Origin of the sequence: Actinoallomurus sp. NBC_01490, assembly GCF_036227085.1 — a bacterium.
GTDB lineage: Bacteria > Actinomycetota > Actinomycetes > Streptosporangiales > Streptosporangiaceae > Actinoallomurus > Actinoallomurus oryzae.
Window position 1 is genome coordinate 513,100 of record NZ_CP109433.1, and the last position, 448,388, is coordinate 961,487.

457 protein-coding genes, 5 tRNA genes and 8 pseudogenes (2 of these 470 only partly in view) are annotated in these 448,388 nt (G+C 70.2%); 201 read left to right on the forward strand and 269 right to left on the reverse strand.

Going from position 1 to position 448,388, the window contains the following annotated elements; all coding sequences use genetic code 11:
• Together OG417_RS02645 and OG417_RS02650 are read right to left on the reverse strand one after the other, a co-directional pair.
• A protein-coding gene (locus OG417_RS02645) for a TIGR04282 family arsenosugar biosynthesis glycosyltransferase (RefSeq protein WP_329249161.1) crosses the window boundary here: on the reverse strand, window positions 1–124 show its 5' end (the start). It extends 509 nt beyond the left edge of the window; the window shows 124 of its 633 coding nt (coding positions 1–124); the start codon lies at window positions 122–124; its stop codon lies beyond the left edge, outside the window.
• A gap of 95 nt (window positions 125–219) precedes the next feature.
• Window positions 220–846, reverse strand: coding sequence for a glycosyltransferase family 2 protein (locus OG417_RS02650; protein ID WP_329249164.1), 627 nt, complete (start codon window positions 844–846; stop codon window positions 220–222).
• Window positions 847–1,019: 173 nt separating this feature from the next.
• On the opposite strand from OG417_RS02650, the gene OG417_RS02655 reads away from it, so the two are divergent.
• The 3 genes from OG417_RS02655 to OG417_RS02665 are packed head-to-tail and all read left to right on the forward strand — an operon-like array spanning window position 1,020 to window position 4,497.
• Complete coding sequence (locus OG417_RS02655) at window positions 1,020–2,681, forward strand: hypothetical protein (RefSeq protein WP_329249167.1); 1,662 nt, start codon at window positions 1,020–1,022, stop codon at window positions 2,679–2,681.
• The gene (locus OG417_RS02660) at window positions 2,675–3,373 is read left to right on the forward strand and encodes a response regulator transcription factor (protein ID WP_329249170.1); all 699 of its coding nucleotides are present in this window, start codon (window positions 2,675–2,677) and stop codon (window positions 3,371–3,373) included. Before OG417_RS02655 ends, OG417_RS02660 begins: the two co-directional genes overlap by 7 nt.
• A complete protein-coding gene (locus OG417_RS02665; protein WP_329249174.1) occupies window positions 3,370–4,497 on the forward strand; it encodes a sensor histidine kinase in 1,128 nt (375 codons plus the stop codon). Before OG417_RS02660 ends, OG417_RS02665 begins: the two co-directional genes overlap by 4 nt.
• Here the strand turns inward: OG417_RS02665 and OG417_RS02670 are convergent.
• The 3 genes from OG417_RS02670 to OG417_RS02680 are packed head-to-tail and all read right to left on the reverse strand — an operon-like array spanning window position 4,494 to window position 6,524.
• A complete protein-coding gene (locus tag OG417_RS02670) occupies window positions 4,494–4,970 on the reverse strand; it encodes a GNAT family N-acetyltransferase (RefSeq protein ID WP_329249177.1) in 477 nt (158 codons plus the stop codon). The two genes, OG417_RS02665 and OG417_RS02670, sit on opposite strands and share 4 nt — an antisense overlap.
• Before the next feature lie 52 nt (window positions 4,971–5,022).
• Entirely contained in the window at window positions 5,023–5,787 is a 765-nt protein-coding gene (locus OG417_RS02675; RefSeq protein WP_329249181.1) for an SDR family NAD(P)-dependent oxidoreductase, read from the reverse strand.
• A 35-nt stretch (window positions 5,788–5,822) separates the two neighbouring features.
• Entirely contained in the window at window positions 5,823–6,524 is a 702-nt protein-coding gene (locus tag OG417_RS02680; RefSeq protein WP_329249184.1) for a DUF4386 domain-containing protein, read from the reverse strand.
• 76 nt (window positions 6,525–6,600) lie between these two features.
• Between OG417_RS02680 and OG417_RS02685 the strand changes: the two genes are divergently transcribed.
• Window positions 6,601–7,092, forward strand: a complete 492-nt coding sequence (locus OG417_RS02685; protein WP_329249188.1) for a MarR family winged helix-turn-helix transcriptional regulator — start codon at window positions 6,601–6,603, stop codon at window positions 7,090–7,092.
• A gap of 222 nt (window positions 7,093–7,314) precedes the next feature.
• On the opposite strand, the gene OG417_RS02690 is transcribed toward OG417_RS02685, so the two are convergent.
• The 4 genes from OG417_RS02690 to OG417_RS02705 form a co-directional block, all read right to left on the reverse strand.
• Window positions 7,315–7,665, reverse strand: coding sequence for a hypothetical protein (locus OG417_RS02690; protein ID WP_329249192.1), 351 nt, complete (start codon window positions 7,663–7,665; stop codon window positions 7,315–7,317).
• A 10-nt stretch (window positions 7,666–7,675) separates the two neighbouring features.
• A complete protein-coding gene (locus OG417_RS02695; RefSeq protein WP_329249195.1) occupies window positions 7,676–7,930 on the reverse strand; it encodes a hypothetical protein in 255 nt (84 codons plus the stop codon).
• Between the two features lie 76 nt (window positions 7,931–8,006).
• A complete protein-coding gene (locus tag OG417_RS02700) occupies window positions 8,007–9,134 on the reverse strand; it encodes an epoxide hydrolase family protein (RefSeq protein ID WP_329249198.1) in 1,128 nt (375 codons plus the stop codon).
• 25 nt (window positions 9,135–9,159) lie between these two features.
• On the reverse strand, window positions 9,160–10,149 hold the full coding sequence (locus OG417_RS02705) for an NAD-dependent epimerase/dehydratase family protein (protein WP_329249201.1): 990 nt from the start codon (window positions 10,147–10,149) through the stop codon (window positions 9,160–9,162).
• Between the two features lie 185 nt (window positions 10,150–10,334).
• On the opposite strand from OG417_RS02705, the gene OG417_RS02710 reads away from it, so the two are divergent.
• Window positions 10,335–11,882 carry an FG-GAP and VCBS repeat-containing protein gene (locus OG417_RS02710; protein ID WP_329249204.1) on the forward strand — a complete coding sequence of 516 codons (1,548 nt, stop codon included), beginning with the start codon at window positions 10,335–10,337 and terminating at the stop codon, window positions 11,880–11,882.
• A 45-nt stretch (window positions 11,883–11,927) separates the two neighbouring features.
• Here OG417_RS02710 and OG417_RS02715 read toward each other — a convergent pair.
• Both OG417_RS02715 and OG417_RS02720 read right to left on the reverse strand, forming a co-directional pair.
• Window positions 11,928–12,515, reverse strand: a pseudogene (locus OG417_RS02715) (aldehyde dehydrogenase family protein); the annotation flags it as partial.
• 446 nt (window positions 12,516–12,961) lie between these two features.
• Window positions 12,962–13,345, reverse strand: a complete 384-nt coding sequence (locus OG417_RS02720) for a hypothetical protein (protein WP_329249208.1) — start codon at window positions 13,343–13,345, stop codon at window positions 12,962–12,964.
• Between the two features lie 356 nt (window positions 13,346–13,701).
• Between OG417_RS02720 and OG417_RS02725 the strand changes: the two genes are divergently transcribed.
• From OG417_RS02725 to mptB, 3 genes are read left to right on the forward strand one after another with little or no spacing between them, the layout of a single operon-like run.
• Complete coding sequence (locus OG417_RS02725) at window positions 13,702–14,037, forward strand: STAS domain-containing protein (protein ID WP_329249211.1); 336 nt, start codon at window positions 13,702–13,704, stop codon at window positions 14,035–14,037.
• Between the two features lie 20 nt (window positions 14,038–14,057).
• Window positions 14,058–14,798, forward strand: coding sequence for a glycosyltransferase family 2 protein (locus OG417_RS02730; RefSeq protein ID WP_329249215.1), 741 nt, complete (start codon window positions 14,058–14,060; stop codon window positions 14,796–14,798).
• Window positions 14,785–16,599, forward strand: coding sequence for a polyprenol phosphomannose-dependent alpha 1,6 mannosyltransferase MptB (gene mptB / locus OG417_RS02735; RefSeq protein ID WP_329249218.1), 1,815 nt, complete (start codon window positions 14,785–14,787; stop codon window positions 16,597–16,599). Before OG417_RS02730 ends, mptB begins: the two co-directional genes overlap by 14 nt.
• Here mptB and OG417_RS02740 read toward each other — a convergent pair.
• The gene (locus tag OG417_RS02740; protein WP_329249221.1) at window positions 16,481–18,598 is read right to left on the reverse strand and encodes a hypothetical protein; all 2,118 of its coding nucleotides are present in this window, start codon (window positions 18,596–18,598) and stop codon (window positions 16,481–16,483) included. The two genes, mptB and OG417_RS02740, sit on opposite strands and share 119 nt — an antisense overlap.
• Window positions 18,599–18,712: 114 nt before the next feature.
• On the opposite strand from OG417_RS02740, the gene OG417_RS02745 reads away from it, so the two are divergent.
• The 7 genes from OG417_RS02745 to OG417_RS02775 all read left to right on the forward strand — a co-directional run bounded on the left by OG417_RS02745 (window position 18,713) and on the right by OG417_RS02775 (window position 25,738).
• Window positions 18,713–19,951 carry a glycosyltransferase 87 family protein gene (locus tag OG417_RS02745; RefSeq protein ID WP_329249224.1) on the forward strand — a complete coding sequence of 413 codons (1,239 nt, stop codon included), beginning with the start codon at window positions 18,713–18,715 and terminating at the stop codon, window positions 19,949–19,951.
• A complete protein-coding gene (locus OG417_RS02750; protein ID WP_329249226.1) occupies window positions 19,948–20,403 on the forward strand; it encodes a DUF4446 family protein in 456 nt (151 codons plus the stop codon). The genes OG417_RS02745 and OG417_RS02750 overlap by 4 nt, the downstream gene beginning before the upstream one ends.
• Window positions 20,404–20,525: 122 nt before the next feature.
• Window positions 20,526–21,491, forward strand: coding sequence for a prephenate dehydratase (pheA, locus tag OG417_RS02755; RefSeq protein ID WP_329249229.1), 966 nt, complete (start codon window positions 20,526–20,528; stop codon window positions 21,489–21,491).
• Between the two features lie 74 nt (window positions 21,492–21,565).
• Entirely contained in the window at window positions 21,566–22,105 is a 540-nt protein-coding gene (locus OG417_RS02760; RefSeq protein WP_329249232.1) for a hypothetical protein, read from the forward strand.
• A gap of 130 nt (window positions 22,106–22,235) precedes the next feature.
• Window positions 22,236–23,618: a hypothetical protein gene (locus OG417_RS02765; protein WP_329249235.1), complete on the forward strand. Its 1,383-nt coding sequence runs from the start codon at window positions 22,236–22,238 to the stop codon at window positions 23,616–23,618.
• A 60-nt stretch (window positions 23,619–23,678) separates the two neighbouring features.
• Window positions 23,679–24,938, forward strand: coding sequence for a serine--tRNA ligase (gene serS, locus OG417_RS02770; RefSeq protein ID WP_329249237.1), 1,260 nt, complete (start codon window positions 23,679–23,681; stop codon window positions 24,936–24,938).
• Window positions 24,935–25,738 carry an HAD family hydrolase gene (locus OG417_RS02775; RefSeq protein ID WP_329249240.1) on the forward strand — a complete coding sequence of 268 codons (804 nt, stop codon included), beginning with the start codon at window positions 24,935–24,937 and terminating at the stop codon, window positions 25,736–25,738. Before serS ends, OG417_RS02775 begins: the two co-directional genes overlap by 4 nt.
• Here the strand turns inward: OG417_RS02775 and OG417_RS02780 are convergent.
• Both OG417_RS02780 and OG417_RS02785 read right to left on the reverse strand, forming a co-directional pair.
• Window positions 25,733–26,257: a bacterial proteasome activator family protein gene (locus OG417_RS02780; RefSeq protein WP_329249242.1), complete on the reverse strand. Its 525-nt coding sequence runs from the start codon at window positions 26,255–26,257 to the stop codon at window positions 25,733–25,735. The two genes, OG417_RS02775 and OG417_RS02780, sit on opposite strands and share 6 nt — an antisense overlap.
• Window positions 26,258–26,263: 6 nt before the next feature.
• Window positions 26,264–27,229, reverse strand: a complete 966-nt coding sequence (locus OG417_RS02785) for an NAD(P)H-quinone oxidoreductase (RefSeq protein ID WP_329249244.1) — start codon at window positions 27,227–27,229, stop codon at window positions 26,264–26,266.
• Between the two features lie 188 nt (window positions 27,230–27,417).
• Here OG417_RS02785 and OG417_RS02790 point away from each other — a divergent pair, with 188 nt between their 5' ends.
• Window positions 27,418–29,208 carry a MinD/ParA family ATP-binding protein gene (locus OG417_RS02790; RefSeq protein ID WP_329249247.1) on the forward strand — a complete coding sequence of 597 codons (1,791 nt, stop codon included), beginning with the start codon at window positions 27,418–27,420 and terminating at the stop codon, window positions 29,206–29,208.
• On the opposite strand, the gene OG417_RS02795 is transcribed toward OG417_RS02790, so the two are convergent.
• Complete coding sequence (locus OG417_RS02795) at window positions 29,205–29,825, reverse strand: TetR/AcrR family transcriptional regulator (RefSeq protein WP_329249250.1); 621 nt, start codon at window positions 29,823–29,825, stop codon at window positions 29,205–29,207. The two genes, OG417_RS02790 and OG417_RS02795, sit on opposite strands and share 4 nt — an antisense overlap.
• Window positions 29,826–29,914: 89 nt before the next feature.
• Between OG417_RS02795 and OG417_RS02800 the strand changes: the two genes are divergently transcribed.
• Window positions 29,915–30,373 (forward strand): hypothetical protein, encoded by a 459-nt coding sequence (locus tag OG417_RS02800; RefSeq protein WP_329249253.1) that lies wholly within the window; start codon window positions 29,915–29,917, stop codon window positions 30,371–30,373.
• Here the strand turns inward: OG417_RS02800 and OG417_RS02805 are convergent.
• Window positions 30,370–31,605: a serine hydrolase domain-containing protein gene (locus OG417_RS02805; protein ID WP_329249256.1), complete on the reverse strand. Its 1,236-nt coding sequence runs from the start codon at window positions 31,603–31,605 to the stop codon at window positions 30,370–30,372. The two genes, OG417_RS02800 and OG417_RS02805, sit on opposite strands and share 4 nt — an antisense overlap.
• Before the next feature lie 85 nt (window positions 31,606–31,690).
• On the opposite strand from OG417_RS02805, the gene OG417_RS02810 reads away from it, so the two are divergent.
• Complete coding sequence (locus tag OG417_RS02810) at window positions 31,691–32,215, forward strand: ArsR family transcriptional regulator (RefSeq protein ID WP_329249258.1); 525 nt, start codon at window positions 31,691–31,693, stop codon at window positions 32,213–32,215.
• 185 nt (window positions 32,216–32,400) lie between these two features.
• On the opposite strand, the gene OG417_RS02815 is transcribed toward OG417_RS02810, so the two are convergent.
• On the reverse strand, window positions 32,401–32,934 hold the full coding sequence (locus OG417_RS02815; protein WP_329249261.1) for an AAA family ATPase: 534 nt from the start codon (window positions 32,932–32,934) through the stop codon (window positions 32,401–32,403).
• Between the two features lie 392 nt (window positions 32,935–33,326).
• Here OG417_RS02815 and OG417_RS02820 point away from each other — a divergent pair, with 392 nt between their 5' ends.
• Window positions 33,327–33,737, forward strand: coding sequence for an ester cyclase (locus OG417_RS02820; RefSeq protein ID WP_329249264.1), 411 nt, complete (start codon window positions 33,327–33,329; stop codon window positions 33,735–33,737).
• 85 nt (window positions 33,738–33,822) lie between these two features.
• Here OG417_RS02820 and OG417_RS02825 read toward each other — a convergent pair whose 3' ends face one another.
• Complete coding sequence (locus tag OG417_RS02825) at window positions 33,823–34,113, reverse strand: ATP-binding protein (RefSeq protein WP_329249269.1); 291 nt, start codon at window positions 34,111–34,113, stop codon at window positions 33,823–33,825.
• A 539-nt stretch (window positions 34,114–34,652) separates the two neighbouring features.
• Window positions 34,653–34,741, reverse strand: a tRNA-Ser gene (locus OG417_RS02830).
• Between the two features lie 100 nt (window positions 34,742–34,841).
• Here OG417_RS02830 and OG417_RS02835 point away from each other — a divergent pair.
• Window positions 34,842–35,750 carry a TIGR03620 family F420-dependent LLM class oxidoreductase gene (locus OG417_RS02835; RefSeq protein ID WP_329249272.1) on the forward strand — a complete coding sequence of 303 codons (909 nt, stop codon included), beginning with the start codon at window positions 34,842–34,844 and terminating at the stop codon, window positions 35,748–35,750.
• A 25-nt stretch (window positions 35,751–35,775) separates the two neighbouring features.
• On the opposite strand, the gene OG417_RS02840 is transcribed toward OG417_RS02835, so the two are convergent.
• Entirely contained in the window at window positions 35,776–36,111 is a 336-nt protein-coding gene (locus tag OG417_RS02840) for a hypothetical protein (protein ID WP_329249276.1), read from the reverse strand.
• A 115-nt stretch (window positions 36,112–36,226) separates the two neighbouring features.
• Between OG417_RS02840 and OG417_RS02845 the strand changes: the two genes are divergently transcribed.
• From OG417_RS02845 to OG417_RS02855, 3 genes are all read left to right on the forward strand, one after another.
• Entirely contained in the window at window positions 36,227–37,405 is a 1,179-nt protein-coding gene (locus tag OG417_RS02845; protein WP_329249279.1) for a hypothetical protein, read from the forward strand.
• A gap of 71 nt (window positions 37,406–37,476) precedes the next feature.
• On the forward strand, window positions 37,477–38,256 hold the full coding sequence (locus OG417_RS02850; protein WP_329249282.1) for a hypothetical protein: 780 nt from the start codon (window positions 37,477–37,479) through the stop codon (window positions 38,254–38,256).
• A 73-nt stretch (window positions 38,257–38,329) separates the two neighbouring features.
• On the forward strand, window positions 38,330–38,497 hold the full coding sequence (locus OG417_RS02855) for a hypothetical protein (RefSeq protein ID WP_329249285.1): 168 nt from the start codon (window positions 38,330–38,332) through the stop codon (window positions 38,495–38,497).
• Between the two features lie 13 nt (window positions 38,498–38,510).
• Here the strand turns inward: OG417_RS02855 and OG417_RS02860 are convergent, their stop codons facing one another.
• Window positions 38,511–39,254: a M15 family metallopeptidase gene (locus OG417_RS02860; RefSeq protein ID WP_329249288.1), complete on the reverse strand. Its 744-nt coding sequence runs from the start codon at window positions 39,252–39,254 to the stop codon at window positions 38,511–38,513.
• 89 nt (window positions 39,255–39,343) lie between these two features.
• Here OG417_RS02860 and OG417_RS02865 point away from each other — a divergent pair, with 89 nt between their 5' ends.
• Window positions 39,344–39,664: a hypothetical protein gene (locus OG417_RS02865; protein WP_329249290.1), complete on the forward strand. Its 321-nt coding sequence runs from the start codon at window positions 39,344–39,346 to the stop codon at window positions 39,662–39,664.
• Here the strand turns inward: OG417_RS02865 and OG417_RS02870 are convergent.
• Window positions 39,661–40,122, reverse strand: a complete 462-nt coding sequence (locus OG417_RS02870; RefSeq protein WP_329249292.1) for a MarR family winged helix-turn-helix transcriptional regulator — start codon at window positions 40,120–40,122, stop codon at window positions 39,661–39,663. The genes OG417_RS02865 and OG417_RS02870 overlap by 4 nt on opposite strands.
• Window positions 40,123–40,351: 229 nt before the next feature.
• Here OG417_RS02870 and OG417_RS02875 point away from each other — a divergent pair, with 229 nt between their 5' ends.
• The gene (locus OG417_RS02875) at window positions 40,352–41,347 is read left to right on the forward strand and encodes a pirin family protein (RefSeq protein WP_329249294.1); all 996 of its coding nucleotides are present in this window, start codon (window positions 40,352–40,354) and stop codon (window positions 41,345–41,347) included.
• A gap of 83 nt (window positions 41,348–41,430) precedes the next feature.
• On the opposite strand, the gene OG417_RS02880 is transcribed toward OG417_RS02875, so the two are convergent.
• A complete protein-coding gene (locus OG417_RS02880) occupies window positions 41,431–42,867 on the reverse strand; it encodes an MFS transporter (RefSeq protein ID WP_329249295.1) in 1,437 nt (478 codons plus the stop codon).
• Between the two features lie 46 nt (window positions 42,868–42,913).
• Window positions 42,914–43,564, reverse strand: a complete 651-nt coding sequence (gene wrbA / locus OG417_RS02885; RefSeq protein WP_329249296.1) for an NAD(P)H:quinone oxidoreductase — start codon at window positions 43,562–43,564, stop codon at window positions 42,914–42,916.
• Window positions 43,565–43,655: 91 nt separating this feature from the next.
• On the opposite strand from wrbA, the gene OG417_RS02890 reads away from it, so the two are divergent.
• From OG417_RS02890 to OG417_RS02905, 4 genes are all read left to right on the forward strand, one after another.
• Window positions 43,656–44,129 carry a MarR family winged helix-turn-helix transcriptional regulator gene (locus tag OG417_RS02890; RefSeq protein ID WP_329249299.1) on the forward strand — a complete coding sequence of 158 codons (474 nt, stop codon included), beginning with the start codon at window positions 43,656–43,658 and terminating at the stop codon, window positions 44,127–44,129.
• Between the two features lie 112 nt (window positions 44,130–44,241).
• Window positions 44,242–44,889, forward strand: a complete 648-nt coding sequence (locus OG417_RS02895) for a maleylpyruvate isomerase family mycothiol-dependent enzyme (protein WP_329249303.1) — start codon at window positions 44,242–44,244, stop codon at window positions 44,887–44,889.
• Window positions 44,890–44,893: 4 nt separating this feature from the next.
• Window positions 44,894–45,469, forward strand: coding sequence for a TetR/AcrR family transcriptional regulator (locus OG417_RS02900; protein ID WP_329249307.1), 576 nt, complete (start codon window positions 44,894–44,896; stop codon window positions 45,467–45,469).
• Between the two features lie 206 nt (window positions 45,470–45,675).
• Window positions 45,676–46,857: an ATP-binding protein gene (locus OG417_RS02905; RefSeq protein WP_442875650.1), complete on the forward strand. Its 1,182-nt coding sequence runs from the start codon at window positions 45,676–45,678 to the stop codon at window positions 46,855–46,857.
• Between the two features lie 199 nt (window positions 46,858–47,056).
• On the opposite strand, the gene OG417_RS02910 is transcribed toward OG417_RS02905, so the two are convergent.
• The 3 genes from OG417_RS02910 to OG417_RS02920 form a co-directional block, all read right to left on the reverse strand.
• Window positions 47,057–47,383 (reverse strand): TFIIB-type zinc ribbon-containing protein, encoded by a 327-nt coding sequence (locus tag OG417_RS02910; RefSeq protein WP_329249313.1) that lies wholly within the window; start codon window positions 47,381–47,383, stop codon window positions 47,057–47,059.
• 86 nt (window positions 47,384–47,469) lie between these two features.
• On the reverse strand, window positions 47,470–48,270 hold the full coding sequence (locus OG417_RS02915) for a MauE/DoxX family redox-associated membrane protein (protein WP_329249316.1): 801 nt from the start codon (window positions 48,268–48,270) through the stop codon (window positions 47,470–47,472).
• Complete coding sequence (locus tag OG417_RS02920; protein ID WP_329249319.1) at window positions 48,270–49,220, reverse strand: hypothetical protein; 951 nt, start codon at window positions 49,218–49,220, stop codon at window positions 48,270–48,272. Before OG417_RS02920 ends, OG417_RS02915 begins: the two co-directional genes overlap by 1 nt.
• A gap of 223 nt (window positions 49,221–49,443) precedes the next feature.
• Between OG417_RS02920 and OG417_RS02925 the strand changes: the two genes are divergently transcribed.
• Complete coding sequence (locus OG417_RS02925) at window positions 49,444–49,983, forward strand: SigE family RNA polymerase sigma factor (RefSeq protein ID WP_329249323.1); 540 nt, start codon at window positions 49,444–49,446, stop codon at window positions 49,981–49,983.
• A gap of 113 nt (window positions 49,984–50,096) precedes the next feature.
• Window positions 50,097–51,704: a fatty acid--CoA ligase gene (locus OG417_RS02930; RefSeq protein ID WP_329249326.1), complete on the forward strand. Its 1,608-nt coding sequence runs from the start codon at window positions 50,097–50,099 to the stop codon at window positions 51,702–51,704.
• 9 nt (window positions 51,705–51,713) lie between these two features.
• Here OG417_RS02930 and OG417_RS02935 read toward each other — a convergent pair whose 3' ends face one another.
• Window positions 51,714–52,229 (reverse strand): hypothetical protein, encoded by a 516-nt coding sequence (locus OG417_RS02935; protein WP_329249329.1) that lies wholly within the window; start codon window positions 52,227–52,229, stop codon window positions 51,714–51,716.
• 161 nt (window positions 52,230–52,390) lie between these two features.
• Between OG417_RS02935 and OG417_RS02940 the strand changes: the two genes are divergently transcribed.
• Window positions 52,391–52,480, forward strand: a tRNA-Ser gene (locus OG417_RS02940).
• Between the two features lie 107 nt (window positions 52,481–52,587).
• Here the strand turns inward: OG417_RS02940 and OG417_RS02945 are convergent.
• Window positions 52,588–52,911, reverse strand: coding sequence for a tyrosine-type recombinase/integrase (locus OG417_RS02945; RefSeq protein ID WP_329249332.1), 324 nt, complete (start codon window positions 52,909–52,911; stop codon window positions 52,588–52,590).
• A gap of 168 nt (window positions 52,912–53,079) precedes the next feature.
• Between OG417_RS02945 and OG417_RS02950 the strand changes: the two genes are divergently transcribed.
• Window positions 53,080–53,451 (forward strand): hypothetical protein, encoded by a 372-nt coding sequence (locus tag OG417_RS02950; RefSeq protein WP_329249335.1) that lies wholly within the window; start codon window positions 53,080–53,082, stop codon window positions 53,449–53,451.
• Between the two features lie 177 nt (window positions 53,452–53,628).
• On the opposite strand, the gene OG417_RS02955 is transcribed toward OG417_RS02950, so the two are convergent.
• The 7 genes from OG417_RS02955 to OG417_RS02985 form a co-directional block, all read right to left on the reverse strand.
• Window positions 53,629–54,015 carry a hypothetical protein gene (locus tag OG417_RS02955; RefSeq protein ID WP_329249338.1) on the reverse strand — a complete coding sequence of 129 codons (387 nt, stop codon included), beginning with the start codon at window positions 54,013–54,015 and terminating at the stop codon, window positions 53,629–53,631.
• Window positions 54,016–54,100: 85 nt separating this feature from the next.
• Window positions 54,101–55,180, reverse strand: coding sequence for an IS110 family transposase (locus tag OG417_RS02960; protein ID WP_329262089.1), 1,080 nt, complete (start codon window positions 55,178–55,180; stop codon window positions 54,101–54,103).
• A 283-nt stretch (window positions 55,181–55,463) separates the two neighbouring features.
• Complete coding sequence (locus OG417_RS02965) at window positions 55,464–57,725, reverse strand: tetratricopeptide repeat protein (RefSeq protein ID WP_329249341.1); 2,262 nt, start codon at window positions 57,723–57,725, stop codon at window positions 55,464–55,466.
• A 220-nt stretch (window positions 57,726–57,945) separates the two neighbouring features.
• Window positions 57,946–58,323: a hypothetical protein gene (locus OG417_RS02970; protein WP_329249344.1), complete on the reverse strand. Its 378-nt coding sequence runs from the start codon at window positions 58,321–58,323 to the stop codon at window positions 57,946–57,948.
• 446 nt (window positions 58,324–58,769) lie between these two features.
• The gene (locus tag OG417_RS02975; protein ID WP_329249346.1) at window positions 58,770–59,216 is read right to left on the reverse strand and encodes a hypothetical protein; all 447 of its coding nucleotides are present in this window, start codon (window positions 59,214–59,216) and stop codon (window positions 58,770–58,772) included.
• Between the two features lie 215 nt (window positions 59,217–59,431).
• Window positions 59,432–59,788, reverse strand: a complete 357-nt coding sequence (locus tag OG417_RS02980) for a hypothetical protein (RefSeq protein ID WP_329249350.1) — start codon at window positions 59,786–59,788, stop codon at window positions 59,432–59,434.
• Window positions 59,789–59,828: 40 nt separating this feature from the next.
• Window positions 59,829–62,804, reverse strand: coding sequence for a right-handed parallel beta-helix repeat-containing protein (locus tag OG417_RS02985; RefSeq protein WP_329249353.1), 2,976 nt, complete (start codon window positions 62,802–62,804; stop codon window positions 59,829–59,831).
• A gap of 259 nt (window positions 62,805–63,063) precedes the next feature.
• Between OG417_RS02985 and OG417_RS02990 the strand changes: the two genes are divergently transcribed.
• Entirely contained in the window at window positions 63,064–63,759 is a 696-nt protein-coding gene (locus OG417_RS02990; RefSeq protein WP_329249356.1) for a hypothetical protein, read from the forward strand.
• A gap of 259 nt (window positions 63,760–64,018) precedes the next feature.
• Here the strand turns inward: OG417_RS02990 and OG417_RS02995 are convergent, their stop codons facing one another.
• Both OG417_RS02995 and OG417_RS03000 read right to left on the reverse strand, forming a co-directional pair.
• On the reverse strand, window positions 64,019–64,666 hold the full coding sequence (locus OG417_RS02995) for a hypothetical protein (protein WP_329249359.1): 648 nt from the start codon (window positions 64,664–64,666) through the stop codon (window positions 64,019–64,021).
• Between the two features lie 441 nt (window positions 64,667–65,107).
• Window positions 65,108–65,446 (reverse strand): hypothetical protein, encoded by a 339-nt coding sequence (locus OG417_RS03000; RefSeq protein WP_329249362.1) that lies wholly within the window; start codon window positions 65,444–65,446, stop codon window positions 65,108–65,110.
• A gap of 401 nt (window positions 65,447–65,847) precedes the next feature.
• Here OG417_RS03000 and OG417_RS03005 point away from each other — a divergent pair, with 401 nt between their 5' ends.
• Window positions 65,848–66,390, forward strand: coding sequence for a hypothetical protein (locus OG417_RS03005; protein ID WP_329249364.1), 543 nt, complete (start codon window positions 65,848–65,850; stop codon window positions 66,388–66,390).
• Here OG417_RS03005 and OG417_RS03010 read toward each other — a convergent pair whose 3' ends face one another.
• Window positions 66,391–66,891, reverse strand: coding sequence for a PH domain-containing protein (locus OG417_RS03010; RefSeq protein WP_329249366.1), 501 nt, complete (start codon window positions 66,889–66,891; stop codon window positions 66,391–66,393).
• 569 nt (window positions 66,892–67,460) lie between these two features.
• On the opposite strand from OG417_RS03010, the gene OG417_RS03015 reads away from it, so the two are divergent.
• Complete coding sequence (locus OG417_RS03015; protein WP_329249369.1) at window positions 67,461–70,412, forward strand: glycosyl hydrolase; 2,952 nt, start codon at window positions 67,461–67,463, stop codon at window positions 70,410–70,412.
• A gap of 5 nt (window positions 70,413–70,417) precedes the next feature.
• Here the strand turns inward: OG417_RS03015 and OG417_RS03020 are convergent, their stop codons facing one another.
• Window positions 70,418–71,086, reverse strand: a complete 669-nt coding sequence (locus tag OG417_RS03020; RefSeq protein ID WP_329249373.1) for a response regulator transcription factor — start codon at window positions 71,084–71,086, stop codon at window positions 70,418–70,420.
• Window positions 71,083–71,904: a sensor histidine kinase gene (locus tag OG417_RS03025; protein ID WP_329249376.1), complete on the reverse strand. Its 822-nt coding sequence runs from the start codon at window positions 71,902–71,904 to the stop codon at window positions 71,083–71,085. Before OG417_RS03025 ends, OG417_RS03020 begins: the two co-directional genes overlap by 4 nt.
• A gap of 190 nt (window positions 71,905–72,094) precedes the next feature.
• Here OG417_RS03025 and OG417_RS03030 point away from each other — a divergent pair, with 190 nt between their 5' ends.
• From OG417_RS03030 to OG417_RS03050, 5 genes and pseudogenes are all read left to right on the forward strand, one after another.
• Entirely contained in the window at window positions 72,095–73,477 is a 1,383-nt protein-coding gene (locus OG417_RS03030) for an FAD-binding oxidoreductase (RefSeq protein WP_329249379.1), read from the forward strand.
• 35 nt (window positions 73,478–73,512) lie between these two features.
• On the forward strand, window positions 73,513–75,027 hold the full coding sequence (locus OG417_RS03035) for an MFS transporter (RefSeq protein WP_329249381.1): 1,515 nt from the start codon (window positions 73,513–73,515) through the stop codon (window positions 75,025–75,027).
• 277 nt (window positions 75,028–75,304) lie between these two features.
• Window positions 75,305–77,476, forward strand: a complete 2,172-nt coding sequence (locus tag OG417_RS03040) for a serine/threonine-protein kinase (protein ID WP_329249384.1) — start codon at window positions 75,305–75,307, stop codon at window positions 77,474–77,476.
• A complete protein-coding gene (locus tag OG417_RS03045) occupies window positions 77,463–78,848 on the forward strand; it encodes a serine/threonine-protein kinase (RefSeq protein ID WP_329249387.1) in 1,386 nt (461 codons plus the stop codon). Before OG417_RS03040 ends, OG417_RS03045 begins: the two co-directional genes overlap by 14 nt.
• Before the next feature lie 167 nt (window positions 78,849–79,015).
• A pseudogene (locus OG417_RS03050) lies at window positions 79,016–79,975 on the forward strand (ROK family transcriptional regulator); the annotation flags it as partial.
• Between the two features lie 241 nt (window positions 79,976–80,216).
• On the opposite strand, the gene OG417_RS54190 reads toward OG417_RS03050, so the two are convergent.
• The 8 genes from OG417_RS54190 to OG417_RS03085 form a co-directional block, all read right to left on the reverse strand.
• A complete protein-coding gene (locus OG417_RS54190; RefSeq protein ID WP_442875651.1) occupies window positions 80,217–80,666 on the reverse strand; it encodes a sunset domain-containing protein in 450 nt (149 codons plus the stop codon).
• A 54-nt stretch (window positions 80,667–80,720) separates the two neighbouring features.
• The gene (locus tag OG417_RS03055; RefSeq protein WP_329249392.1) at window positions 80,721–81,548 is read right to left on the reverse strand and encodes a hypothetical protein; all 828 of its coding nucleotides are present in this window, start codon (window positions 81,546–81,548) and stop codon (window positions 80,721–80,723) included.
• A gap of 192 nt (window positions 81,549–81,740) precedes the next feature.
• A complete protein-coding gene (locus OG417_RS03060) occupies window positions 81,741–82,808 on the reverse strand; it encodes an alpha/beta fold hydrolase (RefSeq protein WP_329249395.1) in 1,068 nt (355 codons plus the stop codon).
• A gap of 83 nt (window positions 82,809–82,891) precedes the next feature.
• Window positions 82,892–83,545, reverse strand: a complete 654-nt coding sequence (locus OG417_RS03065; RefSeq protein WP_329249398.1) for a response regulator transcription factor — start codon at window positions 83,543–83,545, stop codon at window positions 82,892–82,894.
• A complete protein-coding gene (locus OG417_RS03070; RefSeq protein WP_329249401.1) occupies window positions 83,542–84,666 on the reverse strand; it encodes a sensor histidine kinase in 1,125 nt (374 codons plus the stop codon). The genes OG417_RS03065 and OG417_RS03070 overlap by 4 nt, the downstream gene beginning before the upstream one ends.
• A gap of 5 nt (window positions 84,667–84,671) precedes the next feature.
• Window positions 84,672–85,436, reverse strand: a complete 765-nt coding sequence (locus OG417_RS03075; protein WP_329249404.1) for a hypothetical protein — start codon at window positions 85,434–85,436, stop codon at window positions 84,672–84,674.
• A 128-nt stretch (window positions 85,437–85,564) separates the two neighbouring features.
• Window positions 85,565–85,864, reverse strand: a complete 300-nt coding sequence (locus OG417_RS03080) for a hypothetical protein (protein WP_329249407.1) — start codon at window positions 85,862–85,864, stop codon at window positions 85,565–85,567.
• A 5-nt stretch (window positions 85,865–85,869) separates the two neighbouring features.
• Window positions 85,870–86,433 (reverse strand): HAD family hydrolase, encoded by a 564-nt coding sequence (locus tag OG417_RS03085; protein ID WP_329249409.1) that lies wholly within the window; start codon window positions 86,431–86,433, stop codon window positions 85,870–85,872.
• Window positions 86,434–86,566: 133 nt separating this feature from the next.
• Here OG417_RS03085 and OG417_RS03090 point away from each other — a divergent pair, with 133 nt between their 5' ends.
• Window positions 86,567–87,379 (forward strand): SAM-dependent methyltransferase, encoded by an 813-nt coding sequence (locus OG417_RS03090; protein ID WP_329249411.1) that lies wholly within the window; start codon window positions 86,567–86,569, stop codon window positions 87,377–87,379.
• Window positions 87,380–87,421: 42 nt separating this feature from the next.
• Here the strand turns inward: OG417_RS03090 and OG417_RS03095 are convergent, their stop codons facing one another.
• Together OG417_RS03095 and OG417_RS03100 are read right to left on the reverse strand one after the other, a co-directional pair.
• Window positions 87,422–88,408, reverse strand: coding sequence for an RNA polymerase subunit sigma-70 (locus OG417_RS03095; protein WP_329249414.1), 987 nt, complete (start codon window positions 88,406–88,408; stop codon window positions 87,422–87,424).
• Complete coding sequence (locus tag OG417_RS03100) at window positions 88,405–89,304, reverse strand: alpha/beta hydrolase (RefSeq protein ID WP_329249417.1); 900 nt, start codon at window positions 89,302–89,304, stop codon at window positions 88,405–88,407. Before OG417_RS03100 ends, OG417_RS03095 begins: the two co-directional genes overlap by 4 nt.
• A gap of 149 nt (window positions 89,305–89,453) precedes the next feature.
• On the opposite strand from OG417_RS03100, the gene OG417_RS03105 reads away from it, so the two are divergent.
• Together OG417_RS03105 and OG417_RS03110 are read left to right on the forward strand one after the other, a co-directional pair.
• Entirely contained in the window at window positions 89,454–90,413 is a 960-nt protein-coding gene (locus OG417_RS03105; protein WP_329249419.1) for an NAD(P)/FAD-dependent oxidoreductase, read from the forward strand.
• Entirely contained in the window at window positions 90,410–91,039 is a 630-nt protein-coding gene (locus OG417_RS03110; protein ID WP_329249423.1) for an SAM-dependent methyltransferase, read from the forward strand. The genes OG417_RS03105 and OG417_RS03110 overlap by 4 nt, the downstream gene beginning before the upstream one ends.
• On the opposite strand, the gene OG417_RS03115 is transcribed toward OG417_RS03110, so the two are convergent.
• From OG417_RS03115 to add, 4 genes are all read right to left on the reverse strand, one after another.
• Window positions 91,029–91,721, reverse strand: coding sequence for a choice-of-anchor P family protein (locus OG417_RS03115; RefSeq protein ID WP_329249426.1), 693 nt, complete (start codon window positions 91,719–91,721; stop codon window positions 91,029–91,031). The genes OG417_RS03110 and OG417_RS03115 overlap by 11 nt on opposite strands.
• Before the next feature lie 175 nt (window positions 91,722–91,896).
• Window positions 91,897–92,826 carry an LLM class F420-dependent oxidoreductase gene (locus tag OG417_RS03120; RefSeq protein WP_329249428.1) on the reverse strand — a complete coding sequence of 310 codons (930 nt, stop codon included), beginning with the start codon at window positions 92,824–92,826 and terminating at the stop codon, window positions 91,897–91,899.
• A gap of 102 nt (window positions 92,827–92,928) precedes the next feature.
• Window positions 92,929–93,789, reverse strand: coding sequence for an aldo/keto reductase (locus OG417_RS03125; protein WP_329249431.1), 861 nt, complete (start codon window positions 93,787–93,789; stop codon window positions 92,929–92,931).
• A gap of 58 nt (window positions 93,790–93,847) precedes the next feature.
• Entirely contained in the window at window positions 93,848–94,858 is a 1,011-nt protein-coding gene (add, locus tag OG417_RS03130) for an adenosine deaminase (RefSeq protein WP_329249434.1), read from the reverse strand.
• Window positions 94,859–95,580: 722 nt separating this feature from the next.
• Between add and OG417_RS03135 the strand changes: the two genes are divergently transcribed.
• Window positions 95,581–96,525, forward strand: a complete 945-nt coding sequence (locus OG417_RS03135; protein WP_329249437.1) for a chaplin — start codon at window positions 95,581–95,583, stop codon at window positions 96,523–96,525.
• Between the two features lie 180 nt (window positions 96,526–96,705).
• On the opposite strand, the gene OG417_RS03140 is transcribed toward OG417_RS03135, so the two are convergent.
• Window positions 96,706–97,098, reverse strand: a complete 393-nt coding sequence (locus OG417_RS03140; RefSeq protein ID WP_329249440.1) for a hypothetical protein — start codon at window positions 97,096–97,098, stop codon at window positions 96,706–96,708.
• A gap of 643 nt (window positions 97,099–97,741) precedes the next feature.
• Between OG417_RS03140 and OG417_RS03145 the strand changes: the two genes are divergently transcribed.
• From OG417_RS03145 to OG417_RS03155, 3 genes are all read left to right on the forward strand, one after another.
• Window positions 97,742–98,878 (forward strand): C40 family peptidase, encoded by a 1,137-nt coding sequence (locus tag OG417_RS03145; RefSeq protein WP_329249443.1) that lies wholly within the window; start codon window positions 97,742–97,744, stop codon window positions 98,876–98,878.
• A gap of 298 nt (window positions 98,879–99,176) precedes the next feature.
• Entirely contained in the window at window positions 99,177–99,974 is a 798-nt protein-coding gene (locus tag OG417_RS03150; RefSeq protein WP_329249446.1) for a hypothetical protein, read from the forward strand.
• A gap of 120 nt (window positions 99,975–100,094) precedes the next feature.
• Window positions 100,095–100,700, forward strand: coding sequence for a response regulator transcription factor (locus OG417_RS03155; RefSeq protein ID WP_329249448.1), 606 nt, complete (start codon window positions 100,095–100,097; stop codon window positions 100,698–100,700).
• Between the two features lie 12 nt (window positions 100,701–100,712).
• On the opposite strand, the gene cphA is transcribed toward OG417_RS03155, so the two are convergent.
• Window positions 100,713–103,370: a cyanophycin synthetase gene (gene cphA, locus OG417_RS03160; protein WP_329249451.1), complete on the reverse strand. Its 2,658-nt coding sequence runs from the start codon at window positions 103,368–103,370 to the stop codon at window positions 100,713–100,715.
• Window positions 103,371–103,373: 3 nt separating this feature from the next.
• On the reverse strand, window positions 103,374–104,204 hold the full coding sequence (locus OG417_RS03165; protein WP_329249454.1) for a cyanophycinase: 831 nt from the start codon (window positions 104,202–104,204) through the stop codon (window positions 103,374–103,376).
• 417 nt (window positions 104,205–104,621) lie between these two features.
• Here OG417_RS03165 and OG417_RS03170 point away from each other — a divergent pair, with 417 nt between their 5' ends.
• The gene (locus OG417_RS03170; protein ID WP_329249457.1) at window positions 104,622–105,263 is read left to right on the forward strand and encodes a hypothetical protein; all 642 of its coding nucleotides are present in this window, start codon (window positions 104,622–104,624) and stop codon (window positions 105,261–105,263) included.
• A gap of 221 nt (window positions 105,264–105,484) precedes the next feature.
• Here the strand turns inward: OG417_RS03170 and OG417_RS03175 are convergent, their stop codons facing one another.
• Entirely contained in the window at window positions 105,485–105,706 is a 222-nt protein-coding gene (locus OG417_RS03175; protein WP_329249461.1) for a hypothetical protein, read from the reverse strand.
• 187 nt (window positions 105,707–105,893) lie between these two features.
• On the opposite strand from OG417_RS03175, the gene OG417_RS03180 reads away from it, so the two are divergent.
• Window positions 105,894–106,502, forward strand: coding sequence for a hypothetical protein (locus OG417_RS03180; protein WP_329249463.1), 609 nt, complete (start codon window positions 105,894–105,896; stop codon window positions 106,500–106,502).
• Between the two features lie 588 nt (window positions 106,503–107,090).
• On the forward strand, window positions 107,091–107,258 hold the full coding sequence (locus OG417_RS03185; RefSeq protein WP_329249466.1) for a hypothetical protein: 168 nt from the start codon (window positions 107,091–107,093) through the stop codon (window positions 107,256–107,258).
• 29 nt (window positions 107,259–107,287) lie between these two features.
• Here OG417_RS03185 and OG417_RS03190 read toward each other — a convergent pair whose 3' ends face one another.
• Window positions 107,288–108,088, reverse strand: a complete 801-nt coding sequence (locus OG417_RS03190) for a GntR family transcriptional regulator (protein ID WP_329249468.1) — start codon at window positions 108,086–108,088, stop codon at window positions 107,288–107,290.
• Window positions 108,089–108,363: 275 nt separating this feature from the next.
• On the opposite strand from OG417_RS03190, the gene OG417_RS03195 reads away from it, so the two are divergent.
• Both OG417_RS03195 and OG417_RS03200 read left to right on the forward strand, forming a co-directional pair.
• Window positions 108,364–108,561 carry a hypothetical protein gene (locus OG417_RS03195; RefSeq protein ID WP_329249471.1) on the forward strand — a complete coding sequence of 66 codons (198 nt, stop codon included), beginning with the start codon at window positions 108,364–108,366 and terminating at the stop codon, window positions 108,559–108,561.
• Window positions 108,562–108,669: 108 nt separating this feature from the next.
• Entirely contained in the window at window positions 108,670–109,437 is a 768-nt protein-coding gene (locus tag OG417_RS03200; protein WP_329249473.1) for a hypothetical protein, read from the forward strand.
• 29 nt (window positions 109,438–109,466) lie between these two features.
• Here the strand turns inward: OG417_RS03200 and OG417_RS03205 are convergent, their stop codons facing one another.
• Window positions 109,467–110,666: a sigma factor gene (locus tag OG417_RS03205; protein WP_329249476.1), complete on the reverse strand. Its 1,200-nt coding sequence runs from the start codon at window positions 110,664–110,666 to the stop codon at window positions 109,467–109,469.
• A 229-nt stretch (window positions 110,667–110,895) separates the two neighbouring features.
• Window positions 110,896–112,029 (reverse strand): glycerophosphodiester phosphodiesterase, encoded by a 1,134-nt coding sequence (locus OG417_RS03210; protein ID WP_329249479.1) that lies wholly within the window; start codon window positions 112,027–112,029, stop codon window positions 110,896–110,898.
• Window positions 112,030–112,302: 273 nt separating this feature from the next.
• Here OG417_RS03210 and OG417_RS03215 point away from each other — a divergent pair.
• Window positions 112,303–112,375: transfer RNA gene (locus OG417_RS03215), tRNA-Arg, on the forward strand.
• A 95-nt stretch (window positions 112,376–112,470) separates the two neighbouring features.
• Here OG417_RS03215 and OG417_RS03220 read toward each other — a convergent pair.
• A complete protein-coding gene (locus tag OG417_RS03220) occupies window positions 112,471–113,628 on the reverse strand; it encodes a tyrosine-type recombinase/integrase (protein WP_329249482.1) in 1,158 nt (385 codons plus the stop codon).
• Window positions 113,629–114,309 (reverse strand): hypothetical protein, encoded by a 681-nt coding sequence (locus OG417_RS03225; protein WP_329249486.1) that lies wholly within the window; start codon window positions 114,307–114,309, stop codon window positions 113,629–113,631.
• 85 nt (window positions 114,310–114,394) lie between these two features.
• Here OG417_RS03225 and OG417_RS03230 point away from each other — a divergent pair, with 85 nt between their 5' ends.
• The 11 genes from OG417_RS03230 to OG417_RS03280 all read left to right on the forward strand — a co-directional run bounded on the left by OG417_RS03230 (window position 114,395) and on the right by OG417_RS03280 (window position 120,279).
• Entirely contained in the window at window positions 114,395–114,661 is a 267-nt protein-coding gene (locus OG417_RS03230) for a helix-turn-helix domain-containing protein (protein ID WP_329249489.1), read from the forward strand.
• A complete protein-coding gene (locus OG417_RS03235) occupies window positions 114,658–114,867 on the forward strand; it encodes a DNA-binding protein (RefSeq protein ID WP_329249493.1) in 210 nt (69 codons plus the stop codon). The genes OG417_RS03230 and OG417_RS03235 overlap by 4 nt, the downstream gene beginning before the upstream one ends.
• 90 nt (window positions 114,868–114,957) lie before the next feature.
• Entirely contained in the window at window positions 114,958–115,179 is a 222-nt protein-coding gene (locus tag OG417_RS03240; RefSeq protein WP_329249495.1) for a hypothetical protein, read from the forward strand.
• The gene (locus OG417_RS03245; RefSeq protein WP_329249498.1) at window positions 115,176–116,624 is read left to right on the forward strand and encodes a DnaB-like helicase N-terminal domain-containing protein; all 1,449 of its coding nucleotides are present in this window, start codon (window positions 115,176–115,178) and stop codon (window positions 116,622–116,624) included. The genes OG417_RS03240 and OG417_RS03245 overlap by 4 nt, the downstream gene beginning before the upstream one ends.
• A 252-nt stretch (window positions 116,625–116,876) precedes the next feature.
• Window positions 116,877–117,071 (forward strand): hypothetical protein, encoded by a 195-nt coding sequence (locus OG417_RS03250; RefSeq protein WP_329249500.1) that lies wholly within the window; start codon window positions 116,877–116,879, stop codon window positions 117,069–117,071.
• Between the two features lie 154 nt (window positions 117,072–117,225).
• On the forward strand, window positions 117,226–117,786 hold the full coding sequence (locus tag OG417_RS03255) for an HGGxSTG domain-containing protein (RefSeq protein ID WP_329249503.1): 561 nt from the start codon (window positions 117,226–117,228) through the stop codon (window positions 117,784–117,786).
• Window positions 117,787–117,869: 83 nt separating this feature from the next.
• On the forward strand, window positions 117,870–118,310 hold the full coding sequence (locus OG417_RS03260; RefSeq protein WP_329249505.1) for a helix-turn-helix domain-containing protein: 441 nt from the start codon (window positions 117,870–117,872) through the stop codon (window positions 118,308–118,310).
• Window positions 118,310–118,522 (forward strand): hypothetical protein, encoded by a 213-nt coding sequence (locus tag OG417_RS03265; RefSeq protein WP_329249507.1) that lies wholly within the window; start codon window positions 118,310–118,312, stop codon window positions 118,520–118,522. Before OG417_RS03260 ends, OG417_RS03265 begins: the two co-directional genes overlap by 1 nt.
• The gene (locus OG417_RS03270) at window positions 118,509–119,321 is read left to right on the forward strand and encodes a hypothetical protein (RefSeq protein ID WP_329249509.1); all 813 of its coding nucleotides are present in this window, start codon (window positions 118,509–118,511) and stop codon (window positions 119,319–119,321) included. The genes OG417_RS03265 and OG417_RS03270 overlap by 14 nt, the downstream gene beginning before the upstream one ends.
• A gap of 11 nt (window positions 119,322–119,332) precedes the next feature.
• Window positions 119,333–119,647 (forward strand): hypothetical protein, encoded by a 315-nt coding sequence (locus OG417_RS03275; protein ID WP_329249512.1) that lies wholly within the window; start codon window positions 119,333–119,335, stop codon window positions 119,645–119,647.
• Window positions 119,644–120,279: a hypothetical protein gene (locus tag OG417_RS03280; protein WP_329249514.1), complete on the forward strand. Its 636-nt coding sequence runs from the start codon at window positions 119,644–119,646 to the stop codon at window positions 120,277–120,279. Before OG417_RS03275 ends, OG417_RS03280 begins: the two co-directional genes overlap by 4 nt.
• A 201-nt stretch (window positions 120,280–120,480) precedes the next feature.
• Here the strand turns inward: OG417_RS03280 and OG417_RS03285 are convergent, their stop codons facing one another.
• The 4 genes from OG417_RS03285 to OG417_RS03300 form a co-directional block, all read right to left on the reverse strand.
• On the reverse strand, window positions 120,481–121,371 hold the full coding sequence (locus OG417_RS03285) for a hypothetical protein (RefSeq protein WP_329249516.1): 891 nt from the start codon (window positions 121,369–121,371) through the stop codon (window positions 120,481–120,483).
• Window positions 121,372–121,444: 73 nt separating this feature from the next.
• Complete coding sequence (locus OG417_RS03290) at window positions 121,445–121,900, reverse strand: glycine-rich domain-containing protein (protein ID WP_329249519.1); 456 nt, start codon at window positions 121,898–121,900, stop codon at window positions 121,445–121,447.
• 327 nt (window positions 121,901–122,227) lie between these two features.
• Window positions 122,228–122,395 carry a hypothetical protein gene (locus tag OG417_RS03295; protein WP_329249522.1) on the reverse strand — a complete coding sequence of 56 codons (168 nt, stop codon included), beginning with the start codon at window positions 122,393–122,395 and terminating at the stop codon, window positions 122,228–122,230.
• Window positions 122,392–122,682, reverse strand: a complete 291-nt coding sequence (locus OG417_RS03300) for a hypothetical protein (RefSeq protein ID WP_329249524.1) — start codon at window positions 122,680–122,682, stop codon at window positions 122,392–122,394. Before OG417_RS03300 ends, OG417_RS03295 begins: the two co-directional genes overlap by 4 nt.
• A 189-nt stretch (window positions 122,683–122,871) precedes the next feature.
• On the opposite strand from OG417_RS03300, the gene OG417_RS03305 reads away from it, so the two are divergent.
• On the forward strand, window positions 122,872–124,176 hold the full coding sequence (locus tag OG417_RS03305) for a helix-turn-helix domain-containing protein (RefSeq protein WP_329249527.1): 1,305 nt from the start codon (window positions 122,872–122,874) through the stop codon (window positions 124,174–124,176).
• Here OG417_RS03305 and cutA read toward each other — a convergent pair.
• From cutA to OG417_RS54195, 6 genes and pseudogenes are all read right to left on the reverse strand, one after another.
• A complete protein-coding gene (gene cutA / locus OG417_RS03310) occupies window positions 124,118–124,432 on the reverse strand; it encodes a divalent-cation tolerance protein CutA (RefSeq protein WP_329249530.1) in 315 nt (104 codons plus the stop codon). The two genes, OG417_RS03305 and cutA, sit on opposite strands and share 59 nt — an antisense overlap.
• A 242-nt stretch (window positions 124,433–124,674) precedes the next feature.
• Window positions 124,675–124,827, reverse strand: a complete 153-nt coding sequence (locus OG417_RS03315) for a hypothetical protein (protein WP_329249532.1) — start codon at window positions 124,825–124,827, stop codon at window positions 124,675–124,677.
• A complete protein-coding gene (locus tag OG417_RS03320) occupies window positions 124,824–125,057 on the reverse strand; it encodes a hypothetical protein (protein ID WP_329249534.1) in 234 nt (77 codons plus the stop codon). Before OG417_RS03320 ends, OG417_RS03315 begins: the two co-directional genes overlap by 4 nt.
• Window positions 125,057–125,344 (reverse strand): hypothetical protein, encoded by a 288-nt coding sequence (locus OG417_RS03325; protein WP_329249537.1) that lies wholly within the window; start codon window positions 125,342–125,344, stop codon window positions 125,057–125,059. The genes OG417_RS03320 and OG417_RS03325 overlap by 1 nt, the downstream gene beginning before the upstream one ends.
• 76 nt (window positions 125,345–125,420) lie before the next feature.
• Entirely contained in the window at window positions 125,421–125,609 is a 189-nt protein-coding gene (locus OG417_RS03330) for a hypothetical protein (RefSeq protein ID WP_329249540.1), read from the reverse strand.
• A 51-nt stretch (window positions 125,610–125,660) separates the two neighbouring features.
• A pseudogene (locus OG417_RS54195) lies at window positions 125,661–125,765 on the reverse strand (DUF6011 domain-containing protein); the annotation flags it as partial.
• A gap of 109 nt (window positions 125,766–125,874) precedes the next feature.
• On the opposite strand from OG417_RS54195, the gene OG417_RS03335 reads away from it, so the two are divergent.
• A complete protein-coding gene (locus tag OG417_RS03335; RefSeq protein ID WP_329249543.1) occupies window positions 125,875–126,039 on the forward strand; it encodes a hypothetical protein in 165 nt (54 codons plus the stop codon).
• A gap of 46 nt (window positions 126,040–126,085) precedes the next feature.
• On the opposite strand, the gene OG417_RS03340 is transcribed toward OG417_RS03335, so the two are convergent.
• The 3 genes from OG417_RS03340 to OG417_RS03350 are packed head-to-tail and all read right to left on the reverse strand — an operon-like array spanning window position 126,086 to window position 127,373.
• Window positions 126,086–126,868 carry a DUF2637 domain-containing protein gene (locus OG417_RS03340; protein WP_329249547.1) on the reverse strand — a complete coding sequence of 261 codons (783 nt, stop codon included), beginning with the start codon at window positions 126,866–126,868 and terminating at the stop codon, window positions 126,086–126,088.
• Window positions 126,865–127,137, reverse strand: a complete 273-nt coding sequence (locus tag OG417_RS03345) for a hypothetical protein (protein ID WP_329249551.1) — start codon at window positions 127,135–127,137, stop codon at window positions 126,865–126,867. Before OG417_RS03345 ends, OG417_RS03340 begins: the two co-directional genes overlap by 4 nt.
• On the reverse strand, window positions 127,134–127,373 hold the full coding sequence (locus OG417_RS03350) for a hypothetical protein (RefSeq protein ID WP_329249555.1): 240 nt from the start codon (window positions 127,371–127,373) through the stop codon (window positions 127,134–127,136). Before OG417_RS03350 ends, OG417_RS03345 begins: the two co-directional genes overlap by 4 nt.
• Before the next feature lie 567 nt (window positions 127,374–127,940).
• Here OG417_RS03350 and OG417_RS03355 point away from each other — a divergent pair.
• Window positions 127,941–128,969, forward strand: coding sequence for an IS110 family transposase (locus OG417_RS03355; RefSeq protein ID WP_329249558.1), 1,029 nt, complete (start codon window positions 127,941–127,943; stop codon window positions 128,967–128,969).
• A gap of 5 nt (window positions 128,970–128,974) precedes the next feature.
• On the opposite strand, the pseudogene OG417_RS03360 reads toward OG417_RS03355, so the two are convergent.
• From OG417_RS03360 to OG417_RS03380, 5 genes and pseudogenes are all read right to left on the reverse strand, one after another.
• A pseudogene (locus OG417_RS03360) lies at window positions 128,975–129,778 on the reverse strand (transposase); the annotation flags it as partial.
• A gap of 29 nt (window positions 129,779–129,807) precedes the next feature.
• Window positions 129,808–132,057, reverse strand: a complete 2,250-nt coding sequence (locus OG417_RS03365; protein WP_329249564.1) for an ABC transporter permease — start codon at window positions 132,055–132,057, stop codon at window positions 129,808–129,810.
• Window positions 132,057–132,836 (reverse strand): ABC transporter ATP-binding protein, encoded by a 780-nt coding sequence (locus tag OG417_RS03370; RefSeq protein WP_329249567.1) that lies wholly within the window; start codon window positions 132,834–132,836, stop codon window positions 132,057–132,059. Before OG417_RS03370 ends, OG417_RS03365 begins: the two co-directional genes overlap by 1 nt.
• A 516-nt stretch (window positions 132,837–133,352) precedes the next feature.
• On the reverse strand, window positions 133,353–133,616 hold the full coding sequence (locus OG417_RS03375) for a hypothetical protein (protein WP_329249569.1): 264 nt from the start codon (window positions 133,614–133,616) through the stop codon (window positions 133,353–133,355).
• Window positions 133,617–133,949: 333 nt separating this feature from the next.
• Complete coding sequence (locus OG417_RS03380) at window positions 133,950–134,864, reverse strand: helix-turn-helix transcriptional regulator (RefSeq protein WP_329249572.1); 915 nt, start codon at window positions 134,862–134,864, stop codon at window positions 133,950–133,952.
• A gap of 61 nt (window positions 134,865–134,925) precedes the next feature.
• Between OG417_RS03380 and OG417_RS03385 the strand changes: the two genes are divergently transcribed.
• Both OG417_RS03385 and OG417_RS03390 read left to right on the forward strand, forming a co-directional pair.
• Window positions 134,926–136,470 (forward strand): MFS transporter, encoded by a 1,545-nt coding sequence (locus OG417_RS03385; RefSeq protein ID WP_329249575.1) that lies wholly within the window; start codon window positions 134,926–134,928, stop codon window positions 136,468–136,470.
• Between the two features lie 86 nt (window positions 136,471–136,556).
• Window positions 136,557–137,663: an FAD-dependent monooxygenase gene (locus OG417_RS03390; protein WP_329249578.1), complete on the forward strand. Its 1,107-nt coding sequence runs from the start codon at window positions 136,557–136,559 to the stop codon at window positions 137,661–137,663.
• A 376-nt stretch (window positions 137,664–138,039) separates the two neighbouring features.
• On the opposite strand, the gene OG417_RS03395 is transcribed toward OG417_RS03390, so the two are convergent.
• The 3 genes from OG417_RS03395 to OG417_RS03405 form a co-directional block, all read right to left on the reverse strand.
• A complete protein-coding gene (locus OG417_RS03395; RefSeq protein ID WP_329249581.1) occupies window positions 138,040–138,504 on the reverse strand; it encodes a DUF4253 domain-containing protein in 465 nt (154 codons plus the stop codon).
• 487 nt (window positions 138,505–138,991) lie between these two features.
• A complete protein-coding gene (locus tag OG417_RS03400; protein WP_329249584.1) occupies window positions 138,992–139,441 on the reverse strand; it encodes a hypothetical protein in 450 nt (149 codons plus the stop codon).
• Window positions 139,442–139,546: 105 nt separating this feature from the next.
• Window positions 139,547–139,705, reverse strand: a complete 159-nt coding sequence (locus OG417_RS03405) for a hypothetical protein (protein ID WP_329249587.1) — start codon at window positions 139,703–139,705, stop codon at window positions 139,547–139,549.
• A 381-nt stretch (window positions 139,706–140,086) separates the two neighbouring features.
• Between OG417_RS03405 and OG417_RS03410 the strand changes: the two genes are divergently transcribed.
• The 3 genes from OG417_RS03410 to OG417_RS54200 all read left to right on the forward strand — a co-directional run bounded on the left by OG417_RS03410 (window position 140,087) and on the right by OG417_RS54200 (window position 143,991).
• Window positions 140,087–140,917, forward strand: a complete 831-nt coding sequence (locus tag OG417_RS03410; RefSeq protein WP_329249590.1) for an LLM class flavin-dependent oxidoreductase — start codon at window positions 140,087–140,089, stop codon at window positions 140,915–140,917.
• A 502-nt stretch (window positions 140,918–141,419) separates the two neighbouring features.
• A complete protein-coding gene (locus tag OG417_RS03415) occupies window positions 141,420–142,115 on the forward strand; it encodes an HAD family hydrolase (protein ID WP_329249592.1) in 696 nt (231 codons plus the stop codon).
• Between the two features lie 502 nt (window positions 142,116–142,617).
• Window positions 142,618–143,991 carry an RNA-guided endonuclease InsQ/TnpB family protein gene (locus OG417_RS54200; protein ID WP_442875737.1) on the forward strand — a complete coding sequence of 458 codons (1,374 nt, stop codon included), beginning with the start codon at window positions 142,618–142,620 and terminating at the stop codon, window positions 143,989–143,991.
• A gap of 650 nt (window positions 143,992–144,641) precedes the next feature.
• On the opposite strand, the gene OG417_RS03425 is transcribed toward OG417_RS54200, so the two are convergent.
• A complete protein-coding gene (locus tag OG417_RS03425; protein WP_329249597.1) occupies window positions 144,642–144,983 on the reverse strand; it encodes a DUF2199 domain-containing protein in 342 nt (113 codons plus the stop codon).
• Window positions 144,984–145,318: 335 nt separating this feature from the next.
• Here OG417_RS03425 and OG417_RS03430 point away from each other — a divergent pair, with 335 nt between their 5' ends.
• Window positions 145,319–146,107, forward strand: a complete 789-nt coding sequence (locus tag OG417_RS03430; RefSeq protein ID WP_329249600.1) for a serine/threonine-protein kinase — start codon at window positions 145,319–145,321, stop codon at window positions 146,105–146,107.
• Window positions 146,108–146,412: 305 nt separating this feature from the next.
• Window positions 146,413–146,664: a hypothetical protein gene (locus OG417_RS03435; RefSeq protein WP_329249603.1), complete on the forward strand. Its 252-nt coding sequence runs from the start codon at window positions 146,413–146,415 to the stop codon at window positions 146,662–146,664.
• 102 nt (window positions 146,665–146,766) lie between these two features.
• Here OG417_RS03435 and OG417_RS03440 read toward each other — a convergent pair whose 3' ends face one another.
• Window positions 146,767–147,543, reverse strand: a complete 777-nt coding sequence (locus tag OG417_RS03440; protein ID WP_329249606.1) for an SEL1-like repeat protein — start codon at window positions 147,541–147,543, stop codon at window positions 146,767–146,769.
• 501 nt (window positions 147,544–148,044) lie between these two features.
• On the opposite strand from OG417_RS03440, the pseudogene OG417_RS03445 reads away from it, so the two are divergent.
• A pseudogene (locus OG417_RS03445) lies at window positions 148,045–148,185 on the forward strand (IS256 family transposase); the annotation flags it as partial.
• Between the two features lie 2 nt (window positions 148,186–148,187).
• Window positions 148,188–148,727, forward strand: coding sequence for an NUDIX hydrolase (locus OG417_RS03450; RefSeq protein ID WP_329249609.1), 540 nt, complete (start codon window positions 148,188–148,190; stop codon window positions 148,725–148,727).
• A 124-nt stretch (window positions 148,728–148,851) separates the two neighbouring features.
• Here the strand turns inward: OG417_RS03450 and OG417_RS03455 are convergent, their stop codons facing one another.
• From OG417_RS03455 to OG417_RS03465, 3 genes are all read right to left on the reverse strand, one after another.
• The gene (locus OG417_RS03455; protein WP_329249612.1) at window positions 148,852–149,955 is read right to left on the reverse strand and encodes a hypothetical protein; all 1,104 of its coding nucleotides are present in this window, start codon (window positions 149,953–149,955) and stop codon (window positions 148,852–148,854) included.
• Between the two features lie 311 nt (window positions 149,956–150,266).
• Window positions 150,267–150,677, reverse strand: a complete 411-nt coding sequence (locus tag OG417_RS03460) for a GNAT family N-acetyltransferase (protein WP_329249614.1) — start codon at window positions 150,675–150,677, stop codon at window positions 150,267–150,269.
• A gap of 157 nt (window positions 150,678–150,834) precedes the next feature.
• A complete protein-coding gene (locus tag OG417_RS03465; RefSeq protein ID WP_329249617.1) occupies window positions 150,835–151,362 on the reverse strand; it encodes a DinB family protein in 528 nt (175 codons plus the stop codon).
• A 231-nt stretch (window positions 151,363–151,593) separates the two neighbouring features.
• Between OG417_RS03465 and OG417_RS03470 the strand changes: the two genes are divergently transcribed.
• Entirely contained in the window at window positions 151,594–152,148 is a 555-nt protein-coding gene (locus OG417_RS03470) for a DUF3885 domain-containing protein (protein ID WP_329249619.1), read from the forward strand.
• Between the two features lie 66 nt (window positions 152,149–152,214).
• On the opposite strand, the gene OG417_RS03475 is transcribed toward OG417_RS03470, so the two are convergent.
• From OG417_RS03475 to OG417_RS03525, 11 genes are all read right to left on the reverse strand, one after another.
• Window positions 152,215–152,658 (reverse strand): GlcG/HbpS family heme-binding protein, encoded by a 444-nt coding sequence (locus OG417_RS03475; protein WP_329249622.1) that lies wholly within the window; start codon window positions 152,656–152,658, stop codon window positions 152,215–152,217.
• Between the two features lie 54 nt (window positions 152,659–152,712).
• Window positions 152,713–153,339: a LysE family transporter gene (locus OG417_RS03480; protein WP_329249625.1), complete on the reverse strand. Its 627-nt coding sequence runs from the start codon at window positions 153,337–153,339 to the stop codon at window positions 152,713–152,715.
• A gap of 281 nt (window positions 153,340–153,620) precedes the next feature.
• On the reverse strand, window positions 153,621–153,992 hold the full coding sequence (locus OG417_RS03485; RefSeq protein ID WP_329249628.1) for a hypothetical protein: 372 nt from the start codon (window positions 153,990–153,992) through the stop codon (window positions 153,621–153,623).
• Between the two features lie 118 nt (window positions 153,993–154,110).
• On the reverse strand, window positions 154,111–155,448 hold the full coding sequence (locus OG417_RS03490) for an FAD-dependent oxidoreductase (protein ID WP_329249631.1): 1,338 nt from the start codon (window positions 155,446–155,448) through the stop codon (window positions 154,111–154,113).
• Window positions 155,441–156,103, reverse strand: coding sequence for a VC0807 family protein (locus tag OG417_RS03495; RefSeq protein ID WP_329249634.1), 663 nt, complete (start codon window positions 156,101–156,103; stop codon window positions 155,441–155,443). The genes OG417_RS03490 and OG417_RS03495 overlap by 8 nt, the downstream gene beginning before the upstream one ends.
• 2 nt (window positions 156,104–156,105) lie before the next feature.
• Window positions 156,106–156,702 (reverse strand): TetR/AcrR family transcriptional regulator, encoded by a 597-nt coding sequence (locus OG417_RS03500; protein WP_329249637.1) that lies wholly within the window; start codon window positions 156,700–156,702, stop codon window positions 156,106–156,108.
• A 98-nt stretch (window positions 156,703–156,800) separates the two neighbouring features.
• The gene (locus OG417_RS03505; RefSeq protein ID WP_329249640.1) at window positions 156,801–157,388 is read right to left on the reverse strand and encodes a sulfotransferase family protein; all 588 of its coding nucleotides are present in this window, start codon (window positions 157,386–157,388) and stop codon (window positions 156,801–156,803) included.
• A complete protein-coding gene (locus tag OG417_RS03510; protein ID WP_329249642.1) occupies window positions 157,388–157,720 on the reverse strand; it encodes a hypothetical protein in 333 nt (110 codons plus the stop codon). The genes OG417_RS03505 and OG417_RS03510 overlap by 1 nt, the downstream gene beginning before the upstream one ends.
• Window positions 157,721–157,798: 78 nt before the next feature.
• The gene (locus OG417_RS03515) at window positions 157,799–158,443 is read right to left on the reverse strand and encodes a response regulator (RefSeq protein WP_442875652.1); all 645 of its coding nucleotides are present in this window, start codon (window positions 158,441–158,443) and stop codon (window positions 157,799–157,801) included.
• A 1-nt stretch (window position 158,444) separates the two neighbouring features.
• Window positions 158,445–159,572 (reverse strand): sensor histidine kinase, encoded by a 1,128-nt coding sequence (locus OG417_RS03520; RefSeq protein ID WP_329249645.1) that lies wholly within the window; start codon window positions 159,570–159,572, stop codon window positions 158,445–158,447.
• Window positions 159,573–159,577: 5 nt separating this feature from the next.
• Window positions 159,578–161,722 carry an MMPL family transporter gene (locus OG417_RS03525; protein ID WP_329249647.1) on the reverse strand — a complete coding sequence of 715 codons (2,145 nt, stop codon included), beginning with the start codon at window positions 161,720–161,722 and terminating at the stop codon, window positions 159,578–159,580.
• A gap of 176 nt (window positions 161,723–161,898) precedes the next feature.
• On the opposite strand from OG417_RS03525, the gene OG417_RS03530 reads away from it, so the two are divergent.
• The 3 genes from OG417_RS03530 (at window position 161,899) to OG417_RS03540 (ending at window position 164,921) form a co-directional block, all read left to right on the forward strand.
• Window positions 161,899–163,032 (forward strand): hypothetical protein, encoded by a 1,134-nt coding sequence (locus tag OG417_RS03530; protein ID WP_329249650.1) that lies wholly within the window; start codon window positions 161,899–161,901, stop codon window positions 163,030–163,032.
• 267 nt (window positions 163,033–163,299) lie between these two features.
• Window positions 163,300–164,157, forward strand: coding sequence for a COG4705 family protein (locus OG417_RS03535; RefSeq protein WP_329249653.1), 858 nt, complete (start codon window positions 163,300–163,302; stop codon window positions 164,155–164,157).
• A gap of 245 nt (window positions 164,158–164,402) precedes the next feature.
• Window positions 164,403–164,921, forward strand: coding sequence for a hypothetical protein (locus OG417_RS03540; RefSeq protein ID WP_329249656.1), 519 nt, complete (start codon window positions 164,403–164,405; stop codon window positions 164,919–164,921).
• On the opposite strand, the gene OG417_RS03545 is transcribed toward OG417_RS03540, so the two are convergent.
• From OG417_RS03545 to OG417_RS03555, 3 genes are all read right to left on the reverse strand, one after another.
• Window positions 164,918–165,541, reverse strand: coding sequence for a hypothetical protein (locus OG417_RS03545; protein ID WP_329249658.1), 624 nt, complete (start codon window positions 165,539–165,541; stop codon window positions 164,918–164,920). The two genes, OG417_RS03540 and OG417_RS03545, sit on opposite strands and share 4 nt — an antisense overlap.
• Before the next feature lie 60 nt (window positions 165,542–165,601).
• On the reverse strand, window positions 165,602–165,949 hold the full coding sequence (locus OG417_RS03550) for a DoxX family protein (protein ID WP_329249660.1): 348 nt from the start codon (window positions 165,947–165,949) through the stop codon (window positions 165,602–165,604).
• Window positions 165,950–166,116: 167 nt separating this feature from the next.
• Window positions 166,117–166,821: a GAF and ANTAR domain-containing protein gene (locus tag OG417_RS03555; protein WP_329249663.1), complete on the reverse strand. Its 705-nt coding sequence runs from the start codon at window positions 166,819–166,821 to the stop codon at window positions 166,117–166,119.
• A gap of 127 nt (window positions 166,822–166,948) precedes the next feature.
• On the opposite strand from OG417_RS03555, the gene OG417_RS03560 reads away from it, so the two are divergent.
• Window positions 166,949–167,578: a LysE family translocator gene (locus OG417_RS03560; protein ID WP_329249666.1), complete on the forward strand. Its 630-nt coding sequence runs from the start codon at window positions 166,949–166,951 to the stop codon at window positions 167,576–167,578.
• On the opposite strand, the gene OG417_RS03565 is transcribed toward OG417_RS03560, so the two are convergent.
• The 8 genes from OG417_RS03565 to OG417_RS03600 form a co-directional block, all read right to left on the reverse strand.
• Window positions 167,550–168,524 (reverse strand): zinc-binding dehydrogenase, encoded by a 975-nt coding sequence (locus OG417_RS03565; protein ID WP_329249667.1) that lies wholly within the window; start codon window positions 168,522–168,524, stop codon window positions 167,550–167,552. The two genes, OG417_RS03560 and OG417_RS03565, sit on opposite strands and share 29 nt — an antisense overlap.
• A gap of 44 nt (window positions 168,525–168,568) precedes the next feature.
• On the reverse strand, window positions 168,569–169,468 hold the full coding sequence (locus tag OG417_RS03570) for a MerR family transcriptional regulator (RefSeq protein WP_329249670.1): 900 nt from the start codon (window positions 169,466–169,468) through the stop codon (window positions 168,569–168,571).
• Window positions 169,469–170,027: 559 nt separating this feature from the next.
• Entirely contained in the window at window positions 170,028–170,372 is a 345-nt protein-coding gene (locus tag OG417_RS03575) for an STAS domain-containing protein (protein WP_329249673.1), read from the reverse strand.
• Window positions 170,373–170,410: 38 nt separating this feature from the next.
• Window positions 170,411–170,785, reverse strand: coding sequence for an ATP-binding protein (locus OG417_RS03580; protein ID WP_329249676.1), 375 nt, complete (start codon window positions 170,783–170,785; stop codon window positions 170,411–170,413).
• A 424-nt stretch (window positions 170,786–171,209) separates the two neighbouring features.
• A complete protein-coding gene (locus tag OG417_RS03585) occupies window positions 171,210–172,277 on the reverse strand; it encodes an FHA domain-containing protein (protein ID WP_329249679.1) in 1,068 nt (355 codons plus the stop codon).
• A 38-nt stretch (window positions 172,278–172,315) separates the two neighbouring features.
• The gene (locus OG417_RS03590; RefSeq protein WP_329249683.1) at window positions 172,316–172,966 is read right to left on the reverse strand and encodes a 4Fe-4S single cluster domain-containing protein; all 651 of its coding nucleotides are present in this window, start codon (window positions 172,964–172,966) and stop codon (window positions 172,316–172,318) included.
• Between the two features lie 35 nt (window positions 172,967–173,001).
• Complete coding sequence (locus OG417_RS03595; protein ID WP_329249686.1) at window positions 173,002–174,813, reverse strand: AAA family ATPase; 1,812 nt, start codon at window positions 174,811–174,813, stop codon at window positions 173,002–173,004.
• A gap of 99 nt (window positions 174,814–174,912) precedes the next feature.
• The gene (locus OG417_RS03600) at window positions 174,913–175,500 is read right to left on the reverse strand and encodes a hypothetical protein (RefSeq protein WP_329249687.1); all 588 of its coding nucleotides are present in this window, start codon (window positions 175,498–175,500) and stop codon (window positions 174,913–174,915) included.
• A 166-nt stretch (window positions 175,501–175,666) separates the two neighbouring features.
• On the opposite strand from OG417_RS03600, the gene OG417_RS03605 reads away from it, so the two are divergent.
• The 5 genes from OG417_RS03605 (at window position 175,667) to hisC (ending at window position 179,934) form a co-directional block, all read left to right on the forward strand.
• Window positions 175,667–176,377: a hypothetical protein gene (locus tag OG417_RS03605; protein WP_329249691.1), complete on the forward strand. Its 711-nt coding sequence runs from the start codon at window positions 175,667–175,669 to the stop codon at window positions 176,375–176,377.
• 38 nt (window positions 176,378–176,415) lie between these two features.
• On the forward strand, window positions 176,416–176,616 hold the full coding sequence (locus OG417_RS03610) for a hypothetical protein (protein WP_329249694.1): 201 nt from the start codon (window positions 176,416–176,418) through the stop codon (window positions 176,614–176,616).
• A 30-nt stretch (window positions 176,617–176,646) separates the two neighbouring features.
• Window positions 176,647–177,951, forward strand: coding sequence for a flotillin family protein (locus tag OG417_RS03615; RefSeq protein WP_329249696.1), 1,305 nt, complete (start codon window positions 176,647–176,649; stop codon window positions 177,949–177,951).
• Between the two features lie 79 nt (window positions 177,952–178,030).
• A complete protein-coding gene (locus tag OG417_RS03620) occupies window positions 178,031–178,705 on the forward strand; it encodes an NUDIX hydrolase (protein ID WP_329249700.1) in 675 nt (224 codons plus the stop codon).
• 143 nt (window positions 178,706–178,848) lie between these two features.
• Window positions 178,849–179,934, forward strand: coding sequence for a histidinol-phosphate transaminase (hisC, locus tag OG417_RS03625; protein ID WP_329249703.1), 1,086 nt, complete (start codon window positions 178,849–178,851; stop codon window positions 179,932–179,934).
• Here the strand turns inward: hisC and OG417_RS03630 are convergent.
• The 9 genes from OG417_RS03630 to purD all read right to left on the reverse strand — a co-directional run bounded on the left by OG417_RS03630 (window position 179,822) and on the right by purD (window position 191,209).
• Complete coding sequence (locus OG417_RS03630; RefSeq protein ID WP_329249705.1) at window positions 179,822–180,844, reverse strand: EamA family transporter; 1,023 nt, start codon at window positions 180,842–180,844, stop codon at window positions 179,822–179,824. The two genes, hisC and OG417_RS03630, sit on opposite strands and share 113 nt — an antisense overlap.
• Window positions 180,845–180,892: 48 nt before the next feature.
• The gene (locus tag OG417_RS03635) at window positions 180,893–181,606 is read right to left on the reverse strand and encodes a hypothetical protein (protein ID WP_329249708.1); all 714 of its coding nucleotides are present in this window, start codon (window positions 181,604–181,606) and stop codon (window positions 180,893–180,895) included.
• 3 nt (window positions 181,607–181,609) lie between these two features.
• Window positions 181,610–183,142, reverse strand: coding sequence for a protein kinase domain-containing protein (locus OG417_RS03640; protein WP_329249711.1), 1,533 nt, complete (start codon window positions 183,140–183,142; stop codon window positions 181,610–181,612).
• 153 nt (window positions 183,143–183,295) lie between these two features.
• Complete coding sequence (locus tag OG417_RS03645; RefSeq protein WP_442875738.1) at window positions 183,296–184,558, reverse strand: transcriptional regulator; 1,263 nt, start codon at window positions 184,556–184,558, stop codon at window positions 183,296–183,298.
• A 401-nt stretch (window positions 184,559–184,959) separates the two neighbouring features.
• Window positions 184,960–186,249: a UDP-N-acetylglucosamine 1-carboxyvinyltransferase gene (murA, locus tag OG417_RS03650; protein ID WP_329249717.1), complete on the reverse strand. Its 1,290-nt coding sequence runs from the start codon at window positions 186,247–186,249 to the stop codon at window positions 184,960–184,962.
• A gap of 561 nt (window positions 186,250–186,810) precedes the next feature.
• Window positions 186,811–187,617, reverse strand: coding sequence for an MOSC domain-containing protein (locus tag OG417_RS03655; RefSeq protein ID WP_329249720.1), 807 nt, complete (start codon window positions 187,615–187,617; stop codon window positions 186,811–186,813).
• Entirely contained in the window at window positions 187,614–188,924 is a 1,311-nt protein-coding gene (gene purB / locus OG417_RS03660; protein WP_329249725.1) for an adenylosuccinate lyase, read from the reverse strand. Before purB ends, OG417_RS03655 begins: the two co-directional genes overlap by 4 nt.
• Before the next feature lie 80 nt (window positions 188,925–189,004).
• The gene (locus OG417_RS03665; protein ID WP_329249727.1) at window positions 189,005–189,898 is read right to left on the reverse strand and encodes a DUF1963 domain-containing protein; all 894 of its coding nucleotides are present in this window, start codon (window positions 189,896–189,898) and stop codon (window positions 189,005–189,007) included.
• 75 nt (window positions 189,899–189,973) lie between these two features.
• Window positions 189,974–191,209 carry a phosphoribosylamine--glycine ligase gene (gene purD / locus OG417_RS03670; protein ID WP_329249729.1) on the reverse strand — a complete coding sequence of 412 codons (1,236 nt, stop codon included), beginning with the start codon at window positions 191,207–191,209 and terminating at the stop codon, window positions 189,974–189,976.
• A gap of 404 nt (window positions 191,210–191,613) precedes the next feature.
• Here purD and corA point away from each other — a divergent pair, with 404 nt between their 5' ends.
• Both corA and OG417_RS03680 read left to right on the forward strand, forming a co-directional pair.
• Window positions 191,614–192,723: a magnesium/cobalt transporter CorA gene (corA, locus tag OG417_RS03675; protein WP_329249730.1), complete on the forward strand. Its 1,110-nt coding sequence runs from the start codon at window positions 191,614–191,616 to the stop codon at window positions 192,721–192,723.
• A 35-nt stretch (window positions 192,724–192,758) separates the two neighbouring features.
• A complete protein-coding gene (locus OG417_RS03680) occupies window positions 192,759–193,466 on the forward strand; it encodes an APH(3') family aminoglycoside O-phosphotransferase (protein WP_329249731.1) in 708 nt (235 codons plus the stop codon).
• 38 nt (window positions 193,467–193,504) lie between these two features.
• On the opposite strand, the gene OG417_RS03685 is transcribed toward OG417_RS03680, so the two are convergent.
• The 5 genes from OG417_RS03685 to fbaA form a co-directional block, all read right to left on the reverse strand.
• Window positions 193,505–194,098, reverse strand: a complete 594-nt coding sequence (locus OG417_RS03685) for a hypothetical protein (protein WP_329249732.1) — start codon at window positions 194,096–194,098, stop codon at window positions 193,505–193,507.
• A 4-nt stretch (window positions 194,099–194,102) separates the two neighbouring features.
• The gene (locus OG417_RS03690) at window positions 194,103–194,933 is read right to left on the reverse strand and encodes a glycerophosphodiester phosphodiesterase family protein (protein WP_329249733.1); all 831 of its coding nucleotides are present in this window, start codon (window positions 194,931–194,933) and stop codon (window positions 194,103–194,105) included.
• A 115-nt stretch (window positions 194,934–195,048) separates the two neighbouring features.
• Window positions 195,049–196,332: an adenylosuccinate synthase gene (locus OG417_RS03695; protein WP_329249734.1), complete on the reverse strand. Its 1,284-nt coding sequence runs from the start codon at window positions 196,330–196,332 to the stop codon at window positions 195,049–195,051.
• A gap of 107 nt (window positions 196,333–196,439) precedes the next feature.
• Window positions 196,440–196,853 carry a DUF3151 domain-containing protein gene (locus OG417_RS03700; protein WP_329249735.1) on the reverse strand — a complete coding sequence of 138 codons (414 nt, stop codon included), beginning with the start codon at window positions 196,851–196,853 and terminating at the stop codon, window positions 196,440–196,442.
• 127 nt (window positions 196,854–196,980) lie between these two features.
• Window positions 196,981–198,003 carry a class II fructose-bisphosphate aldolase gene (fbaA, locus tag OG417_RS03705; RefSeq protein WP_329249736.1) on the reverse strand — a complete coding sequence of 341 codons (1,023 nt, stop codon included), beginning with the start codon at window positions 198,001–198,003 and terminating at the stop codon, window positions 196,981–196,983.
• A gap of 104 nt (window positions 198,004–198,107) precedes the next feature.
• Between fbaA and OG417_RS03710 the strand changes: the two genes are divergently transcribed.
• Entirely contained in the window at window positions 198,108–198,782 is a 675-nt protein-coding gene (locus OG417_RS03710) for a DedA family protein (RefSeq protein WP_329249737.1), read from the forward strand.
• A gap of 53 nt (window positions 198,783–198,835) precedes the next feature.
• On the forward strand, window positions 198,836–199,276 hold the full coding sequence (locus tag OG417_RS03715) for a hypothetical protein (protein ID WP_329249738.1): 441 nt from the start codon (window positions 198,836–198,838) through the stop codon (window positions 199,274–199,276).
• 24 nt (window positions 199,277–199,300) lie between these two features.
• Here OG417_RS03715 and pyrE read toward each other — a convergent pair whose 3' ends face one another.
• Entirely contained in the window at window positions 199,301–199,837 is a 537-nt protein-coding gene (gene pyrE, locus OG417_RS03720) for an orotate phosphoribosyltransferase (protein WP_329249740.1), read from the reverse strand.
• A gap of 10 nt (window positions 199,838–199,847) precedes the next feature.
• Window positions 199,848–200,771 (reverse strand): annotated as a pseudogene (locus tag OG417_RS03725) (RNA-guided endonuclease InsQ/TnpB family protein); the annotation flags it as partial.
• Window positions 200,772–200,905: 134 nt separating this feature from the next.
• On the opposite strand from OG417_RS03725, the gene OG417_RS03730 reads away from it, so the two are divergent.
• From OG417_RS03730 to OG417_RS03740, 3 genes are all read left to right on the forward strand, one after another.
• Window positions 200,906–201,493: a hypothetical protein gene (locus OG417_RS03730; RefSeq protein WP_329249742.1), complete on the forward strand. Its 588-nt coding sequence runs from the start codon at window positions 200,906–200,908 to the stop codon at window positions 201,491–201,493.
• A gap of 326 nt (window positions 201,494–201,819) precedes the next feature.
• Window positions 201,820–203,028 (forward strand): NYN domain-containing protein, encoded by a 1,209-nt coding sequence (locus OG417_RS03735; RefSeq protein ID WP_329249745.1) that lies wholly within the window; start codon window positions 201,820–201,822, stop codon window positions 203,026–203,028.
• A 116-nt stretch (window positions 203,029–203,144) separates the two neighbouring features.
• On the forward strand, window positions 203,145–203,711 hold the full coding sequence (locus tag OG417_RS03740) for a tetratricopeptide repeat protein (protein WP_329249748.1): 567 nt from the start codon (window positions 203,145–203,147) through the stop codon (window positions 203,709–203,711).
• A 61-nt stretch (window positions 203,712–203,772) separates the two neighbouring features.
• Here OG417_RS03740 and OG417_RS03745 read toward each other — a convergent pair whose 3' ends face one another.
• The 3 genes from OG417_RS03745 to OG417_RS03755 all read right to left on the reverse strand — a co-directional run bounded on the left by OG417_RS03745 (window position 203,773) and on the right by OG417_RS03755 (window position 207,329).
• Window positions 203,773–204,432 (reverse strand): hypothetical protein, encoded by a 660-nt coding sequence (locus tag OG417_RS03745; protein ID WP_329249750.1) that lies wholly within the window; start codon window positions 204,430–204,432, stop codon window positions 203,773–203,775.
• A gap of 264 nt (window positions 204,433–204,696) precedes the next feature.
• Complete coding sequence (locus OG417_RS03750; protein WP_329249752.1) at window positions 204,697–206,277, reverse strand: alkaline phosphatase D family protein; 1,581 nt, start codon at window positions 206,275–206,277, stop codon at window positions 204,697–204,699.
• A gap of 77 nt (window positions 206,278–206,354) precedes the next feature.
• Complete coding sequence (locus tag OG417_RS03755; RefSeq protein WP_329249755.1) at window positions 206,355–207,329, reverse strand: zinc-binding dehydrogenase; 975 nt, start codon at window positions 207,327–207,329, stop codon at window positions 206,355–206,357.
• A gap of 117 nt (window positions 207,330–207,446) precedes the next feature.
• Between OG417_RS03755 and OG417_RS03760 the strand changes: the two genes are divergently transcribed.
• The gene (locus OG417_RS03760) at window positions 207,447–207,836 is read left to right on the forward strand and encodes a MerR family transcriptional regulator (protein ID WP_329249758.1); all 390 of its coding nucleotides are present in this window, start codon (window positions 207,447–207,449) and stop codon (window positions 207,834–207,836) included.
• A gap of 121 nt (window positions 207,837–207,957) precedes the next feature.
• Here the strand turns inward: OG417_RS03760 and clpB are convergent, their stop codons facing one another.
• From clpB to OG417_RS03790, 6 genes are all read right to left on the reverse strand, one after another.
• Entirely contained in the window at window positions 207,958–210,555 is a 2,598-nt protein-coding gene (gene clpB / locus OG417_RS03765) for an ATP-dependent chaperone ClpB (RefSeq protein ID WP_329249761.1), read from the reverse strand.
• A complete protein-coding gene (locus OG417_RS03770; protein ID WP_329249764.1) occupies window positions 210,556–210,996 on the reverse strand; it encodes a heat shock protein transcriptional repressor HspR in 441 nt (146 codons plus the stop codon).
• 5 nt (window positions 210,997–211,001) lie between these two features.
• Window positions 211,002–212,159: a molecular chaperone DnaJ gene (gene dnaJ, locus OG417_RS03775; protein ID WP_329249766.1), complete on the reverse strand. Its 1,158-nt coding sequence runs from the start codon at window positions 212,157–212,159 to the stop codon at window positions 211,002–211,004.
• Between the two features lie 36 nt (window positions 212,160–212,195).
• Window positions 212,196–212,900 carry a nucleotide exchange factor GrpE gene (gene grpE, locus OG417_RS03780; RefSeq protein WP_329249768.1) on the reverse strand — a complete coding sequence of 235 codons (705 nt, stop codon included), beginning with the start codon at window positions 212,898–212,900 and terminating at the stop codon, window positions 212,196–212,198.
• A gap of 46 nt (window positions 212,901–212,946) precedes the next feature.
• Window positions 212,947–214,809, reverse strand: coding sequence for a molecular chaperone DnaK (dnaK, locus tag OG417_RS03785; protein WP_329249771.1), 1,863 nt, complete (start codon window positions 214,807–214,809; stop codon window positions 212,947–212,949).
• Window positions 214,810–215,019: 210 nt separating this feature from the next.
• On the reverse strand, window positions 215,020–215,718 hold the full coding sequence (locus OG417_RS03790; protein ID WP_329249775.1) for a C39 family peptidase: 699 nt from the start codon (window positions 215,716–215,718) through the stop codon (window positions 215,020–215,022).
• A 315-nt stretch (window positions 215,719–216,033) separates the two neighbouring features.
• Between OG417_RS03790 and OG417_RS03795 the strand changes: the two genes are divergently transcribed.
• The 3 genes from OG417_RS03795 to OG417_RS03805 all read left to right on the forward strand — a co-directional run bounded on the left by OG417_RS03795 (window position 216,034) and on the right by OG417_RS03805 (window position 220,125).
• Window positions 216,034–216,615: an RNA polymerase sigma factor gene (locus OG417_RS03795; protein ID WP_329249778.1), complete on the forward strand. Its 582-nt coding sequence runs from the start codon at window positions 216,034–216,036 to the stop codon at window positions 216,613–216,615.
• Window positions 216,608–217,753 carry a CU044_5270 family protein gene (locus OG417_RS03800; RefSeq protein WP_329249781.1) on the forward strand — a complete coding sequence of 382 codons (1,146 nt, stop codon included), beginning with the start codon at window positions 216,608–216,610 and terminating at the stop codon, window positions 217,751–217,753. The genes OG417_RS03795 and OG417_RS03800 overlap by 8 nt, the downstream gene beginning before the upstream one ends.
• A 227-nt stretch (window positions 217,754–217,980) precedes the next feature.
• On the forward strand, window positions 217,981–220,125 hold the full coding sequence (locus OG417_RS03805) for a (Fe-S)-binding protein (protein WP_329249784.1): 2,145 nt from the start codon (window positions 217,981–217,983) through the stop codon (window positions 220,123–220,125).
• Window positions 220,126–220,421: 296 nt separating this feature from the next.
• Here the strand turns inward: OG417_RS03805 and OG417_RS03810 are convergent, their stop codons facing one another.
• Window positions 220,422–221,000, reverse strand: coding sequence for an RBBP9/YdeN family alpha/beta hydrolase (locus OG417_RS03810; RefSeq protein WP_329249787.1), 579 nt, complete (start codon window positions 220,998–221,000; stop codon window positions 220,422–220,424).
• A 249-nt stretch (window positions 221,001–221,249) separates the two neighbouring features.
• On the opposite strand from OG417_RS03810, the gene OG417_RS03815 reads away from it, so the two are divergent.
• Complete coding sequence (locus OG417_RS03815) at window positions 221,250–222,593, forward strand: IS4 family transposase (protein ID WP_329234527.1); 1,344 nt, start codon at window positions 221,250–221,252, stop codon at window positions 222,591–222,593.
• A gap of 16 nt (window positions 222,594–222,609) precedes the next feature.
• Here the strand turns inward: OG417_RS03815 and OG417_RS03820 are convergent, their stop codons facing one another.
• The gene (locus OG417_RS03820; RefSeq protein ID WP_329249790.1) at window positions 222,610–223,065 is read right to left on the reverse strand and encodes a DUF6210 family protein; all 456 of its coding nucleotides are present in this window, start codon (window positions 223,063–223,065) and stop codon (window positions 222,610–222,612) included.
• Window positions 223,066–223,148: 83 nt separating this feature from the next.
• On the opposite strand from OG417_RS03820, the gene lepB reads away from it, so the two are divergent.
• Entirely contained in the window at window positions 223,149–223,649 is a 501-nt protein-coding gene (gene lepB, locus OG417_RS03825; RefSeq protein ID WP_329249793.1) for a signal peptidase I, read from the forward strand.
• Window positions 223,650–223,662: 13 nt separating this feature from the next.
• Here the strand turns inward: lepB and OG417_RS03830 are convergent, their stop codons facing one another.
• On the reverse strand, window positions 223,663–224,592 hold the full coding sequence (locus OG417_RS03830) for a phosphotransferase family protein (protein WP_329249796.1): 930 nt from the start codon (window positions 224,590–224,592) through the stop codon (window positions 223,663–223,665).
• A gap of 91 nt (window positions 224,593–224,683) precedes the next feature.
• Between OG417_RS03830 and OG417_RS03835 the strand changes: the two genes are divergently transcribed.
• The 3 genes from OG417_RS03835 to OG417_RS03845 all read left to right on the forward strand — a co-directional run bounded on the left by OG417_RS03835 (window position 224,684) and on the right by OG417_RS03845 (window position 226,675).
• Window positions 224,684–225,103: a hypothetical protein gene (locus OG417_RS03835; protein WP_329249798.1), complete on the forward strand. Its 420-nt coding sequence runs from the start codon at window positions 224,684–224,686 to the stop codon at window positions 225,101–225,103.
• A gap of 46 nt (window positions 225,104–225,149) precedes the next feature.
• A complete protein-coding gene (locus OG417_RS03840) occupies window positions 225,150–225,674 on the forward strand; it encodes a hypothetical protein (RefSeq protein WP_329249801.1) in 525 nt (174 codons plus the stop codon).
• A gap of 215 nt (window positions 225,675–225,889) precedes the next feature.
• Window positions 225,890–226,675: a transglycosylase family protein gene (locus tag OG417_RS03845; protein ID WP_329249804.1), complete on the forward strand. Its 786-nt coding sequence runs from the start codon at window positions 225,890–225,892 to the stop codon at window positions 226,673–226,675.
• 177 nt (window positions 226,676–226,852) lie between these two features.
• Here OG417_RS03845 and OG417_RS03850 read toward each other — a convergent pair whose 3' ends face one another.
• The 4 genes from OG417_RS03850 to OG417_RS03865 form a co-directional block, all read right to left on the reverse strand.
• Window positions 226,853–227,398 (reverse strand): hypothetical protein, encoded by a 546-nt coding sequence (locus OG417_RS03850; protein WP_329249807.1) that lies wholly within the window; start codon window positions 227,396–227,398, stop codon window positions 226,853–226,855.
• Window positions 227,395–227,868: a hypothetical protein gene (locus tag OG417_RS03855; protein WP_329249810.1), complete on the reverse strand. Its 474-nt coding sequence runs from the start codon at window positions 227,866–227,868 to the stop codon at window positions 227,395–227,397. Before OG417_RS03855 ends, OG417_RS03850 begins: the two co-directional genes overlap by 4 nt.
• 187 nt (window positions 227,869–228,055) lie before the next feature.
• Window positions 228,056–229,156, reverse strand: coding sequence for a threonine aldolase family protein (locus OG417_RS03860; RefSeq protein ID WP_329249813.1), 1,101 nt, complete (start codon window positions 229,154–229,156; stop codon window positions 228,056–228,058).
• A 142-nt stretch (window positions 229,157–229,298) separates the two neighbouring features.
• Window positions 229,299–229,991, reverse strand: a complete 693-nt coding sequence (locus tag OG417_RS03865) for a maleylpyruvate isomerase family mycothiol-dependent enzyme (RefSeq protein WP_329249816.1) — start codon at window positions 229,989–229,991, stop codon at window positions 229,299–229,301.
• A 634-nt stretch (window positions 229,992–230,625) separates the two neighbouring features.
• On the opposite strand from OG417_RS03865, the gene OG417_RS03870 reads away from it, so the two are divergent.
• The 5 genes from OG417_RS03870 to OG417_RS03890 all read left to right on the forward strand — a co-directional run bounded on the left by OG417_RS03870 (window position 230,626) and on the right by OG417_RS03890 (window position 234,338).
• The gene (locus OG417_RS03870) at window positions 230,626–231,075 is read left to right on the forward strand and encodes a hypothetical protein (protein WP_329249819.1); all 450 of its coding nucleotides are present in this window, start codon (window positions 230,626–230,628) and stop codon (window positions 231,073–231,075) included.
• An 81-nt stretch (window positions 231,076–231,156) separates the two neighbouring features.
• Complete coding sequence (locus OG417_RS03875) at window positions 231,157–231,615, forward strand: DUF4240 domain-containing protein (RefSeq protein WP_329262094.1); 459 nt, start codon at window positions 231,157–231,159, stop codon at window positions 231,613–231,615.
• Window positions 231,616–232,110: 495 nt separating this feature from the next.
• Window positions 232,111–233,280 carry an MFS transporter gene (locus OG417_RS03880; RefSeq protein WP_329249822.1) on the forward strand — a complete coding sequence of 390 codons (1,170 nt, stop codon included), beginning with the start codon at window positions 232,111–232,113 and terminating at the stop codon, window positions 233,278–233,280.
• Window positions 233,281–233,416: 136 nt separating this feature from the next.
• Entirely contained in the window at window positions 233,417–233,839 is a 423-nt protein-coding gene (locus tag OG417_RS03885) for a helix-turn-helix transcriptional regulator (protein ID WP_329249825.1), read from the forward strand.
• Between the two features lie 85 nt (window positions 233,840–233,924).
• Complete coding sequence (locus tag OG417_RS03890) at window positions 233,925–234,338, forward strand: VOC family protein (RefSeq protein ID WP_329249828.1); 414 nt, start codon at window positions 233,925–233,927, stop codon at window positions 234,336–234,338.
• Window positions 234,339–234,477: 139 nt separating this feature from the next.
• Here the strand turns inward: OG417_RS03890 and OG417_RS03895 are convergent, their stop codons facing one another.
• Both OG417_RS03895 and OG417_RS03900 read right to left on the reverse strand, forming a co-directional pair.
• Complete coding sequence (locus tag OG417_RS03895) at window positions 234,478–234,957, reverse strand: ArsI/CadI family heavy metal resistance metalloenzyme (protein WP_329249830.1); 480 nt, start codon at window positions 234,955–234,957, stop codon at window positions 234,478–234,480.
• A 22-nt stretch (window positions 234,958–234,979) separates the two neighbouring features.
• Window positions 234,980–235,156: a hypothetical protein gene (locus OG417_RS03900; RefSeq protein ID WP_329249833.1), complete on the reverse strand. Its 177-nt coding sequence runs from the start codon at window positions 235,154–235,156 to the stop codon at window positions 234,980–234,982.
• Between the two features lie 85 nt (window positions 235,157–235,241).
• Between OG417_RS03900 and OG417_RS03905 the strand changes: the two genes are divergently transcribed.
• Both OG417_RS03905 and OG417_RS03910 read left to right on the forward strand, forming a co-directional pair.
• On the forward strand, window positions 235,242–235,619 hold the full coding sequence (locus OG417_RS03905; RefSeq protein WP_329249835.1) for an ArsR/SmtB family transcription factor: 378 nt from the start codon (window positions 235,242–235,244) through the stop codon (window positions 235,617–235,619).
• A gap of 95 nt (window positions 235,620–235,714) precedes the next feature.
• Complete coding sequence (locus OG417_RS03910; protein WP_329249838.1) at window positions 235,715–236,173, forward strand: arsenate reductase ArsC; 459 nt, start codon at window positions 235,715–235,717, stop codon at window positions 236,171–236,173.
• A gap of 7 nt (window positions 236,174–236,180) precedes the next feature.
• Here the strand turns inward: OG417_RS03910 and OG417_RS03915 are convergent, their stop codons facing one another.
• Complete coding sequence (locus tag OG417_RS03915; protein WP_329249840.1) at window positions 236,181–236,561, reverse strand: winged helix-turn-helix transcriptional regulator; 381 nt, start codon at window positions 236,559–236,561, stop codon at window positions 236,181–236,183.
• A gap of 75 nt (window positions 236,562–236,636) precedes the next feature.
• On the opposite strand from OG417_RS03915, the gene OG417_RS03920 reads away from it, so the two are divergent.
• The 3 genes from OG417_RS03920 (at window position 236,637) to OG417_RS03930 (ending at window position 238,659) form a co-directional block, all read left to right on the forward strand.
• Entirely contained in the window at window positions 236,637–237,566 is a 930-nt protein-coding gene (locus OG417_RS03920; protein ID WP_329249843.1) for an NADP-dependent oxidoreductase, read from the forward strand.
• Between the two features lie 99 nt (window positions 237,567–237,665).
• Entirely contained in the window at window positions 237,666–238,049 is a 384-nt protein-coding gene (locus OG417_RS03925; protein ID WP_329249845.1) for a hypothetical protein, read from the forward strand.
• A 70-nt stretch (window positions 238,050–238,119) separates the two neighbouring features.
• Complete coding sequence (locus OG417_RS03930; RefSeq protein ID WP_329249848.1) at window positions 238,120–238,659, forward strand: AAA family ATPase; 540 nt, start codon at window positions 238,120–238,122, stop codon at window positions 238,657–238,659.
• Between the two features lie 116 nt (window positions 238,660–238,775).
• Here OG417_RS03930 and OG417_RS03935 read toward each other — a convergent pair whose 3' ends face one another.
• The 3 genes from OG417_RS03935 to OG417_RS03945 all read right to left on the reverse strand — a co-directional run bounded on the left by OG417_RS03935 (window position 238,776) and on the right by OG417_RS03945 (window position 240,680).
• On the reverse strand, window positions 238,776–239,096 hold the full coding sequence (locus OG417_RS03935; protein ID WP_329249851.1) for a hypothetical protein: 321 nt from the start codon (window positions 239,094–239,096) through the stop codon (window positions 238,776–238,778).
• A gap of 10 nt (window positions 239,097–239,106) precedes the next feature.
• Complete coding sequence (locus OG417_RS03940) at window positions 239,107–239,271, reverse strand: hypothetical protein (RefSeq protein WP_329249853.1); 165 nt, start codon at window positions 239,269–239,271, stop codon at window positions 239,107–239,109.
• Between the two features lie 239 nt (window positions 239,272–239,510).
• A complete protein-coding gene (locus tag OG417_RS03945) occupies window positions 239,511–240,680 on the reverse strand; it encodes an FAD-dependent oxidoreductase (RefSeq protein ID WP_329249856.1) in 1,170 nt (389 codons plus the stop codon).
• Window positions 240,681–240,739: 59 nt separating this feature from the next.
• On the opposite strand from OG417_RS03945, the gene OG417_RS03950 reads away from it, so the two are divergent.
• Window positions 240,740–241,360: a TetR/AcrR family transcriptional regulator gene (locus OG417_RS03950; RefSeq protein WP_329249859.1), complete on the forward strand. Its 621-nt coding sequence runs from the start codon at window positions 240,740–240,742 to the stop codon at window positions 241,358–241,360.
• Between the two features lie 670 nt (window positions 241,361–242,030).
• Window positions 242,031–243,569 (forward strand): D-alanyl-D-alanine carboxypeptidase/D-alanyl-D-alanine endopeptidase, encoded by a 1,539-nt coding sequence (gene dacB / locus OG417_RS03955; RefSeq protein ID WP_329249862.1) that lies wholly within the window; start codon window positions 242,031–242,033, stop codon window positions 243,567–243,569.
• 134 nt (window positions 243,570–243,703) lie between these two features.
• On the opposite strand, the gene OG417_RS03960 is transcribed toward dacB (OG417_RS03955), so the two are convergent.
• Window positions 243,704–244,111, reverse strand: a complete 408-nt coding sequence (locus tag OG417_RS03960) for a hypothetical protein (RefSeq protein ID WP_329249865.1) — start codon at window positions 244,109–244,111, stop codon at window positions 243,704–243,706.
• Window positions 244,112–244,820: 709 nt separating this feature from the next.
• Entirely contained in the window at window positions 244,821–247,043 is a 2,223-nt protein-coding gene (locus OG417_RS03965; protein ID WP_329249868.1) for a hypothetical protein, read from the reverse strand.
• An 832-nt stretch (window positions 247,044–247,875) separates the two neighbouring features.
• Here OG417_RS03965 and OG417_RS03970 point away from each other — a divergent pair.
• Entirely contained in the window at window positions 247,876–248,202 is a 327-nt protein-coding gene (locus OG417_RS03970; RefSeq protein ID WP_329249871.1) for a PadR family transcriptional regulator, read from the forward strand.
• Window positions 248,199–248,939: a hypothetical protein gene (locus tag OG417_RS03975; protein ID WP_329249874.1), complete on the forward strand. Its 741-nt coding sequence runs from the start codon at window positions 248,199–248,201 to the stop codon at window positions 248,937–248,939. Before OG417_RS03970 ends, OG417_RS03975 begins: the two co-directional genes overlap by 4 nt.
• A 541-nt stretch (window positions 248,940–249,480) precedes the next feature.
• On the opposite strand, the gene OG417_RS03980 is transcribed toward OG417_RS03975, so the two are convergent.
• The 4 genes from OG417_RS03980 to OG417_RS03995 form a co-directional block, all read right to left on the reverse strand.
• Window positions 249,481–249,945, reverse strand: a complete 465-nt coding sequence (locus OG417_RS03980) for a hypothetical protein (protein ID WP_329249877.1) — start codon at window positions 249,943–249,945, stop codon at window positions 249,481–249,483.
• A 63-nt stretch (window positions 249,946–250,008) separates the two neighbouring features.
• Window positions 250,009–250,509 carry a dCMP deaminase gene (locus OG417_RS03985; protein WP_329249879.1) on the reverse strand — a complete coding sequence of 167 codons (501 nt, stop codon included), beginning with the start codon at window positions 250,507–250,509 and terminating at the stop codon, window positions 250,009–250,011.
• The gene (locus OG417_RS03990; RefSeq protein ID WP_329249882.1) at window positions 250,510–251,301 is read right to left on the reverse strand and encodes a RibD family protein; all 792 of its coding nucleotides are present in this window, start codon (window positions 251,299–251,301) and stop codon (window positions 250,510–250,512) included.
• Window positions 251,302–251,601: 300 nt separating this feature from the next.
• A tRNA-Gly gene (locus tag OG417_RS03995) sits at window positions 251,602–251,672 on the reverse strand.
• Window positions 251,673–251,778: 106 nt separating this feature from the next.
• Here OG417_RS03995 and dcd point away from each other — a divergent pair.
• The 6 genes from dcd (at window position 251,779) to OG417_RS04025 (ending at window position 260,051) form a co-directional block, all read left to right on the forward strand.
• Window positions 251,779–252,354 carry a dCTP deaminase gene (gene dcd, locus OG417_RS04000; RefSeq protein ID WP_329249885.1) on the forward strand — a complete coding sequence of 192 codons (576 nt, stop codon included), beginning with the start codon at window positions 251,779–251,781 and terminating at the stop codon, window positions 252,352–252,354.
• Between the two features lie 286 nt (window positions 252,355–252,640).
• Window positions 252,641–253,867 (forward strand): quaternary amine ABC transporter ATP-binding protein, encoded by a 1,227-nt coding sequence (locus OG417_RS04005; RefSeq protein ID WP_442875653.1) that lies wholly within the window; start codon window positions 252,641–252,643, stop codon window positions 253,865–253,867.
• Window positions 253,860–255,617, forward strand: a complete 1,758-nt coding sequence (locus OG417_RS04010; protein WP_329249888.1) for an ABC transporter permease/substrate binding protein — start codon at window positions 253,860–253,862, stop codon at window positions 255,615–255,617. Before OG417_RS04005 ends, OG417_RS04010 begins: the two co-directional genes overlap by 8 nt.
• Window positions 255,618–256,352: 735 nt before the next feature.
• Complete coding sequence (locus OG417_RS04015; RefSeq protein ID WP_329249891.1) at window positions 256,353–257,453, forward strand: GNAT family N-acetyltransferase; 1,101 nt, start codon at window positions 256,353–256,355, stop codon at window positions 257,451–257,453.
• A 118-nt stretch (window positions 257,454–257,571) separates the two neighbouring features.
• Window positions 257,572–259,329 carry an acyclic terpene utilization AtuA family protein gene (locus tag OG417_RS04020; RefSeq protein WP_329249894.1) on the forward strand — a complete coding sequence of 586 codons (1,758 nt, stop codon included), beginning with the start codon at window positions 257,572–257,574 and terminating at the stop codon, window positions 259,327–259,329.
• Window positions 259,329–260,051 (forward strand): YoaK family protein, encoded by a 723-nt coding sequence (locus OG417_RS04025; protein ID WP_329249897.1) that lies wholly within the window; start codon window positions 259,329–259,331, stop codon window positions 260,049–260,051. The genes OG417_RS04020 and OG417_RS04025 overlap by 1 nt, the downstream gene beginning before the upstream one ends.
• An 18-nt stretch (window positions 260,052–260,069) precedes the next feature.
• Here the strand turns inward: OG417_RS04025 and OG417_RS04030 are convergent, their stop codons facing one another.
• Window positions 260,070–260,648: a TetR/AcrR family transcriptional regulator gene (locus tag OG417_RS04030; RefSeq protein ID WP_329249900.1), complete on the reverse strand. Its 579-nt coding sequence runs from the start codon at window positions 260,646–260,648 to the stop codon at window positions 260,070–260,072.
• Window positions 260,649–260,727: 79 nt separating this feature from the next.
• Between OG417_RS04030 and OG417_RS04035 the strand changes: the two genes are divergently transcribed.
• Window positions 260,728–261,141: an organic hydroperoxide resistance protein gene (locus OG417_RS04035; protein ID WP_329249902.1), complete on the forward strand. Its 414-nt coding sequence runs from the start codon at window positions 260,728–260,730 to the stop codon at window positions 261,139–261,141.
• Between the two features lie 3 nt (window positions 261,142–261,144).
• Here OG417_RS04035 and OG417_RS04040 read toward each other — a convergent pair whose 3' ends face one another.
• Together OG417_RS04040 and OG417_RS04045 are read right to left on the reverse strand one after the other, a co-directional pair.
• Window positions 261,145–263,448: a glycoside hydrolase family 3 N-terminal domain-containing protein gene (locus tag OG417_RS04040; RefSeq protein ID WP_329249905.1), complete on the reverse strand. Its 2,304-nt coding sequence runs from the start codon at window positions 263,446–263,448 to the stop codon at window positions 261,145–261,147.
• A gap of 12 nt (window positions 263,449–263,460) precedes the next feature.
• Window positions 263,461–264,510 (reverse strand): LacI family DNA-binding transcriptional regulator, encoded by a 1,050-nt coding sequence (locus OG417_RS04045; protein WP_329262101.1) that lies wholly within the window; start codon window positions 264,508–264,510, stop codon window positions 263,461–263,463.
• Between the two features lie 208 nt (window positions 264,511–264,718).
• On the opposite strand from OG417_RS04045, the gene OG417_RS04050 reads away from it, so the two are divergent.
• The 3 genes from OG417_RS04050 to OG417_RS04060 all read left to right on the forward strand — a co-directional run bounded on the left by OG417_RS04050 (window position 264,719) and on the right by OG417_RS04060 (window position 267,883).
• A complete protein-coding gene (locus tag OG417_RS04050) occupies window positions 264,719–266,038 on the forward strand; it encodes an ABC transporter substrate-binding protein (protein ID WP_329249908.1) in 1,320 nt (439 codons plus the stop codon).
• A 110-nt stretch (window positions 266,039–266,148) separates the two neighbouring features.
• Complete coding sequence (locus OG417_RS04055; protein ID WP_442875739.1) at window positions 266,149–266,973, forward strand: carbohydrate ABC transporter permease; 825 nt, start codon at window positions 266,149–266,151, stop codon at window positions 266,971–266,973.
• Between the two features lies 1 nt (window position 266,974).
• A complete protein-coding gene (locus OG417_RS04060) occupies window positions 266,975–267,883 on the forward strand; it encodes a carbohydrate ABC transporter permease (protein WP_329249913.1) in 909 nt (302 codons plus the stop codon).
• A 71-nt stretch (window positions 267,884–267,954) separates the two neighbouring features.
• Here OG417_RS04060 and OG417_RS04065 read toward each other — a convergent pair whose 3' ends face one another.
• The 3 genes from OG417_RS04065 to OG417_RS04075 all read right to left on the reverse strand — a co-directional run bounded on the left by OG417_RS04065 (window position 267,955) and on the right by OG417_RS04075 (window position 269,428).
• On the reverse strand, window positions 267,955–268,122 hold the full coding sequence (locus tag OG417_RS04065; RefSeq protein WP_329249915.1) for a hypothetical protein: 168 nt from the start codon (window positions 268,120–268,122) through the stop codon (window positions 267,955–267,957).
• 172 nt (window positions 268,123–268,294) lie between these two features.
• The gene (locus OG417_RS04070; RefSeq protein ID WP_329249916.1) at window positions 268,295–268,882 is read right to left on the reverse strand and encodes a hypothetical protein; all 588 of its coding nucleotides are present in this window, start codon (window positions 268,880–268,882) and stop codon (window positions 268,295–268,297) included.
• A 96-nt stretch (window positions 268,883–268,978) separates the two neighbouring features.
• Window positions 268,979–269,428, reverse strand: coding sequence for a GNAT family N-acetyltransferase (locus tag OG417_RS04075; protein ID WP_329249919.1), 450 nt, complete (start codon window positions 269,426–269,428; stop codon window positions 268,979–268,981).
• An 89-nt stretch (window positions 269,429–269,517) separates the two neighbouring features.
• On the opposite strand from OG417_RS04075, the gene OG417_RS04080 reads away from it, so the two are divergent.
• From OG417_RS04080 to OG417_RS04090, 3 genes are read left to right on the forward strand one after another with little or no spacing between them, the layout of a single operon-like run.
• Window positions 269,518–269,754: a hypothetical protein gene (locus tag OG417_RS04080; protein ID WP_329249921.1), complete on the forward strand. Its 237-nt coding sequence runs from the start codon at window positions 269,518–269,520 to the stop codon at window positions 269,752–269,754.
• The gene (locus OG417_RS04085; RefSeq protein ID WP_329249923.1) at window positions 269,751–270,011 is read left to right on the forward strand and encodes a WhiB family transcriptional regulator; all 261 of its coding nucleotides are present in this window, start codon (window positions 269,751–269,753) and stop codon (window positions 270,009–270,011) included. Before OG417_RS04080 ends, OG417_RS04085 begins: the two co-directional genes overlap by 4 nt.
• A gap of 59 nt (window positions 270,012–270,070) precedes the next feature.
• On the forward strand, window positions 270,071–270,682 hold the full coding sequence (locus OG417_RS04090; protein WP_329249926.1) for a rhomboid family intramembrane serine protease: 612 nt from the start codon (window positions 270,071–270,073) through the stop codon (window positions 270,680–270,682).
• Here OG417_RS04090 and OG417_RS04095 read toward each other — a convergent pair.
• From OG417_RS04095 to OG417_RS04105, 3 genes are all read right to left on the reverse strand, one after another.
• Window positions 270,679–271,371, reverse strand: a complete 693-nt coding sequence (locus OG417_RS04095; RefSeq protein WP_329249929.1) for an SDR family oxidoreductase — start codon at window positions 271,369–271,371, stop codon at window positions 270,679–270,681. The two genes, OG417_RS04090 and OG417_RS04095, sit on opposite strands and share 4 nt — an antisense overlap.
• Before the next feature lie 10 nt (window positions 271,372–271,381).
• Window positions 271,382–272,866 (reverse strand): hypothetical protein, encoded by a 1,485-nt coding sequence (locus OG417_RS04100; RefSeq protein WP_329249932.1) that lies wholly within the window; start codon window positions 272,864–272,866, stop codon window positions 271,382–271,384.
• An 80-nt stretch (window positions 272,867–272,946) separates the two neighbouring features.
• Window positions 272,947–273,786: a class II glutamine amidotransferase gene (locus OG417_RS04105; RefSeq protein ID WP_329249935.1), complete on the reverse strand. Its 840-nt coding sequence runs from the start codon at window positions 273,784–273,786 to the stop codon at window positions 272,947–272,949.
• A 252-nt stretch (window positions 273,787–274,038) separates the two neighbouring features.
• Here OG417_RS04105 and OG417_RS04110 point away from each other — a divergent pair, with 252 nt between their 5' ends.
• The 5 genes from OG417_RS04110 (at window position 274,039) to OG417_RS04130 (ending at window position 279,258) form a co-directional block, all read left to right on the forward strand.
• Window positions 274,039–275,871 (forward strand): acyl-CoA dehydrogenase, encoded by a 1,833-nt coding sequence (locus tag OG417_RS04110; RefSeq protein ID WP_329249938.1) that lies wholly within the window; start codon window positions 274,039–274,041, stop codon window positions 275,869–275,871.
• A gap of 169 nt (window positions 275,872–276,040) precedes the next feature.
• Window positions 276,041–276,265 (forward strand): DUF6458 family protein, encoded by a 225-nt coding sequence (locus OG417_RS04115; protein ID WP_329249941.1) that lies wholly within the window; start codon window positions 276,041–276,043, stop codon window positions 276,263–276,265.
• 3 nt (window positions 276,266–276,268) lie between these two features.
• Window positions 276,269–277,195, forward strand: a complete 927-nt coding sequence (locus OG417_RS04120) for a sigma-70 family RNA polymerase sigma factor (RefSeq protein ID WP_329249944.1) — start codon at window positions 276,269–276,271, stop codon at window positions 277,193–277,195.
• 282 nt (window positions 277,196–277,477) lie between these two features.
• Window positions 277,478–278,635: an RNA-guided endonuclease InsQ/TnpB family protein gene (locus OG417_RS04125; RefSeq protein WP_329249946.1), complete on the forward strand. Its 1,158-nt coding sequence runs from the start codon at window positions 277,478–277,480 to the stop codon at window positions 278,633–278,635.
• 5 nt (window positions 278,636–278,640) lie between these two features.
• Complete coding sequence (locus tag OG417_RS04130) at window positions 278,641–279,258, forward strand: dihydrofolate reductase family protein (protein ID WP_329249949.1); 618 nt, start codon at window positions 278,641–278,643, stop codon at window positions 279,256–279,258.
• 20 nt (window positions 279,259–279,278) lie between these two features.
• Here OG417_RS04130 and OG417_RS04135 read toward each other — a convergent pair whose 3' ends face one another.
• Complete coding sequence (locus OG417_RS04135; protein WP_329249952.1) at window positions 279,279–279,686, reverse strand: MerR family transcriptional regulator; 408 nt, start codon at window positions 279,684–279,686, stop codon at window positions 279,279–279,281.
• 57 nt (window positions 279,687–279,743) lie between these two features.
• Between OG417_RS04135 and OG417_RS04140 the strand changes: the two genes are divergently transcribed.
• The gene (locus OG417_RS04140; protein ID WP_329249955.1) at window positions 279,744–280,946 is read left to right on the forward strand and encodes an MFS transporter; all 1,203 of its coding nucleotides are present in this window, start codon (window positions 279,744–279,746) and stop codon (window positions 280,944–280,946) included.
• A 23-nt stretch (window positions 280,947–280,969) separates the two neighbouring features.
• Window positions 280,970–281,743 (forward strand): alpha/beta fold hydrolase, encoded by a 774-nt coding sequence (locus OG417_RS04145; protein WP_329249958.1) that lies wholly within the window; start codon window positions 280,970–280,972, stop codon window positions 281,741–281,743.
• 45 nt (window positions 281,744–281,788) lie between these two features.
• On the opposite strand, the gene OG417_RS04150 is transcribed toward OG417_RS04145, so the two are convergent.
• Complete coding sequence (locus OG417_RS04150) at window positions 281,789–282,883, reverse strand: ABC transporter ATP-binding protein (protein WP_329249961.1); 1,095 nt, start codon at window positions 282,881–282,883, stop codon at window positions 281,789–281,791.
• 85 nt (window positions 282,884–282,968) lie between these two features.
• On the opposite strand from OG417_RS04150, the gene OG417_RS04155 reads away from it, so the two are divergent.
• A complete protein-coding gene (locus tag OG417_RS04155) occupies window positions 282,969–283,778 on the forward strand; it encodes an RNA-guided endonuclease TnpB family protein (protein ID WP_329249963.1) in 810 nt (269 codons plus the stop codon).
• Between the two features lie 12 nt (window positions 283,779–283,790).
• Here the strand turns inward: OG417_RS04155 and OG417_RS04160 are convergent, their stop codons facing one another.
• The 8 genes from OG417_RS04160 to OG417_RS04195 form a co-directional block, all read right to left on the reverse strand.
• On the reverse strand, window positions 283,791–284,612 hold the full coding sequence (locus OG417_RS04160; protein WP_329249966.1) for a carbohydrate ABC transporter permease: 822 nt from the start codon (window positions 284,610–284,612) through the stop codon (window positions 283,791–283,793).
• On the reverse strand, window positions 284,609–285,511 hold the full coding sequence (locus OG417_RS04165) for a carbohydrate ABC transporter permease (RefSeq protein WP_329249970.1): 903 nt from the start codon (window positions 285,509–285,511) through the stop codon (window positions 284,609–284,611). The genes OG417_RS04160 and OG417_RS04165 overlap by 4 nt, the downstream gene beginning before the upstream one ends.
• On the reverse strand, window positions 285,511–286,887 hold the full coding sequence (locus OG417_RS04170; RefSeq protein WP_329249973.1) for an extracellular solute-binding protein: 1,377 nt from the start codon (window positions 286,885–286,887) through the stop codon (window positions 285,511–285,513). Before OG417_RS04170 ends, OG417_RS04165 begins: the two co-directional genes overlap by 1 nt.
• Before the next feature lie 217 nt (window positions 286,888–287,104).
• The gene (locus OG417_RS04175) at window positions 287,105–287,251 is read right to left on the reverse strand and encodes a hypothetical protein (RefSeq protein WP_329249977.1); all 147 of its coding nucleotides are present in this window, start codon (window positions 287,249–287,251) and stop codon (window positions 287,105–287,107) included.
• Window positions 287,252–287,345: 94 nt separating this feature from the next.
• Window positions 287,346–287,981 carry an NAD(P)H-dependent oxidoreductase gene (locus OG417_RS04180; RefSeq protein WP_329249980.1) on the reverse strand — a complete coding sequence of 212 codons (636 nt, stop codon included), beginning with the start codon at window positions 287,979–287,981 and terminating at the stop codon, window positions 287,346–287,348.
• Window positions 287,978–289,066 (reverse strand): LLM class flavin-dependent oxidoreductase, encoded by a 1,089-nt coding sequence (locus tag OG417_RS04185; RefSeq protein WP_329249983.1) that lies wholly within the window; start codon window positions 289,064–289,066, stop codon window positions 287,978–287,980. The genes OG417_RS04180 and OG417_RS04185 overlap by 4 nt, the downstream gene beginning before the upstream one ends.
• A 241-nt stretch (window positions 289,067–289,307) precedes the next feature.
• Entirely contained in the window at window positions 289,308–289,775 is a 468-nt protein-coding gene (locus OG417_RS04190) for a cupin domain-containing protein (RefSeq protein WP_329249986.1), read from the reverse strand.
• 340 nt (window positions 289,776–290,115) lie between these two features.
• Window positions 290,116–292,860 carry an ATP-binding protein gene (locus OG417_RS04195; protein WP_329249988.1) on the reverse strand — a complete coding sequence of 915 codons (2,745 nt, stop codon included), beginning with the start codon at window positions 292,858–292,860 and terminating at the stop codon, window positions 290,116–290,118.
• A gap of 300 nt (window positions 292,861–293,160) precedes the next feature.
• On the opposite strand from OG417_RS04195, the gene OG417_RS04200 reads away from it, so the two are divergent.
• The gene (locus tag OG417_RS04200) at window positions 293,161–293,577 is read left to right on the forward strand and encodes a Dabb family protein (protein WP_329249992.1); all 417 of its coding nucleotides are present in this window, start codon (window positions 293,161–293,163) and stop codon (window positions 293,575–293,577) included.
• 816 nt (window positions 293,578–294,393) lie between these two features.
• Here OG417_RS04200 and OG417_RS04205 read toward each other — a convergent pair.
• Both OG417_RS04205 and OG417_RS04210 read right to left on the reverse strand, forming a co-directional pair.
• Complete coding sequence (locus OG417_RS04205; protein ID WP_329249996.1) at window positions 294,394–294,609, reverse strand: hypothetical protein; 216 nt, start codon at window positions 294,607–294,609, stop codon at window positions 294,394–294,396.
• Window positions 294,610–294,623: 14 nt separating this feature from the next.
• Window positions 294,624–296,081, reverse strand: coding sequence for an aldehyde dehydrogenase family protein (locus OG417_RS04210; protein ID WP_329249998.1), 1,458 nt, complete (start codon window positions 296,079–296,081; stop codon window positions 294,624–294,626).
• Window positions 296,082–296,430: 349 nt separating this feature from the next.
• Between OG417_RS04210 and OG417_RS04215 the strand changes: the two genes are divergently transcribed.
• Window positions 296,431–297,603 carry a hypothetical protein gene (locus OG417_RS04215; RefSeq protein ID WP_329250001.1) on the forward strand — a complete coding sequence of 391 codons (1,173 nt, stop codon included), beginning with the start codon at window positions 296,431–296,433 and terminating at the stop codon, window positions 297,601–297,603.
• 9 nt (window positions 297,604–297,612) lie between these two features.
• On the opposite strand, the gene OG417_RS04220 is transcribed toward OG417_RS04215, so the two are convergent.
• From OG417_RS04220 to OG417_RS04255, 8 genes are all read right to left on the reverse strand, one after another.
• On the reverse strand, window positions 297,613–298,686 hold the full coding sequence (locus tag OG417_RS04220; RefSeq protein WP_329250003.1) for a PP2C family protein-serine/threonine phosphatase: 1,074 nt from the start codon (window positions 298,684–298,686) through the stop codon (window positions 297,613–297,615).
• 80 nt (window positions 298,687–298,766) lie between these two features.
• Window positions 298,767–300,257, reverse strand: a complete 1,491-nt coding sequence (tcuA, locus tag OG417_RS04225; RefSeq protein WP_329250006.1) for an FAD-dependent tricarballylate dehydrogenase TcuA — start codon at window positions 300,255–300,257, stop codon at window positions 298,767–298,769.
• A gap of 22 nt (window positions 300,258–300,279) precedes the next feature.
• Window positions 300,280–301,215 (reverse strand): hypothetical protein, encoded by a 936-nt coding sequence (locus OG417_RS04230; protein ID WP_329250009.1) that lies wholly within the window; start codon window positions 301,213–301,215, stop codon window positions 300,280–300,282.
• A gap of 77 nt (window positions 301,216–301,292) precedes the next feature.
• Complete coding sequence (locus OG417_RS04235) at window positions 301,293–302,921, reverse strand: AMP-binding protein (RefSeq protein ID WP_329250012.1); 1,629 nt, start codon at window positions 302,919–302,921, stop codon at window positions 301,293–301,295.
• Window positions 302,918–303,946, reverse strand: coding sequence for an LLM class flavin-dependent oxidoreductase (locus OG417_RS04240; protein ID WP_329250015.1), 1,029 nt, complete (start codon window positions 303,944–303,946; stop codon window positions 302,918–302,920). The genes OG417_RS04235 and OG417_RS04240 overlap by 4 nt, the downstream gene beginning before the upstream one ends.
• A 10-nt stretch (window positions 303,947–303,956) precedes the next feature.
• Window positions 303,957–304,457, reverse strand: a complete 501-nt coding sequence (locus OG417_RS04245; RefSeq protein ID WP_329250018.1) for a PaaI family thioesterase — start codon at window positions 304,455–304,457, stop codon at window positions 303,957–303,959.
• On the reverse strand, window positions 304,447–305,463 hold the full coding sequence (locus OG417_RS04250) for an Ldh family oxidoreductase (protein ID WP_329250021.1): 1,017 nt from the start codon (window positions 305,461–305,463) through the stop codon (window positions 304,447–304,449). Before OG417_RS04250 ends, OG417_RS04245 begins: the two co-directional genes overlap by 11 nt.
• A gap of 52 nt (window positions 305,464–305,515) precedes the next feature.
• Window positions 305,516–306,013: a flavin reductase family protein gene (locus OG417_RS04255; RefSeq protein ID WP_329250024.1), complete on the reverse strand. Its 498-nt coding sequence runs from the start codon at window positions 306,011–306,013 to the stop codon at window positions 305,516–305,518.
• Between the two features lie 64 nt (window positions 306,014–306,077).
• Between OG417_RS04255 and OG417_RS04260 the strand changes: the two genes are divergently transcribed.
• Window positions 306,078–306,599 carry a MarR family winged helix-turn-helix transcriptional regulator gene (locus tag OG417_RS04260; protein WP_329250026.1) on the forward strand — a complete coding sequence of 174 codons (522 nt, stop codon included), beginning with the start codon at window positions 306,078–306,080 and terminating at the stop codon, window positions 306,597–306,599.
• Between the two features lie 77 nt (window positions 306,600–306,676).
• On the opposite strand, the gene OG417_RS04265 is transcribed toward OG417_RS04260, so the two are convergent.
• The 7 genes from OG417_RS04265 to purS form a co-directional block, all read right to left on the reverse strand.
• A complete protein-coding gene (locus tag OG417_RS04265; protein WP_329250029.1) occupies window positions 306,677–307,072 on the reverse strand; it encodes a nuclear transport factor 2 family protein in 396 nt (131 codons plus the stop codon).
• 11 nt (window positions 307,073–307,083) lie between these two features.
• A complete protein-coding gene (locus OG417_RS04270; RefSeq protein WP_329250031.1) occupies window positions 307,084–307,932 on the reverse strand; it encodes an alpha/beta fold hydrolase in 849 nt (282 codons plus the stop codon).
• A 65-nt stretch (window positions 307,933–307,997) separates the two neighbouring features.
• Complete coding sequence (locus tag OG417_RS04275; protein ID WP_329250034.1) at window positions 307,998–308,465, reverse strand: winged helix-turn-helix transcriptional regulator; 468 nt, start codon at window positions 308,463–308,465, stop codon at window positions 307,998–308,000.
• Window positions 308,466–308,622: 157 nt separating this feature from the next.
• A complete protein-coding gene (purL, locus tag OG417_RS04280; protein ID WP_329250038.1) occupies window positions 308,623–310,893 on the reverse strand; it encodes a phosphoribosylformylglycinamidine synthase subunit PurL in 2,271 nt (756 codons plus the stop codon).
• Window positions 310,890–311,567 carry a phosphoribosylformylglycinamidine synthase subunit PurQ gene (gene purQ, locus OG417_RS04285; RefSeq protein WP_329250041.1) on the reverse strand — a complete coding sequence of 226 codons (678 nt, stop codon included), beginning with the start codon at window positions 311,565–311,567 and terminating at the stop codon, window positions 310,890–310,892. The genes purL and purQ overlap by 4 nt, the downstream gene beginning before the upstream one ends.
• A 52-nt stretch (window positions 311,568–311,619) precedes the next feature.
• A complete protein-coding gene (locus tag OG417_RS04290; protein WP_329250044.1) occupies window positions 311,620–312,063 on the reverse strand; it encodes an ATP-binding protein in 444 nt (147 codons plus the stop codon).
• A 137-nt stretch (window positions 312,064–312,200) separates the two neighbouring features.
• Window positions 312,201–312,443, reverse strand: a complete 243-nt coding sequence (purS, locus tag OG417_RS04295) for a phosphoribosylformylglycinamidine synthase subunit PurS (protein WP_329250046.1) — start codon at window positions 312,441–312,443, stop codon at window positions 312,201–312,203.
• Between the two features lie 136 nt (window positions 312,444–312,579).
• Between purS and OG417_RS04300 the strand changes: the two genes are divergently transcribed.
• Window positions 312,580–314,190 (forward strand): hypothetical protein, encoded by a 1,611-nt coding sequence (locus OG417_RS04300; protein ID WP_329250049.1) that lies wholly within the window; start codon window positions 312,580–312,582, stop codon window positions 314,188–314,190.
• 37 nt (window positions 314,191–314,227) lie between these two features.
• Here the strand turns inward: OG417_RS04300 and OG417_RS04305 are convergent, their stop codons facing one another.
• The 3 genes from OG417_RS04305 to OG417_RS04315 all read right to left on the reverse strand — a co-directional run bounded on the left by OG417_RS04305 (window position 314,228) and on the right by OG417_RS04315 (window position 316,820).
• A complete protein-coding gene (locus OG417_RS04305) occupies window positions 314,228–315,025 on the reverse strand; it encodes a hypothetical protein (RefSeq protein WP_329250051.1) in 798 nt (265 codons plus the stop codon).
• A gap of 105 nt (window positions 315,026–315,130) precedes the next feature.
• Window positions 315,131–315,304, reverse strand: a complete 174-nt coding sequence (locus OG417_RS04310) for a hypothetical protein (protein ID WP_329250054.1) — start codon at window positions 315,302–315,304, stop codon at window positions 315,131–315,133.
• Between the two features lie 79 nt (window positions 315,305–315,383).
• Window positions 315,384–316,820, reverse strand: coding sequence for an aldehyde dehydrogenase family protein (locus OG417_RS04315; RefSeq protein ID WP_329250057.1), 1,437 nt, complete (start codon window positions 316,818–316,820; stop codon window positions 315,384–315,386).
• Between the two features lie 330 nt (window positions 316,821–317,150).
• Here OG417_RS04315 and pdhA point away from each other — a divergent pair, with 330 nt between their 5' ends.
• Genes pdhA through OG417_RS04330 form a run of 3 tightly spaced genes read left to right on the forward strand, consistent with a single transcriptional unit; the run spans window position 317,151 to window position 320,691 of the window.
• On the forward strand, window positions 317,151–318,278 hold the full coding sequence (gene pdhA, locus OG417_RS04320) for a pyruvate dehydrogenase (acetyl-transferring) E1 component subunit alpha (RefSeq protein WP_442875654.1): 1,128 nt from the start codon (window positions 317,151–317,153) through the stop codon (window positions 318,276–318,278).
• A 46-nt stretch (window positions 318,279–318,324) separates the two neighbouring features.
• Window positions 318,325–319,302, forward strand: coding sequence for an alpha-ketoacid dehydrogenase subunit beta (locus OG417_RS04325; protein WP_329250060.1), 978 nt, complete (start codon window positions 318,325–318,327; stop codon window positions 319,300–319,302).
• A gap of 3 nt (window positions 319,303–319,305) precedes the next feature.
• The gene (locus OG417_RS04330; protein WP_329250062.1) at window positions 319,306–320,691 is read left to right on the forward strand and encodes a dihydrolipoamide acetyltransferase family protein; all 1,386 of its coding nucleotides are present in this window, start codon (window positions 319,306–319,308) and stop codon (window positions 320,689–320,691) included.
• A 55-nt stretch (window positions 320,692–320,746) separates the two neighbouring features.
• Here the strand turns inward: OG417_RS04330 and OG417_RS04335 are convergent, their stop codons facing one another.
• From OG417_RS04335 to OG417_RS04370, 8 genes are all read right to left on the reverse strand, one after another.
• The gene (locus OG417_RS04335; RefSeq protein ID WP_329250065.1) at window positions 320,747–321,322 is read right to left on the reverse strand and encodes a YceI family protein; all 576 of its coding nucleotides are present in this window, start codon (window positions 321,320–321,322) and stop codon (window positions 320,747–320,749) included.
• A gap of 67 nt (window positions 321,323–321,389) precedes the next feature.
• Window positions 321,390–321,863 carry a carboxymuconolactone decarboxylase family protein gene (locus OG417_RS04340; protein ID WP_329250067.1) on the reverse strand — a complete coding sequence of 158 codons (474 nt, stop codon included), beginning with the start codon at window positions 321,861–321,863 and terminating at the stop codon, window positions 321,390–321,392.
• A 68-nt stretch (window positions 321,864–321,931) separates the two neighbouring features.
• Entirely contained in the window at window positions 321,932–322,891 is a 960-nt protein-coding gene (gene sigJ, locus OG417_RS04345) for an RNA polymerase sigma factor SigJ (RefSeq protein WP_329250070.1), read from the reverse strand.
• A gap of 148 nt (window positions 322,892–323,039) precedes the next feature.
• The gene (locus tag OG417_RS04350) at window positions 323,040–324,035 is read right to left on the reverse strand and encodes a polysaccharide deacetylase family protein (RefSeq protein WP_329250073.1); all 996 of its coding nucleotides are present in this window, start codon (window positions 324,033–324,035) and stop codon (window positions 323,040–323,042) included.
• Window positions 324,036–324,070: 35 nt separating this feature from the next.
• Window positions 324,071–325,075 (reverse strand): glycoside hydrolase family 11 protein, encoded by a 1,005-nt coding sequence (locus OG417_RS04355; protein WP_329250076.1) that lies wholly within the window; start codon window positions 325,073–325,075, stop codon window positions 324,071–324,073.
• 340 nt (window positions 325,076–325,415) lie between these two features.
• On the reverse strand, window positions 325,416–325,817 hold the full coding sequence (locus tag OG417_RS04360) for a helix-turn-helix domain-containing protein (RefSeq protein ID WP_329250079.1): 402 nt from the start codon (window positions 325,815–325,817) through the stop codon (window positions 325,416–325,418).
• A complete protein-coding gene (locus OG417_RS04365; RefSeq protein ID WP_329250082.1) occupies window positions 325,736–325,975 on the reverse strand; it encodes a hypothetical protein in 240 nt (79 codons plus the stop codon). The genes OG417_RS04360 and OG417_RS04365 overlap by 82 nt, the downstream gene beginning before the upstream one ends.
• Complete coding sequence (locus tag OG417_RS04370) at window positions 325,975–326,235, reverse strand: hypothetical protein (RefSeq protein WP_329250086.1); 261 nt, start codon at window positions 326,233–326,235, stop codon at window positions 325,975–325,977. The genes OG417_RS04365 and OG417_RS04370 overlap by 1 nt, the downstream gene beginning before the upstream one ends.
• Before the next feature lie 124 nt (window positions 326,236–326,359).
• Here OG417_RS04370 and OG417_RS04375 point away from each other — a divergent pair, with 124 nt between their 5' ends.
• On the forward strand, window positions 326,360–327,127 hold the full coding sequence (locus OG417_RS04375) for a helix-turn-helix domain-containing protein (RefSeq protein ID WP_329250089.1): 768 nt from the start codon (window positions 326,360–326,362) through the stop codon (window positions 327,125–327,127).
• On the forward strand, window positions 327,115–327,213 hold the full coding sequence (locus tag OG417_RS54205; RefSeq protein WP_442875655.1) for a DUF397 domain-containing protein: 99 nt from the start codon (window positions 327,115–327,117) through the stop codon (window positions 327,211–327,213). Before OG417_RS04375 ends, OG417_RS54205 begins: the two co-directional genes overlap by 13 nt.
• A 238-nt stretch (window positions 327,214–327,451) precedes the next feature.
• Here the strand turns inward: OG417_RS54205 and OG417_RS04380 are convergent, their stop codons facing one another.
• From OG417_RS04380 to OG417_RS04395, 4 genes are all read right to left on the reverse strand, one after another.
• Window positions 327,452–328,429, reverse strand: a complete 978-nt coding sequence (locus OG417_RS04380; protein WP_329250091.1) for a hypothetical protein — start codon at window positions 328,427–328,429, stop codon at window positions 327,452–327,454.
• 73 nt (window positions 328,430–328,502) lie between these two features.
• A complete protein-coding gene (locus tag OG417_RS04385) occupies window positions 328,503–329,102 on the reverse strand; it encodes a carboxymuconolactone decarboxylase family protein (RefSeq protein ID WP_329250094.1) in 600 nt (199 codons plus the stop codon).
• A 92-nt stretch (window positions 329,103–329,194) separates the two neighbouring features.
• Window positions 329,195–330,079 carry a LysR family transcriptional regulator gene (locus tag OG417_RS04390; RefSeq protein WP_329250096.1) on the reverse strand — a complete coding sequence of 295 codons (885 nt, stop codon included), beginning with the start codon at window positions 330,077–330,079 and terminating at the stop codon, window positions 329,195–329,197.
• A 208-nt stretch (window positions 330,080–330,287) separates the two neighbouring features.
• The gene (locus OG417_RS04395) at window positions 330,288–330,911 is read right to left on the reverse strand and encodes a TetR/AcrR family transcriptional regulator (RefSeq protein ID WP_329250098.1); all 624 of its coding nucleotides are present in this window, start codon (window positions 330,909–330,911) and stop codon (window positions 330,288–330,290) included.
• Between the two features lie 70 nt (window positions 330,912–330,981).
• Here OG417_RS04395 and OG417_RS04400 point away from each other — a divergent pair, with 70 nt between their 5' ends.
• Window positions 330,982–331,875: an NADP-dependent oxidoreductase gene (locus OG417_RS04400; protein ID WP_329250099.1), complete on the forward strand. Its 894-nt coding sequence runs from the start codon at window positions 330,982–330,984 to the stop codon at window positions 331,873–331,875.
• Window positions 331,876–331,914: 39 nt separating this feature from the next.
• Here the strand turns inward: OG417_RS04400 and OG417_RS04405 are convergent, their stop codons facing one another.
• Window positions 331,915–332,439, reverse strand: a complete 525-nt coding sequence (locus OG417_RS04405) for a tetratricopeptide repeat protein (protein ID WP_329250101.1) — start codon at window positions 332,437–332,439, stop codon at window positions 331,915–331,917.
• Here OG417_RS04405 and OG417_RS04410 point away from each other — a divergent pair.
• Entirely contained in the window at window positions 332,439–332,981 is a 543-nt protein-coding gene (locus OG417_RS04410) for a hypothetical protein (RefSeq protein WP_329250104.1), read from the forward strand. The two genes, OG417_RS04405 and OG417_RS04410, sit on opposite strands and share 1 nt — an antisense overlap.
• A 49-nt stretch (window positions 332,982–333,030) precedes the next feature.
• Window positions 333,031–333,432 carry a hypothetical protein gene (locus OG417_RS04415; protein ID WP_329250107.1) on the forward strand — a complete coding sequence of 134 codons (402 nt, stop codon included), beginning with the start codon at window positions 333,031–333,033 and terminating at the stop codon, window positions 333,430–333,432.
• Between the two features lie 280 nt (window positions 333,433–333,712).
• Here OG417_RS04415 and OG417_RS04420 read toward each other — a convergent pair whose 3' ends face one another.
• The 7 genes and pseudogenes from OG417_RS04420 to bla (OG417_RS04445) form a co-directional block, all read right to left on the reverse strand.
• Window positions 333,713–335,089 carry an outer membrane protein assembly factor BamB family protein gene (locus OG417_RS04420; protein WP_329250110.1) on the reverse strand — a complete coding sequence of 459 codons (1,377 nt, stop codon included), beginning with the start codon at window positions 335,087–335,089 and terminating at the stop codon, window positions 333,713–333,715.
• A 223-nt stretch (window positions 335,090–335,312) separates the two neighbouring features.
• Entirely contained in the window at window positions 335,313–335,720 is a 408-nt protein-coding gene (locus tag OG417_RS04425; protein WP_329250113.1) for a transposase, read from the reverse strand.
• Between the two features lie 156 nt (window positions 335,721–335,876).
• A pseudogene (locus OG417_RS54210) lies at window positions 335,877–336,080 on the reverse strand (helix-turn-helix domain-containing protein); the annotation flags it as partial.
• Window positions 336,081–336,152: 72 nt separating this feature from the next.
• Window positions 336,153–337,058: a serine hydrolase gene (locus tag OG417_RS04430; protein ID WP_329250116.1), complete on the reverse strand. Its 906-nt coding sequence runs from the start codon at window positions 337,056–337,058 to the stop codon at window positions 336,153–336,155.
• Window positions 337,059–337,140: 82 nt separating this feature from the next.
• Window positions 337,141–338,103 carry a LysR family transcriptional regulator gene (locus OG417_RS04435; RefSeq protein WP_329250119.1) on the reverse strand — a complete coding sequence of 321 codons (963 nt, stop codon included), beginning with the start codon at window positions 338,101–338,103 and terminating at the stop codon, window positions 337,141–337,143.
• A 51-nt stretch (window positions 338,104–338,154) separates the two neighbouring features.
• The gene (locus OG417_RS04440) at window positions 338,155–339,390 is read right to left on the reverse strand and encodes an MFS transporter (protein ID WP_329250122.1); all 1,236 of its coding nucleotides are present in this window, start codon (window positions 339,388–339,390) and stop codon (window positions 338,155–338,157) included.
• A gap of 5 nt (window positions 339,391–339,395) precedes the next feature.
• Window positions 339,396–340,373, reverse strand: coding sequence for a class A beta-lactamase (gene bla / locus OG417_RS04445; RefSeq protein WP_329250125.1), 978 nt, complete (start codon window positions 340,371–340,373; stop codon window positions 339,396–339,398).
• Between the two features lie 62 nt (window positions 340,374–340,435).
• Between bla (OG417_RS04445) and bla (OG417_RS04450) the strand changes: the two genes are divergently transcribed.
• Window positions 340,436–341,398: a class A beta-lactamase gene (bla, locus tag OG417_RS04450; RefSeq protein ID WP_329250128.1), complete on the forward strand. Its 963-nt coding sequence runs from the start codon at window positions 340,436–340,438 to the stop codon at window positions 341,396–341,398.
• A gap of 11 nt (window positions 341,399–341,409) precedes the next feature.
• On the opposite strand, the gene OG417_RS04455 is transcribed toward bla (OG417_RS04450), so the two are convergent.
• A complete protein-coding gene (locus tag OG417_RS04455; protein ID WP_329250131.1) occupies window positions 341,410–341,949 on the reverse strand; it encodes a CbrC family protein in 540 nt (179 codons plus the stop codon).
• A 46-nt stretch (window positions 341,950–341,995) separates the two neighbouring features.
• Window positions 341,996–342,667 carry a TetR family transcriptional regulator gene (locus OG417_RS04460; protein WP_329250134.1) on the reverse strand — a complete coding sequence of 224 codons (672 nt, stop codon included), beginning with the start codon at window positions 342,665–342,667 and terminating at the stop codon, window positions 341,996–341,998.
• Window positions 342,668–342,742: 75 nt separating this feature from the next.
• Here OG417_RS04460 and OG417_RS04465 point away from each other — a divergent pair, with 75 nt between their 5' ends.
• Entirely contained in the window at window positions 342,743–344,170 is a 1,428-nt protein-coding gene (locus OG417_RS04465; RefSeq protein WP_329250138.1) for an MFS transporter, read from the forward strand.
• A 53-nt stretch (window positions 344,171–344,223) separates the two neighbouring features.
• Here OG417_RS04465 and OG417_RS04470 read toward each other — a convergent pair whose 3' ends face one another.
• Entirely contained in the window at window positions 344,224–345,333 is a 1,110-nt protein-coding gene (locus OG417_RS04470) for a S8 family peptidase (protein WP_329250141.1), read from the reverse strand.
• Window positions 345,334–345,491: 158 nt separating this feature from the next.
• Here OG417_RS04470 and OG417_RS04475 point away from each other — a divergent pair, with 158 nt between their 5' ends.
• Entirely contained in the window at window positions 345,492–345,941 is a 450-nt protein-coding gene (locus OG417_RS04475; RefSeq protein ID WP_329250144.1) for a sterol carrier family protein, read from the forward strand.
• A gap of 5 nt (window positions 345,942–345,946) precedes the next feature.
• On the opposite strand, the gene OG417_RS04480 is transcribed toward OG417_RS04475, so the two are convergent.
• Window positions 345,947–348,220, reverse strand: a complete 2,274-nt coding sequence (locus OG417_RS04480) for a WD40 repeat domain-containing protein (RefSeq protein ID WP_329250147.1) — start codon at window positions 348,218–348,220, stop codon at window positions 345,947–345,949.
• Between the two features lie 104 nt (window positions 348,221–348,324).
• Entirely contained in the window at window positions 348,325–348,696 is a 372-nt protein-coding gene (locus OG417_RS04485; RefSeq protein WP_329250149.1) for a DUF4190 domain-containing protein, read from the reverse strand.
• Between the two features lie 107 nt (window positions 348,697–348,803).
• On the opposite strand from OG417_RS04485, the gene purF reads away from it, so the two are divergent.
• The 3 genes from purF (at window position 348,804) to OG417_RS04500 (ending at window position 351,980) form a co-directional block, all read left to right on the forward strand.
• The gene (purF, locus tag OG417_RS04490; RefSeq protein WP_329250152.1) at window positions 348,804–350,240 is read left to right on the forward strand and encodes an amidophosphoribosyltransferase; all 1,437 of its coding nucleotides are present in this window, start codon (window positions 348,804–348,806) and stop codon (window positions 350,238–350,240) included.
• Window positions 350,237–351,265 (forward strand): phosphoribosylformylglycinamidine cyclo-ligase, encoded by a 1,029-nt coding sequence (gene purM / locus OG417_RS04495; RefSeq protein WP_329250155.1) that lies wholly within the window; start codon window positions 350,237–350,239, stop codon window positions 351,263–351,265. The genes purF and purM overlap by 4 nt, the downstream gene beginning before the upstream one ends.
• 61 nt (window positions 351,266–351,326) lie before the next feature.
• Window positions 351,327–351,980 (forward strand): SanA/YdcF family protein, encoded by a 654-nt coding sequence (locus tag OG417_RS04500; protein WP_329250160.1) that lies wholly within the window; start codon window positions 351,327–351,329, stop codon window positions 351,978–351,980.
• Between the two features lie 64 nt (window positions 351,981–352,044).
• Here the strand turns inward: OG417_RS04500 and OG417_RS04505 are convergent, their stop codons facing one another.
• The 4 genes from OG417_RS04505 to OG417_RS04520 form a co-directional block, all read right to left on the reverse strand.
• Window positions 352,045–353,271: an IS110 family transposase gene (locus OG417_RS04505; protein WP_329239396.1), complete on the reverse strand. Its 1,227-nt coding sequence runs from the start codon at window positions 353,269–353,271 to the stop codon at window positions 352,045–352,047.
• 335 nt (window positions 353,272–353,606) lie between these two features.
• Window positions 353,607–355,073, reverse strand: coding sequence for a SulP family inorganic anion transporter (locus tag OG417_RS04510; RefSeq protein ID WP_329250162.1), 1,467 nt, complete (start codon window positions 355,071–355,073; stop codon window positions 353,607–353,609).
• A 207-nt stretch (window positions 355,074–355,280) separates the two neighbouring features.
• Window positions 355,281–355,874: a carbonic anhydrase gene (locus OG417_RS04515; RefSeq protein WP_329250165.1), complete on the reverse strand. Its 594-nt coding sequence runs from the start codon at window positions 355,872–355,874 to the stop codon at window positions 355,281–355,283.
• 162 nt (window positions 355,875–356,036) lie between these two features.
• On the reverse strand, window positions 356,037–356,405 hold the full coding sequence (locus tag OG417_RS04520; RefSeq protein WP_329250168.1) for a hypothetical protein: 369 nt from the start codon (window positions 356,403–356,405) through the stop codon (window positions 356,037–356,039).
• Between the two features lie 312 nt (window positions 356,406–356,717).
• Between OG417_RS04520 and OG417_RS04525 the strand changes: the two genes are divergently transcribed.
• Window positions 356,718–357,263 (forward strand): hypothetical protein, encoded by a 546-nt coding sequence (locus OG417_RS04525; RefSeq protein WP_329250171.1) that lies wholly within the window; start codon window positions 356,718–356,720, stop codon window positions 357,261–357,263.
• Window positions 357,264–357,394: 131 nt separating this feature from the next.
• On the opposite strand, the gene OG417_RS04530 is transcribed toward OG417_RS04525, so the two are convergent.
• Window positions 357,395–357,625: a DUF3073 domain-containing protein gene (locus tag OG417_RS04530; protein WP_290116918.1), complete on the reverse strand. Its 231-nt coding sequence runs from the start codon at window positions 357,623–357,625 to the stop codon at window positions 357,395–357,397.
• Window positions 357,626–357,860: 235 nt separating this feature from the next.
• On the reverse strand, window positions 357,861–358,928 hold the full coding sequence (locus OG417_RS04535) for a Glu/Leu/Phe/Val dehydrogenase dimerization domain-containing protein (RefSeq protein ID WP_329250174.1): 1,068 nt from the start codon (window positions 358,926–358,928) through the stop codon (window positions 357,861–357,863).
• Window positions 358,929–359,272: 344 nt separating this feature from the next.
• Between OG417_RS04535 and OG417_RS04540 the strand changes: the two genes are divergently transcribed.
• Both OG417_RS04540 and bldC read left to right on the forward strand, forming a co-directional pair.
• Window positions 359,273–360,139, forward strand: a complete 867-nt coding sequence (locus OG417_RS04540) for a hypothetical protein (protein ID WP_329250177.1) — start codon at window positions 359,273–359,275, stop codon at window positions 360,137–360,139.
• 240 nt (window positions 360,140–360,379) lie between these two features.
• Window positions 360,380–360,583, forward strand: coding sequence for a developmental transcriptional regulator BldC (gene bldC, locus OG417_RS04545; RefSeq protein ID WP_141956617.1), 204 nt, complete (start codon window positions 360,380–360,382; stop codon window positions 360,581–360,583).
• A gap of 759 nt (window positions 360,584–361,342) precedes the next feature.
• On the opposite strand, the gene OG417_RS04550 is transcribed toward bldC, so the two are convergent.
• Complete coding sequence (locus OG417_RS04550) at window positions 361,343–362,008, reverse strand: TetR/AcrR family transcriptional regulator (RefSeq protein ID WP_329250180.1); 666 nt, start codon at window positions 362,006–362,008, stop codon at window positions 361,343–361,345.
• Window positions 362,009–362,246: 238 nt separating this feature from the next.
• On the opposite strand from OG417_RS04550, the gene OG417_RS04555 reads away from it, so the two are divergent.
• The 5 genes from OG417_RS04555 to OG417_RS04575 all read left to right on the forward strand — a co-directional run bounded on the left by OG417_RS04555 (window position 362,247) and on the right by OG417_RS04575 (window position 367,418).
• The gene (locus tag OG417_RS04555) at window positions 362,247–363,278 is read left to right on the forward strand and encodes a LacI family DNA-binding transcriptional regulator (RefSeq protein ID WP_329250183.1); all 1,032 of its coding nucleotides are present in this window, start codon (window positions 362,247–362,249) and stop codon (window positions 363,276–363,278) included.
• Window positions 363,279–363,511: 233 nt separating this feature from the next.
• A complete protein-coding gene (locus OG417_RS04560; protein ID WP_329250187.1) occupies window positions 363,512–363,748 on the forward strand; it encodes a hypothetical protein in 237 nt (78 codons plus the stop codon).
• A 308-nt stretch (window positions 363,749–364,056) separates the two neighbouring features.
• Window positions 364,057–364,878: an N-acetylmuramoyl-L-alanine amidase gene (locus OG417_RS04565; protein ID WP_329250188.1), complete on the forward strand. Its 822-nt coding sequence runs from the start codon at window positions 364,057–364,059 to the stop codon at window positions 364,876–364,878.
• Between the two features lie 24 nt (window positions 364,879–364,902).
• Complete coding sequence (locus tag OG417_RS04570) at window positions 364,903–366,324, forward strand: DUF7059 domain-containing protein (RefSeq protein WP_329250191.1); 1,422 nt, start codon at window positions 364,903–364,905, stop codon at window positions 366,322–366,324.
• Window positions 366,324–367,418, forward strand: coding sequence for a DUF711 family protein (locus OG417_RS04575; protein ID WP_329250194.1), 1,095 nt, complete (start codon window positions 366,324–366,326; stop codon window positions 367,416–367,418). The genes OG417_RS04570 and OG417_RS04575 overlap by 1 nt, the downstream gene beginning before the upstream one ends.
• Here the strand turns inward: OG417_RS04575 and OG417_RS04580 are convergent.
• Window positions 367,408–368,295 carry an alpha/beta fold hydrolase gene (locus OG417_RS04580; protein WP_329250196.1) on the reverse strand — a complete coding sequence of 296 codons (888 nt, stop codon included), beginning with the start codon at window positions 368,293–368,295 and terminating at the stop codon, window positions 367,408–367,410. The two genes, OG417_RS04575 and OG417_RS04580, sit on opposite strands and share 11 nt — an antisense overlap.
• Before the next feature lie 112 nt (window positions 368,296–368,407).
• Here OG417_RS04580 and OG417_RS04585 point away from each other — a divergent pair, with 112 nt between their 5' ends.
• Window positions 368,408–369,226, forward strand: coding sequence for an alpha/beta fold hydrolase (locus OG417_RS04585; protein ID WP_329250199.1), 819 nt, complete (start codon window positions 368,408–368,410; stop codon window positions 369,224–369,226).
• Here OG417_RS04585 and OG417_RS04590 read toward each other — a convergent pair.
• Entirely contained in the window at window positions 369,218–370,078 is an 861-nt protein-coding gene (locus OG417_RS04590) for a helix-turn-helix transcriptional regulator (RefSeq protein WP_329250201.1), read from the reverse strand. The two genes, OG417_RS04585 and OG417_RS04590, sit on opposite strands and share 9 nt — an antisense overlap.
• A 78-nt stretch (window positions 370,079–370,156) precedes the next feature.
• Here OG417_RS04590 and ilvD point away from each other — a divergent pair, with 78 nt between their 5' ends.
• From ilvD to OG417_RS04610, 4 genes are all read left to right on the forward strand, one after another.
• Window positions 370,157–371,995 (forward strand): dihydroxy-acid dehydratase, encoded by a 1,839-nt coding sequence (ilvD, locus tag OG417_RS04595; RefSeq protein ID WP_329250204.1) that lies wholly within the window; start codon window positions 370,157–370,159, stop codon window positions 371,993–371,995.
• A gap of 16 nt (window positions 371,996–372,011) precedes the next feature.
• The gene (locus OG417_RS04600) at window positions 372,012–372,506 is read left to right on the forward strand and encodes a DUF523 domain-containing protein (protein WP_329250207.1); all 495 of its coding nucleotides are present in this window, start codon (window positions 372,012–372,014) and stop codon (window positions 372,504–372,506) included.
• 83 nt (window positions 372,507–372,589) lie between these two features.
• Window positions 372,590–373,570: a zinc-binding dehydrogenase gene (locus tag OG417_RS04605; protein WP_329250210.1), complete on the forward strand. Its 981-nt coding sequence runs from the start codon at window positions 372,590–372,592 to the stop codon at window positions 373,568–373,570.
• A 259-nt stretch (window positions 373,571–373,829) separates the two neighbouring features.
• Window positions 373,830–375,500, forward strand: a complete 1,671-nt coding sequence (locus OG417_RS04610) for an MFS transporter (protein ID WP_329250213.1) — start codon at window positions 373,830–373,832, stop codon at window positions 375,498–375,500.
• A gap of 48 nt (window positions 375,501–375,548) precedes the next feature.
• On the opposite strand, the gene OG417_RS04615 is transcribed toward OG417_RS04610, so the two are convergent.
• A complete protein-coding gene (locus OG417_RS04615; RefSeq protein ID WP_329250216.1) occupies window positions 375,549–376,208 on the reverse strand; it encodes a DUF1707 SHOCT-like domain-containing protein in 660 nt (219 codons plus the stop codon).
• Window positions 376,209–376,278: 70 nt separating this feature from the next.
• On the opposite strand from OG417_RS04615, the gene OG417_RS04620 reads away from it, so the two are divergent.
• Window positions 376,279–376,992 (forward strand): L,D-transpeptidase family protein, encoded by a 714-nt coding sequence (locus OG417_RS04620; protein ID WP_329250219.1) that lies wholly within the window; start codon window positions 376,279–376,281, stop codon window positions 376,990–376,992.
• A 13-nt stretch (window positions 376,993–377,005) separates the two neighbouring features.
• On the opposite strand, the gene OG417_RS04625 is transcribed toward OG417_RS04620, so the two are convergent.
• The gene (locus OG417_RS04625) at window positions 377,006–378,382 is read right to left on the reverse strand and encodes an RNA-guided endonuclease InsQ/TnpB family protein (protein ID WP_329262105.1); all 1,377 of its coding nucleotides are present in this window, start codon (window positions 378,380–378,382) and stop codon (window positions 377,006–377,008) included.
• A 174-nt stretch (window positions 378,383–378,556) separates the two neighbouring features.
• On the opposite strand from OG417_RS04625, the gene OG417_RS04630 reads away from it, so the two are divergent.
• Window positions 378,557–379,312, forward strand: coding sequence for an arylamine N-acetyltransferase family protein (locus tag OG417_RS04630; protein ID WP_329250222.1), 756 nt, complete (start codon window positions 378,557–378,559; stop codon window positions 379,310–379,312).
• Between the two features lie 30 nt (window positions 379,313–379,342).
• On the opposite strand, the gene OG417_RS04635 is transcribed toward OG417_RS04630, so the two are convergent.
• Window positions 379,343–379,600, reverse strand: coding sequence for a hypothetical protein (locus OG417_RS04635; RefSeq protein WP_329250225.1), 258 nt, complete (start codon window positions 379,598–379,600; stop codon window positions 379,343–379,345).
• Window positions 379,601–379,778: 178 nt separating this feature from the next.
• On the opposite strand from OG417_RS04635, the gene OG417_RS04640 reads away from it, so the two are divergent.
• A complete protein-coding gene (locus tag OG417_RS04640; protein ID WP_329250229.1) occupies window positions 379,779–380,999 on the forward strand; it encodes a sensor histidine kinase in 1,221 nt (406 codons plus the stop codon).
• On the forward strand, window positions 380,996–381,643 hold the full coding sequence (locus OG417_RS04645) for a response regulator transcription factor (protein WP_329250231.1): 648 nt from the start codon (window positions 380,996–380,998) through the stop codon (window positions 381,641–381,643). Before OG417_RS04640 ends, OG417_RS04645 begins: the two co-directional genes overlap by 4 nt.
• Before the next feature lie 7 nt (window positions 381,644–381,650).
• Here the strand turns inward: OG417_RS04645 and OG417_RS04650 are convergent, their stop codons facing one another.
• Window positions 381,651–382,094, reverse strand: coding sequence for an RDD family protein (locus OG417_RS04650; RefSeq protein ID WP_329250234.1), 444 nt, complete (start codon window positions 382,092–382,094; stop codon window positions 381,651–381,653).
• 23 nt (window positions 382,095–382,117) lie between these two features.
• Window positions 382,118–383,473: a glutamine synthetase family protein gene (locus OG417_RS04655; protein WP_329250236.1), complete on the reverse strand. Its 1,356-nt coding sequence runs from the start codon at window positions 383,471–383,473 to the stop codon at window positions 382,118–382,120.
• 222 nt (window positions 383,474–383,695) lie between these two features.
• Here OG417_RS04655 and OG417_RS04660 point away from each other — a divergent pair, with 222 nt between their 5' ends.
• Both OG417_RS04660 and OG417_RS04665 read left to right on the forward strand, forming a co-directional pair.
• Window positions 383,696–384,838, forward strand: coding sequence for an amidohydrolase family protein (locus tag OG417_RS04660; RefSeq protein WP_329250238.1), 1,143 nt, complete (start codon window positions 383,696–383,698; stop codon window positions 384,836–384,838).
• Window positions 384,838–386,016, forward strand: coding sequence for a M20 metallopeptidase family protein (locus OG417_RS04665; RefSeq protein WP_329250241.1), 1,179 nt, complete (start codon window positions 384,838–384,840; stop codon window positions 386,014–386,016). The genes OG417_RS04660 and OG417_RS04665 overlap by 1 nt, the downstream gene beginning before the upstream one ends.
• Before the next feature lie 40 nt (window positions 386,017–386,056).
• Here the strand turns inward: OG417_RS04665 and OG417_RS04670 are convergent, their stop codons facing one another.
• The 3 genes from OG417_RS04670 to OG417_RS04680 are packed head-to-tail and all read right to left on the reverse strand — an operon-like array spanning window position 386,057 to window position 389,309.
• Window positions 386,057–386,827, reverse strand: coding sequence for an ABC transporter permease (locus OG417_RS04670; protein WP_329250244.1), 771 nt, complete (start codon window positions 386,825–386,827; stop codon window positions 386,057–386,059).
• A complete protein-coding gene (locus OG417_RS04675) occupies window positions 386,824–388,374 on the reverse strand; it encodes an ABC transporter permease subunit (RefSeq protein ID WP_329250247.1) in 1,551 nt (516 codons plus the stop codon). Before OG417_RS04675 ends, OG417_RS04670 begins: the two co-directional genes overlap by 4 nt.
• A complete protein-coding gene (locus OG417_RS04680) occupies window positions 388,371–389,309 on the reverse strand; it encodes an ABC transporter ATP-binding protein (protein ID WP_442875656.1) in 939 nt (312 codons plus the stop codon). Before OG417_RS04680 ends, OG417_RS04675 begins: the two co-directional genes overlap by 4 nt.
• 188 nt (window positions 389,310–389,497) lie before the next feature.
• Between OG417_RS04680 and OG417_RS04685 the strand changes: the two genes are divergently transcribed.
• From OG417_RS04685 to OG417_RS04700, 4 genes are all read left to right on the forward strand, one after another.
• A complete protein-coding gene (locus OG417_RS04685) occupies window positions 389,498–390,160 on the forward strand; it encodes a response regulator transcription factor (protein ID WP_329250250.1) in 663 nt (220 codons plus the stop codon).
• The gene (locus OG417_RS04690) at window positions 390,160–391,260 is read left to right on the forward strand and encodes a sensor histidine kinase (RefSeq protein ID WP_329250252.1); all 1,101 of its coding nucleotides are present in this window, start codon (window positions 390,160–390,162) and stop codon (window positions 391,258–391,260) included. The genes OG417_RS04685 and OG417_RS04690 overlap by 1 nt, the downstream gene beginning before the upstream one ends.
• Before the next feature lie 70 nt (window positions 391,261–391,330).
• Window positions 391,331–392,131 carry a GNAT family N-acetyltransferase gene (locus OG417_RS04695; protein ID WP_329250255.1) on the forward strand — a complete coding sequence of 267 codons (801 nt, stop codon included), beginning with the start codon at window positions 391,331–391,333 and terminating at the stop codon, window positions 392,129–392,131.
• A gap of 12 nt (window positions 392,132–392,143) precedes the next feature.
• Window positions 392,144–392,542, forward strand: a complete 399-nt coding sequence (locus tag OG417_RS04700) for a hypothetical protein (protein ID WP_329250258.1) — start codon at window positions 392,144–392,146, stop codon at window positions 392,540–392,542.
• A 2-nt stretch (window positions 392,543–392,544) separates the two neighbouring features.
• Here OG417_RS04700 and OG417_RS04705 read toward each other — a convergent pair whose 3' ends face one another.
• From OG417_RS04705 to OG417_RS04725, 5 genes are all read right to left on the reverse strand, one after another.
• Window positions 392,545–393,141 (reverse strand): HD domain-containing protein, encoded by a 597-nt coding sequence (locus OG417_RS04705; protein ID WP_329250261.1) that lies wholly within the window; start codon window positions 393,139–393,141, stop codon window positions 392,545–392,547.
• Window positions 393,142–393,231: 90 nt separating this feature from the next.
• Complete coding sequence (locus tag OG417_RS04710; RefSeq protein WP_329250264.1) at window positions 393,232–395,745, reverse strand: penicillin acylase family protein; 2,514 nt, start codon at window positions 395,743–395,745, stop codon at window positions 393,232–393,234.
• Between the two features lie 51 nt (window positions 395,746–395,796).
• Window positions 395,797–396,855: an ABC transporter permease gene (locus tag OG417_RS04715; protein ID WP_329250266.1), complete on the reverse strand. Its 1,059-nt coding sequence runs from the start codon at window positions 396,853–396,855 to the stop codon at window positions 395,797–395,799.
• Window positions 396,852–397,742, reverse strand: a complete 891-nt coding sequence (locus tag OG417_RS04720; RefSeq protein ID WP_329250269.1) for an ABC transporter ATP-binding protein — start codon at window positions 397,740–397,742, stop codon at window positions 396,852–396,854. The genes OG417_RS04715 and OG417_RS04720 overlap by 4 nt, the downstream gene beginning before the upstream one ends.
• Window positions 397,739–398,131 (reverse strand): GntR family transcriptional regulator, encoded by a 393-nt coding sequence (locus OG417_RS04725; RefSeq protein ID WP_329250272.1) that lies wholly within the window; start codon window positions 398,129–398,131, stop codon window positions 397,739–397,741. The genes OG417_RS04720 and OG417_RS04725 overlap by 4 nt, the downstream gene beginning before the upstream one ends.
• 165 nt (window positions 398,132–398,296) lie before the next feature.
• On the opposite strand from OG417_RS04725, the gene OG417_RS04730 reads away from it, so the two are divergent.
• Together OG417_RS04730 and OG417_RS04735 are read left to right on the forward strand one after the other, a co-directional pair.
• A complete protein-coding gene (locus tag OG417_RS04730; protein WP_329250274.1) occupies window positions 398,297–398,674 on the forward strand; it encodes a VOC family protein in 378 nt (125 codons plus the stop codon).
• 16 nt (window positions 398,675–398,690) lie between these two features.
• Entirely contained in the window at window positions 398,691–399,377 is a 687-nt protein-coding gene (locus OG417_RS04735; RefSeq protein WP_329250277.1) for a class I SAM-dependent methyltransferase, read from the forward strand.
• Here OG417_RS04735 and OG417_RS04740 read toward each other — a convergent pair.
• Window positions 399,289–400,266 (reverse strand): helix-turn-helix domain-containing protein, encoded by a 978-nt coding sequence (locus OG417_RS04740; RefSeq protein WP_329250280.1) that lies wholly within the window; start codon window positions 400,264–400,266, stop codon window positions 399,289–399,291. The genes OG417_RS04735 and OG417_RS04740 overlap by 89 nt on opposite strands.
• A gap of 71 nt (window positions 400,267–400,337) precedes the next feature.
• Between OG417_RS04740 and OG417_RS04745 the strand changes: the two genes are divergently transcribed.
• The gene (locus tag OG417_RS04745) at window positions 400,338–400,661 is read left to right on the forward strand and encodes a cupin domain-containing protein (RefSeq protein WP_329250283.1); all 324 of its coding nucleotides are present in this window, start codon (window positions 400,338–400,340) and stop codon (window positions 400,659–400,661) included.
• Between the two features lie 7 nt (window positions 400,662–400,668).
• Here OG417_RS04745 and OG417_RS04750 read toward each other — a convergent pair whose 3' ends face one another.
• Complete coding sequence (locus OG417_RS04750; RefSeq protein WP_329250286.1) at window positions 400,669–402,249, reverse strand: BTAD domain-containing putative transcriptional regulator; 1,581 nt, start codon at window positions 402,247–402,249, stop codon at window positions 400,669–400,671.
• Window positions 402,250–402,492: 243 nt separating this feature from the next.
• Here OG417_RS04750 and OG417_RS04755 point away from each other — a divergent pair, with 243 nt between their 5' ends.
• On the forward strand, window positions 402,493–403,143 hold the full coding sequence (locus tag OG417_RS04755) for a DUF4190 domain-containing protein (protein ID WP_329250288.1): 651 nt from the start codon (window positions 402,493–402,495) through the stop codon (window positions 403,141–403,143).
• 118 nt (window positions 403,144–403,261) lie between these two features.
• Here OG417_RS04755 and OG417_RS04760 read toward each other — a convergent pair whose 3' ends face one another.
• Genes OG417_RS04760 through OG417_RS04770 form a run of 3 tightly spaced genes read right to left on the reverse strand, consistent with a single transcriptional unit; the run spans window position 403,262 to window position 407,752 of the window.
• A complete protein-coding gene (locus OG417_RS04760; protein ID WP_329250291.1) occupies window positions 403,262–404,194 on the reverse strand; it encodes a ribose-phosphate diphosphokinase in 933 nt (310 codons plus the stop codon).
• A gap of 58 nt (window positions 404,195–404,252) precedes the next feature.
• Entirely contained in the window at window positions 404,253–405,137 is an 885-nt protein-coding gene (locus OG417_RS04765) for an ABC transporter permease (protein WP_329250294.1), read from the reverse strand.
• Entirely contained in the window at window positions 405,134–407,752 is a 2,619-nt protein-coding gene (locus OG417_RS04770) for an alpha/beta fold hydrolase (RefSeq protein WP_329250297.1), read from the reverse strand. Before OG417_RS04770 ends, OG417_RS04765 begins: the two co-directional genes overlap by 4 nt.
• A 227-nt stretch (window positions 407,753–407,979) precedes the next feature.
• On the opposite strand from OG417_RS04770, the gene OG417_RS04775 reads away from it, so the two are divergent.
• Window positions 407,980–408,522 carry a SecDF P1 head subdomain-containing protein gene (locus OG417_RS04775; RefSeq protein WP_329250300.1) on the forward strand — a complete coding sequence of 181 codons (543 nt, stop codon included), beginning with the start codon at window positions 407,980–407,982 and terminating at the stop codon, window positions 408,520–408,522.
• A gap of 8 nt (window positions 408,523–408,530) precedes the next feature.
• Here the strand turns inward: OG417_RS04775 and OG417_RS04780 are convergent, their stop codons facing one another.
• Window positions 408,531–409,391 carry a helix-turn-helix transcriptional regulator gene (locus tag OG417_RS04780; RefSeq protein WP_329250304.1) on the reverse strand — a complete coding sequence of 287 codons (861 nt, stop codon included), beginning with the start codon at window positions 409,389–409,391 and terminating at the stop codon, window positions 408,531–408,533.
• A gap of 133 nt (window positions 409,392–409,524) precedes the next feature.
• Between OG417_RS04780 and OG417_RS04785 the strand changes: the two genes are divergently transcribed.
• On the forward strand, window positions 409,525–410,598 hold the full coding sequence (locus OG417_RS04785) for an aldo/keto reductase (RefSeq protein WP_329250307.1): 1,074 nt from the start codon (window positions 409,525–409,527) through the stop codon (window positions 410,596–410,598).
• A 57-nt stretch (window positions 410,599–410,655) separates the two neighbouring features.
• Here OG417_RS04785 and OG417_RS04790 read toward each other — a convergent pair whose 3' ends face one another.
• The 3 genes from OG417_RS04790 to OG417_RS04800 form a co-directional block, all read right to left on the reverse strand.
• Window positions 410,656–411,687, reverse strand: coding sequence for a 2-oxoacid:ferredoxin oxidoreductase subunit beta (locus OG417_RS04790; protein ID WP_329250309.1), 1,032 nt, complete (start codon window positions 411,685–411,687; stop codon window positions 410,656–410,658).
• Window positions 411,684–413,525, reverse strand: a complete 1,842-nt coding sequence (locus tag OG417_RS04795; protein ID WP_329250312.1) for a 2-oxoacid:acceptor oxidoreductase subunit alpha — start codon at window positions 413,523–413,525, stop codon at window positions 411,684–411,686. Before OG417_RS04795 ends, OG417_RS04790 begins: the two co-directional genes overlap by 4 nt.
• A gap of 362 nt (window positions 413,526–413,887) precedes the next feature.
• The gene (locus tag OG417_RS04800) at window positions 413,888–415,315 is read right to left on the reverse strand and encodes a hypothetical protein (RefSeq protein WP_329250315.1); all 1,428 of its coding nucleotides are present in this window, start codon (window positions 415,313–415,315) and stop codon (window positions 413,888–413,890) included.
• 146 nt (window positions 415,316–415,461) lie between these two features.
• Between OG417_RS04800 and OG417_RS04805 the strand changes: the two genes are divergently transcribed.
• The 4 genes from OG417_RS04805 to nuoH are packed head-to-tail and all read left to right on the forward strand — an operon-like array spanning window position 415,462 to window position 418,824.
• Window positions 415,462–415,833, forward strand: a complete 372-nt coding sequence (locus OG417_RS04805; RefSeq protein ID WP_329250318.1) for an NADH-quinone oxidoreductase subunit A — start codon at window positions 415,462–415,464, stop codon at window positions 415,831–415,833.
• 13 nt (window positions 415,834–415,846) lie between these two features.
• Window positions 415,847–417,145, forward strand: coding sequence for an NADH-quinone oxidoreductase subunit NuoB (nuoB, locus tag OG417_RS04810; RefSeq protein WP_329250321.1), 1,299 nt, complete (start codon window positions 415,847–415,849; stop codon window positions 417,143–417,145).
• Window positions 417,135–417,866, forward strand: a complete 732-nt coding sequence (locus tag OG417_RS04815; RefSeq protein WP_329250324.1) for an NADH-quinone oxidoreductase subunit C — start codon at window positions 417,135–417,137, stop codon at window positions 417,864–417,866. The genes nuoB and OG417_RS04815 overlap by 11 nt, the downstream gene beginning before the upstream one ends.
• Window positions 417,859–418,824 (forward strand): NADH-quinone oxidoreductase subunit NuoH, encoded by a 966-nt coding sequence (gene nuoH / locus OG417_RS04820; RefSeq protein WP_329250327.1) that lies wholly within the window; start codon window positions 417,859–417,861, stop codon window positions 418,822–418,824. The genes OG417_RS04815 and nuoH overlap by 8 nt, the downstream gene beginning before the upstream one ends.
• Here the strand turns inward: nuoH and OG417_RS04825 are convergent.
• From OG417_RS04825 to OG417_RS04840, 4 genes are all read right to left on the reverse strand, one after another.
• Entirely contained in the window at window positions 418,821–419,459 is a 639-nt protein-coding gene (locus OG417_RS04825) for a response regulator transcription factor (RefSeq protein ID WP_329250329.1), read from the reverse strand. The genes nuoH and OG417_RS04825 overlap by 4 nt on opposite strands.
• Window positions 419,460–419,467: 8 nt before the next feature.
• Window positions 419,468–420,703, reverse strand: a complete 1,236-nt coding sequence (locus tag OG417_RS04830; protein WP_329250332.1) for a sensor histidine kinase — start codon at window positions 420,701–420,703, stop codon at window positions 419,468–419,470.
• Complete coding sequence (locus OG417_RS04835) at window positions 420,700–421,152, reverse strand: hypothetical protein (RefSeq protein ID WP_329250334.1); 453 nt, start codon at window positions 421,150–421,152, stop codon at window positions 420,700–420,702. The genes OG417_RS04830 and OG417_RS04835 overlap by 4 nt, the downstream gene beginning before the upstream one ends.
• Window positions 421,153–421,235: 83 nt before the next feature.
• Entirely contained in the window at window positions 421,236–421,838 is a 603-nt protein-coding gene (locus OG417_RS04840) for a ComEA family DNA-binding protein (RefSeq protein WP_329250337.1), read from the reverse strand.
• A 329-nt stretch (window positions 421,839–422,167) separates the two neighbouring features.
• On the opposite strand from OG417_RS04840, the gene OG417_RS04845 reads away from it, so the two are divergent.
• From OG417_RS04845 to htpX, 7 genes are read left to right on the forward strand one after another with little or no spacing between them, the layout of a single operon-like run.
• Entirely contained in the window at window positions 422,168–422,641 is a 474-nt protein-coding gene (locus tag OG417_RS04845) for a 4Fe-4S binding protein (RefSeq protein WP_329250340.1), read from the forward strand.
• The gene (locus tag OG417_RS04850) at window positions 422,638–423,279 is read left to right on the forward strand and encodes an NADH-quinone oxidoreductase subunit J family protein (RefSeq protein WP_329250342.1); all 642 of its coding nucleotides are present in this window, start codon (window positions 422,638–422,640) and stop codon (window positions 423,277–423,279) included. Before OG417_RS04845 ends, OG417_RS04850 begins: the two co-directional genes overlap by 4 nt.
• A 1-nt stretch (window position 423,280) precedes the next feature.
• A complete protein-coding gene (gene nuoK, locus OG417_RS04855) occupies window positions 423,281–423,610 on the forward strand; it encodes an NADH-quinone oxidoreductase subunit NuoK (RefSeq protein ID WP_285582414.1) in 330 nt (109 codons plus the stop codon).
• On the forward strand, window positions 423,607–425,586 hold the full coding sequence (locus OG417_RS04860; protein WP_329250345.1) for an NADH-quinone oxidoreductase subunit 5 family protein: 1,980 nt from the start codon (window positions 423,607–423,609) through the stop codon (window positions 425,584–425,586). The genes nuoK and OG417_RS04860 overlap by 4 nt, the downstream gene beginning before the upstream one ends.
• Window positions 425,583–427,115: a complex I subunit 4 family protein gene (locus OG417_RS04865; protein WP_329250347.1), complete on the forward strand. Its 1,533-nt coding sequence runs from the start codon at window positions 425,583–425,585 to the stop codon at window positions 427,113–427,115. Before OG417_RS04860 ends, OG417_RS04865 begins: the two co-directional genes overlap by 4 nt.
• A complete protein-coding gene (locus OG417_RS04870) occupies window positions 427,115–428,554 on the forward strand; it encodes an NADH-quinone oxidoreductase subunit N (protein WP_329250350.1) in 1,440 nt (479 codons plus the stop codon). Before OG417_RS04865 ends, OG417_RS04870 begins: the two co-directional genes overlap by 1 nt.
• Window positions 428,555–428,614: 60 nt before the next feature.
• Window positions 428,615–429,472, forward strand: coding sequence for a zinc metalloprotease HtpX (gene htpX / locus OG417_RS04875; RefSeq protein ID WP_329250352.1), 858 nt, complete (start codon window positions 428,615–428,617; stop codon window positions 429,470–429,472).
• 15 nt (window positions 429,473–429,487) lie between these two features.
• Here htpX and OG417_RS04880 read toward each other — a convergent pair whose 3' ends face one another.
• A complete protein-coding gene (locus OG417_RS04880; protein WP_329250355.1) occupies window positions 429,488–430,150 on the reverse strand; it encodes an HAD family hydrolase in 663 nt (220 codons plus the stop codon).
• A gap of 182 nt (window positions 430,151–430,332) precedes the next feature.
• Here OG417_RS04880 and OG417_RS04885 point away from each other — a divergent pair, with 182 nt between their 5' ends.
• Complete coding sequence (locus OG417_RS04885; protein WP_329250357.1) at window positions 430,333–431,511, forward strand: epoxide hydrolase family protein; 1,179 nt, start codon at window positions 430,333–430,335, stop codon at window positions 431,509–431,511.
• 124 nt (window positions 431,512–431,635) lie between these two features.
• Here the strand turns inward: OG417_RS04885 and OG417_RS04890 are convergent.
• From OG417_RS04890 to OG417_RS04905, 4 genes and pseudogenes are all read right to left on the reverse strand, one after another.
• Window positions 431,636–432,667: pseudogene (locus tag OG417_RS04890) on the reverse strand (MFS transporter); the annotation flags it as partial.
• A 36-nt stretch (window positions 432,668–432,703) separates the two neighbouring features.
• A complete protein-coding gene (locus OG417_RS04895; RefSeq protein ID WP_329262110.1) occupies window positions 432,704–433,750 on the reverse strand; it encodes a hypothetical protein in 1,047 nt (348 codons plus the stop codon).
• Window positions 433,747–434,595, reverse strand: coding sequence for a MerR family transcriptional regulator (locus tag OG417_RS04900; protein WP_329250360.1), 849 nt, complete (start codon window positions 434,593–434,595; stop codon window positions 433,747–433,749). The genes OG417_RS04895 and OG417_RS04900 overlap by 4 nt, the downstream gene beginning before the upstream one ends.
• 67 nt (window positions 434,596–434,662) lie before the next feature.
• Window positions 434,663–435,169, reverse strand: coding sequence for a VOC family protein (locus OG417_RS04905; RefSeq protein ID WP_329250363.1), 507 nt, complete (start codon window positions 435,167–435,169; stop codon window positions 434,663–434,665).
• A gap of 234 nt (window positions 435,170–435,403) precedes the next feature.
• Between OG417_RS04905 and dacB (OG417_RS04910) the strand changes: the two genes are divergently transcribed.
• Window positions 435,404–436,942 (forward strand): D-alanyl-D-alanine carboxypeptidase/D-alanyl-D-alanine endopeptidase, encoded by a 1,539-nt coding sequence (gene dacB / locus OG417_RS04910; protein ID WP_329250366.1) that lies wholly within the window; start codon window positions 435,404–435,406, stop codon window positions 436,940–436,942.
• A 64-nt stretch (window positions 436,943–437,006) separates the two neighbouring features.
• Here the strand turns inward: dacB (OG417_RS04910) and map are convergent, their stop codons facing one another.
• Window positions 437,007–437,765 carry a type I methionyl aminopeptidase gene (map, locus tag OG417_RS04915; RefSeq protein WP_329250369.1) on the reverse strand — a complete coding sequence of 253 codons (759 nt, stop codon included), beginning with the start codon at window positions 437,763–437,765 and terminating at the stop codon, window positions 437,007–437,009.
• Between the two features lie 38 nt (window positions 437,766–437,803).
• Between map and OG417_RS04920 the strand changes: the two genes are divergently transcribed.
• Both OG417_RS04920 and OG417_RS04925 read left to right on the forward strand, forming a co-directional pair.
• Window positions 437,804–438,070 (forward strand): helix-turn-helix transcriptional regulator, encoded by a 267-nt coding sequence (locus tag OG417_RS04920; protein WP_329250371.1) that lies wholly within the window; start codon window positions 437,804–437,806, stop codon window positions 438,068–438,070.
• Entirely contained in the window at window positions 438,070–438,816 is a 747-nt protein-coding gene (locus OG417_RS04925; protein WP_329250374.1) for an alpha/beta hydrolase family protein, read from the forward strand. The genes OG417_RS04920 and OG417_RS04925 overlap by 1 nt, the downstream gene beginning before the upstream one ends.
• 816 nt (window positions 438,817–439,632) lie before the next feature.
• On the opposite strand, the gene OG417_RS04930 is transcribed toward OG417_RS04925, so the two are convergent.
• Entirely contained in the window at window positions 439,633–440,121 is a 489-nt protein-coding gene (locus tag OG417_RS04930; protein WP_329250377.1) for a YajQ family cyclic di-GMP-binding protein, read from the reverse strand.
• Between the two features lie 156 nt (window positions 440,122–440,277).
• Between OG417_RS04930 and OG417_RS04935 the strand changes: the two genes are divergently transcribed.
• A tRNA-Tyr gene (locus OG417_RS04935) sits at window positions 440,278–440,359 on the forward strand.
• Between the two features lie 1,272 nt (window positions 440,360–441,631).
• Here the strand turns inward: OG417_RS04935 and OG417_RS04940 are convergent.
• The 7 genes from OG417_RS04940 to OG417_RS04970 all read right to left on the reverse strand — a co-directional run.
• Window positions 441,632–443,011: a tyrosine-type recombinase/integrase gene (locus OG417_RS04940; RefSeq protein ID WP_329250380.1), complete on the reverse strand. Its 1,380-nt coding sequence runs from the start codon at window positions 443,009–443,011 to the stop codon at window positions 441,632–441,634.
• Window positions 443,011–443,208: a helix-turn-helix transcriptional regulator gene (locus tag OG417_RS04945; RefSeq protein ID WP_329250382.1), complete on the reverse strand. Its 198-nt coding sequence runs from the start codon at window positions 443,206–443,208 to the stop codon at window positions 443,011–443,013. The genes OG417_RS04940 and OG417_RS04945 overlap by 1 nt, the downstream gene beginning before the upstream one ends.
• 225 nt (window positions 443,209–443,433) lie before the next feature.
• Window positions 443,434–445,416, reverse strand: coding sequence for a YfjI family protein (locus OG417_RS04950; RefSeq protein WP_329250385.1), 1,983 nt, complete (start codon window positions 445,414–445,416; stop codon window positions 443,434–443,436).
• A gap of 71 nt (window positions 445,417–445,487) precedes the next feature.
• Window positions 445,488–445,760, reverse strand: a complete 273-nt coding sequence (locus tag OG417_RS04955) for a hypothetical protein (protein ID WP_329250388.1) — start codon at window positions 445,758–445,760, stop codon at window positions 445,488–445,490.
• 101 nt (window positions 445,761–445,861) lie between these two features.
• Entirely contained in the window at window positions 445,862–446,140 is a 279-nt protein-coding gene (locus tag OG417_RS04960) for a hypothetical protein (RefSeq protein ID WP_329250391.1), read from the reverse strand.
• 129 nt (window positions 446,141–446,269) lie between these two features.
• Window positions 446,270–448,381 carry a hypothetical protein gene (locus tag OG417_RS04965; RefSeq protein WP_329250394.1) on the reverse strand — a complete coding sequence of 704 codons (2,112 nt, stop codon included), beginning with the start codon at window positions 448,379–448,381 and terminating at the stop codon, window positions 446,270–446,272.
• On the reverse strand, window positions 448,378–448,388 hold the final stretch of the coding sequence (locus OG417_RS04970) for a DUF2637 domain-containing protein (protein WP_329250395.1). The gene runs 1,003 nt beyond the window's last position; 11 of the gene's 1,014 nt are visible here — the last part of the coding sequence; the start codon falls outside the window, past its right edge; its stop codon occupies window positions 448,378–448,380. The genes OG417_RS04965 and OG417_RS04970 overlap by 4 nt, the downstream gene beginning before the upstream one ends.

Below are 448,388 nucleotides of genomic sequence, written 5' to 3' on the forward strand. Positions count from 1 at the left end.
GCGTGTCGGCGAGCGCGGCCTCGGCGATGAGCGCGGCCTGCCCGGACGTGTACGGCGGGCTGAGCCGGGTCTTCACGCGGCCCGGCACCGGCTCCTTGGCGATGACGAGGAGCGTGAAGCTCATGTGCCCTCCTTCACCGGCCGGGCGCGCGTGCTCATCGCTTCGCCGCCCTCCTTCGCCGGGACGCGCCCACGCATCGGTTCGCCCGCTTCGCTCACTCATGAGGCCTCCAGGACGCGGCGCATGTCGCGGACGGCCTGGAGCGTGCCGCGTACCGTCCCGGTGACCTTCGACCGGCCCGTACGCGGGTGGTAGGCCACGTCCGTCTCCCTGATGCGCCAGCCGCTCTCGGCCGCCCGCAGGACCATCTCCAGCGGGTAGCCGGAGCGTCGGTCGGTCAGTCCCAGTCCGAGCAGGCGTTCGCGGTCGGCGGCCCGCATCGGGCCGATGTCCCGCAACCCGAACCGCCGGGCGATGAGCGCGTTGCCGAGACGGGCGTGCGGGGGCCAGGCGCCACGCGCAGTGGGCCGCCGGCGGCCGAGCCCGAGCGCGGCACCGGTGAGAAGGCCCGTGACCTTCGGCAGTTCGGCCGGGTCGAGCGAGGCGTCGGCGTCCATGAAGCAGACGATGTCGCTGGTGGCGGCGAGCAGCCCCGCGTGACAGGCGGCGCCGAATCCTCGTTGCGGCTCGTGCACGACGTGGGCACCGTGTGCGGCGGCGACGTCCGCCGAGCCGTCGGTGGACCCGTTGTCGACCACGATGGCCCGATAACCGCCGGGCATGCGGCCGAGAACCCAGGGCAGCGCCGCCGCCTCGTCGAGGCAGGGCAGTACGACGTCGATCATGCGAGGACGCTAAGCCCGCAGAACCGCCGCCGACCCTTACAGGATGATGACGCCGCGTCACAGCCGGTCACCGCACGGGTGCTTACGAAGCGATGACGCCGCCTTCGCCGCAAACCCTTACGGAGTGATGACGTACCAGGGGTGTCCGGGCTGGTCAGCCCTAGTGTCGGAGGGTGTCCCGCTCCCAGACGCCCGGCTCCGAACCCACCGTCGCCGACCCCGCGCCCCTGTCCGGCGACCTCGTTGCGCCGGACCGGCCTGAGGCGCACGGCGAGCCCGGCGGGAGCGGCACGGTCGGCGCGGTCGTGGTCCCGACGGGAGACGACGTCTCCCCACGGCCCCCGGGACACCGCCGGACAGCGATCTGGGCGGGGGGCTGGGCGGCATTCGTCGCCGTCGCCTTCGGGGTGGGAGCCGCGTTGCGAGCGGCCGGAGCGCTCCCTGTGGACGCCCTGCCGCCGCTGCACGCCTCCGCGCGCCTGCTGATCGTCCCTCTCGTCCCGGCGGTCGTCGTCGCGTCGGCCGGCGTCGCCTTCCTGCCCGCGGCAGCCCGGCGTCTGCGCTGGCGGCCGCTTCTCGCGGTCGGCTGGCTCGCCTCCGCCCTGTGGGCCGTGACCCTCCAATGGCCCGACGGCGTGGGCCGCCCGCTGACCGCGCCGACGGAGTATCTCGCCGGCCTGCCCGCGATGGGCGACCACCCACTGGCCTGGCTGCGCGGCTTCACCCGCCACCTCCAGGAGTACCCGACACACATCAAGGGCCATCCACCGCTGCCGGCCCTGATCCTGTGGATACTCCGGTGGACAGGCCTCAACGAACCGGTCTGGGCCGCCGCCCTGGTGATAGCCGTCGGCACGTCGTCGGTCGCCGCGATCGCCATGACGATCCGCACCCTGTGCGACGAGGAGACCGCCCGCCGCGCCCTGCCCTTCGTGGCGCTGGCACCCACGGTCATCTGCCTCGCGACCAGCATGGATGCTCTTTTCCTGGGCGTAGCGGCGTGGGCCGTCGCCCTGACCGCCGAAGCGACCGCCCGCGCCGGGGAGGATGCTCCCCACCCGCCCGGGGGGACCAGCCCACTCCAATCATCAAGCCCTGTGGATGACGGGCACAAGACCTTCCACAGGCTGTGGATAACCGTTCGGCTGTGGGCCGGTTTCCACGCCCCCGCGCGATCCACGGCTCATGACATCTCACCGGACGCGCGGCCACCCAGCCTCGCACGCGAGCGATCGCCGGCCGAGTTTCCTCCGCAGCGGTCCGGACTCGCGCGGCGGTTGCCGGTCGCGGTCGTCGCGGGGGTGGTGACCGGCTCCCTGCCGTACCTCAACTATGGGCTCGTCACGATCCTCGCCCTGCCGCTCGCGGTGTTCCTCCTCACCCGGCCGCGGCGCGCGATCGTCGGCGCGTTCGTTCTCGGCTGTGCCGTGGTGCCGCTCGCCTTCACGCTGGGCGGGTTCCTCTGGTGGGACGGGGTGATGGCCACTCACGCCGCCTGGGCCGCGGGCGCGGGATCGGACCGGCCCTACGCCTACTTCTTCGCCGGAGATCTCGCCGTCCTCGCGCTGATCATCGGTCCCATGGCCGGCGCGGCGCTCCCGTACGTCCTGCGGCGGGGGCGGGCGCTCGGGGTTCTCCTCGCCGCGGCGCTGCTCGGCGTGCTCGCGCTCGACCTCTCCGGAGTCACACGCGGTGAGGTCGAGCGGATCTGGCTGCCGTACGCTGCGTGGTTGACGGCGGCCGCCGCCGTCTACCGGCCTCCCGCCCGGCGAGCGCTGCTCGTCCAGGCCGTCACCGCCCTCCTGATCCAGGCACTGGTGAGATCGCCATGGTGAACACCGAGACCGGCCGCATCCTGGTCGTCGACGACGATCCGACCGTCGCCGAGGTCGTCGCCCGCTACCTCATGCGCGACGGGTACGACGTCGACTGCGTCGCCGACGGGCACGCCGCGCTGCGCGTCGCCGCCCAGAGCGATCCCGACCTGGTCGTCCTCGACCTCATGCTGCCCGGCATCGACGGCCTCGAGGTCTGCCGCAGGCTGCGGGAACGCCGGCCCGTGCCGATCGTCATGCTGAGCGCGCTCGGCGAGGAGACCGACCGCCTCGTCGGGCTGGAGACCGGCGCGGACGACTACGTCACCAAGCCGTTCAGCCCCCGCGAGCTGGCCCTCCGCGTGCGGTCCGTGCTCCGCAGGGCCCGCGGCGCCCTGGCCCCGACCGGCGAGACGATCCACGACGGCGACCTCACCGTCGACTCCGCCGCGCACGAGGTACGGCTCCGCGGCGAGTCCGTTTCACTCACCGTACGGGAGTTCGACCTCCTCGCCTTCCTCATGCGGCATCCGCGGCAGGCGTTCACCCGCGCCGAACTGCTGGAGAAGGTGTGGGGCTGGGAGTTCGGCGACTCCTCGACGGTGACCGTCCACGTTCGCCGGCTGCGCGAGAAGATCGAACCCGACCCCACCGCCCCCCGGCGCATCCTGACCGTCTGGGGCGTCGGCTACCGCTACGAGCCCACGACATGATCCCTTTCCACGCGTTCGCCGAGGTCGTCGCGTACGCCGCCGGAGCCGCGCTGGTCGCCGGCGCGGTCGGCGTCGGACTCCTGTACACCCTGCGCGCCCGCTCGATCACGACCCAGCTGGCCGTCGTCTCGGCGGCGACCGTGCTGGCGACCGTCGCCGGCATCGTCACGATCACGCTGAAGATGCTGATCACCGACCACGACCGGTCGGTGACCCTGACCGTCACGGCCATCGCGGGCCTCGTCGGATTGGGCGTCTCGCTGCTGCTCGGCCACCGGCTGATCGCGGGCAGCCGCGCCCTGCTCGACTCCGTACGCCGCGCCGGTGACGACGGCCGCTTCGTCCCGCCGGACGGTACGCTGCCGGCCGAACTGGACGAACTCGCCGCCGAACTCTCCGCCGCCTACACGCGCCTGGAGACCGCCCGCGCGCGCGAGCGCACGCTGGAGGCCAGCCGCCGGGAACTGGTCGCCTGGGTCAGCCACGACCTGCGTACGCCGCTGGCAGGGCTGCGGGCCATGGCCGAGGCGCTGGAGGACGAGGTCGTCGCCGACGCCGAGACCGTACGCCGCTACCACGCCCAGATCCGCGCCGAGGCCGACCGGCTGGCCGCGATGGTGGACGACCTGTTCGAGCTGTCCCGGATCCACGCGGGCGCGCTCCGCCTGTCGCGGCGGCGTGTCGGCCTCGCCGAGCTGGTCTCCGACACGGTGGCCGGTACGGAGCCGCTCGCCCGCGCCAAGGGCGTACGGCTCAGCGGCCTGGCCGACCAGATCCTCCCGGTCGAGGCCGACGCCGCCGAACTCGGTCGCGCCCTGCGCAACCTCGTCGTGAACGCCATCCGCCACACCCCGGAGGACGGCGGCGTGGAGGTCGTCGCCGGGATCGAGCAGGGCATGGCGTGCGTGACCGTGTCGGACGCGTGCGGCGGCATCCCCGAACAGGACCTGCCCCGGCTGTTCGACGTGGCCTTCCGCGGCGAGGCGGCCCGTACGCCGGGCGGCGGAGCGGGACTGGGGCTCGCCATCGCCCGCGGCATCGTCGAGGCCCACGACGGCGAGATCGGCGTGTCGAACGCCGGCACCGGCTGCCGCTTCGTCATCCGCCTCCCCCTGGGCGTCTAGAGATCGAGCACGAACTGCTCGATCGTCCGGCCCGGTTCGAGCAGCGCGGTCCGGCCGCTCGGCGCGAACCCGGCTCGCCGGTACAGCCGTCGCGCCCGCTCGTTGCCCGAACCGGTCCACACCTGCAAGCGCGTGCCGGCGAGTGCGGCCATGTGCGTGCGCAGCCGCTCCAGGAGCAGCCGGCCGATGCCCTGCCCCTGCCGCCCGGGGTGCACGAACACCATGGAGATGTGGCACAGCCCGTCCACCCGCGCCCCTCGTCCGTCGAGGTCACGGCCGGGCTCGGCCAGCAGCATCCCGCATACCCGCCCGGATGCGACCGCCACGATGACGATGGCGTCCGGCTCACCGAGCTTGGCGCGTACCCGGTCGACCCGCGCGGCCTCCGGCGGCCGTCCGCGCGCGACGTTGGCCGCACGCCACACAGCGACCGCGTCATCGTGGTCCGTACTCTCCGCCAAGCGCGTCGTCATCAACGGGAGCTCCGTTCTGTGGCGGCCCGGGTCGTCCGGACCTTGGGCACGGTCAGTTGGTGACGCGGCCGCCGGCGACGTCGACGGTGATGCCGGTGAGCCAGGAGGCGGCGTCGGAGGCCAGGAAGAGGGCGGTCCGGGCCACGTCCTCGGTGGTGCCCAGGCGCCGGAGCGGGTGCGTCGCGGCGACCTTGGTCCGCACGTCCGGGGGCATGTTGGCCAGGACCTTCTCGGTGGCGATGGCCGAGGGCGCGATGGCGTTGACGCGGATGCCGTGCGGTCCGACCTCGGTGGCCAAGTGGCGGGTCAGCATGACCAGACCGGCGTTGGCCACGCCGTAGGCGAGGTTGGCCTGGCTGGGCTGCCGTCCCGCGGCCGAGGACATGGTGATGATCGACCCTCGGCCGCGTTCGATCATCCCCGGCAGGAACGTACGGATGGTGAGGAACGCCGAGGTCAGGTCGGAGTCGAGGACCTGACGCCAGCGCTCCTCGGTCAGCTCCGCCGTGGGCACGGGGAAGCCCTGGCCACCGGCGAACGCGGCCAGTACGTCCACCGGGCCCAGTTCGTCTTCGGTGCGCCGGCGAGCCGCCTCCAGGGCGGCGGAGTCGGTGACGTCGGCCACGACGGCGATCGCCGTGCCGCCCTTGCCGGCGATGCCGGCGACGACCGAGTCGAGGGCCGCACGGTCGCGGCCGACGACGGCGACCTTGGCACCCTGGGCCGCGAACTCCCGTGCCGTCTGCGCGCCGATGCCGCGCGATCCGCCGGTGATGAAGACGACACGACCGTTCAGGTCGGGATAAGTGCTGGACATCGCGGAACGCTCCTTCGGTCGGGTTGGGGGTCGGGTCACGCGTTCTGGTGTCGCGTGCGGTGCCGGGTCTTGGGCAGCAGGGCCGCGACGAACACCAGCCAGACGAGGCCGCCGAAGCGGACGATCGGCAGGAGGAAGCCGAAGCCGGATGCCACCAGGGTCAGCAGGGACACCATTCCGATGGCGGCCAGTGGCAGCCCGGTCCAGGTCACGCCGCGCGGCAGCAGGCCGGCGAGCAGGCCCGTCACGGAGATTCCGGCGATGAGCAGGGCGAACGTCGCCGCGTAGAGCGGGCCGCCGGACAGGAACGACAGGTCGGCGAGGGCGCGGGCCAGGGCCGGCGGCGCGTCGGCGGCCAGCCGGCCACCGGCCCAGCCGAAGATCGAACTGAGCGCCAGCGCGACGGACCCCAGCACTCCGCCGACCAGGGTGATCGCCGATCCCGGCGCGGTGACGCCCAGCGCCCGCAGCCGCCGGTACAGCACCGCGGCGCCCAGCGCCAACGGCACGGCGGACCCCAGCATCAGCAGCGCGCCGACCTCGGCGGCCGTCTCGTGAGTCTGCGCGTAGTGGAGAACGGCCACGCCCGAGGCGTCGGGGTGTGGAGTCTCCCTGTTCACGATCGTGTAGGCGACGGTCGTCACCGCGAAGGCCGCGACGGGGGCGAGTAGCGGTGGCCCGGCCTGCGGTCGGCGCCCGGAGCCGGTGGAACGCGGCGAGGTGGACGTGTCGGTCATGATCTCTCCTTCGAATCGGTACACACTCGATAATGATTACAGATCTGAACGATTGTCAAGTGTGTATGATGTCCGCATGAGTACGAACCGCGAGAAGGAGAGCCCGGCGTTCCGGGGCGGCGCGGCGTTCCTGCTGTCGCAGCTGGGAGCCCACGTGGCTCAGCAGTTCGCGGACCGGGTCGCCGAGCTGGATCTGACCCCGGCGCAGGCGGGGCTGCTGCGCATGCTGGTTCAGGCGCCCGGCCGCAGCCAGCGTGAGCTCGCCGAGATGTTGGGGATGCCGCCGAGCCGCTTCGTACCGTTCGCCGACGGCATGCAGGAACGCGGCCTGATCGAGCGGCGGAGGAACCCGGACGACCGCCGCGTCTACTCCCTGACCCTGACCGACAAGGGCATGGAGCTACTGGCCCGCCTCGGCACCGTGGCCAAGGCGCATGAAGAACAGGTCTGCCAGGCGCTGACGCCTGACGAACATCAGCAGCTGATCGGCCTGCTCCGTCGCATCGCCGACCAGCAGCAGCTCACCCCGGGCGTCCACGGCGGCTACCGCCGCCTCCGCTCCGGCTGACCACGGCCCGTCGCGACGTGCCGCCCTCCCCGTATACGGACCGACGCGAACCGGCCGGCCCGACACGGGCATCACGAGAGTTCATCCTCGGCACCGAGAGCGTTACCTCGGGCCGACAGCGTCTCCAGGCCAAGCTGAGAAGAATCATCTCGACGCCGCGCGGAGACGCATGTGAGGCAGTGGCGTTATCAGCCGCCAGGAACGCCCGCCCGCGTCCAGGACCTAGTCGAAGAGCTCCGCCGCCGTGGAGACGACTGCCGCGCGCTCCGCCCATGTCTCCAGTTGGGCAAGGTCGCCGCATCCGGTGATGCGAGTACGGACCTCGGGTGAGACGCAGACCCCGCGCGCGGCCAGGACCCTCAGGATGATCTTGGCTGCGCTCTCGACCTCACCTTCGGCTTTGCCTTCCGCGATGCCTTCGGCTTTGCCTTCGCCGAAGTAGTGGCGGGCGAAGTCGCTTTGGTACTCGTAGTTCTTGAGCTTCATCAGCGTCTCCAGGTAGTGCTGGGCGGCCTGCGGGAGCACTGCGGATACGACATCATGGTAGAGCGCCCGGTGATCATCATCGAGCACTCCGTAAGCATTACGGCTTGTCCTCGTCGGGGGCGTTTTGTACCTCGACAATCACCGCGAAGTTCCGGCCGGCTTCTCCGTACTCCACCACCACGTCCGCATGTAACTCCGCGAGCCGATCGTCGGTGACGGTCTCGGACCTGAGCCGGGCCTCGCGGTAGCGAGGGAGCGGAATGCCGAGCGAACGATCGACGATCTCGGCGGCGAACTCAGGACGGCTGCGAAACATCTCGCAGAGCGCCTCATGCTTACTTGAGGGGGGCATGGGAGAAATACTAAACGTAATCAGACGGCCACTGTGTGCGATACGAGGGAAGTCGTCGCAGAGCAGGGGAAGAGGGTCAGCGGAGCGGGCGGAAGAACGCCCGGACGTCCTCGACGAGCAGGTCGGGCGCCTGTAGCGCGGCGAAGTGCCCGCCCCGGTCGAACTCCGACCAGTGCACCACGTTGTGGTCGCGTCCGGCGAGGCGGCGGATGGTCGAGTCGCCGGGGAACACCGCCACGCCCAGCGGCACCTTCGACGGCTCGGGCGGTCCCCACGACGCGGCGCTCTCCCGGTACAGCCGTGCCGCCGAGCCGGCCGTCCTCGTCAACCAGTAGACCGTCACGTTCGTCAGGATCGCGTCCCGGTCGATCGAGCCCACGGCCTCGCCGTAGTCGTCGAACCACTCCGTGTACCAGCCGAGTTGCCCGGCCGGTGAGTCCGCCAGCCCGTACGCGAGGGTCTGCGGCCGGGTGCTCTGGATCGTCGCGTAGCCGGACCGCTCCTGCTTCCAGCGGTCCAGCCCGGCCAGCCGTTCCCGCTCGGCCTCGGTCAGGCCGGTCAGCTCGTCGGGGTCGCCCGAGGGCAGGGCCGTCAGCGCGTTCGCGTGCACGCCGACCACCTGTGACGGGGCGACCCGGGCCAGCTGAGGGGAGATCCGGGCGCCCCAGTCGCCGCCCTGCGCGCCGTACCGCTCATAGCCCAGCCGGCCCATCAGCTCCGCCCACGCCCGCGCCACGCGCGCCACGTCCCAGCCCGCCGACCGCGTCGGGCCGGAGAACCCGTACCCCGGCAGCGAGGGCACCACGACGTCGAACGCGTCCGCCGGGTCTCCGCCGTACGCGTCGGGGTCGGAGAGCGGGCCGAGGAGATCGAGGAAGTCCGCGACCGTGCTCGGCCAGCCGTGGCTGAGGATCAGCGGCATCGACCCCGGCTCCGGCGACCGGACGTGCAGGAAATGGATGCGTTCCCCATCGATGACGGTCGTGAACTGCGGGAACGCGTTGAGCCGAGCTTCGTGCGCGCGCCAGTCGTAGCCGGTGCGCCAGTATTCGGCCAGCTCCCGCACCCGCGCGAGCGGCTCACCGTACGACCAGCCCGCGTCCGGCAACTCGTCGGGCCAGCGCGTACGGGCCAGCCGGTCGGTCAGGTCGTCGAGGTCGGCCTGCGGGATATCGATGTGGTACGGATGGATGTCGTCGCCCATGCCCGCATTCGATCATCCATTCCGGTCAGGTTCTGTCCTCTGCGAACTCCGCCATCCCGTCGGCGAAGGAGATCGAGGCGCGGAAGCCGAGTTCGGCCGCGGCGCGTTCCGGTGAGGCGACGATGTGCCGGACGTCCCCGAGCCGATACTCCCCGGTCACCGTCGGCTGCGGGCCGCCGTACGCCTTGGCCAGGGCGATCGCCATCTCCTCGATCGTGTGCGGTTCGCCGCTCGCCACGTTGTAGGCCCGCAGGGCGCCGGCGGCATGGGGCTCGGACGACAGCGCCAGCACGTTGGCCCGCGCCACGTCGCGTACGTGCACGAAGTCGCGTCGCTGGCCGCCGTCCTCAAAGACCCGCGGTGGCTCGCCATGTTCGAGACGGGACCGGAAGAGCGCGGCGACACCGGCGTACGGGGTGTCGCGCGGCATCCGCGGGCCGTACACGTTGTGGTAGCGCAGCGCGGTCACCGAGCCACCGGTCACCCGCGCCCACGACGCGGCGAGGTGCTCCTGGCCCAGCTTGGTGTCGGCGTAGGCGTTGCGCGGATCGGCCGGGGCGTCCTCGCCGACCGTGCCCGGGGTCAGCGAGGCGCCGCATGTCGGGCACCGGGGTGAGAAGCGCCCCGCGGACAGGTCGGCCTCGTCGCGGGGCCCGGGCCGTACGCGGCCGTGCGACGCGCAGTCGTAGGCGCCCTCCCCGTACACCACCATGGACGAGGCCAGCACGAGCCGCCCGCAGTCCGCCCGCGCCATCGCGGCGAGCAGCACGGCGGTCCCCACGACGTTCGTGGACGCGTAGTCGGGCAGGTCGGAGACGTCGACGCCGAGCCCCACCTTCGCCGCCTGGTGGCAGACCGCGTCGACGCCGTCGAGCCGGCGCGCGACGGTGGCCTCGTCGCGTACGTCCTCGCCCGAGCGAAGGTCGAGAGTGCGCACGTCATGGCCGCCCTCGTGCAGGGCGTCCACGATGTGGGAGCCGATAAAACCGGAGGAGCCGGTCACGAGTACACGCATGGCCGCACGCTAACCACGCGCCCCGTGCGGCGTCCCGCTCCTGACGTGTGCCGTAGCACTTCGGTAAGAACCCAAACCATCCGCGGATGTCCGCTTTCGGCATTTTGTGCCGGTAAACCCCCCAGAGATTCTCCACGTCTCCTGATCGTCACTCGATATCGCGAGTGGCAACCTGAGGAGGTCTGGTGAAAGTACGCGTTTTCTCGCGCGCGCTGGCCGTCACCGCGGTCACCGCACTGGGGGCAGCGGGTCTGGCGGGCGCGGCCGGTACGGCTCACGCGTCCGCCGTTCCGAGCACGGCACAGGCGGCGGTGAAGGCCGCGCCGGCCGGAGCCAAGCCGTACGACTTCAACGGCGACGGATACCCGGACCTGGCGCTGGGCAGCCCGTACGGCACCGTCGGCAGCGCCACCACCGCGGGCTTCGTGACGATCGTGTACGGCTCGGCGTCCGGGCCGAACACGGGCCACAAGCAGATCATCTCGCAGAGCACCGCGGGCGTGCCGGGCGTCGTGGAGAACGCCGACCACTTCGGGTTCTCGGTCACGTCCTTCGACTACGACGAGGACGGGTACGCCGATCTCCTCGTCGGCGCGCCGGACGAGGACACCACCGACGGCACCAACGCCGGTTCGGAGACGATCCTGTGGGGCTCGTCGTCGGGCCTGAGCGGCACCGACTCGCAGGCCATCGCCGAGCCCGACTCCCCGGGCGCGAACCACCGGTTCGGCTATGCCCTGGTCGCGGCCGACTTCGACGGCGACGGCCACACCGACTGGGTGGACGCCACGCCCGGCGAGCAGGCGTTCTACCCGTTCCGCAACCCGGGTCCGGCCGCCGTCGCGGCCAAGAGCACCTCCGCTCACCCCGGGCGGGCCCTGCCGTCCGCTCCGCAACGCCAGACGGTCCGCAGGACCAAGCAGGGCGTGAAGGCGGCCGCCGACACGGCGTACACCGGGATGGTCCTGGCCGCCGGTGACATCGACGGCGACGGGAAGCCCGACCTGGCGGTCGGCTGGCAGGACACCGACGATCCGACCTCCGGGTTCGGCGTGTGGCACAACTTCAGCGACACGGAGATCCCGTTCGCGAACGAGGCGATCACCAACGTCACCAGCCTCGCCGTGGGCGACTTCGACGGTGACGGGTACGGCGACATCGCGGTCGGCAGCGCCGACGAGAGCAACGGAGTCGGCGGCAACGTGACGGTCTACAAGGGCGACGCGACCGTCAGCCTCGGCACGACGAGCACGATCACGCAGGACAGCGACGACGTGCCGGAAACGGCCGCGGCCGGCGACCGGTTCGGCTACTCGCTGGCGGCCGGCGACGTGAACAAGGACGGCAAGGCCGACCTGGCGGTCGGAACGCCCTACAAGACCGTCACCTCGCAGTCGCACGCGGGAGAGTTCTTCCTGCTGTACGGGAGCGCGTCCGGCCTGCCCGGCACCGCCTCGCAGGTGATCAGCCAGGACACGACCGGCGTGCCCGGCGCGTCCGAGGCCGACGACGAACTCGGCTGGACGGTGAACCTGACCGACGTCAACAAGGACGGCTACGCCGACGCGATCGGCGGCGCCCCGAAGGAGAACGGCACCGACGGAGCAGTGGTCTACATGCCCGGCAGCGCCTCGGGCCTCACCGCCACGGGCTCGCAGGGCTGGGGCGCCGGCACGCTCGGCATCACCGGCGTGGACGCCCAGGTCGGCGTCCGCCAGGGCCGCGACGGCTGATCCGCGCCGGACCGGCCGCCCGCTCACGAGCCGGGCGGCCGGTCCTCAGAACGGATAGGCGGGCAGCTCGCTCTGCGCGGTCACCCAGCGGGTCTCGGTGTAGGCATCCAGGTTGTGGGTGATGCCGCCCATTCGGGAGCCGTTGCCCGAGCTGCCCATTCCCCCGAAGGGGATGACCGCCTCGTCCGACACGGTCTGGTCGTTGATGTGCACGGCACCGGACGGAATGCGCCGGGCGAGTTCGAGCGCCCGTAGACCGTCGCCGGACAGGATGCCGAGCGACAGGCCGTATTCGCTGTCGGAGGCCAGGGCGACCGCTTCGTCGTCGGAGTCGAAGGCGACCACGGGTGCGACCGGCCCGAAGACCTCCTGTGCGTACGCCGGGGCGGTCACCGGGACGTCGGCGAGGACGGTGGGCCGGTAGAACAGGCCCTCGTACGTGCCGCCCGCCGCCAGCCGCGCTCCGGCCTCCACACTGCCGGTCACCGGGCCATGTATCCGATCACGCTGGCCGGCGTCGATGATCGGGCCCAGGGCGACCTGCCCGCCGGCCGGATCGCCGACCGGAAGCCGCTCGGCGTGCTCGGCCAGCGCGGCGACATGGTCGTCCGCGATCCGCGGGTCGACCACATGCCGGCCAGTGGCCCGACGGCGCGTCCGCCCGGGTGGATCCGGTGAACGCGATCACCCGCACGGCCGGATCCACCACGAGCGGTCATGAGGCCCTTTACGTGGGGAAACTGTCGGACCGTCCCCAGGTGGGCGTGGTGTCGCAGGTCGGCGGCCGGCGGCCGTTGCACTCGACCGGGCCGGGGAAGGTGCTGGCCCAGCGGAAAACGGCGCTGAGCGACGGCCGGCCGGAGACGGCGGGACGGCGCTGCCTTCCGCCCTGTGACCTGGGCGGCTACGGCTCAGTGAGACTCGGCGGGGCAGACGGCGGCCCGGCGGCTCCGGGCACACCGCCGGGACGCGTACGGCATGCTCCGCGAGCCTTGCCGTCGCGGTACCAGGCAAGGGTATCTACGGATATGTGCAGGTCATCGGCCTGATGCCGGTGCCGGCGGCCAGGTGCGCTCCACTCAGGGACCGAGCGGCCGGTCCACCGACTCCTCGACGGCGCGGATGGTCGGGCACGGCCAGCGCCACATGCACGCCCGGCAGCGGCGGATCGGGCTGGCCGGGTCGCTGGAGATGCCGCCCGCGTCGCGCGGCTGGTGCAGGTCGAGCAGCCGCAGGCCCAGGTCGGCGAAGGCGATCACCTCGTCGCGGGCGGAGGAGAGGAACCGCAGGTCCTCGCGGGAGAGCCGGGCCTTCACCGGCACGACGCCCTCACGGTTGATCAGTCCCGAGAAGTAGTGCGTGACGGACCGCCACGATGTGGACTTCTGGGAACGGGTCCGGATGAGCTCCAGGCGCTCGCGCAGCCGGGCGCGCCGCGGATCGTCGAGCCTGTCGCCGGTCATCGCGCCCGCCTCGGCCGCCGAGTGGCGCGCGAGTAAACGATCGGATACGCCAAGTCGAATCGGCGCTGGATCGAACTCGCGAAATCGCTGGCGCCGGCCCGGCGAACGTTCGTGGACACCGCACTAGCTTCTCTTACGCGCGACGCGCCGGGGGGTGAAATCCCGCACATCTGGTCCCGGGAGCCGAGATGATCTCCATGTGCCCTGACCTGCGTCGGAATAATTTATAAATGTCTGATTAAAAGCGGAAATCTGCACAGCGTTCAGGCAAAGGACACCCCACCACCGGGCAACGGACAGTCCCTAATCTGGCTCGCCTCTGGTTCCTCCGGGCGGGGGGCGCTAGTGTGCGGCACGTGGAGCTAAAGATCTCGACTGCATCTCAGGGAGGTCACGCCGTCGTCTCTGTCTACGGCGAGGTCGATCTCTATACGGCACCTAGACTGCAAACGGAGCTCGCCGCGCTGGTGCGCGACGGAGTCAGCCGGCTCGTCGTGGACCTCAGCGGGGTCGAGTTCTGCGACTCGACCGGCATGAACGTCCTGCTGTCGGCGATGAAACGCATGCGTGAGAACGGCGGTTCGCTCGAGCTCGCGGCGCCGCGTTCGGCGGTCCGCAGGATTCTCCAGGTCACCGGCCTCGACACGGTGTTCTCCGTGCACGATGCCGTACCTGCCTTCGGACGGACGTAGCCGCCACTACCATCGCCATCATGCAGGCGGACATCCAGGCCGACACGGCCGTGATCATCTCGGCCAAGGACGAGCAGGACCGCATCGCCGCGACCGTGGAGGCCGCCGCGTCACTACCGGGCGTCGACCTGGTGGTCGTCGTGGACGACGGCTCCACGGACGCGACGGCGCGGATCGCCGAGGGCAGTGGCGCGAAGGTCGTCCGGCACTCGCGCAACCGCGGCAAGGCCGCGGCCATGGAGACCGGCGCGTCCGCGGTGCGTCTTCTCGACGGCGACGTGCCGCGTCACCTGCTCTTCCTGGACGCCGACCTGGGTGAGACCGCCAAGCAGGCCGGTCCGCTCATCGAGCCGGTACGCGGCGGGTCCGCCGACATGACCATCGCGGTCTTCAGCGAACTGGTCAAGCTCGGCGGGCACGGCTTCGTCGTCCGCCTGTCGCGTGACGGCATCAAGCGGCTCACCGGCTGGTCCGCGACCCAGCCGCTCAACGGCCAGCGGTGCCTGACCCGCGCGGCCTTCGAGGCGGCCCTGCCGCTCGCGGCGGGGTTCGGCGTCGAGACCGGCCTCACCGTCGATCTGCTGCGCAAGGGGTTCAGGATCACCGAGGTCGAGGTGCCGCTCGCGCACCGCGCCACCGGCACCGACTGGCGCGCCCAGCTGCACCGCGCCCGCCAGTTCCGCGACGTCGGCCGCGCTCTGGCGGCCCGCGAGCCGGCCGTGGCCCGGCAACGGGACCGCCTGCGCCGTGCCGGACGCTGACCTGCCCGCACACGCCGGCAACGCTCCACCCGTCGCCTCCGCCGTGCCGGACGCCGACCTGCCCGCACACCTCGGCAACGCTCCACCTGTCGTCTCCGCCGGGCCGGGGCCACGGGCCGAAGAACCCGCGGACCGCGCCGCCGAGTCGGACCACCCGCCCCCCAGACCTGCGGGCGGGGCCGGTGAAGCGCCACCGGGCGGGCCCGGCGTCCCCACCGCACGCCGTGATCACCGCGGTCCGGCCGGGCTGGGGCTCAGCGCCGCCGGCCTGACCTGCTTCCTCCTCGTCGCCCTGCTCGGCCCCTCCGTCATGCAGCCCGCCCTGCCCGGCAGTGCCGGGCAGCCCCCGTACTCCCTCGTCGTCCACCCCTCCGCGTACCTCGTCATCGCCCTCACCGTCGCCGGTGTCGTCCTCACCGTCGCCGGCCTGGCCCTGTGCGCGCTCGCGGCGCGTCGCGGCTGGACCTTCCGGCCACGCCTGCTGCTGGTCGCCGGGGCGATCGCCGCCGGGGCGTTCGCGCTGATGCCCCCGGTCGGCTCGGCCGATCACCTCAACTACGCCGCGTACGGGCGGATGGCCGTCACCGGCAACGACCCCTACGTCACGACCGCGCGGAGCCTGCCCGCCGACCCGGTCGCCCACGCCGTGCAGGACTGGCGCGACACCCCGACCGTGTACGGGCCGATCGCCACCGCGCAGCAGACGCTCGCCTCGCTGGTCGGCGGCACGTCGGTGCGGCTGACGGTGTTCGTCATGTCGCTGACCAACGCGCTCGCCTTCGTGGCCGCCGGGCTGCTGCTCTACCGGACCGCCCGCGGCGACCCCGGCCGCGAACTGCGCGCCGTGCTGCTGTGGACCGCCAACCCGCTCCTGCTGTTCGAGCTCATCGGTGGTGCGCACAACGACGTCCTGGCGATCGCGTTCGCGGTGGCCGGGCTGGTGGCCTTCGGGCTGCCGGACCCGCTGCGGCCCCGCCCGGGCGACGGCCGCAGCCTGAGCCGCTGCGTGTCCGCCGGCGTCCTCATCGGCGCGGGCGCCGCGATCAAGATCAACGTCGCCATCGCCGGCGGCGGTCCGCTCCTGGTGCTCGTGAGCGAGTGGTGGCGGTCGCGCGGCACCGGCGAGAGCGGGCACCGTACCGGCCTCGGGCCGACCGCGGCGCGTGTCGCGGCCCTGTGCGCCTCCGCGGCGGCCGTCACCGGCCTGGCCTACCTCATGGCGGGCCCGCACTCGTTCGACCAGCTCGGCCGGGCCTCCAAGTCGGTGTCCCTGGCAACGCCCTGGCACCTGCTGGCGGGTACGGGCGGCGGCCTGCTGGTGACCGTGTCACGCTCGGGCGTACGACTCGGCTCGGTGCTGTTGACGCTCGTCCTGGTCGCGCTGCTGTTGCGTGCGCTGCCCCGGCCGCACGTCGGCGGCCTGACCGACCCGATCGGCGACGAGACGTTCCGCATCGCCGCCGCACTGGCGCTGGCCTGGCTGTTCGCCGCTCCGTACGCCCTTCCCTGGTACGACGGGCTCGGCTGGGCGACGATCGCACTGCTGGCCTGGTCGCGGTTCGACGGGCTGCTGCTGGTGCGCACCGGCGTGCTGGCCCTGGCCTACCTGCCCGCCCGGGATCCCCGGCACGCCGGGCTGCCGCACGACCTCGACTGGCTCGTCACGGTCGTACGGGCCCAGGTCACCCCTTGGGCGCTGACGCTGACTCTGATCGCTCTGATCGCGGCGGCGACGCGCTGGTCGCCTCGGGCCCAAGCGCCCGGATGCTCGCCGCGAGCGCCAGCGGGATCGCCACGGTGAACGCCAGCGCCGGGATCGCCACGCCGGAGTCGTTGACCAGCATGCCCGCCCCCGCCGTCACCAGCACGCCGACGAGCGTGGGCCGCAGCGCGGGGGCGCGCTCGTAGGCGGTCTGCAGCACGGCGGCGCGCCAGGCGAGCGGCCGCATCAGCGCGAAGACCAGGAAGGCGAGGGCGGCCACCGCGATGAGCGACAGCTCCCAGTTACCGAACGTGCCGACCATGCCGCGGAACTTGCGGAACACGACCGTGCCGCCGTCCCCGTTCAGCAGGCTCTTCCAGAACTCCCCGATGTGGGTCGGCTCGGCGCGCAACGAGTCGAGGAACGCCACGCCCAGCACCACGACCGCCCCCACGGCCAGCACCGCCAGCAGCCGCGACGGCCGGATCCGCCGACCCGCGATCATCAGGGCGAACACGGCGAACCCGGGGAAGATCGCGATGATGCCGCCGAAGTCGGCGCCGGCGAACGGCGCGCCGTCGATCACCAGGCCCAGCACCCCGGCGCCGATCACGGCCGCCGTCGCCGCGGTGCGCCGACCGGCGTTCAGCAGCCATCCGGCCACCGCCCCGGTCGCGATGATCAGGCCGGTCACCCACAGCGCCCAGGGGATGTTGCCGAAGCCGTAGAAGCGGCCCGCGACCACGGGCGTGTACCCGAGCATGCTGCACGTCTGCAGGCGGCTGCCGGTGAGCACGTCGAGCGTCAGGACCAGGGCGGTCACGGCGCCGATGACGGCGCCCGCTCCGGTGATCGAGCGGCGCCACGGCCCCGCCAGGGCGACCGCGGTGATCACGGCGATGCAGACGAGCACGCCGGTGACCATCACGATCGCCGGATGTCCGGCCGACCACCACGGGATCACGTTGGCGAGAAACGTCGCCGCGGGCAGCGCGGCGCCCGCCAGCGAGGCGACCCTGGCCACCGTCAGGAGGCGGCGCTGTTTGCGCCTGAGGGCGAACACGCCGAACGCGTACAGGGCCACCTGCACGATGACGAGGGCCAGGAAGAAGGACGAGAGGACTCCCCGGTAGACCTGCGCCTGGACGTCCCTGTCGTTCAGCCGGTCGGCGAGCGTGGCCACCGAACGCGGCTTGGCGCCGTCGTCACGCCACCGCGTGCCCACCGCGTCGCTCGGCTGCTTCAGCCCGAGGGAGTGCAGGACCGTCGCGGTGACGTCGGTCAGCGTGACCAGCCCGCCGGTCCGGGTGGAGTCGGCGGTCAGGTAGTGGGAGGAGTACCCCGGGCCGCTGGCGATCGCGACCCGCAGGTGAGCGACGACGTTGGCGTCGGACACGCCCGCGACCAGCACCGTGGCGTTCGGCGGCAGGGCGGTCAGCACCTCGCCGACCTGGGCGTCGGCGGACTTCACCGCCGCCGCGCGCTTCTTGGCCGTGACGTTGGCCTGGTGGCCGTTCACGTCCACGCCCGCGTCGATGTAGGCGTGGACGACGTCGTCGACGTCGACCACGGTGAGCGCGCACCGGGAGAGCCCGTCGGCCGGGATCTGCTCGGTCGACGCGACGTATCCGTCGACCCGGCCGGCGCTGTCGGCGGCGCCGAGGACCGCGCCCGGCCCGACCGCCATCGTGCAGCCGCCGGCGCGGTGCACCGCGTCACCGAGCAGGCCGACGCGTGACTTGTACTTGTTGTGCGCGTTGTCGTCGCGCATCGCGGCGAACCCGGGCACGGCGGTGCCCTCCGGGGCCGGCGGCAGGCCGCAGCTGCCGTGGCGGAGCTGCGACCGCTGTCCCGCGGAGATCGTGAGCCAGCCGTCGATCGGGCACGTGTGCGGGCCGACCGTCTTGACCGACAGCGCGGCGGCGGAGCCCTGCGTGGCGAGCCTGGCGAGGTTCGGCGTGGCGGTAGCGTTGATGTCGCCCCACTGGAGCCCGGGGACGCCGATCAGCACGACGTGGCCGCCGGGCGGGGCACTCGCCGACGCCGCCGGTGCCGTGGCGGACAGGAGAGCCAGCGCCACGGCTGTGAGAAGGAGCAACGCAGCCGCTGCACCTTTTGTGTGGCTACGTCCCGCATCGCGCGGCTGTGCCACGATCACCTCCATGTCTGGGACGTCCCCAGGCTAGCCGCGGACGTGGGACAGGATGGACACATGGGTGGACGAAGGACGATACGCGGGGTGGTGATCGTCGCGACGGCGATCGCCATTACCGCCGTCGCGGTCGCGCCCCTCGTTCTGCACTGGCTGACCAATCAGCCTGACCAGCGTCTCGTCGATCTGGACGTCTACCGCTCGGGCGGCCAAGCGGTGCTTCGCGGGGGCCCGGTCTATGACTTCCTGACCCAGCCGCCGCAGCTCCTCCCGTTCACCTACCCGACGTTCGCGGTGCTACTGGCCGTCCCGCTCGCCCTGGTCCCCTGGACCGCCGCGCAGTGGCTGTGGACGGCGTTGATCTTCGTCGCCATGGCCCTGGTGGTGCGCTACTCCTTCGCCCGGCTGCTCGGCCGGATCCGGCCGTGGGCGCCGATCGCGGTCGGGGTGCTCGTCGCGCTCTGCGCGTACGCCATGCCGCTGCGGGACCAGGTCCGGTTCGGGCAGGTCGACATCATGCTCGTGGCCATGTGCGTGGCCGATGTCGCCCCCGGGCGCACCCGCTGGCCGCGCGGCGTCCTGGTCGGGCTGGCCACCGCGATCAAGCTGGTGCCCGGGGTGTTCGTGATCTACTTCCTGGTCACCGGCCGCCGGCGCGAGGCGATCAACGCCGCGGTCGCGGCCGTGGCGGCGACGCTCCTGACCTTCCTGGTGCTGCCCGGCGACTCGGTGGACTACTGGTTCCGCGCGCTGTTCGACAGCGACCGGCTGGGCTCCAACAACGGCACCACCAACCAGTCGATCCGCGGCATGCTGCTGCGCCTGTACTGGCCGGACGCCGTGACCTCGCTGATCTGGCTCGTCTGCGTCGCGATCGTCGCGTACTTCGGCTTCCGCGCCGCCCGCGCCGCCTGGCGGGACGGCGACGAGATCCGCGGCATCGCGATCACCGGGCTGATCGCCGTGCTCGTCTCGCCGGTTTCGTGGATCCACCACCTCGCGTGGCTGGTCGTGGTTCTCGGGGCGATCGTCGGGGACGGGCGCGACCTGCGCCGTGTCGTGCTGGGCGCCGGCGTCTGGCTCTTCTACGTGCTCGAGGTGCCCTGGTGGGGGATCACCATGCTGGCGCACCACATCGGGCCACGTTTCCTCGGCCGGATCGTCCAGGACGCGTACGGGCTGGGAGCGTTGTTGCTATTGGTCGGGTTGTGGCGGGTTCGTCGTCACGCCATCAATTCGCAAAGTGACGGCACGGACACCTCGCGTAATGAGCCCAGGGTGGGTACGCTCAATTCGTGATCCATATCACCCTGGCATTGATCGGTATCATCCTCGGCGGCTTGGGCCTCTACGCGGGCCTCACCGCGCGCAAGCGCGCGGTGCAGGCGTTCGAGGAGTGCGCGGAGATGATGCGCCGTCAGCTCCAGGTGACCTCCGGCGCCGGCGACAACCGTGCCATCCGTGACGTCGCGATCGTCCACTACGACGCGCTGAAGGAGTCCCCCGCCGGGCTGTCCTTCTCCGTGGCCATGCTCAACGCCCTGGGCGACGGCATCGTGCTCACCTCGATCAACGGCCGCACCGAGGCCCGCACGTACGCCAGGGTGATCCAGGGCGGGCGCAGCCAGCAGGTCCTGTCGCCGGAGGAAGACCACGTCGTCCGCGCGGCACGGCTCGGCCGGGGCCCGTCCATCCGCCTCGACGAGCGGCTCGACGTCCGCGTCAACGGCCAGCCCTCCTCGCCCGCGTAGAGCCCGTCGCACGGCGACCGTACCGGGACATACCGCCCACGGTCGGCGAACCGCTCATGCCGGTCCTCGGTAGCCCGTAACCTGGAATGACACCGGACCGGATCACGCCTGAGGGGACCTTGGTGACCGAGCACGACCCACGTCACGACGCTACGGCGGCCGGCCGGTTCGCCTATTTCGGACCCGAGGGCACCTTCACCGAGGCCGCCCTCCTCACGCTGCCCGAGGCGGCCGAGGCGGTCCGCGATCCGTTCGCCACCGTCCCGGCGGCCCTGGACGCCGTACGCCGCGGCGACGCCGACGCCGCGATGGTCCCCCTGGAGAACTCCGTCGAGGGCCCGGTCACCACCACGGTCGACGACCTCGCCGACGGCGACGCGCTGATCATCGCGGGCGAGGTCCTGCTCCCCGTGGAGTTCTCGCTGCTCGTACGCCCCGGCACCGCACTGGGCGACATCAAGCGCGTCTGCACCCACCCGCACGCCTACGCCCAGTGCCGCAAGTGGCTCGCCGCGGCCCTGCCGGACGCCGACGTGTCGACCGGCACCTCCACCGCCGGCGCCGCCATGGAGGTCTCCGACCCGACCTCCGGCTTCGACGCGGCGATCGCCGCCCCCATCGCCGGGCGGCGCTACGGCCTCGTCCCCGCCGCCGAGGGCATCGCCGACCACGCCGGCGCCGTGACGAGGTTCGTCCTCGTACGCCGCCCCGGCCCGCCCGCGGCCCCGACCGGTGCCGACCGCACCTCCCTGATGGCGTACCTCACCCACGACCACCCGGGCGCGCTGCTGGAGTTCCTCACCGAGTTCGCGGTGCGCGGCGTCAACCTGACCCTGATCCAGTCGCGGCCGACCGGAGACGGCTTCGGCCGCTACCGCTTCTGGATCGACTGCGAGGGCCACGTCGCGGACGCCCGCGTCGGCGAGGCGCTCGTCGGCCTGCGCCGTGTCTGCGCCGACATCCGCTTCCTCGGCAGCTACCCGCGCGCCGACGAGGTGCGCCCGGAGATCCGCCGCGGCACCCACGACGACGACTTCGCCGAGGCGTCCGCCTGGCTGTCCGCCATCCGCGCGGGTCGCGACCTGTAGCCAGGCCCTGACAGACTGCTCCTCACCCCGCCGCCGTGCCCCCCCAGGCCGCCTGGAGATTCGAGGACGACCTCATGAGCTATTTCTGGCCGATACTCGTCGGGCTCCTGGCCGTGGCCATGGCGGTCCTGGCCTTCCGCGTCGGCGTGAGGGCTGCGCGGATCCTCTTCATCGTCGCCGCGGTGTGCCTGGCGATCGGCACCGTCCAGTTGATCCGCGCCCAGGGCGCGAACTCCTGGAGCGGTGGCGAGATACACAATGCCGCCGAGCAGGCCGCCCAGGCGTTGGAGAGCGAGGAGGGCGTGCTCGCGGACGCGGGGGACGAAGACCGCGGCTTCTTCTCCTCGTACGTCGAGGACAAGCTGCAGCACACCGACGCGGCGCACGCCAACCGCGGAGAGCTCTCCGTCTCGCGTGATCAGGCTCAGGGAGGCCCGGCGGATCCGCGCCGGCAGAAGGAGATCGTCGAACGCTACGCCGTCAGCGACCGGGGCAGGCACGCCGTGTGCATGACGGTCACCGGCACGAGGGCCGGTCAGGTCATGGCCGCGGGCAAGGTCTCTCCCGACTACTACTGGAAGCTCTCCGTCGAGGTCGCGAGCGGTTCCTGCTGACCCCTACCCACGGTCCGCCGTTACCGAATCGTGCCTCCGGGCGGCCAACCCACGATGATCATGGGGCGTCTCCTTTGCGCCACATCGGCACGCCCTGCCGCCCCCCAGGCCATCGATCCGGAGATCACCTGTGCGTGGAATCGTCGCTGCCGCCGTCGTCGCGGCGGCACTGTTCACCCCGAGCGCGTCGCATGCCTCCGACCTGCTCCCCACACACTTCAGCGAGTTCACCCTGACGCCCTCGACGGTCGACGTGGACCACGACACCGTCACGTACGCGGGCCGCCTCGTCTACACCGACACCGACGGCGCGGAGCAGGGCCTGCCGGACGCGCGTGTCTGCCTGCGCAAGGACGAGTTCTGCCTCGGATACACGAACACCGACGCGGACGGTCGGTTCACGGCCCCGGTGCGCTTGGGGACGACCGGCGAGCATCCGACGATGGTCGAGGGCAACGCGGGAGCGCGCTTCCAGGGGACCGCGGTCTACCAGAGCGCCCTCGTCACTCCTGGTGTCTTTCTGCACGTGCTTCCCGCCAAGACCCGGATCTCGCTGTCATTTGACCCGGCGCCGTCCGTGATCGGCGGGACGGTGAACGTCACCGGGCGCCTCGAACGGGCCATGCCGGACGGAGGGACGACGGGCGTCGCGGGTCAGGTGGTGAAGGTCTTCTTCCAGCCGAACACCGGCGGCGCCGATCCGGCCACCCAGGTCGCGCAGGGGCTTACGGCCGCCGACGGCTCCTACAGCGTGCCCGCGACCGTACCCGGCGAGGGCTACTGGCACGTGGAGACGCCCTACCTGTACGACCGCGGTCCGTCGTCGGGCAGCGGGTACGGCCCGTATCTCGGCACGAGGGCGGACACCGGCATCATGGTCGCGAACCACCGTACGGCGATCACCGGTTTCAACGCCGCGCCGGAGCCGGTGGGCAAGGGCAACACGATCACCGCCACCGGCCGGGTGGTGCGGTACCGGGCGGACGGGTCCATCGAGCCGGGGACGAGCTCGCCGCTGCTGCAGTTCTCCGCCGACGGCAAGTCGTGGACGGACCTGTACGGCGTCGATCCGGACGCCGACGGCTACTTCAAGATCACCACCCCGGCGGTGCGCGACGGCTACTGGCGGGTCGACACCACCGAGATGCCCGGAGCCGGCGAACTGCCCACCACGAGCGGTTCCGACTACGTGGACGTGCGCTACCGGACGGCGATCTCGTCGTTCAACGCCTCGCCCGAGCCGGTGAGCAAGGGCAAGACGATCACCGTGGCCGGGACGCTCAAGCGTGACACGACGGCGTGGAAGGCCTTCTCCGGTCAGAGCGTGAAGATCTACTTCCAGGCCAAGGGCGCCACGACCTGGACGTACGAGGGGACCGCGAAGACGAGCTCCACCGGGCACTTCTCCCACGGGTTCAAGGCGGCCAAGGACGGCACCTGGCGGGCGACGTACGCGGGCGGTTCCTCGTACCTGGCCGTGACCGGTTCCGGGGACTACGTCGACGTACGTTGATCGTCGCGTGAGCGGTTATCGGCGCGCGGAGGCCGAGGTCGTCCGGGTAACCTCGTGCCTGTGATCGACCTGCGAACCCTTCGTGACGACCCGGAGCGGCTGCGTGTCAGCCAGCGCACCCGGGGTGAGGACGACACCGTCGTCGAGCGGCTGCTCGACCTGGACGAGCGGCGGCGGTCCGCGCTGAGCTCGTTCGAGTCGCTGCGGGCCGAGCAGAAGTCGTTCGGGCGGTCGGTCTCCAAGGCGCAGGGCGACGAGCGCCAGAAGCTCCTCGACCGGGCGAAGGAGCTCGCGCAGCAGGTCAAGGAGGCCGACGCCGAGGCGCAGCGGCTCGAGCAGGAGCTGACCGAGCTCCTGCGCACGGTGCCGAACATCGTCGAGGAGGGCGCGCCGGCCGGCGGCGAAGAGGACTACGTCGTCCTGGAGACCGTCGGCACCCCGCCGACCTTCGCCTTCGAGCCCAAAGATCATCTGGAGCTCGGCGAGGCGCTCGGCGCGATCGACACCGAGCGCGGCGCCAAGGTCTCCGGCGCCCGGTTCTTCTACCTGACCGGCGTCGGCGCCCAGCTCCAGCTCGCCCTGCTCAACCTCGCCATGGAGCAGGCCATCGGCTACGGGTTCACCGCGATGGTGCCGCCCGTGCTGGTCAAGCCCGAGGCGATGGAGGGCACCGGCTTCCTCGGCGCGCACGCCGCCGAGGTCTACCAGCTGCCCCAGGACGACCTCTACCTCGTCGGCACCTCCGAGGTGCCCCTGGCCGGCTACCACATGAACGAGATCATCAACGATCTCCCGCGGCGCTACGTCGCCTGGTCCTCCTGCTTCCGCCGCGAGGCCGGGTCGTACGGCAAGGACACCCGCGGCATCATCCGGGTGCACCAGTTCGACAAGGTGGAGATGTTCTCCTACTGCGACCCGGCGGACGCGCACGAGGAGCACCTGCGCCTGCTGGAGTGGGAGAAGGAGATGCTCGCCAAGGTCGAGCTGCCCTACCGCGTGATCGACACCGCGGGCGGCGACCTGGGCACGAGCGCGGCCCGCAAGTACGACTGCGAGGCGTGGGTGCCGACCCAGGAGCGCTACCGCGAGCTGACCTCGACCTCCAACTGCACCGACTTCCAGGCGCGCCGCCTGTCGGTGCGCTACCGCGACGAAGGCGGCCGTACGCGCCCGGTGGCGACACTCAACGGCACGCTGGCCACCACCCGGTGGATCGTCGCGATCCTGGAGAACCACCAGCAGGCCGACGGCTCGGTGCGCGTGCCCAAGGCACTCCAGCGGTTCCTCGGTCGCGAAGTGCTCGAGCCCGTCGCGAAATGACGCCTCCGCGCCTCATCGCGACCGACCTGGACGGCACGACCGTGCGTAGCGACGGCACGGTGTCCGAGCGCACCGTCAAGGCGTTCGCCAGGGTGGAGCGGGCCGGGGCCATGCTGGTCATGGTCACCGGCCGGCCGCCGCGCTGGATCCACCCGGTCGCCGAGGCCGTGGGCCATCGCGGCGTCGCGATCTGCGCCAACGGCGCCCTGGTCTACGACCTGCACGACGAGCGGGTGATCCGTTCACACCTGATGGCCCCCGAGGCGCTGCGGACCGCGATCGAGACGCTGAACGCGGCCCTTCCCGACCTGGGATTCGCGGTGGAGTACGAGGAGGGCATCCAGTACGCGCGCGGCTACGAGCTGTCCGGCTGGGACAACGCCGAACGCGACGACTCGATCGCCCTGGAAGAGCTGATGACGCGGCCGGCCGCCAAGCTGCTGGCCCGTCACCCCGAGCTCGACGCCGACGCGTTGCTCGCCGCCGTCGTCGACCTGGTGGGCGAGGTCGTGCTGCCGACCCACTCCAACGGCCGGCGGCTCGTCGAGATGAGCGCGCCGGGCGTGTCGAAGGCCAGCGCGCTCGCCGAGCTGTGCGAGGAGCACGGCATCGCCGCCGACGACGTCGCGGCGTTCGGTGACATGCCCAACGACCTGCCGATGCTCCTGTGGGCAGGCCGGTCGTACGCCGTGGCCAACGCCCACCCACAGGTGCTGTCGGCGGTGAGCCGAACGGTGGCGGGCAACGACGACGACGGCGTTGCCCGCACCATCGAAAAGCTGTTCCCCGAAGAACTATAGGTACGGGCCGGAGGTGCGGCCGGGGGCGTTGTCCTCCTGCGGGATGGCGCCCGGCGGCAGCGCGCGGCGCATCTGCTCCAGCTGGGCGCGGGCCGCCATCTGCTGGGCGAACAACGTGGTCTGAATGCCGTGGAACAGTCCCTCGAGCCAGCCGACGAGCTGCGCGTGGGCGACCCGCAGCTCGGCCTCGCTGGGGGTGTTCTCGGTCGTGAACGGCAGCGCGATGCGCTCCAGCTCCTCGATCAGCTCCGGGGCGAGCCCGTCCTCCAGCTCCTTGATCGAACGCTGGTGGATCTCGGCCAGCCGCGCGCGGCTGGCCTCGTCGAGGGGCGCCTGCCGGACCTCTTCGAGCAGTTGCCGGATCATGCTGCCGATGCGCATGACCTTGGCCGGCTGCTCGACCATCTCGGCGACCGAGCGCTCCTCGGACTCACCGTCCTCACCGGAGGCCGTGGCCATGCCGTTCTGGCCGACGACGACGATATGCGGGTCCTGGTTGCTGTTCAGTGGATTGTTCATGAAGCCTCAGTTTCCCACTGTGAGGAGGATCTTGCCGATGTGTGTGCTCTCTTCCAGGATGCGGTGCGCGGTGGCCGCATCGTGCATCGGGACCGTCCGATCCGTGATCGAGCGAACGGCTCCCGACTCCAGCAGCGGCCACACGTGCTCGCGCACCGAGGCGACGATCTCCGCCTTCTCTTCGCGCGGGCGGGCCCGCAACCCCGTCGACTGTATCGACGCGCGCCGGCTCATGAGCTTGCCGAGGTTCAGCTCGGCCCGGGCGCCGCTCTGGAAGCCGATGATCATGAGTCGTCCTCCGGTGCCCAGAGTCTCCACGTTGCGCGCCAGATATTCGGCGCCCATGTTGTCCAGGATGACATCGACAGGCCGGGCTTCTTTGACGAAATCCTCGGTGCGGTAGTTGATGGCGATGTCGGCGCCGAGCTCGCGGCAGCGCCGGAGCTTTTCCTCGCTGCCCGCGGTGCACAGCACTCGTGCGCCGTGCGCCTTGGCGAGCTGGATGGCCATCGTGCCGATTCCGCTAGAACCGCCGTGCACCAGGAATGACTCGCCTTCGCGGAGTCCGGCCAGCATGAAGACGTTTGACCATACGGTGCACACGACCTCGGGCAGGCCCGCGGCCTCGACCAGGCTCATGCCTTTGGGAACGGGCAGCAGCTGCCCCGCGGGAACGGCCACCCGCTCGGCGTAACCGCCGCCGGCGAGGAGGGCGCACACCTCGTCGCCGACCTTCCAGCCGGTGACGCCCTCGCCCAGCGCCGCGATCCGCCCGGAGGCCTCCAGTCCGGGATACTCCGGTGCGCCGGGCGGCGGGGGATAGGCACCCTTTCGCTGGGAGACGTCGGCGCGATTGACGCCGGCCGCGACGATGTCGAGCAGCACCTCACCTGGGCCGATGACGGGATCAGGAACCTCGGTCCATCGCAATACGTCTGGCTCGCCCGGATTTTCGATCACGATCGCATGCATGGGCCTCACGTTAGTCGGGCATGGTGACGCGACACGGTATGGGCCGGTACCTACAGTGGCTTAGGCTGCGGATGAGCGTCTTTTTGCGGGTTCATCCACTGCGCGTCCACGAGGGGGACCTAGTGGCACGAAATGATCAGGATAAAACGGGTCGTTCTCTCGAAGAACAACTCGCGTCCCTTGATGCGATGAGCGGCGGCGACGCCGTCAAGCCGAGCGAAGAGGATAGGGCGAAAAAGCCCGGCGAGGACAAAGCGGTCGAAGAGGATGAGGGTGAGTCCACCGGCGCGTGGACGAACACGCCGCCCGCACCGACCTTCCCGCAGTACCCCGCCCCGCAGGACGCCCCCGCTCAGCCGCCCGCGGAGGGGCCGCAACCGTACGGCTTCGGCTTCCCCGGCTATCCCCCGCAGGACTTCGGGGCGGTGCAGCAGCCGCCGCAGTTCCCCGGGATGCCCGCGCCGGGTTCGGAGTACGCCCATCCGCCGTACCAGCCGCCCGAGCAGCCCGCGGCGTACGAGAGCATGCCGCCGGTGAACGGCGCGAACGCCGCCGAGCCCCCGCCGGCGGAACCCGAGCCCCAGCCCGCGCCCGCCGAGCCGGAGGAGCGGTACGAAACGGACGAGGGCGAGCGGACCCACTACATCGATCGCCGCCTGCCGGCCGCCGAGGCCACCCAGGTGGACTCCGGCTATGACAACTACGCCGAGGGCGGTTACCAGGGCTACGTGCAGTACCCGCCGCCGCAGTACGGCCCGCCGCCGGAGCAGGGCTACCCCGGGCAGCAGTACTACGGACCGCCCCCGGGCGTTGAGCAGCCGCCGTACCAGGGACAGCAGCAGTACGGTCCGCCGCCGGAAGCCGAGCAGGGCCCGTACCAGCAGCCGTACGCTCAGCCGCAGCAGTACGGTCCGCCGCCTGAGGCCGAGCAGGGCCCGTACCAGCCGTACGCCATGCCGCCGCAGCCGTACAGTCCAGCGGCCGGCGGGGAGCAGGGCCCGCCGCTGGCCCCGCTGCCGGACGCGTACGCCCCGCAGCCGGAGACCGGCCAGACCGCCGACAGCCTGAGCGCCGACACGCTGCTGCGCGGCCGCCGGCACGCGCCGGCGGGCGGCTGGCGACGCGCGGTCTACAAGGCGTCGGGCGGCGTCATCCACCCGGGCGAGTCACCGCAGGAGCTGCGCAAACGCGAGCTCTTGGCGCGTGCGCGCACGCCCGTCGCCGGCGGTCATCACCGCGTGGCGGTGATGAGCCTCAAGGGCGGCGTCGGCAAGACGACGACCACCGTCGGGCTCGGCTCGACGCTGGCGTCGCTGCGTGGCGATCGGGTCATCGCGGTCGACGCCAACCCCGACCGCGGCACGTTGTCGGACAAGGTTCGCCTGGAGACCGCCACGACCGTACGCGACCTGCTGAACGAGCATCAGCAGATCCAGCGGTACGCGGACGTGCGGGCCTACACGTCGCAGTCGTCCTCACGGCTGGAGGTGCTGGCCTCCGACCGCGACCCGGCGGTGTCCGAGGCGTTCAGCGAGGACGACTACCGCACCGTCGCCCACGTGCTGGAGCACTTCTACTCGATCTGCCTGACCGACTGCGGCACCGGCCTGCTGCACTCGGCGATGGCGGGCGTGCTGGGCCTGGCGAACCAGCTGGTGCTGGTCAGCTCGCCGTCCGTCGACGGCGCACGCTCGGCCTCGGCGACGCTCGACTGGCTGGAGGCCCACCACTACGGCGACCTCGTACGCAACGGCGTCGTGGTGCTGTCGATGGTGCGTTCCCGCAGCCGCAGCACGGTCGACCTGGACCGGCTCCAGGCCCACTTCGAAAGCCGCTGCCGAGCGGTCGTCCGCATCCCGTACGACCCTCACCTGGAGGAAGGCGCCGAAGTAGAACTCGACCAGCTCTCCGCCGCCACCCAGGACGCCTACCTGGTCCTGGCCGCGACGGTGGGCGACGGCTTCGCCTGGCCGCGCTAGGGGGCGGGCGGGGGCGACCAGATCGCGCGTAGCGGCGCCATGCCCTCCTCGACGTAGTCGGCGATCGGGCGTACACCGCCGTCGAGGTACCACTGCTCCAGCGCGGCGAAGTAACCGAACACCAGCGCGTTCGCCGTCACGCGCGCCTGGGTCTCGGTCACGTCGCCGCGGCCGGCCAGCATCGGGGCGATGCGCTGGCTCGCCCGGTCGAGCGCGGCGCACGCGGCCATGCGCACCGACGGCTCCTGGAAGAAGTAGCGCACCCGGCGCCAGGGGCTCCGCTCGGCCTGCGACCGCGGCGTGTCCTGAGCCCCGGACGTCTCCTCCGGCGTCGCCTCGTACGCGCGCACGATCCGCAGCAGGCTGCCGACGGGATCGTTGAGATCCAGGATCTCCTCCAGCGCCTCCTGGCTCATGCTGTCGAACTCGTCGGCGACGAGGAGCCCTTCCTTGGTGCCGAAGTAGCGGTAGACCGACGACGGCGACACCTCCGCCGCGGCGGCGATCTCCTCGATCGTCACCGCGTCGAACCCGCGCTCGTCGAACAGGTCGAGTGCCCGCTCCTGGATGGTGCGCCTGGCCTTGACTCGCCGGCGTTCCCGCAGACCGGATGCCATCCACCGAGGTTATAGACAGTCACACCCTTCAGCAAGTGACTCTCTTTAGCAATTGACTCGCTGCTTCATGCCTTCGTACAGTCACTCGCATGAGACAGTCACTATCTGAAAAATCCGGTATTCCGACGGCGGCGGCCGGCGGCCGGCGCTCCACCGGCTACGCCGTGGCGGCCGCGATGGCCCTGTCGGTCGTCCTCGCGGCGGCGGCGATCGTCGACCAGTCCGGCGGTCGCACCCTTGTCGACCACGCCGCCGCCGTGTACGCGTCATCCGGCAAGCGGCCGTCCGCGGGCCTGCTCTACGGCCTCGTGTACTCCGTCGCCGTCATCGACGCCCTGCTGTGGCTGCTCGTGCTGCGCGCCGCGCGCTCCCACCGCAGGTCGGCGCCGGTCCTGACCGTGACCGGGATCGTGGTCTCCGCCGGCCTCGCCGTACTCCTGCTCGTGTCCTCGGAGTACGGCGAACGGATCTTCCCGCCGCTGTGGGGCGTGCTGGCGATCCTGCCGGCCGTCGCGGGCGTCGTCGCGTTCCTCCTGCGCCGCGCCTAGAGTTTCGGCAGGCGGAGCGGGTGCGCGGATGTGTCCGATGAGCCACCGGGGCACATCGCGCCGAGGATGAACGCCCCGAGCGCGTCGTCGATCGGACTCTCCTCCAGCGTCCCATCGGCCTTGAGGTGCTGGTACGTGCTCTCGTTCAGCCCGTACGCGAGCTGGCGCCGGCCGTCCGCGCTGCTGAGCGCCATCGTCTCCATGCCGAACACCGCGCCGTCGTGCCCCCAGACCCGGCCGCAGGGAAGGTCGAGCCGGAACAGGGCGAGACCATAGTCGCCGACATGAGCGCCGGAGGCATCGAGCATCGGCACCGTGCGCTCCATCTCGGCGAGCTCGGCCGCCGGGACCAGCCGTCCGCCGAGCAACGCGGCGTAGAAGGCGTCGAGATCGGCCATGGTCGAGACGACCTCACCCGCCGTGGAGGCCGAGCTCATGTTGTAGACGCTGTACTCGCCCGGCGGATCCACCAGGCCGTACAGCGGGTAGTACGCCTTGGAGTGCGGACCGGCGATGTAGGGGTTCGTGCCGGGGAAGTAGGTGTGACGCATCCCGGCCGGGCGGATCACGTGCTCGGTGATGTAGGTGGCGGCGGGCCGCCCGGTGACCTTCTCCAGCAGCAACCCGGCCAGGACGTAGTTGGTGTTCGAGTAGGCCCACTTCGCGCCTGGCTCGTTCGTGGCCGGCCGGTTCATCCCGATTCTCACCAGCTCCTCGGGCCGGAAGGTGTGGAACCGGTAGCGATCGAGGTCTGCCGTCGACCCCTGGCCCAGCGAGGCGAACACCGCGTCGTCGTAGTCGTTGATGCCACTCGTGTGGTTCAGCAGCATCCGTACGGTGATCTGCCGGCCGCGCTCGCCCGGTACGAGATCGGGCAGGTACCGCCCGATCGGCGCGTCCAGCGCGATCCTGCCCTGCGCGACCTGCTGGAGAACGGCGGTGGCGGTGAGCGTCTTGGTGATGCTGCCGATGCGGTGCCGTGAGTCCGGCGTGACGGGCCGCCCGGTGCTCGTGTCCGCGACCCCGGACGCACCCTTCCAGGTCCGCCCGCCGTCGCGTACGGCGGCGTAGACACCGGGCATGCCGGCCGCGTGAACGGCGTCGAGCGACCGCTGCAACCCGGCCGTGGCCGCGACCGCTGGGGACGAGGTCAGAGCGGGAAGCGCCAGGCCGCTCATCAGCACGGCCCCAACGAACGTGCGCCAGGTACGGCGCGACTTCTTGGTCAGCATGCACCGAGGATTACGGAACTACGTAATTTCGTCAAACCGTAGGGGTGGCGTGATCGCGACGTCTATGGGCCGAGATAATGACCGCATGGCAGATGACGACGCGGGAGCGGAGCCGGGTCTCGCCGAACGGCTGGCCCGGCTGGAAGAGCGGGTGGCGGCGCTGGAGTCCGCCAACGCCGCTCCCGTGTCCACTCCCGATGCGGGCTCGGACCGGTTCTGGGCCCTCGACGGCCTCAAGGAACGAATCCCCGACCCGGGAGCGGTCCTGTTCGTCGGCTCGGTCACGCTGCCCACCGGCGAGCACTACTCCTGGCAAGAGGGCCTGGCCACCGGCGCGATCTTGGACAGCGACTGGACCGACGCCGGTACGACACTCGCGGCGCTGGCCCACCCCATCCGCCTGCTGCTCCTGCGAGAGATCCTCGGCGGCGCCCGCACCACCGCCGAACTCGGCAACCACGAACAACTGGGCACCACCGGCCAGCTGTACCACCACCTACGCCAACTGGTCTCCGCCGGCTGGCTACGCTCCACAACACGCGGCCAATACACGGTCCCCCCGGAACGCGTCATCCCCCTCCTGGTCATCCTGACCATCTGCCACCGCTAAAGCCGAACGACCGGACGTACGTCGCGAGAGCCAACGCCTACATCGCGGGAGCCGCCGTGGGGGTGCGGGGTCGCCCGGGCGGACATGAGCCGAGCCAGGGTCCGATGGGCCGGCGAGCTGGGCCGGCTTGCGCATTGACCGGCGGTCGGTCGGCTCGATGTTTTCGCCCGCGCGTGGACCGTCTTTCAGGCTTGAAGGATGGTGTGTTCGCCTTCGCCTCGGGGTTCTTCGAAGCTCATGAGGTAGCGGTCGAGGAGCTCGGGGGAAACGGTGACGCTGCTCGGGCCGTCTTGAGTGTTGCGGATGGCGAGGCGCCGTCGGAGGGTGTCGGGGTCGGCCTGGAGATAGACGAGTATCCAGGTGCTGCCGTGTTCTTCGATCAGGGCCTTGTAACTGTCGCGGGTGGCTCGGCTCCAAAAGCTCTTGTCCAGGACGACGGGCTGTCCGGCAGCCATGAGCCGGATGAGTTCTTCCTGGAGCTCTTGGTCGGCGGTGGCCTGGTGATGTTCGTACTCGGTGGGGTCGAGCAGCGCGGCGTCGTGGCCGATACGCCGCCAGATGATCTCATCGACCGACAAACGTCTGTAGCCCCGGGCTTCCAGGCGACGCGCGTAGGTGGTCTTACCCGATCCGGCCAGACCGCACATCATGACGACGACGCCGGGCCTGGGTGCCAGGAGCGGCCCGATGGGATCGTCTGATTTCGCGGGCACGGCCATGCAGAGGAGGCTATCCGCCGGGGTGTTGGTCTGGTCGAGTTGCCAACGGCCAGCTGGTATCCGGCCAAGGACGAGCGCCCACGCTGGTTGGCTCCAGGCGTCGATGACGGCGTTCGTGGCGGTGCGGCGTTGGCTCGGCGGTCTGGTGCTTTCGGGGTGGCGGTCAGGCGTGTTCGGCGGCTTGGCGAGCGCGGGTCTGGGCGAGCCGGTAGGAGTCGGCGCCGGTGTCGTTGATGGTGGCGTTGAAGGTGAGCCGGTCAACGATGGAGGCACAAAGGCGGGGTTCGGTGAAGGTCTTGGTCCAGCCATCTGGGGCTGGCTCATGTTCGTCCTGAGTGATTCGCGCTGTTTGCTGGGAACTTGTTGTCTCGTCATTTTGCGATAATCAAACCATGGAGAAACTACAAGCGACGGCACGTGAGTTCTATACGGCCATCGACTCCCAGGACTGGAACACGGTCGAGCGGCTGGTGACGCCCGACTTCGTGGCACAAGTGAGCGATAGCTCGCCGATGGAACTCCCTGCCTGGCGTCAACAGCTGGAGATGTTCCACCAAGGCTTCCCGGACGGGCACCACATCATCGACGAGTACGTGATCGGCGCCAACGCGGTGGTAACCCGCTGCCGGTTCCAAGGCACGCACACCGGCGTGTTCCACGAGATCGCCCCGACCGGCAGAGACGTCTCAGCCGGCGTCATCCACATCGACCACTTCATCGACGGGAAAATCGCCCGGCACCTCGGGCAGCTGAACATGCTGGGAATGCTGAGCCAGCTTCGAGCAACGCCAGAACGCGATTAGCCAGGCGTCGGCGTGGCAGGAGTTCACGCTGTCACCGACGCGATTCCGAATCTGCTCTCGCCAAAAACCTGTGATATTTCGAGCGTCACCTCGCACATGTTCGCGGGAACATGTGCGCTTTGCCGAAGCTCTCGTTGGAGGCGATGGCGACGCTGGCCCTCTCCTCGCGCTCGGACAACACCTGGGAGAGCAGGTTAGTGCCGCGTTTGTCGAGTTCCATGTATCCCAGTTCGTCAATGCAGAGCAGGTCAACGCGCCTGTAGCGGGTGATGGTCTTGTTGAGCTGTAGTTCGTCGGCGGCCTCGACGAGATCGTTGACTAGCTTGGCAGCCAGAACGCAGGCACAGGAGCGGGGGTGGCGGTGGGAAGCCGTCAATTGTGGGGGTCCGGGGGGTCGGCCCCCGGGCAGACATGAGCGATCCCGAGGCGAAGCCGTTCCGAAGGACCGGTGAGCAGGGTCGGCCGGCGTGCGTCGTGCGAGCCGAGCGGGCACAGAAGCGGGGCTGACGGTGGGAAACCGTCAATCGTGGGGGTCCGGGGGGCTCGGCCCCCCGGGCAGACATGAGCGATCCCGAGGCGAAGCCGACCGAAGGACCGGTGAGCAGGGTCGGCCGGCGTGCGTCGTGCGAGCCGAGCGGGCGCAGAAGCGGGGCTGACGGTGGAAAACCGTCAATCGTGGGGGTCCGGGGGGTCGGCCCCCCGGGCAGACATGAGCGATCCCGAGGCGAAGCCGACCGAAGGACCGGTGAGCAGGGTCGGCCGGCGTGCGTCGTGCGAGCCGAGCGGGCGCAGAAGCGGGGCTGACGGTGGAAAACCGTCAATCGTGGGGGTCCGGGGGGTCGGCCCCCCGGGCAGACATGAGCGAGCCCAAGGCGAAGCCGACCGAAGGACCGGCGAGCAGGGTCGGCCGACTCGCGGAGGGTGTGGGATTCGAACCCACGAGGACTGTCACCAGCCCTGGGCGCTTTCAAGGCGCCTGCACTAGTCCACTATGCGAACCCTCCAAGCGAGGTCCACGATAGCGGTCCGGCCGCATCGACGCGTCCTCCCGGTGTGAGGTGGTCCGGTGAATGGGCATGGTCACCGGTGGAGGGGTGGTGCGTGATGGCCGAGGGCGTGTCCGTGGACGTCGGTGCGGTGAAGCATCGGCTGGGCCGGGTGGGCGTCTGGATGGTCTCGGCCTCCGAGGCGCCGGCCGAGGTGGAGCGCCGGGTGGTGGTGGCGATCGAGCAGCTCGGCTACTGCGCGTTCTGGTTCGGTGAGACGCCGCGGGGCAAGGAGGCGTTCACGCATGCCGCGACGGTGCTGTCGTGGACGGAGCGGATGCTGGTGGCGACGGGCATCGCGAACATCTACGGGCGTGACGCGGTCGCGGCCGCCAACGGGGCGGCGACGCTGGACGACGCGTGGCCGGACCGGTTCGTGCTGGGGCTGGGTGTCAGCCATGCCCCGTCGGTGACCTCGCGTGGGCATGACTACGGGCGGCCGGTGGCGACGATGCGTTCCTACCTCGACGCCATGGACTCCGCGGAGTCGGCCCTGCCGGTGGCCGTGCCGCGCGTGCTCGCGGCGCTGCGTCCCCGGATGCTCGAGCTCGCGCGGACGCACGCGCAGGGCGCGCACACCTACTTCACGACGCCCGCGCACACGGCACGCGCCCGGGAGGTGCTCGGCGAGGACGCGATCCTCGCGGTGGAGCAGGCCGTCGTGGTCGGTACGGACGCGGAGGCGGCCCGCGCCGCCGCGCGCGAGTACGCCGCGCGCTACCTGCGCCTGCCGAACTACCGTAACCACCTGCGGGAGCTGGGCTTCTCCGAGGCCGATCTCGACGGCGGCGGCAGTGACGCGCTGCTCGACGCGATCGTGCCGTCGGGCGACCCGGACGCTCTCGCGGAGCGGGTCCGGGCCCACCACGACGCCGGCGCCGACCACGTCTGCGTCCAGCCGATCGCCGCCACGCTCGATGAGCAGGCCGAGCACCTGCGCCTGCTGGCTCCGGTGCTGACGACCTGAGACGCCGTACAAAAAGCGTACGAGGTCAGGGCATCGGCCACTGCCGCCACTCGCACGCGTCGCGCCACCCGTGTGCGCCTGCGGCCCAGCCGATGAGCACGGCGAGTGCCGTACGCAGGTCGGTAGTGACCGCCTCGAAGTGGCGCTCGGGCGCCCCCTCGCGGTACTCGATGACGTACGTCGCGTCGACCTCGCGGTACACCTGCATGTAGTGCTGTCCGCCGGGGACGTCGACCCGATCCACGACGAGGAACTGGTTGCCCGGTCCCAGCTCGCCGAGCAGCCGGAACAGCAGCGCCTCGCTGGGCGCGTCGTACGACCGGCCGCTCGCGGTCTCCGCGCGCAGCGCCCATTGCCCCATTCCCCGGACGCTACGACATTTCCAGGCTTGATGAAGCATGGCGGCTTTCGGAGAGGCCTCCCCTACGTTTCTCATCATCCAGTCCGAAACAGGGGGAGCACACCCAGTGAAGCGGATGAAGACCATCGCGGTCGCGGCCGGTGTGGCCGCCGCCGTGACCACACTGTCGGTCGGCGCGTGGGCCGCCACCGGCGACTCCAAGCCTGCGCCGAAGAAGGCCGCGGCCACCGCCGCGCAGCCGAGCGCGAACACCGCCGCCGCACCCGCCGGCGCGCCGAAGAGCGATCTGCGGTCCAAGAGCAGCGCCGCCACGGGCCTCGTCAAGCCCGGCCACGTCTTCAAGGTCGGCGCGTGGGTCCGCTCCGCGAACGGCAAGTACGGACTCGTCCTGCAAAAGGACGGCAACCTGGTGCTCTACCAGGGCAAGAAGGCACTGTGGTCCACCGGGACGGGCCGCCACCCGGGCGCGTACGCGGCCATGCAGACCGACGGCAACCTGGTCGTGTACGACAGCGCGAAGAAGGCCCTGTGGTCCAGCAACACCGGCAAGCACCCGGGCGCGTCGCTCCTCGTACAGGACGACGGCAACCTGGTGATCTACAGCACGGCCAAGAAGGCACTCTGGTCGCGGCACGTCTCGCTGGGCAGCCTCCAGCCGGGGTACGTCCTGTCGAAGGGCCAGGCCGTCCGGTCGATGAACGGTGACTACCAGCTGCTCCAGCAGACCGACGGCAACCTCGTCCTCTACCGGGGCAAGACCCCGCTCTGGAGCACCGAGACGAGCCGCCACCCGGGCGCGTACACGGTCATGCAGACCGACGGAAACCTGGTCGTCTACGGCAAGGACAAGTCGCCGCTCTGGCACAGCAACACCTCGAGCCACTCCGGCGCGCACCTTGAGGTGCAGAACGACGGCAACCTGGTCATCTACGGCACCGGCCACAAGGCGCTATGGTCGCGGCACATGGCCATCGGCGGCCTGCAGCCCGGCCAGAAGCTGACCACGGGCAACGAGGTCCGCTCGCCGAACGGCGTGTACTCGCTCCAGGCGCAGACCGACGGCAACGTCGTGCTGTACAAGGACGGCAGGACGCCGATCTGGAGCACCGCCACCAAGGGCTCGGGCGTGTACGCCCTCATGCAGACGGACGGCAACTTCGTCGTCTACGCGGGCACCAAGCCGCTGTGGAGCTCGAACACGGGCGGCCACCCGGGCGCGACCCTGGCGGTGCAGGACGACGGCAACCTGGTGGTCTACCAGGACAAGCATCCTCTGTGGGCCAGCCGCAAGTAGCCCTTCCCCACCTGCCCGCGCGATCCGACCGAACGGGGAACCGAGGCAGCCGTCGCGTCGTCCAAGGCCGTGTGATCCGGACGCGACGGCTGCTCGTGCCCGGCGCCCTCGCCGGTCTCATGGCCGTGAGCGTCCTGCTCATCGGTCATCACTACACGTGGTGGACACCCGACCCGCCAGGTGATCCCCAGGCGCTCACACTGCGGATCGTGTTCGTCAAGGGCATGGGTTCGCCGGTCGACCGGCCGGTGCCCGACATCTCCGTCTACGGCGACGGGCGCGTGATCACCACGCTGCCCGACCGTCAGGTCGTGAAGGACCAGCGGCTCACGCATATGGCCTACCGCCGCGTCTACCGTGACGCCCGCCTCGCGGGGCTGTCCGTCTCGCGTACCCTCCACAGCGGCGAACAGATCCTCGACGCCGGACCCACCGTACTCACGCTCCTCGCCGGAGGGCGTCACAAGGTCACAACCGTGCAGCCGGGTGCCCGGGGCGTGCGCGTCTGGATGATCAACCGGCTCATCGACGGCCTGCGGTCCCTGTCGCGCGGTGACCTCCTACGCCCGCCCGTGACCTACCGGCCGGCCCAGATGGCGGTCATCGCGTGGCGACCTCAGGAGACCGCACTCGCGCCGACGCACCAGACCGTGCCGTGGACGCTGCGGCCGCTCCCGGCGAGCCAACACGCGACCTGCACGCTTTTCAACGGGACCGAGGCCGAAGCCGCCGCGCGGCTGGCCGCATCGGCGCCATCCGGCACCTACTGGCGTAGTGGTTCCCGCATCTATTCGGTGGTCTTCCGACCGTTGCTACCCGACGAGTCCGGCTGCGCCGCGATCTCCCCGTAGGCCCGGCGTACCGGAGAGGACGTTCCGGGAAAGTCCGATCACGCTCTGCTTTCCTCTACTAGTCTGTCGGTGCATGGCGAGAAACGAACAGGATCCCGCAGCGAGCACGCAGCAGTTCCGGGCCTTCGCCAACCGCGGCGGAGGTGAGGCCGCGAAGCAGGGCCCCAACACCGGATTGATCGTCGGCCTGGTCATCGGCGTCGTGGTCATCGTCGCGGTGATCGCCGTGCTCGTCGTCTAGATACGGGCGCCGCTCAGTGCCCGGTGGCGGAGAAGTGCTGGAAGTCCCACGGGCCGCCCCAGCTTCCGCCCCACCCCCAGCCGATCGAGCGGAACGCCTTCACGACCTTGTCACCCGCGTGGATGAGCCCCGGGTCGTGGCGCTTGCGGTTGCCGTACTTCACGCACCGCGGGTGCTCGATGTGACCGTTGGAGTGCACGTAGGGGTTCTCGCAGGTGTTGAGGTCGACCGCGTGCCCGTACGCGTGCTGTGACCACGAGCTCGCGCCCGTGGCGTTGCGGCAGTTGAACGCCGAGGTGTTGTCGGCCTCGATCGACTTGAAGTCGCTGCCGCCGTACTTGTCCACGAGCTCCATGCGCCGGATCGGGTAGCGCTCGTCGTACAGCTTGTGGAAGACCTTCACGATCTTGCCGGCGACGTCTTCGTTGACGACCATCTCGCCCTCGTGGGGCTTTTTGTCCATGCCCCAGTACGTCATCGTGATCAGCCGCAGGTCGCCGAGGCCGACGGGGCAGCCCGAGTGCCAGGAGTGCTTCACCGTCGCGCGGGTTACCTTGCTGATCTTGGCGGAGAACGGCCGGGGACCGGTCGGCGAGGCCTTCGACGGTGAGGGCGAGGCGGACGCGGGCGTCGACGGCGCCGTCGAGGCGGCCGCCGCCGGCGGGGACGCCGCGGCGCCGGACCCGCCGCCCCCGCAGGCCGACGAGAGCGTCACGCAGAGTCCGGTCGCGAGGATTCCGAGAGTCGCGCGTCTCATCTTCGAAGGATTACACGTTTGAAGCCGTGCTTCGGACACCTTCATGCGGGACGATGTGGCTGCCATGTCCGGCGGACAGAGGACCGATCATGGAGGAAACGGACCCCAAGCGCCGCCCGCCGCTCGGTATGCGCGAGATCACCGCGGTGGGCAGCGGACTCGGCACATTCATCCTGGTGGACGCGATCATGATGTACTCCGCGTTCGAACGAAACATCATGCACGACCACGACACCAACCTGGTGGCACAGGCGTTAGCCCTGATGTTGCTGGCGTGGGGGCTCGGTGGCTTCCTCGCGTGGAAGATGACCGGGTTCATGCGCCTGTACGGCGTGGGGCTGATGTGCGGCTGGACCTTCCTGACGCTGTTCTCGCTCGGCTTCTGCACCGGCCTGAACCCCAGGGTCTAGCGTGCCTTGGCGACCTGGGCGGCGATGGCGGTGAACGCGCGGCCGATGGCCTGAAGGTCGGCGGGGTCGACCACGTCGACGAAGAACTCGCGTACCGTCGCGACGTGGTCGACGGCGGCCTTGGACAAGAACGCGAACCCGTCGTCGGTGAGCTCGGCGAAGACACCGCGCTTGTCCGCGCCGCAGTTGTTGCGCGCCACGAGGCCCTTGCACTCCAGGCGCGAGACGGTATGGGAGAGACGGCTGCGCGACTGGCTGGCGACCTCGGCGAGCTCCGCCATGCGCAGCCGCCGCTCGGGCGCCTCCGACAGGCGTACGAGGATCTCGTACTCGGCCATGGTCAGGCCGTGCTTGGACTTGAGGTCACGGTCGAGAAGATCGGCCAGCCGCACACTGCCTTCGACGTAGGCACGCCAGTCGCGCTGCTGAGCGGCGTCGAGCCAGCGCGGTTCGGTCATATCTCGATCCTACCGCTTAATTGAATATTCAACAAAGTTCGGCACCCGGCCGCTCCTCGGATGATCTCATCGGTCGTCCGGCCGGGCGAGTGTTTTCGTGACCTGCGCAGACGTTGAAACTTCAACCGGAACGGCTACTCTGACGGCAGCGTCACCGGAGCGGCAGCTCCAGGAATAGTTGAAAATTCAACTTGGTTGCACGGCGTGTAACCCGACCGAGGAGGGCACGATGCCTGCCGTAACCGCCGATCCGCTGACCCTGACACGACTTCCCCGGCTCCCGGAGCAGGACACCGCCTGGCGTCCCGTCCGCCGCGTCATCACCGCCGCGCGCCACCTCGAGGGCGAGGGCTTCGAGGTCCGCCGGCCCTTCCCGGGCGTCGACCTCTCGCTCGCGGACCCGTTCCTGCTGCTCGACCACATGGGCGCGGTGGAGTACGCCCCCGGCGAGGCGCGAGGCACACCCTGGCATCCGCACCGCGGCTTCGAGACCGTGACCTACATCATCGACGGTGCGTTCCAGCACCAGGACACCACCGGTGGCGGCGGTCTCATCACCGACGGCGCCACCCAGTGGATGACCGCCGGCGCCGGGATCCAGCACATCGAGCAGCCCCCGCCGGAGCTGGTCGCCTCGGGCGGCCTGTTCCACGGCGTGCAGCTGTGGGTGAACCTGCCCCGCGAGCGCAAGTGGGTGCCGCCGCGCTACCAGGACATCGAGTCCCGCGACGTGGCCCTGCTGAGCAGCGACGACGGCTCGTCGATCGTGCGAGTGATCGCCGGTGAGCTGGCCGGGCACCAGGGTCCGGGGGTCACCTACACGCCGATCACGTACCTGCACGCCACCGTCGCCCCCGGCGCGCGGCTCACGCTTCCGTGGCCGCGCGACTTCAACGCCCTGGTGTACGCCCTGAGCGGCCGTGGCACGGCGGGGCCGGACGGGCGCCCGGTGGACGAGGGGCAGCTCGCGGTGTTCGGCCACGGCGACGCGCTGACGGTCACCGCCGCCGACTCGCAACCCCTGGCGTCGCGGAGCGGCTGGGAGATCCTGGTCCTCGGCGGCCTGCCGATCCACGAGCCGGTCGCGCGCTACGGGCCGTTCGTGATGAACACCCGCGAGGAGATCATCGAGGCCTTCCAGGACTTCCAGGCGGGCCGGATGGGCACCGTCCCGGCCGAGCGCGTGCCGCACCGGAGCAGCGCGGACGAGGGGCTCGAGCAGTAACCGGACGGTCGGTGGCGTCAGCGAGCCGTGGCCCGGAAGCCAAGATGCCGACAGTCCGGCGATGGGGGCCGCTCGGGCCGGTGTCAGCTAGGCGCCGTGCGCCGGTGTCGTGGCAGCAGCAGGCTGGCCGCTGCGATGGCCAGTGCGAGTCCGGCCGCGATGAGGAAGACACGGTCGTAGCCGGTGGCGAGGGCGACGGGGGAGCTCCCACCGGCCGCCGTCCGGGTGGCGGCGGTGGCGAGCACCGCCAGGCCCAGTGATCCGCCTGCCTGGCCGGCGGTCTGGGCCAGGCCGCCGATGGTTCCCGCGTCGCGGTCGGGTACGTCGGCGGTGGTGGCGGCCATGAGGGTGGGGAAGGTCAGTCCGATGCCGGTGGCGATGAGCAATGTGGGTCCGAGGATGCCGGTGAGGTAGCCGCTGTCGGCGTGGGCCTGGGAGAGCGAGCCGAATCCGGCCAGGAAGCAGGCGCTGCCGGCGAGGATCAAGGGGCGTACGCCGGTGCGTGGTAGCAGTGCGGCGGCCGATCGCGCGATCATCATGAACGTCACCGCCGCGGGGGTCTGCCCGAGTCCGGCTTGAAGCGCGCCGTAGCCGAGGACGTTCTGCAGGAACAGCGAGGTGAAGTACCACATCGCGATGGCGATCCCACCGAACAGCAGCAGCATGCCGCTGCCGACGATCACACTCCGGATGCGCAGTAGCCGCAGGGGCATCATCGGGTGGGCGGCGAAACGTGCCTCCACCACGGTGAAGACGGCGAGCAGGAGCAGGCCGGCCACGGTCGACCCGAGGACCGCCGGGGACGTCCAGCCGTGGTCGGTGCTGTGCATGATCCCGTAGATCAGCGCGGCCAGTCCTGTCGTGCCGGTGACCGCGCCGGCGATGTCGAGGGTTTCCCGTCGGGCGGTTCGGGTGCCGGGAAGCGCCCTCATGGCCGCTGCGATCAGGACAACGCCGATCGGCACGTTGATCAAGAAGACCCATCGCCAGGACAGGCCGGTGGTGAGGGCACCGCCCGCGACGGCGCCGGCCATTCCGCCGACACCGCCCGCGGCCGACCACGCGCCGAACGCGCGGGCGCGCCGGTGGCCCTCGGGGAAGCTGGTGTTGATCACGGCCAGCGTCGTCGGGGCCAGCAGGGCGGCTCCCACGCCTTGTGTGACGCGGGCCGCCACCAGGATCTGCGGTAGGGGCGCCAGGCCGGCGACCAGGCTCGAGGCGCAGAACAGCACCAGGCCGGCGGTCAGCGTCCGGCGCTGGCCGAACAGGTCGGCGGCCCGGCCGCCGAGCAGCATGAAGCCGGCGAAGGTGAGCAGGTAGCCGTTCACCACCCAGGCCAGGCCGGTGGGTGCGAAGCCGAGGTCTCGATCGATCGAGGGCAGCGCGACGTTCACGATGGAGGAGTCCAGGATCACCATGAACTGGCAGGCGCACACCAGCGCCAGGATCATCCACGCCGGGCCGGTTCGTGCTCTGGGGCGGCTGCCCATCATGGGGATGGCGGATAGCCGGGAGGTCACAAGCGTCTCCTGAAGGTGGGAAGAGGTCGAGGTGACGGCGCGCCGCTCACGCCGTCTGGAGGGTCGTTTCGAGCCCGGTGCCGGTGACGTGGCTGCCCGTCAGCAGCCGGATCGTGATCTGGGCCAGCCGCTGTCCCTGGTAACGGGCAGCGTCCAGGGCCGCGCTCTTGAGGTCGTCCCCGGTCGGTCCGGTCACGGCGGAGACGCCGTAGGGGTTGCCGCCGGCGGCGTACACGGCCGGGTCGGTGAACCCGGGCGGGACGATCAGCGCTCCCCAGTGGTAGAACACATTGCCCAGCGACAACAGCGTGGCCTCGCTACCGCCGTGCCGGTTGTGCGCCGAGGTGAAGGCCGTCACCGGCTTGTCGGCCAGGCCGCCTTCCTGCCACAGGCCGCCGGCCTGGTCGATAAACTGCTTGAGCTGCGCGGCCGGCGTGCCGAACCGCGTCGGCGTCCCGAACGCGAACGCATCGGCCCACGCCAGGTCCTCGATCGTGGCCTGGGCGATTGCAGCGGCGGCGTCGGCGTGCTCCCGCCACTGCGGGTTCTCGGCGGTCGCGCTGTCGGGCGCCGGCTCGGCGACCCGCCGCAGTCGCACCTGGGCCCCGGTCGAGGCGGCGCCCTCGGCAACGGCCTCGGCCAGGGCGTGTACGGTGCCCGTCGCGCTGTAGTAGATGACGGCGACCTTCGCGGTCATGTCGGCTCCCTCATGGTCGCGTAGATTTGTTACGCGGATAACGTTATGCGCATAATAGTTATGCGCATAACGAAGTTGTCAAGGAGCGTTCGTGGACTTCGATCAAGCCGACACCATCAACCAGGCCATCCGCCTGCTGAGCCTGCGCCACCGGGCCAGGGCCGCCGAACTGCTGGCACCGCTCGGGTTGCACCCCGGCCAGGAGGCGCTCCTGCTCGAACTCGCCCGGACCGGCCCGATGATCCAGGCCCAGCTCAGCGAGGCGCTCGGCATCGAGCGGCCCAGCGTCACACTCATGGCCCGCAAGCTGGAAGCCGCCGGTCACATCCGCCGCAGCCCCGCCCCCGACGATCAGCGCGCCACCGTCGTCGAACTCACCGACGGCGGCAGAGCCCTGACCGACCGGATCAAGCAGCTGTGGTGCGCCCTGGCACAGGAGACCGTCACCGGCCTGACCGCCCTGACGGTGGCAGAGCTACCCGACCTCCTCAACACTCTGGCCGGCAACGTCGACACCAAACGCCCCCACCATCGCGGCGACGCCGAAAGAGACGCGGCTCGCTGACGCCACCGGCCGTTCGGTCGCCGCTCAAGCTCCGACGAGTCGGTCGAAGGTCTATACATACAGGCTGCATGTATGTAAAAGTGGCGGCATCTCGACCGGACGGAGAGGCGCCATGCGACGTACCGAGGTCATCACCGGGCTCTTCGAGGAGTACGACGCGTTCGCCGCGCTGCTCGCGTCGCTGACCGGCGAGGAGTGGCGGACGCCGACGCGGTGTGCGGGCTGGCAGGTGCGCCACGTCGCGGGCCACGTCGTCGGCACCGCGGTCGACACGATGACCGGGCGGATCGGCACGCGCACGCCCGACGAGCAGGCGCGGGCGTTCCACGACGAGACGCCCGCCGCGCTCGCCGGACGCCTCCGTGAGGCCGCGGCGCGCCTACGGCCGTTCTTCGAAGGCCTGGGCGAGGACGACTGGGCGGCCCCGAGCCCGGTCGCCGGGCGCACGATCGGCAACGGCATCCTGACGCTCTGGTACGACACCTTCGTCCACGCCGACGACGTCCGTACGGCCCTGGGCCGCGACAGTGCGCGCGGGCCCGGACTGCGCGGGAGCCTCCACTGGGTCGGCGACGAGCTCGAACGCCTCGGCTGGGGTCCGGCGCGCCTGGCCCTCGACGGGCTCGACGAGCGCTCCATCGGCACGGGAGGGCCGGTGCTGCGGGGCGACCCGATGCGCTTCCTGCTCGTCGCCACCGGCCGTGCGGACCCGGGGGAGTTCGGACTGGACGCGAGCGTCAACGTCCACTCCCTACGATGACCCCATGAGCCGCAAGGCCGAACAGGGCGAGGCGACGCGCGGAGCGCTGGTCGACGCGGCCGTCGCGCTGTTCACCGCCGAGGGCTTCGCCGGCACCTCCACGACGGAGATCGTGCGGCGTGCCGCCGTCACCCGCGGCGCGCTGTACCACCACTTCGCCGACAAGGAGCAGCTGTTCCGCGCCGCGTACGAGGCGATCGAGCGCGACATCTTCGAGCGCTGCCGGACCGCCGCGCGGGGCCGGGAGGGCATCGCCGCGCTCAAGGCGGGCGTGGCCGCCTACCTCGACGCCTGCCTCGAGCCGCCGGTCCAGCGCATTCTGCTCACCGAGGGTCCGCTCGTGCTCGGCTGGGATCGCTCGCTGCGGTTCGACGACCCTCACTGCGCCCGGCGGCTGCTGCGGGCCTCGGTGAGCGAGCTCGTGGCCGGGCCGCCCGAGCCGCCGGCCCATCTGCTGTTCGGGGCGCTGCTCCAGGCCGGGCTGGTCATCGCGGACACGCCGGACCGGCGTACGGAAATGGGCGCGGCCATGAATGCCCTGGTCGATTCTTTGTTCGAAAAAGAGCGCCGCTTCTCCTGACGGCGCCTCGCCTCGTGCGCTACGGTGATGAACCTCTTCGAACAGAGTTTCGACCAGCAATGAGGGAGGCGGGGCCGGTGGCGACCCTTACCGCTCCGGTCGCGACGCGCTGCCGTCCACGGCATCGCGCGACACGCCGTAGCACTTTCTACGGAAATCTACGGCCCCAGCTATATCCCCTCATAAAGTCCGAGAGCGTGGACCCCGTGCGCAATCCCTACGCCCCCGGTGCCGGACAGCGACCGCCCGAGCTGACGGGCCGCGATCGCGAGCTCCAGCAGTTCGACGTCGTGCTGGAGCGTGTCGCCCGCGGGCGCCCCGAGCGCAGCATGATCCTCACCGGGCTGCGGGGTGTCGGCAAGACCGTGCTGCTCAACACCTTCCGGTCGATGGCGATCCAGAAGCTCTGGGGCACCGGCAAGATCGAGGCGCGGCCCGACCAGTCGATCCGCCGCCCGGTCGCCTCCGCTCTCCACATGGCCATCCGCGAGCTGGCCCCCCGGCACCGCGCGCCCGACCGCATCGAGGAGTTCCTCGGTGTGCTCAAGGCGTTCGCGCAGGCCGACGCCGAGCCGCCCAAGGGCAAGGCCGCCCCCCGCCGCTGGAACCCCGGCATCGACGTGCCCGCCGCGCGCGGCCGGGCCGACTCCGGCGACCTGGAGATCGACCTCACCGAGCTGTTCGTCGACGCGGCCTCGGTCGCCACCGACCTCGGCGTCGGCATCGCCCTCTACGTCGACGAGATGCAGGACATCCCGGCCGACGACGTCTCGGCGCTCTGCGCCGCCTGCCACGAGCTGTCGCAGAGCGGCGGCCCGCTCATCGTCGTCGGCGCCGGCCTGCCCCACCTGCCGGCCGTGCTGTCGGCGAGCAAGTCCTACTCCGAGCGGCTGTTCCGCTACGCCCGCATCGACCGGCTCGACCGGGACGCCGCCGACCTCGCCCTGCTCGCCCCGGCCGAGCGCGAGGGCGTCACCTTCACCCAGGACGCGCTCGACGCGCTGTACGACGCGGCCGACGGATACCCCTACTTCGTCCAGGCGTACGGCAAGGTCGCCTGGGACATCGCGCCCGAGACGCCGATCAACGACGGTGACGTCCGCGTCGCCGCGCCGGAGGCCGAGGGTGAGCTGGCGGTCGGCTTCTTCGGCAGCCGGTACGAACGCGCCACGCCCGCCGAGCGCGACTACATGCGGGCGATGGCCTCGCTCGGCGACGAGCCGGTGCCCACCGCCAACGTCGCCGACGAGCTGGGCCGCAAGCCCTCCAGCCTCTCGCCCGCCCGTGACGGCCTGATCAAGAAGGGCCTCATCTACAGCGCCGAGCGCGGCCTGGTCGCCTTCACCGTCCCGCACTTCGGTCATTTCCTCAGATCGCAGCCGGTCTGAGCGCCGCTACCGCTCTCTAGGTCACTCTTGCGCTGCGGCTAGAAAGCCGTAGACAACGCCATCGGCGCGCTGCCTGTTGGCGAATATTCGCCTGTCTTGCTCATTCGCTAGAGAGGAGTAGAAAACCCGATGGCCCCGAACACGCCTGTGGCCGCCCGCGTACTCGCCAGGCGGCCACAGGGGAATGCTCCGGGGTCACTCAGTCGTCGAAGAGGTCCTCGAAGAAGCTCCGCCGCTTCTTCTTGTGCCGATACTTGTCGCCGTAGGGGCGCTGTTCGTACCGGCGATCGTCGTCGTAGTGCTGTTCGTATCGGTGGTCCTCATACCGCGGCGGTGGCGCGGCCGGAGAGGCGTAGCCGGGACCGGCCGGGTTGCCGGACCACTGTGACTCGGCGGTGATGAGGTGGTCGAGCTCGCCACGGTCGAGGAAGATGCCGCGGCACTCGCCGCACTGATCCACCACGATGCCGCTCCGCTCGTACTGGCGCATCTGACCCTGACACTTCGGACACGTTACGGCGCTCACGCCCGGTTCAACGCGGCATAGGCGCAGTCGAGTTCCTTATAAGGCCTTCTAGCCGACGTGCAAGAGAGCGCTATACGTCGGCAGACTCAGGCGGGCGTGTGGATGCGGCGGGGGCCGGAGTCGTCGTCCTGCTCCTCGTGCCCGCCCGCCCAGACGATCCCGGCGCGCACGTGCTGCCGCCGTCCGTCGACCGGCACGGCGAACACCACCTCCGCCGCCCGCCCGTCGATCCGCGCCGGGTACACCACGTAGCGAACGCACAGCTCACGCCATGTCTCGGTGGGCCGCGCCGAGGTGAGGTCGTCCTCGTACTCGCGCCACGCGTCGCTCGCCCGCAGCCGCGCGTGCGTCTGCTCCAGCGGCACGTCGAGCACCTCGCACGGCGTCGCCTTGCGGGAGCGTTCGACGGCGAGGGCGAGCTCCGGCGAGAGCGTCAGCAGCAGCGCGGTCTCCGCCGCCAGGATCAGCACCGCCCCGGCGCCGGCCCGGCTCAGCACCGCGGCGCCGGTCTCCGGAACGCCGGCCGAGGCGACCGCCGCGACCGTCAGCAGCGCCGCGCGGACGAGCCCGCGCCGTCCGGCCGGGGCCGAGCTGAGGCCGCCGAAGCACCCGCATCCCTCGTCGGTGCCGCGCCGCGCCAGGTCACCGATGATCCACGTGGCCGTGCCGAAGAACACCACACAGGCCAGACGTACCAGGCCCATCGGAGTCACCAGCAGGGCGACGCCGATCGTGCCCTCGGCGACGGCCACGCCGTAGACGAACGGGCGTCGGCGGTGCGGCACGGCCCCGGGGTCGGGGTCGCGTACGGTCAGCTTCGCGGTGCAGGCCAGCAGCAGCACACTGGCCAGAAACGGGATCTGCAACTCCCGTACAGCCTCGGTCATCACAAGTCCACTCGTGCGGTCACGTTGAAGCACCCGGCGTCGAGGTCGCCGCCGAGGTCGACGAAGGCGGCCCTGGTCAGCTCGATGACCCGGCCGCGCGGCGAGATGCCGCAGCAGACACAGCGGTCGCAGAAGCGCGCCGCCACGCAACCGCACTCGATGACCGGAACCCGCGTCGCCAGGCCGGTGCAGTCGTTGCGGACGTGTACCTCGCTGGCGATCGACAGCAGCGGCAACGGCAGGGGCGCGGCCGGACCCGTGCCGCAGCCACCCGCGTCGCCGTACGGGTCGAGCGCCGGATAGGCCGCGCCGCGCCGCCCGGCGGGACCGTCGAACCAGGTCGCGGTGCCGCGCAGGATCCGCGGCACCGATCCGGAACGGTGGGCCGGCGGATGCTCGGCGTGCGAGGCCGGCTGCGGCGACTTCGACGCCGGCAGCAGGCCGTGGATCTCACCGCCCCGGCGTACGCCGATCACGTCGATCAGCGCGCCGGGCTCCAGCCGCGGGTGACGCACCCGGATGCGCGTCATGGCCTCGGCCGGGATGACCAGCGCCGTACGGCCGCGGTGGGGGCCGCAGTCCACCTCGATCGCGCGCCCGGACCGGCCGGCGATGACCCCGGTCACGCGGGTGATGTCGACCCAGACGCGCTCGGCCACCGCGCCGCCGGTGCGGGACGGGCGCACGACGACGTCACGGCCGGACCGGAGGGCGCTCACGCCCGCCTTGCCCGCGTGCCAGACGAACACGTCGGCCGCGATCGGCATGCGCACCTCCTCGCCGTCCGGTGCGGCCAGGACGAGCAGGTGTGGGCTGGCGTCGACGACCGTACCCTCGACGCCGTGCAGGGGGCGGGCACCGGCGTCGTACGGCTCGGACGCCCGGTCGCCGGACACGGCTTCGCGGAGCCGGCGTCGGCGCAGGACGAGATCGCGGGTGGGCGACGGCATGGGGGTCTCCGGAGCTTGATGATCGTAAGTCGTCAGGCGTTGAGTAAGACTGCATGTCAAGACTTACCCCGAGCCCTCCTTCTGTCGACTCCTTTGTCCAAATAAACCAATGAACCTCGAGGGAAATACGTGACAATTATTCGCGATGTGGCCTGGTGTGTTGACCGGAATATGAGATTCGACTTGGTCCATAATTACGATCTTCATGCGATCGTCGGGCCTGGTGGCAACAGCACTCCCCAGGCTTCCGGACGGTCACGTGGGCGCACTACCGCAGGACGAGTTCCATGACTTCGTGGCCGCGCGACGGCCGACGTTGCTGCGTGCGGCCATGTTGCTGACCGCGGACCGGGCCGACGCCGAAGATCTTCTCCAGTCCGCGCTGACCAAGACCTACCTCGCCTGGGAGCGGATCAACGACCGCGGCGCGCTGGACGGTTATGTGCGCCGCACGATGGTGAACATCAACATCTCGTGGTGGCGCCGCAGGAAGCTCGAGGAGTACCCCACCGACGAGCTGCCCGACACCCCGATCGCCGACCACACGCGCCGCAGCGAGCTCCGCGACGGCCTGGACCGGATCCTCGACCGGCTGCCCGCCCGCCAGCGCGCCGCCGTCGTCCTGCGCTACTACGAGGACCTGACCGAGACCGAGATCGCCGAGGCCCTCGGCGTCAGCGTCGGCACGGTCAAGAGCACCGTCTCCCGCGCCATGGCCAAGCTCCGCGACGAGGCCGCCGGCGAACTCGCCTCGCTCGAGTGACCGTCCGCCGAACTCACGCCACTTCGTTGATCGCAGGGTGCTGACAAGCGCGCACGGTCGGGACAGAATCCGACTCACCACCCTCGAACGTGGAGGCCGCCGTGTGGAGCACGATGCAGGACTATCCACTGACCATCTCCTCGATCATGCGATACGGCACCGGGATCTTCGGCGACAGCGAGGTCGCCACCTTCACGGGCGACGGGGTGCGCCGCACCTCGTACGCCGAACTGGGCCGGCGCGCGGCGCGCCTGGCGAACGTGCTGCGTGACCTGGGCATCGACGCCGACCAGCGGGTCGCGACCTTCCAGTGGAACACCACCGAGCACCTCGAGGCGTACCTGGCGATCCCGTCGATGGGCGCCGTCATGCACACCCTCAACGTCCGCCTGTCCGCCGACCAGCTCGTCTACATCGCCGACCACGCCGAGGACGAGATCGTCATCGCCGATGGTTCGCTGGTGCCGCTGCTCGCCCCCGTGCTGCCGAAGATGAAGACCGTACGGCACGTCATCGTCATCGGCGACGCCGACATGTCCGCGCTGTCGTCGTCGGGAAAGACGCTGCACTCGTACGAGGAACTGCTGGCCGGGGCGCCCGAGACGTACGACTGGCCCGAGCTCGACGAACGCCAGGCGGCGGCGATGTGCTACACGAGCGGCACGACGGGCAACCCCAAGGGCGTCGTCTACTCGCACCGCTCGGCGTACCTGCACTCGATGGCGGCCTGTACGGGAAACGCCTTCGCGCTGTCCGCCGCGGACCGGGTGCTGCCCGTGGTCCCGATGTTCCACGCCAACGCGTGGGGTCTGCCGTACGCCGCGCTCATGGCCGGCGCGTCACTGGTGATGCCCGGCCGGTTCCTGCAGGCGGAGCCGCTCGCACGCCTCATCGAGGATGAGCGCCCGACCGTGTCCGGCGCCGTACCGACGATCTGGAACGATCTGCTGCGGTACGCCCGCGAGCACGGCTCGGACCTGAGCTCGCTGCGCCTGGTGCCCTGCGGCGGATCGGCCGTCCCGGAGTCGCTGATGCGCGGGTTCGAGGAGCTCGGCGTGCACATCGTGCAGGCGTGGGGGATGACCGAGACGTCACCGCTCGCCTCGGTCGCCCACCCGCCGCCCGGCGTCGGCGACCCGTGGCCGTACCGCGCGACCCAGGGGCGCTTCATGAGCGGTCTGGAGGCCCGGGTGGTCGGCGACGGGGACCGCGTCCTGCCGTCCGACGGCACCGCCGTCGGCGAGATCGAGGTGCGCGGCGCGTGGGTGACCGCGGCGTACTACAAGGACGAGGATCCCTCGAAGTTCAACGAGGGCTGGCTGCGCACCGGCGATGTCGGCATGGTCTCCCCCGACGGCTACCTGACCCTGACCGACCGGGCCAAGGACGTCATCAAGTCCGGCGGCGAGTGGATCTCCTCGGTCGACCTGGAGAACCACCTCATGGCCCACCCGGACGTGATCGAGGCCGCGGTCGTCGGCGTACCGGACCCCCGCTGGGAGGAACGCCCGCTGGCCTCGGTCGTCCTCCGCGCGGGCGCGGAGGTGTCGGCACGGGACCTGCGCGCGTTCCTGGCCGAGCGCGTGCCGAAGTGGCAACTGCCGGAGCGGTGGACCTTCATCGCCGAGGTGCCCAAGACGTCGGTGGGCAAGTTCTCCAAGAAGACCTTGCGCCAGATGTACGCCGATGGCGGACTGGAGGTCGTACGGGCCGATTCCTGACTGGCGTTGTCAAGAGATTTTCGGCCAGTATGCCAAGTGCGCCCAGGCGTGGGTCTGCTCCTGGACGTTGGCGAACAGCCAGTCGGTGAACCTCGCGTGGCTGCGCGTGGGAGCGGTGTCATCCTCGCAGTAGGACCAGACCTCGGGATCCTCGCCCGCGCCGCGGAGGAAGTCGAACTGCGTGCCCTGGTGCATGAGGATGACGCGATCCTCACCGGTGAGCGCGAGGCCTGTTCCGGCCAGCAGCTCCTCGGCGGCCCGCCGCAGCCCGAGCACGTGGGGGTGGAAGACGTCACACCCTTGGAGGAACCGCCCCGCGCCGGCCCCCGCGAGCTCGAGAAAACACCGGTAGGCGAACGCCAGCGGCGCCGGCTGGTCGTCGTCGACCTGCTGAATGAGATCGCCGCCGAGCCCCTGGATGTCGTCGTCCGACGCCGTGGTGCCGTCGGAGACCATCCCGAGACAGGCCCTGACCCGCTCCTCGGGCGACAGCCCCACCAAGACGTCGTCCCTCGCCCGCTCCATGCCACCCCCGGTACGTTCGTCTGTAAAGCCTGGTACATGGTGGGACGCACGAAATGGGGCCAATGTTCCGACGTATGGCCAACGATGCGGCGGGGACGAGGCATCCACTTTGCCGGGAGGCCTGGTTGCCCGGTACCCTGTGTGCGGCCTGAGGGCTACCAGGAGGCTTCGCCTAGTCCGGTCTATGGCGCCGCACTGCTAATGCGGTTTGGGCTTATCGTCCATCCGGGGTTCAAATCCCCGAGCCTCCGCTCACTGATCAGGGCCTTCCCCGCGTACGTGCCGAGGAGGGCCCTTGATCGTTTCGGGGCCTGTCCGGCCTCAGTTGCAGTTCGCGTTGCAGTTGTCATCCCTCGCCTCACAGGGCGGCACCCATCCAGTTGCCCGCGTCCTGGACCTGGGCGGCGGCTACGTGCGTGTAGCGCTCGGTGGTGGTCACGCGGGTGTGCCCGAGGACTTCCTGGACAACTCGGATGTTCACCTCCTGCTCGATCAGCATCGTTCCCGTGGTGTGCCTGGTGTCGTGGACCCGGACCTCTCGCACGCCGGCGCTGCGCGCCGCCGCAGGCCGCCCGCTCCGGCACGCCCTACGGGCGTGCGGCGTGGACGCCGGTCCCTCCAGCCGTGCCGATCGGGCGGCCCCGCCGGACGAAGACCCAACCGTGGATTCTCTCCAGCCCATCGGCCCCGGACCTTCGTCACGGGACGGCCGCAGGGCCGCCGGCCAACTCACTTCGTTCGCCCGCCGGGTCGCCTTCGGCGATTGGACGGGAGCCCCGCTCCCCGGATCACGGGATGCTGTCTAATGACCCAGCGCGGATCGTTGATCGGGTACGGGAAGGGTTGGCGCATGGCGGAACAGGACGTGCCATCCGATGGGCAGGCGTTGGGATCGCCACCACGGAACTCGGTGTCGCTGGGCGTGTTCCTTGGCGTGGCATCCCATCCCAGAGTGCCGTTCAGGGTGGTCGAACTGGCGGGTCGTGGCATCACGGCCGACGCGGCTGCAACTCGATGGATGCTGGAGGTTGGGAAGCCGTCCCTCGACGGTCTCACGCTGGCTGACAAGGTCATCGAGTTCGGCGAGTGGGAAGAGCGACTCGTTGACCTCTGGAGAGGGTTCAGAAGCGGCGATGTCGAAGCCGCGGTCTTCGAGACCTGCCTGGCTGAGATCGTCACAGCCATGGAGGACTGGCCGTCCAATCGCGATGGTCGAGGCTAGACCACATGCCTCCCGGCGGGGGGCCTCAGGCTCGGGGATGGAGTTGGGCCGCACGCGGCGCACGGTAGTCGGTGGCTGGGGTGGAAGCCGGGTCATCCCCTCTGCCTCCGTCCCAGGACAAGCCCAGCGGGCCTGGCCTGCTTCCCCTCTGGGGTGGGACGATTTGCAATCGGGTTGTCAACCAGAGATGTAGAGGTGGCCGCCGCTTAGTTCGGCGATCCGGATGGCTGCTCGGAGGAGGGCGAGCCTGTGCAGTAGGTGCACCAGCAGTGGGGTTGTGAGATCACGGCCTGCGATGGTGCCGGGCACGGATGCATCGTCGGGGACTGACGTGACCCAATGGCGAGGTAGGAGTTTGAGTTCCTGCGCGAAGGCCGTCAGCTGGTGGTGTTCCACTGTGAGCATCCCGCTGGACAGGCGTGGGAGGAACGTCAATCCCAGATGTTCCGCGGGCTGTAGCCAGTAGCGAGTCACCGTGCCATGGCCGCCAAGCGGCTGCTGGTAAAGCTCCTCCTGTTCCTTCGAATCGGTTGTCGGCCCGTAGACGGTCACATCAAACGACATACCCGAGAATGTTAAGGGTCCCTTGGCGCATGTGCGGTTGGGGCCAGTGATGGGGCGACCGTCCTGGATCTCGAAAACGGAGTCTTCACGCCGCCTGGCGCGCGGGTGGAGTGAGCTCGTAGCAGCGCCGGTCTCGGATGAGGGCCCATAGGACGTTGACGCGTCGTCGGGCGAGGGCGAGGACGGCTTGGGTGTGGAGTTTTCCTTCGGCGCGTTTGCGGTCGTAGTAGGTGCGGGATTCGGGGTTGTAGCGGACGCTGATCAGTGCGGATGTGTAGAAGACTCGGTTGAGGTCGCGGTTGTGGCGGCGTGGGCGGTGCCGGTTGCCGCTGATCCGGCCGGAGTCGCGGGGGCGTGGGGCCAGGCCGGCGTAGCCGGCGAGGTGGTCGGCGGAGGCGAACACGGTCATGTTTCCGCCGGTGGCGGCGAGAAATTCGGCGCCGAGCAGTGTCCCGATGCCGGGCATGCTGGTGATCACCTCGGCCAGTTCGTGGCGGGCGAACCGGTCTTCGATGAGCGTTTCGGTGTGTTCGATCTGCTCGGTGAGTGTCAATGTGTGCTTGGCGAGTTCGGCTGCCAGCCGTGCGGCCATGCGTTCACCGGGCAGGACAACGGTTTGGGACTGGGCCGCGCGGATGACACGATCGGCCAGGGCGGCGGCGCCATTGCGTACTCCGTTGTGCCGCGGCCACGACGTCAGCTCCTCCGGGGCCAGCCCGCGGACGGCGGCGGGGGTGTTCGCGCCGGTGAGCAGGATCAGGGGACCTTTGTGGGCGAGGGCGATCAGTTCGTCCTCGCCGAGCACTGGCCGTAGATCACGGCGCATCCGGGCCTGGTCGGTGATGATGATGGCGGCGTCGCGCGCGTCGGTCTTGCCCTCACCGCGGTAGCCGTCGGCGGCCCGGTTGACCATGTGACCGGAAAGGTAGAAGACCTTCTGGCCGTCGGTGAGCAGCAGCGTCACCAGCAACGCGGCGCCTCCGCTGCGCACATCGATCGCCCAGGTCACCTCATCCGCCGATACCGGGACCTCGGCTATCAGCTCCCGCAGCACGGGCTCATCGTTGGCCACCCGCCGCGACAGCAGCCGGCGGCCCTCAGCATCGATCACAACCGCGTGATGATGGGCTTTGCCGATATCCACACCGGCCCACACCTGCTGCAACGCCGTCTCCCTGGATCGAGTGGCACCTGTTCCCGAAGACGACCTCGCCGGCGCATCCCTACACAGCGACGTGTTCGCAATTCTCAATCAGCGGCCAGGGTCGTCGCCGGGGCGCCGGGCGGCCAATCGTCCCAATCCACACACGGCAGACGGCAGACAGCCACACCCGGCACCCCCGGGCGCCAGAACCCTACGACGGCCCGAGCAACCCACGATCAAGGTAGGGACGGCAGACCCGGCAGGGCCTTCCGTGCGGATCGCGCGATGACCGCACCTCGGCCGGCTACTCGTCTGCGGCTTCATCGGTCGGTTCGGTCAGGGCACGCAGTGAGCGTGCAGTGATCCGAGTACTGGGGTGGTCGGTGCCCAGGACCCGCTCCCGAGCCTGGAGGACGTCGCGGTACAGGCGTTCGGCCTCGGCGGCATCACCCTGCTCGGCCACGATCCGGGCGATCTCATGCCGGGTGGTCAAGGTGTTGGGGTGGTCGGTGCCCAGCACCCGCTCCCGAGCCTGGAGGACGTCGCGGTACAAGCGTTCGGCCTCGGCGGCATCACCCTGCTCGGCCACGATCCGGGCGATCTCATGCCGGGTGGTCAAGGTGTTGGGGTGGTCGGTGCCCAGCACCCGCTCCCGAGCCTGGAGGACGTCGCGGTACAAGCGTTCGGCCTCGGCGGCATCACCCTGCTCGGTCACCATCCGGGCGATCTCATGCCGGGTGGCCAGGGTGCTGGGGTGGTCGGTGCCCAGCACCCGCTCCTCAACGTGCAGGACGTCGCGGAACAGGCGTTCGCCCTCGGCGGCATCACCCTGCTCGGCCACCATCCGGGCGATCTCATACCGGGTGGCCAGGGTCTGCGGGTGGTCCGTGCCCAGCACCTGCTCCTCAACGTGCAGGACGTCGCGGTACAGGCGTTCGGCCTCGGCGGCATCACCCTGCTTGGCCACCGTCCGGGCGATCTCATGCCGGGTGCCCAGGGTGTCGGGGTGGTCGGTGCCCAGCACCCGCTCCCGAGCCTGGAGGACGTCGCGGTACAGGCGTTCGGCCTCGGCGGCATCACCCTGCTTGGCCACCATCCGGGCGATCTCATGCCGGGTGGCCAGGGTGTTGGGGTGGTCGGTGCCCAGCACCCGCTCCCGAGCCTGGAGGACGTCGCGGTACAGGCGTTCGGCCTCGGCGGCATGACCCAGGAAATTGTGGGCGTCTGCTTCTCTATTGCGTAGCTCGATCGTGGCCCGATGCTCTGCGCCGAGTCGCCGAGTGCTGTGCAGACCGGCCTCAGCGACCGCCAACGCCGCAGCGTATGAACCGGCCCACACCAACGTCAGGGCGGCATCCGCCGCGGCGTTGGCCAGAGTCACCAGCGATGCTTCCTCCACGAGCGTCGACGCGGTGCTCAGGAGTTCCTCCAGGTGCGGCAGCCACGCGGACCAGGTCGGCCAGTCACCAGGATCCTGCGCATCCAGTTCACCGGTTGCGGCTGCCAGCAGGTCCACCGCCACCGACGCGGTCAACCGCCCCGCATCCCCGGCCCCGAACTGATGCCGGATCGTCTCGGCGACCAGGGGATGCATCATCACCCGGCCCCGGCCAGACTGCTGCCCAGACGCCGCGTCACCGGCGGATGTGCTGGTCTCGATCAGCCCGACCGACACCAGCGCTTCCAGCCCGACCCCCACCCCGGCAGGACCCGCATACCGACAAACCCGGCCCAGCACCTCACGATCCAACCCCTCCACCGGGATCGGCACCGCACCGGCAAACCACGCCAACACTCCCAACAACTCCCGCGCCTGAGGCACACCCCCTCCCGCCAACTGCTCCAGCGACACCTCCCACGTGCGCGTCACCACCTCCCGATCATCAACCGCCCCCGGCGGCCCCAACAACGCCGCGAACCCCGCCTCCAACGCCGCGCGGTACCGGGCGAAACTCTGCTCGGCCGAGAACGGGGAACTCAACTGCGAGCCCGCATGGTGCAACGCCAACGCCAGACCGCCCAGCCGCGCCGACAACGCCTCCGCTTCAGCACGGTCACCGGCCCGGGGAGCCAGGTCCAGCAGCACACGGCCACCGTCCTCATCCGACAGCCATCCCACCGGATGCAACTCCACACCCCGGCCCCAATGTCGCATGTCACCATCACGGCTGGTCACCACCACCAGCCCCGCCCGCGACCCCCGCACCCACCCATTCCCATCACCCACCGGCCGGCCCGCCACCTCCAACAACTCAAGGTCATCGGCATTGTCGATCACCAACACCCACCCCCGATGCGCCTCCAACCGCCCCCACACCACATCACTGGGATCCGTCCGGCCAGCCCGCGCCGCCTCCACCGCCCCCGCATCCGCACCTAACACCTGCGCCAACCCCAACAACGCCGACGCCAACGACGACCCATCCAACCCCCGCACCCACCACACCCGCCGACCCTGCGCCAACGCGACCTCAGCCACCCGCAACGCCACTGTCGACTTCCCCATCCCACCCAGCCCCGCCAGCACATGCGCCCGCCCATCCGGCGTCTCCACCAGATCGGTCAACCGACCCACCAGCATGTCCCGGCCCCGCACTTGCGCCGGCAGGCGTCCCAGCGGAGGCCACAGCACCCCCCGTCCATCACCTCGGCCATCCCCAGACTCCGGCGAATGAACATTGATGGTCATGGGACCACCAGAGGTGTAGGCGTCCCGGCGCGCGTGCGCGTCCTGGCGCACCGGCAAATCGCCCGTCGTGCCGGCATCAGGTGAGGCCGCCATCGCACTACTCCGCGGTGTCGGGCCGCTGGTTCACCGTCATGTCCCGGCCCGCGGTGTAGGCGTCCCGGCCCGCCCGCACGTTCTGCACCACCGACCCCGCCGGCGCATACTCCCGCGCCCAACCGGCCAGCTCATCAGCGAACTCCTCATCACGGCGCGCGTACCACGCCAACGCCGCCGCCAGCTCCTGAACCCGCCCATCGGAGGGATCGGCCACCGCCCGCTCCAACGCATCCACCGAACGCGCATCGGAAGTGAACACCCCGCGCATCCGCTCCCGGATCCTCCCCACCACACCCAGCGCCGCACTCTCACCCAGCCCCGAGATCGCACCAGTGGCCGCCATCAACGCCACCGCCTCCGACACCGCAACAACATCCACAAAAACCTCCCCGCCCCGTCGAACCCGGCACCTACTCGACCAAACTAGAACGAGCATCACCGATCAACACGGCATATGCACGATCAGCAACCATTCGACGCCCACACCCACAACCCGGTTCACCCGCTCCAACCCGACGTTGCAGTTGTCATTCCTCGCCCCACAGGGCGGCGCCGATCCGGTTGCCCGCGTCGTGGACCGGGGCTCTGGCCACGTAGGTGGAGCGCTCGGTGATGGTCACGCGTTCGTGGGGCCTTCGACTCCGGGATGATCGCCCAGGTCCTGCTGACCGTTGTGGGTGGTGAAGGTGGAAGCCTGATCATCCCGTCCGTCGACGTCCCAGGCGAAGCCAAGCAGGCCAGGGACCTGCGGCCGAGGTCGTTGGTCCGGCGGGCGCTCCACCCCGATCGCGGGCCCCTGACCCGCTTCCCTGGCGGATGAGATGATCAGGCAGGTGGTTTCTGTGCGGATTCGCCGCGGTGCATTGCCCAGACTCCGTGGTGCTTGAGCAGGCGTTTGATCGCGTGTCGGGTGGCCTGAGAGCAGGATCCGCCAAGCGCGATCTCTCGAAGCTCAACGGCGAAGGTCAGTATTTCCTCGGTCCTCAGCCAGCCGATAAGGCGGGACACGTAATACTCGCCGCACCGCAACGCAGTCCCGATCATGGCATTGAACGGCTCCGACAGGTCAGGGTCATTCGCGGTCAGGTGCGGCCGTGCCTCCGCCTCAACCTCATCGCGAGGTCTGTCCAGGAGCGGAAGCAGCCAGAGCCGCGATCTCTCCAGAGGAACCGCTCCCTCTTGCAACATCTCCACCGACCAGCGATCGCCGACGACTACAAGCCATGTCCGGGCGGGCATGACCGTCAGCACGCGACGCGCGGAGGGAGTCACGCTGACAGGATGCCAGGCAAGAGCCCCAGACGCGGTCCCCAGTCCTGCCGCTTCGCCGCGCGTGTGGGAGCGGATGCTCCGGGCCGTTAACGGGCCATTAGCCACGGTGGTCAGAGGTCAACAGCGGTCACTCATGAGCACACCGACAAGCAGGTCAGCGCCCGTCACGGCCAGGAACCCGACGATTCCCAAGCTGTTGCGCGAGGATGCGCTCGTCACCAGACTCCCAGCGGATTGACGTCCCATGAGAGGCGAATGACCGGCCGAGTCTGCAAGCGCAACGGATCAAGGCCGCTCACGAAGCGAAGGACGAGGCCCTCACGCTCTCCTTCTTTTTCAACGGTCAGACGCTCCAGTCTTCGGAGTCTTCCCAGCGAGACGGTCTCTTCACCGCCCTCGAAGAGGCTCACGTACGCCTCACCGGACGTGGGATCCAGCGAGAAGAGAACTTCGCGGTCCCCTCGCCGCAGGCGGAACGAGTGAAGACCCACAGGCCAGCTCAAGTCTTCTTCTGACGGCGTTGGTTCGTCCTCGAAAAGCCAAATCAGGTCCGCTAGCTCGGGCATTTCCACGCGCAGAATCCATCTCATCGGCCGGTTTCGGGATCTGAGCTCAGCGGGTTTCTTCGACGTCCGTGGGAAGAAGGGTGCGCAACTGGTCGCGGGTCGCCTGGGATCCGCCGCGTTCGAGCTGGGCGATGCGGCGGGCGTGCGCGGTCTGGGCGGCCTCGAAGAGCTTGCGGATCTCGCGGCCGTTCCCCTGATCGAACCTTTCGGCCCGGCCGGCCACGTGATCGCGGATGGCGGCGCGCGTACTGTCCGGAACGTCGAAGCCGGAGGACTTCGCGATGCCGACGAAGATGTCGACCAGCTCGTCCGGGCCGTACGGGGTGAAGGCGATGGTCCGGGAGAACCGCGACGCGAGTCCAGGGTTCGCCGCGAGGAAGCCATCCATCTCGTCGGTGTATCCGGCGACGATGACGACGACCTCGTCGCGGTGGTCCTCCATGAGCTTGACGAGCGTGTCGATGGCCTCCTGCCCGAAGTCGGCGTTCGCCCCGAACTGGCGCGAGAGGGTGTAGACCTCGTCGATGAACAGAACCCCGCCACGCGCCTCATCGAACTTGGCCGTGGTCTTCTGCGTGGTCTGGCCGAGGTACTGGCCGACCAGATCGGCTCGGGAGGCCTCGATGAAGTGGCCGCGGGCCAGTACGCCGAGAGCGGCCAGGAGCTCTCCGTAGAGCCGCGCGACCGTGGTCTTCCCGGTTCCGGGCGGGCCCGCGAAGATCAGATGGCTGGAGATCGGTGCGGCGTCCAAACCCTCCTGCCGTCTGCGCCGAGTGGCGGCGATCAGATCGATGGTGTCACGGACCTGGCTCTTGACCGCCTCCAGGCCGATCATCTCGTTGAGCCGGTCGAGGATCGCCTGAAGCTGTCCCGCGTCGCGTACCTCGCCCAGCCTGGTGCTCAGGCCGGTGTCGACGACGCCGTCGAGATCTTCGGGCAGCAGAAGGGTCAGTTCCTCGGTCGTCGCAGGGCCGTCTTGACCGGACAGACGCAGCGCCTGCTGTTCGACGACGGCTTCGAAGATGCGCCGGGCCTCCCGGCCGTTGCCGAAGGTCTCGTCTCTCCGGGCCTGCTGAAAGTGGGCGAGAAGTGACGCTTGGGCCTGCTCGCTGAACCGGAAACCGTACTGAGCGGCGAGGGTCTCGGTGATGCTCGTCAACTCGGCCGGGCTGTAGTTCTCGAACTCGATGGTGCGAGAAATGCGCGACTTCAGCCCGGGATTCGCCGTCAAGAACGTGCGCATCTCGGCCGAATAACCGGCGACGATGACAACGATCTCGTCGCGGTGGTCCTCCATGAGCTTGACGAGTGTGTCGATGGCCTCCTGCCCGAAGTCGGTGCCCGTGCCGAAACGGCGGGACAGGGTGTACGCCTCGTCGATGAACAGCACTCCGCCCAACGCTTTGGTGAAGACGGCCGCGGTCTTCTGCGTGGTCTCACCCAGTACCTGCCCGACCAACTCCTTGCGCGACACTTCGGTGAACTGCCCGGTGGGGACCACGCCGAGAGCGGCGAGCAGTCGTCCGTACAGCCGGGCGACCGTCGTCTTGCCGGTGCCAGGGGCGCCGGCGAAGACCATGTGACGGCCGACGGACGGTCCGTGCGGCAGCCCTGCCTGCCTGCGCTGTTCGGCGATGCGCAGAAGGCCGACCAGCTTGCCGATCTCGCGCTTCACTCCCGCCAGACCCACCATCGCGCTCAACTCGGCGAGCAGCTCGTCAACGTTCGGTTCCGGCGCCGCGCCCGGGGTGTCCGGGTTGGCGGCGCCGGACTTGGCGACGGGCTCCGTCGGAGCCACCGGAGTCACCGGCGTGGCCTCGGTCGAATCGACGGTGGCGCCGATCTCGACTCCGATGATGTCGTCGGCGCCGTTCGCCTCGGAGCTCACCCGTTCCATGCGTACCTGCGAGCCGGCCGTCGTGACGATGCCCTGGCCGGCGTTGCCCGTGATGGTGCAGTCGCGCAGAACCGCTCTGGCGCCCGGATCCACCGCGACACCGATGTTCTTGTGGTGCGACACCTTGGCTCCGTCGAGCGTGAGCACTCCTTCGTTCGCAGCCGACGCGCCGATCTGGGATCTGGTGATGGTGCCCCCGGTGAACCGTGCCGTGCCCGCGCCGCTCACCGCCAGCCCGCAGATCGCCGCCTGCGTGATGTCGCAGTCCTCGAAGGCGGCGGTGGAAAGCTCGTCCACCACCACACCGTTGCGCCTGCCGTCCTCGACGTGTACCGACCGTGCGGTCAGCGTCGCGTTGGCCGTGACCCACACGCCGTCGGCTCCTGATCCGGTGACGAGGCAGTCCTCGGCGGTGGCGGAGGCGTTGTCACGCACCACAAGGCTGCTCTGGCCCGACGCGCGCAGCCGTGAGTCGCGGATGGTGGCCTTGGCGCGCCCCTGCGCCAGAATGCTCGCGGCCTTGGAGTCCTCGATCTCGCAACGCTCGATCAGCGGTGTCGAGCCCTCGGCCACCCAGATGCCGTGCTCGCCCGCCCGTTGGACGCAGCAGTCTCGGACGGTGACCCTGCTTCCGTTGCGGATGGCCATCCCGCACAGGTCGGCGTTGAACACCTCGGTGTGCTCGACCAGACCGGCGGAGTCGGAGTAGACGATGCCACCGCCGTGGACACGGCTGTCCCGGACGAAGAGTTCGGCTCTGTCCCACACGCTGATCGCGCGGCTCGACTTGCTGACGACCTCGCACTGTTCCACGATCAGAGTGCCGCCCACCGCCTCCAGGGGGACGCCCTCGGCGTTGCCGTTGCGCAACGTCAGGCCCCGCAGGGTGACATGGCCCTCGACCCGCAGTGTGTAGCTCCCAGCGCAGTCCAGCGTGACCGTTCCAGGACCCCCGACCGCGGTGATCACCGCGGTCCCCCAGTATCTGAGGGCGTCCGAACGGTAGACGCCCGGCTCCACGGCGATGTGGCGCAGTCGCTCCCCGGGCGGCCCCGAAGCATTCGCCGCGTCGGCGATCGTCGGGAACGCCTGTGGATTCGTCTGGGATACGACAAAGCCCGGCAACGGACCCTCCCCCTAAGCGGTCGCAATGAATCCATCTCAGATAATCCACCACAGACACCGCTCGCAGGGCCATGTTCGCTACTCGGTGCGGTGTGGAGGCCGGTTCTTCTTCCGGGCAGTGATCGCAGTGAGTCCGGCTACGTCCGATCCGTCAGGTACCGGCGGGAGCCTTTGTCGTTGGCGGCTGTCGTTGGGCGGGCCCGGTGACCAGGGCGGACTCCTCCCGTGGCGGCACGACGACACCGACGAGGAGGTCCTCATGGGGGAGTACAGCCGCAGTCTGCCCTACGATCTGATGACCTTCGACGAGCGCGACCAGGTCGACGCCGAGCGCACCGACGTCCGAAAGGACCGTGTCCAGCCTGCCCGCGCGGCCCGGTACCCGACGCTAAGGAGCCCCCCACCCGTGAAGATCATCGACCGCGTCAAGACGTACATCCGTCAGAAGAAGGAACGCGACCCCAGCCCGACCGACAACCCGCTCGACGCAGCGGCCGAGCCCACCCCGGCGCAGACCGACCGCGCAGAGGACAAGCCGAACCGCGATGACGAGGCGCCCGCGGCGTCCACGGCCCCCGAAACGGCGGAGCCCGAGCCTGCTACGGAACCGGCCACCGAGTCGGCCGAGGAGACGGCTACCGAGTCGGCCGAGGAGACGGCTACCGAGTCGGCCGAGGAGTCGGCTACGGAGTCGGCCGAGGAGTCGGCTACGGACTCGGCCGAGGAGTCGGCCACCGAGCCGGCCGTAGAGTCAGCCGCGGAACCGGCTACGGAGTCGGCTACCGAGCCGGCCGCAGAATCGGCCGCGGAACCGGCTACCGAGCCGGCCACGGAACCAGGCGCGGAACCGGCCACGGCGCCCGCCGCGTGCCCGCGCTGCGGCGCGACCGGCGATGCGCCCTGCACGACCCCGTCCGGCAAACCCACGAAGACCCACAAGGGGCGCGAGCAGTGAGCAGCGGTGCTGCGAACCTCCGGCCGGATCCGTGCAGACGCAGACGTCGACGGATCTTGGCGACGAACGGCGGAAGGTCGTTGGACTAACTGTCATTGCGGACCGTCCATCCGGCGTTCGAATCCCCGAGCCTCCGCTCACTGATCAGGGCCTTCCCCGCGTACGTGCCGGGGAGGGCCCTTGATCGTTCTGGCGTGGACCCGTACGGACGGACACCTGGCGAAGCGGGGTGGTGAGAGCCGAACGATTCTCACCACCTTCAGCAGAAGGCGATCGCCGCCCCGGTTTTCATCGAATGCTTCGCTGCGTGGATGAGTCGCAGGCACACGTATGACTCGACGCCGTAGCGTTGCCAGCCCTCGCTGGCCGGCGTAGCGGCTTCCGAAGCCTCGAAGACCTCGTCCGAGTCGGGGTCGAGGTCTTCGGGCAGGCCGAGGGCGGCCGCGATGCCGCGGGCCTCCGTCAACAGGCGCACCGACGAGCCGAGGAAGCCCCCGGCGAGGCGTTCATCGACGATGACCTGCTCGAAATCCACTGGTACGTAGTAGCCCTCGCAGTCGGAGTGACGGATCAGATGTGCGAACGGGCCGGCCGGAGCCCCAGGTAGATCGGCATACGCCTTTTCGAGCAGTGGATCGTCGGTCGGGTCCCGGCCTTCCAGCGGCTCCGGCAGGCTTGCGTTCTCCGCCAAGTGAACAGCGAGGCGTCGCACGGTGTGCAGCCCGGAATACCCCCACATCTCGAAAGATTCGGCTTCCCGCGTCTCTAGCTCGGGCTCATCCCACGGCCCTGCTCCAGCCAGATCGAGCAGGTCCCGGATCACCGTGAAGTCGGCGCGGACCATGTCGCCGTAATCGTCCTCGCCCTCAGCGTCGGCCAGGACGCCGACGACCATGTTCAGTCCCATAGCCGGGAATCTGCCAGCACGGTCCGACAGGGCCGCCATAACAGCTCTTGCGAACATGTGGCCGTGCCGATCGGGCGGCCACCGTACACGGACATGCGTGACCGCACCGCGCGGCGGCTTGGTCTGGTCATTCCTGCCGCATGGAGGTCGAACGGAATCCGGCGGCCGGGCGATCCCCTCCGCCGACGCCCCAGGCGAGGCCCAAGCGAACCAGGCCACGGGTCGGGGTCGTTCGTCCGTGGGCGCTCCGTCTCGGCCCGTGGGGCCTGGCCCGCTTACCCTTCCAGGTGGGACGGCGGCAGAGGGGATGATCCGGCAGGGTGGATCCGTGCGCGCGGCGTCCGTGATTTTTACGGAGCCATATTTATGGCCGTATTCGCTACTTGCCACTATGGCGTTCGGACCGAGCCGCGGAGTCGCCGTGGAATTCGTGTGAAGGCGCTACTCGTTGCAGGGCTTGTTGCTTCCGTCGCCGGAAAGGTGTCCGTCCCAGACCCATCCGTAGATGTAGCCGCCGCCGCTGCTGACGCGGCCGTACGTCCAGGTGTTGCCGTACTTGTTGACGACGTAGCAGTAGTAGACCATGTACGGGTGGTTCTGCTCGTTGGACACGTAGCTGCACGCGCCCTCGGGGCCGCCACGTACGACCGCGGTGGCCGTCAGGTAGCCGGTCCGCCCGTCCAGATTCTGGTGTGAGCAGCTACAGCTGTTGCATTCACCTACGGTGAGCGGCTTGACGGACGCATGGCCGGGCGCTGCGGTCAGGAGTGAGCCGGCCAACGAGAGACCGGTAACACCGACGCCCGCGATCACCCGTCGCCGCACTCGACCGGTCAAACTCGAATTCGCCATGACGGTCCTTTCTTGATGGGCCCGTACGAAACTGATGCCCGGCACGCTCGCACGGAATGGTATATATCCGGTTAACCAACTTCCGTGAGGTGCCCTGAATCTTTCGGACGGCGCCGCCACTAAGATTATGGTCGCCTAAAAAGGGGAAATGTGCCCGGGAGGACCCGCATGCGGTCCTCGCCCGCCGTCGCGTCTGACGTGGTGTGTGCCGGGTTCGGAGCGGAACATGGTTCTTCCTTCCCCGGCCATTCTGCGTGGTTTCCACGCTCTTTAGAGTTTCGTGCCATCGCGGCCGGGCGCGAGGCCTGGCTGGTGGGGGCGGGGGTCCGATGCCGATCGTCGACTACAAAAAGATCGTTTTAGCGCGGGCTTCGCAGTTGCTCGCTCCGGCGGAGTCGGTGCGGTGCGCCTTCTTGTGCAAGCCGCACCACGTGATGCGCAAGGCCGCGTTGGAGAGCGCCTTCGACACCGTCTTCGGTGCGGTGCTTCCGATCGGGGGTGCCATCGGGGGCGCGATCACCGGGGTGACCGGTTCAGCCGTGGAGAGCGCGGTCGAGAGCATGCGTCCCGAGCCGCCGGTTCGGGCGGCATCGAGTTTTCCGACGGGTGAGGATGTCATCTTCACCATCACGACGACGCGCTACATGGTCTTTCGGCAGAGCTTCGGGCTGAAAATGCCGAGACTCTCGCTCGCGGTGGTCTACGAGCCCTCCGACATCGTCCAGTTGGCCGTCCGTCGCGGGGCCGCCATGCGAAAGCTGCTGCTGGTCTTCGGGGACCGGTCGTTGGTCCAGCTCAGCCTCCCGCGAGGCCAGGGCGACGTGGACGAGATCGTCGCCGGCTTCCTGTCGTTCCAGGCCGCCGCCGGGTGATCAGAGATTGGCCCCTACGACCACGACGGCGCAGATGATGACCGTTATGAGCAGACCCAGGATGAACCCGGCCGTTCTGGGCGTCAGCCGGTTCCACAACCGCTTCGGCGGCTCGAACCGTGCGGCCGGGTCCGTGTTCGACTTCCACCAGTCGACGACCCGCCGGAAGTCCGCCTGAAAATCGGGGTCGGGGTACTGGGTGCTGTGCTGGAGCGCAGGCAGTGAGCGACGCTTGCCGTTCGCGAGAGTGATGCGAGCCGAGAGCGACGTCCCGTACTGGCTCTTGGTCTCACGCACGTCGATCCACCGGATCTCCTGCCAGGAGTAGGTACGACCACGGCCGATGCCCCAGCAGATGGTTATCCCGGCCGGCCCGACCGTGGTCGAGCTCCGGCGCCCCAGGGAGATGCCGAGACCGACGAGCACGGCCGTCCCGAGCAGCAGCCAGCAGAAGCCCACCACGCCGAGCCGGAGGTAGGCGAAGACTCCTTCAATGATCACTACGACACCCAGCCCCGCAAACTGCGAAAAGGACGGGCGGTATCGATCTTTCCCCCGGAAGCTCAGCTCGTTCACGGAGGTCAAGGTACATGTCCGACTTTCGAACGGACGAGCCGGGCTTGGGGAGCCGCCCACCGGTCGCTCCAGTCGGAGGGCGCTGCCGCGAGGATGGACCGGCGGTACTCCACTGTGGAGCGATCGTCTGGACGCGGTGCTTCCTCCCGCCATATCCCGATCGCACTGCCAAGCTGTTAAAACGTGTCAATCCCCAGGGGCTCGACCGGCTGCCGCACGCCAAAGATGATGTTCGCGTTGCAGCTGACGTCCGTCCAGGTCAGGGGAGCTGAGGCCGACTTCCGGCGCTGCGGCCGGCGGGCTCGGCTATTGACGTGCTACCGCGCATCGACCTAATGTCCCGGGGACATCGGTTAAAACGTTTTACTTGCTCACCTTCCGGAGAGAGCATGGGCGAGCCGCCTGCGAACGGCAGCACGGCGTTCGGCGGGATCAGGAACGGTTTCACACGGCGATCCGCCTCAGCCGGCTCCCGGCGCGTCTGCGCGGTGGTGATGTCCGCCGTGTTGGCGCTGCCCGCGGCCGTCACGTCACCCGGCTCGGCGCAGGCATCGCCGAAGCACGGGGGGACTCCGGACTACGGGTCGGCGGCCGGCCTGGCGCGTCGCTTCGCGAACCCGCCGGTCGAAGATCGGCCCTTCTACCGCTACTGGCATCCCGGCGGCCGGATGGACCCCGGCACGCTGAAGTCCGACTTCGCCGCGATGCGGGAGGGCGGTGCCGGGGGTGTCGAGCTGTCCAACTTCGTCCGGGACAACTCGGTCGCGCCGATCGAGGACTACGACCCCGCCACGCAGGGCTTCGGCACTCCCGCGTGGCAAGAGCGGTTCGGCGACGCGTACCGGATCGGCAAGAGCGCCGGGCTGCAGGTCGACACGACGTACACCTCGAAGTGGTCGGCCAACCTCGCCTCCGTGTCGCCGGACGGGCCGGGGTCGGCGAAGGAGCTCACCCTGGCGACCTCCTGGCTCGACCCGGGTCAGGAGTACGCCGGCCGGGTGCCTCGGCCGACGCTCCCCGACGGTGTCCACAAGGCCGACCTGGTCGCGCTCCGCGCCTACCCCTGCGCGTCGAAGTGCGACGACGACGTGCCGGTGCTCGACCCGGCGCGCTCGGTGAACCTCAAGGACCGGGTGAGCGGCGACGAGCAGCTCCGCTGGACCGCCCCCAGCGGCCGATGGGTGCTGGTCGCCTCCTGGATGCACGGCACCGGCCAGCTCGTCGAGGGCGCCGAGACCCCCGGCACGTCCTACCTCGTCGACCACTTCAGCCGCGACGGCATCGACGCGATCGAGAGCTTCTGGAACGAGCACGTGCTCGACAAGGAGGTGCGCAAGCAGCTGAAGGCGAGCGGCGGATCGCTCTTCTTCGACTCCCTGGAGCTGAACCCGGGCGGCGAGCCGCTGCGGAGCTGGACCGCGGACTTCCTGAAGGAGTTCAAGAAGCGCCGTGGCTACGACGCGGAGCCGTACATCCCCACGCTGGCCGTCAGCGACCCGCAGTTCGAGCTGCCGGGTTCGGTCGCCGACCGCGTACGGGAGGACTACCGCAAGACGCTCAACGACCTGTTCATCGACGACCACCTCGTGCCGTTGCGCACGTGGGCGCACAGCCTCGGCCTGACGCTGCGCGGCCAGCCCTACAGCTCGTGGGGGCCGACGTTCGTCGATCCGATGGAGGCCTGGTCGCTGCTGGACATCCCGGAGGGCGAGGACCGCTCGTTCAACGCCGGGGCGAGCCAGGGCCTCATCGAGACGCAGGGGGCGGACGCCTGGCGGAGCATGGCGACCGTCGCCGGGCTCAGTGGCCGGCGGCTGGTCTCCGACGAATGCTGTGCGTCCTTCGGCCGCGCCTACCGGGTCACCCGGCAGAAGCTGCTCTCCCACGTCAACGAGAACTTCTCGGCCGGCGTCAACAACGTGGTCTGGCACGGCTGGTCGCACGACGCCCCCGGCACCGCGGCGACGTGGCCGGGCTGGGCGGGGTTCGGCAACACCGGCGTCGATGACTCGTACGGCCCGCAGAACCCGACCTGGGCGGACGACCGGCGCATCAACGACTATGTCGCGCGCCTTCAGACGACACTGCGTACGGGCCGGCAGCTGACGGACGTCGCCATCTACCACCAGAAGCCGGGGCACAGCTCCGAAGGCACGGTCGGCGAGCGTTACTTCACCAGCTCCGCCCTCGAGCAGCGCGGCTTCACGTACGGGTTCGTGAACACCACGCTCCTGACCGGGCGCGCGATGCCCGTGGACGGACGGACGCTCGCACCGGACGGGCCGGGCTTCCACGCCTTCGTCGTCGACCGGGAGAGCGCCATGGACCTCGCCGCCGCCCGGCGCATCGTGGCCATGGCACGACAGGGGCTCCCCGTCGTCGTGGTGGGCGACGCACCGCAGCGGTCGCTCGGCAACGACCCCGGCGACGACGCCGCGGTCCGTGCCGCCTTCGAGCAACTGCGCCGGTACGGCAACGTCCGCCGGGTCGCGGCCGAGGACGACGTTCCCGAGGCCCTGGCCGCCCTCGGCGTGCGGCCGCGTGCCGCGTTGGTGGAACCGTCGTCGCTGGTGGGCGTGCAGCGCCGCGGTCAGGACGTGAACGTGTACTACTGGTACAACGCCTCGGACGAGCAGGCGAAGGCGACCGTGTCGGTGGCCGCCCGGGGCATCCCGTACCGGCTGGACCCGTGGACCGGTCGCGTCGAGCCGATCGCGTCGTACGGCGTGCAGGGCGACCACACCGTCCTGAACCTCGACGTCGCCGCCGGTGACATCGCCCTGGTGGCGGTGAGCGACGCGCCGCCGGCCGGGACCCGGCCGCCGTCGACGCACGTGGTGAGCACGACGGCCGACCAGGTCGTCCTCGACGCCGGGAAGCCGGTGCTGCGGACCACCCGGAACGGCCGGCAGACGACCGTGCTGTCGGACGGACGCCAGGTCGTCACCGACGTCCGGACGGTGCCCGCGGCACAGTCCCTGTCCCAGTGGCGGTTGAGCCTGGCGTCGTGGCACCAGGGGTCCGGTCCCCAGCAGACCGCGATCACACGGTTGCCCGAGCAGCAGGTGACCGCGGCCCCGGACACCCACCTGCTACCGGCGTGGAGCACGTTGCCCGGCATGCAGAGCGTCTCCGGCGTGGGCACCTACCGGACCACGTTCGACCTGAACGCGGACTCTCACCGGAATGCCGGGGCCTATCTGGACCTCGGCCAGGTCACCACGACGTACCGGGTGGCGGTCAACGGACGGTCGCTGCCCCCGGGCGACCAGCTCGACAGCGCCCGGATCGACCTCGGCCCGTACCTGCGCTCCGGACACAACGAGGTGGTCGTCACCGTCGCCTCGATGCTGGGCAACGCCATCGCCGGGAAGGCGGCCGACCAGTACGGCCTGGTCGGGCCCGTCAGGCTCATCCCGTACGTGGACGTGCCGCTGAGCCGCTGACGGGGTCAGCGGCCCGGGTCGCGGGCGCTGACGAGGCCGGACTGGTAGGCGAAGACGACCAGCTGGGCGCGGTCGCGGGCGCCGAGCTTGGTCATCGCCCGGCTGATGTGGGTCTTGGCGGTGGTGGGGCTGAGCACCAGCGACGCGGCGATCTCGTCGTTGCTCAGGCCGTGTGCGGCCAGCGCCACCACCTCGCGTTCCCGGTTGGTGAGGGCCTCCAGGTCCGCCGTGCCGAGGGCGTCCGGCGGGCGGGCGACGAACTCGGTGATCAGCTGACGGGTGACCGCCGGGGACAGCAGCGCGTCGCCCCTCATCACCACCCGGAGCGCCTGTAGCAGGTCGGCCGGCTCGGTGTCCTTCAGCAGGAACCCGCTGGCCCCGGCCCGCAGCGCGCGGAAGACGTATTCGTCCAGCCCGTAGTTGGTGAGGATGACGACGCGGACGGCGGCCAGCTGCTCGTCGTCCGCGATCTGCCGGGTCGCCTCGATCCCGTCGAGTACGGGCATCTGGATGTCCATCAGGGCGATGTCCGGCCGGTGCTCCTTCGCCAGCGCCACCGCCTGCCGGCCGTCGGCGGCCTCGCCGACCACCTCGATGCCGTCCTCGGAGTCCAACAGCGCCCGGATGCCGTTGCGGATGAGCGCCTGGTCGTCGGCGAGCAGGACTCGGATCACGCGGGCGCCTTCGCCGGGAGCTCGGCCCGTACGCGGAAACCGCCCTGCTCACGGGGACCGGCGTGGAGCCGGCCGCCGAGGGCGGCGACCCGCTCGCGCATGCCGATCAGCCCCAGCCCCCGGGCGGGCGACGGCTCCGGGCCGCCTTCCGCGTCATCGGCCGGGTCCGCACTGCCGGCGGCGGCGTCCGGGGCGTCGTTCTCGATCTGGACGGTCAGCGTCTCCTGCCCGTACCCGAGCCGCACCGACGTGCATGCCGCGCCGGCGTGGCGCGAGACGTTGGTGAGCGCCTCCTGCACGATCCGGTACGCGGCCTGGTCCACGTCGGGCGGCAGACACCGCTCGGTCCCGGTCACCGTCACGGTCACCGTCAGCCCGGCCGCCTGCGCCCGGGTGACCAGGTCGGCCAGCTGGCCGAGGCCGGAGCCGGCGGTTCCGCCGTCGGCGTCGCCGTTGCGAAGCACGCTGAGAGTGGCGCGCAGCTCCCGGGCGGCGTCGGCGCTCGCCTCCTTGATCGCCAGCAGCGCGGAGGGAACCTCCTCGCCCCGCTTGCGGGCCAGGTGGGCGGCCACGCCCGCCTGCACCCGGATCACGGAGATGCTGTGCGTCAGGGAGTCGTGCAGCTCGCGGGCGATGCGCAGCCGCTCCTCCATCGCCTTCCGCCGGGCGACCTCGTCGCGGGTCCGCTCCGCCTCTTCCGCGCGCTGCTCGACCTCGCGCAGGTGCAGGTGCCACATGCGGAACGCCACCAGGGTGACGCCCGCGGAGATAAGCCAGCCGGTGCCGTAGAGCCAGCGCCGGCCATGTTCCGTGCGCATCCTCAGAGCCTACGTGCCCGGTCCGGCGCCGCCATCCTTCCGGCGGAGGGGTTCCCGCCTGCTTCCGTCGCAGTACCGCCGCTCCTCCCACGGCAGTACGGGAACCGCCCGTCCGCTCCCCGCCGACCAGGCAGGAAAGACGCCCTGCGCACGACGACCGGCACCCCCGCGCCGGAGCACCATCACCGGCATGACACAGACATCAGATTCCGAATCCGTCCACGGGGGCCTGTGCGGTGTCGCCGGCCGGCTCCCCGGCGAGGTACTGGCGCCCGGCCTCGACGGCTATGCCGAAGCCGCGGCCACCGTGTTCGCGACGGGCACACCCGACCTGGTGGTCCGCCCGCCCGACGCGGCCGGAGTGGCCGCCGCCGTGCGGTACGCCACCGCCGCCGGCCTGGCCGTCACCGTACGGTCCGGCGGGCACAGCATGGCCGGGCTCAGCACGCACACCGACGGCATGGTCATCGACCTGCGGAACCTGTGCGGCGTCGAGGTCCTGGACCGGGCCGACCGCCGGGTCCGCGTCGGAGGCGGCGCGACCTGGGGCGCGGTGTCCGCCGCGCTGACACCGTACGGGCTGGGCCTGACCGCGGGCGACACCCGGGAGGTCGGCGTGGGCGGGCTCACCCTCGGCGGCGGGATCGGCTGGATGGTACGCCGCTACGGGCTGGCCATCGACAACCTGGCCGCGGCGGAACTGGTCACCGCGGACGGCGAGCTGATCCGCGCCGACGCCGGCCGGAACGAGGACCTGTTCTGGGCGCTGCGCGGAGGCGGCGGCAACTTCGGCGTGGTCACCGCTTTCGAGTTCACCGCCCAGCCGGTCACCACCGTGCACTTCGGGATGATCGGCTTCCAGCTCGGCGACCAGCCCGGCGAACTGACGGAGCTCGTCGCCGGCTGGCGGGACCTCACCCGGGCCGCCGACGAAAACCTGACCACCAGCCTCGCCCTGCTGCCGCCGATGCCCGGCCGGCCCGCCGGGCAGCCCACCGCCGTGCTGCAGTGCTGCTACGCGGGTTCCGACGGGGACGCCGCGGAGGCCGCGCTGCGCCCGTTCCGCGCGCTCGCCCCGGTGACCGCCGACACCGTCCGCGCGATGCCGTACGCCGACGTTCTGGTCGCCTCCCCCGACCTGCCGCCCGGGGCGCGGATGGAGGTCCGTAACGCGCTCGTCCCGGCCCTGGACGACGCGACGGTCGGCGCCATCGCCGACCTGTACGCCGACGGTTCGATGGTCGAGCTGCGCGGGCTGAGCGGTGCGGCCTCCCGGGTCGCGCCGGACGCCACCGCCTTCGCCCACCGGGACGCCGAGGCGCTGGTCGTGGCGGGCGTGATGCTGCCGCCGGGGGCGCCGCCGCAACTCGCCGACGCGTCGCTCTCGCGGTGGTCCCGGGTCGCGGCCCTGAGCCGCGGCGCGTACGTCAACTTCCTCGGGACCGCGACCTCCGCCGACGTCGAGCGCGTCTACCCGCCGGCCACCTACCGGCGACTGGCCGACGTCAAGCGGCGCTACGACCCCGGCAACGTGTTCCGCCGCACCCACAACGTCCGCCCCGCGAGCGGCTGATCCCGCCCGGATCCCGGTCAGGAAGAGGAACTCTCGTGTCCGAAACCCACCCGGCGGCCCTCCCGGTCCCGCCGGTCACACGCGGCGCGACGCCGGCCGCGCACGGCGCCGCGCCGGCCGCCCACCGTTCGCGGCAGGGCCTGTCGTTGCTGGTCATCGCCACCGCCCAGCTGATGGTGGTGCTCGACTCGACCATCACGAACGTCGCCCTGCCGCGTATCCAAGAGGCCCTGCACTTCTCCGGAGCGAACCTGTCGTGGGTGGTCAACGCCTACGCGCTGGCGTTCGGCGGCCTGCTGCTGCTCGGGGGCCGGGCCGGCGACCTGCTGGGCCGCCGCCGGATGTTCGTCGTCGGTCTGCTGGTGTTCTCCGCCGCGTCGCTGGCCGGAGGATTCGCCACCTCCCAGGCCTGGTTGCTGGTGGCCCGCGCCGTCCAGGGCGTCGGCGGCGCGATCGTCGCGCCGGCCGCGCTGTCGCTGATCGTCACCACCTTCCCGGAGGGCCGGCCTCGCGCCCGGGCCATGGGCGTGTACTCCGCGATGAGCGTGGCGGGCGGCGCGATCGGCCTGGTCGCCGGCGGGCTGCTGGCCAACTACGCGTCCTGGAGGTGGGTGCTGTTCGTCAACGTCCCCTTCGGGGTCGCCGCGGCCCTGGCCGCTCCCCTGGCACTCGCCGGGGCGCCGCGCCGGCCCGGTCGTCTGGACATCCCGGGGGCACTGACCGGGACGGCCGGGCTCTCCGCGCTCGTGTACGGCCTGTCCAGCGCGGCGACCGGCCCGGACGGCGTGTCCCACTGGGGCGACGCCAAGGTGGTCGCCTCGCTGGCGGCCGGAGTGGTGCTGCTGGCCGCGTTCGGCCTCGTCGAGGCCCGGAGCCGGCACGCGCTGGTGCCCGGCAGGCTGCTGCGCGACGGCCGCCGGCTCGGGGCGAACCTGGTCATGTTCGGCGTGGGCACCGTGCTGTTCGGGGTGTTCTTCTTCCTCACCCTGTTCGCGCAGCAGGTCTGGGGCTACTCGGCCATCCGGACCGGCGTGGCGTTCCTGCCGCTGACCGCCGCGACGCTGGCCGGCTCCGCGGTCGCCTCCGCGCTGCTGCCGCGGATCGGCGCCCGCCCGCTGCTCCTGACCGGCACCGTCGGCTGCGCCGGTGGTCTGTACTGGCTGTCGCTGATGACGGAGAACTCCGGTTACGTGGGAGGGCTGCTCGGTCCGATCCTGGTCACCAGCGCGGGGCTGGGCCTGGTGTTCGTGCCGCTGCCGCTGGTCGCGCTCGACGGCGTCGCCGACGCGGATTCCGGGGTGGCCTCCAGCGTGCTCAACGCCGGCCGCCAGATCGGCGGTGCCGTCGGGCTCGCGGTGCTGAGCACCGTCGCCTGGACGGCCGTCGCCGACTCCGCGCGCACCCACGGCGCGTACCGTCACGCGCTGGTCGTCGGCTTCGACCGGGCCTTCGCCGTCGGTGCCGGGATCGCGGCTCTCACCCTGCTCATCACGATCATCATGATCCGGACCCGCCGCACCGGCCCGTCCGGCGCACAGCCTGGCCGGTGACGCACACGGACGGCGCGGGAGACCGTGCCGGGCGGAAGCGCCGTAGCGCGGGCCGGTGGAACTCACCGGCCCGCGCGGAGGACGTCAGGAAGTACCGTTCGGTTCGCCCGGAACCGTGTGCGAGCGCGCCCTGCTCGTATCGACCGCCTCTCCCCTGACCGGGCAACGTCCTGTGGCATCCGGGACCGGTCCCGGATGAGCCGCCCACAATGGTCTGCCGCGCGGCGGAATACGGCGCGGATCGGTCGCGTGACCCAGGCCGTGGGAGGGGAGGACGGTGGAGCCACGGCAGCCGGGCGACCCGGCTCGGGTGGGCCCGTATCGGGTACTGGCCCGGCTGGGCGAGGGTGGGATGGGCGTCGTCTATCTGGCGCGGTCGCGGAGCGGTCAGAAGGTCGCGGTCAAGGTGATCCGAGCGGACTTCACCGACGATTCCGAATACCGCGCACGATTCCGGCGCGAGGTTCACGCCGCCCGTAAGGTGACGGGAGCCTTCATCGCCCGGGTGCTCGAAGACGAGTCGAACCCGAAGAACGAGCCGCCGTGGCTGGCCACCGAGTACCTTCCGGGACTGTCGCTGCGAGAGGCGGTCCACTGGTTCGGCGGGCTCCCGCCGGACGCGGTGCGCGCTCTGGCCGCCGGGCTGGCCGAGGCCCTCACCGCCATCCACCGCGCCGGCGTCGTGCACCGCGATCTGAAGCCGGAGAACATCCTCCTCACCGCGGGCGGACCTCGCGTGATCGACTTCGGGATCGCCCGGCCGGACGACGCCGGCACCATGACCCGCGCCGGCGTCCCGGTCGGCACTCCCGGGTACATGTCGCCGGAACAGGCCTCCGGCGGCAGGGTCGGGCCGGCCGGCGATCTGTTCGCCCTCGGCACCGTGCTGGCGTACGCCGCGACCGGCCGGGAGCCGTTCGGATCCGGTTCGGTGCACTCCAAGTTGTACCGGGTGCGGAACATCCGGGCGGATCTCGGCGGCATCTCCGAGCCCTGGCTGCTCGATCTGATAGCGGGCTGTCACCAGAAGAAGCCGGGCCGGCGGCCCTCGGCCGCCCAGGTGGTGAAGCGGCTCGACGCCCTGGACGACGGCGTACCGTCGCTGCAGGGCACCCGATGGCTGCCGGCACCGGTCGCGGAGGCCATCGACCGCCGTACGGCCGAAGCCCGCGGGCTACCGGAGTTCCCCGTCGCCCCGTCACGGCACGCGGCGAATGACGCCGCGACCGTGCAGACGCCGGGGGCGGCGCCCGCCGACGGCGGCCGAGACGCGGCACGGCCCCGGAGGCCGAGCCGCCGGATGCTGCTCGGCGGCATGGGCGCCCTCGGTGTGGTCGCGCTGACCGCGGACGGTGTTCTGCCGCCGCCCCGTGACGAGGGCTCCGGCCGGCGACCGGAGCGAAGACCGCCCGTACCGGCTCGCCCGTCGCCGCCGGTCGCGCTGCGCTGGCGGCGCAAGGTGAGCGACTACTACCCGAACTTGATCGTCAGCGACGGGGCCGTCCTGGCGATGGAAGAGGCGTCACAAGCCGTTCTCCGCGCGCTGGATCCGCACACCGGCAGGACGCTGTGGAAACGCGCCACCTTTCTTAACCCCACGGCTTTCGGCGATGTCGTCTACCTGCTCCCGGCCAACGAGGGCGGGCTGCTCGCGCTGCGTGGCTCGTCCGGTGCGACCCTGTGGTCGCATCCGCTCAGCAGCTCCGTCGCTGAGGCTCCGCAGAGGATGGCCGTTGACGAATCGGTGGTCTGCTACGGCGCGACGCGGCCGACCGCGATCGACGCACGCGACGGGCGGTGGCTCTGGACCGCGGAGGTGAATTCCGAGTACGGCTTGTGCGTCGGAGCGGGCACGGTCGCGGTAGCGAGTAAGAAAACCGTGGTCGGTCTGTCCGCCCGCTCCGGGCGAGTGCGCTGGAAACACGACGTGGACCACGGTTTCAGCTCCATGATCGGCTATGGCATGGTCTTCGTCTGGGACCGCTTCATGACACTCCACGCGTTGCGTGCGGGCGACGGGACGCTCGCCTGGAAACGGGCGGACTCCGGGTACGAGCTCCCCGCGCAGCATGGGCGTCTGCCCTTGTGGCGCGGAAACCTGTACGTAAGCCGGCCGGACGGCATCGTGCTCGCGCTCCGGGCCGCGACCGGCGAACTGGTCTGGTGGCGGCGGTTCGGCCACGGCGAGGGGGCGTCGTACGACCGGGTGAACACGCTCGGCCTCTACGGCGGCACGCTGTACGTCGGATGCACCGACCGGCACGCGTACGCGGTGAACCCCGCCGACGGTCGCGTGCTGTGGAGCCACGGCGCGGATCTGACGCTGACCTCCGCGCCGGTCGGCGTCGCCGGGCTGGCGTTCATCGGCACCAAGGACGGCTACGTCGAGGCCCTGGGCCCGCCGTCGAACACGCCGAGCCACAGTGGAGGCACCCGTGCGCATCCTTGATCCGGCGGACCCGCGGTGGATCGGAACCGGGGGGCGCCGGTACCGGGTGCTGGCGCGCATCGGCTCCGGCGGCATGGGCGTCGTCTACTTCGGCCGGTCCACCGGCGGGCGGAGCGTGACGATCAAGAGGGTTCACCCCGAGTTCGCCAAGGACCGGGAGTTCCGCCGGCGGTTCGGACGCGAGGTGGCGGCCGCACGGAAGGTCGGCGGCGGGTTCACCGCGCAGGTGATCGACGCTGACGCCGATGCCCGCGTCCCGTACCTGGTGACCGAGTTCCTTCCGGCCCTGCCGGTGAGCGAGGCGGTACACGAGTTCGGCCCGCTTCCGATCGCCTCGGTGTGGACGCTGGCAGTGGGCGTGGCGGAGGCGCTGGTCTCGATCCACCGCGCCGGCGTCGTCCACCGGGATCTGAAGCCCTCGAACGTGCTGCTGACCGCCGACGGTCCACGAGTGATCGATTTCGGCATCGCTCACCTGGCGGACGCCGTACCGCTCACGCGCCCCGGGATCCGCGTCGGTTCGCCCGGCTTCATGTCGCCCGAACAGGTGGCCGGCGGCCCGGTCGGGCCGGCCGGCGACATCTTCTCGTTCGGGGCCATGCTGGTGTACGCCTGCACCGGCGCCGAGGCATTCGGCGAGGGCTCACCGGACGAGAAGATGGCGCGCATCGAGCACGGATCGCCGCGGCTCGACGGGATCGCCGACGAAGCCCTGCGCGAGTTGCTCGAATCCTGCATGGACCGATCCCCGTCCCGCCGCCCCACGGCCGAGCGGCTGGCCGAGATCACCGCCTCGGCGACCGAGGACGGCCGGTCGGCCGGCGCCTGGCTCCCGTCCGCGGTCGCGTCCGCCATCGTCGCGCGCGAGCGCGAAGCGGAGAACCCACCGATCACACCGGACCGGCCGGCCGACGACCCGCGACGGTGGTGGCGCGGTCGTCGCGTCGTGCTGTCGGCCGCGTTCGGCGGCGCTCTCGCCATCGGCGTGGGCACGTCCGCCACGGCCTGGTACGGAACAGGGTCCAAGCCGGCCGTCGCACTCACACCGACCGCCACGGCATCCCCGACCGTGGCGACCCCGACGGTGGCCCGCCCTCGTACCTTGGAGTTCAACCTCACCGGGAACGTCACGATCACCTCGCTGAGGTACGAGGTGAACGGCCGGACGGCGACGCTCAGACACGTGAAGCTGCCGTGGCGGAAGAACGTGTCCATTCCACCTTTGCCGAAGAAGAGCACCTGGCGTCTCTCCTACCGCTTCCCTCCGGGCAAGGTCTGGTACCGGGTGCTGGTGGACGGCTTCGAGGTCTGGAGCGGTGGAGGCCTTTCGACCGGCACGCCCTACAACGGCAACGGACACGGAACCGTCTGACCACACCCGGCGAGCTCAGCCGCGCGGCCACGACACCGGGTCCGCCCCCGAAACTCCGGCCGGGGACGACGCGCGCGCTCGCGGGGGCATCGGCCGGCCCCGTGCCACGGCCGCGTCGGTCGCGTTCGGCCTCGCCCGGGGGCGCCTTGTGGGTCATGATTGATCGCATGACCGCGAATCCCGGGCGCCCGCGTCTGCTGCGCACGCTGAACGATCGCGCCGCGCTGGAGCTGCTGGCTTCGTCGGGAGCGTCGACTCGTGCGCAGGTGAGCGAGACGACCGGGCTGTCGAAGGTGACGGCCGGCCATGTCCTGTCCCGGCTGGAGGAGCGTGGCCTGGTCGTCAAGGTCGGCGTACGAGAGAGCGGGCGCGGGCCCGGCGCCGCCCTTTACGGCCTCAACCCCTCGTGCGGCCATGTGATCGCGATTGAGGTCTACCCCGACACGACGACCGCCGTTCTCGCCGACATCACCGGGCGAGTGCTGGCGGAGACGACGGCCCTGACCGATGCCGCCGCGGACCCGGCCGAAGCGGTACACGCGATCGTGGAACACCTCACCGAGGCCGCACAGATCGACAGGGCGCAGGTGCAGGTGTGCGTGATCGCCCTTCCCGCCGTCATTGAGCCTGATACAAGCCGTGTTCAGTTCTGCTACGAGATGCCCGCCTGGGACGGAGACGTCATCGAAGCCATCCGCCGAAGGCTGGGGCTGGCCGTCCGGATCGACAACGACGTCAACCTCGCCGCGATGGCCGAGCGTGCGCTGGGAGCCGCGAGTGACGTTCGCGATTTCGTACTGGTCTGGATCGGACGCGGGCCTGGATCGGCCGTCATGGTGGGCGACCAGTTGTTGCGCGGGACCGCGGGCGCGGCCGGTGAACTCGGGGCGATGCCCGTTCCGGGCTCGGCCGTGGGCAACGGCGGCTTTGACCGCAGCCGCTATGAGGCGGCCGCCGCCTTCCAGGCCCTGGTGGGCTCGCAGGCCGTGCAGGAACTCGCCGCGCGGCACCGGATCGCGACCGAGAACGCCGCGCAGTGCGTGGCGACCGCCGTCAGGAGTACGACGGGGGCGGCCTTTCTCGACGAGTTGGCCCGGCGGATCGCCTTGGGGGTCGCCTCCATCTGTACCGTTCTCGACCTGAACTCGTCGTACTGGGCAGCCACGCCCCCGCCGGAGGCGACGAGCCGGCGGGACGTGTTCAGCGCGCCGTCGCCGACATGTGCCTGGCCCGGCCCCGGGTGGAGGCGAGCACCGTTCCGGACCGGCCGGTGGTACGCGGCGCCTTGCTGGTCGCCGTCGAACACGCACGTGAACGTGTGCTGTTCGGCGATCTATGAGCGACCTTGGCGGTACGCGTTGGCGGGCGTCAGGTTCGTGATTCGCGGAAGCCCGCGGACGAGGCCTCCTCGCGGGAGCAGAAGAAACGGTCGTCGAGGGGTGTCACCGCGTACGCCGGGCTGGCGGGGGTCGTGTAGGTGTAGCCGGCGGCGAAGGTCGTACCCACCAGTGGCAGGTGGCCGCAGCGGATGATGTGCAGGGGGTACCGCGCCATCCCGGACGCCAACGGCACCACCAGCAGGAGCAGATAGACGACCGCGGCGGCGACGGCGGCGCGCGGCAGCGGCGGTATCACCCACAGCAGCGCCACGACCGGGAGCGCGACCAGGAACCACGCCAGGACGAAGACCCCGTACCAGGAGCCGAAGGCCACCGGGGGCCGCGGGCGGGAGACGAGCAGCACCAGCACGTACCCGAGCGCCGGAAGCAGGAAGACGAGCAGCGCCAGCCACCCCACGGCCTGCAAGTAGCGCGTCACAGGCCGAACGTACCTCCGTACGAGGGGCGTGACACGTTCGTGCGCCGGTCCGGTTCAGACCGGAATTCCCTTGGGGTGGTTGAGGTTCTTCACGTCCTTCGGAGCCGGTGGCGTGATCGTGACCGGGGTGTCGAAGGTGGAGTAGTTGATGGTGGTGTTCAGCCGCCGCTTCGTGCCGCGCCGGTTGACCAGGTTGATCTTGCGGATCAGCCGCTGGTCGTCGATCCAGACCTCGAAGTACGGGGTGGTGCCGAACGGCCCGTAGACCAGCTGCGCCTCGGTGCGTTCGGCCGGGCTCAGCTTGGTCAGCGCCTCGCTGAGGGCGAACGTGCCCTGGTAGCGGGTGGTGGGCGTCCCGGCCGTCGTCTCCCGGCCGACCGTGTGCACGTCCTTTGAGGCGGTGAACATCCTGGCGTGCAGCAGCGGGTCCGGCTGGCGGACCTGGGCGACGAGAGCCATGACGTCGGTGTCGGTCGGCTTCAGCGCGCTGAGCGAGAGGCCGATCCACGGCTTGTGGATGAACTCGAGCAGCTTCAGGTTCTTGATGTACAGCTTGTCACCGAGGAGGATCTCGCTGGAGCCCGGGTCGCCCTCCCACCCGGTGTTGGTGAAGGGGACGTCGTACTGCAGGGCCTGGTCCTTCGACCGGCTCGCCACCTCGCCGGCCAGGCGTTTCCTGTTTTTGCCCACGAAGGTGGAGAGGGAGACCGACGCCTGGTAGGACGTCACCGAGCCGAGCCGCTTCACCGCCTGGTCCAACGCCTCCGCCGCCGTACGGGGCGTGCCGCTCGCGGCCGAGGGCTTGTTCGCGTTCGCCCGGCACCCCGCCGGCGACACCACCAGCGCCAGAGCGGCGGCGCCGGCCGCGCATCGACCGGCCATCGTCATCACGGTGACTTCCTCCGATTCCCGGCAACGATGCCGTTGCCCATATCAGGACGCGCCGGGGTGCTTGTCCGGATTACCTGACGGAAGCGCCGATCGACGGTGAGCCGCTCGTGCGCGACGCGGTCATGGCAAGGTGACAGGCGGTGGCCATCGTCGACCTGGACCGTGACCGCCGTCGGTTGCGGCTCACCCGCCACCTCCGGTGATCGCCGAGGCGACCTGGCCGGGGTTGGAGATGAAGGACAGGTGGCGGGCGCCCGGGACGAGCACCGGTGCAGGGGCGCCGATCCGCTTCGCCGTCTCGTACGGCGAGGACCTGGCGAACACGTCGTCGGCGGAGCCGAAGACCACCGCCTTGGAGATCGGGACTCCGGCGAGCGCCGCCACGCGCGTGGCGGGCAGGCCGACGATGCTCGTCATGTGCCAGATTCCGTCCTCCGCGCCCGCGACCTTCAAGGGGCGGCGCCACTGGTCCACACCCGCGCGGTCGAGGTGGGGGCAGCCCGGACCGCAGTTGGACTCATAGATCCGGCGGATCAGCCAGTCCGAGCGGACGGCGAGCCGGAGCAACGTCGTGCGGTACGGGGGCGGAAGCGCGGTCTGGAGTCCGGTGGCGCCCGCGCCGGCGCCGGTGTTCAGCCCGTCCCCGTCGAGGAACACCAGCCGCGAGACGCGGTCCGGTGACCGCAGCGTCGCGGCGGCGACCACGGCCGCGCCGGTGGAGTGCCCGACGAGCGTGACGTGGTCCAGGTGCAGCGCGTCGAGGAAGCCCAGCACCTGCGCGGCCTGGTGGTCGGCGTCGTACGGGCCCTCGCGCCGGCTGTAGCCCCAGCCGGTCAGGTCGAGTGCGTACACCCGGCGTCGTCCGGCGAGCGCCCGGCCGAGTGGATCGAAGGTGTCCGCCGACTCGGCGAAGCCGTGGACCAGGACGACGGGCGGCCCGTCACCGCCGCCCCACTGCCGGTATCGGGTGCGGATGCCGTCGGCGGTGACGAACCGCAGGCCCGCCGGTTCGCGGGCCCGGCCGGCGGTCGCGGCGTTGTAGATGAACGAGGACAGCGTCGCGGCGACGGCGGACGCCGCAGCGGCGACGAGCAGGCGGCGCGCCCACCGCCACCGGGCCTTGCCCGGACGGCCGGCGGAAGGGCGACCCGCGGGAGTGTCGCGACGCGGCGCTGACGTCCCCACGTTCCTACGCTCCCGGCGGCGCCCGAAGACCACGTCGGCCACCTGCGCTATGGAGGTCCGAGTCATTCCGCGATCGTCGCCGCGGACGACCGAGCGCACGTCCGCCGTGGAGCGGCAACGGCTCTACGCGGATCGGCGTACGGAAGCGGTCAGTCGCCCAGCCCGGACTGGTAGGCGAAGACGACCAGCTGCGCCCGGTCGCGGGCGCCGAGCTTCACCATCGCGCGGCTGACGTGCGTACGCGCCGTGGCCGGGCTGATCACCAGCCGGGCGGCGATCTCCTCGTTGCTCAGGCCCTCGGCGACCAGGGCGAGGATCTCCCGCTCCCGGTCGGTCAGCGTGTCCAGGGCGGGATGCGGCCGGGCCGGGCGGGGCGCGTTCGCCACGAAGGCGCGAATGACCTTGCGCGTCACCGAGGGCGACATGAGCGCGCCGCCGTCGACGACCGCGCGGATGGCGGCCAGGAGGTCGGCCGGCCTGGTGTCCTTGAGCAGGAAGCCGCTGGCGCCGTGCCGCAGGGCGTCGAAGACGTACTGGTCGTGTTCGAACGTGGTGAGGACGATGACCTTGGTGCCCGCGAGAGAGGGATCGGCGCTGATCCGCCGGGTGGCGGTGAGCCCGTCGACGCCGGGCATGCGGATGTCCATCAGGACGACGTCGGGCCGCTCCCGCCGGGCGGCGGCGACGGCGGCCAGCCCGTCGGCGGCCTCCCCGGCGCAGGACATCCCGTCCTCGTTCTCGATCAGGGTGCGCAGCCCGAGGCGGACGAGCTCCTGGTCGTCGACGACGAGTACTTCGATCATGTTCGGCCTCCGTACGGAAGACGGGCGCGGACCTCGAAACGGCCGTGCGAGACCGGCCCGGCGGTGAACTCCCCGTCGAGGGCGAGGACGCGTTCGCGCATGCCGGAGATCCCGAACCCGCCCACACCGGCGGCACCGGCCGGCGTCCCGGACACGGGATTGGCGACCACGATGACGACGCTCTCGGGCCGGTACCGGATGCTCACGCTCGCCGTCGTGGCTCCGCTGTGCCGCAGCACGTTGGTCAACGACTCCTGGACGATCCGGTAACCGGTCACGTCGATCGCGACCGGGAGGGCGGCCGGAGGTTCCCCCGTGGTGTCGAGACCCACGTCGACACCGGCCTCCGCCATCCGCTGCCGGAGCCCGTCGAGACCGCCCAGCCCCGGTACGGGCGACCTTTCCGCGGCGGTCCGCGTCCGGCGGACCACCGCGAGCGTCGCGCGGAGTTCATCAAGAGCGTCACTGCTGGTACGGCTGATGGCCGACAGCGCCAGTTCCGCCTGGTCGGGCTTCTTGGCGAGCAGGTGCAGCGCGATGTCGGCCTGCATCTTGATCGCGGCGAGCCCGTGCCCGACGATGTCGTGCACCTCCTGGGCGACCCGGAACCGCTCCTCGTCGACGTGCTGCCGGATCGTCTCGGCGCGCGCCCGTACGGCCGCCTCCCACCGCGTCCGCAGCGTGAACCCCAGGGCGAACGGGACGACGACCCAGGCGGAGACGGGGATCAGCCCGTACAGGCCGAGCGTGGTGTCGCCGACGAACAGGTGGATGACCAGGAGGGCGAGCGCGGCCAGCGAGTACGGCGCGGACCTGGCCGGCGCCGCGTGCCTGGCCGCGCTGTACACCGAGAGCATGAAGCACACCAGGATCGGCCCGTAGGAGTACCCGAACGCCAGGTACGCCGAGGTGCCTGCCGCAACGGCGGCCAGCACCGGCAGCGGCCACCTGCGGCGTACGGCGAGCACCAGGGCCACCGCCACCACCAGCGCGTACCCCAGCGCGTCGATCGGCACCGCGGCCCGGTCCGGCGCCCCGGCGAACGCGCTGCCGACGACCCCCGTGAAGGCCAGCACGGCCGCCAGGGCGACGTCGCCGGCCAGAGACCTGGTGATCCTCATGGCTCTCAGCGGAGCAGGGAGTAGGCCAGGGCGGCGGCGATGGCCAGGCCGTACCCGGCGACGGCGATGGCGACGACCCGGGTACGGCGGCTTTCGTCCCAGGTGGTACGGGACGACAGCCAGGCCAGCGCGGGCAGGACCAGGACCCCGTGCAGGCTCACGCCGTGGACGGGCTTGAGGAAACCGAGGTCGTGATAGGCCTGTTGCTGGTGGCCGGCGCCGACCTCGGCCGCCCCGCGAGCGATCATCGCGGCGCCGGTGGCCAGCCCGATCATCAGGCTCACGAACCCGGCCCGCAGGCCGAGCCGCATGCCGGCCGGGACCCCGGGATTCGCCCGGAAGGCGGTCACGGCCAGGACGCCCAGGACCACGACGAGCACCGCGCCCCCGGCCGCGAGCACCGTGGAGACCGCGGAGTTGACGGCGGTCTCCCGGTTCAGGTGGGAGGGCACGTGCCGCCACGCCTGCAGCGTGATGCCGCCGACCTCCACGACGCAGTCGGCCGCGAAGACGCCCAGCAGCAGCGCGCGCCCACGTTCGCCGATCGGCAGGTACGAGGCCACCCACGCGACCGCGACCAGCGTCAGGCCGAACGACAGCCCGAAGGTGGCCGGCTTCCGCCAGGACACCGGGCCGTACCAGGGGCCGCCGTCGACCGCGAAGACGACCAGGTGGAACAGTCCCGCGCAGACGAGCACCGCACCGAGGCCGTAACAGAAACGCTCGATACGACGGCCACGGCTCCGAACACCGGCGAGCACGTCCCGCACGGCACCTCCTCGGGCATCGGTATGTCGCTGTGCCCGGCCATCATTCGGCACGGCGGGCCGCCTGGCGTCGGCCGAGGAGCGGCATCCGGACTACGCCGATACGCGTAGTGGACGCCACGGCGGGCGACTCATCGAGTCTGTTCGGGGCGAGTGTGCAGCGCGACGGTCGCATCGATGATCTGGGTGCCGCCGGGAGGAGGACGGTGCAGCGGGGTCTTCCCGCGTTCGATCCCGCCGCCCGGGAGTTCCCACTGGTGACGGAAGCGGTCGAAGACCAGCGGCGGCCGCGGGCCGTGCCAGACCGCGACCAGCGAGGCGGGCATCGGCGCGTCGCCGGGCACGCCGGAGACCTGCGCGGCGGGAAGGAACGCGGTCAGGGCGTTCCCCGTCTTCTCGTCCAGGGCCAGGGCCCGATCCCCGTCGTCCATGGCGTTCACCCGTCGAACTCGGTCAGGAGGGCGGGCAGGTCGCGGAGGGTCCGGATGACCGGCGGACGCGTCGGCCCGGTTTCGTCGCCGCGGTTCAGCCAGATGCCCTGCAGCCCGGCGTCGGTGGCGGCGATGGCGTCGGTACCGAGCCGGTCCCCGACGTAGGCGACCTCTTCCGGCGCGAGGCGGAGCCGGGTGCAGGCCGTGTGGAAGATTTTCGCGCTGGGTTTCGCGGCACCGGCCTCGCTGGAGGCGATGACGTCCGGGAGTTCGTCCGCGAGCCCGACGTGGAGGAGTTTCCCGCGCTGCTGGCCGGCGTCGCCGTTGGTCAGGACCCCCAGGCGCAGACGGCGACGGCGTGTGGCGAGCGCTTCGAGCGCCGGGCGGACGTCGGGATAGACCCGCCAGGCCGCCTCGTAGCGGCGCAGGTAGCCGGCGAACCAGGCGTCGGCCTGCCGGGCGTCCCAGGAGCCCAGGCCGAGTTCGGCGGCGAGGGAGGTGACCCGCAGGCGCCGCTGTTCGGTGAAGGTGAGCTCTCTCCTCGCGTCGCCCCCGTCCGAGGTTGCCATTTCGCCGCCGGCGGCGGTGGTTCGGTGTCATGTGTGCGAAGAAGCGGCAACACATCCCGAACGTGTCGATCTGGCGGGATTATGCGGGTTACGCTCGGGAACACGATCGGCTGCGCGGAGCGGAGGGGTCACCGTGAAAGACAAGCCGGCTGTTCCCGAACCGCAGCCACACTGGGCGCTCGACACCGGTGTGCCGCACACCGCCCGCGTCTGGAACTACTTCCTCGGCGGCAAGGACAATTTCGCCTCCGACCGCCAGGTCGGCGAGCGCATCGCCAAGGTCAATCCGCCCGTGCTCGAACTCGCTCGCGCCTCGCGCGCGTTCCTCGTGCGGGCCGTCCGTCACCTGACCGCCGAGGCCGGGATCAGGCAGTTCATCGACATCGGCACCGGGTTGCCCACCTTCAACAACACGCACGAGGTCGCCCAGGGGATCGCCCCGGAGTCGCGCATCGTCTACGTCGACAACGACCCGCTGGTGCTGGTGCACGCCGAGGCCCTGCTCACCAGCACGGAGGCCGGTGTCACCCACTACGTCGAGGCCGACCTGCACGACCCCGACACGATCCTGCGCGAGGCGGAGAAAGTCCTTGACTTCGACCGGCCGATCGCGATCATGCTGATCGCGATCCTGCACCACATCGACGACACGGACGAGGCGCGGAAGATCGTACGCCGGCTGGTGGACGCGGTGCCCTCGGGCAGTCACCTGGCGCTCGCCCACGCCGTGCACAGCGAGACGATGGACGAGGGCGCGCGGCAGTGGAACAAGGTCGGCAGGCCTCCGCTCACCCCGCGCAGCCCCGAGGAGATCGAGAGCTTCCTCGACGGCCTCGACGTGCTGGAGCCGGGAGTCGTCACGACGACGCGCTGGCGCCCGGGCGAGGTCAACCTCGGGGTCACGCACGACGTGGACCAGTTCGCCGCCGTCGGCCGAAAGCCCTGACCGGGCCACCGGCGCGGAGGCCCCACCCGCCCGGATGACCGGTCACCCACTCATCTCGGGCGGGAGGCCGAACCCGGCGACCAGGCCGGCGCCGCCGCCGAAGACGAGGATGCGGGCGATGCCCGTCCTGGTCACGGTGAGGACGCCCAGCCCGTACGCGGCGCCGTCGCGGTAGGCGGCCGCGGCCGGCTGCCCGTTGGCGAAAGTGGGGATCATCCGCCAGTCTCCCGGCGACCCGATCACGTCGTGCAGGAACCGCAGGCAGGCCGAGCGCCCAGAGAACCAGGTGCGGGTGCCGACCAGCTCTATCGCGGCGTCGGCGCGGAGAGCGCGTTCGAGTGCCGCGATGTCGGCCTTCTCAAAGCCGGCGACGTACTGGTCGAGCAGTGCCCGCGCGTACGGCTCGGTGGGCTCGATGACCTTCTCCCGGCTGGGGGACACATCGTCGAGCCGGGCACGGGCCCGCTGCAATGAACTCTTGACCGCCGCGGTGGTCGTGTCGAGCATGGTCGCGACCTCGCCGGCCGGGAAGGCGAGCACCTCCCGCAGGATGAACACCGCACGTTGCCGTGCGGGCAGATACTGCAGGCTGGCGATGAGCGCGAGCCGCAGGCTCTCGCGCGTGGCGACGATCGTCGCGGGATCTTCCGGCTGCGGGATCACGAGTGTGTCCGCGATCGGCTGTAGCCACGCGACCTCGGGATCGGCGGGGTCCGGCGGAGCGTCCGGATCGTCGGCGGGGCCGGCGAGGCCGGACGGCAACGCCCGCCGACCGCGCTGCCGCAGCGCGGTCAGGCAGGCGTTGGTGGCGATGCGGTACAGCCAGACCCGCAGCGACGACCGGCCCTCGAACGTCCCGTTCGACCGCCATGCCCGGAGGTAGGTCTCTTGCACCAGGTCCTCGGCCTCATCCGCCGAACCGAGCATCCGGTAGCAGTGCGCCAGCAACTCGCGTCGGAACGGCTCAGTGAGGCGGGCGAACTCACCGGCGTCGAGCGCCCTCGTCACCGCCGCTCCCTGGTCGATCATGCGGCATCCCGAAGGCCGAGTCTGGGCCGTACCCAGGCGGCCATTCTCCGGATCGCCTCGTCGGCCTCCGGGGCCCGGCCGGCGGCCATCTGGAAGGTGTGCTGCATGCCGGGGAACACGTCGAGCCGGACGTCGACTCCGGCCTTGCGGGCGTGCTCTTCCAGCCGGCGCGCGTCGTCCAGCAGCGCTTCGTCCCCTCCCACCTGGATGTAGGTCGGCGCGAGGCCGGACAGGTCGGCGTACAGCGGGTTGGCCAGCGGGTCGCGGGGGTCACCGTCCGCGCCCAGAAAGTCATCCGCCAGCGCGCGTACGAGGTCCCGGCTGAAGAAGGCGTCGCGCTCCCGGTTGGTCTCGTAGGACTCTCCGACGGCCTCCATGTCCACCCAGGGTGAGAACGGCAGCGCCGCGGCCGGGAGAGGCAGCCCCTGCTCGCGGGCCCGCAGCTGCGTGGTGATCACCAGCCCACCGCCGGCCGAGTCGCCGGCGAAGGCGACGTGGCCGGCGCGGAATCCCTCGTCGAGCAGCCAGCGGTACGTCATCGTCGCCTCGTCGACCTGCGCCGGATGGGTGTGCCCGGGGACGAGGTGGTAGTTGAAGATCAGTGCCCGTGCGCCCGTCGCCCTGGCCAGATGCCCGAACATCTTGCGGTGCGAGGTGATCGAGCCGCTGACGAAACCTCCGCCGTGAATGCACAGCAGCACCCGGTCCTCGGCTTTCCGCTTCGGTACCGCCCACATCGCGGGCAGGCCGCCCGCGACGACCTCGGTGTAGTCGACCTCAGGTGGTTCCGCCGTCAGATCTCCCCACTGCTCGTCGCTCGGCGCTTCGGCCGGCGTACGTGCCTGGGCCGCCGCCGTCCAGTGCCTCGCGACCGCCCTGGACTGCTTACTTGGCATCAGCGTGTCCTCTCGCTCAGGAAGCCTTTCGACAGTGCAGACCACCGGCGGCCCCGAAAGGAATCGCACCCGGACACCGCGGGCACGCACTTTGCCGAATCGGCAAAGATGTTTGTCGTGTGGGGTGGCGGGGGCTCACCATCATCGGCATGACGCAACAGACATACGAAGTGGTCGTGATCGGCGGTGGGGCGGCCGGTCTGGGCGGGGCGCTGACCCTGGCCCGGGCGCGGCGCAGGGTCCTGGTCATCGACGCGGGCCGTCCGCGGAACGCGCCGGCGGCCCAGGTGCACACCTACCTGGGGCGGGAGGGAACGCCGCCGGAGGTCCTCCTGGCCGACGGCCGGCGCGAGGTCGAGGGGTACGGCGGTGAGATCCGATCGGGTGAGGTCGTGTCGGCCGAGCGCCGCGACACCGGCGGCTTCCGCGTCACCCTCGCGGACGGCTCGGTCGTCACGGCGGACCGCCTGCTCGTCACGACGGGCCTGGTCGACGACCTGCCCGACGTTCCCGGACTGGCCGCACGCTGGGGCCGCGACGTGCTCCACTGCCCGTACTGCCACGGCTGGGAGGTGCGCGACCGGGCGATCGGCGTCCTGGCCACCTCACCGGTCGCGGTTCATCAGGCGTTGCTGTGGCGGCAGTGGAGCAAGAACGTGACCCTCTTGGCGAACGGCGTCGACGGGCTCGCGGACAACGAGGAACTGGCCGCCCGCGACGTCACCGTGGTCGACGGCCGGGTGACGGCGATGGAGGTGGAGGACGACCGGCTCACCGGCGTCCGGCTGGAGGACGGGCGGGTGGTCGCCTGCGACGCGCTCACCGTCCCGCCCTTCATGACCGCCCGGGCCGGGGTGCTCACCGGTCTCGGGCTGGAGCCGGCCGAGCAGGAGATGGGCGGCCACGTCATCGGCACCTCCATCCCGGCGGATCCGACCGGAGCGACGGCGGTCCCGGGAGTATGGGTGGCCGGCAACGTGACCGGCCTGGCCGACCAGGTCATCGGCGCGGCCGCCGCGGGCGTACGCGCCGGTGCGATGATCAACGCGGACCTGGTGGCGGAGGAGACGCGCCGGGCCGTCGAGGCCCGCAGGGAGGTAAGGCGATGAGCGCGGAAGAGTGGGACGCCCGGTACCGGGAGAGCGAGCGGCTCTGGAGCGGGAAACCGAACGACGTGCTGGTCCGTGAGGTCTCCGACCTGCCGCCGGGGCGGGTGCTGGACCTGGGATGCGGCGAGGGCGGCGACGCCGTCTGGCTCGCCCGGCGCGGATGGCACGTGACGGCCGTCGACATCTCCCGCGTCGCCCTCGAACGCGCGGCCCGGCACGCGGCCGAGGCGGGCGTCGCCGAGCGGATCGACTTCCAGTGGCACGACCTAGCGAGGTCGTTCCCGGCCGGGGAGTTCGACCTCGTGTCCGCGCACTTCCTGCACTCCCCCGGCGACATGCCGCGGGAGGAGATCCTGCGGACCGCGGCCTCGGCCGTCGTACGCGGTGGGGTGCTGCTCATCGTCGGCCACGGGGGCCTCCCGCCGTGGGAACACGATCACGCCCACGTCCGGCTGCCGACCCCGCAGGACGTCCTCGCGGACCTGCACCTCCCGGAAGGGCAGTGGGAGGTGCAGGTCTGCGCGGAACACGAGCGGATCCAGACCGCACCCGACGGAAAGCCGGCGACCCGTACCGACAACACGCTCAGGGTCCGGCGTCTGGCCGCGGAGGAGGTCAGCCGGTGACGGGAAGGTCGCTCGGCACCGGCGTGGGCACCGGCGCCTGACCGGGCGGGGTGCTCTGCGTCGGTGTCGGCGTCGGCTGCTGCGGCGGCGTGGTCTGACCGGCGGAGCAGGTGGCGGAGGAGATGTCGATCGTCTGGGCCTTGCCGGTCGCGAGCGCCAGCTTCACCTCCACCGCGGTGACGGTCAGGCTGCCGTCCCCATTGTGGACCTGTTTGTTGAGCACCACCGAGACCGATCCGACGCCCTGGACCGGCACCGTGACCGTGCTGTTCGGCGCCGCGTCCGCGGCGAGACGGTGGCCGGCGACCGAGGCCTTGACCAGGTGCGACGAGCCCTTGCCGCCGACGCACTTGGCCGTGATCAGGTGGGCCGACAGCGCGGCCTTGACCACCCTGAGGTCGACCACGCTCGCGCGTGAGGCCGCACCGGCGGCGGAGGTGTGCAGCACCTTGAGCTTCACCAGCGGGTTCGGCGGCAGCTGAGCGAGGCTCTTGTGGTGCGCCCCTGCCGACGAGGTGACCGCCGGGGTCTGCGGGATGTTGACCAGGCCGGTGGCGGACACGCCGAAGGCGGACGCGGTGCCGGTGGCCGGGCTGGCCGAGGCCGTCGCCGCGAGTGCGGCCGGGACGGCGATCGCTGCGGCGACCGCTCCGGCGATCGCGACGCTTGCGGGGAGGGGCATCAAGCGCACAGTTGTCTCCTCGGGATGGAGGTACGGGTCAAGCTCTGCGCCTGTCCTCTACGCATCAGCGGGTGCTTCGGTTGCACGATCCGCCGAAGTTCCTCACACGCCTTGTCGCGTACCGGTCACAGAGCGCGTCCGGCGACAATTCGGGCGGCCGGCCCCGGCCACCCGCTCACACGCCGGCCGCGCGCGCCTTCTCGTACACCTCGGCGGCGACGTCCTTGAGCTCCTCGGCGTCGCGCACGCTCTGCTGGAAGTCGACGATGATGTCCTCGAAGCCGATCGCGGCGAACGCGACCAGATCCTCGACGATCTGCTCGACGTTCCCCTGGAAGGGGGCGCGGTCGCCGCCCTCGTACGGCTTGGGCGTGTACTGCGGGTTGGTCCGCAGCACCGTCTGGATCGGCTTGGTGCGCCCGCGTTCGGCCGCCAGTTCTCGTAGTTCGCGCCACTGGGTGGTGGCCTGCTCGACGCTGGTGGCGACGGGCAGCCAGCCGTCGGCGTGGTCGATGAGCCGGCGCTGTGCTCGCTTACCGCCGGCGGCCAGGAGGATCGGGATCGGCCGGGCGGGTTTGGGTCCGACCACGGCGGGGGCGATCCGGGTCGTCCCGCCGTCGTAGGTCACCGGGTCCGGGCCCCACACCGCCCGGCAGACCTCGATGACCTCGTCCATCACCTGGCCGCGCTCCTCGAAGGGCCGGACGCCCGCGGCCGCGTACTCATCGAGGGACCAGCCCGTGCCGAAGCCGGCGATCACCCGGCCGCCGCTCGCCGCGTCCAGCGTGGCCAGCGTCTTCGCCAGCTGGAACGGTCCGTGCAGTGGTGCCACCAGCACGCTGGTGCCCAGCCGGGCGCGTTCGGTGACCGCCGCGGCGAGGGCCAGTGTCACGAGCGGCTCGGCCACCCCGCGGTAGGAATCGGGCCAGGGCATGCCGGGAACGCCGTACAGGCCCTGGGTCGCGGGCTCCGGGAACAGGGCCCGCTCGTAGGCCCAAAGACTCTCGTATCCGATCCGCTCGGCGGCGCGTGCCACGTCGGTCACGTCGCTGCCGAGGTCGTACTGATGGTTCTGCGGGAGGCCGAGTCCGAGTGCGGTCGCCATGATCTGTCAGCTCCTTAATGTAGTTGATAGTTCAACTATATGCCGACGAGTGGCCGTCTCACCGGCGGCGAGTCCGCGCGAAGCTTCCGGGGCGGTGCGTGCTCAGACGAACAGCGGCTCGGCGGCGGACCGCTCGGCCAGCGCGCTCATCGCCTCCTCGTCCGGGGCGGCGGTGTAGCGGGACGCGGCGTCGAGCACGCGCGGCAGCAGGCCGACGTCGCCGACGCTGTTCACGAAGATACCCGGACGGCTGAGCGCCCACCAGACGGCCAGGTCGATGTCGTCCTGCCGCTCCAGCGGTTCGTACCAGGTCGACCGGGTGTGCGGGCGTTCACGCCAGTGGCGCAGCGCGATCGACTTGATCGTCTGTACCGCCACCCGCCGCTCCTGGCAGGTCTGGTGCAGCGCGTCGAAGTTTTCGGCGTAGTACGGGTTGCGCATGGTCACGTAGTTGTACGGCAGCAGCACCGAGTCGAAGTCGAACCGTTCGAGACTGCGCCGATGCGTCGCGGCGATCTGGGCGCCGTGACCGGTCACCCCGATGAAGCGGACGAGCCCCTCGTCTCGCGCCTCGATCGCCGCCTCCAGCGCGCCGCCCGGCGAGAGGGCGATGTCCCACTCGATGGGGTCGGCCAGGTTGTGCAGCTGGAGCAGGTCGACGTGGTCGACACCCAGGCGTTCGAGCGAACGGTGGAGCTCCTCGCGGGCCGGGCCCGCCGTGCGCTCACCGGTCTTGGTGGCCAGGAAGAACCGGCCGGGTTCGCGGGCCAGCAGCGGTTTCAGCCGTACCTCGGCCTCGCCGTACGACGCCGCGACGTCGATGTGGTTCACGCCGTGTTCGAGCAGGACGTCGAGCGTCTCGTCGGCGACCCGCTGCGGCTCATTGGCGAGCGCCGCGGCGCCGAAGATCACTCGTGTGCTCAGGTGGCCGGTACGCCCGAACTCTGCCGTCTCGATCGCCATGAAACCTCCCGTACCGATATGGGCGCCGGTGGCGCTGATCGCCGACTATGAGGTCAACCTACGCCTTGTCCCGTGTCGGTCGTCCGGCGTCACGCAGCCACTCGTCGATCGCGCGGTGGATGCGCTCCTTGGTCGCCGCCGGGGCGAAGGACGCGTCGACGCCCGTACGGGACAGCTCGGCGAGTGCCGCGTCGTCGTACCCGAAGGCCGTACGGACACGGGCGTACTCCTCGGCCAGGGAGGTGCCGGCGGTGGACGGGATGTCGGTGTTCAGCGTGACCCGCAGGCCGGCGTCGCGCAGCCGGGGCAGTGGGTGGGCGTCGAGCGACGCCGCGAGGCCGAGCGTCACGTTCGACGACGGGCAGACCTCCAGGGGAATGTCTCGTTCGCGTACCTCGGCGACCAGGTCCGGGTCGTCCAGCACGCGGATTCCGTGGCCCAGCCGTTCGGTGCGGCCGACGGTGATCGCCTCACGGATGCTGTCCGGCCCGCACGTCTCCCCGGCGTGGTGCACCAGGTGCAGTCCGGCGTCGCGCGCCGCGTCGAGCACCTCGGCGAACGGCGCGAGCGGGTGCGCCTCGTCGCCGGCCAGCCCGACCGCGATGACCTCCTCGTGGGACTCGGCGAGCTTCACGGTGCGCCAGGCCCGTTCGACCGAACGACGCCGGGAGTGGTCGAGGATCACCCGGCACTCGATGCCGTACCTCGCCTGGCCCTCGGCCAGCCCGTCCAGCACCGCCTCCAGCGGCATGCCGAGGTCGCCGAGCCGCTCGCCGTGCGAGGCCGCCGTGAACGTCACCTCGGCATAACGCGTGCCCTGCGCCGCCTCGTCCGCGCAGTACTCGACGGCGACTCGCCGGAAGTCCTCCGGCCGGCGCAGGCAGGTGCGGATGAGCGTGTTGTGGTCGGCGAACTGGCGGAACCCGTCGAAGACCGGCGGGCCGTCCTCCGGTAGAGACGGCACCGGAACCCCGGTGGCCTCGCCGATCTCCCGCAACGTCGTCCACCGGATGGTGCTCTCCAGGTGGACGTGCAGGTGGGCTTTGGGCAGGAGCGTCAGGTCACGCATGGGACAAGCATCGCGCACGACGCGGATCCCCCGGGCGGGGGCCGGGGCGGGCCGGCGGCGTACGGCCGGCGGCATTTCGGCCTTGGCGGCATTGGAGAAATACGGCGGCTGCTTCCGGTGAATGGGCTGAATAATCCGATACTGGCCGGTGCTCCGCATCGCTTCATTGGATGGCTGGATGAGTAATGAGAGCGCCAAATTCTGCAACCCCGTACCGGGTCGGATATGACTCGTTGTTTGCTTCGTCCGGCAAATTCATGGACCGCCCGCGACGTGATCTTTTCCAATCTCGCCGCAGGTGTGGGGCTGTTTTACGCATCTCGATCTGGCCTTACGAACGTCACTGGGGCCGGTGTTAATGTTGCGTTCGTTCAGCATCGAGGTACGACGTTTCTGAGATCACCGGCCACTTGGAGGGTGTGTGAAGCGGCAAAGGCTGAAGATGTGGACGACACCTGTCGTCGGCGGTATTAGCCGCCAATGCCTCATGCTGTTCACCGCCGCCGCGTGGCCGCCTTTCCCCGAATGTAACTTTTCCACTGATGCCGCCGCACAACGTGCGCCGGTCGTGTCCGGGTCAAGAAGTCACTCTCCACGAGAACTCCGAGCGGTGATCCACATCGCCGGTTAACGCCAGGGCGGTGCGGAACAAGGGCCGCCGTACCGCCCGGGCGAGAACCTCCCGAACCACCAGTGAAGAAACCAACACCCTTGGGGGAGACATGCACAAATGGACCGCTCGCGCCGCTCGGGTGGCGCTGGTCGCGGCCGCCGTCAGTGCGGCCGGCGTCGGCGTCGCCAACGCGGACGACACGACGGGCCACCAGAGCATCCTCGGCGGTAACCAGCTGCTCAACCACCTTTCGGTCATCGCGCCGATCGGTCTGTTCGGTAACCACGTCAACCTGCTGAGCTCGGTGGGTCCGGGCAACGGCTTCCGCTACGCGGACGTCCGCAAGGACGACGACCCCACTCCGCAGGTCGACATCTGCGGTAACGCCATCGCGAGTGCGAAGGGTGTCGGTACGGCCGCGTGCAAGGGCGAGGCGAGCATCGGTGCCACCGAGGCCGCTCCGGCCTCGGCTGCTGCCCCTGCCGAGGCTGCGGCCCCGGCTGCGGCTCCTGCGGCGGCTCCGGCCGAGGCTGCGGCTGCCGCGTCGGCTCCGGCTCCGGCCATCGCGGGCCCGATGACCGGCGCTCCGGCCGCCGCCATCGGCGCTCCGGGCGGCGCGGCGGCTCCCGCGTCGAGCGAGCCCCAGGCTCCGGCGGCGTCGGCGGCTCCGGCGGCGCCCGCGCAGGCCGCAGCCGCGCCCGTCACGGCTCCTGCCGCGGCTCCGGCTCAGGCGCCGGCCGCCGCTCCGGCTCCGGCCCAGGCATCGGTCGCCGCTCCGGCGGAAGCCGCGGCTGCGGCGCCGGCCGCCGCTCCGGCCGCTCCTGTCGCTCAGGCCGCGCCGGAGGCCCGTCCCGTCGAGATGAGCACCTCCGGCGAGAACGGTGTGCTCAGCGGCAACCAGGTCAAGGCGCCCGTGCACGCCCCGATCCGGGTCTGCGGCAACGCGGGCGCGCTGGGCGGCATGGCCACGGCCGCGTGCGACGGAAGGGCGTCGAGCGGGCGTATCGGCGGTACCGCCGTCCGAGGGTTCGGCGTCGCGGGCCTGCTCGGCTGAACCTGACGCTCGGGCAGTTTCTCTGCATCGGCCGAATCATCTGTCCGTCCGCCCGGACCACCGGGCGGACGGACATTTCTCGCCTCCGCACAGCCTCACACTCCGGCGTCCCGTGATCTCACCTCTCCCCACGCCGGCCCGGCAATTCCATCCGCGCCGGACCTCACTCGCCCCCGTCGCCTACTCCGCACCCGGAAGGACGTCAGCCGGTTCGCCGGGCCTCACGAGCCAGTTGAGGCTGTCCGCGTCGATGGTGTCGGACCACACGACGAGCCTCAGGTCGTCCGCCGCCAGTTCGGCCGGTCGGTCGTCGAGAATCGACCACAGATTGTCGAGGTCCCCCATGTGCCCGTCGTTGTACGTCACCAGTTCGCTGCCGATACGGGTAGGCGGCGGCACCAAGAGTCCGACGTGATCGGAGAACTGACCGCCGCCGTAGACGTCCACAAGGTCCTTGTAGTCCTGGGGCAGCGGCAGTCTCAGGCGCTCCTCCACAGCCGTCCAGTCGCGGTGGTGCCCGTCGCCCGCCGATGGGGGGATCAGTCGCCGGAGCCGGTCCAGCGGGGTGGCCATGGGAGTGCCTTTCTGCCGTTCGGTGTGTCGTCGGCGGGGTCGTACCGCCGACGCGTCTTTTCCGTTTCCGGCCAGGTGGGGGAACGGCTCGCGGAGGGTGGGGGCAGACGCGGTGAAATCCCGATCTCTCCGCTTCCCGTGACATGAATCCGGTCGCGACCGCCTATCTCCGCTGTTCTGCTTATTCTTACGGCGGAGGCGATGAAATTACATCGTTTCCCTTGCACTTCTCGTGCGGTGACCTTGGGCTCGATAAGGCGATCGAAAAACCTTCGGTTTACTTTTCTTGATTGGCGGCGGATCTAAATCCCGATGGTGAACCTTGCGGCGAAAAGAGGTGATGATACGGCGCTGAGGGCAGGGGGTATCTGCTGATGCGAAGAAAGGCTCACACGTACCCTTTGGAGGTCAGCGGATGGATTCGGTGGACCAGGCTAAGTCGCAAGCCTGGAGTCTCTGGGCCAAATTGGCCGCTCCAGCTTTACTGCGATGTCCTGTCCTCGGTATCAGCGCTGTGCTGGTCGTATCGACGCCGCTCGCCGCGGCGGCTCGCGCCCTGCCGCGTTCCCAAGAATTCGCCTCGGCCCAGCCAACGCAGCGACAGATGCATGTCCTGCGTTCTTACGAGCGGTACTTGGCTCGGATGAAGGCACAGACCGTCAAGGCGCACAAGGCGGTGCGGTTCGCCTACCGCCAGGTCGGAAAGCCCTACCAGTGGGGCGGCGCCGGCCCGCGCACGTACGACTGCTCCGGCCTGGTGATGGCCGCCTGGCGCAAGGGCGGCCTGCGGCTGCCGCACCGGGCCGACCTTCAGCACCGGATGATCCGCAGAAAGGTGAGCCTGAAGCACCTGCGTCCTGGTGACCTCGTGTTCTTCTCGGGCGACCACCACGTCGGCATCTACGTCGGACGCCATCACTTCCTGCACGCGCCGCACACCGGTGCCCGGGTCCAGCGCGGAACGCTGTCCGGGTGGCGGCTGCGGACCTTCGCCGGAGCGGCCCGTCCGGGAGCACCGGCCTACCACGCGTGGCCACACTGGGTGCGGACGCTCGCCAAGCATCACGAGGCCAAGAAGCACGCGCACGGCGCACCCCACCGGCGGCACGCCGATGCTCGAACGGACGACCCGAACGGCACGCAGGCACAGACGCCGAGCACCCAGCCGGAGGCACCGGGCACCCAGCCGGAGGCACCGGGCGGCCAGGCGGTGACACCTGGCACGCAGGCGCAGATGCCCGGCGCCCAGGTGCAGACGCCGAGCACGCAGGCGCAGACGCCCGGCAGCGGGCAGTCCGCGCAGGCGCCCGCCGCCGAGCCGGTCCAGCAGGAGGTTCAGGGACCCGAGGACGACCAGGCCGGTCCGTACGAGGCCGCGCAGCCGCCTGCTTCTCCATCGGCTTCTGCGGTGGCACCGCCGCGGGCGAACTGGCGGGCCCAGCGGCCGGCAGCGCATGCGCCGTCCGCCGGCTCGAGCCTGCTGTCCATTCCGCTGCTCAGGTTGTCGGCGCCGAGGGGACATCACCACGACGACCCCGCGCCTCGCCCCGGTACGCAGCCGGGGGCGCACACCGGGACACGGGGCGGCCCGCGTACCGGAGCGCACACCGGCGGGCGGCGACACCGGCCGCGGGTATCGGTGCGGCGTCAGAACGACGAGCAGCGGTTCGATCGCGACTTCAGCGATGGCGGCCACTACGGCAACGAGTACGGAGACGATGACGGCGGCGCCGGCGACGACGGCATCGACCTGCGCTCACTCCTGGGAGACGCTGTCTGACCGAGGCCCGTCGACCGGAAGTACGGCCGAGACCGGACATCCCCGTTGGTGCGGAATGATTCACATTCTTGGGGGAAGAGTCGAGGTCAAGCCGTAGGTCGGCGGGGGGCGGAAAATGGCCGAGAGTGTTCGTTGTCCGGGGTCGCCGCGAAAGGCGCCCCGGACAACGGCCTGCGGAGAGCCTGCCCGACAGGGTGCGGAATCGTCCGGCGGTCTCCTGCCCGATCCGGGGGAGCGCGCCCGCCCCCGCTTATGCGCGTCGTGTCTGCGCCCGGCGCTCGGGTACGCCATCCGCCTCGTGCTCACCGTGTTCGGCCTGGTGCTGGCGTTCTCCGCGTTCGAGGCGCTGTCACAGGCCAGCGCCGAGACACGCGCCGAAGCCCGTCCCCCGCACGCGAGCAGCCGTACGCAGGGCGCGCTCCCCGGCCGATCCGGAGCGAGCCGCCACGCCGCCATCTCCCACCCGGCGCGGTCCACCCGTACGCGACGGCTCCCGCACCACGTGACTCGGCCGCACAAGGCGCCGGAACGGCCGTACACCGCGCGGCGACGGTCGCATACCGCGCCGCGGCGGGCGTCGCGACCGCCCGGCCGTCGGTCGGCCGCGCGCTGGCCGTACGACCCCCGAAGACGCACCGCCCGCCACGGCTCGTGTGGAACGCGAGCTCACCCGGCCGACGAGACGCCGACCCACCTGTCAGGCGCCCCCGTTGAGGGGACCGGCCCGCGCGGCGTGCGGACGGTGTCATCCCGTCCCCTGCCCGCCGAGCAGGCCGTCGCCCCGGCCCGCGACGCCGTCCAGGCCCGCTCCGCCCGCCCGGATCGCTCAGGCACCGGTCCGTACCGGTTGACGTCGGCCGGGCCCGTCACGGACGCGCCGCCACCGCGTACGGCGAGGATCGGTGTGCCGCCGCCGGTTCCCGACCCGGGCTCCGGATGCGGGGGCGGCGGCTGCGCGACGGGCAAGACGCCCAGCGGCGTCGGTGACGTCGTGCGGATCGGCCGGCCCCGCTCCGGCGTTTGGACCGTCATGCCGCGGACCTCGCGAAGGCCCGGCCGCGACGTCCCGGACAAGCCACCCTTCTCCCCTGACTGATCATGATTCGGCCGGCGCGCAGCGGCATGGCCCTGCCACCGGCGACCCCGCTCCAGGGCCGGCGCGCGCCGGGAAGGCGACGCCGGTGACCTCCGATCGTCCGCGAAGGGGGAACGACTCGTGATCCATACGCTCGTCGCCGAGCACGTGCACCTGTTACGTATCGGCCTGGTCGCCTATCTCACCCAGGAACCGGGGATCGAGGTCGTCGCCGAGCTCGAGAAGGCCGACCGGCTCGTCTCCACCGCAGCCGAGCTGAAGCCCAGAGTCGCCGTCATCGACGTCGAGCTGCCGCCGGAGGGCGGGTCCGCCGTGGCCGGGCTGCTGGCGCGGACGCTGCCCGCCTGCGCCACGGTGATGCTGGTCGGCCGTGACGATCCCGGGCACCTCAGCCGTGCCATGCCCGTACGCCCCCTGGGCCTGATCAGCCGGGAGGCGCCGGTCGAACTGCTCACCTGGTGCGTGCGCCGGGTGGCGTCCGGCCGCCGCGTGGTCGACCCGGACCTCGCCCGCACCGCCCGCACCATCGACGAGAACCCGCTCACCCACCGCGAGCGGCAGATCCTGCGGATCGCCTCCGCCGGCGCCTCGACGGCGGAGATCGCCGCCGAACTGTCGGTCAGCGCCAAGACGGTGCGCAACCACCTGTCCCGCGCCTTCGTACGGATCGGCGCGCGCAACCGGATGGACGCCATCCGCATCGCGACCGAGCGCGAGTGGCTCTGAGACGCCGAGAGGTCAGCGGGGGGTCTGCGACGTCGGAGTCGGTGCGGCGCCGAGCGTCTGCAGCAGGTCGGCGACGGGCTGGAGCTTCTCGTACAGCAGCAGGAGGGGTTCGCCGGGGGTGGTGAGGCCGAGCGCGATGCCGACCGCGTCCTTCAGGTCGCCGGCGGTGTGGATCCGCACGTCCGGCCGTTCCTGCGTGAGCCCGTCGATGATGAGCCTGGTCATCTCTCCGGAGCGCCGGCCGCGCAGGTCCTCGTCCTCGTACACGACGACGCGGTCGAAGGACCGCGCGAGTTCGCGCGCCGTCTCCATCACCAGGTCGTCGCACCGGTCGCCCGGCAGCGTCACGGTCGCCACGCCGTCACGCCCCCAGACGCGTCGCAGCAGTCCGCCCACTGCCGCGACCGCCGCCGGGTTGTGCGCGTAGTCGACGATGACCGGGGTCTCCTCGACGCGGAAGGAACAGCCGCGGCCCGGGTTGCACCGGTGCGGATCGAAGGTCAGCAGACCCCGGGCCACCAGGCTCATCGGTACGCCGAGCGCGCGGGTGGCCGCGGCGGCGGCCAACGCGTTGGCGATCATGTAGTCGGCCTTGCCGCGGAAGGACCCGGCGACGTCGCCGACCGGCAGCAGCGCACGGGTCCGGCCGCCTTCGGCCTCGACCAGCCAGCCGTCCTCGGTGTAGTACGCGACGCCGCCGGCGCGGAGGTGCCGGGAGACGATGTCGTTCGTCCCGGACTGAGCGAAGTAACGCACCACCGGCTTGCGCCGCCGTACGGCCGGGCGCTCGGCGAACGCCGCGACCCGCGGGTCGTCGGCGTTGAGCACGATGTGGCCGCCGGGCCGGATCTCTTCGGCGACCAGCGCCTTGATCTCGACGAGGTCCTCGACCGTGTCGATGTCGTCGACGCCGAGATGGTCGTCGCTGATGTTGGTGATGACCGCGACGTCGGCGCGGTTGTAGCCGAGCCCTCGGCGTACGATGCCGCCGCGCGCGGTCTCCAGCACGGCCGCCTCGACCGCGCGGTTGCCCAGCACCATCTGCGCCGACCGGGGGCCCGACGCGTCGGCCTTGTAGATCAGCTCGTTGCCCACGTACACGCCCTCGGTCGTGCTCATGCCGACCTGGCGGCCGTCCTGGCCGAGCAGGTGCGCGACCATCCGTACGGTCGTGGTCTTGCCGTTGGTGCCGGTGACGGCCACCAGGGGGACACGTGCGGTGGCGCCCGGCGGGTACATCTGGTCGATGATGTCGGCCGCGACATCACGTGAGCGGCCCTCATACGGCGCGAGGTGCATGCGGAGCCCCGGCGAGGAGTTCACCTCGATCACGCCGACTCCGGTCGCCTCCGGCGGGATCGGCGCGCCGATGTCGGGCAGCCGCAGGTCGATGCCGCACACGTCCAGCCCGATGGTCGCCGCCACCCGGCGGCACAGCCGGACCACGTCCGGGTGCATGCGATCGGTGACGTCCTTACTGGTGCCGCCGGTGGACAGGTTCGCGTTGCGGCGCAGCGTGACGATCTCACCGTCGGCCGGCACGCAGCCCGGATGCAGGCCCCGGGCGGCGAGGTGGGCCAGCTCGGTGTCGCCGAGGGTCAGGCGGGTCAGCGGACGGTCGTGTCCCTCGCCGCGCAACGGGTCGGTGTTGGCGAGGTCGACCAGCTCGGCGATGGTGGACCGGCCGTCGCCCGTCACACGCGCCGGGCTCAGCTCGGCGGCGGCCACGACCCGGTCGCCGACCACGAGCACGCGGTGGTCGCGGCCCGGCACGTAGCTCTCCACGAGGACGTCCTCGCACACGGTCGCGGCCTCACGGAAGGCGGCGCTCACCTCGGCCGGGCCGGACAGCTCGATCGAGACCTTCTCGCCGTGGTGGCCGGACAGCGGCTTGACCACGACCGGGCCGCCGATCTCGGTCATGACCGCCACGGCCTCCTCGGCGGAGGCCACGATGCGTCCGCTGGGCACGGGCAGCCCGGCCTCCTCCAGCAGGCACTTGGTCAGCATCTTGTCCGCCGCGGCCTCCATCCCGACGGCCGAGGTGCGGTCGGTCATGGCCGCCCACACCATCCGGCGGTGCTTGCCGTGGCCGAGCTGCAGGAGGTTCAGGTGGCCCATCCGGCGTACCGGGATGCCACGGCGGCGCGCGGCCTCGGCGAGCGCCGCGGTGCTGACGCCCAGCCGGGACTGCCCGTACGCGGAGGAGATGGCCGTCAGCTCCGGGTCGAGTACCGGTGCGCCGCCCTCCAGCAGCCCGGTGACGGTGCGCATGGCGAGCCGCAGCAGCCGCTCCACGATCGGGTGCTCGGGCGGTTCGTCGCGCGGGCATTCGAGGATGACGTCGTAGCGTCCCGGCGCGCCCGCCCAAACCGTACGGCCGAAGAAGACCTCCCGGCCGACCATCGAGGACAGCTCCAGCGTCACGTGCTCGGTGACGTGCCCGAAGTAGGTGCCGCGGGCCATCGCCTCCAGCAGGCCGCCCGGCCGTCCGGCCGAACAGTGGTGCTCGGTGAGGCCCGGCAGCAACGGCACCAGCCGGTCGGCGAAGCCGGGGAAGTCCGTGGTCTCCCGGCCGGTGAGCTCTTCCAGCTCCAGGCGGGCGATCGCCACCGGTCGCGAGACGTAGAGATTGGGACCGCCGAGCCAGCGCAGATGGTCCAGGTGCACGGCTTACTCCTCTTCTTCCCGTGTTGGGCCGAACCACGGTTTGCGCTGCTCCAGATCGAAACAGCAGCCGGCCGGAAGGAGATGCAGACGAACGTCGAACAGCGCCATCGGGTCGTTCGCGGCATGGTCCTGCGCGACGGTGGCCCGATCGGCGTCCACGACGGTGACCACGCCACGGCCGATCACCTCGAAACGGTCGCCGTCAACGACGATCGCGGTGTCCTCGTCGATGCCGACGCCGAGGTACCGCACGTCGAGGGCGATGCCGCTGAGCAGCCGTGGCAGCCGGCCGCGTTCGGCGAAATGCATGTCGATCAGGACGTTGCCGAGCAGGTCGAGCCCCGGCCCGATGCGTACCGACGATGTCGTGACCGACCCTCCGTCACCGCCGAGGATCATCCAGCGGCCCAGCGCGGTGGCGCCCGCGCTGGTGCCGGCGATCACGAGGCCGTCCTCGTGGAGCCGGCGGTGGAGGAGGACGTTGGTCTTGGAACCGACGAGCATGCTGAGCCGTGACTGGTCGCCCCCGCTGATCAGCACGCCGGTCGCCTGCTCGAGCATGGTGAGCGAGGCTGGATCGTCGGCGGTCGTGCGCCCGATGAGCCGCAGCTCTGTCACGGACGGGACCCCAAGGCGCCGGAACACCGTGGTGTACTCGGCGGTGACCTGTTCGGGAACGCCGGTGGCGGTGGTCACCACGACGATGCGTGAACGACGTGAGCCGGAGAGGCTGACGAACTCCTCGAGCGGTCCGGTGCCGCAGGTGCGGTTCTCCCTGCCGCCGATGACCAGGAGCCGGCCGCTGCCGGTCCTCCCCTCCGTTATGTCGGTCACGACAGCTAGCTACCCTCTTGTCACAGCAAGTAGTCGCCGACTGTGACACCGGGCATGGTGCGGTTTTCTTGGCCAATTGTCTGCCGAAGCGGGTGATTCGCCGGAAGTATGGTCCGGCTTCGCACGGCGCGAGGAGAGCTTTTTGAGATACCGGATGGTATTTCGCTGAGCGCTATCCAGGAGGCGACGGTCCCCTTACTTCGGAGATCACGGTGAACCAACGCTCCGCCCTGCGCGTCTAAGGGGCGCATGATTCCTGAGATCGTGGGGGTGGCCGTAGGGACGTACGGGAAAAGGCGGCGTGGTAACCCTCCGAGAGGCACACTCACTCCGAAGTGGAGCGAATGGGGGCGGACGGCCCAGTTCGTTTTGGAGGTGCCCATGTCGTGCACGAACGGTTTCGGCAATGTTCGTCTTATGTACCGTCTTGTCCTGGCGGTCGACGTCGAGAAGTACAGCGCGCGTGACGCGCGAGAGCAGCTACGAGCGCAGACGGAGCTGAAACGCATCCTCAACATCGCCGCCCAGAACGCCGGACTCGACCAGCGCCACTGGTACGAGCAGGTGAGCGGAGACGGCGAGCTGGTGGTGCTGCCCGAGGACGTGGACGTCTCCGCCGTCGTCGGGGACTTCACGCACCAGCTCGAGACGGTCCTCGGCGAGGTCAACCGCAAGGTCGTGGGCGGGACGCGGCTGAGGCTGCGGGTCGCGATGCACCACGGCACGCTGACGCCCGGCCCGTTCGGCCCCGCGGGCGACGCGCCGATCGTGGTCAGCCGGCTCCTCGACGCCAAGCCGCTGCGCCGGCTTCTCGCCGATCAGCAGGACCGCGACCTGGCGCTCATCGTCTCGCAGAGTCTCTACCAGGACGTCGTCCGCACCGGGTTCTGCTCGCTCGACCCCGAGGAGTTCCAGCCCGTACGCGTGAACGCCAAGGGCATCCAGTACCACGGCTTCGTCCGGCGTCCCGATCAGGTGCGGATGGCTCCGGCGGCGACGCTGCGACCGGTCAGCGGAGGCGGCGCGGCACTCGTCGCGCTGCCCGGCGGCCGCGCCTGATCCGTCCACGCCATCCCCGCATGGCCTACGCTCACCGATTTCTCCACATTCCCGGTCGGTCAGCCGCCCGCGCGCCGTCGCGGCGCGCGGCGGCCGCCGGCCGTTTCTGCGCTGACAACGGCAAAGGGTCGCAATTCTCCGGACGTTAAATAGGCGATTTTTGGGTAGACGCCTTGTGAATACCTTTTAGGGGTAATTGCGTTACCTGGCGTCGGCGCACGTTATCTCGTGCGGCCCGAGTCGGTGTTACGGGTGGCGTTCTTCGATCGGCCGGTCCAGTCCGAGTTCTTCCAGCACCGCGCGACGGCCGGCTTGTACGTCGGCTCCACCGGCAGCACCCGTCCGGCCGCGTCGCGGAACAGCGAGCCCGCGGCCATGCGCTTACGCGCCAGGGATGCCACGTACTGATCCGGCGGCAACACTCCTGAACTGCCGGAACTCATCCGGCGAGGCTACCGGGCGAGGCCGCCACGCATCCGCCGAACCGGCCGGACCGGCCGCCGCCGGATTGACGATCATCGATCTCACCGGCAAGGTTCCGGAGTGCACGACCGCCGGTTTCAAGAGTCCGAGAAGAAGCCGACCGAAGACGCCCGGTCCTGGCCGAAGGAGTGACCGTGCCCCCCACCTGTGCCTCCCGCGACCGGTAACGGCGGCCAGGGGCCGGGCGAGGCGTGGGTGTTCGCCCGGACCACCGGCGCCGGCGGGCTCGGTCACACCGGATGGGCCGTCAAGCTGCCCGAGGACGACACCTACATGTTCGGCGCCACCGAATCCGTGCCCACGGGCAAGGGCGACAACGGCGGGCGCGGCAAGGCCTGGATCCTCAAGGGCAGAGAGAACGGCACCTGGGTCATGACCGGAACCCGCGACCAGATGCTGCGGACCTTCGGCGACCCGACCGCCGACCCCTACGTCGCCGCGATCACGCCCTGGGCCAAGCCCTACGACAAGTGCCGGTGCCAGGCGACCGCCGTCGCGAACGTGGTCGCGGCCACGATCGCCGTCGCCGCGAGCAAGAACGCGGGCTACCTGCTCGTCTTCAACAACTGCCTCGGCAACACGATCAAGATTCTGCGCGCGTACGGCGCGCTCCGGCTCCCCGCGGCGACGTACCTTCGCGCTCTGCCGAACAACTGGTTCAAGAGCCTCACCGAGCCCTGGGGCCCGATCCGGGATCTCGGCCACGCCGGCGACCGGCCGCCCGTTCTCCCGAATCCCACCGCTCCCACCGCATGACTCGACCCGGCTGACTCAGCATTTCGTTACCCGGGCGCACGCTCACTGTGCGATGTGAATCTGGCCGGTCCGGGCGGCGTCTCCTACCGTCGTAGCGCAGGGCACGACCTTTCGTTGCGAAGCGGTGCAGTGACAGGTCATGGCTGGATCCGAAGTGGCGGCGAGCATCTTCCGCCGGGCGGAGACTCTCTTCAGGGCAGCCGTACGCACAGGCGAGCACGGCGGCCATCCTGACCGGGCGATCCGTCTCACGATGCGGCCCGCACGGCTGGGCGAGGAGAAAGAGGTCGTTCGCCTCCGCACCGAGGCCGCCCGCTGGATCGAGAGAAGGACGGGGATCCGGCAGTGGGCGGACCCCTGGCCGACCGAGGAGGTCATGCGGTCGAACATCCGCTCCTCGATCGAGCGAGGCGAGACCCGGATGGCGGAGGACTCCGAAGGCCGGCTCCTGGGAACGATCGCGCTCGACAAGCACACGGCCGGCGGTCTGTGGACCGAGCGTGAGATGGCCGAGCCCGCCATGTACTTTCATCGCCTGATCGTCGACAGGTCCAACGCCGCTCCCGGAGTCGGGTCCCGGATGATCGAGTGGGCGAAGCAGCGGGCGAGAGACGCCGGTGCCGACTGCTGCGCGCGGACGTCTGGACGGACAATCGCGAGCTGCAGTCCTACTACAAGAATCTGGGCTTCACCCATGTCCGCACGGTCGTACGTGACGACTACCCCTCGGGTGCCCTGTTCCAGATCGCCGTCTGACGAGGTGCCGAGGCGAGTGGTGACCGGACCTACGTGGGGCCGGGGACGTCGAGACGAGGCTCCGGCACGTCGCCGATGTTGTAGTAGAGCTGGTTGCGGTCGGCCGGGTAGACCGTGACGGTGAACCGCATCGGCTCGCCGGTGGTGGCGTACACGGTGCGGGAGAGCTCGATCAGGCTGACGCTCACGTTGTCCGGCAGGCCGAAGAACACCGACTCCTGCCGGCCGGGAGGGCGTGCGGCGATGAGGTCCTGGTAGCCCGCCTGCGTGAGTTGCAGCGCACCCTCGAGGTACTTGGCCACGCCCTCGCCGACGTCGACGGCGTCGACGAGGCGTTCGGCGCCCCGGTTGACGAACTCCATGGGGTAGAAGGACGTCTGCAGCGACCACGGGGCGTCGTCGATGAAGCGCTCCTGGTACCGGCTGACCACCCGCGCGCCCTCGGCGAGCTGGAGCTGGCGGGCGACGAGGGCGGTGGCCTTGCGGATCTCCACGCGCGGGTCCGAGGTGCTCGGCCGGCGGTTCTGGACGCGGGCGCTCGCGACGTACGCGCCGCCCTCGTCGTCGGCGCTCCCGAAGCCGTGCCGCGGGGACAGCTCGACGGCGAATGGAGTGATCTTGCGGGAGACGAAGGTGCCGCGGCCCGGCTGGGCGACGACGAGCTGCCGCTGGGTCAGCCACTTGATCGCGTCGCGCACCGTGTTGCGCGAGGCGTCGTACTCGGCCTGGAGCTCGAGCTCGGTCGGGAGTTGCGAGCCGCGGGGGATCTCGCCGTTCTCGATCTTCTTGACCAGGTCGTCGGCGATCGCACGCCACTTTGACCCTGCCATCATCACTCCTCGAACGCCTGACCACCCAATATTGGCCAGACGGATCAACTCGGTCAAACAGGGTTAATGATTCCGTTTGGGGGTATCGATGGAATGGTTGGGATGATTCCATCCTACCAATGATGATCATGTTGTGAGGGCGATACGGCAGAGTCGCCAGATCGCCACCGGCCCCGGTCATTCCGCGGGCCTGTCCGGGGGCGGATGGCAAAACCGCACGTTCTGTGCGGTGCGAGCGAGAGGGAAAGCTCGTGCACTGGTTCGATTCGGTAAGTATGGTCCTGCTCGTCGTCGCGGTCGCCGTCTTCGGCGCCGCCGTGAACCTCCTCTGGGGCTTCGTCAGATCCAGCGGCCGCGACCCGCTGACCCCCTACGCCCCGGATGAGCGTTCGGCGCGTGCCCGGCGGTGGGCCGGCGTCTATGTCCGGCGACCGCAGCCCCAGGACACCCCACTGGACCGGAACGCCGTCTAGGCCTTTCCGGACCCGGCTTTCCCTGCCCCTCACGCCTCTGTCGTGAGGGGCAGGCCGTTACCCGGTGCGGAGCGTGACGCCCGCTCGCCGAGAGGAGGACCGATCTCGATGGAAACCCCCTGCGCCCGCGCGTCCGGACTCGTCCGGCCCGCCTCGTACGCCCGTGTCGCCGCCGCGGCGGGCGTGGGCAGGGCGATGGGCCGCCTGTCCGCCCGGGTGCTGCGCCCGCGTCCGTACGCCGCGAAGGGAGCTCTGCAGTGCGCGGTCGTGGCGTTCGACATCGCCGGCTTCGGCGACCGGCGCCGTGACGACGACGTGCAGCTCTACGTACGAGCCGGGCTGTACCGCATCCTCGAGGAGTCGTTCGAGGACGCCGGCGTGCCGTGGCGGGAATGTCACCGGGAGGACCGGGGCGACGGCGTCCTCGTCGTCGTGCCCGCGCTGGTCGCCACCGAGTCGCTCATCTCCCCGCTGACCGAGCGTGTACGCGCGGGGCTGCGCCGCCACAACAAGCTCTCCAGCGAACCCGCGCAGATCCGGCTGCGGATGGCACTGCACGCCGGCCACGTCCACTTCGACGCGTACGGTGTGGCGGGGCAGACGCTGGTGCACGCGTTCCGGCTGCTGGAGGCGCCCACGTTCAAGACCGCCTTCGCCGCCACGGGCCGCGAGCTCGGCTGCGTGGTCTCCGACCGGCTGTACGACGACGTGATCCGGCACGGGCCGGGACTGATCGACCCGGACCTCTACGACGCGATCAGCGTGTCGGTGAAGGAGACCGAGGCACGCGCGTGGGTGCACTTCCCGCCCGGAGTAGTCCGCCCGGCGCTGAACGCCTGGCCGCACATCGTGGGCCCCGCCGCGGCGGGCGCCTGATCACAGGACGGAGATGTCCCGGGCGATCGTCACAGGACGGAGATGTCCCAGGCGATCGACACGGGCACCACCTGGCCCGCACCGCCGCTCACCGTGATGGTGGCCGTGCCCGGCAGGGTGATCAGCCCCCGGTTGAGCGTCACCTCGATCTCCACCCGGCCGTGATCCTTGATGGTCCCGCCGGCCTGGGCGAGCGTGACCTGGGGCGAGGAGGCCGCGGCGCTCCAGCTGACCGGGCCACCCCGGGCGCTGAGCACCAGGGAGGCCATCGTGTCGTGGTTGCGGAAGCGGATCGAGGCGGGGTCGACCACCAGGGTGCCGCCCTTGCCCCCCGGCGGCGACGGCGAGGACGTGGGCGTCGGCGTGCGGGAGTTCATCGACTGCGGGGCGGTGGTCGGCCGCTGGTCGTCGCCGGCGCCCGGGGCGCCGGCCTGCGCCGACCGGTGCGGGTGAGGCTCGGGCGACCGGGCCGTGTGCGGCTTGCCGCCGGGCCACTGGATGTCGGGCACCGGCAGGTTGGGGTTCATCACCAGGAGTGCGACGAACGCCGCGGCCAGCGTGGTGAACAGTCCCACGCTGGTGAACGCCCAGCGGCGTGCGAGGTGCGACGGCGCGTCCGGCTGGCGCGGCATGCCCTCCGGCGTCAGCGCCCCGCCACGCGCGGCGATCTCGGCGCGGTATCCGGCCAGCTCAGGGTCGGTCCCGGTGTGCTGGACCCGGTGCCGCAGGGCCGCGGGCACCACGGGCGCGGGCGCGGCGAGCAGGAACTCCTCGGCGTCGGGCACCCGCTGCTGCGCACGGCTCAGCCGTGCGTCCGAGCGGCGGAGCGAGACGCCGACCGTCATGGCGAGGTCGTCGCCGGTCAGGTCGTGCCGCAGCGCGAGGAACAGCGCCTCGCGGTGGAGGAAGTCCAGGCTGCCGAGGGGATCGTCCTCGGCGGGTTCGAGCTGGAGCTTGCGCTGCATGCAGCGCCGCCGCGCCGCTGCGTACAGCCAGGGACGCAGCCGGGCCCGGTCACGCAGCCGAGGCGCGCGGCGCGCGGCGTCGATGAAGGTGTCGTGGACGACGTCGGCGGCGGCACGCCGGTCGTCCAGGAGTGCCATGCAGTAGTCGTACAGGCGCTCGGCGTACACGTCGTAGAGCGTGGCGATCACATCGTCGTCCCCGTCGTGCAGTCCCTTGACGAGACGACGATCGGCGTCGGGGGCGAAGCGGGACCACCTTGCCATGTACGTGCTCCACGATTCAGGTTGCCTAAACCCTAAGGGAAGAAAGCAAGCTCACCGTAAAAAGCGCAAATAGTGCAACTTGCCCTTCGGTGCCGATGTTCGAGGCGCCGACCTTCGGGTGGCCGTAAACGACGATGCCCCGTACGGGAGGCGCACGGGGCATCGTCGGCCTTGGCCGTTATAGAACCTTCGCCGTACGGTGACGGTCGGGCGGCCCGCCCTTCGTTGATCAGCCGAAAACGCGGGCTCTCGTCGAGACGGCCAAGGCGGAGTCGTCGGAGAAGATCCCGTCCACGCCGAGCCGGTAGAAGTCGGCGAGGTATCGCGAGGCGTCGCCCTGGGCACGCGCGTAGTTCGGCGATCCGGAGTCGCCCTGCTGGTACTCCACGGGCAGGAAGGAGTTCTCCGGCCGCACCGTCCACGGGTGCACGGCGAGACCGGCGCGGTGGGCGTCACGGACCAGCGTCGTGGGCGGCAGCGCGTGGTTGCCGGAATCGACCGGAATTATCCGCGAGAGCCCCGGCCCGATGCCGTACGCATAGGTCGCGATGTCCTTCAGCCCGGCCGGCTTGACCAGGTCGTCGTACGTCCGCGGGTCGTGGTTCGCGACGAAGTCGTACGGCGCGCCCTGCGTGTCGATGAGCTGGATCAGCCGGATGCTGGTCTTCTTGCTGAGCGCCCGCAGGTTCGAGGTCTCGAAGGACTGGATGAACACCTTGTCGTTCCGGCCCTTGAAGCCGTACTTGGCGAGCTCCTTGAGCAGCTCGTCCTCCAGCGGCAGCCCGATCCCTCGGAAGTAGGTGGGATGCTTGGTCTCGGGGTAGACGCCGACGTGATGGTCCTTGGCGATCTGCAGGACCTCGTCGAGGCTGGCGATCTTGTCGACCCCGTCGAACGCGCTGCTGCCCGCGCGCAGATCCGGCAGCCGCTCCTTGAGCCGCAGCGTCTCCAGCTGGGCGAAGGTGAAATCCTCGGTGAACCAGTCGGTGTGCTGGACGCCGTCGATCGTCTTGGTCTTCTTGAGACTCGCGAACTCCGGATGCTTGGCCACGTCCGTCGTGTCGTTCAGCCAGTTGTCGTGCCGCGCGACCAGGACGTGATCCTTGGTGGTCACGACGTCCGGCTCGATGTAGTCGGCGCCCATCTCGATGGCGAGCTGGTAGGCACTCCTGGACTCCTCGGGCCGGTACTCACTGGCACCGCGGTGTGCGATCACAATGGGCTTCTGCCTGCTGAGCGTGCTGGGCGTGCTCTTCCGCGCTGACGCCGAGGAAGCCCCGCTGGAACCGGCGAACGCGGCGTACGCGGACCCCGCGGTGACGAGGGCCAGCCCACCGGCCAGCAAGCGTCGAGACAGTGACATGAGCGACCTCCTGAGTCGGAACGTGCGGAGGCTACGACGGCCGCGTGACGAATGGGAGACCTGATCTATAAGGGAAGAGGGTCCGAAACCGGCCAGCCACGAACGCGCTCGCGGCTGCTCAGGGAGCTCGCCGCTGATCACCGGCGCGTACGGAGGGGCCGCGAAGTTGTCCACAGGGGACGGTGTTCCTGTGGATAAAATCGAGGCGGGGACGCGGTCGAGGTATCGATTCGCGTGTCGCCGTGGAGTGCCGGTACACTCGTCGAGCAGCCAGCAGCCGTAGCTCAACGGATAGAGCATCTGACTACGGATCAGAAGGTTGGGGGTTCGAATCCCTCCGGCTGCGCAGAGGTAAGCGCAGGTCAGGGCCCTAAATCACTTCGGTGAGGCGGGGCCCTGAGTGCGTTTCGGGGCCGTTCGTCTCACAATTTCTCACATGTCCTAAGCGATCTTGTAAATCTCGGCGAGCTTCTCGGCGCCCTGCGCGAGGTCGTCGCCGCTGGCGTGGATGTACCGCGACTGCGTGAACGCGCTGTCGTAGTGCCCCGCCCACTTGCTGATGACCGAGATCGGCACGCCAGCCTTCTCCATGAGACTGAGCGTCGTGTGTCGGCCATCGTGAAGCGTGATCCGGCGCAGCTTCGCCGTCCGGAGGATTCGGCCGAACTCGTCGGAGTACCACTCCGGGTGGACCGGCGCGCCCAGCTCGTCCGTGACCACGTAGCCGCTCGCCTCGTACGCCTCGCCGGCCTCCTCGGCCTCGGCCTGCTGGCGCTTCCGTAGCGCCTTCAGCTCCGCGAGCAGCTCGGCGTCGAGCGGCAGCGTGCGGAACCCGTTCTTCGTCTTAGGCTCCTCGACAACCACCTCATAGTCGACCAACACCCGGGTCTGTGTGACCTTCAGCGTGCCCACCTTCAGGTCAACGTCCGACCAGCGCAGGCCGAGCACCTCGCCGCGACGCAGGCCGTACAGCGACAAGCGCCAGGCCGCCGAGAGCCGGTCTCTCGCGATACTGCGCAGGAACGTACGGACCTCCTCATCCGACCACGGCTCGCGTTCGGCCTGCTTGTAGCTGACCGGCTTCACCAGGGCGACCACGTTCCGCACAAGCTTCCCCTCTTGTACGGCCTGCTCGAATGCCGCCTTGAGTCGGCCGAGGGTGAGGTTGACCGATCGCCCCGACAGGCCCGTTCCCGGCTTCCCGCCGCGCTTCCGTCCGCTGGTGAGCATGAAGTCGACGAGGTCCTCGATGTCGTCCTTGCTGACGCGCTGGGCGGGCTTGTCGCCGAGCTGGTCGCGGACGCACCGGAACGCATCGGCGTAGTTCCGCGCGGTGTTGGCGCGTTTCCCGCGGGTTGCGCCCTTCAGGTAGCTGTCGATGATCTCGTTCACCGTGGCCTTCGACGGCTTGACGTACGTGCCCTCGCTCGACTGGTGACGGATCCGGTCGTACTCCTTCCGGGCCTCGCCCTTCTTGTCGAACGTCATCGTCTTCTGCAGTCGTCGGCCGGTTTCCGGGTCGCGACCGATATCGACGACGAACCGATATCGGACCGAACCGTCTTTCAGCTCGATCCGCTTGATGGGATCTTTCGCCACTTACTCATCCCCCTTCTGTGATGTGGGACTTTCTCCTCGCCGAGCGGCAGGCAAGATGTCGCGACGACGTGCCTCTTTGATCCACCGATGAACGGTGGTGACCGGGACGTCGTTCGCGGCAGCCAGTTCCTTCGCCGGCTGCCTGCCTCGCTCGGCAAGCCACTGGAATCGCTCCGCGACCTCTCGGTAGAAGCTGTCCGGCCTCTTGCGTTCGGCCGGGATTCGGAGCTTGAGCGAGGGGCCGTGATCCTGTCGGGCCTTCTCTGGCCGTTTGGCCCATGGCGAGGTGACGCCAGGCGCCCGCGTCTGGGCGTCGAGATTGAGGAACGGCAGCTCGCCCGATGCCGGCCTGTCCGATCGCTGCGCGAGTCGTCGATTCGCCACGGCCTCGATCCGAGCGAACGGCACCTCCCGGACGAGAGCGGCCGTCACCGCGCCACCACCAGCTCCACCGCGGATGACCGCCTCTCGGACGATTAGCGGCGCAGCGTCGCCCGGGTCGACCGAGTCCCAGTCGACGTTTCCCGCCAGGCCGAAGCGGACGAACACCGCCGCGAACGACTTCTCCACAGCGTCAGAGAAGAACGCCGCCCAGCCGCTACGGGCCCACATGCTGTCGGGTGGCGGGAAGCGGAGCGCCTCGTCGTCGCCGAGCCATACCACGTCGCCGGTCTCACTCATGGGTCAGATGCTAGGCGTTTGTATCTTTTCCGTCTACCTGTGCACGTAAATACGTCTACGTATGCATGCGTGTTACTGTCTAGCCATGGCAACGTCTACGCATGCATGCGCCGACCCTCGCGCATCGCTGGCGGACCGGGTCCGCGCGTCGCGGCTCCCTCCGCCCGACGTACGGCAGCGGATCCGCCGAGAGGCGCGCGTCCCGCTCCGGGAGATGGCGACGCATCTCGAGGTGACTCCGATGACGGTCCTGCGCTGGGAACGCGGCGAGGCCGAACCGCGCATCGACCACGCGATCTCGTACCGCCGTCTCCTTGACGAGCTGGTCCAGGTGATGCGGGAGACGGCATGACCGGGCCCACGCTCGATGAGATCCGGGGCTGGCCGGCGACGGTCGACCCCGCGACCGGCGGCACCGCATTCGGGATCTCGCGCTCGCACAGCTACGAGCTGATCAGGCGCGGGGAGTTCCCGGCCAAGGTCCTGAAGGTCGGCGGCAAGAACCGCGTCGTCACCGCCAGCATCCTCGCGGCCCTCGGAGCCGGTGACACGACGTGAGATGACCGCGCATCGCCGCAGGTCAAAAGCGCAAATCCGCCCGGCATCTGACCCAACGTCAGACGGGCGCCCCCCCGAATCGAGAACGTCATGCCCCCTAAGCGAAGCGGCCCCCGGGTCACCACCCCGCGAGGCCGCCGCGACGAACACATCACCAGCAGCCACAGGGTAGCCCTGCTCGACGACGTGCGTACGCCCGCTCTACGCGCGTGGGCCTCGGCGTGCTGGAGCCTGGCCGAGGCAGGCGTACGGCCGCTGCCGCCCCGCCACGTCGAGCGTGCCCTACGGCGCCGCGGATGGTGGCCGCTGTGACGGACGAACCGGACGTGCCGCTGATCGCCGACATCGCCGCCGAACGGGCGGTGCTCGGCGCTGCGATGCTCTCGCCGAAGGTCGTCGAGCAGGTCGTCGAGATCCTCGACGGCTCCCACGACTTCGTGCGGCCCGCTCACCGGATGATCTGGCAGGCGCTCGTTGACCTGGCGCTCACCGGCCGCCCGACCGATCCCGTGGTGCTGCGCGACGAGATGAGGCGACGAGGCGAGCTGGCACAGGTAGGCGATGGAAGCTACCTCGCCGAGCTGTACCGCGCCGCGCCGGTCGGCGCCGAGGCCGGGTACCACGCGGACATCGTGGCCGCCCTCGGCACACGGCGCCGCGCGCTGGAGGTCGTCGAGCGCGCCCGGCAACGCCTGCAGAACCCGGAGGCGGACGCATCCGAGGTCGTCGGCGACGTCATCGCCGCACTCGACCTCACCGCGCAGGAGCGCGCCGGCGCCCTCGGCGAACCGGAGTTCGTCCTCCTCGACGACTTCCTCGCCATCGAGGACGAGCCGACGCTGTACCGCATCGAGGGACTCTGGCCGGTCGGCGGCCGGGTCGTGGCCGCCGCCCAGTTCAAAGCGGGCAAGACGACGATGCGCGACAATCTCGTGCGCGCCCTCGTCGACAAGGAGGAATTCCTCAGCGCCTTCACGGTCACACCGCCGGATGGCCGCGTCGTCATCATCGACAACGAGCTCGACGAGCGCATGCTCCGCCGCTGGCTTCGGGACCAGGACATCGCGAACGCGCGACAGGTGGCCGTGCTGTCCCTGCGCGGCCGCGTCGCTACCTTTGATCCGCGCGACCGCGCCGGCCGGGCCCGCTGGGCGAGGAAGCTCCGCGCCATCGACGCGAGCGTGGTCATCCTCGACTGCCTTCGGCCCGTCCTCGACGCCCTCGGCCTGAGCGAGGACAAGGACGCCGGGCAGTTTCTCGTCGCGTTCGATGCCCTGCTCGACGAGGCCGGCGTGTCCGAGGCGCTCGTGAATCACCACATGGGCCACAACGGCGAACGCTCGCGCGGAGACAGCCGGATCCTCGACTGGCCAGACGTGACCTGGCGCCTCGTGCGCGAGAAGGGCGAGGACGGCGAGACGCTCGCCGATGCCCGCCGCTACTTCGCCGCGTACGGCCGCGACGTCGACGTGCCCGAGGGTCTGCTGACGTTCGACCGGGCCACGCGACGCCTCATCCTGTCGGGCGGGACGCGCCGTGAGACCGCGGCCGACGCCGCGATCCCGGACATCATCGCGTACCTCCGACAGACCCCAGGCGCGTCCGGGCGCGCGATCGAGCAAGCACTTAGCCCACATCCGCACAAGCGGGCCGACATCCGAACGGCACTCCGGCGGGCGATCACGCAGGGCCAGATCGACACGACGGACGGCCCCCAGCGGAAGATCATGCACTTCGTCGCGGAGCCTCCGAAATGAGTGCGCCGACCATGATGACCTGCGAAAACTTCGATCTGGAGCCAGTGCGCCGGGCCGATTGCGGATCTCCGGTCATGCGTGAGCCTCTGACCAGCCAAAACGTGATGCCTGCCACCAGTGCGCCGAGTGCGCCGAGAGTGCGCCAGCGCACTAGTGATGAGTGCGCCAGTGCGCCTATAGGGCGCACGGCGCACACACACCCTGAAGACGGCCAGTGCGCCGCGGCGCACTCAGACCATCAGGGGGCGCTCGATGATCCCCGATGACCTCGCCGCGGACGTCCGGGCCGCGATCGACGAGCGGCTCGCCGCGCTCCTCGCCGATGCCGGCCGCCGCCGTGAGGCCCAGCGCGCCGGCCGTGTCCGCCGGGCCGCGGCTCGTACGGCCGGACTACGCCAGCGGCACGCCGCGAAGCTCGCGCGTCTGCGGAAGGCCGAGACGTCATGAGCCGCGCCGAGAAGCTCGCCGCCGTCGCTCTGCTCGCCTCCACCCTCGCCGTGCCATACCTCGCCGCGCGAGCCGTGGCGGAACCTCCCACGGTGACGGCGGTCGCCGTGCGGCCCACAGACCCCATGGAAACCCCTACGGATGGAGCGACCCCATGAAAGCCTCACGGACTCAGTGCACGGCGACCACGCGGGGCGGGAGCCGGTGCCGGATGTTCGCGATGCCCGGCGCCACGGTGTGCCGACTTCACGGCGGCCTGGCCCCCCAGGTTCAGCGCAAGGCGGCCGAGCGCGTCATCGAGGAGCATGCCCGCCAGGTCGCCAAGGCGTACGCGGTGGAGCACATCGACATCTCCGACCCCATCGGCGCCTTGATGCAACTCGCCGCCGAGGTGGTCGGCTTCAAGAACTTCATCGCCGAGCGCGTCACCGAGCTTCGCACCGAGGAGTGGCGGTACGGCACGCTCGGCGGCGAGCAGCTCCGCGCCGAGGTCGCGGTGTACGAACGGGCGATGGACCGCGCAGGCCGGCTGCTCGTCGACATCAACCGGCTCGGCCTGGAGGAACGCCAGGTGCGCATCGCCGAGCAGCAGGGCGAACTGCTGGCCACCGTAGTCATGGCCGCTCTCGACGAGATCGGCCTGACGGGCGAGCAGCTCACGCGGGCGTACGAGGTCATCCCCCGGCGCCTTCGCGCGATCGATGGGGGCGCGTGAGACGACGTGAGAAGGCCGAACATCTCCGCTGGTCAGCGTGACGTCAGGCGGTCGCATCGGATCGAGTGTCAGATGCGAACGCCATGAGTACGGCGCTCGATGAGGGCGGCGGCGTCGTGCTGTCCGCGCTCGATTGCCTAATGCTCGACCGGCCCCTGCGCGAGCTGCTCGCCGCCGCGACTGTGCGGAACGGAGCACCGCCGCGCGAGCTGGAGGCGATCGTTACGGACGTGCATCGCGTCGCGCGGCGCGTCCGAACGCGGACACCATCGGCCCAGCCTACGGAAGCGCGCGGACATGCGGACGCGGCTGATTCGCCCGGCCTGCCATCTTCGCTGGCGTCGGATGAGTGGCTGACCTCGCAGGAGGCCGCGGAGGTGCTCAAGGTGTCGGACCGTCAGGTGCGAAGGCTGGTAGGCGCAGGGGTGCTGCACGGCACGCGCCGGGCCGGTAGAGGCGCGTGGCTGATCTCGGCGGACAGCACGGCGGCGATGCTGGCGGCCAGGACGGAAGGGGTCGCGTAGTGGCGACCAGAGCAGAACGCCGCGCTGAACTGTTGCAGCAGGCGGCGACGTACCGAACCACGGCCGTGCAGGTGCACGATGCGGCCCTGTCCGCGACGTATCAGCGGATGGCGGCCGACGCCGAGCGGAAGGCCGAACAGCTCGCACCGCGGGCATCCGGCGCGCCGGTCACTCGTCGTACGGTCTGGAAGGGGATCAATGGCAACGGTTGAGGACGTGCCGGCCGAACACCGGCACCTGGCCGAGCGGATGCCCGCCGACCTTCGTAAGCGGATGGATCCCGCCGAGCTTCGGCTACGCCTCGCCGAGGTGGCGCAGCTGCGCGAGCGGGTCGGCGACATGCCGGACCCGGAAACCGCCGGCGGCCTGGCGGCGCACGCCGAAGCGATGCTCAAGGCGCTTCCCTTCACCGAGCTCGAGGAGCGCTGCCGTCAGCTCACGCAGGGTGCGATGACCGCCGCCACGACCGTCGATCGCACGGGACACATGCAGGCCCTGACGAAGCTTCGGGAGGAGAACCCGCAGCCGCGTGTCATGGCGCAGGCGGCGCGCCTGGCCGATGCACAGCACGGCCTCGGGCATCTCGCGGTGAGCGACAACGCCACGCATCAACAGCTCGCCACCGCGGCGCAGATGATCCGTCTGCAGCGAGCCGCGATCTCGCAGGGCAACCCGCCCGGCGCGACGCCGACATCGAGGCCCGCCAAGCGTGCGGACCCGGCGCGCGAGCGGCACGAGTTCGCGAACGTCACAAAGGGCGGCGAGCCCGAGACTGTGCCGATGCTGCTCAAAGCCGCCGACGCCCGGCCGCGAGACGCCAGCGCACAGAAGATGACGCGCGCGGACATCGTGAAGGCGGTCGATCAGGCCGTGGCCGACTACGCCGAGGGGCTCGACATCCAACTCTCCGCGCTGGCCGCCGAGATCGCCAAGACCCGCGCTGAGCAGGCCGGGCGTACCAGCACGATGGGCGCGCCCATCACGAACAAGATGAGGAAGGCACAGACGTGATGCTGACTGCGATGCACACCGCATCCCCGGACGGGGCGGCCATGACCATCTGGCGCGAGCGGCCGAACACACTGCACGACATCGGCGTCCCGACGCGGCTACTCATCCGCCGCGCGGACGGCACCGATGGCGCCTTGTCCGCCGCTGGCCTGGTCGCCATCATCGAGGCGGCCAGCGGTTACCTGTCGAGCCTTACGCCAACGGCCCGCGACGAGATCGCCGTCCCGGCCGTCCCGGCCGCCCCGGGCGACGCCGACGACCTCGCCGTGGCGCTGGCCGACGTCCTGGCCGCGGACGGCAACGTGATCACGGACCCGGCCTCATGAGCGCGGACCTGACCAAGCGGCGTGACAAGCTCGCGCGCCAGCTCGGCAAGCTGGAGGACCGCGGCGCGAAGATCGCCGCCGACCTGCGGGACGTGACCGAGGCGTGGCAGCGGGCCGTGGAAGACGGTTCGGACACCAAGCGACACGCGGACAAGCGCCGGGCCCTGGCGCTCGATCTGGAGGACGTCAACGCCGAGGCCGCCCAGGTGCGCGGCTGGCTCACCGACGTCAACGCGGAGCTGGAGGCGATCGCCGAACGCACCCGGCGTGAGCAGGAGTTCGTCGCCGAGTCCGAGCGGTACGCCGCGGACGTCGCACGTCTGGCCGAGGTGCGGATGTACACGCCGCACTTCCGCAAGGCCGCCGCCGAGGTGCTGCGGATCGCTCAGCGGGTCTCCGCGCAGATGAGGGAGTCCGCGCGGCTCGACCGGGAACTACCGGACCGCCAGGATCGCTTGCGTACGCTCGCCGAGCAGCTCGGCGTCGACTGGAGGCCGCCGCCGCTTCCTCAGCCGCCGGCCGACCTCGAACGCCCGTCGGACTACATCGCCCGAGCGATGTTCGCCGCGGCGAACAGGAGCGCCGCGGATGTCGCCGAGGAGCTCGGCAAGGCTGCCGGCTGGGAGCAGTAACCAGCGGGACTAAGCATCTGACCATTCATCCGATGCCCGCTCATCGTGTCCGGCTGACCTGCTGCGATGGGCGGGCATCCCACGCTCTCTCACGCGTTAAGGCCGCGGCCCCGGATCCTCCCGCACGGAGTCCGGGGCCGCGGCGTCTTTGTGCCCAGCCTCGGACCAGGCTGGGGAGGGTGGCGGCTTTCGTGTCCAGGATCAGGCCGCCGCGAGACGGTATCGCGCCCAGTTCCGGGCGACATCCGTCAGCCGCGCCGAATGCGGGCTCGCCGACGTCGACCGCGTCTTGCGGCCCCACAAGCCGAGCACGGTTGCCGCGAACGCCGTCACCGCGTCCGTCGGCGCTGCCTGCCACGCGGGCACCTGGCACGCCCACGCTTCCGCATCCTTGGGCGAGTGCCCGGCCGCGATGAGCCGGATCACCATGAACGCCGGATCTACCCAACGTGCGCCCCGGGAAGCCCACGCCCAGTCGATGACCGTTACGGCGCCATCCTCGATGAGGAGGTTTCCGGCCTGGAGGTCCGTGTGCAGGAGTGCATCACCGTCAATCTGGGCGTGCGCTGCCGCCTCCAATGCGGCGAGGCGCGACAAATTCTCCCGCTCCCACGAGTCCAGGCCGTCAGGCGGGCTCTGAAGGTAGCGCTGCCAGACCGGCAGCCGGGCCCAGCGCGCCGCGAGGCTGCGGTTGGCCATGCCGGACAGGGGCAACTTCCCCAGCGCGCTCACGGCGTCCGCGACGGGCGTCAGATCAGCGGAACCGGGGGACAGGTCCGGGTGCCGTCCGGGCGCGTGCTCGAAGCCCAGCAGCAGCCAGCCGCCCGCCTCGACCTGCCACAGCAGCGCCGGGGCGATGCCGCGCGGCAGCAGGCGATTTACGGCCGCCTCGTTGCGGTGCATCCACGCCCCCGGCTGGTCGGCGCGGATGCCCTTGCAGAACACGGCGCCGTCGGCCAGGTGCAGCGTCGCGGTGAACTCCGAGCTGACGCCCATCGCCGGCGTCTCGGCCTTGATGACCGGTTCGCCGCACTGCTGCTCGACCGCATCGCGTACGGCTTCCGGTAGGGCGTCCCATTCGTATCGGGTCATGGCGTTCCTCGCTGGGTAGGGGGCGGCCCCAGGTCGCCGAGCATATGACCTGGGGCCGCGTCGAGGGTGGATGTCACTTCGGGCTGTCGGTGCACCCGGCGTGACACTGCGAGCAGTTCACGGCGTGCGCCTTCCACAGCTCCTCGTCGACCGGGATGTTCGCCGCGCGCATCGCGTCGAGCGTCGCGGCGATCGACCCGTACTTGCCGACCGTCTCATCGGCGTCGTCGGTCGGGTTGTGGTGGATGAACCGGCCCGCGACCCGCTCGCAGAACTCGGCGTACTCCTTGGTGTGGAGGATGAAGGTGTGCCAGCCGACGTCGACGGCCGGGGACGGGCCGAGACCGGCGCCCGGGTTGAGCGCGCAGGCCTTCAAGAACGCGAGCGCCTCGGCCATGATGCGCTCGGCCGTCGCCTGGTCGAACGCCTCGTCCTTGACGATGCGCCGCACCAGCCGATCGAACAGGTCCCGGGGGATCAGATCCCGGGGGGTGACGGCCGTTGCCGTCGTGTCGAAGGTTACGGTCATGGCTCCTCCTCAGAGAGCCTCGGGGTACGGCTCGGCTGCCGTACCGCTGACCGCAGGCCCGGAAGTCCCGCAAACTCCCGGGCCTGCGGCGTCTGGACCTCGGCCGGGGAGGTGTCGCCGGCCGGGGCGATCGGGGGTGCCGGGCGCATGTCGGCGTCTACGGAGCGCGTGAATCGCCCCTCTTCCGCCTTGGCGTCCGTTCTCGCGGTCATGAAACAAACTCGGCCGTTCCCGCGCGGTGGCTTTGACGCCCGGCACCGGGTCTGGTGGATATGGCCGCCGGGCGGGCAGGTGCGTCGAGGGACGAGCACCCGCCCGGCGGCCGGGCTACGTGCGCCGGGTGCCGGCGCCGTCGCCCCTTCCCCCCTCATCCCGCCCGGCAGGGGGACCGCCGGGGCGGGGGCCATCGGTGCCCTCGGGCGTCTGGCCGAGGATCGCCATCGCGTCGGCGTACTGCTCGGGAGAGGCCGCACCACAGGTGCCGGAATTGGTCATGGCTGGCCGCCACGGATCAGCGCCTGGGCGATCCGCTCGACCACCCCGCCGATGTCGTCCTCCGCACCGATGAGCTCGGTGTCTGGAACACCGTCGACGGGGCCTGGCAGGACGAGATACCAGCTCAACGCCAGCTCCCCGGACGAGGCGGGGGCGAGCTGCACGCGGCGCGTCTGCGCCGGCGCGACCGTGCTCGCGGCCGCTCGGACGTCGAGACTCCAGAGCATCACGTCGACCGTGACGACCGTGAAGCCATGCGCGATGAGGGCTGTCTCCAGCTCGTGCAAGCGGGCGGCCACCTGTCGGCGAACGTCCGCGATCGGGTCGGTTTTTGCGTGCACCGCCCGCCTCCGATGTCTGTTGCGTTTGGACTACAGCCAGTGAAGTGCTGCGAAACGAGCCGCGACAGGGGACAATCCGGAGCACGACGGAGCACGAGAGAGTGCTCTGAAATGCTCGGCAAGGGTGCACGCAACATGACTGCCGACGTTCGTAAGGTGTGGGTCGACCGCATCCGGGAGGAGCGCAAGGCGCGGGGCTGGGACAAGCCCGAGATGGCGCACCAGCTCGCGCTCGCTGCCGGCGAGGCCCGCAGCAGTCTCCCAAGTCACGAGAGCCTGCTGTCGTACGTCAAGCGCTGGGAGCGCGGCGACGTGGAGCAGATCAGCGAGCGCTATCGGCTCCTGTACGCCCGCGCGTTTGGGATCGCCGAAGAGACGATCTTCGGAGAAGACGAGGACGAGGTGGACCGTCGGGGGTTCGTAGGGTCGTCGCTGGCCGCAACGTTCGCTCTCGCCGTACCGGCCGGCGTTGACACCGCATCCGGCCGCCGCATCGGCGCCGACACCGTGGCACGGCTGCGCCGTCGCACGGCCCGACTACGGCGCCTTGACGACGTCCTGGGCGGCGCCGACACCTATCGGATCTACCTCGCCGAGCTGAAGGCGACGAGCTCACTGGCTGACGAGGCGAGCTATACCGACGCGACCGGCCGTGCGCTGATGGCGGTCATCGCCGAGCAGGCGCAACAGGCCGGGTGGTCGGCCTTCGATGCCGGGTGGCACCCGCTCGCGCACCGGCATTTCATGGACAGCCTGACCGCGGCCTCCGATGCGGGCGACACGTCACTGATCGCGAATGCGCTGGCGTATCTGGCGTACCAGAAGGTCAGCACCGGCCAGCCGGGCACCGGCGAGGCGGACGCCTCATGCCGCGTCGCTGACAGCAGCGACACGCCGCAGACGGTCCGGGCCCTGCTGTACGAGCGGGCAGCCTGGGCGCACGCGGTCGCCGGCGAGGCTGCCGCCGCCGATGCGGCGCTGGAGCGCGCCCAGGGCGCTCTCGCAGACGGCGGGCGCATGGCGAGCGAGCCGGACTGGGCGGGGTGGGTCGACCGGACGGAACTGGAGATCATGTCCGGCCGCTGCTGGAGCACCTTGGGTGACCACGTCCGCGCCGTACCGGCGTTGACGCACGCCCTGGGGAACTACGACGACACGCATGCCCGGGACAAGGCGTTGTACCTGACGTGGCTGGCCGATGCTCACCTCGACGCGGGAGAGGTCGAGCAGGCCGCGGCCGTCACCGGCCGGGCCCTCGCGCTGTGCGCCGACGTCTCATCGGTGCGCCCCCAGCGGCGCATCACGGACACGCTCCAACGACTCCGGCCACACGGCGCGGTGTCGGGCGTCGCCGACGTCATCGAGCAGGCGGAGGAACTCCTCAGGAGGTCGCCCGGGTCACCCAGTCCAGGTATGCCGCCGAGCCGCCGAGAGGCGTGAAAGACACTTCCGGGTTGTCCCACGGGTGCGCCTCGATCAGGTGCGCCTCCAGCTCGGGATAGCGATCCTTGGTCGTCTTCAGGGTGACGGCCCATTCCTCGCCGTTGCCGAACTCGCCGAGATGCCAGAACGCCGTGACCGCGGGGCCTGTCACCTGCCCGCCGGCGGCGAGCCGCGCCTTGACCGCCGAGTTCAGCAGCTCAACCGCCGCCTCGCGCGTCGGCGCCGCGGTTGATACCTGTACGTGATCCGTCATGCGCGGCAGCGTAGCGGGCCGTAGGATCGACCTGCGTGCACCAAAGACGCCCCGCACAGTCTTCTCGATCGGCGGGGCGTCTCTCATCGTGAGGCGCGCTGTCTGACCTCTTGTCAGGTGCCCGCCTCTCACGGCTTTCTGACGTGCATCGATGCGAGGCCGTCTCACGTCATCGCACAGGGCCCAACATGACAGCGCCCCGCGCGGTCGCGGTGACCGGCGGGGCGTCTCGTCGTGCGGGGCTACTGCACGAGGTGCAGGTGTCGCCCTTCACTCGTGCGCGTGACGGCGATCGCAGCCTTGATCCTCGACACGAGTCGAGTGGCCTCGGCGGCGAGCTCCTCGGCGTCCTGCAACATCTCGTTCAGTTCCTGCAGCCGCTCGCCCCGCATCATGACCGTTCTCCGTCCCGTGCGGCCTTCAGCGCCGCGAGCGACGCCTGCCCGCGGACCAGGTCGAGCAGGCCCCGGACGGCCGCCTGCAGGGCGCCGTACCGCTCCCAGATCTCGAAGTCGTCCGGGCGGCTGGCCGCGCACTCCTCCAGCGTCCGGCGCGCGGTCGAAATCGCGGGGTCCTCCCCGTCGAAACGCGGCCGGGCGAAGACGCGTTCGTAGAAGCCGGCCATCAGCGCACTCCCGTCAGGTAGTCGAGCGTGATCTCCAGCTCGAAGTCGGAGACGCGGGCGACGACACAGCGCAGCAGCTCGGCCGCCCAGTTCTCGACGCGCTGCCGGTCGGTCATCCACGGGACGAACGCGGCGAACAGATCCCACGGGTCGGGGTAGTCGTCCAGGCCGGTGAGGTAGTCGGCGAGGGCGACCAGGCCGGCGCGCAGGGCCGGGTTGGTGCCGGGGTGCGGCGCGCTGGGCGCGATGCGCAGCGGCGCCTCGGCGAGGTACGTAAGCTGAGTCATCGAGTCGGACCTCCAGTGTCCGGCGAGGCCCCGGATCACGGTGTTGGCGCACCGCCGGGGCCGTTCTGTTGGTGGGTCAGGCCGCCGCGAGGATTACGGCGACGCGGTGGAAGCAGACGAAGCGGGCCTTCAGGCCGGCCGGGCAGTTGCACGCCTCCGGCGCGGTCAGGTAGGTCCGCTCGCCGTCGCTGCTGACGGTGCGGCAGACGCGGCCCCGGAGCGGGACGACGCCGCCCTGCTCGATCAGCTCGCGGGCCTTGGCCACGGTCGCCGCCTTGAAGCCGGCTGCGGCCTTCTCCTGCCGCTCCCGGCGCTCGCAGGTGCGGCCACGGCTGCGGGCGATGCTGGCAGCGGAGCGGAGGGTGCGACCGCAGCGGAGGCAGCGGACGAACGGCGTAGCATCCCCAGTTTCGATTCGCATTGCACCTGCTCCAATCCCCTTTGTGGATAGCCACAGACTACCGTGTGGCTATCCACATCACAAGAGGTCTGCGATGATTTGTGGATAGCCACTTTCGAGAGGAGGACCTGTGAGCGGCGACGGCGACCGGCACAAGCACAAGGCGCGCGGCATCCGCGTACCGGACGAGCGCTGGGAGCAGGCCAAACAGAAGGCCGAGGAAGAAGGCGTGACCCTCCAGGACGTCGTTAACGAGTGCCTCGAAAAGTTCATCAAGCGGCCGAAGAGGAAGTAGCCGAGCCCCCCGCGCCTGCTCAGGGCCGGGGGGCTCGGGTACACCTCTACCGTCCGGCGGGTACAGGCTCTCGCTCGGCGAGTACGTCGAGGTACGCCCGTACCTGACGCGCTCTGGGCTGGCCGATCTTCATCCGCCGCTTGATCGTCCGAATAGACGGCACCTCGCCGCGGCCGAGCTCCTCGGCGAACTCCTCGGCGGCGCGCGCCTCGTACGGATCCGGGTCGGGTACGCCTCCGGGTACATGCACCTCGGCCTCGGGTACGGGCTCACCCCTGAGCCACGCCAGAAGCGCCGCCGGGGTGTCGTCGATCTCCTCGGCCGGGGCAAGGTCTTCCGGCGCCACAGCGAGCGCGAGCGGCTCGGCCACTTCCCGGACCTGGGAACTGGCCTCGTCCGCCTGGGCGACGTAGCGGTGAAGCGTCCGCAGCAGCACGAGCAGACCGACCATGGCCGCGAGCGGCGGCACGGCCGCGGTCGCCCGGTAGCTGAACGCGTGCACCTTGATGTGCCCCACGTTGAACACCAGCGACGCGCCCCAGCCCGACGCGGCCACGAGCGCGGGCACGAGCAGGTCCGCCCACGCCATGAACGACCGGCGCAACCGGTGGCCGTCGATCGCGAGGAGGAACAGGCCCAGCTCGCCAACGGCGATGAACAGGTCGACCATCAGCGGGAAGCTGTCGGCCTTCCAGCCGTGCAGGCCGTGCTCGACGGCCCAGCCGTACAGGCCGGCGTACGACTGCGCGAAGCCGTCCCCGGTGGCCACCAGGACCGCGACGCCCATCAAGGCGACGACGATGTACCGGGCGGTGGTGCGTGCGGTCATCGGGCCCCCTCGCGGCTCAGGGCGCATGCCTCGTCCCAGGTCCGGTATCCGGCCGCCGGGTGCTCGGTGAGCTTCTCGCGCAGGTACGCCAGCGTCCACGCCGCGTCCCTGCCGGGGTCGTCGCGGAGCGTGCGCAGCGAGACGACCAGCTGCATGAGCCGCTGATCGAGGATCTTCTGTCGGGTCTCGTCGTCGCCGGCGGTCGCGGCGTACGGGATATCGATGGCGTCGAGCACGACGTCGAGCACCTCGCGAGCCAGATCACTCATCGGCGTGCCCCCGTCCCCGGCACGGCCGTGCCGCTCGCGGGCGCCGGGTGGCGCGGGCCGAGCTGGAGGTAGTCGGTGTGCGCGAGCCGGATGGCGAGCAGGCCGGCGGCCGTCACGGCGACGTACACGAGGATCCAGAACACGCACCGGCGCCACAGGCGCGAGCGACGGTGCGGCGGCGGGACAGGCGTAGGGGACGGCGGCCAGTCGTCGCCGTAGTCCATGAAGTAGGTCACGAATGCGCTCCAGCGTCCGAGGCCCGGCCGGCGTCGTGCTCGGGCGGGCCGTCTCACGCCCGTCTCACACATGTCTCACAGACGGTGCGGACGGGCCCGACTGGAGACGTCTCGTGCGGACGTCTCCCGGACACTGACCTGCGCTCACGGACTGAGCGGACTTTGGAGGACTTCCCGTATCCCTCTACGGATCAGAAGGTTGGGGGTTCGAATCCCTCCGGCTGCGCCCAGGTCAAAGGCCCCTCGCAAGATTGCGAGGGGCCTTTTTGCTAACGGGTTTGCTAACAGGGACCGTCCTACATCACCTAGATCGTTGATGGGATTTGTGTGTGTGCTGGTCAGTGGTCCCTACCGTTGAAGCATCCGGCCCGGCATAGGGTTCGGATGCCCCAGGAGGGGCGGGTGTGGCTTTCAGTGGTCTGCCCATCGGTGGCTTCCTGCGACTCGCCGCCCGTTCCTCCGTGACGGACTCGGCCTCTGATTGAGAGTTGCGAGCGCATCGCTGTGTTGGGACCTGACGGCGAGGTCGTCTGTGGGCAGGATCGGAACCACACCACCGTGGGAGGCATGGGTTGGAACGCGCGTGGGCCGGCGTCGACATCGGCCGGGAGCACCATCACGTCGCTGTGGTCGAACGTTGTCTACGTGCCTGGGATGACCGTCAACCGGGCCGCTGAGGGGTATCGGGGGGCGGGTAAGACCGATGCCAAGGACGCGCTGATCATCGCTGACCGGGCCCGGATGCGCCGCGACCTGACGGTGCTGGACGCCGATGACGAACTCATCGTCGAGCTGCGGCTGCTGGTGGCCCGCCGCCGGGACCTGGCCGCCGACCGCACCCGCGCGGTCAACCGGCTGCACGACCAGGTGCCGGCCATCTGCCCGGCATTGCAGCGTGCCGTGGACCTGACCAACCGCGGTCCGCTGGTGCTGCCGACCGGTTTCCAGACACCCGCCTCGCTGCGCGAGATCGGTGTTGCCGGTCTGACCGAATGGCTGCGTGCCCGCAGGATCCGCGGCGTCGCCGCACTGGCCGTCAAAGCGGTCACCGCTGCGGAGTCCCAGATGAGGGCGCTTCCTGGCGAGCAGATGGCCGCACGTCTGGTGGCCCAGCTCGCCGAGGGGGTGATCACCCTCACCGAGCAGATCAAAGACATCGACCAGCTCATCGAGGACCGGTTTCACCGCCGCCCCTCCGCCGAGGTGATCACCAGCCTGCCGGGCATCGGTGTCCTGCTCGGTGCCGAGTTCCTGGCCGCCACCGGCGGTGACATGGACCGGTTCGGCTCGGCCGACAAGCTGGCCGGCTTCGCCGGCGTCACACCCGTGCCCCGCGACTCCGGCCGCGTCCACGGGAACCTGCACCGGCCCCAGCGCTACAACCGCGCGCTGCAACGGGTGTTCTACACCTCCGCGCTGATCAGCGTCCGCTGTTGCCCGGACTCCCGGCGCTTCTACGACCGCGAACGCGCCGAGGGTAAACGCCATACCCAGGCCGTACTCGCCCTGGCCAGACGCCGCGTCAACGTCTTGTGGGCCCTGCTGCGCGATGGACGCGTCTACCAACTCACGCCCCCACTCGCCGCTGCGGCTTGACAACGTCATTGAGAGTCGTAGGCGATCAGGGAGCGTTTGACGGGGGCGTCTATCAGCCAGTTGTGCCAGACCGCGGTGTTGAGGGCGAGGATGTGCTGGCTGAGGCGGGCCCATAGGCCTTCGGTGGTGCGGGCGTTGTGGCGTTCGAAGCCGAGCTGGTTCTTCAGTGTCCCGATGATCGCTTCGATCCGTTGGCGCAGCCAGGCGGGGAACACCTTCACCTTTGAGGTGGGTTCGTCGTCGCGTTGCGGGCGGATCAGCACATGCCCGAGCTTGGCGGCGGCTTTTTCGATGCCGGCTCCGGCGAAGCCTTTGTCGCACACCACCGGGCAGGAGCCATCGGCGATCGGGTGAACGTGCAGCAGGTGCAGGGCCTGTTTGCGTTCGTCGAGTTCTTTGGGGTTGGCCAGGCGGAAGGCCGTCACGACTGCTTCGGCGGTGGTGATGAGCATGAGTTCGGCGCCCCAGTAGAAGGCGTGGTGGGAGGTGCCGCGGCCGTAGGCGGCGATCTCATCCATCTGCGAGCGGTCGACGGTGACACGTGAGGCGCCACACCGCACCGCTGTGCCGTCCATCAGCCGCGACTTCTCATGCCAGGTCGGGATCTGGCGGGCCAGGCCTAGTGCGACCTGGGACATGGTCGGGCCCAGAGCGCGCAGGTGCCGGTTGTATTCGGACTGGCAAGGCAGGCGCGGGAACAGGTGACCAATCCGGGCTGGTGCCAGACGCAGCCGGCGGCGTTCATCATCACAACGCAGCAGCACCTGCGCGATCGCGACACAGACCAGTTCCGCGTCGGTCAGAACGCGGGGGGTGAGAGGGGTGCTCGTGTCCACGGTCACTCGACCGCCAGTGCGGCCTCAGCGGGACGCCCGTGCGTCGCGCGCCAAGCGGGGAGTAGAACAGCGCTGAGGGTCAGCAGCAGCGTGAAGATCGCCAGCGCGGTGAAGATCCACGGTCCGCCCGCAGGCATCACCGAGTCGAGGCGTTTGAGGCTGACCGGCACCAAGATCACGGCTGCCGCCGCGGAGCCGATGACCACACCGCTGAGCGCCACGAGCGCGCCCTCCAACCCGACCATCTGCATGACCTGGGTACGGGTCGAACCGGCCAGTCGTTGCAGACCGAACTCACGCCGTCGTGCGGTCACACTCGAGGCCAGGGTGCTGGTCACGGTGATGGCCGCATACCCGGCGATCATCAACACCATGATGTAGATCGCGAAGTTCGCGGTGCGCTTCTCGTCGTCGTACTCCTTGAGCAGGACGTCGCGACTCCCCACCGTCGCGCCTGCCGCTGCCGCGGCGCCGTCCAGTTGCCCGACCAGCTGCTTGGTCGAGGTGTCGTTGTTCGCCTTCACCAGGATGCGCGTGGCGACTCCCTCCGTGGTGTGGGCGGCCAAGGTGTCGGCCGGCAGCAGGAGCGTGTCGTAGCCGTCCGGGGCGGAGAACAGGGCGGCCACCCGTACGTCGAGTGCCGTGTTGTCACCCATACGTAGCGTGATCGGGTCACCGACGTCGACACCGAGCTGGTGGGCATGGGCTCTCTCGATCGCGATCGTGTCGCCGCGCAGGTCGGCGAAGGCACCCCCGGTGATCTTCACCGGCGTGGTCGCGCCTGCTCCTTCGGCCGTGACGCCCTGGAGGGTCCAGCCCTCGTTCATCGGCGAACGGTCCTGCGGCTTCTCGATGAACCCGAGGCTGTTCACGTACTCCGAGGCGCCGGCGACGCCCGGCAGGCCGTTGATCTGATGGACCAGATCGGGATCGACGCCGCCGGGGATGGTCAGGACGGCATCCGCGACCAGGTTGTCGGCGAATGCCCGCCGGTCGGCCTTGTCGTTCGTCGTCTGGAGGTACACCATCCCGACCGACACCGTGGTCAGCAAGATGACCGGCGCCATCACTGCCGCCATCCGGCTGCTGCGACCCCGCGCGTTGAGGATGGCAAGCTGCCCGATCACGCCGGCGAGCGCATGGACGGGCCACTGGAGGACGAACGTGGTGATCTTGGTCAGCCCGGGCGCCAGAAGCGCGAACCCGAGCCCCAGGAGGATCACGGCCGGTGCGCCTGTCGCCGGCGTCAGGGGGCCACTCATCACGACGATCGTCACCATCGTCAGCGCGAAGGCACCAGCCAGGAGCACCACTCCCAGGATCATCCGTCCAGCACCCGCGTACCGGCCCTCGACGCCAACCTCGGCCAGGGCCTGCGTCGGCTTGATCCGCGCCGCCCGTCTACCGGCGAGCAGCGCACCGGCCAGCGCGGCCACGATCGCGACCGCCGTCGCTGCCACGGTCGGAATCCACCCCTGATGGAACGCGACGCCGTGGGCGGCGATCCCCCGGTCGGCCAACCGGTCGAAGAGGAACCGGCCCAGCAGGTGACCCGGGACGTACGCGACGGCCGTGGCGACCACGGACAGCATCAGCGTCTCGCGGAAAATCAGGCGGCGCACCTGGCGCGGTGTCGCGCCGACGGCTCGCAGGAGCGCCATGTCTCGCTGGCGCTGCGCGATCGAGAGGCCGAGCATAGAGGCCACGCCGAAGATCGACACGAGAAGCGCGAACGCGGTGAAGACTCCGGCGAGTGCCATCACAGTGACACCGCTCGCCTGGGCCTCGCGCAGTTCGGCTCGTCCACGCTCGTCGCCGACGAGCGTGACCGTCCGGTCGCCCACAACGGCGTCGATCCGCTTTCGCAGCTGCGCCACGTCCTGGCCCGGCTTCGCCTCGACCCCGATCGCGTCGACCGTGCCGGGCGGGGCTTTGCCCTCGAAGACGTAGCTCTTCGTCGTGCGGACGCCGTCGAGCCCGGCGATTGTCTGCTCCAGTCGGGCGTCGATGCGTACGCGCTCGGGCAGGATCGGCGGTTCGTCGGGGTCGCCGCCCGAGTCGTGGTACTCCTGATCGCCGGCGACGACGATGTCCGCGGACGTGAGTTGCCGTGGTGGGACGGCGGTGCGGATCCCGGTCTCGATGAGGCCGCCGCAGGCCATCATGATGGCAGCCGCGGAGAGCATCACCAGCAGCGATGCGACGAACACACTCGCACGGAACCAGAGTGTGCGCAGGGCGAGCCGCAGCATCAGATCCGCCCCTTTCCCGGCGCGGAGAGTTCGTCGACGAAGGCACCCAGATGGGTCATCCGCTCGGCGACCGACTCGGCAGTCGGTGCGTGGAGCTCGCCGGCCAGGCGGCCGTCGGCGAGGAACAGGACGCGATCGGCGTACGAGGCCGCGACCGGGTCGTGCGTCACCATCACGATCGTCTGTCCGGATGAGCGCACCGAGTCCCGCAACAGCGCGAGCACATCTCGTGCGGTCCTGGTGTCGAGCGCTCCGGTGGGCTCGTCGGCGAAGATGACGGCGGGATCGCTGATCAACGCCCGCGCGATGGCAACGCGTTGCTGCTGTCCGCCGGAGAGCTCGGCCGGACGGTGATGGTGCCGCTGCCCCAGTCCGACCCGGTCCAGCACCGTGGCGACCTTGCGCCGGTCCGGCCTCAGCCCCGCGAGCCGCAGCGGCAACGTGACGTTCTGGCGCACCGTCAGCACAGGCAGAAGGTTGAACGCCTGGAACACGAAGCCGATCCGGTCACGCCGCAGCCGGGTCAGTTCGGTCTCGTTCATCTCGCCGATCTCGCGATCCTCCAGACGAACAGATCCCGACGTCGGTTGATCGAGCCCGGCCGCGCACTGCAGCAACGTGCTCTTGCCGGAGCCGGACGGCCCCATGATCGCGGTGAAGGTCCCTCGCCCGAACTGCGTCGTGACGCCATCGAGCGCCACCACCTGGTTCTCGCGCCTGCCATAGACCTTGCGGACGTCTGTCAGCCGAACCGCGTCGGCCGCCCCGGTGTTGGTCAACGTGTTGTCCTCGCCTCACGGCCCGACCTGTCGCCGGGCCCTCCAGCCATCGACTCTGGCCTTCACCGCGATGTCAGACATCGTCCGGCGGCACCGTCCTGATCTGGTGCCCTAGCACCTGCACGAGCGACATCTGGTGGAGACGCACTACAGGCGCCGCCGGACATCCGGGGGCCGAGGAGGACGACCGCTGAGCAGGGGTCGCTGCGGCGAGGGGACAACTCCCGTCGGTTGAGGTTCGTCCTACTTCCAGAGAACAAGGAGTGGCGGGGGGCCGCCGTGTCTGACGACAACGATGACAACCCACGGCGCACGACCGCAGCCACCAGGCGTCCGCCCATGGTCGTGGCACATCCATCGTGCGCCACCGTCGGCCACGGATCAGAAGGTTGGGGTTCGAATCCCTCCGACTGCGCAGGTCAAGGGTCTATCCCGTCTACGGGGTAGGCCCTTTTGACGACAACGGACCCGCTGATAGCGACCGTAAGGCCTGCTATGGCTCTCACGCCGGAGGGCTCAGTCTATGGAGCCGATATAGCGGGCGACGCTGACCCGGAAGTGCCCGGTGGACCCCAACCGCCATGGCGCGTCATAGGTGATCAGCCAGGAGTCCTCGCCCAACTGGTACACGTCCCTGCGCCCCACCTTGTGCCCGACGGCCTCGGGCTGGTGCTGGAAGGCGATGTTCTGGCCGGTGGCCCTCGCCTCGGCCAGGTCGCCGCCAACCGGTTGTATCAGCGAGATGTGCCACGCCCCGTTGCGGCGCTTCTTTTCCTCCACGATCACGGCATACGACGGAGCGGAATGGTGCGGGCCAGCGTTCTGGGGGATTCCGGGATGCATCTGACCATGGTGCCCGGCCGGCTGACTCGCATGCTCGCCCTGACGGGTGGCCTACGGCCATCGGACGGCAGCCCCGCTCACCAGATGTACCGACGAAAGTCATTCTCCTACGGTGACGCAAATAGCTCGGCCGCCTGCAGGCGGCCGAGCTATTTGCGTGGGCGGTCCATGCCAGTGGCCTGTGGGGAGCTTGTTCAGGCTGCGGCTCTTGGTTGAGGTAGCCCTTGGGTGTCCAGTGGCGCAGCCCGGACGCATTAGCGTGGTGGGTCGCTATTCGCGCGCTTGGTTCTCCGACTGCGCGGGTTGTCGGGGATGGACGTCGCCGCCGCCGGCCCTACGGTAGGAGGCGGTCATCGAGCCGAGGATCCGTAGGGCGTCCGCGGATTTCGATCCTGGCTCGGCCATGTAGGTGACCAGCATCTGGTCCGGCGCACCCGGCGTGGTCCAGGCGATGTAGGAGAGGTCGATGTCACCGACGTCGGGATGCCGCATGAGGTTGACCCCGGTGGTCTTCTCGAAGACGTGGTGCTCGGCCCAGAGCCGTCGGAACGTCTCGCTTCGGACGGCCAGTTCTCCGACCAGCGCGGCCAGTCGAGGGTTGCCTGGGTCTTCGCCCGCGGTCTTTCTCAGGATGCCGACGGTGCCGCGTGCCGACGCCTCCCAATCGCGGTGCCGGGCCGCGGTCTCTTCGTCGACGAACAGTAGCCACGCAGAGTTCCGTTGGGCTTCGGGCAGGGCTCCGTAGTCGGTGAAGACGGCACACGCGAGTGGGTTCCAGCCGATCACCTGCATCGTGCGGGTCATGACGAGCGCCGGCACGGTGAGGGTCTCCAGGAACTGGCGCGTCGAGTCGGGCATGCGCTCCTTGACCGGGCGCCGGGCAGGGCGGGGCCGGGGACGTGCGAGGTCGTAAAGGTGGGCCCGTTGAGTGTCGTCGAGCAGGAGAACACGGGCGATGGAATCGAGCAGGGATTCGGTGGGGCGGCCACCGCGGCCCTGTTCGAGGCGCACGTAGTAGTCCGTCGACACGCCGACGAGGGCGGCCAGTTCCTCGCGGCGCAGCCCTGGCACGCGGCGGCGGCCGGCGTCCGGTAGTCCCACCGAGGCCGGCGTCACGGCAGCCCTTCGGGCTTGCAGGAACTCCCCGAGTTCGGACTTCCAGTCGCCGGGCTTCGTCGCGGTCATTTCATCAGTCTGCTGCCGAGAGCTCGATATTGGGTAGTCCTGCGAGTGCCCAGGCTCACCAGTGCCCAGGTCGGGCGATCCGTGGCACGTACCGGCCCTGAATAGATGTTCGCGGATCTTCCAACCTGGAAACATGCTTTCCGCTCCACCCGCGCCGACGATCTCGGCGACCGCGACTCGAGCGTCGATCGGCGCGGTCCTTCTCGCTTCCTTTTTCCTGCCGTTCGCCGTGACGGGACCGGCGATCGTCCTGCCTGACATGGCGGCCGGCCTGAACGCTTCATCGGCCGGCACCCAGTGGGTGCAGAACTCCTACAACGCGATCTTCGCCGCGACCGTGCTCGCCACCGGTAGCCTGGCGGACCGCTTCGGGCGGCGGCTCGTGTTCCGTATCGGCATCGCGACGTTCGGTCTGGCGATGGCGCTGATCGCGGTCTCGTCCAATGTCCTGGCCATCGACGTGCTGCGAGGCGTCCAGGGCCTGGCCGCCGGTGCCACAGTCTCCGCCGGCTCGGCTGTGCTGGCGCACGCCACCTCGGGCGCGCGGCGAGTTCGCGTGTTCGGGTTGCTCGGCGCCAGTTTCGGTGGCGGCACCGCCGCCGGTCCTCTTGTCGCCGGCGCGCTCGCTCCACTGGGATGGCGGTCGATCTTCGTGGTGATCGCACTCGGAGCCGCCGTAGCCTTCGTCGCCTCCCGGTACGCCCAGGAGTCGAGCGACCCGTCCACGCCTCGCCCAGACCTGCCCGGCATGGCCTGCTTCGGCGGCGCGCTGCTGCTGCTGTCCCTGGGTTTCGTCAACAGCGGAACCGCCGGCTGGCTGGACCCATGGACCGTCGCGGCATTCGCCGGCACGATCGTGCTACTCGGCGCATTCGTCGCGGTCGAGCTCCGCAGCAGCCATCCGATGTTCGACGTCCGCTTGTTCCGTCGTCGCGCGTTCACCGCGCTGATGTGCATGCCGTTCTCGGTGACGTTCGGCTTGGCCGCGTTGAACGTCTTCCTTCCCGTGTTCCTGCAGAGCGGCGGCGCCAGCCCGTGGCGCGCCGCAGTCGAGCTGACACCACTCGAGATCCCCGTACTGCTGGTGCCGTTGGCGGCCCGATGGCTGACGTCCCGTTGGTCCATGCGGACCTTGCTGGTCGCAGGTCCGGTCCTGATCGCCGCGGGAAGTTCCGGGCTCGTCGTGATGGACCGCGGCACCTCGACGTGGGTGTCCGCACTGCCGCTCCTGCTCTTCGGCGTTGGCGTCGGTATGGCCTTCTCGGTGATGGACAACGCCGCCGTCAGCACGGTCCCTGTCGACAAGGCCGGATCGGCGGCTGGAATGTTCAACACGATGCGGATCACCGGCGAGTCGCTCGCGGTGGCGGCCACCGCCGCGGTGCTCATCTCGGTCACCGCCGCCCGCACCTCGACCACGCAAGCGGTCGCAGCGGTGCAAGGCCAGCAGGTGCCGGTGACCACCGGACAGGCGTTCGCCGACGCACTGCACGTGGTCGTCATCGGCCTGGGCGTGCTCGCACTCCTCGGAGCGATTCTGACCGCGTGGGCCTTGCGCCCATCCCACGACACCGAAGCCGACGAAGTGCGCGCGGGAACACGGTAACCCGCCCATCACCGAGCGCACCCCTCGGCAAGGTGGCCATTGGCCGACGACCCACAGCCCTACCGCCAGCTCCAGGAGACCAACACGTGACAAAAGACCATCAGCCAGGGACACGCGGTTCCGCCATCGTCGTCGGAGCCTCGCTGGCCGGCCTGATGAGCGCACTGACCTTGTCGCGCATCGGGCTGCGGGTGACGATGCTGGAACGCTCGACCCGGAAGGTTCGGACGGGCGCCGCCCTGCCAGTGAGCGATGGGCTGCTGGAGCGCCTGACGGGCCGGCGCCCGCGCCAGGGGAAAGACGTCATCCCGTCGGGCGCCCAGGCTTGGGCCGACGTGCACGCCGGCCTCAGCTCCGCCGCACAGGCCGATCCCGGCATCTCTCTTCGGTCGCCGGTGCGCGTGACCGATGTGGGCCAGGACGAGCGATCGGCGTGGGTCGTCACCGACGACGGCGAGTTCGTGCGCGCGGATCTCGTCGTCGGCGCCGACGGTCACGCGAGCGTCGTACGTCGCCATGCCGTCCCTGAGGCGCCCGACGCGACCTTCTCCGGATACGTGATCTGGCTCGGCCTGGTCGACGAATGCGAGATCCGGGCCCGGCCGTGGCCATCGGACCTCGCGATCCTCTACGAACGGGACTACTGCCTCAACGCCTACTATTTGCCAGGAGCGGACGGGTCAGTCGCGCAAGGTAAGCGGCGAATCGGCTGGGGATGGTATGACTCCGGTCGCAACGACCTCCTGCGCGCCCGCGGAGTCGTGACCGACGATGTTGTCCAGCGCACGCTTCGAGCGGCTGACGTCCCCGACACGACCTTCGACGAACTTGCCGACGAGGCACGGGAAATCTGGCCCAACCCGTGGCGGGAAGCCATCGTCGACTGCATCTCTCGACGCGCGGTGATCGGCACGCCGATCGGCGAGTACCTGCCGCACCGACTCGTCTCCGGGCGTGTGTGTCTTGTCGGCGACGCTGCCCATTTGTCCTCGCCGATGACCGGCAGCGGCTTCGACGCATCCGCGCAAGACGCCCTCGCCCTTGCCGACGCACTCGGCGGCAACGGGGATCCGGGCAGCATTTCCTATGCACTTCGCCGCTACGAGGCGGCGCGGCTAGATGCGGCTCGACAACTCGTCCACTCAGGTCAGAGCTTCAACAACTCGTTCGCGCCCCGTGGCGCCTCACAATGAGCACAACGTGTGCGGACCTCGACGGACAAGCCGTCCCCGTGTCTGACTCTGCCTGACGACAGCGGTGACGACAACGACGACAGCCGACGCCACACGGTCGTAGTCCTTAGGAACCGTCAAGATGTTGGTCGTGGGAGCCGCGTTCGGAGCCACCGGGTCACGACCCGAACAGAGCCCGGCCGGTCGCTAACGGGGAGAACGTTGAGAACCCACAGGCCAGCGGTACCGCAGGTGATCGGCGATCGACGGCGCCGACTTCCCAAGCCGATAGCGCAGATGCGACTTCAGTGACGCACGCCGTGCGCGCCGACGGCAGAAGAGAAAAGGGCGAGGATGCAGTGGCGCCCAGCCGGCCGGTGGTCCCCGATCGTGTCACTTAATCCCACCAGAACTCCCAGGTGGGAGCGCCGACAAGTTCCGCCGCGTAGGCGTCAAGTTGGTCAGCGTCGGTCGCCTCGTTGTAGGCCAGGTGTTCGGCCGCCAGTAGCCGGGCGGTTTCCCAAGACCTGGGCGGCCAGGCCACCGAGACTGTCAGGCTATCGATTCGCAGCGCGCACAGCCGTACGCCGAAGCGCTGCTGCCAGGACCGCAGCAGCGCGGCGTCTTCGTGGATTTCGCCCTGCCGTGAGATCCAGCCGCTGAGCGCCAGTGCCGCCGCGCTGTCCGTGGCGGGGACCAATCCGAGGAAAGCGTCATCGCCCTTCAATAGCGTGGTGGGGTCGATTTGGGCGGCGAACTGAGCGGGATCTGGACCCGCGGGCTCGGCCGGTGCGAGGCCGCGCCAGCCTCGGCGTCCGAACTTTTGCCGCCACCTCTGCTTTAGGAGCGTGGCCGGGTCCACTTGGTCGATCAGGGAGGGGGCGGCCGGCTCCTTTAGCTCACCGGAGTGCCACGGCCGGCCGGCCGAGGTTCCGCTTGAGGAACTCCGGCGGGATGTTGATGTGCTGCCGGACGGTGGCTGGAGGCTGAAACCCTCGAAGCAGCAACGGTTCCAGTGCCGAGTCGCCGAGGAAGGACCTCCATCGGGCATAGACGTCCGGCAGGCAATCCCGTGAGACCCACAGGCTGCCAGCCGATCTTCCCGGGGGAAGTCCTTCGGACAACTCTCACTTATCCATCCGGCTTCCTGGCCTCCCACATCTTTAGCCGAACCTACTGCGGCCAGGGTTCGTTCGTGATCACGGAGCTCAGCGGGTCAGGCCGCGACGGGCAAGATCCGCGTTCCCTTCGGCTCACCGCGCCCACTGTCATTCTGGGCATGGCTCCGGGAGCCACCCAGACGAACGACCTCAGAGCCGACGTTCACATGCTGGAGCCGCAAGGCCGGGTTATCCGGCTTTGCGCTTGTCGAACTCGGCCGCGACCGCGTGGATGGAGCCCCGGCCCTCGAGCTCGACGCTCTTTCCGTCGGCCATGCTGATCGTGACCGGCTGCCAGCTCTTGCCGCCCTCGACCTTGATGGACGTGATGCGCTCCAGCGGAATCTGGCCGAGGTGCTCGCCGACCCGATTGAGCATCGGGTCGGCAGCCCACACGTGCAGGGCACTGTCGCTGACACCGAAGACGACGGCGGCATCGAGCGGAATGTCGGTCTGTTCAGTCATCTTCTTCGCCGCCGCGCGAGCGGCCGGCCTGGCGATCAGGTAGTTACCGAGCGGCGAAAGCATCCGCGCGGGGCTGAGCGCGGTGTCGATTCTGGCGTACGCAGCCGCGACGATCTTTTCGTCGCTGAGCTGCTCGGTCAAAGCTGCGGCCAGTTCAGCGTCTTTTGCGTGCATCAATACTGCCCTTCAGTCCGAGTTCGGGGTACAGGCCATCCCGCCTGCCACCCGCCGGGTGATCGTCGTGCGCCCAGGTGAGCGCGCGAACGCCCCGTACACAGGTCATTGCTGGTGGTCGCCGGGGTGGTGGTACGGCACCGGGCCTCCGCCGTCGCGGTACTGCAGTGCCTTCTTGACGCTGGACAATGTGAGCGTGGCCTCGTCCCGGCAGCGGTCACGCCGTGCAGAGCACGTATCCCAGAACGCCTCGTGATCGCCCATACCGTCAGCTTCGCGGCAGCGGGCACCTCACGCGATCGGTGATCCGGTCATTCCCATGTCCACCGAACGACGGACAAGCCACCAACCGAGCCCGCGCCCGTTCTGCCAAGGAGGCTCCGGTAGCCGGTTACCAGCGATCCGAGATCAAGGCGGCGTAGGAATTCTCGGAAGGCGGTGTCGGATCGGGGCGGCGGCGTTCGTGGCAGGGGTAAGGCCGCTCACACGGGGCGCTCGAGGAGAGAGGATCGCGATCAAGAGATCGACGGCGGGTGCAGGTGCAGGGCAGCGGCGCTCTGATCCTCCGGCTGCCGGAGAACGACCTCGTGGCGCATGACCTGCAGGACCGGCACCCCATTCCCCCTACTGACGAGGACAGGAACGATGACCGATTCGACGACGACCGGCGGACCCAGGCCATTCCGATTCGGGGTCGTTGCCCCGCTCACAACTGACCTGCCGACGTGGCGAGACCGGGTTCGCCGTATCGCTGACAGCGGCTACTCCACGCTGCTGATGCCCGACGTCCCGCAATGGCAGCCGGCGCCCGGCCCCACGCTGGCCGTCGCGGCGACCCTTGCCGACCTGCGGGTCGGCACTTGGGTGTATGCCTCCCCGCTGCGCCCGGCTTGGAGCACCGCGTGGGAGGCGCACTCGCTCTCGGTGCTCACCGACGGTCGCTTCGAGATGGGCATCGGCACCGGCAGGCCCGGCATTGAAGACGAACTTCGCGAACTGGGGATGCCCGTCCTACCACCGAGCGAGCGGCTGGCCCCGGTCCGCGAGACCGTGGCGGCCCTGCGTGATCTCGACGGTCCCGACCTGCACACGCCGGTGGTGATGGCCGTACGCGGGCCGAAGGCCCAGGCACTGGCGGCCGACCTCGCGGACACAGTCACCTTCGCGCTCATGCCGGGAGACGATCGGGCCGAGACCACGCGGCTGGTACGCGACTTCCGCGCCATCCGAGACGTCGAACTCGCGCAGCACGTGGCGGTGATCGGCGACACCGTCGCGCCGTTCATGGCGTCCCCCGACACCGATCCCGCTGCGCTTCGCGCGGCGGACTCGCTGGCGGTACTTCCGGATGACCCCGCCGCGGCCGCCGAGGAGATCCAGCGGCGACGGGAGGAGATCGGCTTCTCCTACTTCGTCTTCGGCGCCGACTTCGCCGACGTGCTCGCTCCGGTCGTAGCTGAGCTGGCCGGACATTAGGCCGGCGGCCAGGGGCGGAATCACGAGATCGCCAGCCGAGTCCTCATGACCGGCTGGCGCTTCCGGACCCGGCGACCACGATGGTCAAAGGCCCGTTCCGATGGTGTGACGGGCCTCTCCGCTAAGGGGCTTGCTATTCGATGTGGGTTCGGTGGTCCTCGGCGAGACCGTGGGAGCGGGCATGGCTGCCTCGGTTCATGTGGACACAGGACCCACTCGGTCCGGTACCCGACCGGCTTCGGAGCTCGGCGTGGGAGCGGTTGGCCACCGACGCCGGCAGGGCCTCCTCCCGCTGTCCGGCTGCCGCCGGCAGCGCCATCGCAGCAAGGCCCCCGCCAATACCCCACGCAGTCCAACAGCGTCTCGGCGGACGGGCGTCCTACCAGTTTGATCACCATGGCCGGTCCCTGCTCACACGGTATGGGATTGTGAGGCGGCAGGTTCGGAGCAGCGTTGCGGCACCCTTCGGCAGAGTTGTCCGCACGACGAGGAGGAGCGGGTTGTGAGGGAAAACCGCGACGGGTGGAGAGTTGTTTCCGACCCGTCGGCATGGGCCGGCATAGTCTTCGTCGACATTGACGGCACCCTCGTACCGGCCCCCGGATCCGCTGTCCACGTAGCCCGATATCTGGGCACGGAGGAGGAGATGGCTAAGGCCGAGGCAGCCTACGCGGCCGGTCAATTGACCAACCCCGAGATCGCGGCGGTGGACGCCCTCGCATGGGCGGACCGCACCGAACGGGAGATCGACGACTGGCTGACTCAGCTGCCGCTCGTCGACGGAATCGCGGAGACGGTCCAGTGGTGCCGTGCTCATCGTCTGCTGCCGGTACTGGCCACCCTGGCCTGGCAGCCGATCGGGAAGCATCTCGGGAAGAGGTTCGGGTTCGCCGCCTACTGCGGACCTGAGCTGGAAATCCTCAACGGGTCCTTCACCGGCCGAGTGCGGGCCACCTTCGATGAGTTCGATAAACGCGACTTCGCGCTGCGCTACGCGGAGAATCTCGGCTTCGGTCCGTCCCAGTGCGCCGCCATCGGTGACAGCCGGTCGGATCTGCCGCTGTTCGACGAAGTCGGTCTCAGCGTCGCCTTCAACGCGGACCAACAGGCGCGTGACAGGGCCTCGACGACGGTGGACAGCGGGGACCTACGGGCCGTGACACCGCTTCTGGCGGATTGGCATCAGCGCATTCGTTGAAGCGCCCAGCCGCGTACGGCGCATGTCGTCATCCGTACCCGGCCTGGGTGTTCGGGAGTAACCGGCAACGCCACTTCGTTGATCCACCGCCGGAGCCGTTCGGCGTGCAGAAGGGACAGGAGCATCGGGTCGCCTCTGCCGGCGCCTGAACATTGCGAGGTGCCCTCCCTCAGAGAGTGATGGATGCGCAGGTTACCCACTCGACACTGAGACCGGCGGAGATGGGCACCTTCGCGTAGGTAGGGGAGCGACGGTCAGCGGAGCGACTCCCAAGCCGGTCCGTACACGTCCTTGGCGTGGGCGCTGGTCCCTCCGGTCCCGCCGATCGGGCGGGCCACGATGGCGAGCTAGTGCCGTAGCAGGCAACGTTTGCCCTGTCGGTGCGCGAGTCGGCAGGTGCGTCTTGAGTCTGTGCGGTGGGCTGGCTGGGAGGCCGGGTTTTGTCGTAGGCACCTGTTGTAATCGCCTGGTGCCTCGACGTGATGAAGGTGGGCGGGTGGTCATGCGGACCGCCCGCGTCGGTCTGCGGGTCTCGGCCGGGCAGCGGCGCCGGTGTTTCGCGTTGCTGGTCTCGGCAGGGGATGTGTGGGCGTGTGTGCTGGACATGAACCGGTGGCGGCGGCAACGTGGGCTGTCGGCGATTGTGGGTTATCAGGCGTTGTGCCGGGAGTTGTCGGCGGCGGGTCCGGGCACGTTCGGGGAGTTGGACTCGGTCGGGGCGCGGTCGGTGCTGCGGCGCTACAGCGACGCCTGGTTCGCCACCGCCAAACGCCGCAAAAACGGCGAGACGGCGGCGCGGTACCCGCGGCGGAAACGCCGGTTGATGCCGGTGCGTTACTACCACGGCACATTCACCCTCGACGGCCAGCGGTTACGGCTTCCGGTCGGTCGTGGGAGTGCGCCGTTGTGGGTGCGGTTGGACCGGCCGGTCCCCTACGAGGCGGGGCAGGTGCGGTCGGTGACGTTGGTGACTGAGGCCGGCCGGTTGTTCGTCGATGTCACCGCCGAAGTCCTCATCACCGCCTATCCGCCGGGCCAGGAACCGGACCCACACCGCGTGGCGGGAGTCGACCCGGGAGTGATCCACCCGTTCGCGGTGGCGGGCCCGGATGGGGAGGGGCTGGTGGTGTCGGGGCGGGCGATCCGCGCCGAAACCCACCTGCACCTGCGTGACACCAAACACCGGCGGCGCGCGATGGCACGGAAGGCACCGAAACCAGGCCAGGCCGGGTCGCGACGGTGGCGGAAGTACCGGGCTCGGCAGCGGAAGGCCGAAGCGCGTCACCGGCGGCGGGTTCGTCAAGCCCAGCACGAGGCCGCCAAAACCGTCGTCGACTGGGCCGTCGCACGCCGGATCGGCACACTCGTGGTCGGAGACCCACGTGGCGTCCTGACCCTCAAAGCGGGACGGCGGCACAACCAACGAGTCCAGGCCTGGCGGATCGGGCACCTGATCCGATGCCTGACCGACAAGGCCGAACAAGCCGGAATCGGCCTGATGCTGGTAGATGAGCGGGGCACCTCCTCGACCTGCCCAGCATGCCACCAGCGGGTTCCCAAACCCAAAAGCCGGAACTTCACCTGCATCCGTTGCGGGTTCAACGGGCACCGCGACCTGGTCGGCGGCGCCAACATCGCCCGGCATGGACCGGGCGGCACCATCACCACCAACATGTTTCCGGTGGTGATCACGCACCGTCGAGCCGGACGGCACCTCCCCGGTGCCGGACCGTCCCGGCGTGACCCCAGACGGTCCCCCCATCACGGCACCGCATATGGGGTCCCATGGCCGGCCGTGGCCCGCCCCACCAGAAGTGGGGAGTCGCTCGCCCCAGCGAGGATCAGCCAACCCTCTCCCCAACGAGGCAAACGTTGACTGATACGGCACTAGCACTTGAGCGCGTGGCGTGTACCGGCGATCAGGGAGCCCGAACTCCATACCGTTCTCGTCCAGGGCGTTGTAGATGGTCACCTGGCTGTCCGGGAAGACGAAACCGACAGCCACCATCCCTCGCGCCATGTCCTCGCTCGTCCATTCGAGCAGCTCCACGGCCTGCAGTCGCTGCCCGCTCAGCCTCGCCAGCTCGCCAGGCACGTCCGGCCGCCACGCCAGCCGGAATCCTTGCCCGCCCCAATCCAGTGGCTGACCGGGATCGACCGTGTTCCAGGTGATCGAGAGTTCGTTGAACTTCTGGTGCACGATCTCGACCTGCTCGCCCTCAAAGGCCAGCAAGACCAGCCCGTCGGAGAACCACGCATCGTCCTCCAGGTCCCACACCACGAAGGTCTCAGTCAGTCTCCGCCCTTTGAGCATGGCCAGTCTCCGCCCATGCGCAGCGGCGACGGCCGAACGGCCCGTCAACCATGCCGGTCGGTAGCCGGCGATCCCGAAGTCGAACACCCGGCGATGCTGCCAGGCGACAGCACCTCGCGGCGTGCGTTCATACTTAGACGGTCGCTGGGTTGAGCCCGGTACTTCACCGGGTCCCGGTGTTGCCGGGGTCAACGGCGGTCGCCCTGCAACGGTTACCGCGGAGATTGCCCAGGGTGGAGAAGGATCTCAGCGATCTCCTGAACTCTCGCGTGGGTGATGCCGTTACGTTGCTCGACGGCCAACGGGTGTGCTGTGGGCTCCAGCTCTACTGCCGGACGTTGACCGACCGGGCGGGTGTGCAGATTGGTCTTCAATTCGATCGTGGTCGGTGAGTAGAGCGGCAACTCGGTCGAAAGCCATCCGAAGTAAGGCGGCTCGCTCTCCCGGCCGGAGACGTTCCACAGCTGTGAGGCGCGGATGAAGTTCTTCTCGCTGAGCGAGACCCAGACTCCCCAGGTGAATACCTCGATGCGTGGCGAGCGCAGGAGCCTCAAGGAGGACACGGGGATCACCCAACAGAGGCGGGATGACCTTTGATAATGTCTTCTCAATTATGCCGGGCCTGGGAGGGTTCTTAGCCATGCAGGCAGGACCGTCTGAGTCCATGGCCTCTATTATCATCCCGATTGCGGCTCTAGTCGTTGTTTTCTTCCTATGGCGGGCCTCGATCCGAAGGGGGCAACAACGCCGACGGGTAGCACAGCATCCCAGGGCTGCGGTTCCTTCGATGAAGGCTCCGATGGCCGCCGCTGCGCAGCCTCGCTCGGCACCGCCTCTGCCCGCGAGCGGGCACGAGCCTGGGGCCATCACTTTGTCGGCGGGCCGGTTCATGCCGTTGGAAGAACTCGGCCGTGGCGGCATGGGTGTGGTCTGGCGCGCGAGGGACACCGTGCTGGGTCGGCATGTGGCGATCAAACAGCTTCTCCCGCCCACTGGGCTCTCTGCCGACGCGAGAGGAGCCATGCGAGCTCGCATGCTCCGCGAGGCGCGGGCCGCCGCGCAGCTCGACCACAAGAATGCGGTGACCGTTCACGATGTCCTCGTGGATCAGGACTCGGTGCTCATCGTGATGGAACTGGTCAAAGCGGTGACGCTGGCCAAGACCGTGGAGCGCGAGGGGCCGCTGCCTCACGCACGGGTTGCCGAAATCGGCCTTGACATGCTCGATGTGCTGACCGAAGCGCATGAACTCGGAATCATTCACCGCGACGTTAAGCCCGCGAATGTCCTTGTACGGGGAGACGGATCGATAAAACTCGCCGACTTCGGCATTGCCAGGTTCGAGGGTGACCCAACGCTTACCGAGGCGGGCGCCATCATCGGTACCCCTGCCTACATGGCCCCAGAGCAGATCCGAGGGCTGGAGAGCTCACCCGCCATCGACCTGTGGGGACTTGGAGCCACGCTCTTCTACGCTGCCGAAGGGCGGCCCGCGTTCGGTGGACCGAGCCCGACAGCGGTAATGGCCGCCGTCCTGACCGACCCACCGCGTACCCCGCAACGCGCAGGATCTCCACTGGGTCGGCTGCTCATCAGCTTGCTCGCGAAAGATCCAAAGGACAGGCCAACAACGGCACAGCTACGTTCCGGCCTTTCACAGCTCACATCGAGGTCCTGATGTATCGCCGGTTGGGAACTCAACCTCGCCGGCTCCCCTAAGGGGGGACGACGACGGACGGGAAGATTCCACATCGAGGGTGGACGTATGTTGAGACGTCGTAAGCGGCGGGATCGCAGCGCATCACCGGTCCCCACGGACGCCGAGACAGCCGCCTTCATGCAGCGACTGGCGGACACTTTCGTCGAGAACACACGAGCGGACGGTTACGTCTTCGACTGGAACCCCCCGAACACGTCGATCAGCTCGACAAGTACTGTGACGAGTTCATCGCCGGCCTTCCCCCGACGGAGGTCAAAGAAAGTGTGGCACTGGCCGTGGGGGCATATCTCGGTGAACTCATGCTCCGCAGCAGCGGAGGACGCTGGACCTACTGCACGGAACAGAACCATGCGCGCCTTGAACTGGCCAACGGGCTCGTGGGATACCCCCACGGCAAAGTCGCCAAGCGCCTGGAGCACGGTAGCGAGCACAGCCTTGAGGCCTTCTATTGGTACGGCGTCACCCGCGAGCCGCCCCCGAACACGATCGTCACGCTGGTGAACCCCACCGATTAAGTCGGTCTCCCAGCTCCTGTTTCCTTCCGGGCGGGTCCACAGACAAATCAACGCCGACCCGATCGCCGGGTGGCGGTAAGCCGGTGCGTTGTCCGGTCACGGTCAGGGCATCGCCTGATCGCTGTTCTCGGCGAAATGGCGGTACCACTCTTGGGCCTCCGTTTGCCGGTCCGACTCGTCGAGGAGGACGGCCAGGTCGAACGCCGCTGCAGCGTGGCCCGCGTCGACGGCGCGGCGAAGCCACGACTCCGCCTCCGGCCCGCGGTCCCACTGCGCCAGCAGTGCGCCGAGGACGGCCATCGCCTCCGCATCGCCGTCCTCGGCCTCACGGCGGAGACGTCCCTCGACCCGCGCGGCATGACCAGACTCATACAACTCGTGAGCGAGGGCGGGAATGAGGTCAGGGTCGTCGGTCCGTGCGGCACGGCGAAACCACTGCTCGGCCTCCTCGTCTCGGTCCAGCGCGAGGAGAACGACGCCGAGGGTGCTGATCGAGAAGGTTTCGCCGGCCTCAGCCGCGCGACGAAGCCAGGGCTCGGCCTCCTCGGCCCGCCCCTCCTTGGCGAGCCGAAACCCGAGCCCGTACATCGCGGTGGTGTTCCCGGCCTGAGCGGACAGTCGGAGCCAGTGTTCCGCCTCCTGGCCCTCTCCTAGCTCATCGAGCAGCCCACCGAGGTAGACCATCGCCGTGATGTCCCCGAGATCGGCGGCGCGGCGAAGCCACGGCTCGGCCTTGTCCAACCGATCCGCAATGATGAGATCGAAGCCCAGGGCACGCATCGCGTCGACGTTCCCGCGAGCCGCAGCCAGACGCCGGCCTGGCCGCTTGAACGAACTACCGGCGACGAACCGGTAGACGGGCCCCACCGGCACGATCACGAAGATCACCGTGAGGATCATCATCGTCGCTATCAAGAAGTCGGCCATCACCAGGGGCCCCCGGCGAGCGCCGCCATGAGCAATGACCAGAGAACGGCCCGTCGCCTCATGAGAACCCCTCCAAACGGGCTCTCGCGCCGCATCGCCGGCGCTCACAGGTGAGGACGCCCCGACGCGGCTTCAGGTTGGCATTTCAAAGGCAACGACCTGGCGGGTGCTCCGCCGGAGTCTCGCTGCGAGGTAGCCCGAAACCTCGTTCAGTGTTCCGAACGCTCAGGTGGACACCTCCGCGGCGTGCAATTAACGTGCAACCAGCCAGGAGAACAAGGGTCGATAGGCGTCACCGGAGGGCAGTCGCATTCGCAGGTCAGTGGCCCTGAGGGCTGGTTTTCACGGTCACGTCCACGCGTGTGTTGTATGAGTCGCCGCCGCGTCATCCGCAGGTCAAGCGGTGATTGCTTGCCGGTCGGTGTTCTGGCTCGGCGGGTCGCCGTTGATGACTTCAAGCTCATCGAATCCGCCCAGGCTCGCCGGCGCGCCGTGAACGCACCCCATCTGGTCGCCCTGGTCCGCGCCGGAGCGCCCTTCACCGGCGGCGGTCTCGCCGAACGGCCACAAGATCCTCAGCCGGAGGCGGCCTGATCATGGACGCGGACGGCGGTCGTCCCGTGCCACTACCCGATGACGGCCTGCCCGTCATCGAACGCAGCGTGGTGCGGCTGGTCGTGCTGGACATCGCCGGCAGGCTGCTGCTGTTCCACACCCGCGACCCCGGCCAGCCCGATTTGGGGACGTGGTGGGAACTGCCGGGCGGCGGCATAGAGCCCGCCGAAACCTACCGTGACGCCGCGGTCAGGGAACTTCGCGAGGAGACCGGAATCGTTGTCGCGCACTCGCAGATCGGGCCGCCGGCATGGCGGCGGCGGGCTTCGTTCCGGCATCGGCGGACGCGGCGCCTGCAAGACGAGGTGATCGCGACGGTGCACCTGTTCACGCCCGCGTCAGACATCGACGAGTCACAGCGCCTGGACTACGAGAAGGAGGACTACTTCGGCTACCGCTGGTGGCCGGTGCCAGAGGTCCTCACCAGCGGCGAACGCTTCTACCCCGGCCAGTTGCCCGCACTGCTCGGCGCCTTCCTCGATGGGCAGGAAATCGACGAACCGTTCGAGCTGTGGTCATGAAAGGCACAGCGGCCACGAACTTCGGTACCCAATTACAGCTGAAGGAAGAGATCAGCGATCCGCAGGTCCGGACCGGCGAGGGGCAGGCCGGCGCCTCATCAAGCCGTGTACGCCGGGGGTCGGGTCACGCCGGAACGATGTAGAGGTGGCTCATCGCCGATCGATGCGTCGAGGCGGAACCGCGCCGGTCGGGTAGGCCGACCGCCGTGCCCTGCACCGCGCCGGTCTGGCCGCGCAGCCAGTCCACCCGCACGTAGGCGTTGAAGACCGGGGCGCAGCCCGGTGCTGTCGACACCGCGAAATGCGGGGTGTACAGCGGCACCACGACGTGGTGCACCCAGTACGGGACCGTCTTGGTGACACTGCTCGTCGACGAGTCCGTGTGGCAGATTTTCGTGCCCGCTGCGTTCCACTGGTTGACGATCAGCGTGAACCGGGCAGTCGAGGAACCGGTCTTGTCGCACGCGACGCCGCGCTCACACACCTGGTAGTCCACGTCGCCGAAGACGTTGAGTTGGTGGAGCCCGGCCGGTGCAGTGGTGATCGGGAGCGCGGGCTGCCGTACGGTCCGGTGGGTCGAGTCCACCGGCAGGTCGCCGTAGGGCATCTCGTTGTCGAGCGGCTTGCCGTTCGCCGCGTTGTCGACCGACGTGTCGGCGAACCGCAATGAACCGGCCGCGATCCGCACCGCAGATGTCTGCTTGTAAAGCGAGGCGACCCTCGCGTACGTCGTGCAGGTGGCCGTCGCGGCCACGCCGGGGTGCAGCAGGAACTTGGTCACGATCCAGGTGTCTTCCCACTGCGGGTTCTGACCCGTGCCCGCATAGATGTTCTGGCCCATCACCAGGTTCTTGCTGCCACCCGGCCACGTGCACCGCACTTCGTTGTCCACCAGCGTTCGTACGGTGGCCGCGTTCGCGCGCAACGACGAGACCACGTACGCGGTCTGCTTCGCGGTCATTGCCAGCCGTACGGTGCCGAGCGCTACGACGTTATGGTCGATCCCCGATTTCGGCGGCGGCGGGCCGGTGACCCGCTGCGCCTTGAACGTGACCGACGTGGCGGCGGCAGCCGGGACCGGAGGGCAGTCGTCTGTGGACCTGGAATCACCCGAATGGTCGTTCTGATCGGTGCACTTCGTGCTGGCCTTCGCCCGCGCACTCGCCGTAGCGCTCGCGCTTTCCTGAGCCGGAGTCGCGGTGCTGGTGGGAGACGAAGCGGCGTCCACCGCATTTCCTCTGCAACCGGTCAGGGAGATTCCCAGTGTCACTAGTGCGACCGCACCGAAGACAGCCCTCTTCGCCGCCAAAAGACTCTCCTCAGATCGCTGTGCGTGCTCCTGCGATCGTGCCACATATTGGTGATGCGATGGGGCCGGAGAAGTTTTCCGCCGAGAAAACGCATCCGAAGGAGCATGAATCCCCGTTCGGCCAGAAGGCCACCGGCTGGACCCGCGGCGGATTCGGCCGCGGGTCCAGCCGCCCACGGCGCCGTCGCGGCCGTACGCCGAGTCGGTCAGTGGTCGATGTGGAGGCCGGGTCATTCCGGGGCAAGCGTCTTGCGCAGAATCACCGCTTGCCTGTCATAGCCCATCCGGTCTTCGTAGAACGGCACGGACAGGGGGCTGCTCAGATTCGTGTCGGTCACTGCGACCTCCGCGCCCTTCTGCCGTCCCCACGTCTCAGCAGCTTCCATGAGCGCCGTACCTACACCCTTGCGGCGATATCCCTCGACGACGGCAAGCGCGGTGATCACAAGTCGTACCCGGGACAGATCACGTTGAAGTTGCCAACGCGCCTCCGGGCTGGGCCGGTTCACCACGGCTTCGATGACCCCGACCACCTGCCCGTCATCCTCGGCGACGAGCCACAGCGTGTCGTCGCTCCGCTCATCGGCTATGCCCCGCTCGAACCACTCCACCAGGCCCTGAGCATCGGGTTCATGGATCACCTCGGGTACGAGGGCGGCGTAATACCTGCCCGCGTCTCGCCACGCCCGCGCGCATCCGTCACCGTCCCCTGGCCGGATTCCGCGCACTATGAGTCCGCTCATCTCATCAATATCCACCCATCGGGCGAACATCGGCTCACCCGGCTGAGGCAGGGCATCAGGCCACCAGATGCGGGTACAGGTCCCGCAAGACCCCCAATTCAGCAGCGTGGTGGGCGAACTCATCCAGCACATGGAGCACGATGTCCGTCGCAGGGCGATCGGCGAAGGCGAAGAAGGGTGTCCCGGCCGGCTCCCACCACCGCTCGTCGGCCATCCTGCCGAGCGGCTCACGCCAGTGGACGCGATAAGCGTTCTCCAGGAACTCCGTCCCGGCCGCCGCTGTGCCGAAGAACTCGACATCGTCGAGCGTGATGTTGCGTCCGTGAAAGAGGCGCGTTCCGAAGTCGATGAACATCAATCCGATATGTCCCATTCGCCACGCGATCGTGCTGATCGGTACGGGGTCGGGTGCCGGGCCGCCACCGCCCTCCCCATCCATGCACCACCGTCCCTGGGCATCCGGACGGAGCGTCCAACCGTCCGGAGCGGGTTCCCAGAGGTACTCGTGATCGGTAAGGCCGGCGAGCCGGTGCTGAGTGCGCTGCCAGACATCGTCGAATACCGAGGTGATCGAGGTGCGCATGGCGGCCATGGAACAAGTTCCCCTCTCTCGGCTGTCGGCGGCCCGTGATCCGAGAAAATGCCGGAGAGCCGGCCGCCGCGGATGAGCCCCTTCCACAATGACGTGCTGGACGTCGATGGACTGTCGGTCGGGCAGGAAAACATCGCCGTTGCCCGTGGCGGTGGGCGGCCGACCACGTACGAAGTGAGTTCCGCGCGGCTTTGACTGGGGGGGTTCGTGACAGAAGACGAGGTGGCATCGCTCACGGCGGCGTGGCGTACGCGGTGGGGCGGGGCTCCGATCGCGTACGAGTTTCGCGGCCGGTATGCCGATCGCTGGGTTCGGTTTCACAGCCTTCCCCGGTCCAAGCGGTACGCGGAGACCGAGGACGAGTACGGCATCATCCTCGCGCGGCATCACGACGTGCTGGCCGAGCTCGGTGCGGGCGACGGTCTCTACGTGATCGCCGGCTACTTCGCGGACGCGCAGGGCCGGATCGTCGTCGCCCGCGCTCATCAGGGGGCGGTCCCCTGGACGACGATCCAGCCTGATGAGCGTTCGGCCTTCGAGATTCCGATGACGCTCTACGCCGGCACGACCTCCCTCAAGGGATCGACTCTGAATCCGTTCTTGCGGGCCGTGGCCGACGACCGGATCGCGTACGCGATCATCGCTCCGCCGGATCTGCGGTGGCTGTATCACCCCTACGACGGCGGAGCCGATGTCATCGCCCCGACCGCGCACGACCGGGGTGTGCTGAAGGAACGCCACGCGGACTGGCTGTCGGCACACCCCGCGGGTCTGTAGCGGCGCAGGCGGCCGGTGACGACGGGTGCGGCAGAGAGGCGGCCCGGCACTCCCCGTGGAGCCGCGTCACTCCGGGCCGTCGGCGGAGCGGCTCTCCTGCCATCGCTGCACCGCCGTCCGTACGGCCTCTTCGTCTTCAACGGCATGGGCACCGGACGCGCCTGCGGCACCGAGGATCAACTCACCGTCGGTGACCAGAACACCGCCCGCCCACGGGACGAAGTCGCCGCGGTAGAGGTGCTGGATGCCGTCGACGATCCCTCCAGGCAGGTCGATCAGGCCGGAGGGCTTCAGCGCGTACAGCGCAGTGCGTGCCTTGGCGACAGCGATCCGGCTGGTCATGGGCATACCGCCATCGGCACGCCGCAGGGCGATCACCTCTCCGGCGACATCGATGACGGCCACCGCCAGCGGAGGGAAACCTCGCTCCGCACCGACCGCCAACGCGGCTCGCACCAACCAGTCCGCCTCGGCCGACTTCAGTCCGGGAAGACGCGGAGTATCAGGCATGAACAGGGAAATTAACGGCGACGGCCTTGATGGTCAAAGCGGCCGGATCACCGCTCACCGGGCGAGCAGGTGCACGGCGAGGGCGCAGATCACGGCGCTGGAGGTCACCGTCGTGATCAGCCGCCCTCGACCGCCGGTCAGCGCACGGCCGAGCAGCGCACCACCGCCGGCCAGGAGCAGTTGCCAGCTGGCGGACGCCGCGAACGCCGCGAGGACGAACACCCCTTGCCGCAGGTGATCCGGTGCGACCGTGCCCTGGTCGCCGAGCACGAGCGCGGCGAAGTAGATCACGGTGATGGGGTTCATCATGGTCAGTCCCAGCAGCGCCAGGTACGCCCGGACGGGGCTGATCGGGGTCTCACCGGCCTGAGCCGTCGCCTGGGCCCCGCGGTGCCGGCGGATCGCCCGCGCCGCCGACCGGACCGCCAGCGCGATCAGCACCAGGGCCGAGGCCCAGCGCAGAGGCTGCATGATCGGCCGGATCACCGGGGTGACCGCTGAACCCGCCACCGCGGCGACCAGGGCGTACAGGCCGTCGGCGGTCGCGACACCGAGTGCGGCGAACGCGCCGATCCGCAGGGTCGTCCGAGCGGTGAGAGCCACCAGGTAGGTCGCGACCGCTCCCACCGGCATGGCGATGCCGTAGCCGGCGAACAGCCCCGCGACCAAGGCGGCGATCACGGCTGTGAGAGCGTCGACCTCCATGGCCGGCCGGACTGCTGTCGGCCGTGCACCGAACGGACGGCGTGGCACGGCAACAGAGAACGGACGAACGTGGTCATGGCCCGATCCTCCGGGCAACGGGCGCACCCGTACAACTCATTTTCAAGGCCGGTCTCAGCACCACCAGCGCGACGGTCCGGACCTGGCGATCGAATCTCTAGAGCAGCCTTGTCATGAAAACGCTGTTCGGGTCGGGGCGGTAGGCCGCGAAGGGCTCGCAGTAGTCGAATCCGAACTTCTCATACAGCTTCCTCGCCGGAAGGAAGAACTCGGCCGAGCCGGTCTCCAGGCTCAGCCGGGTGAACCCCATCCCCTTGGCCTCGGTGGATGTGACTCAGCGGCCGGGACGCGATTCCGCTGCGCTTGCGCGCGGTCGCGGTACGCATCGACTTCAGCTCGGCGTGGACCGCGTCCAGTCTCTTGATCGCGCCACAGCCCACCACCGAGTCGCCGTCCATCACCGACCAGAAGGTGACCTCCGGCCCGCGCAGCGCGTCGAGGTCGAGTGCGTGTTTGCTCTCCAACGGCGTAATGGACCGCATCTGTCGCACGTGCTCGTGGAGGAACTCGGCGATCTGCGGGCCGGACAGGTCGTCCACCACGATGTTCATCTCGCTCCTTCGTCGACGCCTCTCGTGACCGGCAGGTCCCTGCGCGTTTCAGCAGCCGTACGCGAATCTAACCGTGGAAGAGCCACTCCCGTACGGCGAGGTGCCCCGAGAGTGCCGTTCAGTTCGCACTCGAAGGGCCGCACCATCGGCGCAGCGCCGCGTCCAGGCCCGGTCCGCCGGCCCATGCAACGTAGCCGTCGGGCCGGATGAGCCGCGGTTCCGTGCCGTCGCGGGTCTCGACGCGGCCGGCCCAGCCCACGGGCGGTGACGCGCCGACGAGCACGGCGCGGCCGTCGGGCGCGACCGGGACGTCGGCGGCGCGGCCGGCGATGCCGGGGTAGGTGATCCCGATGCCCGACAGCTCGAACGCCACGGCCCGGCGCGCCTGGGGGACGGCGAGCAGCCCGGTGACGATCTCTCGGACGGCAGCGGCGTCGGGGATGGGCACGCCGAGCACTCCCTGCGCCCGGGTGCTGAGCAGCACGCGGGCGGCGATCGGGTGACGCTCGTCGTGGTAGCTGTCGAGCAGCCCGTCGGCGGCGTGCCCGCGGACCTGTGCGGCCAGTTTCCAGCCGAGGTTCACCGCGTCCTGCAGACCCAGGTTGAGCCCCTGGCCGCCGACCGGGAGGTGGATGTGCGCGGCGTCGCCCGCGAACAGCACACGGCCGTGGCGGTAGCGCTCCAGCTGCCGTGCCGCGTCGCCGAACCGCGAGGCCCACAACACCTCGCCCACCTCGATCCCCGGCCCGTGCGCGTCGGTCAGCCCCCGCTGCAACTCGTCGGCCGTGACGGGCGCGTCGCGGCCGAGCCGCTGCTGCTCCTCGCCGCCGACGACCACGCGGTAGCGCCCACCCGAGAGAGGCAGCAGGAACCCCGACCCGCCCGACGGCAACCGCCAGTCGTCGGCGAGCCCGGCGGGCTTGCGTGCGAGCGTGAGGTCGGCGACGACCAGGGAGATCCGCGCCGAGGTGCCGGGGAACGCCGCCCCCACCAGCCTCCGGACCGTGCTGTGCCCGCCGTCCGCCGCGACGAGCCACCCCGCCCGGTGACGGCGCCCGCCCGCGGTGACGGTGACGCCCTCGCCGTCCTGCTCCACGGCGGTGACGGCGGCGTCGCGCAGCACCGGCGTGCGCAGCCGCGCCTCGATCGCCGCCGCGACGTACGCCTGCTCGACACCGAGCTGGTACGGGAAGCGCGTCGGCAGGTCGGCGTAGTCGATCGGGATGCCCGAGAAGTGCCCCGCGGGCACCCGCGCCTCGGCGTGCGCCTCGACCGCCGCCAGCAGGCCGCGTTCGTCCAGCACCTCGATCGACCGGGGCTGGAGGGCGAGTGCCTTCGACTGCGTGGTCGGCCGGGCGTCGCGCTCCAGGACCAGGACGTCGAGCCCGGCGCGCTCCAGCTCGAACGCGGTCAGCAGGCCGGTGGGGCCGCCGCCCGCCACCAGGATGTCAGGCATCGAGGTTCTCCTTGCGGAGGTACCAGACGTGCCAGGCGATCAGGCAGCCCAGCGCACCGAACCACGCCACGTTGGTGACCAGGGCGATGAGGTCGATCGGCAGGGTGTAGACGAGCACGATGTGCACCACCGCGCTGGCCACGAGCACGCCGCCCCAGGCGGCCGTGTTGATGCGCAGCCCGCGCCGGAACCGCGCGTCGGTGTCCCAGCGGGCCGCCCACGCGGCCGCGCCCTCGGCGCCACGCTTGATCTCGGCGATCGTACGGCCCAACGTCAGCTGGGCGGGTTTGCCGACGACGATCGTGACCAGCATCCACGCGCCGAACAGGCCGCCCAGAGCGGCGGTCCACCCTTCCCGGATCGCGAGGGTGCGCGGGTCGTCCGACAACAGGCCGAGCACGACGGACAGCGCCAGGACGCTCAGCGTGACCAGGGCGATGAGGTCGAGGCGGCGGTCGCGCACGATGGTCCACACCGCGTACGGCGCGGCCACCAGGACGCCGGCCATCAGCGCCCACCACTGGCTCACGCCCGCGGCGCGCAGGCCGTAGAAGAGCACCATCGGCACGACCACCTCGAACACGACGGCCATCACGTTGGCGCGGATCACCCGGCGCAGGCCCATGTCGGGCGCGGTCTTCTCCTGGGTCAGCATTCTCAGGCTCCCTCGGGATCGGCTGCGGTCGCCCGCACGTACAGGTCGGCGAGCTCGCGGCCGATGCGGGCCAGCTCGGGGGGTTCGGTCGCGGCGGCGGCCGCGGTGACGACCACGGCGTCGAGGCCGCTGGTGAGGGCGATCGCCACGGTCCGTGGATCGAAGGGGTGGAAGACGCCCGCCGCCTGCCCGGTGCGGAAGTGCTCCTCGAACAGGGCGAGACGTCCGTTGACGGAGGCGCTCTGCGCGCCGCCGTTCTTCACGATGTCGATCAGCGCTCGTACCGCGGTGGGGTGTTCGCCGACGAGTGCGACGTTCGACTCGACGTAGGCGCGCAGCTGCGCGACGTGGCCCTCGGCGGCGTCGACGCGCGGCCCCATGAACGCCTCGGTGACCTGCTCGATCTCGGCGACGCACGCCGTGAGCAGGTCGTCCTTGCCGGCGAAGTGGTAGCTGATCATGCCGGTGCTCGACAGGCCCGCGTGCTTGGCGATCCGGCTGAACGACGCCTTGGCGAAGCCGACCTCGGCGATCACCTCGATCGCCGCCGTCACGATCTGGGCGCGCCGGCCCGACTCGGTGAAGGTTCTTGCTTGCATGAGCAAAACTTAGCTCGCTCAAGCAAATCACGCAAGGCGTACGGTCGTAGAGGACTTCGGGGTTCAGAGTCGTGCGGGTACGGCCACCGCTCGTGCGGTCAGTAGCCGAGTGAGTGCGCGAGGGTCGTCATCCGGTCGCACATCTCGTCGTCCAGGCCCCAGGAGGGGGCGAAGACGACCGGCCCCGGCGCCGGAACCGGGCGGAGCGCCGGAGAGCGAAGGAACTTCGGGTCGCCGCCGAGGAGGTCGTCCGAACGACCCGTTCCGGCGAACCGCCAGTTCTCGGTGAGCAACATCCGTTCGATGAGCCGTGGCTCGCTATCGAGCCTCAGCCAGGACAGGATCCGCGGCAGCCAGACCCTCGGTTCCGTGAGCAGGTCCTCGGCCCGTACCCGCATCCACTGCTCCGGGGGCAACGGCGCCAGTGCCTCGATGATCCGCTGATGTGACCGGTACCAGAAGGCGGCGGCCTCGGCGACGAGTGCCTGCTCGGAGCGGAAACGCCCGGCCGGCCGCCAATGAGCGTGCAGCGACCGCTGGGTCGTCACCGGATGGCGTACGAGGTGCAGGAAGCGCGCACGTGGATAGGCCGTCATGCACCGGGCGAGCATCGCGTCGTCGCTGGAGGTGTCCGGCGACTTCTCCAGGCTGACGCGAGGCCGTACGCGGTCGATGAGGTGGTCCATCAGACGCTTGGTCGACCACTCGGCGCGGTCGGCGAGCCAGGCACGGGCACGGCCACCGCGTCGTCGTCCTGGCCCCCCTCGTGCAGGTCGGCGACGGCCCGCCAGAGGCCGCTCAGCCGCAGCGGAAACCGCGCCCATTCCGCTCGTTCGCCGATCAGCTCACCGACCGTGGCGGCGGTGAAGACCAGCGTCTCCGGAAAGCCGTACACGTCGGGGTGGCCCGACAGCAGGGCCACGGCGACGGTCGAGTAGCTGCGGGCCGGCGCGAGGAGGAAGACCGGCTCGGCTCCCGCGCCGTCGGATTCACTCACCGGATCGCGGCTCAGTGACATGCCCGCAATTTACGCACAAGATCCACTCCGGATACATGTCTTGAAGTCGTCGCGGTCCTGTGCGTCCGCGGTCGCGCCTCAGGACAGAGGGCGCGTCAGCAGGCCCCGCTCCAGGGCGACGACGACGGCGCGAGTGCGATCGGCGACGTCGAGCTTGGCGAAGATGCGCAGCAGGTGCGTCTTCACCGTGGCCTCCGCGATGACCAGTCGCTTACCGATGTCGGCGTTGGACAGGCCGTCGGCCACGGCGTTCAGCACGTCCACCTCACGCGGGGTGAGCGCCGTCGGCGCGGGCCGGCGCATCCGCGCCACGAGGTGCCGGGCGACGCGTGGGGAGAGGACGGTCTCACCGCGGGCGGCGGAGCGGACGGCGTCGATGAGCTGCTCGCGCGTGGTGTCCTTCAGGAGGTAGCCGACGGCCCCCGCCTCGACCGCCCGTTCGATGTCGGCGTCGGTGTCGTAGGTGGTGAGGATGAGAACGTGCGTCGAGGTGGGACCCTCGACGATCCGGGACGTGGCGGCGACGCCGTCGAGGACGGGCATCCGCAGGTCCAGCAGCGCCACGTCGGGGGCATGGCGTTCGACGAGGTCGACCGCCTCGCGGCCGTCGGCCGCCTCACCGACGACGGCGATGGCCGGTTCGGCGGCGAGCAGGGCGGCGACACCCGCCCGCATCGCCGGGTGGTCGTCGGCCAAGACGACCCGGAGCACGTCCTTGGGCATGTCACTCCTCGATGGGGAGCACGGCGAGGACACGCGTGCCGTCGCCGGGTGCGCTGGTGACGGTGAGCTCGCCGCCGAGCTCGGTGAGGCGCCGGCGCATCCCGGTGAGGCCGAACCCGCGGGCGTCCGCGACCGAGAAGCCGCGGCCGTCGTCGGTGACCTCCAGCTCGACGCCGTGCGGCTGCGACGTGAGGACGACGCCGACCGTGGAGGCGGCGGCGTGTTTGCGGACGTTGGCCAGCGACTCCTGGACGCAGCGCAGGAGCGCGATCCGGGTGGTCGGGTCGCACTCGACGTCGGCCAGGTCGGCGTCGACGGCGATGCCGGTGTCCTCGGTGAAGCGATCGAGGGCGCGCCGCAGTGTCCGGGAGACGGAGCCGGCCGCGATCGTCTCCTGCGGGGACGCGCCGACCAGCACCCGCGCCTCGGCGAGGTTCTCGCGTGCGGTGCGCTCGATCGACAGCAGTTGCCGGGCCGCCCCGTCCGGATCGTCGGCCAGCCCCGACCGTACGGCCTCGGCGAGCACGACGATGGAGGCGAACCCCTGGGCGAGAGTGTCGTGGATCTCGCGGGCGAGCCGTTCGCGTTCTTCGGCGGCCCCCTGCCGCCGGTGCGCCTCGGCCAGGTCGGCGCGGGTCGACGTCAGTTCGTCATCGAGCCGGCGGGCGCGGGCCTCGGCCCGGTCCGCGACGCGCCGGGCGGCCAGGCCGAGCGCGGTGCCCGCGGCGTACGCGACCAGGGTCACGACCGTGTTGCCGGTGGCGAGGCCGCCGCCTCCCAGCACTCCGCCGCCGACGGCCGTCGCCGCTCCTGCCCCGCTCAGCAGCACCGGCCACCGCGCGCTCCGGACCGGGAGCCAGAAGTACGGGAGCGAGACGATGTAGAGGGACGCGGCCCCGTCCCGCAGGAACGACACCGCCCCCAGCCCGGCGATCAGCGCGTAGGGAAACCAGGAGCGGCGAGCCGCCACCGCGCCGACGACGGCGAGGACGACCGGCACCGTCAACGACCAGACCCGCGTCCCCGCCGGATCGCCCAGCCCGGCCACGAACTCGGGGGCCGGGCCGAACACCACCCACAGGAGGGTGTACCAGCGGAGAATCGAGGTCTGGTCGTCGGAGGCCGGCACGCCGATCAGCCTACGTTCTCCAGCGCGCCCGGAGCGGGGGCGGGGACGGTCCTTCGCCGGGACGGCCACCAGGCCGTCCGTCCGAGAAGCAGCAGGAGCGCGGGGAGGATCAGCAGCCGGATCACGAAGGCGTCCAGCAGCACCGCCACCGCCAGGCTGAATCCGATCTGCTTCATCTCGATCAGGTGCAGCGGGACGAAGGAGGCGAACACCGTCACCATGACGATCGCGGCGCTGGTCACCACTCCGGCCGAGCCGCGGATCCCGTCCAGCGCGGCGGTCCGGGCGGGCACGCCACGCCGTACCGCCTCCTCGATCCGGCTGAGCGTGAACACCTGGTAGTCCATTGACAGCCCGAACAGGATCACGAACAGGAAGAGCGGCACCCGGGACCCGATGGAGCCCATCGAGGTGAAGTCCAGCAGCCCCTCGGCCCAACGGTGTTGGAAGACCGCCGTCAGCACGCCGAGCGAGGCCGCGGCCGACAGAAGGTTGAGCACGACGCCGGCCAGTCCCAGCACGATCGAACGGAACGCCCGCGCGGTGATGGCGAAGGTGACCAGCAGCAGTGCGCCCAGGATGATCGGCAGGCGTTGCTTCTGGTGTTCGGGATAGTCGGCGTAGCGGGCGACGTCACCGGTCACCGCGACCTCGGCTCCGTGCAGGCGGCCGACGGTGGCCGGAATGTGGTCGGCGCGCAGCCGCTCGAGCGAGGTCTGCGCCCGCTTCTCGCTCGGGTACGCCGCGACCGGCACCTCCAGCAGGGTGATCCGGCCGTCGGCCGAGGCGCGCATCCTGGTCCGGCCGGCGTACAGGGGATCGGCCGTCACCCGGTGAGCCAGCGCGTCCAGCGCCGCGACCACCTGTGCCCGGCGCTCGGGGGCGGCCTTGACGACGACCTGGTTCACCGCCTTCAGCTCGGGGAACGCCGCGTTGACACGGTCGTAGGCCTGCATGGCGGGCAGGTCACGGGAGTAGGTCTCCCGGCCGACGTCGGTCAGCTTCATGGAGGACAGCGGCGCCGCCAGAACGAGCATGGCGGCCACCGCGACGCCCAGCGTGAGCGCCGGGCGTCCGGCGACCGGGCGCAGCACGGCCGAGGTGAGTCCGCAGCCCCGGGGCCTCGCGGCCCGCCGCGGCGTACGACGGCCGAGCAGGGCCAGCAGCGCGGGCAGTACGGTGAGGGAGCTGACCACGGCCGCGAGGGTGACCACGATGGCCCCGGTCGCCAGCGAGGCGAAGATGACGTCGCCGGCCAGGTACAGCGTCGCGCTGGAGGCGGCGACGGCCAGCCCGGAGACCACCACCGCGCGTCCTGAGGTGGCCGCGGCGATCTCCACGGCGGCGGCTCGCGGGAGCCCTCCGCCCGAGCGCGCTCGCTCCTCGCGGTCCCGCTTGAGGTAGAAGAGGGTGTAGTCCACGCCGACGGCCATCCCGATCAGCAGGATGACGTTGGTGCCGACGCCGGCGTCCGGGAAGATGTGCGAGGCCACCATCGACAGTCCGACGCCGGCCATGATCGAGGAGATCGACAGCAGCAGCGGCACCACGGCCATCACCACGGAACGGAACACCAGCAGCAGGACGATCAGCGTCACGGGCAGCGCGATGAGCTCGGTCCGGGAGAGGTCGTCGCCCCGCTGGCCCTGCACGTCTTTGCCGATGGAGGGACTGCCGGACTCTTCCACCCGCAGCCCCGGATGCGCCTTCCGAACCTCGGCGGTCTGCGCGAGCAAGGGCGCGACGTGTTCCTTGCCCTCCAGCTCGGGGCCCTTCATCGTCACATCGACCCGCACGGCCCGCCCGTCCGCCGACCGGATCGGCGCCGCCACCGACGCGACCTCCGCGAGCCCCGCCATCCGGCCGCGTACCTCCTGAGCGACCGCATCGGCCGTCGCCTCGTCCAGCCGCCCGGCACCCTTGGCCGAGATGAGGACGCGCTCCACGGGTTTCTGCTGGAGCCCGCCCTGCGCCGCCAGCGCCTCGGCTCGGCCGGCTTCGCCGACCCGGTAGTCCGCGGAGGTGGCGGCGTGGCCGCCGATCGCCAGGCCGCCACCGAGGCAGATGATGACGAAAACGATCCATCCGGCGACCGCGCGCCAGGGATGATGGGCGCTCCACCGCGCCACGCGCACTGAGGGGTTGTTCATACCGTTAAGGCTGGTCGCAGGCTGGTATCGCCCGACAGCGTCGACCGGTCCAACCTGCCGTCCACCGATCGGTGGACAAGCCGCGTCACCCGGGGCGGCCCGCCCTCCCGGGAAAGGCGAAGCGCCTTTTGCGACAAACGCACCTTATGGTGGTTTTTATCCATTACTCTCCCGCCATGGGGAGCATGATCGCGCTGCTGGTGCGCTCACCGTACGAGGTGGCCCGGCTGCGCAGTTCACAGCACTGGCCAGGGGATTTCACCGAGGAGACCGACTGCGGAGACGGCTGGCGGGCGGCCTTCTCCGACGACGGTCCACAAGACATGAACGGAGCCGTCCAGGCGTACATGCGGGAGACCGGGTGTCCGGCCCTGCTCTTTCTCATCCTCGACGAAGGATGCGCTCTGGTTCACACCGCGGTGCCCGGCGGCCCGACCCGTCACGCGATCCTCGGGCTGCGGACGGCGATCGGCGCCGGCGTCGACACCACGGGCTATCAGGTCGCCGAGACCCGGCAGGAGTTGCTGGCCTGGGCCTATGCGGCCGGCACCGCGCCGCGCCCGGACATGCTCGACACCGTCCTGTTCCACGACGGCGGCGAGGGCCTCGGGATCAAACTGACGGCCGGCCTCTTCGCCGGCCTGGGCATCCCCGACTTCCGTGACACCGACCCGTTCGAGCCGTCGGTCCAGCAGGACGACGAGGTCATCACCGGACGGAAGCAGGAGGTGGAGGCCGAAGCGGTGATGCTCGCCCGCTCGCCGGTGAACATCTCCAAGCTCCGCGCCGCGTACGGCTGGCCCGGTGGCTGGGGCCACGAGCAGAAGTTCAAGAAGGACTGGCGTGCGGCCAGTTCGGGCGAATGGCCCGACGACACCCACGGGGTGCTCAACGCCTTCGCCACCGAGACCGGCGGCCCCGTCCTGCTCTCCTACGTCACGGACGCCGGATTCGTGATCGTCAAGGGCACCTCCCGGCCGGGGCAGTACTGGGAGACCGTCCTCGGACTCGACGCGGCGCACGCCGTCGGGCACGGCGCACAGTACGACGAGTCCGATATCTACCCCTTCCACAAGAATTCCCGCATTTGGTCGGCGGACGCCGGACTGACCAGCGACGACCAGACCCTCCGGATCGCGTATGAGCGTCCCGGCGCCCTGGGCGAGGAGGTGCCCCTGCTGTTCGTGCTCTACGCGGGGTTGGGCATTCCCGGCTGCGAGCACATCCCGCCGTACTGGGACGGGTCTCCCCTGGAACCGGACGCCGGCGGCTGGGTGATCGTGCCGAGTTTTCAGATCAGCTTCGGCTGACCGGCGCCGGAGCGGCCCGGCCCGCGGTACTCGCTTATACGGAACATCGCGACTACCCGGACATATCACCACCCTGTAACAGTGCCGCTACGGGATGTAGTACAACTATTGCTGTAGTAGATCGCGGAGTGGGAGGCCGGCCGTCACCGACGGTGCACGTCGGTGACGGCCTTCGGCTGCCGAGGCCGCCGGAAGCGTCGGCGGAAGCTCGCCGTCGCACCGCACTCCGCGCCGGACCCGCAGCAGCAATAAGCGCCTGGAGCGTCAGTGGCACGACCCGAAGTCCTCACCGAGGCCGACATCGCCGGTGCCGGAAGGTACGTGATGAAGAAACTGCCAGAGGTCACTCTGGCCTTCTGGGTGATGAAAATCGCAGCGACCACGCTCGGTGAGACGGCAGGCGACCTTTTCTCCCAGACCCTTCAGCTCGGTTACTTCCTCACGACCATCGCGCTGTTTCTGATGTTCATCGCCACACTGGTGATCCAGCTGGCCTCGAAGCGGTACAACCCGTTCTTCTACTGGGCCGTCATCCTGTCCACCAGCATGGCCGGTACGACGATGTCGGACTTCATGAACCGCGAAGCGAGCGCCGAATACCTCCCCAAGGGCGAGAAGTCGCTCGGCTGGGGACCGCAAGGGCTGGGCTTGGGCTACCCGGCCGGCGCGACGATTCTGATCTCGATACTGGTCGTCATCTTCGTCATCTGGAAGTTCACCGGCCTGACCTTCGAGATCCGCGACATCGACACGTTCCGCGGTGAAAGCCTGTTCTGGGCGGCGATCCTGGTCTCCAACACGCTGGGCACCTCGATGGGCGACTTTCTGTCCGACAGTTCCGGGCTCGGCTACGGCGGCGGCGCACTGCTCATCACCGGGCTGCTCGCCGCGCTCCTCGCGCTCAAGTACGCGCCCGCCGTGCCGAACGCGCTGCTGTTCTGGCTCGCCTTCGTCCTCACTCGCCCGTTCGGCGCCACCGCCGGTGACCTGCTCACCAAACCGGCCGCGAAAGGCGGGCTGAACCTCGGTACGGCCGGCTCGTCCGCCGTTCTTCTCGCCGTCCTGTTCGCCCTGATGGGCTGGGCGCATCTCAAGGAGCGCGACTCCAGGCCTCAGCCGGCCTGACGGCGAGCCCGGGCGTGAGGAAGCTTACTTAGACATCGATGTTTGCTGGAGGCTAACCTGTGGCTCGCTGATCTTCCCGACGGACCACCTTGTGAGGGCGGCCGCTGACCATGAGCCAGCCACAGGAGCCGAACGCCGGACCCGGCCCATCGCCGGAAGTCCCGCGCCCAGGGCAGGCGCCGGCCTGGGGACCTCCCGCGCAGCAGTTCGGTCCTGCCCAGCGGCCGCCGGGGCCGTACGCTCCGGTGGATCAGCGGCGGGGACCCAACTGGCTGGGGCTGGTCGTCGCGGCAGTGGCGGCACTGCTGCTGGTCTCGGCGTTCTTGCCCTGGACGCGCGTCACGCTGCACATGCCGTCGGACCTGCCGCCCGAGGCCCACATCAGGAATTCGGCCGTCGGACTCTGGGACGGTGCCGGCGAGGCGCGCGTCACGCTCGGGTGCGCACTGGTGGCAGGCGCGCTCGGGCTGATCGGCGCGTTTCCGCGGAACGGCCGGCTGGTCGCGGCGGCGGCGATCCCCGGGCTCGTCTCCCTCGCCTCGGTGGTCGCCGTGGCGATCCGCCTGAATTCGGTCAGGTCCCGGGTGCTCGGTACGACCACGGACCTGCCGCAGGTCCTGCGGGTGGTCATCGGCAGGCAAATCCACGTCTCGCTGGGCGCCGGCTGGTTCTTCGCACTGCCGACGGCGCTGGCGGTCATCGGTGTCGGCAGCGCGGCGCTCGCCACCGCCGACCGGCACTCGTCCCGAGCTCCGGGTTCCTAGTCCGCGTCGGCGGCGATCTCGACGAGCCGGGCGACCACGAGCAGGTCTTGTACGCGGTGGTGGGCCGCCCGGTCGTTGCCCCACGGGCCGGGGTCGCTCCGCCGGCGCAGGAGTTCGGTGAGGCAGCCGGCGAGCGCCCGCCGGTGGCCGGGCGTCAAGGGGCCGCCCGACTCGAGTGAGGCGGCCACGCAGGAGCCCAGCTGTTCGGTGAGCCGGTCGGGTGGAGTCAGCAGAGGCGGCAGACGGTCGCGCCGCCAGGCCTCCAGAGCACGCACCGCCGCCTGCCGCGCCACGCCGTACCAGTGTTCGGGGCCCCGGTTCGGGTTCGGATCTCCCGGGCGCGGACTCCGCCGGCCGTGGCGCTTCTCCTCCCGGCGCACGGCGGCGTACGCGCGGAGGTGTTCCATCCAGCGCCCGCGGCTCGACTCCAGCACCTCCAGCGCCCGCAGGAGGCACGCCTCATCCCGCCGGATGGGACCCGCCAGGCCCTCGAGCACCCTCCAGGTCGCCTCGTAGCCGGCCGGCCGGTACATCTCCACGCACGAGCTGAACGCCGACACCCGCCGGCCGTACGGCAGGGAGCCGTTCCGAACCTTCCGGGCGTACGTGCCGAAGCTCACGCCAGGAGGTTAGCCCTCCCGGCGCCGCCGGGCACGGCCGTTCAGGCGACCGCCACCGTTTCAGGCCGCGAGACCGATGACCAGGGATCCGACCACCGGCGCCACGTACATCAGCGGGAACGGGATGTGGGAGAACCAGCGCGCCCGCAGGACGGTGACGACGGCGCCGGCGAAGTACAGCACGAGGCAGATCCCGGCGGCCGTGCCGATGGCCGGGACGAACAGGCCGGCCAGCAGGCCCACCGCGCCCGCGGCCTTGGCCGTGCCGAGCCAGGGCCGCCACGAGCGAGGGATGCCGTAGTCGGCCAGGGGCTTCACGACCCACGCCGCGCCGGCGAACACCGAGACGGCGGAGAAACCGACCATGGCGGCGGCCAGGATGGTGACGACGATGTGTGCGATGGACATCGCGGATGCTCCTCCCCTACGGATGCCGGAGCGGGTCCGCCCCGGCCGAGCGTGTCGCGCTCGTCACGAACGCAGACGGATCGGGAGGAACGGTTTGTGACATGACGGCCGGCATCCGGACGGCCGCCGCGGCGCCTCCGGACGTGGACCGGCCCTGACCTCGGTGGTCAGGCTTGCTGCGGCGCCTCGCCGGTCTCGACGACTCTGCGGGCGATCTCGCGCAGCTTGACGTTGCGCCGCTGCGACGCCTGCGACAGCATCGCGAACGCCTGGTCGGCGGACAGCTTGTGGCGCTCCATGAGGATGCCGACGGCCATGCCGATGTCCTGGCGGCTGGAAATCGCGACGTGCAGGTCGGCGTCGGCGCGGGCGCTGGCGAACGCCACGGCGGCGTGGGAGGCCAGCAGCCAGCCGATCCGCTCGGAGTGTTCGGTGAGCGCCCCCGGCCTGGAGGAGTACAGGTCGAGCGCGCCGAGGTTCTGCTCCTCGGTGAACAGCTTGAACCCGAGCATGCTGCCGATGCCCAGCTCACGCGCGCGTGGCGCGTAGCGCGGCCAGCGCTCGACCTGGTCGTTCAGGTTCTCGATGCGGTAGGACTCCGCGCCGGTGCGGACCGCGTCGAAGCAGGGGCCCTGTCCGACCTCGCCCTGGATCCGGTCCGAGGTGAGCACGACGTCGTCGGTGGCGGCGAGCGTGCGCACCCGGCCGCCGTGGAGAATCATGATGCCCGCGCTCTCGCAGCCCTGGACCAGGTGGACCGCGTGCCGCACGATCCGGTCGAGGGTCTGCTGCAAGGAGTCCTGGGCCAGCAGGTCGCGTGCCATTTGCGCCAGCGCGGTGGCCAGTTCGGCCGGCACCTCGTCATTCGCCATGGGCACCTCTGTTCGTCACGGCCATTCAACCTCATACCGCGTGCCCCGGCCGATAACCATGAGGAACCCCAGGACGGGTCAATCCGCTCTTTCGGAGCGCGACGTACGGCCGGGTTACGGTGGCGACATGCCGTGGTCGTCATATGGGTCTTTTCTGGTATTCGCCGTCGTCCTCGTCCTGATTCCGGGGCCTGACTTCGCGGTGGTGACCAAGAACACGCTCGCGGCCGGCCGATGGCGCGGCGCCTGGTCCGCGGGCGGTGTGGCCGGGAGCAACGCGGTGCAGGGCGCCGCGGCGGCCACCGGCCTGGGCGCCTTGGTCGTACGGGCGCAGCCGCTCTTCATGGCGATCAAGTGGGCCGGCGTCGCGTACCTGGCGTTCCTCGGCGTGCAGGCGGTCCGGTCGGCGATCCGCGGCGACTACCCCCCGCTCGGCGGCGGCGCCGGCGAACGGCGCGCGGCCGGAGCGGCGTTCGGGGGATGGCGGCAGGGGTTCCTGTCCAACATCACCAACCCGAAGGTGCTGGTCTTCTACCTCGCCGTCCTGCCGCAGTTCATCGGCGGCGAAGGGTTGCCGGTGCTGTTCGTCTTCGCGCTCAGCCACGCCCTGCTCTCGCTGTCGTACCTGCTGGTGCTGACGGCCTTCCTCGACCGGCTGCGCGGGGTGCTCACGCGCCGGCGGGTACGGCGCGGGCTCGACGCGGTCACCGGTACGGCGCTGCTCGGCTTCAGCGCGCGGCTGGCGGCGGAACGCTGACCTCGAGCAGGGTCTTGCCCACGGTGGCCCGCGACTCGATCGCCGCGTGCGCGTCCGCCGCCCGTTCGAGCGGGAACCGCTGCCCGATGACGGGGCGGAGCCGCCCGGCGGCGGCCTCGGCCAGCGCGCTCGCGGTGAACGACCGCGACTGCTCCGGCCTCATCCGGGGCCGTACGAGCGTCACCCCGCGCGACGCCGCCAGCTCGTCCGGAATGTCCGCCCACGTGCCGCTCGCGAGGCCGTACGTCAGCATCCGGCCGCCGCGGTCGAGCAGGTCGAACGCCGACCGGGCCACCGAGCCGCCGACACCGTCGAAGACCACGTCCACTCCGCCGACCGCCTCGCGTACGCGCGCCTCCCAGCCGGGCTCGCGGTAGTCCACGCTCACGTCGGCGCCGAGGTCGCGGGCCAGGGCGGTCTTGCGCGCGCCGCCGGCGACCGCGACCACCACGGCCCCGGCCGCGTGCGCGAGCTGTACCAGCAGGGTCCCCACGCCGCCCGCGGCCGCCTCGACCAGCACCCGGTCACCGGCGGCCGGCCCGGCCGAGTGCAGGAGGAACGTCGCCGTCCGCCCGTCGGCCAGCAGCGCCACCGCGGCGTCGAGGGCGAGGCCGGAGGGCACCTCGACGAGGGCGTCGGCGGCCACGACGGCACGCTCGGCGTACCCGCCCGAACCCCCCAGACCGCCGACGACCCGGCGCCCGGTCAGGTCCGGTGAGACGCCGTCGCCGACGGCGGAGACGACGCCGCCGACGCCGTTCCCCATCACGATCGGCGGCCGTATCGGGAACGGCCCGCCGCCCCTCCGCATCTGCGTCTCCACGAAGGTGATGTTGGCGTACGCCACGTCCACCAGCACCTGCCCGGGCCCGGCCTCCGGCTCGGGCGCGTCTCCGGCGACGAGCACCTCCGGACCACCGAACTCCCGCAACCACACCGCGCGCATGCGACCCCTTTCGACGGGCACCAGACTGGGACCTGAACCTTGGTTCAGGTCAAATCGCCGGCGCGGGAGAGGCGCTCGGCCTCGGTGACCGGGTCGCCGGTCAGCAGCCGGGCGCCGGCCGCCCGGGCCGTCGCGGCGTCCGCCCCGTGGCCGCCCAGTGCGAGCGGTGCGACGCCGGCCAGCCGGAGCAGGTCGTCCTCCAGCCCGGCGAACCGCCCGGGGTCGACCGCCGACAGGACGATCAGCTGGGGCGGCGACGCGGTGGCGGTGCGCAGGAGGTCGGGCATCGGTGTGTCGGCGCCCAGGTAACTGACGCGCCAGCCGTTCCGGTAGAGGACGACGCCGAAGGTGAGCAGTGGCAGGTCGTGCAGCTCTCCGGGCGCGCAGGCGAGCAGCGCGCGCGGACCCCGGCCCTGGCCCCAGCCGCGGCCGAGTGCGGCGATGCGGGCGCGCAGGACGTTGCTGGCGAAGTGCTCCTGCGCGACGGTGACCTCCCCGCGCTCCCAGCACTCGCCCAGCTCGTGGAGGTAGGGCAGCAGGACGTCGCGCAGCACGGTCTCGGGAGTGAAGTCGGCGAGGAGCAGGTCGAGCATCGCCTGTGCCGAGGGTTCGTCGAACCTTTCGAACGCCTCGGCGAGCGCGCGGTCGACGCCGGACAGCGCCCGCGGACCCGCGGCGGGCCGCGGCTCCGGGGCGCGCGGGCCCGCGGCGGTCTGCCGGAGGGTGGCGCGTGCCGCCTCCGCCGCGGACAGGCCGCGGGCGAGATGCGCCTGCATGACGCGTACGCGGTGCTCGTCGGCCTCGGAGTAGAGGCGGTAGCCGCCGGACGATCGCTCGGGCTGGAGCAGGCCGTAGCGCCGCTCCCAGGCACGCAGGACGTGGGCGCTGACCCCGAGCCGCCGGCTGAGCTCGCCGATCCGGAGCATCGCCGACCCGGGTTCCATGCTTCCAATGTACAGACCGTAGACAGACATTTGACAATCCTGAGGCGGGTGCATAGCGTCGCAAATGAGGCCCGAACAGGGGGTTTGTCGGAGTCGGGCGTCGCGGCGAGCATCCGGTCACCGGGGGCACACACCGGAGGCCGCGGTCCATGGGCTCGGCCCGCTTGCTGAGGCCTCGTGGGGGAACCGGGGGAGGCGGGCGGCGTAAGCCGTCCGCCTTCCCTGCGGGAGAGGAGCGCGCCCCGGCCGCTCTCAGAACAGCGCCCCGGAGCGGTCGGGGTGACCACCTCTCATCTCCACAGCGGTGTGCGCGCGGATCGCGCCGGCGATCGCGCGCGCAGCCCGGCACGTCGCCTCCCGCGAGGGGCGGCCTCGGCCGACGGCGATGCCCGCGGGAGCGGGGCGTCGGCGGCGGAGGCGCGTCCGAGTGGCGGGAGGCCGGGCGCGACGAGCCGGGCACGTGGTCAGACGGGGTTCCCCGGCCGTGCGGACGGGCGCGGTTCCCCTCGGCCTCGCCTGGCCACCAACGACTGGACGGCGCCGGATGAGCGGGGGCTTTTCAGGTCGCGGCCAGCGCGGCCTCCACGTCGTCGTACATCGGGAGGCGCTGCGCCAGGCCGGTGATCCACAGGACGCGGGCGCTGCTGTACTGGGCGCCGGCCAGCACGAGCATGCCGTCCTCGGTGGACGAGAGGCGCTTCCAGTACGAGACGACGGTGCTGAGGGCACTGGTGTCGATGAAGCTCAGACCCGAGAGATCAAGGATGATCTTGCGGCCGTGCTCCCGGATGACACGGTCCACATGAGCGGTGAACTGGGTACGGCTGATGATGTCCAGCTCGCCCTTCACCGCGACGACCGTACGGTCGCCATGGCGAGTGGAGCTGAGTTCGAGCGCTGCCACGGTGACCTCCACGGAAACTCAGGACGCCACCGTACAGGTCAGGCGTAACGCGGTGGGAGGGGCATCTCAAGTCGGACGATCGTTCCACGTTCACCTGCGATGATGTGAACGGCCGAGCAGATCTGGCGCGTCACCCACAGGCCCATGCCGCCTTCGGCGTCCGTGGACGGGGGCGTCTCGCCGGCGTCCGAGGGCACCCAGTGACCCTCGTCGCGCACCTCGGCGTACACGCGTCCGTTCGAGGCCCACATACGCAGCTCGGCCTTGGGGGATCCGTGCCGGACGCCGTTCGTGGCGATCTCGTTCACGGCGATCACCAGGTCGCCGACCGAGTCCTCGTCGAGTCCGCACTTACGGGCGTGCGCCGCGACGAACCGGCGCACCCCGGGTAGATGGTCCACGGTGAAATGCATCTCGTCTACCTGATCCCCCGTCTCCTCCGGCATGGGCTGGCGGTGCCGCATGGTGGGGTACGGAGGCGCCATGCGAAGAGTTACCACGTTGTCCCACCTTGCTCATCCGCCGCACGATCAGGCTGCCGTCCTGCTTGTCGTCGTCCGTCGCAGTGCTACGTGTGGTGTCGTACCCATTTGCCGCGCTTTGTTGCATCTTTGTGAGCAAGCCGACGGACTCGATACATGTTCGGTATACGAGGGCAGGGTGGACCGCGGACGCGCGTACGCGTGAGGGGTCCCGTTCACCGTACGGCGGAAGGCCTCGCACCGCAGCGGAAGCGGGGGCCTGGGCGGCGTGTTCGCCGTGGTGATTCGCAGGCAGGGGGAAACGTCCGGTGACCCTGGCGACCCGTTCGGGGTCGCCAGGGGACCTTCGCGACGGTCAGCGACCGACGCGTACCTGTCCACGCGCGTCGGCTGCGAGGCGCAGGGAGTCGCCGTCGCGCAGCGACGTCTGCTCGCCCGGCTGCAGCCGCCGGTCGTTGACGAACGTGCCGTTCGTGGACCGCTCGTCGCGCACCCACGGCTGGCCGCTGTTGTCGATGCCGAGCGTCGCGTGCCGGCGTGAGACGTTGTCGAAGCGGGAGAACGTGCTGGCCACCGGCGAGTGCACCGGGTCACGGCCGAGCACCAGCTCCTGCCCCGGCTGGACCTGCAGGTCGCCCGAGGAGAAGGTCACCGTGACGTTCACCTGCTGGGGACCGCCGGCACCCGGGCCGCCCTGGTCGTGCAGCGGGCGCAGGCACTGGACGCACACCGGGTTGCCCACGTCGGGGATCTCGGCGCCACAGTGCGGGCAGAACGGCGTGAACGCCGCCGTCGACTCGCCTCCGGATCCGGTCATGGTGGGCTCGCGCGGCGGCGGGGGCACGTGCGGAGCGCTCGGCGAGCCGTAGCCGCCGGTGTTGTACCCCTGCTGTTGCGGGGGCTGCGGCTGGTACGGCTGCTGCTGCCCGTAGCCCTGGTCCTGATGCTGCTGCGGCGGGTAACCCTGATCCTGCTGCGGCGGGGGCGGGTAGCCCTGGTCCTGGTGCGGAGGCGGGTAACCCTGCTCCTGCTGCGGCGGGTAGCCGTGCTGCTGCGGAGGCGGATACCCCTGCTGCTGCCGGTCCTGCTGCGGCGGGTAGCCCTGGTCCTGCGGCGGCGGGTAGCCGCCCGGCCGCTGCTGGTCGTGGGGCGGCGGGTAACCGCCCTGATCGTGCTGCGGCGGGTACCCCTGCTGCTGCGGGGGCGGGTAGCCGCCCTGCTGCCGGTCCTGCTGGGGGTAGCCCTGCTGAGGGGGGTACTGCTGGTAGGGCTGTTGTTCTTGACCCTGGTACCCCTGCTGCTGAGCGTAGGGAGACTGGTCCTGTGGCGGATACCCGTGCTGCTGGTCCTGCTGCGGTGGGTACCCCTGCTGCTGAGGTGCCTCGCGCCTGGCGAGGTTGGCTCCGCAGTTGATACAGATCAAGTCTCCCTGTCGTACCGGAGCGGCACAGACCGGGCATGTCAGGGACGCCATGACACCTCCCCGCCGTGGACTCCGGAGAGCGAGAGTCGCTCTGTCAGCCGCTCCATGTCGCCCCTCCGTGGAATCCCGATGTAGTAAACACGATCGGCTTCAACCGATATCTGCATGTGCGGCCGCGTTTCGCCGCCCTCCGCGTCACCATAGCGTTTCTCGCCTAGCTCACTAACAGGGATGATGCGCTGATTGGCCGAGCCGCGCCAGATGTGTCCGGAGTCTGGGGAGTTCAGGCGGTCGATGTACGGCCCCGTGACCACGGCGTCGCACAGCGCGAGAAGTTCGCGTGACCACGCGGAACCGCGCAGCCGTGACAACGCGTATCCGCTGTACACCAGAACGTCCACCTCCGGCGGTGCCCAGGCACGGATTCCGAGGAGCAGCTCGCGCAGCGCCTCCGGCTGCTGGAACGGCTCTCCCCCGGAAATCGTCACGCCGTCCACCCGGTCGAGCGACCTGAGCCAGCCGAGCACGGCCGAAACCGGGATCGCGGTGTCGGGGTCGGCCTCCCAGGTGTCGCGCGACAGGCAGCCCGGGCAGTGCAGGGTGCACCCCTGGGTCCAGATCCCGGCCCGCCGTCCGGGCCCGAGCGTCGTCACCGGGTAGTGCGCCTTGGCCAGCAACAGCTCACTCATGCTCGCCTGACCCCCGTCGCTGTCTCCTCATCTTCTCACCGGAGGTCCACGACGGTGATATTTCCCTCACGACGGATATCGGTGACGGTCACCTCGGCGGCCGGCCCGCGGTCGAACAGGGCGCGGGCGAGCGGGTTGATGAAGAACGACTCGAGCGCCATGCCGATGCCCCGGCCGCCCTTGTCGAGCTCGCTGGTGCACCAGTCGCGGAGCGTGGCCGTCACCTCGTCCGACAGCAGAAGCTTCATGTGGTGTTCGTCGCTCACCCGCCGGCAGATGTTGGCGAGTTGGAGGTCGAAGATGCGGCCCGCCGCCTCCGGCCCGATGAAGTCGAAGATGACGATGTTGTCGCCGAACCGGTTGAGCAGCTCGGGGCGGTTCAGCTCGGTCGTGAAGTGCTCGGTGACGGCGCCGCGGATGGAGCTCTCCAGGTCCTCGTACGGCATGCCGGGCCGTACGCCGCGCGTGCCGAGGTTGGAGGTGAAGACGAGGACCGACTCGGAGAAGAACGCCGTGTTGCCGCGGCCGTCGGTCAGCCGGCCGTCCTCCAGGATCTGCAGGAACTTGTCGAGGATGCGCGGGTGCGCCTTCTCGATCTCGTCGAAGAGGATGACGCGGAACGGGTCCTCGCGCACGGCGTTGGTCAGCTCGCCGCCGGCCTCGAAGCCGACGTACCCGGGCGGTGAGCCGATCAGCCGGTCGCCGGCGTGCTCGGCAGAGAACTCGCTCATGTCGAAGCGGAGGTAGGCGTCCTCGTTGCCGAAGACCAGCGAGGTGATCGCCTTGGCCAGCTCGGTCTTGCCCACGCCGGTCGGCCCGGCGAAGAACAGCACGCCGCGCGGGCGGCTGGAGGCGCGCGCCGCCTGCGCGCCGGACAGGCCGAGGACGGCGCGCTTGAGGATGTCGAGGGTCTTGGTCACGGCCTGCGGCTGGCCGACGACCCGTGACGGCACGCGCTGCTCGCCGTCGACGATGCGCCTGCGCAGGTGCTCGCGCTTCCACGGGTTGTCCAGCACGCCCAGCTTGTAGGTGCGGACGGCGTCGGGCAGGTCCTCCAGCGCGACGTCGCGCTCCTTGGCGAGCCGGGTCACCTCGATCATGGCCTGGAGCGTGAGGCCCTCGGCCTCCTGCGCGAAGTCGTCGGTCACGTCGACCGACGGATCGGTGGCCTCGAACGCGCGCGCCAGCAGCCGCGCGGTCTGCTGGCGGTCGCCGAGGTGCGGGCGCGGCACCGAGATCTCGCGGACGCCGTCGTTGTCGGCGGTCAGCCAGGGCGGCAGGTCACCGGGACGGCGTGCGAGCCAGATCACCGGGTTGTAGAGCGGCTTGGGGCGCTCGCCGTCGGTGCGCACCGGCGTGGCGGTGCGCGAGAGCTTCTCGCAGAAGACGAAGAAGTCCTTCTCGGCGGGTTCGAGCTCGGTGGGGTTGCGGGCGATGCGCGAGGCGTAGTCGATGACGAAGGCGGCGCGGATCGGGCGGGTCGGCCGGGCGAGTGAGCCGAGGTAGGTGCGCAGGCCCTCCAGCGAGGGCACCTTGCGCTCGTCGACCCGGCTGCCGAACAGGCTCGCCGCGGCGTCGGCCGCCGCGCGGTCGTCGGCGGGGTGCACGCGCAGCCCGTCGACCTGGTCGTACACGATCATGAAGGAGTAGCCGCTGCGGCGCAGCGTCTCCCAGAGCAGGTCGCGCAGCGGGAACAGCCGGCCCTCCTGGGGCACCAGGAAGCTGTCGTGCAGGTTGCCCCACAGGACGTACTGCGGGTGCACCGAGAGCGTCGCGTCGAGCTCCCGGACGAAGGCGGGAAAGCCCGCCAGTCGCGTGTCGTCTGGCGGGCCCGGCTGCGTCGTCACCTGACGAGCGTAACCGCAACACGGGTCGGGTTTCGGTAGGACGACGACCGCGTGACCACCCGGCGCGGGCGGTCACGCGGTCGTGGCCACGGGCGGTCGTCAGCCGCCGATCATGTTGCTGGGGACGTTCTTGTCCTTGAATCCGGCGCCGGCGCTGCCGGCCGTGCTCCGGGTCTTCTCCAGCGCGCCGGAGGCGGCGCCGATCGCCGTGGGGTCGGCGTTGCCGCCCTTGAGCCTGTCGACGGCGTTCTTCATGACGGCGCTGAGGTTCTGCAGGGGGGCGGACAGCATCCTGCACAGCGTCGGGTCGGCCTGGGCGTTCGCCTTGGCCCGCCGCAGCTGGTCGAGGGTGAACAGGCCGGCGGCCCCGGCCTTGACGATCGCGCGCTTGTGGCCCTTGGCGTCGCTCTTGAACGCGCCCTTGCGGAACGGGTCGTAGATGTAGCGCTTGAAAGCGCCCGCCGCGAGGCCGGCGTTGGCGACGAAACGGGTCTTGGCGAGCTTACGGGTCTTGCCGGTCGGGCACGCCTGCGGCGATGCCGTGGCGGTCGGCGCGCCGCCCGGGGCCGCCGGGGCTCCGATGCTGGGCGCCGCGCCCGTCTGGGCGGTCTCCTTGGTCTTGGTATTGCTGCACCCGGTGAGTGCGAGCAGGACGATCGGAATGATGACGAATGTTTTCCGGAGCATTGAGCTTCCCCCGATACAATGCCACTGTTTCGGACAATTCCTCTGCGAGTTTACGAGCGTCGGCCGCATCGCTCTTCTTTTTTACCCTGCGGAAGGCGCTTGAGGTTAATTCCGATGAATGATTTGCGCAGCGTACCGGGCCAATAGTGCGCTATCGTCATTCGGTATGACATCGCGGAGACTGATCGTCGTTGCGACCTTCCTGCCTCTGGCCGCGGTCGTGGGCTGCGGTGGAGGCGGCGGCGACCGTGCCGTCAACGGCTCCAGCCCGTCCTATGCCGCGCCCACGCCGGGCTCCTACAACGCCGACCAGCTCACCCAGGCGCTGCTCACCGACATTCCCGGATACGTGCGGTCGGGCGCGCCCCAATGGGGTGAATACGGATCGCTCGCCGCCGTACAGAATCTCAATCAAATGCAGCAGGCGGTCAAACTCGACAAACCACAGTGTGCGTCGTCGACCCACGCCGTGTCGCAGGAAAAGGCGGTTCAGGCCGCGCCTTCCGCGCTGGTGGCGTTCGCCAAGGGCGACAAGCAGAGCGTCACCGAGACGCTGATGGCGGTCGGGCCCGACGTCGCCGCCCGGCAGGTCAAGGTCCGGGCCCCGGCGGGCTGCCGCAGCTTCCGCGTGAAGGTCGGCGGCTCCTGGGTCTCCGACCGGATCTACGAGCCGTCGGGCACGCGCATCGGCGAAGGGTCGCGTACGGCGGGCATCCTGACGTCCTCCGGCGCCACGAGCGTCCGTACGTGGTTCGTCGTGTTGCGCTCGCGCGGTTACCTCGCGACGATCACCTTGTACGGACCGGGTGCCACCCGGGTCGAGGCCGAGCGGTTCGCGCGCCAGGCCTATCAGCAGGCGGAGCGGATTCTGCCCTGAGAGAGTGGGTGGCGCGCGCGTGGGCGAAGGAGGACGCCGTGGTCGGCAGGCAGGGCCGGGTCACCGGCAAGATCGGACCGGGCCTTGTCGGCGAGGTGATGATCCCGATCCGGGGCGGCGTCGAGGCGTTTTACGCCTATTCGGCCGTCCAGGGGGAGGAGATTCCGGTGGGATCTCTCGTCGTGGTGATGGATTACCACCCACCGCGAACCGTTTACGTCTCCTCTGCGTCTATTTGACGTCATCATCCCTGCATCCGAGGAGGAGCGATGCCGATAGTCGCCGTGGCGATCGGCGCCGTCGTCGCGATCATTGTTCTGATCATCATCTTCAAGGCGATCTGGCGCGTCGCCGAGCCGAACGAGGCGCTCATCATCTCCGGCCTCGGGGCCAAGGCGCACAACCGGGACACCGCGGAAAGTCTCGGATTCAAGATCACCACGGGCAAGGGCACGATGGTGCTGCCCGGGTTCCAGACCTGCCGCCGCCTCTCCCTCGACACGCGTGTCTCCGGCCTGGAGGTCACCTGCGTGACGTCGCAGGGCATCAAGGTGCACGTCCGGGGCGTGGTGATCTACAAGGTCGGTGACGACTTCTCCTCGATCGCCAACGCCGCGCGGCGCTTCCTCGACCAGCAGAAGATGATGGACGACAAGACCCATCAGCTCTTCGCCGGCCACCTGCGGTCGATCGTCGGCAACCTGACCGTCGAGGACCTCCTGCGCGACCGCGACCGGCTCACCAACCAGGTGCGCACCTCGTCCGCGGACGAGATGGGCAAGCTCGGCCTGGTGGTCGACTCGCTGCAGATACAGGACATCGAGGACGAGGTCGGCTACATCGACAACCTCGGCAAGCCGAACTCCGCCGCCGTCGCGTCCGCCGCCCGGATCGCCGAGGCCCAGCGCAACCAGGAGGCGACGCAGGCCGAGCAGATGGCCGAGCAGGCCAACGCCGCGCAGATCCGCGACACCGAGATCAAGAAGCGCGAGTACCAGGGCCAGGTCGACCAGGCCGCCGCCGAGGCGCGCCAGCAGGTCATCATGAAGGAGACCAAGAACGCCGAGCTGGAGGCCGACCGCCGCGAGAAGGCCCTGGAGGCCGAGGTCCGCAAGCCGGCCGACGCGAAGGCGTACGAGCGGGTCACCCTCGCCGAGGCCGAACGCAAGGCGGCCGTCGCCCAGGCCCAGGCCGAGGCCGAGGCCACGAAGATCAACGGTCAGGCCGAGGCCGAGGCGACCCGCATGAAGGGCATCGCCGAGGCCGAGGCGATCAAGGCACGGGCCGACGCGCTCGCCGAGAACCAGGAAGCGGTCATCGCCCAGCAGCTCGCCGAGCAGTGGCCGCAGATCGTCGAGGCCGGCGCGGGCGTGTTCGGCAACGTCGACAACATGGTCGTGCTCAACGGCGCCGAGGGCGTCGAGGACATGCTCGCCAAGGCGCTGACGCTCGGCGGCACCGGCCTGGGCGTCGCCCGGCAGCTCCTGTCCACCATGAACGGCCAGCGGTCCGCCGACGCCCCGGCGGGCAACGGCAAGCTCGTCCCGGTCGAGTCGGACCCGGACACGAAGTAACCGCGAACGGAGGAAGGGCCCGGAGCGCTCGCTCCGGGCCCTTCGCGGGTCCGCGGCGGGTGACGCTAACGTGCGGAGCATGACCGTTGCGCGGGTTGCCGTCACTGTCGATCTCGTCGTTCTGACGGTCCGCGAGCAGCAGCTGTCCGCTCTCGTATGGTGGCGTGACCGTCCGCCGTACGCGGAGAGCTGGTCGTTGCCCGGCGGGTTCGTCCAGCTCGACGAGGACCTGCCGGTCGCCGCCCATCGGCTGATGGCCGAGCGGGCCGGCCTGGCCGACGTGCGGGTTCACCTCGAGCAGCTCGCGACGTACGGCTATCCCGACCGGGACCCGCGCCAGCGCGTCGTCAGTGTCGCCTACCTCGGACTCGCCCCCGACCTGCCCGCCTCGACCCGTGCGCAGGTGATGTGGCGGCCGGTCGCCGACCTGACCGAGAAGGGCCGGATCGCCTTCGACCACCGGCGCATCCTGCTCGACGGCGTCGAGCGCGCCCGCGCCAAGCTGGAGTACTCCCCGCTGGCGGCGGCGTTCTGCCCGCCGGAGTTCACCGTGGCGGAGCTGCGCCGGGTCTACGAGATCGTCTGGGGCCACCCGCTCGACCCGCGGAACTTCCACCGCAAGGTCACCGGCGCCGAGGGTTTCCTCGTCCCGACGGGCCGGACGACGACGCGCGACGGCGGCCGGCCGGCCCGGCTCTACCGCCGCGGTGACGCCGAGTCGCTCCACCCCCCGATGATGCGCCCGAGCCTGTAAGACGTCCTCTGCGCGCCTCTTCGTGGCTGATTGCTCCTGTTCGCATGTGAAGCATGCTGACTGCGCCGTCGGGGGCCTCCACGGCTTGCCGAGTCCGGCGCAGTCCTTAGAGTGATCCCGTAGACGTCAGAGGGAGGACAAGGGTGTCCGAGCAGCGCAGTCCCCGCTTCCGTTCCGTGCTCGACGAGTACGTCGCCTACCGGCCCGGCAAGGTCGCGCGCTCGCCCGAGGGCCGGTCGTACAAGCTGTCCTCGAACGAGTCGCCGTACGGCCCGCTGCCGTCGGTGCGTGAGGTGATCGCCGACGCGGGCGGCCTGGTCAACCGCTATCCGGACAACGGCTGCACCGCGCTGATCCAGGCGATCGCCACGCGGTTCGGCGTGCCGGAGGCCCATATCGCCGTCGGCTGCGGCTCGGTCGGCGTCACGCAGATGCTGCTCGAGTCGATCGGCGAGCCCGGCGTCGAGGTCGTCTACGCCTGGCGCTCGTTCGAGGCCTACCCCACCCTGGCCGACCTGTCCGGGGTGACCTCCGTACGGGTGCCGCTGACCGACGAGACCCACGACCTGGCGAAGATGGCCGACGCCGTGAGCGACCGCACCCGGCTGGTGTTCGTCTGCAACCCGAACAACCCGACCGGTACGGTCGTCCACCGCCGCGAGTTGGAGGCGTTCTTCGACCGCGTGCCGGAGGACTGCCTGATCGTGCTGGATGAGGCCTACACCGAGTACGTCCGCGACCCGGAGGTTCCGAACGGGCTCGACCTGTACGCCGACCGGCCCAACCTGGCGATCCTGCGCACGTTCTCCAAGGCGTACGGTCTGGCCGGGCTTCGCGTGGGCTTCATGGTGGCGTCCGAGCCGATCGCCGCCCAGGTGCGCAAGACCTACCTGCCGTTCACGGTGAGCTCCGTCGCGCAGGCCGCCGCGATCGCCTCGCTGCAGGCCGAGAGCGAACTGCTCGACCGCGTCGAGTCCACCGTCAAGGAGCGTGGCCGGGTCTACGACGCGCTCGTCGCCCAGGGCTGGGCGGTGCCGCCCGCCGAGGCGAACTTCGTGTGGCTGCGCCTCGGCGAGGACACCATGGCCTTCTCCGCCGCCTGTGACGCGGCGGGCGTCAGCGTACGCCCGTTCGCCGGGGAGGGCGCCCGGGTGTCGATCGGCTCGCCCGAGGAGAACGACGCCTTTCTCGCCGTCGCCGAGGCGTACCGGGCGGCGCGGGAGCGGTGACCTCCCCGCGCGGGCGGCGCTCGGTCGAGACGACGAGCCCGACGCCGAGGATGATGATCAGGCCGCCGGCGACGATCGTCCACGTGGCGTTCTCGCCGGCGAACGCCACGCCGAGCAGCACGGCCACCGCCGGGTTGACGTAGGCGTACGTGCCGACCAATGAGATCGGCGCGTTGCCGAGCAGCCAGACGTAGGACGTGAAGGCGACGAGCGACCCGAAGGTCACGAGGTAGGCCAGGCCCAGCCAGGACGCCCGCGAGACCTCGTGCAGGTGGAGCCGCTCACCGCGGCCGAGCCCGATCACGAGCAGCGTCACACCGGCGGCGGCCATCTCGTACACGCTCGCCACGAACGGGTTCGCCGGCATCGGCAGCCGGGCGGACAGGAACGACCCGACCGACCAGGACAGCGCCGCGCCGAGGACGATCGCCACGCCGAGCGCGCTGCCCGACCCGCCGCCGCGCGTGAGCGTCAGCAGCGCCAGCCCGCCGAAGCCGACGAGGACGCCGGCGATCGTGCTCACCGCAGGGCGGTCGCCCGTGGCCCACCGGAACACCACCAGCCACAGCGGCACGCTCGCGACCAGGAGCGCGGCCAGGCCGGTGGACATGTGCTGCTCGGCGACACCGATCATGCCGTTGCCGCCGGTGAGCAGGAGTACGCCCGCGAGCGCGGCGGTGCCGAGCCGCCGCCACGGCACGCGCAGGACCCGTACGCCGCCGCTCCGGATCGCGAGCACCGCGGCGAGCAGCACGGACGCCACGATGAACCGGATGCCGGCGCCGACCATCGGCGGGATGGTCTCGATGAGGTAGTGGATGCCGAGGTAGGTCGATCCCCACACCACGTAGACGATGGAGAGGGCGACCCAGACGAGCGAGGGGCGGGGGTCAGCAGTCTGTGAGCTCATGGCTCATTACACGCTAGATGATTGTTGCGGAATCCGCGCGGCGATTTTTCACCGGCACACGTAGTCGAAGGCGGCCGACGCCGTGCCGTCCGGGCCCGCCGGTGAGACGACCTCCAGCGTCGCGACGGCGTGCAGGGCGCCGGGGCCCTGGACCGTCCAGCGCAGCGGAACCCGGATCGAGCGCCGCCCCCGCGACATGCCGTCGGTGAAGACGCCGGAGTTCTGGCCGTCGCTGCGCTTCCAGCGGTACGACACGTCGCCCGGCCCGCCGTTCGTGTGGATCACACCGACGACGGTCGCCGTCGTGCCGCAGCCCTGCACGCCGGTCGGCGCGGTCACGGTGACCCCGGTGACCTGGACGGACGGACCGCCGCGCAGGAGCCACCAGACCACCAGGCCGGTCAGCACCGCCAGCCCGAGCGTCGCCAGCCCACCGGCGATCCGCCACGGCAGCGGGCGCCCGCGCGGACGGCGGGACCGCCAGACCTCCGCCACGCCCGGCGGTACGCCGGGCCCGAACCGCAGCGTCACCCCACCGGCGGAGGACCGGCCTTCCGGCCACGTGTCCGCATCGTCCTGCGTCCCGCGACCGCCCGGCGCGCTGGAACCCCGGGTGCCGAAGCCCTGCGTAGCCGAGGCCTGTGTGTCCGAGGCCTGTGTGTCCGAGGCCTGTGTGTCCGAGGCCTGTGTGTCCGAGCCGCGCGTGTCCGAGCCGCGCGTGTCCGGGCTCCGCGTGCCGATGTCCCGCTTCGTCTCGTCCATGGCCTACTCCGGCTGGCAGGTCGTCTTCGCCTCGGCGGTGCCGCCGAGTGACGTGGTCACGGTGACGCGGGCCGCCGGACACCGCTCGCCGTAGTCGTGCGTGAACGTGAGGTCGTGCGGGCCGCTGCCGCTCACGGTCTGCGCACCGGGGTCGCTCGCCGTGGCCACCTGCGCGGCCGGAGTGTCCTCGCTGAAGTCCGCCGACACGGTCACCTTGCCGGGGCCGCTCAACGTGACCGTCACCTGGGCGGTCGCGACCGTCCCCGCGAGCGTGAACGAACCGATCTGGAGTGCGGTCACCTTCGTGGGCGGCGTTTTCGGTGGGTCCTTGCCGACCAGCGGCCGGGGGAGCGTCGTCGCCGGCGACGGGGCCGCGGACGTGCCGCCTGCCGGGGACGCCGTCGTGGGACCGGTCGTCTCCGGACCGGCGGAGGCGCTCGGTGACGCGCTCGGCGAGTCCGCCGGAGGCGTGCTCGGCTCGGCGACCGGGACGGGGCTGGACGTCGCGCTCGTGTGCGCGCCGATGCCACGGTGGACCCCGGCGAGTACGGCCGCGCCTCCCCCGCCCGCCACGACCGCGGCCACGAGCGCTCCCGCCGCCATCGCCACACGCCGGCGACCGAGCCGGGTGAGGGCCAGCGCGGTGCCGGCCCCCGGCGGTGAGCCGGCCAGTGGGAACAGCGAGGCGAGCAGGGCGGCCAGCGCCGCGAGCCGCACGCGCCCGCGCTCCTCCCAGCCGGGCCCGTACGCGGCGAGGGCGACCTCCTCCAGTTCCTCCAGGAACACGGCGGCCGAGCGCGGCCGGTCGTCGGGGTTCTTGGCCATGCCGTACGCGATCAGCTCGCGCAGTGGCCGTGGCACCCGCTCGACCGGGACCGGGCCGGAGCGGTGTGCGGCGGCCAGCGCCCAGTGTCCCTTCACCGGAAACGGCCGCTCGCCGGTCAGGCACTCGTAGCAGACCGCGGTGGCCGCGTAGACGTCCGTGGCCGCGCTGACCGCGCCGGTGGTCCACTGCTCGGGAGCCATGTACGCCGGAGTGCCGGACGCGCCGACCTCGTCCCCGGCGCGGACGGCGATGCCGAAGTCGGCGAGCTTGCTGTGCCCGTGGTCGTCGACGAGCACGTTGGCCGGTTTGTAGTCGCGGTGCACCACCCCGGCCCCGTGCGCGGCGGCGAGGCCGAGCAGCGACCCCTTGAGCACCAGCAGCGCGGCCTCGGGGCCGGTCGCACCCTCGGCAATGATGACGTCCTTGAGCGTGACGCCGTCGACCAGCTCCATCACGAGCGCCGCGGAGCCCGGCGTCTCGGCGTACTCGTAGAAGCGGACGACGTGGGGATCGTCCAGCCGCGCCATCAGCCGGGCCTCGGCGCGGAAACGCCGCAGGAAGTCCTCGTCGGTGCGGAGCCGCTCGGAGAGGTACTTGATGGCCACCGGAGCGCGCGTCGCCTCGTGGACCGCCAGCATCACCTTTCCGGAGGCACCCTCGCCGAGGGGACGCACGTGCCGATATCCCGGAACCGTCCAGCCACCATCCATGGCGATACTCCTCAAAGCGACGCATGCGTCGTTCGACCTGAGCGACCGCTATGTGTGCGACGCCTGAAGAGGGAACCTGGTTGGTGCCACCCCGCCGCTGTGACCGGATGCGGCCACGTTCGGTGACGATCCGGACACAGCGACGGAGAAATCTCAGTTCGCGTTCTTCGGCCCGAGCTTCTCGACGATCAGCCGGTAGAGCTGCCGCGGACGGCCCGGCTGAGGGGTGCGGTTGGGCGGCAGCGGCCAGGCGAGACCCTCCTCCACGAGGGTCCGAAGCAGCCGCCGCGCGGTGCGCGGGGTCACGCCGAGCATGTTCCCGGCGTTCTCCGCGTCGACGATGAGCGGCTGCTCCTGGTCGCCGAGCCGGTCGGCCAGCCGCGCGAGGATCTCCAGGCCCTTGGGCTTGGCCGGAGACTGCGCGCGCGGCGGGGTGCGGGGCGCGGGCACGAGCGCCCGCCCGTCGCGGTCGAGTGCGAAGCCCTGCGCCCGCTGCGAGGTCTGCGACCGCGCCAGCGCCGCGCGTGCGTGGCTCTCGGCCTCCTGAGCCGTACGGCCCATGCCGATGCCCACCTCGATGGCCAGGCCCAGCTCCTCGCGTACGCGCTCGACGAACGGCGGGGTGCGGAAGCCCTCGGTCGCCGCGGCGATCGAGCCGCGGGTGGCGGTGACCAGGTAGCTGTGGTCGTCGAGCGGCCACACCGCTGCGCTCATCCGGTGCGCCTCCTGGAGCAGGAGCCGCTGGAGCGACAGCTTCAGCTCCTCACGCCAGTAGCGCGGGGTGACCCGCCGGGGCGTCTCGCGCAGCGTCGGCACGTCCACCAGGACGACGACGAGCTGGGACTCCTCCAGGCGATGGTGCGCCCCGAGCAGCGCCGACGTCTGCAGCGCCGACCGGATCGCGGCGCCCGTCGGCCGGATCCGCAGCGTCGGCACGCCGGCCAGCTCCAGCCGCTCGGCGGTCGCGTGCACGCAAGTGAGCGCGACACTTGTGGCGCCGCGCCGCCAAAGACGCTCGTGAAACGCGGCCAAGGTGCCCGGTCCGGCAGCTTCCTCACGCAAGTGCACATGATCGGTGTTGAGGTCGATCTCGCTGAAGGCCTCTTCGACCTCGGCGCGGGTGAGCACGTCGATGCTCACCCGCTCAGGCTCGTGCCGCTCGTCGAGCGACGCCCGCAGGAGCGCGCCCTGCAGGGCCGCCCCGTTGAGCGGCACGTACGTCGCGGGCATGGTGAGCACGCCCGCCTTACGCGCGAATTCGTACGGCACCGGGCTCGCGAAGAGGCAGACGTCCACCCCTGACCCGAGCCGTACGACCTTGTCCGCCGCCTCCTGCTCGTCGCGGTACGCCGCCGCGACGAGCCGGCTGGGCACCGATGTCGGGCCGTGGCCCATGAGCATGACCCGTTCGACCAGGTCATGAGGACCGACGACCCCGATTGTCAGATCCGGAGTTACCGAACCACTCCGCGGACCGCTCATGTAAGCCCCCTCCTGGCTTCGAGCGATCGTGGGTGGTCCCCTGCCGGTGAGGCCTGTCTCTCGCCCCCATTAGCGTCCGTCCTTGGACGGCCTCCACCCAACGCATGACTCATACCTTTGACGCCCCTGTCCGGTCGACAGCCCCTGCCTCCGTGTACTTCGTTCCTCCATTGGGCAGATCGGCCGGAGACCACGAGATGTGACGCCTCTGAGCAAAATCGGTTAAGAGCACGTTGAAAAACTACTAGTAGGGCGGATCCGGTGAGGAACTTATTACTAACCGGACAGGTAACAAACCGTCGGGTATCCGTCTGACAGATACCGGTCAGTACGCGTCAGGCGATACGTTCAATCTCCGCGCCCAGCGCCGTGAGCCGCTCCGCGACGTGCGCGTGGCCCCGGTCGATGTAGTAGCCCGACGTGATCGTGGTCTCGCCCTCGGCGGCCAGGCCGGCGAGCACCAGCGCGCTGCCGGTGCGCAGGTCGTGCGCGACCACCTCGGCGCCGCGCAGCGGGGTCACTCCGTGGACCTTCGCGCGGTTGCCGTTCACCTCGACGTCGGCGCCCATGCGCACGAGCTCCTCGGCCAGCTTGAACCGGCCGTCGAAGATCCGCTCGTAGATGTAGCTCTCCCCCTCGGCCTGCGACGACAGCGCCATGATCGGCGACTGCAGGTCGGTGGCGAAGCCCGGGTACTCGTCGGTGATGACGTTGATCGGCCGCAGCGGCCGGTCGCGGTGGACCTGGAGCACCGCGCCCTGGGAGTGGAACTCCACGCCCATCTGCTCCAGCTTGTCGCCCGCCACCCCGAGGTGCTCCAGCGAGGCGCCGACGAGGCTGATCTCGCCACCGGTGATGGCCGCGGCCATGACCAGCACGCCGGTGTCGATCCGGTCCGGCATGACCGTGTGCTCGACCGCGGTGAGCCGGTCGACGCCCTCGACGGTGATGAACCCGGTGCCGCCACCGGTGATCCGCGCGCCCATGCGCTGCAGGAGCGTGATCACGTCGAGGACCTCGGGCTCCAGCGCGCAGTTCTTGATCAGGGTGGTGCCGTGGGCCAGCGAGGCCGCCATGAGGAGGTTCTCGGTGCCGGTGTGCGAGGGCGTGTCGAGGTAGAGCGTGCCGCCCTGCAGGTGGCCCGCCTTGACGTGGATCGAGCCCCGGCCGTCGTCGGTGACCTGCTCGGTCACCGTGGCGCCCATGCGCTTGAAGCCGTTGTAGTGGAAGTCCAGGTTGCGGCTGCCGAGATTGCAGCCGCCGACACCCTCGATGATCGCCTCGCCGAGCCGGTGCAGCAGCGCCGGTACGAACAGGAACGAGCCGCGGAAGCGTGCGGCGATCTCGGCGGGCAACACCGGGCTGGTCAGTGTCGAGGCGTCGATCACGAGAGTGCGCTCGGCCTCGTGCAGCTCCGCCTTGGCCCCGATGGCCTGGGCCAGCTCGACGGCTCGCCGTACGTCTTCGATGATCGGGACGTTGCGCAGGACCGTACGGCCCTTCGCCGCCATCAGCGACGCCCCGATCATGGGCAGGACGGCGTTCTTCGCGCCCTGCACGAACACGGTGCCGCGCAGCGCGCGGCCGCCTCGTACGCGGTAACGGACCTCGTGGCCCAAGCTCATAGCGCCGATACTCCTTTGATGCGGGGATTGACTTGACCTGCCCGCTCTTGTGTCGTCAGCGGGTCACGAGTGCCCACACACGGTGTGTGCCGCGTGGGGCACAGTATTCCACCGGGTCTGCTGTGGCATGACCGAAACATCCGGTCTTGTGCGCCCACTCGATCTTTTAGAGACGCCCCGCCGGGGATTGGTTCGGACCCGGTGGCGGCCGTCTCAGGCGTCGTCGGCGGTTCAGCATGTTCTCCGAGTGTCTCATGTGGGCGAACGTCGCGTAGAGCCCCATACGGCGTCACCTGGGCAAATGTTGTTAAACGTGCCTGGGATGCCGTTCTGGCGGAAGGAACGCCGCAGGGCTGGGGGCGTCGCTGCGATCGGAGCGGTCCATGACAAACCTGCACAGGCGCCCGTCGCACGCACGCCGTCCGGGGCGAGTGGTAGCGGTCACATCCACGGCCACGAGAGGCACGGCCGGAACGCCTCCCACGGGCGCGTACGGCGCGGGGCTCTGGCGTCGCGGTCACCGAGGCCCGTACGGTCGTCAGGGCCGTACGCCGGGCGGTGTCAGAGTGTGCGCCGGGCCGAGGCCCGTACGGTGTCCCCTACGCGCATGGTGCCGAACGTGCGCGGGATGGCGTTCTGGCCGAAGAACACCGCTTGGCCGCCGCCGTCCTTGGGCATCGTGCGGTACGTCGCGAGCGTGCGCAGCGGCTCCCGGCCGCGCAGGCCCGTCTCCTGGTCCGTGGTGGTGATCACGCAGCGGTCGCAGGGCTTGACGATCTCGATCTCCACCGGGCCGATCCACAGCCGCTCGACCCGATCCTCGCCGAACGCTCCGAGGCCCTCGACGACGAGGCTGGGGCGGAAGCGGTTCATCGGCAGCGGCTCGTCGAGCCGGGCGTTCAGGTCCGCCAGCGACTCGGCCGAGATCACGAGCAGCGGGTACCCGTCGGCGAAGGCGACCGTGCCGCCGCCGCGCGAGGTCTCCCGGCGGCCCGTGAACCGTACGAGGCGGCACTCGACGTCGAGCAACGCTCCGAACCAGTCGGCCGCCTCGTCACCCTGGTCGATGCCCTGGCACGTCGTCGCGGGCAGCCGGACGTCGCGGACCGGCCCGTCGGAGAACGCCTCGTGGACGAGCGGCGTCACCGCGTCCACGGAGTCCACGACGAGCTTCTGGCCGTCGTAGGAGGGCCGCAGCCGCGCCATTCGCGCCACCTCGCGCTGGGAGAGCCGCGCTCCGTCGGGCCGGATGAGGACGAACTCACGGTCGTGCCGGATGCCGGTCGGGGTCACCTCGGCGCTCGTCAGCGCCGTCCCCCCGCCGCTTTTCAGCGGATAGACGTTCAGCTCCCGGACGACGGCTCTCACGTCAGGGCCGCCAGGCGGTCGAACATCCCCGACAGGCGCTCGACGTAGCGCTCCGGCCGGCACACCTCATCGAGCCGTGCCTCGTCCAGGGTCTGCCCGGCGTCCGCGGCGTGCCGGCGCAGGGTCTCCCGGAACGGCACCCCGGTCTCCCAGGTCTCCATCGCCGCGCGCTGGACCAGCGGATACGCCTCGTCGTCGCGTGACATCCCGGCGTTCACCAGTTCGAGCAGCACCGTGCTCGTGTAGATCAGGCCGCCGGTGGAGTCGAGGTTGGCCCGCATCCGCTCGCGGTCCACGACGAGGCCGGTGACCAGCCGCTGCGTCAGGTTGAGCATGTAGTCGAGGGCGATCGAGGCGTCCGGCAGCGCGATCCGCTCGGTGGAGGAGTGGGAGATGTCCCGCTCGTGCCACAGCGGTATGCCCTCCATCACCGGGTTGACCTGGGCACGCACGATGCGCGCCATGCCCGCCAGCCGCTCGGACATGATCGGGTTCTTCTTGTGCGGCATGGCGGAGGAGCCCTTCTGCCCCCGGCCGAACGGCTCCCACAGCTCGCGCACCTCGGTGCGCTGGCCGTGCCGTACCTCCAGCGCGATCGCCTCGCACACGGTCGCCATGATCGCCAGCGCGGACGTCCACTCGCTGATGCCGTCACGCATCACCACCTGCGTGGACACGTCCGCCGGACGCAGCCCGAGCGCCTCCGCGACGTACCGCTCGACCTCCGGATCGATGTTGGAGTACGTGCCGACGGCACCGGAGATCGCGCACAGCCCGACGGCCTCGCGGGCCCGCCGCAGCCGGTCGCGCGAGCGCGCCATCGCGAACGCGAAGTCGGCCACCCGGTGCCCCCACACGTCGGGCTCGCCGTGGATGCCGTGCGTACGGCCGACGCGCAGCGTGTCGCGGTGCTCCAGCGCGTGGTCGCGCAGCGCCGCCACCAGCGCGTCCGCCTTGGCCAGCAGCAGGTCGGTGGCCTCGGTGAGCTGGAGCGCCAGCGCGGTGTCGAGCAGGTCCGAGGAGGTCATGCCGAAGTGGACGTACGCCGCGGCCTCGCGCGGGGTGGTGTTGTCCGCCCAGGCGCTGAGGAACGCGATCACATCGTGCTGGGTGGTCGCCTCGATCTCGGCCACCCGCTCGGGAGCCGGCGGCGGAGCGGACCGAACCGGCTCCACCGCGTCGGCCGGAACGGTGCCGGCCTTGGCGTGCGCCTCCAGCACAAGGGTCTCCACCTTGCACCACAGCTCGTACTTGTGCGCGTCACTCCAGACGCGGCCCATCTCCGGAAGGGTGTAGCGCTCGATCACACCCACAGTCTCCCAGGTCCGGACCCGGATCAGGTCGGCGCGGGTCGGGGACCGCCGGGGGCCCTCCGGGCGGGGCGGCTCTATGAGCAGTCGAAACGGTGGTCATAGGGGAGATCCGGGCACTGTCGGCAGATGAAGAGGTAGACGCCTCCCATGTCGCCGAGCATCAGCCCCGGCGCGCACTGGATTTGTTGGCGTTTCTCGTAGGGGAGGTCCCAGATGGTGCCCGAGGCGGGCGTGTCCTCGACGGGAAGCCAGGTCCGCCACGTTCCTCCGTCGAACTCCGCACTGTTGACGGTGAGCAGGTGATCCATGCGCCGGCCGCAGCTCGTGCAGCCGGGCCAGACCGGGTCCTGTGTCCACGTGGGGTACCCGCCGACCTTGATGCCGTCGGCCGTCGACAGGTGGTAGTGGTAGGACCAGCCGGTCTCCTCCTCCAGACGCTTGAACCGTTCCCTCAGCGCCTGGTGGACGTCATGGGGCAGATCCCAGCTCGGATAGTCGACGACCCGCTCCGGGTGGAGTACGCAGGGGGCGGGGAGGTAGTTGTCGTCGGCGCCGGTCGGCCGGGGCGGTGCCGCGAGCTCACCGCCGCAAGCCGAGCTGTCCCGCCAGTAGAGCTCGGGACGGGGAGCGTAGTCGTTCTCGTGATCGAAGGGGCACCACAGAACCTGGAGGACGTCCTTGCCGGCGGGGAAGGGGAGCTCGGGTACGTCGGCGGCGAACAGCTGAAGCACCGGCACCAGCGGTTGTGCGCCCGATTGCGGCGAGCCGAACCCGGAATCCGGGTGATCATCGTGACAGTGGGGCCAGGCGTCTTCCCGTGGCCACAGCAGAGGACCGCCGAGGGAGCTGTCCCGGACGCCCGGATGCCCGCGCCGCGGATGCAACCGGACGGTGTCCCTGCGGTAGGGGGCGAGCTCGGGGAAGAGCGCCTCCACGTCGACGGGGCGCGGCGGTGTTGTACGAGCCATTGCCGAAACTCCTGGTGGGCCTTCTGCCGAGCCGTGGCCCGTCGACGGAAGTGGGCTCGGCAGGCTGTGGATGACTCAGGCGCGTGCCGCGATGTCCGTGCGGTGGTGGGCGCCGCGGATGCGGATGCGGTCGACCGCCGCGTAGGCGCGCGTGCGGGCGGTGGCCACGTCGGGGCCGGTGCCGACGACGCTCAGCACCCGGCCGCCGCCGGTGACCGGCAGGCCGCGTTCCAGCTTGGTGCCGGCCTGCAGGACGTACGCGCCCTCGACCTCGGCGGCCTCCTCCAGTCCGACGATCGGGTCGCCGGTGGTGGGCTTGTCGGGGTAGTTCTCCGCGGCGATCACGACGGTGACGGCGGCGCCGGGGTGCCACTCGATCGGCGGCACCGAGCCGAGGGTGCCGACCGCGCAGGCCTCCAGCAGGCCGGCCAGGGGCGTGGCCAGCCGGTCGAGCACGACCTGGGTCTCCGGGTCGCCGAACCGGGCGTTGAACTCGATCACGCGCGGTCCGTCGGCGGTCAGCACGAGGCCCGCGTACAGCACGCCGACGTACGGCGTCTCGCGGCGGCGAAGCTCGTCGACGGTCGGCTGGATGATCTTCTCGACCACCTCGGCGGCCAGGTCCGGCGGTGCCCAGGGCAGCGGGGTGTAGGCGCCCATACCGCCGGTGTTGGGACCCTCGTCGCCGTCGCGGGCGCGCTTGAAGTCCTGTGCCGGCAGCAGCGGCACCACCGTGACGCCGTCGGTCAGCGCGAACACCGAGATCTCGGGCCCGTCGAGGTACTCCTCGACGACCACGCGGTCGCACGACTCGGCGTGCCGCTCGGCCAGGGCGCGGTCGTCGGTGACGACGACGCCCTTGCCCGCGGCGAGACCGTCGTCCTTGACCACGTACGGCGCGCCGAACGCGTCGAGGGCCTCGCGTACGTCACCGGAGTCCTCGCAGACGCGCGAGGCCGCGGTCGGGACTCCCGCCTCGGCCATGACCTCCTTGGCGAACGCCTTGGAGCCCTCGATCTTCGCCGCTTCGCGGTCGGGCCCGAAGCACAGCAACCCCGCCTGGCGTACGGCGTCGGCGACCCCGTGGACCAGCGGAAGCTCGGGTCCGATCACGACCAGCCGGGTGTCGAGCCGCTGGGCGAGCTCCACCACGGCGACCGGGTCGGTGGGATCGAGGACGTGGTTGTCCGCGAGAGCGGCCGTACCGGGGTTGCCGGGGGCGCAGTGCAGCGCGGTGACGTTGGGGTCGAGGGCGAGGGAACGGACCAGCGCGTGCTCACGTCCGCCCGAGCCGAGAACGAGGACTCGCACGCCCAGAGCCTATCCAGAACCGCATGCCCCGCAGCGCGCGGTCACCGGAGGGAAGTGATGCGACGATGAGCTTGTTGTACCGGGGGTACGCCGGTCGGCGGGTTCACCGACGGGGACGGGGAGCCGAAAAGTCACCGGTAAAAAAGTTGAGGAACATGTGAACCAGGTGCCCCACATGGGCGTCTTCCTACCCGGTATAGCCTTGAGCTCGGGCTCTGGCGCCAACGGACCTAAGGAGGTGGTTGTGATGAGTCCTGGTGATCCTTGCGGAAACGCCGAGATTCCTCCTAGTACCACCCCCTCTACTCGGCGTCCGGCCGCTCGCGGCGCGCGTTCCCCGTTCTAGCTCGGGCCGACGCGCGAGCACGCGCGTGTGCCGGGCCGGGGAAGGACCCCCGATGGCCATGACAAAGGTTCGTCCGACCCGCGCTACCCGCGTTCTCCTCAAGCCCCTCGCTCGTCCCGGTCGCAGCGCTCCGCGCGTCGCCGCCCGCCGGAGCTCGGCCGTCATCGACTGGGGCGCCTACATCGACGGCAAGCGCGTCGACACCCCCGACGTCGCGGACGCCGTGCAGCTCGTACGCGCGCCGGACTCCTCCGACTACGCCACCAACCTGCACACCGAGGCCGACAGCCGCTTCGTGTGGGTCGGCCTGCACGAGCCCGACGCGTCCGAGCTCGAACGCCTGGCCGAGATCTTCGGCCTGCACCCGCTCGCCGTCGAGGACGCCATCCACGCGCACCAGCGCCCCAAGTTCGAGCGCTACGACGACGTGCAGTTCTTCGTCATGAAGACGGTCGGCTACGTCGAGCGCGGCGACGCCGACGTGGTGCAGACCGGCGAGATCGCGATCTTCTGCGGCCCCGACTTCGTCGTCACCGTGCGCCACGGCGACCACGGCGCGCTCGGCCCCGTGCGCATGCGGCTGGAGGAGAGCCCCGAGCGGCTCGCCCTGGGGCCGGCGGCCGTCCTGCACGCCATCGCCGACCGGGTGGTGGATGAGTACATCTCCGTCGCCGCGGCGGTGCAGGAGGACATCGACGACGTCGAGGAGTGCGTCTTCTCCGCCGACTCCACCAACCAGGCCGAGCGCATCTACCGCCTCAAGCGCGAGGTCATCCACCTCAAGCGCGCCGTCGGGCCGCTGGCCGGCCCGATGCGCAACCTGGCGAGCCGCCGGTTCGTGCCCGCGGAGATCCGGGAGTACTTCCGCGACGTCGACGACCACCTCTCGCGCGTACGCGAGCAGGTCGAGTCGTGCGACGAGCTGCTCACCCCGATCCTGCAGGCGCACCTCACGCAGGTGACCGTGACCGACAACCACGACATGCGCAAGATCTCCGCCTGGGCGGCGATCCTCGCGCTGCCCACCGCGATCACCGGCATCTACGGGATGAACTTCTCCCACATGCCGGAGTTGCACTGGAAGTACGGCTACGCGCTCGTGCTCGGCATCATCGCGGCCTCCTGTTTCACCCTCTACCGCCGCTTCCGGCGCACCGGCTGGCTCTGACCACGACGGCCGGCTCCGAATGACACTCTGGGCCTGTGTGGGAGAGCGTCACGATCGGCCGCGGCGGGGCGCGGGTCAGCCGCCGCGGCGGGGTCTACCGCAAGGAGTCCGACGACCCGCGGATCGATCTCGTCGCGGAGGGCGAGCGCCTGACGTGGCTGCGGCGGCAGGGCATTCCCGCCGCCGAGGTGCTCGACTGCCGGCCCGGGCTGCTGGTCACCGCCGAGGTGCCGGGCCGGTCGGCGGCCGAGCCGTGGCCGGTGGCGGACCGTCCGCGCGTCGTCGACGCGCTCGCCGGCCTGGCGCGTGCCCTGCACGCCCTGCCGGTCGCGGACTGCCCGTTCGACCGGCGCCTCGCCGTGACGGTGCCGCGGGCGTCGGCGGCCGAGGTCGATCTGGACGACCTGGACGACGAACGCCGCGGCTGGACCCGCGAGCGACTGGTCGCCGAGCTCCTGGCCACCCGGCCCCGTGAGGAGGACCTCGCGGTCTGCCACGGCGACCTGTGCGTGCCGAACGTGCTGCTCGATCCCGAAACGTGCCAGGTGAGTGGCGTGATCGACACCGACCGCCTCGGCGTCGCGGACCGCTGGAACGACCTGGCGATCGTCACGCGTTCGCTGACCGCCGACTGTAACCCGCAGTACGGCCCGTGGGCCGCCGAGCGATTCCTCGATCGCTACGGCGTCGCGCCGGACCCGCAGAAGATCGCCTTCTACCGGCTGCTGGACGAGTTCTGCTGACGCTGGTCCGGCCGGCCGAGAATCTGTCGCAAGAGGTCTCAGGAGGCCGTCGCCCACTCGGTGATCGCCGTGACGGCGGCGGCCGGGTCGGCGACGCGCAGGTGGATCCGCCGGTAGCGGTCGCCCGGCTCCGGGAGCCGCGGCGGCCGGTCGTACCTGCGAGGTACGAGCCAGATCCAGGTGCCGCCCCGGCGGCGCCTGGCCGACGCGAAGACGTGCTCCCCGGACAGGAGGATCGCCACGTTCAGCGGTTCGCGGTACGGCGAGAGCTCGGCGATGCCGTACCCGGCAGCGGCACGCCCGTCCAGGCGTTCGGCCCCGGCGATCACGTCGCGGCGGATCCGGGCGGCCCCGTGGAGCAGGGCCGCGTCGTGGACGACCAGTGCCTCCGCGTCGAGGGTGAGACGGGGGCGGCTCAGCAGCGCGCGTACCGTCTGCGCCTGCGCCGGTACGGTGGCGACGGACGCCGTGCCACCGAGCACCGCGACGGTGAGCTCCAGCGGCCCGCCCGCTCCGGCGACGGCGTCCGAAACGAACGCCACGGCCGCCAGGGGCAGCCCGAGGCCCCACGGCAGCAGGGCGACGACGGCGAACACGCCACGCCACCGCGACCGCAGGACACGAACGTCCACTGCCTCAGCCCCGGCGGCCGACCACGTCGCGGAGGCGGTCCGGGTAGTCCGTGACGATGGCGTCGGCGCCGAACGCGACGTACCGCGCCATCTCCACCGGTTCGTTCACCGTCCACACGACCACGGCGAGCCCGCGGTCGTGGGCCGCGGCGACCAGCTCCGGCGTGACCATGACCCGCTTCGGCGAGAGCATCGTGGCGCCGGCGGCCGCCGCCGCGGCGACCAGGCCGCCGGCCGGGTCGTGCCCGGCCATCCACGACGCGTCGAGCGTGTCCGGCTCGACCAGCGCGACCCGCTCACCGCCGGGCAGCAACCCCCGGGCGACACCGAGGACCCGCCAGTCGAACGCCAGCAGCCGCGAGCGTTCGGTCAGCCCGTACGCGTCGAGGACCTTCACGGCGGCCGCGGTGATCGTCTCGACCTCGGGCCAGGACGGGTCGGTCTTGATCTCGACGGCGAGCCGTACGTCGTGCTGGGCGAGGAGCTCGCAGGCCTCGGCCAGCGTGGGCACCTCGGCCCCGGGCAGCGGCGTCTGCGTCTCGGCGAACCGCGGGTGCCGGACCCCCGCGTCGACCGTCTTGACCTGCGCGAGCGTGAGCTCCCGTATCGGCCGGCCGACATAGGGGTACATCGGGTCCTGCGGCCGGCACGGCCCCCGGTCGCGTACGGTGTCGCCGCGCAGCGCCTGGTCGTGGTGCAGCACCGGCACGCCGTCGGCGGTCAGGCCGACGTCCAGCTCCAGCACGTCGACGCCGATCTGCAGGGTCCGGGCGAACCCCTCGACGGTGTTCTCCGGCCACAGCCCCCGCGCACCACGATGTCCCTGGATCTCCACGGTCGGTCACGTTAGCCGCCGGGCCGCCGGACGGGCCAGCCCGGGCCGGGCGGCATCCGGACGGCCCGCATCTGTCGTTCGACTGGCGCGGGCCGCCGGAAGGGGGTCCGGGCTGTCAGAGGAGGGAGCGGAGCTGTACGGTCTGGTCGCGGCCCGGGCCGACGCCGATGGCCGAGATCTGCGCGCCCGCCATCTCCTCCAGCGCGCGGACGTAGTTGCGGGCCTTCTCCGGCAGGTCGTCGAAGACCTTCGCGCTGGAGATGTCCTCCTGCCAGCCGTCCAGGTAGTCATAGATCGGCTTGGCGTGGTGGAAGCCCGTCTGCGTCATCGGCAGCTCGTCGCAGCGCTCGCCGTCGATGTCGTACGCCACGCAGACCGGGACCTTCTCCAGGCCGGACAGCACGTCGAGCTTGGTCAGGAAGTAGTCGGTGACGCCGTTGACCCGGGTCGCGTACCGGGCGATCACCGCGTCGAACCAGCCGCAGCGCCGGTTGCGGCCGGTCGTCACGCCGTACTCCCCGCCGGTCTTGCGCAGCCAGTCGCCGGTCTCGTCCAGCAGCTCGGTCGGGAACGGCCCCGAGCCGACGCGGGTCGTGTAGGCCTTCAGGATGCCGATCACCTTGCTGATGCGCGTCGGGCCGAGGCCCGATCCGGCGCACGCGCCGCCCGAGGTCGGGCTGGAGGAGGTGACGAACGGGTACGTGCCGTGGTCGACGTCGAGCAGCGTGCCCTGCGCGCCCTCGAGGAGTACGACCTTGTCGTCGTCCAGCGCGCGGTTGATCACCAGTGAGGTGTCAGCGATGTGGGGTGCCAGGCGCTCGCCGTAGGCGACGAACTCCTGCACGATCGCGTCGATCTCGATCGCCCGCCGGTTGTAGACCTTGGCGAGGATCTGGTTCTTCTCCCGCAGCGCGAGTTCGAGCTTCTGCCGCAGGATGCCCGGGTCGAGCAGGTCCTGCACCCGGATGCCCATCCGTGCGATCTTGTCGCCGTACGCCGGGCCGATGCCGCGGCCCGTGGTGCCGATCTGAGCCTTGCCCAGGTAGCGCTCGGTGACCTTATCGAGCGCCTTGTGATGCGGCATGATCAGATGTGCGTTGGCGGAGATCAACAGGCGGTCGCACGAGATGCCGCGCCCCTCCAGTACGTCGATCTCCTCCAACAGCACACCCGGGTCGATCACCACGCCGTTGCCGATGACCGGTATGACGTCGGGGGAGAGCACCCCCGACGGCAGCAGGTGCAGCGCGTAGGACTGGTCGCCGATGACGACCGTGTGTCCCGCGTTGTTCCCGCCCTGGTATCGCACGACATAGTCGACGTCGCCGCCGAGGATGTCGGTGGCCTTGCCCTTGCCTTCGTCACCCCACTGGGCACCGACGAGCACGATGGCCGGCATCGGATTTTCTCCCTGACATCGACGAAGCCCCTGCGCAAGCAGCGACAGGGGCTCTTGCGATCAGAGCGTACCCGTCCGATGGCCACGAGGAAAACGGGAGGAGCCGGTCAGGTTGCGAGAACCTCGGCGGCCGCCGAGCTGCTGTCCCGCAGGAACGTCCGGCAGCGTTCGGCCTCTTCCTCCTCGCCGATCGCGGCGGCGGCGCGCGCGAGCGCGTGCAGCGACCGCAGGAACCCGCGGTTGGGCTCGTGCTGCCACGGGATCGGACCGTGGCCCTTCCAACCGGCGCGGCGCAGCTGATCCAGCCCTCGGTGGTAACCGGTACGGGCGTACGCGTAGGACTCGATGACGTCACCGCTTCCGAACGCGCGGTCGGCGAGGTCGGCCCACGCCGCCGGGTGGGCGGGGAATCTGGCGGCCACTTCGAACGGGTCCACGCCGGCCTCGAGAGCCTGGCGGGCCTCCGGGTTGTCCGGCAGCTCGGTCGGGGGCGGCCCTCCGAGGAGGTTCTGTTGCTCCATAGTGCACATCCTGCCCAATCCGCGGCGGATCTCCTATCCCGCTGATCGGCAAACTGATCAAGAATCTTCGCGGGCAGGACTCAGGTGGGCGGCACCGGCGCGGCCGCCCACCGTCGAAACGCCCGCCTCAGCCGAGCTTCTTGCCCGCGGACAGGAGGTTCTCGCAGGCGTGGCTGATGCGCTCGGCCATCCCCTGCTCGGCCGCCTTGCCCCACGACCGCGGGTCGTAGGTCTTCTTGTTGCCCACGTCACCGTCGATCTTGAGCACGCCGTCGTAGTTCTTGAACATGTGGTCCGCCACCGGACGCGTGAAGGCGTACTGGGTGTCGGTGTCGATGTTCATCTTCACGACGCCGTACGAGACGGCCTCGCGGATCTCCTCCAGCGTGGACCCGGAACCGCCGTGGAAGACCAGGTAGAACGGCTTTTCCTGGCCGTGCTTGGCGGCCACCGCGTCCTGGATGTCCTTGAGCACCTCGGGCCGCAGCTTGACGTGCCCCGGCTTGTAGACGCCGTGGACGTTGCCGAAGGTGGCGGCGAGGATGTAGCGCCCGCGCTCGCCGAGGCCGAGCGCCTCGACGGTCGCCATGGCGTCCTCGACCGTGCTGTAGAGCTTCTCGTTGATCTCTCCGACGACGCCGTCCTCCTCGCCGCCGACGACGCCGATCTCCAGCTCGAGGACGATGTTGGCCTTGCGCGCCTCTTCGAGCAGCTCGGTGGCGATGGAGAGGTTCTCCTCCAGCGGCACCGCCGAGCCGTCCCACATGTGCGACTGGAACAGCGGGTTCTGCCCGGCCGCCACCCGCTCCTGTGAGATCTTCAGCAACGGCCGTACGAAGCCGTCGAGCTTGTTCTTCGGGCAGTGGTCGGTGTGCAGCGCGATGTTGACCGGGTACTTGTCGGCCACGACGTGCGCGTACTCGGCCAGTGCGGTGGCACCGGTGACCATGTCCTTGACCGTGCTGCCGGAGAGGTACTCCGCGCCGCCCGTCGACACTTGGACGATGCCGTCACTTTCGGCCTCGGCGAAGCCGCGCAGCGCGGCGTTGAGCGTCTGGCTCGACGTGACGTTGATCGCGGGGTAGGCGAAGCCCTCACGTTTTGCCCGGTCGAGCATCTCCGCGTAGACCTCAGGGGTCGCGATGGGCATGACTGTTCCTTCCTTAGGGCTGTGGCTCCCGGCGGGCTCGCTTCCAGTATCTCGAAATCGTTGCCGTGCCGAGACCAGGGCACACCTACCGGTACGCTCGGCCCGTGGCACTCGCCGTGAACGTCATGGATCCCAAGTCCCTCATCGAGGCCTTCGGGCTCATCGGAGTCCTCGTCATCATCTTCGCCGAGACGGGGCTACTCGTCGGGTTCTTCCTGCCCGGCGACACGCTGCTGGTCACGGCGGGCATCTACACCGCGGCGGGCACCACGCTCGCGCACCCGCTGCCGCTTCCGGTGCTGATGATCGGCGCGCCGGTGGCCGCCGTCGCCGGTGCGCAGGTCGGGCACTTCCTCGGCGCCCGGTACGGGCGGAAGCTGTTCGAACGCCCGCAGTCTCGGATCTTCCGCCAGGAGCACGTCGACAAGGCCGAGCACTACTTCAACAAGTTCGGGCCCGCCAAGGCCGTCGTGCTGGCGCGGTTCGTCCCCGTCGTGCGCACGTTCCTCAACCCGCTCGCCGGGATGCTCGAGATGTCGGCGATCAGATTTTTTGTGTGGAATGTCGTCGGCGCGGTGCTCTGGACCGAAGCGATCATCTCGCTCGGCCGTTTCCTCGGCGACCGGGTCAAGGGGATCGACAAGTATGTGCTGCCAGTGGTGGCTTTGGCGGTGCTGGTGTCGGTGGTGCCGGTGTTGCGTGAGGTGTTCCGCGGCCGCCGCCAGGATTCGTACAAGCCGCCCAAGACGCAACAACCAACTGGCCGTCACCGTCGCTGACAAGGCCCCGTCACCGCTAACCTCCCTCTGTGGGACGTCACCGGTCGGACCCAATGGGTCTCGCGCGCATCGCCATCGCGGTGCTCGCCGTCGTGCTGGCCTGCGGTCTGCTGGTCATCGGTGGCATGGCGCTGTGGGGGGCGCTCACCGGCAAGGACGACAAGAACAAACCGAGCGCCGCGTCATCGCAGGCGAGCAGCACGGCGGGGTCCGGCACGGACACCAAGCCGAGCGCGCCCGCCAGCCAGGTCGGCAACACGATCACCGTCCGCTGCCTGGTCGCGCAGTGCCCGGTGTTCGTCTCGGGTCCCGGCGCCAACGACGTGCAGTTCAACGGCAACCTGCGCCAGAACGAGACCCGCATCTTCAACGAGACCCGGCTGACCGTCGCGGTTCAGGACGCCGGCGGCGTCACCGTGACGATCAACGGGCACGTCCAGCCGCCCGGACGCCACGGTGAGGCCAAGACGTACGAGGCGCCCACCGGGCAGTGAGCCCGGCGTCCCCCCGCGCGCTCTTCACTCCAGTCCCAGGTCGGTGAGGGTGAACACCGACCGGTACTCCAACCCCGTCTCGGCGATGCGCGCCTGCGCCCCCCGTTCCACGATGGTGGCCACACCGGCGATCTCCGCGCCGGCCTCCCGCAGCGCCTCGACCGCGGTCAGCACCGAGTTACCGGTCGTCGAGGTGTCCTCCACGGCGAGCACCCGCCGCCCGGCGACGTCCGGGCCCTCGACGCGCCGCTGCAACCCGTGCGCCTTGCCCTGCTTGCGGACGACGAAGGCGTCCAGCGTCCGCCCGCGTGCGGCCGCCGCGTGCAGCATCGCGGTGGCGACCGGGTCGGCACCGAGCGTCAGCCCGCCGACCGCGTCGTACCCGAGGTCCTCGGTGAGGTCGAGCATCGCCCGGCCGACGAGCGGCGCGGCCCGTCCGTCGAGCGTCACCCGTCGCAGGTCGACGTAGAAATCGGCTTCCCGGCCGGACGACAGGACCACCCTGCCGTGCACGACCGCCTTGCTCTTGATCTCCGCGAGGAGATCGTCCCGGTCCGTCATGCCTGAAACTTTAGTCTTGGCATCTTCCCGTCCCTGAGGGGCGGGATACCTGCAGCTCGCGCTGTAGGGGTTCCTGCTTCGTCGCCGACCGCCCGCCCGGAGTGTTCCGTTGAGGTCTTACACCGGCTCCACAGGCCGTCACCGCCGGCCCGGCGGCCGGAAGATTCTTCGCGGCGTTCACGTCGCGGTCGTGGGATGTGCCGCATACGCACGTCCAGTTGCGGATGTCCAGCGGCATCGTGGTTTGCTTGGTGCCGCAGTGAGAGCACAGCTTGGAAGAGGGGAACCAACGGTCGACCGTGATGACTTCGCGGCCGTACCAGCGGGCTTTGTATTCGAGGACACGGCGGAACTGGTGCCATGCCGCGCCGGAGATCGCGCGGGACAGGCGCCGGTTCTTGAGCATGTTCTGCACAGCGAGGTCCTCGATGACGACCGCTTGATTTTCACGGACGAGACGAGTGGTCAGCTTGTGCAGGTAGTCCTGGCGCCGGTCGGCGATCCGTGCATGAATACGGGCGACCTTGAGCCGGGCTTTGGTTCGGTTGGCCGATCCTTTCTGTTTGCGGGAGTAGGCACGCTGGGCCTTCGCGAGGCGGGTGCGGTCGCGTCGTTCGTGTCGGGGATTGGTGATCTTTTCGCCGGTGGAGAGGGTGAGCAGGTGGTCGAGACCCACGTCGATACCGACGGCCGTGTCTGTTGCGGGAAGCGGCCTGACCGTCGGGTCTTCGCGCAGCAGGGACGCGAACCAACGACCGGCTGCGTCTTGGGACACGGTCACCGTCGTTGGCCGTGCACCGTCGGGAAGTGGCCGAGACCACACGATGTCGAGCGGTTCGGCCATCTTCGCCAGTGTCAGCGTCCCGTCGCGGTAGCGGAACGCGCTCCTGGTGTATTCGGCGGACTTGCGGGACTTCTTCTTGGACTTGAAGCGAGCCCTGTGATCCTGCGGGCGGTTGTGGGAACACGTCGGTCCGCGCTGACGACGGGATCGGTTTTCGCCTGGCTCTGCAGCGAGCGGATTCCTCTCTGTCCCTTTGAACGGCCGGTCTCCTCGGAGGAGGCCAGATGACACCGGGCACGCTCGTCCTCCTGCACAGTCCGTTGACCACCGCATCGGCGTGGGGCTCACTGTCCGCGGCGCTCGGCGCGTACCACGTGGTGGTCCCGGAGATCACCGACGACGACCGGCCGCCGTACGCCGCCCGTTACGTCGCACGCGCCGCGCTGGAGATCACCGCCGCCGGGGCCAGGCCGCCGCTGGTGCTCGTCGCGCACGGCGACGCGGGGCCGCTCGTGCCGCCCATCGCGGCGGCGCAGCGGGCGGCGCACCGGCTCGTCGGCGGCTACGTCTTCCTCGACGCCCGGCTGCCCGGCTCCGGGACCAGCCGCCCGTACGGGGAGGGGGAGGTTCCGGCCGGCGTCACGGTACGTGATCGCGGCGGTGACTTCCTCGCGGAGGAGCCGCCGATGGCCCAGGACTGGCCGGACGCACCGTGCGGATACCTGGCCACCTCGGGGCGTTACCAAGATCAAGTACGGCAGGCGCGGATGCGTGGCTGGGAGGTCCGCGAATGCCCGTTTTCGCACTTCTCGGCGGTGGTCGACCCCGCCGGTACGGCGGAGGCTCTCACCGCCCTCATCTCGGCTCTCTGAGATGTTCCGCCGCCTCAGAATCGGGTGATACCGTCGCCGAACGGACGTACTGACTATCGAGCTTCGGAAGTCACGCTGTGTTGTCAGGCGACTCGTCCTACAGTGTCGAGCGACCGAGTCAACGTGACACGCCGGAGAGGTCTTGCCAACCGAATCGAAGTAAGCCGCATTCGCCCCATAGTCCTCAGGAGACTCCAATTACTGGATCGCCATACGGCAGCGGCGGACTTCACTACGCTTTGGTTGCCCAAGGTCGCTCGCCGGCTCGAAAGTTCACCCGTAAGTCACCGATATAGGGTCTCGTGCCGAGGAAGGGGCGGTGTCGCGTGGATCGCTGCGCGCTGTTCGTTGATGCCAGCTATCTCCTGGCGGACGGCGCGATGGCGGTGCACGGAACCCGCCGTCGCGAGTCCGTCTCGTGGGACTACGCCGGCCTCCTCCAGCTGCTCGGCAACCTGGCGCGTGAGCGGACCGGCCTGCCGCTGCTGCGCTGCTACTGGTACGAGGCGACCGTCGAGGGCCGCCGGTCGCCCGAACACGACGCCCTCGCCGACCTGCCCGGCATCAAGCTCCGTCTCTCGCGCATCCGCCCCGGCCGCCGTGAGGGCGTCGACACCGAGATCCACCGCGACCTGATGACCCTCGCCCGCAACGGCGGGGTCGCCGACGCCGTCGTCGTCAGCGGCGACGAGGACATCGCCCAGGTCATCGCCGATGCCCAGGACCACGGTGTCCGCGTGAGCGTGCTGCACGTCGCGGTGGACGGCAACTGGACCATCTCCCGGGTGCTCCGCCACGAGTGCGACGACCTCATCGAGATCGGCTCCGCCCACCTGCGGCCGTACGTCAACCTGCTGGCGGGCATGGACACCTCCTCCCCGCCGCTGTCCAACGGACACGGGACCAGCACCACCGGCGGCGCGCTGTCCCCGCTGCAGCCGTCGACACAGCATTCGAGCCCGCCGCCGAGCACGCCGATCACCGCGCCGCCGCCGCAGCTCGGCGGCTCGTCCACGTCCTCCTCCTCCACGTCGGGCCTGGGCCAGCCGCCGTCCGCCGGCCCGGTGATCCCGGTGCCGCCGCTGCGCTCGGCGCCGACGCACTCCGCGCCGACGCCGCCGATCATCCCGCCCAAGCCCGCGAGCTCCCCGCCGTCGTCGAGCCCGCCGTCGTCGGGAGGCTCGTCGTCGAACGGCAACAACAGCGGCCCGCAGTACGTCCAGCAGCCCGTCGGTCCCTACACCGGCCCGCAGCAGATCCCCCCGCCGCAGCCGCAGCAGTCCACGCCGACGCTCTCCGACGCGGTCAAGGCCGCCCACCAGGAGGGTCAAGATTTCGGCGAGTCGGTCGCCCGCGACGCGCCGGCCCTGTGGCTCGAGGCCGTGCTCGCGCGCAAGCCGCGAATGCCGTCAGACCTTGAGGCCCGGCTGCTTCAGGGGTCCTCGCTGCCGATCGACTTTCTGCTGCATGACGAGGTGCGACACGCCCTCCGCCGAGGGTTCTGGGATGCGCTCGAACGCTCACGCCGCGTATAGCCTTCTCGCGGCGGGGGCCGTCCCGTCCGGCGAACCCTTGTGACGTGTCGCGGGGATGATGCGAAATGACCAGATTCGCAGGAGGTCCGCCGGGTAGCGTCTAGAAGGTGACGCATGTGACCGAAGACGATCTCGATGACATGGAGTTCGACACGCTCCGCACGGGCGATCACGCATCGGCGGCGAAGCGTTTCGTCGAGCTCGCCGAGACGGTCTCAGGCGGCGTGTCACGCGCCAGCCTGTTGCTGCGTGCGGGTGAGCAGTGGCAGCACGCGGGAGACCATGGCAAGGCGGCGGAGACCTATCGCGATGCGCTCGCCGACGGCGGCGACACCTACGGCGATCCGCGGATCTATCTCGCCGGCGCTCTGTTCGAGCTGGGTGAGCTGGACGAGGCGCGGGGGCTGATCGCACAGGTCCGTGCCGATTCGCCGCAGGACCCCGAGGTCCACCGCGCGGTGGCCGAGCTGCTGTACGAGCAGGGCGAGCTGGTCGCGGCGCACGACTGGGCCACGGAGGGCGCCGATCTGGCGCGGGCGGGCGACCAGGAGAGCCTTGAGGGCCTGCTGCGCATCCGCTACCGCTGCCGGCTCGACCTGCGCCGTCCGGAGGACCGGTACGACGCGCTGCTGGACGAGCTGCTCAAGAAGACCGACGACGCGCCGGGCCGCCAGTTCCGCTGAGCACGGCGCGGACGGCGGGCCGCGCGTCAGGGGCGGGACTCGCCGTGCAGGAGGGTTCCGATCAGCCGCGTAGCCTCTGCAGCTGCCGCGCGGTCAGCGAGGCGGCCCGCTGTGTACGGCTCCACGCCTCCGACGTCTGGGCGCCGGGGTGGTCGTCGAGCTCCACGGCGACCTCGACGACGACATTGCTGTCCCGGAACACGATCGAGTCGAACTCCCCGCCGAACGCCTTGGGCACACGCATCGCCTCGTCGCCGTAGCCGGACACCGGCGTGCCCGCGGACCGTACGGCACTGCTGCCGTCCGTCTCGGAGACGAGCCACTGATGCGCGTTGCTCTCGGCGGAGCGCAGCAGGCCACGCCCGGTCCGCCGTGCGCGGACGGTCAGGTTGGCGCTCGTCTTCTCCAGCCCGGCGTTCACCGCGACCAGGTTGCTCCACGTGCAGGTGGACTCGCCGTCGCCGGGCGGACTCCCCTTGGGCAGGCCGTGCGGCACGAGCGTCGCGGCGTCGGCGGCGGGGAGCAGCGCACAGGCCCAGACGACCTTCGGATAGGCGCCGCCGGAGATCGTCGCCAGGTAGACGCCGCCACCACCCCCGATGAGCACGACGAGCGCGGCGATGACGATCAGAGCGACCGGCGGCTTGCGGGCGGGAGACGCGGACGGAAACGGACGCCCCGGCGGCGTTCCAGGAGGCGCCGGAGGCCCGCCGGGAGGCATGGGGGGCCCGCCGGGAGGCATCGGAGGTCCGCCGGGAGGCGCTTGAGGTCCGCCGGGAGGCATTCCAGGCCCGAAGCGCGGGCCATCTTGCGGTGGCCAACCTGGCGGGGTGCCGGGGATCGACATCGAGACCAGCCTTCCGGCGACGGATAAGTCCCGAAATGTATACCGGCCGAGCGCCTCGGCGGAGAAGCGCTTCGCCGAGATCGCCGAGACGGAAGAGGAAGCGACGGCGCCCCGACCCGCTGAGCGGCGGAGCCGTTCTCAGGGGACCTTCGACAGGGACGCGTGGTCGAGTTCGCGGAGCGCCCCGTCGGGGCCGACGGCCTCCCAGCGTACGGTCGCCGTGGACCCGTCCACCGCGAGCGTGGCGACGGCGTTGTCGAACCAGGGGCCGTGGCTCAGCCGCCATCTCATCGGGGTCCTGGGCACCCGGGCGAGCCGGGCGAGGGCGCGGGCGGGCCCGTCGGTGAGCCGCCCGTACGCCGCGCGCTGGAGCAGCCGGAACTTCAGCGGGAGGTGGTTGCGCATCGGCGAGCAGACCACCTGGGAGATCGGCGTGCCGGTGCCGGCGACCCGCGCGAGGTAGGAGTAATGGACGTCCCCGGAGAGCAGCGTGATGCTGTGCGGGCCGTCCTCTCGCCGCGCGACCTCCAGGAGCGTGTCGGCGAGCGCGCGGAAAGACGCCTCGAACGCGGCCCAGTGCTCCAGGTCGGCGCCCTGGCGGATCCTCTCGCCGAGCCGGGCGAGGCGGCGCCCCCACGCGCCGCCCGCGATCGCCTCGTCGAACGACTCCAGATGGTGGATGGTGGCCGGCAGCAGGAACGGCAGCGAGGTGGCGACGATGAGGTGGTCGACGTCGCCACGGCACTGTTCCTGCACCCACGCCAGCTCGGTGTCGTCCAGCATCGACCGCCGGCCGTCGTGGAGCACCCGCCCGCAGCGGCTGTCGACCACGACGAGTCGCGTACGCCCGTAGTCGTGGGCGTAGCTCCACCGCGTGCCGTCCGGCTGCTCGTCGGCGCGTACGGCGAACTCGTCGACGATCGGGCCGGCATCGCCGTCCGCCGCCAGCACCCGCCGGTAGACCGGGTCCGCGGTCCGCTCGGCCGCCGACATGTTGCCCAGATGCTGGTAGATCCAGTACGCCCCGAGCCCGCCGGTGATCCGGTCGTGCCACCAGGGCCGGGCGCGGATGTCGCGCAGCCAGGTCGCGGAGGTGTTCCAGTCGTCCCGGATGTCGTGGTCGTCGAAGATCATCAGGCTGGGCACGGTGGACAGCAGCCACCGCACCATCGCGTCGTCGGTCCAGGCGAGCCGGTACAGCCGGGCGTACTCCTCGTAGTCGGCGACCTCGAGGCCGGGAGGTTCGCCGGTGTCGCGGCGGCCCTCGATGAACTCCCGCATCTCCGGCCCGGTCTCGTCGGCGTAGACCTGGTCGCCGACCATCAGCAGCAGGTCGGGCCACTCGTGCCCGTCCGCGAGCCGCCGCGCGAACGCGCCGAGCGCGTCCGGCCCGTGGATGCTCTCCACACCGGGGGCGACGCGGCACGACCCGAAGGCGATCCGCTGCCGGGCGCCGGGCTCGGGGATCCGGATCCGGCTGGGCGGTGAGCCGGGCTCGGGCCAGACGGTCTCGCCGTCGAGCGCGACCTCGTACTCGGTGTCCGAGCCGGGGGCCAGGCCCTCGACCTGGACGAGCGCGTAGTGGTGCCCGTGGACGGTGAACGTCGGGGCGGTCGTGTCGAGCACGCGCACGTCACACGGCTGGTCGGCTTCGAGCCAGATCGCGGCGGTGTCCGGCCCGACGTGGCGGAGCAGGGGGCCTACGACGAGTTGGGGCATGTATCTGGATTACGCCACATCGCGCGCGGACGCACTCACTTCATGCGGGTCCATGGCGGATGCCCCTGCTGCTCGGATCACACGCCGGTGGTGATCAGGGTCTTGCCGAACGCGGTGCGGCCCTCGATGGCGGCGTGCGCCGCCCCGGCCTGGTCGAGCGAGAACGTCTGCCCGATGACCGGCGCGATCACACCCGCGGCGGCCTCGCGCAGCGCCTGCTCGACGTAGCGCGTGCGGTCGCGCTCGGACAGTTGCACCGCCTGGATACCGGTCACCGAGACCTCTCGCTCGTCGGCGGCCTGCCGGTCGATGCTCGCGAAACGCCCGCTGGGTGTGCCGTGCGCGGAGAACCGTCCTCCGCGGGCGGTGAGTGTGAAGCCGGCCTCACCGAGCGCGCCGCCGACATTGTCCAGCACGACGTCGGCGCCGTGTTCGCCGAACACCGCCCGTGCCTGCTCCACCCAGTCCGGCCGAGCAGAGTCGATCGACGCGTCGGGACCGAGTCGTGCGACCCGCTCCAGCTTCGCGCCACGGGCGACCGCGACCACCTTCGCCGCGCGGGCGCGGGCGAGTCGCACGCACAGCACTCCCAGGCCACCGCTGGCGCCGATCACGAGCACTCCGTCGCGCGGGCCGACCTTCGTCGTGTCGAACAGGGCGAGGGCGGTCACTCCGTCATGCAACAGCGCCGCGGCCACCGTGAGGTCGACCTCGTCGGGCACCGCCACCGCCGACTCCGCCGCGACCACGGCGCGATCGGCGTAACCGCCCTCCCCACCGGTGTGGGCCACCACTCTGCGACCGCGCAGGCTCTGGTCGACTCCCGCACCGACCTGGACGATGCGGCCGGCGACCCCGTTGCCGGGCACGTACGGCGGGCGCATCGGCCAGAAGTCCTGGCCCGCCCCTGAGCGCACCATCGTCTCCAGCCACAGGGTGTCGATCACTTCAACGCTGATCAGGACCTCGCCGGGGCCCGGCGCCGGGTCGGGCGTCTCGACCAGTTCGAACACCTCCGGCCCACCGAACCTCGACACCGTCGCTGCGCGCATCGCACCCACGCTCCGTTCCGCTGGTCGTCTCAACAGGGGTGATCGCCGGCCTCCGCCGTGCGGTGCCCGTTACGCTAGGAGTTCAACATTGGTTGAAGTCAAGCGTGGAGAGTCACCATGACGGCAGGCGTCACCGAGCAGGCGTACCTGTCAGTCGGGGATCTGGCGCGCGCCAGTGGGGTGGCACCCTCGGCCGTGCGGTTCTACGAGGCCCACGGCCTGCTCGCCGGCGAACGCAACGCCGGCAACCAGCGCCGTTTCCGTGAACCCGATGTCTGCCGGACAAAGATCATCCGCGTGGCCCAACGCGTCGGTCTGTCCATCGCGGAGATCGGGGAACTCTTCGCCGAACTCCCCGCCGAGCCGGAACTCGCCGACTGGCAGCGCCTGACCGTGCGCCTCATGACAGAGGCCGACCAGCGGATACAACAGCTGCAGCGCGTTCTCACCGACATCGCGAGCAGCGAGAAACTCTGTGAACTCCCACCCGCCGACCCGGATTCCTGACCTCCCTGCTTCGGGCACGCCTGCGGGGCGTGCCCGAAGCGAGTGCTGATCCGTCCCGGCGATCGGCCGACCGCATCGGGGTCGAGCGGACGTCATTCCCCGCGCACTGCGCGTGGACGGGTCAGGCGGCCGGGACCGTGGGCTTGACGGTCAGGCGGTCGGCCGTCGGGTCGGCGTCCACGACGACCTCGTCGCCGTCGCGGATCTCGCCCGCCAGCAGCTCGCGGGCGAGCTGGTCGCCGATGGCGCTCTGCACGAGCCGGCGGAGCGGCCTGGCGCCGTACGCCGGGTCGTAGCCGGTCAGCGCCAGCCAGTCGCGGGCCGCGTCGGTCACCGTCAGCGTCAGGCGGCGGTCGGCCAGGCGCGCGGCGAGCCGGTCGACCTGGAGATCGACGATCTTCGTCAGCTCCTCGGTGGACAACGCGTCGAAGATGATCACGTCGTCGAGGCGGTTGAGGAACTCCGGCTTGAAGTTCGCCCGGACCGCGCCCATCACGGCGTCGCGCCGGCCCCCGTTGTCCAACGAGGGGTCGACCAGGAACTGCGAGCCGAGGTTCGACGTCATGATCAGGATCGTGTTGCGGAAGTCGACCGTACGGCCCTGGCCGTCGGTCAGCCGTCCGTCGTCCAGCACCTGCAGCAGCACGTCGAAGACCTCGGGGTGGGCCTTCTCGACCTCGTCCAGCAGCACGACGCAGTACGGCCGGCGGCGGACCGCCTCGGTGAGCTGACCGCCCTCCTCGTACCCGACATAGCCGGGAGGCGCGCCGACGAGCCGGGCGACGGAGTGCTTCTCGCCGTACTCGCTCATGTCGATGCGCACCATGGCCCGCTCGTCGTCGAACAGGAAGTCCGCCAGCGCCTTGGCCAGCTCGGTCTTGCCGACACCGGTCGGGCCGAGGAACAGGAACGAGCCCGTGGGCCGGTCGGGGTCGGCGACGCCCGCGCGCGCCCGGCGTACGGCGTCGGAGACGGCCTGGACGGCGCTCGACTGGCCGATCAGGCGGCGGCCCAGCTCCTCTTCCATGCGCAGCAGCTTGGCCGTCTCGCCCTCGAGCAGACGCCCGGCCGGGATGCCGGTCCAGGCGCCGACCACCTCGGCCACGTCGTCGGCGGTGACCTCCCGCTTGACCATGGCGTTGGGGTTGTTGGCGGCCTCCGCCGCGGTCTCGAGCTCGTCCTGGAGCCGCTCGATCTCGATCGCGATGTCGCTCGGCGGCTTCCAGTCGCCGTCGATCTGCGCCTGGCGGAAGGCCTGCTCGCGCCGGCTCTCGGCCTCGTCGATGCGCTTCTTCAGCTCACCGACCTTGTTGAGACCCTCCTTCTCCGCGTGCCAGCGCGCGTTCAGGTCGCCCAGCTGCTCCTTGCGGTCGGCGAGTTCGGCCTTGATCCGCTCGAGGCGCTGCTGGGAGGGCGCGTCGGACTCCTTGCTGAGCTGGTGCTGCTCCATCTCCAGCCGGTCGACGACACGCTGGAGCTCGTCGACCTCGACCGGCCGCGAGTTGATCTCCATGCGCAGCCGGGACGCGGCCTCGTCGATCAGGTCGATCGCCTTGTCCGGCAGGAACCGGGCGGTGATGTACCGGTCGGAGAGCGCCGCCGCGGCGACGAGCGCCGCGTCGGTGATCACCACCTCGTGGTGCGCCTCGTACCGGCCCTTGAGCCCGCGCAGGATCGCGACGGTGTCCGTGACCGACGGCTCGCCGACGAAGATCTGCTGGAACCGGCGTTCCAGCGCCGGGTCCTTCTCGATCCGCTCGCGGTATTCGTCCAGCGTGGTCGCGCCGATCATGCGCAGCTCGCCGCGGGCCAGCATGGGCTTGAGCATGTTGCCCGCGTCCATCGACCCCTCGGCCGCGCCCGCGCCGACCACGGTGTGCAGCTCGTCGATGAAGGTGATGATCTGCCCGTCGCTCTGCTTGATCTCGCTCAGGACCGCCTTGAGGCGCTCCTCGAACTCGCCGCGGAACTTCGCGCCGGCGACCATCGCACCGAGGTCGAGCGCCACGAGCCGCTTGTTCTTCAGCGTGTCCGGGACGTCGCCGTCGATGATGCGCTGGGCGAGGCCCTCGACCACCGCGGTCTTGCCCACGCCCGGCTCGCCGATCAGCACCGGGTTGTTCTTCGTGCGCCGCGACAGGACCTGCACGACGCGGCGGATCTCGTTGTCACGGCCGATGACCGGGTCGAGTTTGCCCGCCTGCGCCTGCTCGGTCAGGTCGACGCCGTACTTCTCCAGCGCCTGGTAGGTGTCTTCGGGGTTCTCGCTCGTCACGCGGGCGTTTCCGCGGACCCTGGGGAACGCCTCCAGCAGGGCGTCGGGGGTCGCACCGGCCTCGCGCAGCAGCTTCGCGACCGGCCCGCCGTCGGCCGCCAGGGCCACGAGCAGGTGCTCGGTCGAGATGAACTCGTCATCGAGCTGCCGGGCGCGGTTGGCCGCGGTGTTCAGCACCACCAGCAGCGCCCGCGAGGTCTCCGGCGCGCCGACCGTGGCGCCCGCGGCCTTCGGCAGCGCGGCGATCTGCTCCTCGGCCTGGCGGCGCAGTGCCTGCGGATCGGCGCCGACCTCCTTCAGCAGCCGCTGTACGGTGCCCTCACCCTGCGGCAGCAGCCCGACGAGCAGATGAGCGGGCTCGACGTGCGGGTGCCCTTCGGTCGCCGCCCGGCGCAGGGCGGCGGAGAGCGCCTCCTGACTCTTCTCGGTCCGTTTGTAGTCCACTTATTCCTCCCCGCGTGAGCGCCACACGACCACACTCGTCTGACGGATCGGCACCAGCTCGGCGCCGGCCGTCGACTCGGGGGTGTTCTTCAGCCGGGCGAGCCGGGCGGCCACCGCCCGGGTGGACTCCAGCTCGTTGCCCAGCTCCTCGACCAGCCCCCTGAGCCGCGCGACCTCGGCCCGTAGGGCCTCGGACTCACGCTGCAGGTCGAGGATGTGCTTGATGCCGGCCAGGTTGATGCCCTCGTCCTGGGACAGCCGCTGGATCTCCCGCAGCAACACGATGTCGCGCATGGAGTAGCGGCGGCCGCGGCCGGACGTACGACCCGGTGAGACCAGGCCCATCCGGTCGTACGTCCGGAGCGTCTGCGGGTGCATCCCGGACAGCTCCGCGGCGACGGAGATCACGTAGACCGGGCTGTCGTCGCCGAAAGGGTCCATGATGTTCACTCCTCTCGCGCCAGCCGGATCAGGTCGCTCCGTACGCCGTCACCACCGAGGCTGCCGGACATCTTCTCCAGCGCCTCGCGGGTGGTGTCGTCGATCTCGCTGGGAACCTGCACGTCGACGGTGACGAGCAGGTCGCCCCGGGTGCCGTCGCGCCGTGGGGCGCCCTGGCCGCGGACCCGCAGCACCCGCCCGTTGGGCGTGCCCGGCGGGATCCGTACGGTCTTGGGCTGGCCGCGGTGGATCGGCACCTTGATCTCCGCGCCGAGCGTGGCCTCCGGGAAGGTGACCGGCACCTTCAGCGTGAGGTTGTCGCCCGTACGGCCGAAGACCTTGTGCGGCTTGACGTGCACGATGACGTACAGGTCGCCGTTCGGCCCGCCGTTCTCGCCCGGCGCGCCCTTGCCCTTGATCCGGATGCGCTGCCCGTCGTGCACTCCCGCGGGGATGCGCGCCTGGATCGTGTGCGTGCTCTGCGCACGACCGCTGCCGTAGCACGTGCCGCACGGGTCGTCGACGACCAGGCCACGGCCGTGGCACTCGCGGCAGGGCTCGGAGAAGGCGAACCCGCCGGCGTTGCGGCTCTCCTGTCCGGTGCCCTCACAGCGGGGGCACACCCGGGGGACCGTGCCGGCCTTGGCGCCGGTCCCCCGGCAGGTCGGGCAGGCCGCCTCGCTGGTCAGCCGGAGCGGGACCGTACGGCCGTCGAGCGCCTCGCCGAACGTCAGCGTGATCTCCGACTCGACGTCGGTGCCACGACGCGGCCGCTGACCCGCCTGCCGGCGACCGAACAGCCCGCCGAACAGGTCGCCGATGCGTTCGCCCGTGCCACCCGTGGTCGAGCCGGTGCCCGTGTTCCCGAACAGGTCGCCCAGGTCGAAGCCGAACCCGCCCTGGGCCCCTCCCCGGGGGCGCGCACCGCCGAACAGGCTGCGAGCCTCGTCGTACTCCTTGCGCCGTTTCTCGTCCGACAGCACGTCGTAGGCCTCGGAGATGTCCTTGAACTTCTCCTCGGACTCCGCGTCGCCCTTGTTGGCGTCCGGGTGGTACTGGCGAGCGAGCTTGCGGTACGACTTCTTGATCTCGTCCTGGGTGGCGGTCTTCGTAACACCGAGGACCTTGTAGTAGTCCTTCTCCAAATAGTCCTTGGTGCTCACCGGCGCCCCTTACCTCGTTTCGTTGTCGCTCGTCGGTCAGTCCTCGTCGGCCGTCTCGGCCTTGGGCGGCGTCTCCGCCTCGGTGCCCTCGGCCTCGGCCGTCTCCTGCGGCTCCGGCTCCTCGGGCTCCTCCGGCCCGGCCGGCCCGGCCGGCCCGGCGTCATCGCCCGGCTCGGCCACGGCGACGCGCGCCGGCCGGAGGATCCGCTCGCCGATGCCGTAGCCCGGCTGCAGGATCTGCACGGCCGTCGGCTCGGTGACGTCGGCGGAGTAGGAGTGCATGAGCGCTTCGTGGATGTTCGGGTCGAACGGCTCGCCCGGGCTGCCGAACGACTGCAGACCCAGCTTGCCGGCGATGCCCTCCAGGCCCTCGGCGACCTGCTTGAACCCGCCGTTCAGCTCGTCGTGGTCGCGCGCCCGCCCGATGTCGTCGAGCACCGGCAGCAGCTCGGTCAGGACGTTCGCCAGCGCCTGCTCGCGCACCATGACCCGGTCGCGTTCGACCCGCTTGCGGTAGTTGGAGTACTCCGCCTGAAGCCGCTGGAGGTCGAGCGTGCGCTCGGCCAGCTGCTTCTTGAGGTCCGCGACCTCTTCGTCGGCCGCGGTCTCGGGAGCGCCCGGGGCGGACCCGGGAGCCGGCTCCGCCGACTCCCGGGCCTTGCCCGTCTTGGGATCGATGCGCCGCTTGTCGCGGATCACCGGACCCTCGCGCTCCTCGGCGTCGTCACGACGCTCCGTCACGCTTCCTCCTTCGCGAAAAGGGCCAAGGCGGAGAGGGGAGTGCGGCTCACGCCGCACCGCCTTCGCGCTTGTCCTTGTCGTCGTCCACGATCTCGGCGTCGACGACCTCGTCCTCCTGGGCGGTGCCCTGCGCACCCGCGCCGGCGTCGGCGGTGGGCGCGCCCTCACCGGGCTGGTTCTGGGCGTACATCGCGGCGCCCATCTTCTGGCTGACCTGGGCGAGCTTCTCCGACGCCGAGCGGATCGCGTCGATGTCGGTGCCCTCGAGGGTCTTCTTGACCTCGTCCAGCGCCGTACGGACCTCGGTCTTCACCTCGTCCGGGATCTTCTCGTCGTTCTCACCGAGGAACTTCTCGGTGGAGTAGGCGAGCGTGTCGGCGTTGTTGCGGGTCTCGGTCTCCTCGCGGCGCTTGCGGTCCTCCTCGGCGTACTGCTCCGCCTCGCGCATCATCTTGTCGATGTCCTCCTTGGGCAGCGCCGAGCCGCCCGTGATGACCATCGACTGCTCCTTGCCGGTGCCGAGGTCCTTCGCGCCGACGTTCACGATGCCGTTGGCGTCGATGTCGAAGGTGACCTCGATCTGCGGCACGCCGCGGGGCGCCGGGGGCAGGCCCGTCAGCTGGAAGGTGCCGAGCTTCTTGTTGTACGCCGCGATCTCGCGCTCGCCCTGGTAGACCTGGATCTCCACGGACGGCTGGTTGTCGTCGGCGGTGGTGAAGACCTCCGACCGCTTGGTCGGGATCGTGGTGTTCCGCTCGATGATCTTGGTGAAGATGCCGCCCTTGGTCTCGATGCCCAGGCTCAGCGGGGTCACGTCGAGCAGCAGGACGTCCTTGACCTCACCCTTGAGCACGCCGGCCTGCAGGGACGCGCCGACCGCGACGACCTCGTCGGGGTTGACGCCCTTGTTGGCCTCCTTGCCGCCGGTCAGCTCCTTGACCAGGTCGGCGACGGCGGGCATGCGGGTCGAACCGCCGACGAGCACGACATGGTTGATGTCGCTGACCTTGATGCCGGCGTCCTTGATGACCTGCTGGAACGGGACCTTGCAGCGGTCGAGCAGGTCCGAGGTCATCTTCTGGAACTCGGCCCGGGTGAGCTTCTCGTCCAGGTGGAGCGGGCCCTCGGCGGACGCCGTGATGTAGGGCAGGTTGATGCTCGTCTCCGAAGAGCTGGACAGCTCGATCTTGGCCTTCTCCGCGGCCTCACGGAGCCGCTGCAGCGCCATCTTGTCCTTGGACAGGTCGACGCCGTGGGCGTTCTTGAACTTGGTGACCAGCCAGTCGACGACCTTCTGGTCCCAGTCGTCACCACCGAGGTGGTTGTCGCCGTTGGTCGCCTTCACCTCGACGACGCCGTCACCGACCTCGAGGAGGGAGACGTCGAAGGTGCCACCACCGAGGTCGAAGACGAGGATCGTGGCCTCGCCCTCCTTCTCCAGGTGGTACGCCAGCGCCGCGGCGGTCGGCTCGTTGATGATGCGCAGGACGTTGAGGCCCGCGATCTGGCCGGCCTCCTTGGTGGCCTGCCGCTGGTGGTCCGAGAAGTACGCCGGGACGGTGATCACCGCGTCGGTGATCTTCTCTCCCAGGTACGCCTCGGCGTCGCGCTTGAGCTTCTGCAGCACGAAGGCGCTGATCTGCTGAGGAGTGAAGTCCTTGTCGTCGATCTTCTGCTTCCAGTCGGTGCCCATTTCGCGCTTGACCGACCGGATGGTGCGGTCGACGTTGGTCACCGCCTGGCGCTTGGCGACCTCGCCGACGAGAACCTCACCGTTCTTGGCGAAGGCGACGACGGACGGCGTGGTCCTCGACCCCTCCGCGTTGGCGATGACGGTGGGCTCGCCACCCTCCAGGATCGCGACGACCGAGTTGGTCGTCCCAAGGTCGATACCGACCGCTCGTGCCATGAGTTGATTCCTCCGACCGTGCTCTCTTGTCCATGAAGCTGAGTCCAGCAGACGCAAGGTTGCCCGAGCCGTCTCGGCATGTCAAATGACTTGAGTCCGTCACGCTCAACTTTGCTGACTGGTTCAACGTGGGAGCGCGGCGCGGTGTTCCCGCGTACGACAGGAAATCTGTGGGGAAGGGGTCCGTTGACCCGGTGCGGCGGTTCTGGGCTAGCGGCGGGAGATGTAGTGCATGCCGGCGCCGCTCTGCAGTGCCTTGGCCAGCACCTTCGCGGGCAGCGTGTGGGTGCCGCCGGTCGGCCGCCAGGGGTCGAAAACGGTGATCATCCCGGTGTTCTGGTCGTAGCCGTACGCGAGGATGGCGTGCCCGATCCAGTGGCCCCTGAGCCGCCCCTGGTTCCAGGGCAGCCTCTCCATCCACACCTGCATGATCGGCGCCCGGCGCAAAGTGCCGACGTCGTAGGAGACCCGCTGCATGAGGATCTGGGGACGGCCGACGACGTCGCCGACGATCCGGTCGTCGTACCGCCGCGGGTGCAGGTAGCCGTCCATGACCTCGGCGGCGTTGTCGCCCCCGGTGCCGCGGATCGTGGTCTTCATCTTCCTGGCGAGGGCGTCCTGACTGACCTTGATCCCGAACGTCGACAGGCTCATCGCCGTGGAGGCGGGGACGCAGTAGTAGTTCGTGGTCTGGAACTGCGCCTGAAGAACCAGCCGGTACGCGCGGGGCATCGCCCGGAGTCCCGCCGCGGCGGTGGTCGGCGTGGCGTGGGTGGTCCAGGTGGCCGCTGTGGCCGATGTGGCGGCGGTCCGGGCCGCCGTCGTGGCGTTGGCCGGCGGGGAGGTCCCCACCAGCAGGGCGGCGACGGCGAGACCCACCGCCGGCCGCAGGCCGGGCGCGTTCTTCACTTGCGTCCCCCAGACGTCACGGGGCCCGATCGGGGCCGTGTCGGCGGTACCTGCAAGACGGTCCAAGCGAATGTCGCTATATACGCATGTAACGCGTTGTAGAACTCTATTTACTCATATGGGCGACCATGCGTGCTTAGCCGGAGTGCCGGTCGGGTGGCACGCGTGACCTCGACCTTGACGCCGTGGCGGTGCGGGGTACGGCCGATGGCGTCGCCGTCCGGTGCCGTGTGAAAGCTGAGGGGTGCTCCGCCGGAGTACCGGTGTAAGCCATACCGATCACCGGAAGGTGACCTCGATGACGGAGCCCCCCGCGTGAGGGCCGGGCCGCGGACGCCGCCCTCGGCCGTCGGACCGGACCTGCCGCAGGACGCAGGATCACACCTGCCGCAGGCCGTGTTCGCCGACCTGTACGACCAGCACTTCCACGAGATCTACCGCTACATCGCCGGCCGGCTGGGCCGGGACGTGGCCGACGACATCGCCGCCGACACCTTTGTCGTCGCCCTGCGGAAACGGGACACCTTCGACGCCTCCCGCGGCGGCGTACGGCCGTGGCTGTTCGGCATCGCCACGAGGCTCGTCGCCGAGCATCGGCGGAAGGAGATACGCCGCTACCGGGCGCTCGGCCGTCTCCGGCCGGACGAGGTCACCGAGAGCCACGAGGGCCAGGTGGTCGACTGGGTGGCCGCCGAGAGCCTCCGGCCGCGCCTGGCCCGGGCCATCGCCGCGCTCTCGCGCGGGGACCGCGACGTCCTGCTGCTGGGCGCGCTCGGCGACCTGTCGCACGAGGAGATCGCTCAGGCGCTCGGCATCCCGTACGGCACGGTCGGCTCGCGGCTCAGCCGGGCCCGTAAGAAGGTGCGCTCCGCACTGGAGGAGGACAGCCATGGATGAGATCCGCATGATCCAGAGCCTCCTTGGGGAGGCCCCGCCGTCGGACGAGGTCGTCGCGGAGGGCCGCCGGCGCCTGGCCGCCCACGCGCCCGCGCGCTCGGCCCGTACGCGCCGCCGCCTGTGGGGAGGCCTCGCCGTGGTCGGGGCCGCCACCGCGGTCGCGGTGGCGATCGGCCTGACCGGTGGCGGACCACCGGCCACCAGGAGGACGGAGGTCCGGCCGCTGACCGCCCGGCAGATCCTGCTCACCGCCGCGGACAAGGCCGCGTCCACGCCGGTCGGCCGGTACTGGCACACCCACGTGATCTCCAGCGAGGGCTACCACGTCGACCGCGGCGACTACATGATCTTCGGCGCGAGGCAAGAGATCGACCAGTGGATCGCGCGGAGCGACAAGGACCCGGACGTGTTCCGCAGCCGGTTCGCCGGTGCCGTTCCGCAGACGGCCGCCGACCGGGCGGCCTGGAAGAAGGCGGGGTCGCCGTCGACCTGGCGTGTCCTGTCGAACGGCCAGATGATCAGGCAGTCGGCCAGGTCCGATGCCTGGGACCTGGTGCGCATGACTCCCGCGCAGAAGCGGGGGGAGCGGCGGCTCGAGGCGAAGATGGCCGCGCGGTGTGCCAAGAAGCCGCGGGCCTGCCCGCCCGCCCAGCCGACCGACGCGCAGCGGGAGGCCATGGCCCGTGACCCCGAGGCCCTCAAGCGGTACCTGCTCAAGGCCGCCGGGGGCGGTGGGTCCAGCTACCTGCTCAGTGTGGCCGGGCGGTTCCTGCTCGACCCGTCGTCTCCGCAACTGCGGGCGGCGGTCTTCCGCGTGCTCGCGGACGTGCCGGGCGTGCGCAGTCTGGGGGCGTCGCGGGACTCGCTGGGGCGGCCCGCGACCGTGCTGGCCGGCCGGATGACGCAGAACGGCAACGTCTACGACAGCGAACTGCTCCTCGACCCGGTCACGTACGTCCCGCTCGGCACCCAGATGGTGCTCGTCCACGGCAACGGCGGCAGGACCGTGCCGCCCTCGCCGGGCATGCCGCCCGTCCAGAGCGGCGGCCTGGAGACGAAGGGCATGAAGCCGGGCGCCATCGCCCACAGCGAGATCTACCTGACGATGGGCTGGACGAACACCGCGTACGGTGGCTGACGTCCGGCGGCGAAAACGCTCCGGGGCCGGCGTCGATCCGATGCCGGCCCCGGAGCACTCTGCGTCTGATCTGCGCCTTTCGGTGTCGTACGCCCGAATTTGGGGTCGGGGGACTGGCGCATAAGCTACTGATCGGTAGTATGCGAACCGTTGTTCGTGGCTGTCAGTCGCCGGCCATACGCTGACTGCACAGCGCCGCAACCAGGCCGTACCGGAAGGACGGAAACGTGGTCATCAGGTTGATCATCGGGCTCGTGGCCACCGTGGTCGCGCTCGCGCTCGCCGGGCGGCGGGTCCGGTTCCTCTACCGCGTGGCGATGAGCGGTCAGCCCGCTCCCGACCGGCTCGCCTCGGCCAAGGACAACGTCGGCGACGAGGTCAAGGGCCAGGTCGTGGAGGTCCTCGGGCAGCGCAAGCTGCTCAAGTGGACCGTCCCCGGGCTCGCCCACTTCTTCGTGATGTGGGCGTTCATCATCCTCATCACCGTCTACATCGAGGCGTACGGCGCGTTGCTCACCGGCCTCGACTTCCACATCCCCGTCGTCGGCAAGTGGGACGCGCTCGGCTTCCTGCAGGACTTCATCGCCGTCGCCGCCTTCCTCGGCCTGGTGGTCTTCGCCGTCATCCGGCTCAAGAACTCCCCGGCGAAGCTCGACCGCAAGTCCAGGTTCAAGGGCTCCCATCTGGGCGGCGCGTGGCTCGTCCTGTTCATGATCTTCAACGTCGTGTGGACGATGTTCCTGTTCCGCGGCGCGGGCGTCGCCACGGGCAACTTCCCGTACGGCAACGGCGCCTTCATGTCCCACCTGGTGGGCAGCGCGCTCAAGCCGGCCGGTCACGACGTCAACGAGGCGCTGGAGTCGGTCGGCCTGCTGCTGCACATCGGCGTCATGCTGGTCTTCCTGATCATCGTGCTGAACTCCAAGCACCTGCACATCTTCCTGGCGCCGCTCAACGTCATGTTCAAGCGCCGCCCCGACGCGCTCGGCCCGGTGCCGCCGATGATGAGCGACGGCAAGCCGATCGACTTCGAAGAGGCCGACCCCGACGAGGACACCTTCGGCCGCGGCAAGATCGAGGACTTCACCTGGAAGGGCTTCCTCGACTTCGCCTCCTGCACCGAGTGCGGCCGCTGCCAGTCGCAGTGCCCCGCCTGGAACACCGGCAAGCCGCTGTCGCCCAAGACGCTGATCATGGACCTGCGCGACCACGCCCTGGCCAAGGCGCCGTACATCCTCGCCGCCGAGGGCGAGCGCGACAACCTGCCCGAGGACGTGCTCAAGGAGGCCGGCCGCCCGCTCGTCGGCGACGCCGAGTCCATGGGCGTCATCGACCCCGACGTGCTGTGGTCCTGCACCAACTGCGGCGCCTGCGTCGAGCAGTGCCCGGTGGACATCGAGCACATCGACCACATCGTCGACATGCGCCGCTACCAGGTCATGATCGAGTCGAGCTTCCCGTCGGAGGCCGGCGTCATGCTGAAGAACCTGGAGAACAAGGGCAACCCCTGGGGCATGTCCGAGATGAAGCGCGCCGACTGGATCGAGGAGCTCGACTTCGAAGTCCCGATGGTCGAGGACAAGCTCCCCGAGGACACCGAATACCTGTTCTGGGTCGGCTGTGCGGGCGCCCTGGAGGACCGCGCGAAGAAGACCACCAAGGCCGTCGCGGAGCTGCTGCACATCGCAGGCGTGAAGTTCGCCGTCCTCGGCCCGATGGAGGCCTGCTCGGGCGACCCGGCCCGGCGGCTGGGCATGGAGTTCATCTTCCAGATGCTCGCCCAGCAGAACATCGAGACCCTCAACGACGCCGGCGTCAAGAAGATCGTCGCCACCTGCCCGCACTGCTTCAACACGCTGTCCAACGAGTACCCGCAGCTCGGCGGCACGTACGAGGTCGTGCATCACACCCAGTTGCTGTCCCACCTGGTGGAGACCGGCAAGCTCACCCCGGTCACGCCGGTCGAGGAGAAGATCACCTACCACGACCCGTGCTTCCTGGGCCGCCACAACAAGGTCTACTCCCAGCCCCGCGACATCATGGCCAAGGTCCCGGGCGTGCAGACCCAGGAGATGCACCGCTGCAAGGACCGCGGCTTCTGCTGCGGCGCCGGCGGCGCCCGCATGTGGATGGAAGAGCGCATCGGCAAGCGCATCAACACCGAACGCGTCGACGAGGCCCTGGAGACCGACCCGGACACCGTGTCCACGGCCTGCCCGTTCTGCCTGGTCATGCTCGGCGACGCGATCAACGAGAAGAAGTCCTCGGGCGACGCGAAGGACTCCCTCGAGGTGGTCGACGTGTCCCAGCTGCTGATCCGCTCCATCAAGGGCGAGCCCGACCCCGAAGCCGAACCCGCGGCTGCGGAGTAACGACCCGAGCCGCCCGGTCGCCGTCCCACCGACGGCGACCGGGGGCACTAGGGCGTGTTTCCTGGTCACGCGATGGAACGTGGGGAGGGGGCTGGACGCGCTACGGGCTGGATGCGATGAGGCCGAAGGTGAAGACTGGACGGTGTCGACTGACTCCACCATCGCCCGTGCCCACCAGCACGCCGCCGGAGCACCGCACGATCCGGCCAAGGACCATCGACGTCGCGTCCATCAAGATCTGGCTTCGCGACCCCATCAGGTGATCCACGACCACACCGGCTGGACCTGACCCTCGCTCAGTTGACCATCAGGCGTGCGCTGGGGTCCAAGCACCACTCCAGCACCGACGGCCAAGGTCCGTAGCCGTCCGGGACGGCGACATGCCCGGCGGCCCTCAGCAGATCGACATCGCAGCCAAGCGGCCGGCCGAAGACCTCCGCGCCGCCCTCCGGGCAGTAGGGGTCGTTGTCGGAGCACACCAGGCGCGGCGTCGTCACGGCCGGCTTCAACCTGGTCAGATCAAGAGGCTCGGGCGTGAAGCCGGCGATGACGTCCCAGGAGAACGCCGTCGGCCCCGGTGGGCTGACCAGCAGTACCCGGTCGGCGGGAGGCTCATCGCGGCCCGCCGCCAAGTGAAACCAGGCCGTACACGCCAGGCTGTGGCAGACCACGACCCGCTCACCGCGCATCATCCCCAACTCGGCCTCGATCGCCTCGATCCAGGCGGCGAGCGTTGGCCGGTCCGGATCGGGCAACTGCGGGTAGAACACCTGCTCTCCACCCTCCCGGAGCCGCTGCGCAAGCTCGTACTGCCAGTGCTCGGCCGGACGCCGGTTCTCCACGCCATGCAGGATCAGAAAGCTGCGGTTCCACATGGCCCGAACCTTACAAAGCAGTGACGTCCGTGCTGTTAACGATTCAGCGTTGCATCGACCCGCTCAAGATCCAGGAAACACGCCCTAGTCGCAATGCCGTTCGGTTAGGAGTCTGGCCATCGGCGCAAGGGGCGGCGTTTCGGCTGGTGTCATGGGTGCAGCCCTTGTAGAGGTTCCCGGGTCCGCCAAGACTCGTGTTCCTCCACAAGGGCTGCCGTGTCCGATTCTGTCATCTGTCATGCTCCTGGCGTGTTCGCTGTGGGGCACCTGGGCGAGTTGACCCAGGTCGTTCCGTTCGACCTCGTTGACGAGGCCCTTGCCGAGGCCGGTGGTCTGCAGCGCCGGGTGCGGCGGCTACCGTCGCGGGTGGTGGTCTACCTGCTGCTTGCGGGGGCGTTGTTCACCTCGATGGGCTGGGCGCAGGTGTGGGCCAGGCTGACCACCTCGCTGCCGGGATGTCTGCCCGTCCCGGCGCCTTCCTCGATCACCGCGGCGATGAGACGGGTCGGGCCGGCACCGCTCAAAGCGCTGTTCGACTTGCTCAAAGGACCCCCAGCCGTGACCGCAACCCAGGCTGCGCGGTTCGCGGGCAGACTGGTCGTCGCGATCGACGGCACCCAGATCCCACTCCCCGACACCCCTGCGAACCTTGCGGTCTTCCCCAAGGCCAAGGCCGGGCCCAACGGGCCGGCCGGATACCCGACGCTGCGTCTGGTCACCCTGGTCGCCTGCGGGACCCGCACACTCCTGGACGCGGTCTTCGGCAGCGATCGGACCGGCGAGCTGACCTACGCCCAAGACCTGGCCAAGGCCGGTGCGCTGCGGCCAGGGATGCTGTTGCTCGGTGATCGCGGCTTCTCCGCCACCGGGTTCATCACCACGGTCGCGGGCGTCGGCGCGGACTTCTTGATCCGCGCCAGCACCCACTCCACCGCGCTAAAGCTCCCCGCCCTGCGCCGGCTATCTGACCAGACGTTCCTGTCCCGTATAGGCCAGGTCACCGTCCGCGTCATCGAGGCCACCATCACCGTCACCACCGCCGAGGGCACCGTCACACACGCCGACCATCGGCTCATCACCAGCCTGCTCGATCCCGACGAGGCACCAGCGATCACGCTGGTCAGGCTCTACCACGAGCGCTGGGAGATCGAAACGAGCTACTGCGAACTGAAATCAACCCTCCTGGGCGGTCGGGTCCTACGCGGCCGGCACCCCGCCGCCATCGCCCAGGAGACCTGGGCACTTTTGACCACCTACCAGGTACTACGGACCGCGATGACCGACGCGGTCTTGCACCGGCCCGACATCGACCCCGACCGGACCTGCTTCACCATCGCGCTCAACGCCGCCCGCGACCAGATCATCCAGGCAACCAACATCATCAACAACACCCACATCGACCTCATCGGCCGCATCGGAACCGCCATACTCAACACGCTCCTACCAGCCCGCCGCGACCGCACCCGACCACGCGTGAAGAAACGAGCCATCAACTCCAAGTACCGCGCCGTAGGCCGCGACCTCGACCACCGCACCCACAAAACAACCATCCAGATCGCGACCACCGGCTTGCTCAACAACCCAAACCGCTAACCGAACGGCATTGGCCCTAGTCGGAGTTCTGCCAGATCAGGATCCCGGGGCCGTCGGCGGTGAGGACCGGAATCCAGGCCTCGTCCAGGTCGGCGAGTCGGCTCTCGTCCAGGACCAGCGCCTGCGGGCCACGGCCGTTCCCGCCCTCCGGGCCCGGGGACGACTCCCAGAAGAGGATTCTCTCCACCGCGCGGCGGAGCCGTCGCAGGTCGTCCTCCGGCCAGGATCGCCCCTCCGCGCCGGATCCTCGGAGATCACGTTCGAAGAACGTACGGAGGTCGGCCAGCGCCGGCGCGCTCCGTACCGGGACCAGATAGCCCTCGACGTGGCCCGACCGGGTGACCGTCCCGCCGTACTGCTGCTCGTAGCAGATCCCCGTGGGCGCCCGGACGATGACGTACGACCAGTCGCGCCCCTGCGTCCCGTTCGGATCCAGGAAGACGTACCGCCGCGCGCCCACCGGTTCGGTCATGGTCGCACGATCCCCGCCTCGGCGGCTCTTTGTACCGCAGTAACCATGACCGGGGAGTATCTCAGTCGATAGCCTCCGTGCCCATGAGAAGGCGAGTGATCGCCATGGCGGCCCTCCCCTGGCTGGTCACGGGATGCGCGCCGGCGAGTGCGGCGCTGCACGGATATCACCGGTACACCGACCCGAGTGTCGCGATGGAGCCCACACTGCGGGTGAACCAGACCTTCAACGCACGGCCCGTCCGGCACGGCAGGTACGTGCCGAAGCGCGGGGACGTCGTGGTGTTCACCATGCCGAGCTGGTCCGCGGACGGCCGGGGCACGCAGCCGTTCGTCAAACGCGTCGTGGCGATCGCCGGCGACCGGATCGGCTGCTGCTCGGGCGGCCGGGTCATGCTGAACGGCGCGCCGTTGTCCGAGCCGTACCTCGCGCCGGGCACTGCTGAGACGGCCTTCGGCACCGTGACGATCCCGCCCGGGCAGATGTGGCTGATGGGCGACAACCGCGCGAACTCGGCGGACTCCCGTACGGGCCGCGGCCCCGTTCCGGCCTCCGCGGTCATCGGCGTGGCGGTACTCAAGTGACGCCGGCGCCGCGTCAGGGCGTGTCCAGCGCCCACCAGCGGGCGGCGAGCGCGTCGAGCGTGGGTTCCGGCGGCGCGGGCAGCTCCTCGAGGTACCAGGTCAGGTCGCTGTAGCGGTGCAGCAGCGCGTACGCGAGAAGCCGCCGTTGCAACGCGGCGTCGAACCGGTCGCCGGGCCGGCCGTAGGCGGTGAGGAGACGGCGCAGGAACCGCGCGTCGCCCCGGGAGACGAACAGGCCCACCGCGGCGAACTCATACTCCCGGTCGCCCGTCATGGCGGGTTCGAAGTCGTACAGGCCCGAGAGTGACCAGCCGCCGTCCGGCCCCCGGACGGCCAGGAGGTGTTCGCGCATGACCTCGGTGTGCAGGAGGACCGGCGGTGACGGCCGCAGCGGCACCGAGCCGAGGAACTCGGGAATCTGCGCGGCCCACAGCGGCGCCAGTCCGCGGGCGCGCTGGCGCGCGACGCAGCCGGCTCGCTGGTCGGCGATGAAGCGGTGCCAGTCCGCCGGCCCGAGCGCCGGGACGGTGATCTGGTGCAGGGCGGCGAGGAGACGCCCGAGCTGCTCGGCGATCGCGTCCCGGTCGCGTTCGTCCGTGCGTGACCAGACCTCGGTCAGCGGTTCGCCGCGCAACCGCGTCATGAGCACGTAGCGCCAGTCCCCGAACTCGCCGGCCGCCTCGACGTGGGGCGTCGGCACCGGTAGCCGGCCGTCGATCGCGCGCAGCACGCGGTCTTCGACCTGCCCGTTCTTCGCGCAGGCCGGCGGGTAGAGCTTGAGCACGAGCCGGTCCCCGACGGCGTAGACGGGCAGCGAGCCACCCGGAAAACGCGTGACGTCCGCCCCGCCGTGGCCGAGATGACGGCACAGTGCGAGGACGCCCGGCCGGAGCCGAGCCTCGTCCCGGCGCACGGCGGCGAACTCCGCCTCGGTCTTCGCCACCGGAAGAGAATGGTTCGGCACCCGGCCACCGTACGGTTGTGACAGGCGGCCGTTCATTCCCTTTTTCGCGCGCTGCCGGGAGGCGGAGACCATGCGGACGAGGTTGCGGAAGCTGCACACCGGTGGACGAGCGTTCGTGTGGAAGGCCGACATCCGCCACGTCCGCGGCGAGCGCGACTGCCACCGGTGCATCCGCGTACGTGTCTGGGGCGCCGGGAAGAACAGCCGCGCGCTGCAGGCGGACCTGCTGTCGAAGACCTGGGGTTCGCCCTGGGGCGCGTGCGCGGCCGACGACACCTACCCGCAGCCGGGGGACGTACGGACCCTCATCGAGTACGCCCTGGCGCACGGCTGGGAACCCGACGCCGTCGGCGGGACGCACCTGCTGACCGAGCGGGAGCACACGGCGTTCGAGCTGCCCGAGTTCCTCCTCACCGACCGCCTCCGCGTCCCTTCGGCGCCGGACCCCACCGAGCGGGTGATCCGCGCCTTCGAGGCGGCGAACGGGTGATTCACGGCCGCGGAAAACCGGTTGCGGGCGATGCCACGATGGACCGATGCGTGTGACATTTCCCCGCCTGACCGACGGCGCACGTTCCTACAGCATCGTCGAGCGCTCGGACGGTGTCCGCTACCGCGTGCGCGAGGGGGTGGCCGGGCCCTCACTTCCGCATGACGCGGTCCACTTCATCGTGGAGCGCGGTACGGCGGAGGACGGCGGCTTCTGGGGAGCGGTCGCCGCGGGCGCGGTGTTCGACAGCATGGATCACCTCGACGGCCGCCGCCCGCCCCATGCGCAGCGGCGCTCCGAGCAGGCCATCAGGGCCCGCTCCGACCGGCTGCAGCGCGCGGAGCTCATGGCCGGCCTCGTACAACGCGTCGCGGACGAGCGGATCACCAGCGCCGACCAGGTCGCCCGGGTCGCGGAAGAAGCGCTCTCCACCCTCCCCGACACACGGGTCGACGAGGCGAAGGTCATCGCGGCGGCCGAGGAGCTCCGGGAGAAGGCCCGTTTCTGGGCGGCACTCGCACCGGGCGAGAAGCTGGTCTTGGAATGGCCGGAGAAGAAACGCCGCAAGTAGGGCCGCGACAGCGCAGCGCGAAGACCGACGGCGCGTGGCCCCGCTGATGGCAGAAACGGCCGAAACCGCCGTCCATGGCCTCGTTCAAGGCGATCGCGACGCGGCGTCGTCCCGCCGGGACGGTGGGGAAGTTTCGTGTTCGCCGCGAAAGGCGTCATTTGCTCCGCTAGTGTGCTAGCCGGTACGCGGGGGGCTGCCGATACAACGGAGGAGTCGTGCGCCTTTCCGCGGTCATCACCGGTCTCGCGATGCTCGCGGTCGTCGTGTCCGGATGCGGATCGTCGAAGGCGGACGACGCGAGGGCCGCGGACGCGCCCCGGGCCACGCCCACGCCCACGCCGCGGAAGGTCGTCGTGGTCGTCGACCACAAGAAGACCGCCGAGACCATGACCACGGCCGGGACCGTACGCGCGGTGCTCGCCCAGGTCGGCGTACAGCTCGGCCCGCACGACCTGGTGACCCCGCCCGCCGACGCGGCACCGGCCGCGACCGTCAAGGTCCTCCGGCTGCTGTCCGACCCGGTGACCAAGATGGTCAAGATCCCGCCGCCGATCGTGCGGAAGAAGAGCTCGAAGGTCCCCGCCTACAGTCAGAAGGTGCTGCGGAAGGGCCGCTCCGGCCTCAAGCAGGTCCAGGTCGCGTACGTCCGGCGACACGGCAAGAAGGTCAAGGCCGTCATCGCCCAGAAGATCAAGCGTAAGGCGGTGTCGCAGATCGTCGCCGTCGGCCCGCAGCCGACGGGCGCCGGCTCCGCGGCCCGGCTCAACTGGAGCGCTCTGGCGAAGTGCGAGTCGGGCGGCAATCCCCGCGCGGTCAACCCGGCCGGTTACTACGGGCTGTACCAGTTCAACCGGCAGTCGTGGGCGACGGTCGGCGGCTCGGGCCTGCCGAGCCAGGCCTCCGCGGCCGAGCAGACCTACCGCGCCCAGCTCCTGTACAACAGGGTGGGCGGCCGCTGGCAGGGCCAGTGGCCCAACTGCGGCCACTACCTCTTCAGCTGACTCAGGCGCCCTGCGGCGGTTCTGCGCGCGTACGACTTGAAGCGCGTTCGCGGGTCGTCCCTCCAGCAAGACCGGCACCCTTTGCGCGACCGCCTGGCACGACCTCGAGCAGGGCGCCATGTTCTACGCCTATCGCCCCGCAGTCCATCGTCGGCCGAACAACTGATCGTGCGAAGATCAGCAGGCCAGTTCCTCTTGCGTGCCGGTGAAGCTCAGAGACAGGGTTTCGACGGCGTGGGTGGCGATCGTGATGCGGAAGGACCGATCCTTGCCCGCCACCAGCAGGTGTGCGCCGTCGCCCTCGCGGCAGATCGCGTCGCCCAGAAGGTTCGCCGGCTTCGGGGGCTTGCCGGCCACGTACGCCGGCCGGTAGCTCCTCTCGAACAGGACGCGAGCGGCGCCTCCTCCGGAGACCGGCGCCGCCATCACGCGATCGATCGCCCGCGGGTGGTCGTGGGTGATGAAGTACGTCTGCGTTCCGTCGGTGCTCAGCCTCCCCGCCTCACCGTCCACGTCGCCGTACCATCCTGACCCCGGCACCACCAGGCGGCTGTCTTGGGCAAGGTCGTGTGCGGTGCCGGTGTCGACCACGCGGATGCCCGGGTTCGCGCGCTGCGCGATCTGTAGCGTGCGCCCGTCCGCCGCCCAGGAGAGGCCGACCAGGGGACTCCAGCCGCTGCCCGCCCAGAGGGTCGTCCTCGGCCGTCCGGTGGCGCTGGTCATACCACCCCGTAGGCCATACCGCTCTTGACGGGGCGGCTCGTGGGGAAGGCGAACCGGGCGCCGTCCGGAGTGACGGCGATATCGTCGATCGCGTCGTCGGCCGAGGTCATGCCGGGGACCGGCGCCAGTTCAACGATCTTTCCGTGTTCGTCGATGCGCATCCGGTAGAGGCGCATGTGGGCCCGGTCGGTCGTCAGCCCCCTGAGGAAGAAGATTCGGGACGGCCGTCCGGGCGAGACGCCGGCCGTCACCGTGCTCCAGTTGCAGATGCCGGCGGGACGTCCCACCCGTGCGACCTGCTTCCCCGAGGTGGTCAGCAACTGGGTGACGCCGTCGCCGCAGATGGAGCTGCCGGGCGACCGTACGGCCAGCACGTAATGAGCTTTGCCGGCATCCGGGGAGGAAGGGCGTACGGGTGTGCCCTCGCACGCGGCGACCGCCAACAGCGTCACCAGCATCGGGGCTGCCATCGCCGACCGGCGTCGCGGAGCCGTCGTACGGCGGGCCGTCGGGCCGAAGAGGTGGGTCCCGAGCTTACGGACGATCTGGCCGCCCCTCATCGGTGGGTCGGCGGAGGTCGTCGAACCGTGCCGTCTCGAGGAAGGCCAGGACATCGCTCCGCACAGCGGCCCACCTTACGGTGGACCTTGAACCCGGTCAGTGTACGGCGGCTCGGCTGACGAGACGTTCGGCGACTTCGGCGATCTCCTCGGTGGTCCACTCCAGGGCAGGGGCGGCAACGGTGATCTCGGTCATCGCGATGCGCGGTACATCGGTGTCCTGCCATCCGGCGGCGAACCACACCTTCTCCTCTTCGGCGAGCGCGAGCGCCGCGTCGTTGAGCGCCTGTGCCGGGTAGGGCAGCCAGAGACGGAACCGATGCGTGTGCGGTGGTTCCGGGCTGACTCGTGCGCCGGGTAGCGCGGACAGGGCCGCGGCGACGGTGCGCGCGTGCCGTACATAGTCGGGGATGCGTGGCAGTTCGCGGTCGAGCCCGGCGAGTGCGGTCAGGGCCGCGGGCCACTGCTGGAACACGTCGCCGCCGTAACGGTGCCGCCAGACCCGGGCGTACGAGGCGAGTTCCGCGGTGCCCGTGAGCGCCGCACCGCTGATGCCGCCGAGTGTCTTGTAGAAGGAGACGTAGGTGCTGTCGGCGAGGCTCGCGATCTCGCTGAGGGAGTGTCCGAGGTGGGGAGTGGAGTCCCAGATCCGGGCGCCGTCGAAGTGAAGGCGTGCGCCGATGGCGCGTGCCGCGGCGGACACTGCGGTGAGCTCATCCCAGGTGGGCAGGACGAAGCCGGCGTCGCGCAGCGGGAGTTCGATGACGACGGTGCTCACCGGTTCGCCGAGTTCGGTGATCTCGTCGGCCGTGGGGTTACGGGGCGCGGTGGTCGGCCAGACGCTGTGCAGACCGCTCACCTGGGCGTAGGCGTGCCGTTCGTGCATCTCCTGGTGGCCGAGCGGGTGAAGGGCGACCGTCGACCGCCCGGTGCGGTCGGCGCCGTAGCGAAGCGCGACCTGCTGGGCCATCGTGCCGGTGGGGAAGAAGACGGCGGCCTCGGTCCCCAGGAGGTCTGCCACGCGTTCCTCCAGCGTGGTCACTGGGCCGTCGCCGTAGAAGTCGGGTCGGCCGTCCAGGTCACCGCCCGCCTCCATGTCCGCGAGCCTGTCCCGCATCGTCGCAGGCCGGGTGCCGGACAGGATTCGGTCGCAGGCCGACAGCGCGGCCAGGCGACGCTGTCGAGTGTTGTCGGACATCGGCGGATCATCGCACGGCGGCGTGACGCCGGACCAACGGGTTTTCTCCGGTAGCCGGTCTCGGTTCGGGCCGGATCGGGCGCGTTCGGCCTGTGGCCGGGTGGGTTGTCGGGGGCCTGCCGGGCAGGTGCCGTTCCGCGCGTCAGGCGACCAGTGGACCGTCCAGGATCGACAGCGCCGCGGCGCGGTCTCCTCGCCACTCGATCACCGCGTCGTCGGGGGTGAGCCGACCCCACAGGAGGAGCAGCAGGTCGACCGCGGTGCCGCTGATCGTGGCGACCGGCTGCCCCGGGCCGTATGTGAGGTCGGTGGGTGTATCGGTCGCGAGCACGCGGATCGCATGCCGGGGAGGCGTGGCACGGCCGCGCTCGATCTGTCGAGGCGCGATCGTGTCGAAGACCTCTGCCACGCCGTCGGCCGCGAGGCCGGTGTCGAGAGAGGACGCGAGGCCGAGCGCGTGCTCGGCATCCCAGCGGTGGATCAGGGCCTCGTGGCAGCGCCGTCGCTGCCAAAAACCGACCGTGTGCGGGGGCCAGAACGTCCAAGCCGGTGTGGACGGGGCGCGGTCGAGGGCGTCGAGCAGGGTGACGGACGCAGCGTCGAACCAACGCGCCAGCTCAGCGCGGTCCCGCGGCGCGGGAGGGGCCTCGTAGTGGCTGTGCTGCTCGGTCACCGCCGCAGCGGCCCAGAGGTTGCCGCGGCCCAGGTGCTCCGCGAGGTCGTGCAGCGTCCAGTCGCCGCAGTGCTCGACCGGCGCGGACAGGTCGCCGTTCAGGCACGCCGCGAAGACGGTCAGCTCGCGGCGCAGGTGAGTGAGGAAGGCCGGGGCATCCATGAGTGGGAAATGTACGCCTCCTGGATCTCTCAGTGCCGGGAGCCGGGCCGTCCACACGCCTTCGAGCGTTCGGAGTCCCGCGGACACCTGAACGCCTGGCGAGAGGTCGCCGCCCTGATGGGAATGCCGCGTGAGCGGCGATGCCGTACGTCATCGTGTCGGTGAGGATGCCGCCTGCCACCGGACCGGCGGCCATTCCGACGCCGCTCAGGCCCGCCCACAGCCTGATGGGTTTCACTCGTTCCTGCGTGAACACCGCCACGCCCGGGTTCCCGGCTAGGTTGATCGCAACAGTCCAGCTGCTCCCGCAGGGTACGTGCCAGAACGCAACCATAAGTGACCGACTGGACCCAGTTAGCCATTGTCCCTGGCCGGAGCGCTCTGGCGAAGTTCGACGAGCACGTGTTTCACAGATAAGGCGTCCGAAATCGGGCAGTGTGTGGCAAGTGGTGCGCTGCGGGGTATTTGCTAAGGGCATCAAGTCGGACAGGGGAACCGTATGCGTGCCACCGGAAATTCCTTCCTAGCGGCGGATGTCCACACGCCGTTACCGCGTATGGCGCGTTCATGGTGGGCGTCCTGCCAGGCGGGTGTCGTGTCCGTCGGGGGCCTTTTCGCCGTGATCATCGCTGCGATGGTGACGCATCGGAGCCGCCCGTGGGTGATGACGGTCGTGGTCGGCGGATGGGTGGTCGTCTTCGCGGCGATCGCGGCCTATGAGTGGTGGGTGGGGCGCAGACTGGGGATCAGGCTGAGTCGCCTGCATCTGATCGGCGTCGCCGTCGGCTTGGTGGTCTGGCTGATGTACCAGACGTCTCCCGGAAGCCTGCCGTACGACCCGTCCTCGGCGCAGCTGTGCGCCTACGCCGGTCAGCGGCTGGACCACGCCTGCCTGGTCAGGGCCGACGCGGCCCGGCTGCACAGTGACATCGCCTGGTGGTCGACGGGGACACTGATCGTGATCTTCGGCCTGATGGCCCGGCGCTCTCGCACCGCGGCCTGGGCGACCCCGGCCGTCGCGATCGGCGGAAGCGCCGTGGCCCTGTATTTCCTCGAGGTGTTCGTCCGGCACATGTCGGCGTGACTTCTGACAGGCACCCGAGACAGGCCATGATGCGGTGGCCTGCTACCCCTGTGTCAAGCACTGCCGAACGCTGATAGCGAGATCTCTCACTTCCACCACTGCTATTCCGAGACCGCATCGCACGCGCACCAGTGGCGGGTGTGCGCGGCCGCCTTCCTCATCTGTGACTACGTCTCGGACGACAGCCTCAGCGATTTCCAGGCGAGCCTGGTCGGCTTGGGACAGGATGCGTTCGAGCAGGTCGTTGCTGACCCTGACGTGATCGCGGACCATCCGATAGTCCGACTGATCGCGGCCGGGAAGATCGATCGGTTCACTCTGTCGAGCGAGGCGATCCAGTTCGCCGCGTCCCGGGCGTACGAACGCCGCACTGACGATGTGGACGAGTTCTGGGAGGCATTGGACGTTCCTCCGGCCACCAGCGGCGAGGTCGAGCCCTGGTCGGGACGATTCGGCGGCCCCGAAGATACTGCGCTGATCCCGCTGCGGCTTCCCCGGTTGCATGCCCTTTTCGCGCGAGCCGAGAACCGTCGCCCTTGATGTCTCGTCTGCTGGGCCGTGCCTGAGACGTCGGCGGCGCGACTCGCTTTCCCGCCTCAGCCGCTGATCGACCTCCAGGGCATGCGGTGGCGTCTTCGTCGTGTGAAGTCGGACGACTGCTGGAGTTGCCGTGGGTGCTTGGGGATACGGTCCTTTCGATTCGCTTCGCGGGCCTCGAGATGGATCCCGAGCTTACGGATGATCTGGCCGCCCACGCGACCGCTGCAAGCGGGCCGCCTCATCGGCACGGCGGACAGCACCACAGGCACGACTTCTGGTGACCGGCCGGATGCGATCGGTCATCATCCCTGGCCATGCGTCGTGTCCGAGCACCTAAATGAGTTGAGTCCCGTTCCGCGCCTGCGCTATCTCCACTGAGGACAGTCGTACTTCGGGGCGAGGCGGGCGGAGATCATGCGGAGCGGAAGCTCATATCTGAGGGCGCTGGCCGGCCCGGGTGCGCTGCGGTTCTGCGTGGCGGGGCTGGTAGGGCGGATGCAGATCGCCATGACCGGCCTGGGCACCGTGCTGCTGGTCGCGTCGATCACTGACCGGTACGGGCTGGCGGGTGCGGTGGCCGCAGCCGGGTCAGGCGGCTATGCGCTGGTGTCACCGCTGGCTGCTCGGCTGGCCGACCGGTTCGGCCAGGGCCGGGTGCTGCCGCCGTTCGTGCTGGTGTACGCGGCGTCGACGGTCGGCCTCATCGGCTGTGCGGAACTGCGCGCGCCGGGCTGGGCGCTGATCGCCTGTAGTGGGCTCGCCGGGGCCGCCACGCCCCAGATCGGCTCGATGGTACGGGCCCGGTGGAGCGCGCAGCTGGGTGGCTCGCCGTTGCTACAGGCCGCGTTCTCGCTGGAGTCGGTGGCCGACGAGGTGATCTTCGTGGCCGGTCCGGTGCTGGTCACCCTGCTGGCCACCGGGGTCTATCCCGCGGCGGGGCTGGTGGTGGCGGCGGTGACGTGCGTGGCCGGCTCGCTGCTGCTGGCCGCGCAGCGCGCCACCGAGCCTCCTGCGGGCCCGGTGGGTGTGGGCCGCGGTGACCGCGGCCGGCTGCTTCCCGCGCGGGGCCTGGTCACGCTGGCGCCGGTCGGCCTGTTCTTCGGCGCGGTGCTCGCCGCGATCGACCTGGCCACCGTGGACTTCGCGCAACAGAACGGGCACAAGCCGCTGGCCGGCCTCGTCCTCGGCGGCTACGCACTGGGCAGTGCGGTCGGCGGACTGTGGTACGGGGCGCGGACCTGGCGTGCCCCGCTACGGCGCCGCCTCATACTGGCCCTGAGCGCGGCGGCGGCGGGAACGGCCACGTTCTGGGCGATGCCCGGGCTGGGCGTCCTCGCCGTCGCGATGCTCTTCTCCGGGCTGGCTCTGTCACCGATGCTGATCACCTGCTTCAGCCTCATCGAGCGACAGGCGCCGCCGAGTCGGCAGACCGAAGGCATGGCCTGGCTCACCTCGGCGATCTCGGTCGGCACCGCGGCAGGCTCGGCCGCCGCCGGACAGATCATCGACACGGCCGGCGCCCGCTGGGGATACGTCTTCGCCGCCGCCTGCGCCGCCGCGGCCCTGCTCGCCTCCCTGCTCGGGCTCAGCCGGCTGACCGTCCCCAGCCCGGCCTCCTCACAGGAGCGTACGGTTCTGGCCGGACAGACTCCGCCGTCCCGGTGACACCCGTCACCGCGTGCCAGCTGAAACGCCGCCGGTGATCCGTACGCCGTCCTGTCAGTGGCCGGTGACGCGGCGGGAGACGGTCGAGAGGCTTGGCCAGCGCGTGAACCGGCGATACTGGGGTCTCATGGGCTCCGTGCCGCCGACGCGCCACCTGCTGCGCGCCAAGGATCTGGTCGACGCGCGGTACTTCGAGGAGTTGACCGTCGTGGACCTCGCCCGCGCCGCCGGGCTGTCGCGCGCCCACTTCAGCCAGGAGTTCCGCCGGGCGTTCGGTGAGTCCCCGCACGCGTACCTGCTGACCCGCCGCCTCGAACGCGCCGCGGCACTGCTGCGCACCACGGACCGGTCGGTCGCCGACATCTGCGTGTCCGTCGGCCTGCGGAGTATCGGCTCGTTCACCACCAGCTTCACCCGCACGTACGGGATGTCACCGACGGCCTATCGCGCGACGTTCCCGCCCGCCGCCACGTACGCGATGGTCCCGGCGTGCGTCCTGCGGGTGTTCGGGCGCCCTCGTAACGCCCCGACCGACCCGCGCCGACCGACCTCACGGTGAAACCGGACGTTTCGAGAAGACGCCGTGTTGCCGCCTGGCTAGCTTTGAACGCGGCAAAAGCCCCTGCTAGTTGGGAGAACTCCCGATGATCAAGATCAGCACCGTGCAGCTTTGGGTGCACGACCAGGAAGCGGCGCTCGAGTTCTACACCCGCAAACTCGGCATGGAGGTGCGCGCCGACGTGACCATGGCCGAGATGGGCGGCTTCCGCTGGCTCGCCGTCGGCCCGGTCGGCCAGCCCGAGGTCGCCATCTCGCTGATGGCGATTCCCGGCGCGCCGGTCATGGACCCCGAAACCGCCGATCAGGTACGCGACCTCATGGCCAAGGGCTTCGGTGGAACCGTCTTCCTGACCACCGACGACATTCAAACGACGTACAAAGAACTCCTCGGCCGGGGAGTCGAGTTCGTCGAGGAGCCCGTCGAGCAGCCGTACGGCATGGACACCTCCTTCCGCGACCCGTCCGGCAATCAGATCCGCCTGGCTCAACTCGGTTAGCACGCAGCGAGCAGGACAACGGGGAAGATGGCTTCCGGCCCGCCCGAGCCGCGGGCCGGTCGGGGGATCCTGAGCGGCAGGACGGGCATGGAGGGCGTGAGTCACCGCAACTCGCGATGGCCACGCCCCCCGGCTCCCGTCAGCAGCAGCCGCCGGATGAGGCATCGGCGGAGACGGTCACCTTCTCGCCATCGGTGTCATCGGCCGCGCCGCCGGCGCAGCAGGCCGAGCCCTCGGTCTTCTCCAGGGTGTCGGCGTCGCCTTTGACCGTGTAGACCTCCCACGGCTCCTGGCCGGGGCCGTGGACCCACACCTTGTCCTGGAGCGCGTAACAGCAGGAGGTGTCGTTCTCCTCGAACGTGGCCAGGCCGGCGTCCTTCAGGCGCCGGGTGGCGGCGGTCACGAGATCAGTGTCCTCGACCTCGACGCCCAGATGGTCCATCCGCGTCGCCTCGCCGGCCTCGCCTTCGATCAAGACCAGCTTCAGGGGCGGCTCGGCGATGGCGAAGTTGGCGTAGCCGGCTCGGCGCTTGGCGGGTTCGACGCCGAAGAGCTTGGAGTAGAAGTCGACGGAGCCGTCCAGGTCGGCGACCCGCAGAGCGAGTTGGACGCGAGACATGCGGTGTTCCCTTCGGTGCGATTCAGATGCGATAGCCCAGGCCGGCGGCTAGAGCGGTCGTACGGTCCAGGCGAGCGGTACGGCGGCACGACGCGTCGCACACCTCGCCGGTGGAGTCGTTGAACGTGATGTGCTCGCGGCGTGCTGGGGCGGCGCTATGCGCGGCGATCCGGCGGGCCAGGGCGGGCGGAAGAGCCACTGTCCACCTCCTGTTTAGATGAACTTCAAATCAGCGTGGCGGGGTCAGTTTGCGCCCTTGCGTAGACGCATGTCAAATTAGAAGCATGTCTAAGCAAGAGCTGCCGGTCGTGGACGTGTCCGAGGCGGCGTGCTGCGCCCCGCTGGCATGCGAACCGCTGAACGCCATCGAGGCGGACGAACTGGCGCCGCTGTTCAAGGCGATCGGTGACCCGGTACGGCTACGGCTGCTGTCGCTCATCGCCTGCCACGAGGGCGGTGAGGCATGTGTGTGCGACCTGACCAGCGCCTTCGATCTGACCGCTCCGACGATCAGCCATCACCTGAAGGTCCTCAAACAGGCCGGATTGATCGACTCCGAGCGCCGCGGTACGTGGGTCTACTACTGGATCAACCCACAGACGTTGCAGCGGCTGTCGGCGATCCTCGGGCCGCGCCAAGCCGCCGGCCTGGTTCGGGCGTGACCACGAACGACGAACACGCTCCGCTAGCCGTCGGTGCTGGGCCCGTCTGCCCAGGTTCGTCGCCGACCGGCTTCGGCCGCATTCAAGGAGTCCTGGTGCCTGACCTTCCCGAGGTTCTGTTCGTCTGCGTCCACAACGCCGGCCGCTCTCAGATGGCCGCCGCCCTGCTCGACCACCACGCCGCCGGACGCGTCCACGTACGCTCCGCCGGCTCCGCCCCCGCCGAGTCGATCAACCCTGCCGTCGTCACGGTCATGGAGGAACTCGGCCTCGACCTGACCAGAGAGTTCCCCAAGCCCCTGACCACGGAAGCGGTCCAGGCCGCCGACGTCGTCGTCACCATGGGCTGCGGCGATGCCTGCCCCGTCTTCCCCGGCAAGCGCTACCTCGACTGGCAACTCGACGACCCCGCGGGCAAGACCGTCGATGAGGTGCGTCCCATCCGCGACGAGATCGACACTCGCGTCCGCGAACTCCTCGACGAGCTCGTCCCCGCCGGAAACGACATCGGCCAGCAACAGAGCGAGCGCGGCCGAGGGTACTCAGTGCCCTAGTGGAGCCTCAGTCGCCATGGGCGACCGGTTCGGGATCGGCGCCGAGCGCATCGAGCACTGCGTCGCCGTTCGCCCTCGCCCACTCGGTCAGCATGTGGATCGGATCGATCAGTGTCGCCCCGAGCGGGGTGAGCTCGTACTCGACGCGGGGCGGCGCCTCGGCGTAGGCGTGGCGGCGGACGAGCCCGTGCGCCTGGAGCCGTCGGAGCGTCTGGGTGAGCATCTTGCGGGAGATGCCGCCGATCAGCTCGATCAGCTCGCCATGGCGTACCGGGCCCTTGCTGAGGCCGTAGAGCACGACCACCGTCCACTTGTCGGCGATGAGCTCGACCGCCAGACGCGCCGGACAGTCGGCGAGAAAGGGATCACCGGGACCGAAGCCGCTCATGGCGCCAAAGGTACCTGCTGGTTCCTATCGGAAACCTAGCCTGGGTTCTCTCCCCCCTTCAAAGCCAGGAGAGTCATGCGAGTCATCACCCAGCAGACGCTCGGCGGTCCCGAGGTGCTCACCATCGTGGACGCGCCCGAGCCCCAGCCCCTCCCGACCGAGGTTCTCGTCCGCGTCAAGGCGATCGGGCTGAACCCGCTGGAGGCGCGCCTGCGCGCCGGCGAGTTCCCGCTGATCGGCCGGCCACCGTTCATCCTCGGCTGGGACATCAGCGGCGTGGTCGAGGAGGCGCCGCAGACGTGGCGGTTCAGGCCTGGCGACGAGGTGTTCGGGATGCCACTGTTCCCGCGGGCGGCGAGCGCGTACGCCGAGGTCGTGTCGGCACCGGCGTTGCACCTGGCACGCAAGCCGGCGTCGCTCTCGCACGTGGAGGCGTCGGCACTGCCGGTCGTCGGGCTGACGGCGTGGCAGGGCCTCGTCGACCTCGGCGGCGTGACCGAGGGCGACCGCGTCCTGGTCCACGGCGGTGGTGGCGGGGTCGGCCACGTCGCGATCCAGATCGCGAAAGCACTCGGCGCACACGTGATCGCGACCGCCGGCGGGAGCAAGCGGAAGTTCGTCGAGGGGCTCGGCGCCGACGAGGTGATCGACTACACGGCGGTCGACTTCACCGAGGCCGTCCGCGACATCGACGTCGTGCTCGACACGATCGGCGGCGACACCGTCGAGCGGTCGCTCGCGGTGCTCCGCCCAGGTGGCCACCTGGTGACGGCGGTCGCCGAGGAGGATTCGGAGCTTGCCGCCAAGTACGAGGCGGCCGGCATGCGCTTCAGCGGCATCGCGGTCGACCCCGATCCGGTCGCCCTACGAGGCCTCGTCGAACTCGTCGAACAGGGCAGGCTCCGGGCCCACGTGCAGGAGACGTTCCCGTTCGAGCGCGTCGCCGACGCACACCGGCTGCTCGACGGCGGTCACCTCCAGGGCAAGCTCGTCCTCACCGTCTGATCCCGTCGGGACCGCTGGCCTGGCTCCCGCGAGTAGTCCCGGGAGGACAGGAACGAGCGATCACCGGCGACCGCTCTCAGTAACGTTTACGGGTGCTCCATGAATCGCCCGATCTCCACCATTTCACCCTCTTGGCTGATTACAGCCAGTTCTATCTGCATGCGCTCGCACGCTGCAGACGACCTCAACACTCCCGCCGGATGGACCCACGATGCGGTGCAAATCCACCGCATCGGCGTGCAGCCGCGCTCGATCGCAGTCGGAACAGATCGGAGCGACGTCGTGGAGACAATGCTGCTTTTCCATCCCGCCGCACCTGCGAACGACTTCGGGGATGCCGAGCACGTCGTCGAGGCCGACATCGAGGTGCCCAACGGTGATCTGACCATCTACAGCCCAGCCGATGATCCCGGCCAAGAACGGCAGACCATCAAGCCGGAGTGTCACCCACCTCCCGAGCCGGATCTGTCGCCCGGGTCCTGAGAACCTGACACGGCCTTCGACCCCGGGATCATCATTACCGCGCCCCAAGACAACCGGATAGCTTGTGCTGGTGATCATCTGGATCAACGGCGGGTTCGGCGCGGGCAAGACGACGCTCGCGGAGGAGTTGCACCGGCGGCTGCCGGACGCGGTCGTATATGACCCGGAGGACGTCGGCATCATGCTCTGGAAGTGGATGCCGCCCAACGGCGATTTCCAGCACCTGCCGAGCTGGCGGGAACTGGTCGTCGCGACGGCGTTGTCGTTGCGCAGGCACCACGCGGACACGCTCATCGTCCCCATGTCGCTGATCCGCGACCCCTACCGGGCCGAGATCCTCGGTGGCCTGGCCGACGCGGGCGAGGAGGTCCTGCACGTCTTCCTGGAGGTGGACGCCGGGGTGCTCCGGGAGCGGCTCAATGCCCGCGTGACTCACCCTGACAAGGAGTGGGACCAGGCAGCCCGCGAACTCGGCATGACCGGCGTGGATGAGATGGTGGCCGCCGCGGCCCGTCAGCCGGGCGGGACGCTCATGCTGCGCTCGGACCGGCTGACCCCGGCTGAGCTGGCCGACGAGGTGCTGGCCAGGACCGACTTGCGCCAGGCTTAAGAGACGGCAAGCGGATGCGGCAGACAAGATCCGACCGTACGCGACCGTGATCGTCCGCTCTGACGGGCATGCAACGGGCATGGGCGGTTACGCCGCTTGACTCCCCGCTGTGGCGGTCACACCTGAGAGGCTGACCGGCCATCGTGATCGATCAACTCCGCCATCCGGATCAAGCGGCGGACATACATCGCGGCCTCGCCACGCAGGCGGGGAAGCATCCTGCGAAGATCACGAGCGCATTCTTGGAGGAGGCTGCACCGCTCCTCATCCACCGCACCGCGGCTTTTCACATAGTCCGAGACGCATCCAGCCATCGCACCGTCAATCTCGGCCACGTCGCCATCGCGGTCGTCCGCCCAGTAAAGATCGTCAGGCCACGGCGCACCGAGATGTTCGGCCCACAGCACCGCGACCTCGTCAAAGATCGCCTTGTTCACGCAGCCGAGACTACTGACGCGATCGTCCCATCTCAGGGAACATGACCAGCGTCAGCATCCCGACGATCCCCTTGTCGTTGCGGGCCACGAATACGGTGTTCGTCGGGCAATCGACGATGTTCGTCACGGCGGCTTGCTCAAGGGGCGCGGCCGAGCGCGACAGCTGCGGCAGCAATCGCCCGAAGACGTTGACGATGTCGTCCGTGACGTCCTGAAGCTTCTCAAGTGAACGCTTTTCCCGGGGCTCTAACGAACTGGTCCGGTCGGGACACGCCGTAAAGTGCTGGGCCTCTGTACGTCACGGTTCGCCTCGCCTGTTAATCCCGTCTGTTTTCGGCCCACCTTTCGGGGAGCTGGTCGGCTTGCCCTGGGACGAAGCCGGACGGCGGGGAACCGGTGGCTTGAGATGGAGCATCAGGCGTGCCAGAGGGCGGCGAGTTGCCGGGCGGCCAGCCGGGACGGTACGGCGCGGAGCAGCATGTCGCGTAGCCACGCGGTGGCGCCGGTCTGGGAGGTCAGCCGTGATTGCCGGGACGCCGCGCGCAGGATGCGGTTGGCGCTGGGCCTGCGCTCGGCGTCGTAGCGCAGGAACCGCTGGGTGACGTCGGCCGGTTTCGCGCCCATCAGGTGGCGGGTCAGCGCGGCGGCGTCTTCGAAGGCCTGGCTGGCGCCCTGGCCGAGGTCGGGTGGCATGGCGTGCGCGGCGTCGCCGAGGAGCGCGACCCTGCCGGCCGCGAACGAGGGCAGGGGTTCGGCCAGGCGGGTGATCGGGTCGACGTAGATGTCGGCGGGCGGGGTGGCCTCGATCAGCTCGGTGACGACGGGATGCCAGTCGGCCATCAGGGACAGCATCTGCCGGCGTGCCTCGTCCGCGTCGGGCGGCGTGCCGTCCAAGGGAGAGTCGGTGAACCAGTACAGACGGCCCTCGCCGACCGGGAACAGGCCGAACATCGCGCCGCTGCGGCGGTCGACCAACTGACTGACGAGCAGGTCCGGTGCCATGCCGGGAGGGCGGGGCAGCATGCCGCGCAGGTCCATCCGGCCGGTCCGCCGCAGCCCGGGGTGACCGGGGAAGAGCCGCCCGCGCAGCTTGCTGCCGATGCCGTCGGCCGCGATCACGGCGTCCGCTCTCGCGATCGGCTCGCCATCACTGATCACGGTCACCCCGGTGAGGTCGGTTTCCAGGCGCTCGACCGGGGTCGTGGTTCGCACCAGGTCGGCGGGCAACGGGGCGCGTAGCGCCCGGTGCAGTTCCGCCCGGTCGATCATGGCGGGCATCCCGACCACCTGCTGCGCTCGGGCCAGGTCGGTGACCAGCAGCGGCCGTCCGAGCCGGTCCCGCAGTCCCCAGCGGACGGTCTGCGCATCGTGCCCGTGGACGGCCTGCATATCGTGTCCGCGGACGTCCTCAGCCAGTCCCAGCGCGTCGAGCGCGCGAAGCCCGTTGGGCATGACCACGATCCCGGTGCCCGCTTCCCGCAGCTCGGCGGCCCGTTCGAGCAGTGTCACCTCGTGGCCTGTGCGATGTAGTCCCACCGCGGCCGCAACTCCTCCGAGCCCGGCGCCGACCACCACGATCCTCATGGGACCTCCTCGCCCATTCAATACGATCGTACTAGTACGACTATTGGTATCATCGACCCATGCCGCCCATGAATCCGGCCCGTCGCCGAGCACTGGCCGATGCCGCCATCGAGCTGCTGGCGTCCGCGGGCGTGCATGGAGTGACCCATCGCGCCGTGGAGAGGGAAGCGGACCTACCGCCGGGAACGGCCTCGAACTACTTCCGCAGCCGAGAAGCGCTGCTGGTGGCCGCCGCGGAGCGCATCGTCGAGCTCCATCACGCCGACACCGACCGTGCCACCGACCAAGCCGCCGAGCAGTCCGCGCCCCTGGTCGACCTGCTGACGGAATCACTGCTCACCGCGGCGACCACCCTGCGCAACCGCTATCTGGCGATCTTCGAACTGCAACTGGAGGCCACCCGCCGGCCGGCGCTCGCCTCAGCGCTCGCGAGCCTGCAGGACGCCGCGCTGCAGATCACCGCCGGGCACCACGACAAACTCGGCCTCACCACCCCCCGCGCGACGATCTCCACTCTGATCGCGTTGTACGCGAGCGCACTGTTCACCCTGGTCACCTCGCCGCCAGGGAGCGTCAGCAGGGACGTCGTCCAGGAGATGGTCCGGGTCATCATGCAGGGCTGTGGCGTACACGATGAGGATCCCGGCCTTGGGGAGCATCGGTACAGCGGTCACCGGTGAGAACAGTCAAGGTCGGCTAGAGCTCAGCGCGGGACGGCCGCCGCCCCTTTGATGGTGATACAGCGCAATTCAACGATCTCGCGCTGATAAGAAAAAGGCCCTCCTCCGGCAACAACCCGTGGGGGCGGAGCCCCTCACACCGGGGGTTCCAGGGGTCACCCCCCGGGTCGGCACTGTGAGCGGGTGACGGGAATCGAACCCGCACTACCAGCTTGGGAATTAAATGGAAACCGGCCTTCAGCGGCCCTGACCTGCAGACGCGGCTGCCCGCTAGCGACCCTTATTGTCCACTGTTTACCTGGCTAGTTGCACGCTAATTGCACGTACGCGGGCTGGACGAATCGTGCCGAGCTGGGTGGCGTCCCGCGTTGTGGTGTAAGTGGTCGTCACCCTGAGCTGCGAGAAGGACCGTCGCGACGGTGATCTGCGGTCTGCTGCCGCACACGCAGCAGGGGGGAGCAACCTGCGTTCGTGCGCTTACGAAGTGGAGCGCCCGTCGGGCGAACGAACGCGAGTCTGCCGACGGCACAAGTCTGACAGGGAACCGGGGCGGCGTCCGAGCACTGCCCGACCCGTTCGCGTGACCTCCTCTCGGCCATGTGACTAATTCGCTGTTGCGAATGTCGCTGTATGTCGCACGGTAGTTCTTGACCATACATGCTCCCGATGAATGAGCGACATGCATAAACTTCTAGCAGGCGGGCTAGCTCTGGTCCTGAGCGGAGCAGCCCTCGCCGGAACGGCCACCGCCTCCGATGCCCGTACGGTCACCGCACCACGCGCGGCGGGTGACCTGAAGACCGATATCGACGCGATCCTCGCCGACAGCCGGCTGGATGGCGCGAGCATCGGTGTCAGCGTCCGTGACGCCGGCACTGGCAAAGTGCTTTACGACAATGGCGCGAGCGGGCAGGAGACGCCTGGCTCCAACAACAAGCTGGAGACGTCGACGGCCGCGTTCGGCATCCTGGGGGCGAAGTACCGGTTCACCACCAAGGTCTCCAGCAGAAACGGCAACCTCTACATCAAGGGGACCGGCGACCCGACCATGCGCGCGGCCGAGTACGATGCGCTCGCAGCCGCCGTCGCGGCCAAGGGCATCACGAAGGTCACTGGCAACCTGGTCGCCGACGACACCTATTTCGACTCCGAGCGCACCAACCCGGACTGGGACCCTTCCGACCTGCCGTACTCCTACGCGGCGGGGATCTCCGCGCTGACCGTGGCGCCGGACGACGTGTACGACATCGGCTCGATCGGGGTGAACATCACTCCCGGCACCGAGGGCCAGCCGGTCAACGTCGCCGTCTCGCCGCCAACCAGCGTCATCAAGATCGACAATGAGGCTGTCACCGGCCCGGCCGGGTCGGCTTCCACACTCTCGGTCGACCGGACGAACGGCACGAATATCGTCAAGGTGACCGGGTCATACCCGTCCGATGCCGCCGAGTCCGACCATCTGACCACCGCGCCGGATCCGACGATGTACGCGGCGGACGTCTTCCGTAACGCGCTCAAGGCACACGGCGTCCAGGTCGCCGGGGCGACCGTAGAGGGGACGATGCCCTCCACCGCCGCCACCGTCACTGAGACCCAATCGCCTCCGCTGTCGCAGATCGCCACACCATGGCTGAAGCTGAGCAACAACCCGATCACCGAGACCGTGACCAAGGCGATCGGCCACAAGGTCAGCGGGCGGGGCACCTGGGCTGCGGGCCTGGCGGCGATCTCGGCGTACCTGAAGAACAACTTCGGGGTCGACACCTCGCAGATCAAGCAGACCGACGGGTCCGGGCTGGCTGCCACCAACAAGACCACGCCCGAGCAGATCACCAACGTCTTGAAGGCCGCGCAGCAGCAGAGCTGGTTCTCGACCTGGTACAACGCGCTCCCGATCGCCGGTGAGCCCGACCCGCTCGTCGGGGGGACCCTCGCCTCGCGGATGCAGAACACCGCAGCCGCCGGGAACCTGCACGGCAAGACCGGCACCCTGACCGGCGTCACCGCACTGTCCGGGTACGTCACCGACCCGACGGGTGAAAAGCTGATCTTCTCGATCATGTTCAACGGCTACCAGGGTGGCGCGCCGAAGGACATCGAAGACAAGATCGCTGTACGGCTCGCCGCGGGTCACACGGACGCAGTGAACGCGGTACGCCGAGCCCCGTCCGGCCAAAGGCTCGAATGTTCCTGGACGAAATCCTGCTGATCCGGACAACGACCTGAACGACCGCGGACGGCCCTGGCCATCAGGGGCGTCCGCGGTCGCTTTCGATCTCCAAGTGCGGCTGGAGTAGTAGTCGCTCAGCTTGTGCGTGGCAATATTTTCGCAATATCAGCGACTCAGGTCGAAGATACGGTGATCGAACACGCTGAATCACCAGTGTGGACCTTCTTGTTTCCTTTGGTATGCGGGTTCACCACGAGGGTCTTCGTGATGTCGATGCAATACCGACCCCTCGTCCTGATTTGAATGTGCCGGTGTTGCGAGCAATGGTTGTTGAAGTAGAACGTGGTGTACAAGGCAGGCTGATAGGAAATGTTTAGTTTTTGTCCCTTTGGCGACTTGCATGCGAAGCTGACCCGCTTGACCGAGCTGCTCTGAACGGCTGCGGCAGGCGCGTGTTGATTGATGATCGATTGTTTGGCGGCGGCGGGGCGAGTGGAGGTGTGGGTGGCCCCGCAGCCCGAGGCTGCCGCCAAGACGAGGGCCACAGGGGAAATGGCAGCGGCCATACTTGCCTTTTTCATTTCCTATCCTTCCGATTGAAGCAGGGGTGAGTGAAGCCAAGCGGACTTTTCCTGTTGGACAGTCCCGATGACCATGTATGCGGCAACCCGGCCCAAAGAGATCCCGTGACGTGGGCGAGCGGGCCAACCGATCCTCGGCCGTACGAGAGAGTTGGGTCGACTCTCCTGTGGTTGGCTGCGGCGGTGGCGCGGCCCTGGCGGCGGTGCTGTAGAGCGTCTACGGCGATGGCTGTAGTACGGCGGGCTGCCCGATCGGCACGGCCGGAGGGACCGGCGCCCACGCCGCACGCCCGCAGGGCGTGCCGGAGCGGGCGGGTCGGTGGCGGGACGGCCGCCGCCGCTTGATCCAAGAAAGCCCAACTCGGCCGCGTCGAGCTATTCATTACTGTGCGACCGACGAAGATCGTTTACGCCTGGGTCTGAGTCTGCTAATTGCACGCTAGCTGCACGCCGCGAAGGCCCCCACGTGGGCGTCTAGACCATCGTCCGGGCTCAGGTAGCTGCCAGTGAGCCGCTCTCCTGACTGCGACGGTCGACGGGCACACGGTTTAGGAACGCCCGTTCGCTCAGTCCGCCTATCTGGCCATTCTCGTGCTTCGGTGCGCTTGTGCCCGTGCTCTGCCCGCAGGGCTTCTTCGACGGCGCCGGCTGGCAGGGCGACCTCCTCGGAGTGAACACCGTGGCCGCTCCTGTCTTCGCGGAAGCCGGTTCACGGCCGAATGCCGCAGCGGGGACGTGTGCAAGTCGTCAGGTGTAGCGGTCCGATGCCGTCTATCGCATAGGGGGTCTCATCGCTCCACAGCACCACCGGGCGCCTGTCGCGGCCGATGGCAAGGTCTAGGTAACCGGGTCCGTTCTTGAGCTTGGCCAAAGCCACGCTGCGGCGGTGATCGCATCCGAAGTCTCGGCAGGCGATGAGCACGAGCATGCCGTGGTCGTAGGTCGCTGTGAGCGGACGGCCGTCGCGGTCGAGTGTGAGGGCCGGCCAGCTGCGCCACGGACCGGGGCCGGTGAGCGCTGTGTTGTCGGCGTGCGCGCAGTCCGAGGTGCGGCAGTGCAACAGTTGTGCCGCTCCGGTTCGCGCGTTGCGGAAGGTCAGCACCGGCCGGTCGTCCGGCGGCACCACGAGATCGATGCCATCCAGGTCGCGATCATCAGCACTCAACGGTGTGTGCGCCCGCACCGGGGGGGACGGCTGGGTCACCCGAGGGTGATGGCATTCGATGCTGTCACAGCTGATCACGGTTACCGCACCGGAGTCTCGATTCTCGTAGGCCATCACCGGACGGCCGCTTTGTCCCGCAGCGACGGCGATCGGTCGGTTGTGGACACCAAAGATCTCGAATGGCAGGTGGGTCACCGTGACGGCGTCGGGCGCGGCGCACCGGATGTCGGCGCATCGGATGAGCCTCACAAGCTCCGGTTTACCGAATTTTTCCGGTCGGACCGAGGCGATCAGGATGCCGTCACGGGTCACGGTCATCGCCGCTGCGGAGGAGTACTCACCACCGCCGCCGTGGTCCACGATCGGCGCGTTCCCGACCGCCGATTCGCCGCCGCATCCGCCGGTGCTGCACGGGAAGAGCCGCAGGACCCGCTGTCGCTCGCCGCTTTTCGTGCGACCCGGCCCGGGAAACCACGCGGCGGCGGCCACCGTGCCGTCCGGCAGGGTCACCGAAGCCTTCTCCCCCTGGGCTCCTATGTCGTGGTAGTCGTACAGGCGGGTGTCGCCGCAGCCCTGGTCGGCGCACACCCGCGCGGACAGGTTGTCGGCGATTTCCATCGGCCGACCGTCGGGGAGCAGATGCAGAGTCACCGAGTGACGGCTGAACTGGCCCCGCATCACGTGATCGGTGGGCAGATCCAACGGGTTGAGCCACACGTAGCCGCTGTAGAGCAACCCCGGTAGCGGCAGCGCCGCCACGAGCAGCACCGCCGACCGCGGACGAGGACGGGCAACGGGACCGACGGCAGAGAGCCGGCCGGCGATCGGGACGAGGTCGAGGGGCATTTGGTTCTGTGGTTCCCTCGCATAAGCGGGATACCGTTGGTTCAGCGCCACGACCGTGAGTGTCATCGCCTGGAACGGAACCACGGCCAGGCTCGCGACGCCGGTGATGGCGTTAGCGAGCAGGGGGTGAGCGACTCCGCTGAGCGGAGACAGTGCCCAGTGCACCCCGGCGACGAACAGTCCCGGCCCCACCAGCACACCCAGCATCAGTACGAAGGCATTCCGTGTGCCCCGCTGCCTCGACACCGACCATGCACGGCCGACCGACCGCCACGTGCCTCGTCCGTCGAGAAGAGCGATCGGCAGTCCGAGTGTGAGCCACAGTCCCGATCCGAGCACGATGATGAACGTCACGACCGAGATCCACATCGTCTGCGTCCAGACCTCGATACCGTTACTGGCGCCGAAGCTCAGCACGCCGAGCGTGACCGCCAGTGCGCCGAGAACCGCGAGCGCGACCGGCCGCCCGGCCGCCGCGCGCAACGCCGCGCCAGGACGTACCGGCTGCCCCAGCAGCAGGCCGGCCGACATCACCACCATCGCGGCCAGTGCTATGACATAGGTGACGAGCCCAACCAGCAGCGCGGCGATCGTCTCTACGGCGAGACCGGACGACACCGACAGCGGCTCGAGACCGCCGTTCGCAATGAGGCCGTCGCGTCCAATCGTAGTAACGATCAGGCCACCAAGGACGACGCCCTCCGGCAGAAACAAAACCACGGCCGGAACCAGCAGGCGAAGAAGATGCCGAGCCGCCGATCCGTAGCCCAGCCGTATGACCCCCACCACGTTCGACACGTCGACATACGGCGTCGGAGCGATCTCCTCGACCGTGTCCTTCCGCAAAGGATCGGCACGATCAGCATCTCCGGCCATCTCGTCCTCACTATGAAAGTTCGGTAACTTCTCGGCTTGCAGCACTGGAGGTGCTACCTCGCGTCACCTTGGCGAAGGTAGGTGCAGCAGTCGGCGCGGCCGTCCTTGGCGCCGGCGCGGTGGCGGCCTGAGCCGAAGACGAGCTAGCGAGTGTGGCCATGGCAGCACGACACGGCACCGATCGCGCGAGTTTACTGTGGTGTACACCGAGTAACACCTTCTCGCTTTGTCTCGCGACCCGCATTCAACCAATCTCCCTCGTCGGCTCGGCGCGGCCAATCCTTGCCGGACCGGTTGACTTGCACCGTGCACGTTGAGTGGGAATCGACAACCATGATGGTCGAGCGGTTCAAGACAGGTCCGCCGGGAAAGACCGCACGTCCGGCCTGAGGACCAATCCGCCGACGCGACGCAACAGAAGGTCCTCACCTAGTCCGCAACTCTTACGGATCCGCCGAGCCCTCGGTCCACGGTTCAGGAAATCGCTGCACCGGTGATCAACTGTTGGAGGGCTTGGCCGTCTGACGCTTCTGTGTTTGTCGAGCGGTCATGGCCGTGTTGAGTGCTCGGTAGAGCTCGCGGGCGATGTATCGCTTGAGGCAGCGGCGGATCTCGCGTGGGGTGGAAACCGGCCTTCAGCGCCACTGACCTGCGGCAGTTGCTGCCCGTGAGTGACATCTATTGACCCCTGCTCACCCTGGCTAATTGCACGCTAACTGCACGCTGCGAAGGCCCCACGTGGGCGTCTAGACCACCGTCCCTCCGACTGTGGCGGGGCTGCGGCCTCTCCGCCGTCTTCCGGCTGCGCCCGTACTACTGGCCAGAGTTGCGTTATATGTCGCGTAACGTCATATTGGACCTTGTGGAGCCTAAGCCGATGCGGGAGCAGAGTTATCTGATCCTGCTCGCGCTCGCGCCCGAACCCCTCTACGGCTACAGCATCATCATCACCGTCGAGGAGCTGTCGGACGGCCGGGTCAGGCTCGGGCCCGGCACGCTGTACGGCGCCTTGGACCGCCTGGCCGATGAGGGCCTCATCACGCGCGACCGCGAAGAGGTCGTCCGGGGCAGGTTCCGCCGTTACTACTGCCTCACCGGTGCTGGCCGCGAGGCTCTGGCGGCCGAGACCCAGAGGCTGACCGCGTTGGCGGCGCGGGCTCGCCGGCGGCTGGCCGGCCCGAGGATCTCCGGGAGCCCTGCATGACGACACCGTACGAGCGACGCTGCCTCACGCTGCTGCGCGCCTACCCTCCGCGCTACCGCGCCGCCCGCGGGAACGAGCTGCTCGGCACCCTGCTGGACGTCGCGACGCCGGGCCGGGAGACACCTTCGATCCGTGAGTCTTGGGACGTCGTCCGCGGGGGATTGCGGACCCGCTGGCGTGCCCACCCTCCTGTGGGGCGCTGGCTGCTCTACCGCGGGTTCGGCGCCCGACTGCCCTACGCCTACCGCTGGTGGGCCCGTGATGACATCCTCGGCCGCTGGTTCGCCGTGCGCAACGGTCTCGGCTTCCTCCTACTCGGAGGCCCTGTCCTAGTCGCCGGGGAAACCGGTGGTGCGGTGCTGGTGCACATCGTGGACGGCGTCCCCATCCGATCGAATTTGCCGGTTCTCGGCAGCGGTCTGTGGTGGACGGTGGCCACGATCGTACTGATGTCGGTCATCTTGACCATGGACAAGCGCCGCCGGGCGCTGAAGCTGAAGAAGCATGAGTTTCACCCGGACGGCACCCCGTTCGAGGCGGCCCCGACGTGGGGGCGGCCCTGGCCGCCGCACGTCCGGCAGGGGCCCGTCGCCACGTCGGCGTATCCGCCGGTACCCCCGCACGCTCCGGCCTCCTGGCCGCCCCTGGTGCCGCCCGTGGCCGCCCGTGCGCGACGCCCAGAGCAGCCACGGGACGACTCGCTCTGGCCATCAGGCCCCTGGCAGCCACCGAAGTGACGCCCATCGACCAGGCTCAGGTAGCCGGCAGTAAGCCGCTCTCCAGACCGCGGTGGTCGACAGACACGAAGTTTAGGAACGGATTGCAGCTCATCGGCTTGACCAGTCCAGATGCGGTGGACTTCTGACCCTATTACGGCGAAATGGAGATGCGCCGCCACGATCAAGAAAGTACCTCGCGGGCAGAACGCGCCTTGGCGCTTACGGTCGCTAGCGTGGTTGACGCCAGGAAGACGCAGGTCAGTGGTGGCGCAGGTCACGGATGATCTTGCGGGAGGAGTATGGACACACCATTCATGAGGCCATTGATGCCTTCAGCGTTCGATACGAGGAACTGCGGAACTCGCGGCCTGATGACTTCACTGTCCCATGCGACGAGTACGGCAAGGGCTTCTACTCCTAAGCAGCCGCCACCGCCGCGGCTGCGTCACCCGCGAAGCCGGCGAGGCCCGGCGCCCTGCGCAGGGCCCTGGCCTTCCGGACGGATCCTTTGATGTTTCCGGCCCGGCTAATGCTTGACAATGATCTGAAGCTGTCCATGTTATCTATTGAGGTTGAGCTCAACCTTGGGTCGCACGACCAATGCCTCGCCCCAGTCTCCGGTGAACTCCCAGGCGGATGACTCATCGCCCACCGGCGTGAAGGTGTCGATATTGCCGTAATCCTGCTCACCATCAGGGTCGACCGTAGGCGGGTTCCCAGACCGACGGAACAAGATCGGCTGCGGACTCCGTACCACCAACAGGCCGCGTCGGTAGCAGTACATCTCACCGGGCCGGGGCGGTTCGTAGAGAGTATGTCGCTCCATGAGCACCGCTTCCAGGTCGAAGACCAGAGCGTCTCCCCGTTCGTCTACTTTCAGCACCCACGAATCTTCGAGGTAGACCTCGGCGAAAGTCTTGAACGTCTCGTAGTAGGCCCGCACACGCCCGTCATCCGGCACATCATCATCATGGCCGATTGAGAGTTGAACCGCCGCAGGCGTTCGCACCTGCTCGACCGGCAAGCATGAGGTGGGAATGAAGTGACAGGCATCTACCGGGACAGCACAAGGTTCGCCGGTTCTGTCCTAGATTGCTGCCGCTGATGATCCGTCGTCGGTGTCGGCGTTCAGGATGTGGGCGTTCATCGCGGTTGCAGCGTTGGCGAGTTCGGGGATCTCCACGACGGTGATTCCGGCGGCTTCCAAGGCTGTGACGCCGTGGGCGTCGGACACGAAGATCGGTGGTTCGCGCCATGCGATGACCACGCGTCGGATTCCGGACGCGATGATCAGGTCAGAGCAGGTGCGGGGTCGGGACTTGCGCCGTGTGCAGGGCTCAAGGGAGCTGTAGAGCGTGGCTTCGGGGAGGCGCTCGTCGTCTGGTGTGAGCTTGCTCAACGCGGACTCTTCCGCGTGGTAGTGCGGCTGCTCTCGCGAGTAGCCCTGGGAAATCTCCGAGCCGTGTGCGTTGACGATCACGCATCCGACCGAGAACGCGGTGTCGCTGGGCGGACACCGTTTGGCCAGGTCGATGGCGAACGATAGCCATTCGTAGTCGGTGGAACGGCTCGGTGGTACGAGAGGCAACTATTTGACCTTCTCCCTGGGGAGGTAGCGCAGCAACGCGATATCTCCGATCGTGCGGGCCTCCGCGAGCGTCATCCGGTTTGCCGGCCCGTTCGGGAAGTCGCCGGCGTTGACGAACCGCGGGGCGTCGGGGTCGCCGAGGAAGAACGGTGCGATGGCGAGATGAATCTCATCGGCCAGGCCAGCGGTGAGGAACTGTGTGTGGATCGTTCCGCCGCCCTCGACCATGAGGCGCTTGATGCCCCTCGCTCCGAGGTCATCCAACATGGCCTCGAAATCGAGAGTGGCGCCCAGACCAGCGATGTCGGCAAGGTCACCCAGCCGTTCGCGCAGCTTAGAAACGGCTGCGTCCGGGCAGTAGACGAGCTTGTCCCCGCCGTGGTGCCAGAACTTCAGGTCGCGGTCCAGGTCTCCGGTGCGGGTGATGGTGATCTTCAGCGGGTACGGCGGCAGGCCGCGCGCCTCGCGCTCGTCGCGCCGTTTGGCGGAGTTCACCAGTAGCCGGGGGTTGTCACGGCGGAGTGTCGTGGCCCCGATGAGGATCGCGTCAGACTCAGCGCGTACCTGGTCGACACGGTCAAAGTCGGCTTCGTTGGACAGCAACAGCCGTTCGGGGCTGGTGTCGTCGATGTAACCGTCAACCGAGGTGGCCACGCTGAGCAGCACGTAGGGGCGCGTGGTCATGTCCGGGATGTCCTGTCCTTCTCTTGCGGGAGGGAGGGTGGCGGTGAGGTGGTCGCGGAATTCGACCACTTCGGGGACACGCTGCCACTGTGTTAGCTGGGTGTCCATGTGGGCGAGCCCTTCACCGATCCTGCCCGACTCGATCTCGGCTGCGGCGGCAGAGCAGCGGGACCCCTGGCCCGACAAGTCCCGCGCTGGTGCGGGACGATGGCCCCGATGCGCCCAATTGCCCGCTAATAGCCCGGCGGGCGTAGGGGAAGCAGGTTGGACGCTACAAGGTTGAGAGGGTGGGAGTTTAGGGCGTCAAGAACGAAACGAGCCCTCCTCCGGCAACAACCAGTGGGGGGCGTGGGGGGCGGAGCCCCTCACATCGGGGGTTCCAGGGGGTCGCCCCCCTGGGCCAGCACGAGCGGGTGACGGGAATCGAACCCGCACTACCAGCTTGGGAAGCTGGAGTTCTGCCATTGAACTACACCCGCAGTGGTCCGGAGACCGTTCGCACATGCTACCGGAACCTGCGACCCGGTGGTTCCCATCATCCCGGCCTCGTACGCGTCGTAGCGCGGTAACCGGTAGTTTCAGCCTGTGCTGCTCTCCGATCGGGATCTCAAGACCGAGATCGAGTCCGGGCGTATGAAGATCGATCCGTACGACCCCGCGATGGTCCAGCCGTCGAGTGTCGACGTGCGGCTGGATCGGTACTTTCGGGTTTTCGAGAACCACAAGTATCCCCACATCGATCCCGCCGTCGAGCAGCCCGATCTCACCCGGCTCATCGAGGTGGCGTCCGATCAGCCGTTCATCCTGCATCCCGGGGAGTTCGTGCTGGCCTCCACGTACGAGGTGTTCGGGCTGCCCGACGACCTCGCGGCGAGGCTCGAGGGCAAGTCGTCTCTTGGGCGGCTCGGGCTGCTCACGCACTCCACGGCCGGCTGGATCGACCCCGGGTTCTCCGGGCACGTCACGCTCGAACTCTCCAACGTCGCCACGCTGCCGATCAAGCTCTGGCCCGGGATGAAGATCGGGCAGATGTGCCTGTTCCGCACGAGTTCGCCGGTCGAGCATCCGTACGGGTCCGCGGTGCACGGGTCGCGCTACCAGGACCAGCGCGGGCCGACGCCCTCGCGGTCCTACCTCAACTTCCACCGCACTCAGGTCTGACCGAGACCCAACGCGCACCGTGGTCGCATGACCACTCACCGCTCAATAATTGTACATAGCAATTAACCTCTCGGTAACCTCGCCAGACGTCTGGCCCGAGAGTTCGGTTGGCGAAGCCAGGTATGGCGTGCGTCACACCGGACGTCTCGGGTAGTACAGGCGAGCCATCGGTGCGCAGCGGAGCCGGCGGCTCGCGCCACTTGCCGCGCGGCCCCCGGGCGCGGCCCGGCTCGGCTCGACCGCGCCTGTCCTGCCCGGGCCGGTGCGGCCGGACCGGAAGGACGATGTGTCCAGACTGCGCGTACGAGGGGTCTCCAAGGTCTTCGGCCGGAAATCCGCCGAAGCCCTGCGCAAGATCAGTCAAGGTGCCGAGCCGGCGGAGGTACGCCGGCTGGGCGCGACCGTGGCGGTGGCCGACGTCTCCTTCGAGGTGGGGGACGGCGAGATCTTCGTTGTCATGGGCCTGTCGGGCTCGGGCAAGTCGACGCTGATCCGGATGCTCAACGGCATCCTCGAACCGAGTGCCGGCAGCATCGAGGTCGACGGCGCCGACGTCGCCCAGATGAGCGGCAAGGAGCTCCGTGAGCTCCGCCAGCAGAAGATCAGCATGGTCTTCCAGCACTTCGCGCTGTTCCCGCACCGTACGGTGCTGGAGAACGCCGCGTACGGGCTGGAGGTACGGAACGTTCCACGCCAGGAGAGGCTGGCCAAGGCCAAGGAGTTCCTGGACACCGTCGGGCTGGACGGCTGGGAGGACCGCTACCCCGACCAGCTGTCGGGCGGCATGCAGCAGCGGGTGGGGCTCGCCCGCGCGCTGGCCGCCGAGACCGACATCCTTCTGATGGACGAGGCGTTCAGCGCTCTCGACCCGCTGATCCGCCGTGAGATGCAGGACCTGCTGCTCGACCTGCAGGGGCGGCTCAACAAGACGATCGTGTTCATCACGCACGACCTGAACGAGGCCATGCGGCTCGGCGACCGGATCGCGATGCTGCGCGACGGGCGGGTCATGCAGATCGGCACCGCCGAGGAGATCCTCACCGACCCCGCCAACGACTACGTCGCCCAGTTCGTGGCGGACGTCGACCGTACGCGGGTCCTCACCGCCCGCTCGGTCATGGAGAACCCGGTCGCCGTGGTCGACGCGAACGGCGGGCCCCGCGCGGCCGTACGCGTCATGCGTGAGACCCAGTCGTCCGCGGCGTTCGTCCTCAGCCGTGAACGCCGGCTGGTCGGCGCCGTCCACGCCGAGCCCGCCGCCAAGGCCGTACGCGAGGGGCGGACCGACCTGGAGGGCCTGGTCGACGAGGACGTTGAGCCCGTCGATCCGGACACGGCCGTCGCCGACCTGTTCACCCGATGCGCCGAGAGCCCGTTCCCGGTGCCGGTCGCCGATGGGGACGGCAAGCTGCTCGGCGTCATTCCCCGGGTCACCCTGCTCGCCGCGCTCGGCAACCTGAACGGCAACGGCAACGGCAACGGGCAGAGCGAGGAGGTCGCAGCCGGTGTTTAGGCTCCATCTCGGTGACTGGGTCACCGATGTCGTCAACTTTCTCACCAAGCACTGCAAACCGGTCTTCACCGCGATCAGCGACGTCGTCGACGGTGTGGTGCACGGCCTGAACCACCTTCTGGGCGCGCCGCCGTCGCTGGCGCTCGCCGCCCTGGTCGCGATGGCGTGCTGGTGGCTGCGCGGGCTGGCCGCGGGCGTGCTGACCTTCGCCGGGTTCGTGCTGATCGACGCGCTCGGGCAGTGGACCGCCGCGATGGAGACGCTCTCCCTCGTGCTCGTCTCCAGCGTCGCGGCCCTGGTGATCGGGATCCCGCTGGGCATCCTGAGCGCCCGCGCCCCGACGTTCAGTGCCGTGGCCCGGCCCGTGCTGGACTTCATGCAGACGATGCCGGCGTTCGTCTACCTGATCCCGGCGATCTCCTTCTTCGGACTCGGGGAGGTGCCGGGTGTCATCGCCACGATGGTCTTCGCGATCCCGCCCGGCGTACGCCTGACCGAGCTCGGCATCAAGCAGGTCGACCGGGAGACGGTCGAGGCCGCCGAGGCGTTCGGCACGCCGCCGGGACGCGTGCTCACGCGCGTGCAGCTTCCGCTGGCGCTGCCGACGATCATGACCGGTGTCAACCAGGCCATCATGCTGTCGCTGTCGATGGTCGTCGTCGCGGGCATGGTCGGCGCCGAGGGTCTGGGAGCGAACGTCTTCGGCGCGATCACCCAGTACAACCTGGCGGCCGGCGCGGAGTCCGGTCTGGCCGTCGTCGTCCTGGCCATCATCCTCGACCGGATGACGGGTGCGCTCGGCGCGAGGCTGGCCCCGGCCGCGCGGCGCGCGGCCGACCGCGCCGCACGCGGCGGCGCCGTGGCGGTGCTGCGGTACCGCCCGCGCCCGGCGCTGGGCCTGTCGGGCATCGTCGTGTTCGCGCTGCTCGCCACCACGCTGGGCATCGTGGGCTCGGGCGGCGGAAGCAACGGCAAGCCGATCACCATCGGCTACATCCCGTGGGACGAGGACATCGCCGTCACCCAGCTGTGGAAGACCGAGCTGGAGAAGCACGGGTACAAGGTCACCCTGCGGCAGGTCGACGCCGGCCCGCTGTTCGCCGGCCTCGGCCAGGGCGACATCGACCTGTTCTTCGACGCGTGGCTGCCGACCACCCACGCCGACTACTACAACAAGTACAAGGGCAAGATCGAGGACATCGGCATCTGGTACGACAACGCCAGCCTGCAGCTCGCCGTGCCCAAGGACGACCCGGCCAATTCCATCGCCGACCTCAAGGGGCAGAGTTCGCGCTACAAGGGCCGCATCGTCGGCATCGAGCCGGGCGCCGGCGAGATGAAGACCGTCGACAAAAAGGTGATGCCGGCGTACGGCCTGGGCGACTACAAGCTGGTCGCGAGCAGCACGGCGGCGATGCTCGCCGAGCTGAACCGCTCGATCCAGGGCCACCAGCCGATCGTCGTGACGCTGTGGAAGCCGCACTGGGCGTACACCAAGTTCCCGATCAAGCCGCTCGCCGACCCGCAGAAGGCCTTCGGTTCGGCGGAACAGGTTCACACGCTGGGACGCAAGGGGTTCGCGAAGGACTTCCCGGAGGTGAACGGCTGGCTGAAGAAGTTCACGATGGCGGACGCGCAGCTGTTCCCGCTGGAGGACCTCGTGGTGAACAAGTACAAGGGCAACGAGGCGCGGGGCGTCGCCGAGTGGGAGAAGCAGAATCCGGCGGTGGTGAAGAAGCTGACCGGCTGACGGGCACGTCCGACAAGCCGCATTCGGTCGCACTGAGTGGCCGTCAGGTAGCGCAGACGGTAATTCTCGGTACGAGGGGTGGATAACTCCCCGCCGAAGGCGGTAACGTCGGCCTCGACGCGTTACTGGTCGATTCGGTTGACGAGAGTCGTTGTGACCTTCGTCACACGGATTGGCTAGGACGTTGACGGCGCCATCGCACTCCCCGCTCCCCCCGCGATGGCGCCGTCAGTCATTTCCGGGCCGTTTCGCACGAGGACGGATTCCCATGACCTCGCGGAGCGAGGGAATCGAAGACGCGTCCCTGCGGTCACGCCCTCCGACGGAGGAGGACTCATGACCCTGCCGCAGGTCACCGACCCCGACGCGGCACTCGTGCTCGTCGGTGAGTGGGGTACCACCGGCGCCGGACACCAGCGCGCCGCCGCCGACGCCGCCCTCGGCGCGTGGGAGGCCGTACCCGCTCCGGAGGGGCTGTCCGTCGTACGGCTGCCTGCTCGGCGAGGACGACCGGACGCCGCTGCACTACGTCCAGTGGTCCGGCGAGGACGCGGCCCGCGCGTTCGTCTCGACGGACCGCCCGCGGTGGGTCGCGGCGGTCGACGACGCCGTCGGCGGCATCGAGCCCCGGCGGGTCGTGCCCTACCGGCTCTACCGCAGCGTCGTTCCGGACGTTCCCCCGCACGCGACGAGGTTCTCCCGAGCGGGGTTCGGCCGTGACGTACAGTCCCAGGCATGGAGATCACGTGGCTCGGTGCGGGAGACGAGGATCGGTACCGGGAGATACGGCTGCGGGCTCTGGCCGACGCGCCGGAGGCGTTCGCCTCGACGTACGAGGATGAGAAGGCCTTCTCTCCCGAGGTCTGGACCGCCCGCCTGACCGGCGACCGGAGCGTCAACCTCCTCGCCGTCGAGGACGGTGCGACCCTGGGCATGACCTCCGCGCTGGTCGAGGACGGCGGTGTCGCCCATATCGTCGGCATGTGGGTCGCGCCCGAGGCGCGCGGCCGGGGTGTCGGCCGGTACCTCATCGAGACGGTCGCCGACTGGGCACGTGACCAGGGCCTGCGTGAGCTGGCCCTTTGGGTGGCCGAGCCCAACGCGCCGGCTCGTGCCCTGTACGAGCGATGCGGGTTCCACCCGTCCGGCGAGCGGCAGCCGCTGCCCTCCGACACGTCCATCATGGAGCGCAGGCTCGTACGGGAGGTCGGGCGGGGGCTGCTGGCCGACCGGTCCCCGTTGCCGGACGGCCTGGACGCGCGGCTGGCCGAGCAGCTCACCTTCGTCATCGAGATCGACCGGCTCAAGGCGATCGTCCGGCAGTCGCCGCTCGCCGCCGCGCCGCGCCGCGAGAACGACGCCGAACACTCCTGGCACCTGGCCATGATGGTGCTGCTCCTGGCCGAGTACTCCGACGAGCCCATCGACGTCGGCCACACCCTCCGGCTCGTCCTCGTCCACGACCTCGTGGAGATCTACGCCGGCGACACGCCGCTGTACGACACCGCCGCAGGCGTGGACCAGCGCGAACGCGAGGTGGCCGCCGCGGAGAAGCTGTTCGCGCTGCTCCCCGACGACCAGGCCGGCCACCTGCGCGCCCTGTGGGACGAGTTCGAGGACCGCCGCACGCCCGAGGCGCGCTTCGCCAAGGCGATGGACCGTTTCCAGCCGATCCTGCTCAACTGGATGGCGCGCGGCGGCACCTGGCAGACCTTCGACGTCACGGCCGACGACGTACGCGCGCGCAAGGCCGTGATCGGGGACGGCTCCGCGGCACTGTGGAAGGCCGCCCGCCAGCTCATCGACGAGGGGCAGCGCCGCGGCTGGGTCCGGTGACCGCCCGGACGCCCCCGGCCGGGGGCGTCCGGGCGAGAGACGGGGTCAGAGGCACGCGGGAAGGTGCATCGCCTCGACCTAGCCCCAGCGGACGGACGACGGAGAAGGAGCCTCATCCATGGACCGGCCGGTACGCATCGCCAACTGCTCGGGTTTCTACGGCGACCGGATGTCCGCGCTCGCCGAGATGGTGGAGGGCGGTCCGGTGGACGTCATCACCGGCGACTACCTGGCCGAGGTCACCATGCTCGTGCTGGCCAAGAACCGGCAGAAGAGACCGGGCGGCGGTTACGCGAGCACCTTCCTGCGCCAGCTCGCCCCGGTGGTGACCCGGATCGCCGAACGCCGCATCAAGGTCGTCGTGAACGCCGGCGGCCTCGACCCGGCCGGCTGCGCCGACGCCACCCGTACGCTGCTGGCCGAGGCGGGGGTGGACCTCGCGGTCGCGCACGTGGAGGGCGACGACCTCGCCGCGCGGGTCCCCGCCCTGCTGGCCGACGGTCACGACCTGGCGCATCTCGACACCGGCGAGCCGTTCACCCGCGACCCCCTCACCGCCAACGCCTACCTCGGCGGCTTCGGCATCCAGGCCGCGCTCGCCGCCGGCGCCGACATCGTCATCACCGGCCGGGTCGCCGACGCCTCGCTGGTCTCCGGCGCCGCCGCCTGGTGGTGGCGCTGGACCCCGGCCGACCTCGACGCGCTGGCCGGCGCGGTGGTCGCCGGGCACGTGATCGAGTGCGGCGCGCAGGCGACCGGCGGCAACTTCTCCGGCTTCCGGGAGATCGCCGATCTCACCCACCCCGGCTTCCCCCTCGCCGAGGTCCACCGCGACGGCGCGAGCGTGATCACCAAGCACGAGGGCACCGGCGGCGCGGTGACCGTCGACACCGTCACCGCGCAGCTGCTGTACGAGATCGGCGCGCCCGGCTACCTCAACCCGGACGTCGTCGCGCACCTCGACTCGGTCCGCCTCGACCAGGAGGGACCCGACCGCGTGCGCGTCAGCGGCGTACGCGGGTCGGCGCCCCCGCCCACCACCAAGGTCGCGATCACCGGGCTCGGCGGCTGGCGCAACGAGTCCACGTTCGTGCTCACCGGCACCGACGTCGACGCCAAGGCCGCGCTCGTGGAGCAGGCGGTCCGCGCCCGCCTCGACGGCGACCCGGGCATCGCCGACCTGCGCTTCACCCGCATCGGCGCGCCCGTCGAGGACCCGGCCGACCAGATGGCGGGCTCGAGTCTGCTGCACGTGGCGGTCGACGGTGAGCAGGGCAGCGCCGGGCGCGCCTTCTCGTCGCTGTGCGTCGAACTCGCCCTGGCCAACTACCCGGGCATCTACGGCATGGGCGTGCCGGGCCCCGGCGCGGCGTACGGAACCTACTGGCCGGCGCTCGTGCCGCAGGACCTGCTCGACCACACCGTCGTGCACGCCGACGGCCGCCGTGAGGTGGTGCCGCCTCCGCCCGTCACGGCATCGCAGGAGACCGCGGCCCCGCCGGAGCCGGAGCCGTACGACGAGGGCGTGACCGTGGACGGGCCGCTCGGCCGCATCGTACGGGCCCGGTCCGGCGACAAGGGCGGCAACGCCAACGTCGGCCTCTGGGTCACCGACCCGGAGGCCTGGCCCTGGCTGCGCGCCACGATGACCACCGACCGCCTGCGCGCGCTGCTGCCCGAGGCCGCCGGCCTGCCCGTCGACCGGTACGAGCTGCCCAACCTGCGCGCGGTGAACTTCGTCGTCCGCGGACTCCTCGGCGGCGGCGCCACGGAGGCCCGCCGCTTCGACAAGCAGGCCAAGGCGCTCGGGGAGTGGATCCGCGCCCGTCACGTCCCGATCCCGGACCGGCTGCTTTCCGGGTATCACCGGGAGTGATGGATCAGGAGACCTCCCGGGAGACCATGGCGTCGCTGCAGCTCGGCGTGCTGCTCGCGTTCGCCGGCGGGTTCCAGGACGCGTACTCCTTCATCGGCCTCGGCGGGGTGTTCGCCAACGCCCAGACGGGCAACGTGGTGCTGCTCGGCGTGGACGCCGGGCGGCAGCACTGGGCCGAGGCGCTGCGGCACGTGCCGCCGCTGCTGGCGTTCATCCTCGGCGTGGCGGTCGCGGAGACGCTGAGCCGCCCACGCGTCGCCGCGGTGCTCCGCTGGCCGGCCCGGTTCGCGCTCGTCCTGGAGATCATCGTGCTGGGTGTCGTGGGCGCCCTGCCCGGTGGCGTGTCGTACAGCCTGATCGTCGTGATGATCGCCTTCACCGCGTCGGTGCAGGTCACGACCTTCCGTACGCTGATCGTCTGGCCGTACAACACGGCGATGGTGACCGGCAACCTGCGCACGGCGGCGCAGGCCGCGTACCAGGCGGTCGCCGACCGCGACCCGGAGGCCCGGCGGAAGTCGCGCAGCTTCGCGACCGTCATCGTGAGCTTCATGGCCGGCGCGATCGCGGGCGGCCTGCTCACCCTGGAGCTCGGCCGGCACGCGATCTGGATCTCGGCGGGCGTCCTGCTCGGCGCGCTCGGCCTGTTCGTGGTCGACGAGCACCGCGGCGTGATCCGCGACCGGCTCCGCGGAGGCCGCCGCGACCGCGACGCGGAGTGACGCGGCCTTTTTCGCGGGTCAGGCGAGGAGGCGTGTGACGGCCTCGCGGGCGAGAGCGCGCGTCGCGGCCGGGTCGTCGAGGTCGCCGGCGACGACCAGTCCGTCGCGGAGCATGGTGAGCATCGTGGCGGTGCGGTCGGCGTCGGCCTCCGAGCGGCCCGCCTCGGTCAGCAGGTCGCGGAGAATGCCGTGGAACCACGCGCGGTGCTCGGCGACGACGCGGCGTACGGGATGGTCGGGGTCGGGGTACTCCGCCGCGGCGTTGACGAACGCGCAGCCGCGGAAGCCGGGGCCGCAGATGAAGTCGCCGAGGTCGTCGAAGACCGACAGGATCCGTTCCTGCGGCGTGTCGCCCCGCACGACGGTCGTCGCGTGTACGCGGTCGCTCTGTTCTTGCACGTAGGCGCGGACGAGCTCGTCCTTTGACGGGAAGTGGTGGTAGAAGGTCGCCTTCGCCACGCCCGCCTCGGCGATGACCCGGTCGATGCCGACCGTGTGGATGCCCTCGGCGTAGAAGAGGGCGCCCGCGGTGTCGAGAATGCGCCGCCGGGCCGGGCTCTCCGCGCGCCGGCGCTCCGTCGTCTCGGTCGTGGCCATGCGTTGACATTACCAGACAGATCTGTCTACCATCGGCCTCACGACGAGACAGACAGGTCTGTCTGGACAGGAGATCCTCATGAGCGCCCTCTACACCGCGACCGCCACCGCGTCGGGCCGTGACGGCCGCGCCGTCACCTCCGACAAGAAGCTCGACGTCACGCTCGCCATGCCGAAGGAGCTCGGCGGCAGCGGAGAAGGCACGAACCCCGAGCAGCTCTTCGCGGCCGGCTACTCCGCCTGCTTCGCCAGCGCGCTGGGGCTCGTGGCGAGCAAGAAGAACATCGACGTGGCCGACGCCTCCGTGACCGGCGAGGTGGGCCTGCACCCGAACGGCTCGGGCGGCTTCAGCCTCAGCGTCACGCTGCGCGTCGAGCTGCCGGACCACGTGGATGACGAGACCGGCCGCGAGCTGCTCGAGGCCACGCACCAGGTGTGCCCGTACTCCAACGCGACCCGGGGCAACATCCCGGTCGAGCTGGTCAGGGAGTGACGGTCAGCAGGGGGTGACCGTCACCGGCACGGTGAGCACCCGCCCGGCGCCGAGGACACGCTCGGCGCCGGTGAGGACGAACTTCCCGCGCAGCGGCAGGTCCTCCGAGGACGAGCCGACCGCCACCTCGATCGTTCCCGGCTCGACGATCCGGCGCAGGTCCGCGCCGGTGAACCCGGTGCGGTCGGCGTGCACCGAGAAGGTCACCCGGGCCGCGGTCCCCGGCGCTAGCCGCACCCGCGCCCAGCCCACCAGCAGGCGCACCGGCCGTACGACGGAGGCCACGGGGTCGGACAGGTACAGCTGCACGACCTCGGTGCCGGAACGGTCGCCGAGGTTGCGCACGGTCACCGCCACCTCGACCGTGCCGTCCGTCGGCGCGGAGGGGTCCACGCGCAGGTCCTCGTAGCCGAACTTCGTCCACGTCAGGCCGTGCCCGAACGCGAACAGCGGCTCGGGGTCCACCGCGCTCCACCGCGACGACGCGCCCGTACGGGGCCGCAGGTAGGTGCCCGGCTGGCCGCCCGGGTGGCGCGGCACGCTCACCGGCAGCCGGCCCGACGGCTCGACCCGGCCGGACAGCACTCCGGCGATCGCCGTGGCACCCTCCTCACCGGGGAAGAAGGCCTGCACCACGGCGGCGGCCCGCTCGGCGATGCCGCCCAGAGCGTACGGCCGGCCGGTCAGCAGGACCACGACCGTGGGAGTGCCGGTCGCCAGCACCGCCTCGGCGAGCGCACGCTGCCGGCCGGGCAGGGCGAGCGTCTCGGCGTCGCATCCCTCGCCGGAGGTGCCGTGGCCGAAGATCCCGGCCCGGTCGCCGAGGGCGAGCACGCACACGTCGGCGTCCCGCGCCGCCGCGACCGCCGCCTCGATGTCGCCGTCGCCGGCCACCATGACGTCGCCGCCGGCGGCCGTCGTCAGCTCGGCGCCGGGCAGCGCGGCCCGCAGCGCCTCGGCGAGCGTCGGCACCTCCACGCCGATCGGCAGCTCCGGATATCGCGCGGCCATGTGGTTGGGGAAGGTGTAGCAGCCCATCATCGCCCGCGCGTCGTCGGCGAGCGGGCCGGCCACGGCCACCCGCCGCGCCCGCAGCGGGAGCACGCCGTCGTTGGCCAGCAGCACGACCGACTCCTCCGCGACGCGGCGCGCGAGGTCGCGCAGCTCGGGCGGGTCCAGATCGACCGCCTCGGCCTCCTCCGCCGGCTCGTCCAGCAGCCCCAGCTCGCACTTGAGCGCGAGCACCCGGGCGACGGCCCGGTCGAGATGCTCCTCGGGCACCGCCCCTCGCCGGACTCCTTCGACGAGCGGGGCGCCGTAACAGCGCACGGTGGGCAGCTCGACGTCCATGCCGGCGCGCAGCGCGAGCGCCGCCGCCTCCGCGGGCGAGCCCGCGACGCCGTGCATCTCCTCCAGGAACGAGATCGCGAAGTAGTCCGACACCACGACGCCGGTGAAGCCGAGCTCCTCACGGAGCAGCCCGGTGAGCAGGCGCTCGTCGGCGACTACCGGAACGCCGTCGACGTCGGCGTAGGAGTTCATCACCGCACGGGCCCCGCCCTCGCGGAGCGCGAGCACGAAGGGTTCGAGGATGACGTCGGCGAACTCCCGCGGGCCCATCGGCACCGGGGCCATGTTGCGGCCCCCGCGCGAGGCGGAGTATCCGGCGAAGTGCTTGAGCGTCGCGACCAGGCCCGAGCGTTCGAGGCCGCGGACGTAGGCGGTGCCGACGACGCCGACGAGGTAGGGATCCTCGCCGATGGTCTCCTCCGTACGGCCCCAGCGGTAGTCGCGGGTGACGTCGAGGACCGGGGCCAGACCCTGGTGCACGCCCGCGCGCCGCATGGTCGCCCCGATGGCGCCCGCCATCTCCTCGACCAGGTCGGGGTCGAAGCTCGCGCCCCAGGCGAGCGGGCAGGGGAACACCGTCGCGGTCCAGGTCATGAAGCCGGTCAGGCACTCCTCGTGCGCGATCGCGGGGATGCCGAAGCGGTTCGCCGCCACGACCCGCGCCTGGAGCTCGCGCAGCCGCGCCGCGCCGTCGGCCGGGCGTACCGGCGCCGTGCCGAAGACGCGGGTGAGCTGGCCGAGCCCATGCTGGAGGATCTCCTCGAGCGGCGGCGGCTCACCGAAGTCGTCGGGCAGCGGCGCCACCTCCTCGCCCTCGCGCGCGGACTCGGCCCAGTAGCCGACGAGCTGCCCGGCCTTCTCCTCGATGGTCATCCGGTCGAGCAGGTCGGCGACCCGTTCGGCCACGGGAAGCCGGGGGTCGCGCCACGACTCGTGGGTGCGGAGCGTTTCGGCCATGAACGGCCCTCCCTAGGCGGCGGGCGGCGGCGCGGTGGACAGCCGGACCCGCAGATCGGTGGCGAGCTCCATGCGAGGACTCACGAGGGCCTCGCCGTCGAGCTGCTGGAACAGCATGCGGGCCGCGAGCCGGCCCATCTCCTCCAGGGGCTGGCGGACCGTGGTCAGCGGGGGTGACAGCCACTGGCACAGGGGAAGGTCGTCGAAGCCGACGACACTGAGGTCGTCGGGGATCCGCAGCCCGGCCTGCCGGGCCGCCTCGTACGCGCCCATGGCCTGCTGGTCGCTGCCCGCGAAGATCGCCGTCGGCCGGTCGTCCAGGGCGAGCAGCTCGCGCGAGGCACGGAACCCGCCCTCGTGCCGGAAGTCGCCGTACAGGACGAGCCGGCGGTCGAACTCGATGCCGGCGCGTTCCAGCGCGGTCCGGTAGCCGTCGATGCGGGCCTGGGTGCAGAGCATGGTGCGCGGGCCGCCGATGGCCGCGATGCGCCGGTGGCCGAGCGACAGCAGGTGCTCGGTCGCGGCCAGGCCGCCCGCCCAGTTGGTCGCGCCGACGCTGGCCACGTCGGTGTCGGGCAGGTCGACCGGGTCGATGACGACGAGGGCGACGCCCGCGCGTTCGAGCTGCTCACGCTGTTGCGGCGTCATGCGTGAGGTCACGAGGATCACGCCGTCGCTGTCGTGCTTGGTCGTCATGGAGGTCCAGCTCGGCGGGCGCGCGTCGTCGTCGCGTACGAGGGAGACGACGGTGCCCGCGCCGCGCTCGGCGCACTCCGCCTCGACGCCGCGCAGGATCTCCACCGCCCACGGGCTGTCCAGGCCGCCGATGACCAGGTCGACCAGCCCGGAACGGCGCGCGCGGCGACCGCCCGGCGCGAGGTAGTTGTGCGTCCTCAGCAGGTCCGCGACCCGCTCACGCGTGGCCGGCGCCACGTCGGTGCGGCCGTTCAGCACCTTGGAGACGGTGGCCTGGGAGACGCCGGCCTCCGACGCGATCAGGGCAAGCGTGGGTCGTGTGGGCTGCTCGCTGATGGCACTACCTTCCTTCGCTCTGCCGACCAGTGATCACGAATGCTATCGCAAACTTTCGAACCGGCACAGACCATCGTATCCAGCGGGTTAATCGAGGACTGTTCACGAATCGGTGACAAGGGGTTGACCCCCGTACCCGCCTTTTCTAGGGTACGGCAGCAATAGATATCGATAACTTTCGAAAATCTATCGCCCGCGTTCTCGGACCGTTCTCCCACCCCCAGTCAAGGAGGTCCTGATGGGCGAGACGCCCCTCTCCCGGCGCACCTTCCTGTCCGCTGCCGCGATCACCGGCCTGTCCGCGCCCCTCCTCAGCGCCTGCGGCACCTCGGGCCCGGCCGGAGGGAAGGGAGGCGGGAAGACCGTCCAGGCCTGGGTCCTGGTCGACGAGGCGCAGAACAGCGTGCAGAAGGTGGCGATCGACGACTTCAACAAGGGCTCCTCCGGCAAGGTGAAACTGCTGCCGATCTCCAGCGACGGCGAGGTCTACACCGACAAGCTGCGGGTGAGCATGGGGTCGCCCAACCCGCCCGACCTGCTGTTCAACTGGGGCGCCGGCAGCATCCGCAACTACGTGCAGACCGGTGGCCTGGTCGACCTGAGCTCGCAGCTGAACGCCGACCCGACCTGGAAGAACTCCTTCCTGCCCTCGGTGCTGAACGCCGGGCAGATCGACGGGAAGTACTACGGCATTCCGATGCGCGGCATGCAGCCGGTCGTGCTGTTCTACAACAAGACGCTTTTCGCCGAGCAGGGCCAGAAACCGCCGGCGACCTACGACGACCTGCTCAAGCTGGTCGACTTCTTCAAGAGCAAGAAGATCCAGCCGTTCGCGCTCGGCGGCCTCGACAAGTGGCCCGAACTCATGTGGCTGGAGTACCTCGTCGAGCGCGCGGGCGGCCCGACGGTCTTCGCCAACATCGCGGCCGGCCGGCCCGGCGCCTGGCGCGACCCGGCGATCACCACGGCGCTCGGCCAGATCCAGGACCTGGTGCACCGCGGCGCGTTCGGCACCAACTTCAACTCGGTCAACTACGTCAACGACGGTGCCGGGCTGCTGTTCGCCAAGGGCAAGGCGGCCATGCACCTCATGGGCAGCTGGGAGATCTCCAACCAGGTCTCGCGGCATCGCAAGTTCGCCGACAAGGACCTCGGGTTCGCGCCGTTCCCGTCGGTGACCGGCGGCAAGGGCGACCCGAACGCCGTCGTCGGCAACCCGACCAACTACTTCTCGATCAGCACCAAGTCCGTCGACAAGGACGCCGCGATCGCCTTCCTCAAGAAGGAGATGGCCGCGCCCGCGTACGTGGACGCACTCATCAAGTCCGGCGACGTGCCGGCCGTGACCGGCATCGAGGCCAAGCTGTCCGCCTCGCCCCAGCCGGAGTTCGCCCGCTACGTCTACCAACTCGTGCAGAAGGCGCCGAGCTTCACGCTCTCGTGGGACCAGGCACTGTTGCCGCAGTTCAAGACGCCGCTGCTGGCGAACCTGCAGAAGGTCTTCTCCGGCAAGCAGACTCCGCAGCAGTTCGTCACCGCCCTGGAGTCGGTGAAGTGACCGCCGCGCTCCCGGTCGCGCGCCGCGGAGGCGTCCGTACGGCCGAGAAGGGCACCGACCGGGCGGCGCGGCCGGGCGTGCTGTGGGTCGTTCCGGCGACGCTGTTCTTCATGGTGTTCGCCGGGCTGCCGCTGGTGCTCGTGGCGGTGCTGTCGTTCACCTCCTGGAACGGCCTCGGCACGCCGAAGTTCAACGGCCTGGACAACTGGAGCCGCCTGCTGTCCGACTCGTCGGTGTGGCAGTCGCTGCGGATCAGCGCGATCCTCACCGTCCTGTGCTGGGTGGTGCAGACCCCGCTGGCGCTGCTGCTCGGCGTGTGGGCGGCCGGGCGGCAGCGCAACCGGGCGGTGCTGTCGTCGATCTTCTTCCTGCCGCTGCTCATGTCGACGGCGGCGATCGCCATCACCTGGCTGACGCTCCTGGACCCCAACTTCGGGCTCGCCGCCAAGTGGGGGCACTACATCGGCTTCCCCGACGGCAACATCATCGGCAGCCCGCGCGGCGCGCTGGGATGCGTCGTGGTGGTCGTCGCCTGGCAGTTCGTGCCGTTCCACACCCTGCTCTACCAGGCGGCCACGCGGCAGATCCCCCAGTCGCTGTACGACGCGGCCACCGTCGACGGCGCCGGGCGGGTGCTGCAGTTCCGGCACATCACGCTGCCGCAGCTGCGCAACACCATCGTCACCTCGTCGGTGCTGATGCTGGTGGGGTCGCTCACCTACTTCGAGACGGTGCTGATCCTCACCGGAGGCGGTCCGGGGAGCGCGACGAACATCCTGCCGCAGCACATGTACGTGACCGCCTTCCGCGACTACCAGATGGGGTACGCCAGCGTGATCGCGCTCGCCCTGGTCGCGCTCGGCACGGCCCTGTCGCTGCTCATCGTCCGTTTCTCCGGGTTCGCCAAGATGCGCAGCACGCTGGAGGGGATCTGAGGTGGCCGAGGTCAGGCTGAGGGGCGCGCACCGCGCCCGGCAGGGCGCGCGGCCGGGCGGTGCGCCGGGTGTCCGGCGGGGTGGCCGCCGTCCGACGGAGCGGCCGAACTGGGCGGCGGGCGTCGCGGCCGTCGTCTGGCTGGCGTTCGTGATCATTCCGATCTACCTCATGGTCAAGGACGCCCTGCAGACCACCGACTCCTACCTCGACGGCGGTCCGCTGTCGCTGCCGCGGCACGTCACCGGGCACAACTTCGCCGACGTCTTCGACCGTGGCTTCACGCGCTACCTGATCAACACGGCCATCGTCACGGTCGCGAGCGCCGTGCTGACCGTGCTGCTCGCGTTCCCGGCCGCGTACGCGATCGTGCGGTCCCGCAGCCGGGCGGTCTCGGGGATCTTCCGGCTCTTCCTCGCCGGCCTGGCCATCCCGGCCCAGGCCACGATCATCCCGGTGTACCTGCTGATCACGCGGATGCACCTGTACGACTCACTGACCGCGATCGTGCTGCCGACGGTCGCGTTCGGGCTGCCGCTCAGCATCCTGGTGCTGGCCTCCGCGCTGCGGGACGTGCCACGGGAGCTGTACGAGGCGATGACGCTCGAGGGCGGCGGGTCGGTGCGGCTGATGTGGAGCCTCGCGCTGCCGCTCAGCCGCGCGTCGCTGACGACCGTGTCGGTCTACTGCGCGCTGAACGCCTGGAACGGCTTCCTGTTCCCGCTGATCCTCACCCAGTCCGACGAGCAGCGGGTGCAGACGCTCGGCCTCTACAACTTCCAGGGCCAGTTCAGCTCGAACATTCCCGGCCTGATGGCGGCGGTGCTGCTGTCCGCGCTCCCGATCTTCGTGGTCTACCTGTTCGCCCGGCGCTGGCTGGTCGCCGGCATGGCCGGCGTCGGCGGGAAGTGAGCTCGGGCGCCGTTCAGGGCGGATCACCAATGTCTCCGGCGATGGCCGGCGCGGGCATCGACCGGACGCGCTCATCTCCGCTCTGGCGGCATGCCCACCGGGACACCGGGGACGTCGGTCGTGACGGTCAGGCCGGGAAGCGCGTCGCGAAAGCCGATGTTCAGCCCGAGTCCGGTCAGCTCGCCGTACAGCTCGCCCAGGAGCCGCAGCTCTTCCTCGTGACGAATCGTGTGTCGCACCGCCTCGCCCCTCTCTGGTCGCCGGAGGTGCGGCGATCCGGGGACCGCCACATCTCCTCATACGCAGAGCGCGGCAAAAGGTTCATTTCGGTCGGCGCTCGACCGAAACCGGCCGCCGGACGGTGGCGAGCCGTTCGCTTGGGAGGCCTGTTCGCTCAGGAGACCGGGTCGCTCAGGAGACCTGGTCGACGGCGCGGCGCGGCGCGCGGAAGACGCGGACGACCTCGCTGACCCGGTCGGTCAGGATCTCCTCGGTCCGGTCGTCGTACGTTCCGCGGCCGGCGCGGCGCTGCGCCCAGCGGGGCACCGGTGTGGCCGTACGGTTGGCCGCGTGCCAGCGGTCGGTCAGCTCGCCCAGGCTCTGCCGCGCCTGCGCGAACGTCAGGCCGGGCAGGTCCACCTGCCGCGACTGGCGGGCGGCCGTCTCCGCCGACTGGTAGGCCTTCGCGGCCTCCACGGCCTGGCTCTCCTTGCGCGCCGGCCCGACCATGCTGATCACCGTGGTCAGCATCGCGGCCACCAGGGCGAGCCCGCCGGCGATCACGGGGAACCGGTCCCCGGCGAGCACCACGCTGCCGGCCACCCCGGCCGACACGACGGCGGACGCGCCGAGCCCGAGGTTGATGAACCGCCAGATCCGGACGGTCTCCCACTGTGCCCGCGCGGCCCGCGCGCAGACCTCCTCGATCCGGCAGAACTCGGCCGCGACCGCGACGCGCCACGTGGGCTCGATCCCGCCGAACAGCTCCTTTTCGGCCATGGGGCTTCTCCGATCACCTCGCCGACGATGAGCCAGATGATCCAGCGGTCACCGGCCGTCCGTGGCCACGACAACGGAAACCGGGAATGCCCTTGACTAGAGCTGGAGCTTCAGCCCTTCGTGGGTGGGTTGGAAGCCGAGCGACTCATAGAAGCGGATCGCGTCGGAGCGGCGCTTGTCGGAGGTCAGCTGGACCAGGCCGCATCCCCGCTGCTTCGCCTGGTCGATCGCCCAGGCGATCATCTCGCGGCCGAGGCCGCGGCTCCGGTGGGCGGAGGCGACGCGTACCGCCTCGATCTGGGCGCGTTCGGTGCCCATCCGGCTGAGCCCGGGGATGTAGGTGAGTTGCAGTGTGCCGGCGACCTCGCCGCCGATGTCGGCGACCACCAGGTGGTTGCGGGGGTCCGCGTCGATCTCGCGGAACGCGTCCAGATAGCGGTCGGACGCGCCCTCGCGCCCGGCGCCGATCACGTCGTCCGCGAGGAGGGCGACGATGGCGGGCACGTCCTTCTCGGTGGCGGTGCGGAAGATCACTTCGGTCGGCACGTGAATCACCTTAGTGCGGATTGACACGACCTCCCGTAGTACTACAGTTGGTAGTACTACAATATGTCAATACGACGATGGAGGCGGCAGTGACCGCACCGCCCGTGCTGGTGTCTCCGACTCGCCTGCTGGACCACCGTCTCGAGGAACTCATCGCCACGGAACTGGCCCGGCTGGCGCGCCGGGCGCCCGCACTGGCCGACGACCACCTAGGTCTCGTCGAGGCGTCGCTGCAACAGATCATCAACCGGCTGCTGCCGGCCCGGGGACGCGCCAGCGCCTCACCCGAGGCCGTGGCCGCCCTGTTCGACCTGGAGTGGGTGTGAACATCGAGCACTGGACCGATCTCGCGGCCTGCCGCGGCGAGGACCCCGAACTCTTCTACCCGGTCAGCGCGGCCGGCCCGGCCGTGACGCAGGTCGAGGAGGCCAAGCGCGTGTGCGCACGCTGCCCGGTCACCGAAGACTGCCTGAAGTGGGCCCTCCGCGCCGGCGAGCCCGCCGGAATCTGGGGCGGCACGACGCCGGAGGAGCGCCGCTACCTGCGCCTCAAGCCCCTGCCGACCGCGCCGGCCTGGTACTGAGCCTCGGGGACCGGACAGAACTTATATCGCGGACACCCCAGGCGACGTACCGTTGCCGCATGAACGACGGCTCCCTCCCCACACGCTCACCGGGTGACGGGCTCCCCGGGCATGCCTCGCGTGTGGTCGGTGCTCTCTTCATGACGTTCCTGCTGCTCGGCGCGTGCTGGGCGGTGGAAGTGGTGAACTACGCCGACGACGGCGCGCTCAGCGCCCGGTACGGCATCCGGCCGCACGACACGGGCCGGATCTGGCACATCTTCACCGCGCCCTTCCTGCACGCGGGCCTCGACCACATCATGGCCAACTCCGTGCCGCTCGCCATCTTCGGCTTCCTGGCCGCACTGCGCGGGGTGTCCCGCTTCATCTCGGTCAGCCTGATCATCATCGTGGCGAGCGGCCTTGGCGTCTTCTTCCTCTCAGCGCCCGGCAGTGTGACCGTCGGCGCCAGCGGCCTGATCTTCGGGTACTTCGGCTACCTGCTCGCCCGCGGCTTCGTCGAACACCGGGCGTCCGACATCGTGGTGGCCGTCATCATCGCCGTGTTCTACGGCACGATGATCTTCGGTGCGCTGCCGGGACAGCCCGGGATCTCCTGGCAGGCGCACATGTTCGGCCTGATCGGCGGCATCCTCGCCGCCTGGATGACCCGGCAGCGGAGCCACGCCTAACCTCGTACGCTGATGTCGGTGACGGTCGCGTCGCGCGGGGTCCGCAGGGCGTTCACGATCACCGTGGCGACGGTCCGCGGGGACATGAACTCCTCCGGGTCGTACTCCCCGCCCTCCAGAGCGCGCACCTGACGCTGCATCTCGCTCGCCGTACGGCCCGGGAACACCGACGTGACCCGCAGCTCCGGCTCCTCCGCGCGCAGCGAGTCGGCCAGCGCGCGCAGCGCGTGCTTGCTCGCCGCGTACGCGCCCCAGGCCGGTTTGGACCGCAGCCCCGAGCCGGAGTTGACGAACACCACGTGTCCGCGTGCCGCGCGCAGCGACGGCAGCAGCAGGCGGGTCAGCTCGGCGGGCGCGGCGGTGTTCACCAGGAGCTGGTCGAGCCAGTCGTCCGGCCGCAGCTCCTCGACCGTGCCCAGCCGGATGCCGCCGGCGCTGTGCACGAGGCCGTCCAGCGGCGGGAGCTCCGCTTCGCCGAGCGACGGCTCGATCCGCCGAGGGTCGGTGAGGTCCAGGACGAGGGTGCGCACCCGTTCGCCGCCCGTGTCGCCGGCGATCCGGCGGGCGGTGGCGTCGAGGCGTTCGGCCGAACGCCCGCTGAGGATGACGTGGTCTCCGGCCTCGTGCAGGATCTCGGCCACGGCCGCACCGATGGCGCCGGTGGCCCCGGTGATCAGGTAGGTGCCCACGTCACCATCCTTACGCACGGCGGAGCACGCGGGCGACACCGGCGATGAGCGCGGTCGCCAGGATCCAGCCCGCGCCGGTGAGGCCCCACGCCAGCCAGTCCGTCCACCCGGCCGGGTCCCACGCGCTGCGCTGCCCGAACGTCTCCAGCGGCAGCATCAGATCGAGCGTGTAGACGAACGCGTGGAAGCGCGGGCGTTCGCCCGCCTGGCGGATCGTGTGCGGGTGGTAGACGCTGAAGACGATCGTGCCCACGGCGACGAGCAGCACGAGCCACAGCCCGGAGATCCACGGCCGGTAGCCGTACCCGACCGTCCAGTCGAGCAGCACGCCCCACGTACGGCTGACCGGGTTCAGGTGCCGCCGGCGCGCCCGCTGCTTGACCAGCTGGCAGCGGCGTGCGAGGTCCTCACGGCCGATCTGGCGCAGCCAGGTGGCGAGCTGCTCGTACGGCTGCGGGCGGAAGCCGGCCGGGTCGCGGCCCACCCAGCCCAGCCGCTTGGCCTCCGGCTCGCCGCGCAGCGTCTGGTAGACGAGGCCGTTGAGGCTCAGCGTCTCCGGCCAGACGTCCTCGCGGTCGAGGATGACGTCGATCGTGGAGTACCCGAGCGACACCTCACCCTCGATCGCGGCGCGTGGGGTGAGGATCAGCTCCTTGATCTGCGCGTGGGACAGGTGGAGCGCCCGGCGCTCGCGGGCGCCCATCATGGCCTCGTGGAAGGACAGCGTGCCGTTGATCCGGGCGCCGCGCAGCCGCACCGTTCCCTCGGCGGTGAAGCCGCTGCACTCCAGCCGGTCATCGACGACGATGTTCTCACCGTCGAGGGCGAAGCCGTCGGGGTCGCGCAGCGTCGTGCGTTCGAGGAAGAGCCCGCCGGTCATCCGCGCGCCGGTCAGCCGGACGCCGCCGGTGATGTCGGAGTCGCGCAGGAACGCGCCGGCGTCGACCGTGAGCCCGCCCCCGAACAGCGCGTACCCGCCCGGGTTGCGGATCGTCGCCCCGTTGAGCCGGAAGCCGCCGGAGATGTAGCCGCGGATCAGCCGCACCTCGCCGTCGATCTCCGATCCGGACAGGCTGAAGAATCCGTCGACGCGCAGCCCGCCGCCGTCGAAGCCGGGCATCGAGCAGTCACCGAACCGCATCTGCCGGGCCTGGGCGTTGGAGAAGTCGGGCGCCTGTTCGAGGACGCAGTTCCGCAGGCGGAGCTCGCACCCGACTTCACCGCCGGACACGTTGAGCGCCCCGGTGATCCGGGCCCCGCTGAGCCGTACGGCCGGCACCCGCCCGGGTGCGCGGTCGTGGGCGCCGAGCAGCAGGGCCGCGATCACCTCGGCCCGTACGACCCGCCCCGGATCGTTCGTGCCGTCGGGCCGGTCGTCGCCGAGGACGACGGGAGCGCCGGTGGGGTAGGCGTCCCAGAGCCGCCGTTCGACCGGGGTCAAGTCGGGCCGGTCACGCCTGAGCCAGGCCACGACGGAATCCCAAGCATCGGCCACAGCCCGTCATCGTAGGGGTTCCGGCGCCGTACGTGTCGTGGCAACGGGCGATATGAACGACTCGCGAAATCAGCCCTGCGTCACGGGGGCGAGGTGGGGCGGAACGGACACACCTCGTGCATCCCGTGTTCGGTCACGATGTACGTCGACTCGGGTACCTCGTTCCACGCGCCGGGCAGGTTTCGCAGCGGTTCGGAGACGACGATCCGCGCGTCGTCGGACAGCCGCTCCGAGGCGAAGACCTCCGGGTGCAGCTGCCGCAGAGTGCGCACCTCGGTGCTGTAGAACAGGGACCGCGAGCGGTTCTGGCTGGAGTACCGGAAGGACCACACCCGCTCACCGTCGGAGGTCGCGACGGTCATCTGGACCGCGTGTTCGACGCCGTACCGCCGCCCGGTCCACTCGACGAAGCCCACCATCCGCTCCACCGCCGCGGGCGGGTCCTGGCGCAGTCCGAAGGTCAGCGCGAGGAAGAACATGACCTCCGAGTCCGTCGAGCCCTCGATCGCCGGGTAGAGCTCCGGATCGACCGCGAACACGAGATCGCGCTTCAGCCGGGCGAAGTCGGTGATCGCTCCGTTGTGCATCCACAGCCACCGGCCGTACCGGAACGGGTGGCAGTTGGTCTGCTGCACCGCCGATCCGGTGGAGGCACGGATGTGCGCGAAGAACAGGCGCGATCGGAAGTGGCCGGCGAGCTCACGCAGGTTCAGGTCGCTCCACGCCGGGATCGTGCTGCGGACCACCGTCGGCGGGTCGTCACCGTCACCCTCGTACAGGCCCAGACCGTATCCGTCGCCGTTGGTGGTCTCCGCTCCCAGCCGGGCGAAGCGGCTCTGCTCGATCAGCGAGTGCTCCGGCTCGTAGAGGAGTTCGTCGAGAAGGATCGGAGAGCCGGTGTAGGCGAGCCATCGGCACATGTTGTGCTCCTTACCCGTGATGGCCGCCGCCCACGACACCGACCGGATTCACGGGCCACGGACCCGATCCCGCCCCGTCTCGCACGGCCGCCTCGGCCGGGCCACCCCGGCACCTCCGGGGCTGGTTGCCCAAAGCAACGGAAAATTGGCGTCTGATGTTTGTATGTCCGGTTACCCGCGGGTAGCATCAGACGTGTTACTAGCCGGTACGTAAGGGCATGACCCGCCCGCCCGAGAGCTACGGGGTGCTTCATGGGCCATTACAAGAGCAACCTGCGTGACATCGAGTTCAACCTCTTCGAGGTGCTCGGTCGTCAGGACATCCTGGGCACCGGACCCTTCGGTGAGGTCGACGAGGCGACCGCGCGCAGCGCTCTGGAAGAGGTGAACCGCCTCGCGACCGGCGTGCTCGCCGACTCGTACGAGGACGCGGACCGGCACCCCCCGGTCTTCGACCCGGCCACCCACACGGTCACCATGCCGGACGCTTTCAAGAAGTCCTTCAAGGCCTACTTCAACGACGCCGAGTGGTGGCGGCTCGAGCTGCCCACCGAGCTCGGCGGCATGCACGCGCCCCGTAGCCTGCACTGGTCCGTCGCCGAGCTCGTCCTCGGCGCCAACCCGGCCGTCTGGATGTACTCCAGCGGCCCCAGCTTCGCCCAGCTCCTGTGGGAGATCGGCACCCCCGAGCAGAAGAAGCTCGCCGAGCTCGCCATCGAGAAGCACTGGGGTTCGACCATGGTGCTCACCGAGCCCGACGCGGGCTCCGACGTCGGCGCCGGCCGTACGAAGGCGATCGAACAGCCCGACGGCACCTGGCACATCGAGGGCGTCAAGCGCTTCATCACCAGCGCCGAGCACGACATGGCCGACAACATCCTGCACTACGTGCTGGCCCGCCCCGAGGGCGCCGGGCCGGGCACCAAGGGCCTGTCGATGTTCATCGTGCCGAAGTACCTCGTCGACCTCGAGACCGGTGAGCTCGGCGAGCGCAACGGCGCGTACGTCACCAACGTCGAGAAGAAGATGGGCCTGAAGGTCTCCACGACCTGCGAGCTCACGTTCGGAGAGAAGCAGCCGGCGGTCGGCTACCTCGTGGGCGGCGTGCACGAGGGCATCAAGCAGATGTTCATGATCATCGAGCAGGCCCGCATGATGGTCGGCACCAAGGCGATCTCCACGCTGTCCACCGGCTACCTCAACGCGCTGGCGTACGCCAAGGAGCGCGTGCAGGGCTCCGACCTGACCAAGATGGCCGACAAGACCGCGCCGCGCGTCACCATCACCCACCACCCCGACGTACGCCGCCTGCTCATGCTGCAGAAGGCCTACGCGGAAGGCATGCGGGCACTGGTCCTGTACACCGCGACGTACCAGGACAAGATCCAGATCGCCCGCGCCGAGGGCAGGCGCGACGAACTGGCCGAGAAGGTCAACGACCTGCTGCTGCCGATCGTCAAGGGCGTCGGCTCCGAGCGGGCGTACGAGGTGCTGACGCAGTCGCTCCAGACGCTGGGCGGCTCGGGCTTCCTCCAGGACTACCCGATCGAGCAGTACATCCGGGACGCCAAGATCGACTCCCTGTACGAGGGCACGACGGCGATCCAGGGCATGGACTTCTTCTTCCGCAAGATCCTGCGCAACAACGGCGAGGCGCTTCAGCACCTCGCCGCGCAGATCAAGGAGTTCGCCGAGAGCGAGGCGGGCAACGGCCGCCTCAAGCAGGAGCGCGCCCTGCTCGCCAAGGCCGTGGACGACGCGCAGGGCATCGTGACGCCGATGGTCGGCTGGGCGATCGAGTCCATGGAGAAGCCGGAGGAGATCTACAAGGTCGGCCTCAACACCACCCGCCTGCTCATGGTGCTCGGCGACGTGGTCATCGCCTGGCTGCTCTGCCGGCAGGCCGAGGTCGCGCTGAACCGGCTCGGCGGGGAACTGTCACCCGCCGACCAGGCGTTCTACACCGGAAAGGTGGCCGCCGCGCAGTTCTTCTGCGCGACCCAGCTGCCCAAGGTCGCCGCCGAGCGGGCCATCGTGGAGGCGACCACGACCGATCTGATGGAACTCCCCGAAGACGCTTTCTGAGCCGATGGCCTAATACGCCGTCAACGGCACCGTTTCGTATGTCCCGCCGCCCTGGTTCGAGCGGCGGGGCATACGTCATCATCGGTGTCGATAGGGTGGTGTGCCGCAGCAGTCGGGTGTTTACTCGAAGTGAATTCCGGGCCCGGTGTGGGTTCCGGAGGTCGGAGGCATGGTGGGCTTTGGCGTCAGCATCTTCCTGATCACACTTGGGGCCATCTTCAAGTGGGCCATCAAGGCGCACCTCAGCGGCATCGACCTGCCCGCCCTCGGCGTGATCCTGATGGTCGTCGGCGCCGCCTCGTTCCTGCTACAGCTCGTCATGATGAGCCGCACCCGCGCCCCGCGCAACAACGCCCAGGTCACAGGCGACGACCGTAACCAGCCGCCGGCCTGACGCTTGGACCTCGAGTCCCACCGCGGTGAGCTGGTCGCCTACTGCTACCGGATGCTCGGCTCGTTCCACGAGGCCGAGGACCTGGTGCAGGAGACCATGCTGCGCGCGTGGAAGGCCCGCGACCGGTACGACCCCGCCCGCGCGTCCGTACGCACCTGGCTCTACCGCATCGCGACCAACGCCTGCCTGACCGCGCTCGACGGCCGGGCGCTGCGGCCACTGCCGTCCGGGCTGGGTGCGCCGAGCGACGACCCCGGCGCACCGCTCACGCCGGCGCTCGACATCCCCTGGCTCCAGCCGTTCCCCGACGCGCGGTTCGACCCGGGCGTACGCGCCGGCCTGCGGCTCGCGCTGGTGGCGGCGACGCAGGTCCTGCCGCCACGGCAGCGTGCCGTCCTCGTGCTCCGCGAGGTGCTGGAGTTCAGCGCCGCCGAGGTCGCCGCGCAGCTCGGCACCACGGTCCCGGCGGTCAACAGCGCCCTGCAGCGGGCCCGGGCCGCCCTCGCCGGCGTAGGGGACATCGGCGAGATCTCCGAGCCGGACGACCCGAAGGTGCGCGCGGTCGTCCGGCGGTACGCCGAGGCGTTCGAGGCGGCCGACGTCCCCGCGCTCGTCCGGCTGCTCACCGACGAGGCGGTCCTGGAGATGCCGCCGGTGCCGCTGTGGTACCGGGGCAGCGCCGACTACGGCCGGTTCATGCACCGCGTGTTCGCGATGCGCGGTCCGGGCTGGTGCCTGCGGCATCTGACCGCGAACGGCCAGCCCGCGCTCGCCGCGTACGCCCCGGAGCCCGGCGGCGGACATCGGCTGCACACGCTCCAGGTCCTCACGGTCACCGGCGGCCGGGTCGCGCACAACGTGGTGTTCGCCGACCCGTCCGTGTTCCCGGCCTTCGACCTGCCCGAAAGACTTTCTCCTCAGGAGCGATGAGTCCGGCCGGTCGCGCCGGTATGTACGGCGAGCATCGACCGAAAGGACCTCATCGTGAGCGTCATCGCCATTCAGCATGATCTAGCGAGGAACCCCGGTCCCTTCAGTTCAGGGCCGGGAGGAATCGCTTCCCTCGTGTGCGGCGCGCTAGCGCCGCCTGGGCCGGTGTTGGGGCGCGGGAGACCAAGTCGTGCGCAGGGGTGTAGGCGACGCTCTTACCCCCTGTGGTTATCGGGAGATTCCCCTCCTGTGTGACACAGAAGAACGCTACCGTTACTGGCTGTGAAGGTCGTGGTGCAGGTCAAACTCATGCCGGACGCCGGTCAGGCGCTGGCGCTTGAGCGCACCCTGCACGCGGTCAACGAGGCGGCGAACTGGGTATCGACGGTGGCGTTCGAGCAGGGCGTGCCGCACCTGTATGAGCTGCGTAAGCACACCTATGGCGAGCTGAAGTCGCGGGGGCTGGGGGCACAAGCCGCCCAGCATGTGATCAAGAAGGTCCGTGACGCCTACACCACGTTGAAGGCGAACATCCGCGCCGGGAATCTCGGCAAGCCGGGCTCCCCGCGTCGGGTCAAGGCCGAGGGCAAACCGATCGTGTTCCGGCCCGAGGCGGCGCAGCCGTATGACGACCGGTGTTTGTCGTGGCGGTACGACGCCGGGACCGTGTCGGTGTGGACCGTCCAGGGCCGGGTGAAGAACATTCCGTTCGCCTGCTCGGCGGGCGCGCTCAAGACACTGCAGGCCCACCGGCAGGGCGAATCCGATCTGGTCCGGCGTGACGGGGTGTTCTATCTGATCGCCACCTGTGAGGTGCCCGAGGCCGAGCGGTACGAGCCCGGGCGGTTCATCGGTGTGGACCTGGGCATCGCCGCCATCGCCACCACCTCTACCGGTTACCAGGCCGCCGGGCGGGGACTCAACCGGCACCGCAGGCGGCAGCTCGAACTGCGCCGCAAGCTCCAGAACAAGCGCACCAAGTCCGCCAAGCGGCTGCTCAAAAAACGCCGACGCAGCGAGAAGCGTCACGCCGCCAACCAGAACCACATCATCGCCAAGACGATCGTGACCGAGGCTGAACGCACCTCATCCGGAATCGCCCTGGAGAACCTCAAGGGAATCCGGCAGAGGGTACGGCTCCGCAAGCCCCAACGGGTCGCGCTGCACTCCTGGGCCTTCGCCCAGCTCACACACTTCATCACCTACAAGGCCAAACGAGCCGGCGTGCCCGTGGTCTTCGTCGATCCCGCCTACACCTCCCAGCAATGCTGCGAGTGCGGCCACATCAACGACAAGAACCGGGCAAGCCAATCGGTCTTCATCTGCCGGAACTGCGGGGTCGTTGCCCACGCAGACCGCAACGCCTCCCACAACATCGCCCGCAAAGGCGAAGCTGCGTGGACCGCGGGGCGTGAGTCACGCGTCCCTGCCACCACATAAAAGGGGTGGCTGAACGAAGGAGCCCACCCAGCAGCCAGCCGGGCGCTACCTCCAAACCCGGCCCTTCAGGGCCGGGTCAAGTTGACTTCGTCACTCTGGACGGGATCGTCTCCGACCCGGACGGATCCGCGGGTACGCCGTCCGGCGGCTGGGCGTTCCGGCACGGGCCCGAGAGCGTCGCCGGGGACAAGTTCCGGCTCGGCGCCACGCTGGACGAGGGTGTGATGCTGCTGGGACGCAGTACGTGGGAGTTGTTCTCCCGGCTGTGGCCGGGCCGCGACGACCCGTTCTCCACGCGGATGAACGCCGCGTCGAAACTGGTCGCCTCCCGTACCCTGACCGACCCGTCGGCGTGGGCGAACTCCCGGGTCATCGAGGGTGACCTCGTCGAGGTCGTCAAGCGTGAACGGCGCGACGTGGTCATCACCGGCAGCCTCAGCGTCGTGCGCGCGCTGATGGCCGAGGACCTGATCGATGAGTACCGGCTGCTGACCTTCCCGACGATCCTCGGCAGCGGGGAGCGACTGTTCCCCGCCGGCGGCCCGCCCGCCCACCTGGAGTGCCGTTCGGTTGAGAAGAACGGCGCCGCCGTCCTCACCCGGTACGTCAGGGAGCGTCGATGAGTTCGCCGTCGTCGGGCCCTCTACGGCAGGACGGCTGAGAGCTCCGGGTGAGCGTCGAGGGCCCTGGCGGTGACGTCGGAGGGAGCGGCGGCGATGACGCGGTCGAGGGCGGCGCGTGAGCTCTGCAGATCGGTGATGGCCCGGGTGATCCGGTCACGCTCCCGGGCCAGGTCGGCGAGCAGGTCCGGGCAGGTGGGCACGAGGTGCTCTTCCTCGTCGCGCAGGCACGGGAGAACCGTGGCGATGGCGGTGGTGTTCAGCCCGGCGGCCAGCAGGCCGCGGATGCGGCGGACCGTGACCACGTCCGCTTCGTCGTACTCCCGGTAACCGCTGGAGCGGCGCCGGGGCCGGAGGAGGTCCTGCTCCTCGTAGTAACGCAGCAGCCGCTCGTGCACGCCGGTCCGCCTGGACAGTTCGCCGATCCGCACCCGGTCCTCCGATGAAGACTTGACTCTCACATCTATGTGAGAGTTTAGCGTCCAGGCATGTCGAAGAAGACGTCCGCCAGGACGCGATGGCCGGCCCTGACCGCGCTGACCGGATGCGTCTTCACGGTGGGCACGGCGGAGTACGTGATGGTCGGCCTGCTGCCGACACTCTCGGCCGGTCTGCGAGTGCCCGTGCCGTCCGCCGGACTGCTGGTGTCCTGGTACGCCCTGACGGTGGCCGTCGGCGGGCCGCTCGTGACCGCGCTGACCCTCCGGCTGCCGCGCAAGGCGCTGCTCCTGGCCCTGCTGGTGGTGTTCGCGGGCGCCAACGCGGTCGCGGCGACGGCCACCGGCTTCGGCATGCTGGTGGCGGCCCGGATGGTCACGGCTCTGACGCACAGCACGTCGTTCGCGGTCGCCGTCGTGCTCGCCGTCGGAACGGCCCCGCCGGCGCGCCGAGGTCAGGCGATCGCGGTGGTCTCGGCGGGCTGGAACCTCGCCACCGTGCTCGGTGCGCCGCTGGGCACCTGGCTCGGGCAGACGTACGGCTGGCGGACGACGTTCTGGGCCATCGTCGCCCTGAGCGCGCTGATGTTCGCCGCCGTCGCGGCGCTGACGGCCGGGCCCGCCGAGGAGGCCTCCCGTCCGTCGCGCGCCGAACTCTCGACGCTGCGTGAACGGCGGGTCGTGACGCTCCTCGGAATCATCGTCGTGTCCCAGGCCGGCCTGTTCGTCTTCTACACCTACATGTCTCCGTTCCTGGGCCTGCGCGGCTTCTCACCCCGGGCCGTCGCCCTCCTGCTCGCCGTGCTGGGCGCCGGGGCGCTCGTCGGCAACTTCGCCGGCGGGCGGCTGGCCGACCGTGCGCCGTGGGGCTCGCTGTTCGCGACCCTCCTCGCCCTGGCCGGGACCCTCGCCGCTCTCACACTCACCGGACGGCTCCACACGACAACGGTCGCGACCGTCCTCGTGCTCGGCGTGGTGATGGGCACGCCCATCCCGCTGCTGCAGGAACGGGCCCTCGCCGCCGCGCCCTCGGCCCCGACCCTCATAACGGCGACCAGCGCCTCGGCGTTCAACCTCGGTATCGCCGGCGGATCGTGGCTCGGCGGCCGAGCCCTCGACGCGGGCCTCGGCCTGGCGCACCTGCCCTGGGCGGGGGTCCCGGCCATCCTCGCCGCGCTCCCGCTCACCGTCTACGCGGCCCGCGCCCACCGGAGCGATCCACGCCTCGCCGACCACCTTGTCCGAGTGAAGTGACACCACATCAGGGAGATTCATCAATGTCCGAACTCGCCCGCATCGTCCGCGGAAGCGGCCCCGCTCTCCTGCTCGCCCACGGCGGCGGCGGTGGCATCCAGGCCAACTACGGGCCGATCCTGGACGGACTGGCCGAGCGTTACAAGGTGATCGGCCCCGACTACCCCGGCACCGGCGGTACGCCCCGTGCCACGGAGCCGCTCACCCTGGACGGCCTCGCCGACGCACTGGTCGAAGCCGCCGGCGAGGAGGGCGTCGAGACGTTCGCCATCGTCGGCTATTCACTGGGCGGGCCGGTGGCGATCCGTGCGGCCGTCCGCCACCCCGACCGGGTGACGGCCCTGGTCCTGACCGCGAGCTTCGCCCACCCGAGCGCCCGGATGCGACTCGCCACCCGGACCTGGCGGAAACTGCTCGACGCTGGGGATCCGCCCAGGCTCGCCACCTTCCTCGCACTGATCGGTGCGGGAGCGTCCTTCCTGGACCGGCTCTCCGCGGAGGAACTGGAGGCGATGCTGGCCGGGGCCGCCGCGACGGTACCCCCGGGCACCCCGGACCACGTCGACCTCGTCGAGGCCGTAGACGTCCGCGCCGACCTGACCCGGCTGAACATCCCCACGCTGGTGATATCGACGACCGAGGACCAGCTGGCGACGCCCTACCACCACCGTCAGCTGGCCGACGGAATTCCGGGCGCGAAGTTCGCCGAGATCGCCACCGGCCATCTGCCGTTCGCCGAACGCCCGCAGGAATGGCTGGGCCTCATCCGCGCCTTCCTCGACGAGGTGCACCGGTGACAGGGTCCGGTGATTCAGGGTCCGGTGATTCAGGGGGCGGCTGATTCAGGGGGCGGCGATGAGTTCGCCGTCGTCGGCGCGGTAGACGAGCATCCGGCCCGGCCGGGGAGCCACGTGCAGGGTGGCCCCCGGCTCCGGTTCGCGGCCTTCGGGGACGGTCAGCTGGACGTTCGGGCCGGTGGTCACCAGGGTCACCAGCGAGGTCGTGCCCAGGTTCTCCACGATCTCGACCGTGCCCTTGATGCCCTCCTCCGACTCGGTCAGGTACTCCGGCCGGATGCCCACGATCACCTTGTCGCCCGGGGCCAGCTCGGTGACGATGTCCTCCGGCACCGGCAGCCGTACGCCCGCGACCTCGATCCGGTGGCCCCACGACGTCGCGGTCTCGCCGTCGCCGGGCACGCACTCGCCCTCCAGCAGGTTCATCGGCGTCGAGCCGATGAAGCCCGCGACGAAGACGTTCGCCGGTCGCTGGAACACCTCGCGCGGCGTGCCGAGCTGCCGGACGCGGCCCGACTCCATGACCGCGATCCGGTCGGCCAGGGCCAGGGCCTCCGCCTGGTCGTGGGTCACGAACACCGTGGTGACGCCCAGGTCGTGCTGGAGCTTCTTGAGGAACGTCCGGGCCTCCAGCCGGAGGCGCGCGTCGAGGTTCGACAGCGGCTCGTCCAGCAGGAACACCGTCGGCTGCGCCGCCATGGCACGGGCCAGCGCGACGCGCTGCTGCTGACCGCCGGACAGCTGCGCCGGCCGCCGCTCCATCAGCCCGCCGAGCGAGAGTCCCTCGCCCGTGGAGGCCGCCTTGGCCCGGCGCTCCGCCCGGCCCACCTTCTTGATCCGCAGCGGGTAGGCGATGTTGTCGGCCACCGTCATGTGTGGGAACAGCGCGTAGTCCTGGAACACCATCGCCACGTCCCGCGCGCCCGGCGGCACCCGGGTGACGTCGCGGTCGCCGATGCGCAGCGTGCCGGACGACGCCGTCTCCAGGCCCGCGATCGTGCGCAGCAGCGTCGTCTTCCCGCACCCGGACGGGCCGAGCAGGGCGAAGAACTCCCCGTCCTGGATCTCCAGCGACAGGTCGTCGAGCGCCGTCACGCCGCCGTCGAAGACCTTGGTCACCTCTTCCAGCGAGACCTTCACCAGAACCTCACCATGGTGCCGCCGTCAGATCGGAGAGGAACAAGGCATTCACACATTGTCATAGCCCTCTGCAAGAGTTGCGGTTATGCGTACGGCATACAAGTGCCGGGCCTATCCCGACCCCGAGCAAGCCGCGATACTGTCGCGCACGTTCGGCTGTGTGCGGCTCGTATGGAACAAGGCGTTGGCGGCCAGGCAGGCCGCCTATCGCACCGAAGGACGTACAACCTCGTACCGGCAGACCGATGCGGCACTCACCAGGTGGAAAGCCGATCCGGAGCTGTCGTTCCTGAACGAGGTCTCCAGCGTTCTGGAGCGCAAGGCCAGACAACTGGCGCGCTACCAGCGCCGCATGGCTCGCAAGCAACCCGGCTCCAACAACCGCAAGAAGGTTGGAAGGCGGGTTGCATGTGCTCACAGGAAGGTCCGGAACGCTCGAAATGACTTTTTGCACCGGACCTCGACCCGCCTGGTACGCGAATATGACGCGATAGCGATCGAAAATCTCAACGTGTCCGGCATGATCCGTAATCGACGCCTCGCTCGCGTCATCGCTGACTGCGGCTGGAGACGGTTCCGCTCCATGCTGGAGTACAAGGCAGGGAGATACGGACGGCGTCTGATGGTCGTCGACCGGTACTACCCCTCGTCCAAGACGTGTTCGATCTGCGGGTATCTGCTCGCCGAGTTGAAACTTTCGGTACGGGCGTGGACGTGCCCGGCCTGTGGCGCCCGGCACGACCGGGACATCAACGCCGCGAAGAACATTCTGGCGGCTGGTCGAGCCGTGGCGGCCTGTGGAGCTGACGTCAGACGGCAAGGGGATTCCCTTCCGCAGTCGGCTTCGAAGCAGGAAACCCACTCCGCGAGGAGCGGAATTCCTCTCCGGAACTAGGAGAGGGAGCAGTCAAGCCTTGATCCCTCCGTGGAAGCGGAAGCCGTACCGGCGGCTGACGAACAGGAACATGATCACCACCGGGATCGAGTAGAGGAGAGAGAACGTCGAGATCAGCGCGAGGTTCGGCTGACCGCCCTCGGTGTAGAAGTTGTTGAGCGTGACCGCCGCCGGCTGCTTCTCCGGCGTGCGGTACAGCAGGAACGGCATGAGGAAGTTGCCCCACACGTTGACCACCGCCCAGACGGCGATCGTCGCGAGGCCCGGCCGGACGTTCGGCAGCACCACGTGGCCCAGCACCTGGAAGGAGTTCGCCCCGAACACCCGCGCCGATTCCTCGTAGGACTTGGGCATCGTGTCCATGAAGTCCTTGAGGATGAAGATCGCCGCGGGCAGCAGGCCGCCGGTCATGACCAGGATGACGCCGAGGTCCTTGTCCAGCAGGTGCAGCGTGAACATCAGCTGGAAGATCGGCACCATCGCGGACGTCCCCGTGATCACCGAGGACAGCAGCAGGAGCAGGTAGAGGATCCCGTCGCGGCCCGGGACGCGCACCCGGCTCAGCGCGTACGCCGCGAGCGCCGCGGCGCCGACCGTGACCAGCATCGTCCACAGCGACAGCACGGCCGAGTTGTACAGCGAGGGCAGCGCGTTCGGGTCGTCGGTGAGGTGCTTGAAGTTGCCCAGCGTGAAGTCCGGCCACGAGACGGACAACGTCGGGTTCCGCGTGAACGGCGCGGTCACCAGCCACAGCATCGGCAGGGCGAAGAACGCCGTGACGAGCGCCACGAAGACGTAGAAGCCGATGCGCCGCACCACCTGGACGGGACTCACGCGCGCCTCCGCAGGATCCGGATGTAGGCGAGCGCCAGCAGCAGGTTGATCACCAGCATGATCAGGGAGATCGCGCTGGCGAAGCCCAGGCGTTCGCCCGGCAGGGCGGTCAGGTAGATGTAGACGGGCAGTACCGCCGAGGCGCCGTGCGGCTCCCCCTTGGTGATCAGGTACGGCGTGAAGTCGTTGAACGTCCACAGGCTGATCAGCAGCGTGTTGGTCAGGACGTGCCCGCGGATGCCGGGCAGGACGACGTCGCGCAACTGCTGCCGGCCGCTCGCACCGGCCAGCCGCGCGGACTCCAGCTGGCTCGGCGGCACGCTCGACAGCGCCGCGGTGAACAGCATCATCGAGAACGCCGTGCCCCGCCAGACGTTGAAGACGATCAGCGAGCCCATCGGGTGGTCGAACCACCAGTCGCGGCCGGGCGTGTGCAGGATCGCGTTCAGCGTGCCGCCCTGGTCCTTCAGGAACGCGATCCACAGCCAGGCGACGACGACGCCGGGCAGGATCCAGGCGAGCAGCACGAGTGTCTCGACGAGCGCGCGGGCCCAGCGCCGCGCGGAGCGCAGCGTCCAGGCGAGGACGAAGCCGAGGACGTTCTGCCCGATGATCGCCGAGCCGAGGACGAACAGCAGCGTACGGCCGAGGGCGTCGCGGAAGTCCTTGTCCCCGAGCGCGTGCGTGTAGTTCGCGGTGCCGACGACCTTCGGGTGCGCGGCCTGGAGGCCGGTGAGCCGGTAGTCGGTCAGCCCGAGGTACAGCGTCCACAGCGCCGGCAGGATCAGGAAGACCGTGATGAGCAGCAGCGCGGGCACCACGAACGCCAGCCCCTGCCGCCGGTCGCCACCGCCCGGCACGTCGCCGGAGAGCGAGCGCCGGGCCGTCTGCTGTGCCATCAGCCGGTGGTCACGTTCCCGGCGCCGCCGACGGCCTGGGTCAGGTTCTGCTGGTAGGTCTTGGCCGCCTTGTCCACGCTGTCGCCCGCGACGACGTCACCGGTCGCCTTCTGCAGGGCCGTGGACACCTGCGGGTAGGCGGCGAGGCCGGGCCGTACGTCGGTGATCGGCAGCACCTTGGTGGAGATGAAGTTCAGCAGGGGGTCGCCGGAGAGCAACTCGGCGTTGACGTCCTGGCGTGGGCTGATGCCGACCGCGGAGCGCTGGACCTCGTCCTTGACCGCGTCGTGGGAGCCGATGAAGCTCAGCAGGTCCCAGACCAGCGAGGCGTTCTTGGTGTGCGGGTTGATCACCCAGCCGGAGCCACCGGACATGCTGACCGCGTTCTGGGTGCGGATGCCCTTTCCGGGGGACTGCGCGGGGATCAGCGTGTAGCCGACGTCCTTGTCGCGGTCGGGCATGGGGTCGATGCCGCCCTTGGGGTTGACCACCGAGCGCCAGAAGTAGTCGCCCTCCAGCAGGATGCCGAGCTTGTTCTTGGCGAACCGCTGGAACGACTCGTCGCGCCCCTGCGGGTTCTGCTGGAGCCGCGGGTCGCCGAGCCCGCTCGTGTACACCTGCCGATACAGGTCGAGCACGCTCCTGATCGGTGCGCTGTCGCCCAGCCACCGGCCGTTCTCGTAGATCTCGTGGCCGGTGCCCACGAGCAGGGGGAGCACACCCTGCATCGTCGTCGCCTCGGTCATCGCGGTGCCGGCGTTGAGCTGGATCGGGGTGACGCCGCTCAGCGACTTGAGCTTGCGGCCGGCGGCGAGGATGTCGTCCCAGCTCTTCGGCTGCCAGTCGGCCGGCAGGCCGGCCTTGGCGAACAACTGCTTGTTGTAGAAGACGACCCGGCCGTCGGTGCCGATCGGCAGGCCGTACTTCTTGCCGTTGAAGGCCATGATGTTCTGCACCGGGCCGGGGATCTGCTGGAGGCCCTCCCACCGGTCGGCCTGCGGGCCCACCACCTGGTCGAGCGGCTTGATGTACCCCGCCTGCGCGAACTCCCCGACCCAGATGCCGTCGATGGAGATCAGGTCGGCACCGCCGCCGGTCTTCAGGTCGAGCGCGGTCTTCTGCTTGAACGGGGCGTCGTCCACGCCGGTGCCGTCGAAGCGCACCGTGACCTTCTTGCCTTTGGCCTTCTCCATCGCGGTGAACTTGGGGATCACGTAGTCGGTGATCCATGCGGCCTCGTTGGCGTTCTTTCCGCCCTTGACGGCGTTGGCGCTGATCCGGATCGTGGTGCCGCCGCCACCACTCGCCCCACCGGAGCATCCGGACACCGTGAGACCGGTCGCCGCGATCAGGGCCGCCACCCGCGTGATCTTCATGCCGCAGCCTCCCAGGCAGGCATTTGCACTAATACCGGCGTTGCCGAAACATTCCCACGATCATCAAATGTTTACACGGGTGTCGTAGATCACAATTAGGCCTCATCCGTGCGCGTGGATGAGGCCGGGTTCTCGGGGGAGGTGGGTCGGTGATGGATCCTGCGGGCGGTCGCGTTCCATCGCCGCCAAGGAACCACCCGGACGCCGGCCGGCCTCGTCACCGACCAGCTCGATCGGAGGTGTCGGTGCCGGCCTGCCAGCCGTCCAGGGGCCAGGGAACCGGCCACCGGAAGGCGCGCAGCCGCGCACGGAGATCTTCCAGATCGGCATCGCTCACCGTGATCAGGGGCCGGTGGTCGGGCACGGTGCTCCTTGAGACTGTCTGGTCCGATGGGGAGGTTCAGGTTCCGGTGCGGGCCCATCCGAGCCCCGGGCCGGCGTGGCTCGTACGGCTGGTGTCAGCCAACCGGCTTACCGCGAGTTGCCACGAGCGCGAGGATGTCGCTCACGTCGTCGACGGCCATCTCGATGCGGCCGTAGACACGTGGGCTGAGGAGCGTGGTGCCGTCGAAGTCGCCGGCGGATGCGAAGACGGCGACCGGGAGGGTCAACGATTGGAAGAACCCGAACAACGGGCGCAGGGCGTGTTCCAGGACCAGTGCGTGGTGGTCCCCGCCGCCGGTGGCGGTGAGGAAGACCGGCTTGTTCGCGAGTGCGTACTGGTCGACCAGGTCGAAGAAGTGCTTGAACAGGCCGGTGTACGAGCCGCGGAACACGGGGGTGGCGGCTATGAGCAGGTCGGCCTCCTCGGCGCGGCGGAGCGTGTCCTCGATCTCGGGGGCGATGCCTTCCCTCTCGAAGGCTCCCGTGAAGGCGGGGCCGAGCCGGTAGACGTCGATCCGGGTGTGCTCGACCGCGACGTCGTGGGCGGCGAGCACGCTGGTGAGTGTCTGCAGCACGACGTCGACCAGCCCGACGGTCTTGGACTTCTCGCTCGGGCTGCCGTTGACGACCACCACCCGCAGCGTCCGCGCCTCCTTCTGGGAGGCGGCACGGTCGGCGATGGGAACCCGCGGGCCACTGACGGCGGTCACGCCGCCCGCTCCTTCCGGGCGCTGACCTCGCGGCGTACGACGGGGGCGACCTCGTTGCCGAGCAGTTCGATCGCCTCGAGGACGTCCTTCTGCGGCATACCGCCGAAGCCGACCTGGATCAGGGCGCGGTCCAGGCCGTAGACCTCGTGGTAGGCCAGCAGTTTCTCGATGACCTCCTGCGGGCTGCCGACGACGAGACCGGCGTTGGGGGAGGTCTGGGCGTCGAAGGCGGCCCGCGGCATCGCGAAACCGCGGCCGCGCTGGTGGTTGTTGTCCATCATGCCCTTCGCGAAATAGGGGTACATCGTGTCGCGGGCGCCCTGGCTCGTACGCCCGACGTACCCGTGCAGGTTGATGCTGGTGCGCAGCGTGGCGGGGTCGTGCCCGGCCTGCTGTGCGGCTTCTCGGTACAGGTCGATGGTCTGCCGGTGATACGTGATCGGCCCGACCAGCAGCGCCATGGCCATGGGGAGGCCGAGTCGGCCGGTGCTGATGGCGGAGGCGGGCGTTCCTCCGACGCCCACCCAGATCGGCAGCTCCTCCTGCATCGCACGGGGACCGACGTCGGCGGTGTCCAGCGCGGCGCGGAACCGCCCGTTCCAGGTGATCGGATTTTGGGCGCGGATCCGCAGCAGCAGGTCGAGCTTCTCGCGGAACAGGTCGGCGTAGTCGGCCAGGTCGTAGCCGAAGAGGGGGAAGGACTCGGTGTAGGAGCCGCGGCCGGCGATGATCTCGGCCCGGCCCCCGGAGAGCTGGTCGAGGGTGGCGAACTGTTCCCATACCCGTACCGGGTCGTCGGAGCTGAGTACGGTGACCGCGCTGGTCAGCCTGATGTTCGTGGTGGCCTGGGCGGCCGCGGCCAGTACGACGGGCGGGGCCGAGCCGACGAAGTCGGTGCGGTGGTGCTCGCCGACGGCGAACAGGTCGAGCCCGACCTCGTCGGCGAGCCGCGCCTGCTCGATGGTCTCCTGGGCGCGCTGGTGCGCGGAGGGAAGCGCGCCGGTACGTGGGTCGGCAGTGATCTCGGCGAACGTCATGAAGCCGATCTCGAAGGGGGATCGCTCGCCCGTGACGGTGGTACGCAAAGTGCTTCTCCTTGGGGTCTTGTGCAGATGCTGTCCGGCGTTTCGATGACGATAAGTTGCCTGCGCAGGCAGATATTCCCGAGCGGTACTGCCTGCGCAGACATGTACGCCGGCGACGAGGATGGCGATGGTGGGCAGTTGCCCTCAAGGTCAACGCACGTCGGTCACTCAGCCCTGGAAGTGGCGAAGAGCATCGGCGCGGTCGCCACAGCGAAAGCGCATCGGCCGAACGGCGTGCGCTTCAGGCGCTGGGCGGGTTGTCGAGGATTTTCACTCCGTATTCGGCCAGGAGGTCGGCGATGTCATCTGCGGTGCGGGACGTGTCGGTGTGCCCGACCCCCTTGAAGTAGCCTTCGACGGCTCCGGGGCTGTTGATGGTGAGGATCACCGCGGTTGAGGTGATCGGTTGGAGCGTGTGGGGCACCGATCGGGGTCCGTAGATGTAGGCGCCGGGTTCGGCGTCGTGCACTTCGCATGTGTCGAGCGAAGTCGACCCTGCCCAAAACCTGACACGGCCGGACAAGACCACCCAACTCTCGTCCTCACGACTGTGGACATGCAGGGGCGGCGCTTCGTCGCGCTGCATGTGCAGACGCGAGACGGTTACTACTCCGTCCGTCTCGGTGGTCGACACGACATTTTCAAGCTCGGCGCCGAAGTAAGTGTAGGCCTGGCCTTCACCCGGGTTCCGTACGAGGGCGATGCTCATCTGACGTCCCTTTCATGGTGGATTCTGACTGGCAGGAGGCGGCATGGCCGGGCCGAATGCCGCCATGGCCGGATGATCAACGAGGCGGCGTGCGGACAGCCGCCAGATGGGCTGTTGTTCGTCGAGCGGGGTGGTCTTGTGGGAACCACGTTCGCGTGGCGCAGGACGCGTCCGCGTCGGTGACGATCGCCTAGCCGCCGGCGGGTATCGCCTATGCGGACAAAAGCCCCATGGTTGGGCTTTTTTGGCGGCGGCCGCCGGCACCGCCCGGCTGGGCATCACCTGGCACTGATCGGCATCCTGGACAGGGTGCGGATCAGATACAGCCGCAACCCGGGGGTCAGGGAAGTTGCAGGTTCCGGAGCTGTCGGCGGGAGGTGATGTCCAGCTTGCCGAAGATGTTGCGCAGGTGTGCGTCGATTGTGCGCGGGCTCAGGAACAGCTGTGCCGCGATCTCCTTGGAGGTGGCTCCGGTGGCGACCAGCCGGGCGATGTGCAGTTCGCGGGCGGTGAGCGCGTCGGCCGCCTGGGCGGTTCGCTTGCGCGGTTGCTCGCCGGTGGCGCGCAGTTCGCGGGCGGCCCGCTCCGCGAACGCCTCCACGCCCATCTCGGACAGCAGCCGGTGGGCGGTGCGCAGCTGTTCGCGCGCGGCTTGGCGTCGGCCTTCGCGGCGCAGCCATTCGCCGTAGACCAGGTGGGCGCGGGCAAGATCGGTCGCCCTCCGGCACCGGCCCAACCGCTCGATCGCCTCGCGGTAGAGTTCCTCGGCGGCCGGTCCGGTGCTGGTCAGCGCCCGTGAGCGTGCCTCCACTCCGAGGGCCCATTGGGTGCCGCTGGCACGGGTCCGCGGGCTGAGTCGCTCCAACGCGGCGGCCGCGTGGGCCGGTTCGCCTGCGCGGACGGCCGCCTCGATGAGCTCGGGCAGGGCCACGCTGCTGTGCGCCAGCTCGTCGTACTCGCACGGCCCCGCTGCGGCGGCCAGCGCGGCGTCGTAGTTGCCCAGCCCGTTGTGCAACACCGCCATCGCGTACTGGGCCAGGGTGACCACCGTGCCCTCGCCCCGCCCGGTCGCGTCTCGAACCGCGGCCGTGTACAGCTCAGAAGCCTCGGCCTGCCGACCGCGCCAGGCGGCGAGCGTGAGCCTGGCGTGGGGCAGCGACGGGGTCCCGGTCGACTGAGTGATCGCGGTCTCCTCGGCGATCAGCTCGGCGGTCCGGGCGAGCTCGCCGTTGCCCACGATCATGGTGGCGTGAAAGTTGAGCGCGGTGGCGAGGGTCGCCAGCGCGCCGACGTCGCGGGCAAAACGGACGTAACGGCCGGTCAGCACGTCGACCTCGTCGTCGAACAGCATGATCGCGATGCGGCAGGCCAGCCACAGCTCGCGACGCCCGTCGCTGTCAACCCCGAGCCGGTGGCCGCGCATCGCCTCCAGCGCCCGCTGCAGACCGGGCACGCTCGCCTCGTACCCTTGGGTGAACCTGGTCACCAGCCCGTCGAGCAACAGGTCGACCGGCCCCGGCGGCATCGGCGGCGGGGGCGCGGCCCGAGCGGCCTCGGCCACCTCCGGCACCCCGCGGCCCTGACCGAGCGGACCGGCGTGAATGGCCGCCTCGATCGCCTCCAGGTAGGTCTCGCGGGCCAGCGCGGCATCCAGCGGGGCGAGCCTCTTAGCCGCGTCCAGCAACATCCCCGGCACGTCACTGCCCCGCGTCAGAACGAACGCGATCTGAGCGCGCAGCAACTCCACCCGGGCATGCTGCAGCGCGTCCAACGGCCCCGCCGCCGCGACCGTCAGCAGTTCCAGTGCGGCCTCGGGACCCCCGGCCTGGTGCTTGGCGTGCGCGGCCGCCAACGCCCGGCGAGCCCGCTCAGCCGAGTCGGGGGTCAACGCGGTCGCCTGTTCCAGAAACGCGGCCGCCGCGGCCGGCCCGCCACGGGCCCGTGCTCGTCCGGCCGAGTGCTCCAGTTCCGCGGCGACCGTCTCGTCGGCACCTGGGACGGCCTGCGCGCGGTGCCAGGCGCGGCGGTCGGGGTCGGCCTGCGGGTCGGTGGCTTCGGCCAGCGCGTGATGCGTGCGGCGGCGCTCAACCGGTGCGGCGGATCGGTAGATCGCTGAGCGCACCAGTGGATGCGCGAACCGCACCCTGGCACCGATCTCCAGCAACCCCGCCGTCACCGCCGGTGTGGCAGCCTCGGCGCCGATGCCAAGGTGCTCGGCCGCTCGCCACAGCAGCGAGGTGTCGCCGAGCGGTTCGGCCGCCGCGACCAGCAGCAGCGACTGCGTCTCAGCCGGCAGGCTGCCCGACCGGCGTTGGAAGCTGTCCTCGATCCGGCGCGGCACGCTCAATGCGTCAGGCAGCCCGAACCCGCCCGCCAGCTCTGCCAGATGTGCCGGTTCCGCGCCTCGGGGCAGCTCCAGCAGCGCCAGCGGGTTGCCGCGCGCCTCGGCGATGATCCGGTCGCGCACCCCCTCATCCAGCGGTGCATGGACGGCCGCGGCCAGCAACGCTCGCGCGTCCGCCTCACCCAGCCCGCCCAGGCGCAGCTCCGGCAGCCCGGCGAAGGCCTCAGGGCCCTCAGGGACGGGGCCGGGGTCGCGCAGAGCGAACAGCAGCGCCAGCCGTTCGGCCTCCACGCGCCGCGCGACGAACGCCAGGGTCTGTGCGGATGCCTCGTCCAGCCACTGCGCGTCGTCCACCAGGCACAGTAACGGCCGCTCCTCGGCGGCCTCGGCCAGCAGGCTGAGCGTGGTCAGCCCGACCAAGAGCCGCGCCGGCGGGTCACCGGCGCGTTGTCCCAGCGCCACGCCCAAGGCGGCCTGCTGCAGATCGGGTAGCGCACCCAGCCGGTCCAGCATCGGGGCGCACAACTGATGCAAGCCCGCGAAGGCGAACTCCATCTCCGACTCCACACCCACCGCGCGCTCCACCCGAAACCCCGACGCGGCATCGCGGACGTGCTCCAGCAACGCCGTCTTGCCGATCCCGGCCTCTCCCCGCACCACCAGCAAGCCGCTGCGTCCACCCCGCGCCTGGACGAGCAACCGCTCGACAGCCTCACGCTCGGCCCGCCGGCCCCGAAGCATCGTTTGATTCTCCTGCGCGCACCGGCCGACGCTCTGTCGGACTGATCCTGTTGGCTTCCATCCCGAGCCTAGGTGATCGCTACCGACGCGAAGGGCTCGCCGCCGGTGCGAGTTTGAAGACATGCCAAGCCGCGCCGAACACACCGGTGAGCCTCGGTTACAGGGCGACATCCGTTCCTGATGCGCCTGCTTCATCACCGGCGCGGACACCGAGCCGGGCCACTTCACCTACGAAGTCTTCGCCGATGAGGCCGCCCCGGAGCCTGTATGTGCATCCCACCGAGTAAAGGAGGAGATCTGATGATCTACCACACCGTCCGTATGACCATCCTGCCCGGCATGCCCGCCGACAAGGTCGAGGAGGCCGTCGAGAGCATGCGCAACCAGGGCCGGGTCATCCCCTCGGTCGTCTCGTTCGTGGTCGGCCCCGACATCGGGGGCGAGTACGAGTGGGCCTCCGCCTACGTCATCGAGGACCTCGACGGCTACTGGGAGTACCTCAAGCACCCCGCCCACCGCCACACCGACGAGATCGGCCTCCCGCTGGTCGACAAGTTCGTCTCCTTCGACATCACCGACGACCCGGACCCTCAGATCGCCGACAAGATCGCCGCACTGCACCGGCGTCGTTATGAAGAGGACCCGGCCCTGGCCAAACTCGTGTCCGGCCTGAATTCCTACACCGGCAGCAGCGCCCCCGGCCCACACGCCAACTGACGGCCGAGCCCACCGATGTCTCCGCGCCTATGGGATGGTCATGCCACTTCCTGCTGGTGCGAATGGAGACCCGGACGCGGTGGCCGCTCGGCTAGGTGGGCGACTGGGTCCGCAGGCATCGATGTCGAGCAGGCCACCACGCTCGGTTTTTCACGCGTTGCTTTCACGATATGTTCTGCGTCGCGGATCATTGAGGTGATCCCAGCGAAAGTGATTCGTACGGGTCAAGCGGATCACCTGCTGGTCGGTTCCTCCGACTATCCGGACCAAGCGACCACGGCGGTCACGGCGAAACCCAGGAATGCCGATCCAAGCATCAGGAGAATCCAGTTTTCCAGCAGCGACCTCACCATGCTCCATCTTGTGTATAGGAGCATGACCTGCGGCTTGTTTGCCATATACACCACTGGTACTTCTCGGCCCGGCTGCATCTTCGCGTCCATGCGCACGATCGGCTTGCAGGCCACCCGGTTCCCGTGTTGGTCCTCAAAGGCGATGATCGGTGCCCAGCGTGTTCCCGATTCGGCTCTGGTCGCTGCGTTGTCGACCACTACACCGAACGCGTGTCGTAGCCGCGGCGGTGCGGGCGCTGCCGCCGAGACCGCGCAGGTCGGGTGCGATGACCCGGTATCCGTGCTCGGCGAGGACCGGCATGACGTGCCGTCAGGCCCGCCAGGTCTGCGGCCAGCCGTGCAGCAGGAGCACCGGTGCCCCCGAGCCGCCGATCACCGCATGCAGGCTCACGCCGTTCGCGGTGACGATCGTGTGCTCGAGCCCCCGGGGCCCGGCTCGTACGGCGTGCTCATGATGCCGGGATCAGGGCGCCGACGATGGGGATGAGCTGACCGTGCAGACGCCGATGGTCACTCCCGCGATGATCAGGTTGCGGTGGCCGGTCGCCTTCACCGCGGCGGCGAACGCGGGGTCGTCCATGGCGTCGACCGCGCCCACGCGCCGGATACGGCCCTCGTACTCCCTGGGAGCGATCGCGGCGAACTCCGGTAGCAAGGGCCCCTGCGCGTGATCTTCCATGGAGGTGGTCAGGATCAGGCGAGTTGCGGGACAGCAGTCGCGTACGTCTTGAGGTTCTGAAATTCGGTGATGGCCGAGGGGCCGCACAGTAGGCCGTATCCGCTCTGCTTGAAACCGCCTTGCTCGAAGTGTTCGGAGAGCACGCCCCAGACGTTGACCCAGATTCCACCGAAGCGAAGCTCGCGTCCTACCCTGCGGGCTCGGATGTCGCTGCCGGTGAAGACCGACGCGGCCAGGCCGAACTCCGTGGCGTTCGCCCGCTGGACCGCGTCGGCCTCGTCGTCGAAGATCTCGAAGGTCTGGACCGGACCGAACACCTCCTGCTGCACCAAGGGGACGTCGAGCCGTTCCACCTCAAGCAGTGAAGGGTGGTAGAAGGCGCCGCCTGCCGGCTCGGGATCGGTGACGGGCCCGCCTCTGACGATGACCTTGGCGTACGATGCGGCCTCCTCGACGATACGGTCGACCCTTGCCACGGCGGCCTTGTCGATCAGCGGCCCCATCTGACTGGAAGGATCCTCCGCAGGCCCGACCTTGACCGCCTCCAGAGCGGCAGCCAGCCGGGTACGCAGTTCATCGGCGATGCCGCGCTGAGCGAGCACACGCGAGCCTGTGCCGCAGTACTCCCCGTTCATCAGAATGCAGCTCATCACCAGCTGTGGGACCACGATGTCCAGGTCGGCATCGTCGAAGACGATCAGCGGGGTCTTGCCGCCCAATTCGAGGTTGGCGCGCTTGAGCGTCGGCGCGGCCGCGGCGGCGATGGCGCGTCCGACGTGGGTGCTGCCGGTGTAGCTGAGCACGTCGACGTCCGGTGACTCGACCACGAGCGGTGCCACCTCGTTGCCTGCTTCGGTGAGGAGGTTGACCACGCCTGCGGGGAGGGACTTCGTGGCGGCGACGACTTCGGCGAACAGGGCATTCGTCAGCGCGGTCTGCCCTGGCATCTTGACCACGGTCGTGCAGCCGGCGCCGATCGCCGGCCCGAGGGCACGGACCAGCAGGATCACCGGGGAGTTCCACGGTGTGATGATGCCGGCGACTCCTATCGCCTCGGGGGACGAGTGAAAGTAGGCGCCCGGCTGGGGCTCGGCGGCCCGGCCGGCGATCTGGGTGAGCGCGGAGGCGGCGCTGTATCGGAGCCAGTCGACCGACAGCGACACCTCCCAGGTCGTCTGTTGGAGCAGCTTGCCGTTCTCCTGGGCCAGGGTTCGGCCGATGGCGGGGACGTGTTCGGCGAGCCGGTCGGCCAGTTCGTTGAGTGCTCGGGTCCGCAGCGCCGCGTTCCGGGACCAGTCGGTGGTGTCGAAGGCGGTACGTGCGGCGGCGATCGCGGCTTCTGCCTCGGCACGGCCCGCGGAGACGTACGTGCCGACGACGTCGCCGGTGGAGGGGTTGATGGACTCGTGTACAGAGCCGGCGTCACTCCACCTCCCGTTGATCAGATTGCGGGCGGCAGTCGTGGTGGACATCAAAGAACAACCTTTCTTGAGGGGAGTGCACTCCGGCGGCGGACAGCCGTCAGATGGGCTGTTCTTCGTCGAGCGGGGTGGTCTTGCGGGAACCACGTTCGCGTGGTGCAGGACGCGTTCGCGTCGGTGACGATCGCCTAGCCGTCGATCGGTATCGCCTACGCGGTAGGTACCACGCTTTTGGGGCGATGAGAGGTCGATGAGCCGAGCGCGAGGCCGTTCACGGTCGCCGGGCAAGGGCCGGAGCTCTACCCGGCACGCGGTACGCCACGTGGGCGTCTCCATCGTCGACGCCGCAGCGCCGGCGGCGACCACGCCCGCCGCCCGGGCAGTGGACTAGATTGCCGGGATGACGGAGGATGCCCCGCTTGAGGATTTGATCCAGGAAGGCCGGCTCTCGCCGTCCGTGCCCGCGCGGATCGGCCGCCACGACGTGCTGGTCGAGGCCGGCCCGATCGGGACGAGCGTCTACCGGATCCGGGGCGAGCGGGTGCTCACGGTGCGCGGCAACCGGGGGTACCGCGAAGAGATCGTCGCCGCGCTCCTGGACGCCGTGGACGACCTCGCCGACGCCGACGACCTCGGCTCGGTCGTACGGCTGCGCCCGATCGAGGTGCCGGGGTTCGCGCTGGACCGGGCCGCCCTGCTCGGCCCCGGGCACACCGACTTCTTCAAGAACACGCCGCTGGCGGACCGTGGCATGCAGGTGATCCCGGTGCACCGTTCCGAGGCCGTCGACGGCGAGGAGTGCGCAGCCTTCTGGCCGGGCGTCATCGGCAAGAACCTGGCCATCCGGCACCTCGACTGGACCCGCGAGCCGTCCCCGCGGGCCGACGTGCGGCGCCTGGACGACGGCGAGGGCGGCCTGTACCGGCGCCGGGGCAGCCGCAGGAGCCCGAAACCGGGGCTGGTGAAGGCGGAGATCGTCCTGAAGCACGACCTCCCCGGCCTGCTGGACGGCGTCCGCCTGTCCGTGATGGACGTGCGGGGCCACGACCTGCGGGTGCACCGTGAGTGGGACCGGCTGCGCGGCACGCTCCGCGTCCCGGGCGAGGCCGAGGTCGTCGACGTGGACGTCCCCCGCCTTTCGGCCTGGGACGTCTTCGGCCCGCTGTTCGCCGGCGCCGCGTTCGACGCGGCCGCACTGGCGGCGGCATCGGCGTCGCCGCCGGAGGACATGCTGGAGATGCGGGTGAACGACGAAGGGCGTCGACGGTACGACAGCGAGGCCCACCCCGCCTCACTGGAGGAGTGCCTGGAGTGGCTGCGGGCGCTGTGCCCCACCAACGGCAACTTCCTGGTCTTCTGCGGCAAATCGGGCGGTTGTCTCCAGATGATGTGGCAGTCGGAGTCCGAGTCGCAGGAGCCGCGGCTCTGGCTGGAGACCCCCGAGCTTGAGCACCGCCGCTCGCGTGGCCGTCACGTCACCCTCGACGAGGCGGAACGGATGATCACGGTCCTCGCTCGCGAGGACCGGGTGGCCGTGGACGACCTCGGCGATCTCGAACACGTCCCGTTCTAGGCATGCCCCTCACGGGGCCGGTTTGAGGGCGAGAACCGCCATGTCGTCCTGGCGTTGTCCGCCGGTCCAGCGCGTGACGCTGCGCGCCAGGGAGTCCACCAGTTCGCGCGGGTTGGAGGACCGGATGTGGGCCAGCCCGACGACGGGGTCGTAGAAGGTTCCGTCCCGGCCGCGGGCCTCGGTGATCCCGTCGGTCACCAGCAGCAGCGTGGCGCCCGGAGGCCAGTCGACGGTGTCCGGCCGGGCCGCGCCGTCCGCCGCCGGCAGGTCCATGCCGAGGGGAAGGCCGGGGGCGCTCGGCTCCAGCACGGTCACCTCACCGGTCCTCAGGAGGTACGGCGCCGTGTGCCCCCGGCTGAGAAGTGACGCCTTGGTCGCGTCCGGCGCGATCTCGACGAGCAGGGCGGTGACGAAGCTCTCGAAATGATCGACCTTGCTGGGATCCTTCTCCACGGTGAGGGCGTTGTGCAGCCGATCGGCCAGCTCCGAGAGCGTCGCCGCCCTCCCGGCCTCGTGACGGAACGCGCCGATCACCTGGCAGACGGTGGACACCGCCGGCAGTCCCTTACCGCGGACGTCGCCGATGATCGCGCGGACTCCGAACGGCGTGGCCCGCACCGCGTACAGGTCCCCACCGACCTGGGCCTCCGCCTGCGCCGCTTCGTAACGGGCGGCGATCTGCAGCGAACCCAGCCGCGTCGGCGGATCCGGCAGCACGGCGCGCTGGGCCGCCTCCGCGATGTCCTGGGCGACCGCCAGGTGCCGGCTCTGCCGGTCCATCAGCCACTTGACCCACAGCCCGATCACGCTGACCAGCAGCACGACCGCCAGATCGACCAACAGCGGCGTCACCGGGCGGCGCAGTCGAAGGTCGACGCCGGCGACGATCACACCGACCACGGCGACGGTGACGATGCTCGTCCGCCAGCGGAACAGGACACTGGCGACGAGTGGCGCCGACGCCAGGAACGGCAGGCCGAGGTACGGCTCCGGACCGAACAGATCGGCCGCCGCACCGCCCAGAATCATCAACACCGGCACACCGCGTAGGACCACGACCGGGTTGGCGCGGATGTGCTTCATGCATCCCCCAGAGAGCCAACGGCTCACAAAAGCCCTGGTTAGGCACGATACCCGCGCCTGGAGATGCGGTAGTCGCCCGGCTACTCCGACAGTACTTGGGCGGCGGCGGTGCGCCCGGCCGCGCGGCCGAAGACGGCGGCGCGCATGAGGGCGGCACCGCCGGGATAGTCGCCGTGGAACAGTCCGCCGGTGGCTTCGCCGGCCGCGTACAGGCCGGGTACGGGCGTGCCGTCGGCTGCGAGGGCCCGCCCGTCGGGGTCGATGCGCACGCCCCCGAAACTGAAGGTCAGTCCCGCGATCGCGTGGTAGGCGACGAACGGCGGCCGGTCCAACGGAGTGGCCCAGTGAGACTTGGGCGGGTCGACGCCGACCGTACCGCGTTCTTCGGCGATGTCGTCGCCGGGCGGGCAGGCACGGTTGAACGTCTCGAGTGTCCGCGCGAGTCGATCGGCGGGTACTCCGATCCGCTCGGCGAGTCCGGGGACGGTGTGCGCGGTGATCGGCACGGCGGCTCCGGCGAACTCGTCGGCGACACGGGCGGCGGTGCGCCGGTCGAAGATCTCGAAGGCCTCGCAGCCCGGCTGGCCCATGATCGCCTTGCCCATCTTGGAGTAGTTCTTGACCCACGGGCCGGGTCCCTCGTCGACGAACCGCTCGCCGTCGCGGTTGATGAGCACGCCGAGCCAGAATCCGTGCAGCGGGAACGGTGGGGACGCCTCGCTGCGCTGCGGCGAGGGCATGGCGGGGTCGACCGCGGCCGAGTGGCACCGCGACCAGACGCCGGCCTCGGCGGCCCCGGCACGAAGCGCCGCCAGGATCCCGTCGCCGGTGGCCAGCCGGGTGCCGCGCAGGCGGACCGTCTCCCATTCCGGTCCGAGATGGCGGCGGCGCAGTGCGCGACTGGCCTGAAATCCGCCGCTGGCGATCACCACGGCGCCGGCGGGCAGGATCTCGCCGCCGTCGCCGACCGAGACGCCCGTGACACGACCGTCGTGGCGGACCAGGTCCGCCAGAGGCGTGTGCCAGCGGATCTCCACGCCGATCCGCTCGGCGTGCCGCAGGAGGGGCCGAATCACCTCGAATCCACGCGACATGCCCTCACCGGTGCTCGTGAGGATCTGGCCGGCGGGGACGTGCAGGACGCCGTCACTGACCGTCGCGCCCAGTGTGCGGTTGAACGTGAAACGGACGCCTTTCCTCGTCAGCCAGCGCACGGTGTCCAAAGACCGTTCCGCGAGTGCGGTGACCAACCGCGCGTCGGCCCGGCCCTCGCTCATGGCCATCAGCTCGGCCGTGTAGGCGGCGGTGGTGTAGGGCGGAGCGTCGATCCGCTCGGCCCTCATACCGGGCTCGAACTCCTCGGTGATCGACATTAGATCGTCGGGCCCGTCGTAGCAGAACAGGAACAGGCCGCCGGAGAACGCGGCGTTCCCGCCGACGTCCTCGCGGCCGCCCTTCTCCAGGAGCAGGACACGGGCGCCGGCCTCGCGCGCGGAGATCGCCGCCGACAGTCCGGTCAGCCCGGCTCCGGCCACGATCACGGTCGGGATTTCCTGGGGTGCTGGGGTCATCACTGGTCCTCCGTGACCGCTTTCACCAAGTGAAGGCGAATGGTGCCGTGGGACGATCCGCGCCCGGCACCGGACCGGTGCGGCGGACGAAGCCCTTGCCGGGTACGCCGATCTCGTCGGCGAGCCAGTTGGCCGCGTCGATGAGCCGGGGCAGGTCGATCCCGGTGGGCACGCCGGCCAGTTCGAGGAGTTGCACCGCGTCCTCGGTGCACAGGCCGCCGCCGGGCGTACCCGGCATGGCCGGGTGGCCGCCGCTCCCCGCGAGCGAGGTGTCGATGTCGCGGACGCCGAGTTCGAGGAGCGGGAGCAGGGCGGCCAAGCCCATGCCGCGGCCATCGTGGATCTGGATCGTGAGGTGGTCCGCGGGTATGTGTGCGAGTGCGGCAGTGACGAGCTCGCGGATCTGGGGTGGTGCCGCGTAACCGGCGGAGTCGGCGAGGATCCAGTGGTCCACCCCCATGTCGAGGAGTCGCCGGGCCAGCGGCTGGAGGTCCTCGCCGCGGCGCGCGGGACCGGTGGGCCCGCCCCAGGCAAAGATGAGATAGGTGCCGAGCACGATGTCATGGTCCGCGGCGAACGCCGCCATCCGTTCGAGTTCGGCGAGCGACCGTTCTGTCGACCGGCCGATGTTGGCGCGGGAGAACCCTTCGTCGGCCGAGAACAGGAAGGACGCGGTGTCGGCACCCGCGTCGACCGCGCGGGCGAGCCCGCGGGTGTTGCCCACGCAGCATCCCAGGGTCAGCCCGGGAACCCGGGGGACCCGGGCGAAGACCTCCGCGGCGTCGGCGAGGCCCGGCACGAGGTCGGGCCGGACGAAGGAGGAGAGTTCGAACGCCCGGACGCCGGCGCCGATGAGCCGTCGTACGAGCTCGATCTTCACGGCGGCGGGAACGATACGGTCTTGGAAGGCCAGGCGAGGCGCGATCTCGCGGATGCGCACTCCGCCAGGACGGGTCATGAACCCTCCTTCGCCGGAGGGTGTGACCACGGGGGCTGTGTTTTCGATTTCCTCGCTTCGCTCGGTCATGTCGTTCCTCAGGCGTGTCGGGTGGGCTGGAAGCCTGCGGCGTGGGAGTCCCAGGCGCCGGCCGGTCCCTGGCCGCGCAGGTCGTGCTTGCGTACCTTGCCGGTCGGGGTGGCGGGGAGTTCGTCGACGACCCGGTAGTAGCGCGGGACCATGAAGTAGGGCATGTGCCGGTCGCAGTGCGCGAACAGCTCCGCGAGGTCCAGGCGCCGGCCCGGCTCTGGCTGCAGCACCGCGAGCACCTCGTCCTCACCCAGCTCGGAGGGGGTGCCGATCGCCGCGGCGGCCACCACGCCGGGGTAGGAGAGCAGGACGGACTCGACTTCGTGAGAGGAGATGTTCTCGCCGCGTCGGCGCAGCGCGTCCTTCTTGCGATCGATGAAGTAGAAGTAGCCGTCTTCGTCGGTGTAGCCGAGGTCCCCGGTGTGCCACCACAGGTCGCGGGTCGTCGCGAGTGTCGCTTCCGGCTCCCGGTGGTATCCGGAGAACATGATGTGCGGCAGGCGCGGCCGGTACACGATCTCCCCGGCTTCGCCGGGCGCGGCGCGGCGGCCCGACTCGTCGTGGATCTCCACAATGGACGATTCGGTGGGCAGGCCGATCGAGCCGACCTTGCGGCCCTCGATGGGGTTGTACAGCACGTTCTTTATCTCGGTGAGCCCGTAGCCCTCGATGACGCGCACGCCGAAGCGTTCTTCGAAGGGGTGCAGCACCTGCGGAGGGGCGGGCGCGGCGAACACCCGCTTCACCCGGTGGTCGCGGTCGCGGTCCGACGGAGGCCGAGCCAGCAACATCGGCAGGATGGAGCCGAGCGCGTTGAACTGGGTGACGCGGTGCGTGCGGATCTCGTCCCAGAACCGCCGGGCGCTGAACCGGCGGCCGAGCACGACGGTCGCCCCGGCGTAGAGAGCGTGCAGGGAGATGTTGACCTGCGCGGCGCCGTGAAACAGCGGCAGGCACGTGTAGAGGCGCTCGCCGGGCGTCGTACCGAGATTCGCCGCGCACTCGCGCGCGGCGACCACCTGCATCCGGTTCGGGTAGACGACGCCTTTGCTCCGTCCTGTGGTGCCGGAGGTCAGCATGATGGCGACCGGATCGGCGGCACCGACGCGGGGCAGCTCGCTCGTCGGATCGCCGGCCGCCGGCAGTTCCGTCCAGGTGCGCACGCTGACCCCGGGCGGGGTGCGGCGCGGCGCCGCGTCGTCGAGCAGCACGACGGTCGTCAGGGTGCGCGGGGGCTCCGGCAGGTCCGCCACGAGTTCGAGCAGGCCCGCCTCGGTGACCAGGATCCGCACGTCGGTGCTGCGGAGCGCATGATCGAGGAACGAGCCCTTGTAGGCGGTGTTGATCGGCACTTCGACGAGCCCGGCGCGAGCCGCGCCGAACCAGGTGAGCAGATACTCGGCCCGGTTGGGCAGGAAGATCCCGACCGAGTCGCTCGGCGAGGCGCCGAGCGCACGCAGCCCGCGGGCCACCTCGGACACGGCCTCATCGAGCCCGCCGTAGGTCAGTTCGGCGCCGTCGGCCACGAGCGCGATCTTGTCCGGATGCGCTCGCGCCCGTGCGGCGATCAGTCCGCCGACGGTCTCGTCGGCGAGGTCGGCCAGACCTCCGATGGCCCGCGTGGTGGTCGCCGTCATGCCAGCTCTTTCTTCGCCCGGGCCAGGAAGCCTTCCAGCGCCGGATCCCATGCGGCCTCCGCGCCGGTCGTGACGAGGAACGCGTCGATGCCGAGGTCGCGGTACGTGCCCAACGTGTTCAGGACGCGCTCCTCGGTGCCGACGAGCGCCTGAGAGTTGGCGAACCCGCCCAGGAGCTTGGTCAGACCGGTCCAGAAGCACTCGTCGTGCAGTTCCTGATCGGTCAGCGCGAGCGCGCGTTCCCGCCCGACGGAGGTGTCGGTCGAGGACGAGCGCAGGAACTTCGTGGTGCCGGAGGCTTCGGCGATCTGCCGTTCCACCGCGCGGGCCTGGGCCCAGGCGTCGTCGTCGGTGTCGCCGATGAACAGTCGCAGGCTCAGCGAGAACCGCATCTCGCGACCGTAGGCCGCCGCGGCGGCGGTGACCCGGTCGATGCGTTCCTTCGTACCGGCGAACGGCTCGCCCCACAGCATGTAGAGGTCGGCGTGGCGGGCCCCGAAGTCCACGGCGTCGGCGCTCTCGCCGCCCATGAAGATCGGAACCTGGCCTTGGACCGGCTTGGTCTGGAGCTTCACGGCCTCGGCCGTGTAGTACTCGCCGTGGTGATCGAACGGGGCCGTCTCGGTCCAGGCGCGGCGCACGATGTCGAGGTACTCGACCGCGCGCCGGTAACGCTCGCTCTTGGGCAGGTCGTCGGACTCGCGGCGCAGGTCCTTGTCGGACCCGCCGACGACCACGTTGACGGCCAGCCGGCCGCGGGCGAGCACGTCGAGAGTGGCGAAGTAGCGTGCGGCGGCCACCGGCGCCATCACCCCGGGACGATGCGCGACGATCGGCGAGAACCGCTCGGACGCGGCGAGCGCGAACGGCGCGGTGGCGTGGTTGTGCGGCCACGTGGAGGAGTAGCCGACGAGGACCCGGTCGATCACCTCGGAACGGTCCAGTTCCCGGATCCGCTCGATCATCCGCTCGGGATCGGTCTCGCCGGCCTGCAGGGGTTGTACCCCGGTGAAGAAGTCGACCACGATGTTCTCCTCAGCTTTCTGCGTGGAATCCGTTGCGGGACAAGGGGCGTCGCGCGAGCCAGGCCTCGTGCCGGGCGTAGTGGTCCGGATGGCGCGTCCGCAGTTCGGCGCGGGCGGTGGCGAGTTCCGTACCGTCCAGCGTCATCCGGGCGGAGACGTCCCATCGGCGGCCGGCGTGCGCGTCGATCCGGGCCAGGACCTCCAGCCGCCGCTCCACCGGGACCGGGCGTCGGTAGGAGACCGCCAGAGACTTGGTGACCAGCCGTGGCTCGACGCGCAGGGCGGCCATGTTCAGCACGTCGTCGAACACCGCCGCGATCCAGCCGCCGTGCGCCACACGCGGGCCGCCCTGCCAGTGCCGTGGGCAGATGACGTCGAACCGTACGGCGGCGTCGCGGGCCTCCGCGACCTCGACGCCGAGCCCGCAGACGCCGGCCGGGGCGCAGCCGCCGCACAGCAGCCGGCCGGACGGCGACGGCCCGATCACGAAGGCGTCAGGGTCATCGGTCACGGGCATCTCCGCTCGCGAGAAATCCCGCGGCCCGGCGGAGCGCCGCGACCAAGGGCTTCGGTACGTCGATCGTGCCGCGCCGGAGCGTCTCCTCACGGCAGGCGACGGAGCGGTCGAACGGAGCGCGGACGGCGCCGCCGCCTTCGACGGGCCTGGTCGCCCGGATCGACGCGGCGAACGCGGCGACGCGGCGGCGGTAGTGCTCAGCGTCGGTCAGCGCGCCGGGATCGACCAGCAGGACGAAGAAACCGCAGTCCGAGATCCCCGGCGGGTCGGCCGCCGCGCCGCTCATCATGCCGAGCAGCTGGACGACCATGGCCAGCCCGGAGCCCTTGTGGCCGCCCCACACGCCGAACGCGCCTTCGAGCGCCGCCGCCGGGTCCAGGGTCGGTGCGCCGGCGGCATCGTAGGCCTGCCCGGGTTCGAGCTTCTCGCCGAGCCGGGCCTTCAGCGTCACCTCGCCGTGCATGACGGCGGAGGTGCCGATGTCCCAGATGACCGGCGCCGGTGTGGACGGGAAGCCGAAGGCGATCGGGTTGGTGCCGAACCGGCCTTCGGTGCCGCCGTGCGGTGCCACGACGGCGGGCCCGCTGCCCGCGATCATCCCGGCGAGCCCGGCCTCGGCCGCCTTCTCCAGGTAATAGGAGAACATGCCGGTGTACCAGGTGTTGCGGGCGCCGACGACCGCGACTCCCTGGGCGCGGGCCTTGGCCACGGCGAGTTCCAGTGAGCGCATGCCGACGAGGTAGCCCACCTGGTCGCCGCCGTCGAGGGTGGCGGATACGGCGGTCTCGGTGACCACCCGGATCGGCTGCGGCGGTTCCGGGGCGGCGCGGATGCGCTCCGTTATCGACAGCGCACGGGCGAGCCCGCCGAACGCCAGCCCGCGCAGTTCGCAGTCGAGCAGATGATCGGCGATGATCTCGGCCTCCTCCGCGGTGTGACCGGCGGTGGTCATGGTGGCGACCACGAGGGCGCGGGCGCCGGACAGCGTCAGGGTGGTCATGAACCGGCCTCCAGGGACAGGACCGCCTCTTTCGGGATCGCCGGGCCGGGCATCAGGCGGCCGCGAGGTGGTGGTAGCGGCTTCGGAAGAACAGCAGCGGGGACACGGCCGCGCCCGCGTCCAGTTCGTCGACGCGGCCGACGACGATGCGGTGGTCGCCCGCTTCGTGCACGGCCTCGATGGTGCAGCCGATCCAGGCCACGACGCCGTCGATCACGGGATCTCCGTGTGGTCCCGGTCGCCACGCCACCTCGGTGAACTTGTCCTCGCCGGACACCGCCAGCGCGCGGCAGACCGGTTCCTGACCGGCGGCCAGGACATTGACGCAGAAGGTGCCGCGTTCGGCGATGACGGGGAACGTGGAAGACGTCTTGCCGGGCAGGAACGCCACCAGCGGCGGGGTGAGCGAGACCGAGGTGAAGGAGGAGACGGTCATGCCCACCGGCCGGCCCTCCGCGTCCAGCGAGGTGATCGCCGCGACGCCGCTGGGGAAGTGCCCCAGGACGGACCGGAATCGGGTGGAGTCGACCTCCGCGGGATCTGTAAGCATGCTGACATGTTATAAGCATGCTTACAGAAACGGAAGGGGGTGGCGACGCCATTACGCTGCAGGAGTGACAGATCCGCTGCCGTACACCGACCCGTTCGATGACGGTCGCTCGCCGGGACGGGCGGCGAGTGACATGGACGAGGCCTCGTCCCTGATCGACGCGGTGTTCCGATTCGAACGCGCCGTCACCAGGATCGGGAACACCCGGTTGCGGCCCTGGAACATGACGCTGTCGAGCTACACGGCGCTGCGGATCCTGGCCGGCCGGCCTCACCTCACGCTCGCCCAGCTGGCCCGGCGCTGCTACGCCCGGCCGCAGACGATGACCCGCATCGTGACGCAGCTGGAGAACCGCGGTTTCGTCGCGCGGGGCGCGCATCCGGAAAGCGAGCGGGCGCTCTCCCTCGAGGTCACCGAGGAAGGCCGGGCCGCCCTGGAGGAGATGGGCACCGAGGTGCTGAAGATCAGCGACACGCTCAACGCGCTCCTCGGCCGGGCCGACATCGTCGCCACCGATCGTCGGCTGCGGCAGGCCGCGCAGGTGGTCGAGACCGAGCTCAGGCAGATCGAACGGCCGGAGGGGTGAGCGCGGTCGGCCGTCATGGCGACGCCGCGAACGCCTGATCGCGATCTCGACCTGCCCTGCCCGGCTGCTGCGTGGCGTTACATCACCGCGGCGGTCTCCAGCGGTCCGGCGGTGATGCGAATGGTCCGGATCCGGAGCGGTTCTCCGTCGCCGAGGTAGTAGATGTGCATGAAGGGGGCGCGCACCACCCGGTCCGGCTCGGTCTTCTTGGCCATGGTCGCCTCTCCTCGCAGGAGGCAGGCGTCGCCGGCGGTCCAGAACTCGAGCACCTCATGGGTGATGTTCAGCGGCTCATCGATCCTGACGAAGAACGCCTTGATGGCCTCGGCGCCGCGTACGTGCTCGGTGCCGAAGAACATCTCGGTGTCCTCGGTCATGTGCGCGAACCCCGCTCCGAACTCCAGGGTGTCGATCTCGCGCATGATCTGGGAAACCCAGTCCGGCGTCACCGCCGGGGTCGCGTCGTGTGTCATGGCCGGCTCCATCAGACGGTGGCGGACAGGGTGGCGAGGAAGGCGTCGATCTCGGCGTTGACGCCGTCCGGGTTCTCGCGCGCCGCGAGGTGGCCGGTGTGCGGCAGCACGCGGAAGGTGCTGCCCGCGATGGCGTCGGCCATCTTGCGTACGACGTGCACCGGGAACTGACTGTCCTCTTCCCCGGCGATGATCAGCACCGGAATGTTCTCGATGGTGGCCAGCCGCCGGTGCTCGTCTTTTCGGCCGATGAGGATGCTGCGCAGCGCCCACGCCACGGACTTGGGGTCGTCGCGCAGGACGAAGTCGGTGAACTTCAGGAACTCCGGGTTGGTGGCCTCGGCGGTCGGGCCGGCGAACGCCGCCCGGGCGGCCCTGGCGGCGAGCCGTGGCATCCTGGCGTGCAGCGAGAGGTAGGTCGCCAGTGCGCCGGCCCAGACGCTCTCGAACATCGTCGGCAACGAAGCGGTGCAGTTGATCCCGATCGCCGCCGCGGTCCGCTCGGGGTGGTAGGCGGGGAAGACGCCGGCGAGCATGCCTCCCCAGCTGTTGCCCACCAGGACGCACCTGTCGATGGCGAGTGCGTCCAGGATCTCGACCAGGACGTCCGCGCAGTCCTTGAGATCGATGATCTTGCGGAGCGCGTCCGACTTTCCGTGGCCGGGACTGTCGATGAGCACCATGCGGTGGGTGGGAGCGAAGTGCTCGTACTGGTAGCGCCACATGGTGCCGTCCATCATCAGGCTGGGCCAGCAGACCATGGCCGGACCGTCCGCCCGGCCTCCCTCCCGCACGTTGATCAGTCCCAGGGAGGTGGGGATCAGCTTCTCGGCGACCTCGTCGAGCTGGTTCGTCGCCATGACAAGTTCCTCTCACGCGACAGATTGGCTACTAGTAGCGTATTGCTACTAGTAGCAATCCACAACTAGTCGCGCGAGGATGTGTTCTCCGCCGCCTCCAGGGGCATCAGAGCCGAGGCGACGATCGGCTGGTGGCAGGCGCTGCAGGCGAGGTAGGGATCGGTCTCGTCGCCGCAGGCCGTGTGCAGCAGCGGGCGGCGCGGCCCGTCACCGCCGTCGGCATGGCTCTCCGCCCACCGGGTGATCGTCACGATGGCCGGGACGACCAGTTCGCGGGCGGCCTCGGTGAGCTCGTACTCGTACCACGGCTTGTCGGACCGGTAGGCGCGCCTGGACAGCAGACCCAGGTCGGTGAGGTCGTTCAGGCGTGACGTGAGGATGTTCCCCGAGATGCCGAGAGCGCGCTTGAGCTCACCGAACCGGCGGACGCCGAAGAACACCTCCCGCAGGATCTGGTAGTTCCAGCGCTCGGAGATCGTGGCGAGAAACGCCTGGCCGTGCTGGAACGTGACGTGCTCGGTGCGGTCGGCCACAGCCCCTCCATGGTTTTGGATCGCAACTAGTTCTTTCAACTTACTAGCTGAGATCATCAACTCACGGTGGGGGAACGGCCCCGCGGGCGCCGAAGAAAAACCGCCCCCGGCCGAAGCCGGGGGCGGTCCACGCGGAGACCCAGCCGAACGCGGAGGCTCAGCCGAACAGCGCGGGCAGGGCGCCCTGGTAGACCTCGCGGAGTTCGGTCAGCGGGATGGAGAACTGGCCCTCGACGGTGAACGAGTCGCCGCCGACCACGCCCAGGCGCCGCACCGGTACGCGGGCGGCCTCACACAGCTGCGCCACCCGTGCCTCGCGATCCGGGTGCACCGCCACCACCGCGCGGGCCACCGACTCGCTGAACAGCTCCACGAACGGGTCGCCCGGCAGGGTCACCGTGCAGCCGAGGCCGCCGCGCAGGCACGACTCCAGCAGCGCCTGCGACAGCCCGCCGTCGGACAGGTCGTGCGCGGCGTCGAACAGGCTTTCGCGCGCCCCCGCCACCAGCACCGACGCCAGCGCGGCCTCGGCCGCCAGGTCCGGACGCGGCGGCAGGCCGCCGAGGTGACGGAACACGACGTTCGCCCACTCCGAGCCGCCGAACTCCGGCCGGGTCTCGCCGAGCAGCAACAGCGACATGCCCTCGACGTTGAACGACATCTGGACCCGGCGGGTCACGTCGTCGTGGATGCCGAGCACGCCGATCACCGGGGTCGGGTTGATCGGCGTGGTGCCGGTCTGGTTGTAGAAACTCACGTTGCCGCCGGTCACCGGAACGCCGAGCGCCTGACAGGCGTCCGCGAGGCCCTCGACGGCCTGCGCGAACTGCCACATCACGCCCGGGTCCTCCGGCGAACCGAAGTTGAGGCAGTTGGTGACCGCGAGAGGACGGGCGCCGGTGGCCGCGACGTTGCGGTACGCCTCGGACAGCGCGAGCTGGGCCCCGGCGTACGGGTCGAGGCGGGCGTAGCGGCCGTTGCCGTCGGTGGCGAGCGCGATGCCCTGCGGGCCGTCGGCGATGCGGATCACGCCGGCGTCGTCCGGCATCGCCAGCACGGTGTTGCCCTGGACGTACTTGTCGTACTGGGAGGTCACGAAGGACTTGTCGGCGAGGTTGGGCGAGCCGGCGAGCCACATGACCGTGTCGCGCAGCTGTTCCGGCGTCGAGGGCCGGGGCAGCTTGTCCGGGGTGTCGGCCTGGAGCGCGTCGAGGTCGGCCGGTCGCTCGTACGGGCGCTCGTACACCGGGCCCTCGTCGGCGGCGGTGCCCGGCGGGATGTCGACGATCGTCTCGCCCCGCCAGGTCATGCGCAGCCGTCCGGTGTCGGTGACCGCGCCGATCACCGTCGCGGGCACGTCCCAGCGTTTGCAGAGCTCGAGGAAGCGCGCGACCTTGGCCGGCTCGACCACGGCCATCATGCGCTCCTGCGACTCGCTCATCAGGATCTCTTCGGGCCGCAGCGTCGGGTCGCGCAGCGGGACGAGGTCGAGGTTCACGTCCATGCCGCCCGTGCCGGCCGCGGCCAGCTCGGTGGTGGCGCAGGAGACACCGGCGGCGCCGAGGTCCTGGATGCCGACGACGAGGTCCTCGGCGAAGATCTCCATGCAGCACTCGGTGAGGAGCTTCTCCATGAACGGGTCGCCGACCTGTACCGACGGGCGCTTCTGGTGGGAGGCCTCGTCGAAGGTGGCGCTCGCCAGCACGGACGCGCCGCCGATGCCGTCCGGCCCGGTGCCCGCGCCGAACAGGATGACCTGGTTGCCCGGACCGGGGGCGGTCGCCCGCTTGATGCCCTCCGGCTTGAGCACGCCGACGCACAGGGCGTTCACCAGCGGGTTCGCGCCGTAACAGGGGTCGAAGACGACCTCGCCGCCGATGTTGGGCAGGCCCAGGCAGTTGCCGTAGCCGCCGACGCCGCGCACGACCCCGTCGAGCACCCGGCGGGTGTCGGGCGCGTCCGGCGCCCCGAACCGCAGGGAGTCCATGACCGCGACCGGCCGGGCGCCCATCGACAGGATGTCGCGGACGATGCCGCCGACGCCCGTGGCCGCCCCCTGGTACGGCTCGACGTAGGACGGGTGGTTGTGCGACTCGATCTTGAAGGTGACGGCCCAGCCGTTGCCGACGTCGACGACGCCGGCGTTCTCCCCCATGCCGACGAGCAGGGCGTCGCTCTGCGGCGCCTTCTCACCGAACTTGCGCAGGTGCACCCGCGAGCTCTTGTACGAGCAGTGCTCGCTCCACATCACCGAGTAGATCGCCAGCTCGGCCGAGGTCGGCCGGCGGCCGAGGATCCGCTGGACGCGGGCGTACTCCTCGTCGTTCATGCCGAGCTCGGCGTAGGGCAGCGCGACCTCGGGGGTCTGGGCGGCGCGCGCGACCGTGTCGAACACGGGCCGCGCCGGCTCGTTGCTCGGAAGGGTCATGCCGAGACCATCCGCTGGACCACGGAGGAGAAGAAGCCGAGACCCTCGCTGGAGGGCCCGGTCAGGGCCTCCACGGCGTGCTCGGGGTGGGGCATCAGGCCGACGACGTTGCCCGCCTCGTTGCAGACGCCCGCGATGTCGTTGAGCGAGCCGTTGGGGTTCACGTCGACGTAGCGCGCCACGACGCGCCCGGACGACTCCAGCTCCTCCAGCGTCTGCGGGTCGGCGATGAAGCAGCCGTCGATGTTCTTGATCGGGATGACGATCTCCTGACCTTCGTCGTACGCGCGGGTCCAGGCGGTCTTGGCGTTTTCGACCCGCAGCCGCTGGGCACGGCAGACGAAGTGCAGGCTCGCGTTGCGGGTCAGCGCGCCGGGCAGCAGGTGGGACTCGCACAGGACCTGGAAGCCGTTGCAGATGCCGAGCACGGGCATGCCGCCCCGGGCGGCGTCGACCAGGCGCTCCATCAGCGGCGCGAACCGGGCGATCGCGCCGGCACGGAGGTAATCGCCGTAGGAGAAGCCGCCCGGCAGGATGACGGCGTCGACCCCGGCCAGGTCCGTCGCCGCGTGCCACAGGGGCACGGGCTCCGCGCCGGCGAGGCGCACCGCTCGCGCCGCGTCGCGGTCGTCGAGTGATCCGGGGAAGGTGATGACGCCCACGCGGGCTGTCATGGGCACACTCCGATCAAGGTGATACGGGGACGCCCATCAGTTTATCCGGGCCCTAGCCTGCGGTTTTCAGCAGTTCGGGGTGGTGGTGCCGGGCGGCGGTCTCGTCCTGCCAGCTGAGACGCTTCTGGAGGTAGACGACCGTGCCGCTGTCGGGGCGGCTGTCGAAGCTGACGTCGTCGACGAGTGCCTTCATGATCGTTATTCCGCGCCCGGACTCGGAGTCCGGGGGGACGCTTTTCTCGGTCTCGCCCGTGAAACCCTGCCCGCGGTCGACGATCTTGAGCACGCACTCGCCCCCGTCGATGCCGGCGATCACTTCATAGCGGGACGTCGCGTCCGCGTGCTGAACGACATTGGTGCACGCCTCAGAGATGGCGACGAGGATGTCGGCGACGCACGCCTCCGACACACCGAGTCCGCGCAGCGTGTCACCCAGGATCCGCCTGATGACCGGCACGCTGAGGGTCTCACGCGGAAGGTCGAGTGAGAACTTCATGTCTACCGGCCACCTCGTGTCGCTGTCCTTACCCCGTGACATGGGACTCGCCCCGTCTCCGTCGAAAATCTTCGAACGTTGGTAAGGCTTCCCCACGTGAAACTGCCGTAATCGCGTCCCCGGCTATCTTTGAGCCACTATTCTGCGCGGAGTTCGAACGTTTCGATGACGGGGTTGGCGAGGAGCGTCTCCGCCATCTTGCGAACACGTTCGGTGGCCGCCTCGTCCGCCGGCCCCTCCAACTCGATCTCGAACCGCTTGCCCTGGCGCACGCCGGTCACGCCTTCGAATCCCATCCGGGGCAGCGCGCGCGCCACCGCCTGACCCTGGGAATCGAGAATTTCCGGCTTGAGCATCACCTCGACGACGAAGCGTGCCACGACTGCCCCTCCCTGATCTGCGGATTTCGTACGGCACCGAAGCGTACGGCACGGCGCCCGGCCACCGTCACGTCGGTGTGAGGCGCTATATATGGATCGTTCACCGCAATCTCCCCCGCCCCCGGAGTCACGGCCGATGCAGATCGATGAGCTGACCGAACCGGAGCGCCTCCTTTGGGAAGCGTTCCCGCGCGGAGAGCCGGTCGACCTGTCCGGTGGCGACCACGACTTCGACAGCACGAACGCCTGGGGGCCCGAGCGCACCGTCCGCGCCGAGGTGATCTCCTCTCTGCTGCTGGGCGCCCAGGACGACGAGCCGGGGCACGTCGCGGCGGTACGCCTGACCGGGGCGCGCATCACCGGCACGCTCAACCTCGGCCATGCCCACGTGACCGTCCCGCTCGCGCTGACCGCCTGCCAGTTCACCGACGCGCCGCACCTCTACTGGGCGCAGCTGCGCAGCGTCCACCTCATGCGCTGCCGGCTGCCGGGGCTGGTCGCCTCCGGGGCCCGCGTCGACGGTCACCTGTGGCTGGAGGGCAGCCACATCTACGGCGGCGTCTGGCTGGACAGCTGCCGCATCACCGGCATTCTCAACCTCACCGCCGCACACCTGTCCCACCCGACCGGCGACGCGCCGCTGCTCGCCGACCGGCTGATCGTGGACAACAACGTCTACTGCGACCAGGGCTTCACCGTCGAGGGCGAGGTACGCCTCCCGGGCGCCCAGGTCGGCGGCCAGCTGATCTTCCGTGGCGCGCGGCTGCGCAACCCCAAGGGCCTGGCGCTGTACGCGAGCCGGCTCTCGGTCGCGGCGAACGTCTTCTGCGACGGCGGGTTCTCCGCCGAGGGGGAGATCCGGCTGCGGGGCGGGCGGATCGGCGGCTACCTGTCTCTGGTCGGCGCGTCGATCAGCCACCCGGGCCGCATGGCGCTGAACTGCGACGACCTGAGCATCGAGACCGACATCTATTGCTCGGACGGGTTCCGCGCCGACGGCGGGGTCAGCCTGTCCGGCGCGCGGGTCGGCGGGCTGCTCAGCCTGCGCGGCGGCCGGTTGAAGAACCCCGCCGGCGTCGCGCTCAGCCTCCAGCGGCTCCAGGCGGAGGAGGTGCTGCTCCGCCCGGCCGAGCCCATCGCCGGCACGGTCGACATGCGGTACGCCCGCATCAAGCTGCTCCGCGACGATCCCCTCTCCTGGGCGCCGCGCTACACCCTCGACGGCCTCACCTACGACACGATCGACCCGCCGCTGACCGCGGGCGAACGCCTCAAGTGGCTGGAGCGCGACGGCGACGGCTACGTGCCGCAGCCGTACGAGCGGCTCGCCGAGACCTACCGCACGCTCGGCCACGACGGTGAACGCCGGGTGGTGCTGCTCGCCAAGCAGCGCCGCCGCCGCGCCACCCAGACCGTGCCGCTACGGGTGTGGGGGTACGTCCAGGACTGGACGGTCGGCTACGGCTACCGGCCGTTCCTGGCCGGCGCCTGGCTCGTGGCGCTCCTGGCGTTCGGCACGGTGATCTTCCAGCACCAGCCGAAGATCACCGAGCCGGGGCACAACACCGAGTTCAACCCGTTCCTCTACACGCTCGACCTGCTGCTGCCGGTCGGCTCGCTCGGCCAGGAGGGGGAGTTCGCGCCGCACGGCGTCTATCTGTGGATCTCCGACGCGCTCGTCGCGGCGGGCTTCCTCCTCGGCCTGACCGTCGCGGCCGGTGCCACCCGGGTGCTGCGGCGCGACTGAGCGCGTCACGGGCCGGGCGGCGGACCCGGTTCGCCGTTCAAGAACGGTCCGCCGGCCGGTTGATGGTCTCGATGGCCCTGGTGCGGGCCTCGTCGTCGATCTCCGGAATCCGGAACCCGCGGCTGCGGGCGTACCCGACCAGGTCGGGCTCTGGCGGGACGCCGTGCACGCGCAGGTGGTAGTGGACCGCGCCGGGCCAGACCCAGACGCCGTCGGTGTGGTAGGTCAGCGGGACCGCGTCGTGGCGCTCCGGATCGAGCGGGTCGGCGCCGAACCCGCGCGCCGCCAGGACGATCGGGGCCCGCTCCAGGTAGTGCAGCAGGGGGTCGCGCTGGTCGTCCGGGACGGGCGGGCGCTGGACGATCGGAGCCCCCGACGCGTCCGTGGAGTCGAACACCCGGGCGACGGCCATCGCCGGCGGGACCGGCTGGGGCGTCCCGGTCAGCCCACGTTCGCTCAGGTACGCCTCGAAGAGCGGGTGGGTCCGCCGGCTCAGCGAGACGATCAGCGCCTCCTCCTCGGCAGTGAGGCGGCGGTTCTCGCGATAGGCGGTCAACTCCAGCGCGTCCATCGTCTCGTACAGCGCCTTGACGGTGCCCTCGCCGAGCCGGTTCCGCGCCCGCGACCGCTCGACCGCCACGACGAACTCCTCGAAGGAGACCTCCTCGAAGTCGGCGCCGAAGTTGTAGGGGATCATCCCGAGGTAGCGCAGCTCCCGGCGGAACTCGCCGCCGTAGGTGTTGAGGGCGAGGCAGGTCAGGCCGCCGCCCGGAGTCCCGACGAAGGCGACCGGCCGCCGCTCATAGACGAAGTACTGGGGAATGTCGCGCTTCACCACGGAGACTCTCTGGTAGAAGACGTCCGCCCTGAGCATAGGGCCGGCGGGCGTCACCCGGCGATCCTCGCAGCGTGTGAGGGGTCCTCGTGGTATCCCAGTCCTTCAGGAGCCTTTGGGCTGTGTCGAGGTGTTCCTGTGCCTCTGCGATGTGTCGATGTTCCGCGCCCGCCATGCCGCGTTATCGACCTTCTGCTGGGTCGGCACGGCGTCGTGGACGGTCCGCGCGATGACGTCTTCCTCGGAAATCGTCTTGGACTCGGCGAGCGTCTTGTTCACCCGCGCCATCCCGCTCTCGAGCTTCCGGTTGACTCGTCATAATTTCGAGGAAACTTAAACGAAGGCGCCGCCTGCGAATTCACGGTTCCAGCGAGACGAGACGCACCTCGGTCATCTCTTGGATCGCGTACGCCGGGCCCTCGCGGGTGTTGCCGGAGTCGCGCACGCCGCCGTACGGCTGCTGGTCGACGCGCGCCGTGGGCACCTCGTTGATCATCACGCCGCCGAACCGCAGCGTCCGCGCGGCCCGCAGCGCCTTGCCGAGGTCGGACGTGAACACGCCCGCCTGCAGGCCGTACCGCGCGTCGTTCGCGAGCGCCAGCGCCTCCTCGAAGGACCGGTAGCGCGTCAGCGTCACGACCGGCCCGAAGACCTCGTCGCGCTGGAGGTGCACGGTCGGCGGCGCGTCCTCGACCACCGCCGGGCGCAGCAGGCCCTCCGCGGTGACGTCGCCGCCGCACAGCACCTTGGCGCCCGCGGTGACCGCCTCCTCGATCCACTCGACCACGCGCGCCGTGTCGTCCTTGCTGATCAGCGCGGACACCTCGGTGTGCTCGTCCAGCGGGTCGCCGAGCCGCAGGCTCTCCACGCCGTGGACGAGCGCCGCGCTGAACTCGTCCGCGACGTCCTCGTGCACGTAGATCCGCTGCGTGGAGATGCACGACTGGCCCGCGTGCGCGAACCCGGCCGTCCGCGTCTTCTCGGCGGCCCGCGCCCAGTCGCCGTCGGTCTCGACGATCAGCGGGGAGTTCGACCCCAGCTCCAGCCGCACCTTCTTGCGCGGCGCCTTGCCCGCGATGGCCCAGCCCACCGGGGCCGACCCGGTGAACGTGACGTACGCGACGTCGTCGTGGGTGGCCAGCGCGTCGCCGACGACCGAGCCGGATCCGGTCACGACGTTCAGCCACCCCGGCGGAACGCCGAGGCCGTCCAGCAGCTCGGCGAGCAGCAGCGCCGACACCGGCGTCTGCGACGCGGGTTTCAGCACGACCGGGCAGCCCGCCGCGATCGCCGGCGCGACCTTGTGCGCCACGAGGTTCAGCGGGAAGTTGAACGGTGAGATCGCCGCGACCACGCCGACCGGCACCCGGAGCGTGAACCCGAGCTTGCCGGTCCCCGCCACCGAGGCGTCCATGGGCACGACCTCGCCGGCGATCCGCCGCGCCTCGGCCGCCGAGAACGCGAAGGTCTCCACCGCCCGCCGCGCCTCCCCGCGCGCCGTCGCGATCGGCTTGGCCGCCTCACACGCGATGGCGCGGGCGAAGTGCTCCAGCCGGGTGTTCAGCGCCGCGGCCGTCTGCTCCAGCACCCGGATCCGGTCCGCCCGTGGGAAGTCGTCCCGGTCGAGGGCCGTACGGGCGGCCGCCACCGCGCGGTTCACGTCATGGGGCCCGGCCGCGGGCACCCGCGCGACGACCGACCCGTCGTAGGGCGCGCGTACCTCGATGGTGCCCCCCTCGCCCGTGGGCGGCCACTCGCCGTCGATCAGCATGCCGGGAAGCTCGAAGGGAGTCATGGCGGATCTCCTTTGGCCTTCTCCCTTTACCGGACCCGTACCCCGTTATGGGCCCGGAACAGCACCGATTCCGGACATCCTGGCGGCTCGGCCGCCGCTTCGCTCAAGCGCCTCTAGCGAACCGCTAGCCGTCATGCGTTGGTGCCACGGCACAACGTTCCGGGTACGTTTCCCGTAGCCGTCATGGCTTGCGCCCTACTTGGAGGTGTCTGCCACGATGACGGTGATACGGCGCCCGTACTCGCCGAGATCCGCGGGACGGGCGGCGCGTAACCAAGGCCGGGAGCGGTGATCCCGCGGGCCGGCCCTGAACGCATGAGGAGTGGCCACGTGACCATCGACGCCGCGCACGGTGCGCCCCCGAGCACCGGTGCACAGTCCCCATCCGCCCCACCCGAACTCGTTCAGCTGCTCACCCCCGAGGGAGAGCGCGTCGAACATCCCGAATACGACGTGGAGCTCACCGCCGATGAGATCAAAAGCCTCTACCGCGATCTGGTGATCGTGCGGCGGCTGGACCAGGAGGCGCTCGCGCTGACCCGGCAGGGAGAGCTGGGCGTCTGGGCGTCGCTGCTCGGCCAGGAGGCCGCGCAGATCGGCTCCGGACGGGCGCTCCGGCCGAACGACATGGCGTTCCCGAGCTACCGGGAGCACGGGGTGGCCTGGTGCCGCGACGTCGATCCGGTGAAGGTCCTGGGCCTGTTCCGCGGGGTCAACCACTCGGGCTGGGACCCCAAAGAGCACAACTTCCACCTCTACACGATCGTCATCGGCAGCCAGAGCCTGCATGCCGCCGGATACGCCATGGGAATCCAGCGCGACGGGGGCGAGGACGCGGCGATCGTCTACTTCGGCGACGGCGCGACGAGCCAGGGCGACGTCAACGAGGCGTTCGTCTGGTCCGCCGCGCAGAACGCCCCGATCGTGTTCTTCTGCCAGAACAACCAGTGGGCGATCTCCGAGCCGCTGGAGCGGCAGTCGCGGATCCCGCTGTACCGGCGCGCGGAGGGCTTCGGCTTCCCCGGCATCCGCGTCGACGGCAACGACGTCTTCGCCGTGCTCGCGGTGACGCGCAAGGCCCTGGACAACGCGCGCAGCGGGCAGGGCCCGACGCTGATCGAGGCGTTCACGTACCGCATGGGCGCGCACACGACGACGGACGACCCCACGCGCTACCGGCTCCAGGCCGAGCTGGAGGCCTGGAAGCTCAAGGACCCGATCGAGCGCGTCAAGGCCTACCTGGTCAAGAACCAGATGGCCGACAAGGACTACTTCGAGTCGATCGACGACGAGGCCAAGCAGATCGGCTCGGACCTGCGCAGACGCTGTCTCGAACTCCCCGACCCCGAGGCGACGGCGATCTGGGAGAACGTCTACGCGACGGACCACTCGCTGCTGGCCGGCGAGCGCGATCAGTTCACGTCCTATCTTGGTTCCTTCGAGGAGGTGACCAGATGAAGCGCGACGGCGCCCTTCACCGGTCCGGCATGAGGGGAGCTCGACGTTGAGCACCGAGACCCTGTCTCTCTCCCGTGCCATGAACGAAGGCCTGCGCAAGGCCATGGAGAACGACCCCAAGGTCCTGGTCATGGGCGAGGACGTCGGCAAGCTCGGCGGCGTCTTCCGGGTCACCGACGGCCTGCAGAAGGACTTCGGCGAGGCACGGGTCATCGACACGCCGCTCGCGGAGTCGGGCATCGTCGGCACCGCCATCGGTCTCGCGCTGCGCGGCTACCGGCCGGTGTGCGAGATCCAGTTCGACGGCTTCGTGTTCCCGGCCTTCAACCAGATCACCTCCCAGCTCGCCAAGATGCGGATGCGCTCACTCGGCACGCTGGAGCTGCCGGTCGTGATCCGCATCCCGTTCGGCGGCGGCATCGGCGCGGTCGAGCACCACAGCGAGTCCCCCGAGGCGTACTTCACCCACACCGGCGGCCTGCGCGTCGTCGCCTGCTCCAACCCCTCCGACGCGTACACGATGATCCAGCAGGCCATCGCCTGCCCGGACCCGGTCATCTTCTTCGAGCCGAAGCGGCGCTACTGGGACAAGGCGCCGGTCGAGCTCGACCTGTCGGCCGCGGCGTCGTTCGAGTCGGCGGTCGTCGCCCGCGAGGGCACCGACGTGACGCTGCTCGCGTACGGGCCGATGGTCAAGACCTGCCTCGAGGCGGCGCAGGCCGACTCGGACCGGTCGATCGAGGTCGTCGACATCCGCTCCCTGAACCCGCTCGACGAGTCGACGGTGATGGAGTCGGTCCGCCGTACGGGCCGGTGCGTGGTCGTGCACGAGGCCCCGGTCTTCAACGGGTACGGCGCCGAGCTGGCCGCCCGGATCACCGAGAAGTGCTTCTACCACCTGGAGTCCCCGGTGCTGCGGGTCGGCGGCTTCTCCACGCCGTACCCTCCGTCGCGCCTGGAGGACCACTACCTGCCCGACCTCGACCGCGTGCTCGACGCCGTCGACCGGACCTTCGAATGGTGAGGCATGGGTGAGCTGAAGCAGTTCAAGCTGCCGGACGTCGGTGAGGGCCTCACCGAGGCCGACATCGTCAAGTGGCACGTCCAGCCCGGCGACACGGTCGAGGTCAACCAGACGATCCTGGAGATCGAGACGGCCAAGGCCGTGGTCGAGCTGCCGTGCCCGTACGAGGGAACGGTCACCGAACTCCTCGTCTCCGAGGGCACGACGGTCGACGTCGGCGTACCCATCATCACGGTCGACGTCGGCGGCTCGGCGCCCGCCGAGGCCGCGAACCAGGTGGCCGAGCCGCAGGCGGACAGCGCCCAGGAGCCGGGCACGGTGGGCAGCGTCGCCCCGAAGGTCGACCCGACGGCGCCGCAGCAGCAAAAGCGCGTGCCGGTGCTGGTCGGGTACGGGGTGAAGCAGGGGACGACGACGCGGCGGCCGCGTAAGAAGGCGGTCTCCGCGGCTGCGGCGGCTCCGGCTCCTGCGGCTCCTGCCGTACGGCCAGTGGCCGCTCCCTCGCCGAACGGCGGCGGGTCGCGGGTCGCGGTGCTGGCCAAGCCGCCGGTGCGCAAGCTCGCCAAGGACCTCGGCGTCGACCTCACCACGATCACCGGCACCGGGCCGCAGGGGTCGATCACGCGTGACGACATCCAGCAGGCGGCCTCCGCGCCCGCTGCCGTCGCACCGGCGCGGCCGGCCGGGGAGCGGGAGGAGCGCATCCCGGTCCGCGGCGTGCGCAAGCACACCGCGGCGGCGATGGTGCAGTCGGCGTTCACCGCGCCGCACGTCACCGAGTGGCTCCAGGCCGACGTCACCGAGACGATGAACGCCACGCGACGGCTGCGCGACCTGCCCGACTTCGAGGGCGTCAAGGTCTCACCGCTGCTGCTGGTGGCCAAGGCGCTCCTGCTGGCCGCCCGCCGGCACCCGATGATCAACTCGATGTGGGACGAGGCCGCCCAGGAGATCGTGGTCAAGCACTACGTGAACCTCGGCATCGCCGCGGCCACCGACCGCGGCCTGGTCGTCCCGAAGATCAAGGACGCCCAGGACCTGTCCCTGCCGGACCTGGCACGGGCGCTGGGCGACCTGGCCGCGACCGCCCGTGCGGGCAAGTCGACGCCGGCCGACCTGTCGGACGGCACGATGACGATCACCAACGTGGGCGTCTTCGGCGTCGACGCGGGCACCCCGATCCTGACCCCCGGCGAGTCGGCCATCCTCGCCTTCGGCCAGGTGCGGGACATGCCGTGGGTGCACGAGGGCGAGATCAAGATCCGCAAGGTGACGACGCTGGCGCTGTCGTTCGACCACCGCATCGTGGACGGGGAGCTGGGCTCGGCCGTCCTGCGCGATGTCGGCGCCATGCTGGAGGACCCGATGAGGATGCTCGCCTGGTCCTGACCGTTCGCCTGAGGGCCGTCCCCGTTCGGTACGGGGGCGGCCCTCAACGGCGGGGCTAGCGAGCTTGCAGGACGGCTTCGATCTCCAGGACGATCCGCACCGTCTCCCCGAGGGCGAGGCCGCCGCCGGGGATCGGGCCGTTGTAGCTGATGCCGAAGTCCGTCCGGTCGATCTCAGCGGTGGCGGTGAATCCGGCGCGAGCGCCCACGGCCGGGTCGGCGGCGAACGGGTCGGGACCGAAGCCGTTGATCTCCAGCTTCAGCGGGACCGGCAGCGTGACGCCCTTGAGCGTCAGCTCGCCCTCCACGAGGAAGCCGTCGCCGTCCGGCCGGATGGCGGTGGACCGGTAGGACATCGTGGGGTACTTGTCGACCTCGAAGAAGTCGGCGCCCCGCAGGTGCTCGTCCCGCTGGGGGTTGGCGGTGTCGACCGAGCTCATGTCGATGTCGGCGGTCACCTCCGACCTCAGCGGGTCCTCGGCGGTGACGATACGGCCCTCGAAACGGGTGAAGTGGCCGCGGATATTGCTGATCATCAGATGCCGGACGGCGAAGCCGACATCGGAGTGAACCGGGTCGATCGCCCAGGTGCCCGCAACGTACGCGGGGATCTCGATCAGGTCGGTGGACATGGTGCTCCTTGAGTTGCTTTGACGCGTGATGGGCCTGCTGGGGGGTGCCTGCGGCGAAGCGGCGCCGCTATCCCCACTGGCCGGGCTGGTAGTCACCCGCCGGCTGCCGGGTGATGACGTTCAGGCGGTTCCAGGCGTTGATCATGGCGATGAGGGACACCAGGGCGGCGAGCTGTTCCTCGTCGTAGTGCCTGGCGGCGTCGGCCCATGCCTCGTCGGTGACGCCACCGGCGGCGTCGGCGATGCGGGTGCCCTGCTCGGCGAGCTCCAGGGCGGCGCGCTCGGCCTCGGTGAAGACGTTCGCCTCCCGCCAGGTCGCCACCAGATTGAGCCGCGTCGCGCTCTCCCCGGCGTGCGCGGCGTCCTTCGTGTGCATGTCGATGCAGCGAGCGCAGCCGTTGATCTGGCTGGCGCGGATCTCCACCAGCTGCTGCGTCGCGGCCGGCAGTGTCGAGTTCGCCGCGGCCGTGCTCGCCGAGGCGGCGTACTTGATGACCTTGGCCAGGACCGGGCTGCCGGTGGGGTCGAGACGGGTGTCCATGCTGATCTCCTTTCGCATCCGCTCTCCCCCCACCGACGAAACGGCCCGGGAAAGTGTGAGGCGCCGGGTCAGCCTTCCTGCTCGGACCGGCCCGCCGTCCACGGCCGGAGCTTCTCGGGGTTGCGCACCGCCCAGATGTGCCTGATCCGGCCGTCGGCGATGTCGAACGCGAGCACCGTCACGGTGACGCCGTCCTGCTGCGCCACCAGGCCGGGCTGGCCGTTGACCGTACGCTCCAGGACCGTCAGACCCGGTGCCCGGCGGGCGATCTCGACCCAGGCGTGCGCGATCTGCTCGCCGCCTTGGACCGGGTCGAGCCGGGCGGCGACCAGGCCGCCGCCGTCGGAGATCGCCGTCGCGTCGGGGTCGAGGAGGGCGATGAGGGCGTCGATGTCCTTGGCCTCCCACGCCTGCTTGAAGTCCCTGACGATGTCGGCGTGCCGGGCCGCCGGGGCCGCTGTCGCGGGAGTCTGTGCGGCGCGGATGCGGCGCCGGGCCGAGGAGGCCAGTTGGCGGCAGGCCGCAGGAGTACGGCCGACGATCTCGGCGACTTCGGGGAAGGGGTAGCGGAAGACGTCGTGCAGGATGAACGCGACGCGTTCGGCCGGGGTCATCGACTCGAGTACGACGAGGAAGGCCATGTTGACCGACTCGTCGAGGGTGACCCGGTCGGCCGGATCGGCGCCGATGCCGCCCGGGCGTCCGCCGCTCCACTCCGTACGGTCGGGCAGCGGCTCGGGGACCCACTCGCCCACGTACCTCTCCCGCCGGGCCCGTGCCGAGCCGAGCAGGTCGAGGCAGACGCGGCCGGCGACTCTGGTCAGCCAGGCGCCGGGGGATTCGATGGCGTCCTGCTGCTGCCGGGACATGGCGTACCAGCGGGCGTACGTCTCCTGCACCGCGTCCTCGGCCTCGGCCAGGGATCCGAGGAGCCGGTACGCGAGGTTGATCAGCTGCCGCCGCTCGCTCATGATCGCGGTCAGGCTCGGGTCGGGCCGGTCGTGTTCCGGTCCGGATGGGGTGCTCATGGTGCCGCTGACTCCCTCGGTCGCATCTGCCCTCACCGGTTCGACGAAACGGCGCACCGGATTGTGAGGCCGACGACCTGAGGAGCATTCTCGCCTTCGTGCGAGGAGGGCCGCCCCGTGGGGCGGCCCTCAGGCGGTGATTCGCGGGTCAGCCCGCTCTGCAGGAGACCGTGGGCCAGGTCCAGGTGCCGTTGGTCTGGAGGGTGACGCCCCAGTTGTTGCCGTTGCCGTTGGGTTTGGCGGTCATCAGCTGGCCGCTGGAGTCCCAGGTGGGACTGATGTTCCAGGTGGCGATGATCTTCTCGGGAGATGGGACGTTCATCGTGACGGTCCAGCTGGTGGAGCCGGAGACGGCGACGTTGAGGTTGTAGCGGTCGCTCCACTGCTGGCCGGCCGACAGCGTCGCGGTGCAGGCACCGCCGCCTCCACCGCCTCCGCCTCCGCCCCCGTCGGGGGCCACGGCGCGGCCGGTCTGCGGGGAGATCATCCCGGCGCACAGGCCGCGACTGGCGAGCGTCTGCGCGATGCGCGGGATCGCGGCGAGCGTGTTGGCGGGCCATTCGTGCATGAGGATGATCTGGCCGTTGGTGAGCCGTGCGTTGGCCTGCACGATCGCGTCGACGCCGGCGCCGTTCCAGTCCTGTGAGTCGACGTCCCAGATGATCTGGGTCAGGCCGTACTTGGCCTCGACCGACTGCAGTGTCCCGTTGGTCTCACCGTACGGCGGGCGGAACAGCTTCGGCGTGCCGCCGCCCGCGCCGGCGATGGCCTGCTGGGTCCGGGAGACCTCCGAGTCGATCTGCGCCTGCGTCTCCTGGATCAGGTGCGGGTGGGTGTAGCTGTGGTTGCCGACCCACATGCCGGCGTTGACCTCGGCCTGGACCTGGGCCGGGTAGGCGGCGGCGTACTGGCCCTCGTTGAACATCGTGGCCCGCAGCCCGTTCTGCCGGAGCGCGTTGAGCAGGGCCGGGGTGTGGTCGTTGGACGGGCCGTCGTCGAAGGTGAGCCCGACGTACCCGTTGCAGGTGGCGGCGTGCGACGGGGTCGCGTACAGGGCTGAGACGACCATGTTCGCCACGGCCATCGCGGCGACGACCAGCGCCGCGACCAGGGAGCGTTTTCGCGGATGTCGTTCGGTGCGCATGCCAGGTGACTCCTTCCGGGCGCGGTGTTTCGCGGTCAGCTCGCGCTGCAGGAGACGGTGGGCCAGGTCCAGGTGCCGTTGGTCTGGAGGGTGACGCCCCAGTTGTTGCCGTTGCCGTTGGGTTTGGCGGTCATCACCTGGCCGCTGGAGTCCCAGGTGGGACTGATGTTCCAGGTGGCGATGATCTTCTCGGGGGACGGGACGTTCATCGTGACGGTCCAGTTGCTGGAGCCGGAGACGGAGACGTTGAGGTTGTAGCGGTCGCTCCACTGCTGGCCCGCGGACAGGGTCGCGGTGCAGCCGCCGCCGGTGCCACCGCCACCGCCGCCACCGCCGCCTCCGGAGGAGGAGTCCAGCGTGATGTTGGAGTTTCCGCTGCTCTGGTATCCCTCAGTCGCGAGGATCTGGTAGTTGAAGGTGCCCAGGTTCATTCCGTAGCGGGCCCACGCGTCGAAGTGGTTGCCGGTGGTGATGGTCCCGCCCGTCCTCTTGGACTGCCGGACGCTCCAGTACTGGTTGAAGGTCGCGGTGCCGATGATGGAGGGGGCGTTGTACCGGGTCGTCTCGTAGATGTCGTACGTGCCGCCGTCGGTGGTCACCGTGCCCTTGTACGTGCCCGTGGGCCGGTAGGTGCCCCAGTTGTCGACGATGTAGTACTCCACGAGCGGGTTCGTCGTCCATCCGTAGAGGGACAGGTAGGCGTTGCCGGACGGGTTGAAGCTGCCCGAGTAGTTCACGGTCCTGCGGGCGCCGGGGTTCCAGCCCTTCCCGGCGACGAAGTTCCCGACGTTGCTCCACGAGGTGCTGTAATTGCCGCCGGATCCGAGGGTCATGGAGCTCGACCCGCCGCCGTCGGTCCAGAACGAGTAGAAGTAGCCGTTGTTGGTGCCGGTCTGGTTCGTGGAGATGACCGTGGCGGCGTTGGCCGTGCCGGGCATGAGCGCCGCGACCACGACCAGCGCGACGGCGCAGACCGCGTTGATGAGCAGCCGGATACTGCCGCGTCTGCGGCCCTTCGGGTAGGCGCGACTGTCGTTCATGCGTGCTTCCTCCTCGTGAACGCTGGCGGGGAGCCAGGCCGGTGAACCCGCCGCGACAACCGCCGGCGGCGGCTTTCTCGCGGCGAGAAGTACCGATCGCTGGGCCGAGTGTGCGCTCGATCAGAGGCAGCGTCAACGATACATTTCGAAACCTTTCGCTCTTGCTGATGACTGTCCACTGTGGAGCACCCTTGACCTGCCAGGCATGCCGTGGGCTGACCGGCGGCCTGCATGAAACGTGAATGAAAGACAAGGCATGGCTCGGATCCGCAGCGCATCGAAACATTTCGAAATAGATCGCTTGTCTGAGGTGGCGCTTGGTGGGCTCCCCTGCCGGCGGCTACGGGCCGTACGTTCGGCGCGCCCTCAGCGCGGCGTGCTTGAGCAGGATCCGGCGCGTCCTGCCGTAGCCGAGGCCGAACTCCGCGGCGACCCGGCGAATCGGCCAGCCCTGCGCGTAGAGACGTACGACGTCCTGTTCCTCGGGGGCGTCGGATACCCGGTGGAGCTCGAGGACATCGGCGCGCCGGAACCTGCGCTGCCCGCCCGGCGTACGCGCGGCGGGCTTGAGTACTCCGGTACGGGCCAACGCGCCGACGGTCGCCGCACTTACGCAGAGCATCTCGGCCACCTCTCGGGGCCGGAGCAGATCATCGTCGTTCACGAGGAAATCTGCTCCAGAATGCGCACCGCCGCCCCGGCCGGATCGCGAACGGAATGCCGATTTCCGTCGCCGCGCCATTCGAACAACTCGCCCGCGACACCGACCGTGATCCATTCTGACGGTCGCGTCCTCGCGCGAATCACCGCCGCCGGCCGCGCGTCAATCATTCCGACGCTCATGCCGATTTTCGCCGACTCCCGGCAGAGCGCGGCGACCGGCGCCAGCTCCTCGGGCATCACGCGACAACCTTGCGAATCACGGCCACGGCCGTCTTGATCTGGTGTGCGGGACAGATCGGCATGTCCCACGACCAGTACCAGGTGAGCACCTCTTCCCGGTCCGGCCGAAGCGTGATCACCTCATTGAAGTACTCGTTATGGCCAGGCGCGTGAATCTTGATACGAGTGGACGGCTCGACGACGGTCGTCCTCAGCCCGACCCGCTCGCATGCCTCGGCAAGTCGCTCGATTAGTTCGTCCGCATTCTCATCGGTCACGACCACGAGAATTGCAGCTTTGCCTTAGCCTGATGGCATTAAGCACTGCCAAGCCACGAGCGTTGCTCTTGGATCTCCTGGGCATTGAAGGTCCCTGAAGACGGACATATGGAGGCGAATCACGATGGAATACACGCCGATGGCTATATGGGGTCGTGAGCTCAAGCACTACCGCCAGGCGGCCGGATTGACGCAGGCGGAGCTGGCAGCAAAGATCAACTATTCGACCTCACTCATCAGCCAGATCGAAACCGGCCAGATCCCGGCCACGCCTGAGTTCGCCGAGGCCTGCGACGAGGAACTCGACACCGGCGGTGCGCTGACCCGAATCCTCGACTACCGGAAGGGCGCTGTCTTCCCGTCATGGCTGCTCAAATGGATTACCTACGAAGAGGGTGCGGAGAGTCTGAAGACGTATCAGTCGAACGTGGTCTACAGCCTGCTCCAGACGGAGGCGTACGCGTCGGCTCTTCTAGGCCGAGACGAGGCAGAGACGGCCGCACGACTGAAGCGGCAAGCGATACTCGATCGACCTGAACCTCCGGCCCTTCATGTCGTACTCGATGAGGTCGTGTTGTGGCGAGATATCGGTGGCCCGAAGGCCATGTACGAACAGCTCATGCGCCTTGCCGAGATCTCACCCTCCTGCGTCAAGATCCAGATTCTGCCGAACAATGCGAACCTTGGGAGGCATGCACCGTTCGTGCTCGCTACCCTGACGGATGGCAGCGCGTGCTTAATGGAAACCCCGGTCCACGGCTTGGTGACCGTCTCGCCCCAGGACCTGGCAGGAGTCGGTGAGCTGTGGGAGACGATCCTGGCCGACGCGCTGCCGGTGAACATGTCCAAGGACTTGATCAAACGGACAGCGGAGGAGCGATGGGCGTCGTAACAACCACGTGGCGTAAGTCCAGCCGATCGGGCGGCTCCGGTACCGAATGCGTCGAGGTCGCCGTCGCAGAGAAAGAACGCGACTGATCTGACGTGCGAAAACGCCCGGCTCCCGTTGTGCGGCAGCTGGGCGTTTCCGCGTCGGCCCCTAGTGCGGTGACCACATACGTTCACCGGGTCTGGTGACACGCCGGTCGGCGTCCGTGATGGTGGGGTTTGCCGGCCTCAATCTCCTTAGCGACCAGATCGCTGATGACAGGGAGGCCATCGGGTGGCAGAGCCGGTGTGCGCGTACGTCGGTTGAGTGATCAGGAAGGTCGGTCGCTCAGAATTCGACCCGCACGACTGAGGCGGGCTTGATGATCCCGGCAGGGTTCGGCGGCGTGTGCCCGCCGTCCGTGGTGACGTAGGCGACGCGACCGTAGTCACCGGCACCGCGGCCCCATGCGGCGCTGGACGGTCCGAGGAACCGGTGGTCGATCGGGTCGCCGGCCACAATGGTGGCCTCCGTGGCCGAGGCCGCCGGGTCCAGCGGGACGCGGTGCAGGGTGTTGTCGATGTGGGTCGTGATGTAGGCGACGCCGGCGTTCTCGTCCATGCAGAAGTCGTCGACCGCATGGATGCCCTTCGCGACCACCTCCGGTTCACCCACCCGCTCGTGGGTCACCGGATCGACGGCCACGCGCATGAAGGTCTGCTCCCACGAGCCGGTGTAGTACACGTGGTCGGACTGCTCGGCTGCGCGGACGCCGTTGACGCCCGGGTAGGGGATGGAGAAGGTCTGCGTCAGGTGGACGGCCCGCTCCGGATCTGTGCCCGGTGTCATGGAGTCGTGCCGCAGCCAGACCTTGGCGGTCCCGGCAAGACCGTCCTCGGTCAGGTCGACCCGCCAGATCAGGCCGGCCGCACAGTCGGCGATCAGGATCACGCCTGGAGCCAGCAGGCAGCTGCCGTTCAGGCCCGCCGCGTGCGATTCGAAGGTCAGCACCCGGGTCCGGTTCACCGGTGCACCGGGAGTCCAGCCGCGCAGGTCGAAACGATCCAGCGCAGCCGGGGCCATGGAAGAGACGTAGAACACGTCAGGCTCGGCCTCGACGATGCTCATCGGCAGGCCCTCGAGCCTGTCTACGAGGACCGCACCGATGGTCGCGTCCTTGGCCGGCGCGGGCACCCACCACAGTTCCTTGCGGTTGAGAGCGGTCACCAGCATCGAACCGTCGGCACGGACGGCGATGTTCTCCAGGAAATAGTGCTCCGGCAGTGTCGCGATCGTCGTCAGCCTCGGCTTGTTGTCAATCGTCACTTGGATTCTCCTCAGATGGTAGGAAGGCGGCACCGAGAATTACGGTCGCCGTGATGTCGTAAGCGGATGTCGGCTATTCGGGGGCAGGTACCTGGAACATGGTCAGCAGGGTGCACACCGTTTGGTACTGACCCATGACCGCGCCGATGTCATACAGGCCCTGCTGGCCGAATGCCTCCTCGGCCGCATGGTAGAGATCGTCGTCGAGACGGTGTTCGATGAGCAGTTGCCGCGCGACACGTACCGCGAGCTTCTCGTCGTCGCTCAGATCGTCCGGCACATCACCTTCACCGAGGGCCTTGATGACTTCCGGCGAGAGACCGAGCCGGCAGGCCAGGATCTTGTGTGCGTACAGCTCGTATTGGGCACCGGCTCCCCACGCTGCACCGACGGCGACGATCACGACCTCGCGCACCCGGTCCGGCAGTGAGGTGTGGTCCGATTCCGCGGCTGCGAATCCGAGGAACGGCAACGCGATCTCCGGGTGGCGCAGGAAAGTGTTGAACGGGCCGATGAGTCGCCCGCCGTCGGTTCTGATCCGAAATCCGGCGTCATTCGCCCATGGCAACTGGTTTGCCATCACTGAATCGAAGAGTTCTTGCTGTGTGTGCGTCAATGTCGACGGGTCGGCCAATGGCAGGCGCCCGCCCAGCGCATCGTCACCAACTTTCATATTTCAAGTTTTATCGGGACGCCGCACAATGTCCAACGACGGTTTTCGATAACTCCGATCGGAACCGGAGATAAGTCGATACTTCAGCAGTTCTACGCCACGTATCGCTCGACATACTGCTCGAACGCTCGGGCAGCGGCCCCGGGGGTACGGCCGGTGGCCGTGGCCAATGAGATGGGCCAGTCGAGGTCGGCGCCGGTGACGCGGAGCACGGCCAGGTCCTCGTCGGGCAGCAGGACCGTGCGCGGGAGCAGGGCGACGCCGAAGCGGTGGCGGACGAAGTCGGTGCCGGCGGTGATGTCGGTGATCTCGATCGTGACGTGGTGCGTGAGTCCGGCGGCGTCGAACGCTCGATCGGTCACGGTGCGGTTGCCGTACCCGAGCGGAAAGTCGATGAAGGACTCGTCGGCCAGTTCGGTGATCGCCACCTCGCTCCGCCCCGCGAGTGGATGATCTCGCGGGACGACGAGATCCAACGGGATGGATGTGAGATCCCGGACGCGCACACCGGCCGGTTGGTGGCCGGGCATCGAGACGAACGCCAGATCGAGCCGGCCCTCGGCCAACGCCGCCACGAGTCCTGGCGATCCGGTGCCGACGATCGCGAGGTGGATGGACACGGCGGGGTATTCGTGGTGGAACTGTCCCAACAGGGCGGGCAGGTCGATCAGCCCGAGTGAACTCATCGTCCCGATGCGCAGCGTGCCGCGGATGCCACCGGTGACCTGGTGAACCGCGTCACGCGCGTCCCGGGCGGCCTCGAGGGTCGCCCGCGCCTTCGGCAGCAGTTGCAGCCCGGCGTCGGTGAGCGCGATCTGCCGGGTGGTGCGCAGCAGGAGCGGTGTCTCCAACTCCCGTTCCAGGGATGCGATCGTCGCCGACACCGCGGACTGGACAACGTGCAGCCGAGCCGCGGCCCGGGTGAAGCTGGACTCCTCCACGACGGCGACGAAGCACTCCAACTGGCGCAGCTCCATGCGCCGATTATCACATCGGCCGATCAATCGGACGGCACACAGCGAGCACGATTCGACGGCGTCAGCAGCGGGTTCGGGCGGTGTCGCTCATTCGTCGCCGCTGGCCGAGCACGCGATGGTCCCGAACATGGCGCTGAAGGATGTGGCCGGGCAGATCACTGCCGGAGCCGCCGAGGCCGGCGTGCATGACGAGGGCCGGTGGGCTGCGCTAGCTGCTCTTGGCGGTGGGGGTGGGCTCTGGTTCGGCTGACAGAAGAGACGGGTGGGCGGCCTTCCAGGCCGCCTCGATCATTTGGAAGATCTCGTTCACCGCGGCCTCTGGGTCGGTTGCCTCGCGGGCCAGGGAGTAGGCGTCGATCGCGAATCTTGCGATCGTCCGGCAGGCCGTCGTGGCCGGTGGCAGGTCGAGATCGGCGGCGATGGCCGTTGCCAGCGACTCCGCGTGGCGCAGCCTCATCGACTCCTCGTACTCCCGCAGGTCCGGTGATTCGTCGATCATGCGCCAGATCGGGGCGGCACTGTCCGCCGTGCAGTGGCGCACCAAGGCCTGGATCTCGCGGCGCAGCGCAGGAACGAGCGGCTCGTCCGGCGCCCGGTCGGTGACCGCCCGTGTGAGGCGTTGCTCGAAGTCCTGGTCCTGCTCGAACACCAGGGCCTCTTTCGAGGCGAAGTGGGAGAAGAGCGTGGTGACGGCCACGTCGGCCTCGGCGGCCACGTCACGGATGCCCACCGCGTCGTACCCGCGTTCGAGGAAGAGCCGCAGGGCGGCGTCAGCGATCTTCTGGCGGGTCGCGGCCTTCTTACGCTCACGGCGCCCGGGCGGCACGGTCATGCGCCAACGCTAGCAGGTACAAAGTCGTAACGGTTTCAAAAACCTAACGGTTAGTGCTACGGTCGCCCGCATGAAGAGAGTGAGCTTCGCCGAGTTCGGCGGTCCGGACGTTCTGCGACTTCTGGACGCCGAGGAGCCCCACGCAGGCCCCGGTCAGGTACGCATCGCCGTACGGGCGGCGGGCGTGAACCCCGTCGACTGGAGGATCCGTGAAGGCCAGTTCCAGAAGGTCCACCCGATCGAGCTGCCCGCCGGAGTCGGGCAGGACGCCTCCGGGGTGGTTGACGAGGTCGGCGAGGGCGTCGAAGGGGTCGAGGTCGGCGACCACGTGTTCGGCGAGGGTTCGAACACCTACGCCGAGTTCGCCGTCCTGTCGGCCTGGGCCCGGATGCCCGAGGGTCTGACGTTCGAAGAGGCGGCCGGGTACCCCTCCGTGGTGGAGACCGCGCTGCGCATCATCCGCCAGGTCGGCGTGCGGCCCGGGCAGACGCTGCTGGTCAGCGGCGCGTCCGGGGGCGTCGGATCAGCGGTGCTGCAGATCGCCCGCGACCGCGGCATCACGGTGATCGGCACCGCTGGGGCGGCGAACCAGGACTATCTGCGCAGCCTGGGCGCCGTCGCCACGACGTACGGCGAGGGCTGGGCCGACCGAGTGCGGCAGCTCGGCCACGTCGACGCGGCTCTCGACCTGGCCGGCTCGGGTGTGATCCGCGAACTCGTCGAGCTGACCGGTGATCCGCAGAAGGTGATCTCCATCGCCGATCTCGGCGCACCGGATCTCGGCGTCCGATTCTCTGGCGTGGCCGGGAACATGCCGGAGGCCCTCGCCGAGGCCGTCACCCTCATCTCGCGCGGAAGACTCCACATCCCGGTCGAGAAGACATACACGCTCGCCGAGGCCGCGGAAGCGCACATCGACAGCCAAGCCGGCCACACGCGCGGACGCCGAGTCGTGGTCGTCTGAGCCGTCTCCTGCGCACTGACGGCAGGCCGGGTCGGCCCCTTAGCCGTCCGAGGCGTCCAGGAGTGCGCGCGCCTCGGCCGCCCGCGGATCGGCGAGGGACTCATAGAGTTCCGCCGCCTGACGCCAGCAGTCGCGGGCCGCTCGCGGGTCGCCGGAGTCGCGCAGGACCTCACCGAGCAGCGTGAGCGACTCGGCCTGGCACCGGCGGTCGCCGAAGTCGTCGAAGATCTCGACCGCCGTACGCAGCGCGTCCTGTGCCTCGGTGAGCTGTCCCGCGGCGATGTGGCTCGCCGCCAGATCGGTGCTCCCCCAGGCGACGGTCCACGTGTCACCGATCTCTTCGAAGATCTCCACCGCGGCGGCGCCGCGGGCCAGCGCGGTGGGCGGGTCGCCGAGTGCCCGGGCGCACTTGCCCAGGCTGAGAAGCGACATGCCCTCACCACGGCGGAACCCGCCCGCGCGGAAGACCTGGAGCGCCGATTCGAAGAGCCGGGCGGCGGTGTCGTGGTGCCCGCGCTCCTCATGGACGAGGCCCTGGCCACGCAGGCCGAAACCCTCAGCCAATGGACACTGATCTCGTGCGCTATCTCGGCGGTCCGTTCGTACCTTTCGATCGCCTCATCGGGTCGGCCGCCGCGCCAGGCGGCGTCACCGAGGATGGACAGGCTCGCGGCTTCGCCGAGACGGTCGCCGAGCGTCTGTGCCGCGTCGAGCCCCAGGGCGACGGTCTGCTCCCATTCCGCCCAATAAGAGCTGAGTTCCAGGTAGCTGCTGACGGCGATGGCCAGCTTCCAGACGATGTCGAGTTGGGCCAGTTCGGAAGCCTGCCGCAGGGCCGCATGGAGGTTCAGCCGCTCGGTGTCGAACCAGCGCATCGCCGCCGGACCGGTCTCGAACTCGTCGATCACGGATATACCGCCCGCCGGGACGAGCGGGAAGGACGCGGAGTACGGCAGGATGGCGCGGCGGCCCGCGTCCCCGGTCAGCAGATACCAGGTCAGGAGCCGTCGCACGGCCTTGATCCGGGCCTCCTGGCTCTCTTCCGCGCCGGCGCGTTCGAGCGCGTAGGCCCGAACCAGGTCATGCAGGTGAAAGCGGTTCGTTGACTTCTCCTGGAGCAGGTGCGCGTCGGCGAGAGCCTGAAGGTGCCGTTTGGTGATCGCCACGTCGTTCCCGGTCAGAGCGGCCGCGGCCGCCACGCCGATGTCCGGGCCCTCATGCATGCCGAGCAGGCGGAACGTCGTGCGCAGTTCGGGGGACAACGCGTGGTACGACCACGAGAAGACGGCGGGTGTCGCTGAGTTCGTCTTCCGCCGAGGCCATCGCGTCGAGCCGGTGCTGCTCGCCCACGAGTTCCTCGACCAGCTCCGCCAACGACAGCCGCGGACGGTTGACGGCACGCTCGGCCACGATCCGAAGGGCGAGCGGCAGATGACCGCACAACTCGGCGAGGGTGAGCGCGCTCGCCGATTCGGCGGCCACTGCGGAACTGCCCATCAACTCGCCGAGCAATTGGACGGGCTGCGGTTCGAGACCTCGGACAGTGTGGCGGCCTAAGAAATCTCCCACCCTTGGAAGAGGAAGTCGCCGGTCTCCTCATCTACCCATACGGATGGGCAGTTTCCACCGTTCGTTGCCGGATCGATCCCAATGAATCTTAGCCCCATTGCCTCTGCCTCCCGTCCAGATTTGGTCCCCTCTTCGGTAAGAGTCACTCTAAAGAATCGGGAGGTCAAGGGGGAAACCGCTAGGGGATAAAGGTCCGGTAGCCTTATCGCTTCCGAGTCTTTGACGACAACCCTGACGGCGGACGGTGACTATCCGGGGGCCTGTGGGCTCAGGTCAGAACGCTCTTCAGAGTGTCCGATATTAGGTCGAATCTGGAGGGGGCTGGGAAGAGGGACCGGGGCTTTGCGGCTGCTGGGCTTTCCGCGTACAGGAACGAGGCGACATCGGTGCCGGTGCTGCCATCGTCTGGGAAGGTGTCCAGGTTGATGACGCCGTCTGTGATGGGTGCCGGACCGGAGAAGCGGAGTGGGGCACCCTTCTCGAGCTGCCACTGTGCCAGGCGAGCGCCGGTTCGGACGTCGAGGACGACCAACCATTGGGTGGCGTCCTCGGTGCCCGACAGGGCGACGTCCTCGTTCATCAGGACGTAGGCGCGGCCGTTGGTGACAGTAATGGCCGTCTCTATTGCGGAGTTCCTGGGCAAGACCAACTGTTGTGGAGTGTCTGTCCAGAGTCGGCGTCCCCTGTGCGGGTCGCTGCCACAGACAACCACCTTGCCCCCGCCGACCGGGCACCTGCCGATCTGGACTCCGTCGGCGAAGACCGGGTTCAGGACGTACGGAGTGTCTCGGCGAGCGCGGACTGCCCCTGTCATGGGGTCCAGCATCACGAGAATCCCGCGCCCGTCGTCGCCGGAGGCCCTGACGATGACGGAAAGCCGTTCTTGAGGGCCCTGCCCCAGGAACAGTTCCCCGTTTGGTAGCAGTTGCCCGGCTTTAACGGTCCAGCGACGTCCGGTCGCGACGTCGAACGCGGTCAGTTGACCGCCGACCCGTTCGGAAACGTGTCGCCGCAGGTTTTGGCGTTCGACCCAGTGGATGCCGCAGAGGAATGCGGCGGTACCGTCGACGACGACCGGCCGCTCGAAGGCCGCCGCCCTCTGGCATTCGCGCGAGAGACGGGCCGTCCACCGTGTACGTCCCGAGGCGGGATCGACACCGGCGACGGCATCGTCGCTGAAAACGAGCAGGCCGCGATCGCCTGCCGACACCGCCTGCGTGACGTCACCGATACCAGGTGACGACGACCAGCGGACCTGTCCGCTTTTCGCGTTGATCGCCACGATGTCGTGTCCGGTGCCGGCGATCAAGCCACCCGTCGCCCTGTCCAGGGTCAGAGGCCTGGACGGCTTGTCGAAATGCCAGTAAACCCTTCCGGAGGCGATGCTGATCGCGTACAGGTCACTAGGGGCCGTTTCCGGCCCTGCGGATCCCATCGCGAGCCCGCCGTATACCAGCACGCCATACGAGGACCAGTCAGGAACCTCGATCCAGGACGCGGAGGCAACGGGGTGGGGCGTCTTCTCGGGTGGTCTTGTCGCGAGCGGACCTGGAAACTGCCCGTAGGGTCCCTCCATCCCGTCGTCCATGCGCAACACGACGACCCCTGTGACCACGCCGACCAGCACCACGAGGACGCCGGTCATCCATGACCACCGATGCCGAGCACGGATGTTCGGAAAACGTCTGTTACCCATCGAATCCACAGTTCAGATTGCTACGACTGCTCATAAGAGAGCACCCGCAGGTGCGGTCCCCTCCCATGACAGTCCAGCGAGGACAAGTAATGGCATCTCTAAATTGAAGCACTCCGGGATCGGTGGAGGCTGTGGTGTGCTCTTACAGAGGTTGAAAGGTTGGGGGGTTGGCCTATGGGGGTTCTGATTCGAGGGTGAGTCCGGTTTGGGCGAGGAAACCGTCGATGAGTTCGGGTCGGTACTGGATTCGTTTGAGTCGGTTCTTGACGGTGGCGGCGAGTTGGTCGACGGTGCCGGCGGATAGGTTGCCCAGGCCGTTCTTCATCTGGGCCCACACGCCTTCGACGGGGTTGAGATCGGGAGCATAGGCGGGCAGGCGCACCACCGTCAGCCACCCGGCGTGCGCATCGATGAAGGCACGCCTCCGCGCGCTGATGTGGGTGTTGAGGTTGTCCCAGATCAGGATAATCGGGCCGTGTAGTCGCTGGTGGGCGGCGGTGATCTCGGCGGCGTAGTCGGCTTCGGAGAAACTGCGGCGTTCGCCTTTGCGGCCGCGGTGGATACGCAGCCGGTAGAACACATGGCCCCGGGACGTGGAACATCCGCCCGATGAGGGTGGTGATACGGGCCAGAGTCCAGCGCTGATCCTGGTCCCACCCGTGCGCGGCCGGACCCTCATCCAGCGCTGCGGCCGGTCGGTCCAGCTGGGCTGGTTTGAGTCGCCAGGCCGACCCGCCCGGCCCTTCGACGCCAGCGCTGTCTCGCCGCCAGCCCGCCATCTCCGCCGCCACTGGTAGGCCGATTTCGTACTGACCCGCAACGCTCGGGCCAGCTGCACCGGCTTGATCCCTTGCTCAAACATCCGCGCGGCTCGCAGCCGCACCTTCTCCCGTCTGGTCCGTCCCGAAGCGGACAGACCGCCACCATCGGGATACCTCATGACCCCGGCATAAATCACTTGGCAGCCAAGATCACGCCGACACGCCGCACACCATGATCAGACCCCAGCCGTTCAACCTCTGTAGCTGCGGCGGAGTGATTCCACGGCGAGGCGGGCGGTGGTGCCGATGACGGCGTCGGCCTGGGGGAGGACGGCGATCGGCAGGAGGGAGCGGGTGAAGACGGCTACGGCGTAGCGGCCGCCGTCGGGGTATTCGACCACGCCGACCTCGTTGCGGATCGTCAGCAACGTTCCGGTCTTGCCGCTGACGACCACGTCGTCGTACGGGAAGCCGGACGACAGGCGGTGTGGCCACACCTGGAGTGCGAGGAGGCGGCGCATGGCCGCGCACTCGGCGGGCGGGGCGGCCTCGTCGCGCCAGATCAGGCCGAGGAGCCGGGTCATCTCGCGAGGGGTGCTGTGGCTGGTGCGGAGCGGGTCGAGGGCGCGCAGGCGGCCGATCATGCCGGGCTCGTCCAGCCGGGCCCAGACCTCGCTGAACGTCGTCGCCTCGGCGTCGACGAAGATCGTGTCGAGCAGGTGGCGGCCGCCGCCGTCCACCATGGTGGTGGGCAGGCCGAGGGCGGCGGTGGTCGTGTTGACCGCGTCCAGGCCGACGCGGTCCAGCACCACGTCGGCGGCGGTGTTGTCGCTCACGGTGATCATGAGGCAGGCGAGGTCGCGCAGGGACATGCGGACCTCGTCCAGCAGTACGGACACGCCGGTCGGCCCCGACGTGCGGTCATCGGCGCGCAGCGTGACGGGCTCGGTCGGGTCGAGCAGGCCGTCGGCGGCCTGACGGTGGAAGGCGACCAGCAGCGGGACCTTGAAGACGGAGGCGAGCACGACGGGCTCGTCGGCCCGGACCGCGACCTGCCGTCCGTTGTCGATGTCGGTGGCGTGCAGGTACCCGGTCACCCCGGCGTCGCGGAAGGCCGCCTCGATCCGCGCGTGCACGTCCGCGTCAGGCGTGGTCATGAGCCCTCCTTCGTCGGGGAGGGTGACCGCAGGGGCGTGTCTTCGATTCCGTCGCTTCGCCCGGTCATGCCACCTCCCTCGCTCATGCGAGGAACCCCGAGGCAGGGCGCTGGACGACGCGGCGGGCCGGCGCGGCGTCGAGCGGGGTCATGGCCGCCTCGCGGCGCAGTACGGCGGTCGCGACGGTGGTGAAGTCGGCGATGGCGCCGGCCTGGTCGGGGTCGCGGGACTGCCGCCACACGCACGACGTACGCCAGATGAGCGGTTCGCCGAGCAACGGACGCCAGGTCGCCCCGCCGGTGTCCTCGGTGCGCGGGACCAGCGCAACGGCCGTCCCGGCCAGGACGAGACCCAGCGCGAACTGCGGATGCCGCGCCTGGTGGACGGCGGGCGGCGCGTACCCGTGGCGGCGGCAGGTCGCCAGCAACTCATCATGCGTCCCGGGCGCCTCGTCGCGCGGGAAGACGGCCAGGTCCTGCCCGGACAGGTCGGCGAGGTGCACCTCGGCGGAGGCGGCGAGAGGCGAATGCGCGGGCAGCAGCACGCCGACCGGCTGGCCCAGCATCGGGCCGATCTCCAGGTCGCGGGTGTCGCATGGGTGCCGGACGATGCCGGCGTCGAGCGCGCCCTCGGCCAGCGCGCTGATCTGCTCGGCCGTCCCGGTCTCGCGGAGTTCGAGGCGCAGGTCCGGGCGGCGCTCGCGGAACGCGGCGATCAGCGCGGCGACGATCGGCCCGCCCAGATCGCTCGGCAGGCCCGCGCGTACCGCGCCGACCTTACCCAGGCGCGCCCGCTCGGCGACGGAGTAGACGCGGTCCACGCGGACGAGGATCTCACGGGCCTCCTCCAGCAGGAGCCGCCCCGGCGCGGTGAGCTCCACCTTCCGGCTCGACCGGTCGAAGAGCCGCACGCCGAGCTCTTTCTCCAGCCGCTGGATCCGCTGGCTCAACGGCGGCTGGGCGATCCCGAGACGCTCCGCCGCGCGGCCGAAGTGGAGTTCTTCGGCGACGACGACGAAGCAGGTCAGATGCCCCACCAGGTTCACGGCCCGCAATCATATCGTTTCCGGTATTACCAAAGATCGATAGCCGATTCCTTATTCAAGGCGACGGGCGCAGGCAGCCGCCGACACCGGCCCGAGGAGGGTGAGGGCGGCCAGCGCGGCGGTCGTCCCCACGGGCCCGGCGTCGAAGAGCGCTCCGACCACGGGATCGCCCGCGAACACCACCATGCCGGAGATGAACGACGACACCCCCAGGTAGGCGCCGACCCTTTCGGCCGGGGCGTACCGGGCGATGGACTGGAAGACCGAGGACTGCATGAGGCCCTGCCCGGCTCCGGCCAGCGCGGCGGCCGCCACCAGGCCGGTGATCTGGGGCACGCTGCCGTCCCCGTCCAGGGGAAGGAGCGTCAGGTAGCACGCGCCCATCATCAGCAGGCCCACCTGGAGCACGCGCGGGCGGTCGGCGCGGCTCCCGGCCGCGCACCACGGCTGCACCACGGCCGTGGCCAAGGCGGCGGCGCAGAAGAACACGGTCGTCCACGCCGACCCGAAGCCCCTCAGGGGCACGACCGTCGTCGTCTCTCCGGCGAGCAGGAGGCTGCCGGCGGTCACCCCGGCGAACCGGAGGAACACCCGGTCGCGAACGACGGTGGCCACGCCCCGGAGCGTCGCCGTACCGGCTCCACGACGAGAGACGACCCGATCCACCCCGCGCCGGCGCAGGTGGAGCCAGAGGAACAGGCCACCGGCGATCGCCCAGCACAGCGCGCCGACCACGGCGAGAGGCCCGAAGCCGCCGCCTTTCAGTACGGCGAGCCCTGCGAGCGGGGCCACCACGGCCGTGACCTGCCCGGCGACCAGATAGGCGGCGAAGCCGCCCGCTCGGCGTGCGGGGGACGTCCCGGCGATGACCGCCTGCACGGCCGGGACGTACAGCGAGCCGCCCGCGCCGAGCAGGCAGGCCGCGCCGAACAGGCCGAGCGGCCCGTCCGCCGTCGCCAGCAGCGCGAAGCTCGCGACGCGGAGCGCGCAGGCGAACGCCCCGGTCCGCAGCGCCCCGAGTACGTCGATCAGCGCGCCCAGCAGCGGCTGCAGCGCCGACTGGACGAGGAACCGGGTGCCGAGCACCAAGCCGATCGTCCCGGCGAGCAGGCCGGTGTCGTTCCGTAGATGGGCGACGATGTGCCCCATCACCGCGTAGTAGCCGAGCGCCGCGGCGACCTGAACGGCCACGACGACGGCGATCACCTGGCGGTCGGCGGCGTCCCGTCCGGCCGGCCGCCACGGGCCGGGCGGACGGGACGCGACGGCTGTGCCGCCGGACGGCATCCGAATCAGCTCTGGCCGGCCCTGCCGAGCCCGCGGGCGAGGATGGCCGCGGTCTCGGAGACGGCCTTGTCGTCGGTGGCGCCGTCCGCGGCCCGGCGATTGGTGAGGATCACCATGACCACCGGCGCGCCGGACGGCGGCCAGGCGACCGCGATGTCGTTCGTGGCGCCGTACGTCGAGCCGGTCCCGGTCTTGTCGCCGACGGTCCAGCCCTTCGGCAGCCCGGCCCGGATGCGCGCGTTCCCGGTCGTGGTCTTCTTCATCCAGCCGGTCAGGCGGGTCCGGTCGGCGGGCGCGAGCGCGTCGCCCAGGGTAAGCGCCCGCAGGTCGCGGGCGTAGACCGAGGGCATGGTGGTGTCGCGCTTCTCCCCGGGCCTCCAGATGTTGAGCTCGGTCTCCCAGCGGTCGAGGCGGCTGACCGGGTCACCGAGCGAACGGTAGAACGCGGTGAGCCCGGACGGCCCGCCGATCTGCTTGAGCAGCAGGTTGGCCGCCGTGTTGTCGCTCACGGTGATCGCCGCGTCGCACAGGTCGGCGACGGTCATGCCGGTGTCCACGTGCTGTTCGGTGACGGGCGAGTTGTCCACCACGTCGTCGCGCGTGTAGTGGACGACCCGGTCCATCAGCCCCGGGTCGGACCCGCGCGCCTTGCGCAGCACGGCCCCGCACACCATGGCCTTGTACGTCGAGGCCTCCGGGAACAGCTCGCCGGACCGGTAACTCAGGACCCGGCCCGTCCCGGTGTCGATCGCGTACGCGCCGATCCGCCCGTGGTGCCGCTGTTCGAGACGGTGCAGCTCCCGGCCGACCTCCGCCTGGGACGAGGCGGGCGACGTCGCGGGCGCGCGAAGCGATGCCGTGGCGCTCCGCGGAACCGCCTTCCGCGCGGTCGCGTCACCGCAGCCGGCCAAGGCGACGAGGGTGGACAGAGCGATCCCCGCGGCGCCGAACGCCGTACGAAATCGTGATGAGCCAGTACGCATGCGTGAGAGAAGATCAGAGCCCTGCCGATTGTGTCCAATATGTGAATTGATTGATCACTAATATGAGTTTCGATATCAAAGCTGGCCGAGACGACCGTACGCTCGGGGAGCGGCCCACCCCGTCCCGCCGCGCGTTGCTGGTGGCCGCCGCCCTTCTGCCGCTCACGGGGTGCGACGCGGGTCATCGTGCGATCTCCAGGCCGCCATCCCCGTCACCGAGCCGCGGCGCCACCAGGTCACCGGACCTCTCGCGGTTCGCGGCGCTCGAGCGCGAGCACGACACCCGTCTGGGCGTGTACGCCCTGGCGACCGGTACGGGCGCCGCCGTGGCCTACCGCGCCGACGAGCGCTTCGCGTTCTGCTCCACCTTCAAGACGCTCGCCGCGGCGGCGGTCCTGCACCGGAACCCGCTCAGCCACCTGAACAAGCGCGTCACCTACACCAGGGCCGACGTCGACTCCATCTCGCCGATCACCCGGAACCACGTCGCGACCGGAATGACCATCAGGCAACTGTGCGACGCCGCCATCCGCCACAGCGACGGCACGGCCGGCAACCTGCTCATGCGCGACGTCGGCGGCCCCGCGGGACTGACCGCCTACCTGCGTGAACTCGGCGACACCGTCAGCCGCATGGACGACTACGAGCCGAAGCTGAACAGGATCCCCCCGCACGACCCGCGCGACACCACCACCCCACGGGCGATCGCCGCCGACTACCGCGGACTCGTGCTCGGCGACGCCCTGACGACCGACAGGCGCGCCCTGATCAGCGACTGGCTCGAACGCAGTACCAACGGCGCCGGCCGCATCCGCGCCGGCGTTCCCCAGGGATGGAAGGTGGCCGACAAGACCGGGACCGGCGACTACGGGAGGGCCAACGACATCGCCATCGTGTGGCCGCCGCACGCCGCGCCGCTCGTGCTGGCCGTCATGTCCGACCGATCCGGCTACCGCACCCCGCCCAAGGAGTCCTTGATCGCCAAGGCCACCCGCCTGATCGTCGCCGATCTCACCGGCTCGTGACCACGGCGCGTCTAGGTGAAGTCGGAGTACGCGAGGTGGGTGCCGCATGAGCGGCACTCGAAGAGGTACGCCGTGGGCTGGCCGGTGCGGTCGAGGGCGTCCAGGTAGCCGTCGATCTGGTCATCGGTCCAGCGGTGGGTGCTGAGTTCGTCCCGCAACGACGACAGTGCCGACTCGTCTCCGCGCAGCTCACGCGCGCCCGCCGGGCCGAGGAACGCCGCGCCGTCGCCGCAGTGGAACAGCCATTGCTCCTGCTGCCATCCGCTGAAGCCCGGAGTGCGCCTGGCGATCGCGTCCACCACCGTGCCGTCGACCCCCGGCGGCGGGAAGACGTCGCAGTAGACGGCGTCGAACCGCTCGGCGGCGCTGCCGTCGGCGATGCACCAGGGGCAGAGCGCCTCGACCTCATCCGCGCAGTAGACCGGCCCGGTGTAGACGAAGCCACGCCGCTGGGAGCAGTTGGCGCACGTCTGTTCCGAAACCTTGACCGAGCCCGTTCCCACAGGGTCCGGGTGATAGACGAAGACCGGCAACTCTCCAAGGTCAGCCACCCTGAGCACCTTAGGTGGGTCCGAGGCTCGGCGGCCAGGGCCTCGTCTAACGCCTGGCGGCCAGGGCCTCGACGCCCGCGACGAACAGGTCCACGCCGAAGGTGAACTCGACCTCCGGGTCGTCGATCTTGGTGAGCGGGCCGGCGGCCGCGATCAGGCAGGGATAGCGCGAGGGCGACAGCGTCTCCAGGGTGATCCGCTTGCGGCGGAGGTGTTCCTCGGCCTCCTCCTCCGTCAGCTGCGGCTTGAGGCCCGGGTCGCCGACCACCAGCGTCGTCACCGTACGGAGCCCGTGCCGGCACAGGATCGCGCCCTCGGCCGGAGTGAAGCCCGCGTCGCCGAGGATCTTCAGCGCCGCCTCCATGATGTCGAAGCAGTGCTGCGCCGCCTCGGGCTGCGTCGTCACCATGAGCGGCGCCGCGTACGGGTGGGCCCGCAGCACCTCGATCATCGAGTTCATCAGCGTCCGCAGGCGTGACGGCCACGGCGCGGACGCGTCGACCGAGGCGTCGACGAGCGACCACAGCCGGTCGGCGAGCCCGTCCAGCAGCTCGTCCTTGTTCTTGAAATGCCAGTACAGCGCCATCGGCGTGACGCCGAGGTGCTGGGCGAGCCGCCTGATCGTCAGGCCGTCCAGGCCCTCCGCGTCCGTCAGCGCCATCGCCCCGTCGACGACCGTCTCCCGGCTCAGCCGAGCCCGTTCCTCTCCAGTGGCCACTTGACAACTATACGCCGTACAGGGTCTTATACGCAGTACATGTACGACGTATAAGAACAATGTAGAGGAGCGGGGATGTCCTCCACGCGACGCTGGTGGACCCTGGTCGGGGTCGCGCTGGCAACGTTCATGACCTTCCTGGACAACAACGTCGTCAACGTCGCGTTGCCGTCGATCCAGCGTGACCTGCACCTGTCCATCTCCGGCCTGGAGTGGATCGTGAGCAGCTACATCCTCGTTTTCTCGGGGCTGATGCTGGTCGGCGGCAGGCTGGCCGACGTGTACGGGCGACGGCGGCTCTTCGTCGGCGGGATCGCCGTCTTCACCGTCGCCTCGCTGGTCGCCGGGCTCGCGACCAGCCAGGAGATGCTCATCGTCGCCCGGGTGCTCCAGGGCTTCGGCGCCGCCGCGAGCATCCCCTCGACCCTGGCGATCATCTCCGCGACCTTCCCGGACGAGAAGGAGCGCAGCCGGGCGGTCGGCGTCTGGAGCGCGGTCAGCGCGCTCGCCCTCGCGCTCGGCCCGTTCACCGGCGGCTTCGTCAGCGAGCGCTGGGACTGGGGCTGGATCTTCCTGATCAACGTGCCGGTCGGCGTCGTCACGGTCGCGATCATGATGGTCTCGATGCGGGAGTCGCGGGACGCCGTACGGCGCCGGCTCGACCTGCCCGGCCTGATCGCCTCGGCGGTCGCGCTGTTCTCCGTCACGTACGCGCTGATCGAGGGGCACAACCAGGGCTGGACCTCAGGCCTGATCCTCGGCGCGTTCGCCGTCGCCGCCGTCGCGGGGGCCGCCTTCGTCATCGTCGAGAGGCGTACCGGGGACCCCATGGTCGACCTGTCCCTCTTCGGCATCCGCACCTTCAGCGGCGGCACCGGCGCGATGATCCTGTGGGGCTTCGGCGTGATGGGCGTCTACTTCTTCACCGCGATGTACCTGCAGAACGTCCTGGGCTTCTCCCCGACCGAGGCGGGCGCGGCGTTCATCCCGATGGCACTGATGATGGCCGCGATCGCCCCGGTCGCGGGCGGGCTCGCGCGCCGGATCGGCACGCACGTCACGGTGGCGCTCGGGCTGGCGCTGAACGCGGCCGGGCTGGTCATGGTCACGTTCGTCGGCGAGCACGGCCACTTCATGGACCTGATGCCCGCGTTCGTGGCGTTCGGCGTCGGCTCCGGCTTCACGATGATGCCGCTCAACGACGCGATCATCGGCGTGCTGCCGCCGGGCCGCGCGGGCGCCGCCTCCGCCGTCATGAACGCCGCCCGCGAGGTCTCCGGCCTGCTCGGCGTCACGATCGTCGGCGCGATCCTCACCTCCCGCCAGGCGGCCGTACTGCGGGGCGGCGCGACGCCGATCCACGCGTTCCTGTCCGGCTACCAGCTGGCCCTGCTCATCGCCGCCGCGATCGTCTTCGTCGGCGCGCCGCTCAGCCTCGCCACACTGCGCGCCCGGCACCGTACGCCGGCGTCCGCCGAGCCCGAGATGGTGCCCGTCGCCTGATCCGGGGGTGAGAGGGGCCGGTCGCGGGGGCGACCGGCCCTTTCTCGTTCAGGTTAGAGCGAGCTCTTGTTGAGCAGCCGGTTGTGCGTGCCGGACTTGTTCTTCTTGATCACACCGTTGCTGGCGTGCGCGGTGATCCACTTCTGGATCGTGCCGAACGTCGCCTGCCCGTACGCCGACTTGTACAGCGCCGCGACGCCCGCCACGAACGGGGACGCCATCGACGTGCCGCTCAGGTACGCGGTGCCACCCTGGTAGGTCGACTTGATGTTCACGCCGGGCGCGTACACGTCCACGCAGGAGCCGTAGTTGCTGAACGACGCGCGCGTGTCGCTGGAGGAGCTGGCCGCCGCGGCCTCCACGCTCCCGGCGCCGGCCGGCGAGCTCTTGCAGGCGTCGGCGCCGTCGTTGCCCGCCGCCACCGCGACGAACACGCCGGACTTGGACAGGGCCGTGACCGCGTCGTTCAGCGCGGTCGACTTCGCGCCGCCCAGCGAGAGGTTGGCGACCGACTTGGCGGCGTGGTGCGTACGGACCCAGTCGACGCCCGCGATGACATCGGACGTGCTGCCCGAGCCGTCGCAGCCGAGCACCTGCACCGCGTGCAGCCGTACGCTCTTGGCCACCCCGTACGACGTGGACCCGATGATCCCGGCCACGTGCGTGCCGTGGCCGTTGCAGTCCTCGTCGCCGTACACCGTGTCCGCCCGGCCGCCGAACTGGCTGAGCGTCGTCTCGATGCCGGTGTCGATCACGTACGCGTCCACGTTCGAGGCGGTGTGCTTGTAGGTGTAGGTGTGCGACAGCGGCAGCTTCGCCTCGTCGATCCGGTCCAGCCCCCATGTCGGGCTCTTCTGCGTCGTGGAGATCTTCATGACCTGATCCTGCTCGATCGTGGCGACGTTAGGGTCGCGCCGGAGCCGGTCGAGCTGAGCCGCCGAGAGCTTGGCGGCGAACCCGTCCGTGAACCGGTGGACCGTCGGGAAGGCGATCGCGCGCGAGACCTGGCTCGAGTGCTTCATCGTGACGATGTACTGGCCCCGGATGCCGTTGTCGGCCGCCATGGCGACCGCGACCCGAGGCGCGACGACCGCGCCGGACAGCGGCACGGACGCGCACGCGACGGCCGTGAGGCCGAGGAGGAAACGTCGGGGGACCCGCATGGGGGCTCCTTGAATCGGGGGGTTCGCGGCCGGTGGGGTGCCGGCGACCGTGACAGGCCACGGCAATCACGAAAATGTCCCATAAACACTCTGATCACAGCAAGAACATCCGACGACCGGCCGCCGGCGCCCGCGGAACGGGTACCGTCGGTCCCGCCATGGCCCGACTGAGACCCGAGCGGCTGCGCGCCGCCCTCGACGACCAGCTCAACGCCCTCGGCCGAACCGACGAGCCGCCGCCGCCCGAGGCTCGCCTGGAGGACGCCCTGGTCACGGCCGTGCTCGCCACCTACGACGCCGGCGAGGAGCCCGTCCGCACCGCCCTGCGGGTCACCGTGCGGCTCCTGCTGGAGCGGCTGGCGACGGACTTCCCCGGCCGTTCGGTCGAGGTACGCGTGCCGCCGTACGCCGCCGTCCAGTGCGTCGAGGGCCCCCGGCACACCCGCGGCACACCGCCCAACGTCATCGAGACCGACGCCAAGACCTGGATCATGCTCGCCACCGGCCGTACGACCTGGGACGAGGCCCACGACCGGATCAGCGCCAGCGGCGAACGCGCCGACCTGTCGAGCCGCCTCCCCGTACGGCCGTACGGGGATCACGCCTGAGCGGGTCAGCCGTCGGCCGAGACGTCCCAGATCCGCGCCGTACGGTCGACGCCGCCGGACGCGAGAAGGCGCCCGTCGGGTGACCACGCGACCGGCATGGTCCGGAATGTGAGTGAGCGGGCCGCGATGTGGCCGGCGAGCGTGCGGGTCAGGTCACCGGTTGCCGGGGCCCAGAGGTTGATGATCTGGTGATTGTGGCCGGTGGCGATGTGATCACCGGCCGGAGACCACGCGACGGAGGCCAGCTTCCGGGCATGGACGCGGAATTTCGGCGTTGGCGTGGCCGTGTCCCACACGAAGAGGTGGTTGCCGGCGTTCTTGACTCCGGCGATCAGCTGCCCGTCGGGCGACCACGCGACCGCCCCGATGGGGGCGTCTGTCTCCTCTGTGGAGACGCCCCCGACCTCCGTGCCGGTGACCGGGTCCCAGATGGGTACGTGCTGGATGGAGCAGGTGGTGGCGAGCCGCCGTCCGTCGGGTGACCAGGCGACGGACTGGGCAACGTGAGGAGAGTTGTCGAGGGTGTGGCGCAGCTCGCCGGTGGCGGCGTCCCAGATTCGCACGCGTCCTTCCCGTCCGCAGGCGGCGATCCAGCGACCCTCCGGCGACCATGCCACGTTCCCGCGCGTGCCCGAGGGCGCGAGCGTCGTCTGGAGGTCACCCGTGGCGGGGTCCCAGATGTGCACCGCGTCTCCGGAGGTGGCGAGCCGCCGCCCGTCCGGCGACCACGACACCGCCTTCACCACGGCTCCCGGGGCCATGAGGGTGGCGCGCAGGCCGCCGTCTGCCGTGTCCCACACGTACCCGACATCCGCGGCGGCGGCGAGGAACCGGCCGTCCGGTGACCAGGCCACGCCCTTGACCCAGCCCGAATGCGGACTGAGGACACGCTGCGCGGCGCCGGTCGGCGTCCGTACGGGCGGATTGATCACGGGTACGGGCGCCGGGTCCGGCTCCGGCTCGATGGCCGCGGGCCGCTCCGGGATCGGCTGGGGTTCCGGCTCGTCGCCGGAGGGCAGCCGCCACGGTCGCGCGCGGTCGAGCAGGTCCAGCAGCCGGCGGTCACCGTGGACGCGCTCGACGGCCTCCCGGAGCTTGGCGAGATGTTTGTGGTGCATCCGTCCGGTGGCGAACGCCGCCTCGATCAACTCTCGAAGCGATGTCTCCGGGGCGGCGTCCGTGCCCGCGAGCAGCGTCACCGCCAGCCGCAGGTCCTCCTCGGCCACGGCGTGCTGTCCACGGACCTGCCGGCGCAACGCCTGGTGGAGCAGGTGGTACGCGGGATCGGCGACCAACGGCAGCGGGATGAGCCCGTTGATCGGCCAGTCCGTCCCGACCACCCCCGCGGCGGCGATCGCCTGGTCGAGCCGCTCGTCGTACCCCGGCACGCGGGCCAGATGGTGACAGTCGACCATGGCCACCGCACACAGCGTCGAGACCCTGGCGGCCAGCTCGTGGTTGAGGTCCGCCAGTTCGTCGTCGGTGCTCGGCGGGACCAGGGTGAACGCCTGGCGCGGCGCCGACCGGTTGAGCTCGTCGACGAGTTCGCCGCTCCAGTGCTCGGCGCGGGGGAACCGCAACGGAGCCATCGGCCGCATGGGCAGCACCGGGGGATCGTCGAACCCGAGGTGGCAGCCGCCCACCCGGATGTCGAGGCGCTCTCGGTCGGAGAGCAGTTCGACGATGACCGTGGGCACCTGGGCCAGCTCGTTCGCGTACAGGCCGGCATGGGGCCACTGGAACGGCCGGTCGGCGATCCGCACCTGGAGGATCTCGTGGTACCGGCCGAGGTCGGAGGACACGCGGTTGACCAGCCGGTCGCCCCACCGTGTCGCGTCGCCGCCCTCGCGCGGCGGGACGATCAGTACGAGCGGGCGTACCGGGTCCAGCGCCAGAGCCCCGGCCAGCACGCCGGGACCACCCATGATCGGATACGCGGACAGCTCGTCCTCGTACCGTTTCAGCTCCTTCAGCTCGCTCAGTCTCGCCGCGGCGCCCGACGCGTACGCCGCGGCCCCGGAGTCGGAGGAGACGACTCCCAGCTCGCCCAGCCGCTGCCGGCGACTCTGCTGCCAGGTGTGCAGCAACTGCCCGGCCTGGACGAGGACGAGCGCCCCCTGGATGGCGCTGGCCGCCGTCCGGTGACGGCTCTCGGATCTGCGGGCCGCCTGTGCGTCGGCGATCTCTAATCGCTTCGTCTGGTTCTCCACGATGACGGAGAAGGCCTCGCCGATGAGTTCGAGGAACGGTGCGATCGGCACCATACGCAGCCCCCACATGCCCCGTAGGTCGCGACGCCCCGGGACAGGCGCTGGGGGCGTTTTTCCAGGCTAACCACGAAAGGCGAGAATCCACCCGGACAACTGGATAACGATCTGTCCCCTCAGTGCCCGCCGGGCACCGGGGTCTCGGTGGCGCGGAAGAACGGCACGCGGTGCTCCAGGCAGTGGTCGCGGTCGGCCTTGGTCGGGTAGCGCGACCGGTCGCTGCAGGGCGCGACGCGGCTGAAGAACCAGACGCCCGCGGCGATCGCGATCAGCAGGGCCAGCGCCGACAGCACCATTCCGGTCACGGCCATCCCACGGCCGTTGTCGCGCACCAGGGCGATGATTCCGACGACGATGCCCGCGATGGCCACGATCACCCCGAGACCGCACAGCAGCAACGTGACGAGCGCGGCGATCCCGAGGACCAGCGCCGCGACGCCGAGTCCCCTGCGTTGCCGCGGCGGGTACACCACCGGTCGATAGGCCATGGACAGCTCCCCTCCGGCTCTCCATGGTGGAGGATCCGGGGCCCGCGGGGTCTGCGGCGCGCCGGTCCGTGAACAGGGATACCAGGTCACCACCTACACTGGGCAGCGTGTCGAACGGAGACGGACGACTGACCCACGACCTTGACCCCCTCGATCACAGCCCCCAGGACGCATGCGGTGTCTTCGGCGTCTGGGCGCCCGGAGAGGAGGTCAGCAAACTCACCTACTTCGGGCTCTACGCCCTCCAGCACCGTGGCCAAGAATCGGCCGGCATCGCCGTGAGCGACGGTGCGCGCATCGTCGTGTTCAAGGACATGGGCCTGGTCGCGCAGGTCTTCGAGGAGCCGGTCCTCAACACGCTGCGTGGTCACATCGCGATCGGCCACTGCCGCTACTCCACGACCGGATCCAGCGTCTGGGAGAACGCCCAGCCGACGTTCCGGTCCACCGACGACGGCAGCCTGGCCCTCGGCCACAACGGCAACCTCATCAACACCCCTGAGCTCGCCTCCCGCCTGCGTGACGGCGAGCTCGGCGCCACCACCGACACCGAGGTGCTCACCGCGCTCCTCGGCGGCGGCTCGGGCGGCGTCGAACGCGCCGCGCTGGACGTCCTGCCGCTCGTCCGCGGCGCGTACTCCCTGGTCTTCATGGACGAGCGCACGCTGTACGCCGCGCGAGACCCGCAGGGCATCCGCCCGCTGGTGCTCGGCCGGCTGGAGCACGGCTGGGTGGTCGCCTCCGAGACGGCCGCGCTCGACATCGTCGGTGCCACGATCGTCCGCGAGGTCGAGCCCGGCGAGCTGCTCGTGATCAACGAGGCCGGGGTGCGCTCCACGCGGTTCGCCGAGCCCGAGCCCAAGGGCTGCCTGTTCGAGTACGTCTACGTCGCCCGGCCCGACACCTCGATCGCCGGCCGCAGCGTGCAGGCCACCCGGGTCGACGTCGGCCGCCGCCTGGCCCGCGAGCACCCGGTCGAGGCCGACCTGGTCATCCCGACGCCCGAGTCCGGCACGCCCGCCGCGATCGGCTACGCCGAGGAGTCCGGCATTCCGTACGGCCAGGGCTTCGTGAAGAACTCCTACGTCGGGCGCACGTTCATCCAGCCGTCGCAGACGATCCGCCAGCTCGGCATCCGCCTCAAGCTCAACCCGCTGCGCGAGGCGATCGCGGGCAAGCGGCTGATCGTCGTGGACGACTCGATCGTGCGCGGCAACACCCAGCGGGCCATCGTCCGGATGCTCCGCGAGGCCGGTGCCAAGGAGGTGCACGTCCGCATCTCCAGCCCGCCGGTGTCCTGGCCGTGCTTCTACGGCATCGACTTCGCCACGCGCGCCGAGCTGATCGCGGGCAACCTCTCCGTCGAGGAGATCCGTGCCTCCCTGGGCGCCGACACCCTCGGCTACATCTCCCTCGACGAGCTGATCGCCGCGACCCGGCAGCCGCGCGACCGCCTCTGCCGGGCCTGCTTCGACGGCGTCTACCCGATCGACGTCGCCGAGGACGCCCGCGGCAAACACCTGCTCGAAGAGGCCCGTAAGTGAATACTTCGTACGAGGCCGCCGGCGTCGACATCGCCGCCGGTGACCGTGCCGTCGACCTGATGAAGGCGCACCTGGCCAAGGCGCGCCGGGCCGAGGTCGTGCACGACGCCAGCGGCTTCGCGGGCCTGTTCGACGCCTCCGCGCTCAAGAAGTACGACCGGCCGCTGCTCGCCACCTCCACCGACGGCGTCGGCACCAAGGTCGATCTGGCCCGGCGCCTCGGCGTGTACGACATGATCGGGCACGACCTGGTCGGCATGGTCGTGGACGATCTCGTCGTCTGCGGTGCCGAGCCGCTGTTCATGACCGACTACATCGCCTGCGGCAAGGTGGTGCCCGAGCGGATCGCCGCGATCGTCGCCGGGGTCGCCGAGGGCTGCGCCCTGGCCGGCTGCGCGCTGGTCGGCGGCGAGACCGCCGAACACCCCGGCCTGCTCGAACCCGACGAGTTCGACCTCGCGGGCGCGGGCACCGGTGTCGTGGAGGCCGGCCGCGTCCTCGGTCCCGAGCGCGTCGTCCCCGGCGACGTCGTCCTGGGCCTCGCCTCCTCGGGCATCCACTCCAACGGCTACTCCCTCGTACGCCACATCCTGCGCACGTCGGACCTCACGCTGGAGACGGCTCTGCCCGAGCTCGGCCAGGGCCTCGGCGAAACCCTCCTCACGCCGACCCGGATCTACGCCAAAGACTGCCTGGCGCTCGCCGGGTCCGCCGAGGTGCACGCGTACGCCCACATCACCGGCGGTGGCCTCGCGGCGAACCTCGCCCGCTCCCTGCCGCCCACCTGCGACGCCGTCCTCGAACGTGCCTCGTGGACCCCGCCGCCGATCTTCGCGGTGCTGGAGTCGTACGGCCGGGTGCCGCGCGAGGAGATGGACAAGACCTTCAACCAGGGGGTCGGCATGGCGGCGGTCGTCGCCGCCCCGGCCGCCGACGCCGCGCTGCGGCTGCTGGCCGAGCGCGGGCTGCCGGCCTGGGTCCTCGGCGAGGTCGTGCCCGGATCCGGCACGGTACGCATCCTCTGACCAGGGAACTCCCGCCGCTCCGGCAGCGTCGTACACGGTTGTGAGGCGGTTCGCGCGGGGCGTGTGGCGGTGCAGGGCGCCGCTCGTGGTGCTGTGCGCGCTCGGCGTCTACGCGTTAGTGCTGCCGCTCGGCTGGATGTACGTCGGCTCGGCGCGCTACCGGATGAGCGCCGCCGACGCGCCGCCCACGGCGGTCGGCATCGTCTTCGGCGCGGGTGCCCCCAACGGCGAGCCCTCGCCGATGCTGGCCGGGCGCCTCGAACTCGGCGCGGCCCTCTACCACAGCGGCAAGGTGCAGGTGCTGCTCGTCACCGGCGACAACAGCCGCTCGCACTACAACGAGCCACTCGTGATGCGCGACTACCTGATCGGCGAAGGCGTGCCGCGCGGCCGCATCGTGCTCGACTACGCCGGCTTCAATACCTGGGACTCCTGCGTACGGGCAAAGAAGATCTTCGGCGTCGACCGGGCGATCCTGATCACGCAGCGGTTCCACCTGCCGCGCGCCGTCACGCTGTGCCGGTCGGTCGGCATCGACGCCGTGGGCGTCGGCGACGACAGCCGCTCGTACGCCCCGATCGCCACCGTCGTGTCGTACCTGCGGGAGCTGCCCGCCGGGCTCAAGGCCGCGCTGTTCCTCGCGATCCGACCGAACCCGCACTTCCTCGGCCCAAAGGAACCGGGCATCAAGCAGGCCCTCCAAACCCCGGGGTAGGGCAGTGAGAACAACCGGGCGCGTGGGTGTGCGGGCGTGTGAGACACCCCTGGAGCTGGGGGTGTCAAGCGGCGGTGTTGTGGTGGACTCGGTGTGCCCATGCGGTGGCCGGGTTGTAGGGGGTGCTGGTCTTCAGGCAGCCGTGCAGGATGCCGACGAGTCGGTTGCCGAGTTGGCGGAGGGCGGCGTTGTGGCTGGTGCCGCGTGTGCGGAGCTCGTCGTAGTAGGCGCGGCATCCGGTGTCGTGCAAGATCGCGCAGGATGCCTGCATGTGGAGGGCGTCGAGGAGACGGTCGTTGTGGACGAAGCGGGCGTGGACGGTTTTGGACTTGCCGGATTGGCGGGTGATCGGGCTGGTGCCGGCGTAGTTCTTGCGGGACTTGGCGTCTGCGTAGCGTCCGTCGGCGTCGCCGAACTCTGCGAGTACCCGGGCGCTGAGGATGGGGCCCAGACCAGGCTGGGATAGGTAGATCTCAGCGTCCGGGTGCCGGCCAAAATAGGCCTCGACCTGCTCTTCCATTGCCTTGATCTCGCTGGTGAGGGTCTGCAGGACCGCCACGGTCGCCCGTGTCGTCGCGGCGTAGGCCGCGGTGATGATGGGGCTTTGATCCAGGTGTGGGGTGCTCAGCGCGTCGTGGATCGCCTTTGCCTTGGCCGTGATGTCACGGCGGCGGCCGGTGAGCGCTGCGGTGATCGCCTGTGGGCCGAGTTCGGCGGCCGCCTGTGGGGTGGGGGCCGCCGCCAGCAGCTCCAGGGTGTCGGCGGCGGTCAGCCCCAGGTCTTTGTAGGCCATCAGTGCGGCCGGGAAGTACTCGCGCAGCGCGGCCCGTAACCGGAGCATGTGCCGGGTCCGTTCCCAGATCAGCGTCTGATGCGCACGGGCCAAGACCTTGACCGCCTCGGCGATGCCGGAGTCGGCGGCGACCTGGCGGAGCTGGTGACGGCGGGTCCGGGCCATGTCGGCCAGGGAGCTCGCGTCGGCCTTGTCGCTCTTGGCGCCGGAGACCGACACGATCTCCCGGTGCCGGGCGGCGACCTTGGGGTTCACCCCATACACCTGGTAGCCGGCCGCGATCAGCGCCCGTACCCACGGGCCCCGGTCGGTCTCGATACACACCACCACCTGCGAGGGGTCACCGTCATCGGGCAAGAGGGCCGCGAGGAGTTCATGCAGACCAGACACCCCCGCCACACCCTCGGGCAGCCGGGCCTTCCTCAGCGCCCGGCCCGAGCCGTCCTGAACCTCCACATCATGGTGATCTTCGGCCCAGTCATCTCCGACGAACAACATCGCCGCTCCGCTCCATCGGGGGTATCGATCCAGATCAGCAGCCCGCGAGAGCCCACCGGCGGCCTAATGGACCAGTGCTCACGCCAACCGGCGGGCACGACACCCCATCAGCGGTCCGGCTCCCGACCACCAGCGAGGGCACGATCTCACACCAGGACTCAACAACGGTCCAGGGGCACCGAGTGCTCACCCACCAGCGGCTACCAGGCACCGAGTCTGTCCCACAAACTCACCCGGCACCTCCCATTAGGGGCACCCTCACCTTGCCAGGCCCCGGTGAGGGCGCCCCTCGCACGAACCGAGCGCTCACGGCCTCCGGCCGGACGGCCGCGCTCTCACACGGGTTCGGAGACTCGTACGGGGGTGTCGTCTCGCCGTTGGTGCTGGGTGGCCCAGGAGAGTAGTGCCGTACGGCACGCGTGGTCCAGGTGGCGTAGTCCGGACAGGTCCAGCTCGACCGGACGCCCGTGCGGGATCGCCTCCAGGGTGTCCAGCACCCGCGGCAGGCGCAGGAACGTCGCGTTGCCGGTGAGCCTGATCTCGATCGGCCCCTCGTCGTTCCCGCGCACGTCGACATGGATGTCGGAGACGTCCCACGCCGTCTTCGCGACCGCGAGCAGGATGCCGATCAGCACGCCCTCGAACAGGTTCGTGCACACGATCGCCAGCGTCGTGCCCATCAGCACGATCGCCTCGCCGCGCTCCGTACGCCAGAGCCGGCCGACCTCGCGCGGCGACAGGAGCTTCCACCCCGCGTGCACGAGGACCGCGGCGAGCGCGGTGACCGGGATGACGCCGAGCGCCGCCGGAGCCGCCACGGTGAAGATCAGCAGCCAGCCGCCGTGCAGCACCCGGGACAGCTTGGTACGGGCCCCGGCCTGCACGTTGGTCGCGCTGCGGACGATCACCGCGGTCATCGGCAGCGCGCCGAGCATCCCGCAGACCGTGTTCCCGGCGCCCTGCGCCATCAGCTCCTGGTCGTACCGGGTCCGCGGGCCGTCGTGCATCCGGTCGACCGCGGCGGCGCTGAACAGGCTCTCCGCCGAGGCGATCAGCGCGAACGCGATGATCGTGCCGAGGATGCCGACGTCGGCGAGCCGGCCGAGGTGATCCAGCGCGGGCGGCCGGAGCGACTCCAGCAGGCCGTTCACCTCGATGCGTTTCACGGGCAGGTCGAGCAGCGCGGTGGCCAGCGTCGCCAACGCGACGGCGGCCAGCGCCGCCGGGATCGTCCGCAGCCACGCGGGGACGAACCGCCAGCAGGCCAGCACCAGCAGGGTGCCGGCCCCGATGCCGCCGGCCGCCAGGGCCGAAGGATCGCGCGCCGAGTCGGCGACCAGCGCGGGCAGCGCCGTCAGGTTGGCCAGCGGGGCACCGGGCGACCGCCCGTCGAACAGCGTGTGCGCCTGCCCGAACACCAGCGCGAGGCCGATGCCGGCGAGCATGCCCTGGACGACCGAGATGGAGATCGCGCGAAACCAGCGCCCCAGCCTGAGCGCGCCCATCGACAGCTGGAGCAGGCCGGTGGCGAGCACGACCAGTCCGAGAATCTGTAGCCCGTGCTCACGCACGGCCTCGTACACGAGCACGGTCAGGCCGGCCGCCGGGCCGCTGACCTGGAGACTGCTGCCGGGAAGCGCGCCCGCCACGAGGCCGCCGACGATGCCGGTGACCAGGCCGAGTTCCGGCGGGACGCCGGACGCCACGGCCACGCCGATGCACAGCGGCAGGGCGACCAGGAAGACGACCACGGAAGCCAGGACGTCGCGGGCCAGAATGTCACGTGCCGGGAAGAGTTCCATCTTTCACCTTGGGTGTCGCGGATGGGACTGACGGCGGCGGGAGTTGGCCAGGCGGGGGGTTCGGCGGAGCGTCAGTGCGCAGCCTGAGATGACCGCGGCGCCCTGCCGCGGCCTGTGGTGTCGGTCGTTGGTCGGAGTGGCCGCCGGAGCGGCCCGTCTCCGGCGGCCTGATTTCAGCTTGTCGGCGGTCTGGTCACCGCCGTGGGGTCACAGCGGCCGGAAGCGTCCGTCCCGCGGGTCCAGCACGCTGACCTTGCCGCTGCCCACGGCGTAGAACCATCCGTGCAGGCTCAGGTCGCCGTACTTCAGCCGCTTGGCGACGCTGGGATGGCCCTTCAGGCGCTCGAGCTGGACCTGGACGTGCCGCTGCACCGCCGAGGTGAGCGCGTCGCCGTCGAGGAAGTCCGTGGCCTTGCGCGTCTCGTCGTGCGGCTCGGTGTCGGCGAGCCACTTGTGGACGGCGGGCAGTGCGCTCGGCGCGCCGGGGTGAAGGATCGCGTTCACGCCCCCGCAGTGGGAGTGACCGCAGACGATGATGTCCTTGACCTCGAGCACCTCGACCGCGAACTCGATCGTGGCGGTCTCGCCGAACCCGCGCCCCTCGTCGTACTCGGGCACGACGTTGCCCGCCGTGCGCAGCTCGAAGAGGTCGCCGGGCGAACCCCCGGTGATCAGCGCGGGTACGACCCGTGAGTCGGAGCATGTGATGAACAACACGTGCGGGTGCTGACCGTCCGCGAGAGGGCGGAGGTCGTCGGCGCGCTCGGCGAACGTGCGGGCATTGTCGATAAGCGACTGCATGGCGCAGCCTTTCTGTGCATCCGTAGGACATGAACGGGAGATGCGGAACAGGCGCGTCGTTGCGCCGCTCATGGACGGAAGGAGCTAGTCGAATAAGCGGACAATTCGCCTTATTTTACGTTGACCGGAGTGACGGTCAACGACCGGCCCGCCTACGGACGGTCAGCAGCGGAAGACCTGGAGCGCCTCGGGCGTGCAGGTGCCGAGGTGTGGCCGCGGGCCCTCTTCCACGGTCGCGCTTGGCGCGGCGTCGGGCAGCACGAGAGTCGCGCCCCTCGCCGGTATCGGCACGGCGATCTGCGCGGACGGTGGAAGCGCGAGCAGCCGGGGCCGACCGGGAACGCCGCGGTCGGTGAGTTGGCGATCGGGGTCCACGTCGTCGCGCATCTGGGCGTCACGTTTTTCGGCGAGTTCGCCCGTGGAAATCTTGCTCTGTGCGACGGTCTGCGTCGTGTCGATCGCCTCGGGACCTCCGGTGAAGGCGAGCGCGACCAGCAGTATCGCCGCGACCCAGCCCAACCGTGCCCTCACCGCGCGCCCCCTGACTCGCGTCCTTACAAAGTTCCACTCGCAGCAAGCATAACCCGAGACATCGGGCAAAGGGGAGAGGCAATTTCCGGCGACTGGGGGTATATATAACGCTAACTAAGTACATTTCATCGCATATTCGGTGGCATTCCTCTCCCTCGCACGGCCGACCCGGCCCCCTCTCACGGGTGAGGCGCACGGCCGGGGCCGACTGCGATCTTCGGATCCGAACCCGGAGTGCGCCCCTGGGGGGCGCCGCGAAGTCGTGGACCGAAGGAAGGCGGGGCGATGACCGCTGGAGGGATCCTGAGGAGGATGCACGGCCGGACGGCGAAGGGAGTGCCCCGGTGGGCGCTGCTGGCCGCGTACGCCACCACGCTGACCGCGCTGCCCTCAGGTGTCTGGCGGATCGCCGCGGTGAACCTCCACGCGCCGCTGCTCGAACGGACCACGACGCCGCCGACAGGTCACGGTCCGGTGCTGTTCACCGGCCTGTGGTACGTGGTGGTGCTCAGCGTGGTCAGCGAGGTTCTCGCGTACCTGACGGTCGGACTGGTCAGCGAGTGGGGTGAGGTGGTGCCGCGCTGGGTCCCCGGACTGGGCGGGCGGCGGGTGCCGGTCCTCGCCGCGGTCGTGCCCGCGGGCCTCGGCGCGACGGTGCTCACGCTGCTCTTCCCGTACGCGCTGATCATGTTGAGCCTCGGCCGGATGATCAACGGAACCCGGGGTACGGGCGTGCTCGTCCACGGCTGGCAGGCCGTCGCGTTCGCCGTGACGTACGCGCCGCTGGCGGCCTGGGGGCCGCTGCTCGGCATCGTCACCGTGCACTACCACCGTCGCCGGCGCGCCCAAGGCGTGTGATCGAACACAAGCTTCTGATCACACGCGAAGCGTTCCCGCCGGGGCGGCGGGAACGCTTCGCGGTCATGCGATCAGCGACCCCTGAGATCCGTCTCAGTACGTGACTGGACCGATCTCAAATAACGGCACGGCTACTTCGCCGTACTCTTGCCGTCGCTCTCGTCGTGGTCCTCGGCGTAGTCCGCATAGCGGTCTGCGAGGTCCTCATACGACGAGTCGTCGTCGTAGGGGTCATGGTCATCCTGCGAGTTCTGGTTGACGCCCAGCTCGCCGCGCAGACGGTCAAGGTCTGTCCCGCCGCTGTTGTACTTCAGCCGGCGAGCTACCTTCACCTGCTTGGCCTTGGCTCGGCCGCGCCCCATTGGCTCGACCCCCTCGATGGTCGGGGACCCGTCGTTGGCCCCACTTACGCTCGCTTACGCATCCACAGCCGGGCGCGACAAGACCCCACGCACCAGCTACGGCTACAACCGTACCCGTTTTGCGCCCGGCTCGGTACGTCGTCTGCGCGGTGGCGGCTTCAGCAGAGGATAGCCGACGATGTGGACTGACACGTCCGGGATCTCCGTCACAGTGAAGATCCCGGACGCGAATGGGTCAGGAGTTGACCAAGATGCCGCGCAGGCGGCCGATCTCGGACATCCGGCGCTCGGCGAGCCGGTCGGCGGCCACGGCCGGGGGCACGCCCTCGTCGGCGGCGATCTGGAAGATGCGCCGCGTGGTGTCGAAGATCCCGGTGGCCTTCTGCCGGGCCCGGTCGAAGTCGAAGCCCTCGATCTCGTCGGCGACCTGGATGACGCCGCCGGAGTTCACGACGTAGTCGGGGGCGTAGAGCACCCCGCGGTCGGCGAGCTGCTTCTCGATGCCGCTGTGGGCGAGCTGGTTGTTGGCGCCGCCGCACACGATCTTCGCGCGCAGCATCTCGACGGTCGCGTCGTCCAGGGCGCCGCCGAGGGCGCACGGGGCGTACACGTCGATCTCTGCGCCGGCCAGCGCCGCGTGCCCGTCGACCACCTGGACCTCGGGGTGCTCGGCGCGCACGCGGTCGATCGCGGCCTCGACCACGTCGGTGATGATCACTTCGGCGCCGTCGGCGATGAGGTGCTCGACCAGGCGGTGGCCGACCTTGCCGACGCCCTCGATGCCGACGCGGCGGCCGCGCAGCGACGGCTCGCCCCAGGTGTGCTCGGCCGCGGCGCGCATCCCCTGGAACACCCCGAACGCGGTCAGGATGGACGAGTCGCCGGCGCCTCCGTGGGCGAGCGTACGGCCCGTGACGTACGAGCACTCCCGCGCGATGACGTCCATGTCCTCGGAGAACGTGCCCACGTCACAGGCGGTGAAGTAGCGGCCGTGCAGCGACTGCACGAACCGGCCGTACGCGCGGAGGAGCCCCTCGGACTTGATCGCGGTGGGATCGCCGATGATGACCGCCTTGCCGCCGCCGAGGTCGAGATCGGCGAGAGCGTTCTTGTACGCCATGCCCTTGGAGAGGTTCAGCACGTCGGCGAGAGCCTCGTCCTCGGATGCGTACGGGTAGAAGCGGGTTCCGCCGAGCGCGGGACCCAGCGCGGTCGAGTAGATGGCGATGATCGCCTTGAGGCCGGTGGCCTCGTCGTGGCAGAACACGACCTGTTCGTGGGGGGCGCCGAAGACCTTCGTCACGTTGTGGCTCCTCTCTGAGCGCACACTGCTCGATGCCGTGGTGGCGGCGTTGAGCGTTGTACCCGGTACCCGGCCGCGGGTCGGCATGTCCGTGGATCGCACGACAGGTGACCGGCGGCGGGAGCATGAGTCCGACACGGTCAGCGTAGGCGTACCGCGGCCCGCTCCGCAGTGATCGGCGTCATGCCGGGGCGTCGCGCGGATCCCGCCCGCCGTGCGCGGTCCGTGACCCGCGTGCGAAGATCACCGGGAGCCCCGTCGCGTACGGTGACCGGAGGTCTCAGGAGCGTCTCGGCGGGCGTGACGACGAGCGTTCCGCGGCGAGATCGTGTCACGATGCGGTCGTGCTGCCCTACGCCGCGTACCTTCGGGTATACGAACCGCTGAACGCCTTTGCCGAGCCGGAGAAGTCCATTTGGGCAGCGTATGCCGCATCGGAGAAGCGGCCGCGGCGTGTCGGCGCTCTGGACGTCGAGCACACCCACGCCCTGAGACGCGTGATCGCGGTGCCCCCGATCGTCGCTCCGGTCCGGGAGAGCCGTGACGCGTACGTGCGGCGCGCCGAGGACGTGACCTACATCTGCCCCTGGGAGACACGGCTGCGCTCGTGGCTGGCCTTCGACCGGTTCCGTGACGGGATGTCGGAGCAGCTCGCCGAGATGTTCGTGCCGCGGCGCGTGGCTGAGCAGGCCGAGGGCGCGTTCGACCGCTGGAAGCGGCAGGCCGGCACGCTCAGCCCGCACATCCTGTCGAGCACCTGGCAGGTGCCGCTCGCCTGGTTCGTCCCTTTTGTCGCGAAGGAGCGCTGGCTCGTGCTCGGCGCGCACGACGACAACCCCGGCGGCGGCCCGACGACCGCCACGCCCGTGCGCACGCTGATCTACGTCACACCGATGGCCCAGGCGCGCCGCCGCGTCGCCCGCGCGCTGGTCGCCGTACGACGCCACGCCGGTGAGCACCTCGACGTCGGCGAGGTCGAGTCGGTGGGCCGCTGGCTGGAGGAGTTCCACCCGCACTCGCTGGTCGAACTCGACTACGGAGGGCTCGTGCACCTCCTCGACGACGCCGCTCTGCGCGCCGATGAGTCCGTGGCCGAGGTGGCCGCGGCGATCACGGGTATGGAGACCGGGCAGACCGAACTGGCGGTCGCGATGCACAAGCGTGTCGTCGCCCGCTGGCGCGTCGTACGAGCTCTTGAATCCGCGAACTGAGGACAATTACCTGAATCAGCGCGCGATGCGACGATACGTGTCGCTAGAATCACGCAGCGTGACTCAGCCACCAAAAATCGCAGAGTTGCTATCAGGGACTTGCCTGTTGCGCTGAGTGGTGGCATGGTTACGTCTTGTGATGTCAAAGTGGTTCATCCAGACCATAAGAGACATCAGTGGCACGCGCGAGGATCAAACGCTGGATCGCTGTCATCGGTCCACGGAGGAGAGGCCGCACAAATGTCAGCTCGTACGCCAGAGGCCGAGCCCCTGCTGACGCCGGCAGAGGTGGCGACGATGTTCCGCGTCGACCCCAAGACCGTCACCCGCTGGGCGAAGGCTGGGAAGTTGACGTCAATCCGGACGCTGGGAGGGCATCGGCGCTACCGCGAGGCCGAGGTCCGCGCTCTGCTGGGGGGGATCCCGCAGCAGCGGTCGGAGTAACCCGGAGACACCCCGATCCGTGATCGGCGAGCCAAGTGAGCGCCGGTCGCCGTCGCCACGGCGACGCACCCGGTCGGCCGCGTCTCTCCGCGGCCGGTCGCACTGCGTGAACCGCGATGTGGCGGAGCCACCGTCGCGTGCGGACGGTCGGGGGGCTTCCACGAGAAGTTCAATCGGCCCCGTCCCGAACGGGGCCGCGTAGGGGGGTTCTACGGACTCCGCGAGGGTCGTCTCCGGCCTGGAGGGGCCATCGTTCCCGAGAGGATCGACGGCCGCTTCGGACTGGAGACGACTCACGCTGAAGGTGCGGTCGTCCCGCCCAACAGCGGGCGGGACGGTCGTGCCGCCGCGAAGCCGCCCGGAACACCTGCGCAACGCAGGCCGGACGGCGGGACACGCCCAAAACCGCCGGGACACGCCCAAAGGGCTGAGACACGCCCGATTGATCGAAGGATCCCAACCGGACTGACGGCCGGCCCGCTCTCGTCCGCGCGAAGCCGCGCGACGCGACCCTGGCCCTCGGGGGGTGCCGGATGGCCTTCGCAGGGGGAGATGGGCCGTAACCCCGCAGGCGATGAGAGGCGCCGTACGGCGTTCGCGTGCGGGAGGGCGGTCCATGATGGGCGTGGCCGCGTCGCTGGACGAGGTGGCCCGTCTCAGGGCCGTCTGGGCGGGATGCTCGTGGGTCGGGGTGCGGTCAGGTGTGGGTGCTCGGGTGAGCGCCTCCGCCTCAGGTGCACCGATGACCCGTGGTTCGGGTCAGGCGGGTGTGTCGTCGGCGAGGCGTTCGAGCAGTGCGGCCACCTCGGGGTCGTGGCGGGCGGCGACGTCCAGGAGCACGACGTGGTGGTCGACGAGAAGGCGTTCGAGGTCGGCGCGCGGCAGGTCGCGGTGTTCGAGCCAGTCGAGGCCCGCCGTCTCCACCGACGCCATCCACGAGCGCAGCGTGATGCGCAGCACCGGGCCCGGGTCCTTGACGCCGATCGCGGCGGTGATGTGGTGCATCACCAGGCTGCGGATGTTATCCAGAACCTCGCCGACCTCGCCCGAGCGGTACGCCGGGCCGCCGCGCAGCAGGGCCACGAAGCCCGCCGCGTGGTCTTCCACGTAGTCGAAGTAGCGGTGCAACGAGACCGCCAGGCGTTCGAGCGGTTTGCCCTCGGCCGGGGGTTCGAGCAGGTCGCTCAGCTGCTTGGCGGCGCTGTGCAGCGCGGCGAGGTAGAGCTCCTGCTTGCCGCCGAAGTAGTGATAGACGAGGGCCCGTGACGCGCCGGCGGTGTCGGCCACGTCGTCGATCGAGATGTCCTCCGGCTGCCGGTCGCTGAACAGCTCGAGGGCAGCGGCGATGAGCTCGTCGCGGCGCTCGTCGACGCTGAGCCGCCGTCTGCTCGGACGGCTGCCGGAGCCCACGACACGATCACCCACGCCTGGCAGCGTATCCGAGCCCGCGTCCAATAGACGGCCATCCGTGGCAGGTCAGCGCCGACACGACCCCCCAAACACCGTCTATCGACCATGACCGAAAGTCCTCTCCTGACCGCCCGTTACGCACTGTTACAGCAGTCAAGGGCCGTGTCGGGGCATCATGGCATCTCCTCCCTTGCGGCGGTCCGTCTGTTTCTGCCCGGATTCAGGTGGGGCGTCGGAGACACAGGAGACCGAAGTGGCAGCAGAGGATGAACGCCGGGAGAGGGTCGTGGCGGCGAAGCCCACCATCCGGAACGTCGCCGAACGAGCAGGCGTGTCCAAATCACTGGTCTCGCTCGTCATGCGCGGGTCGCCACACGTCAGCGAGCACCGCCGGCAGGCCGTGCTCAAGGCGGCGCGCGAGCTGGGATACCGGCCGAACGCGGTCGCGCGCAGCCTCGTCGAGGGCCGTACGCGCCTGATCGGAGCGCTGGTCGCCGACCTGCACAACCCCTTCTTCGCCGAGTTCCTCGACGGGTTGCAGGAGAGCCTGCACGGCGCGGGCCTGCGCATGCTCGTCGGCAGCGGCCGGTGGGATCCGCACTTCGAGGCCGAGGCGGTCGAGGCGTTCCTGGAGATGCGGGTCGACGGCCTCGTCCTGCTCAGCGTGGTGCCCGACTCGCTGAAGGAGGCCGCCAAGAGCGTCCCGGTCGTGGTCGTGGGCGAGCGCGACGTGGAGGGCGTCGACATCGTGGTCGACGACGACGAGCTCGGCGCGCGGCTGGCGGTCGACCACCTCGTCGGGCTCGGGCACGACCGGATCGCCCACATCGAGGGGGCGCCGTCGACGACCGCGCACTACCGCAGGGTCGGGTACGAATCGGCGATGAGAAGCCACCGGCTCGATGACCGGATCATCGTGGAGCCGGGCGACTTCACCGAGGACGGCGGCTACCGCGCGGCACGCAAGCTGCTGTCCCACGACCCGCGTCCGACCGCGATCTTCGCGCCGAACGACCTGGTCGCGACCGGTGTCCTGTCCGCCGCCGACGAACTCGGCCTGCACGTGCCCGAGGACATCTCGATCGTCGGGTACGACAACACGCATCTGGCCGCGATCCGGCACGTCTCCCTGACGAGTGTCGACCAGCCGCGCCGCGACATGGGCCGCGTCGCCGCCGAGCGCCTCTGCGCCCGCATCAACGACCCGCTGCGCGACACCCTGCAGACGCTCGTCGTGCCGCACCTGGTCATCCGGTCCACCACCGGCCGCGCCCCCGGCCACTGACCTCCCCGCGGCGCGGGGTACCCCGCGCGGGTCTTGTCACGGTAAGCGGCCGGTCAAGTCTGGCCGAAGCCGCCTGCCGTACGGCCGGGGCACGGCCTTAATGGGTGAGCACACCAGCCGCTCGGCGGGCCGAGGGGGTGGCGTCGCCAGGCCCATCGGGGGGATCGGCCGGCACGCCACCGCGGGACCGCCGGGCGGCGGCCAGAGTGGATCATGTGGACCCGGGGGTAATCATGCGTGATCCGGAGTTGGTCTCCTGCGCCCAGCGCGCCGCGAGCGAACTGGAGCGCGCGTGGTCCCAGTGGCGACGCGCACGAGGCCTGATCGAAGAGGTCTCGGAGTCGGTCGCGAGCTACGTGGCCCATTCGATCGACCATCCCTGGGGCCGCCCGCGCGTGGTCCTGGGACTGGACGCGGATGAGGCCCGCGCTCTCGCGGCGCTGCTCGGCAAGGAGCACGCCTGCCTGTAGCCCGGTGACCCACCTGGCCGGACACCGGGTTGGAACCGTGCCCGGAACCGTCTCGGGCAGCCTCTCGGACGGTCGCCGGAAGTCCAGGCGTGACCGCCGTCGCCGCGAACTCAGCGCGGAGAGGGCGACGGCGGTCACTCATCCCGGACATCAGGGGCCGCCGGGGCGACGGCGTGCTGTTGAGAACGTGGATGCGCAGGTCAACGGCCGGATGGCGGTTACCCTGCCCGCGGTTGGGCAGGGCTTTACCGTCAACCGGCCAAAGCTCTCCCCCGTCTTTGGCACACTGAGTCATGATGTCTGAGCTCATGACTCGTTCCGGACGCAAGGCCTTCGGCGCCCTGGCGATCGCGGCCGTGGCCGGGCTGGTCAGCGCCTGCGGTTCCGGCGGCGACTCCACCGCCTCGGCCGCGCCGCCGTCCGTCGCGCCCACCTCCGCCGCGGCGTCTTCGGCCGCGCCCACGCCGCAGGCGCCGCTCGCCGGAAAGACCATCGTGATCGACCCGGGCCACAACGGCGGCAACGCCTCCCACCCGGAGATCATCAACAAGAAGGTCAACGTCATCAACGCGACGAAGCCGTGCAATACCACCGGCACCGCGACGAACGACGACTACCCCGAGCACGCCTTCACCTGGGACGTCTCCCTCCGCCTGGCCAAGATCCTGCGAGCCAAGGGCGCCAAGGTCATCCTCACCCGCAAGAACGACAAGGGCGTCGGCCCCTGCGTCGACGAGCGGGCGAAGATCGCCAACCGGGCCCACGCCGACGCCAGCCTCGCCATCCACGGTGACGGCGCCCCGGCGAGCGGCCACGGGTTCCACATCATCGAGCCGGCGGTGCTCAAGGGGCACAACGACAAGGTCGTGCCCGAGTCCAAACGGCTCGGCATGGATCTGCGCAACGCCTTCCACCAGGGCACCGGCATCCCGTACTCCACCTACCTCGGCAAGCACGGCATCGACGTCCGCAGCGACCTGGGCGGGCTCAACGTCGCCACCGTCCCGGCCGTGTTCATCGAGGCGGGCAACATGCGCAACGCCGGCGACGCCGCCAAGATGAAGAGCCCCGCCGGACGGCAGAAGATGGCCGAGGCGCTGGCCCAGGGGTTCGTGAAGTTCCTGACCTGACGCCGCGACCGGGAGAATGGGGGCATGCCCCCGACCACAGCGGCCGAACGCGTACGTGACCTGTTCCACCAGGCCGGATACACCGTCGACGGCGTACGCGACCTGCTCGGGCCGGTCGCGGGTGCGGCCCTGGCCCGCGGCGAGATCGTTCCCGCGCTGCGCGCCTCGCGCGGAGGCACCCCCGTCGAGGCACTGCTCCGCCTCTTCTGGCTCCAGGTGCCGATACCCGCACGAGCCCTGCCCGCCGACGACCTGATCGCGCTCGGCCTGGCCGAAAACGCCGACCGCGACACCGTACGGGCGCGCCTGCACGTCGAACCGGTCGAGGGCGATGCGCGTCACCTCGGCTACGTCGTCTCCGATCTGGTCGTACGGCCCGGTGCCGGCCGGTTGCGGCCCGACCACGTCGTCGGCCAGGGCGGCGCCTCGGCGAACCTCGCCCAGCTCGTTGTCCACAGGCCTGTGGACAACGTTCTCGATCTGGGGACGGGCTCCGGCGTCCAGGCCGTTCACCTGGCCCAGCGTGCCCGGCGCATCACGGCCACCGACCTCGACCCGCGTGCCCTCGACCTGGCCGCGCTGAGCTTCGCCCTCTCCGGGGTGGAGGCCGAGCTCCTCGCCGGTGACCTGTTCGCGCCGGTCGAGGGCCGGACGTTCGACCTCATCGTGTCCAACCCGCCGTTCGTGATCTCGCCGGAGCGGCGGTTCGGCTACCGCGAGTCCGGCCTGCCCGGCGACGAGGTCTGCCGGCGGCTCGTACGCGAGGCGCCGCGTCACCTCGCCGACGACGGCTGGTGCCACCTGCTCGCCAACTGGCTGCACGTCGAGGGCGAGGACTGGCACGACCGCGTCGCCGGCTGGATCGAGGGTGTGGACGGCTGGGTCGTGCAGCGCGACGTCCAGGACCCGGCGGAGTACGCCGAGCTGTGGCTGCGCGACTCCTGCGAGGCCGGCACGCCGGAGTACCGCGACCGGTACGACGCCTGGCTGGAGTCGTTCGAGAGCCGGAAGGTCACCGGCATCGGCTTCGGCTGGATCAGCCTGCACAAGAGCGGCGGCGAGGACGTCCGCGTCGAGGAGCTCCGGCACGCCGTCGACCAGCCGGTGGGCGCCTACGTGGACAGGGTCGTACGCGGTCGGCCGGCGATCACCGACGCGACGACGCTGCGTACCGCCGACGGCGTCGTCCAGGAGCAGATCGGCCGGCCCGGCGCGGAGGATCCCGAGCGCATCGTGCTCCGTCAGACCCACGGCCTGCGCCGTGCCGCCCAGGTCGGCACGGTCGAGGCGGCGCTGGCGGGCGCCTGCGACGGCGACCTCCCGCTCGGTCCGCTGCTCGACGCGATCGCCCAGATCACCGAGACCGACCCCGGAGCCGTACGCGCGGCGGCCCAGGACGTGATCCCGGATCTCGTCGCCGACGGATTCTTTGAGATCATCGACTGATGGTCCCGATCCGTACGCTCACGCTCGGCGTGGCCGAGCCGCACCCGCTGACCGGTGACGTCATCGCCAAGTCCGCCGAGGCGCTGCGCCGCGCCGAGGCCGCCTGCCGGGCCGACGGCTACGAGGTGCAGACGCTGCGCCTGTCCGCCCGCCCCGTCTTCGGCGACCTGACCCCGACCGCCGCGTACGCCCGCGAACTGCAGGCGATGCTGGACGACGCGGGGCTCGTCTACCTCTCGCTCGGTCCCGTGACCGACGGCGTCGAGCTCGTCCCCGACCTGCTGATCGGCAATGACGCGCTCAACTGCACGGTACGGCTCGACGGCAACACCGCCGCCGCGCGCCCGGCCGCCGAGGCCATGCTCCGGCTCGCGAACGAGACCGAGGAGGGCTTCGGCAACTTCCGCTTCGCCGCGCTCGCGTGCGTGCCGCCGAACGGCCCGTTCTTCCCCGCCGCGTACCACGAGGGCCCGGCCGACCTGACCGTCGGCCTGCAGGGCGCGAGCATCGCCGTGAAGGCGGCCGAGGGCGGCCTCGACGGGCTCACCGAGCGCGCCGCCGAGGCGTTCACCGCCGCGGCGAGCCCGGTCGTGCGGCTCGTCGAGCGGATCGCCGGTGAGCTGGGCGTACGCTTCGGCGGCATCGACCTGTCCCCGGCGCCGAACGGCACCGACAGCGTCGGCGCCGCGTTCGAGGCCACGGTCGGCGCGTTCGGTGCGCCGGGCACCCTCGCCACCGCCGCCGCGCTGACCGCGGCGTTGCGCGGCACGAGCCTGCCGACGTGCGGATACAACGGGCTCATGCTGCCCGTGATGGAGGACGTCGTCCTGGCGCGCGCCTGGGAGGAGGGCCGGATCGGCCTGCACGACCTGCTGGCCTACTCCTCGGTCTGCGGTACGGGCCTGGACACCGTCCCGCTGCCGGGCGACAGCTCGCCCGACGACCTGGCGCGGCTTCTGCTGGACGTCACCGCGCTGGCCGTGAAGCTTCAAAAGCCGCTGTCGGCGCGGCTGTTCCCGGTGCCGGGCACGCGGTCCGGCGACCGTACCGCCTTCACCTCCGAGTACCTGACGAACACGATCGTCAGGTGGTGACCCGGGCGATCGCCTCCAGGCTCGCGGCGACGTAGGTCTCCGGGGCGGCGAGGAAGACGTCGTGGTCCTCCTCGATGGTGATCACCTCGGCGCCGAGGGCGTCGGCCATCGCGCGCTGGTCGCGCGGCGGCACCGCGGAGTCCTTGGCCGTGACCATGACGACGGTCGGCACGTCCTTCAGCGAGGCGGTGTGCGGGCGGAAGTCGAAGTCGTACTCGGCCAGCATGACGTCCACCATCGTGCGCGGATGGCACAGCATGAGCTCGCGGCGCAGCCACTGCCACAGCAGCTTGGTCTCGGTGCTGCGCTTACGGGTGTCGCCGAAGAACCGCAGCGACGCCGTACGCCCGAGCCCGAGTGCCGTGAGCGGCCGTACCGCGCGCAGGAGCGGCTTGGTCAGCTTGTCCATCCAGCTGTCGAACCGCAGCGCGGTGGCCTGGAGGACCAGCCCGGCGACACGGTCGGGGTACCGGCGGGCGAGGTCGAGCCCGACCGGGCCGCCGAGCGAGTAGCCGAGCACGATCGCCTTGTCGATGCCGAGCGCGTCGAGCAGTGCGATCTGGTCGTCGGCGGCGCCCTCGATGGTGAACCGCTCCGCGCGGGTCGGACCCCGGCCGTGCCCGTGGTGGTCCATCGCCACCAGGCCGCCGGGCAGGCGTGGCATGAGGTGGCAGAAGTTCACGTCGGCGGTGAGGGTCCAGCCGTGCAGGAGCAGAGTAGGAGTGTCCCCGTCGACGACCCGGACGGTGACCCGGCCACGGCCGGGCAGGTCGATCACCCGGGCGGGCGGAAGGCCGGGCTCGATCACACTGGGGCCGACCCGGCCGAGCGGACGCATGAACCCCAGCCCCCGGCGAAGATCGGCCTGCGCACCCATGCCCAGAGCTTCGCACGACAAGCGGATCCAGCATATGAGACGGTTCTCACACCGATCTGGGGATTATTCACGGGTCCCGCCTGGCGGCCATCACCGAAGGAGGAACGGCGAAATGACCGTGGTGGGGCCTGCCGAGAAGCACGTGCTCATCGACGGCCGGCGGCTGGCCTACGTCGACTTCGGCGGCGAGGGCATCCCCCTCCTGACCCTGCACGGACACTTCGGCCGTGCGCGGATGTTCGCCCCCTTGGCCGCCGCCCTCGCCCCTGCCTACCGGGTGATCTCGCTGGAGCAGCGCGGCCACGGTCACAGCGAGGGCGACGGCGACTTCAGCCGGGAGGCCTACGTGGCCGACGCCGCCGAGTTCCTGCACCGACTCGACCTCGGCCCGGTGATCGCGCTCGGCCACTCGATGGGCGGAGTGACCGCCTACCAGCTCGCCGCCAGGCACCCGGACCTGGTCCGCGCCCTGGTCGTCGAGGAGGCCGGCGCCCTCAACCGGCGACCGGAGGTGCCTCACCCGGTCCTGGACGTGCGCGCGTGGCCCCGGCGCGCGGCCACCCTGCGCGAGCTGCGCGGCCAGGTCGAAGCCCGCGGCATCCCCGACGCGAGCTACTTCATGGAGAGCGCCGTTGAGTACCCCGATGGCTGGGGCTTCCTGTTCGACTACGCCGACATGATGAACTCCCAGCAGGCGCTGGTCGGCGACTGGTGGCACGACTGGCTCGGCTCGCGCTGCCCGGCTCTGCTCGTGCACGGCACGGACAGCTTCATCCTGTCCACCGCGATGGCCCGGCGGATGGCCGAACGACGGCCGAACACCGTGCTCCGGGAGCTCCCCGGCTGCGGCCACTGGGTCCACGACGACGATCCGGACGGCTTCGCCGAGGTCGTCCGGGACTTCCTCGCCGCGGCGACCGCGTCACGTTGACGCCGCCGTACGTCGCGGTGCCCGGAGCAACCGGTCGAGCCGGTCGGGAGCGTCCGTGGTCAGCACGGGGGTGTAGATCACCAGATGCAGGTCGGGCTGGTCCGAAGGCGCAAGTCGGTGGTGTTCCAGGTGGAGGTCGCCGACGACCGGGTGGTGGAACACACGCTCGCGCGAGGCGAAGCCTTCGATGTCATGACTCTTCCAGCCGGCCCGGAACTCCTCGCTGGCATCGAGCAGGCGCTCGATCAGCTGCGCGTACGACGGGTCGCCCAGGCGGGGACCGGCCTCGGCCCGGAACTCGGCGAGGAACCGGCGGCTGGTGATCTCCCAGTCGGGCAGCAGCTCGCGTACGTACGGATCGGTGAACACCAGCCACAGCAGATTGCGGTCCCCGGGCGGGACCGTGGCGACGTTCGGGTACAGCGCGGCGTACGCGGTGTTCCAGCCGGAGATGAACCAGTCCGGGGCGATCGCGTACGAGGGGAAGCCCTCAAGCGCGTCGAGCAGCCGCTGTACGTGGGCGGGCGCGGTCCGCGGGATCGGCCGGACGTTCGGCTCCGGAGGGGAGTAACCGACCAGCGTCAGGAGGTAGGTGTGCTCGGCGACCGACAGCCGGAGCGTGCGCGCGACCGCGTCCAGCACCTGCCGTGACGGATGGATGTCGCGCCCCTGTTCGAGCCAGGTGTACCAGGTGACGCTGACGCCGGACAGGTACGCCACCTCCTCGCGCCGGAGCCCGGAGGTGCGTTTCCCGCCGATCGGCGGAAGCCCGAGGTCGGCGCGTACGAGCTGGTTGCGGCGTGCCCGGAGGAAGGCGCCGAGCTCGCCGCGCCGCTCGCGCTCGATGGTCACGGTTCGAATACTAGTAGTGCCACTACTAGAAGCCGCGCCGTCTTCAGCCGGGCCGGTCCGGCGGGGATCGTTGGGCGCATGCCAGAGCTGAGATCACGGACCGTCACGCACGGACGGAACATGGCCGGCGCCCGCGCCCTCCTGCGGGCCGCCGGAGTCGACCGGGAGGACTTCGGCAAGCCGATCGTCGCCGTCGCGAACAGCTTCACCGAGTTCGTCCCCGGTCACACGCACCTTCAGCCGGTCGGGCGGATCGTCTCCGCCGCGATCAAGGAGGCCGGCGGCGTCCCCCGGGAGTTCAACACCATCGCGGTCGACGACGGCATCGCCATGGGGCACGGCGGCATGCTCTACTCCCTGCCCTCGCGCGACCTCATCGCCGACTCCGTGGAGTACATGGTCAACGCGCACTGCGCCGACGCCCTGGTGTGCGTCTCCAACTGCGACAAGATCACCCCGGGCATGCTCATGGCCGCGCTGCGGCTCGACATCCCCACCGTCTTCGTCTCCGGCGGCCCCATGGAGGGCGGCGCCACCACCCTGGCCGACGGCACGGTCCGCGACAGCCTGCACCTGATCTCGGCCATGTCCGGCGCGGTGTCCGACGCCGTCACCGATGAGGACATCGCCCGTATCGAGGAGGCGGCGTGTCCCACCTGCGGTTCCTGCTCGGGGATGTACACGGCGAACTCGATGAACTGCCTGACCGAGGCGCTCGGCCTCGCTCTGCCCGGCAACGGCTCGACTCTGGCCACCCACACGGCGCGCCGGGCGCTGTACGAGGACGCCGGACGTACGGTCGTCGACCTCGCCCACCGGTACTACGAGCAGGACGACGCGAGCGTGCTGCCGCGTGCCGTCGCCTCGCGTGCCGCCTTCGACAACGCGATGTCGCTGGACATCGCCATGGGCGGCTCGACCAACACGATCCTGCATCTCCTGGCCGCCGCGCGGGAGGCCGGACTCGACTTCACCCTGCGCGACATCGAGGAGCGCTCCCGCGCCGTGCCCTGTCTCTGCAAGGTGGCCCCGAACGGCAGGTACCTGATGGAGGACGTCCATCGCGCCGGGGGCGTTCCCGCGATCATGGGCGAGCTGCGTCGCGCCGGGCTCCTCCATGAGGAGGCGCACGCCGTCCACGCCGGCTCGTTGGGCGAATGGCTCAAGACCTGGGACGTCCGCGGCGGATCACCGTCGCCGGAGGCCCTGGAGCTGTTCCACGCCGCTCCGGGGCGCGTCCGCTCCTCCGCCGCGTTCTCCCAGTCCGAGCGCTGGCGGGATCTGGACCTCGACGCCGCGAACGGCTGCGTCCGCGACGTCGGTCACGCCTACTCCTCCGACGGCGGCCTGGCGGTGCTGCGCGGCAACCTGTCCGAGGACGGATGCGTGGTGAAGACCGCCGGCGTGGACGAGTCCATCCTGACCTTCACCGGCCCCGCCGTGGTGGTCGAGTCGCAGGAGGAGGCCGCCGAGGCGATCCTCGACGGGCGCGTCGAGGCGGGCGACGTCGTCGTGGTCCGCTACGAGGGCCCACGCGGCGGGCCGGGCATGCAGGAGATGCTGTACCCGACCGCGTACCTGAAGGGCCGTGGTCTCGGTAAGACCTGTGCCCTCGTCACCGACGGCCGTTTCTCCGGCGGCACCTCCGGCCTGTCGATCGGTCACGTCTCACCGGAAGCGGCGGCCGGCGGCACCATCGCTCTCGTCGAGGACGGCGACACCATCGTCATCGACATCCCGGACCGCTCGATCCGGCTGGACGTCCCGGACCACGTGCTGGCCGAGCGCCGCGCCCGCCTGGAGGCGGCCGGCGGCTACCGGCCCCGGCACCGTGACCGGGCCGTGTCGACCGCGTTGCGCGCCTACGCTTCCATGGTCCTGTCCGCCGACAAGGGGGCCGTCCGCGAGGTGGTCTGACCTACTGTGGAGCTTGATGGAGCGGATCCTGGTCAGTGCCTGCCTGCTGGGTCAGCCGGTGCGCTTCGACGGCACCGGCAGGCGCAGCGATGACGCGCTGTTCGAACGCTGGCGGCGGGAAGGGCGGCTCGTGCCGTTCTGCCCCGAGGTGCGCGGTGGGTTGCCGGTGCCGCGTCCGCCGGCCGAGATCAGCGGTGGGTCCGGTGCGGACGTCCTCGACGGCCGTGCCGCGATCCTCACGCCGGACGGCACCGACGTCACCCGCCACTTCGTCCTCGGTGCCCGGCAGGCCCTCGAACGCGCGCGGTCGTACGGGATCCGGCTCGCGATCCTCAAGGAGGGCAGTCCCTCCTGCGGCAGCGCCCGCATCCACGACGGGTCGTTCGCCGGGCGCAAGATCCCCGGCGAGGGCGTCACGACCGCCCTGCTCGAACGGCACGGTATCGCCGTCTTCGCCGAGGACGCCCTGGGAGACGCCGCCGCCCGGCTGGCCGAGCTCGAACAAGGCTGACCTCGTACGTTCTCGGGCAGTTGACCTCGACCAAGGTTGAGGTTGAACACTGCTTCCCACGTCAACGAGGGGGAGTGGTGATCATGCGAGTGATTCAGGTGGAGCGTTTCGGCGGGCCCGAGGTGCTGGTGCCGGCCGACGCGCCGGACCCGGTGGCCGGGCCGGGGCAGGCGGTGGTCCGGGTGGCCGCGGCGGACGTCGGGTTCGTCGAGACGCAGATCCGGTCGGGAGCCATGGGCGAGTACTTCAGCGTGGTCCTGCCGTACGTCCCCGGGCACGGCGTGACGGGCGAGGTCGCCGACGTCGGCGACGGCGTGGACCGGGGCTGGGTCGGCCGGCGGGTGGCCGCCTACACGGGCGAGCGGGGCGGGCGCGGCGGGTACGCCGAGCGGGCGGTGGTCGAGGCCGCCGAGCTGGTTCCGGTGCCCGACGGGCTGGAGCTGCGCGACGCGGCGGCGCTGCTGCACGACGGCGTCACCGCGCTGCACCTCCTCGACGTGGTCGGCGTGCAAGCCGGTGAGTGGGCGCTGGTCACGGCGGCGGGCGGCGGTATGGGCCTGCTGCTGGTCCAGCTCGCGCACGCGGCCGGCGCGCGTGTCATCGGGGCCGCTCGCGGCGGGCGGAAGCTCGATCTGGTCGACGACCAGGGTGCGGACGTCGTGGTGGACTACTCCGAGCCGGGCTGGACGGACCGGGTGCGCGAGGCGACCGGCGGTGCGGGAGCCGACGTGGTCTTCGACGGTGCGGGCGGCGCGATCGGACGGGCGGCGTTCGAGGTGACCGCACGCGGTGGCCGGTTCTCGGCCCACGGGGCGCCTTCCGGCGGGTTCGCCGTGCTCGACCCCGCGGAGGCGGAGAAACGCGACATCACCGTGAGCGGCATCGGCGATCTCCAGCTCACCCCGGAGGAGATGCGGCAGGTGCTCGCCCGGGCGCTGGCCGGGGCGGCGGAGGGCCGGATGCGGCCGGTCATCGGCCAGACCTTCGCGCTGGAACGCGCCGCCGACGCCCACGCCGCGATCGAGGCCCGCGACGTCGTCGGACGGACGCTACTGCTGCCCTGACCAGGCGGCCCGACGGCGCCTGTGGGCGGGGGCCGAACCGTACGAGTTGGCGTCGCGATTCGTGGCCCGAGTCGGTCACGGCACGCGATATGTCTTGACCGTTGCGGCGAACGCGATATATCTTCTCTGCGAACGAGACATTCTGCCCTGCTCCCGGCCGAACGCCGTGTCTACGTACGAACGGCGTTCTTTGAACGATCGTAGTTCAACGGCGCGTAGTTCAACGACGGAGCATTGTTCGTTGCATCGGAGGAGACCCATGGCCACGTCGACCGAGCCCCTGGCGGGGCCCGAAGCGGCGCGCAAGCCGTATCCCGCGCGCTGGATCGCGTTGTTCGTCCTGCTGGCCGCCGAGGTCATGGACCTGCTCGACGCCCTGATCACGAATATCGCGGCTCCGTCCATCCGGGCCGACATCGGCGGTGGCGCGAGCACGATCCAGTGGCTCGGCGCCGCGTACACGCTGGCCATGGCGGTGGGCCTGATCACCGGCGGTCGGCTGGGCGACATCGTCGGCCGCCGGCGGATGTTCCTGATCGGCGCCCTCGGCTTCACCGCGGGTTCGCTCCTCTGCGCGGTGTCGCAGTCGCCCGAGATGCTGATCACGTGCCGAGGAATACAGGGGCTCTTCGGCGCCGTGATGCTTCCCCAGGGCCTGGGACTGATCAAGGAGATGTTCTCCGAGCAGGAGATGGGGACGGCGTTCGGCATGTTCGGGCCGGTCATGGGCCTGTCCTCGGTCGGCGGTCCGGTGCTGGCCGGCTGGCTGATCGACGCCGACTACTTCGGCACGGGCTGGCGCATGATCTTCCTGATCAACCTGCCGCTCGGGCTGCTCGCGCTGCTCGGCGGCCTGCGGTTCCTGCCGGAGTCGCGGGCGGCGCGACCGCCGCGACTGGACCTGGTCGGCGTGGTGCTGGCCGGATTCGCCTCACTTCTGATCGTCTACCCGCTGGTCCAGGGGCGCGAGCTCGGCTGGCCCGCGTGGACCTTCGTCTCGATGGCCGTCGCGGTCGCCCTCTTCGGATTCTTCGGCTGGTACGAGGCGCGCAAGCGTCGTATGGGCGGTGACCCGCTGGTCGAGCCCGGTCTGTTCCGCAAGCGCGGCTTCACCGGTGGCCTCATCGTCGGCATCGTCTTCTTCGCTGGAATGTCCGGGTTCTCGCTGGCCTTCAGCCTCTTCGCCCAGCTCGGCCTCGGCTACTCACCGCTCAAGGCGGGCCTCGCGGGCGTGCCGCTCTCGGTCGGCATGATCGGCGGGTTCGGCGTCGCCCAGGCCGTCCAGAAGTTCGGCCGTACGGTCATCCACGCCGGCATCGTCGTCATGGTCGTCGGGGTCGGGACCGTCATCGTCACGCTGCACCTGGCCGGCATCGACGTGACGCCCTGGCAGCTGATCCCCTCGCTCGCGCTGACCGGCCTGGGCATGGGCGTGCTGATGGCGCCCTTCTTCGACATCGTCCTCGCCGGGGTGGAGACACACGAGACCGGCTCGGCCTCCGGCACGCTCACCGCCGTACAGCAGCTCGGCAGCGCGCTGGGCGTCGCGGTGCTCGGCACGCTGTTCTTCGGCTTCCTCGGCGGCCACGTCGCGAGCGCCACCGACAAGGTCGCGCCTCGTGCCCTCGCCGCGGCCGGCGTCCAGGGACCGGCACGCGACCACCTGGTCACCGAGTTGCGCACCTGCGGTCACGACCGCGCCACCGCCAAGGACCAGGAGGAGGTACCGCCCTCGTGCGTGCGGCTGGAGGGCGACCTGCGCACCGCCGAGGCACCCGTACGGCTGGCGGCGGTGCGCGCCGCCGAGCGGTCGGCCAAGCGCGGCTTCAGCGAGGCGATGAACCTCACGCTGTGGATCGAGGCCGGCCTGCTGGCACTGACGTTCGGCGCGGCGTTCCTCCTGCCCCTGCGCGCCCGGCCGGAGGAGTGACCAGCCGCAGAGGGACGGCTCTCTCTCAACTGATGAGAGGGGGCCGTCTCACTTTTCGAGTCGCCGGTGCTCTTCCCGCTTTTGCTGCTTGCGTTCGAGCCTGCGGCGTTTGAGTTCCGCGTCCGTCGCCTTGCGTTCGACGCTGACGCCGCCCCAGAAGGCCACGCCGGTGACGACGATCCTTGGCGCGCCCGGTGCGCCGGGGCCGGTCGCACGTGTGTCGAAGCCGCCCATGATGCCGAGGCCGCCGACGTGCACCTCGGCGTCCTCCGGCACGAGGATCTGCACACCGCCCATCACCGCGTATGCACGGACCGTGATCTGCGGACCGGAGAAGCGCGCCTCGCGCAGGTCTACCACCCCACCGCCGCAGAATGCCACGGCGTTGAACGTCTCGGGCGCCACCCATCCGCCCTTGCGCTCGAAGCCGCCGAGGATGGCGATGCCCATCGTCGACGTCGGCGTGCCGCCGAACCGGTCACGGGCCGGGACCCGCGGCGCGGAAGCGGGATGCGACTCCGACGGCAGGTCACGAGTGATGGGCTCGAGGTCACCATACGTCTTCGCGGCGTACACTGCGCTGAGTCGTTCGTCGAGTTCTTCCAGGTCAAGGCGGCCTTCCCCGGCGGCCTCGCGGAGGATCGCGGCGACGTCGTCCCGATCGGCGTCGGAGATGCGCATCTCGCGCCGCTCAGGAAGATTCATCATGCAGACAGACTAAAGCGCCGGATCGCGAGTGCGTACCCCCGTTCGCAACGGCGCGCGTTTTGGAGGAGCGGTGAACTACAGGACGTTGGCGTCGCTCGCGCTGGCCGGGGGCACCGCGCTGGCGGCGCTCACGGCTCTGGGCCCCCCGGCCGCCGCCGCGCCGTTCGACCCGTGCTCGGCGATCTCCCAGGGCAAGCTGCGGTACCCCACCGGCAGCGCCCAGCACCTGGTCCTGGCGGTCTCGTCCGGTTACGCCTCGAATTACGTCGTCGTCACCGAATGCGCCAAGAAGGGGCGTTCGTGGACGAAGCTCACCGAGACGGAGGGGCGCGCGGGCGCGAACGGTTTCGCCCGGCCCGGCCAGAAGCGCGAGGGCGACGGCAAGAGCCCGACCGGCTCCTTCACGTTCACCGAGGCGTTCGGCATGGGCAACCCCGGCACCCGGCTGCCGTACCGCACGCTGCGCGAGTCCGGCGACTGCTGGGGCGCCACGCCCGGGGAGAGCCACTACAACGGCTACTACTCGGGCACCTGCCACCCGGCGGACGAGAACCTGTCCGCCATCATGCAACTCGGGTCGTACCGGCAGGCGGCCGTCATCGACTACAACCGGCCCAAGCCGGTCCCCGGACGCGGTTCGGCCATCTTCTTCCACGTCGGCGGCAAGGCCCCGACCGCGGGCTGCATCGCGATCGACGAGTCCCGCCTGCGCGGCATCATGCGCACCCTCGCGCCCGGCGACCGGATCATCATGGGCCCGCGGTCGGAGCTGTTCCGCGGTTAGGTCTAGTGCCGTGTCAGTCAACGTTCGCCTCGTGGGTGAGGTGGAGTCGGCTGATCCTCGCGTGTTGGGCGAGCGACGTCCCCACGTCCGGTGGGGCGGGCCACGGCCGGCCGGTGGACCCTTTGGCGGCGCCGTGATGGGGGCGTCGTCTGGGGTCACGCCGGGACCGGCCGGCACCGGGGAGGTGCCGTCCGGCTCGACGGTGCATGATCACCACCGGGAACATCGTGTCGGTGGTGATGGTGCCGCCCGCACTCGTACGTCGGGCGATGTTGGCGCCGCCGACCAGGTCGCGGTGCCCGCTGAACCCACACCGGATGCAGGTGAAGGTCCGGTTGCCGGGTTTGGGGACCCGCCGCCGGCAGGCCGGGCAGGTGGAAGAGGTTCCTCGCTCATCGACCAGTTCGAACCTGATCCCGGCCTGCTCGGCCTTGTCTTTCAGACAGCCGAGCAGATAGCCGATCCGCCAGTCACGGACCCGCCCGTTGTGCCGCCGCCCGGCCGTCAACGAAAGCACGCCGCGCGGGTCCCCGACCTTCAACGTGCCGACCCGGCGCGCGACCGCCCACTCCACAACGGTCTTGGCGGCCTCATGCTGAGCCTGACGCACCCGCCGCTTGTGCCGGTTCTCACGCTTGCGTTGCCGGGCCCGGTACTTACGCCACCGCCGCGACCCGACCTGCCCCGGCTTCGGTGCGCGGCGCGCCATCGCCCGGCGCCGCTGTTTGACGTCTTTGAGATGCAGGTGGGACTCAGCGCGAATCGCCCGCCCCGACACCACCAACCCCTCCCCGTCCGGGCCCGCCACCGCGAACGGATGGATCACCCCCGCCACACGCCCTCGATCCGGCTTCCGGCCCGGCGGATAGGTCGCCACCGCTACCTCGGCGGTCACCTCGACGAACAACCGGTCCCCATCACTGACCAGCGTCACCGACCGCACCTGCTCCGCCGGGTAGGGCACCGGGCGATCCAGCCGCACCCACAACGGATCGCACCCTTGGGCGGTGGCCAGCCGCAACCGGCGACCGGCCAAGGTGAACGCCTTGCGCCGGAACCGTACAGGCATCAACCGGCGTTTACGGCGCGGGAACCGGGCCGCATCCTCACCGCGGTTACGGCGTTTCGCCGTGGCGAACCAGGCATCGCAGTAGCGGCGCAGCACCCCTTCGGCGCAGATCGACGCCAACTCCCCGAACACACCCGGCCCGGCCTTGTGAACCTCCCGGCACAACGCCTGAAAGTTCACAATCCCCGGCAGCCCACGGTGACGCCGCCACCGGTTCATATCCAGCACACACGCCCACACATCCCCGGCAGCGACCAACAGCCCGAAACACCGGCGCCGCTGCCCCGCGGACAACCGCAGACCGACCCGGGCGGTCCGCATCACCACCCGACACCCACCATGACGACGTTCAGCCCACCAGACGACTACACCACGCGCCTACGACAAAACGCGCCCGCCCCACAACCAGCCCTGCCGCAGGGCGAACGTTGCATGACACGGACTAGGACTCACGTCCGATGGCGCTCTCGTCCTTCGATGTGGGGAGATGGCGTTATGACCGACTCCTGGGTGGACGCCTACCTCGACCGGATCAGGGCCGATCGCCCGGCCCGGCCCGATGGTGAGGCGCTGCGTGACCTGCACGTCCGGCATCTGCGCGCGGTGCCCTTCGAGAACCTGAGCATCCATCTCGGCGAGGACATCGTCCTGGAGCCCGAGGCACTCGTCGCCAAGGTCGTCGGCCGCCGGCGCGGGGGCTTCTGCTACGAGCTGGGCGGGGCGTTCGCGACGCTGCTCGCCGCGCTCGGCTTCGAGGCCGAGCTCCTCGCGGCCCGCGTGTTCGACGGCGACCGGCTCGGCACGCCGTACGACCATCTGGCCCTGCGGGTCGGGCCGTGGCTCGCCGACGTCGGCTTCGGCGACCACGCGCACCATCCACTGCGGCTGGACACGCGTGGCGACCAGCACGACCCCGGCGGCGTCTTCAGGGTCGCCGAGACGCCCGAGGGCGACCTCGACGTCATCAAGGACGGCCGGCCGGAGTACCGCCTGGAGACCCGGCCGCGCGCGCTCGGCGACTTCGAGGTCGGCTGCTGGTGGCACCGCACCTCGCCGAAGTCGCACTTCACCCGCTCGCTCGTCTGCTCGATGCTCACCGAGTCGGGCCGCGTGACCCTGAGCGGACGCACCCTCATCCGTACGAGCGGCGGCGAGCGCGACGAGCGGAAGCTCACCGACGACGACGAGGTGCTCGCCGCCTACCGATCCTGCTTCGGCGTCGAACTGGACCGCGTCCCGGAAGTCGCCTGAGCGGCCGCCCGGCTCCTCACGCCCGGCTCCTCACCGGCCGGAGCGGCGGCGCAGGAGCACCTTGAGTCCGTTCGTGGTGCGCACCAGCCAGATCACCGCGACCACTCCGAAGATCGCGAAGAAGATCGTTTGCCGGGTGCCGGTGTCGTGGTCGAGCAGGCTCATGACGCTCCAGCCCAGACAGGCCAGCGAGGCGAACAGGCTCAGGTAACCGGTGGCGAGGTTCCTCGGCGTGAACCGGTACCACGGGTCGTCGGCGGGCCAGGGCTCCCTCTCCTGGGACATCATCGGAACCACCTTCTCTGTCTGCGTTCCCGTCCGGTCGCTTCGAATGCTGCCCGGGGACCGCTGCGGCCCGCCTCGGTCGCGGGTTCGGTCTTGGCACCGTCCCCTCCGACTTTCGGCCGACCCGATTCGAACCCGCGGTCGATCCGGGTACCGGGGGAGAGACGGCATCCTCGATGGCATGACCGGTGCGCGATCTGAGGGCGGCTCACCGCCGCGAACGGGCGGGACCGTCATCCGCCGTGGCCCGCTCGTCGCCGAGGTCACCGCCCTGGTGCTGTGCGTGGCGGCCGACAGCGTGGCGGCCATCGCCGGTGCCCCCGGGGCAGGCGGTCTCGCGGCCGGGCTGGCCACCGCGACGGCGACCGGGTTCGGGCCGGTGGCGGCCGTGCTGGCGGTGTTGCGCCGTCGCTTCACCGACTGGATCGGGCCGCTCGCCGGCGGTGTAATCGCCGTCAGCCTGCTGGACACCGCGATCGCCGTCCTGGCACACCCCTCCGCGACGGCGCCGGGTGTCACCGAGACGCTCGCGGTCGCCCTGCTCATCGGTGCCGGGTGCCGGCGGATCGGCCGCCGGGCGGCCGCGGGCCTCGCCGTCTGCGGCGGCGTCGCGATGACCGCGGCACCGGTGCTGCGGTACGGCGTCGGCTCGCCCACCGCGCTGATCGCCGTACCCGCCGCGCTGCTGTGGGGCGGCTCGCTGGCCGTCGGCCTGATCCTGCGCGACGCCGACGACCGCCGCCGGGCGGCCCTCGCCGAGGCGCGTACGACCGAACGGCTGCGCATGGCCCGCGAGTTGCACGACTTCGTCGCGTACCACGTCACCGGCATCGTCGTACGAGCCCAGGCCGCGCGCGTGCTCGCCGGCCGGTCGGCCGAGCCGGACGACGACGTCTTCCGCGAGATCGAGGAGGCCGGGTCGAACGCCCTGACCGCGATGCGGCGGCTCGTCGGCATGCTCCGGGAGGACACCGCGCCCGAGCCCGCACCGCCCGCCTCCGGCATCCGCGCGGCCGTGCTCGACGCCGCCGCCGGTCACGACGGGGTCGCCACGGAGCTGCCCGGCGACCTGGACCGGCTCGACCCCGCGCCCGCGCTGATCACGACGGTCCACCGGGTGGTGCTCGAGGCGCTGACCAACGTCCGCCGGCACGCGCCCGACGCGACGGACGTACGCGTGGCCGCGCGGGTGCAGCACGACCCGGTCGCCGACGTGCTCCACCTGGAGGTCGTCAACGACGGCGCCGGCGAACCGTCCGGCGGGGGATCCGGCTACGGGCTGGTGGGCATGCGCGAACGGGTCACCGCCCTCGGCGGTACACTCCGCGCCGGTGCGGAGTCCGGGCGACGATGGCGGATCACCGTACGCCTCCCCCTCGACCGCGAGGAGCCTCGTTCATGACCATCCGCGTACTCGTCGCCGACGACCAGGCGATGGTCCGCACCGGGTTCCGGCTGATCCTCGACGCCGAACCCGACATCGACGTGGTCGGCGAGGCGCCCGACGGCGAGGCGGCGGTGAGCCTGGCCCGCGAACTGCGTCCCGACGTGACGCTCATGGACATCCGGATGCCGCGCATCGACGGCATCCAGGCCACACGCCTGCTGGCCGGCCCGGAGGTGCCCGACCCGATGCGCGTGGTGGTCGTCACCACCTACGACGAGGACGAGAACGTCTACTCGGCGCTGCGCGCGGGCGCGTGCGGGTTCCTGCTCAAGGACGCCGGGCCACGGCTCCTCGTCGAGGCCGTGCGCGCGGCGTCGGAGGGAGAGTCGATGGTCTCCCCCTCGATCACGACGCGTCTGCTGGCGCGGTTCGCCCGGCCGGCCTCCGGCGCCGCCCGGCCCGCCGAACCCCTGACCGCCCGCGAGCGGGAGGTCGTCCGGGCCGTCGCCCGCGGCATGACCAACGCCGAGATCAGCGACGCGCTCGTCATCTCGCTGTCGACGGTCAAGACGCACCTGAACGGCGTCCAGCGCAAGCTCGGGGTCCGCAACCGTACCGAGGTCGCCATCTGGGCCTGGGAGAGCCGCCTGGTCGAATGACTCGTGCTCAGCCGCGGCGTACGACGAGGGTGCGCGCCACCATGTCGCCGAACCGCTGGTGACGCGGGCTGAACGCGATGGCGAGTGCTCCCACCAGGCCGAAGAAGTAGCCGTCCACGATCACCATGGCCCAGCGGATCAGATGCGCGCGCAGGCCGGGCGTCTCTCCGCGCTCGGTCACGACCCGCAGCCCGAGGCAGCGCATGCCCGGAGTGCCGCCGAGCCAGCGGTGCGGCACCCACACCTCGATGAACCAGTTGCCGGCCAGGATGACGAGGAGGAAGCCGGCCATCGTGAGGTACGCGGGCGTCATCCGGTCATCGCCCCGGGGCAGGTGCAGCGTCCAGCGCAGGCCGAGCACCAGCACCACGACCGCCGGCACCGTCGTGACCAGCCGGTCGAGGACGAACTGGGCGTACCTGCGGAGGATCACTCCCGCCGGATCGGACACGCGCGTCATCATGCCATGCCGGTTCAGTGCCTCCACCGCGTGCGCGCGGCGATCTCCTCCGGCGACAGGCCGTCGAACAGCGCGATCTCGCCCCGGCGTACGACCGCGACGGTGTCGATCACCGCCTCGCCCAGCGCCTCCCGCAGTGTGGCGTCGGTCTCGAACGCCTCGACCGCCGCGCCCAGTGACGACGGCAGCGGCGGAACGCCGTCGAGGGACACCGGGTCGACCTCGACCGGCTCGGGGAGCGTGCCGCCCTCCGCCCGTCCCGTACGGCCCGCGGCCAGGAGCGCCGCCATGACGAGGTAGGGGTTGGCCGCCGCGTCGAAGCACTTCACCTCCAGGTTGGCCGCGTGGGATCGGTCGCCGACCGCACCGGTGACGAACCGCAGCGCCGCCTCCCGGTTCTCCAGCCCCCAGCAGGCGTACGCCCCGGCCCAGTGGGAGGGCACGAGCCGCAGGTAGCTGGCGACCGACGGCGCACCGATCGCCAGCAGGGCCGGCAGCCGCGACAGGATGCCCGCCGCGAAGGCCTCGCCGTCACGCGTCAGCCCGAACCGGCCGTCGCCGCCGGCCATGAGGTTGACGCCCTCGCGCCACAGGCTCAGGTGAACGTGCGCGCCGTTGCCGACGCCGTCGGCGAGCACCTTGGGGGAGAACGTCGCGCGCAGGTCGTGGGCCAGGCTGACCGCCCGGATCGTCTCGCGGACCAGGACGAACGTGTCGGCCGCGGCGACCGGGTCGGCGGGCGCCACCGACACCTCGTACTGTCCCGCGGCGTACTCGGGGTGGATCTGCTCCACCGCGACCCCGGACGCCGACAGCGACTCGACCACGTCGCGCAGGTAGTCCGACTGCTCGGTCAGCCGGGTCATGCCGTACGCGGGACCGGCGCAGGCGGGGGTGAAGTCGTCGCCGTCGCCGAGCGAGACGGCCCACTCGACCTCGAACGCGGCCTTGACCGCCATGTCCTCGGCGGCCAGGCGCTCGGCCTCGCGCCGGGCCAGGCCGCGCGCGTCGAGCGAATGCGGCTCGCCCTCCTGGTCGTAGCGGTCCGCGGGCGCCCACGCCCAGCCGGGCAGGGCGGCGAGCGCGGTGAGCCGGTTCAGGTCGGGGTGCAGCCGCAGGTCGCCCACCGGCCCGCCCGCGAACCGGCCGCTCGCGATCGAGTCGTCGATCAGGAACGCGTCGAACACGGGCGACATGCCGATCCCCCAGGCCGCCGCGTGCTCCAGACGCGAGAGCGGCACCGCCTTGACCCGCGTGACGCCGGTGGTGTCCACCCACGTGACCGCGATGCCGGTGACATCTCTCGCGGCCAGGTCACCGGCCGCCTGCCGCGCGACCGCCGCCCGCCGCGCACGCTCCTGCTGGTCCATGACGCTCCCTCTCCCGTCCGCTGGGGGCTGCCCGGCACGTACCACCTTCTACGGCGTCATGGCCCTCCCGGCAAGGCCGCGCGAGCCCGTGAGCGAATGAACCGGAAGACACGTGGGTCTGGTCACTCACTCCCCCGACGTGAGGGAGAGCACGCCGTATCCGGCCCAAATGCGGGTAACTGACGGGCAGTGATCCGTTCGAGGGAAGGGAGGAGTGACCGAGTGCCCTCGCCGTTGCCCTGTGTAGAGAACCTCCGTCTCGTCGACCACCACTGCCACGGCGTGGCAGGCCGCGACCTCGACCGGAGCGCGTTCGAGTCCCTGCTCACCGAGGCGGAGGCCCCCGGCCCGCTCGGCGGCACGCTCTTCGACTCCCAGATCGGGTTCGCCGTACGCCGCTGGTGCGCGCCGGTGCTCGACCTGCCGCCGCACGCGCCCGCCGACGACTACCTCGCGCGCCGCGCCGACCTGGGATTCGCCGAGGTGAACCGGCGCTTTCTGCGCGAGGCGCGGCTGGACGCCCTCTGCGTCGACACCGGCTACCCGATGGACACGCTTCTCACGCCGGGCGAGCTGGGCGCCCTCGCGGGAGCGACGGCGCACGAGATCGTCCGGCTGGAGCAGGTGGCGGAGGAGGTCGCGGCGGCCGGGCCGGGCGCGGAGGGCTTCGCCGACGCGTTCCGCGAACGGCTGGCCGGGCGCGCCGCCTCGGCGGCCGGACTGAAGTCCGTCGCGGCGTACCGGATCGGCCTCGACCTGCCCGCCGAACGCCCCGGAGACGCCGAGGTCGCGGCGGCGGCCGGACGCTGGCTCGCCGCGATCGAGGCCGGGGCGCCGGTACGGCTCGCCGACCCGACGCTCCAGGCGTTCCTGATCTGGTGCGGTGTGGACCTGCGGCTGCCGATCCAGTTCCACGTCGGGTACGGCGACGCGGACCTCGACCTGCACCGCTGCGACCCACTGCTGCTCACCGGCCTGCTGCGCGCGATCGAGCCCACCGGCACACCGATCATGCTGCTGCACAACTATCCGTTCCACCGGCACGCCGGGTACCTCGCGCAGGTGTTCCCGAACGTCTTCGTCGACGTCGGGCTCGCCACGCACGGCGTGGGGCACCGGGCGCCGGCGCTGATCGCCGAGCTGCTGGAGCTCGCCCCGTTCGGCAAGTTCCTGTTCTCCTCCGACGCCTACGGCCTGCCCGAGCTGTACCACCTCGGCTCCCTGCTGTTCCGCCGGGGACTCTCGGACTTCCTGAGATCCGGGCTGGACGACGGGGTGTGGACGGAGGAGGACGCGGAGCGGATCGCGCGGCTGGCCGGCGGCGAGAACGCCCGCCGCGTGTACGGGCTGGAGGAGCGGCGCTGATGGACGAGCTGAACGAACTGCATCTCAAGCTGCGCGCGGCCGTCGCCGACGAGCTGCCGGCCGCGGTCGCGCTGCGCCACCGCCTGCACGCCGACCCGCGGCTCTCCGGCGACGAGGCCGACACGGCCGCCGAGGTCGTACGCGCGCTCGGCGCCGGACCCGGACAGCGCGTCGCCGGCACCGGGCGCGCCGTACGGATCGGGGGCCGGGGCCCGGCGGTCGCCCTGCGGGCGGAGCTGGACGCCCTGCCGGTCACCGAACGCACCGGCGTGTCCTGGGCGTCGGCGAACGACGCCATGCACGCCTGCGGTCACGACGTCCACCTCGCCGCGCTGGTCGCGATCTGCCGCGCCGCCGAGCGCATCGGCGTGGACGTGCCGATCCTCGCGGTCCTGCAACCGCGCGAGGAGACCTCGCCCTCGGGCGCCGAGGACATCGTCGGCTCCGGCGTCCTGACCGACCACGACGTACGCGCGATGGTGGCGGCCCACGTGCAGCCGCGCCTGGCCGACGGAGTCGTCGCGGTCACCCCGGGGCCGGTCAACGCCGCCACCGACGAGTTCGAGGTGACGGTCACCGGGCTCGGCGGCCACGCCGGGTACCCGCACGTCGCCCGTGACCCGGTGCTCGCCCTCTGCCAGATCGTCGTCAGCCTCCAGCACCTGGCCAGCCGGCGGTTCGACCCGGTCCTCGGCGCGGTCTGCTCGGTCGGCCGGATCGGCGGCGGCACGGCCGCCAACGTCGTGCCCGAGACCGCGTCGGCGCGCGGCACCGTACGCGTGATGCGCGACTCCGACCGCGCCGTCGCGGCGTCCCTGATCACCGAGATCGTCACCCACACGGCCGCCGCGCACGGCTGCGAGGGTCACGCGCGCTTCTTTCCCGGAGAGCCGGTGCTGGTCAACGACCCGGCCCTGGCCTCCGACGCCGCCGGCCGCCTCACCGACGACGGCGTGACCGTCGACGCGGGCTTCCGCTCGTACGGCGCGGACGACTTCTCTCACTACTGCGACGTGACGCGGGGCCTGATGATGTTCATCGGCACGGCGCCGCCGGACGCCACCGACGCGCCCGGCCTGCACACCGAGCGCTTCCTGCCGGCCGACCACATGGTCGGCCGCACCGCCGACGCGCTGCTGGCGGGCTACCTCGCCGCGATCCGGACGGCCGTCGCTTGAGGAGTCGCCGTTCTGCGGCGCGTCGGGGCGCGTGTGGCGTTCAGGCGTCGCGCCGCCGGAGGAGGAACCCGGCGATGAGGAGCGCGGCGGCCGCCCACGCGGCGAGGACGCCGAGGCCGGTCCAGGGGCCGATGGGCAGGGAGCGGAGGTCGGTGGTGGCTTGGCCGGCCATTCCGGCGGTCATGGGGGCGAGCTGTTGGAGGTGTCGTCGCAGTGGGTCGGCGACGGTCTGGGCGAGGATCGGGGGCAGGTAGATCAGGGCGAGCACTGCTCCGATCGAGACGGCGGTGTCGCGGATGGCGGTGGCGACGCCGAGGGCGAGCAGGGCGATGAGAACGAGGTAGAGGACGCCGCCGACGGCGGCGCGCAGGGTCGGGCCGTGGCTGATCGAGACGAGCGCGTAGCCGTGGGTGGGGTCGAGGCCGGCGCCGGGGAGCATCAGCCGCCCGACGAGCAGACAGCCGGCGACGGTGAGCAAGCCGGTGAGGAGGGTCAGGCCGGCCAGGTTGACGGCCTTGGCGGCCAGGACGACCAGCCGGCGTGGCGTGGCGGTGAGGGTGAGGCGGATCATGCCGGTGCCGTACTCCTCGGCGATGACCAGCACGGCGAGCACCGCGATGACCGCCTGGCCGAGGGTGATGCCGGTCAGGGCGAGTTTTGTGGGGTCCTGGCCGCGGTCGGAGGATACGTGGGTGGCCGCGGCGACGCCGGCGCTGACCGCGACGGTCAGGGCGACGGTGCCGATGAGCAGCCAGACGGTGCCGGCCGAGGTGCGGAGTTTGGTCCATTCGGCTCGCAGCGCATCGGTCATGCGTCTCTCCTGCGCAGCACGACGGTGGCGATGCCGAGTGCGAGGGCCGCGTAGGCGCACAGCACGGCGAGGCCGGCCCACCAGGAGAGCGGGTAGTAACCGTTCGCCATGGTGTAGGGGTAGGCGACCTGCGCGGACCTGGGGAGGGCGCCCAGGACGGAGAAGCCGGCGGCCGGGGTGAGGCGGAACAGCCATTCCTCGGCGCCGCCGGACATCGACGAGCCGACGATGTACGGCAGGACGAACACGACGATGCTCGCCGCGATGGCACCCGCGCTCTTCCTGACGATGGTGGCGACGGCGAGCACGGCGACGGCGGTGACGGCGACCAGCGCGCCGGCGCCCGCGACGATGCGCGTCATGGTGAGGGCGCCGGCCGGGAAGACGTAGGCGCCGTTCGCCCTGAGCAGGTGCTCGCCCAGCGGGACGGCGACCGCGGCGGCGAGTGTTCCGATCAGGAAGGCGACGGCGCCGATGACGACGGCCTTGGCCGCGAGCACGCGATGCCGGCGGGGCGTGGCGGTGAAGGTGGTGCGGATCAGTCCCCGGCGGTACTCGACGGTGATGAACATCGAGGCGATCACGATGATCGCGATCAGGCCGACGATGAGCCCGAACAGGATGGTGCTGGAGGGGGTGTTGGTGCCGAGGAGCCCTTGCACGACGGCGGGCGCGATGTCACCGGAGCCGAGCAGGACGAAGGAGCCGCCGGCGCGGTGGTAGCCGGCGCCCGGCAGTTTCGGGTAGAAGTCCTGAGCGCCGACGCTCTGCGCGCGCCAGGCGCCGCGAATGCCGGAGCCGTCGACGGTGACGTGGTCGAAGGTGGCGGTGGCCTGGGTGGGGAATCCGGTACCGGAACGGTCGAACGACGCCGGTGAGGTGACGAACAGCCCGACGTGCACGGTGGAGGGGAGCCCGGCCAGGTGCGCGGTGCCGATCCTGGTCCAGGTCGCGCCGTCGGTGGACTCGTAGCCGGTGACGGTCTCACCGGTGCGGGTCAGCCGCAGCCAGCGTGCCGACGTGCCGGAGACCGGCCGGCCGGCGTGGTCGTGCGTGTAGTCGTCCTGGAAGCGGACGCCGTGGGCGCCGGTCGCCATGACCGCGGCATAGGGCGAGCCCTGCTCGGTGCTCGGTCGCAGGAGGATCCCGGCCTTGGCCCAGCCCGCCAGGCCGGGGCGGGTATGGGCGAGTGAGGGGGCGGCGTCGACCGGGATCGTCGAGGTCAGCCCGGTGAGTGAGCTGACCTGAGCGGTGATCGTGCCGTTGTCGGTGAGCGGCTGTTCGACGAACTGGTAGCTGTCGGCGACCGCTTCGCCGTCCGGTCCGGTCGCCACGTAGGGATGGCCGGACCGGCAGGTCGAGCCGGTGCCGGTGCAGATGCCCGCGTGGGTGCCGTTGGCGACGAGGAAGGTGAACGTCACGCACAGCACGACGGTGACGCCCAAGGTGATCAGCCAGCCCCGGACCGTGCGGAACTTGGTCCACTCCGCCCGGAGCACCGGCCGCAGGCCTCTGGTGGTCGTGCGGTGCGACGTGGTGGTGGTCATCGTCGGGCCTCCCGGTTCGAAGCGCCGGCCTGGTACTCGGTCTCGCCGCTGGTGAGCTGGAGGTAGACGTCCTCGAGCGTTGCCCGGTGCGCGGTGATCTCGGAGAAGGGCACGCCCGCTCCGTTCAGGATCTCCACGACGCGTTGCGCCGCGACCCCGAGCACGGTGACGGTGTGGGCGTCGGTGACGGTCGCCGTGGCCGCGGCCCGGCGCAGCGCCGTGGCCGCGTCGGCCGGTGCCGATGTGCGCAGCCGGACCTGGTCGCGCGAGGCGCGGGCGACCAGGTCCTCGACGGCGGCGTCGGCGAGTACCCGGCCGCGGCCGACCACCACGACACGGTCGGCGATGTCCTGCAACTCGCTCATCAGGTGGCTGGAGACGAGGATGGCGCGTCCCTCCGCGGCGAGGGAGCGCAGCAGCCCGCGCAACCAGATGATCCCCTCGGGGTCCATGCCGTTGAACGGCTCGTCCATGATGATCACCGGGGGATCGCCGAGCATGGCCGCGGCGATGCCGAGGCGTTGGCGCATGCCCAGCGAGTAGCCGCCGGCCTTACGACGCGCCGCGCCGGCGAGGCCGACGCGCTCGATCGCGGCGTCGACGTGGCCGGCGGCCATGCCCTGGGAGTGCGCCAGCCACAGCAGATGGTTCCGCCCGGTGCGGCCGGGCTGCAGGGCGGCGGCGTCGACCAGCGCACCGACGTGGCGCAGCGGGTGCGACAGTTGCCCGTACGGCTTGCCGCCGACCAGGGCGCGGCCCTCGTCGGGGGCGTCCAGGCCGAGTATCACCCGGATGGTGGTTGATTTGCCCGCACCGTTCGGGCCGACGAAGCCGGTCACCGTGCCGGGCGCGACCGTGAAGGTCATTCCGTCGAGGGCGACGGTCGGCCCGAAGCGTTTACGCAGGCCGCTGACTTCGATCGTTGCGTCGTTCACGTGCTCGTCCGTCCTTGGTCGTGGGGATGGTCTCGGCCACCGGTTGTACGGCACGGCAGGTGTCAGCCCGGTGTCGGCGGCTGACACCTCGCTGACACCTTCGGCCTGTCATCGTGAGAGGCGGCGACGGTCCCCGCCCCCGGAGCGGACCTCGCCGCCGCCGGTAGGAAGCCGAATGGAGAACCGTCGTGAGAGTGCTCGTCGTCGAGGACTTCGAGGTGCTGGCGCGCTCGATCGGAACCGGCCTGCGCCGCGAGGGCATGGCGGTCGACGTCGTCCTCGACGGCGGCGACGCGCTCGACCATCTGGCCGTCACCCGGTACGACGTCGTGGTCCTCGACCGGGACCTGCCCGGAGTGCACGGCGACGACGTGTGCCGGCACATCGTCGCGGAACGCTCGGGCAGCCGCGTACTGATGCTCACCGCCGCCGGCACCGTCAAGGACCGCGTCGACGGCCTCGGGTTCGGTGCCGACGACTACCTGCCCAAGCCGTTCGACTTCTCCGAACTGGTGGCCCGCGTCCGCGCTCTCGGGCGGCGATCCGCGTCGGCGACCCCACCGATACTCCGCGCCGGTGACGTCACGCTCGACTCCGGTCGCCGGGTCGCGTTCCGTGCCGGGCGGCGCCTGGAGCTGAGCCCGAAGGAGTTCGCGGTCCTCGAATGCCTCCTCACCGTGGGCGACCGGGTGATCTCCACCGAAGAGATCCTCGAACGGGTCTGGGACGAGGCGGCCGACCCCTTCACCACCGCGGTCAAGACGACCATCCGGCGGCTGCGGGTCAAGCTCGGCGACCCGCCCTTCATCCACACCGTCCGCGAGGCCGGCTACCGGATCGGAGACCGGTGATGCGTCCATCCAGGAACGTCGTGTCCCTCCTGCGCCGCCGGCCCATCTTGCGGGTGCAGCTCACACTGCTCTACTCCGGCCTGGCTCTCGGCCTGCTGGCAGCGGTGCTGCTGGCCACCGATCTCCTCTACGGCCACACCGAGCAGAGAGCCCCGGCCGGCACCCCCACCGTCCCCGCGACCGGCGGCCACTCGTTCGACGTCGCCCCCGCCGTCATCGGCCTGAGCGCCGTGGCCATCGCCGTGGCCGGGGCCTGGTGGCTCGCCGGCCGGTTCCTCCGCCCCCTGCGCGCCATCACCACCACCGCCCAGGAGATCTCCGCCACCAACCTGGACCGACGGCTCGACCTCACCGGCCCCGCCGACGAGCTGTCCGACCTCACCAAGACCCTCAACGATCTCTTCGGGCGGCTCCAGGCCTCCTTCGAAGCCCAGCACCACTTCGTGGCCAACGCCTCCCACGAACTGCGCACCCCTCTCGCCGGCCAGCGCACACTCCTCCAGATCGCTCTCACCGACCCCGACGCCGATACCGAGAGCCTGCGGGCCGCCTGCGAAGAGGCCCTGCAACTCGGAGACCAGCAAGAACGACTCATCGAGGCCCTCCTCACCCTCGCGACCAGCGAGCGGGGAGTCGAACGCTGGGAGCCGGTCGACCTCGCCGAGATCACCGAGGACGTCCTCTCGGGCCGCCGGAACGCGGCGGACCGCCGTGGCATCCACATCGACGCCGGCCTCGACCCGGCACCGATGGTCGGTGACCCCCGGCTGGTCACCAGCCTGGTCGCGAACCTCGTCGACAACGCCGTCCGCCACAACCTCGCCGGAGGGCACGTCACCGTCTCGACCACGTCATCGACGGAACGAGCGACCCTTACGATCAGCAACACCGGCCCGTCGGTGCCCCACCAGGACCTCGAACGCCTCTTCCAGCCCTTCCAAGCCGGCACGGAGCGGGTGCACCACGACGGACACGGCCTCGGCCTCGCCATCGTGCGGGCCATCGCCGAGGCACACGGCGCCGGACTCTCGCCGCACCCCCGTACGGACGGAGGGCTCACGGTCGACGTGAGCTTCCCGCGACAGCGGAAGTCGCCCTGAGGCCGACCCGTCGCCCTCGCCTCGGCCCAACCCCGCCGGGCGACTGCGTGTCATGTCCTAATCTGCCGCCATGTACGTACGGGGCGCGGCAGACGGTGACCTGCGGGCGATCGCGGAGATCGCTCTGGCCAACGACGACGGCGACGGGGCCGATCCGCGTTACGTCGCCCACCTGCGCGCGCACGGGCGGTTCCTCGTCGCGGCGACGGACGAGACGGTCGGGGGATACTGCGCGGTCCGGCACCTCGGCGGGCTCACGCTGCTGTGCGACCTGTTCGTGGACCCGGCACGGCACGGCGGCGGCACCGGGCGGCGCCTGCTGGACGCCGCGTTCGACGCCGACGGGGAGCGGTCGACGTTCGCCTCGCGGGATCCACGGGCCATGTCGCTCTATGTCCGATACGGCATGGTGCCGCGCTGGCCACTGCTCTACCTGGAGGGCACGACGTCCTTCGACGGCCCCGCGGGCGGAGGCGTACGGGCCGAGGCCGTATCGGTCGCCGTGGCGGCCGCGGCCGAACGGGAGCTGAACGGGCGCGACCGGTCGGCCGACTACGCCTTCTGGGCGGCGACGCCGGGCTCCACCGGGCTGCTCGTCCGGGACGGGGACGCGGTCGCCGCCGCCGGGATCGCCGGGCCGGACCGCCTGTTCCATCTGGTCACGGCCGACGGCGCCGACCCGGTGGCCACGCTCCGCGCCGCGCTCGCCACCTTCACCGCCGCACGCGTCCGTCTCTGCCTGCCCGGCCCGCACCCCGCCCTGCCGCTCCTCCTGGACGCCCGCTGGCGGATCGAGGACGCCGACCAGCACATGTCCAGCCGACCGGACCTGCTCAGGTCCGCCGACGTACTGTCGTCCTCTCTCGCCTGACCGGAGGTGTCCATGAGCCTGCTGTATGAATTCTTCACCGCTGAGGACGACACGGCCGCGGCCGCAATGCTCACCGTTGCCTGCCCACCGCCGGTCTTCCGCACCGAGGGGCTGAGGTCGGCTGCGCTCGCCGACCTCGAGTCGCTTTTGACCGGCCGTACCGAGGCGGAGATCAACGCGGACCCCCGGCACGGCGCCGACGTCGCCGAACTGTTCGACGAGGACGTCGGAGTCGCCGAGTGCGGCGTGCTGAGCGTGACCGACACGCTCACCCGCGCCCTGGCCGCCGCGGACGTCGCCACTTTGTCTTCGGACGCAGGGTGGCAGATCGGCGCGGTACGGGGCCTGGCGCCCGTCGCGCGGCACGCGGTGCGGAACGGGCACCGGATGTACTGCCTCTGGACCGAATAGGCCTACTCGCCGAGCGGCGTGGTGTCGTCGCCGTTGAAGAAGCGGTCGAGCCAGTCGAGCGAGCGGGTGCGCAGCACCTCGTCGGCCAGCTTCTTGCCGGACGGCGTCTGGAGCGCCGCGAGCGAGCTGTCGATCCAGAGCTGGATGTTCTGGTTGCCCTGTTCCCGGTACTCGATGGCCTGGACCAGGCACTCCAGCTTGTCCGCGTCCCGCGCGCAGCGCGCCTCCAGGCTCGTCTTGTCCTCGTACTCCGCGACGCTGCCGCAGATCATGTCGGCCACCGCGGGCGGCAGGCCGCGTGTCTGCTCGGCCGTGACCTGCTCGTTCGGCGCGCGCTTGACGTACGCCTTGGCGAGATAGGGGATGTCGGTCAGCCGCGTCTCCTGGCTGTCGTGGAACAGGCTGAGCAGCGCGGCGCGTTCCGGATCGGCCCCCTCCAGCACGGCGACGATCGAGGCGAGCGCCGCGGCGCGGAACGAATGGTCCGCGATGCTCTCGGGATCGCTGACCCCCGCGACGAGCCAACCGGTGCGCTTGTAGCGCTTCAGCAGCCCGATCTCGTACACGAAGCCCGTCAACTGCGCCAGCTCGTCCTGCATGACTGCCCCCTTCGACCGAGCGGCCGGGCGGCGTTAACCCGGCCGTAGAGGACTCCTTCCCCGGCACCGGCGATAACCACCGGCCGGAGGTCAGTTGTGCAGAACAGTGGTGTCCAGGTGCGGGGCCGCGTTGATCTCGGCTTCGGTGAAGCGTTCGGTGACCCACTGGCCGCGGGAGAACAAGGTGGTCTGGTCGGTGTGGTGGGGAGAGGACGGGTTGGAGGATTCGGAGTAGGTGAGGATGACGCGGGTGTGCGGACCGCCGGGCGTCAGCTCGGTGGCCATCATGAAGCTGGAGCCCTCGTCCACATCCGGATAGCGACCGTTGCCGCCGAGCGGGCCGGAGAAGTCGACGCGGTCGAAGCAGCCTTCCTCGTCGGTGCAGCCGGGGATCGGCACCGAGGCGTAGTGCTGCGCGTCGGCCGGGGTGAGGGTCGGCGGGATGTGGTTGTTCTGGAAGAATTGCACGGTGTCGGCCAGTGCGTGGTGCACCGCTGGATTCTTGCGGTCGAGCCCGCGCGGGGTCGTGAGCGGGTGCGCGGGGTCGAACGGCAGCCGCCACCGGCCGTCCGCCGCCTCCTCGGCGTCCTTCGTCTTCGTCTCCTTCACGCTGCGCCGTTTGGACTTCGGCGGAGGCCCCGACGCGGGCGACGAAGAAACGACCGTCGAGCCGGCCGGTCCCTTGTTCTCCAACCGTCCGAGAAACTCGCGCCACAGGATGGCGCCACGACCGTCGAGGTCGGCGCGGCCGTCCCACGACGAGAGCGTGTCGCATGCCTGACGCACGTTGATCCGGCTGCCGTCGGTGGCGGTCATGACCGGCTCGGCGCGGCACATCGCCAGCAGGTCCGAGCGGGCGAGCTCCGAGCTGTAGTCGCGCTTGCCGATCGCCGCGGCCTGGAGCGTCCGCAGCGTGAAGCCGGGCGGGCCGAGGCCGTCGGTACCCGCCAGCCGCTGGGCGATCAGCTCCAGGCTGAGCCGGGCGCGCAGGCGGCGTCCGGTGCGCGTGTCCCCGTAGATGCGCGGGTAGCCGGTTAGGGGAGCCGAGGGGTTGGTCAGCCAGGCGCTGTCGTTGGAGTTGGCCACATAGTCGGTGCGAATCAGCGTCGGGTATCGGCCGGGCCCGAAGATGCCGGGCTCGACCGCGTCGAGGTCTCTGCCCCACCCGCAGGCGGACGTGGAGCCGTCCAGGACGTAGGTATCGGGGTAGCGCGCCTTGCCCTCCGCGGTGCTCACGCAGCGCCCGGCCTGGGCGTCGGTGACATTCGGTACCACCGAGGCGTCCGCGAAGTACGTCGTCCCGCCGACATCGGTGGCGAGCGTGTAGTAGGAAGGCACGCCCTGGTAGGTGTTCTGGGCCGTGCGCAGCTGGGTGAGGTTCTGCGCGGTGCCCATCGCCAGCCATTCGTTCATCGAGCGCAGGTTCGTGGCGTTGGCGTCGGCGAGGGCGAACGCGCTTTTGGCCGTCCAGCCGGTGGCGAGCACCGGGCCGTACCGCGACGTGTAGAGGGTGCGGGTGACGTCCACGGTGGACGTCCTGTCGCCGGGGTCCTGTACGGCGATCTTCACCTTCTGCCGGCCCATTGGCTCGGCCCTGCCGTCGACCAGGTAGCTGGTGGGCTTACCCGGTACGAGAGTGAGCTGGTAGAGGGTGAAGCGCCGTGCGTTGGAGGTCGTGTGGGTCCAGGCCACGCCCGAGGTGTGACCGATTTCGACGACCGGCGTGCCGTACATGCCGGCGCCCGACACGTCGAGCACCCGGGGGATGGTCAGCTGCACCTGATAGAGGCGGCGGATACCGTTCCACGGCAGGTGCGGGTCGGCGAGCAGCATTCCGTGGCCGTCGCGGGTCGCCTTCCGGCCCAGCGCCCACCCGTTGCTGCCGGGAGCGGTCGGCGACCCCGTCGAAGCGGCGGACGGTGCGGTCCGCCGGGCCCCGGACGCGCTGCCTCCGGCCGGGACGGCGGTGGCGATGGCGCCCTTGAACTGGCCGGTCGCGTCCATGCGGTCGATGTCGAGGATGTTGGTCCAGATGTCCATTGCGGTGATCGGCCGAACCCAGGCCTTGCCCCGGCAGGTCGGATCCGGCAGCCGCCCCACTCCTGTGTCATGCAGATAGCGGTTGTAGCCGGCGACATAGCCATCGACCAGCCGGCGTAGCTCCCCCGTCGGGCCGAGCGGTGCCGGGCGCGCGAGCGTCCGCCGCAGGACTCCTGATTCCCGTAGCCCCTTGTAGTAAATGTCGCTCGTGAGGTTGTCGGCCTGCCCGTCGTCGGGCTGGATCGGGTCGTCGGAGGCCGCTCGGGGGCCGAAATATCTGGATCGCTCACCTCGCAGGGTGACCACCCATGAGGCCATGACACACAGGTTGTCCTGGGCGAACGCGTATCCGTATCCGTACCCGAGACTCCCGTAGTCCTTCGCCGTGACATGCGGGATGCCGTACTCGGTCCGCCGGATCTGCGCGGAATATCGGCTGTTGCTGGGATTCGACGTCACGTGCGCTCGTACCACCGCCACGACGGCCACGGCGACGACCATGGCCGGCACGAGTATCAAGGCCAGGGTTCGCCTGCCGGAACGGCCCGACGACTCGGTGCTCATGCGATCTCTTTCCTACGGCCGGTGGGACTGTGCGAGCCGAGCGGGGGCCGGTCAGGACAGCCGGCGGCGGAGATGCCAGAAGCCGAAGCCGGCGAGGCCGAGCGCGAAGGCGGAGTAGATCGCGGTCTCGATCCACTGGAAGGTCCAGAACCGGCTGGAGGGCTGGTAGACGAGCTCCTGCCGGTAGCCGAGCCGGTTGATCTCGGCGAGGCACCCCGAGACCGCCTGCCCGGCCTGCATCTGCCGATGGGGTGCGCAGGGTCCCGAGGACGTGGACACGGGGATGCTCTCCCCACGGACGGTGCGGCCGGACGCGTCCACGAGACGGCTGGACAGAATCCAGGCTCCCGTGTCAGTCGGCACCTGCGACTTCATCGTCAGGTGGAGAGGGCCGCCACCCTGCTGGATGCCGAAGTCCTCCAGGGTCGTCGTGCTGAGCTCGATGGCCGCACGCTTCGGGGAGAGGTAATGGGGCCGGACCCCCAGCGGCATGACGACCTGTACGACGACGAAGACGAGCAGGGTGATGGCCATGGCGGGCAGGCTGCGGCGGACCAGCATCCCGACGGCCACGCCGAGGGCGACGGCGAAGGCCGCGTACCCGATGGGGACGATGCCACGGCTGGGGAAGAGCAGCGGCCCCAGCCGCGGGATGCTCGGCGCGTTGCCGGCGGCCGCCTTGTCGACCGGGACGGACCACCAGGTCACCGCCAGGCTGCCCAGCCCCGCGGCGGTCATCGCGGCCAGGCCGGTGAGACCGAGCTTGACCGCCAGCCAGCGGGTGCGGGTGATGCTCTGGTTCCACACCAGCCGATGCGTGCCGGACTCCAGCTCACGAGCGACCAGCGGCGCCCCCCAGAACAGCCCGCTGAGGGCGGGCAGGACCAGCACGACGGCGGTGACGGCCAGGAAGGGCATCAGGTTGTCGTGGTAGAACTGCTGGAAGAAGTTCGAGCAGCCGTCGCTCTGGGTGACACAGGCGGCGATGCCGGTGGAGTAGTCACCGGCCAGGCCCTGGCCGGTGACGGTCAGAATGCCGGCGAGCACGATGAGTGCGGCGGCCATCATCCCCGCCGCGGCGCGAAACTGGCGCCAGGTAAGCCAGATCATCGCTGAACCTCCAGGACGGGTCGGTGGCCGGTGCGGGCGGGCCGGGCCATGTAGGCCAGGACGATGTCCTCCAGGCCGGGCCGGCTGACGGTCCAGGCGGGATCGTGGATCGGAGCGTCCGTACGGATGATGAGCGTGGTCTGCCGATCGGTGTGGCTGTCCGAGACGACGTGCTGGTTCGCCGGAAGGGTGGCCGGGTCGCGGCGCGGGCCGGTGAGCCGGTGGTGGGTGGCCAGCAGTTCGTCGACCTCTCCGGTCACCTGTACGCGGGAGTCGACCAGCACGATCAGGTAGTCGCAGGTTCGCTCGAGGTCGGAGACCAGGTGAGAGGAGAGCACCACGCTGAGCTGGTGCTCGGCGGCGGCCTCCATCAGGCCCTGCAGGAACTCCCGGCGTGCGAGCGGGTCGAGCGCGGCGACCGGCTCGTCCAGAATCAGCAACTCGGGCCGCTTGGCGATGCCCAGGGTCAGGGCGAGCTGAGCGCGCTGACCGCCTGACAGCTTTCCGGCCTTGTGGGCGGGATCGAGACCGAGCCGTTCGATCCGTTCCCCTGCCAGAGCGGCGTCCCACCGGGGGTTGAGCCGGGCACCCAGTTTCAGATGATCGGCGACGGTCAACCCGGCGTAGGTGGGAGTGCCCTGGGCGACGAACCCGACCTTGGCCAGTTGCCCGGGACCGCCTCCAGGCCGGCCGCCGAGCACCTCGATGCCGCCGGCCGTGGGTGACAACTGGCCGGCGGCCAGGCTCAGCAGCGTGGTCTTGCCCGCTCCGTTGGGGCCGACCAGCCCTACGACGTGCCCGGCCGGGATGTCCAGGGTGCAGTCGGTCAACGCCCAGCGCCGCCCGTACTTCTTACCCAGACCCTGAGCCCGCAGGACGGCGGTCATGCTATTTCCTCCTGAGCGGCGTCCCGAAAGGTCGTCATGAACAACGCTTCGATGCTCTCCTCGTCCAGCCCGGCCCGGCGCGCCTTGGCCAGCCATCGCCGCAGCTCCATGCGCAGTGGCCCGTGTGCGGCCAGTGAAGCGTCGGTCAATGTCGCCGTCACGAACGTCCCCACCCCCGGGCGGGCCGCCGCCAGGCCCTCGTGCTCCAGCTCGCGGTATGCCTTGAGCACCGTGTTGGGGTTGATCGCCAGCTGCGCCACCACCTCCTTGACCGTGGGGAGCTGGTCGCCTTCGCGTAGCAGGCCCAGCCGCAGCGCCTGCCGCACCTGGCGGACCAGCTGCATGTAGGGCGAGACCCCGGTCTGGTCGTCCAGATGAAACTCGATCATCCAAGCCCCTCATTTATCTAGTGTCCTATTACTTTAAATCACTAATTTGCTCATGTGCCAGCCCCCGTCGGCGGTCCGCGCACGGGCGGTTCCAGGTCCTGCTCGACCTGGAGAGCAACGAGTTCTGCCTGGTGGAATGAGCCGCGAGGCCCGTACGGTGGCGGCATGGAGGTTCTCGCGAGCCGCGTGCTGCTGCGGCCGACCGACCTGGACCGCAGCCGCGCCTTCTACCGCGACACACTGAAACTGCCGATCTTCCGTGAGTTCGCGACGCCGGACGGCATGGGCACCGTCTTCTTCATCGGCGGCGGATACCTGGAGGTTTCCGGGCACGCCGCCGCGCCGCCCGCCGAGGGCATCGAGCTGTGGCTCCAGGTCCGCGACCTCGCGGCCACCCGGCGCGAGCTGGAGGGCGTGCGGGTGCTGCGCGAGCCGCAACGCGAGCCGTGGGGCCTGATCGAGATGTGGATCGCCGACCCCGACGGCGTACGGATCTGCGTCGTCGAGGTGCCCGACGACCACCCGATGCGCCGCCGTGACTGAGCGCGTACGAGTGCCCATGACAGACCCGGCGCGGATGGCGCAGGCGTTCGACGAACTGGCCGAGAGCTACGACGACGATCACCATGACGAGATCGCTCGTGCCCTCCTCGCGCTGGTCGGCACGCCTGCGGACGAAGACGAGATCGCCGATGTCGCCTGCGGGAGCGGCGCGGCGGCCCTGGCGATCGCCCGGACACGCTCCCCCGGGGCCACGCCGGTTCTGGCCGTGGACCTCTCGGCGGGAATGGTCGCGGCCGGCCGGGCCCGCGCCGTACGGCTCGGCTGCGAACACGCGATCGACTGGCGGATCGGCCCGGCGGTCCCGCTGCCCGTGGCCGACGCCGCTCTCGACCTGGTCGTGTGCGCCTCGTCGCTCCACTTCCTGGGCCGGCCGGCCCTGTCCGACTGGCGACGTGCGCTCCGGCCCGGCGGGCGTGCGGGCTTCACCTTGCCGGTGGCGTCTCAGTTCCGTCCTTCCGGACCGTTCGCCGCCCTCGTCGCCGCCGACCTACCGCTGCCGCGTACGGCGGAAGAAGCGCTCGCGCTCGCGACGGCCGCCGGCTTCGTCGACGTCGACACGCGTGTCATCGCGGTCGGATCCCGGTCCGTCGTCCTCACCGTGGCGACGAATCCAGCGCCGTTGGGTCAGCCGTCGTGCGGAACGCCCGGCGGTAGGCGCCCGGCGTCGTCCCCAGGGTGTTGAGGAAGCGCCTGCGCAGGTTGGTGGCCGACGACAGGCCGACGCGGCGGGCGATGGCGTCCACGGGGAGGTCGGAGGACTCCAGCAGGTCCTGGGCCGTGGCGATGCGCTGGGCGAGCAGCCACTGCCCGGGGCTGGTGCCGAGCTGCTCGGCGAATCGCCGGGCGAGCGTCCGCGTGGAGACGCCCGCGTGCGCGGCCATGCTCTCGATGGTCACCGGTTCGCCGAGTCTCCCGGTGACCCACTCCAGCAACGGCGCGAGCGTGCCGTCGATCTGCACGGGGTGCGGCGGCGCCGAGTACTGCAACTGCCCGCCCTCGCGGTGGGGCGGCATGACCATGGTGCGGGCGATGTGCGCGGCGTACCGGGCGCCCTGGTCGGCGCGGACCAGGTGCATGCACAGATCGATGCCGGCCCCGGCGCCGGCGCTGGTGGCCAGGTCGCCGTGGTCCACGTAGAGCACGTCCGGCTCGACCTGGACGGCCGGGAAACGCGCGGCGAACTCGTCCACCAGCGCCCAGTGCGTGGTCGCCCGCCGGCCGTCCAGCAGGCCGGCGTACGCCAGCGCGAAGGCGCCGGAGCAGATGCTGACGATCCGCGCTCCGCGGTCGTGCGCGCGGTGCAGCGCCCGGACGACCGCGGGTGAGGGCGGCTCCTCGGTGGGCAGCCAGCCTGGGACGACCACGGTGTCCGCCCGGTCGAGCGCGTCCAGCCCGCCGGTCACGAGCATGTCGTAGCCGGCGCGCGTCGGCACCGGGCCGGGACGCTCCGCGCACACGCCGAAGGCGTACCGCGTCGGGAGTTCCGGCCGCTCGATCCCGAACACCTGGGCCGCGCAGGCGAGCTCGAAGGTCGACTGCGGTGGGCGGACGAGCGCCACTACGCGATGCATGGCAGAAAAGTACCGGATAATGTCTTTTCTGACACTCGGCGGGGGCGGCGCTCGGCCGACAGGCTTGCCCCATGACGACAGGATCTGACTACGTGTGGTCCGCCGCCCAGGACGCTCCGGTTCGCGAGCTCTTCCCCGGCATCCGGGCGCGGATGCTGTGGAGCGGAGAGAACGGTGCGAAGGCCGCCGTGCTGGAGATGGACGCGAACACCTGCTGGGAGGGGATCGACGTCCACGAACCGGGCCCGGAGGAGGTGTTCGTGGTCTCCGGCGTCTTCAACGACGGCGACCGGGACTATCCGGCCGGCTCGTTCATCCACGCCGCCGCGGGCACCTCGCACGTCCCGCAGACGACGACGGGCTGCACGCTGTTCCTCTTCTATCCGGAAGGTTAGGGCCGCGTCAGTTCGGCAGCGCCAGGCCGCCCGCCGTCGGCTCGGCCGGGGCGGTGGCCGGGGCCTCGTGGGCGACCGCGATCAGCACGTCCGACAGGGCCCGTACGACCGGAACCGGCAGAAGGCCGTACGTGATGAGGTCCTCAACGGAGGCGAAGCCGCCCGTCACGCGGCGGCGGGCGACGATCTGCTGCGCCTGCGGCACGGTGACCCCGGGCAGCGCGGCCAGGACGTGCTCGGGCACGCCGTTGATGTCGACCAGGCCGCCGTCGTTGAACACCCGTGACAGGTCCGGCCGTCCGATCCGCAGCTCGCGGGCGATCGGCGGGTAGTGGTCGAGCAGCGTGAGCGCCTGCTCGCGGCGGATCCGCAGCTCCAGCGACCGCAGCGTGTCGAGGTCGGGCGGGGCGTTCCGGAGGCGTGCGGACGTGCCGGTCACCAGTACGGCGACGTGCACCGCGCCGCCGACCATCGCGAGCAGGAGCGCCAGCATCGCGACGTTGTCCCACGGCGACTCGCCGCTGTCGCTCATCGTGAAGACGAACACCCCCACGAGCAGGAAGTATCCGGCCGAGGCCAGCCCCAGCGCCCAGCTGCGGCGCCGCGCCGCGAAGAAGGCCAGCGCCGCCCAGCTCAGGGAGCCGAAGCTGAGCAGCGGTACGGCGATCGCCAGCGCACGGAGCACCGGCGGAGGACGCCACACGGACGGCACGACGGCCATCGCGGCCGGAGCGGCCGGGACGAACGGCGGCGGTGGTGCGTGCACGATCGGAGTGGCGGGGGCCGGCGCCGGCGGTGGTTCGCTGTACGGCGCGAGTGTGCGGTCGGAGCGCAGGATCGCCAGGTGCAACTGCCGCAGCCGCTCGCCCGGCTCGACCCCGAACTCCTCGGCGAGGAACTCCCGCGCGTTCTGGTACGCGGCCAGCGCCTCCGCCTGCCGGCCGCACCGGTAGAGCGCGAGGATCTGCAGGTATCGCAGCTCCTCGCGTACGGGGAACTCCGCCACGAGCCGGCTCAGCTCGGGCACCAGGCGCACGTGCTCGCCCAGGTCCAGCTCGATCCGTGCGCGTTCCTCGACCGCCGCCGCCCGGTCCTCGGCGAGCCGTTCGCGCGCCGCGTCGAAGTAGGGGCCGCGCAGCCCGGCCAGCGGCTCACCGTGCCACAGGGCGAGCGCGGCTCGCAGGTGCCCGGCGGCGTCGGCGGTGCGGCCCGCCGTCCGGGCGCGCGTGACGTGGTCGGTGAACACCTCGGCGTCGAGGCGGCCCGGCGGCACGACGAGCGTGTACCCGGCCTCGGTCAGCGTCAGCAGTTGCCCGGGAGAGCGGGGCGACCGGCCGGGTTCGAGGATGCGCCGCAGCCCCGCGACGTACTTCTGGACGACGTTGACACCGTTCTCAGGTGGTTCGTCCCCCCAGACGGCGTCGACGATCCGCGCCGTCGGCGTGGGCCGGTTCGCGTTGAGCAGGAGTACGGCGAGGACGGCGCGCTGTTTGCCCGGCCCGAGATCCAACTCGGTGTCCTCACGCCACGCGCGCAGCGGGCCGAGGATCTCGAAGCGGACCGATGGGGTCTGTCCCGGCACGGTCACGAGGCCTCCTTCGCCGTGACCACGGTGCTGCGCCTGTCGTCTCCCCCGCCTCGCCCGGTCACAGTGTTCCTTTCCGCGCGGGCCGGAGTAACCCCCTGAGCTGGCCCGATACCGCACGGCAGTCAGAGCGCCCGAGGGGCGGCAGTGAGAGCGCAGTGCGCTACAGCATAACGACAGAGATTCGGCACAGCGACGGCGAAAGCTGGCCGCAGCAGGTCCTCACCACTCAGGAAGGAACACGCAATGTCATTCCAAGCCCCCGCCACCGAGCCGGGCTGGTACGGCGCCGGCCCCGACGGCGGGGCTGGCCGCGACCACCGTCGCTCCACCAACGGCCTGGCCATCGCCTCGCTCATCCTCGGCATCATCGGTTTCCTCGTGATCACCATTCCGGTGAACCTGATCGTCGGCCTCGTCGCGCTCGCGCGTACGCGCCGCCGGGGCGACAAGGGCACCGGGCTGGCCGTTTTCGGCCTCATCCTGTCGCTGCTGTGGGCCACGGGTATCGGCGTCGGCGCGTACGCGCTGAGCAAATGGCACGAGCCGAAGCGCGACGCGAACGGACAGATCAACTCCAAGCAGAAGGCCGCCCCGGACACGCTGCGAGTCGGTGACTGCGTGAAGCCGGAGACCGGCGAGGTCACCGCCGTCCAGGCCCAGCCGTGCAGCACACCGGGCAGCAACAAGGTCTTCTCGATCTACTCACTGCCTCAGGGCGCGTGGCCCGGCGAGGCGAGCTCCAGCGCCGCCGCCGAGCGCGGCTGCACCAAGCGGTACGAGGCTTCGCACCGGACCGCGAAGAAGCAGATGTCGCTGTACTACTTCGCACCCACCAAGACGGAATGGTCGCTGGGCGACCGTAAGGTCATCTGCCTCGTCGGCCCCGTCGCGTAGAACAGACGCCCTTCCGGCCGGGCCCCTCCCCGGCCGGAGTACGTTCACCGGGCGCGAGGTCGCCAGGCCCGCGGCGACCGTGGCGGCGCGGAGCCGGCGCCGGCCGTGACCGGCCGGTTCACTGGAACAGGACGCTGATGCTCTCGCGGCGGTGGATGCGGCCGATGGCCTCGGCGAACAGCGGGGCGACCGACACCGTCTCCACCTTGGCCGACAGTTTGACGGGCTGGTTCTCCACGGTGTCGGTGACGTAGAGGCGCGAGATGGGGCTGTCGTCCAGGCGTTCCATCGACTTGCCGGTGAACACCCCATGCGTGACCGCCGCGCGTACACTCCGGGCGCCGCGGTCGATCAGGCACTCGGCGACCTCCGCGAGCGTGCCGGCGGTGATGGTGAAGTCGTCCACGATGACCGCGTCGCGGCCCTGTACGTCGCCGATGAGGTCGATGACGCGGGCCGCCTCGCTGTGGTCGACGCGCTCTTTGTCGGCGATGGCGAGCGGTGCGCCGAGCCGCTTGGCGTACTTGCGCGCCTGCTTGGCGAAGCCCACGTCCGGGGAGACGACGACGAGGCCCTCGCCCGTGCCGATGGCCTCGGCGAGCAGGGGCAGGGCGTACAGGTCGTCGACGGGCAGGGTGAAGAAGCCCTGGATCTGCGGCGCGTGCAGGTCCATCGTGACCACCCGCGCCGCGCCCGCCGCCTCGATCGCCTGGGCGCACACCCGGGCGCGGATCGAGACGCGCGGCTCGTCCTTCTTGTCGGCCTTCCCGTACGAGAAGTACGGCATGAGCACGGTGACCGACGCGGCGCTCGCGCGCTTGAACGCGTCGATCCAGAACAGCAGCTCCATGAAGTTGTCGTTGGCCGGGAACACCGTCGACTGCACGATGTAGACGTGCCGGCCGCGGACGTTCTGGTTGGCCTTGACGAACAGGTTGCCGTCGGAGAACCGGATGACCTCGCCGTCGCCGGGCTCGACCCCCAGGTGCCGGCAGATCGCCGCGGTGAGGCGGCGACTGCCCGATCCGCCGAAGACCAGAAGCTCTTCCATGATCACTCCAGCCGAGTACGACGCGCGAGGCCCGGTGCAAGCATCGTGCCTGTGACCCTCAGCTGACAACGTCCTTGTTACGGAATCGGCGTACGGCCAGCGCGAGAAATATCACCGCGTACGACGCCGACAACACCATGCCCTTGACCATGCCGGTCCACACGAGGTCCGGCTGCAACGCGTCGGTCCAGGCGAACTGCCAGTGCGTGGGCAGGAACTCCCGCCAGTGCCCGAGCGCGGTGACCGCGTCGATGATGTTGCTCACGATCACCAGCCCCACCGCGCCGCCGACCGCGCCGAGCGGAGAGTCGGTGGTGACCGACAGCAGGAACGCCAGCGCCGCCACGACCAGCTCGGAGACGAGGATGTACCCGACGATGATGAGCATCCGGGTGAGCGCGGTGCCGTTCGGCAGGGCCGTGTCGGTCGCGGGCAGCCGCAGGCGCGCCCAGCCGAAGACGTAGATGCCGGTGATCATGGCCATGACCGGCAGGCTGAGCACCGCGAGCGCCGACAGGGACAGGGCGACGATGAGCTTCTGCCGCAGCAGGCGTACGCGGGGCACGGGGGCGGCGAGCAGGTAGCGCAGGGACGCCCAGCCGGCCTCGCTGGCCACCGTGTCGCCGCAGAACAGCGCCACCGCGACGACGAGCAGGAAGCCCACCGACGCGAACAAGGTGAACGCGGTGAAGTTCAGCGCGCCGGTCGTGGCGACGGTGACGAGGCCGGGCGTGTTCGGGTTGTCGCCGGACGGCGAGCCACCGATCTTGAATGCGGCGGCCAGCACCCACGGCAGCAGGAGCAGCACCGCGAACGCGATCCACGTGCGCCGCCGGCGCAGCTGCCGTGCGGCCTCCACGCGCAGCGGCAGCGTACGGCGCGGGCGGTAGGTCGGATCGGCGCCCCGCCGCCCCGTCTCGTCACGCAGCGCCGTGTCACTCATGAATCCTCCCCGATCAGGGCCAGGAACGCGTCCTCGAGACGGCGGTGCGGCGCGACGCGCTCGACCGCGACACCGCCACCGACGAGCGCGGCGACGACGGCGGACGGCTGCGAGCCGTTGATCCGTACGAGCACGCCCGGTTCGTACGGCTCGGCGTTCTCGATGCCCTCCAGCGAGGTCAGCACGCTCAGGGCGCGGTCGACGTCCGGCGTGCCGATCACGACCGAACCGTCGTTCCCGGTGATCTCGGCGACCGGACCGGCCGCGACGAGCCGGCCCTTGTGCATGACGACGACGTCGGTGCAGGTCTGTTCGACCTCGGCCAGCAGGTGGCTGGAGATGATGACCGTACGGCCCTCGGCGGCGTACCGGACCAGCACCTCGCGCATCTCCGCGATCTGCGGCGGGTCCAGCCCGTTGGTCGGCTCGTCGAGGACGAGCAGGTCCGGCAGGCCCAGCATCGCCTGCGCGATGGCCAGCCGCTGCCGCATCCCCTGCGAGTAGGTGCGCACCGGACGGCGTACGGCGTCGCCCAGGCCGGCGATCTCCAGGGCGCGTTCCATGTGGGACTCGCCGCGCCCGGCGGCCTTCCAGTACAGCTCGAGGTTGTCGCGTCCGGACAGGTGCGGCAGGAAGCCGGGACCCTCGACGAACGAGCCCAGCCGGGACAGCACGGGCGCGCCCGGCCGTACCGGCTCGCCGAAGATGCGGATCTCGCCGCCGTCGGGGTGGATCAGGCCCATGAGCATGCGCAGGGTCGTGGTCTTGCCGGCGCCGTTCGGGCCGAGCAGCCCGCAGACCTGGCCGCGTTCGACGCGGAAGGACAGATCGTCCACGGCGAGATAACCGTTCTTGTACCGCTTGGTCAGGCCGCTGATCTCCAGCGGCGTTCCGGCGTCCGCCTCGCCGTCCGCACGCGGGCGCCGGCGTCGCGACGTCGCCGCGATGACGACCCCGGCCACCACGGCGATGACCGGGAAGCCCCAGACCCACCACGGCAGCGGCGTGGGCGGCGTGCGCAGCGCCGGATCGACCGGCACGCTCAGCGGCGACTCGACCGAGACCTGGTAGGCGGCCGGGCGGGCCGGGGAGACGAAGCCCATGTCGGTGGTGCTGAACACCAGCCGGATCCGGTGACCCGCCGCGAACCGGTAGTCCATCGCCGGCAGCGTCACCTGCGCGGTGCCGTCGAGATGCAGCGGCGCGGCGATGCGGCGCGCCGGTGACGCCTGGCCGTCGGGGCCGACGTCGTACACCTTGGCGAACAGCGTCGGCGGATCCGACGAGGGCTTCACCGCCTTCACCCGCAGGCGCACCTGGGCGGCGCCGGTCAGTTGCAGGGGCGCGTCGAGCGGCTCGGAGTCGAACGTCGCGGACTGGCCCGGCAGGTCGACGCCCACCCCGCCCGTGGCCGGGGTGCTGGGTACGGCGCCGAGCAGGCCGAGGCCGGGCATCGAGGAGATCGAGGAAGGCGAGCCGCCGGCCGGGTTCTGGACCGTGAGCCGGTCGCCGCCGAGCGAGACGGACCGCCGCGTCGCCCCCGACAGCCCGGGGTAGCGGGGCGCCGAGGCCGCGCTGATCGTCACGCGCTGGGTGGAGGAGTCGATGCCGCCCGTACGGGTGACGATGAACCCGCCGTCGTCCGGCAGCGGGCCGCCCTTGAGGTAGTGGTCGAACCAGCCTGTGACCAGGCCGTTGATCCGCGAGGTCTCCGGCTCGCCGCCGTCGTGCCCGCCCTGGTACCAGACGGTCCGCACCGGCGCGCCGGTGATGGCGCGCGCGTTGCGGTCGGACTGGTCGAGGGGGAACAGCGAGTCGGTCTGCCCCTGCACGAGCAGGGTCGGCACGTGGATGCGGCCGGCCACCGAGGCGGGACTGTCGCGGCGGAGCGTCGCGATCGCCTCCGGCGTGGGCCGCCCGGTCTCGGCCACCTTCTGGTACATCGAGCACAGCGACGGCAGGAACCGTCCACAGGCTGTGGACGACGCGCCGCTCGTGAAGAAGATGCCGGCCCAGGCCTTCTTGAACACCCCGTTCGCCGGCCCCTTGCCGGTCGCGTCGGGGAACAGCGCGTCGGCCAGGTCGTACCAGGTGATCTGGGGCGCGATCGCGTCGATCCGCGAGTCGTACGCGGCCGCCAGCAGCGAGATCGCGCCGCCGTAGGACTGACCGGCGACACCGACCCGCGGATCGCCGGGCTTGTCGAGACGCACCTCGGGACGGCGCGCCAGCCAGTCGACGAGCTGCCGGACGTCCTTCACGTCGTAGTCCGGCGAGTCGAGCGTGATCTGGCCGCCGGACCCCCCGAAGCCGCGCGCCGACCAGGTGAGCACGGCGTACCCGTGTCGCGCGAGGTCCTCGGCCTGGGACCGCGTGTCGTCCTTGCTCCCCCCGAACCCGTGCGCGAGGAGCACCGCCGGAGCGCGCCCGCCGCGTACGGGCGGGAAGAAAGTCGTGTCGAGGGTGATGTGCTGGTCGTCTTTCGGGCCGTCGACGACCGTGATGCGCTGGTCCGTCGACTTCACCCGCGGCTCGTCGCCAACGGCCGCCCAGGTGAGAGCCCCGGCGAGCACGACCGCCACACCGGCGACCGCCGCCGCCCTTCCCCGTCTCATGGCAAGACCTTATTCGTCCCCGTTCGGCCGCGAAGCCGCCTCCGGCCGCCCGGCTCTCGTACGGCTCCTGGAACGCACGCGCCTGTGGTGCGATGATCCCAATGATGATCGCCACGTAACACGGCTCCGGCCGGATTCCCCTGTGACACGCGGCTCTTTCGGCTGAGCGGGTCAACCCGGACCGGACCGCAATCGTCCTCTTTGAGGACGGCAGAACGGAGGCCACGATGCGAGCCGCGCGGCGCCCCCACGCACGGCCTGGACTGATCGCGGTAGTGATCGCGCTCTGGGTGGTGATCGCGGCGATCGCCCTGACCGGGACGCTGATCGCCGCCTTCTCCCAGGAACACCCCGTGCGCTTCTCGGCGCCGCTGAAGATCTATCCGGTGACCCAGGAGATCCCCGGCGCGCAGTGCCCGCCGGGCGTACAGGGCGCGATCGGGCAGGGCACCACCGGCCCGATCTGCTACCAGCTCGCCGTCGGCATCACCATCAAGCGCGTCAACGACCTGCACGTGGAGCGGATGAAGGTCGGTGGGTACGCCGTTTCGCTCAGCCTCATCCCGGCCGACAGCCGCGCCCTGACCCGGCTGACCCGCGGCAACACGGGCCGCCCGTTCGCGCTGACCGTACGGGACCAGGTCGTGGCCGCGCCCCGGGTGGACGCGCCGATCACCAAGGGCCGCATCCTCATCAGCGGCAACCTCACCCGCGGCGACGCCAGCACCATCGTCAACCGCCTGAAGGGCCGCGCCGCCCAGTCGACCTGAGCCGGGGGTCAGATCGCGCGGAGGGCGGGCGCGCCGGCCCGTGCCTCACGGGCCACGGTGTCCAAAGCCTCCTGCGACACGGGGTCGGCGGCGCGGTAGACGACCATCCGCAGGCTCTCGTCGCCCAGCGGGGTCAGCACGTCGAACTCGATGGACAGCGGACCGATGCGCGGATGCACCAGCGCCTTGGTCCCGTGAGCGTTCACCTTGACGTCGCGGCGTTCCCACAGCCGGGCGAACTCCTCGCTCTCGGAACGGAGCCGCTCGATCAGGTCCGCGAGTGCGGTGTCGTCGGGGTGCGCGGCCCAGGCCGCGCGCAGGTCGGCGATGCCCTCGCGGATGATGTCCTCCCGGTCGCGGTAGAAGTCCGCGAACGCCGGATGCAGCACGCAGAGGTACATCGTGTTCCGCTGGTCGTCCGGCAACTCGGGGAAGTCGAGCATCAGCCAGGCCATCTCCGGGTTCCACGCGACGATGTCGAAGCGGTGATCGACCACCATGGCCGGCAGCGGCGAGAGGGCGCCCACCAGCGAGGACAGCCATCCCGCGTCGTCGCCGGAGGTCCTGCGGCCCGCCGACCAGTGCCGGGTCAGGTCGAACAGGTACGCGCGTTCGTCGTCGCTCAGCCGCAGGGCGCCCGCGAGCGCGTCGAGCACCTCCGGTGAGGGCCGCAGCCCACGGCCCTGCTCCAGCCGGATGACGTAGTCGACGCTCACCGCGGCCAGCTCCGCGACCTCCTCCCGGCGCAGACCGGGGGTACGGCGCGTGCGCCGGCGCTGCGGCAGGCCGACGTCGTCGGGCGTGAGCCGCTCGCGCCGCGTCCGCAGGAAGACCCCCAGCTCATGTGCCACGTCGACCGTCTCGCTCATGAGTCCGAACTTACCTGGGAGCGCCAATCCCATGATGCTTCTTCCCTTACGCCCGCTTTCGCGCCCGGCGCAGGCTGTACGCGACGGCTCGGCCGACGGCCGGGCGAACCGACTTTCACGAAGGGGACACACCGTGTCTGGATCATTGGACACCTACCGCCTGCTCGGTCGTTCGGGCCTGCGGGTCTCACCGCTGGCACTGGGCACGATGACGTTCGGCTCCGACTGGGGCTGGGGCGCCGCGAAGGACGAGGCCCGCCGCATCTTCGACACGTACGTCGACCGGGGCGGCAACTTCGTCGACACCGCGAACCAGTACACGAGCGGCACCGCCGAGCGGCTGGTCGGGGAGTTCGCCGAAGACCGCCGCGACAGCCTGGTGATCGCGACCAAGTACACCCTGACGTCGCGGCCCGGCGACCCGAACTCCGGCGGCAACCACCGGAAGAGCATGGTCCGCTCGGTAGAGGACAGCCTGCGCCGGCTGCGGACCGACTACATCGACCTGCTCTACCTGCACGCGTGGGACTTCACGACGCCGGTGGAGGAGATCCTGCGGGCCATGGACGACCTCGTACGGTCGGGCAAGGTCCTGTACGTCGGCATCTCCGACACACCGGCCTGGCAGGTCTCGCGCATGCAGACCATCGCCGACCTGCGCGGCTGGTCGCCGCTGATCGCGCTGCAGATCGAGTACAGCCTGATCGAGCGGACCGTCGAACGCGACCTGATCCCCATGGCCGGTGAGATGGGGCTCGGCGTCATCCCCTGGTCGCCGCTGGGCAGCGGCGTGCTGACCGGCAAGTACACCCGGGACGACCTGGACCACGACGGCGGCTCGGCCTCCGCCGTGGGGACCCGCAAGAACGTCGCCGCCGCCAACGGCTCGCTGACCGAACGCGGGCTGGCCATCGCGGACGTGGCCGGGAAGGTGGCGAGCGACCTCGGGGTGACGGCCTCACAGGTCGCCCTCGCCTGGACCCTGCGCGACCGGCGGGTGACGGCGCCCATCATCGGCGCGCGGACGCTCGGCCAGCTGGAGGACAACCTCGGCGCGCTCGACGTGGACCTTCCCGGCACCGCCCTGGCCGAGCTGGACGAGGCCAGCGCGATCGAACTCGGCTTCCCGCACGAATTCCTCAACCGCCCGATGACCCGCAATGTCACCTTCGGCGACCTGAAGATCGAGACGGCCGCACACCGATGACCTGCGGAGCGGCGGCAGGGTCGACGGCTCCCCGGGCCAGGGGAGCCGTGACGGTCGTCAGTCGATGCGCCAGGTGTCGCCGCTGCCGAGCAGGGCGGCGAGGTCGCCGGGGCCCTGCTGGGCGACCGCCTCGTCGAGCTGCTCGCGCATGAGCTGGTCGTATGTCGGGCGCTCGACCTGGCGGAAGATGCCGATCGGGGTGTGCTCGAACGCCGGCGAGTCGAGCCGGGACAGCGAGAACGCCAGCGACGGGTCCTCGGCCTTCGCGTCGTGCACGAGGATGTCCGGTGCGTCGGCGGAGACGACCTCGATCGCGCCCGACGGCGTGCGGCGCAGGGCCTTGTCGCGCTCGGCGCCGAACACGATCGGCTCGCCGTGCTCCAGCCGCACCGTCACGTCGTCGCGCCGCGCCGGGTCCTTCAGCGGCAGGAACGCGTCGTCGTTGAAGATGTTGCAGTTCTGGTAGATCTCCACCAGCGCCGTGCCGTTGTGCTGGGCCGCCGCGCGCAGCACCGACTGCAGGTGCTTGCGGTCGGAGTCGATCGTGCGGGCCACGAACGAGGCCTCGGCGCCGATCGCCAGCGAGATCGGGTTGAACGGGGCGTCCAGCGACCCCATCGGCGTCGACTTGGTGATCTTGCCGACCTCCGAGGTCGGGGAGTACTGGCCCTTGGTCAGCCCGTAGATCCGGTTGTTGAACAGCAGGATCTTGAGGTTGACGTTGCGGCGCAGCGCGTGGATCAGGTGGTTGCCGCCGATGGACAGCGAGTCGCCGTCACCGGTCACCACCCACACCGACAGGTCGGGTCGCGAGGAGGCGAGCCCGGTCGCGATCGCCGGCGCGCGGCCGTGGATCGAGTGGATCCCGTAGGTGTTCATGTAGTACGGGAACCGCGAGGAGCAGCCGATGCCGGAGACGAACACGACGTTCTCCCGGCGGAGCCCCAGCTCGGGCAGGAAGCCCTGGACGGCGGCGAGGATCGCGTAGTCACCGCACCCCGGGCACCAGCGGACCTCCTGGTCGGTCTTGAAGTCCTTGGCGGTCTGCCGCTCGGGGTCCTTGGGGACGAGGGCGAGGGGATCAATCATGAGTCGATCACATCCTGCAACGCTGTCTGGAGCTCTTCGGCCTTGAAGGGCAGGCCGCGTACGCGGTTGTAGCCGATCACATCGACGAGGTAGCGGCCGCGCAGCAGCAGTGCCAGCTGGCCGAGGTTGATCTCCGGGACCACGACCTTGTCGTAGGAGCGGAGCACTTCTTCGATGTTGGCCGGGAACGGGTTGAGGTGCCGCAGGTGGGCCTGGGCGATCCGGCCGCCGGCGGAGCGGACGCGGCGTACCGCCGCGGTGATCGCGCCGTACGTGCTGCCCCAGCCGAGCACCAGCACCCGCGCGTCGCCCGACGGGTCGTCGACGGCCAGCGGCGGGATGTCGCGGGCGATGCCGTCGATCTTCGCCTGGCGAAGCCGGACCATGAGGTCGTGGTTGGCCGGGTCGTAGGAGATGTTGCCGCTGCCGTCGGCCTTCTCGATGCCGCCGATGCGGTGTTCGAGGCCGGCGGTGCCGGGGATCGCCCACGGCCGGGCGAGCGTGTCGGGGTCGCGCTTGAACGGCTGGAAGTCCTCGCCCTCCACGGCCTCGGCGAAACCGGGCGTGATCTCGGGCAGGGAGTCGACGTCGGGGACCTGCCACGGCTCGGAGCCGTTCGCCAGGTAGCCGTCGGACAGCACGATGACCGGCGTGCGGTACTTCACCGCGATGCGCGCGGCCTCCAGCCCGATCGCGAAGCAGTCGGACGGCGTGCACGGCGCCACGACCGGCACCGGCGCCTCGCCGTTGCGGCCGTACATCGCCTGCAACAGGTCGGCCTGCTCGGTCTTGGTCGGCATGCCGGTGGACGGGCCGGCCCGCTGCACGTCGATCACGATCAGCGGCAGCTCGGTGGCGACGCCCAGGGCGATCGTCTCGCTCTTGAGCGAGATGCCGGGCCCGGACGTGGTCGTGACGCCCAGCGACCCGCCGAACGACGCGCCGAGCGCGGCGCCGACGGCCGCGATCTCGTCTTCGGCCTGGAACGTCCGGACGCCGAACCGCTTGTGCTTGGACAGCTCGTGCAGGATGTCGGACGCCGGCGTGATCGGGTACGACCCGAGGAACACCGGCAGCCCCGACCGGCTGCCGGCGGCGACCAGGCCGTACGCCAGCGCCATGTTGCCGGAGATGTTGCGGTAGAGCCCCGGCGGCAGCGTCGCCGGCTTGACCTCGTACGACACCGAGAAGGACTCGGTGGTCTCGCCGTAGCTCCAGCCCGCCTGGAAGGCCGCGATGTTGGCCTTCATGATCTCGGGCTTCTTGGCGAACTTCAGCTCCAGGAAGCGCACGGTCGCGTCCGTCGGCCGGTGGTAGAGCCAGGACAGCAGCCCGAGGGCGAACATGTTCTTGGCCCGCTCGGCGTCCTTCTTGGAGATGTCGAAGTCTTCGAGCGCCTTGACGGTCATCGACGTCAGCGGCAGCGAGTGCACGCGGTATTCGTCCAGCGACCCGTCCTCGAGCGGGCTCTCGGCGTACCCGACCTTCGTCAGCGCCCGTTTGGTGAACTCGTCGGTGTTGACGATGACGTCCGCGCCGCGCGGCAGGTCGGCGATGTTGGCCTTGAGGGCGGCCGGGTTCATCGCGACGAGCACGTTGGGGGCATCGCCCGGGGTGACGATGTCGTGGTCGGCGAAGTGCAGCTGGAAGCTGGAGACACCCGGCAGGGTGCCGGCCGGCGCACGGATCTCGGCGGGGAAGTTGGGGAGCGTCGAGAGGTCGTTGCCGAAGGCCGCCGTTTCCTGGGTGAACCGGTCGCCGGTCAGCTGCATTCCGTCGCCGGAGTCACCCGCGAAGCGGATGATGACGCGATCGAGTTGTTGGACCTGCTTGGTCACGGAGCAAGACCTCCTCGACGAGCAGCGCCTCTCCGGTGGGAGGGGTCCGTCTCCGAAGCGCTACTTAGGCTTACCTTCATGCTACGTCCCGGGTGCGATGGTCGGTCCCGTCTGCGCGGGCTGCCGGGCGCGGGACAGGAGAGATCGTGCGCACCCTCGTAACTCCCGCCCCTTGCCCATCGAGTCGGTTCCCCGCCGCGGCGGGGCGCAAGCATGCCGGGCGCGGTTCTCGGGGATCCGAGGCCCGGAACAGGGGTCACGTGCGGAACTGTCACGTGCGGAACTATAGGTCGCGGCGCTGAAGTATCGCTTGAGCGGGCGCGGCCGGACGCGGGCCCATGCCCGTGCCCGGCCGCGAGCGGTCAGCCGCCCTGCTGCTCCTGCTGCAGCTTGGTGAGCAGCTCATTCACGTCGCTGCCGGAGTTCACCGTGGCGTCGAAGGTCGAGCTGGCGTGGATGGTGAACCGTCCGTTGTGTGACCGGTACCACGACGTCCACTTGCTGCCACTGGTGCGGCAGGTGATCGTCGTCTCGTGGCTCGGCGTGGTCGTGCCCGTGCCCTTGCACGTCGAGACGGTCGAGCCGGTGCCCCAGAACCTGGCGTTCATCGTGATGTGCACCGAGGCGTCCGAGGTGCCGGTCGAGGAGGGCATCACGCTGCCGTGCACGGTGCAGCCGGACTCGCCGCAGCTACCGAACTGGATCTTGCCCATCGGCAGCATGGTGATGGAGGGGTCGTAGACGTCCTTGAGGTTCTGGACGTCGCTCCGGAGCGCGGAGAAGACCGGCGACATCGCGGCCGAGCCCTCCAGCGGCTTGACGTCCAGGGTGTAGGCGTCGCTGCCCGCGGTGCCCTGGATGCGCAGCAGGCGGTGCGGGCTCTTCTTGGAGATGTAGTAGGTCGTCTCGCCGACCGTCATCTTGATCGCCGGGGTGCTGCCGGCCGGTGTGTTGACGGCCTGTGGGTCGTTCCCGGCCTGCTGGAGGACCTGCGACAGCTTGGCCGGCGAGAAGTCGGCCAGCTTCAGGTCCTCCGCGGAGTCGGGGGCCTTGGCCCACTTGCCGTCCGCCTTGTCGGCCTCGGTCGAGGACTGGCCCTCGGCGCTCCAGAAGCTGGAGTCGGACTTGATGTAGGTCGTGTCGCCGATGTCGACGCGGGAGACCGGCGAGCCGTGGCTGTTGTAGCTGCCCCGGGCGCTGCCGGCCTTGGTCACCGAGAACGTCGCCTGGTTGCCGCCGTACGTGCCGGTGTAGGTCGCGCCGCCCGCCGAGCCGAGGGCGCGTCCGGCCTCCGCCGCCGCCTTGCCGGAGGTCTTCTTCGGGTCGTCGCCGGACCCGCCGCTGACGGCGACCACGACGACCACGACGACGATGAGGGCCAGCACACCGGCGCCGATCGCCAGGAACACCCCGGCGCCGCCCTTCTTGGCCGGCGCGGGCGGCGGGCCGAAGCCGTACGGCTGCGCCGGGCCGCCCCACGGAGGCGGGCCGCCCGGACCACCCGGGCCAGGTCCGACGGGACCACCAGGGCCGCCAGGACCCACGGGGCCGCCGGGGTACGCGGGGCCGGCCGGGCCACCGGGGTAACCGCCGGGCATACCGGGACCGCCCGGTCCGGGCGGGCCGCCCGGGAAGCCGGGCCCCGAAGGACCGCCCGAACCACCGGGCCCGCTCGACGGCCAGCCGGGCGCTGGTGAGGAGTCGGGCTGCCACTCCTGCGTCTCCGGCGGCGGCCACGAGTCCGGCTGCCCGGGCTGTGCTCCCTGGCCGCCCTCTGGACCGTTGCTCATGGCTCCCCCTATATCAACGCCACTTGTCGCCGTGACCTTACGGTTTGCAGCTATGTCCGACAAGTGATGTCGCCGTTTCTGTTACCTGGCGGAGACCGCCCCGCAAAGGGGGACATCATAGGCGCCGCGCGCATTACGCTGATCGCATGCACGGCTACTTCGAGACGTACCTCAGCGTCGTCGTGTTGTTCCTGCTCGGCGGTCTGATCGTCGGAGGCGGGCTGCTGGCCAACCGGTCGCTGCGCCCGCATCGGCCGACTCCGGAGAAGCTCACGACCTACGAGTGCGGCGTCGACCCGGTCGGCGAGGGGTGGGCGCAGTCCTACGTCCGCTACTACGTCTTCGCCTACCTCTACGTGATCTTCGCGGTCGACGCGGTGTTCCTGTTCCCGTGGTCGACCGTGTTCTCCGCCCGGGGCTACGGTTCGGTCACCCTGGGGGAGATGTTCGTCTTCCTCGCCTTCATCGCGGCGGGGCTCGCCTACGCGTGGAAGAAGGGCGTGCTCGGCTGGGTCTGAAAGAATGACCGATATGGGTGTCGTCGATCTGCCGGAGCCCCGCATCGGGGCCGCGAGCAAGCTCGCCCCGAAGCCGATCAAGTTCGTGCTGAACTGGGGGCGGCGATACTCCCTGTGGGTCTTCAACTTCGGCCTGGCCTGCTGCGCGATCGAGTTCATCGCGACCTCGATGTCGCGGCACGACTTCATCCGGCTGGGCGTCATCCCCTTCGCACCGGGGCCGCGGCAGGCCGACCTCATGGTCGTCTCCGGCACGGTGAGCGACAAGATGGCGCCGGCCGTCAAGCGCCTGTACGAGCAGATGCCCGAGCCCAAGTACGTCATCTCCTTCGGCGCCTGCTCCAACTGCGGCGGCCCGTACTGGGACTCCTACTGCGTGACCAAGGGCGTCGACCAGATCATCCCGGTCGACGTGTACGTCCCGGGCTGCCCGCCGCGGCCCGAGGCGCTGCTGCACGGCATCATCCGGCTCCAGGAAAAGATCGCCGCCGAGTCGCTGGGCAGCCGCTACGGCGGGTCGGGCGAGCCCGTCGCGCCGCCGCCGGAGGTCGCGCGCAAGCCGCCCACACCCGCGGTCCTGCGCCGCCCGCTCGTGCTGCCGCCGATGCCCGAGCCGGAGGAGATCGAGGCGGCCGAGGAGCCGACGCAGAGCATCGACCTGCCCGTGGCGGAGTGGGACGCTCTACAGACACAGGACCTGACGTCGCCCGGAGGGGAGTCGCAGGTGAACAAGCCCCCCGCCGAGGAGCCCCCGGACGAGACGGCGTCCGCCGAGACCCAGCGGCTGTCCCCCGTCGAGGAGGTTCCGGAGGAGACCGCCTCCGCCGAGACGCAGCAGTTGTCCCCCGTCGAGGAGGCTCCGGGCGAGACCGCCTCGGCGAAGACCCAGCAGCTGCCTCCGGTGGAGGAGTCTCCGTCGGAGACGACCGAGCGGCTCCCGTCCGTCGAGGAGCCCGGGCCCACGGCCGAAGCCGCGCCCGAGCCGGAGAGCGGCGGCACCGATCGGCTGCCTCCCGCCGAGGATGTACGCCGCGAGGCGGCGGCCTTCGAGGAGACCCAGGAGTTCCTGCCCGGGCAGGAATCGACGCGTCAGGACCCCCTGCCCGCGGTCGAACCCGAGGGCGGGGCCGCGTCGGCGTCGGCCGAGGAGACGCGCCGGGACCTGCCGCCCGCCGAAGAGGTGCGCAAGGCCGCCGAGGTCAGACAGCGTGCCCGCCGGCGGGGCAGAAGGCTGCGGAAGTTCGCCGAACCCCCGCCGGTCGACGCCGTCGACGACCCCGACATCATCCCGGGACTGAGCGATGACGATTGAGCTGTCCGTGGCGTGGTCGCGGCGGTTCGGCGACGAGGTGCACAGCGAGGAGACCTTCGGGCTGCTCACCGTGGACGTGCCGCCGGGGCTGTGGGCCGAGTCGCTGACCTTCGCCCGCGACGACCTGGGCTGCGCGTACTTCGACTGGCTGACCGCCGTCGACGAGCTGGAGGACGGGTTCGCGATCGTGGCGCACGTGTACTCCCTCGAGGAGGGCCACCACCTGCTCGTACGGACCCGGGTGCCGCGTGAGGACCCCCGCCTGGCCACCGCGACCGAGGTCTACCGCGGCGCGAACTGGCACGAGCGGGAGACCCACGAGATGTTCGGCGTGGTCTTCGACGGGCATCCGGGCCTGACGCCGCTGCTGCTGCCCGACGGCTTCGAGGGCCATCCGCTGCGCAAGGAGTTCGTGCTGGCCGCCCGGGTCGCCAAGCCGTGGCCGGGCGCCAAGGAGCCGGGCGAGTCCGGGCACGGCGCGCCGAGCCGCCGCCGCATGATGCCCCCGGGCGTCCCGGCCGACTGGGGTCCGAACGCCACCCCGGAGCGCGCGCCCACGAAACGCATGCCCAGAGAGCGCCCGGCCAAGGAGCCCTCGACCACCGAGAGCCCGGCCCCCGAGGCCCCGACCACCGAGAGCCCGGACACCGAGCGCGCGGCTGAGGAGCGTCCGCCGCGTCGGCGGCGCGAGCGCGGCATCGAGGGCGGCGACGATGTCTGACCTGGCGATCATCGCGATCAAGCTCGTGCTGGTCGTGGTGGCGTTCCTCGTGCTGCCGCTGGTCGTCGGGCAGGTCGAGCACAAGGCGATGGCCCACATGCAGGGCCGCCTCGGCCCGATGTACGCCGGGGGCTTCCACGGGTGGGCCCAGCTGGTCGCGGACGGCGTGAAGTTCGCCCAGAAGGAGGACGTCGTCCCGGCCGCGGCCGACCGCCGGATCTTCAGCCTCGCCCCGGCCGTGGCGCTCATCCCGTACCTGGTCGTGCTCATCGTGATCCCGGTCGGGCCGCACGGCCAGGTGGGCGTGTCCCTCGACCCGGGCCTGTTCTTCGCCCTGGCCATGATCGGGGTGGCGGTGCTCGGCGCGCTGATGGCGGGCTGGTCGAGCGCGAACAAGTACAGCCTCCTCGGCGGCATGCGGGTGGCCGCCCAGCTGCTGTCGTACGAGCTGCCGATGGTGCTGGCCGCCTCGTCGGTGGCGATGGCCGCGGGCACGCTGAACCTCTCGCGGATCGTCGACCACTGGGAGTGGTGGTGGCTGCCCTGGCAGGCGATCGGCGCGGTGGTGTTCTTCGTCGCCGGCCTCGCCGAGCTGCGCCGCCCGCCGTTCGACATGCCGGTGGCCGACAGCGAGATCATCTTCGGCCCGTACACCGAGTACACCGGGCTGCGTTTCGCGTTCTTCCTGCTGGCCGAGTACGCCGGGATCGTGGTGCTGTCGGCGCTGACGACCGTGCTGTTCCTCGGCGGCTGGAAGGGTCCGGTGATGGACACCGAGCTCGGCTGGCTGTGGACGCTGATCAAGGTGATGATCCTGGCGTTCGTCGTCATCTGGCTGCGCGTCAGCTACCCGCGCATGCGCGAGGACCAGCTGCAGAAGCTCGCCTGGGCCGGCCTGGTGCCGCTCGCCCTGGTGCAACTCGCCCTCACGGGCGTCATCAAGGTCGCGATCTCCTAGATCTTCAGGTAGTGCAGGACGGCGAGGACCCGGCGGTGGTCGTCGCCGGACGGCGGCAGGTCGAGCTTGAGGAAGATGTTGGCGATGTGCTTCTCCACCGCGCGGTCGGAGACGACGAGGGTCTTGGCGATCGCCGCGTTGGTGCGGCCCTCGGCCATCAGGCCCAGCACCTCGCGTTCGCGCGGGGTCAGCGACCGTACGCCGCCGCGGCCGGCGTTCAGCAGGTGCCCGACCACCTCCGGATCCAGGGCGGTGCCGCCGGAGGCCACGCGGTGCAGCGCGTCCACGAAGTCGTCGATGTCGCCGACCCGCTCCTTCAGCAGGTAGCCGACCCCGGCCGGCGACTCGGCGATCAGGTCGGCGGCGAACCGCGTCTCGATGTACTGGGAGAACAGCAGGATGCCCAGGTCCGGATGGTCGCGGCGCAGCGCGATCGCGGCGCGCAGGCCCTCGTCGGTGTGCGTGGGCGGCATGCGGATGTCGATGACCGCGGCGTCCGGGCGGTGCTCGGCGACCGCCGCGCCCAGCGCGTCGGCGTCGCCGACGCACGCGACGACCTCGTGGCCGCGTGCGGTCAGCAGGTGCGCCAGGCCGTCCCGGAGGATGGCGGCGTCGTCGGCGATCACAATGCGCATGGCGCCCTTCAGGCGTGCGAGGGGAGTTCGACGGTGACCACCGTAGGACCACCGGGCGGGCTCGAGACGTCGAGCCGCCCGTCCACCGTACGGACCCGGTCGAGCAGACCGGACAGCCCGGAGCCGCCGCCGGGGTCCGCCCCGCCCCGGCCGTCGTCGTGGACGCGCAGGCACAGCCGGTCGCCGTCCTGGGCGAGGGTGAGCCGGATCCGGCTCGCGCCACTGTGCTTGGCGGCGTTGGCGAGCAGTTCGGCGGCGCAGAAGTAGGCGATCGACTCGATCGCGGCGGTGGGCCGCACCGGCAGGGAGATCTCCGTCTCGACCGGTACCCCGGAACGCGCGGCCAGGGTGGTGAGGGCGGTGTCCAGGCCGTGGTCGAGCGCCGGCGGGTGGATGCCGCGGACGAGTTCGCGCAGCTCCTCGACGGCCTCCTTGGCGGTGGCCCGCGCGGTGTCCACGAGCGCGCGTGCGGCGTCGTCGGTGACCGCGTCGCGCACCATCGTGAGCTGCATGGTCAGCGCGATCAGCCGTACCTGGGCGCCGTCGTGCAGGTCGCGTTCGATCCGGCGCAGCATGGCCGCGGCGTCGTCGACGGCGCGGGCGCGCGTCTCCTCCAGGTCCCGTACGCGCTCCTCCAGGCCGCGCCGACCGAGCAGCCACCGAGCCAGCATCCGGTCGGGGACCGTGGCCACGTGCACGGCCCACGGCGCCAGGAACAGCAGCGCCACCCCGCCGACGCACATGAGCGCGCCGTTGTCGAACAGGGTGTGCGAGCCGGGGGCCTCCTGGTTGAGGCCGAGCGCGTTCTGCAGGGGACGGGTGGCCGCGACCACGCCCCAGACCCAGGTGAGCGCGAGGACGTACACCTGGAGGGCGATGACGGGGAGTTTCAGCAGCAGGTAGGCCACCGTGCGCCAGCCGGCCGGGTCGCTGAGCCGCGTCTGCATCCGGCCGAGCGGCCCCGGCGTGGCCACCGGCCGTGCGGGCGCCTCGATCCGCTCGCCGAGGAACCGCCCGGCCAGCCGCCGGTGGAGGCCGCCGATCCGCCGCGCCCCCACCAGCCCGGCCGCCAGCAGCGGAAAGCCCGCAGCGGTGACGGACAGACCGGCGCCGAGCACCAGCATCACCACCACGTACGCGAAGCCGAGAGCGGCCAGCGGCGTGCTGACCAGCACGTACGCGAGTTCGACCCACGCCCGGCGGCTGACCGGCGCCCGCAGGACCAGCCGAAGAGTAGGAGTCATGGGCCGAGCAGGCGGACCCGCGCGTGGTTGAGGCCGCGCAGGATCCAAGGGGTCAGGTACAGGAAGGTCAGCCCGCCGAACACCGCGTGGAAGGCCCAGACGCCCGCGAAGGTCGGCCCGCCCCACGCGTCGCGGTACGAACCGCCCATGCCGATCAGCCAGCGGGCCGGATAGGCGACGTTGAGCGCCACGATCGACCACGCGTATCCGACGATCACCAATGCCGGCAGGTCGAGCGGCAGGGCGAGCAGGCCCCGTAGCCGCCTCATCGGGACCTCGCGGCCGAGGAGGGCCGCGGCGAGCCGGCGCTGGAGCCGCCCGCCGTCGGCGACCGCGGCGAGCCCGGCGAGCGGGGCGAGTAGAACGTAGGCGGTACGGCGCCAGGGCTCGGTGGTGAACGGCAGGCGCCACGGCGACGCGTGGCCGGTCATGGTCATCTCTGGCTTCATGTCCCCAATGCTCGCGAGTGGGCGCTCACCAGGTCGATCGTGCCAGTACGGGAAACGGGGGTGGGGTCAGCCCCACCCTGCGGTCAGCGGATGAACAGGGCGTACTCGGCGATGTCGGAGACGACGGACGGCGGCAGGTCGCATCGCACGGCGACCTCTTCGGCGGAGACGAACCCGCCGCCCTGGCTGCGGGACTGCATGATCCGGTCGACCATCTCGTACGTCAGGCCGGGCAGCCGGCTCAGCACCTCCGGCGGCACGTGGTTGACGTCGATCAGGCCGCCGTCGTCGAACTGCCGCAGCATCAGGTCGGGCCGTCCGATGCACAGCTCACGCGCGAGGACGGGGTCCTCGGCGACGATCTTGCGCGCGGCCTCCCGCAGCGAACGCCGCTGCCGCGCCATGGCGACGACCTGCTCGTTCATCTGCCCGCGCACGTCGGGCCGCGGGTAGACCCGCGGGCGGGCGGACAGCGCGTGGGCCGCGCTGACCCACCAGGTGACGACGAACAGGAGCAGCCCCAGCAGGACGCCGGCGGCGCTCCCGGAACCGAACCCCAGGAACGTGCCGATCACTCCGGCGCCGTACCCGGCCGCCGCGACCCCCAGAGCGGGCGACCGGCGGCGGACCGCGGCGTAGAGGAACGACACGGGAGCGCCGAAGCCGATCGTGACCAGCGGAATCAACGCCCACCCCAGCCCCTCTGTCGGCTGGGGGGCACGGGGCCCCACCGGCGGCCGCATCGGAGGCCGGGGCGACGGAGAAGGCCAGGCCATACTTCGATCGTACGGCGGGACTGGCCGGAAGTGACTCACACCCATTCTGACGGACGTGATGGACCTGAGGTTTCCACGGTCTGCCTGTGACGCGTCGCGCCCCGGAAAGTCCCGTGGGGCCGAAGGAGCATGAGATGGGCTCCGGTTTGCCAATGGGCACGGATAAGCAATCATGGTGACTCGTGGCACGCCTTCCCGGATCCGGTCTGGCAAAGGGCCTCGCGGTCACGCTGCGTACGATGACGCGTCGTTCCGTCACGCGGCAGTACCCCGAGGTTCAGCCCGACCTGCCGCCACGCAGCCGCGGCGTCATCGCCCTCCTCGAGGAGAACTGCACCGTCTGCATGCTGTGCGCCCGGGAGTGCCCCGACTGGTGCATCTACATCGACTCCCACAAGGAGACGCTGCCCGCGCCCGAAGGCGGCCGGCCCCGGGCGCGCAACGTCCTCGACCGGTTCGCCATCGACTTCGCGCTCTGCATGTACTGCGGCATCTGCATCGAGGCCTGCCCCTTCGACGCGCTGTTCTGGTCGCCGGAGTTCGAGTACGCCGAGTACGACATCACCGAGCTGACCCACGAACGCGAGCGGCTGCGCGAATGGATGTGGACGGTGCCTCCGCCGCCCGCCCACGACAAGGGCGCCGAACCACCCCGCGAGCTGCCCAAGGGGCCCAGGAGTCCCGCGGGCCCGGGCGAGGGCAGGGCCCGGTGACCGCCGCCGACATCGTCATCCTGGCGCTCGGCGTGGTCGCGATCGGCTCCGGCGTCATGGTCGTGAGCACCCGCCAGCTCGTGCACGCCGCGCTCTGGCTCGTCGTCTCCTTCGGCGCGCTGGCGGCCTCGTACGTCGTCCTCGCCGCGGAGTTCGTCGCCTGGGTGCAGGTGCTGATCTACGTCGGCGCGGTCGTGGTGCTGCTGCTGTTCGGCATCATGCTGACCCGGGCGCCGATCGGCCGTTCGGAGGACCTCGACTCCGGCAACCGCGTCGTCGCGATCATCACCGCCGGCGCGACCGCCGTCGTCCTCGTCACCACCCTCGTACGGGGCTTCCGCGACGCCTACTTCCCGCTCAAGGCGAGGGTCGGCAGCGGCAGCTCCGGCGTCATCGGCGCCGCCCTCTTCCGCACCTGGGTGCTGCCCTTCGAGGCCCTGTCGGTGCTCCTGCTGGCCGCGCTCATCGGCGCGATCGTGCTCTCCCGCTCCGACATCGGCCCCCAGCAGGCCGAACCCGAGCCCGAGCCGCCCCGGCGTCCCCGGCCCCGCACCCCCGGCCCGCTCGTACGCAGGAAGCCGCGGGGAGCCGACGACGAGGACACGATCGTGCTCGCCCGGATCGACGAGGAGGCCTGAGATGCACCTCGTCTATCCGGTGGTCATCGCGGCGGTGCTGTTCTCGGTGGGCGTGTACGGCGTGCTCGCCCGCCGCAACGCGATCCTCGTGCTCATGTCCGTCGAGCTCATGCTCAACGCGGTCAACCTCAACCTCGTCGTGTTCGACATGCGCTGGGCCGACCGGCTGCACGGCGGGCAGGTGCTCACGCTGTTCGTCATCGTGCTGGCCGCCGCCGAGGTCGGGCTCGGCCTCGCGCTCGTGCTGCTGATCTACCGCAACCGCCAGACGGTCGACGTCGACCGCCTGCGCACGCTCCACGAGGACAGAGAAGAAGGAGCACGCCAGTGATCGTCCTGGCGGCCGTCGCGGTTCTGCTGCCGTTCGCCGCCGCGTTCATCGGCATGATCTTCGGGCCGACCATCTCCCATCTGCTGACCCCGTTCGCCCGCCGCGTCCGCCGCAGCGTCCCGTCGGGCACGGCCAACGGACGGGCGCGGATCCTCGCCCGGCGGCTGCCCGCCAACGGCCCGGCCCTGGTCGCGGTGCTGCCGGTCGCGGCCTCCACGGTCCTGACCGCGGTGATCGCCGTGGTCCTGTGGCAGCGCTCGCAGGTCCGCACGGGCACGCTCACCCTTGTGCGGACCGGCGGGATCCCGTTCGGGATCTCCCTCGACATCGACCGTACGGCCGCGGTCGTCGCCCTGCTGGTCTGCTGCGTGGCGCTCGCCGTACAGGTCTACTCGGTCGCCTACATGCGCGACGACCCGCGCTACTCCTCCTACGCCGCGTTCATCAGCCTCTTCACGTCGGCGATGCTCATCGTCGTGTTCTCGGGCGACCTGCTCGTGCTGTACGTCGGCTGGGAGATCATGGGCGTCTGCTCCTACTTCCTGATCGGCCACTACTGGCACGACCGGGCGACCTCGCGGGCGGCGGTCAAGGCGTTCCTGGTGACCCGCCTCGGTGACGTCGGCTTCCTGTTCGGCATCTTCGTCCTCGGGCTCGCGGCGCACTCCTTCGAGATCCGCACGGTGCTGAGCCGCGTGCCCTCCATGTCGCACACCACGCTGGTCGCGGGCACGCTCCTGCTCCTCTGCGGTGTCGCGGGCAAGAGCGCCCAGTTCCCGCTGCACACTTGGCTGCCGGACGCGATGGCCGGTCCCACGCCGGTGAGTGCGCTGATCCACGCCGCCACGATGGTCGCGGCCGGCATCTACGTGGTCGCCCGCCTCTATGCGGCGTTCCTGTTCGCTCCGGCGACGCTGACCGTCCTCGGGGTGATCGCCGCGATCTCGATGCTGGGCGCCGCGCTGGCCGCCCTCGCCCAGGACGACCTGAAACGCGTTCTGGCCTACTCCACGATCAGCCAGCTCGCGTACATGGGCGGCGGCCTGGCGGTGGGCACCCGCGGCGGCGCGCTGTTCCACCTGCTGGCGCACGGAGCGTTCAAGGCGCTGCTCTTCCTGGGCGCCGGCTGCGTCATCGTCGCGGTCGGCTCCAACATGCTGAGCGCCATGGGCGGCCTGCGGCACGCCATGCCGGTGACGTTCTGGTCGATGACGGTCGGCTTCGCGGCCCTGGCCGGTGTCCCGCCCGCGAGCGGCTTCTTCAGCAAGGACACCATCCTCGCCCAGGCGTGGAAGGTGGCCCGGCAACCCGCGGCGAAGAGCGACTTCGGATGGTTCGCCTACTCCCCACTGGGCTCGGGAACCCCTGCCGGACCGGGGATCCCGCCCTGGACGGCCTGGCTGGTCCTGGTCGCCGGGCTGCTCACCGCCGCCGTCACCGCCGCGTACGCCACCCGCACCTGGCTGGTCGCGTTCTTCGGCGAGAGCCGGTCCTCCTCCGGCGCGCGTGAGGCGACCGGGCTGATGCGCTGGCCCGTGGCGGTGCTCGCCGTCCCGGCGCTGATCCTCGGGTTCTTCGGGCTCGGCAGCGACGAGCTGCGGCCCGAGCTCGGCATCATGCTCCTGTCGCTGCTGTTCGTGCTCGCGGGCGGCGGCGCGGTCTTCCTGGTCTGGAACCGCGACCCGGCGCTCGACCCGGTGCGCCTGCTGGGCCCGGCCCGTCCGCTGCTGCGCGACGGGTTCCGCCTCGACGCCGTCTACCACGTCCTGGTCGTACGGCCGGTCGTGGCGCTCGCGGAGATGGTCGTGCACACCGACGAGCGGGCGGTGGACGCCGCCGTCGTGGGCACGGGCCGGGGCGCGCGGCGGCTCGGCGGCCTGCTGCGCCGGACCGAGAACGGCAATCCGCAGGCGTACGTTTCGGGGGTCATGGCGGGCGTGGTGCTCATCGTTCTCGCGGTGGTGGTGCTCACATGATCCTCACGGCGATGCTGGTCGTGCCGTTCGCAGGCGCCCTGCTCACGCTGTTCGCGCCCGGGGGGAGCCAGCCCCGGCTCACCCGGCTGGCCCGGCTGCACGGCCTGTTCTTCTCGGCGGTGACGCTGGTGCTGGCCGTCGTCGCGGCGGCGGTGTTCGACTACGGCCGGCGCGGCCCGCAGCTCGGCTTCGACCACACGTGGGCGGCCTCCATCGGCCTGCGCTTCCACCTCGGCGTCGACGGCATCTCGCTGCCGCTCGTCGTGCTCACCGCGGCGCTGACCTTCCTGTGCATGGTCTACACCGCGCGGGTGCTGCCCGCGGCCGACGAGGGCACCGGCCCGGCGCGTGCGCTGATCGGGCTGATCCTGCTGCTCGAGGTCGGCATGCTCGGCACGTTCGTCTCCCTCGACCTCGTGCTGTTCTTCGTCTTCTTCGAGGTCGTCCTGATCCCGATGTACTTCGTCATCGCGCACTGGGGCGGATCGCCCGGGGCCCGCGAGCGGGCGCGGGCGGCGGCGAACAAGTTCATCCTCTACACCCTGCTCGGCTCCGGCTTCCTGCTCGTCGGCATCCTGCTGATCGCGGTGAACGCCCACACGCTCGACATGACGACGCTCGCCGCGCGCCACGGCGCAGGCCTGTCGCGCAACGTGCAGCTCGCCGCGTTCGGCCTGGTCGCCGTCGGGTTCGCGGTCAAGACGCCGATGTGGCCGCTGCACACCTGGCTGCCGGACGCGCACACCGAGGCGCCGACCGTCGGTTCGGTCCTGCTCGCCGGCGTCCTGCTGAAGATGGGCACGTACGGCTTCGTCCGCATCGCGGTGCCGGAGGTCCCCGAGGGCGCGCGGGTGCTGGCCCCGTGGCTCGGCCTCCTCGCGGTCATCGGGATCATCTACGGCGCGCTCGCGTGCCTGGCTCAGCGCGAGCTCAAGCGCATGATCGCCTACTCCTCGATAGGCCACATGGGCTTCGTGCTGCTCGGCATCGCGACGCTCACGCCGGTCGGCGTCAACGCCGCGCTGTTCGGCAACATCGCGCACGGGCTCATCACCGGCCTGCTGTTCTTCGTCGCGGGCGCGGTCAAGGAGCGGTACCGCACCGGCGACCTCGACACCCTCGGCGGCGGCATGCTCGCCAAGGCGCCCTACCTCGCCTCGATCCTCACGTTCGCGGCGGTGGCGAGCCTCGGGCTGCCGGGCCTGGCCGGGTTCTGGGGCGAGATGCTCGCGCTGCTCGGCGCGTACCAGCCGCACGCCGGACTGCCGCGCGCGACGTACGTGACGTTCATGGCCCTGGGCGGCCTCGGCGCGGTCCTCACCGCCGCGTACTTCCTGCGCCTGCTCGCGCGGATCACCCACGGGCCGGTCGCCGAGCGCTGGGTCCGCACGCGGTTCGCCGACGTTCGCGCGCACGAGCTGCTCGCCTGGACCCCGCTGATCACGGCCACGCTGTTCATCGGCCTGTGGCCCAAGACGCTCCTCGACCTCACCGACGGCGCCGTACGCGTGCTCCTGGGCGGCCAATGATGATCCAGTCGATCGACTATCTCGCGATCCTGCCGACGCTGATCGTCGCGGTCGGCTCCGTCGTGGTGCTCATGGCCGACGCGTTCGGCACGCCCCGGCGCGTCACCGGCCTGCTGACGGTCCTCGGCCTCGCCGCGGCGGCCGTCGCGCTCGTGCCCGGCCACGGCCGTACGACGTTCTGCACCGGCCGGTCCTGCTCCTACGTCGCCGACGACTTCGCCACGCTCTTCCAGGCGATCGTGCTGCTGACGGCGCTCGTGGTCGTTCTGCTGTCGCACGGCGAGATCGGCCGATCGGCGCTCCCGGCCGGTGAGTACCACTTCCTGCTGCTCGCGGCCGTCACCGGAGCGTTGTTGCTGGCCTCGGGCCGTGACCTGATCACGCTCGTCGTCGCGCTGGAGACGCTGTCGCTGCCGGTGTTCGCGCTGGTGGCCCTGCGCCGCTACGACGGGGTGGCGAGCGAGGCGGCGCTCAAGCTCTTCCTCGTATCGGTCGTGTCGTCGGCGGTGACGCTGTTCGGCATCAGCCTGGTGTACGGCGTGACCGGCGCGATGCACCTCGACCGGGTCGCCGCCGGGCTGGCCCACGTGCCGGCGGACCTCAAGCCGGTCGCGGCGGTCGGCGTCGTCGCGGTGATCGCCGGGTTCGGCTTCAAGGTCGCGGCGGTCCCCTTCCACTTCTGGGCCCCGGACGTCTACCAGGGCGCGCCGCTGCCGGTCGCGGCGTTCCTGTCGGTCGTGTCGAAGGCGGGCGGGTTCGCCGGCCTGACGCTGGTCCTCACCGCCGGGTTCTGGCCGCTCGGCGGCACCTGGGGGCCGCTGCTCGGCGTGCTGTCGGCGGCCACGATGACGCTCGGCAACCTGCTCGCCCTGCGCCAGCGCGACGCCGTGCGCCTGCTCGCCTGGTCGTCGGTGGCCCAGTCGGGCTTCATGCTGGCGCCGCTGGCCGGCGGCACCCGCGTCCGGCCGCTCGAGTCGATGACGGCGACGGCCGCGTACGTCGCCATGTACACGATCATGAACATCGGCGCCTTCGCGGTGGTCACCGTCGTCGCCCGGCGCGGTCGGCGTGACCTCGGCGACTACCGCGGCCTGGCCCGCGCCAACCCGGGCGTCGCGATCGCCCTGGCGTTCTTCCTCGTCTGCCTGGCCGGCCTGCCGCCGGGCGTGATGGGCCTGTTCGCCAAGGTGGTCGTCTTCAGGGCGGCGATCGGCGGCGCCGCGACCTGGCTCGCGGTGATCATGGCGGTGAACACCGTGCTCGGGCTGTACTACTACCTGGGCTGGGCGGCGCGTCTCTTCGCGCCCGCCGAGCGGCCGGAGACGGTGCGCGTCGGGCGTACGGGCGGCATCGCCATCGCGGTCTCCCTGGCCGGCGCGCTCGTCGTGTCGGCAGCCCCTGAGCTGGTGCTCCACGCGGCGGCGCTGGCCGTCCCGTAACGGGGAACATTTCTCCTGGTCAGACCGTTTTACAAACGGGAGCCTGGGGAGGTTTTCAAGGTGCGGTTCAACGGCGTCCGTACGGCGGTCCTGCTCGGCGCGCTGTCGGCACTGATCGTGGTCGTCGGAGGCGCGCTCGGCGGACGCAACGGCCTGGCCATCGCGGTCGTGATCGCGCTGCTCACCAATGGTGTCGCCTATTTCGCGAGCGCCCGCATCGCGCTCTCGGCCATGCGCGCCCGGCAGGTCAGCGAGGTCGAACAGCCCGCGATGTACCGCATCGTCCGCGAGCTGTCCACGGCCGCCCGCGCGCCGATGCCCCGGCTCTACGTCTCACCGACCGTGGCGCCCAACGCCTTCGCGACGGGCCGCAATCCGCGCAACGCGGCGGTCTGCTGCACCCTGGGCATCCTGCAGATCCTCGACGAGCGTGAGCTGCGGGCCGTGCTCGCCCACGAGCTGTCGCACGTCTACAACCGCGACATCCTGATCTCCTCGGTCGCCGGCGCGCTCGCCGCGGTCGTCACCTGGATCGCCAACCTCGCCTGGTTCCTGCCGCTCGGCGGCTCCGATGACGACGACGGCGGCGGCATCCTCGGCGCGCTGCTGCTGATGTTCCTCGGCCCGATCGCCGCGACCATCGTGCAGCTGGCCATCAGCCGCACCCGCGAGTACCAGGCCGACTCCTCCGGCGCCCGGCTCTGCGGCGACCCGCTGGCCCTCGCCTCGGCCCTGCGCAAGATCGAGCACGGCACGCGCCAACTCCCGCTACCCGAGGACGGCCGCCTGGCCTCGGTCAGCCACCTGATGATCGCCAACCCGTTCCGCGGCGAGGGCATCGTCCGCCTGTTCTCCACCCACCCACCGACGGCCGAGCGCATCGCCCGCCTGGAACAGATGGCCGGCTACCGCCGCTAGTTCCGATCGCGGCGATCAACGAGTGGGGATGACAGGGCCGGTGTGACCGCCAGGCCGCGCCAGCAGCTCGACCAGGTCGCGCGGACGCGCGGCGACCGGGTGAGCTCCGACACGGACACCGGCGCGTGCGCCCCATCCGGCGTGCACACCCTGTGCCCCCGCCGCGTCGGCGCAGCCGAGGTCGACTTCGGCGTCGCCCACGTATGCGGTCGCCTCGGCCGGAACTCCGAGCCGCCGCTCGGCCATCAACAGCCCGTCCGGCGCCGGCTTGGGCCGCTCCACCTCATCGCCGGCGACGACCACCTCGAACCGCATGTCGATTCCGGCGGCGGCGAGCATGCTCGTGGCCACTCGCCGTGTGGCCGCCGTGAACACGCCGAGCCGCAGGCCCGCGTCGGTGAGGTCGTCGAGCAGGGCCGGAATGCCGGGGAACGGGCGCAGCTCGGCGACGGCCGGGTCCAGGTGCGCGTGAAAGCGTTCGACCTCGGCGGGGCCGCACGCGCGGCCGAGAAAGTGTGCCAGGACCAGCTCCGTGTGGCCGACATGCCAGCCGGCGACCACCTCATCCGGCGTAACCGGCGGGCCGCCGAGCGATTGGACCGCGTCGGCGTATGCCCGGGACACCGTGGGGACGCTGTCCAAGAGCGTCCCGTCCATATCGAAGACGACCGCACGCATGGCTCAAGATGTTGACCACCTGGTCCCGTTCGGCGCCAGGGCCACTTCGCGAAACTGGCTACGTCCGACCGGTGCCGGGTCGTCCTGCGGGTGGGACCACCCCACCGAACCGTCTCGGTGTTGGCCTGGGCGCGTCTGGAAAGGGGTCAGGAACCGACCTGATCGGTTTCTAGCGTGACCACATGAGCATCACGCCCTTCCGCATCGACATCCCCCAGGCCGACCTGGACGACCTGAACGACCGGCTGGCGCGCACCCGCCTGCCCCGGTCGATGGCGCCCGGAGACGGATGGAACCGCGGCGTCCCGGCCGACGTCCTCGCGGAGCTGGCCGACCACTGGCGCACCAGGTACGACTGGCGGAGGCACGAGGCCGAGCTGAACCGGTTCCCGCAGTACATCACCGAGATCGACGGCCAGGACATCCACTTCCTCCATGTCCGTTCACCGGAGCCGGACGCCCTTCCGCTGCTCCTCACCCACGGCTGGCCGAACTCGATCGTGGAGTTCGCCCGGCTCATCGGCCCGCTCACCGACCCGCGTGCCCACGGCCGTGACCAGGCGTTCCATGTGGTGGTGCCGTCGGTGCCGGGGTTCGGGTTCTCCGCTCCGCCGCGCGAGACGGGCTGGGATCCGTCGCGCGTGGCGCGGACCTGGGTGGAGCTGATGCGCCGCCTCGGCTATGACAGGTACGGAACCGAGGGCGGTGACCTGGGCGCGTACGTCGCCCCGGAGGTCGCCAGGGCCGCTCCGGAGCACGTGGTCGGCGTCTACGTCATCAGCGGGCTCGGCTTCCCGACCGAGGCCGACGTACCCGAGATGAACGATGAGGAGCGGGCCGCGTACGCGCGGATGATGGAGCAGGACTGGGTCAACGGCGTGGACCACCACGCGCTTCTGCGCGCCGCGCCGCAGACCTTCGCCTACGGCTGGCACGACTCACCGGTCGGGGCCCTGGCCTGGATGCTGCAGAAGTTCCATGAGTTCAACGCCGGGGCCAGGCCGCTCGAGGAGGCCATCGACCGTGACCTGTTCCTGACCAACCTGACCCTCTACTGGCTCACCGGGACGTTCGCAACCTCCGCGTGGCCCTACTACGACAGCGCCTCCTCGGCGTGGCCGGAGGGCCAGAAGCCGGTACCCACCGGGGTGTACAGCGGGCCTCCCGGGATCCGCCGGCTCGCCGAACGCGGCAACACCATCGTCCACTGGCCGGAGGACAACCCCGGCGGCCACCACTTCATCGCCATGGACCGCCCGGACGACCTCGCCGCCGACATCGGCAGGTTCTTCGCCAAGCTAGATCATCTACGTTGCCGGCGATCAGCGCGGCCAGGGCCAGCAGCGCGGCGACCGCGGTGAGCCCGCGCAGCACGGAGAACCGCTGACCGAGGAACCCGATCAACGGTGGCCCGCCGAGGAAGGCGAAGTAGCCGATCGAGGCGATAACGCTGACACGTGCGGGCGCCCGCGCCGGGTCGTCGGCCCCGGCGCTCATTCCCACCGGGAAGCCCAGCGAGGTGCCCGCGCCCCACAGGAGCGCTCCGGCGAAGGCGACCGGCGTGGACGGCCCGAAGACGAAGAGCAGCAGTCCGGCGACGGCCAGCGATGAGAGCGCCCGGATCACCACGACCCGCCCGTACCGGTCGAGCAGGCCGGGCCCGACCCACCGGCCGAGGGTCATCGCGGCGAGGAACGCCGCGAACCCCAGCGTGCCGAGGGTGGCGTCCGCGTGGTGGCCGTCGATGAGGGCCACGCTGATCCAGTCGTTCCCGGTGCCCTCGGCGAAGGCGAACGCGAGGACGAACAGCCCGATCAGCAGCGTACGGGGCTCGGTCCAGGCGTTACGGGAGCGGCCGGGCTCTTCCGCGGCGTCGTCGTCCTGGTCGGGCACGAACCGCTGGACCGCGAGCGGTACCACCGCCGCCACGGCGATCGCCACTCCCAGCAGGTGGGCGGTGACGGGCACGTGCAGCGCGACCATCCCGGCGCCGATGACCGCCCCGGCGACCGTACCCAGGCTGAACCCGGCGTGGAATCGGGACATGATCGAGCGGTTCAGGAGACGCTCGACGCGGGCGCCCTGGACGTTCATGGCGACGTCCCACGCGCCGTTGCCCAAGCCGATCAGGAACAGCCCGCAGACGACCGGCAGTACGCCGGCCAGGTAGCCGAAGGAGACGATCACCAGCCCGACCGAGAGGAGCAGGGCCATCGCGGCGACCATCCGGCGCGACCCGAGGCGGGCGAGCACCGGCCCGGACAGCGGCAGCGACAGGACCGAACCCGCCGCGAGGGCGAGCAGCACGAGCCCCAGCTCGGACGGCCGCAGGTGCAGCCGGTCCCGGACCTGGGGAATGCGCGCGGCCCAGCTGGCGAACGCGAGACCGGTTCCGATGAAGGCGACGTACGTGGCGCGGGTGGCGGCCCGTACCCGCGCAGGCGAGGGGACGGTTTCGGACAGGATCAAAGCGCGTCCTCGAAGTGGGGGAAACGCCCTGGCACGGGCGGAACTCACGGTACGCCCAACACCGTCCTGGCCGAGCCGGGAGGATCACCAGAACGCGTCCGGGTAAGCGCGCGTGCGGTTCCGTACGCGGTCGTAGATCGCGCGCAGCCACGGCTCGCAAACCTCGGGCAGCCGCGCCAGCGTGCGGAGGAACAGGTCCCGGTCGGGCCGGAACCGCATGGACGGCAGCAGCGGGGGCGGTTCGTCGCGCCGGGCGTCGTCGGACATCCGGCCCGCCCCGGGAACGGGCCTGCGGTCGTGCCGGAGGGCCAGGTACGTCCAGACCTCGGCGGCCAGCGGCACCGTTCGTCCCGCGTACGGCCATGTCTCTCCGGTCCGCGGATGCCGGGGGACCAGTGCGATGTCGGCGGCAGGGGACCGGCCCGGTCCGGCCAGGGCCAGGCTCTTCGCCGGCGGCGCCGCCGAGGGGAGCAGGTCGTCGAGCGCCGGGCCGAACGTCTCGGCGACCAGGCCGTCGGGGAGATCCACGCGTGCGCCCGACGACACCGCCAGCAGGTGGGCCAGGGCCGCCGAGACCGCCGCCTCCCACAGCGGGCTCCACGCTCCGGACGGCTCGACGGGGCGCTCCTCCGGCAGCGTCTCCCAGCCGAGTGCCCGGGGCGGAGGGTCGTCGCCGGTGATGCGACGCACGGCCCGCGGGTCCAGCCACACCGCCTGCCAGTACGAACAGTCGTCGACGCGGGTCGCCACCGCCCGCCCGCACCGGGTACACGCGAGGTTCGGGCCGTCCCGGCCGTCCAGCCCCAGGCAGTAACCGCCGCAGCGGTCCGGGAGGAGGACCGTGCCGCGGGCGTCGCCCGGCGCGATCGCGACGGCTCCCCGCGGCCCGTACGACAGGGAGGGCACCGGCGCGTACACGCCGCGGGCCTCCGCCTCGTCGGCGCCCACCTCGTCCCACGGCCGCCACGGCGGCCCGAAGGGCTCCGGATCCACCGCGAACGTTCCGGGCTCCATGAACGGAGGGAGGAACTCATGGCCGTACCTGTGGTGCGCGTGGACGGGAAGCGCGACCCGCGACACCGGCGCGGTCAGCGCGGCACCGCACCCGGCGCACCCGAACACGGCCGTCATTCCCACTTCGCCGACTCTGGGTCGACGCCATGAGCCTCGGCATTGGCGAAGATCGCGTCGCGCAGCCAGGCGGCCAGCCCCGGCGCGAGGGCGTCGTAGTGCGCGGCGAACCCGGGATCGGCGACGTACTTCCGCCCCAGGCACACGTGCATCGAGTGCGTGCAGTCGAAGTACGTCGCGATCGACGCGCGGTGCCGCTCCGCGAGGGCGTTCGCCGCGTCCGAGCCGGGCGCGACGCCGGCGCGCCTGGCGGCGGCGAGGTCGGCGTGCAGGGCCTCGGTCGCCGCCGAGACGTCCCGCCAGTCGTCCGCCGTCATCCAGGCCACGCGCTCGGCGTACTGCGTCCACTGCGCGGTGTCGCCCCAGCGGTCCTCGGCGTCCTCGACCCATGCGGGCTGCCAGTCGTCGCCGAAGATCTCACGCTGCTCCTCGGGAGTCAGCCGTATGCCGGTGTTCAACGCCTCCATCATGTGATCGACGGCGTCGACCATCTTCTGCAGGCCGGAGATGCGCTCCACGAGCAGTGACCGCTGCCGGCTCAGGTGGTCGCGCGCGTCGGCGTCCGGGTCGTCGAGGACCCGGCCGATCTCGGCGAGGGAGAACCCGAGCTTCCGGTAGACCAGGACCCGGTGGATCCGGGCGACGTCGTCGCCGGAGTACAACCGGTACCCGGCCCAGGAACGCCCGCTCGGACGCACGAGACCGACCGTGTCCCAGTGGTGCAACGTCTTCACGCTGACCCCGACCAGCGCCGCCGTCCGGCCGACGGTGAGACCGTCGGGGCCGGCCGGTTCGGCGTTCTCTCCGGTGAAGATCGGCTCGTGTCCGCGGGCGTCACTGGGCATCCACCCAGTGTCGCCCACCTCGCCGACGGCGGATCTCCAGAGGCGGAGGTCACCGGAGGCGGGCACGTCAGGCTTTCGGAGTCTCAGCTTCGGGGATCTTCAGGCCCACCGCCCGCAGAGCCTCCGCTCGCTCGCTCCGTGGATCGAGCGGCTGAGCGGCCGTCATGACGACCCGCGCGTTCTCCGGCGTGGTGATCGTCAACTCGATGGAGTTCCACGGCATCTCCCGCGGCCCGCTGGTGCATCCCGGCACGAGTTCCTCGCAGCGGGCGGCGACCTCGTCGATCTGGCGGAGAACGCAGGCGAAGCTGATGCTCATCGCCGCGGCCTCGCCGACTCGTTCCCCGGGCACGAGGAGGACGTCCTGGAAGGCCCAGCGCCGCAGGTGGGTCACGCGATCCGGAATGGAGAACAGGTCGATGAACCCGAGCCCGCGGATCCAGAAGTCCTTCGAGGCCGCGAAGTCGTGGGTGGGAACGTTGACGAACATCGGCATGCCGTAGATCTCCCGATAGACCTCGGGCGCGGTCGCGTCGAATGCCGGCACGGGAACGGGACTGGTGTATTCGCTCACGGGACCTCCTTCGTCGGGAGAGAGACCAGGCGCGCGTGTTCATCGATTCGCTCGCTCCGCTCGCTCATGGGCCGATCGTGGAGCCTCCGGTCGCGTCAGGGTCAAGGCCGGATCGCGAGGCCGCGGCGCGAAGAGAGCCGACGCCCGTGCGGATCGCATGACTTGGGCACCTGCCGGTACCGGTTCCGGCCATCGTCGCCACTGGTCGGTAAGGATCTCTTACTATCGTCCGTCATGCGACGATCAACCGGATTGGCCCTGTTGCTCGCAGGAGGGGTGGTCGCCGGCTCCGGCGTCGCCGTTCCGGCCCAGGCCGCCGTCGGCTCAACCTCGACACGTGCGGTCGCTCCCGGCGATCTGAAGACCGACATCGACCAGATCCTGTCCGACAGCCGCCTGAGCGGCGCGACCGCCGGCGTGACCGTACGGAACGCCCGTACCGGCGCGGTCCTGTACTCCCACGACGCCGACACGCGCGTCGTTCCCGCCTCCAACAACAAGATCGAGACGTCCGCCGCGGCGTTCGGGATCCTCGGCACCGGCTACCGGTTCCGTACGAGCGTCTACACGCGCGGCGACACCCTCTATCTCAAGGGCACCGGCGACCCCACGCTGGGCGCCGCCGCGTACGACCGGCTCGCCGCGGAGGTCGCGGCCAGCGGCGTCAAGACGGTCAAAGGCGACCTGGTCGCCGACGACAGCTGGTTCGAGGGCCCGCGGCTCGGGCCCGACTGGGACCCGACCGACTTCCCCTACTACTACGCCGCCGAGATCTCCGCGCTGACCGTCTCCCCGGACGACGTCTTCGACGTCGGCACGGTCGACGTGGTCGTCACCCCGACCTCGCCCGGGCAGCCGCCGAAGGTCTCGCTCAGCCCCGACACGGGCGTCGTCACGATCGACAACAAGGCGACCACGGGCGCCGCCGGTTCGGCCTCGACGGTCTCGGTGGACCGTACGGTCGGCACCAACACGATCGTCATCAGCGGCTCCATCCCCGCGGACGCCACGTTCGACGACCTGGCCACCGTCCAGGACCCCGCGCTGTACGCCGCGGACGTCTTCCGGCGGGCGCTGAAGGCCCACGGCGTGACGGTCGAGGGCGACACGACGCACGGCACGACGCCGAAGGGCGCCAGGGTGGTCACGACCCGGCGGTCGATCCCCCTGTCCCGGATCGCGACGCCGTACCTGAAGCTGAGCAACAACATGATCGCCGAGACTCTCGTCAAGGAGATCGGCCGCAAGGTCACCGGGCACGGAAGCTGGACCGCCGGCCTGCCGGTGGTCGCGAAGTACCTCAAGACGCTCGGCGTGGACACCTCGCAGGTCAAGCAGACCGACGGCTCGGGGCTCGGCCACACGAACTACACGACGGCCACGCAGATCAGCAACGTGCTGCGGGCCGCGCAGCGCAAGAGCTGGTTCCCGGTCTTCTACAACGCGATCCCGATCGCCGGCCAGCCCGACCAGCTCGTGGGCGGCACGCTCCGCTCGCGCATGGTCGGCACCCCGGCGGCCGGCAACGTCCACGCCAAGACCGGCACGCTGACCGGCGTCAGCGCGCTGTCGGGGTACGTGAAGGACCCGGACGGCCAGCCGCTGATCTTCTCCATCATCTTCAACGGCTACAAGGGCGGCGCTCCGACCGACCTCCAGGACAAGATCGCCGTCCGGCTGGCCGGTGGCTCGTCCGCGGCGACCTCCGCCGTACGGTCCACCGCGCGCTCCTCGGCGCAGAACCTCGAGTGCTCCTGGACGCACTCCTGCTGACGCGGTGCCCGAGAACCGCCCCGTCTCGTGCGGGGCGGTTTCTCATGATGCGAGCGGGTCGTTCTCACCGCGTGAGGACCTCTGGACCGTCGGCGGTGATCGCGACGGTGTGCTCGAAGTGGGCGGCGCGGCTGCCGTCGGCGGTGGCCACCGACCAGCCGTCGGCGAGCGTACGGCCCTCGTCGTCGCCGCTCTCGATGAGCATCGGCTCGATCGCGATGACCAGGCCCTCGCGGAGCTTCATGCCGCGCCCGGGCCGGCCGGTGTTGGGGACGTCCGGAGCCTCGTGCATGGCGGTGCCGATGCCGTGGCCGCCGCAGCCTTCGAGCAGCCCGTACGGCCGGGCGGTGCTCTCCACCGCGTACGAGACGTCGCCGAGCCGCCCGCCGGGCACGGCCGCCGCGATCGCCGCCGTCAGGGCCTCGCGGGTGACCTTCATCAGGCGTTCGGCCGCGTCGTCCACCTGGCCGACGGGCACGGTCACCGCGGCGTCGCCGTGGAAGCCGCGGACGATCGCGCCACAGTCGATCGACAGGATGTCGCCGTCCTTCAACCGTCGCTTGTCGGGGATACCGTGCACGATCACGTCGTTGACCGACAGGCAGAGCGTCGCCGGGTAGGGGGTGTCGGCCCACCGGGGCCGGTAGCCGAGGAACGAGGGTTCGGCACCGTGCTCCTTGATGCAGGCGGCGCCGATGGCTTCGAGTTCGGCCAGGCTGACGCCCGGCTCGACCGCGTCGGCCACGCGCCGCAGGGTCGTGCCCACGACGTGCCCCGCCGCGCGCATCTGGTCCAGCTCCGTCTGGTTCTTCAGAGTCACCATGAGGGTAGATTTTAATACCAGCCTTATAATCTTTGTCCATGGTGCGCACCCCACTGACCGAAGACCAACGCGACCGCGGCCGTGCCCTGGGCCAGATCCTGCGCGCGGCCCGCGGCCCGCGCAGCGCGGCCTCCGTCGCCGCCGAGGCCGGCATCTCCCTCGACACCCTGCGCAAGATCGAACGCGGTGCGATCGCCGTGCCGGCCTTCTTCACGGTCTCGGCGCTCGCCGCCACGCTCGGCCTCGACCTGACGGAGCTGGCCCGGCGGCTGGAGGTCACCGAGGGCTCCCGCCTGGCCGGCTGATGACCGACTCGCGGGAGGTGCTGACGCGGTCGGCGCCGCCTCCGGACCTGACACTGCGGTACGGCCCGCTCCCGGACCACGTCATCGACGTCCGCCTGCCGTCTTCCGGAGCTGGGGCGCCGCTCGTGGTCGTGTTGCACGGGGGCTTCTGGCGGTCCGCGTACGACCGTACGCACACGGGCCCGATGGCCGGCGCCCTGGCCGCGGCCGGGTACGTGGTCGCGATCCCGGAGTACCGCCGTACGGGCCGGGAGGGCGGCGGCTGGCCGGGCACGTTCGAGGACGTCGCCGCGGCCCTGGACGCCGTACCGTCGCTGCTGGAGCCGTACGCGACGACGCCACCGGTGGTGCTGGGCCATTCGGCGGGCGGCCACCTGGCGGTGTGGGCCGCGACCCGGCCGTCGGCGCGAATGCGGGCGGTGGTGTCACTGGCGGGCTGCCTCGACCTGGCGATGTGCGCCGACCTGCACCTGGACGACGACGCGACGGACCTGCTGCTGGGCGGCTCGCCCACCGAGGCGCCGGACCGGTACGCCGCCGCCGACCCCGCCCGGCTGCCCCTGCCCACGGCTCCGGTGAAGCTGTTGCACGGCACGTCCGACGACCGCGTCCCGATCGAGGTGAGCCGCTCCTACGCCACGCGCCTGGGCGTACCGCTGCGGGAACTCCCCGGGGTCGGCCACTTCGCCTTGATCGATCCGCTGTCCCGCGCCTGGCCGGCCGTACTGGAGGCGCTGCCGCGCTGATGCCACTGCCGTGGGGGGCGGTAAGGGGTGCATCCCCGAGGCGAAAAGCCCAGGTCAAGCCCTCGTGCGGGCGTTTTCTGGTGATTTGTGTGGGGCAGACTGCGCGGTAGGTGACCATGTGCCGCCAGGGCACTGCGAGTCCCGGTCGTGCTCTTGGATTCTCCTCGCCGGCCCTCGGCTCCATCTCATGAGGAGGTAACCCGTGAGTATCAGGAAGCGTATGGCGCTTACCGCGGCAGGGCTGGTCTTCGCGGCCGGCACCACACTCGTAGGAGGTCAGGCCGGCGCGACCACCTCGGCCGGCGCGGCATCCGTGTCTCGGGGAGTGATCGATGGTGAGTCGGCGACCACCGCCGCCGACAGCCTTCGACGTCCGAGATGCCGCCGGTACGTACGGGGCCATTTCGTGAGAAGGCGCGTGCGCGGAAGGCTCCGCCGGGTCTGGATAGCGGGCCACTGGCTGCCCAGAGGCTGCAGGCGCCGGTAACCCGGCCGGGCGAGGGGGCGCGTCACGCCCCCTCCCTGCCTGCCCTATCGGTCATGGAGGACGGCGTCTGTCTGGACCGGCGAAGTGTTGTGTGATGCGGAAGCCGCTTACGCGGCACATCGAGTCGTACGCGCGTCAGAACCGACGAGCAGGCCCGTCGCATGCCTTCTTCATGGCTCAACGAGTTTCATGGCTCAACGAGCCCGACCCGATGCACCGCGCAGCCTTGAGACCGACGCCGGAGCCCGTTGTGGCTCTCGGGTGTGCTCGCGTACAGATGGTGCCGTCCGCGTGGTGCCGTCCGTGCCGGCAGGCGAGTGCCCGTGCGGCTAGCGGTAGTTGGTGAACTGCAGGGCGACGTCGAGGTCCTTCTCCTTGAGCAGGGCGATCACCGACTGGAGCTCGTCCTTCTTCTTGGAGCTGACCCGAAGCTCGTCCCCCTGAATCTGCGCCCGGACCCCCTTGGGCCCCTCATCCCGGATGATCTTGCCGATCTTCTTGGCGTCCTCCTGAGAGATCCCCTCCTTGAGGCCGACCGTGAGCTTGTAGAGCTTCCCGGACGCCTTGGGCTCCCCAGCGTCGATGGACTTGAGCGAAATCTTCCGCTTGACGAGCTTGTCCTTGAACACGTCGAGCGCGGCGTTCGCCCGCTCCTCACTGTTGGCCTGGACCTCGATGGTCTCCCCGGCCCACCGGATCCCCGCATCCACGTTCCGGAAGTCGAACCGCGTCGCGATCTCCTTGGCCGCCTGGTTCAGAGCGTTGTCCACCTCCTGCCGATCGATCTTGGACACGATGTCGAAAGAGCTGTCTGCCACTTTGCGTCCTCACAGAGAATGACGATCTCACCGACAGAGTAGTGAGACCGCGCCCCACAGGCCCCTCCGACGCCACCACCCACCGGCAGCGAATCCGATGTCACCTTAGGGTTCAGAGTCCGCTATCCTTCAGAGCGTCGTTACGGACGACGTGACGGCGGGTTGCCCGAGTGGCCAATGGGAGCGGACTGTAAATCCGTCGGCTTAGCCTACCCAGGTTCGAATCCTGGACCCGCCACAGCAGCGCAAACAGCCCCCCACCTGCGATGACAGCGGTGAGGGGCTGTTTCGTTCCTGTCCGACTGTGTCCGACCCGATGCGGCTGTCTACGGCTGGCCGGGTTGAATACGGGTTGAAGTTCGGGACGGTGTCCACCCTCGTCTCCGTTCCGAGGTGACCCGAAGCGATCGAAGGTGTGAGCACGCGGTCGGCGTCATCACGCGAACAGGATCAAGTGTCCGTGTGGTGACCGACGAGGGCCAGCGTGTCAGTCGTCGCGTCGTTCCTCTGCTTAGCGCATGAACAGACGAGCGACCATGCGACCCCGCTCTGTGGACTACGTGTCCGATGGGCTGTGTCGGGGGACCGGATCGCGCTGCTAGGCACAACCGGACTGGGTGTGCTGGCTTTGATGCCGATGCGCTACGTCGGGTTGCCCGATTCTGGGTATCCCCCAGCCGACGGGGGCGACTGTCGGGTCAACCGAGGCGCGTCCCGTCGCTGGGCGTGCGCCACGCCAGGTATGGCATTTAAGCAGGTCAGGCTGCGTTTGCGTAATGTCCCTTTATAAGAACCCATTAGGTGCTCCCAGGGAAAGGCCGGAAGCGAAGCAGAAAATTGCCGGAACCTGGCGCTTCTGAGCTATTATCGGGAGGCGGGTGTGTCGAAGGCAGACGCACCTTGATCGTTATCCGTAGAAGGGAGCCATCTAATGTCTGATACTGACGTATCTACTCCGGAGGAAGAGGACGACGGCGACGAGGGTGACGCCCGTAGGCGCTCGCCCAACTGGCGCAAGCGCCTACGGGACGCTCTGCTGATTTCCCAGGTAGTGTGCGTAGTCGTGCAATGCTTCGACTACGCACACGTCTTCCTCAACCGGTAGGAACCAGCTACCCGGCGAGCGGCGGGCAGGCTGCTCGCTAGGCCACAGGATGCCCTCGACGGGCGACCGTCGGGGGCATCACTCATGTGAACAGAATACCAGAACGTAAGAGAACATCAGATAAGCTCCACAGATTTATGGAACAGATTTGGAGGAATTACTAGCCGCGAGATTTACTCAGAAGATCTAAAGTTCGACAGATTGATGCAGAGACCGCGGACAGAAAACTAGACAGAAAAACTTGTACAGACCTCGCTGACAGCACGAGCGATACAGCCGCCACGACAGTCAGTGCCGTGGCGGCCGTATCGGCCAAACGTCGTTTCCGCAGCTCACCCGGTCACCCCGTCCGGTTGGTGCCTGTACCGTCGGCTTGGCCGCGACCGTTGGTGCTCGGTCAGCGCCCTACACCTTGGTCGCCTCGGTGATCCGGCGCTTCGCCTCGTCCTCTTGGCCGGCGACGCACTTGGCGTACACGCGGAGCAGGACGTCAACGCTGTGCCCCGCCCAGGCGGCCACCTGGGCGGGTGGGACTCCGGCGCTGAGCCAGGTAGAGACGGCGGCGTGGCGGAGCGCGTACGGTGTCTCGGCGAGTGGCGAGGCAGCCTCCTCGGTGGTGAAAGCCTCGGCCCGAGCCTTGTGCCAGATGCCCAGGTACGTGCGATCGGTCATGATCCCGCCGCGCGGGCCGACGAAGAGCCGGGCGCCAGGCCGGATCTTGAACTGCTCGATGTGGTTGCGCAGGATCCGAACGAGTTCGGGATGTACGGGCACAGGGCGTGTCTCGCCGGGCGCGCGGTGCTTGAGGGGTTGCCGGTCTCGTGGCTTCCCGCTGTTGGTCCAGCGCGAGCCGCTGCGAGGTTCGGCGTGGGTGAGTCGCATCTCTCCCCATCCCTCCTCTGGTAGAGAGACGAGGTGTTCCGTTCGGAGGTCTACGGCTTCCTCAGGCCGTAGGGCCGCGTAGTACATAACCGCGAAGAACGCCACCATGCGCGGGCCTCGCTCGCCCTGGTGACCAACTGCCGTCAGCAGGCGCGCGGCCTGTTCCGGGCCGACGACGAGTCGCATGTCGAGCGCCTGAACGATACGGGGCTTGGTCCACTTGATGTGCTTGAGCGGGTTGCCGGACAGGATGCGACGCTCACACGCATACTCCATGGCGTTGTTCAAGGTCATGCGCTTCCGGTTCGCCGTGCTGCCAGCGGCCGGCGTACCGTCCTGCTTCTTGCTCAGGCGGTCGAGCACGACACGCGCCAAGGCGGCTCCGTTCCGTTCGGGGTCGAGCTCCGACATGTCGATGGTGTTGCGCTCCAACCAGCGCACGACCGGGATGAAACTCTCGGGCGCCTCGTCGCCCTTTTGGAGGCGTCCGCTGTAGGCCCAGCCTCGCAGAGCGGCGCGGAGCTGCTCTTTAGTCGGTGCCCCCTTCCCGGTCTTGAGCATGACCTCAGTCGCGTCGGTGAGCGCCTCGGCGATACCGCGTCGATGATTCGGAGAGGCGTAGGGCCACTTGGCTGCGGCGTAGTCGAGCGAGAAGGCGTACCAACTGATCGCGTTCTCTTCGCGCTGCCATGCGGCGGGTCGGCCTGTCTCCAGGCTGAACGCCTCGCCGTTTTTCGTGGCCGTGATCAGCGCGGCACGGAAACTCTCGGCCTGTGCCTTGTTGCGGAAGGGCGCGGACCAGCGCTTGGGGCCGACCTTCCACCGCACCGTGTAGGTCGTGACCCTGGTGCCCTTGCGGACGTGCGTCTCGTGTATGCGGACGTCGTAGGTGGTGTCCTGCATCAGACGGCGTCCTCTCGTGCGTCGAGCCAGCGGTCGAGTTCGGTTCGGCGGATGCGGAGGCTGCCGTTGGGCAGGGTGATGCAGCGTGGGGCCTTCTGCTTGGCTCGCCAGTCGTAGAAGGTGGAGCGGGAGATGCCGAGTTCGGCGCAGACCTCGGCGAGGGTGAGCTTGTCGCGGTTGCGTTCGGCGGTCTTCACGGAGTCGCGTCCTCCAACGTCGTGATCGGTTGGGATCGCGTGGCCGGCGGCGTGCTTGGTGGCTGTCCGCTGGTCACGGCCGGGCTCTGGCAGTGGGCGCCGGAGGTGGTCGCGGGGGCTGAAGCAGGTAAGCGGAAATCAGCAGAATCATTTGTGCTGCTTTTCGCTTACGCGCTTCAGGGCGTCGGGACGGCGCGGACGGCTGGTGGCGCGGCGCTTGCATGGTCATCGGTTGGCCCCCAACACGGCGGGGTGGACCTCGTACGTAGGCGCGGCCGGGCGCCCTCGGCCGGTCCTCGGTGGGGAGGGCAGGCGGCGTATCCAGCCGTGCGTTTCCAGGACGCCCAGGGCGGGCTCAAGGTCGGTGATCTTCTTGAAGCGGGCGCGTAGCGGAGGTTGGGCGTCGCGTGCGGCGAAGCGGGTACGGCCGGTGTTGCGCGCCCAGTCCAGGAGGGCTTTGGCGTCGGCGGTGGCGGGGTCGGCGCCGATGGCGTCGTAGGCGGCTTTGGCGTGGGTGGTGAAGTACTCGCCGATGTCGGCCGCGTCGGCGAAGGTGTCGGCGGTGATGGGCCTGTTCCAGCCGTCGCGCAGGTGTTTGGCGAGGTGAAGGAGTCCGGCGATGCGGACGGTGGCGCCGACGAGTTTGCCGCCCCAGTCGGTCATGTGGGCCAGGTCGCCGTCTGGTCGGAACCGGGGTTCGGTGTCGGCGAGAAGCTGAGTGATCGCGGCTTGCGCGTCGAGCGTGAAGGTGAGTGTCGTCGGCGCGGCGAGGCGTGCGAGGGACAGCACGAGGGCTTTCATGCTGGTTCGGTAGGTCGCCTCCTGATCGGCGGGCATGGGATCGGGTCGGTTCTTGCGATGCCCGAGGAGGGAGTCGGGGAGGGCGTAGAGCAGGCGTCCGAGGAGTCCTTGGTCGCGAAACTGGGGTGTGTCGCCGAGTTCGGCCAGGACGCCGGGTTGCGTGCAGATACCGAGGGTGACGGTGGCGGCGTCGATGTGTTCGGACTCGCGGCCCATGCGGTCGACGCGCATCTCCTCGCCCGCGTGGCCTTTCTTCAACACGGCGAAGTTCGGGGCGCCGGAGTAGCGGCCTGCGGCGATGGAGAAGATCTCTCCCTCAGGGGAGAGCACGGCCATCCGGCCGCCCTGTTCACACAGCAGGGAGGTCAGGACTTCCACGGTCGCATCGTCGGAGTACAACCGCGGCCGCGCCGGAACCACGGCGGCATCCAGGGCGAGTTTGGCTTCGGTGGCCTCGGTGAGCGCGAGCGCCCGTTGGGTGGGGTCGAGTGCGGCGGCGTTCTCGGCCGTCTTCGCGGTCTTGTCGGCATGCGCCTCGGCAACGCGGCGGGCGATGACGGCTTCGGCGATGAGCGGTTCGGCTTCGGTGATCAGGGTCTGTTCGGCGGCCTTGATCGGGGCGCACATGGCCCGGTAGACCTCGGACTTGCGGTTGCCGGGCGGCAGGATCACGACGACGAACAGGTTCGCCGGTTCCCGCCAGGCCGGCGCCTGGATCCACACCTTCCCTCCGGCCGCGACGGCGAGCACGGCCAGGGCCAGGCACCCGGCGAGGTCCGGTGGGGTCTGGGTGACCTCGGCGAGCGAAGCCGCGTACCCCCCGAGCCAGTCCGGGAACGTCCACAGCGGAAAGCTCGGCAGGCCGGTCGTGGTCGAGGTGAGCGGCGTGGGCTCGGCCCAGCCTCGTACGTCGGTTGAGGCGACGGCGGCGAACTCGGCGGCCACCGCGCCGCGCAGGTTCGCGGCGTCGTCGCCGGTGGCGCAGTAGCCGAGTTCGGTGAGACGGTCGCCGGCTTCGATGACCCTTCGGGCGTAGGCGAGGTCGCGGATCATGCAGGCGTAGTAACCGGCGTTGGTGGCGGCCGGGACCTGGGCGATGAGGTTGTGCAGGTAGAGCGCGCCGCCGGTGGTGGCCAGGTCGCGTCCGAGTTCGGCGCCAACGGCGAGCGGGTCAAACGGGGCGCCTCGGTCGGCCAGAGCGGTGATCGCTTCCCAGATCCGTAGGTGCGCCGGGCGGTAGAACTCGTTGCCGTCGAGCAGCTTGCGGACGTCGGTCAGCGCGGCGGGTGAGAGCATCGCCGCGCCGAGCACGACTTGTTCGGCGCCGATGTTGTGCGGTGGCGTGCGGTCAAAGTCGGCCTCGGGCGTCTCGCCGTCGATGACGCGGAGCGGGTTTGGCTTGGCCACGGGTGCGGGTCCCCTTCGGGGTTGGGTCGGTGCCCCGCCGCGCTGGGGGCGGCGGGGCGGGAGCGGGTTGTCTAGGCGGCGGGTCGGTCGGCGGCGATTTGGTCGGCGAGGGCGCGGGCGTTGCTGTGCGCCATGTGGAGGCGTTTGGCGATGGTGTTCGGCGTGCCACCAGTGGCGAGGATGAGCGCGGCTGCGATTCGCCGTTCGCGTGGCGTGAGGGCGACGGGGCGCTCGCCAGTTGCGGCGAGGTCGATCGCGACGGGGTCGATGACGCCGTCTTCGGGCAGCAGCCAGGCCGTTCGCCGCTGGGCCTTGTGCTGGCCGGTATCGCCGGGCTGGGTCATGATGGAGGTGCCTCCTTCGGTTTCGTGATCGGTTGGGGGCGGCGGTCCGGCGTCGTGCTTGGTGGCTGTGCGCCGGACCGCACTTACGTTTCTGCGGCCGGTCATCGGGGCCTGCGCGTACGGTCGCGATCGTGGGTGTGCTTGAGGTGGTTGTAGATGCGACGGCCGAGGCGGAGCTTGGCGCCGGTGCCCGCGCAGTGCGGGCAGGACCGCCAGGCGCGGCCGGTGGGTGAGACGAACCGACCGGTGCCGCCGCAGTGGCGGCAGGCGCGGAACGGCCAGATGACGCAGGCGGCGAGGTAACCGGCGCCCAGCACGAGAGCGAACACGAGCGCCGAGCCGGTTGACGAGCCGGTCGCGGTTGCGGTGATGAGGGTCATGGGTGTGCCTTTCCGGGCTGTTTTTGGGCGTGCGGGGTGGGGGCCGCTACCCGCGACCTGGGCTTATTGCCGCAGGTCGCGCGGGTAGCGGGCCGGGTAGCGTGCGCGCTACCGGTCGCGGGGCTGCCGCTACCGGTCGGCGCGGCGTTGGATGGCGGTGTTGATCGCGTCGGCTCGGGCGCCCTTGAGCGTGACGCCGTGGCGTTTCACATCGACGGACGGGACGCCGAACGCGCGTACCTGGGCCGAGATCGCATCAGCGGTCAGGTCGGCGTAGTGCTCGGGGTGAGCGTCGGCGAGCCGTGCGGCGATCTGCTGCCAGTGCAGGCCGCGCTCGCCGGGCTTGTAGATCCCTCGTACGTCGGCGAGTACGTCGCGGACCTCGCGGGTCACCTCTTCTCCGGCGGCCATGCCTGTCAGGGTTCGGGCGCGTTGGCGGTAGGCGCGTGCGGCGGTCAGGATCTTCTCGGCGTCCTGGGCGTCGGCCAGGTGGGTCCGTACGGTCGGTGTGGCGTCCGATGCGCCGCGCAGGATGCCGACGCCTTTGTAGTCAGGCAGCAGCGTCGAGGAGTCGTAGCCCTCGGAGTACGCGCCTGAGCCGAGCACGAGGTCAGACACCTGCCAAGAGCCGGTACGCAGTGAGAACCGGATCTGATGGTTGTCGCGGAAGGCGTTGAACTGCTGGGCGACCTGCCCGTTGCCGATGCCGCTCGGCTTCTGGGTGGCGCCAAGCACGATCACCCCGGCCGCGGGCGCGACCTTGACCAGGAACACCAGGAGCGCGGCGACTTCCTTGGTGGCGTCGGGGTCGGGTAGGTCGAAGTACTCCTGGAACTCATCGATCACCACGAGCCGGACCGGCATCCGGTACTTCGGGTCACGGGCGATCTCTCGCGTCAGCTTCCCTTCAGGGCACACGTCCACGGGGAGTTCGGACAGCCGCTGGTAGCGGTCCTGAACGTCGGCCTTGATCTCGCGGAGGGAGTCGATGAACAGTTCGACCGGATCGCCGTCGCGTGTCATGGCCAGGCCGAACGCGCACCGGTCGGCCACGAGCCGGAACTTGCGCCAGTCCGGGGAGCCTTTCCCGTCGAAGACTGACAGCTTTACGTACGGATCGAGCGCCGCGTACAGCGCCAGGGCTCGGGCCGAGAACGTCTTACCCTGCCGAGGCTGCGCGCCGACGAGAATCGAGTTCCACATCATCTCGACCGCGACGCGGTTGCCGCGCTCATCCAGGCCGAACGGCGCCGGTGCCCAGATGTCAGTCGGTTTACAGGCCAGCAGCGGCGTACGCCCTGCCGGGATGGCGAGCGGGTCACGGTCGGCAACCCACAGCACATGCCGACGATGTGAGGTCGGGTCGCGCGTGATGAACACCTGCGACAGCGACACGTCCAGCCCCGAGGCGATGGCTGGCTTGGCCTTGATCGCATCATCCAGGCCCTTGCCGTGCGGCAGATCGATCAGGACACGTGAGCCGTTGCCGTCGCGGGACATGGTCGACCCGAAGTGGACCTGCTGGCCGGGCTTGTCCGGGTCGCCGAGCTTGGCGGCGTAGTAGGCACGCAACACGATGTCCGGGTTGAGCTTGCGGAACCTCGGCGTCACGACCGCTGGCGAGATGATGCGGCGATCACTCGGCCGCCCGACGCGCGCCAGCGCGGGAGTGATCCCCGCCAGAACGGCGACCGTCAGCCACGCCGGACCGGTGGCGACCTCTCCGGTGGCCACGGCAACGCCGATGGCTTCGCCGAGGAGCACCAGGCCGCGCCACGCGCGGGTGGCCTTGACCTCGCGATGGAGCTTTATCCACATCTCCGGATCGTGACGGTCGGCGGCGCTCTGCCGTAGGCCGTACTGCTCGGTCACCCACCACCAGCGCAGGTGCCGCCCGAGCAGTCGGAACACGCCCACGCCCGCCCAGAAGCAGCCGAGCAACGCGTAGCGGGGCGCGCGTACGACGTGGTAGCCGGTCTGATGCGCCCACCGGCCCGCGGTGTGCTGGGCGGTCGCCTTGAGGGTCGACCAGCCACGCAGCTCGGCCGGGATGATCGGGTGCCGCCCGCCTACGGGCTCGGGCGCCTGGACGAGTACGGCGTCCGGCGTCGTCGGTTCCTCATCGAGCGTGACTTCGTAGTGGGTGTCCTGCTCGGGCTCAGTCCGCGCCGGACGGAGCGGGATCAGGTCCCCCATGGTGTCGCCGTCCTCGGCGGGCACGGCGTGGCGTGGGTTGGTCACTGGTCAC

Bases quoted from the DNA above. Each gene is read 5' to 3' on its own strand.
- OG417_RS03315 (WP_329249532.1), bottom strand. From the start codon at position 124,827: ATGATGCGGGGCGAGCGGCTGCAGGAACTGAACGAGATGTTGCAGGAC.
- OG417_RS03505 (WP_329249640.1), bottom strand. From the start codon at position 157,388: ATGGACCACCTCATCGACCGCGTACGGCCTCGCGTCAGCCTGGAGAAG.
- nuoB (WP_329250321.1), top strand. From the start codon at position 415,847: ATGGGTGTCGTCGATCTGCCGGAGCCCCGCATCGGGGCCGCGAGCAAG.
- OG417_RS04165 (WP_329249970.1), bottom strand. From the start codon at position 285,511: ATGGCACAGCAGACGGCCCGGCGCTCGCTCTCCGGCGACGTGCCGGGC.
- OG417_RS03250 (WP_329249500.1), top strand. From the start codon at position 116,877: ATGATCCCCGATGACCTCGCCGCGGACGTCCGGGCCGCGATCGACGAG.
- OG417_RS02820 (WP_329249264.1), top strand. From the start codon at position 33,327: ATGGAGAAACTACAAGCGACGGCACGTGAGTTCTATACGGCCATCGAC.
- OG417_RS04155 (WP_329249963.1), top strand. From the start codon at position 282,969: ATGCGTACGGCATACAAGTGCCGGGCCTATCCCGACCCCGAGCAAGCC.
- OG417_RS02845 (WP_329249279.1), top strand. From the start codon at position 36,227: ATGAAGACCATCGCGGTCGCGGCCGGTGTGGCCGCCGCCGTGACCACA.
- dacB (WP_329250366.1), top strand. From the start codon at position 435,404: ATGCGACGATCAACCGGATTGGCCCTGTTGCTCGCAGGAGGGGTGGTC.
- OG417_RS03920 (WP_329249843.1), top strand. From the start codon at position 236,637: ATGCGAGTCATCACCCAGCAGACGCTCGGCGGTCCCGAGGTGCTCACC.
- OG417_RS03025 (WP_329249376.1), bottom strand. From the start codon at position 71,904: ATGCGCACGGAACATGGCCGGCGCTGGCTCTACGGCACCGGCTGGCTT.
- OG417_RS04925 (WP_329250374.1), top strand. From the start codon at position 438,070: ATGACCGACTCGCGGGAGGTGCTGACGCGGTCGGCGCCGCCTCCGGAC.
- OG417_RS04475 (WP_329250144.1), top strand. From the start codon at position 345,492: ATGGCCCGACTGAGACCCGAGCGGCTGCGCGCCGCCCTCGACGACCAG.
- OG417_RS02990 (WP_329249356.1), top strand. From the start codon at position 63,064: ATGGGGGAGTACAGCCGCAGTCTGCCCTACGATCTGATGACCTTCGAC.
- OG417_RS03200 (WP_329249473.1), top strand. From the start codon at position 108,670: ATGGAAACCCCCTGCGCCCGCGCGTCCGGACTCGTCCGGCCCGCCTCG.
- cutA (WP_329249530.1), bottom strand. From the start codon at position 124,432: ATGACGGATCACGTACAGGTATCAACCGCGGCGCCGACGCGCGAGGCG.
- OG417_RS04730 (WP_329250274.1), top strand. From the start codon at position 398,297: ATGGAGGTTCTCGCGAGCCGCGTGCTGCTGCGGCCGACCGACCTGGAC.
- OG417_RS02900 (WP_329249307.1), top strand. From the start codon at position 44,894: ATGAGCCGCAAGGCCGAACAGGGCGAGGCGACGCGCGGAGCGCTGGTC.
- OG417_RS03895 (WP_329249830.1), bottom strand. From the start codon at position 234,957: ATGTCTCGCGTCCAACTCGCTCTGCGGGTCGCCGACCTGGACGGCTCC.
- OG417_RS04940 (WP_329250380.1), bottom strand. From the start codon at position 443,011: ATGCAGGACACCACCTACGACGTCCGCATACACGAGACGCACGTCCGC.
- OG417_RS03860 (WP_329249813.1), bottom strand. From the start codon at position 229,156: ATGTCCGACAACACTCGACAGCGTCGCCTGGCCGCGCTGTCGGCCTGC.
- nuoH (WP_329250327.1), top strand. From the start codon at position 417,859: ATGTCTGACCTGGCGATCATCGCGATCAAGCTCGTGCTGGTCGTGGTG.
- OG417_RS02995 (WP_329249359.1), bottom strand. From the start codon at position 64,666: ATGGGACTGAACATGGTCGTCGGCGTCCTGGCCGACGCTGAGGGCGAG.
- OG417_RS03525 (WP_329249647.1), bottom strand. From the start codon at position 161,722: ATGAACAACCCCTCAGTGCGCGTGGCGCGGTGGAGCGCCCATCATCCC.
- OG417_RS04030 (WP_329249900.1), bottom strand. From the start codon at position 260,648: ATGGCCACGACCGAGACGACGGAGCGCCGGCGCGCGGAGAGCCCGGCC.
- OG417_RS03500 (WP_329249637.1), bottom strand. From the start codon at position 156,702: ATGCAAGCAAGAACCTTCACCGAGTCGGGCCGGCGCGCCCAGATCGTG.
- OG417_RS04675 (WP_329250247.1), bottom strand. From the start codon at position 388,374: ATGACCACCACCACGTCGCACCGCACGACCACCAGAGGCCTGCGGCCG.
- OG417_RS02785 (WP_329249244.1), bottom strand. From the start codon at position 27,229: ATGCATGCGATCGTGATCGAAAATCCGGGCGAGCCAGACGTATTGCGA.
- OG417_RS04565 (WP_329250188.1), top strand. From the start codon at position 364,057: ATGACTCGTTCCGGACGCAAGGCCTTCGGCGCCCTGGCGATCGCGGCC.
- OG417_RS02790 (WP_329249247.1), top strand. From the start codon at position 27,418: ATGAGCGGCGGCGACGCCGTCAAGCCGAGCGAAGAGGATAGGGCGAAA.
- OG417_RS04710 (WP_329250264.1), bottom strand. From the start codon at position 395,745: ATGAGCACCGAGTCGTCGGGCCGTTCCGGCAGGCGAACCCTGGCCTTG.
- OG417_RS03800 (WP_329249781.1), top strand. From the start codon at position 216,608: ATGGATGAGATCCGCATGATCCAGAGCCTCCTTGGGGAGGCCCCGCCG.
- OG417_RS04270 (WP_329250031.1), bottom strand. From the start codon at position 307,932: ATGGCGACGAACCAGCTCGACGAGGTCGCCGAGAAGCTGATCCCCACC.
- OG417_RS02920 (WP_329249319.1), bottom strand. From the start codon at position 49,220: ATGCCGTCGCCCACCCGCGATCTCGTCCTGCGCCGACGCCGGCTCCGC.
- OG417_RS03430 (WP_329249600.1), top strand. From the start codon at position 145,319: ATGCCGTTGGAAGAACTCGGCCGTGGCGGCATGGGTGTGGTCTGGCGC.
- OG417_RS03700 (WP_329249735.1), bottom strand. From the start codon at position 196,853: ATGGAGCAACAGAACCTCCTCGGAGGGCCGCCCCCGACCGAGCTGCCG.
- OG417_RS03355 (WP_329249558.1), top strand. From the start codon at position 127,941: ATGGGTTGGAACGCGCGTGGGCCGGCGTCGACATCGGCCGGGAGCACC.
- OG417_RS04070 (WP_329249916.1), bottom strand. From the start codon at position 268,882: ATGGCCGAAAAGGAGCTGTTCGGCGGGATCGAGCCCACGTGGCGCGTC.
- OG417_RS03905 (WP_329249835.1), top strand. From the start codon at position 235,242: ATGTCTAAGCAAGAGCTGCCGGTCGTGGACGTGTCCGAGGCGGCGTGC.
- OG417_RS04110 (WP_329249938.1), top strand. From the start codon at position 274,039: ATGGGCCATTACAAGAGCAACCTGCGTGACATCGAGTTCAACCTCTTC.
- OG417_RS03080 (WP_329249407.1), bottom strand. From the start codon at position 85,864: ATGGACGACGGGGATCGGGCCCTGGCCCTGGACGAGAAGACGGGGAAC.
- OG417_RS04420 (WP_329250110.1), bottom strand. From the start codon at position 335,089: ATGACCGGCGTCCTCGTGGTGCTGGTCGGCGTGGTCACAGGGGTCGTC.
- OG417_RS02870 (WP_329249292.1), bottom strand. From the start codon at position 40,122: ATGACCGAACCGCGCTGGCTCGACGCCGCTCAGCAGCGCGACTGGCGT.
- OG417_RS04410 (WP_329250104.1), top strand. From the start codon at position 332,439: ATGGACACTGATCTCGTGCGCTATCTCGGCGGTCCGTTCGTACCTTTC.
- OG417_RS04145 (WP_329249958.1), top strand. From the start codon at position 280,970: ATGTCCGAACTCGCCCGCATCGTCCGCGGAAGCGGCCCCGCTCTCCTG.
- OG417_RS03305 (WP_329249527.1), top strand. From the start codon at position 122,872: ATGACTGCCGACGTTCGTAAGGTGTGGGTCGACCGCATCCGGGAGGAG.
- OG417_RS04480 (WP_329250147.1), bottom strand. From the start codon at position 348,220: ATGTGGGGGCTGCGTATGGTGCCGATCGCACCGTTCCTCGAACTCATC.
- OG417_RS04390 (WP_329250096.1), bottom strand. From the start codon at position 330,079: ATGGAGCTGCGCCAGTTGGAGTGCTTCGTCGCCGTCGTGGAGGAGTCC.
- OG417_RS04720 (WP_329250269.1), bottom strand. From the start codon at position 397,742: ATGACCGCCGTCCTGCGGGCTCAGGGTCTGGGTAAGAAGTACGGGCGG.
- OG417_RS02685 (WP_329249188.1), top strand. From the start codon at position 6,601: ATGAGTACGAACCGCGAGAAGGAGAGCCCGGCGTTCCGGGGCGGCGCG.
- OG417_RS03295 (WP_329249522.1), bottom strand. From the start codon at position 122,395: ATGACCAATTCCGGCACCTGTGGTGCGGCCTCTCCCGAGCAGTACGCC.
- OG417_RS03125 (WP_329249431.1), bottom strand. From the start codon at position 93,789: ATGGCGATCGAGACGGCAGAGTTCGGGCGTACCGGCCACCTGAGCACA.
- OG417_RS04105 (WP_329249935.1), bottom strand. From the start codon at position 273,786: ATGTGCCGATGGCTCGCCTACACCGGCTCTCCGATCCTTCTCGACGAA.
- OG417_RS03365 (WP_329249564.1), bottom strand. From the start codon at position 132,057: ATGCTGCGGCTCGCCCTGCGCACACTCTGGTTCCGTGCGAGTGTGTTC.
- OG417_RS04340 (WP_329250067.1), bottom strand. From the start codon at position 321,863: ATGGACACCCGTCTCGACCCCACCGGCAGCCCGGTCCTGGCCAAGGTC.
- OG417_RS04560 (WP_329250187.1), top strand. From the start codon at position 363,512: ATGCGTGATCCGGAGTTGGTCTCCTGCGCCCAGCGCGCCGCGAGCGAA.
- purQ (WP_329250041.1), bottom strand. From the start codon at position 311,567: ATGACAGCCCGCGTGGGCGTCATCACCTTCCCCGGATCACTCGACGAC.
- OG417_RS02675 (WP_329249181.1), bottom strand. From the start codon at position 5,787: ATGTCCAGCACTTATCCCGACCTGAACGGTCGTGTCGTCTTCATCACC.
- OG417_RS03275 (WP_329249512.1), top strand. From the start codon at position 119,333: ATGCACACCGCATCCCCGGACGGGGCGGCCATGACCATCTGGCGCGAG.
- OG417_RS04250 (WP_329250021.1), bottom strand. From the start codon at position 305,463: ATGACCACCCTGACGCTGTCCGGCGCCCGCGCCCTCGTGGTCGCCACC.
- OG417_RS02840 (WP_329249276.1), bottom strand. From the start codon at position 36,111: ATGGGGCAATGGGCGCTGCGCGCGGAGACCGCGAGCGGCCGGTCGTAC.
- OG417_RS02805 (WP_329249256.1), bottom strand. From the start codon at position 31,605: ATGCTGACCAAGAAGTCGCGCCGTACCTGGCGCACGTTCGTTGGGGCC.
- OG417_RS03475 (WP_329249622.1), bottom strand. From the start codon at position 152,658: ATGCCTGATACTCCGCGTCTTCCCGGACTGAAGTCGGCCGAGGCGGAC.
- OG417_RS04755 (WP_329250288.1), top strand. From the start codon at position 402,493: ATGTCATTCCAAGCCCCCGCCACCGAGCCGGGCTGGTACGGCGCCGGC.
- OG417_RS02915 (WP_329249316.1), bottom strand. From the start codon at position 48,270: ATGACCGAGGCTGTACGGGAGTTGCAGATCCCGTTTCTGGCCAGTGTG.
- OG417_RS03605 (WP_329249691.1), top strand. From the start codon at position 175,667: ATGACATCGCGGAGACTGATCGTCGTTGCGACCTTCCTGCCTCTGGCC.
- OG417_RS03465 (WP_329249617.1), bottom strand. From the start codon at position 151,362: ATGCGCACCTCGATCACCTCGGTATTCGACGATGTCTGGCAGCGCACT.
- OG417_RS04315 (WP_329250057.1), bottom strand. From the start codon at position 316,820: ATGACTCCCTTCGAGCTTCCCGGCATGCTGATCGACGGCGAGTGGCCG.
- OG417_RS03065 (WP_329249398.1), bottom strand. From the start codon at position 83,545: ATGATCGAAGTACTCGTCGTCGACGACCAGGAGCTCGTCCGCCTCGGG.
- OG417_RS03755 (WP_329249755.1), bottom strand. From the start codon at position 207,329: ATGCGCGCAGCGACGGTGTCGAGGTTCGGTGGGCCGGAGGTGTTCGAA.
- tcuA (WP_329250006.1), bottom strand. From the start codon at position 300,257: ATGACCCCAGCACCCCAGGAAATCCCGACCGTGATCGTGGCCGGAGCC.
- OG417_RS04385 (WP_329250094.1), bottom strand. From the start codon at position 329,102: ATGAAAGTTGGTGACGATGCGCTGGGCGGGCGCCTGCCATTGGCCGAC.
- OG417_RS04760 (WP_329250291.1), bottom strand. From the start codon at position 404,194: ATGGAAGAGCTTCTGGTCTTCGGCGGATCGGGCAGTCGCCGCCTCACC.
- OG417_RS04835 (WP_329250334.1), bottom strand. From the start codon at position 421,152: ATGAAGCCAGAGATGACCATGACCGGCCACGCGTCGCCGTGGCGCCTG.
- OG417_RS02700 (WP_329249198.1), bottom strand. From the start codon at position 9,134: ATGGGCGACGACATCCATCCGTACCACATCGATATCCCGCAGGCCGAC.
- OG417_RS02895 (WP_329249303.1), top strand. From the start codon at position 44,242: ATGCGACGTACCGAGGTCATCACCGGGCTCTTCGAGGAGTACGACGCG.
- map (WP_329250369.1), bottom strand. From the start codon at position 437,765: ATGGTGACTCTGAAGAACCAGACGGAGCTGGACCAGATGCGCGCGGCG.
- OG417_RS03890 (WP_329249828.1), top strand. From the start codon at position 233,925: ATGATCAAGATCAGCACCGTGCAGCTTTGGGTGCACGACCAGGAAGCG.
- OG417_RS04955 (WP_329250388.1), bottom strand. From the start codon at position 445,760: ATGACCCAGCCCGGCGATACCGGCCAGCACAAGGCCCAGCGGCGAACG.
- OG417_RS04885 (WP_329250357.1), top strand. From the start codon at position 430,333: ATGAGCATCACGCCCTTCCGCATCGACATCCCCCAGGCCGACCTGGAC.
- OG417_RS03565 (WP_329249667.1), bottom strand. From the start codon at position 168,524: ATGCGCGCGGTGTGGTTGCGGGAGTTCGGTGGTCCGGAGGTGCTCGTC.
- OG417_RS03190 (WP_329249468.1), bottom strand. From the start codon at position 108,088: ATGGCAGGGTCAAAGTGGCGTGCGATCGCCGACGACCTGGTCAAGAAG.
- OG417_RS03615 (WP_329249696.1), top strand. From the start codon at position 176,647: ATGCCGATAGTCGCCGTGGCGATCGGCGCCGTCGTCGCGATCATTGTT.
- OG417_RS02810 (WP_329249258.1), top strand. From the start codon at position 31,691: ATGGCAGATGACGACGCGGGAGCGGAGCCGGGTCTCGCCGAACGGCTG.
- OG417_RS04815 (WP_329250324.1), top strand. From the start codon at position 417,135: ATGACGATTGAGCTGTCCGTGGCGTGGTCGCGGCGGTTCGGCGACGAG.
- OG417_RS04210 (WP_329249998.1), bottom strand. From the start codon at position 296,081: ATGTCCACCACGACTGCCGCCCGCAATCTGATCAACGGGAGGTGGAGT.
- OG417_RS03055 (WP_329249392.1), bottom strand. From the start codon at position 81,548: ATGGCCGGTCGATGCGCGGCCGGCGCCGCCGCTCTGGCGCTGGTGGTG.
- OG417_RS04375 (WP_329250089.1), top strand. From the start codon at position 326,360: ATGGAATACACGCCGATGGCTATATGGGGTCGTGAGCTCAAGCACTAC.
- OG417_RS04040 (WP_329249905.1), bottom strand. From the start codon at position 263,448: ATGGCCGAAACGCTCCGCACCCACGAGTCGTGGCGCGACCCCCGGCTT.
- OG417_RS03510 (WP_329249642.1), bottom strand. From the start codon at position 157,720: ATGTCACTGAGCCGCGATCCGGTGAGTGAATCCGACGGCGCGGGAGCC.
- OG417_RS02930 (WP_329249326.1), top strand. From the start codon at position 50,097: ATGCAGGACTATCCACTGACCATCTCCTCGATCATGCGATACGGCACC.
- OG417_RS03945 (WP_329249856.1), bottom strand. From the start codon at position 240,680: ATGAGGATCGTGGTGGTCGGCGCCGGGCTCGGAGGAGTTGCGGCCGCG.
- OG417_RS04605 (WP_329250210.1), top strand. From the start codon at position 372,590: ATGCGAGTGATTCAGGTGGAGCGTTTCGGCGGGCCCGAGGTGCTGGTG.
- OG417_RS03665 (WP_329249727.1), bottom strand. From the start codon at position 189,898: ATGGCTCGTACAACACCGCCGCGCCCCGTCGACGTGGAGGCGCTCTTC.
- OG417_RS04055 (WP_442875739.1), top strand. From the start codon at position 266,149: ATGGTGTTCGCCGGGCTGCCGCTGGTGCTCGTGGCGGTGCTGTCGTTC.
- OG417_RS03105 (WP_329249419.1), top strand. From the start codon at position 89,454: ATGACGCAACAGACATACGAAGTGGTCGTGATCGGCGGTGGGGCGGCC.
- OG417_RS04440 (WP_329250122.1), bottom strand. From the start codon at position 339,390: ATGCCGTCCGGCGGCACAGCCGTCGCGTCCCGTCCGCCCGGCCCGTGG.
- OG417_RS03580 (WP_329249676.1), bottom strand. From the start codon at position 170,785: ATGCATTTCACCGTGGACCATCTACCCGGGGTGCGCCGGTTCGTCGCG.
- OG417_RS03325 (WP_329249537.1), bottom strand. From the start codon at position 125,344: ATGACTCAGCTTACGTACCTCGCCGAGGCGCCGCTGCGCATCGCGCCC.
- murA (WP_329249717.1), bottom strand. From the start codon at position 186,249: ATGAGCTTGGGCCACGAGGTCCGTTACCGCGTACGAGGCGGCCGCGCG.
- OG417_RS04050 (WP_329249908.1), top strand. From the start codon at position 264,719: ATGGGCGAGACGCCCCTCTCCCGGCGCACCTTCCTGTCCGCTGCCGCG.
- OG417_RS04525 (WP_329250171.1), top strand. From the start codon at position 356,718: ATGCACGGCCGGACGGCGAAGGGAGTGCCCCGGTGGGCGCTGCTGGCC.
- OG417_RS02795 (WP_329249250.1), bottom strand. From the start codon at position 29,825: ATGGCATCCGGTCTGCGGGAACGCCGGCGAGTCAAGGCCAGGCGCACC.
- lepB (WP_329249793.1), top strand. From the start codon at position 223,149: ATGAGAAGGCGAGTGATCGCCATGGCGGCCCTCCCCTGGCTGGTCACG.
- OG417_RS04205 (WP_329249996.1), bottom strand. From the start codon at position 294,609: ATGGAAGATCACGCGCAGGGGCCCTTGCTACCGGAGTTCGCCGCGATC.
- OG417_RS03260 (WP_329249505.1), top strand. From the start codon at position 117,870: ATGAGTACGGCGCTCGATGAGGGCGGCGGCGTCGTGCTGTCCGCGCTC.
- OG417_RS03495 (WP_329249634.1), bottom strand. From the start codon at position 156,103: ATGCTGACCCAGGAGAAGACCGCGCCCGACATGGGCCTGCGCCGGGTG.
- OG417_RS04335 (WP_329250065.1), bottom strand. From the start codon at position 321,322: ATGTCCACCGACCTGATCGAGATCCCCGCGTACGTTGCGGGCACCTGG.
- OG417_RS02660 (WP_329249170.1), top strand. From the start codon at position 2,675: ATGGTGAACACCGAGACCGGCCGCATCCTGGTCGTCGACGACGATCCG.
- OG417_RS03410 (WP_329249590.1), top strand. From the start codon at position 140,087: ATGACCGATTCGACGACGACCGGCGGACCCAGGCCATTCCGATTCGGG.
- OG417_RS02875 (WP_329249294.1), top strand. From the start codon at position 40,352: ATGCCTGCCGTAACCGCCGATCCGCTGACCCTGACACGACTTCCCCGG.
- OG417_RS02760 (WP_329249232.1), top strand. From the start codon at position 21,566: ATGAGCTATTTCTGGCCGATACTCGTCGGGCTCCTGGCCGTGGCCATG.
- OG417_RS03630 (WP_329249705.1), bottom strand. From the start codon at position 180,844: ATGAGCTCACAGACTGCTGACCCCCGCCCCTCGCTCGTCTGGGTCGCC.
- OG417_RS03975 (WP_329249874.1), top strand. From the start codon at position 248,199: ATGACGACACCGTACGAGCGACGCTGCCTCACGCTGCTGCGCGCCTAC.
- OG417_RS02950 (WP_329249335.1), top strand. From the start codon at position 53,080: ATGGCGGAACAGGACGTGCCATCCGATGGGCAGGCGTTGGGATCGCCA.
- OG417_RS02935 (WP_329249329.1), bottom strand. From the start codon at position 52,229: ATGGAGCGGGCGAGGGACGACGTCTTGGTGGGGCTGTCGCCCGAGGAG.
- OG417_RS04570 (WP_329250191.1), top strand. From the start codon at position 364,903: ATGCCCCCGACCACAGCGGCCGAACGCGTACGTGACCTGTTCCACCAG.
- OG417_RS02955 (WP_329249338.1), bottom strand. From the start codon at position 54,015: ATGTCGTTTGATGTGACCGTCTACGGGCCGACAACCGATTCGAAGGAA.
- OG417_RS04745 (WP_329250283.1), top strand. From the start codon at position 400,338: ATGACGACAGGATCTGACTACGTGTGGTCCGCCGCCCAGGACGCTCCG.
- OG417_RS04625 (WP_329262105.1), bottom strand. From the start codon at position 378,382: ATGCGGACCGCCCGGGTCGGTCTGCGGTTGTCCGCGGGGCAGCGGCGC.
- OG417_RS03135 (WP_329249437.1), top strand. From the start codon at position 95,581: ATGCACAAATGGACCGCTCGCGCCGCTCGGGTGGCGCTGGTCGCGGCC.
- OG417_RS04360 (WP_329250079.1), bottom strand. From the start codon at position 325,817: ATGGCGCGGCGACGGAAATCGGCATTCCGTTCGCGATCCGGCCGGGGC.
- OG417_RS03840 (WP_329249801.1), top strand. From the start codon at position 225,150: ATGCGTGTGACATTTCCCCGCCTGACCGACGGCGCACGTTCCTACAGC.
- OG417_RS02705 (WP_329249201.1), bottom strand. From the start codon at position 10,149: ATGCGTGTACTCGTGACCGGCTCCTCCGGTTTTATCGGCTCCCACATC.
- OG417_RS02800 (WP_329249253.1), top strand. From the start codon at position 29,915: ATGAGACAGTCACTATCTGAAAAATCCGGTATTCCGACGGCGGCGGCC.
- OG417_RS03205 (WP_329249476.1), bottom strand. From the start codon at position 110,666: ATGGCAAGGTGGTCCCGCTTCGCCCCCGACGCCGATCGTCGTCTCGTC.
- OG417_RS04115 (WP_329249941.1), top strand. From the start codon at position 276,041: ATGGTGGGCTTTGGCGTCAGCATCTTCCTGATCACACTTGGGGCCATC.
- OG417_RS03590 (WP_329249683.1), bottom strand. From the start codon at position 172,966: ATGAGTGAGCTGTTGCTGGCCAAGGCGCACTACCCGGTGACGACGCTC.
- OG417_RS03085 (WP_329249409.1), bottom strand. From the start codon at position 86,433: ATGGCAACCTCGGACGGGGGCGACGCGAGGAGAGAGCTCACCTTCACC.
- OG417_RS03745 (WP_329249750.1), bottom strand. From the start codon at position 204,432: ATGCCTCCCGGCGGGCCTCCGGCGCCTCCTGGAACGCCGCCGGGGCGT.
- OG417_RS04740 (WP_329250280.1), bottom strand. From the start codon at position 400,266: ATGCATCGCGTAGTGGCGCTCGTCCGCCCACCGCAGTCGACCTTCGAG.
- OG417_RS03695 (WP_329249734.1), bottom strand. From the start codon at position 196,332: ATGCCGGCCATCGTGCTCGTCGGTGCCCAGTGGGGTGACGAAGGCAAG.
- OG417_RS04200 (WP_329249992.1), top strand. From the start codon at position 293,161: ATGATCTACCACACCGTCCGTATGACCATCCTGCCCGGCATGCCCGCC.
- OG417_RS04845 (WP_329250340.1), top strand. From the start codon at position 422,168: ATGACGCGTCGTTCCGTCACGCGGCAGTACCCCGAGGTTCAGCCCGAC.
- OG417_RS03880 (WP_329249822.1), top strand. From the start codon at position 232,111: ATGCAGATCGCCATGACCGGCCTGGGCACCGTGCTGCTGGTCGCGTCG.
- OG417_RS04470 (WP_329250141.1), bottom strand. From the start codon at position 345,333: ATGCGGGTCCCCCGACGTTTCCTCCTCGGCCTCACGGCCGTCGCGTGC.
- OG417_RS54200 (WP_442875737.1), top strand. From the start codon at position 142,618: ATGCGGACCGCCCGCGTCGGTCTGCGGGTCTCGGCCGGGCAGCGGCGC.
- OG417_RS04900 (WP_329250360.1), bottom strand. From the start codon at position 434,595: ATGCCCAGTGACGCCCGCGGACACGAGCCGATCTTCACCGGAGAGAAC.
- OG417_RS04765 (WP_329250294.1), bottom strand. From the start codon at position 405,137: ATGAGTGACACGGCGCTGCGTGACGAGACGGGGCGGCGGGGCGCCGAT.
- bldC (WP_141956617.1), top strand. From the start codon at position 360,380: ATGTCAGCTCGTACGCCAGAGGCCGAGCCCCTGCTGACGCCGGCAGAG.
- OG417_RS04195 (WP_329249988.1), bottom strand. From the start codon at position 292,860: ATGCTTCGGGGCCGGCGGGCCGAGCGTGAGGCTGTCGAGCGGTTGCTC.
- OG417_RS03095 (WP_329249414.1), bottom strand. From the start codon at position 88,408: ATGATCGACCAGGGAGCGGCGGTGACGAGGGCGCTCGACGCCGGTGAG.
- OG417_RS03550 (WP_329249660.1), bottom strand. From the start codon at position 165,949: ATGTCCATCGCACACATCGTCGTCACCATCCTGGCCGCCGCCATGGTC.
- OG417_RS03770 (WP_329249764.1), bottom strand. From the start codon at position 210,996: ATGGACCCTTTCGGCGACGACAGCCCGGTCTACGTGATCTCCGTCGCC.
- OG417_RS03450 (WP_329249609.1), top strand. From the start codon at position 148,188: ATGGACGCGGACGGCGGTCGTCCCGTGCCACTACCCGATGACGGCCTG.
- OG417_RS04960 (WP_329250391.1), bottom strand. From the start codon at position 446,140: ATGACCCTCATCACCGCAACCGCGACCGGCTCGTCAACCGGCTCGGCG.
- wrbA (WP_329249296.1), bottom strand. From the start codon at position 43,564: ATGACCGCGAAGGTCGCCGTCATCTACTACAGCGCGACGGGCACCGTA.
- OG417_RS04610 (WP_329250213.1), top strand. From the start codon at position 373,830: ATGGCCACGTCGACCGAGCCCCTGGCGGGGCCCGAAGCGGCGCGCAAG.
- OG417_RS04575 (WP_329250194.1), top strand. From the start codon at position 366,324: ATGGTCCCGATCCGTACGCTCACGCTCGGCGTGGCCGAGCCGCACCCG.
- OG417_RS03005 (WP_329249364.1), top strand. From the start codon at position 65,848: ATGCCGATCGTCGACTACAAAAAGATCGTTTTAGCGCGGGCTTCGCAG.
- OG417_RS03015 (WP_329249369.1), top strand. From the start codon at position 67,461: ATGTCCGCCGTGTTGGCGCTGCCCGCGGCCGTCACGTCACCCGGCTCG.
- OG417_RS04790 (WP_329250309.1), bottom strand. From the start codon at position 411,687: ATGATTGATCCCCTCGCCCTCGTCCCCAAGGACCCCGAGCGGCAGACC.
- OG417_RS04330 (WP_329250062.1), top strand. From the start codon at position 319,306: ATGGGTGAGCTGAAGCAGTTCAAGCTGCCGGACGTCGGTGAGGGCCTC.
- OG417_RS03280 (WP_329249514.1), top strand. From the start codon at position 119,644: ATGAGCGCGGACCTGACCAAGCGGCGTGACAAGCTCGCGCGCCAGCTC.
- OG417_RS03865 (WP_329249816.1), bottom strand. From the start codon at position 229,991: ATGGATGCCCCGGCCTTCCTCACTCACCTGCGCCGCGAGCTGACCGTC.
- OG417_RS03270 (WP_329249509.1), top strand. From the start codon at position 118,509: ATGGCAACGGTTGAGGACGTGCCGGCCGAACACCGGCACCTGGCCGAG.
- OG417_RS04350 (WP_329250073.1), bottom strand. From the start codon at position 324,035: ATGCGCACCGAACGACATCCGCGAAAACGCTCCCTGGTCGCGGCGCTG.
- OG417_RS03970 (WP_329249871.1), top strand. From the start codon at position 247,876: ATGCGGGAGCAGAGTTATCTGATCCTGCTCGCGCTCGCGCCCGAACCC.
- OG417_RS04585 (WP_329250199.1), top strand. From the start codon at position 368,408: ATGACCGTGGTGGGGCCTGCCGAGAAGCACGTGCTCATCGACGGCCGG.
- OG417_RS02865 (WP_329249290.1), top strand. From the start codon at position 39,344: ATGGAGGAAACGGACCCCAAGCGCCGCCCGCCGCTCGGTATGCGCGAG.
- OG417_RS03990 (WP_329249882.1), bottom strand. From the start codon at position 251,301: ATGGACACCCAGCTAACACAGTGGCAGCGTGTCCCCGAAGTGGTCGAA.
- OG417_RS03195 (WP_329249471.1), top strand. From the start codon at position 108,364: ATGGTCCTGCTCGTCGTCGCGGTCGCCGTCTTCGGCGCCGCCGTGAAC.
- OG417_RS04640 (WP_329250229.1), top strand. From the start codon at position 379,779: ATGACCGGTGCGCGATCTGAGGGCGGCTCACCGCCGCGAACGGGCGGG.
- dacB (WP_329249862.1), top strand. From the start codon at position 242,031: ATGAGCGACATGCATAAACTTCTAGCAGGCGGGCTAGCTCTGGTCCTG.
- OG417_RS03290 (WP_329249519.1), bottom strand. From the start codon at position 121,900: ATGACCGTAACCTTCGACACGACGGCAACGGCCGTCACCCCCCGGGAT.
- OG417_RS02650 (WP_329249164.1), bottom strand. From the start codon at position 846: ATGATCGACGTCGTACTGCCCTGCCTCGACGAGGCGGCGGCGCTGCCC.
- OG417_RS03950 (WP_329249859.1), top strand. From the start codon at position 240,740: ATGCCGCCCATGAATCCGGCCCGTCGCCGAGCACTGGCCGATGCCGCC.
- OG417_RS03030 (WP_329249379.1), top strand. From the start codon at position 72,095: ATGACACAGACATCAGATTCCGAATCCGTCCACGGGGGCCTGTGCGGT.
- OG417_RS03060 (WP_329249395.1), bottom strand. From the start codon at position 82,808: ATGACTCGGACCTCCATAGCGCAGGTGGCCGACGTGGTCTTCGGGCGC.
- purL (WP_329250038.1), bottom strand. From the start codon at position 310,893: ATGACCCTTCCGAGCAACGAGCCGGCGCGGCCCGTGTTCGACACGGTC.
- OG417_RS02945 (WP_329249332.1), bottom strand. From the start codon at position 52,911: ATGGGCTGGAGAGAATCCACGGTTGGGTCTTCGTCCGGCGGGGCCGCC.
- OG417_RS03855 (WP_329249810.1), bottom strand. From the start codon at position 227,868: ATGGCAGCCCCGATGCTGGTGACGCTGTTGGCGGTCGCCGCGTGCGAG.
- OG417_RS04505 (WP_329239396.1), bottom strand. From the start codon at position 353,271: ATGTTGTTCGTCGGAGATGACTGGGCCGAAGATCACCATGATGTGGAG.
- OG417_RS04865 (WP_329250347.1), top strand. From the start codon at position 425,583: ATGATCCTCACGGCGATGCTGGTCGTGCCGTTCGCAGGCGCCCTGCTC.
- OG417_RS04715 (WP_329250266.1), bottom strand. From the start codon at position 396,855: ATGATCTGGCTTACCTGGCGCCAGTTTCGCGCCGCGGCGGGGATGATG.
- OG417_RS04485 (WP_329250149.1), bottom strand. From the start codon at position 348,696: ATGGCCTATCGACCGGTGGTGTACCCGCCGCGGCAACGCAGGGGACTC.
- OG417_RS54205 (WP_442875655.1), top strand. From the start codon at position 327,115: ATGGGCGTCGTAACAACCACGTGGCGTAAGTCCAGCCGATCGGGCGGC.
- OG417_RS04265 (WP_329250029.1), bottom strand. From the start codon at position 307,072: ATGACACACGACGCGACCCCGGCGGTGACGCCGGACTGGGTTTCCCAG.
- OG417_RS04870 (WP_329250350.1), top strand. From the start codon at position 427,115: ATGATCCAGTCGATCGACTATCTCGCGATCCTGCCGACGCTGATCGTC.
- OG417_RS04920 (WP_329250371.1), top strand. From the start codon at position 437,804: ATGGTGCGCACCCCACTGACCGAAGACCAACGCGACCGCGGCCGTGCC.
- OG417_RS04235 (WP_329250012.1), bottom strand. From the start codon at position 302,921: ATGACGGCGACCACCACGCGGGCCATCGGAGGTCTGGCCGACCTCGCC.
- OG417_RS04015 (WP_329249891.1), top strand. From the start codon at position 256,353: ATGGAGATCACGTGGCTCGGTGCGGGAGACGAGGATCGGTACCGGGAG.
- nuoK (WP_285582414.1), top strand. From the start codon at position 423,281: ATGCACCTCGTCTATCCGGTGGTCATCGCGGCGGTGCTGTTCTCGGTG.
- OG417_RS04430 (WP_329250116.1), bottom strand. From the start codon at position 337,058: ATGACCACGCCTGACGCGGACGTGCACGCGCGGATCGAGGCGGCCTTC.
- OG417_RS04635 (WP_329250225.1), bottom strand. From the start codon at position 379,600: ATGATGTCCCAGGAGAGGGAGCCCTGGCCCGCCGACGACCCGTGGTAC.
- OG417_RS03820 (WP_329249790.1), bottom strand. From the start codon at position 223,065: ATGACCGAACCGGTGGGCGCGCGGCGGTACGTCTTCCTGGATCCGAAC.
- OG417_RS03810 (WP_329249787.1), bottom strand. From the start codon at position 221,000: ATGTGGAACCGCAGCTTTCTGATCCTGCATGGCGTGGAGAACCGGCGT.
- OG417_RS03570 (WP_329249670.1), bottom strand. From the start codon at position 169,468: ATGGAACCCGGGTCGGCGATGCTCCGGATCGGCGAGCTCAGCCGGCGG.
- OG417_RS04190 (WP_329249986.1), bottom strand. From the start codon at position 289,775: ATGAGCATCGCCCTCGTACGGAACCCGGGTGAAGGCCAGGCCTACACT.
- OG417_RS04355 (WP_329250076.1), bottom strand. From the start codon at position 325,075: ATGAACGACAGTCGCGCCTACCCGAAGGGCCGCAGACGCGGCAGTATC.
- OG417_RS02720 (WP_329249208.1), bottom strand. From the start codon at position 13,345: ATGACCGGCGACAGGCTCGACGATCCGCGGCGCGCCCGGCTGCGCGAG.
- pyrE (WP_329249740.1), bottom strand. From the start codon at position 199,837: ATGACGGACCGGGACGATCTCCTCGCGGAGATCAAGAGCAAGGCGGTC.
- OG417_RS04515 (WP_329250165.1), bottom strand. From the start codon at position 355,874: ATGCAGTCGCTTATCGACAATGCCCGCACGTTCGCCGAGCGCGCCGAC.
- OG417_RS04615 (WP_329250216.1), bottom strand. From the start codon at position 376,208: ATGATGAATCTTCCTGAGCGGCGCGAGATGCGCATCTCCGACGCCGAT.
- OG417_RS04365 (WP_329250082.1), bottom strand. From the start codon at position 325,975: ATGCCCGAGGAGCTGGCGCCGGTCGCCGCGCTCTGCCGGGAGTCGGCG.
- OG417_RS02665 (WP_329249174.1), top strand. From the start codon at position 3,370: ATGATCCCTTTCCACGCGTTCGCCGAGGTCGTCGCGTACGCCGCCGGA.
- OG417_RS03515 (WP_442875652.1), bottom strand. From the start codon at position 158,443: ATGCCCAAGGACGTGCTCCGGGTCGTCTTGGCCGACGACCACCCGGCG.
- OG417_RS03115 (WP_329249426.1), bottom strand. From the start codon at position 91,721: ATGCCCCTCCCCGCAAGCGTCGCGATCGCCGGAGCGGTCGCCGCAGCG.
- OG417_RS04725 (WP_329250272.1), bottom strand. From the start codon at position 398,131: ATGATCGAGTTTCATCTGGACGACCAGACCGGGGTCTCGCCCTACATG.
- OG417_RS03120 (WP_329249428.1), bottom strand. From the start codon at position 92,826: ATGGCGACCGCACTCGGACTCGGCCTCCCGCAGAACCATCAGTACGAC.
- OG417_RS04465 (WP_329250138.1), top strand. From the start codon at position 342,743: ATGTCCTCCACGCGACGCTGGTGGACCCTGGTCGGGGTCGCGCTGGCA.
- OG417_RS03530 (WP_329249650.1), top strand. From the start codon at position 161,899: ATGGGGAGCATGATCGCGCTGCTGGTGCGCTCACCGTACGAGGTGGCC.
- OG417_RS03960 (WP_329249865.1), bottom strand. From the start codon at position 244,111: ATGAAAAAGGCAAGTATGGCCGCTGCCATTTCCCCTGTGGCCCTCGTC.
- OG417_RS03835 (WP_329249798.1), top strand. From the start codon at position 224,684: ATGCGGACGAGGTTGCGGAAGCTGCACACCGGTGGACGAGCGTTCGTG.
- OG417_RS03870 (WP_329249819.1), top strand. From the start codon at position 230,626: ATGGTGACGCATCGGAGCCGCCCGTGGGTGATGACGGTCGTGGTCGGC.
- OG417_RS03400 (WP_329249584.1), bottom strand. From the start codon at position 139,441: ATGCACGCAAAAGACGCTGAACTGGCCGCAGCTTTGACCGAGCAGCTC.
- bla (WP_329250125.1), bottom strand. From the start codon at position 340,373: ATGCGTACTGGCTCATCACGATTTCGTACGGCGTTCGGCGCCGCGGGG.
- OG417_RS04630 (WP_329250222.1), top strand. From the start codon at position 378,557: ATGACCGACTCCTGGGTGGACGCCTACCTCGACCGGATCAGGGCCGAT.
- OG417_RS03620 (WP_329249700.1), top strand. From the start codon at position 178,031: ATGACCGTTGCGCGGGTTGCCGTCACTGTCGATCTCGTCGTTCTGACG.
- OG417_RS03210 (WP_329249479.1), bottom strand. From the start codon at position 112,029: ATGTCACTGTCTCGACGCTTGCTGGCCGGTGGGCTGGCCCTCGTCACC.
- OG417_RS03715 (WP_329249738.1), top strand. From the start codon at position 198,836: ATGGGTCTCGCGCGCATCGCCATCGCGGTGCTCGCCGTCGTGCTGGCC.
- OG417_RS02775 (WP_329249240.1), top strand. From the start codon at position 24,935: ATGACGCCTCCGCGCCTCATCGCGACCGACCTGGACGGCACGACCGTG.
- OG417_RS04170 (WP_329249973.1), bottom strand. From the start codon at position 286,887: ATGAAGATCACGCGGGTGGCGGCCCTGATCGCGGCGACCGGTCTCACG.
- OG417_RS02680 (WP_329249184.1), bottom strand. From the start codon at position 6,524: ATGACCGACACGTCCACCTCGCCGCGTTCCACCGGCTCCGGGCGCCGA.
- OG417_RS04700 (WP_329250258.1), top strand. From the start codon at position 392,144: ATGAGCCTGCTGTATGAATTCTTCACCGCTGAGGACGACACGGCCGCG.
- OG417_RS04705 (WP_329250261.1), bottom strand. From the start codon at position 393,141: ATGCAGGACGAGCTGGCGCAGTTGACGGGCTTCGTGTACGAGATCGGG.
- OG417_RS02730 (WP_329249215.1), top strand. From the start codon at position 14,058: ATGCAGGCGGACATCCAGGCCGACACGGCCGTGATCATCTCGGCCAAG.
- OG417_RS04670 (WP_329250244.1), bottom strand. From the start codon at position 386,827: ATGACCGATGCGCTGCGAGCCGAATGGACCAAACTCCGCACCTCGGCC.
- OG417_RS02695 (WP_329249195.1), bottom strand. From the start codon at position 7,930: ATGCCCCCCTCAAGTAAGCATGAGGCGCTCTGCGAGATGTTTCGCAGC.
- OG417_RS03730 (WP_329249742.1), top strand. From the start codon at position 200,906: ATGACACCGGGCACGCTCGTCCTCCTGCACAGTCCGTTGACCACCGCA.
- OG417_RS03635 (WP_329249708.1), bottom strand. From the start codon at position 181,606: ATGGACGAGACGAAGCGGGACATCGGCACGCGGAGCCCGGACACGCGC.
- OG417_RS04220 (WP_329250003.1), bottom strand. From the start codon at position 298,686: ATGAAGCACATCCGCGCCAACCCGGTCGTGGTCCTACGCGGTGTGCCG.
- OG417_RS04775 (WP_329250300.1), top strand. From the start codon at position 407,980: ATGCGAGCCGCGCGGCGCCCCCACGCACGGCCTGGACTGATCGCGGTA.
- OG417_RS03340 (WP_329249547.1), bottom strand. From the start codon at position 126,868: ATGACCGCACGCACCACCGCCCGGTACATCGTCGTCGCCTTGATGGGC.
- bla (WP_329250128.1), top strand. From the start codon at position 340,436: ATGAGTTTCGATATCAAAGCTGGCCGAGACGACCGTACGCTCGGGGAG.
- OG417_RS02745 (WP_329249224.1), top strand. From the start codon at position 18,713: ATGGGTGGACGAAGGACGATACGCGGGGTGGTGATCGTCGCGACGGCG.
- OG417_RS03170 (WP_329249457.1), top strand. From the start codon at position 104,622: ATGTACCGTCTTGTCCTGGCGGTCGACGTCGAGAAGTACAGCGCGCGT.
- dnaK (WP_329249771.1), bottom strand. From the start codon at position 214,809: ATGGCACGAGCGGTCGGTATCGACCTTGGGACGACCAACTCGGTCGTC.
- OG417_RS04530 (WP_290116918.1), bottom strand. From the start codon at position 357,625: ATGGGGCGCGGCCGAGCCAAGGCCAAGCAGGTGAAGGTAGCTCGCCGG.
- OG417_RS03110 (WP_329249423.1), top strand. From the start codon at position 90,410: ATGAGCGCGGAAGAGTGGGACGCCCGGTACCGGGAGAGCGAGCGGCTC.
- OG417_RS04880 (WP_329250355.1), bottom strand. From the start codon at position 430,150: ATGCGTGCGGTCGTCTTCGATATGGACGGGACGCTCTTGGACAGCGTC.
- OG417_RS04140 (WP_329249955.1), top strand. From the start codon at position 279,744: ATGTCGAAGAAGACGTCCGCCAGGACGCGATGGCCGGCCCTGACCGCG.
- OG417_RS04020 (WP_329249894.1), top strand. From the start codon at position 257,572: ATGGACCGGCCGGTACGCATCGCCAACTGCTCGGGTTTCTACGGCGAC.
- OG417_RS03255 (WP_329249503.1), top strand. From the start codon at position 117,226: ATGAAAGCCTCACGGACTCAGTGCACGGCGACCACGCGGGGCGGGAGC.
- OG417_RS04825 (WP_329250329.1), bottom strand. From the start codon at position 419,459: ATGCGCATTGTGATCGCCGACGACGCCGCCATCCTCCGGGACGGCCTG.
- OG417_RS03070 (WP_329249401.1), bottom strand. From the start codon at position 84,666: ATGAGGATCACCAGGTCTCTGGCCGGCGACGTCGCCCTGGCGGCCGTG.
- OG417_RS03490 (WP_329249631.1), bottom strand. From the start codon at position 155,448: ATGCCTGACATCCTGGTGGCGGGCGGCGGCCCCACCGGCCTGCTGACC.
- OG417_RS04035 (WP_329249902.1), top strand. From the start codon at position 260,728: ATGAGCGCCCTCTACACCGCGACCGCCACCGCGTCGGGCCGTGACGGC.
- OG417_RS03240 (WP_329249495.1), top strand. From the start codon at position 114,958: ATGCCCCCTAAGCGAAGCGGCCCCCGGGTCACCACCCCGCGAGGCCGC.
- OG417_RS04255 (WP_329250024.1), bottom strand. From the start codon at position 306,013: ATGCTTACAGATCCCGCGGAGGTCGACTCCACCCGATTCCGGTCCGTC.
- OG417_RS03750 (WP_329249752.1), bottom strand. From the start codon at position 206,277: ATGCCCCAACTCGTCGTAGGCCCCCTGCTCCGCCACGTCGGGCCGGAC.
- OG417_RS03320 (WP_329249534.1), bottom strand. From the start codon at position 125,057: ATGGCCGGCTTCTACGAACGCGTCTTCGCCCGGCCGCGTTTCGACGGG.
- OG417_RS04800 (WP_329250315.1), bottom strand. From the start codon at position 415,315: ATGAGCAACGGTCCAGAGGGCGGCCAGGGAGCACAGCCCGGGCAGCCG.
- OG417_RS02835 (WP_329249272.1), top strand. From the start codon at position 34,842: ATGGCCGAGGGCGTGTCCGTGGACGTCGGTGCGGTGAAGCATCGGCTG.
- ilvD (WP_329250204.1), top strand. From the start codon at position 370,157: ATGCCAGAGCTGAGATCACGGACCGTCACGCACGGACGGAACATGGCC.
- OG417_RS04215 (WP_329250001.1), top strand. From the start codon at position 296,431: ATGACGGAGGATGCCCCGCTTGAGGATTTGATCCAGGAAGGCCGGCTC.
- OG417_RS04510 (WP_329250162.1), bottom strand. From the start codon at position 355,073: ATGGAACTCTTCCCGGCACGTGACATTCTGGCCCGCGACGTCCTGGCT.
- OG417_RS03140 (WP_329249440.1), bottom strand. From the start codon at position 97,098: ATGGCCACCCCGCTGGACCGGCTCCGGCGACTGATCCCCCCATCGGCG.
- OG417_RS03175 (WP_329249461.1), bottom strand. From the start codon at position 105,706: ATGAGTTCCGGCAGTTCAGGAGTGTTGCCGCCGGATCAGTACGTGGCA.
- OG417_RS04090 (WP_329249926.1), top strand. From the start codon at position 270,071: ATGAACGACGGCTCCCTCCCCACACGCTCACCGGGTGACGGGCTCCCC.
- OG417_RS03600 (WP_329249687.1), bottom strand. From the start codon at position 175,500: ATGCTCCGGAAAACATTCGTCATCATTCCGATCGTCCTGCTCGCACTC.
- OG417_RS03915 (WP_329249840.1), bottom strand. From the start codon at position 236,561: ATGAGCGGCTTCGGTCCCGGTGATCCCTTTCTCGCCGACTGTCCGGCG.
- OG417_RS04655 (WP_329250236.1), bottom strand. From the start codon at position 383,473: ATGGACCAGCAGGAGCGTGCGCGGCGGGCGGCGGTCGCGCGGCAGGCG.
- OG417_RS03760 (WP_329249758.1), top strand. From the start codon at position 207,447: ATGACGGCAGGCGTCACCGAGCAGGCGTACCTGTCAGTCGGGGATCTG.
- OG417_RS02855 (WP_329249285.1), top strand. From the start codon at position 38,330: ATGGCGAGAAACGAACAGGATCCCGCAGCGAGCACGCAGCAGTTCCGG.
- OG417_RS03850 (WP_329249807.1), bottom strand. From the start codon at position 227,398: ATGACCAGCGCCACCGGACGGCCGAGGACGACCCTCTGGGCGGGCAGC.
- OG417_RS03555 (WP_329249663.1), bottom strand. From the start codon at position 166,821: ATGGCGAATGACGAGGTGCCGGCCGAACTGGCCACCGCGCTGGCGCAA.
- OG417_RS04735 (WP_329250277.1), top strand. From the start codon at position 398,691: ATGACAGACCCGGCGCGGATGGCGCAGGCGTTCGACGAACTGGCCGAG.
- OG417_RS03235 (WP_329249493.1), top strand. From the start codon at position 114,658: ATGACCGGGCCCACGCTCGATGAGATCCGGGGCTGGCCGGCGACGGTC.
- OG417_RS03225 (WP_329249486.1), bottom strand. From the start codon at position 114,309: ATGAGTGAGACCGGCGACGTGGTATGGCTCGGCGACGACGAGGCGCTC.
- OG417_RS04290 (WP_329250044.1), bottom strand. From the start codon at position 312,063: ATGAAGTTCTCACTCGACCTTCCGCGTGAGACCCTCAGCGTGCCGGTC.
- OG417_RS03145 (WP_329249443.1), top strand. From the start codon at position 97,742: ATGAAGGCACAGACCGTCAAGGCGCACAAGGCGGTGCGGTTCGCCTAC.
- fbaA (WP_329249736.1), bottom strand. From the start codon at position 198,003: ATGCCCATCGCGACCCCTGAGGTCTACGCGGAGATGCTCGACCGGGCA.
- OG417_RS04300 (WP_329250049.1), top strand. From the start codon at position 312,580: ATGCAGATCGATGAGCTGACCGAACCGGAGCGCCTCCTTTGGGAAGCG.
- OG417_RS04830 (WP_329250332.1), bottom strand. From the start codon at position 420,703: ATGACTCCTACTCTTCGGCTGGTCCTGCGGGCGCCGGTCAGCCGCCGG.
- OG417_RS04665 (WP_329250241.1), top strand. From the start codon at position 384,838: ATGGACGAGCTGAACGAACTGCATCTCAAGCTGCGCGCGGCCGTCGCC.
- OG417_RS02670 (WP_329249177.1), bottom strand. From the start codon at position 4,970: ATGACGACGCGCTTGGCGGAGAGTACGGACCACGATGACGCGGTCGCT.
- OG417_RS04400 (WP_329250099.1), top strand. From the start codon at position 330,982: ATGAAGAGAGTGAGCTTCGCCGAGTTCGGCGGTCCGGACGTTCTGCGA.
- OG417_RS03405 (WP_329249587.1), bottom strand. From the start codon at position 139,705: ATGGGCGATCACGAGGCGTTCTGGGATACGTGCTCTGCACGGCGTGAC.
- OG417_RS04025 (WP_329249897.1), top strand. From the start codon at position 259,329: ATGGATCAGGAGACCTCCCGGGAGACCATGGCGTCGCTGCAGCTCGGC.
- OG417_RS03345 (WP_329249551.1), bottom strand. From the start codon at position 127,137: ATGAGTGATCTGGCTCGCGAGGTGCTCGACGTCGTGCTCGACGCCATC.
- OG417_RS04600 (WP_329250207.1), top strand. From the start codon at position 372,012: ATGGAGCGGATCCTGGTCAGTGCCTGCCTGCTGGGTCAGCCGGTGCGC.
- corA (WP_329249730.1), top strand. From the start codon at position 191,614: ATGACAAAGGTTCGTCCGACCCGCGCTACCCGCGTTCTCCTCAAGCCC.
- OG417_RS04645 (WP_329250231.1), top strand. From the start codon at position 380,996: ATGACCATCCGCGTACTCGTCGCCGACGACCAGGCGATGGTCCGCACC.
- OG417_RS04230 (WP_329250009.1), bottom strand. From the start codon at position 301,215: ATGACCCGTCCTGGCGGAGTGCGCATCCGCGAGATCGCGCCTCGCCTG.
- OG417_RS04395 (WP_329250098.1), bottom strand. From the start codon at position 330,911: ATGACCGTGCCGCCCGGGCGCCGTGAGCGTAAGAAGGCCGCGACCCGC.
- OG417_RS03285 (WP_329249516.1), bottom strand. From the start codon at position 121,371: ATGACCCGATACGAATGGGACGCCCTACCGGAAGCCGTACGCGATGCG.
- OG417_RS04695 (WP_329250255.1), top strand. From the start codon at position 391,331: ATGTACGTACGGGGCGCGGCAGACGGTGACCTGCGGGCGATCGCGGAG.
- OG417_RS02860 (WP_329249288.1), bottom strand. From the start codon at position 39,254: ATGAGACGCGCGACTCTCGGAATCCTCGCGACCGGACTCTGCGTGACG.
- OG417_RS04690 (WP_329250252.1), top strand. From the start codon at position 390,160: ATGCGTCCATCCAGGAACGTCGTGTCCCTCCTGCGCCGCCGGCCCATC.
- OG417_RS04780 (WP_329250304.1), bottom strand. From the start codon at position 409,391: ATGAGCGAGACGGTCGACGTGGCACATGAGCTGGGGGTCTTCCTGCGG.
- OG417_RS03560 (WP_329249666.1), top strand. From the start codon at position 166,949: ATGCCGTGGTCGTCATATGGGTCTTTTCTGGTATTCGCCGTCGTCCTC.
- OG417_RS03230 (WP_329249489.1), top strand. From the start codon at position 114,395: ATGGCAACGTCTACGCATGCATGCGCCGACCCTCGCGCATCGCTGGCG.
- OG417_RS03640 (WP_329249711.1), bottom strand. From the start codon at position 183,142: ATGGATGGTGGCTGGACGGTTCCGGGATATCGGCACGTGCGTCCCCTC.
- sigJ (WP_329250070.1), bottom strand. From the start codon at position 322,891: ATGAGCACCCCATCCGGACCGGAACACGACCGGCCCGACCCGAGCCTG.
- add (WP_329249434.1), bottom strand. From the start codon at position 94,858: ATGCGTGACCTGACGCTCCTGCCCAAAGCCCACCTGCACGTCCACCTG.
- OG417_RS02780 (WP_329249242.1), bottom strand. From the start codon at position 26,257: ATGAACAATCCACTGAACAGCAACCAGGACCCGCATATCGTCGTCGTC.
- OG417_RS04805 (WP_329250318.1), top strand. From the start codon at position 415,462: ATGCACGGCTACTTCGAGACGTACCTCAGCGTCGTCGTGTTGTTCCTG.
- OG417_RS03380 (WP_329249572.1), bottom strand. From the start codon at position 134,864: ATGACCGCGACGAAGCCCGGCGACTGGAAGTCCGAACTCGGGGAGTTC.
- OG417_RS04580 (WP_329250196.1), bottom strand. From the start codon at position 368,295: ATGGGTGCGCAGGCCGATCTTCGCCGGGGGCTGGGGTTCATGCGTCCG.
- OG417_RS02815 (WP_329249261.1), bottom strand. From the start codon at position 32,934: ATGGCCGTGCCCGCGAAATCAGACGATCCCATCGGGCCGCTCCTGGCA.
- OG417_RS03485 (WP_329249628.1), bottom strand. From the start codon at position 153,992: ATGAACATCGTGGTGGACGACCTGTCCGGCCCGCAGATCGCCGAGTTC.
- OG417_RS04895 (WP_329262110.1), bottom strand. From the start codon at position 433,750: ATGACGGCCGTGTTCGGGTGCGCCGGGTGCGGTGCCGCGCTGACCGCG.
- OG417_RS04770 (WP_329250297.1), bottom strand. From the start codon at position 407,752: ATGAGACGGGGAAGGGCGGCGGCGGTCGCCGGTGTGGCGGTCGTGCTC.
- OG417_RS03925 (WP_329249845.1), top strand. From the start codon at position 237,666: ATGAATCGCCCGATCTCCACCATTTCACCCTCTTGGCTGATTACAGCC.
- OG417_RS03100 (WP_329249417.1), bottom strand. From the start codon at position 89,304: ATGCCAAGTAAGCAGTCCAGGGCGGTCGCGAGGCACTGGACGGCGGCG.